This window comes from Gryllotalpicola daejeonensis, assembly GCF_039538145.1.
Classification (GTDB): Bacteria; Actinomycetota; Actinomycetes; order Actinomycetales; family Microbacteriaceae; genus Gryllotalpicola; species Gryllotalpicola daejeonensis.
The window spans coordinates 1380223-1839229 of the sequence record NZ_BAABBV010000001.1 but is presented as its reverse complement, the minus strand read 5'-3'; the positions used below and the strand labels follow the sequence as shown (position 1 = coordinate 1839229).

At 69.2% G+C, this 459007-nt stretch carries 434 protein-coding genes, 8 tRNA genes, 2 pseudogenes and 1 riboswitch (2 of these 445 running past the window's edge); of the genes and pseudogenes, 294 read left to right on the top strand and 150 right to left on the bottom strand.

Annotated features, from left to right (window positions below; translation table 11 throughout):
- A protein-coding gene (locus tag ABD736_RS09045) for a glycoside hydrolase family 3 protein (protein WP_344791418.1) crosses the window boundary here: on the top strand, positions 1-9 show its final stretch. Its footprint begins 1827 nt before the window's first position; the window shows 9 of its 1836 coding nt (coding positions 1828-1836); the start codon falls outside the window, past its left edge; its stop codon occupies positions 7-9.
- Between the two features lie 23 nt (positions 10-32).
- Here ABD736_RS09045 and ABD736_RS09040 read toward each other — a convergent pair whose 3' ends face one another.
- Complete coding sequence (locus tag ABD736_RS09040; protein WP_344791417.1) at positions 33-617, bottom strand: TetR/AcrR family transcriptional regulator; 585 nt, start codon at positions 615-617, stop codon at positions 33-35.
- A gap of 92 nt (positions 618-709) precedes the next feature.
- Here ABD736_RS09040 and ABD736_RS09035 point away from each other — a divergent pair, with 92 nt between their 5' ends.
- Entirely contained in the window at positions 710-1687 is a 978-nt protein-coding gene (locus ABD736_RS09035) for a zinc-binding dehydrogenase (protein WP_344792230.1), read from the top strand.
- 61 nt (positions 1688-1748) lie between these two features.
- On the opposite strand, the gene ABD736_RS09030 is transcribed toward ABD736_RS09035, so the two are convergent.
- Both ABD736_RS09030 and ABD736_RS09025 read right to left on the bottom strand, forming a co-directional pair.
- Complete coding sequence (locus ABD736_RS09030; RefSeq protein WP_344791416.1) at positions 1749-2387, bottom strand: HD domain-containing protein; 639 nt, start codon at positions 2385-2387, stop codon at positions 1749-1751.
- Between the two features lie 50 nt (positions 2388-2437).
- Positions 2438-3484 (bottom strand): YeiH family protein, encoded by a 1047-nt coding sequence (locus ABD736_RS09025; RefSeq protein WP_344791415.1) that lies wholly within the window; start codon positions 3482-3484, stop codon positions 2438-2440.
- A gap of 99 nt (positions 3485-3583) precedes the next feature.
- Between ABD736_RS09025 and ABD736_RS09020 the strand changes: the two genes are divergently transcribed.
- A complete protein-coding gene (locus tag ABD736_RS09020) occupies positions 3584-4459 on the top strand; it encodes a LysR family transcriptional regulator (protein WP_344791414.1) in 876 nt (291 codons plus the stop codon).
- Between the two features lie 28 nt (positions 4460-4487).
- On the opposite strand, the gene ABD736_RS09015 is transcribed toward ABD736_RS09020, so the two are convergent.
- Positions 4488-4883 (bottom strand): DUF302 domain-containing protein, encoded by a 396-nt coding sequence (locus ABD736_RS09015; protein ID WP_344791413.1) that lies wholly within the window; start codon positions 4881-4883, stop codon positions 4488-4490.
- Positions 4884-5042: 159 nt separating this feature from the next.
- Between ABD736_RS09015 and ABD736_RS09010 the strand changes: the two genes are divergently transcribed.
- Positions 5043-5681, top strand: coding sequence for an HD domain-containing protein (locus ABD736_RS09010; RefSeq protein ID WP_344791412.1), 639 nt, complete (start codon positions 5043-5045; stop codon positions 5679-5681).
- On the opposite strand, the gene ABD736_RS09005 is transcribed toward ABD736_RS09010, so the two are convergent.
- On the bottom strand, positions 5682-6692 hold the full coding sequence (locus ABD736_RS09005; RefSeq protein WP_344791411.1) for a GlxA family transcriptional regulator: 1011 nt from the start codon (positions 6690-6692) through the stop codon (positions 5682-5684).
- 96 nt (positions 6693-6788) lie between these two features.
- Here ABD736_RS09005 and ABD736_RS09000 point away from each other — a divergent pair, with 96 nt between their 5' ends.
- The 5 genes from ABD736_RS09000 to ABD736_RS08980 all read left to right on the top strand — a co-directional run bounded on the left by ABD736_RS09000 (position 6789) and on the right by ABD736_RS08980 (position 13468).
- On the top strand, positions 6789-7427 hold the full coding sequence (locus ABD736_RS09000) for an HD domain-containing protein (RefSeq protein WP_344791410.1): 639 nt from the start codon (positions 6789-6791) through the stop codon (positions 7425-7427).
- Complete coding sequence (locus ABD736_RS08995) at positions 7427-8623, top strand: MFS transporter (RefSeq protein ID WP_344791409.1); 1197 nt, start codon at positions 7427-7429, stop codon at positions 8621-8623. Before ABD736_RS09000 ends, ABD736_RS08995 begins: the two co-directional genes overlap by 1 nt.
- Positions 8620-9603, top strand: coding sequence for an NADP-dependent oxidoreductase (locus tag ABD736_RS08990; protein ID WP_344791408.1), 984 nt, complete (start codon positions 8620-8622; stop codon positions 9601-9603). Before ABD736_RS08995 ends, ABD736_RS08990 begins: the two co-directional genes overlap by 4 nt.
- Positions 9604-9614: 11 nt before the next feature.
- Positions 9615-10064 (top strand): MarR family winged helix-turn-helix transcriptional regulator, encoded by a 450-nt coding sequence (locus ABD736_RS08985; RefSeq protein ID WP_344791407.1) that lies wholly within the window; start codon positions 9615-9617, stop codon positions 10062-10064.
- Positions 10065-10711: 647 nt separating this feature from the next.
- Positions 10712-13468 (top strand): NACHT domain-containing protein, encoded by a 2757-nt coding sequence (locus ABD736_RS08980; protein ID WP_344791406.1) that lies wholly within the window; start codon positions 10712-10714, stop codon positions 13466-13468.
- Positions 13469-14084: 616 nt separating this feature from the next.
- Here the strand turns inward: ABD736_RS08980 and ABD736_RS08975 are convergent.
- The 3 genes from ABD736_RS08975 to ABD736_RS08965 all read right to left on the bottom strand — a co-directional run bounded on the left by ABD736_RS08975 (position 14085) and on the right by ABD736_RS08965 (position 15716).
- Positions 14085-14420: a HepT-like ribonuclease domain-containing protein gene (locus ABD736_RS08975; protein ID WP_344791405.1), complete on the bottom strand. Its 336-nt coding sequence runs from the start codon at positions 14418-14420 to the stop codon at positions 14085-14087.
- On the bottom strand, positions 14417-14740 hold the full coding sequence (locus ABD736_RS08970) for a nucleotidyltransferase family protein (protein ID WP_344791404.1): 324 nt from the start codon (positions 14738-14740) through the stop codon (positions 14417-14419). The genes ABD736_RS08975 and ABD736_RS08970 overlap by 4 nt, the downstream gene beginning before the upstream one ends.
- A 166-nt stretch (positions 14741-14906) precedes the next feature.
- Complete coding sequence (locus ABD736_RS08965) at positions 14907-15716, bottom strand: DUF6602 domain-containing protein (RefSeq protein ID WP_344791403.1); 810 nt, start codon at positions 15714-15716, stop codon at positions 14907-14909.
- 223 nt (positions 15717-15939) lie between these two features.
- Between ABD736_RS08965 and ABD736_RS08960 the strand changes: the two genes are divergently transcribed.
- The 3 genes and pseudogenes from ABD736_RS08960 to ABD736_RS08950 all read left to right on the top strand — a co-directional run.
- Positions 15940-16782, top strand: coding sequence for a hypothetical protein (locus tag ABD736_RS08960; protein ID WP_344791402.1), 843 nt, complete (start codon positions 15940-15942; stop codon positions 16780-16782).
- Between the two features lie 434 nt (positions 16783-17216).
- Positions 17217-17600: a hypothetical protein gene (locus tag ABD736_RS08955; RefSeq protein ID WP_344791401.1), complete on the top strand. Its 384-nt coding sequence runs from the start codon at positions 17217-17219 to the stop codon at positions 17598-17600.
- A 9-nt stretch (positions 17601-17609) separates the two neighbouring features.
- Positions 17610-18623 (top strand): annotated as a pseudogene (locus ABD736_RS08950) (tyrosine-type recombinase/integrase); the annotation flags it as partial.
- A gap of 160 nt (positions 18624-18783) precedes the next feature.
- On the opposite strand, the gene ABD736_RS08945 reads toward ABD736_RS08950, so the two are convergent.
- The 3 genes from ABD736_RS08945 to ABD736_RS08935 form a co-directional block, all read right to left on the bottom strand.
- A tRNA-Phe gene (locus ABD736_RS08945) sits at positions 18784-18859 on the bottom strand.
- 86 nt (positions 18860-18945) lie between these two features.
- Positions 18946-19019 (bottom strand) — tRNA-Asp (locus ABD736_RS08940).
- A gap of 23 nt (positions 19020-19042) precedes the next feature.
- Positions 19043-19118: transfer RNA gene (locus tag ABD736_RS08935), tRNA-Glu, on the bottom strand.
- A gap of 170 nt (positions 19119-19288) precedes the next feature.
- Between ABD736_RS08935 and ABD736_RS08930 the strand changes: the two genes are divergently transcribed.
- Positions 19289-20575, top strand: a complete 1287-nt coding sequence (locus ABD736_RS08930; RefSeq protein WP_344791400.1) for a peptidoglycan DD-metalloendopeptidase family protein — start codon at positions 19289-19291, stop codon at positions 20573-20575.
- Complete coding sequence (locus ABD736_RS08925; RefSeq protein WP_344791399.1) at positions 20572-21945, top strand: C40 family peptidase; 1374 nt, start codon at positions 20572-20574, stop codon at positions 21943-21945. The genes ABD736_RS08930 and ABD736_RS08925 overlap by 4 nt, the downstream gene beginning before the upstream one ends.
- 121 nt (positions 21946-22066) lie before the next feature.
- Here the strand turns inward: ABD736_RS08925 and ppa are convergent, their stop codons facing one another.
- Positions 22067-22561, bottom strand: a complete 495-nt coding sequence (gene ppa / locus ABD736_RS08920; protein WP_344791398.1) for an inorganic diphosphatase — start codon at positions 22559-22561, stop codon at positions 22067-22069.
- 17 nt (positions 22562-22578) lie between these two features.
- Here ppa and tilS point away from each other — a divergent pair, with 17 nt between their 5' ends.
- From tilS to ABD736_RS08880, 8 genes are all read left to right on the top strand, one after another.
- Positions 22579-23619 (top strand): tRNA lysidine(34) synthetase TilS, encoded by a 1041-nt coding sequence (gene tilS / locus ABD736_RS08915; RefSeq protein WP_344791397.1) that lies wholly within the window; start codon positions 22579-22581, stop codon positions 23617-23619.
- A 43-nt stretch (positions 23620-23662) separates the two neighbouring features.
- Positions 23663-24214, top strand: a complete 552-nt coding sequence (hpt, locus tag ABD736_RS08910) for a hypoxanthine phosphoribosyltransferase (RefSeq protein ID WP_344791396.1) — start codon at positions 23663-23665, stop codon at positions 24212-24214.
- 83 nt (positions 24215-24297) lie between these two features.
- On the top strand, positions 24298-26301 hold the full coding sequence (ftsH, locus tag ABD736_RS08905) for an ATP-dependent zinc metalloprotease FtsH (protein ID WP_344791395.1): 2004 nt from the start codon (positions 24298-24300) through the stop codon (positions 26299-26301).
- A 9-nt stretch (positions 26302-26310) separates the two neighbouring features.
- Positions 26311-26889, top strand: a complete 579-nt coding sequence (folE, locus tag ABD736_RS08900; protein ID WP_344791394.1) for a GTP cyclohydrolase I FolE — start codon at positions 26311-26313, stop codon at positions 26887-26889.
- Positions 26886-27689 carry a dihydropteroate synthase gene (gene folP, locus ABD736_RS08895; RefSeq protein WP_344791393.1) on the top strand — a complete coding sequence of 268 codons (804 nt, stop codon included), beginning with the start codon at positions 26886-26888 and terminating at the stop codon, positions 27687-27689. The genes folE and folP (ABD736_RS08895) overlap by 4 nt, the downstream gene beginning before the upstream one ends.
- Complete coding sequence (gene folB / locus ABD736_RS08890) at positions 27686-28084, top strand: dihydroneopterin aldolase (RefSeq protein WP_344791392.1); 399 nt, start codon at positions 27686-27688, stop codon at positions 28082-28084. The genes folP (ABD736_RS08895) and folB overlap by 4 nt, the downstream gene beginning before the upstream one ends.
- Positions 28085-28089: 5 nt before the next feature.
- Positions 28090-28626 carry a 2-amino-4-hydroxy-6-hydroxymethyldihydropteridine diphosphokinase gene (folK, locus tag ABD736_RS08885; RefSeq protein ID WP_344791391.1) on the top strand — a complete coding sequence of 179 codons (537 nt, stop codon included), beginning with the start codon at positions 28090-28092 and terminating at the stop codon, positions 28624-28626.
- Positions 28623-29123, top strand: coding sequence for a DUF3180 domain-containing protein (locus tag ABD736_RS08880; protein ID WP_344791390.1), 501 nt, complete (start codon positions 28623-28625; stop codon positions 29121-29123). Before folK ends, ABD736_RS08880 begins: the two co-directional genes overlap by 4 nt.
- A 77-nt stretch (positions 29124-29200) precedes the next feature.
- Here the strand turns inward: ABD736_RS08880 and ABD736_RS08875 are convergent, their stop codons facing one another.
- Positions 29201-29806, bottom strand: coding sequence for a biotin transporter BioY (locus ABD736_RS08875; RefSeq protein ID WP_344791389.1), 606 nt, complete (start codon positions 29804-29806; stop codon positions 29201-29203).
- Between the two features lie 165 nt (positions 29807-29971).
- Here ABD736_RS08875 and ABD736_RS08870 point away from each other — a divergent pair, with 165 nt between their 5' ends.
- Genes ABD736_RS08870 through lysS form a run of 5 tightly spaced genes read left to right on the top strand, consistent with a single transcriptional unit; the run spans position 29972 to position 35327 of the window.
- Positions 29972-30457: a PH domain-containing protein gene (locus tag ABD736_RS08870; RefSeq protein ID WP_344791388.1), complete on the top strand. Its 486-nt coding sequence runs from the start codon at positions 29972-29974 to the stop codon at positions 30455-30457.
- 37 nt (positions 30458-30494) lie between these two features.
- Positions 30495-32114: a PH domain-containing protein gene (locus tag ABD736_RS08865; RefSeq protein ID WP_344791387.1), complete on the top strand. Its 1620-nt coding sequence runs from the start codon at positions 30495-30497 to the stop codon at positions 32112-32114.
- A 10-nt stretch (positions 32115-32124) separates the two neighbouring features.
- On the top strand, positions 32125-32865 hold the full coding sequence (locus tag ABD736_RS08860; protein ID WP_344791386.1) for a Rossmann-like and DUF2520 domain-containing protein: 741 nt from the start codon (positions 32125-32127) through the stop codon (positions 32863-32865).
- Entirely contained in the window at positions 32862-33761 is a 900-nt protein-coding gene (gene panC, locus ABD736_RS08855) for a pantoate--beta-alanine ligase (protein ID WP_344791385.1), read from the top strand. Before ABD736_RS08860 ends, panC begins: the two co-directional genes overlap by 4 nt.
- 48 nt (positions 33762-33809) lie before the next feature.
- Positions 33810-35327 carry a lysine--tRNA ligase gene (gene lysS / locus ABD736_RS08850; protein WP_344791384.1) on the top strand — a complete coding sequence of 506 codons (1518 nt, stop codon included), beginning with the start codon at positions 33810-33812 and terminating at the stop codon, positions 35325-35327.
- A 186-nt stretch (positions 35328-35513) separates the two neighbouring features.
- On the opposite strand, the gene ABD736_RS08845 is transcribed toward lysS, so the two are convergent.
- The gene (locus tag ABD736_RS08845; protein ID WP_344791383.1) at positions 35514-36335 is read right to left on the bottom strand and encodes a cytochrome c oxidase assembly protein; all 822 of its coding nucleotides are present in this window, start codon (positions 36333-36335) and stop codon (positions 35514-35516) included.
- 113 nt (positions 36336-36448) lie between these two features.
- Between ABD736_RS08845 and ABD736_RS08840 the strand changes: the two genes are divergently transcribed.
- On the top strand, positions 36449-37267 hold the full coding sequence (locus ABD736_RS08840) for an SDR family oxidoreductase (RefSeq protein ID WP_344791382.1): 819 nt from the start codon (positions 36449-36451) through the stop codon (positions 37265-37267).
- 91 nt (positions 37268-37358) lie between these two features.
- Here the strand turns inward: ABD736_RS08840 and ABD736_RS08835 are convergent, their stop codons facing one another.
- Complete coding sequence (locus tag ABD736_RS08835) at positions 37359-38576, bottom strand: ROK family transcriptional regulator (RefSeq protein ID WP_344791381.1); 1218 nt, start codon at positions 38574-38576, stop codon at positions 37359-37361.
- 190 nt (positions 38577-38766) lie between these two features.
- Between ABD736_RS08835 and ABD736_RS08830 the strand changes: the two genes are divergently transcribed.
- The 7 genes from ABD736_RS08830 (at position 38767) to ABD736_RS08800 (ending at position 47786) form a co-directional block, all read left to right on the top strand.
- Positions 38767-40467: an ABC transporter substrate-binding protein gene (locus ABD736_RS08830; protein WP_344791380.1), complete on the top strand. Its 1701-nt coding sequence runs from the start codon at positions 38767-38769 to the stop codon at positions 40465-40467.
- 80 nt (positions 40468-40547) lie between these two features.
- Positions 40548-41534: an ABC transporter permease gene (locus ABD736_RS08825; protein WP_344791379.1), complete on the top strand. Its 987-nt coding sequence runs from the start codon at positions 40548-40550 to the stop codon at positions 41532-41534.
- Positions 41535-41552: 18 nt separating this feature from the next.
- Positions 41553-42530 carry an ABC transporter permease gene (locus ABD736_RS08820; RefSeq protein ID WP_344791378.1) on the top strand — a complete coding sequence of 326 codons (978 nt, stop codon included), beginning with the start codon at positions 41553-41555 and terminating at the stop codon, positions 42528-42530.
- Entirely contained in the window at positions 42527-43441 is a 915-nt protein-coding gene (locus ABD736_RS08815) for an ABC transporter ATP-binding protein (protein ID WP_344791377.1), read from the top strand. Before ABD736_RS08820 ends, ABD736_RS08815 begins: the two co-directional genes overlap by 4 nt.
- Positions 43438-44250, top strand: a complete 813-nt coding sequence (locus tag ABD736_RS08810; RefSeq protein ID WP_344791376.1) for an ABC transporter ATP-binding protein — start codon at positions 43438-43440, stop codon at positions 44248-44250. Before ABD736_RS08815 ends, ABD736_RS08810 begins: the two co-directional genes overlap by 4 nt.
- The gene (locus ABD736_RS08805) at positions 44247-46802 is read left to right on the top strand and encodes a glycoside hydrolase family 2 protein (protein ID WP_344791375.1); all 2556 of its coding nucleotides are present in this window, start codon (positions 44247-44249) and stop codon (positions 46800-46802) included. Before ABD736_RS08810 ends, ABD736_RS08805 begins: the two co-directional genes overlap by 4 nt.
- Positions 46803-46823: 21 nt before the next feature.
- Positions 46824-47786, top strand: a complete 963-nt coding sequence (locus tag ABD736_RS08800) for a LacI family DNA-binding transcriptional regulator (RefSeq protein WP_344791374.1) — start codon at positions 46824-46826, stop codon at positions 47784-47786.
- On the opposite strand, the gene ABD736_RS08795 is transcribed toward ABD736_RS08800, so the two are convergent.
- Both ABD736_RS08795 and ABD736_RS08790 read right to left on the bottom strand, forming a co-directional pair.
- A complete protein-coding gene (locus ABD736_RS08795; protein ID WP_344791373.1) occupies positions 47773-50601 on the bottom strand; it encodes an AAA family ATPase in 2829 nt (942 codons plus the stop codon). The two genes, ABD736_RS08800 and ABD736_RS08795, sit on opposite strands and share 14 nt — an antisense overlap.
- Positions 50598-51761, bottom strand: a complete 1164-nt coding sequence (locus tag ABD736_RS08790; RefSeq protein ID WP_344791372.1) for an exonuclease SbcCD subunit D — start codon at positions 51759-51761, stop codon at positions 50598-50600. The genes ABD736_RS08795 and ABD736_RS08790 overlap by 4 nt, the downstream gene beginning before the upstream one ends.
- 111 nt (positions 51762-51872) lie before the next feature.
- Between ABD736_RS08790 and ABD736_RS08785 the strand changes: the two genes are divergently transcribed.
- The 3 genes from ABD736_RS08785 to ABD736_RS08775 are packed head-to-tail and all read left to right on the top strand — an operon-like array spanning position 51873 to position 55754.
- A complete protein-coding gene (locus tag ABD736_RS08785; RefSeq protein ID WP_344791371.1) occupies positions 51873-52043 on the top strand; it encodes a hypothetical protein in 171 nt (56 codons plus the stop codon).
- Between the two features lie 45 nt (positions 52044-52088).
- On the top strand, positions 52089-53561 hold the full coding sequence (gene cls / locus ABD736_RS08780) for a cardiolipin synthase (protein ID WP_344791370.1): 1473 nt from the start codon (positions 52089-52091) through the stop codon (positions 53559-53561).
- Between the two features lie 33 nt (positions 53562-53594).
- Positions 53595-55754, top strand: coding sequence for a prolyl oligopeptidase family serine peptidase (locus tag ABD736_RS08775; protein ID WP_344791369.1), 2160 nt, complete (start codon positions 53595-53597; stop codon positions 55752-55754).
- Between the two features lie 118 nt (positions 55755-55872).
- Here the strand turns inward: ABD736_RS08775 and rfbA are convergent, their stop codons facing one another.
- The 4 genes from rfbA to rfbB are packed head-to-tail and all read right to left on the bottom strand — an operon-like array spanning position 55873 to position 60500.
- A complete protein-coding gene (rfbA, locus tag ABD736_RS08770; protein WP_344791368.1) occupies positions 55873-56745 on the bottom strand; it encodes a glucose-1-phosphate thymidylyltransferase RfbA in 873 nt (290 codons plus the stop codon).
- 22 nt (positions 56746-56767) lie between these two features.
- Positions 56768-58081 (bottom strand): UDP-glucose dehydrogenase family protein, encoded by a 1314-nt coding sequence (locus ABD736_RS08765; RefSeq protein ID WP_344791367.1) that lies wholly within the window; start codon positions 58079-58081, stop codon positions 56768-56770.
- 10 nt (positions 58082-58091) lie between these two features.
- Positions 58092-59489 carry a sugar nucleotide-binding protein gene (locus ABD736_RS08760; RefSeq protein ID WP_344791366.1) on the bottom strand — a complete coding sequence of 466 codons (1398 nt, stop codon included), beginning with the start codon at positions 59487-59489 and terminating at the stop codon, positions 58092-58094.
- 12 nt (positions 59490-59501) lie between these two features.
- Complete coding sequence (rfbB, locus tag ABD736_RS08755; RefSeq protein WP_344791365.1) at positions 59502-60500, bottom strand: dTDP-glucose 4,6-dehydratase; 999 nt, start codon at positions 60498-60500, stop codon at positions 59502-59504.
- Positions 60501-60618: 118 nt separating this feature from the next.
- On the opposite strand from rfbB, the gene ABD736_RS08750 reads away from it, so the two are divergent.
- From ABD736_RS08750 to ABD736_RS08735, 4 genes are all read left to right on the top strand, one after another.
- The gene (locus ABD736_RS08750; protein WP_344791364.1) at positions 60619-61047 is read left to right on the top strand and encodes a hypothetical protein; all 429 of its coding nucleotides are present in this window, start codon (positions 60619-60621) and stop codon (positions 61045-61047) included.
- A gap of 134 nt (positions 61048-61181) precedes the next feature.
- Positions 61182-63713, top strand: coding sequence for an ATP-dependent Clp protease ATP-binding subunit (locus ABD736_RS08745; RefSeq protein ID WP_344791363.1), 2532 nt, complete (start codon positions 61182-61184; stop codon positions 63711-63713).
- Between the two features lie 207 nt (positions 63714-63920).
- On the top strand, positions 63921-65375 hold the full coding sequence (locus ABD736_RS08740) for an MFS transporter (RefSeq protein ID WP_344791362.1): 1455 nt from the start codon (positions 63921-63923) through the stop codon (positions 65373-65375).
- 108 nt (positions 65376-65483) lie between these two features.
- Positions 65484-65987, top strand: a complete 504-nt coding sequence (locus ABD736_RS08735) for an amino-acid N-acetyltransferase (protein WP_344791361.1) — start codon at positions 65484-65486, stop codon at positions 65985-65987.
- A gap of 102 nt (positions 65988-66089) precedes the next feature.
- Here ABD736_RS08735 and ABD736_RS08730 read toward each other — a convergent pair whose 3' ends face one another.
- Entirely contained in the window at positions 66090-66638 is a 549-nt protein-coding gene (locus tag ABD736_RS08730) for an RBBP9/YdeN family alpha/beta hydrolase (protein WP_344791360.1), read from the bottom strand.
- 199 nt (positions 66639-66837) lie between these two features.
- Positions 66838-68931: a chorismate-binding protein gene (locus ABD736_RS08725; protein ID WP_344791359.1), complete on the bottom strand. Its 2094-nt coding sequence runs from the start codon at positions 68929-68931 to the stop codon at positions 66838-66840.
- Positions 68932-69107: 176 nt separating this feature from the next.
- On the opposite strand from ABD736_RS08725, the gene ABD736_RS08720 reads away from it, so the two are divergent.
- From ABD736_RS08720 to ABD736_RS08685, 8 genes are all read left to right on the top strand, one after another.
- Positions 69108-69788 carry a P-loop NTPase family protein gene (locus tag ABD736_RS08720; RefSeq protein ID WP_344791358.1) on the top strand — a complete coding sequence of 227 codons (681 nt, stop codon included), beginning with the start codon at positions 69108-69110 and terminating at the stop codon, positions 69786-69788.
- A 96-nt stretch (positions 69789-69884) separates the two neighbouring features.
- Positions 69885-74390: a type VII secretion EssC family protein gene (locus ABD736_RS08715; RefSeq protein ID WP_344791357.1), complete on the top strand. Its 4506-nt coding sequence runs from the start codon at positions 69885-69887 to the stop codon at positions 74388-74390.
- A gap of 120 nt (positions 74391-74510) precedes the next feature.
- A complete protein-coding gene (locus tag ABD736_RS08710; protein ID WP_344791356.1) occupies positions 74511-74807 on the top strand; it encodes a hypothetical protein in 297 nt (98 codons plus the stop codon).
- A gap of 1 nt (position 74808) precedes the next feature.
- A complete protein-coding gene (locus ABD736_RS08705) occupies positions 74809-76269 on the top strand; it encodes a hypothetical protein (protein ID WP_344791355.1) in 1461 nt (486 codons plus the stop codon).
- Positions 76270-76272: 3 nt separating this feature from the next.
- On the top strand, positions 76273-76929 hold the full coding sequence (locus tag ABD736_RS08700; RefSeq protein ID WP_344791354.1) for a hypothetical protein: 657 nt from the start codon (positions 76273-76275) through the stop codon (positions 76927-76929).
- A complete protein-coding gene (locus ABD736_RS08695; RefSeq protein WP_344791353.1) occupies positions 76926-77519 on the top strand; it encodes a hypothetical protein in 594 nt (197 codons plus the stop codon). Before ABD736_RS08700 ends, ABD736_RS08695 begins: the two co-directional genes overlap by 4 nt.
- Positions 77516-78307: a hypothetical protein gene (locus ABD736_RS08690; RefSeq protein WP_344791352.1), complete on the top strand. Its 792-nt coding sequence runs from the start codon at positions 77516-77518 to the stop codon at positions 78305-78307. The genes ABD736_RS08695 and ABD736_RS08690 overlap by 4 nt, the downstream gene beginning before the upstream one ends.
- Before the next feature lie 156 nt (positions 78308-78463).
- Entirely contained in the window at positions 78464-78760 is a 297-nt protein-coding gene (locus ABD736_RS08685; protein ID WP_344791351.1) for a WXG100 family type VII secretion target, read from the top strand.
- 135 nt (positions 78761-78895) lie between these two features.
- Here ABD736_RS08685 and ABD736_RS08680 read toward each other — a convergent pair whose 3' ends face one another.
- The 12 genes from ABD736_RS08680 to ABD736_RS08625 form a co-directional block, all read right to left on the bottom strand.
- Positions 78896-79498 (bottom strand): FHA domain-containing protein, encoded by a 603-nt coding sequence (locus ABD736_RS08680; RefSeq protein ID WP_344791350.1) that lies wholly within the window; start codon positions 79496-79498, stop codon positions 78896-78898.
- Positions 79499-79506: 8 nt separating this feature from the next.
- The gene (locus ABD736_RS08675) at positions 79507-81780 is read right to left on the bottom strand and encodes a transglutaminase-like domain-containing protein (protein ID WP_344791349.1); all 2274 of its coding nucleotides are present in this window, start codon (positions 81778-81780) and stop codon (positions 79507-79509) included.
- Positions 81777-83075, bottom strand: a complete 1299-nt coding sequence (locus ABD736_RS08670) for a DUF58 domain-containing protein (RefSeq protein WP_344791348.1) — start codon at positions 83073-83075, stop codon at positions 81777-81779. The genes ABD736_RS08675 and ABD736_RS08670 overlap by 4 nt, the downstream gene beginning before the upstream one ends.
- A 1-nt stretch (position 83076) precedes the next feature.
- Complete coding sequence (locus tag ABD736_RS08665; RefSeq protein ID WP_344791347.1) at positions 83077-84045, bottom strand: AAA family ATPase; 969 nt, start codon at positions 84043-84045, stop codon at positions 83077-83079.
- A gap of 22 nt (positions 84046-84067) precedes the next feature.
- A complete protein-coding gene (locus ABD736_RS08660; protein ID WP_344791346.1) occupies positions 84068-89410 on the bottom strand; it encodes an Ig-like domain-containing protein in 5343 nt (1780 codons plus the stop codon).
- A gap of 11 nt (positions 89411-89421) precedes the next feature.
- Complete coding sequence (locus ABD736_RS08655; protein WP_344791345.1) at positions 89422-94761, bottom strand: Ig-like domain-containing protein; 5340 nt, start codon at positions 94759-94761, stop codon at positions 89422-89424.
- On the bottom strand, positions 94754-95482 hold the full coding sequence (locus tag ABD736_RS08650; RefSeq protein ID WP_344791344.1) for an FHA domain-containing protein: 729 nt from the start codon (positions 95480-95482) through the stop codon (positions 94754-94756). The genes ABD736_RS08655 and ABD736_RS08650 overlap by 8 nt, the downstream gene beginning before the upstream one ends.
- Complete coding sequence (locus ABD736_RS08645; RefSeq protein WP_344791343.1) at positions 95475-97094, bottom strand: serine/threonine-protein kinase; 1620 nt, start codon at positions 97092-97094, stop codon at positions 95475-95477. Before ABD736_RS08645 ends, ABD736_RS08650 begins: the two co-directional genes overlap by 8 nt.
- Positions 97094-98404, bottom strand: a complete 1311-nt coding sequence (locus tag ABD736_RS08640) for an FHA domain-containing protein (RefSeq protein WP_344791341.1) — start codon at positions 98402-98404, stop codon at positions 97094-97096. The genes ABD736_RS08645 and ABD736_RS08640 overlap by 1 nt, the downstream gene beginning before the upstream one ends.
- Before the next feature lie 9 nt (positions 98405-98413).
- Positions 98414-99250, bottom strand: coding sequence for a PP2C family protein-serine/threonine phosphatase (locus tag ABD736_RS08635; protein WP_344791340.1), 837 nt, complete (start codon positions 99248-99250; stop codon positions 98414-98416).
- A 77-nt stretch (positions 99251-99327) separates the two neighbouring features.
- Positions 99328-100662: a DNA repair protein RadA gene (gene radA, locus ABD736_RS08630; RefSeq protein ID WP_344791339.1), complete on the bottom strand. Its 1335-nt coding sequence runs from the start codon at positions 100660-100662 to the stop codon at positions 99328-99330.
- Between the two features lie 10 nt (positions 100663-100672).
- Entirely contained in the window at positions 100673-101797 is a 1125-nt protein-coding gene (locus tag ABD736_RS08625; protein ID WP_344791338.1) for an acyltransferase family protein, read from the bottom strand.
- 115 nt (positions 101798-101912) lie between these two features.
- Between ABD736_RS08625 and ABD736_RS08620 the strand changes: the two genes are divergently transcribed.
- Positions 101913-103133, top strand: coding sequence for a multidrug effflux MFS transporter (locus ABD736_RS08620; protein ID WP_344791337.1), 1221 nt, complete (start codon positions 101913-101915; stop codon positions 103131-103133).
- A 99-nt stretch (positions 103134-103232) separates the two neighbouring features.
- Here ABD736_RS08620 and ABD736_RS08615 read toward each other — a convergent pair whose 3' ends face one another.
- Positions 103233-105803: a LuxR C-terminal-related transcriptional regulator gene (locus ABD736_RS08615; RefSeq protein WP_344791336.1), complete on the bottom strand. Its 2571-nt coding sequence runs from the start codon at positions 105801-105803 to the stop codon at positions 103233-103235.
- A 315-nt stretch (positions 105804-106118) separates the two neighbouring features.
- Here ABD736_RS08615 and ABD736_RS08610 point away from each other — a divergent pair, with 315 nt between their 5' ends.
- Complete coding sequence (locus ABD736_RS08610; RefSeq protein WP_344791335.1) at positions 106119-107444, top strand: alpha-galactosidase; 1326 nt, start codon at positions 106119-106121, stop codon at positions 107442-107444.
- Between the two features lie 15 nt (positions 107445-107459).
- Here the strand turns inward: ABD736_RS08610 and ABD736_RS08605 are convergent, their stop codons facing one another.
- Entirely contained in the window at positions 107460-108020 is a 561-nt protein-coding gene (locus ABD736_RS08605; RefSeq protein ID WP_344791334.1) for a helix-turn-helix domain-containing protein, read from the bottom strand.
- A gap of 13 nt (positions 108021-108033) precedes the next feature.
- On the opposite strand from ABD736_RS08605, the gene ABD736_RS08600 reads away from it, so the two are divergent.
- The 7 genes from ABD736_RS08600 (at position 108034) to ABD736_RS08570 (ending at position 116595) form a co-directional block, all read left to right on the top strand.
- Positions 108034-108546, top strand: coding sequence for a GNAT family N-acetyltransferase (locus ABD736_RS08600; RefSeq protein ID WP_344791333.1), 513 nt, complete (start codon positions 108034-108036; stop codon positions 108544-108546).
- 139 nt (positions 108547-108685) lie between these two features.
- Positions 108686-108838, top strand: a complete 153-nt coding sequence (locus ABD736_RS08595) for a hypothetical protein (protein ID WP_344791332.1) — start codon at positions 108686-108688, stop codon at positions 108836-108838.
- Between the two features lie 8 nt (positions 108839-108846).
- Positions 108847-109563, top strand: a complete 717-nt coding sequence (locus tag ABD736_RS08590) for a glutamine amidotransferase-related protein (protein ID WP_344791331.1) — start codon at positions 108847-108849, stop codon at positions 109561-109563.
- Between the two features lie 254 nt (positions 109564-109817).
- Positions 109818-111308, top strand: a complete 1491-nt coding sequence (locus ABD736_RS08585; RefSeq protein WP_344791330.1) for a helix-turn-helix transcriptional regulator — start codon at positions 109818-109820, stop codon at positions 111306-111308.
- Positions 111309-111614: 306 nt separating this feature from the next.
- Complete coding sequence (locus ABD736_RS08580) at positions 111615-112193, top strand: hypothetical protein (RefSeq protein WP_344791329.1); 579 nt, start codon at positions 111615-111617, stop codon at positions 112191-112193.
- An 89-nt stretch (positions 112194-112282) separates the two neighbouring features.
- Positions 112283-115936: a beta strand repeat-containing protein gene (locus tag ABD736_RS08575; protein WP_344791328.1), complete on the top strand. Its 3654-nt coding sequence runs from the start codon at positions 112283-112285 to the stop codon at positions 115934-115936.
- Positions 115933-116595 carry a class F sortase gene (locus ABD736_RS08570; RefSeq protein ID WP_344791327.1) on the top strand — a complete coding sequence of 221 codons (663 nt, stop codon included), beginning with the start codon at positions 115933-115935 and terminating at the stop codon, positions 116593-116595. The genes ABD736_RS08575 and ABD736_RS08570 overlap by 4 nt, the downstream gene beginning before the upstream one ends.
- A 248-nt stretch (positions 116596-116843) precedes the next feature.
- Here the strand turns inward: ABD736_RS08570 and ABD736_RS08565 are convergent.
- The 3 genes from ABD736_RS08565 to ABD736_RS08555 all read right to left on the bottom strand — a co-directional run bounded on the left by ABD736_RS08565 (position 116844) and on the right by ABD736_RS08555 (position 118972).
- Positions 116844-116930: transfer RNA gene (locus tag ABD736_RS08565), tRNA-Ser, on the bottom strand.
- Between the two features lie 75 nt (positions 116931-117005).
- Complete coding sequence (locus tag ABD736_RS08560; protein WP_344791326.1) at positions 117006-118067, bottom strand: class I mannose-6-phosphate isomerase; 1062 nt, start codon at positions 118065-118067, stop codon at positions 117006-117008.
- Between the two features lie 29 nt (positions 118068-118096).
- Positions 118097-118972 carry an SGNH/GDSL hydrolase family protein gene (locus ABD736_RS08555; RefSeq protein WP_344791325.1) on the bottom strand — a complete coding sequence of 292 codons (876 nt, stop codon included), beginning with the start codon at positions 118970-118972 and terminating at the stop codon, positions 118097-118099.
- Positions 118973-118990: 18 nt separating this feature from the next.
- Between ABD736_RS08555 and ABD736_RS08550 the strand changes: the two genes are divergently transcribed.
- Positions 118991-119872: a TIGR01777 family oxidoreductase gene (locus ABD736_RS08550; RefSeq protein WP_344791324.1), complete on the top strand. Its 882-nt coding sequence runs from the start codon at positions 118991-118993 to the stop codon at positions 119870-119872.
- On the opposite strand, the gene ABD736_RS08545 is transcribed toward ABD736_RS08550, so the two are convergent.
- The 3 genes from ABD736_RS08545 to ABD736_RS08535 form a co-directional block, all read right to left on the bottom strand.
- Positions 119860-120123: a hypothetical protein gene (locus tag ABD736_RS08545; RefSeq protein WP_344791323.1), complete on the bottom strand. Its 264-nt coding sequence runs from the start codon at positions 120121-120123 to the stop codon at positions 119860-119862. The genes ABD736_RS08550 and ABD736_RS08545 overlap by 13 nt on opposite strands.
- Positions 120120-120458, bottom strand: a complete 339-nt coding sequence (locus ABD736_RS08540; RefSeq protein ID WP_344791322.1) for a DUF7882 family protein — start codon at positions 120456-120458, stop codon at positions 120120-120122. Before ABD736_RS08540 ends, ABD736_RS08545 begins: the two co-directional genes overlap by 4 nt.
- A 119-nt stretch (positions 120459-120577) precedes the next feature.
- Positions 120578-122047 carry an aminotransferase class I/II-fold pyridoxal phosphate-dependent enzyme gene (locus tag ABD736_RS08535; protein ID WP_344791321.1) on the bottom strand — a complete coding sequence of 490 codons (1470 nt, stop codon included), beginning with the start codon at positions 122045-122047 and terminating at the stop codon, positions 120578-120580.
- A gap of 76 nt (positions 122048-122123) precedes the next feature.
- On the opposite strand from ABD736_RS08535, the gene ABD736_RS08530 reads away from it, so the two are divergent.
- Both ABD736_RS08530 and ABD736_RS08525 read left to right on the top strand, forming a co-directional pair.
- Positions 122124-122792 (top strand): DUF2127 domain-containing protein, encoded by a 669-nt coding sequence (locus ABD736_RS08530; protein ID WP_344791320.1) that lies wholly within the window; start codon positions 122124-122126, stop codon positions 122790-122792.
- A gap of 57 nt (positions 122793-122849) precedes the next feature.
- Complete coding sequence (locus tag ABD736_RS08525; protein ID WP_344791319.1) at positions 122850-123875, top strand: hypothetical protein; 1026 nt, start codon at positions 122850-122852, stop codon at positions 123873-123875.
- A gap of 230 nt (positions 123876-124105) precedes the next feature.
- Here ABD736_RS08525 and ABD736_RS08520 read toward each other — a convergent pair whose 3' ends face one another.
- The gene (locus tag ABD736_RS08520; RefSeq protein WP_344791318.1) at positions 124106-127423 is read right to left on the bottom strand and encodes a S8 family peptidase; all 3318 of its coding nucleotides are present in this window, start codon (positions 127421-127423) and stop codon (positions 124106-124108) included.
- A gap of 214 nt (positions 127424-127637) precedes the next feature.
- Complete coding sequence (locus ABD736_RS08515) at positions 127638-127979, bottom strand: carboxymuconolactone decarboxylase family protein (RefSeq protein WP_344791317.1); 342 nt, start codon at positions 127977-127979, stop codon at positions 127638-127640.
- A 109-nt stretch (positions 127980-128088) separates the two neighbouring features.
- On the opposite strand from ABD736_RS08515, the gene ABD736_RS08510 reads away from it, so the two are divergent.
- Positions 128089-129591 carry a CoA-acylating methylmalonate-semialdehyde dehydrogenase gene (locus tag ABD736_RS08510; protein ID WP_344791316.1) on the top strand — a complete coding sequence of 501 codons (1503 nt, stop codon included), beginning with the start codon at positions 128089-128091 and terminating at the stop codon, positions 129589-129591.
- A 234-nt stretch (positions 129592-129825) separates the two neighbouring features.
- On the opposite strand, the gene ABD736_RS08505 is transcribed toward ABD736_RS08510, so the two are convergent.
- Positions 129826-130734, bottom strand: a complete 909-nt coding sequence (locus ABD736_RS08505; RefSeq protein ID WP_344791315.1) for a sugar-binding transcriptional regulator — start codon at positions 130732-130734, stop codon at positions 129826-129828.
- 158 nt (positions 130735-130892) lie between these two features.
- Between ABD736_RS08505 and ABD736_RS08500 the strand changes: the two genes are divergently transcribed.
- The 3 genes from ABD736_RS08500 to glpK all read left to right on the top strand — a co-directional run bounded on the left by ABD736_RS08500 (position 130893) and on the right by glpK (position 135264).
- The gene (locus ABD736_RS08500; RefSeq protein WP_344791314.1) at positions 130893-132623 is read left to right on the top strand and encodes a glycerol-3-phosphate dehydrogenase/oxidase; all 1731 of its coding nucleotides are present in this window, start codon (positions 130893-130895) and stop codon (positions 132621-132623) included.
- 206 nt (positions 132624-132829) lie between these two features.
- Positions 132830-133579: an MIP/aquaporin family protein gene (locus ABD736_RS08495; RefSeq protein ID WP_344792229.1), complete on the top strand. Its 750-nt coding sequence runs from the start codon at positions 132830-132832 to the stop codon at positions 133577-133579.
- Positions 133580-133749: 170 nt separating this feature from the next.
- The gene (gene glpK / locus ABD736_RS08490; RefSeq protein ID WP_344791313.1) at positions 133750-135264 is read left to right on the top strand and encodes a glycerol kinase GlpK; all 1515 of its coding nucleotides are present in this window, start codon (positions 133750-133752) and stop codon (positions 135262-135264) included.
- An 86-nt stretch (positions 135265-135350) separates the two neighbouring features.
- Here the strand turns inward: glpK and ABD736_RS08485 are convergent, their stop codons facing one another.
- Entirely contained in the window at positions 135351-136136 is a 786-nt protein-coding gene (locus ABD736_RS08485) for an IclR family transcriptional regulator (protein WP_344791312.1), read from the bottom strand.
- 100 nt (positions 136137-136236) lie between these two features.
- On the opposite strand from ABD736_RS08485, the gene dhaK reads away from it, so the two are divergent.
- The 4 genes and pseudogenes from dhaK to ptsP all read left to right on the top strand — a co-directional run bounded on the left by dhaK (position 136237) and on the right by ptsP (position 140540).
- The gene (gene dhaK / locus ABD736_RS08480; RefSeq protein WP_344791311.1) at positions 136237-137235 is read left to right on the top strand and encodes a dihydroxyacetone kinase subunit DhaK; all 999 of its coding nucleotides are present in this window, start codon (positions 136237-136239) and stop codon (positions 137233-137235) included.
- A gap of 11 nt (positions 137236-137246) precedes the next feature.
- The gene (gene dhaL, locus ABD736_RS08475) at positions 137247-137951 is read left to right on the top strand and encodes a dihydroxyacetone kinase subunit DhaL (protein ID WP_425555002.1); all 705 of its coding nucleotides are present in this window, start codon (positions 137247-137249) and stop codon (positions 137949-137951) included.
- A gap of 6 nt (positions 137952-137957) precedes the next feature.
- A pseudogene (gene dhaM, locus ABD736_RS16375) lies at positions 137958-138656 on the top strand (dihydroxyacetone kinase phosphoryl donor subunit DhaM); the annotation flags it as partial.
- A gap of 219 nt (positions 138657-138875) precedes the next feature.
- Positions 138876-140540 carry a phosphoenolpyruvate--protein phosphotransferase gene (ptsP, locus tag ABD736_RS16370; RefSeq protein ID WP_425555026.1) on the top strand — a complete coding sequence of 555 codons (1665 nt, stop codon included), beginning with the start codon at positions 138876-138878 and terminating at the stop codon, positions 140538-140540.
- Between the two features lie 113 nt (positions 140541-140653).
- On the opposite strand, the gene ABD736_RS08465 is transcribed toward ptsP, so the two are convergent.
- The gene (locus tag ABD736_RS08465; protein ID WP_344791308.1) at positions 140654-141553 is read right to left on the bottom strand and encodes an aminoglycoside phosphotransferase family protein; all 900 of its coding nucleotides are present in this window, start codon (positions 141551-141553) and stop codon (positions 140654-140656) included.
- Positions 141554-141621: 68 nt separating this feature from the next.
- Between ABD736_RS08465 and ABD736_RS08460 the strand changes: the two genes are divergently transcribed.
- Entirely contained in the window at positions 141622-142974 is a 1353-nt protein-coding gene (locus ABD736_RS08460) for a S1C family serine protease (protein WP_344791307.1), read from the top strand.
- A 5-nt stretch (positions 142975-142979) separates the two neighbouring features.
- On the opposite strand, the gene ABD736_RS08455 is transcribed toward ABD736_RS08460, so the two are convergent.
- Both ABD736_RS08455 and ABD736_RS08450 read right to left on the bottom strand, forming a co-directional pair.
- Positions 142980-143759 carry a MerR family transcriptional regulator gene (locus ABD736_RS08455; RefSeq protein WP_344791306.1) on the bottom strand — a complete coding sequence of 260 codons (780 nt, stop codon included), beginning with the start codon at positions 143757-143759 and terminating at the stop codon, positions 142980-142982.
- A gap of 117 nt (positions 143760-143876) precedes the next feature.
- Positions 143877-144464, bottom strand: coding sequence for a TetR/AcrR family transcriptional regulator (locus ABD736_RS08450; RefSeq protein ID WP_344791304.1), 588 nt, complete (start codon positions 144462-144464; stop codon positions 143877-143879).
- Between the two features lie 90 nt (positions 144465-144554).
- Here ABD736_RS08450 and ABD736_RS08445 point away from each other — a divergent pair, with 90 nt between their 5' ends.
- The 3 genes from ABD736_RS08445 to ABD736_RS08435 all read left to right on the top strand — a co-directional run bounded on the left by ABD736_RS08445 (position 144555) and on the right by ABD736_RS08435 (position 146884).
- Positions 144555-145610 (top strand): NAD(P)-dependent alcohol dehydrogenase, encoded by a 1056-nt coding sequence (locus tag ABD736_RS08445; RefSeq protein WP_344791303.1) that lies wholly within the window; start codon positions 144555-144557, stop codon positions 145608-145610.
- Between the two features lie 41 nt (positions 145611-145651).
- Positions 145652-146458, top strand: a complete 807-nt coding sequence (locus ABD736_RS08440; protein WP_344791302.1) for a MerR family transcriptional regulator — start codon at positions 145652-145654, stop codon at positions 146456-146458.
- A 90-nt stretch (positions 146459-146548) separates the two neighbouring features.
- Entirely contained in the window at positions 146549-146884 is a 336-nt protein-coding gene (locus ABD736_RS08435) for a nuclear transport factor 2 family protein (RefSeq protein ID WP_344791301.1), read from the top strand.
- Positions 146885-146897: 13 nt separating this feature from the next.
- Here the strand turns inward: ABD736_RS08435 and ABD736_RS08430 are convergent, their stop codons facing one another.
- A complete protein-coding gene (locus ABD736_RS08430; RefSeq protein WP_344791300.1) occupies positions 146898-151514 on the bottom strand; it encodes an ATP-dependent helicase in 4617 nt (1538 codons plus the stop codon).
- Positions 151515-151581: 67 nt separating this feature from the next.
- Between ABD736_RS08430 and ABD736_RS08425 the strand changes: the two genes are divergently transcribed.
- Positions 151582-152163, top strand: a complete 582-nt coding sequence (locus ABD736_RS08425) for an NUDIX hydrolase family protein (protein ID WP_344791299.1) — start codon at positions 151582-151584, stop codon at positions 152161-152163.
- Positions 152164-152214: 51 nt separating this feature from the next.
- Here the strand turns inward: ABD736_RS08425 and ABD736_RS08420 are convergent, their stop codons facing one another.
- From ABD736_RS08420 to ABD736_RS08400, 5 genes are all read right to left on the bottom strand, one after another.
- Positions 152215-152466 carry a DUF4242 domain-containing protein gene (locus tag ABD736_RS08420; RefSeq protein WP_344791298.1) on the bottom strand — a complete coding sequence of 84 codons (252 nt, stop codon included), beginning with the start codon at positions 152464-152466 and terminating at the stop codon, positions 152215-152217.
- Positions 152467-152534: 68 nt separating this feature from the next.
- Positions 152535-152717, bottom strand: coding sequence for a hypothetical protein (locus ABD736_RS08415; protein WP_344791297.1), 183 nt, complete (start codon positions 152715-152717; stop codon positions 152535-152537).
- Between the two features lie 230 nt (positions 152718-152947).
- Entirely contained in the window at positions 152948-154588 is a 1641-nt protein-coding gene (locus ABD736_RS08410; RefSeq protein ID WP_344791296.1) for a DEAD/DEAH box helicase, read from the bottom strand.
- 177 nt (positions 154589-154765) lie between these two features.
- Positions 154766-154978, bottom strand: coding sequence for a hypothetical protein (locus tag ABD736_RS08405; protein WP_344791295.1), 213 nt, complete (start codon positions 154976-154978; stop codon positions 154766-154768).
- Positions 154978-155604 carry a DUF1684 domain-containing protein gene (locus ABD736_RS08400; protein ID WP_344791294.1) on the bottom strand — a complete coding sequence of 209 codons (627 nt, stop codon included), beginning with the start codon at positions 155602-155604 and terminating at the stop codon, positions 154978-154980. Before ABD736_RS08400 ends, ABD736_RS08405 begins: the two co-directional genes overlap by 1 nt.
- 123 nt (positions 155605-155727) lie before the next feature.
- Between ABD736_RS08400 and ABD736_RS08395 the strand changes: the two genes are divergently transcribed.
- The gene (locus ABD736_RS08395) at positions 155728-156540 is read left to right on the top strand and encodes a 2-phosphosulfolactate phosphatase (protein WP_344791293.1); all 813 of its coding nucleotides are present in this window, start codon (positions 155728-155730) and stop codon (positions 156538-156540) included.
- 28 nt (positions 156541-156568) lie between these two features.
- Positions 156569-156871: a DUF427 domain-containing protein gene (locus tag ABD736_RS08390; RefSeq protein WP_344791292.1), complete on the top strand. Its 303-nt coding sequence runs from the start codon at positions 156569-156571 to the stop codon at positions 156869-156871.
- A gap of 9 nt (positions 156872-156880) precedes the next feature.
- Here ABD736_RS08390 and ABD736_RS08385 read toward each other — a convergent pair whose 3' ends face one another.
- A complete protein-coding gene (locus tag ABD736_RS08385; RefSeq protein ID WP_344791291.1) occupies positions 156881-157735 on the bottom strand; it encodes a LysR family transcriptional regulator in 855 nt (284 codons plus the stop codon).
- A gap of 133 nt (positions 157736-157868) precedes the next feature.
- On the opposite strand from ABD736_RS08385, the gene ABD736_RS08380 reads away from it, so the two are divergent.
- Positions 157869-158834 (top strand): DMT family transporter, encoded by a 966-nt coding sequence (locus ABD736_RS08380; protein WP_344791290.1) that lies wholly within the window; start codon positions 157869-157871, stop codon positions 158832-158834.
- A gap of 44 nt (positions 158835-158878) precedes the next feature.
- Here ABD736_RS08380 and ABD736_RS08375 read toward each other — a convergent pair whose 3' ends face one another.
- From ABD736_RS08375 to ABD736_RS08360, 4 genes are all read right to left on the bottom strand, one after another.
- Positions 158879-159370: a SprT-like domain-containing protein gene (locus ABD736_RS08375; protein WP_344791289.1), complete on the bottom strand. Its 492-nt coding sequence runs from the start codon at positions 159368-159370 to the stop codon at positions 158879-158881.
- A gap of 9 nt (positions 159371-159379) precedes the next feature.
- Entirely contained in the window at positions 159380-159913 is a 534-nt protein-coding gene (locus tag ABD736_RS08370; protein ID WP_344791288.1) for a hypothetical protein, read from the bottom strand.
- A 169-nt stretch (positions 159914-160082) separates the two neighbouring features.
- Complete coding sequence (locus ABD736_RS08365; protein ID WP_344791287.1) at positions 160083-160946, bottom strand: spermidine synthase; 864 nt, start codon at positions 160944-160946, stop codon at positions 160083-160085.
- A 43-nt stretch (positions 160947-160989) separates the two neighbouring features.
- Positions 160990-161634: a GntR family transcriptional regulator gene (locus ABD736_RS08360; protein ID WP_344791286.1), complete on the bottom strand. Its 645-nt coding sequence runs from the start codon at positions 161632-161634 to the stop codon at positions 160990-160992.
- 116 nt (positions 161635-161750) lie between these two features.
- On the opposite strand from ABD736_RS08360, the gene ABD736_RS08355 reads away from it, so the two are divergent.
- The 68 genes from ABD736_RS08355 (at position 161751) to truA (ending at position 231092) form a co-directional block, all read left to right on the top strand.
- Positions 161751-162323, top strand: a complete 573-nt coding sequence (locus ABD736_RS08355; protein WP_344791285.1) for a hypothetical protein — start codon at positions 161751-161753, stop codon at positions 162321-162323.
- Positions 162324-162378: 55 nt separating this feature from the next.
- Positions 162379-163572: a sensor histidine kinase gene (locus tag ABD736_RS08350; RefSeq protein WP_344791284.1), complete on the top strand. Its 1194-nt coding sequence runs from the start codon at positions 162379-162381 to the stop codon at positions 163570-163572.
- A 4-nt stretch (positions 163573-163576) separates the two neighbouring features.
- Positions 163577-164278 (top strand): response regulator transcription factor, encoded by a 702-nt coding sequence (locus ABD736_RS08345; RefSeq protein ID WP_344791283.1) that lies wholly within the window; start codon positions 163577-163579, stop codon positions 164276-164278.
- Between the two features lie 147 nt (positions 164279-164425).
- The gene (locus ABD736_RS08340) at positions 164426-165034 is read left to right on the top strand and encodes a GNAT family N-acetyltransferase (RefSeq protein ID WP_344791281.1); all 609 of its coding nucleotides are present in this window, start codon (positions 164426-164428) and stop codon (positions 165032-165034) included.
- A 77-nt stretch (positions 165035-165111) separates the two neighbouring features.
- Positions 165112-166557, top strand: a complete 1446-nt coding sequence (locus tag ABD736_RS08335) for a serine hydrolase domain-containing protein (protein ID WP_344791280.1) — start codon at positions 165112-165114, stop codon at positions 166555-166557.
- Positions 166558-166820: 263 nt separating this feature from the next.
- Positions 166821-170312: a DNA-directed RNA polymerase subunit beta gene (rpoB, locus tag ABD736_RS08330; RefSeq protein ID WP_344791279.1), complete on the top strand. Its 3492-nt coding sequence runs from the start codon at positions 166821-166823 to the stop codon at positions 170310-170312.
- 41 nt (positions 170313-170353) lie between these two features.
- Positions 170354-174235 carry a DNA-directed RNA polymerase subunit beta' gene (locus tag ABD736_RS08325; RefSeq protein ID WP_344791278.1) on the top strand — a complete coding sequence of 1294 codons (3882 nt, stop codon included), beginning with the start codon at positions 170354-170356 and terminating at the stop codon, positions 174233-174235.
- Between the two features lie 103 nt (positions 174236-174338).
- Positions 174339-175535 carry a serine hydrolase domain-containing protein gene (locus tag ABD736_RS08320; RefSeq protein WP_344791277.1) on the top strand — a complete coding sequence of 399 codons (1197 nt, stop codon included), beginning with the start codon at positions 174339-174341 and terminating at the stop codon, positions 175533-175535.
- Between the two features lie 109 nt (positions 175536-175644).
- Positions 175645-176799, top strand: coding sequence for a serine/threonine-protein kinase (locus ABD736_RS08315; protein ID WP_344791276.1), 1155 nt, complete (start codon positions 175645-175647; stop codon positions 176797-176799).
- Positions 176800-182913 (top strand): Ig-like domain-containing protein, encoded by a 6114-nt coding sequence (locus tag ABD736_RS08310; RefSeq protein WP_344791275.1) that lies wholly within the window; start codon positions 176800-176802, stop codon positions 182911-182913.
- Positions 182914-182945: 32 nt separating this feature from the next.
- Positions 182946-183911, top strand: a complete 966-nt coding sequence (locus ABD736_RS08305; protein WP_344791274.1) for an AAA family ATPase — start codon at positions 182946-182948, stop codon at positions 183909-183911.
- On the top strand, positions 183908-185254 hold the full coding sequence (locus ABD736_RS08300; RefSeq protein WP_344791273.1) for a DUF58 domain-containing protein: 1347 nt from the start codon (positions 183908-183910) through the stop codon (positions 185252-185254). Before ABD736_RS08305 ends, ABD736_RS08300 begins: the two co-directional genes overlap by 4 nt.
- Positions 185254-187755, top strand: a complete 2502-nt coding sequence (locus ABD736_RS08295; protein WP_344791272.1) for a transglutaminase domain-containing protein — start codon at positions 185254-185256, stop codon at positions 187753-187755. The genes ABD736_RS08300 and ABD736_RS08295 overlap by 1 nt, the downstream gene beginning before the upstream one ends.
- Positions 187752-189155, top strand: coding sequence for an FHA domain-containing protein (locus tag ABD736_RS08290; RefSeq protein ID WP_344791271.1), 1404 nt, complete (start codon positions 187752-187754; stop codon positions 189153-189155). Before ABD736_RS08295 ends, ABD736_RS08290 begins: the two co-directional genes overlap by 4 nt.
- Positions 189148-190089 (top strand): PP2C family protein-serine/threonine phosphatase, encoded by a 942-nt coding sequence (locus ABD736_RS08285; protein ID WP_344791270.1) that lies wholly within the window; start codon positions 189148-189150, stop codon positions 190087-190089. Before ABD736_RS08290 ends, ABD736_RS08285 begins: the two co-directional genes overlap by 8 nt.
- Complete coding sequence (locus ABD736_RS08280) at positions 190082-190513, top strand: hypothetical protein (RefSeq protein WP_344791269.1); 432 nt, start codon at positions 190082-190084, stop codon at positions 190511-190513. The genes ABD736_RS08285 and ABD736_RS08280 overlap by 8 nt, the downstream gene beginning before the upstream one ends.
- Before the next feature lie 411 nt (positions 190514-190924).
- Positions 190925-192595 carry a GspE/PulE family protein gene (locus tag ABD736_RS08275; RefSeq protein ID WP_344791268.1) on the top strand — a complete coding sequence of 557 codons (1671 nt, stop codon included), beginning with the start codon at positions 190925-190927 and terminating at the stop codon, positions 192593-192595.
- Between the two features lie 15 nt (positions 192596-192610).
- Positions 192611-194233: a type IV pilus twitching motility protein PilT gene (locus tag ABD736_RS08270; protein WP_344791267.1), complete on the top strand. Its 1623-nt coding sequence runs from the start codon at positions 192611-192613 to the stop codon at positions 194231-194233.
- Positions 194233-195468 carry a type II secretion system F family protein gene (locus ABD736_RS08265; protein WP_344791266.1) on the top strand — a complete coding sequence of 412 codons (1236 nt, stop codon included), beginning with the start codon at positions 194233-194235 and terminating at the stop codon, positions 195466-195468. The genes ABD736_RS08270 and ABD736_RS08265 overlap by 1 nt, the downstream gene beginning before the upstream one ends.
- Positions 195469-195640: 172 nt before the next feature.
- Positions 195641-196321: a type II secretion system protein gene (locus tag ABD736_RS08260; RefSeq protein ID WP_344791265.1), complete on the top strand. Its 681-nt coding sequence runs from the start codon at positions 195641-195643 to the stop codon at positions 196319-196321.
- Positions 196249-197856, top strand: coding sequence for a prepilin-type N-terminal cleavage/methylation domain-containing protein (locus tag ABD736_RS08255; protein WP_344791263.1), 1608 nt, complete (start codon positions 196249-196251; stop codon positions 197854-197856). The genes ABD736_RS08260 and ABD736_RS08255 overlap by 73 nt, the downstream gene beginning before the upstream one ends.
- Positions 197853-198650, top strand: coding sequence for a prepilin-type N-terminal cleavage/methylation domain-containing protein (locus ABD736_RS08250; protein WP_344791262.1), 798 nt, complete (start codon positions 197853-197855; stop codon positions 198648-198650). The genes ABD736_RS08255 and ABD736_RS08250 overlap by 4 nt, the downstream gene beginning before the upstream one ends.
- Complete coding sequence (locus ABD736_RS08245) at positions 198650-200638, top strand: hypothetical protein (protein WP_344791260.1); 1989 nt, start codon at positions 198650-198652, stop codon at positions 200636-200638. The genes ABD736_RS08250 and ABD736_RS08245 overlap by 1 nt, the downstream gene beginning before the upstream one ends.
- Positions 200638-201495, top strand: a complete 858-nt coding sequence (locus ABD736_RS08240; RefSeq protein WP_344791259.1) for a prepilin peptidase — start codon at positions 200638-200640, stop codon at positions 201493-201495. Before ABD736_RS08245 ends, ABD736_RS08240 begins: the two co-directional genes overlap by 1 nt.
- A gap of 21 nt (positions 201496-201516) precedes the next feature.
- Positions 201517-202566 (top strand): type IV pilus assembly protein PilM, encoded by a 1050-nt coding sequence (pilM, locus tag ABD736_RS08235; RefSeq protein WP_344791258.1) that lies wholly within the window; start codon positions 201517-201519, stop codon positions 202564-202566.
- Positions 202563-203357 (top strand): hypothetical protein, encoded by a 795-nt coding sequence (locus tag ABD736_RS08230; RefSeq protein WP_344791257.1) that lies wholly within the window; start codon positions 202563-202565, stop codon positions 203355-203357. The genes pilM and ABD736_RS08230 overlap by 4 nt, the downstream gene beginning before the upstream one ends.
- Entirely contained in the window at positions 203357-204061 is a 705-nt protein-coding gene (locus tag ABD736_RS08225) for a type IV pilus inner membrane component PilO (protein WP_344791256.1), read from the top strand. Before ABD736_RS08230 ends, ABD736_RS08225 begins: the two co-directional genes overlap by 1 nt.
- Before the next feature lie 46 nt (positions 204062-204107).
- Complete coding sequence (locus tag ABD736_RS08220) at positions 204108-204566, top strand: MaoC/PaaZ C-terminal domain-containing protein (RefSeq protein ID WP_344791255.1); 459 nt, start codon at positions 204108-204110, stop codon at positions 204564-204566.
- A 117-nt stretch (positions 204567-204683) separates the two neighbouring features.
- Positions 204684-205754, top strand: coding sequence for a hypothetical protein (locus ABD736_RS08215; protein WP_344791254.1), 1071 nt, complete (start codon positions 204684-204686; stop codon positions 205752-205754).
- Between the two features lies 1 nt (position 205755).
- Complete coding sequence (locus ABD736_RS08210; RefSeq protein WP_344791253.1) at positions 205756-206247, top strand: DUF6121 family protein; 492 nt, start codon at positions 205756-205758, stop codon at positions 206245-206247.
- Between the two features lie 45 nt (positions 206248-206292).
- Complete coding sequence (locus tag ABD736_RS08205; RefSeq protein ID WP_344791252.1) at positions 206293-207339, top strand: hypothetical protein; 1047 nt, start codon at positions 206293-206295, stop codon at positions 207337-207339.
- Positions 207340-207590: 251 nt separating this feature from the next.
- Complete coding sequence (rpsL, locus tag ABD736_RS08200; protein ID WP_120788527.1) at positions 207591-207965, top strand: 30S ribosomal protein S12; 375 nt, start codon at positions 207591-207593, stop codon at positions 207963-207965.
- Positions 207965-208435, top strand: a complete 471-nt coding sequence (gene rpsG, locus ABD736_RS08195) for a 30S ribosomal protein S7 (protein ID WP_344791251.1) — start codon at positions 207965-207967, stop codon at positions 208433-208435. The genes rpsL and rpsG overlap by 1 nt, the downstream gene beginning before the upstream one ends.
- A gap of 91 nt (positions 208436-208526) precedes the next feature.
- Positions 208527-210671 carry an elongation factor G gene (gene fusA, locus ABD736_RS08190; protein WP_344791250.1) on the top strand — a complete coding sequence of 715 codons (2145 nt, stop codon included), beginning with the start codon at positions 208527-208529 and terminating at the stop codon, positions 210669-210671.
- Positions 210672-210825: 154 nt separating this feature from the next.
- Positions 210826-212019, top strand: coding sequence for an elongation factor Tu (gene tuf / locus ABD736_RS08185; RefSeq protein ID WP_344791249.1), 1194 nt, complete (start codon positions 210826-210828; stop codon positions 212017-212019).
- Between the two features lie 134 nt (positions 212020-212153).
- Positions 212154-212516, top strand: coding sequence for a hypothetical protein (locus tag ABD736_RS08180; protein WP_344791247.1), 363 nt, complete (start codon positions 212154-212156; stop codon positions 212514-212516).
- 413 nt (positions 212517-212929) lie between these two features.
- Positions 212930-213238: a 30S ribosomal protein S10 gene (gene rpsJ, locus ABD736_RS08175; protein WP_027479364.1), complete on the top strand. Its 309-nt coding sequence runs from the start codon at positions 212930-212932 to the stop codon at positions 213236-213238.
- A 15-nt stretch (positions 213239-213253) separates the two neighbouring features.
- The gene (gene rplC / locus ABD736_RS08170; protein WP_344791246.1) at positions 213254-213910 is read left to right on the top strand and encodes a 50S ribosomal protein L3; all 657 of its coding nucleotides are present in this window, start codon (positions 213254-213256) and stop codon (positions 213908-213910) included.
- Positions 213911-213914: 4 nt separating this feature from the next.
- Positions 213915-214559: a 50S ribosomal protein L4 gene (gene rplD, locus ABD736_RS08165; RefSeq protein WP_344791245.1), complete on the top strand. Its 645-nt coding sequence runs from the start codon at positions 213915-213917 to the stop codon at positions 214557-214559.
- The gene (rplW, locus tag ABD736_RS08160) at positions 214559-214855 is read left to right on the top strand and encodes a 50S ribosomal protein L23 (RefSeq protein ID WP_344791243.1); all 297 of its coding nucleotides are present in this window, start codon (positions 214559-214561) and stop codon (positions 214853-214855) included. The genes rplD and rplW overlap by 1 nt, the downstream gene beginning before the upstream one ends.
- A gap of 16 nt (positions 214856-214871) precedes the next feature.
- The gene (rplB, locus tag ABD736_RS08155; RefSeq protein WP_344791242.1) at positions 214872-215711 is read left to right on the top strand and encodes a 50S ribosomal protein L2; all 840 of its coding nucleotides are present in this window, start codon (positions 214872-214874) and stop codon (positions 215709-215711) included.
- Positions 215712-215723: 12 nt separating this feature from the next.
- On the top strand, positions 215724-216005 hold the full coding sequence (gene rpsS, locus ABD736_RS08150; RefSeq protein WP_344791241.1) for a 30S ribosomal protein S19: 282 nt from the start codon (positions 215724-215726) through the stop codon (positions 216003-216005).
- Between the two features lie 25 nt (positions 216006-216030).
- Positions 216031-216396, top strand: a complete 366-nt coding sequence (gene rplV / locus ABD736_RS08145) for a 50S ribosomal protein L22 (RefSeq protein WP_344791240.1) — start codon at positions 216031-216033, stop codon at positions 216394-216396.
- A complete protein-coding gene (gene rpsC / locus ABD736_RS08140) occupies positions 216396-217154 on the top strand; it encodes a 30S ribosomal protein S3 (protein ID WP_344791239.1) in 759 nt (252 codons plus the stop codon). The genes rplV and rpsC overlap by 1 nt, the downstream gene beginning before the upstream one ends.
- A complete protein-coding gene (rplP, locus tag ABD736_RS08135; RefSeq protein ID WP_344791238.1) occupies positions 217154-217573 on the top strand; it encodes a 50S ribosomal protein L16 in 420 nt (139 codons plus the stop codon). The genes rpsC and rplP overlap by 1 nt, the downstream gene beginning before the upstream one ends.
- Positions 217573-217893 (top strand): 50S ribosomal protein L29, encoded by a 321-nt coding sequence (rpmC, locus tag ABD736_RS08130; protein ID WP_344791237.1) that lies wholly within the window; start codon positions 217573-217575, stop codon positions 217891-217893. The genes rplP and rpmC overlap by 1 nt, the downstream gene beginning before the upstream one ends.
- A 3-nt stretch (positions 217894-217896) precedes the next feature.
- On the top strand, positions 217897-218196 hold the full coding sequence (gene rpsQ, locus ABD736_RS08125; RefSeq protein WP_344791236.1) for a 30S ribosomal protein S17: 300 nt from the start codon (positions 217897-217899) through the stop codon (positions 218194-218196).
- Positions 218196-218564 carry a 50S ribosomal protein L14 gene (gene rplN, locus ABD736_RS08120; RefSeq protein WP_120788511.1) on the top strand — a complete coding sequence of 123 codons (369 nt, stop codon included), beginning with the start codon at positions 218196-218198 and terminating at the stop codon, positions 218562-218564. The genes rpsQ and rplN overlap by 1 nt, the downstream gene beginning before the upstream one ends.
- 5 nt (positions 218565-218569) lie before the next feature.
- Complete coding sequence (rplX, locus tag ABD736_RS08115; protein ID WP_344791235.1) at positions 218570-218929, top strand: 50S ribosomal protein L24; 360 nt, start codon at positions 218570-218572, stop codon at positions 218927-218929.
- Positions 218929-219519: a 50S ribosomal protein L5 gene (rplE, locus tag ABD736_RS08110; RefSeq protein ID WP_344791234.1), complete on the top strand. Its 591-nt coding sequence runs from the start codon at positions 218929-218931 to the stop codon at positions 219517-219519. The genes rplX and rplE overlap by 1 nt, the downstream gene beginning before the upstream one ends.
- 206 nt (positions 219520-219725) lie before the next feature.
- A complete protein-coding gene (gene rpsH / locus ABD736_RS08105) occupies positions 219726-220124 on the top strand; it encodes a 30S ribosomal protein S8 (RefSeq protein ID WP_344791233.1) in 399 nt (132 codons plus the stop codon).
- A gap of 6 nt (positions 220125-220130) precedes the next feature.
- On the top strand, positions 220131-220667 hold the full coding sequence (rplF, locus tag ABD736_RS08100) for a 50S ribosomal protein L6 (protein ID WP_344791232.1): 537 nt from the start codon (positions 220131-220133) through the stop codon (positions 220665-220667).
- Between the two features lie 2 nt (positions 220668-220669).
- Positions 220670-221029, top strand: coding sequence for a 50S ribosomal protein L18 (gene rplR / locus ABD736_RS08095; protein WP_344791231.1), 360 nt, complete (start codon positions 220670-220672; stop codon positions 221027-221029).
- Positions 221026-221745 carry a 30S ribosomal protein S5 gene (gene rpsE, locus ABD736_RS08090; protein ID WP_344791230.1) on the top strand — a complete coding sequence of 240 codons (720 nt, stop codon included), beginning with the start codon at positions 221026-221028 and terminating at the stop codon, positions 221743-221745. The genes rplR and rpsE overlap by 4 nt, the downstream gene beginning before the upstream one ends.
- Complete coding sequence (gene rpmD, locus ABD736_RS08085) at positions 221745-221927, top strand: 50S ribosomal protein L30 (RefSeq protein ID WP_120788505.1); 183 nt, start codon at positions 221745-221747, stop codon at positions 221925-221927. The genes rpsE and rpmD overlap by 1 nt, the downstream gene beginning before the upstream one ends.
- On the top strand, positions 221927-222472 hold the full coding sequence (gene rplO, locus ABD736_RS08080) for a 50S ribosomal protein L15 (protein ID WP_344791229.1): 546 nt from the start codon (positions 221927-221929) through the stop codon (positions 222470-222472). Before rpmD ends, rplO begins: the two co-directional genes overlap by 1 nt.
- Before the next feature lie 104 nt (positions 222473-222576).
- Positions 222577-223899, top strand: a complete 1323-nt coding sequence (gene secY / locus ABD736_RS08075; RefSeq protein WP_344791228.1) for a preprotein translocase subunit SecY — start codon at positions 222577-222579, stop codon at positions 223897-223899.
- Entirely contained in the window at positions 223896-224528 is a 633-nt protein-coding gene (locus ABD736_RS08070; RefSeq protein ID WP_344791227.1) for an adenylate kinase, read from the top strand. The genes secY and ABD736_RS08070 overlap by 4 nt, the downstream gene beginning before the upstream one ends.
- Before the next feature lie 10 nt (positions 224529-224538).
- Positions 224539-225375, top strand: a complete 837-nt coding sequence (gene map, locus ABD736_RS08065) for a type I methionyl aminopeptidase (protein WP_344791226.1) — start codon at positions 224539-224541, stop codon at positions 225373-225375.
- An 89-nt stretch (positions 225376-225464) separates the two neighbouring features.
- Positions 225465-226358, top strand: coding sequence for an aminodeoxychorismate lyase (locus tag ABD736_RS08060; RefSeq protein WP_344791225.1), 894 nt, complete (start codon positions 225465-225467; stop codon positions 226356-226358).
- Between the two features lie 193 nt (positions 226359-226551).
- A complete protein-coding gene (infA, locus tag ABD736_RS08055; protein ID WP_011186713.1) occupies positions 226552-226773 on the top strand; it encodes a translation initiation factor IF-1 in 222 nt (73 codons plus the stop codon).
- A 69-nt stretch (positions 226774-226842) separates the two neighbouring features.
- Positions 226843-226959: a 50S ribosomal protein L36 gene (rpmJ, locus tag ABD736_RS08050; protein WP_120788500.1), complete on the top strand. Its 117-nt coding sequence runs from the start codon at positions 226843-226845 to the stop codon at positions 226957-226959.
- A gap of 188 nt (positions 226960-227147) precedes the next feature.
- Entirely contained in the window at positions 227148-227528 is a 381-nt protein-coding gene (rpsM, locus tag ABD736_RS08045; protein ID WP_344776398.1) for a 30S ribosomal protein S13, read from the top strand.
- Positions 227529-227564: 36 nt separating this feature from the next.
- Positions 227565-227963 carry a 30S ribosomal protein S11 gene (rpsK, locus tag ABD736_RS08040; protein ID WP_120788498.1) on the top strand — a complete coding sequence of 133 codons (399 nt, stop codon included), beginning with the start codon at positions 227565-227567 and terminating at the stop codon, positions 227961-227963.
- A 122-nt stretch (positions 227964-228085) separates the two neighbouring features.
- The gene (locus tag ABD736_RS08035) at positions 228086-229072 is read left to right on the top strand and encodes a DNA-directed RNA polymerase subunit alpha (RefSeq protein WP_344776395.1); all 987 of its coding nucleotides are present in this window, start codon (positions 228086-228088) and stop codon (positions 229070-229072) included.
- 46 nt (positions 229073-229118) lie between these two features.
- Positions 229119-229718, top strand: coding sequence for a 50S ribosomal protein L17 (rplQ, locus tag ABD736_RS08030; RefSeq protein WP_344791224.1), 600 nt, complete (start codon positions 229119-229121; stop codon positions 229716-229718).
- 86 nt (positions 229719-229804) lie between these two features.
- The gene (locus ABD736_RS08025) at positions 229805-230197 is read left to right on the top strand and encodes a YchJ family protein (protein ID WP_344791223.1); all 393 of its coding nucleotides are present in this window, start codon (positions 229805-229807) and stop codon (positions 230195-230197) included.
- Between the two features lie 22 nt (positions 230198-230219).
- The gene (truA, locus tag ABD736_RS08020; RefSeq protein WP_344791222.1) at positions 230220-231092 is read left to right on the top strand and encodes a tRNA pseudouridine(38-40) synthase TruA; all 873 of its coding nucleotides are present in this window, start codon (positions 230220-230222) and stop codon (positions 231090-231092) included.
- On the opposite strand, the gene ABD736_RS08015 is transcribed toward truA, so the two are convergent.
- The 3 genes from ABD736_RS08015 to ABD736_RS08005 are packed head-to-tail and all read right to left on the bottom strand — an operon-like array spanning position 231067 to position 234028.
- Positions 231067-232380 (bottom strand): DUF6716 putative glycosyltransferase, encoded by a 1314-nt coding sequence (locus ABD736_RS08015; RefSeq protein ID WP_344791221.1) that lies wholly within the window; start codon positions 232378-232380, stop codon positions 231067-231069. The genes truA and ABD736_RS08015 overlap by 26 nt on opposite strands.
- A gap of 11 nt (positions 232381-232391) precedes the next feature.
- The gene (locus tag ABD736_RS08010; RefSeq protein WP_344791220.1) at positions 232392-233264 is read right to left on the bottom strand and encodes an N-acetylneuraminate synthase family protein; all 873 of its coding nucleotides are present in this window, start codon (positions 233262-233264) and stop codon (positions 232392-232394) included.
- On the bottom strand, positions 233261-234028 hold the full coding sequence (locus tag ABD736_RS08005) for an acylneuraminate cytidylyltransferase family protein (protein ID WP_344791219.1): 768 nt from the start codon (positions 234026-234028) through the stop codon (positions 233261-233263). Before ABD736_RS08005 ends, ABD736_RS08010 begins: the two co-directional genes overlap by 4 nt.
- Before the next feature lie 289 nt (positions 234029-234317).
- On the opposite strand from ABD736_RS08005, the gene rplM reads away from it, so the two are divergent.
- Genes rplM through glmM form a run of 3 tightly spaced genes read left to right on the top strand, consistent with a single transcriptional unit; the run spans position 234318 to position 236675 of the window.
- Positions 234318-234764, top strand: a complete 447-nt coding sequence (gene rplM / locus ABD736_RS08000) for a 50S ribosomal protein L13 (protein WP_344755168.1) — start codon at positions 234318-234320, stop codon at positions 234762-234764.
- Between the two features lie 33 nt (positions 234765-234797).
- Positions 234798-235283 (top strand): 30S ribosomal protein S9, encoded by a 486-nt coding sequence (rpsI, locus tag ABD736_RS07995; RefSeq protein ID WP_344791218.1) that lies wholly within the window; start codon positions 234798-234800, stop codon positions 235281-235283.
- Between the two features lie 27 nt (positions 235284-235310).
- On the top strand, positions 235311-236675 hold the full coding sequence (glmM, locus tag ABD736_RS07990; protein ID WP_344791217.1) for a phosphoglucosamine mutase: 1365 nt from the start codon (positions 235311-235313) through the stop codon (positions 236673-236675).
- Between the two features lie 67 nt (positions 236676-236742).
- On the opposite strand, the gene ABD736_RS07985 is transcribed toward glmM, so the two are convergent.
- Both ABD736_RS07985 and coaA read right to left on the bottom strand, forming a co-directional pair.
- A complete protein-coding gene (locus tag ABD736_RS07985; RefSeq protein WP_344791216.1) occupies positions 236743-237777 on the bottom strand; it encodes a GNAT family N-acetyltransferase in 1035 nt (344 codons plus the stop codon).
- Between the two features lie 15 nt (positions 237778-237792).
- Entirely contained in the window at positions 237793-238734 is a 942-nt protein-coding gene (coaA, locus tag ABD736_RS07980) for a type I pantothenate kinase (protein WP_344791215.1), read from the bottom strand.
- Between the two features lie 91 nt (positions 238735-238825).
- Between coaA and glmS the strand changes: the two genes are divergently transcribed.
- Genes glmS through ABD736_RS07955 form a run of 5 tightly spaced genes read left to right on the top strand, consistent with a single transcriptional unit; the run spans position 238826 to position 243822 of the window.
- Complete coding sequence (gene glmS, locus ABD736_RS07975; protein ID WP_344791214.1) at positions 238826-240676, top strand: glutamine--fructose-6-phosphate transaminase (isomerizing); 1851 nt, start codon at positions 238826-238828, stop codon at positions 240674-240676.
- Positions 240677-240695: 19 nt separating this feature from the next.
- Positions 240696-241145 carry a holo-ACP synthase gene (locus tag ABD736_RS07970; protein ID WP_344791213.1) on the top strand — a complete coding sequence of 150 codons (450 nt, stop codon included), beginning with the start codon at positions 240696-240698 and terminating at the stop codon, positions 241143-241145.
- Positions 241138-242292: an alanine racemase gene (gene alr / locus ABD736_RS07965; protein WP_344791212.1), complete on the top strand. Its 1155-nt coding sequence runs from the start codon at positions 241138-241140 to the stop codon at positions 242290-242292. Before ABD736_RS07970 ends, alr begins: the two co-directional genes overlap by 8 nt.
- Positions 242285-242767, top strand: coding sequence for a tRNA (adenosine(37)-N6)-threonylcarbamoyltransferase complex ATPase subunit type 1 TsaE (gene tsaE, locus ABD736_RS07960; protein ID WP_344791211.1), 483 nt, complete (start codon positions 242285-242287; stop codon positions 242765-242767). Before alr ends, tsaE begins: the two co-directional genes overlap by 8 nt.
- On the top strand, positions 242764-243822 hold the full coding sequence (locus ABD736_RS07955; RefSeq protein WP_344791210.1) for a DUF2891 family protein: 1059 nt from the start codon (positions 242764-242766) through the stop codon (positions 243820-243822). Before tsaE ends, ABD736_RS07955 begins: the two co-directional genes overlap by 4 nt.
- Before the next feature lie 18 nt (positions 243823-243840).
- Here the strand turns inward: ABD736_RS07955 and ABD736_RS07950 are convergent, their stop codons facing one another.
- Positions 243841-244293 (bottom strand): anthrone oxygenase family protein, encoded by a 453-nt coding sequence (locus ABD736_RS07950; protein WP_344791209.1) that lies wholly within the window; start codon positions 244291-244293, stop codon positions 243841-243843.
- Between the two features lie 87 nt (positions 244294-244380).
- Here ABD736_RS07950 and ABD736_RS07945 point away from each other — a divergent pair, with 87 nt between their 5' ends.
- Entirely contained in the window at positions 244381-244941 is a 561-nt protein-coding gene (locus ABD736_RS07945) for a TetR/AcrR family transcriptional regulator (RefSeq protein WP_344791208.1), read from the top strand.
- Positions 244942-244972: 31 nt separating this feature from the next.
- On the opposite strand, the gene ABD736_RS07940 is transcribed toward ABD736_RS07945, so the two are convergent.
- Genes ABD736_RS07940 through ABD736_RS07930 form a run of 3 tightly spaced genes read right to left on the bottom strand, consistent with a single transcriptional unit; the run spans position 244973 to position 247241 of the window.
- The gene (locus tag ABD736_RS07940) at positions 244973-245857 is read right to left on the bottom strand and encodes a 5-oxoprolinase subunit C family protein (protein WP_344791207.1); all 885 of its coding nucleotides are present in this window, start codon (positions 245855-245857) and stop codon (positions 244973-244975) included.
- On the bottom strand, positions 245854-246486 hold the full coding sequence (locus tag ABD736_RS07935; protein WP_344791206.1) for a 5-oxoprolinase subunit B family protein: 633 nt from the start codon (positions 246484-246486) through the stop codon (positions 245854-245856). The genes ABD736_RS07940 and ABD736_RS07935 overlap by 4 nt, the downstream gene beginning before the upstream one ends.
- A complete protein-coding gene (locus ABD736_RS07930) occupies positions 246483-247241 on the bottom strand; it encodes a LamB/YcsF family protein (protein ID WP_344791205.1) in 759 nt (252 codons plus the stop codon). The genes ABD736_RS07935 and ABD736_RS07930 overlap by 4 nt, the downstream gene beginning before the upstream one ends.
- Positions 247242-247293: 52 nt before the next feature.
- Between ABD736_RS07930 and ABD736_RS07925 the strand changes: the two genes are divergently transcribed.
- The 5 genes from ABD736_RS07925 (at position 247294) to ABD736_RS07905 (ending at position 251318) form a co-directional block, all read left to right on the top strand.
- Positions 247294-248097 carry a hypothetical protein gene (locus ABD736_RS07925; RefSeq protein ID WP_344791204.1) on the top strand — a complete coding sequence of 268 codons (804 nt, stop codon included), beginning with the start codon at positions 247294-247296 and terminating at the stop codon, positions 248095-248097.
- A gap of 22 nt (positions 248098-248119) precedes the next feature.
- Complete coding sequence (gene tsaB / locus ABD736_RS07920) at positions 248120-248740, top strand: tRNA (adenosine(37)-N6)-threonylcarbamoyltransferase complex dimerization subunit type 1 TsaB (protein WP_344791203.1); 621 nt, start codon at positions 248120-248122, stop codon at positions 248738-248740.
- Positions 248737-249207: a ribosomal protein S18-alanine N-acetyltransferase gene (gene rimI, locus ABD736_RS07915; protein ID WP_344791202.1), complete on the top strand. Its 471-nt coding sequence runs from the start codon at positions 248737-248739 to the stop codon at positions 249205-249207. The genes tsaB and rimI overlap by 4 nt, the downstream gene beginning before the upstream one ends.
- The gene (tsaD, locus tag ABD736_RS07910; RefSeq protein WP_344791201.1) at positions 249204-250271 is read left to right on the top strand and encodes a tRNA (adenosine(37)-N6)-threonylcarbamoyltransferase complex transferase subunit TsaD; all 1068 of its coding nucleotides are present in this window, start codon (positions 249204-249206) and stop codon (positions 250269-250271) included. The genes rimI and tsaD overlap by 4 nt, the downstream gene beginning before the upstream one ends.
- Before the next feature lie 66 nt (positions 250272-250337).
- Positions 250338-251318: a DUF4190 domain-containing protein gene (locus tag ABD736_RS07905; RefSeq protein WP_344791200.1), complete on the top strand. Its 981-nt coding sequence runs from the start codon at positions 250338-250340 to the stop codon at positions 251316-251318.
- 3 nt (positions 251319-251321) lie between these two features.
- On the opposite strand, the gene ABD736_RS07900 is transcribed toward ABD736_RS07905, so the two are convergent.
- Entirely contained in the window at positions 251322-252515 is a 1194-nt protein-coding gene (locus ABD736_RS07900) for a class I SAM-dependent methyltransferase (RefSeq protein ID WP_344791199.1), read from the bottom strand.
- Between the two features lie 154 nt (positions 252516-252669).
- On the opposite strand from ABD736_RS07900, the gene groES reads away from it, so the two are divergent.
- The 10 genes from groES to ABD736_RS07850 all read left to right on the top strand — a co-directional run bounded on the left by groES (position 252670) and on the right by ABD736_RS07850 (position 263473).
- A complete protein-coding gene (gene groES / locus ABD736_RS07895; RefSeq protein WP_344791198.1) occupies positions 252670-252966 on the top strand; it encodes a co-chaperone GroES in 297 nt (98 codons plus the stop codon).
- A gap of 108 nt (positions 252967-253074) precedes the next feature.
- Positions 253075-253992 (top strand): EamA family transporter RarD, encoded by a 918-nt coding sequence (gene rarD / locus ABD736_RS07890; protein ID WP_344791197.1) that lies wholly within the window; start codon positions 253075-253077, stop codon positions 253990-253992.
- Positions 253993-254114: 122 nt separating this feature from the next.
- Positions 254115-255485, top strand: a complete 1371-nt coding sequence (locus ABD736_RS07885; protein ID WP_344791196.1) for an ABC transporter substrate-binding protein — start codon at positions 254115-254117, stop codon at positions 255483-255485.
- A 69-nt stretch (positions 255486-255554) separates the two neighbouring features.
- Positions 255555-256898, top strand: a complete 1344-nt coding sequence (locus tag ABD736_RS07880) for a branched-chain amino acid ABC transporter permease (protein WP_344791195.1) — start codon at positions 255555-255557, stop codon at positions 256896-256898.
- Between the two features lie 12 nt (positions 256899-256910).
- Positions 256911-257900 (top strand): branched-chain amino acid ABC transporter permease, encoded by a 990-nt coding sequence (locus tag ABD736_RS07875; RefSeq protein ID WP_344791194.1) that lies wholly within the window; start codon positions 256911-256913, stop codon positions 257898-257900.
- On the top strand, positions 257893-258939 hold the full coding sequence (locus ABD736_RS07870; protein ID WP_425555001.1) for an ABC transporter ATP-binding protein: 1047 nt from the start codon (positions 257893-257895) through the stop codon (positions 258937-258939). The genes ABD736_RS07875 and ABD736_RS07870 overlap by 8 nt, the downstream gene beginning before the upstream one ends.
- Complete coding sequence (locus tag ABD736_RS07865) at positions 258939-259697, top strand: ABC transporter ATP-binding protein (RefSeq protein ID WP_344791193.1); 759 nt, start codon at positions 258939-258941, stop codon at positions 259695-259697. The genes ABD736_RS07870 and ABD736_RS07865 overlap by 1 nt, the downstream gene beginning before the upstream one ends.
- A gap of 103 nt (positions 259698-259800) precedes the next feature.
- The gene (guaB, locus tag ABD736_RS07860) at positions 259801-261303 is read left to right on the top strand and encodes an IMP dehydrogenase (protein WP_344791192.1); all 1503 of its coding nucleotides are present in this window, start codon (positions 259801-259803) and stop codon (positions 261301-261303) included.
- A gap of 76 nt (positions 261304-261379) precedes the next feature.
- On the top strand, positions 261380-262372 hold the full coding sequence (locus ABD736_RS07855; RefSeq protein WP_344791191.1) for an LLM class F420-dependent oxidoreductase: 993 nt from the start codon (positions 261380-261382) through the stop codon (positions 262370-262372).
- A 9-nt stretch (positions 262373-262381) separates the two neighbouring features.
- On the top strand, positions 262382-263473 hold the full coding sequence (locus ABD736_RS07850) for a DUF4232 domain-containing protein (RefSeq protein ID WP_344791190.1): 1092 nt from the start codon (positions 262382-262384) through the stop codon (positions 263471-263473).
- A gap of 10 nt (positions 263474-263483) precedes the next feature.
- Here ABD736_RS07850 and ABD736_RS07845 read toward each other — a convergent pair whose 3' ends face one another.
- The gene (locus ABD736_RS07845; protein ID WP_344791189.1) at positions 263484-264659 is read right to left on the bottom strand and encodes a MalY/PatB family protein; all 1176 of its coding nucleotides are present in this window, start codon (positions 264657-264659) and stop codon (positions 263484-263486) included.
- 88 nt (positions 264660-264747) lie between these two features.
- Between ABD736_RS07845 and ABD736_RS07840 the strand changes: the two genes are divergently transcribed.
- A complete protein-coding gene (locus ABD736_RS07840) occupies positions 264748-265869 on the top strand; it encodes a GuaB3 family IMP dehydrogenase-related protein (protein ID WP_344791188.1) in 1122 nt (373 codons plus the stop codon).
- Between the two features lie 85 nt (positions 265870-265954).
- Here ABD736_RS07840 and ABD736_RS07835 read toward each other — a convergent pair whose 3' ends face one another.
- The 3 genes from ABD736_RS07835 to ABD736_RS07825 all read right to left on the bottom strand — a co-directional run bounded on the left by ABD736_RS07835 (position 265955) and on the right by ABD736_RS07825 (position 268861).
- On the bottom strand, positions 265955-267259 hold the full coding sequence (locus ABD736_RS07835; RefSeq protein WP_344791187.1) for a hypothetical protein: 1305 nt from the start codon (positions 267257-267259) through the stop codon (positions 265955-265957).
- Entirely contained in the window at positions 267256-267864 is a 609-nt protein-coding gene (locus ABD736_RS07830) for an RNA polymerase sigma factor (RefSeq protein ID WP_344791186.1), read from the bottom strand. The genes ABD736_RS07835 and ABD736_RS07830 overlap by 4 nt, the downstream gene beginning before the upstream one ends.
- Positions 267865-267928: 64 nt before the next feature.
- On the bottom strand, positions 267929-268861 hold the full coding sequence (locus tag ABD736_RS07825) for a hypothetical protein (protein ID WP_344791185.1): 933 nt from the start codon (positions 268859-268861) through the stop codon (positions 267929-267931).
- Positions 268862-268985: 124 nt separating this feature from the next.
- Between ABD736_RS07825 and ABD736_RS07820 the strand changes: the two genes are divergently transcribed.
- From ABD736_RS07820 to ABD736_RS07795, 6 genes are read left to right on the top strand one after another with little or no spacing between them, the layout of a single operon-like run.
- The gene (locus tag ABD736_RS07820) at positions 268986-269519 is read left to right on the top strand and encodes a cation:proton antiporter regulatory subunit (RefSeq protein ID WP_344791184.1); all 534 of its coding nucleotides are present in this window, start codon (positions 268986-268988) and stop codon (positions 269517-269519) included.
- Between the two features lie 50 nt (positions 269520-269569).
- On the top strand, positions 269570-270877 hold the full coding sequence (locus ABD736_RS07815; RefSeq protein ID WP_344791183.1) for a cation:proton antiporter: 1308 nt from the start codon (positions 269570-269572) through the stop codon (positions 270875-270877).
- A gap of 40 nt (positions 270878-270917) precedes the next feature.
- The gene (locus tag ABD736_RS07810) at positions 270918-271811 is read left to right on the top strand and encodes an SURF1 family cytochrome oxidase biogenesis protein (RefSeq protein WP_344791182.1); all 894 of its coding nucleotides are present in this window, start codon (positions 270918-270920) and stop codon (positions 271809-271811) included.
- A 4-nt stretch (positions 271812-271815) separates the two neighbouring features.
- Positions 271816-272340 carry a DUF3817 domain-containing protein gene (locus ABD736_RS07805; RefSeq protein ID WP_344791181.1) on the top strand — a complete coding sequence of 175 codons (525 nt, stop codon included), beginning with the start codon at positions 271816-271818 and terminating at the stop codon, positions 272338-272340.
- Entirely contained in the window at positions 272336-273910 is a 1575-nt protein-coding gene (guaA, locus tag ABD736_RS07800; RefSeq protein WP_344792227.1) for a glutamine-hydrolyzing GMP synthase, read from the top strand. Before ABD736_RS07805 ends, guaA begins: the two co-directional genes overlap by 5 nt.
- Before the next feature lie 60 nt (positions 273911-273970).
- Positions 273971-274336: a cupin domain-containing protein gene (locus ABD736_RS07795; protein ID WP_344791180.1), complete on the top strand. Its 366-nt coding sequence runs from the start codon at positions 273971-273973 to the stop codon at positions 274334-274336.
- A 162-nt stretch (positions 274337-274498) separates the two neighbouring features.
- Here ABD736_RS07795 and ABD736_RS07790 read toward each other — a convergent pair whose 3' ends face one another.
- Complete coding sequence (locus tag ABD736_RS07790) at positions 274499-275215, bottom strand: SDR family NAD(P)-dependent oxidoreductase (RefSeq protein ID WP_344791179.1); 717 nt, start codon at positions 275213-275215, stop codon at positions 274499-274501.
- A 101-nt stretch (positions 275216-275316) separates the two neighbouring features.
- Between ABD736_RS07790 and ABD736_RS07785 the strand changes: the two genes are divergently transcribed.
- The 5 genes from ABD736_RS07785 to ABD736_RS07765 all read left to right on the top strand — a co-directional run bounded on the left by ABD736_RS07785 (position 275317) and on the right by ABD736_RS07765 (position 278961).
- Complete coding sequence (locus ABD736_RS07785) at positions 275317-276156, top strand: helix-turn-helix transcriptional regulator (protein WP_344791178.1); 840 nt, start codon at positions 275317-275319, stop codon at positions 276154-276156.
- Between the two features lie 115 nt (positions 276157-276271).
- Positions 276272-276724: a YciI family protein gene (locus ABD736_RS07780; protein WP_344791177.1), complete on the top strand. Its 453-nt coding sequence runs from the start codon at positions 276272-276274 to the stop codon at positions 276722-276724.
- A gap of 2 nt (positions 276725-276726) precedes the next feature.
- Positions 276727-277155: a YciI family protein gene (locus ABD736_RS07775; protein ID WP_344791176.1), complete on the top strand. Its 429-nt coding sequence runs from the start codon at positions 276727-276729 to the stop codon at positions 277153-277155.
- A 46-nt stretch (positions 277156-277201) separates the two neighbouring features.
- Complete coding sequence (locus ABD736_RS07770; RefSeq protein WP_344791175.1) at positions 277202-278461, top strand: RNA polymerase sigma factor; 1260 nt, start codon at positions 277202-277204, stop codon at positions 278459-278461.
- A 20-nt stretch (positions 278462-278481) separates the two neighbouring features.
- Positions 278482-278961, top strand: a complete 480-nt coding sequence (locus tag ABD736_RS07765; protein ID WP_344791174.1) for a tetratricopeptide repeat protein — start codon at positions 278482-278484, stop codon at positions 278959-278961.
- 156 nt (positions 278962-279117) lie between these two features.
- Here ABD736_RS07765 and ABD736_RS07760 read toward each other — a convergent pair whose 3' ends face one another.
- Entirely contained in the window at positions 279118-279933 is an 816-nt protein-coding gene (locus ABD736_RS07760) for a Bax inhibitor-1/YccA family protein (protein ID WP_344791173.1), read from the bottom strand.
- Between the two features lie 97 nt (positions 279934-280030).
- Here ABD736_RS07760 and ABD736_RS07755 point away from each other — a divergent pair, with 97 nt between their 5' ends.
- The 5 genes from ABD736_RS07755 to ABD736_RS07735 all read left to right on the top strand — a co-directional run bounded on the left by ABD736_RS07755 (position 280031) and on the right by ABD736_RS07735 (position 285645).
- On the top strand, positions 280031-281497 hold the full coding sequence (locus ABD736_RS07755; RefSeq protein WP_344791172.1) for a glycosyltransferase family 39 protein: 1467 nt from the start codon (positions 280031-280033) through the stop codon (positions 281495-281497).
- A 10-nt stretch (positions 281498-281507) separates the two neighbouring features.
- Entirely contained in the window at positions 281508-282533 is a 1026-nt protein-coding gene (locus tag ABD736_RS07750) for a glycerophosphodiester phosphodiesterase family protein (protein WP_344791171.1), read from the top strand.
- A 119-nt stretch (positions 282534-282652) separates the two neighbouring features.
- Positions 282653-282835, top strand: coding sequence for an antitoxin (locus ABD736_RS07745; RefSeq protein WP_344791170.1), 183 nt, complete (start codon positions 282653-282655; stop codon positions 282833-282835).
- A 108-nt stretch (positions 282836-282943) separates the two neighbouring features.
- A complete protein-coding gene (locus ABD736_RS07740) occupies positions 282944-285367 on the top strand; it encodes an ATP-dependent helicase (RefSeq protein ID WP_344791169.1) in 2424 nt (807 codons plus the stop codon).
- On the top strand, positions 285364-285645 hold the full coding sequence (locus tag ABD736_RS07735; protein WP_344791168.1) for a hypothetical protein: 282 nt from the start codon (positions 285364-285366) through the stop codon (positions 285643-285645). Before ABD736_RS07740 ends, ABD736_RS07735 begins: the two co-directional genes overlap by 4 nt.
- A 144-nt stretch (positions 285646-285789) precedes the next feature.
- Here the strand turns inward: ABD736_RS07735 and ABD736_RS07730 are convergent, their stop codons facing one another.
- Positions 285790-286272, bottom strand: a complete 483-nt coding sequence (locus ABD736_RS07730; RefSeq protein WP_344791167.1) for an ATP-dependent zinc protease family protein — start codon at positions 286270-286272, stop codon at positions 285790-285792.
- Between the two features lie 43 nt (positions 286273-286315).
- On the opposite strand from ABD736_RS07730, the gene ABD736_RS07725 reads away from it, so the two are divergent.
- From ABD736_RS07725 to ABD736_RS07710, 4 genes are all read left to right on the top strand, one after another.
- Positions 286316-287509, top strand: coding sequence for a RimK family alpha-L-glutamate ligase (locus ABD736_RS07725; RefSeq protein ID WP_344791166.1), 1194 nt, complete (start codon positions 286316-286318; stop codon positions 287507-287509).
- 96 nt (positions 287510-287605) lie between these two features.
- Positions 287606-288769 (top strand): ADP-forming succinate--CoA ligase subunit beta, encoded by a 1164-nt coding sequence (gene sucC, locus ABD736_RS07720; protein WP_344791165.1) that lies wholly within the window; start codon positions 287606-287608, stop codon positions 288767-288769.
- A gap of 14 nt (positions 288770-288783) precedes the next feature.
- Entirely contained in the window at positions 288784-289692 is a 909-nt protein-coding gene (gene sucD / locus ABD736_RS07715) for a succinate--CoA ligase subunit alpha (RefSeq protein WP_344791164.1), read from the top strand.
- A 97-nt stretch (positions 289693-289789) separates the two neighbouring features.
- Entirely contained in the window at positions 289790-290260 is a 471-nt protein-coding gene (locus ABD736_RS07710) for a VOC family protein (protein ID WP_344791163.1), read from the top strand.
- Here ABD736_RS07710 and ABD736_RS07705 read toward each other — a convergent pair.
- Positions 290248-290685: a MarR family winged helix-turn-helix transcriptional regulator gene (locus ABD736_RS07705; RefSeq protein ID WP_344791162.1), complete on the bottom strand. Its 438-nt coding sequence runs from the start codon at positions 290683-290685 to the stop codon at positions 290248-290250. The two genes, ABD736_RS07710 and ABD736_RS07705, sit on opposite strands and share 13 nt — an antisense overlap.
- A 103-nt stretch (positions 290686-290788) precedes the next feature.
- Here ABD736_RS07705 and ABD736_RS07700 point away from each other — a divergent pair, with 103 nt between their 5' ends.
- The 8 genes from ABD736_RS07700 to ABD736_RS07665 all read left to right on the top strand — a co-directional run bounded on the left by ABD736_RS07700 (position 290789) and on the right by ABD736_RS07665 (position 300806).
- The gene (locus ABD736_RS07700; protein WP_344791161.1) at positions 290789-291691 is read left to right on the top strand and encodes an alpha/beta hydrolase; all 903 of its coding nucleotides are present in this window, start codon (positions 290789-290791) and stop codon (positions 291689-291691) included.
- 68 nt (positions 291692-291759) lie between these two features.
- Positions 291760-293052 (top strand): cell division protein PerM, encoded by a 1293-nt coding sequence (locus ABD736_RS07695; protein ID WP_344791160.1) that lies wholly within the window; start codon positions 291760-291762, stop codon positions 293050-293052.
- A 97-nt stretch (positions 293053-293149) separates the two neighbouring features.
- Complete coding sequence (purN, locus tag ABD736_RS07690) at positions 293150-293746, top strand: phosphoribosylglycinamide formyltransferase (RefSeq protein ID WP_344791159.1); 597 nt, start codon at positions 293150-293152, stop codon at positions 293744-293746.
- Positions 293743-295410, top strand: coding sequence for a bifunctional phosphoribosylaminoimidazolecarboxamide formyltransferase/IMP cyclohydrolase (purH, locus tag ABD736_RS07685; protein ID WP_344791158.1), 1668 nt, complete (start codon positions 293743-293745; stop codon positions 295408-295410). Before purN ends, purH begins: the two co-directional genes overlap by 4 nt.
- Before the next feature lie 65 nt (positions 295411-295475).
- Positions 295476-296651 (top strand): dimethylarginine dimethylaminohydrolase family protein, encoded by a 1176-nt coding sequence (locus ABD736_RS07680; protein WP_344791157.1) that lies wholly within the window; start codon positions 295476-295478, stop codon positions 296649-296651.
- 159 nt (positions 296652-296810) lie between these two features.
- A complete protein-coding gene (locus ABD736_RS07675; protein ID WP_344791156.1) occupies positions 296811-296981 on the top strand; it encodes a hypothetical protein in 171 nt (56 codons plus the stop codon).
- A gap of 145 nt (positions 296982-297126) precedes the next feature.
- Complete coding sequence (locus ABD736_RS07670) at positions 297127-298995, top strand: ABC transporter ATP-binding protein (protein ID WP_344791155.1); 1869 nt, start codon at positions 297127-297129, stop codon at positions 298993-298995.
- On the top strand, positions 298992-300806 hold the full coding sequence (locus ABD736_RS07665) for an ABC transporter ATP-binding protein (RefSeq protein ID WP_344791154.1): 1815 nt from the start codon (positions 298992-298994) through the stop codon (positions 300804-300806). The genes ABD736_RS07670 and ABD736_RS07665 overlap by 4 nt, the downstream gene beginning before the upstream one ends.
- A gap of 126 nt (positions 300807-300932) precedes the next feature.
- Here ABD736_RS07665 and ABD736_RS07660 read toward each other — a convergent pair whose 3' ends face one another.
- Together ABD736_RS07660 and ABD736_RS07655 are read right to left on the bottom strand one after the other, a co-directional pair.
- The gene (locus ABD736_RS07660; RefSeq protein ID WP_344791153.1) at positions 300933-301343 is read right to left on the bottom strand and encodes an MGMT family protein; all 411 of its coding nucleotides are present in this window, start codon (positions 301341-301343) and stop codon (positions 300933-300935) included.
- Positions 301340-301792 carry a GNAT family N-acetyltransferase gene (locus ABD736_RS07655; protein WP_344791152.1) on the bottom strand — a complete coding sequence of 151 codons (453 nt, stop codon included), beginning with the start codon at positions 301790-301792 and terminating at the stop codon, positions 301340-301342. The genes ABD736_RS07660 and ABD736_RS07655 overlap by 4 nt, the downstream gene beginning before the upstream one ends.
- Before the next feature lie 144 nt (positions 301793-301936).
- Here ABD736_RS07655 and ABD736_RS07650 point away from each other — a divergent pair, with 144 nt between their 5' ends.
- The 9 genes from ABD736_RS07650 to nagB all read left to right on the top strand — a co-directional run bounded on the left by ABD736_RS07650 (position 301937) and on the right by nagB (position 315165).
- Positions 301937-304147: an NADP-dependent isocitrate dehydrogenase gene (locus ABD736_RS07650; RefSeq protein ID WP_344791151.1), complete on the top strand. Its 2211-nt coding sequence runs from the start codon at positions 301937-301939 to the stop codon at positions 304145-304147.
- A gap of 166 nt (positions 304148-304313) precedes the next feature.
- Complete coding sequence (locus tag ABD736_RS07645) at positions 304314-305552, top strand: ROK family transcriptional regulator (RefSeq protein ID WP_344791150.1); 1239 nt, start codon at positions 304314-304316, stop codon at positions 305550-305552.
- A 215-nt stretch (positions 305553-305767) separates the two neighbouring features.
- Entirely contained in the window at positions 305768-307117 is a 1350-nt protein-coding gene (locus ABD736_RS07640; protein ID WP_344791149.1) for an extracellular solute-binding protein, read from the top strand.
- Between the two features lie 46 nt (positions 307118-307163).
- The gene (locus ABD736_RS07635; protein WP_425555025.1) at positions 307164-308072 is read left to right on the top strand and encodes a carbohydrate ABC transporter permease; all 909 of its coding nucleotides are present in this window, start codon (positions 307164-307166) and stop codon (positions 308070-308072) included.
- A gap of 7 nt (positions 308073-308079) precedes the next feature.
- Positions 308080-308910: a carbohydrate ABC transporter permease gene (locus ABD736_RS07630; protein ID WP_425555024.1), complete on the top strand. Its 831-nt coding sequence runs from the start codon at positions 308080-308082 to the stop codon at positions 308908-308910.
- A gap of 25 nt (positions 308911-308935) precedes the next feature.
- Complete coding sequence (locus ABD736_RS07625; protein WP_344791146.1) at positions 308936-311968, top strand: alpha-mannosidase; 3033 nt, start codon at positions 308936-308938, stop codon at positions 311966-311968.
- Between the two features lie 31 nt (positions 311969-311999).
- Positions 312000-313472, top strand: a complete 1473-nt coding sequence (locus ABD736_RS07620) for a glycoside hydrolase family 3 protein (RefSeq protein ID WP_344791145.1) — start codon at positions 312000-312002, stop codon at positions 313470-313472.
- Positions 313469-314395: an ROK family protein gene (locus tag ABD736_RS07615; RefSeq protein ID WP_344791144.1), complete on the top strand. Its 927-nt coding sequence runs from the start codon at positions 313469-313471 to the stop codon at positions 314393-314395. The genes ABD736_RS07620 and ABD736_RS07615 overlap by 4 nt, the downstream gene beginning before the upstream one ends.
- Positions 314383-315165 (top strand): glucosamine-6-phosphate deaminase, encoded by a 783-nt coding sequence (gene nagB, locus ABD736_RS07610; RefSeq protein ID WP_344791143.1) that lies wholly within the window; start codon positions 314383-314385, stop codon positions 315163-315165. Before ABD736_RS07615 ends, nagB begins: the two co-directional genes overlap by 13 nt.
- On the opposite strand, the gene ABD736_RS07605 is transcribed toward nagB, so the two are convergent.
- Positions 315159-315884 carry an alpha/beta fold hydrolase gene (locus ABD736_RS07605; RefSeq protein WP_344791142.1) on the bottom strand — a complete coding sequence of 242 codons (726 nt, stop codon included), beginning with the start codon at positions 315882-315884 and terminating at the stop codon, positions 315159-315161. The genes nagB and ABD736_RS07605 overlap by 7 nt on opposite strands.
- A 52-nt stretch (positions 315885-315936) precedes the next feature.
- Here ABD736_RS07605 and ABD736_RS07600 point away from each other — a divergent pair, with 52 nt between their 5' ends.
- Positions 315937-316353, top strand: a complete 417-nt coding sequence (locus ABD736_RS07600) for a MarR family winged helix-turn-helix transcriptional regulator (RefSeq protein WP_344791141.1) — start codon at positions 315937-315939, stop codon at positions 316351-316353.
- Positions 316354-316396: 43 nt separating this feature from the next.
- Positions 316397-317227 carry an LLM class F420-dependent oxidoreductase gene (locus ABD736_RS07595; protein WP_344791140.1) on the top strand — a complete coding sequence of 277 codons (831 nt, stop codon included), beginning with the start codon at positions 316397-316399 and terminating at the stop codon, positions 317225-317227.
- Positions 317228-317343: 116 nt separating this feature from the next.
- Here the strand turns inward: ABD736_RS07595 and ABD736_RS07590 are convergent, their stop codons facing one another.
- The 4 genes from ABD736_RS07590 to purU all read right to left on the bottom strand — a co-directional run bounded on the left by ABD736_RS07590 (position 317344) and on the right by purU (position 320763).
- Positions 317344-318264, bottom strand: coding sequence for a Gfo/Idh/MocA family protein (locus tag ABD736_RS07590; RefSeq protein WP_344791139.1), 921 nt, complete (start codon positions 318262-318264; stop codon positions 317344-317346).
- A 4-nt stretch (positions 318265-318268) separates the two neighbouring features.
- Positions 318269-319432 carry an N-acetylglucosamine-6-phosphate deacetylase gene (gene nagA / locus ABD736_RS07585; RefSeq protein WP_344791138.1) on the bottom strand — a complete coding sequence of 388 codons (1164 nt, stop codon included), beginning with the start codon at positions 319430-319432 and terminating at the stop codon, positions 318269-318271.
- A 34-nt stretch (positions 319433-319466) separates the two neighbouring features.
- The gene (locus tag ABD736_RS07580) at positions 319467-319832 is read right to left on the bottom strand and encodes a YrdB family protein (RefSeq protein WP_344791137.1); all 366 of its coding nucleotides are present in this window, start codon (positions 319830-319832) and stop codon (positions 319467-319469) included.
- A 73-nt stretch (positions 319833-319905) separates the two neighbouring features.
- The gene (gene purU, locus ABD736_RS07575) at positions 319906-320763 is read right to left on the bottom strand and encodes a formyltetrahydrofolate deformylase (protein ID WP_344791136.1); all 858 of its coding nucleotides are present in this window, start codon (positions 320761-320763) and stop codon (positions 319906-319908) included.
- A 116-nt stretch (positions 320764-320879) separates the two neighbouring features.
- Here purU and ABD736_RS07570 point away from each other — a divergent pair, with 116 nt between their 5' ends.
- The 5 genes from ABD736_RS07570 to ABD736_RS07550 all read left to right on the top strand — a co-directional run bounded on the left by ABD736_RS07570 (position 320880) and on the right by ABD736_RS07550 (position 327167).
- The gene (locus ABD736_RS07570) at positions 320880-321848 is read left to right on the top strand and encodes an aldo/keto reductase (protein WP_344791135.1); all 969 of its coding nucleotides are present in this window, start codon (positions 320880-320882) and stop codon (positions 321846-321848) included.
- 31 nt (positions 321849-321879) lie between these two features.
- A riboswitch (ZMP/ZTP riboswitch) is annotated at positions 321880-321966 on the top strand.
- 42 nt (positions 321967-322008) lie between these two features.
- A complete protein-coding gene (glyA, locus tag ABD736_RS07565; protein ID WP_344791134.1) occupies positions 322009-323280 on the top strand; it encodes a serine hydroxymethyltransferase in 1272 nt (423 codons plus the stop codon).
- A gap of 37 nt (positions 323281-323317) precedes the next feature.
- Positions 323318-323800 (top strand): YbaK/EbsC family protein, encoded by a 483-nt coding sequence (locus tag ABD736_RS07560; protein WP_344791133.1) that lies wholly within the window; start codon positions 323318-323320, stop codon positions 323798-323800.
- A gap of 137 nt (positions 323801-323937) precedes the next feature.
- Positions 323938-324987 (top strand): LacI family DNA-binding transcriptional regulator, encoded by a 1050-nt coding sequence (locus ABD736_RS07555; protein ID WP_344791132.1) that lies wholly within the window; start codon positions 323938-323940, stop codon positions 324985-324987.
- Positions 324984-327167, top strand: a complete 2184-nt coding sequence (locus tag ABD736_RS07550; protein ID WP_344791131.1) for an alpha-galactosidase — start codon at positions 324984-324986, stop codon at positions 327165-327167. Before ABD736_RS07555 ends, ABD736_RS07550 begins: the two co-directional genes overlap by 4 nt.
- On the opposite strand, the gene ABD736_RS07545 is transcribed toward ABD736_RS07550, so the two are convergent.
- The 4 genes from ABD736_RS07545 to ABD736_RS07530 all read right to left on the bottom strand — a co-directional run bounded on the left by ABD736_RS07545 (position 327131) and on the right by ABD736_RS07530 (position 331164).
- On the bottom strand, positions 327131-327667 hold the full coding sequence (locus ABD736_RS07545) for a gamma carbonic anhydrase family protein (RefSeq protein ID WP_344791130.1): 537 nt from the start codon (positions 327665-327667) through the stop codon (positions 327131-327133). The two genes, ABD736_RS07550 and ABD736_RS07545, sit on opposite strands and share 37 nt — an antisense overlap.
- 122 nt (positions 327668-327789) lie before the next feature.
- Positions 327790-328974, bottom strand: a complete 1185-nt coding sequence (galK, locus tag ABD736_RS07540) for a galactokinase (protein WP_344791129.1) — start codon at positions 328972-328974, stop codon at positions 327790-327792.
- Complete coding sequence (galT, locus tag ABD736_RS07535) at positions 328971-330143, bottom strand: galactose-1-phosphate uridylyltransferase (protein WP_344791128.1); 1173 nt, start codon at positions 330141-330143, stop codon at positions 328971-328973. The genes galK and galT overlap by 4 nt, the downstream gene beginning before the upstream one ends.
- Positions 330136-331164, bottom strand: a complete 1029-nt coding sequence (locus ABD736_RS07530; RefSeq protein ID WP_344791127.1) for a LacI family DNA-binding transcriptional regulator — start codon at positions 331162-331164, stop codon at positions 330136-330138. Before ABD736_RS07530 ends, galT begins: the two co-directional genes overlap by 8 nt.
- A gap of 132 nt (positions 331165-331296) precedes the next feature.
- Between ABD736_RS07530 and ABD736_RS07525 the strand changes: the two genes are divergently transcribed.
- The 6 genes from ABD736_RS07525 (at position 331297) to ABD736_RS07500 (ending at position 338522) form a co-directional block, all read left to right on the top strand.
- Positions 331297-332241 (top strand): carbohydrate ABC transporter permease, encoded by a 945-nt coding sequence (locus tag ABD736_RS07525; RefSeq protein WP_344791126.1) that lies wholly within the window; start codon positions 331297-331299, stop codon positions 332239-332241.
- Complete coding sequence (locus ABD736_RS07520) at positions 332238-333110, top strand: carbohydrate ABC transporter permease (RefSeq protein WP_344791125.1); 873 nt, start codon at positions 332238-332240, stop codon at positions 333108-333110. Before ABD736_RS07525 ends, ABD736_RS07520 begins: the two co-directional genes overlap by 4 nt.
- Positions 333111-333127: 17 nt before the next feature.
- Positions 333128-334480 carry an ABC transporter substrate-binding protein gene (locus ABD736_RS07515; protein ID WP_344791124.1) on the top strand — a complete coding sequence of 451 codons (1353 nt, stop codon included), beginning with the start codon at positions 333128-333130 and terminating at the stop codon, positions 334478-334480.
- A gap of 90 nt (positions 334481-334570) precedes the next feature.
- Positions 334571-336541, top strand: coding sequence for a beta-galactosidase (locus ABD736_RS07510; protein ID WP_344791123.1), 1971 nt, complete (start codon positions 334571-334573; stop codon positions 336539-336541).
- A gap of 39 nt (positions 336542-336580) precedes the next feature.
- Positions 336581-337552, top strand: coding sequence for a UDP-glucose 4-epimerase GalE (gene galE, locus ABD736_RS07505; RefSeq protein ID WP_344791122.1), 972 nt, complete (start codon positions 336581-336583; stop codon positions 337550-337552).
- Between the two features lie 10 nt (positions 337553-337562).
- A complete protein-coding gene (locus tag ABD736_RS07500; RefSeq protein WP_344791121.1) occupies positions 337563-338522 on the top strand; it encodes an aldose 1-epimerase family protein in 960 nt (319 codons plus the stop codon).
- Here the strand turns inward: ABD736_RS07500 and ABD736_RS07495 are convergent.
- Positions 338491-339120 (bottom strand): DNA-directed RNA polymerase subunit beta, encoded by a 630-nt coding sequence (locus ABD736_RS07495; protein WP_344791120.1) that lies wholly within the window; start codon positions 339118-339120, stop codon positions 338491-338493. The two genes, ABD736_RS07500 and ABD736_RS07495, sit on opposite strands and share 32 nt — an antisense overlap.
- A gap of 63 nt (positions 339121-339183) precedes the next feature.
- On the opposite strand from ABD736_RS07495, the gene ABD736_RS07490 reads away from it, so the two are divergent.
- Positions 339184-339348 (top strand): hypothetical protein, encoded by a 165-nt coding sequence (locus ABD736_RS07490; RefSeq protein ID WP_344791119.1) that lies wholly within the window; start codon positions 339184-339186, stop codon positions 339346-339348.
- Between the two features lie 77 nt (positions 339349-339425).
- Positions 339426-339498 (top strand) — tRNA-Lys (locus ABD736_RS07485).
- A gap of 101 nt (positions 339499-339599) precedes the next feature.
- On the opposite strand, the gene ABD736_RS07480 is transcribed toward ABD736_RS07485, so the two are convergent.
- Positions 339600-339953, bottom strand: a complete 354-nt coding sequence (locus ABD736_RS07480; protein ID WP_344791118.1) for a DUF2200 domain-containing protein — start codon at positions 339951-339953, stop codon at positions 339600-339602.
- Positions 339950-340438 (bottom strand): MerR family transcriptional regulator, encoded by a 489-nt coding sequence (locus ABD736_RS07475; RefSeq protein WP_344791117.1) that lies wholly within the window; start codon positions 340436-340438, stop codon positions 339950-339952. Before ABD736_RS07475 ends, ABD736_RS07480 begins: the two co-directional genes overlap by 4 nt.
- Here ABD736_RS07475 and ABD736_RS07470 point away from each other — a divergent pair.
- Positions 340425-341345: an NAD-dependent epimerase/dehydratase family protein gene (locus ABD736_RS07470; protein ID WP_344791116.1), complete on the top strand. Its 921-nt coding sequence runs from the start codon at positions 340425-340427 to the stop codon at positions 341343-341345. The genes ABD736_RS07475 and ABD736_RS07470 overlap by 14 nt on opposite strands.
- A gap of 172 nt (positions 341346-341517) precedes the next feature.
- On the opposite strand, the gene pstB is transcribed toward ABD736_RS07470, so the two are convergent.
- The 11 genes from pstB to ABD736_RS07415 form a co-directional block, all read right to left on the bottom strand.
- The gene (gene pstB / locus ABD736_RS07465; RefSeq protein WP_344791115.1) at positions 341518-342297 is read right to left on the bottom strand and encodes a phosphate ABC transporter ATP-binding protein PstB; all 780 of its coding nucleotides are present in this window, start codon (positions 342295-342297) and stop codon (positions 341518-341520) included.
- Between the two features lie 26 nt (positions 342298-342323).
- On the bottom strand, positions 342324-343433 hold the full coding sequence (gene pstA / locus ABD736_RS07460) for a phosphate ABC transporter permease PstA (protein WP_344791114.1): 1110 nt from the start codon (positions 343431-343433) through the stop codon (positions 342324-342326).
- The gene (pstC, locus tag ABD736_RS07455; RefSeq protein WP_344791113.1) at positions 343430-344545 is read right to left on the bottom strand and encodes a phosphate ABC transporter permease subunit PstC; all 1116 of its coding nucleotides are present in this window, start codon (positions 344543-344545) and stop codon (positions 343430-343432) included. Before pstC ends, pstA begins: the two co-directional genes overlap by 4 nt.
- A gap of 104 nt (positions 344546-344649) precedes the next feature.
- Positions 344650-345786 carry a phosphate ABC transporter substrate-binding protein PstS gene (gene pstS, locus ABD736_RS07450; RefSeq protein ID WP_344791112.1) on the bottom strand — a complete coding sequence of 379 codons (1137 nt, stop codon included), beginning with the start codon at positions 345784-345786 and terminating at the stop codon, positions 344650-344652.
- Between the two features lie 196 nt (positions 345787-345982).
- Positions 345983-346918, bottom strand: coding sequence for an NUDIX hydrolase (locus ABD736_RS07445; protein ID WP_344791111.1), 936 nt, complete (start codon positions 346916-346918; stop codon positions 345983-345985).
- On the bottom strand, positions 346915-349089 hold the full coding sequence (locus ABD736_RS07440; protein WP_344791110.1) for an RNA degradosome polyphosphate kinase: 2175 nt from the start codon (positions 349087-349089) through the stop codon (positions 346915-346917). The genes ABD736_RS07445 and ABD736_RS07440 overlap by 4 nt, the downstream gene beginning before the upstream one ends.
- A gap of 46 nt (positions 349090-349135) precedes the next feature.
- Positions 349136-349870, bottom strand: a complete 735-nt coding sequence (locus tag ABD736_RS07435; RefSeq protein WP_344791109.1) for an amino acid ABC transporter ATP-binding protein — start codon at positions 349868-349870, stop codon at positions 349136-349138.
- Positions 349867-350709 carry an amino acid ABC transporter permease gene (locus ABD736_RS07430; RefSeq protein WP_344791108.1) on the bottom strand — a complete coding sequence of 281 codons (843 nt, stop codon included), beginning with the start codon at positions 350707-350709 and terminating at the stop codon, positions 349867-349869. The genes ABD736_RS07435 and ABD736_RS07430 overlap by 4 nt, the downstream gene beginning before the upstream one ends.
- A complete protein-coding gene (locus tag ABD736_RS07425; RefSeq protein WP_344791106.1) occupies positions 350706-351551 on the bottom strand; it encodes an ABC transporter substrate-binding protein in 846 nt (281 codons plus the stop codon). The genes ABD736_RS07430 and ABD736_RS07425 overlap by 4 nt, the downstream gene beginning before the upstream one ends.
- A gap of 45 nt (positions 351552-351596) precedes the next feature.
- A complete protein-coding gene (gene mshD / locus ABD736_RS07420; protein ID WP_344791105.1) occupies positions 351597-352433 on the bottom strand; it encodes a mycothiol synthase in 837 nt (278 codons plus the stop codon).
- The gene (locus tag ABD736_RS07415) at positions 352430-353095 is read right to left on the bottom strand and encodes a winged helix-turn-helix transcriptional regulator (protein WP_344791104.1); all 666 of its coding nucleotides are present in this window, start codon (positions 353093-353095) and stop codon (positions 352430-352432) included. The genes mshD and ABD736_RS07415 overlap by 4 nt, the downstream gene beginning before the upstream one ends.
- A 95-nt stretch (positions 353096-353190) precedes the next feature.
- On the opposite strand from ABD736_RS07415, the gene ABD736_RS07410 reads away from it, so the two are divergent.
- The 3 genes from ABD736_RS07410 to ygfZ all read left to right on the top strand — a co-directional run bounded on the left by ABD736_RS07410 (position 353191) and on the right by ygfZ (position 355426).
- The gene (locus ABD736_RS07410; RefSeq protein WP_344791103.1) at positions 353191-353469 is read left to right on the top strand and encodes a hypothetical protein; all 279 of its coding nucleotides are present in this window, start codon (positions 353191-353193) and stop codon (positions 353467-353469) included.
- A gap of 148 nt (positions 353470-353617) precedes the next feature.
- Positions 353618-354229 (top strand): nitrobindin family protein, encoded by a 612-nt coding sequence (locus tag ABD736_RS07405; RefSeq protein ID WP_344791102.1) that lies wholly within the window; start codon positions 353618-353620, stop codon positions 354227-354229.
- A 3-nt stretch (positions 354230-354232) separates the two neighbouring features.
- A complete protein-coding gene (gene ygfZ, locus ABD736_RS07400; protein ID WP_344791101.1) occupies positions 354233-355426 on the top strand; it encodes a CAF17-like 4Fe-4S cluster assembly/insertion protein YgfZ in 1194 nt (397 codons plus the stop codon).
- Here the strand turns inward: ygfZ and ABD736_RS07395 are convergent.
- Positions 355423-356253, bottom strand: a complete 831-nt coding sequence (locus ABD736_RS07395; RefSeq protein ID WP_344791100.1) for a class I SAM-dependent methyltransferase — start codon at positions 356251-356253, stop codon at positions 355423-355425. The two genes, ygfZ and ABD736_RS07395, sit on opposite strands and share 4 nt — an antisense overlap.
- Before the next feature lie 44 nt (positions 356254-356297).
- On the opposite strand from ABD736_RS07395, the gene ABD736_RS07390 reads away from it, so the two are divergent.
- Positions 356298-357050 (top strand): phosphoglyceromutase, encoded by a 753-nt coding sequence (locus ABD736_RS07390; protein ID WP_344791099.1) that lies wholly within the window; start codon positions 356298-356300, stop codon positions 357048-357050.
- Positions 357051-357112: 62 nt separating this feature from the next.
- On the opposite strand, the gene phoU is transcribed toward ABD736_RS07390, so the two are convergent.
- On the bottom strand, positions 357113-357766 hold the full coding sequence (phoU, locus tag ABD736_RS07385; protein ID WP_344791098.1) for a phosphate signaling complex protein PhoU: 654 nt from the start codon (positions 357764-357766) through the stop codon (positions 357113-357115).
- A gap of 195 nt (positions 357767-357961) precedes the next feature.
- On the opposite strand from phoU, the gene ABD736_RS07380 reads away from it, so the two are divergent.
- Both ABD736_RS07380 and ABD736_RS07375 read left to right on the top strand, forming a co-directional pair.
- Positions 357962-359149, top strand: a complete 1188-nt coding sequence (locus tag ABD736_RS07380) for a sensor histidine kinase (protein WP_344791097.1) — start codon at positions 357962-357964, stop codon at positions 359147-359149.
- Positions 359146-359829: a response regulator gene (locus ABD736_RS07375; protein WP_344791096.1), complete on the top strand. Its 684-nt coding sequence runs from the start codon at positions 359146-359148 to the stop codon at positions 359827-359829. The genes ABD736_RS07380 and ABD736_RS07375 overlap by 4 nt, the downstream gene beginning before the upstream one ends.
- Before the next feature lie 73 nt (positions 359830-359902).
- Here the strand turns inward: ABD736_RS07375 and ABD736_RS07370 are convergent, their stop codons facing one another.
- Entirely contained in the window at positions 359903-360463 is a 561-nt protein-coding gene (locus ABD736_RS07370) for a hypothetical protein (protein WP_344791095.1), read from the bottom strand.
- A 211-nt stretch (positions 360464-360674) separates the two neighbouring features.
- Here ABD736_RS07370 and ABD736_RS07365 point away from each other — a divergent pair, with 211 nt between their 5' ends.
- From ABD736_RS07365 to rlmB, 4 genes are all read left to right on the top strand, one after another.
- Entirely contained in the window at positions 360675-361157 is a 483-nt protein-coding gene (locus ABD736_RS07365; protein ID WP_344791094.1) for a CarD family transcriptional regulator, read from the top strand.
- An 82-nt stretch (positions 361158-361239) separates the two neighbouring features.
- On the top strand, positions 361240-362397 hold the full coding sequence (gene ispD / locus ABD736_RS07360; protein WP_344791093.1) for a 2-C-methyl-D-erythritol 4-phosphate cytidylyltransferase: 1158 nt from the start codon (positions 361240-361242) through the stop codon (positions 362395-362397).
- 30 nt (positions 362398-362427) lie between these two features.
- Complete coding sequence (cysS, locus tag ABD736_RS07355) at positions 362428-363846, top strand: cysteine--tRNA ligase (protein ID WP_344791092.1); 1419 nt, start codon at positions 362428-362430, stop codon at positions 363844-363846.
- A gap of 55 nt (positions 363847-363901) precedes the next feature.
- Positions 363902-364903 carry a 23S rRNA (guanosine(2251)-2'-O)-methyltransferase RlmB gene (gene rlmB / locus ABD736_RS07350; protein WP_344791091.1) on the top strand — a complete coding sequence of 334 codons (1002 nt, stop codon included), beginning with the start codon at positions 363902-363904 and terminating at the stop codon, positions 364901-364903.
- 18 nt (positions 364904-364921) lie between these two features.
- Here rlmB and ABD736_RS07345 read toward each other — a convergent pair whose 3' ends face one another.
- Both ABD736_RS07345 and ABD736_RS07340 read right to left on the bottom strand, forming a co-directional pair.
- A complete protein-coding gene (locus tag ABD736_RS07345; RefSeq protein ID WP_344791090.1) occupies positions 364922-366193 on the bottom strand; it encodes a DUF4032 domain-containing protein in 1272 nt (423 codons plus the stop codon).
- Between the two features lie 90 nt (positions 366194-366283).
- Positions 366284-367375, bottom strand: a complete 1092-nt coding sequence (locus tag ABD736_RS07340; protein WP_344791089.1) for an ABC transporter ATP-binding protein — start codon at positions 367373-367375, stop codon at positions 366284-366286.
- A 204-nt stretch (positions 367376-367579) separates the two neighbouring features.
- Here ABD736_RS07340 and ABD736_RS07335 point away from each other — a divergent pair, with 204 nt between their 5' ends.
- The 4 genes from ABD736_RS07335 to ABD736_RS07320 all read left to right on the top strand — a co-directional run bounded on the left by ABD736_RS07335 (position 367580) and on the right by ABD736_RS07320 (position 370244).
- Positions 367580-368539: a DsbA family protein gene (locus tag ABD736_RS07335; protein ID WP_344791088.1), complete on the top strand. Its 960-nt coding sequence runs from the start codon at positions 367580-367582 to the stop codon at positions 368537-368539.
- Positions 368540-368591: 52 nt separating this feature from the next.
- Positions 368592-369584, top strand: a complete 993-nt coding sequence (locus tag ABD736_RS07330; RefSeq protein ID WP_344791087.1) for a beta-ketoacyl-ACP synthase 3 — start codon at positions 368592-368594, stop codon at positions 369582-369584.
- Positions 369585-369625: 41 nt separating this feature from the next.
- A tRNA-Thr gene (locus ABD736_RS07325) sits at positions 369626-369699 on the top strand.
- Positions 369700-369728: 29 nt separating this feature from the next.
- Positions 369729-370244, top strand: coding sequence for an HNH endonuclease signature motif containing protein (locus ABD736_RS07320; RefSeq protein ID WP_344791086.1), 516 nt, complete (start codon positions 369729-369731; stop codon positions 370242-370244).
- Position 370245: 1 nt separating this feature from the next.
- Here the strand turns inward: ABD736_RS07320 and ABD736_RS07315 are convergent, their stop codons facing one another.
- Positions 370246-370440, bottom strand: a complete 195-nt coding sequence (locus ABD736_RS07315; protein ID WP_344791085.1) for a helix-turn-helix transcriptional regulator — start codon at positions 370438-370440, stop codon at positions 370246-370248.
- Positions 370440-370865, bottom strand: a complete 426-nt coding sequence (locus ABD736_RS07310) for a hypothetical protein (protein WP_344791084.1) — start codon at positions 370863-370865, stop codon at positions 370440-370442. The genes ABD736_RS07315 and ABD736_RS07310 overlap by 1 nt, the downstream gene beginning before the upstream one ends.
- Positions 370866-371196: 331 nt before the next feature.
- Between ABD736_RS07310 and ABD736_RS07305 the strand changes: the two genes are divergently transcribed.
- Complete coding sequence (locus ABD736_RS07305; protein WP_344791083.1) at positions 371197-371859, top strand: hypothetical protein; 663 nt, start codon at positions 371197-371199, stop codon at positions 371857-371859.
- Positions 371860-371881: 22 nt separating this feature from the next.
- Here the strand turns inward: ABD736_RS07305 and ABD736_RS07300 are convergent, their stop codons facing one another.
- Positions 371882-372505 carry a TetR/AcrR family transcriptional regulator gene (locus ABD736_RS07300; protein WP_344791081.1) on the bottom strand — a complete coding sequence of 208 codons (624 nt, stop codon included), beginning with the start codon at positions 372503-372505 and terminating at the stop codon, positions 371882-371884.
- A gap of 122 nt (positions 372506-372627) precedes the next feature.
- Here ABD736_RS07300 and ABD736_RS07295 point away from each other — a divergent pair, with 122 nt between their 5' ends.
- Positions 372628-372846: a hypothetical protein gene (locus ABD736_RS07295; protein ID WP_344791080.1), complete on the top strand. Its 219-nt coding sequence runs from the start codon at positions 372628-372630 to the stop codon at positions 372844-372846.
- 135 nt (positions 372847-372981) lie between these two features.
- Here ABD736_RS07295 and ABD736_RS07290 read toward each other — a convergent pair whose 3' ends face one another.
- On the bottom strand, positions 372982-373797 hold the full coding sequence (locus ABD736_RS07290; RefSeq protein ID WP_344791079.1) for an SDR family oxidoreductase: 816 nt from the start codon (positions 373795-373797) through the stop codon (positions 372982-372984).
- 108 nt (positions 373798-373905) lie between these two features.
- Here ABD736_RS07290 and ABD736_RS07285 point away from each other — a divergent pair, with 108 nt between their 5' ends.
- The 3 genes from ABD736_RS07285 to ABD736_RS07275 are packed head-to-tail and all read left to right on the top strand — an operon-like array spanning position 373906 to position 376648.
- A complete protein-coding gene (locus ABD736_RS07285) occupies positions 373906-374343 on the top strand; it encodes a MarR family winged helix-turn-helix transcriptional regulator (protein WP_344791078.1) in 438 nt (145 codons plus the stop codon).
- Positions 374340-376082, top strand: a complete 1743-nt coding sequence (locus ABD736_RS07280) for an MFS transporter (protein ID WP_344791077.1) — start codon at positions 374340-374342, stop codon at positions 376080-376082. The genes ABD736_RS07285 and ABD736_RS07280 overlap by 4 nt, the downstream gene beginning before the upstream one ends.
- On the top strand, positions 376079-376648 hold the full coding sequence (locus ABD736_RS07275) for an isochorismatase family protein (protein WP_344791076.1): 570 nt from the start codon (positions 376079-376081) through the stop codon (positions 376646-376648). The genes ABD736_RS07280 and ABD736_RS07275 overlap by 4 nt, the downstream gene beginning before the upstream one ends.
- Before the next feature lie 90 nt (positions 376649-376738).
- Here ABD736_RS07275 and ABD736_RS07270 read toward each other — a convergent pair whose 3' ends face one another.
- Genes ABD736_RS07270 through msrB form a run of 9 tightly spaced genes read right to left on the bottom strand, consistent with a single transcriptional unit; the run spans position 376739 to position 382423 of the window.
- On the bottom strand, positions 376739-377050 hold the full coding sequence (locus ABD736_RS07270; RefSeq protein ID WP_344791075.1) for a hypothetical protein: 312 nt from the start codon (positions 377048-377050) through the stop codon (positions 376739-376741).
- A gap of 31 nt (positions 377051-377081) precedes the next feature.
- On the bottom strand, positions 377082-377660 hold the full coding sequence (locus ABD736_RS07265; RefSeq protein ID WP_344791074.1) for a nucleotidyltransferase family protein: 579 nt from the start codon (positions 377658-377660) through the stop codon (positions 377082-377084).
- 35 nt (positions 377661-377695) lie between these two features.
- Positions 377696-378166, bottom strand: a complete 471-nt coding sequence (locus ABD736_RS07260; RefSeq protein WP_344791073.1) for a MogA/MoaB family molybdenum cofactor biosynthesis protein — start codon at positions 378164-378166, stop codon at positions 377696-377698.
- On the bottom strand, positions 378163-378678 hold the full coding sequence (moaC, locus tag ABD736_RS07255) for a cyclic pyranopterin monophosphate synthase MoaC (RefSeq protein ID WP_344791072.1): 516 nt from the start codon (positions 378676-378678) through the stop codon (positions 378163-378165). The genes ABD736_RS07260 and moaC overlap by 4 nt, the downstream gene beginning before the upstream one ends.
- Positions 378671-379879, bottom strand: a complete 1209-nt coding sequence (locus ABD736_RS07250; protein ID WP_344791071.1) for a molybdopterin molybdotransferase MoeA — start codon at positions 379877-379879, stop codon at positions 378671-378673. Before ABD736_RS07250 ends, moaC begins: the two co-directional genes overlap by 8 nt.
- A complete protein-coding gene (locus ABD736_RS07245) occupies positions 379876-380742 on the bottom strand; it encodes an ABC transporter permease (protein WP_344791070.1) in 867 nt (288 codons plus the stop codon). The genes ABD736_RS07250 and ABD736_RS07245 overlap by 4 nt, the downstream gene beginning before the upstream one ends.
- A gap of 10 nt (positions 380743-380752) precedes the next feature.
- Positions 380753-381547, bottom strand: a complete 795-nt coding sequence (modA, locus tag ABD736_RS07240; RefSeq protein ID WP_344791069.1) for a molybdate ABC transporter substrate-binding protein — start codon at positions 381545-381547, stop codon at positions 380753-380755.
- Positions 381544-381948, bottom strand: coding sequence for a TOBE domain-containing protein (locus tag ABD736_RS07235; protein WP_344791068.1), 405 nt, complete (start codon positions 381946-381948; stop codon positions 381544-381546). Before ABD736_RS07235 ends, modA begins: the two co-directional genes overlap by 4 nt.
- Positions 381949-382003: 55 nt before the next feature.
- Positions 382004-382423, bottom strand: a complete 420-nt coding sequence (gene msrB / locus ABD736_RS07230) for a peptide-methionine (R)-S-oxide reductase MsrB (RefSeq protein ID WP_344791067.1) — start codon at positions 382421-382423, stop codon at positions 382004-382006.
- A gap of 61 nt (positions 382424-382484) precedes the next feature.
- Here msrB and ABD736_RS07225 point away from each other — a divergent pair, with 61 nt between their 5' ends.
- From ABD736_RS07225 to groL, 5 genes are all read left to right on the top strand, one after another.
- On the top strand, positions 382485-382973 hold the full coding sequence (locus tag ABD736_RS07225; protein WP_344791066.1) for a GNAT family N-acetyltransferase: 489 nt from the start codon (positions 382485-382487) through the stop codon (positions 382971-382973).
- Between the two features lie 16 nt (positions 382974-382989).
- The gene (locus ABD736_RS07220) at positions 382990-383247 is read left to right on the top strand and encodes a DUF3263 domain-containing protein (protein ID WP_344791065.1); all 258 of its coding nucleotides are present in this window, start codon (positions 382990-382992) and stop codon (positions 383245-383247) included.
- A 49-nt stretch (positions 383248-383296) separates the two neighbouring features.
- Complete coding sequence (locus ABD736_RS07215; RefSeq protein WP_344791064.1) at positions 383297-383869, top strand: LytR C-terminal domain-containing protein; 573 nt, start codon at positions 383297-383299, stop codon at positions 383867-383869.
- Positions 383870-384032: 163 nt separating this feature from the next.
- Positions 384033-384236 (top strand): cold-shock protein, encoded by a 204-nt coding sequence (locus ABD736_RS07210; RefSeq protein WP_344791063.1) that lies wholly within the window; start codon positions 384033-384035, stop codon positions 384234-384236.
- Between the two features lie 203 nt (positions 384237-384439).
- Positions 384440-386059 carry a chaperonin GroEL gene (gene groL, locus ABD736_RS07205; RefSeq protein WP_344791062.1) on the top strand — a complete coding sequence of 540 codons (1620 nt, stop codon included), beginning with the start codon at positions 384440-384442 and terminating at the stop codon, positions 386057-386059.
- Between the two features lie 185 nt (positions 386060-386244).
- On the opposite strand, the gene ABD736_RS07200 is transcribed toward groL, so the two are convergent.
- The 3 genes from ABD736_RS07200 to ABD736_RS07190 form a co-directional block, all read right to left on the bottom strand.
- A complete protein-coding gene (locus tag ABD736_RS07200; protein ID WP_344791061.1) occupies positions 386245-386541 on the bottom strand; it encodes a WXG100 family type VII secretion target in 297 nt (98 codons plus the stop codon).
- A gap of 144 nt (positions 386542-386685) precedes the next feature.
- Positions 386686-388446 carry a sensor histidine kinase gene (locus ABD736_RS07195; protein WP_344791060.1) on the bottom strand — a complete coding sequence of 587 codons (1761 nt, stop codon included), beginning with the start codon at positions 388444-388446 and terminating at the stop codon, positions 386686-386688.
- An 80-nt stretch (positions 388447-388526) separates the two neighbouring features.
- Positions 388527-389219: a response regulator transcription factor gene (locus tag ABD736_RS07190; RefSeq protein WP_120788329.1), complete on the bottom strand. Its 693-nt coding sequence runs from the start codon at positions 389217-389219 to the stop codon at positions 388527-388529.
- An 84-nt stretch (positions 389220-389303) separates the two neighbouring features.
- Here ABD736_RS07190 and ABD736_RS07185 point away from each other — a divergent pair, with 84 nt between their 5' ends.
- The 3 genes from ABD736_RS07185 to ABD736_RS07175 are packed head-to-tail and all read left to right on the top strand — an operon-like array spanning position 389304 to position 392283.
- On the top strand, positions 389304-390548 hold the full coding sequence (locus tag ABD736_RS07185; RefSeq protein WP_344791059.1) for an NAD(P)/FAD-dependent oxidoreductase: 1245 nt from the start codon (positions 389304-389306) through the stop codon (positions 390546-390548).
- Complete coding sequence (gene folP / locus ABD736_RS07180) at positions 390545-391513, top strand: dihydropteroate synthase (protein ID WP_344791058.1); 969 nt, start codon at positions 390545-390547, stop codon at positions 391511-391513. The genes ABD736_RS07185 and folP (ABD736_RS07180) overlap by 4 nt, the downstream gene beginning before the upstream one ends.
- Entirely contained in the window at positions 391510-392283 is a 774-nt protein-coding gene (locus tag ABD736_RS07175) for a pyrimidine reductase family protein (protein ID WP_344791057.1), read from the top strand. The genes folP (ABD736_RS07180) and ABD736_RS07175 overlap by 4 nt, the downstream gene beginning before the upstream one ends.
- An 85-nt stretch (positions 392284-392368) precedes the next feature.
- Here ABD736_RS07175 and ABD736_RS07170 read toward each other — a convergent pair whose 3' ends face one another.
- The 4 genes from ABD736_RS07170 to ABD736_RS07155 form a co-directional block, all read right to left on the bottom strand.
- Positions 392369-392734 carry a GIY-YIG nuclease family protein gene (locus ABD736_RS07170; protein WP_344791056.1) on the bottom strand — a complete coding sequence of 122 codons (366 nt, stop codon included), beginning with the start codon at positions 392732-392734 and terminating at the stop codon, positions 392369-392371.
- A 102-nt stretch (positions 392735-392836) separates the two neighbouring features.
- Positions 392837-394486: a DNA repair helicase XPB gene (locus ABD736_RS07165; protein ID WP_344791055.1), complete on the bottom strand. Its 1650-nt coding sequence runs from the start codon at positions 394484-394486 to the stop codon at positions 392837-392839.
- A 30-nt stretch (positions 394487-394516) separates the two neighbouring features.
- Positions 394517-396322, bottom strand: coding sequence for a helicase-associated domain-containing protein (locus ABD736_RS07160; RefSeq protein WP_344791054.1), 1806 nt, complete (start codon positions 396320-396322; stop codon positions 394517-394519).
- A 26-nt stretch (positions 396323-396348) separates the two neighbouring features.
- Positions 396349-396615 (bottom strand): hypothetical protein, encoded by a 267-nt coding sequence (locus tag ABD736_RS07155; protein WP_344791053.1) that lies wholly within the window; start codon positions 396613-396615, stop codon positions 396349-396351.
- A gap of 75 nt (positions 396616-396690) precedes the next feature.
- Between ABD736_RS07155 and ABD736_RS07150 the strand changes: the two genes are divergently transcribed.
- A complete protein-coding gene (locus ABD736_RS07150) occupies positions 396691-397071 on the top strand; it encodes a cold-shock protein (protein ID WP_344791052.1) in 381 nt (126 codons plus the stop codon).
- Positions 397071-397757, top strand: a complete 687-nt coding sequence (locus ABD736_RS07145; protein WP_344791051.1) for a DUF3027 domain-containing protein — start codon at positions 397071-397073, stop codon at positions 397755-397757. The genes ABD736_RS07150 and ABD736_RS07145 overlap by 1 nt, the downstream gene beginning before the upstream one ends.
- 95 nt (positions 397758-397852) lie before the next feature.
- On the opposite strand, the gene serC is transcribed toward ABD736_RS07145, so the two are convergent.
- Positions 397853-398965, bottom strand: a complete 1113-nt coding sequence (gene serC, locus ABD736_RS07140; RefSeq protein WP_344791050.1) for a phosphoserine transaminase — start codon at positions 398963-398965, stop codon at positions 397853-397855.
- 97 nt (positions 398966-399062) lie between these two features.
- Here serC and ABD736_RS07135 point away from each other — a divergent pair, with 97 nt between their 5' ends.
- The 5 genes from ABD736_RS07135 (at position 399063) to ABD736_RS07115 (ending at position 403270) form a co-directional block, all read left to right on the top strand.
- Positions 399063-399752, top strand: coding sequence for an iron-dependent transcriptional repressor DtxR (locus tag ABD736_RS07135; RefSeq protein ID WP_344791049.1), 690 nt, complete (start codon positions 399063-399065; stop codon positions 399750-399752).
- Between the two features lie 305 nt (positions 399753-400057).
- Positions 400058-400852, top strand: a complete 795-nt coding sequence (locus tag ABD736_RS07130) for a C40 family peptidase (protein WP_344791048.1) — start codon at positions 400058-400060, stop codon at positions 400850-400852.
- A 397-nt stretch (positions 400853-401249) separates the two neighbouring features.
- A complete protein-coding gene (locus ABD736_RS07125; protein WP_344791047.1) occupies positions 401250-401750 on the top strand; it encodes an HNH endonuclease in 501 nt (166 codons plus the stop codon).
- A gap of 81 nt (positions 401751-401831) precedes the next feature.
- Positions 401832-402995 carry an inorganic phosphate transporter gene (locus ABD736_RS07120; protein WP_344791046.1) on the top strand — a complete coding sequence of 388 codons (1164 nt, stop codon included), beginning with the start codon at positions 401832-401834 and terminating at the stop codon, positions 402993-402995.
- The gene (locus tag ABD736_RS07115; RefSeq protein ID WP_344791045.1) at positions 402992-403270 is read left to right on the top strand and encodes a hypothetical protein; all 279 of its coding nucleotides are present in this window, start codon (positions 402992-402994) and stop codon (positions 403268-403270) included. Before ABD736_RS07120 ends, ABD736_RS07115 begins: the two co-directional genes overlap by 4 nt.
- 57 nt (positions 403271-403327) lie before the next feature.
- Here the strand turns inward: ABD736_RS07115 and ABD736_RS07110 are convergent, their stop codons facing one another.
- Entirely contained in the window at positions 403328-403738 is a 411-nt protein-coding gene (locus tag ABD736_RS07110; protein WP_344791044.1) for a VOC family protein, read from the bottom strand.
- Between the two features lie 31 nt (positions 403739-403769).
- On the bottom strand, positions 403770-404297 hold the full coding sequence (locus ABD736_RS07105) for a pyridoxamine 5'-phosphate oxidase family protein (RefSeq protein WP_344791043.1): 528 nt from the start codon (positions 404295-404297) through the stop codon (positions 403770-403772).
- A 54-nt stretch (positions 404298-404351) separates the two neighbouring features.
- Here ABD736_RS07105 and ABD736_RS07100 point away from each other — a divergent pair.
- From ABD736_RS07100 to ABD736_RS07085, 4 genes are all read left to right on the top strand, one after another.
- Positions 404352-404423, top strand: a tRNA-Arg gene (locus tag ABD736_RS07100).
- A gap of 147 nt (positions 404424-404570) precedes the next feature.
- A complete protein-coding gene (locus ABD736_RS07095) occupies positions 404571-405449 on the top strand; it encodes a CPBP family intramembrane glutamic endopeptidase (RefSeq protein WP_344791042.1) in 879 nt (292 codons plus the stop codon).
- Positions 405446-406681, top strand: a complete 1236-nt coding sequence (locus tag ABD736_RS07090) for a sensor histidine kinase (RefSeq protein WP_344791041.1) — start codon at positions 405446-405448, stop codon at positions 406679-406681. The genes ABD736_RS07095 and ABD736_RS07090 overlap by 4 nt, the downstream gene beginning before the upstream one ends.
- Positions 406678-407343 carry a response regulator gene (locus ABD736_RS07085; protein WP_344791040.1) on the top strand — a complete coding sequence of 222 codons (666 nt, stop codon included), beginning with the start codon at positions 406678-406680 and terminating at the stop codon, positions 407341-407343. The genes ABD736_RS07090 and ABD736_RS07085 overlap by 4 nt, the downstream gene beginning before the upstream one ends.
- Before the next feature lie 12 nt (positions 407344-407355).
- Here the strand turns inward: ABD736_RS07085 and ABD736_RS07080 are convergent, their stop codons facing one another.
- Positions 407356-407775, bottom strand: coding sequence for a hypothetical protein (locus tag ABD736_RS07080; protein ID WP_344791039.1), 420 nt, complete (start codon positions 407773-407775; stop codon positions 407356-407358).
- A 154-nt stretch (positions 407776-407929) separates the two neighbouring features.
- Here ABD736_RS07080 and ABD736_RS07075 point away from each other — a divergent pair, with 154 nt between their 5' ends.
- The 5 genes from ABD736_RS07075 (at position 407930) to ABD736_RS07055 (ending at position 412774) form a co-directional block, all read left to right on the top strand.
- Complete coding sequence (locus tag ABD736_RS07075) at positions 407930-408292, top strand: histone-like nucleoid-structuring protein Lsr2 (protein ID WP_344791038.1); 363 nt, start codon at positions 407930-407932, stop codon at positions 408290-408292.
- 61 nt (positions 408293-408353) lie between these two features.
- Complete coding sequence (locus tag ABD736_RS07070) at positions 408354-409517, top strand: FAD-dependent oxidoreductase (protein ID WP_344791037.1); 1164 nt, start codon at positions 408354-408356, stop codon at positions 409515-409517.
- 221 nt (positions 409518-409738) lie between these two features.
- A complete protein-coding gene (locus tag ABD736_RS07065) occupies positions 409739-409867 on the top strand; it encodes a hypothetical protein (protein WP_344791036.1) in 129 nt (42 codons plus the stop codon).
- A gap of 93 nt (positions 409868-409960) precedes the next feature.
- Complete coding sequence (locus ABD736_RS07060) at positions 409961-411109, top strand: esterase-like activity of phytase family protein (RefSeq protein ID WP_344791035.1); 1149 nt, start codon at positions 409961-409963, stop codon at positions 411107-411109.
- Between the two features lie 72 nt (positions 411110-411181).
- Entirely contained in the window at positions 411182-412774 is a 1593-nt protein-coding gene (locus tag ABD736_RS07055; RefSeq protein WP_344791034.1) for a S53 family peptidase, read from the top strand.
- 96 nt (positions 412775-412870) lie between these two features.
- On the opposite strand, the gene ABD736_RS07050 is transcribed toward ABD736_RS07055, so the two are convergent.
- The gene (locus tag ABD736_RS07050; protein WP_344791033.1) at positions 412871-413605 is read right to left on the bottom strand and encodes a pyridoxamine 5'-phosphate oxidase family protein; all 735 of its coding nucleotides are present in this window, start codon (positions 413603-413605) and stop codon (positions 412871-412873) included.
- A 68-nt stretch (positions 413606-413673) separates the two neighbouring features.
- Here ABD736_RS07050 and pdxR point away from each other — a divergent pair, with 68 nt between their 5' ends.
- The 3 genes from pdxR to ABD736_RS07035 all read left to right on the top strand — a co-directional run bounded on the left by pdxR (position 413674) and on the right by ABD736_RS07035 (position 419162).
- Complete coding sequence (pdxR, locus tag ABD736_RS07045; RefSeq protein ID WP_344791032.1) at positions 413674-415056, top strand: MocR-like pyridoxine biosynthesis transcription factor PdxR; 1383 nt, start codon at positions 413674-413676, stop codon at positions 415054-415056.
- An 80-nt stretch (positions 415057-415136) separates the two neighbouring features.
- Positions 415137-418898 (top strand): DEAD/DEAH box helicase, encoded by a 3762-nt coding sequence (locus tag ABD736_RS07040; protein WP_344791031.1) that lies wholly within the window; start codon positions 415137-415139, stop codon positions 418896-418898.
- A 75-nt stretch (positions 418899-418973) separates the two neighbouring features.
- Entirely contained in the window at positions 418974-419162 is a 189-nt protein-coding gene (locus tag ABD736_RS07035; protein WP_344791030.1) for a hypothetical protein, read from the top strand.
- 177 nt (positions 419163-419339) lie between these two features.
- Here the strand turns inward: ABD736_RS07035 and mscL are convergent, their stop codons facing one another.
- The 3 genes from mscL to ABD736_RS07020 are packed head-to-tail and all read right to left on the bottom strand — an operon-like array spanning position 419340 to position 420773.
- Positions 419340-419801, bottom strand: coding sequence for a large conductance mechanosensitive channel protein MscL (mscL, locus tag ABD736_RS07030; protein WP_344791029.1), 462 nt, complete (start codon positions 419799-419801; stop codon positions 419340-419342).
- A gap of 58 nt (positions 419802-419859) precedes the next feature.
- Positions 419860-420111: an FmdB family zinc ribbon protein gene (locus tag ABD736_RS07025; protein WP_344791028.1), complete on the bottom strand. Its 252-nt coding sequence runs from the start codon at positions 420109-420111 to the stop codon at positions 419860-419862.
- Between the two features lie 44 nt (positions 420112-420155).
- Entirely contained in the window at positions 420156-420773 is a 618-nt protein-coding gene (locus ABD736_RS07020; RefSeq protein ID WP_344791027.1) for a 5-formyltetrahydrofolate cyclo-ligase, read from the bottom strand.
- Positions 420774-420813: 40 nt separating this feature from the next.
- On the opposite strand from ABD736_RS07020, the gene galU reads away from it, so the two are divergent.
- From galU to ABD736_RS06985, 7 genes are all read left to right on the top strand, one after another.
- Positions 420814-421779, top strand: coding sequence for a UTP--glucose-1-phosphate uridylyltransferase GalU (gene galU / locus ABD736_RS07015; RefSeq protein ID WP_344791026.1), 966 nt, complete (start codon positions 420814-420816; stop codon positions 421777-421779).
- Between the two features lie 131 nt (positions 421780-421910).
- Positions 421911-422567 carry a GNAT family N-acetyltransferase gene (locus ABD736_RS07010; protein ID WP_344791025.1) on the top strand — a complete coding sequence of 219 codons (657 nt, stop codon included), beginning with the start codon at positions 421911-421913 and terminating at the stop codon, positions 422565-422567.
- Between the two features lie 68 nt (positions 422568-422635).
- Complete coding sequence (locus tag ABD736_RS07005) at positions 422636-423862, top strand: hypothetical protein (protein ID WP_344791024.1); 1227 nt, start codon at positions 422636-422638, stop codon at positions 423860-423862.
- A gap of 57 nt (positions 423863-423919) precedes the next feature.
- A tRNA-Ala gene (locus tag ABD736_RS07000) sits at positions 423920-423995 on the top strand.
- Positions 423996-424110: 115 nt separating this feature from the next.
- On the top strand, positions 424111-425805 hold the full coding sequence (locus tag ABD736_RS06995; protein WP_344791023.1) for an ABC transporter permease: 1695 nt from the start codon (positions 424111-424113) through the stop codon (positions 425803-425805).
- A 111-nt stretch (positions 425806-425916) separates the two neighbouring features.
- Positions 425917-426108 carry a hypothetical protein gene (locus ABD736_RS06990; RefSeq protein WP_344791022.1) on the top strand — a complete coding sequence of 64 codons (192 nt, stop codon included), beginning with the start codon at positions 425917-425919 and terminating at the stop codon, positions 426106-426108.
- Between the two features lie 36 nt (positions 426109-426144).
- Positions 426145-426558, top strand: coding sequence for a glycine zipper domain-containing protein (locus tag ABD736_RS06985; protein ID WP_344791021.1), 414 nt, complete (start codon positions 426145-426147; stop codon positions 426556-426558).
- Between the two features lie 96 nt (positions 426559-426654).
- Here the strand turns inward: ABD736_RS06985 and ABD736_RS06980 are convergent, their stop codons facing one another.
- The 4 genes from ABD736_RS06980 to ABD736_RS06965 form a co-directional block, all read right to left on the bottom strand.
- Positions 426655-427593, bottom strand: a complete 939-nt coding sequence (locus tag ABD736_RS06980; protein WP_344791020.1) for an LLM class F420-dependent oxidoreductase — start codon at positions 427591-427593, stop codon at positions 426655-426657.
- A 60-nt stretch (positions 427594-427653) separates the two neighbouring features.
- On the bottom strand, positions 427654-428784 hold the full coding sequence (locus ABD736_RS06975; protein WP_344791019.1) for a glycoside hydrolase family 3 N-terminal domain-containing protein: 1131 nt from the start codon (positions 428782-428784) through the stop codon (positions 427654-427656).
- Positions 428785-428920: 136 nt separating this feature from the next.
- Complete coding sequence (locus tag ABD736_RS06970) at positions 428921-429337, bottom strand: arsenate reductase ArsC (RefSeq protein WP_344791018.1); 417 nt, start codon at positions 429335-429337, stop codon at positions 428921-428923.
- A 3-nt stretch (positions 429338-429340) separates the two neighbouring features.
- Positions 429341-430234 carry a fructosamine kinase family protein gene (locus tag ABD736_RS06965; protein ID WP_344791017.1) on the bottom strand — a complete coding sequence of 298 codons (894 nt, stop codon included), beginning with the start codon at positions 430232-430234 and terminating at the stop codon, positions 429341-429343.
- Positions 430235-430340: 106 nt separating this feature from the next.
- Here ABD736_RS06965 and ABD736_RS06960 point away from each other — a divergent pair, with 106 nt between their 5' ends.
- Genes ABD736_RS06960 through ABD736_RS06950 form a run of 3 tightly spaced genes read left to right on the top strand, consistent with a single transcriptional unit; the run spans position 430341 to position 432637 of the window.
- The gene (locus tag ABD736_RS06960; RefSeq protein ID WP_344791016.1) at positions 430341-431630 is read left to right on the top strand and encodes an inorganic phosphate transporter; all 1290 of its coding nucleotides are present in this window, start codon (positions 430341-430343) and stop codon (positions 431628-431630) included.
- Complete coding sequence (locus tag ABD736_RS06955) at positions 431627-431956, top strand: peptidase (protein WP_344791015.1); 330 nt, start codon at positions 431627-431629, stop codon at positions 431954-431956. The genes ABD736_RS06960 and ABD736_RS06955 overlap by 4 nt, the downstream gene beginning before the upstream one ends.
- Entirely contained in the window at positions 431957-432637 is a 681-nt protein-coding gene (locus ABD736_RS06950; RefSeq protein ID WP_344791014.1) for a serine hydrolase, read from the top strand.
- A gap of 4 nt (positions 432638-432641) precedes the next feature.
- On the opposite strand, the gene ABD736_RS06945 is transcribed toward ABD736_RS06950, so the two are convergent.
- Positions 432642-433616, bottom strand: a complete 975-nt coding sequence (locus ABD736_RS06945) for an aldo/keto reductase (RefSeq protein WP_344791013.1) — start codon at positions 433614-433616, stop codon at positions 432642-432644.
- 144 nt (positions 433617-433760) lie between these two features.
- Here ABD736_RS06945 and ABD736_RS06940 point away from each other — a divergent pair, with 144 nt between their 5' ends.
- The 3 genes from ABD736_RS06940 to ABD736_RS06930 are packed head-to-tail and all read left to right on the top strand — an operon-like array spanning position 433761 to position 437196.
- Positions 433761-436220: a molybdopterin oxidoreductase family protein gene (locus tag ABD736_RS06940; protein WP_344791012.1), complete on the top strand. Its 2460-nt coding sequence runs from the start codon at positions 433761-433763 to the stop codon at positions 436218-436220.
- The gene (locus ABD736_RS06935) at positions 436217-436672 is read left to right on the top strand and encodes a hypothetical protein (protein WP_344791011.1); all 456 of its coding nucleotides are present in this window, start codon (positions 436217-436219) and stop codon (positions 436670-436672) included. Before ABD736_RS06940 ends, ABD736_RS06935 begins: the two co-directional genes overlap by 4 nt.
- The gene (locus tag ABD736_RS06930; RefSeq protein ID WP_344791010.1) at positions 436669-437196 is read left to right on the top strand and encodes an HPP family protein; all 528 of its coding nucleotides are present in this window, start codon (positions 436669-436671) and stop codon (positions 437194-437196) included. The genes ABD736_RS06935 and ABD736_RS06930 overlap by 4 nt, the downstream gene beginning before the upstream one ends.
- Positions 437197-437230: 34 nt before the next feature.
- On the opposite strand, the gene ABD736_RS06925 is transcribed toward ABD736_RS06930, so the two are convergent.
- The 6 genes from ABD736_RS06925 to ABD736_RS06900 form a co-directional block, all read right to left on the bottom strand.
- Positions 437231-437569 carry a DUF7882 family protein gene (locus ABD736_RS06925; protein ID WP_344791009.1) on the bottom strand — a complete coding sequence of 113 codons (339 nt, stop codon included), beginning with the start codon at positions 437567-437569 and terminating at the stop codon, positions 437231-437233.
- A gap of 97 nt (positions 437570-437666) precedes the next feature.
- Entirely contained in the window at positions 437667-438599 is a 933-nt protein-coding gene (locus tag ABD736_RS06920) for an AraC family transcriptional regulator (protein ID WP_344791008.1), read from the bottom strand.
- A 16-nt stretch (positions 438600-438615) separates the two neighbouring features.
- A complete protein-coding gene (locus tag ABD736_RS06915; protein WP_344791007.1) occupies positions 438616-438783 on the bottom strand; it encodes a hypothetical protein in 168 nt (55 codons plus the stop codon).
- Positions 438784-438962: 179 nt separating this feature from the next.
- Positions 438963-439172: a cold-shock protein gene (locus ABD736_RS06910; RefSeq protein WP_344791006.1), complete on the bottom strand. Its 210-nt coding sequence runs from the start codon at positions 439170-439172 to the stop codon at positions 438963-438965.
- Between the two features lie 404 nt (positions 439173-439576).
- Positions 439577-440695 (bottom strand): fatty acid desaturase family protein, encoded by a 1119-nt coding sequence (locus ABD736_RS06905; protein ID WP_344791005.1) that lies wholly within the window; start codon positions 440693-440695, stop codon positions 439577-439579.
- A gap of 124 nt (positions 440696-440819) precedes the next feature.
- Entirely contained in the window at positions 440820-441323 is a 504-nt protein-coding gene (locus ABD736_RS06900) for a universal stress protein (RefSeq protein ID WP_344791004.1), read from the bottom strand.
- Between the two features lie 94 nt (positions 441324-441417).
- Here ABD736_RS06900 and ABD736_RS06895 point away from each other — a divergent pair, with 94 nt between their 5' ends.
- The 6 genes from ABD736_RS06895 to yczR all read left to right on the top strand — a co-directional run bounded on the left by ABD736_RS06895 (position 441418) and on the right by yczR (position 450724).
- A complete protein-coding gene (locus ABD736_RS06895) occupies positions 441418-444168 on the top strand; it encodes a cation-translocating P-type ATPase (protein ID WP_344791003.1) in 2751 nt (916 codons plus the stop codon).
- 32 nt (positions 444169-444200) lie between these two features.
- Complete coding sequence (locus tag ABD736_RS06890) at positions 444201-445367, top strand: S1C family serine protease (protein ID WP_344791002.1); 1167 nt, start codon at positions 444201-444203, stop codon at positions 445365-445367.
- Positions 445364-446143: an MBL fold metallo-hydrolase gene (locus tag ABD736_RS06885; RefSeq protein ID WP_344791000.1), complete on the top strand. Its 780-nt coding sequence runs from the start codon at positions 445364-445366 to the stop codon at positions 446141-446143. Before ABD736_RS06890 ends, ABD736_RS06885 begins: the two co-directional genes overlap by 4 nt.
- Before the next feature lie 127 nt (positions 446144-446270).
- On the top strand, positions 446271-447629 hold the full coding sequence (locus tag ABD736_RS06880; protein ID WP_344790999.1) for an HNH endonuclease signature motif containing protein: 1359 nt from the start codon (positions 446271-446273) through the stop codon (positions 447627-447629).
- Between the two features lie 95 nt (positions 447630-447724).
- A complete protein-coding gene (locus ABD736_RS06875; protein WP_344790998.1) occupies positions 447725-448804 on the top strand; it encodes a YihY/virulence factor BrkB family protein in 1080 nt (359 codons plus the stop codon).
- Positions 448805-449284: 480 nt separating this feature from the next.
- Positions 449285-450724, top strand: coding sequence for a MocR-like transcription factor YczR (gene yczR, locus ABD736_RS06870; RefSeq protein ID WP_344790997.1), 1440 nt, complete (start codon positions 449285-449287; stop codon positions 450722-450724).
- Positions 450725-450742: 18 nt separating this feature from the next.
- Here yczR and ABD736_RS06865 read toward each other — a convergent pair whose 3' ends face one another.
- Positions 450743-452992, bottom strand: a complete 2250-nt coding sequence (locus tag ABD736_RS06865; RefSeq protein WP_344790996.1) for a transglycosylase domain-containing protein — start codon at positions 452990-452992, stop codon at positions 450743-450745.
- Positions 452993-453131: 139 nt separating this feature from the next.
- On the opposite strand from ABD736_RS06865, the gene ABD736_RS06860 reads away from it, so the two are divergent.
- The 5 genes from ABD736_RS06860 to ABD736_RS06840 are packed head-to-tail and all read left to right on the top strand — an operon-like array spanning position 453132 to position 457179.
- Positions 453132-454100, top strand: a complete 969-nt coding sequence (locus tag ABD736_RS06860; protein WP_344790995.1) for an NADP-dependent oxidoreductase — start codon at positions 453132-453134, stop codon at positions 454098-454100.
- 56 nt (positions 454101-454156) lie between these two features.
- Positions 454157-455299, top strand: a complete 1143-nt coding sequence (locus ABD736_RS06855) for a type III polyketide synthase (protein WP_344790994.1) — start codon at positions 454157-454159, stop codon at positions 455297-455299.
- Positions 455296-455988: a methyltransferase domain-containing protein gene (locus tag ABD736_RS06850; protein WP_344790993.1), complete on the top strand. Its 693-nt coding sequence runs from the start codon at positions 455296-455298 to the stop codon at positions 455986-455988. Before ABD736_RS06855 ends, ABD736_RS06850 begins: the two co-directional genes overlap by 4 nt.
- A complete protein-coding gene (locus ABD736_RS06845) occupies positions 455985-456335 on the top strand; it encodes a hypothetical protein (protein WP_344790992.1) in 351 nt (116 codons plus the stop codon). Before ABD736_RS06850 ends, ABD736_RS06845 begins: the two co-directional genes overlap by 4 nt.
- Before the next feature lie 10 nt (positions 456336-456345).
- A complete protein-coding gene (locus tag ABD736_RS06840; protein ID WP_344790991.1) occupies positions 456346-457179 on the top strand; it encodes a nitroreductase family protein in 834 nt (277 codons plus the stop codon).
- Between the two features lie 37 nt (positions 457180-457216).
- Here ABD736_RS06840 and ABD736_RS06835 read toward each other — a convergent pair whose 3' ends face one another.
- On the bottom strand, positions 457217-459007 hold the 3' portion of the coding sequence (locus ABD736_RS06835; RefSeq protein ID WP_344790990.1) for an efflux RND transporter periplasmic adaptor subunit. Its footprint extends 159 nt past the window's final position; 1791 of the gene's 1950 nt are visible here — the last part of the coding sequence; its start codon lies beyond the right edge, outside the window; it ends in the stop codon at positions 457217-457219.

Here is a 459007-nt window from a genome sequence, read left to right as displayed (position 1 = left end):
CTGGGCTGAGCGGTGCCGGTCGCTGCGGTGCGCTACCGAGGGTCGCGCACCGCGGCGAGTGCCGCGTCCAGCATGTCCGCCGCCGCGGCCGGGTCGGCGCGCACGAGCGCCATGGCCGAGAGCACGAACGAGGTGCAGCTCGTCGTCAGAGCGGCCGCCCGCGCGGCACTGAGGCGCGGGTGCCGAGCCGCGACCCCGGCGCCGACCGCGGCGCGCAGCTCGGCGTAGTACTGGACCACGATCGCCTGCAGCGCCGCGTCCTGCCCGAGAGGGCCCCCTGCGGCTGCGAGCAGCAGGCATCCGTTCGCAGCCCGCGCACTCGGCTTCTCGATCATCGCTTCGCGCAGGCCCGTCAGATAATCCTCGAGCGCGCCCGCGCTGACCGCGGCGGCGCGCAGCGGCGCGAGCCGGGGGCGGAACACATCGTCGAGGTAGCTGGTCACCGCGGCGTCGAACAGGCCCCGCTTGCTGCCGAACGCCTGATAGAGGCTCGAGCGGTTGAGACCCGTCGCGCGCTCCAGGTCGGGCACGGACGTCTCGGCGAAGCCGAGGTCCCAGAACACGCCGCGCGCCGCTTCGATGACCTGGCCGGTGTCGAACGTCCGCGTGCGACCCATGTCGTCTCCTCGCCCAGTTTGTGAACTATTCGTTTCAGTATATTATGAAACGATCAGTTCAATATTAAGGATGTCCCGTCATGACCACTGAGATGCGCGCACTTGTCCACGAAGCGTTCGGGGAACCCGAGGAGGTACTGCACGTCGGCACGGTCCCGCTTCCCGAGCCTGGCCCCGGTGAGGTGCGGGTGCGCCTGCTGCTGAGCCCCATCCACAACCACGACCTCTGGACTGTGCGCGGCACCTACGGCGTGAAGCCCCAGCTGCCGGCTCGCGCCGGGACCGAGGCGGTCGGCGTGGTCGACGCTCTCGGCGAGGGGGTCGAGACGCTGTCTGTGGGTCAGCGTGTCGCCACCGGCGGCACGTTCGGCGCCTGGGCCGAGTACTTCGTCGCTCCCGCCGCCGGCCTCATCCCCGTGCCGGCTGACCTGAGCGATGAGACCGCCGCGCAGCTCGTCTCGATGCCGTTCAGCGCGATCGCGCTGCTCGAGACACTGCGGCTCGAGCCCGGTCAGTGGCTCGTGCAGAACGCCGCAAACGGTGCCGTCGGTCGACTGCTGGCGCAGCTCGCGGCCGCGCGGGGCGTTCACGTCGTCGGCCTGGTGCGCCGGGCGGAGGGGGTCGCCGAGCTGGCGGCTCAGGGCATCGATGGAGTTGTCGCGACCGACGACCCCGCGTGGCGCGAACAGGTCGCCGCGCTCACCGGCGGCGAGCCGATCGCCGTGGGCGTCGACTCGGTGGGCGGTGCGTCCAGCGGTGAGGTCCTGTCGCTGCTGGCCGAGAACGGCCGGCTCGTGGTCTTCGGAGCCATGGCGTCGCCGATCATGAACCTCGCGTCAGGCGACGTGATCTTCAAGAACATCACCGTGAGCGGCTTCTGGGGCCTCAAGGTCAGTGCGGCGATGCCCGCAGCCGAGCGCGGCGCGTTGCTCGGAGAACTGGTGACGCGCATCCATGAGGGCGCGCTGACGCTTCCGGTGTCAGCCATCTACGGATTCGATGACATCGCCCGGGCGAGCCTGGCGAACTTCGAACCGGGCCGCGTGGGAAAGGTGCTGCTGCGGCCGTAGTCGGCGTGGTGCGGCGCCGCAGGCAGCGGCGCCGGCACGGCGGTCGACGCGGTGACGCCCGTCACTCGGGCCAGCCGCTCTCGGTGATGATGTCGACGAAGTTCGCGCGGTGGAACGCCGGGTCGAAGTGCGCCAGCACGTCATCGTTCATCGTGCCGAATGTGGTGTCGGGGCGTGCGGACATGCCGTCGTAGAAGTGCTGCAGGATGTCCCGCTTGAAGCCCGGTCGCGGGTGTGCGGCGACAACCGCCGCGCGGTCGTCTGCGGCGATCTCGTCGAGGTCGAAGCCGAGCACATCGGTCTCGACGCCGAGCGTGACTGCGGCGACCTCTGGGGAGAGATGCAGCGGGACCTCCGGAGTGGTGTGCAGCGCGATGGACAGCCACACCTCCCGCGCATCGGCCTCTGAGCGGCCATGCTCGAGCAGGAAGGTCCGCGCCGCGTCAGCGCCGTCGATCTCGAAGCGCTGATCGGTACGCCGGTACTTCTCGGTGAGCCCGAGGTCGTGGAACATCGCCCCGATGTAGGCCAGTTCATGATCGAGCCAGAGCCCGCGGGCGCGGGCCTTGAGCGCGCCCCAAAGGAACACCCGCCGCGAGTGGTGGAACAGGGTGTCGTCGGCCGCATCGCGCACGAGTTCCGTCGCTGCCACGGCCAGCGGCGTGCTCGGAATCGCAATCCCCGCTATCAGTTCGCTCATGCCAGAAGCCTTTCGAGCAACCGTCTGCGAAGACACACGTATTCGGACCGCTACCGCCAGATTCCGGACATGCTCGGCGACAGTGCTTGCAGCCCCAGCGAGGTCAGTGCGACCAATACCCAGAGCGCCGCCCCCAGCACAAGCGGACGAAGCCCTGCCGACCGCAGAATCTGGACCCGCGTGCCGAGACCGATGCCTGCAAGCGCGACGGTGATCATGAAGGTACCGAGCAGGCTGAGGGCGGGATGCCAGGTCGAAGGGATTCCTCCGAGGGAATTGATCGCGACCACCACAACGAACCAGATCAGGAACTGCGGCACGATAGACCGCCACGACCAAGCGGGCGATGCGGGTGGTTCCGGGCCGCGCGCGGCCGGTGCCGTCTTCGCTGCAATGCGCCGCCGGTAGACCGCGATCCCGATCGTGATCGGAATGATCATGAGTGTGCGTGTGAGCTTGACCACGACGCCGTACTGCCCGGCCGCCGCGCTGAAGGTGAACGCTGCGGCGACCACCGACGAGGTGTCGTTGATCGCAGTGCCGGCCCACAGACCGAACGCCTGGTCGCCGAAGCCGAGGGCATGGCCGATGAAGGGAAAACTGAGCACTGCGACCACGTTGAAGGTGAAGATCGTGCCGATCGCGTATGCCACGTCGTCGGCCTTCGCCCGGATCACCGACTGTGTCGCCGCGATCGCCGACGCGCCGCAGATGGCGGTGCCGACCGCGACCAGGGTGCGCACGTCGGCCGCGAGCCCCAGCGCACGCCCGATGAGCACGCCGCCGACGAGCGCGACTACCAGCGTGCCGAGCATCACGGGCAGAGACTGCCAGCCCGTGTGCACGACCTGACCGAGCGACAGCCCCGACCCGAGCACGACCACCGAGCCCTGCAGCACGTATTTTCCTGACCAGGCGGCACCGCTGTCCACGACCTCGCTAGGCCGCACGACGGCGGCAACGGCCGAGCCGATCACGATTCCGAACACCGGCGCGCCCACCACTGGCTCGACGTGTCCGAGCGCCGTGGCGACCAGTGCGATGGCGATGCAGATGAGGATGCCGGGTAGGCGGCGCGTCGGGCGGGAAAAGGGCATACCCCGAGGCTCTCGCCGCGTCGGCAGGCGGGGTAGCGTCAGGTCATTGTGGATGTACAAGCAGGCGTTGTATCGGCGAAGTCACCGGTAGCCGACCTCGTGACGCTGCGCCTGCTGACGGCGCTCGCCGAGGTCGGCTCGATCTCGGCGGCGAGTCGGCGCGTCGGGATCTCGCAGCAGGCCGCGTCGATGCGGATGCGCCAGCTCGAGCAGCGCCTCGGCATCGCCCTGCTCCAGCGTGCGGCGCGTGGCACGGCGCTGACGAGCGAGGGTGCGGTGACTGCGGAGTGGGCAGCCGAGATCGTCGAGGCCGCGGACCGCTTTGAGGCGGGAGTGGCCGCCCTGCGCGAGCAGCGCGCCCCGCTCAGCGTGGCATCTAGTCTCACAGTCGCCGAGTACCTCCTGCCTCGGTGGCTGATCGCCGCGCGCGCCGTCGCGGCGCCAGATCGGGGAGTCTCGATCACCGCGACCCATAGCACCCAGGTGATCGAGCTCGTCACGAGTGGCCGGTGTGGGCTCGGCTTCATCGAGTCGCCCCAGTCGGTGGGTGCGCTGCGGGCGGACGTCGTCGCGCGTGACGAGCTAGTGCTCGTCGTTCCGCCCAGTCACGAGTGGGCCCATCGCGGCGCGATCACGCCGAGCGTGCTGGCGCGCACCCCGCTGATCGTGCGCGAGCTGGGCTCAGGCACAAGGCTGAATGCCGAGCAGATTATGACGGATGCCGGCTATCCGCCGGTCCCGCCGCTCGTCGAACTTCCCACCACGGCGGCGATCCGCACGGCCGTCGAGGCCGGCGCTGGTGTCGCGATCCTTAGCATTCTCGCCGTCCGTGACGACATCGCCGCCGGCCGCCTCGTACGGGTGCAGGTCCGCAGAATCCGCTTCGTCAGAGAACTGAGGGCGATCTATCCGCAGGCTTCTTCGCTTCCGCCTGAGCTTCAGACGCTGCTCGCCGTGGCATCCCGAATCGGGTGAGCGGCGGCCGAGCGGGTCCACGAGGCCGCTATGCGGCGGCTTCGGCTGTGACCGCGGCCAGCACCCCAGCGAGCGCATCGAGGGTCTCGGTCGTAGTCGACAGGTCAAACTCGTCCGCGAGAACATGGGGATCGCGATAGAGCAGCTCGGCACCGGTGGCGGTCTCGCGCACCAGCACCCGTAGCGGCAAGTCGAGACCGGCCCGCGCGTCCGCGAGCATGACCGCTGTGCCGACCGACGGGTTCCCGAAGATCACCACCGTCTCTCCGGCAAGCGCCACCCCCGCAGACTGGGCAGCAGCCGCGTGATCGATCACCGCCGACACGGTGATTCCCCGCCGTTCGACAGCGGCTCGCAGCGCCGCCACCGCATCGTCGACGGTCTTGGCCGTGCGCTCAGTCCGAAAGCTTCTGTTGTCGCCCATGCGCCAATAGTGGGGTCCTATGCGCATCTGTGCCACAGACATGTCCGGAATCGAGTGGTTCATGGCCAGACCACTGCGACATGCAAAGTACGACGCCGCGCACTGTGGAAAGGAGACGATCCGTCCCACCCCTCCTCCCGCTCAGAAAGCGAACTCACCATGACTGAACTCATCGCAGGAATCGAGATCCCGGACACGGAGGCCGCAGCGGATACCACGCGCCTCGTGTCCGAGAGCACGAGCCCGCTGCTGTATCACCACTCGCGGCGGACGTTCCTGTTCGCCACGCTGCACGCGCGGCGGCTCGCGCTGGAGCCCGACGTCGAGCTGCTGTACATCGCGTCGATGTTCCACGATGTCGGTCTGCAGACGCCGTTTTCGGACAAGATCCAGCGGTTCGAGGTTGACGGCGCCGACCACGTCCGGCGCTTCCTTCTCGAGCGGGGCTTCTCGTCAGACGCGGCGGATACAGCGTGGGAGGCGGTCGCGCTGCACAGCACCCCCGAGATCCCAGGGCGGATGGGGCCCGAGATCGCTCTGACGCACCTTGGGGTGCTCACCGATGTCGTCGGGTTCGGCTTCGACGGAATCGACTCCGACACGATCGCCGAGATCACCGCAGTCCACCCGCGCGAGAACTTCAAGCACGGATTCATCCGCGAACTCCACGACGGCGTCGTACACCGTCCCCAGACCACGTACGGCGCGATCAATGCGGATGCCCTGGAGCATCACTCGCCCGGGTTCCCCCGCATCAACCTGGTCGAGCGGGTCAAGAATTCGCCATGGGCCGAGTGATCAGCGCAGCGCGGTCCGGAAGCGGCGCTGGTAGGCGGCCGGCGACATCTGCAGCTCGCGGGTGAACACGCGCCGCAGGCTTTCGTAGCTCGGAAACCCGGCCCGCGCCGCAGCCTCTGTCGCCGTACGGCCCTGGCTCAGAAGCGCCCTGGCAATGTCGAAGCGCACGGATTCGACGTAGCGCGCCGGCGTCGTGTCGAGCTCTTCGCGGAAGAGGCGCGTGAGGTGCCGCTCGCTGACGTTCAGGCGCTTGGCGAGCGCTGCCAGCGAGAAGTCGCCAGCCGGATCGGCGGTGACGAGCTCGACGATGCGGCGCAGCGCAGGCGTCTTCGGCGGGTCGCTCGCAAGCGGCACCGAGAACTGCGACTGGCCGCCCGCGCGTTGAAGATAGACGACGAGCAGGCGTGCGACGTCGCGCGTGAGCTCCGCGCCGTGGTCGTCCTCGACGAGTGCGAGTGCGAGGTCGATGCCCGAGCTCACGCCGGCGGAGGTGTAGGTCGATCCGTCACGCACATAGATCGCGTCCGGGTCCACGGTGACGCGCGGGTATCGCTTCGCGAGCTGCGCTGCCACGCGCCAGTGCGTGGTCGCGCGCTTGCCGTCGAGTGCGCCCGCCGCGGCGAGGATGAACGCCCCGGTGCAGATCGAGGCGATCCGGCCGGAGCGCGCAGCGATGGTGCGGGCCGCGTCCGCCAGCGCCGGGTGCACAGTGGTCTTCGGGTAGATATCGCCGCCTGCAATGAGGAACGTGTCGACACGCGGGACGTCTGCGGCGGCGGCAGTGACCGTGAGCCGGATGCCGACCGAGGTGACGACGTCGGCGCCGGTCGGCGAGACGAGCTCGATGACGTAGTCGGCCCCGAGCCGGTTGGCCTCGGCGAAAACCTCAGCGGGCCCTGAGACGTCGAGCAGCTTGACGCCGTCGTAGACCAGGATCGCCACGCGGTGCGGCCCCTCGCGGCGAGCGGCGCGGGCCGGACCATCGCTGATGTCCGGAATCGGGTGACTCACGGCTGAACCCGTGCGGCGCGAGGCATCCGCTTCGGCGCATCGTGAGAGCACGACCAACAGTCCGGTCCCGCACACCGCTCAGAAAGCGACCTTTCCATGACCGAAATCATCGCAGGCATCGAGATCCCCGACACGATCACCGCGGACGTCGCCACGAGGCACGTCGCCGAGATCTCGAGCCCGCTGCTGTTCCACCACTCGCGCAGGGTGTTCCTGTTCGCTGCGTTGCACGCGCGCCGGCTCGGGCTCGCGCCCGACCCCGAACTGCTCTACGTGGCGTCAATGTTTCACGACACGGGCCTGCACACTCCGTTCTCGGACAAGGTCCAGCGATTCGAGGTGGACGGCGCGGACCACGCCCGTTCCTTCCTCCTCAAGCGGGGCTTTCCGCAGGAAGCGGCGAACCTCGTATGGTCCGCGATCGCGCTGCACACCACTCCGGAGCTGCCAGGCCGGATGGACCCCGAGATCGCGCTCACCAATCTCGGCGTGCTCACCGACGCCATCGGCGTCGGCTTCGACGACATCGACCCCGACGCGATCGACGAGATCACCGCAGCACACCCGCGCGGCGACTTCAAGAACGAATTCATGCAGGCCTTCCACGAGGGCTTGAAGCACCGGCCCGAGACCGCCTACGGCACGATCAACGCCGACGTCCTTGAGCACTTCGTGCCCGGCTACCGCCGCGACAGCATGGTCGAGCGAGTCATGAACTCGCCCTGGGCGGCGTGATGTCAGAGGGCCGGCGTCGCGCCGGGTTCGCCGTGCTCGCCGTCGCGACCGTCGCGCTCATGGCCTCCGCCAGCGCACCCTCGCCGATCTACCCCATCTACCGCGACCGTTTCGGCTTCTCGGTCGCGATGCTCACTGTGGTTTTCGCGGTCTACGCCGGCACGCTGCTGATCGCATTGCTGACGGCTGGCTCGCTCAGCGATCGCATCGGCCGCCGGCCAGTGCTCATCGTCGCCCTGCTGCTCGCCGCCGCGAGCACGGCTGCCTTCTGGACGGCTGACGGGCTCGGCGCGCTGCTTGCCGCGCGCGTCGTCCAGGGCCTCGCCAGCGGTGCGGCCATGAGCGCGCTCGCCGCGGCATTGCTGGACTTCTCGCCGACGTCCCGCCCGCAGGCCGGCGCCTGGGTGACCGCGATCGGCACGGGCGTCGGGATGGCTGCCGGCGCCGGCGGCGTCGGGCTGCTCCTCGAGGCCACCAGCCGGCCCGACCGCGTCGCGTTTCCGATCCTGACCGCCGTATTCGTCGCGCTCGCCTGCTTCGTTCTCGCATTGCCTGAGACCGTGAAGCCGAGCGGATTCCTGTGGGCGGCGCTGCGTCCACGAGTGAGTGTCGACCCGGCCGCGCGATCGATGTTCTGGGCGACGGTGCCGACGACGATCGCCGGCTGGGCCGCGACGGGCCTCTTCCTCGCCCTCGTGCCGTCGCTCGTGCACGAGGTGCTGCACGTCGAGGTCGCCGCGATTGGCGGGTTGTCGATCGCCGCGTTGTACGCCGCGGTCGTCGCGGGCGGCCTGCTGGCGAACCGCACCCGGATCGTGAGCGTCACCGTTGCGGGCGGCGGGCTGCTCGGCGGCGGCGCGCTTCTTCTTGCAGGAGCCGTCGGCGCGGCATCCCCCGCGCTCTTCACCATCGGCGCGCTCACGCTCGGCGTCGGCGTGGGCCTCACCTTCAACGGCAATCTGCGCGCGGTCGGGGCGGTTACCTCGTCCACCGGGCGCTCGGCGACCTTCGCCGCCGTGTATGTCGTGAGCTACGTCTCGTTGAGCGTGCCCGTCCTTCTGGCCGGTCTCGCCGAACGCGCCTGGGGACTGGCGCTGACCGCCGACGCCTACCTCACTTTCATCGCTCTTGTCGCCGTCTTCGCGCTGACACGAGCATTGACCACCACCCGAATCACGAAGGAAGCGAACGCATGAGTACTTTCGAGCCCACGGATGCCGTCCACCAGCAGATGAAGGCGCTGCGTGCCCACACGCGCGGCGGCCCCGAGCAGCTGGTCTATGAGGACGCCCCAACCCCGCCGGCGCCGCAAGGCGACGACGCCCTCGTGAAGGTGGCGGCGGCCGCCATCACCTTCGACGAGTTGACCTGGCCCGAGACGTGGGAGTCGGGCGGTGTCGATAGGACGCCGATCATCCCCTCCCACGAGTTCGCCGGAACCGTCGTTGGCACCGGCCCCGATGCGCACGGCGTCGCCGCCGGCGATGAGGTGTTCGGCCTCGTGCCGTTCAACCGGAATGGCGCGGCGGCCGAGTACGTGCTGGTGCCGGCATCCTCGATCGCTCACAGGCCGTCTGGCGTGACGGCCGTAACCGCCGCAGCCGCCGTGCTGCCTGCGCTCACCGCGATGGAGGCGCTCGACGAGCAGCTGCAGCTCACGGCCGGGCAGCGGCTGCTGGTGCGCGGGGGGACGGGTGGCGTCGGCGCGTTCGTCGTGCAGCTCGCTCACCGGCTGGGTATTGAGGTCACGGCGACCGTGCGTTCGGCCGAAGCGGCCGAGCGCGCACGGCGGCTCGGCGCGCAGACTGTGCTCGTCGGCGACGAGGCGGACCGCGTCGCGCCGGCGAGCTTCGACGGGTCGATCGATGCTGCCGGGGCCGGCTCGCCCGAGTGGCTGTACCGTTCGGTGCGCCCCGACGGCCGTGTGATCATGCTGCAGGAGCTGCCCGACGCCGAGCTGGCGAAGCGGTTCGATGTCGACGCCCGGTTTTTCGTGGTCTCGGCTCGCGCGGCGAGCCTCGCGCGGCTCGGCGAGTCGCTTGCGACCGGTGAGTTCGAGGTCGCGGTGGCGCAGACCTTCACGCTCGCCGAGGGGCGCAAGGCATACGAGAGTCGAGGCCGCGCCGCAGCGCCGGGCAAGACGGTCATCGATGTCGCAGGCGTGCGGGCTGCATGACGTCACGGCCGATGGTCGCCGCCCTGGCGGCACGGGTCGCTGCCGCCTTCGATGACGAGCTGCAATCGCGGCTTGCCGCGCACGGGCACCGGGGTGTCCGTGCGCGGCACGCCGCCGTGCTCGATCACATCGACCCAGAGGGGACGCGCGCGACCGAGATCGCGGCGCGCAGCGGCGTGCACAAAGCGACGCTCGGTCAGCTGATCGATGAACTTGAGCGCCTGGGTTATGTGAGACGGATGCCTGACCCAGTCGATCGCCGCGCAAAGCGCATCGTTCTCACGGCGCAGGGCGTCGACCACCGCCGGCGCGTGCGACTCGCGGAGTCGGATCTCGAGGCGGCGTGGCGTGCTGAACTGGGATCCAAGGAATGGGCCGCGCTTCAGGTGCTGCTTGAACGGCTGGCGTCGATCGCCGGCACGTTTCCGGAGTCTCGGACCGCCTTGCGGTCTCGCTCGTGAGCCCGCGAGCGCTTTTCGGGGTGCACAATTCGCAGCCCCGGGCTCATCGCCCGCGCGCCGTGGGGCCCGATCCGTTGGGCGACGATGACCTCACGATTTTCAGGGGCAGAAAACCCGCAAGATGACGAGGAGTCGGATTTTAAATAGCTGGTAGTTGATGATTTTCGATGTTCTGTGATCACATTGAGTGACTTTGGATGTCATTGAGTTGTGGGCAAAGTGTGGGCACGCCGGCCGCAGCGACCGCGGTCCCGAAGTGTCACCGATGTATTGATACGCGAGCGTCACCGATGTCCTGAGACAGAACAACCGCGGGCCCGAAGTTCGGTGCATGATCGAATAACGCCACTAAGCCGGGCGGCATGTCTCTGCCCTGAGCGCATCTCGGCCAACCCGAGATCGTGCCCAGTCCGACGCGTATTGAGCGACATGCACCCGCTCCCGGCTTGCGGATTGCCCCGGCCTAACTGCCGGTGCACTCCGAGGCGGTCGCGCGGGAGGGGTCCCCGACCGATAGCCCGGAGCCGGGCGCGGTAGGCAGGCGAACTTCATGAAAACACGACGCGCCCGCTGGAAGGAGTCTGTGAGAGCGCAAAGGCTCCAGCGGCTTTGTATTCTGCGTCACAGGCGTACGAGGACGGAGTCAGGTGACAGGTGCAGAAATCGCGGGCATCGCAACCAAAGGCCTGCCCCTTGTCGCCCAAATCGCGAAGCGACTGTCGCGTTCATTTACATATCGGTGGCAGGTTTACCGGCGGGTTAAGAGTCGCGTCGACTTCACTTTCCCCCGAATGCCCTATCGCCGCTGGTTGAAGACGATCACGCCAGATCAACTCGACGCGCCGCTCGAATCCGGCCAGCCCGCTCTCGCCGCGTCGCTTGGCGAGGCCTTGCGCACGGATCTTTCATGGGGCCAAGACGACGCCCACCTGAGACGCGCATTCCGACTTGTGGCGGAGACATACGAGGCAATGCTCGGCTTTGCAAGCGACGTCGATGCGCGAATTCTGCAGGAGCACTGGCACCGTCGAAGGCAGAGCGAGATCGTAGCCTCGCTCGAAAGGCTGAACCCCCCGGTCTCGCGAAAAGACGTCGCTGAGCGCTTGCGACGAGAGTCCGACAGCCGCAGACAGACCCGACTCAGTCCCTTCGGGCTGACGGCAGATCGCGTAAGCGTTGCGCTAGGTCAGCTTGAGACCCGACGCCCACAGCTTTCACCCGGAAACGTAGCGGTCCTCGTGGGACCGTACGGAGCGGGAAAGTCAGAACTCGCTGAGTCTTGGTTCCGCGAGCGAATTGGTGACTTCGAGGCAGATGACGAAGCTGCACTTCCAATCTGGCTGCATGCCACGGAGCTCACAAGCAACGCGCTCGAACACCTTGTTAGTTCGCGAATGAGGGACGCAGGTGGTCCCCTGGGAGATGCCGCCGTCGTTATCGATGGCCTCGACGAAACTGATGCTCAGACGGCATCGCGCGCGCATCAGCAGGCGCGGATATTCGTGGCATCCCACCCGCTGTCGCGCGTGTTGCTGACCAGTAGGCCCGGAGTTGTCGCCGCCGATGATGAGATCCGTTGCGAGGGCTTGGACATCAGCGATGCGCGAAGTCTCGTCGAATCCGTCGCAAATCAGCCACATGCGTCCTGGAGCTGGGATCCAAGCCTTATCGAGTCGCTTCGGAGACCATTCTTCGCAATCGCAGCGGGGTTCATGATTGCAGAAGATCAGAAGCCAGCAGGGCAGGCGGAACTCATCAAACGCCTTGTCGAGCGCGCGCTTGCGGCCACGTCGTCGTCAACAGCGGCTGTCCAGACCCCGACTGTCTTCCAACTCCTAATCCGAGTTGCGCTCGCTACAACTCGCACGGCAAACGTCGACGACGGACTCACCTTCGTCGATCGCCAGCAAGCACGACAAAGCAATCTGCTGCGCGCGACCCCGGACGGCCATCTCGAATTCTCGCTCCCAATCTTCCAGCAATGGTTTGCAGCGCAGGCGCTGCTGCACGAGCCAGATCTCGTCGGTGAGGCAATTCAAAGCAGTACGAATTTTGATCGGTGGCGCTGGGCGCTCGCAGTCATGGGTGTCCTGGCGCCTGTTGCAACGCTTGACGACATGTTGGACCAATGTCTACGAGCTAACCCCGGTGCTGGCTCCTGGCTGTTAGCTCAGATCGCACATGGACATTCATGGTTTCGGGAGACCGGGACAAAACACGAGCCGGAAGTCGCCGCGCCGGAGCGTCTATTGCGTGCGACCAGAACTTGGATCGACTCGATCGGGCCGCTGGCGCCTCGCGTTTTTCCTGTGACTTCACAGTCGCAACCCATCGCACTCGGGGTCGGAGTTGGCGCAAGCAGCCTCAGCTTTGCATGGAAGCGTATGCCTGGCGAAGTCGACAGCGTCGAAGATCTGCCCCCGGGAATACACCCCATCACCGGGGTAACCAGCGAATGGATTCCGGATCGCGCCGGTGGTTTCCCAGAAGGCAATGAGTGGCCCTGGGTGATTGTGAGGGACAAGATTGCCGGCGCGACACTCGACATCCTTAATACCGCCGAGGACCTCGGGCCGCCCGACGGCGTTTGGCGCCTCGAAAGCCGGTACCGTGCAGCAAGGGCGCTGACGAAGTCAAACTCCAGCCAATTCCCACCGATCGGAAGGCAAGCAATCCTTCAAGCGGGAGCACCGCTCAAGGCCGCGCTCGGAGATCTCACCCAAGCGAAGGTGAAAATAGGTCGTCACCTTATCGACGGCCGAACTATCGAGGACCTACTGTCCTGGGCGAACTCGTCCACCGATGACTGGCTGCAACGTCCGGCACCAGTACCTGATATTCCCTTGGGTCAAGGCAATGGATGGATTTGGAGTTACTACTCGGACACCAGACTTCAAGAGTTCTATGCCGAAGTCTTCGGCCTTGCGTGCGTTGCGTACGTCGAAGTCGCCGGTACGGCCTTTGCGCCCTTCAGTTGGTCGTTGGGGATGGGCGCCGATTCTGAGTTCGGCGTCATCGCGAGCCTCTCGTTCAGCGATTCGGGAACTATGGGTCGGCATATGCCAGGGCTAAGCAGCGCAATCGTGCCCGCTGCACTCTTCGAGCGTGCAGCGGATGAGCAACGAGACCGAGCGCTGTTCGCGAAACGCGGGCGAGCGCTAGTGACAGTCGACGAACGCGGCAATGCCGGCGACTGGGTCGAGCGGTTCCTCGATGAGAACGCTCGGCACATTGCAACGGCCGCAGAGTCCAGAGGGCCTTTCGCCCGAGGCTACGTCCATTCACTATCGATCGCCGACCAGGAGACGCACGAGCGGCCAGCGAGTCTCATGGCCGCCGGATGGTTGTATTCCGATCTCCAAAAGCTCGGCCTCGGGAAGGGCACATTTCCTCGACTTGTCTAGTTGGCCCTGAGCAAATGACGTATCTCGCACCTCTTGGCGCCAATGGGCCGGCCACATGTCGAGTCCAGGCGGCAGCGGGCCCTCTCGTAGCGCGCGAGAAACGTCTCATGCTGCGTGTCAACCAACGCGACCTCTGATTCGCTCCCGGCTCCAGCGAGGTTCGAGATCGCTGTGTACTAGCAGGCGATCCGCCAATCGCTCGAGGCGGACGCCCGGAATCCGGTATCCCGATCTTTGGGCGGTCCGGATGCTCACTTGTCCCTGCGGTCGCTCCAGCAGACAGAGGGCCGGTCGGCGCCGCGCCCGGGACTTGGCGCATGAAACGTATGTCCGCACTCGGTCCGGACATCGTGAAGGCTGGCCGTACCGAACTGGAACCACGTCCAAAGGCCAGAGCAGCAATCGAGACGGGCGACGAGAAGGGAACGAAGGGGTTCCTAGGCAGTGGACGCAACTAGTCCGAGGAAACGTGGGTGCGAATACACCTAGGTGCGAATGCACGCAGGCACCATTCGAGGTGACGGCCGAAACCGGCTCGAGGCCAGAGGATCCGAGGCAACCGGGTTACTGGCGGTGGGGGTCTCATGATCGAGGCGTTCGCGGTATGGAGCCCTGCCTATTCGGCTATCTGTTCCTCGAGGGCCGCGCTCAGCTGTGGCAGATGCGCGTCGATAACCTCGCGGATCGTTGCGACATCAACGCCGAAGTACTCGTGAACGAGGATGTTCCGAAAGCCGCGAATCTGCGGCCACGGAATCTCCGGATGCGCGCCAGTGACGTCAGTCGGCAAGGCGTTCGCGGCTTCGCCGATGACCTGCAGGTTGCGCTCGATGGCATCCTGGGCCATATCGACAAGAGTCGGATCGTCACCGTCGAGGGAACCGGCGTAGCGCTGGCATTTTGCGATTGCCTCGAGGATGTCCGCTATGCGCTCCGATGAGGTGCGGCTCACAGGTCGAGCGCTTCGGCGAGTGCCGACTCGGAGATCGGATGCTTGAGCAGCTGTGCCGGGAAGATGTCGATGTCGTCTCGCGCGTAGAGCTTCCGCGTCTCTTCCATGAGACCAGAGGCCCGCATCAGAAGGTTGCCCGCGGTCGGATCCATCTCGACAAGGATGTCGATATCGCTTCCCTCGTGGGCATCCCCGCGGGCGACGGAACCGAACAACTTTGGGTTCTTCGCGTGGTATTTGGCCAGTAGAGCCTCGAGTTCGCCTCGCCGCGCACTGATGACCTCGCGCAAGGCGAGGCTCGGCGGCGTAGGGATCGACATGTATCTAGGGTAAGCGCGCGGACTGCGGCGGCGGCGACTTCGCGGCACCTCTTCGCACACAGGCTGTGAGATGTAATTTTAGGGTTCCATCAATGGGTGTCCGTGTCTGGATCCGGGCTGGATGATCAGTGAGCGACGGGAATGATGGCCTGCGGCCGTCGGCCTCTTACCTCATGTTGGTCAGGTACGGCAGCGCGATTGAGATTCCGCGCCTGACTCTCGGCATGACCGAGTTGATCCACATAAACAATTCCATCAGAGGCCCGAGCTGGACCGTGCTGCCCCAGCCTTGCACTTTCTGGCCGTCGAACGTTTCCATCTGAAGCTGTCCCGTGCCATCCCCAACGAAGAGAAGCACTCCCTTGTCGAGGACAAAGAGCGCGTCCAGTTTGCTCAGCTGCGTCCCTGACCCATCGGACGACGGCACGAGCGGTTCGCTCGTAAGTCGTTGCTGGATCGTGTCCAGCGACAGGCTGCTCTCCATCGCAATGGCGAAAAATGGAAAAGACATAACGAAGCGGGCGATATCCGAGGGGTTCGAATGCTGGACCTGGTCGCCGACATTGGGAGTCATTCGCATTTGGCGCAACTGCGCCCCCTTGCGGAGTATGTCGCCGAGCGCTTCTCCGTCTAGGCGTGTCTTGACTTCCCCGATGGCAGACACTCCCTCCGCTAGATATAGGCCAGGCTCTTCGACGCCGTAGACCAGCGGCTGGTCTTCATTGGCAATGATCACATCGAGTTGCGGGCTTCGCGTTCCATATCGATCGATCACCTCGCCCGTTCCTACATCGAGGCGCCGCGGAAGGTGACCGCGGAGGAACGCACGTACTGCGTTCTCTAGCACGTCTCCGCGCACGCCACGGTGATCGAAGTCTGATCGCGCTTGCTGCAATGCCGCGCGCAGGCGCGTCTCTTCCGCATCGAACGCCCCGCGCATTCGCCCCAACAGTTCAGGAAATGGCTCACTAGCCATACTCTCGGACCTCCGCATCATGTCGAGCCGTGGGCAGGCTAGTACTAACCGCCGACAGCGCTGCGCGATCCGACTCGCAACCACCGCGGGCCGACTTCAGATCCGAATCCGGTTCGGTCGCGTAGGTGAGGAGACGGATGGGCCGGCGGGCAAACCGACCCGAAACCCCCGACCTAAACCACGCGTCAGCCTCGCGGGACCTGCAATAGGGCAGGATCTGGGCATGACGGACGAATCGTGGCGCGCGTGGGAACGCCGCCTCGGACGGATAGCCGTGGCTTCTTCGGCTTGGCAAACGCGGACGAATCGTGCCGAGGAAGTGCCGCCTCGGAGCGCGCTCGGCGGTGATGACACGTCGAATCTGAGCGTCTCCGGGCTCGCGTGGTACTCGCTCGTCGTCGCGGTGGAACACCTCGAGTTCGTACTCGCAATGATGCGTGCGACAGGCACAACCTATCCAACTGCCTACATGACCAGCCTTCGATCGGCCCTCCTCGCTGCGTCACACGCGCTATGGGTGCTTGCGCCAGTCCGTAGAGCCGACCGGCGAGGTCGGGCGATGAGGCTTTTGATTCAGGATCTCACCGATCAACGGAAGCTCGTTGAAAGTGCAACTGGGCTCACAGAGCAACAGCTCAAGGCACAGGTTCGCGACGCGAAAGCGCTGACCGAGCGGCTTGACCTGTGCCGCGGAACCGTAGCCGAACTCGGACTCGCCAAGTCAAGCAACGCGGCACTGAACAACACCGATGTCGTCAACTTTGCCGCGCGGCACATCCACGACGACCCGGCCGCAACCAGCGGAGTCGAACCGCTTTGGCGCATGGGCAGCGCGGCGGCTCACGGTCAGCGTTCGTTCGCGCTGATGCGGATGGATCGCAACGTCGTCACAACTGGAGCCGACGGGAAAAGAACCGTGGAGCTGCGGGGGGACATTGTTCATGACATCGGGCCCGCGGCCGCCGCGGCAGCGCTCGCTGTCAACGAGGCATTCAGACTCTTTGATCTCAGATGCGGCCGAGTACAGGCGCCTGGTGAGAAGTTGCCTCGATTCAATGAGTTGTAATGCGCCGCCGGGCTGCCCGCTCTAGCGAAGTCTTCCCAATCTCGCCGAGCGTACTGAGTCTGTCGCGCTGGCTCGGGCCGATCGCGACTTTCGATTGCCTGTGCCAAAGCGCGCGAGGCGCGGCCGTGGCGTCGCACATGTGTGCCGGCACGACGCGCCTGGTGAAAATGCTGCAACGGTAGGGCCGCTGCAACACGTATGCGACTACTACTGGGCCGAGCCACGCGATGAAATCGAGCGGCAAGAACGACAGCGACGTGATGACGATGAGTCAACGCCACGATGGTGCAATGCACGCAGGCTCAATCTTGAGAGCGCGACGAACTGTGCCTGACGCATGACTCGCGCAACAACCGGGTTACAGCCCGAGCGCGTCCGATAGTCGTGCGCGCCATCTGCGCGCTGTTTCTCTTCGGGTTGTGCAACTTGCAGGTATGAGGACAAACACACGAGCAGAGCGAGACGCGCGACGTCGCGCCGCCTACGCCCGACAGCGGGCTCAGCGCGATGCGGCAGCGGCAAGGAACGCCGTCCATGAGGAGGCCAGGGCCGCCGCGCGGCGCGCCGCCGACGCGATCGACGCGCTCGAGGACGGCTGGGGCGGCCGCACTCGCGCACTCAATGAGCTGGACGAGCTCAGCCGCGCGCTGGTGAGACTGCAGCGGGAGGAAGTGCGGCTGCGGAGCCAGCGCGACGAGCTCATCGACGCGCTGCGCGCGGCCGGCGCCAGCTGGACGCTGCTCGCGCTGCGCACCAAGCTCAGCCGCCAGGCGCTCATCAAGCGCCGCGGCGTAGCCGATGTCGGCGGCCAGGCCTAGGGTTCGGCCATGGGGAGCATCGAGCCCTACTCGACGTCGGCGGGCCGGCGCTATCGGGTGCGCTATCGCAAGCCCGACCGGTCGCAGACCGACAAGCGCGGATTCCGCACCAAGCGGGACGCCGAGCTTTTCCTCGCCTCGGTCACCGTCTCGATGACCCGCGGCGAATGGATCGACCCCTCGAACTCGCGCATCACCGTGCGCGAGTGGGGCGAGACGTGGTTCGAGGCCCAGGTGCAGGTGAAGCCAGCCACGCGCTCGGGCTACCGCTACAACCTCGACCACCACATCTATCCGCTCTGGGGCGAGCGCCGGCTCGTCGAGATCGGCCACGCCGAGGTGCAGGACTGGGTCGGCGCGCTCAGCGCACGGCTCAAGCCCTCGACGGTCAAGCAGATCTACCTCGTGCTGTCCGGGCTCATGAAGTTCGCGATCCGCGACGGACGCCTCGTGCGAAATCCGTGCGAGTTCATCCGGCTGCCGCGCATCGAGCGCAAGCGAAAGGGCTACCTCACGGCCGACCAAGTGGCGCACGTCGCGAGCCTGTGCAGCAGTGACGCCGACCTCGTTGTCTTCCTTGCCTTCACCGGCCTGCGCTGGGGCGAGATGGCGGCGCTGCGCGTCGCGTCTGTCGACTTCGACCGGCGGCGAGTGGCCGTCGACGAATCCGTCGTCGAGCTCGAGGGTGTCATGACGTGGGGCACGCCGAAGAACCACGAGCGCCGCTCGGTGCCGTTTCCCGACTTCCTGGTCGGGCCGCTCGCGGCTCGGTGCGAAGGCCGCAGCCTGGACGCGCCGCTGTTCACCAGCGCGAACGGCGGCCTCATCCGCAACGGCAATTTCCGGCACCGCGTCTTCGAGCCGGCGGTGCGCCAGGCGATGGCCGAGGACCCCGGATTCCCGTGGGTGACTCCGCACGACCTGCGGCACACGGCGGCATCCCTCGCCATCTCGGCCGGCGCGAACGTGAAGGCGGTGCAGCGGCTGCTGGGGCATGCGTCGGCGGCGACGACCCTCGACGTCTACGCCGAACTGTTCGAGGACGACCTCGACGCCGTGGCAGCCGCGCTCACCCACCGCGTGGGCGCCTCTCGTGTGGGCAAAATGTGGGCAGAGCCCAAAAGACCAGCCATTACGAAGGGCCCCAGACCCAAGAAAAAGGGCCCGCGATCAGGCAATTCAATGGTGGCTCCGACGGGCGTCGATCCCGTGACCTCACGATTTTCAGTCGTGCGCTCTACCAACTGAGCTACAGAGCCGAACCGGCCGACTGCGTCGTTCAACAACACAGAAACAGCCGCTTCTGGAAGAAAAGCCCTACCTCTCGATAGGGCTTTGCCATCCGCGACCCTGACGGGACTTGAACCCGCGACCTCCGCCGTGACAGGGCGGCACGCTAACCAACTGCGCTACAGGGCCATATTCTTTTGTGCTGGCAATCATGGTGACCCCAACGGGATTCGAACCCGTGCTACCGCCGTGAAAGGGCGGCGTCCTAGGCCACTAAACGATGGGGCCGTCTGCGGCTGCCACCGCATGACTACCGAGGACTAAGCATACGTGAGCCTTCCCACGTGTCCAAATCGGAGCGACCGGTTCGCGACACTCGGGCGTGTTACCCGATGAGGATGCCGGTGCCGCGGTTACGTTCGAAGCGACGTGCTCGCCCCCGACACTGAAGGAGACGCATGGAGATGCGGCTGTTCGCGCGCTCCGGCGCCCGCATGAGCAGGGCGCGAGGACGTGCCCTGATGGCGGCAGGCGTGCTCGCGGCATCCCTCGTGCTCGTCATCTCGGGAACGGTGACGGCGCCGACCAGCGCGTTCGCCGCGTCCTACCCGACGTGGGCCGACGTGCAGAAGGCTCGCGGCAACCAGGCCGCGGCGGCGGCCAAGGTCAAGCAGGTCACGGCGCTGCTCGCGAATCTGAAGACGCAGGCGACCAAGGCGCAGCAGGCCGCCACCGCCGCCGGCGAGAAGGTGGCCGAGGCGCAGGACGCGCTGTTCGCGGCCGACCAGAAGTACCAGACCCTCAAGTCGCAGTCCGACAAGCTGGCCGCGCAGGCCGGCACCGCCAGCACCCGCGCGGGCCGGGTCGCGGCGCAGCTGTACCGCTCCGGCGGCAACAACATCACGAGCTCGCTGCTGTTCGCCAGCTCGAAGCAGAGCAAGTCGGACCCCACGGTGCTGCTCGACCAGCTCGGCACGATGACGAAGCTGACCGAGTCGACCTCTGATCTGTGGTCGGAGGCGCAGCAGGCGAAGAACACCGCGAAGGCCGCCGCAGACCAGGCGAAGTCCGCACTCGACGAGCGCACCCGGCTGCAGCAGCAGGCGCAGGCGGCGCTGGTGGCTGCGCAGCAGGCGCAGGTCTCCGCTCAGCAGGCCGTGACCGCAGAGCAGAGCCACAGCGACGAGCTGAACGCGATGCTCGCAGCCCTCAAGGACAAAACGAGCAAGACCGTCGCCGGCTACCAGAAGGGTGTCGCCGCTCGCGCCGCCGCGGCGAAGAAGGCGGCAGAGGCGCGTGCCCGTGCGGCAGCGGCTGCGGCGAGCCACGCGAACGCGCAGGGCTGGGCGGTTCCCGTCTATGGCCCGATCGCGTCGCCGTTCGGCCCGCGGCCCGCGCCGTGCGCCGGCTGCACGACCTGGCACGAGGGCGACGACATCGCCGCGGCCTTCAACACCCCGATCCACGCCGCCCATGCGGGCACGGTCGTGTTCGCGGGCTGGAACGGCGGTTACGGCAATTTCATCCTGATCGATGACGGCGACGGCATCTCGACGGCATACGGCCACAACATCAACGGCGGCATCGTCGTCTCGGTCGGCCAGCACGTGACAGCGGGGCAGGTGATCGGGCATGTCGGGTCAACGGGCCACTCGACCGGCCCGCACCTGCACTTCGAGGTGCGCCGCAACGGCGTGCAGATCAACCCGGTGCCGTGGATGGCCCAGCACGGAGCAGCGATATGAGCGAACACGACGGCTCGAGCTTCCGCCGGCCGGCGATCACCGTGAGCGCAGCGGCGCTCGGGGTTCTGACGGCGACGGTGGGCATCGTCGCCCACCCCTCACAGGCCTCTGCCACCGAGTACCCGACGTGGACCGACGTGCAGAACGCGAAGGCCAACGTGTCGGCGCAGAAGGCGATGGTCGACAAGATCAACGGCCTCGTCGCGAAGCTGCAAGACCAGGCGACGACCGCCGGCATCAAGTCGGAGGAGGCGGTCGAGGCCTATCACCAGGCGCAGGGCGACCTGGCCGACGCGACCGAGAAGGCTGCCGAGCTCAAGAAGCAGGCGGATGCCGCGCAGAAGACGGCAGAGACCTCGACGGTGCGGGCTGGACTGCTCGCCTCGCACCTGATGCGCACCGCGGGCACCGACGGCTCGATCGGGCTGCTGCTCGAGGGCAGCGACTCGGGCGCGGCCGACAAGCTGCTCTACCAGCTCGGCACGATGAGCCAGCTCACCGAGCAGTCACGCAAGATCTACGACCAGGCGGTCGCCGACCGCAACACCGCGCAGTCGCTCGCGGCGCAGGCGAAGGCAGCGCAGCAGGCGAAGAAGAAGGCGGCGGATGCCGCAGAGAAGGCGTCGAAAGCGGCGCAGGATGCCGCGGCCGCAGCCCAGCTCGCCGTGACCACCCAGCAGCAGAAGCAGACCGAGCTCACCGCCCAGCTCGCGACGCTGCAGAACACGTCGACCGAAGTCGCCGCGCAGTACGTCAAGGGCCAGCAGGCGATCGCCGCGCAGAAGGCCGCGGAGGCCGCGGCGGAACGGCAGCGCCAGGCGCAGGCGGCGCAGGCCGCCGCCGAAGCACGGCGGAAGCAGCAACAGCAGCACAGCTCGAGTGGATCGGGGTCTACCGGGTCGAGCGGCTCGAGCGGATCCACTCATTCCGGGTCGTCCGGCGGGTCATCCGGCAGCGCTCCTCACACCAGCAACGGCGCACCGGACGCCGCCATCGTGGCTCAGGCCATCGCCTACGCCCGCGCGCAGATCGGCAAGCCGTACGTCTTCGACGGCGCCGGGCCGAACTCGTTCGACTGCTCGGGGCTGACGATGATGGCCTACCAGAGTGCCGGCCTGAACATCGGCGGCCACGGCGTCGTCTATCAGTACCGGCAGGCGGCCGCGCTCGGCCAGCTCGTGCCGCGAAGCCAGGCACAGCCCGGCGACCTGATCTTCTGGGGCACGGCGCCGAACGGGCTCTACCATGTGGGTCTCTACATCGGCAACGGCCAGATGATCGCCGCGCCGCAGGCCGGCGAGAACGTCAAGCAGCAGGCGGTCTGGGGCACGCCGATCGACGTCGTCGCGCGCCCGTCGATGGGCCGCTGAATCGCAAAGAACCCCGGCGGATGATTCCGCCGGGGTTCTTCGTTTCGACATGCGCGCTCCGCAGGCTGCGCGTGCTCCTCAACGAACGAAGGTGCGCGACGCGCCCGTCAGCGAACGGAAGTCAGTGACCCGCGGTCTTGAGGCGCTCGATGGCCTCTTCCACGAGCTTCTCGGCGTCGGCCGCGCTGCCCCACTCGTCGACCTTGACCCACTTGCCGGGCTCGAGGTCCTTGTAGTGCTCGAAGAAGTGCTGGATCTCCTTCTTCGTGTACTCGGGGATGTCGGCGACGTCCTGGATGTGGCTCCAGCGCGGGTCCTTGTACTGCACGGCGATGACCTTGTCGTCGCCGCCGGCCTCGTCGCTCATGTGCAGCACGCCGACGGGGCGCACCTTCACGCCGACGCCCGGGAACAGCGGGTAGTCGAGCAGCACGAGCACGTCCAGCGGGTCGCCGTCCTCGCCGAGGGTGTTCTCGAAGAAGCCGTAGTCGGTCGGGTAGGTGAAGTTCGTGAAGAGCACGCGGTCGAGGTAGACGCGACCGGTCTCGTGGTCGACCTCGTACTTGTTGCGGCTGCCGCGCGGGATCTCGATGACGGCGTCGTAGCTGTTGGTCATGCGGCTAACTTTAGTCAGTGCCCCTTGCCCCCGAAGAGCGCAGGCCGCGCCTCACCCCGGCGATCGCCGACGTGCGCCGAGCGGTGCGAGCGAGCCTCACGCCGCTTCGCGACGCGCGCGTCGCGGGCTCCTCGCCGATCCAAGATGCGCCGCTGGTCCTCGTCGCGCTGAGCGGGGGAGCCGATTCGCTCGCGCTAGCCGCCGCCACCGCGTTCGAGGCACCGCGTGCGGGGCTGCGGGCCGGCGCCGTCATCGTCGATCACGGGTTGCAGGATGCCTCGGCCGAGGTCGCCGCGCGCGCGGCGCAGCAGGCCCGCGACCTCGGGCTCGACCCCGTGGTCGTCGCGCGGGTGAGCGTCGATGCGGGCAGTTCCGCTGGGCCCGAAGGCGCGGCGCGCGCCGCACGCTACGAGGCGCTGCGGCGCGAGGCATCCGCTCATCATGCGCTCGCCGTGCTGCTCGCGCACACGCTCGACGACCAGGCCGAGACCGTGCTGCTCGGGCTCGCGCGCGGGTCGGGGGCGGCGAGCCTGCAGGGTATGGCGGCCGAGAGCGGGCTGTATCGGCGGCCGCTGCTCGGCGTCCGGCGCGCGACGACGCGCGCGTTCTGCGCGGACTCGCGCCTCGCGCCGTGGGACGACCCGCACAACCTCGACCCCGCGTATGCGCGCGCGCGCGTGCGCGAACGGGTGCTGCCGGTGCTCGAGAGCGAGCTCGGGCCGGGCGTCGCCGAGGCGCTCGCGCGCACGGCCGAGCAGCTGCGCGAGGACAACGACGCGTTCCAGCAGATGATCGAGGAGACCATCGAGGACATCGTCGAGCACGTCGAGGCCGGCATCGGCATCGCGGTCAGCGCGCTCGAGGCGAACCCGCCGGCGCTGCGCGGGCGGATTGTGCGGTTCGTGGCGCAGTCGGAGTTCGGCGTCGCGCTCGAACGGGTGCATGTGCAGGCCGTGCTGCGGCTCGTCACCGACTGGCGCGGGCAGCAGCCGCTCGACCTTCCCGGGTTCAGCGCGGCCCGCGAGGGGCGGCTGCTCGTGCTGCGCGCGGCTCGCTGAGGCATCCGTTCATCGACCTCAAATACTCAAATAGGCTTCTCGCATGCTTCCCGAAGACATCGAGACCGAGATCGACAAGGTGCTGCTGACCGAGGAGCAGATCTCCGGCAAGCTGCGCGAGATCGCGCGCCAGATCGAGGCCGATTACGAGGGGCGTGACCTGCTGCTGGTCGCCGTGCTGAAGGGCGCGGTCATGGTCATGGCAGACCTCGCGCGCGAGCTGCAGCGGCACGTCGAGCTGGACTTCATGGCGGTGTCGTCGTACGGCAAGAGCACCCACTCGAGCGGTGTGGTGCGCATCGTGAAGGACCTCGACGCCGACCTCACCGGGCGAAACGTGCTGATCGTCGAGGACATCATCGACTCGGGGCTCACGCTGCAGTGGCTGCGCCAGAACCTGCAGTCGAGGAATCCCGCGTCGCTCGAGGTGTGCGCTCTGCTGCGGAAGCCGGAGGCGCTGAAGGTCGAGATCGACGCGAAGTACGTGGGATTCGACATCCCGAACGACTTCGTCGTGGGCTACGGCCTCGACTACGCCGAGCGCTACCGCAACCTGCGCTCGATCGCGGTACTCGCCCCCCACGTCTACTCGTAGAGCGTGGTCAGAGAGTCCGCATAGAACGCCTGCGGCGAACAGGGAGCCTGTGCCCAGATGTGTGGGCGTAACCTCGTATCACCATGAATCTCAAGAAGCTCTTCCGTGGGCCGATTCCGTATATCGTCCTCGCGGGAATCATCGTGTGGATCGGCATGAGTGTTTTCACCATGTCCGGGTTCAAGGAAGTGACCACGCAGAAGGGCCTTGAGCTGCTCTCCGACGGCAAGGTCCAGTCCGCTCAGATCATCGACGGCAATCAGCGCGTCGACCTGGTGCTGAACCAGCCCGACGGCAACAACGGCGACCACGTGCAGTTCTACTACGTGAACCAGCGCGGTGCCGACGTCGTGAAGGCCGTCGACGACGCGAACCTCGCGAAGGGCTTCGACGACAAGGTGCCGCAGCCCAGCATCTGGGGCTCGGTGCTCGGCTTCCTGCTTCCGGTGCTCGCCATCGGCGCGCTGTTCTGGTTCATGCTCGCCGGCATGCAGGGCGGCGGCAACAAGGTCATGCAGTTCGGCAAGAGCCGCGCCAAGCTCGTCTCGAAGGAGAGCCCGAAGGTCACCTTCGACGACGTCGCCGGTGCCGACGAGGCCATCGAAGAGCTGCAGGAGATCAAGGACTTCTTGAAGGAGCCGGCCAAGTTCCAGGCGGTCGGCGCCCGCATCCCGAAGGGCGTGCTGCTGTACGGCCCCCCTGGAACGGGTAAGACCCTGCTGGCCCGCGCCGTCGCGGGTGAGGCGGGGGTGCCGTTCTACTCCATCTCCGGTTCCGACTTCGTCGAGATGTTCGTCGGCGTCGGCGCGAGCCGCGTGCGCGACCTGTTCGACCAGGCCAAGCAGAACGCGCCCTCGATCATCTTCGTCGACGAGATCGACGCCGTCGGCCGCCACCGCGGCGCGGGCCTCGGCGGCGGTCACGACGAGCGCGAGCAGACCCTGAACCAACTGCTCGTCGAGATGGACGGATTCGACGTCAAGACGAACGTCATTCTCATCGCGGCGACCAACCGCCCCGACATCCTCGACCCCGCTCTGCTGCGCCCCGGCCGCTTCGACCGCCAGATCGGCGTCGACGCGCCCGACCTCAAGGGCCGCCAGCGCATCCTCGAGGTGCACGGCCGTGGCAAGCCGCTCGCGAAGTCGGTCGACCTCGAGGTCGTCGCCCGCAAGACCCCCGGCTTCACCGGTGCAGACCTGGCAAACGTGCTGAACGAGGCCGCGCTGCTCACGGCGCGCTCGAACGCGCAGCTGATCGACAACCGCGCCCTCGACGAGGCCATCGACCGCGTCGTCGCCGGCCCGCAGCGCCGCACCCGCGTCATGAAGGACAAGGAGAAGCTGATCACGGCGTACCACGAGGGCGGCCACGCCCTCGCCGCTGCCGCGATGCGCCACACCGACCCCGTCACGAAGATCACGATCCTGCCGCGCGGTCGCGCCCTCGGCTACACGATGGTGCTGCCCCTCGAGGACAAGTACTCGGTGACCCGCGAAGAGCTGCTCGACCAGCTCGCCTACGCGATGGGCGGCCGCGTCGCCGAAGAGATCGTGTTCCACGACCCGACCTCTGGTGCCGCGAACGACATCGAGAAGGCCACCGGCATCGCCCGGCAGATGGTCACCGACTACGGAATGAGCGCCGACATCGGCTCGGTGAAGCTCGGTCAGTCCTCCGGCGAGATGTTCCTCGGCCGCGACATGGGGCACCAGCGCGACTACTCCGAGAACATCGCGCAGAAGGTCGATGCCGAGGTGCGCGCCCTCATCGAGAAGGCGCACGACGAGGCATACCTCGTGCTCAACCAGAACCGCGAGATCCTCGACCGCCTGGCCGCCGAGTTGCTCGAGAAAGAGACGCTCGACCACAACCAGATCGCCGAGATCTTCGCCGGCGTCCAAAAGCTGCCCGAGCGCCCGCAGTGGGTCTCGAGCCCGAACCGGCCGCTGCCGAACATCCCCCCGATCGAGATTCCGACGCCCAAGGCGCCCATCGACCCGGGTGTGACCGACGGCGGAATCGACAGCGGAAGCTCGCGCCCGCACCGCAGCCCCGGGGTGAACCCGCGCCCTGCGACCGCGTAGGGCGGCGGCGTGACCGGCATCGACCGAGCACGCGTGGAAGCGGCCGTCACCGAGCTGCTGGCTGCGATCGGCGAGGACACCGCGCGCCCCGGCTTGCGTGAGACGCCGGCCAGGGTGGCGGATGCCTACGCAGAGTTCTTCGCCGGTGTCGGCGCCGACGCGCTGGCACCGCTGCGCGAGACGATCCCGGTCGGAGACGTCGAGCCCGAGCTCGTGATCGTCCGCGACCTCGAGTTCCGCTCGGTGTGCGAGCACCACCTGCTGCCGTTCATCGGGCGCGCGCACCTCGCGTACCTGCCGGCCGAGAAGGTCGTCGGCCTCGGGCGTCTGCCGCAGCTCGTCGACGTGCTGGCCGCGCGCCCGCAGTTGCAGGAGCGCCTCACCGAGCAGATCGCCGACAGCCTGGTCGAGGCGCTCGCGCCGCGCGGGGTCGTCGTCGTGCTCGACGCGCAGCATCAGTGCGTCACGACGCGCGGCGCGCGCCAGGTGCACTCGACGACCGTGACCGTCGCGAGCCGCGGCGAACTCGACGACGCCGTGCGGCGTGCCGAAGTGATCACGCTGATCGGTGCGGGCGGCGTGCAGTGACGCTCATCATGGGCGTGCTCAATGTCACGCCCGACTCGTTCAGCGACGGCGGCCGCTGGACCTCGCTCGACGCAGCCGTCGAGCACGCCGTCGAGCTGACCGCGCAGGGCGCCGACCTGATCGACGTCGGCGGCGAGTCGACCCGCCCGGGGGCACCCCGCGTTCCGGTCGACGAAGAGCTCGGACGGGTGCTGCCCGTCATTCGCGAGCTGACGGCGCGAGGCATCCGCACTTCGATCGACACGATGAACGCCGAGACCGCACGCCGCGTGATCGAGGCGGGGGCGAGCTGGATCAACGATGTCTCGGGCGGTCAGGCCGACCCTGAGATGCTCGGCACCGCGGCCGAGCTGGGCTGCGGCTACCTGCTGAGTCACTGGCGCGGTCACAGCGCGAACATGAATGCACTCGCGCGCTATCAGGATGCCGCGACCGAGGTGCGCGACGAGTTGCGAGTGCAGGTCGATAAGGCGCTCGACGCGGGCATCCACGGCTCGCGGCTCGTCGTCGACCCCGGACTCGGCTTCGCGAAGAACCACGAGCACAACTGGCGCATTCTCGCGCGCATCGACCTGCTCGAAGAGCTCGGTTTTCCGGTGCTGATCGGCGCGAGCCGCAAACGCTTCCTCGGCGCTCTGCTGCCCGAGGGCGCGCCGGTGGCCGACCGCGACCTGCCGAGCGCCGTTGTCAGCGCGCTCGCCGCGCGCGCCGGGGTGTGGGGCGTGCGGGTGCACGACGTGGTCTCGACGCGCCGCGCGCTCGATGTGCTCGAGGCGTGGACGAGCGGGGGACACCTGTGACGGACTCGATCACCCTCACCGGCCTCGCCGTGCGCGCCAACCACGGCGTCTTCGACTTCGAGCGCGAGCAGGGGCAGACCTTCGTCATCGATGTGACGGTGTGGCTCGACCTCGGGCCGGCGGCGTCCGGCGACGCGCTGGCCGAGACCGTGCACTACGGCGAGCTGGCCGAGGCCGTGCACGCGGCGGTCGCCTCGGACCCCGTCGACCTGATCGAGACCGTCGCCGAGCGCGTGGCGCGCGTGGCGCTCTCGTTCGCGGCGGTCAAGCGCGTGCGCGCGACCGTGCATAAACCCGACGCTCCGATTCCCGTGCCGTTCGGCGATGTGGCCGTGACGATCGAGCGGGACAGGGCGTGGGCGCAGCTCGCCGACGAGGGTGAGGCGAGAGCATGATCCGGATGCCTGACCGAAACGCCCTCGACAACGCACGCCGCCTGCGGCCGGCCGTCCTGGCCCTCGGCAGCAACCTCGGCGACCGCGGCGAGCTGCTGCGCGCCGCCGTTGACGCGCTGCGGGCGACCGGTGGCATCGAGGTGCGGGCCGTGTCTCCCGTGGTGGAATCCGTCGCCCTCAAACTCGACGGCGCTGACGCGAGCGCTCCCCGCTATCTGAACGCCGTGGTCCTCGTCGACACGCTGCTCACGCCCGCCGAACTGCTCGCCGAGGCGCACCGCATCGAGGCCGAGCACGGCCGGGTGCGCGAAGAGCGCTGGGGCGACCGGACGCTCGACATCGACATCGTCGACTACGACGGGCTCGAGTCCGCCGACCCTGAGCTCACGCTGCCGCACCCGCGCGCCGCCGAGCGCGCGTTCGTGCTGGCGCCGTGGCTGGCGGTCGACCCCGATGCGGCTGTGCCCGGCGTAGGGCGGGTCGATGCCCTGCTCGCTGCGATCGGCGACGACACCGTGCGAGCGGAAGGAGTGGAGCTGTGAAGCGCACGCGACCGACGACACTCGTGATCATCGGGCTGATCGGGGTGGTGGTCGGACTTCTGACGGATGCCGCACTGGCGGCATCCGGTCGCGCTCTGCTCGTGCCCCCCGTCACGCTCAGCGTGACGCTCGCGGTGATCGCGGTGATCGTGGTCGTGCTCGCGCTGCCGATCCGGCGCGCCATTCACGGGAACACGGGGGTGCGCATCGACCCCTTCCGCGCCGCGCGCACCGTGGTGCTCGCGAAGGCGTGCTCGATCATGGGGTCCCTGCTGGCCGGGCTGCCGATCGGGCTGCTGCTGTTCATGCTGACGCGCACGGTGATCGCCGACACCTCGAGCATCGTGTTGACGAGCTCGGCGATCCTGGCCGCACTGCTGCTGCTGACCGGCGGGCTGCTCGCCGAGTGGTTCTGCACGCTGCCGCCGGACGACCCCGATGCCGACCGGGACGACGACCGCGGGCCGGAGCCTGGCGCGACCCACTCGCACGCGTAGCGACGAAAACTGCGCCGCCGCTTTCGGCTCGACCCGCGAAGGTGTGGAGCCAGAAGCGACGGCGCAGTCTCGGCCACTTACTTGCGCAAGGCGCCCAGAGCCTTCCAAGCCACGGGCAGGGCCGCCGCCGCGATGGCCCACTTGACCAGACCGCCCACGATGAACGGCGTGAACCCGGCATTCAGCACGGTCACGACGTCGTGCGGCATGCCGAAGTGGGCGAGCGCCGCCGCGAGCCACGGCAGGCCGAAGACGAAGGGCACCGCCGAAGCCAGCCCGAAGCCGGCGATCGAGAGCAGGGGGCGGCGATCCCAGCGGCGCTCGGAGAGCCAGCCGACCAGCGCCGCCGCGGGAATGAAGCCGATCACGAAGCCGAAGCTCGGCAGCACGTCGGCGCCGAGGCCGTGCGACCAGCCGGTGAAGATCGGGGCGCCGAGCACGCCCGCGACGAGGTAGAGGCCCATGGAGGCAGCGCCGCGCCAGGTGCCGAGAGTCGCACCGACGAGCACGACGGCCAGGGTCTGGCCGGTGATCGGCACGGGCCACAGCGGAATCTGCACCTGCGCGAGCAGCGCCGTGAAGACGGTGCCCGCCACGACGAGCAGCGTGTTGGCGACGGCACCGCGACGCACGAGCGCGTCAGCGAGCACAGGACGGGTGAGCGAAGCGGAAGCGATCGTCATGCGTTCCACCCTAGGGCGGGGCCGAGGCGGATGCTTGGGCCACAGCTACATCGAATGGAGCGGTTCGTTGGCGGAATGCGACCATTCGATCTCCATTCGGCTTCGCCGAGTCGATCAGCGTGCCCACTCGGCCACGTCGACCGGTCCGCGCAATACGATGAGCGCGTGGCACAGCGGCTCGACCTCGACGGTGACTGGCAGCGCGTTTCGCCCAAGTACGTCTGGATCGTGATCGTCGGCTCGCTGATCGCCACCGTCGTCTCGGCGGCGATCATCGCGCTGATCTGGTACGCCGGCGACTGGGCCTGGTGGGGCTGGCTGCTCGTCGCAGCCTGGGCCATCGGCTATGGCCTGCAGCTGATCTTCGCCCCTCGGCGCGCCCGCGCGATCGGCTATCGGATGCGCGACGACGATCTGCTCATCCGCCGCGGCATCGCCTGGCTGCGCTTCGTCGCCGTGCCCTACGGCCGCATGCAGCTCATCGACGTCACCCGCGGCCCGATCAGCCGCGCGCTCGGTCTGTCGGACCTGCGCTTCGTCACCGCGAGCGCCTCGAGCAACGTCTCGATCCCCGGTCTGCCCGCCGAAGCCGCCGACGAGTTGCGCGACCGCCTCATCGGCCTCGCCGAGACGCGTCGCGCCGGCCTGTGAACTCGACGCTGAGGACCCCGACTGTGAAGGCTCGACGATGAATCCGCTCGCCGACGGCCAGTGGCACCGCATGCATCCGGCCACTCCGCTGCTGCGCGGTGGCGCGTTCTTCGTCGCGATCGTGGCCATCGTGTTCGCCAACCTGCGCGAGCGGCTGGTGGACTGGATCGCCCACGTGCCAGATCGCGCCCGCGAAGGCGACCCCATCGACGCGATCGTCGAGCACGGCTGGGTGCTGTGGGCGCTGCTCGGCGTTCTCGTGGTCGTCGCGCTCATCATCGTCTGGTACCGCGTGACCTGGCAGATGACCGAGTTCCGAGTGACGACGGATGCCGTCGAGCTGCGCTCCGGCGTCCTGAACCGTCAGAACCGCCAGGCTCGGCTCGATCGCATCCAGGGCGTGAATGTGCACCGCACGCTGTTCGCGCGGGTGTTCGGCGCGGCTCGACTCGAGATCGTCGTCGCCGGGCATGACGCCAATCTGAGCCTGCAGTATCTGGGGTCGGCTGCCGCCGAGGAGCTGCGGCGCGAAATTCTGGGGCTGGCGGGGTCGAAGAGGGCCAGCGCGGCGGGTCTCCATTCGGCTTCGCCGGTGGCAGGAGCGGGTTTCGAGACGGGCGCGGTTCCTGAGGAGCACGGCGAAGCCGCGCGTCTCGAAGGGCCGCAAGCTCCGCGTCCTCCTCAACCATTGGAAGCACCGGTCGCCGCGAGCTTCGCCCCCGGCCCGCAGCTGGACGCGATTCTGCGCGCGCGCGCCGACGAGCTCATCTTCTCGCCGGCCGATCTGCACCCTGACTTCGCGCCCGCCTCGGTGGTGAAGGTGCACCCGGGGCGCCTGATCGGCTCGCTCATTCTGAGCCCGTTCACCATCGTGCTCATCGCCATCGTCGTCTGGCTCGTGGTCGAGGTCGCCCGCGGCAACTACATCCTGCTGGTCGCGGTCATCCCCTCGGTCTTCGGTATGTTCACCGGCTACTCGCGCCGCTTCGGCCGGCTCGCCCGGTACACGATCTCGGGCAGCTCCGACGGCGTGCGCGTCGGCTACGGGCTGCTGTCGACGAGCAGCGAGACGATCCCGACCGGCCGCATCCACGCCGTCGAGGTCGTGCAGCCGCTCTTGTGGCGGCCGTTCGGGTGGTGGGCGATCCGCATCGCGCGTGCCGGCCGGGCGCGGCAGCGTGGGCAGGCGGAGAACGCGTCGACGATCCTTCCCGTGGGCTCGCTCGAGGACGTCGGCCGTGTGCTGCCGCTGCTGCTGCCGGCATCCGATCACACCGATCTGCTTGCTCTCGTCCACGCGACCGCGCGCTTCCGGCGCGAGGCGCGCCTGTTCTCCCAGGCGCCGCGTGCGGCGGCCTGGCTGCACCCGTTCTCGTGGCGGCGCGTCGGCTACGCCTACGTCGGCGACACGCTCGCGCTGCGCGCGGGCCTCGTCTATCGCACGCTTGATTTCGTGCCGCTCGCGCGCGTGCAGAGCGTGGCCATCAAGCAGGGGCCGGTGCGACGGATGCTCGGGCTGGTCGACCTCGCGGTGCATGTCGTCGACGTGCGGATCCGCCCTCGACTCTCCGTCATCGGGGCGCCCGCAGGCGCCGAGCTGTTCGAGCAGCTCGCGCGCAGTGCCGTAATGTTGGCGAGTCGCGATTCGAGGAGTTAGGGGCGAGTCCGTGCAGGCAACCGGCAGCCAGAGCCGCTCAGGCAGGCTCGGAGTCGGCATCGTCGGTGCGGGCCGCGTCGGTCCCGTTCTCGGGGCGGCGCTCGCCGGGGCCGGCCACGCGATCGTCGGCGTGAACGCCGTCAGCCAGACCAGCCGCGAGCGCGCGCAGGACATGCTGCCCGGCGTGCCGATCCTCGAGACGCCCGAGCTGCTCGAGCGCAGCGAGCTCGTGCTGCTCGCCGTGCCCGACGATCAGCTGCCCGGGCTCGTCGAGGGCCTCGCCGCGGTCGGCGCCTGGCAGCCGGGGCAGCTCGTGGTGCACACGGCCCCCGGGCTCGGCATCGGCGTGCTGCGGCCGGCGCTCGCCGCTGGCGCGATTCCGCTCGCGATCCACCCCGCGATGGCCTTCACGGGCACCCGCCTCGACCTCGCCCGCATGGCCGAGACGTACTTCGCCGTCACCGCGCCCGCGCCGGTGCAGCCGATCGGGCAGGCGCTCGTCGTCGAGATGGGCGGCGAACCGGTGCTCGTCGCCGAAGAGGACCGCGCCGCCTATGGCGAGGCGATCGCGACGGCGGCCAGCTTCTCGAGGCGCATCGTCGAGCAGGCGACAGGGATGCTTGCCGAGATCGGCTTCGAGCAGCCCGGCGCGTATCTCAGCTCACTTGTCCGCTCGACCGTCGACGAGGCGCTGCGCAAGGCGGGCATGGCTGCGCCGCTCGACCTCTCTGAATTCGATGGGACGGCATGACCTGCACTGAGACTCAGACCACTCCGGCCGCGCCGACCGTGCTCGGCACGATCGCGGCGACTCGCGAGCTGGTGCGCGCCGCTCGCGCCGCCGGCCGCCGCATCGCGCTCGTGCCCACCATGGGTGCGCTGCACGACGGCCACCTCGCTCTGGTCGCCCGCGCGCGGGAGCTCGCCGACCTCGTGATCGTCTCGATCTTCGTGAACCCGCTGCAGTTCGGGCCGAACGAGGACTTCGCCCGATACCCCCGCACCCTCGACGCCGACCTCGCGGCGCTCGCCGGAAGCGCCGACGCGGTGTTCGCACCGGCCGTCGACGAGATGTACCCGGCCGGAGCCTCGCAGACGACCGTGCACGCGGGGCAGGTGGGGGAGCTCTATGAGGGCGCCTCGCGCCCCGGGCACTTCGACGGCATGCTGACCGTCGTCAGCAAGCTGTTCAACATCGTGCAGCCCGACGTCGCGCTGTTCGGGCAGAAGGATGCCCAGCAGGCCTTCCTCGTGCGCCAGATGGTCGCCGACCTGAACCTGCCGATCGAGATCGAGGCGGTGCGCACCGTGCGCGAGCTCGACGGGCTCGCCCTCTCGAGCCGCAACCGCTACCTGTCGGAGAGCGAGCGAGTGCTGGCGCTGACGCTCTCCGCCTCCCTCCGGGCTGCGGTCGAGGCATCCGCTCGCCATGAAAATGTCGCGGCCGCGCGCGAGGCGGCGCTCGCACGATTCGACCAGCAGCCGGACGTTAGGCTTGACTACCTGGTCATCGTCGATCCGGCGACGCTCTTGCCGCTGGAAGACGACGCGACGGGCGACGGTCTGATTCTGGTCGCTGCCCGTGTGGGCGCGACCCGCCTGATCGACAACGCACCCCTCACTTTCAGCACCACGCCCGCTGGCTGAGGAGCACGCGAAGCGCGCGTCTCGAAGCCTGCCAGACGAAGGAAATCCATGGCCGAGCAGCCCATCGACGAGACCCCCGAGCCGACGCCTGAGGAGATCAACGAGCAGAAGGCCGTGCGCCTGGCCAAGCGCGAGCGACTGCAGGCAGAGGCATCCGATCTGGCGGGCGGCGCGTACCCCGTGACGCTGCCGGTGACCACGACGATCCCCGAGGTGCGCGCGAAGTGGGGGTCGCTCGCCGCCGACGAGACCTCTGGCGAGGTCGTCGGGCTCGCCGGCCGCGTCGTGAACCAGCGCAACACGGGCAAGCTGTGCTTCGCGGTGCTGCAGGCGGGCGACGGCTCGCGCATTCAGGCGATGGTGTCGCTCGCCTCGGTCGGCGAAGAGAGCCTGCAGCGCTGGAAGGAGCTCGTCGACCTCGGCGACCACGTGTTCGTGCACGGCGAGGTCATCTCGTCACGGCGCGGCGAGCTGTCGATCATGGTCGACGAGTGGCAGATCGCGGCCAAGGCGATCCTGCCGCTGCCGAACATGTACAAGGAGCTCTCCGAAGAGACCCGCGTGCGCTCGCGCTACCTCGACCTGATCCAGCGCGAGCAGGCGCGGCGCACGGTCATCACGCGCGCCAAGGCGACGGCGAGCGTGCGCGAGACGTTCGCGAAGAACGGATTCCTGGAAGTCAGCACCCCGAAGCTGCAGACCATGCACGGCGGGGCATCCGCTCGGCCCTTCGTCACGCACTCGAACGCGTTCGACACCGAGCTCTACCTGTCGATCGCGCCCGAGCTGTTCCTCAAGCGCGCCGTCGTCGGCGGCATCGACCGCGTCTACGAGATCGCGCGCAACTTCCGCAACGAGGGCGCCGACTCCACCCACTCGCCCGAGTTCGAGATGATCGAGGCCTACCAGGCCTACGGCGACTACAACACGATCGCCGACCTCACCCAGCAGCTCATTCAGGACGCCGCGCTCGCGACGAACGGCTCGCACGTGGTGACCTGGGCCGACGGCACCGAGTTCGACTTGGGCGGCCAGTGGGACCGCATCTCGATGTACGACTCGCTGAACGCGGCGGCGGGCACGTTGTTCACCCCGTCGACCCCTGTCGAGGAACTCGCTGAGCTCGCCGCGCGTGAGGGCATCGAGATCAAGCACCCGATCCACGGCAAGTACATCGAAGAGCTGTGGGAGCACTTCGTGAAGGGCGGCCTCACCCGGCCGACCTTCGTGATGGACTTCCCGCTCGACACCTCTCCGCTGACGCGCCAGCACCGCTCGATTCCGGGCGTCGTCGAGAAGTGGGACCTCTATGTGCGGGGCTTCGAGCTCGCCACCGGCTACTCGGAGCTCGTCGACCCGGTCATCCAGCGCGAGCGCTTCGTGGCGCAGGCCGCGCTCGCCGCGGCCGGCGACGACGAGGCGATGCGGGTCGACGAGGACTTCCTGCGTGCGCTCGAATTCGGGATGCCGCCGTCGGGCGGTATGGGCATGGGCGTCGACCGTCTGCTGATGGCGCTGACCGGTCTCGGCATCCGCGAGACGATCCTGTTCCCGCTCGTCAAGTAGCGCCCGCCGCCGCTGTGCCCGTTGCGCACGCGACTGTGCCCGTTGCGCACGTAGGTGTGCCCACTTGGCGCAACTGTGCCCGGCACAGCGGACGCACGAGCGCCACATGGACGCAGCAGCGGCCACGCGGACGTGCGAGCGCCACGCGGACGTGCGAGCCGGCACGCGGACGCGCCGCGGCCCGGGCTACCCCCGCTGCCCCAGGTGCGCGCGCACCGCGGCCTCGTACTCCTCATCGCTCAGCTCGTCGACCTTCTTCGCGTCACGCTTGTCGACGCGTGACCAGCGCGTGAACAGCGCGATGATCACCGGCAGGTCGGCGACCTCGGCGAGGAACCACAGGAAGTCGCCCGACAGGTGCTGGTCGTGCAGCGGGTTCGGGAACCAGTGCGGCAGCGCGGCGCCGGCGACGGTGTGCGTCGCAGCCGCGACCCCGTCGAGCACCGAGCCGTTGAGGCGCAGCAGGATGCCGGGAATCGAGTCGAGCAGCAGCTCGACGATCGCGAGCAGGAACTCGTAGATGATGAACGTGCTCGAGCGGTGCTCGGTGTCCTCGGTGATCGGCAGGGTGATCAGCAGTCCGATGAACGGCACGAGCAGCGTGATCGCGATCGACCAGCCCGGGTCGAGCCGCAGCGGCCCCGCGGCGGGCGTCAGGAAGAACAGGAAGCCGATGAGCGGCACGAGCGGCGCGAAGATCGCGTTGCCCATGAGCCGCATGGGCCACGACCGCAGCACGGCTTCGAGCACGCGCAGGCCGGCCGGCGCGAAGGTGCGCCGCATGAGGGTGATCGGCATGCCGAGCGCGACCATCATCGGCGTCAGGAAGATCAGCAGCGCGATGCGCGTCGTGAACGCCCAGCGCAGGTCATGCGACCAGGTGCCGAGGAACCCGAACTGGATCCACGCGTACGACCCGAGCCCCAGCAGATAGAAGCACCAGGCCCGCCACGCCGGCCAGCGCTCGCCGCGCCGCGCGAGCACCACGAGCCCCCAGGTGTACAGCACCGCCCCGATCGCGATCGCGAGCGCGGCGACGGGGTCGAACGAGAAGGTGGTCAGGAAGACCGGAATCGGGGGCGTGGTGGTGTTCCTCTCTAGCCAGGTACCAGCATGTACCCATGACTTCTCCTCTTGCTGGGCGCACCGCGCTTGTCACCGGCGTCTCGCGGCCGAAGGGCATCGGCTACGCGGTCGCGGTGCGGCTCGCGCAGCTCGGTGCGAGCGTCGTGGTGCACCATTTCGCCCCGCATGACGCAGACCAGCCGTGGGGCGGTGCGGACGTCGAGGCGGTGCGGGCAGGCATCCGCTCAGCGCTCAGTGACGGTGCGCAGCTGGCTGATTTTCACGCAGATCTGGCGGATGCCTCAGCCGCGGCTCCTCTCATCGAGCGGGCCGCCGGCGTCACCGGCCGGCTCGACATCCTCGTCTGCAACCACGCGCGCTCGGGCGGCGACGGCACACTGCTCGAGATGACGCCCGAGAAGCTCGAGGGGCACTGGGCCGTGAACGCACGCGCGACCATGCTGCTCACGAAGCGCTTCGCCGAGCTGTTCGAATGGGACGGCACCGAAGAGAACACGGCCCGCGCGATCTGGTTCACGAGCGGGCAGCTGTTCGGACCGATGGTGAGTGAGTTCGCGTATGCCGCGTCGAAGGCCGCGCTCGCCGGGTCGACGCAGTCGGCCGCCGCCGAGCTGCTGACGCGCGGAGTGCTGCTGAACACGGTGAACCCCGGGCCGACGAACACCGGGTACCTCGACCCCGAGACGACCGACCGCCCCGAGGCGCTCGACGAGCTGAAGGCCGCGATGCCGCTGGGGCGCTTCGGGGCGCCGGACGACGTGGCGCGGCTGATCGCGTGGCTGGTCGGCCCAGAGGGGCGCTGGGTCGTCGGCGAGGTGATGTCGAGCGACGGAGGATTCCGGCTGGGGGTGTAGCCGGTCAGGACGGCGTCTCGATACGCCCGGCTTCGCGCGGGCGGCTCGACCAGCGCGGGTGCGGGGCGACTCGACCAGCGCGGGATGCGGGCTACTGGACCAGCGAGTGGTGCGGGGCGAGCCCCATCGTGCGGGGCGCGAGCTCGGACTGCAGCACCAGCGTCGCGGCGCCGACGGCCGCGGCATCCTGCATCTGCGGCGACAGCTTCACCCGGATCCCGTGCTGCGACCTGGCGAAGAAATCCGCGTTGACCTGGGAATCGATCACCTTCAGATAGATCGACCCCGCGATCGCGAACGCGGGCCCGGCGAGCGTGATCGAGTCGAGGTCGAAGAGGTTCGCGAGCGACGTCACGGCCGTCGCGAGATGACGAGCGGATTCCTCGAGCAGGCCGGTCGCGAACTCATCGCCGCGCGTCGAGGCCTTCGCCAGCGCCGTGAACTGGGCGAACTCATCGCCGGCGAGGCCGAGGCGGCCGACCTCGTCGGGGTGCTCGTGCGCGGCCCGCACGACCGCGGTCGGGTCGGCGAGATCCTCGGCGATGAGGCGGCGGCCTGAGGCATCCGTCGCGATCACGATGTGTCCGAGCTCGGCCGAGTTCGAGCTCGCGCCGCGGAACACGGTTCCGTCGATGAGGACGCCGGCGCCGACGCCGAGCCCCATGTAGACGGTCGCGTGGGCGCGTGCGCCCTCGGTGGCTCCGCCCCAGAAGTCGCCCAGTGCGGCGGCGGTCGCATCGTTGTCGAAGACCACGGGCAGGCCGGTCGCCTCGGCGATCAGGTCGCGCAGGGGGACGTTGTGCCAGGCATCCATGTGCGTCGGCCCGATCACCATGCCGCGCGCGACGTCCACCGGGCCGGGGGCGACGACGCCGATGCCGACGACCAGCTGCTCGTCGATGCCGAGCCCGAGAAGGATGTGGCGGATCTGCGCGACGAGCGCGGCGATCATCTCGGTCGGCTCGCTCGCGCCGACTCCGGGCGCGCGCAGGCGCCCGACGACCGCGCCGCGCAGGTTCACGACGACGTAGGTGATGGATTCCGCGCCGAGCTGCAGCCCGACGGCGTAGCGCGCCGAGGTGTCGACCTCGAGCAGCACGACGGGGCGACCTCCGTTGGGGCGCCCGAGCCCCGCCTCATGGATGAGCCCCTCGTCGAGCAGCTGCCGCACGACGTTCGACATGGTCGCGGCCGTGAGACCGGTCTCGGCGGCGAGGTCGGTGCGACTGACCGGGCCGAGGGTGCGAATCAGGTCGAGCACGAGGCCTTTGCTCGTGCCCGTCGACAGGGAGACGCGGCCGCGGGCCATGGGGTCTCCTCTCGGGTCGCGGGGCAACGCGTTACCTCATTGTGACGCGCAGAGACATCGTACTAACTTGACGGGCTTTATAAAGTCCTCTAAAAAAGTGTCAACGCGCCGCAGTGTCGAGGTCAGCGCTGACCCGGGCTCGGTCGCTGGAAGCACCACCTGCCTTCCCACCTCCACTGAAGGGTCAACGATGACAACCACCAGGAAGCGGCTGCTGATCGGCGCCGCTGCGCTCGCGGCGACCGCCGCGCTCGCGCTCTCAGGCTGCTCAGGCTCGAGCGGCAGCACCACCAAGGCCGGGTCGAACAGCACCGTGACGGTGTTCTCGGGCCAGGTCGGCAACTTCACCGAGAACTTCAACCCGCTGAGCCCCACCGGCTCCGGGCTGCAGCCGACGAACGGCGTGATCTACGAGCCGCTGTTCTACTACAACAAGGCGGCGGCGGGCGATCCGGTGCCGCTGCTCGGCCAGTCCTTCAGCTGGAACGCCGACGGCACCGTGCTGACGGTCAAGCTGCGCCAGGGCGTCAAGTGGTCGGACGGATCGGCTGAGACGGCCGATGACGTCGTCTACACCCTGAACCTCATCTCGAACAACGCTGCGCTGAACACCTCTGCTCAGAAGTGGAAGGCGGAGAAGACCGACGACAGCACCGTCACCGTCACCTTCCCCTCCACGGCCTTCACGCTCGAGCCGCAGATCCTCGGGAACGAGCCCATCGTTCCCCAGAAGATCTGGTCGAAGATCGCCGACCCGACCAAGACGACCAACACGAAGCCCGTCGGCACCGGCCCCTACATGCTCAAGAGCTTCACCCCGCAGAGCTTCGTGCTGGTGAAGAATCCGCACTACTGGGGCACCGGCGACGCCGCGCCCAAGGTCGCGCAGGTGCGCTACATCTCGCTGTCGAACGCGGATGCCGTGACGTCGGCGCTGCAGTCGGGCCAGGTCGACTACGTCGGCTCGTTCCTGCCGACGCTGAAGCAGATCGTGGCGCAGCACAAGAACATCTCGTACTCGAACAGCCCGCAGGCCACGACCGCGGTGTTCACGTGCGCGAACGCGTCGCTCGGCTGCACCGGACCGCAGACCGATGCCGCCGTGCGCCAGGCGATGTACTACGCGATGGACCGCACGCAGCTGAACAACCAGGCCCTCTCGGGCTTCGGGCAGCCGGCCTCGCCGTCGCTGCTGCTGAACACGGTCAACAAGGACCAGATCACGAGCCCCGACTACCTCACCGTTCCGCAGACCGCTGACGCGGCGAAGGCCAAGAGCACGCTCGAGGCCGACGGCTGGACGCTGAACTCGAAGGGCTACTACGAGAAGGACGGCAAGGAGCTCGACCTGAGCATCAACGTCGTCTCCGGTTGGACCGACTACGACACCGTCTGCACCCTGCTGCAGGGCCAGTTCAAGGCGGCAGGCATCAAGCTCGCCGTCAACCAGGTCGCCCAGAACGCGTGGACGCAGGCGGAGGTGTCTGGCAAGTACCAGCTCTCGCTGAACTCGATCAACATGGGTGCCTCGTCGAACCCGTACTTCCAGTACTCGCAGTACCTGAACTCGGCGGCGACCGCGAAGGTCGGCGGCTCGGCGACGACGAACGTCTCGCGCTACTCCGACCCGGCGGTCGATGACGCGATCAAGACGCTCGCCAGCACCAACGACAAGACCAAGGAGCAGGCTGCCTACAAGACGATCCAGGACAAGATCGTGAAGGACCTGCCCTACATTCCGATCTACGTGAACCAGGCGCTCGCGGAGTACAACAACTCGCACGCCACCGGCTGGCCGAGCCAGAACAACCAGTACGCGTTCCCCCTGCCGTGGGGTGGCAACTGGGGCGTCGGCATCGTCCTGAAGACGATCCGACCGGTCAGCAAGTAAGCCGGACGCGATAGCGCAGGCGGTCGGGCGGGTGCGCCCCGCACCCGCCCGACCGCCGCGCGCGGGAAAGCAGAGTGAAGATGCGGTTCTACCTGCAGAAGATCGGCTTCTATGTCGTCGCGATCTGGGCGGCGATCACGATCAACTTCGTCATTCCTCGGCTGATGCCGGGAAATCCGGTCGACGTGATCATCTCGAAGATGGCGGCGGCGGGGCAGCCGGTCACGCCCCAGACGAAGCACGCCATCGAGGTCGCGCTGGGCGGCGGTGGCGGCACCTGGTGGCAGCAGTACGGCGACTACCTCGTCAATCTGCTGCACGGGAACCTCGGCATCTCGCTGGTCGACTACCCCGAGAAGGTGAGCACGGTCATCGGCCAGGCGCTGCCGTGGACCATCGCGCTCGTGGGCCTCGCCACGGTCATCTCGTTCATCATCGGCGTCGCGCTGGGAATGTTCGCGGGCTGGCGGCGCGGCTCATGGCTCGACAACCTCATCCCCGTCACCACCATGTTCCAGGCGGTGCCGTACTTCTGGCTCGCGCTGATCCTCGTGCTGCTGCTCAGCCGCGTCGTGCAGTGGTTCCCCTATGCGGGCGGCTATGACGTGGCAGCAACCGTTCCCGGCTTCTCGCTGCAGTTCATCGGCAGCGCCCTCTACTACGGCATCCTGCCTGCGCTCACGATCGTGCTGTCCTCGATCGGCGGCTGGATGCTCGGCATGCGCAACATGATGGTCGCCACCCTCTCTGAGGACTACATCGTCACGGCCGAGGCGAAAGGCCTGAAGCCCACCCGCGTGCGGTTCACCTACGCGGCGCGCAACGCGGTGCTGCCCTCGCTTTCGGGCTTCGCGATCTCGCTCGGCTTCGTCGTCGCAGGCTCGATCGTCACGGAGCAGGTGTTCAGCTACCCCGGCGTCGGCCAGCTTCTCTTCACCGCCGTCTCCAACAACGATTACGCGCTCATGCAGGGCGTGTTCCTCGTCATCTCGCTTTCGGTGCTCGCGGCCAACCTCGTCGTCGACGTGCTGTACGGCCTCATCGACCCGCGTACCCGCGCCCGCTGATCGGAAGGAACCGAGACCATGGCAACCTCCGCATTCCTCGACGACGCCGTTCCCGAAGTCGCGCCCACGGCCAAGCGCAGCAGCATCGCCGCGCTGCTGCCGAGCATGTCGCCCAAGCTCATCGTCGGCCTCTCGATCGGCGCCGTCATCGTGCTCTGGGCGATCATCGGGCCGCTCGTCGTCGGCGACCCCAACGCGATCAGCACCCTGGCGTTCGCGCCCCCAGGAACGCACGGCCACCTGCTCGGCACGAGCCAGACCGGTCAGGACATCTGGTCGCAGATCGCCTGGGGCACGCGCGGCTCTCTCATCATCGGCTTCGCCGTCGGCGTGATGGCGACCGTGCTCTCCGCACTGTTCGGCGTGCTCGGCGCCTACATCGGCGGCGCGGTCGACGAGGGCTTCGCGCTGTTCACCAACGTCGTTCTCGTCATTCCCGGCCTGCCGCTCGTGATCGTGATCGGCAACTACGTGCCGCAGCAGCAGCGCGGCCTGTTCCTGGTCGCCGTGGTGCTCGCCATCACGAGCTGGGCCGGCTCGGCGCGCGTGCTGCGGGCCGTCACGCTCTCGCTGCGCAACCGCGACTACGTCGCCGCCTCGCGCGTCTCCGGTGAGAAGACGTGGCGCATCCTCGTCGTCGAGATCCTGCCCAACCTGATCCCGGTGATGGCCAGCCAGTTCGTGTTCGCGATCATCTTCGCGATCCTCGGCGAGGCGGGCCTGTCGTTCCTCGGCCTCGGCGCGAGTGGAACCTTCACGCTCGGCTCCATCCTGTTCCAGGCGAACCAGGCGCTTGCCCTCACGCAGGGCGCGTGGTGGTGGTTCATTCCGCCCGGGCTCGTGATCGCGCTGTTCGGCTGCGCCCTGTCGCTGATCAACTTCTCGATCGACGAGATCATCAACCCGAAGCTGCGCGATTCGACGCGCTCGCAGCGCAAGAAGTGGGGGCTCACCCCGGCGCAGATCAAGCAGCTGGAAGCGGAGAACCTGAAATGACGCTGACTGAAGCGGATGCCGCGACTCCGCGCCACCTGGCCGACCCGGTCGTCACGATCGAGGACTTCAGCGTCGACTACGTCGGCGCGGTCACGACCCACGCGGTCAAGAACGTCAGCCTGACGCTCGGCCGCGGCGAGATCCTGGGCCTCGCCGGAGAGTCCGGCTGTGGGAAATCCACTCTCGCCTACGGCATCACGCGCCTGCTCAAGCCGCCGGCGCTCATCACCAGTGGCCGCGCGAGCTTCCACTCGCGCGAGGGCTGGTCGGCCGATCTGTCGACGCTCTCCGGTGAGGAGCTGCGGCAGTTCCGCTGGGACAAGATCTCGATGGTCTTCCAGGGCGCCATGAACTCGCTCAACCCGGTGATCTCGATCCAGGCGCAGCTCGAGGACGTGTTCACGACCCACCGCCCAGAGATGAGCCGCGCCGAACGCGTGCAGAAGTGCGGCGACCTGCTCGAGCGGGTCGGCGTCGACCGCTCGCGGCTCAAGTCGTACCCGCACGAGCTGTCGGGCGGCATGCGGCAGCGCGTCATGATCGCGATGGCCATGGCGCTCGACCCGCAGGTGATGATCATGGACGAGCCGACGACCGCGCTCGACGTCGTCGTGCAGCGCGAGATCCTCGACGAGATCACGCGGCTGCGCGCCGAGCTCGGCTTCGCCGTCATCTTCATCACGCACGACCTGCCGCTGCTGCTCGAGATCAGCGACCGAATCGCCGTCATGAAGGCCGGCGAGATCGTCGAACTGGGCGACGCGTACGAGCTGTACACGAACCCGCAGAACGACTACACGAAGCGGCTGCTCGCATCGTTCCCGTCGCTGACGGGCGAGCGCGGCGACTTCATCCGCACCGGCGTCGCCGACGACCGCCTGACCGAGACCGACCAGGAGGTCAGCGCATGAGCACGCTCGAATTCCGCAACGTGAGCAAGGAGTACCGGATTCGCGGGGAGCGCGGCCGTTCGGGGAAGCTGCTCGCCGTGAACGATGTGAGCTTCACGATCGAATCGGGCAAGACCGTCGCGCTGGTCGGCCAGTCGGGCTCGGGCAAGTCGACGATCGCGAAGCTGCTGCTGCAGCTCGAGGCGCCGACCGCCGGCGAGATCCTGCTGGACGGGCATCCGATCAAGCGCCGCGGTGCCGGGCTGCGCGACTACCGCAACCACGTGCAGATGGTCTTCCAGGACCCGTTCGCGTCGCTCAACCCGTATCACTCGATCGCGCACCACCTCGCACGGCCGCTCAAGATCCACGGGCGCGCGACGGGGAAGGCCGAGATCGACGCGGCCGTTCGGCGCCTGCTGGAGCGCGTGCGGCTGACCCCCGCCGAGGAGGTCGCGGCAAAGCATCCGCATGAACTGTCCGGCGGGCAGCGCCAGCGCGTGGCGATCGCGCGCGCCCTCGCACCCCAGCCGACCATGCTGATCGCCGACGAGCCCGTGTCGATGCTCGACGTGTCGATCCGGCTCGGCGTGCTGAACCTGTTGGCGCAGCTGCAGCGCGAGGACAATCTCGGGGTGCTCTACATCACCCACGACCTCGCGACGGCACGCCACTTCAGCGACGAGATCCTCGTGATGTACAAGGGCGAGATCGTCGAGCGCGGGCCGGCCGACGACGTGATCTTGAACCCCCAGCACGAGTACACCAAGAAGCTCGCGGCCGCCGCGCCGAACCCCGAGCTGCGCCTCAAGCAGATTGCCGGAGCATGACCTACACGCCTTCCACCTTCACCCCCATCTCGTCGGGATGGACCGTCGCGCCTCTTGAAGGGCCGGTGCCGGTCGCGGTCACCGAGGCCGGACCTGTGCCGGCCGCCGTGCCCGGGGTGATCCACACCGATCTGCTGCGCGCGGGGCTCATCGACGACCCGTTCGACGGCGACAACGAGGCGGCCCAGCAGTGGATCGGCGACACCTCATGGCGCTATGCCACGACGTTCGAGTGGCACGACGACGGCTCGGCGCGGCACGACCTGGTCGCGTACGGGCTCGACACCGTGGCGACGGTCACGCTGAACGGCACGGTCATCGCCCACACCGAGAACCAGCACCGCTCGTATCGCTGGCCGGTCGCCGCGCTGCTCCGCGAAGGCGCGAACGAGCTGGTCGTCGAGTTCGCGGCGCCCGTGCCCGAGGTGAACCGGCGGGCGGCCGAGTTCGGCGCGCTGCCGCAGGTGAACCACCACGAGTTCAACCAGCTGCGCAAGACCGCGTCGCACTTCGGCTGGGACTGGGGCATCGACGTCGCAGGCTGTGGCATCTGGCAGCCGATCGGCATCGACTCGTGGTCGGGTGTGCGCATCGATGCGGTGCGGCCGCTGGTCGCGGTCGAGGCGGACGGCACGGGCTTGCTCACGGCGCACGTCGAGATCGAGCGAGCGGATGCGTCGACCGACGGGCCTTCCCAGGGTGTCGGGGTCTCGATCCAGGTCGCGGGCCACGGCGACTGGGTGAACTTCGGCGACGTCATTCCCGAGGGTGTGAGCGCGGGGGTGTTCGAGCTGCGCGTTCCGAACGTGCAGAAGTGGTGGCCAGTCGGCCATGGCGAGCAGCCGCTGTATGACGTGGCAGTCTCGGTGGGCGAGGCGAAGTGGACGGGGCGGGTCGGCTTCCGCAATGTGCGTGTGGACACCGCGCCGGACGCCGCCGGTCGCCCGTTCAACCTGTACGTCAACGACGAGCTCGTGCTCGTGCGCGGAGTGAACTGGATTCCCGACCACGCGTTCCTCACCGAGATCTCGCCGGAGCGCTACGCGCGGCGGCTCGCCGACGCCGTCGAGGCGAACGTGAACCTCATCCGCATCTGGGGCGGCGGCATCTACGAGTCGGACGCGTTCTACGAGCGGGCGGACGAACTCGGGCTGCTGGTGTGGCAGGATTTCCTGTTCGCCTGCGCCGCCTATTCGGAGGAGCAGCATCTGGCCGCAGAGGTCGAGGCCGAAGCGCGCGAGCAGATCACGCGTCTGGCGCAGCATCCCTCGCTCGTGATCTGGAACGGCAACAACGAGAACATCTGGGGCTACGTCGACTGGGGGTGGCCAGCGCTGCTCGACGGGCGCACCTGGGGCGAGGGGTATTACCGCGAGCTGTTCCCGAAGCTGCTCGCCGAGCTCGACCCGACGCGGTTCTATTCGCCGGCGTCGCCGTACAGCTTCGGCGACTATCTGCACCCGAATGACGAGCACCACGGCACCATGCACATCTGGGATGTCTGGAACCACCGTGACTACTCGGTGTATCGCGAGTACACGCCGCGGTTCGTCTCGGAGTTCGGGTTCCAGGGGCCGCCCGCGTGGTCGACGCTGACGCGCGTCGTGCACGATGAGCCCCTCGAGCCGTTCGGTGCGCAGATGCTCGTGCACCAGAAGGCGCACCTCGGCAACGAGAAGCTCGAGCGCGGGGCGCGGGGGCACCTGCCGACCGTCGAGTCGACCGATGACTGGCACTGGGCGACCCAGCTGAATCAGGCGCACGCGGTGGCGTTCGGCATCGCGCACTTCCGGTCGCTTGCGCCGCACAACACCGGGGCGATCGTGTGGCAGCTGAACGACAACTGGCCCGTCGTGTCGTGGGCCGCCGTCGACTTCGATGAGCACCGGAAGCCGCTCTGGTACGCGCTGCGCGAGGTGTTCGCGCCGCGGTTCGCGACGATCCAGCCGCGGTCGTCTGAGCGCGCGCTGGCTGAGGCATTCGAGGGCTACGCGCCCGAGAAGGACGCGCTCGTGCTCGTGCTGGTGAACGATACGGCGGAGGCGTGGTCGGGCGACGTCGAGCTCGTGCGCGCGGACTTCGCGGGGAACGAGCTGGCCCGTTCCCAGGTCGCCGTCACGGTCGCGGCGCGGGGCGCGGAGACGGTCGAGCTTCCTGATGCCGTGACCGAGTTCGGTGACCCGCGGGAAGAGATCGTGGTGGCGCGGGTGCTTGGCGAGGCATCCGGATTCGCCCCCGTGATCTGGAATGCGGCAGAGGTCGTGGACCAGGCGCTGGTCGCTGATGGCGAGGCATTCGAGGCGCGAGCCGAGCGCACCGAGGGCGGCTATGCCGTCACGGTGACCGCCCGGTCGTATGTGCGCGACGTGTTCCTGCACGTCGACCGCGTCGACCCGGCGGCACGCGTCGACCGCGGGCTCGTCACGCTGCTGGCGGGTGAGTCGGCGCGGTTCGAGATCGCGTCGGCGGCTGCGGTCGATCCGTCCGAGTTCCTGACTCCGCTCGTGCTGCGCACGGCGAACGGGCTGCGTGCGGCGGCGACCGCTGAGTGACGTAGTCTCACGATCGAGATGATGACGAGCAGGGGCGCCGCGAGTGCGGTCGGGATCGTGCTGCGCCGCTCGCCGCGGCAGCTCGCGGCCGAGCCGTTCTATGGCGAGCTGATCGGCGGGCTGGAAGAGGTGCTCGCGCCGACGGGCAGGCAGGTGCTGATGCAGGTCGTCGACGGGATGCCGCGCGAGCTCGAGAGCTATCGCCGGTGGGCGGCGAACGGAGCCGTCGGGGCCGTCGTGCTCGTCGACCTCGTTCCGGACGATCCGCGGCCGGAGCTGATCGTGTCGCTCGGGCTTCCCGGCATCATCCTGGGCGAGCCCGAACCGGGCACCGGCCTCGCGACGGTGCGCAACGCCGGTTACGAGCCGATGGTCGACGCGGTCAGCCGGCTGGTGGCTCTCGGTCACACGCGGATCGCGCGCGTCACGGGCCCCGCGGCGTTCATGCACACGCAGGAGCGCACGCGGGCGTATCTCGACACGGCGGCGTCGCTGGGCATCTCGGCGACGTTGGAGGTGGGCGATTACTCGGGTGAGAGTGGGGCGGATGCCACGCGGCGCCTGCTTGCCGCGCCGGTTCCGCCGACCGCGATCATCTACGACAACGATGTGATGGCGATCGCGGGGCTGGCTGCGGCGACGGAATTGGGCGTTGCGGTGCCCGGGGCGCTGTCGATTCTGGCGTGGGATGACTCGCAGTTCTGCCGTCTGACGACGCCACCGGTCTCCGCGATGAGCCACGACGTGCATGCGCGCGGAGCGCTGGCGGCGCACGTGCTGCTCGAGGTTCTCGACGGACAGGCTCCGCGCGATGTGCTGGCTGAGGCGCCGGTGTTCGTCGCCCGCGGTTCGACGGCGGCGGCGCCGACGGGGGCAGCGCCGGCGATGTCCGCGGCGGTCGAATCCGCGGCGGTCGAATCCGCGGGAGCCCGGTCCGCGGCGGCGGAATCCGCGGGATCCGCGTCCGCGGCTATGACTGGCTGATCACGCTCCACCCGCCGTCGGCGACGTCGACCTGCAGCTTCGCCGGAATCTGCTCTTTCATCGCCTCGACGTGACTGATCAGGCCGATCGTGCGGCCGCCTGCGCGCAGCGAGTCGAGGGTGCCCATGGCGATCTCGAGCGTCTCCGAGTCGAGCGACCCGAACCCCTCGTCGATGAAGAGCGTGTCGAGCGTGATGCCCCCGGCGCGCCCGGTGACGACCTCGGCGAGACCGAGGGCGAGGGCGAGACTCGCGAGGAACGTCTCGCCGCCCGAGAGCGACTGCGTCGGCCGCGCCACACCGGTGTGCTGATCGAGGATCGCGAGCCCCAGACCCGACTGCGCCCCACGCGCCGCCCGCTCGTCGGAGTGCTCGAGCAGATACCGGCCGCCCGACATCTGCGTCAGCCGTGCATTCGCCGCCAGCACGATCTCTTCCAGCTCGGCGGCGAGGACGAAGCTCTCCAGGCGCATCACCTTGGTGTTGGGCGTCTGCCCGTGCACGGTGTTCGCGAGCCGCTGCACCACCTCGAACGTCGCGGCCAGTTCAGCTGACTTGCCGTGCGTCGCCTGTGCGCTGTCGAGCAGCCCCTCGGCCGTCTTCAGATGCGCGGCCAGGGTCGCGCGGGTCTCGCGAGCGGCGTCGCGGGCGCGGGATGCCTCACCCAGCGCAGTCCTCGCCGTCTCGAGGTCCACCGGCTCGGCCGGCGCCGACCGGACCGCCTCCTCCTGCAGGGTCGCCTCGACAGCGGCCACCTCGGTCTCGTGCCGACTGCGACGTTGGGCCGCCTCACGCACGGCCTGCGTGCTGGCGCTCACGGCCGCCGCGCGTGCGGTCGCGCTCGGGAAGCCTGCGCGAGCGTCGTCGACGAGCTTCCGCGCCTCGGCCAGAGCGGTGCGCGCCGCCGCGCGCTGCGCGTTCGCGGTCTCGCATGCCGCACGAAGTCTCTCGAGCTCGGCGTCGTGATTCGCGAGTCGCTTGGCGACGTCATCCCTGCGAGCTCTGAGCTCGGCGGCGCGCTTCGCGGCCTGTTTGGCGGCAGCGAGGCGGGCCGCTGCCTCGGACTGCGCCGCCTGCGCGCTCTCGGCGGTGTGGCCGCCCGCGGCCCCCTGCAACTCGGCCAGCTTCGCCCGAGCGTCTGCCGCCTCGCGTGAGCGCCGGGTCGCCTCGGCGTCTGCAACGGCGAGATCGGCCTCGGCTCGTTCTATGTCCGCCTCGGTGACGGGCTCGCCGCTCCATTCCGCCTTAGCCGGGTGCTGTGTCGATCCGCAGACGGGGCAGGGGTCGCCCTCGCGCAGCGCTTCGGCGAGTTCGGCCGCGTGGCTCTCGAGCCGTCGCGCCCGTAGAGCATCGAGAGCGGCCGACGCCGCGGTGCGCGCCCGGCCGCTCTCGAGCTCGCGACGCTGAGCGGCCTCGACCTCGGCCCGTGCGGATTCCGCCGCCCCGAGCGCCTTCAGCACCGGGGTGATCGTGTCGGCGAGCTGTTGCGCGGCAACCTGATCGGCCGCCGCTGTCGAGGCCGCCTCGATCGCGGGCGCGAGCTCATCGAGCTGCCGCTTCCAGGTGACGGCCTGCTCCTTCGACGACTCGAGTGCTCCGTCGGCTTCCGAGCACTTCGCATCGGCCGCGGCGATGGCGCGTTCGCGAGCGGGGATGCTCTTCTCCGCCTCCACCGCGGTGACCAATGCGCCGCTCAGTGCGGCAAGGCCGTCGCCGGCGGCGTCGAGTGTCGCCACTTCGCCCAGGTGCGTGCTGGCGCCGAGAAGCGCCTGCTCGACCAGGGCATCGATCTGCGCGGCGGTTTCGTGCAGTGCGTCGCGACGCGCCTGTGCGTCGGCCCGCCGCTGCTGCAGTTTCCGGAGCTCGGCAAGGCGGTCGTGCTCTGACTGGGCCGCGCGCCATGCGGCATCCGTTCGTTCTGCCTCGCCCTCGGCGAGCGACAGCCGCGTGCGCTGCGCGGCGACGCGTGTGCCCATCCACGCCACGGTCTCTGCCGGCTCGGTCGGCACCTCGGTCCAATCGGGGGTGACGTCCGCCGTTGCGGACCCGCCTGCGCCTGCAGTTGTCGCACTGCCTGCGCCCGCGGGGCCTTCCTTCGCCTCGCGCGCCTCGGTGGAGCCCAGCGTCGCGTCGGCGTCGATCGGCAGCACGTCGTCGAGCTGTCTCGCGAGCCGCGAGATCTCGGCTCGGGCGCCGGCGACCTCGGACTCCAGTGCCTTTCGCCTCGCCTGCAGCGCCTCGTCGTAGTCGTCGAAGCGGCGCGTGCCGAACAGGGTGCGCAGCAGCGACTGTCGCTCTTCACTCTTCGCGAGCAGGAACTCCTGGAACCGGTTCTGTGCGAGCAGGATCACCTGCAGGAACTGGTCCTGCGAGAGCTGCACGATCTCGGCGACCCGCGCTCCGACGGTGCGCAGTTGGGCTTCGAGGCCCACCCAGGTGTCGCCCTCAAGGACCGACAGCTGTGCGTCGGCCTTCTGGGTGGTGAATCCGTCGCCCCGGGCCTTCGGCCGCTCGTACTCAGGGGAGCGCAGCAACCGGTAGCGGCGGGCACCGACGGTGAATTCGAGCTCGACGTAGCTGACGTCGTCGGGAGCGCAGTGGTCGCTGCGCAGTTTGGTGGCCGACGACGCCTGCCCCTCGTAGCGCGGGACACTTCCATAGAGGGCGAAGCAGATCGCGTCGAGAATCGTGGACTTGCCTGCGCCGGTCTTCCCGCCGATCAGAAAGATGCCGTCGTCGGCGAAGGCGTCGAAGTCGACCGTCTGCGGGGCAAGGTACGGGCCGAAGCCGGCCATCGTGACGCGGTTGATCCTCATCGGGCAGCCTCCGCCCGAGTGCGCTCGGCGACCAGCTCGGCGATGAGCTCGCTCTCGGCAGGGCTCGGCCCCTCGCCGTTGCGCACGAAGCTCAGGAACGACCCGATGAGCTCGTCGTCGGGCACGCCCTTGCCGACGCGCTCGCGGTAGCCGGCGGAGTTGTCGGACGCCGTGTTCACCGGGCTGTGCACCAGGTTGGCGCAGTGCGGAAACCGCCGCTGCAGCTTGCGCATGGCGTCGATGGGCCGGGTGCTGTCGGTCAGGACGGCGCTCACCCAGTCGTCTTCGTGCGCACCGAGCGCCTCATTGGTCAGCAGTTCGTCGAGCGTGCCGGTCAGCACGGCAAGGCCGCGCGGCACCGGAAGCGGGACCCACTCGACGGCGGCGGGTGCGTGTGCACCGAGTTCGACGAGCCACGCACCGCGCGGCTTTCCCGCCTCACTGAACGAGTAGTGCAGCGGCGCGCCCGAGTACCGCACGATGTCGCTGAGGGTCGCCCGGCCGTGGATGTGCCCGAGCGCCGCGTAGTCGACGCCCTCGAATGTCGACAGAGGAACGACGTCGAGCCCACCGGCGGTGATGTCGCGCTCAGCGTCGCTCGCCTCGGCGGCCCCGCCCGCCACGACGCAGTGCGCCAGCACGACGGAGCGGTGATCGGATGCCTCAGCCGCAGCATGCACGTTACGCATCGCGAACCGCAGCGCGTCGGCCTGCGTGCGCAGCGTCTCGTCGGGCCAGAGGTGCCGAATGAGAGCCGGCTCGAGGAACGGGATTCCGTAGAAGTCGACGGTGACACCATCGCGCCCGGTGATCGTCACGGGGGTCGCGTGCTGCGCCGGTTGCGTGATGATGTGCACTCCGCCGAACGCCGCGAACTCGGACTGGAAGCCGAGTCGCGCCGGCGAATCGTGATTGCCGCTCGTGATGACGAGTTCGGCGCCGGCTGAGCGGATGCCGCGCAGCGCCGCCCCGAGCAGACCGAACGCGTCGCCAGAGGGCGTCGCCGAGTCGAATACGTCGCCCGCGACGGCGACCACGTCGACCTCGCGCTCGCGCACGATCTCGGTCAGCGCATCGAGCACCGTGCCAAGCGCCTCGAGAGTCGAATGCCCGTGGAACGTGCGCCCGACGTGCCAGTCGGAGGTGTGCAGGACTCGCATGCTGTCACGCTATCCGTCGCGTCCGACACGGCCTGCGCGCAATCCACACCTGTGCGCGGCTAGACCGTCACAGCGACCCCACATGAGCGCGCCGATAAAGTGACTTCCAACATGAACGCGTGGCAGGGAATCGTCTGGGCACTGGCCCCCACTGTGCTGGTCGGGCTCGTGTTCTGGTGGGTGATGGCGGCGATCCTGCGAGCCGACCGCACCGAGCGCAAGGTGTACGCCAAGATTGAGGCTGAAGAGCGGGCCAAGCGCGGCCTGCCCTCGAAGAACTAGCGCCACACCAGTCCGACGCTAGCGACGACCTAGCCGAGGAGCCTGATGAACGCAGGATTTTGGACCTCGGCGATCATCATCTTCGGGCTCGTCGTCGACTTCATCTTCCGCGTCGTCGCCATCATCGTCGTCCCCCGCAACCGCCGCCCCACGAGCGCGACCGCCTGGCTGCTGGCGATCAACTTCCTGCCGTACGTCGGCCTGCTGGTCTTCCTGCTGATCGGCTCGTACAAGCTGCCGAAGCACCGCCGGGCGAAGCAGCAGCAGATCAACCAGTTCATCCTCGATCAGACCGAGGGTATGGAGCGGGTGCGTCGCGACCACCCCTGGCCCGGCTGGCTCGAGCAGGTCGTGCACCTGAACCGCAGTCTCGGCGCGATGCCGCTCGTCGGCGGAAACTCGGCGACTCTCATCACCGACTACCAGCGCAGCTTCGACGAGATGATCGCGGCGATCGACGGCGCGCAGCGCTACGTGCACGTCGAGTTCTACATCTTCACGCTCGACCCGACGACCGAGCCGTTCTTCGACGCGCTCGAGCGGGCCATCGAGCGCGGCGTCACGGTGCGCGTGCTGCTCGACCACATCGCGAGCCTGCGCACGCGCGGCTATCGCAGGACGATCAAGCGCCTTAACGCCATGGGCGCGCGCTGGCAGCTCATGCTGCCGATCCAGCTCTTCAAGGGGCGCTATCAGCGCCCCGACCTGCGCAACCACCGCAAGCTCGTCGTCATCGACGGCGAGGTCGGCTTCATGGGCTCGCAGAACGTGATCGACCCGAGCTACGACAAGGCGAGCAACCGACGCCGCGGCCTGCACTGGAAAGAGCTCGTCGCCCGGCTCGACGGGCCGATCGTCTCGGGCCTCAACGCGATCTTCATCACCGACTGGTACGTCGAGACCGACGAGCTGCTCGCCCGCGAGGCCCGCGTCGTCGAGCCCACCTTCATCGCACCCCCGCGCGAGCAGATCGACTGCCAGCTCGTGCCGAGCGGCCCGGGATTCCCGCACGAGAACAACCTGCGTCTCTTCCTCGCGCTGCTCTATTACGCGCAAGAGCAGATCATCATCACGAGCCCCTACTTCGTGCCGGACGAGTCGATGCTCACCGCGCTGCTCACCGCCCTGCAGCGTGGCGTGCGCGTCGAGCTCTTCGTCTCAGAGGTCGCGGACCAGTGGCTCGTCTACCACGCCCAGCGCTCGTACTACGAGCAACTGCTCGATGCCGGCGTCGTGATCTGGATGTACCGCGCGCCCACGATCCTGCACGCCAAGCACTTCACGATCGACGACGAGGTCGCGGTGGTCGGCTCGAGCAACATGGACATCCGCTCCTTCCAACTCAACAGCGAGATCTCGCTCATGGTGCGCGGCCGCCACTTCGTCAGCGAGCTGCGCGAGATCGAGCAGAGCTACCGCCAGAACAGCCGCCAGCTCACCCGTGAGGAATGGGCGCAGCAGCCGCTGCGATCGACGATCGCCGACAACCTCGCGCGGCTCACGAGCGCACTGCAATAACGCGGGCGGTCTGCCGCGGCTAGGTTGAGAGGCATGACGGATGCCTCGAGCAACGGCCCCTCGCCGTACCCGCAGTCCCGCCGCGCGGACTTCGTCGAGACGCTGCACGGCCGCGAGATCGCCGACCCATACCGCTGGCTCGAAGACCCGGACTCGCCGGAGACGCGCGACTGGGTGGCCCGCCAGAACGCCTTCACGGAAGACGTCTTCCAGAACATTCCCGAACGGGCATATTTCTCAGACCTGATGGCGCGCATCGTGGCGCGCCCGAGCGCGGGCACCCCCTCGAAGCGCGGCGGGCGCTACTTCGTCAGCCGCAACGACGGCGCGAAGAATCAGGATCAAGTCTTCGTCGCCGACAGCGTCGATGAGCTGCTGGCGGGCGGCCGCGTCGTTCTCGACCCGAACGAGTGGTCGGAAGACGGCACCACCAGCCTGCGCGGCTTCACGGTCAGCCGCGACGGCCGCTACCTCAGCTACACCGTCAGCGAGGGCGGCAGCGACTGGGTCGACATCACGACGGTCGAGCTCGCGGCCGACTCGGCCGACTTCCCGGCAACGCCGGCCTCGCCCGTCGAGCCCCCGATCCAGACCAAGTTCGGCTCGGCGGAATGGCTGCCGGACAACGCGTCATTCCTCTACGAGGCCGTGCCGCACGAGGGCCGCGCGACGGGCGACCAGGCCGCTCAGGTGAAGACCGGCCTGCTCAAGCTGCACCGCCTCGGCACGCCGGAAAGCGAAGACCTGACCATCGTCGACATCCGCGACGAGTACAAGCAGGCGTTCGTGTGGGCAGAGGTGTCGAGCGATCAGCGTCTCGCGGTCATCGCGCTCGGAAGCGGCACGGATCGCGAGAACCGCCTGTGGTTCGCGCGTCTCGACACGGATGCCGCAGGCCGAAGCATCCTCGGCGACCCGATCAAAGTCTTCGACGAGCCGGACGCGCAATACGGCTTCGTGCGCAACGACGGCGAACGCGTGGTGATCTACACCGACCAGGACGCCGACAACGGCCGCATCGTCGCGTTCGACCTCGCCGAGTTCGAGCGCACGGGGGTTCCCGCGCTCGAAGAGGTCGTGCCCGAGGCATCCGACATCCTGCAGTTCGTGGCCGCGGCAGGCAGCGAACTGCTCGTTGCGCGCCTCGTCGACGTGCAGCCCGAGCTCATGCGCTACGCGCTCGACGGCACGGCGCTCGGCACGGTCGACCTGCCGGGCGGGTCGATCGTCGGCTGGTGGAGCGACGAGGACTCGGACGAATGGTTCGTCGGCCTCTCGACGCCGACGGCGCCGACGCGCGCCTTCCGCGGGCGGGTCGGGTCAGGCGACGTCGAACCCCTCGACGCACTCGTTCCGCCCCCGGCGACCGGCGAGCAGCTCACGTTCCCGGCCGTGCGCGTCGAGCGCGCGCGGGCGGCGAGCAAAGATGGCACGCGCGTCCCTTATTTCCTGATCAAGGGCGAGAACGCGCCGGATGCCGCGAGCCCGACGCTCCTGTGGGGGTACGGCGGCTTCGACATCGCGGTCGAGGCGAGCTACCGCGCGCTGTTCGCCGGGTGGCTCGCCGCCGGCGGCACGCTCGCACTCGCGAACCTGCGCGGCGGCGGCGAGTTCGGCCGGGCGTGGGCCGAGGCCGGCAAGAAAGACCGCAAGCAGAACGTCTTCGACGACTTCATCGCCGTCGCCGAGCACCTGGTCGCGACCGGCGTGACGACCCACGAGCAGCTCGCCATCCACGGCCGCAGCAACGGCGGACTGCTGGTCGGCGCCGTCATGACGCAGCGCCCCGATCTCGCGGCGGCGGCGATCCCGGGCGTCGGCGTGCTCGACCTGCTTCGCTTCCACAAGTTCACGGCGGGCGCCGCGTGGACGAGCGACTACGGCGACCCCGAGGACCCGCACGACTTCGAGGTCGAGCTCGCCTACTCGCCCCTGCATAACGTTCGGCCGGTCGCCTACCCGCCGACGCTGATCCTCACCGGGGACCACGACGACCGCGTCGTGCCCGCGCACAGCCACAAGTTCACCGCGACGCTGCAGGCGGCGCAGCAGGCGAGCATCGCGGATGCCCCGATCGTGACGCGCATCGAGACGCAGGCCGGGCACGGCGCCGGCAAGCCGCTCGCCATGGTCGCTGCGGAGGCGGCCGACGTGCTGGCCTTCGCCGCGCACTTCACGGGGTTGAAGGTCTAGCCCCGCACCGCGACGGGCACACAAATGCCGATCGGGCACGCGATTTCCGCAAAAACGTGTGCCCGATCGCGCGAAATGCGCCCCACGGCCCGAGCTGGCGCTCAGCGACTACGGCCCGTCAGCGGCGGGCGGTGTCGACCAGGCGCTGGATGTACTGGCCGTAGCCGCTCTTGCGCAGCGGCTGCGCGAGCTCTTCGAGCTGGTCGAGGGTGATCCACCCGGCGCGCCAGGCGATCTCCTCGATGCATCCGACCTTGAATCCCTGGCGATCCTCGATCACCTTGACGTACTCGGAGGCCTGCATCATCGACTCGAAGGTGCCCGTGTCGAGCCAGGCGGTGCCACGGCGCAGCACCTGCACCTGCAGCTTCCCGGCCTCGAGGTAGCGCTCGTTGACGGTCGAGATCTCGAGCTCGCCGCGAGCGCTGGGCTCGATTGTCTTCGCGATCTCGACGACCGAATTGTCGTAGAAGTACAGGCCCGGAACGACGTAGTTCGACTTCGGCTCCTTCGGCTTCTCTTCGATCGAGAGCGCACGGAACTCGGAGTCGAACTCGACGACACCGTAGCGGTGTGGGTCGCTCACCTCGTAGGCGAAGATCAGGCCGCCGTCGATGTCGTTGTGCTCGCGCAGCGACGAGCCGAGGCCCGCGCCGTGGAAGATGTTGTCGCCGAGCACGAGGGCGACGGATTCGTCGCCGATGAACTCCTCGCCGATGATGAACGCCTGCGCCAAGCCGTCAGGCGACGGCTGCACGGCGTACTCGAGGCGGATGCCGAGCTGCGAGCCGTCGCCGAGCAGGGCGCGGAACTGCTCGTTGTACTCGGGGGTCGTGATGATCAGGATCTCGCTGATGCCCGCCATCATCAGCGTCGACAGCGGGTAGTAGATCATCGGCTTGTCGTAGATCGGCATCAGCTGCTTCGAGATGCCCTTGGTGATCGGCCACAGGCGTGAGCCCGAGCCGCCGGCGAGGATGATTCCGCGCATTCGTGTTGCTCCTAGGTGTTGCTTATGGGCGGCCGAGTGCGCGATAGCGCCAGCCGGCGGCGCGCCACTCCTCGGGCGAGAGGCAGTTGCGGCCGTCGAGGATGTTCCTGTTGCCAACCACCCGGCCGAAGGCTTCGGGGTCGAGTGCGCGGAACTGCTTCCACTCGGTGAGCAGGACCACGGCGTCGGCGTCGGCGGCCGCCTCTTCGGCAGACGATGCGAAGTCGAGCTCCGGGTGCAGCCGCTGCGCGTTCGGCACGGCCTCGGGGTCGTAGGCGACGACGCGGGCGCCCTGCGAGCGCAGCTGCGAGGCGACGTCGAGTGCGGGGGAGTCGCGCACGTCGTCGGACTCCGGCTTGAAGGCGAGGCCGAGCACCGCGACCTTCTTGCCGAGCAGCGAGTCGTCGAGCAGTTCGCGGGTCAGGTCGACGGCGCGTGAGCGGCGGCGCATGTTGATCGCGTCGACCTCGCGCAGGAAGGTCAGCGCCTGGTCGGCGCCCAGCTCGCCGGCGCGCGCCTGGAAGGCGCGGATGTCCTTCGGCAGGCATCCCCCGCCGAATCCCAGCCCGGCGTTCAGGAAACGGCGCCCGATGCGCGCGTCGTAGCCGATCGCGTCCGCGATCGCGGTGACGTCGGCGCCGGTGACGTCGGCGACCTCGGCGATGGCGTTGATGAACGAGATCTTGGTGGCGAGGAACGCGTTCGCCGAGACCTTCACCAGCTCGGCGGTCTCGTAGCCGGTCACGACCAGCGGCGTCTCGTTGCCGAGCGCGGTGGCGTAGATCTCGTCGAGCACCGCCTTCGCGTGCTCGCCTGCGGCCCCGTCGGGCACGCCGTACACCAGACGGTCGGGGCGCAGCGTGTCTTCGACGGCGAAGCCCTCGCGCAGGAACTCGGGGTTCCAGGCGAGCACGGCCTCCGGCTGGGCTGCGGCGACGATGCCTGCGAGGCGGCGCGCGGTGCCGACCGGCACGGTCGACTTCCCGATGACGACGTTGCCCGGCGCGAGGTGCGGTGCGAGTGAGGCGACCGCGGCGTCGACATACGTCAGATCGGCGGCGTACTCGCCCTTCTTCTGCGGGGTGCCGACCGCGATGAAGTGCGCGTCATAGCCCGCTGCCTCGGACATGTCGGTGGTGAAGCGCAGGCGCCCCGTCGCGTTCGCCGAGGTCAGCAGCTCGGGCAGCCCCGGCTCGTAGAACGGCGCGCGGCCCGCTGCGAGCAGGTCGATCTTCGCCTGGTCGACGTCGATGCCGAGCACTTCGTGGCCGAGCTCTGCCATGCACGCGGCGTGCACAGCGCCGAGATAGCCGCAGCCGATGACGGTGATTCGCACGTGGAGCTCCCTATCCGTTCGCCAGGTACTCGTCGAGCGCGAGCAGGTGATCGCGCGGGGTGAAGCCCGTCGCCGCGAGCTTGTCGATGGGAAGAACGCTGCTGAGCGGGCGCGGCGCCGCCTGCTTTCCGGCGAAATACTCCTCGGTGCTGACGCCCGTGACCGCAGCAGGGTCGTGCCCGGTGGCCGCGAACACGCGCTTCGCGATCTCGGCCCAGCTGACGGGCTCGCCGGCGCCGGTCAGGTTGTAGGTGCCGAAGGGCGCGCGTGACTCGATGAGATGACGGATGCCTGCGGCGATGTCGCTCGTGAACGAGAGCCGCCCCACCTGATCGTCGACGACGCTGGGGGCGATGCCGCGCTCGGCGAGGCTCGCCATGGTGCGCACGAAGTTCTTCCCGTCGCCGATCACCCAGCTGGTGCGCACGATGTAGTGCCGCGGAACGGTGGCGACGATCGCATCGCCGGCCGCTTTCGTCTGGCCGTAGACGCCCAGGGGGCTGAACGGCTCGTCCTCGGGGTGCTCGGCCGCCGTGCCGTCGAAGACGTAGTCGCTCGAGACGTGCACCAGCGTGATGCCGTTGGCCGCGGCGATGCGGGCGAGCGCGGCGACGCCGGTGGCATTCGCCGCCCAGGCGGCGCGGCGCCCGGCATCCGTCTCGGCATCATCGACGGCCGTGTAAGCCGCGGCGTTCACGATCACGCCGTAGTCGCGCCACGGGCGCGCCGTGTCCAGATCGGGAGCGGTGACGTCGAGGGCGGCCCGGTCGGCGAACTCGGCCTCCGGGTATTGGGCGCGCAGCGCACGGCCGAGCTGCCCGTTGGCGCCGAGCACGAGCGTCTTCCGCGGTGCCATGGGCTTCACGTCGGCGAGCCGAGGGTGCTGCTTGTCTTTGTCCGACAGCACGGCGTTCGCGAGCGGAATCGGCCAGTCAATGGCCGCGGTCTCGTCGGCGAGGTTGAGGAAGGTGTACTTCGCGCCGGCGTCCGGCGACCAGTGGTCGTTGACCAGGTAGGAGTACACCGTGTCGGGCTCGAGCGTCTGGTAGGCGTTGCCGACGCCCCGCGGCACGAACACGGCGACGTAGGGGTCGATCTCGGTGGTGAAGACCGCGCCGAACGACGGTCCCTCGCGCAGGTCGACCCACGCGCCGAACACCTTGCCGTGCACGACCGAGACGAACTTGTCCCACGGCTCGGCGTGGACGCCGCGCGTGGTGCCGATCTCGTCGTTGTACGAGACGTTGTTCTGCACCGGCCCAAAGTCGGGAAGCCCGAGCGGCAGCATCTTCTCGCGCTGCCAGTTCTCTTTGAACCAGCCGCGATTGTCGCCGCGCACGTCGAGGTCGACGACGAGCAGCCCCGGAATCGGGGTCTCGCGCAGCGCGGGCTTCGGGGACTCGCTCATTGACAGCAGAGCCTACTGGCCCTGGGCGACGTACTTGGCTTCGGTCGCCGCCTTCTGCGGCCGCCACCAGGCCTCGTTCGCGCGGTACCAGTCGATGGTCGCGGCGAGGCCGGCCTCGAAGTCTTGGTACTGGGGCTGCCAGCCGAGCTCGGTGCGCAGCTTCGTCGAGTCGATCGCGTAGCGCAGGTCGTGGCCGGCGCGGTCGACGACGTGGTCGTAGGCGTCGGTCGGCTGCCCGGTGAGCTTGAGGATCAGCTCGACCACCGACTTGTTGTCCTTCTCGCCGTCGGCGCCGATGAGATAGGTCTCGCCGATGACGCCCTTCTCGACGATCGTCAGCACCGCGGACGAGTGGTCGTTGGCGTGGATCCAGTCGCGCACATTGAGCCCTGCGCCGTAGAGCTTCGGGCGCACGCCGGTCAGCACGTTGGTGATCTGCCGGGGGATGAACTTCTCGACGTGCTGGTAGGGCCCGTAGTTGTTGGAGCAGTTCGAGATCGTCGCCTGCACGCCGAAGCTGCGCACCCAGGCGCGCACGAGCAGGTCGCTGCCGGCCTTCGTGCTCGAGTACGGGCTCGACGGGTTGTAGGGGGTCTGCTCGGTGAAGCGCTGCGGATCGTCGAGTTCGAGGTCGCCGTAGACCTCGTCGGTCGAGATGTGGTGATAGCGCTTCTCGTGCTTGCGCACCGCCTCGAGCAGCGTGAACGTGCCGATCAGGTTCGTGTCGATGAACGGTCGCGGGTCGTGCAGCGAGTTGTCGTTGTGGCTCTCTGCCGCGTAGTGGACGACGACATCGGATGCCTCCACCAGCGGGTCGACGACGGAGGCGTCCGCGATGTCGCCCTTGACGAAGGTGAAGCGGTCCTCGGGCAGGCCCTCGAGGCTCGCGAGGTTGCCGGCGTAGGTCAGCTTGTCCAGAACGGTGACGTGGTCGTCGGTGTTCTCGATCAGGTAGTGGACGAAGTTCGAGCCGATGAAGCCGGCGCCACCGGTGACGAGGACGTTGCGCATGGAACAGAGGCTATCCGAGGCTTCCTGGGCAGCGAGAACGGAGTCGTTGCGGGAATGACCGCCGCGTGAGGGCGAGTACTGCGTACTGGCCAAAGGTCCCGGCCTTACGATGTTGCGCATGCCCACCCGCTTCGCCCGAGGTCTCGTCGCGCTCGCCGCGGTCGGTCTTCTGCTGGCGGGGTGTGCGCAGCAGGCATCCGTCTCACCTGATCCGCTCGACCACTACAAAGGCGAGCCGAAAGGCGTCGACGCGCCCGCGTCGAGCGCGGGCGGCGCGCCCTGGGCCGTGTGGATGAAGAAGGACGGCAGCGAGTTCGCCGTCACGCTGTACGGCTCGGCCGAGTGCCCGCCGTACGCGACGGGGTACAAGGTCACCGCGCCTGACCAGATCACGATGAAGGTGAAGGACGCGGGGGATGACTGCCCTGAGGGCTACGCGCCGTTCACGACCGTCTTCCAGACCCCGAACAACCTCGACCGCAACGTGACGATCCAGTTCACGGCGCAGAGCACGCATTTCTACCTGGCGCCGATCAAGAAGAAATAGGCCCGCGGGTCGACTCGGCGACGCCGAATGGAGACCGGATCACGCCTGGGGCGAACAGGGGCATTCAGGTGCCCACCCCCTGGTTACCCTCGATGTAACGCGGCTGCCAGCCCAGTCGTGACGAGAGGTGACTAATGTTCGAGAGGTTCACGGACCGGGCCCGCCGGGTCGTCGTCTTGGCTCAGGAAGAGGCCAAGATGCTCAACCACAACTACATCGGGACCGAGCACATCCTGCTCGGCCTGATCCACGAGGGCGAGGGCGTCGCCGCCAAGGCCCTCGAGTCCCTTGGTATCTCCCTTGACGCAGTGCGCGAGCAGGTGCAGGACATCATCGGCCAGGGTCAGCAGCAGCCGACCGGCCACATCCCCTTCACCCCGCGCGCCAAGAAGGTGCTCGAGCTGTCTCTGCGCGAGGCGCTGCAGCTCGGCCACAACTACATCGGCACCGAGCACATCCTGCTCGGCCTCATTCGCGAGGGCGAGGGTGTCGCAGCCCAGGTGCTCGTGAAGCTCGGGGCCGACCTGAACCGGGTGCGCCAGCAGGTCATCCAGCTGCTCTCCGGCTACCAGGGCAAAGAGCAGGTGCAGGTCGGCGGCGCGAACGAGCAGCAGCAGGCCCAGGCCGGCTCGCAGATCCTCGACCAGTTCGGCCGCAACCTGACGCAGGCCGCACGCGAGGGCAAGCTCGACCCGGTGATCGGGCGCGAGAAGGAGATCGAGCGCGTGATGCAGATCCTGTCGCGTCGCTCGAAGAACAACCCCGTGCTGATCGGCGAGCCCGGCGTCGGCAAGACCGCCGTCGTCGAGGGCCTCGCCCAGGCGATCGTGCGCGGCGACGTGCCGGAGACGCTGAAGGACAAGCAGCTCTACACGCTCGACCTCGGCTCGCTCATCGCGGGCTCCCGCTACCGCGGTGACTTCGAAGAGCGCCTGAAGAAGGTCACGAAGGAGATCCGCACCCGCGGCGACATCATCACCTTCATCGACGAGATCCACACGCTCGTCGGCGCGGGTGCCGCTGAGGGCGCGATCGACGCCGCGTCGATTCTCAAGCCGCTGCTCGCCCGCGGCGAGCTGCAGACCATCGGCGCGACCACGCTCGACGAGTACCGCAAGCACTTCGAGAAGGACGCCGCGCTCGAGCGCCGCTTCCAGCCGATCCAGGTCGCCGAGCCGTCGCTGCCCCACGCGATCAACATTCTGAAGGGGCTGCGCGACCGCTACGAGGCGCACCACAAGGTGTCCATCACCGACGGTGCGATCGTCGCGGCGGCGAACCTGAGCGACCGCTACATCAGCGACCGCTTCCTTCCCGACAAGGCGATCGACCTGATCGACGAGGCCGGCGCCCGCCTGCGCCTGTCGATCCTGTCGGCTCCGCCCGAGCTGCGCGAGTTCGACGAGAAGATCGCCGCCGTGCGCGAGAAGAAGGAAGCCGCCATCGAGGACCAGGACTTCGAGAAGGCCGCCGCGCTGCGCGACGAGGAGAAGAACCTCCTCGGCGAGCGGCTGCGCCTCGAGAAGCAGTGGAAGTCGGGCGACGTCAAGACCACGGCCGAGGTCGACGAGGGCCTGATCGCCGAGGTTCTGGCGCAGGCGACCGGCATCCCCGTGTTCAAGCTGACGGAGGAGGAATCCTCTCGCCTCGTCTTCATGGAGAAGGCGCTGCACGAGCGCGTCATCGGTCAGGAAGAGGCCATCTCGGCGCTCGCCAAGACGATCCGCCGCACGCGCGCCGGCCTCAAGGACCCGCACCGCCCGTCGGGCTCGTTCATCTTCGCCGGCCCCACGGGTGTCGGTAAGACCGAGCTCGCCAAGGCGCTCGCCGAGTTCCTGTTCGACGACGAGTCGGCCATGATCTCGCTCGACATGTCCGAGTACGGCGAGAAGCACACCGTCTCGCGGCTGTTCGGCGCCCCTCCTGGGTTCGTCGGCTTCGAAGAGGGCGGCCAGCTCACCGAGAAGGTGCGGCGCAAGCCGTTCTCGGTCGTGCTCTTCGACGAGATCGAGAAGGCGCACCCCGACATCTTCAACTCGCTGCTGCAGATCCTTGAAGAGGGCCGTCTGACCGACGGCCAGGGCCGCGTGGTCGACTTCAAGAACACGGTCATCATCATGACGACCAACCTCGGCACCGCAGCGATCTCGGGCGGCCCCGTCGGCTTCCAGGCCGAGGGCGACGCCGGCCAGGCGAGCGGCTACGACCGCATGCGCGGCAAGGTGATGGAGGAGCTGAAGAAGAACTTCAAGCCCGAGTTCCTGAACCGCGTCGATGACATCATCGTGTTCCCCCAGCTCAGCAAGCCCGAGCTGCGCCAGATCGTCGATCTGTTCATCAAGCGCCTCGGCACGCGCATGCTCGATCGCGACCTGACCGTCGAGATCACGGATGCCGCGAAGGACCGCCTCATCGAGATCGGCTTCGACCCGTCGCTCGGCGCCCGGCCGCTGCGCCGCGCCGTGCAGCGTGAGGTCGAGGACCGCCTCTCCGAGAAGATCCTCGCGGGCGAGCTCAACGCGGGCGACCACGTGTCGGTCGACTACGCGAACAACGAGTTCACCTTCGGCATCGCCCCGCGCGGTGAGAAGGTCGGCAGCATCGCAGGCGGCGGCTCGCACGTCGCAGGCGGCGTGACCCCGGACCTCGCGATCACCTCGGACTAGCTCGCTGGTTCCGACCGAAGGGCCCCTTCCGCTGCGGCGGGAGGGGCCTTTCCGCGTTTCCGCTCAGAACGCACGGTAGGGAGGACGATTTCGCGAATTCGTCCTCCCCACCGTGCGTCTTGGGACGTTCCCGGGGGTGCTCGGCATGTGAGCGCGTGAAAGCGGCACGACAGCCGCGTGAAAGTGGGGGCTGTTCGAATTGTTGCCATGACCACCACCACGACCATCACCCCGACCCGGACGTACGCCTCGCTGCGCGCGGCCTGGATACCGCTCGCGGCGCTCTGCCTGGCGTTCTTCGTCGAGATGGTCGACAACACGCTGCTGAGCATCGCGCTGCCGACCATCGGGCGCGACCTGGGCGGTTCGACCACCGCACTGCAGTGGGTCACCGGCGCCTACTCGCTCACCTTCGGCGGGCTGCTGCTGACCGCAGGATCGATCGCCGACCGGTTCGGGCGCCGGCGGGTGCTGGTCGTGGGGCTCGCGGCGTTCGGGCTGCTCAGCCTGCTGGTGATCTGGGTGCACTCGACGGGTGAGCTGATCGGCCTGCGCGCGGCACTCGGCATCGCGGCCGCGGCGATGGCCCCGATCACCAACTCGCTCGTGTTCCGTCTGTTCGAGGGCGAGGCAGAGCGGATGCGCGCCATGACGCTCATGATCGTCGTCGGCATGGGCGGATTCGTGCTCGGGCCGCTGCTCGGCGGCACGGCTCTGGCGCACGTCAGCTGGCAGTGGCTGCTCGTCGTGAACGCCCCGATCGCCCTGCTCGCGGTGATCGGCGTGCGCGTCGGCGTCGCCCCCGACCGCCGTGAGGACCTGACCTCGGACAAGCTCGATCTGCCCGGGGCGATCCTCAGCGTCATCACGATCGGGCTCGCCTGCTTCGTCGGCACCAGCGGCGTGGAATACGGCTGGCTGTCGCCCGCCACGATCGCGTCGGCGATCGGCGCGCTCATCGCGATCGCCGCGTTCGTCTGGCACGAACTGCGCACCCCGGCGCCGATGCTCGATCTGCGGCTGTTCGTCAACGGGACGATCCGCGGCGCGTTCATCGCCGAGATCGGCGCGGCCGTCGCCATGGCCGCCGTCATGTTCGCCCTCATCCTGCAGTTCCAGTACGCCTACGGCTGGAGCCCCGTGCGCGCCGGCCTCGCCAACCTGCCGATGATCGCCACGATGGTCGCAGCCGCGCCCCTCACCGAGTGGCTCGTGAAGCGCTTCGGGCACCGGGTCACCACCCTCATCTCTGCCGCCCTGCTCGCCGGCTCGATGGCAGGCCTCGCCTGGGGCGTCTCGCACGGCTACCTCGTCGTCGCGATCTTCATGGTCACGCTCACCCTCGGCCTGCGCAGCATCATGACAGTCTGCGGCGTCGCGCTCGTGGCGGCGATGCCCGAGAACCGCACCTCGATCGGCACGGCGCTCAGCGACACCGGCCAGGAGCTCGGCACCAGCGTCGGCACCGCCATCGTCGGCACGCTGATCGCGGCCCTCGTGACCAAGGTGCTGCCCGCCGGCGTCTGGAACCACGGCCTCGTCGAGTCGTTCTTCCACGGCGAGCGGGTCACCTTCACCGTCATCGCGGTGGTCGTCGGCATCATCACCGGCTGGGGCGCGCTCTACCTCACCGGGTCGCGCGAGACCGAAGAGGCGCACTGACCACGTTCGCATGAGCCACCGGCTTCCGCATTGCGCGCCTCGGATCCGAGCAGCGCACCGCGGAAGCCGGTGGCGCAACGGGGCACGCCGCGCCGCTACGGTGGAGAGATGACCGGAATCACCGTGCGCCCCGCGCGCACGAGCGATGTGCGAGGCATCCGCGACCTCATCTCTCCCCTCGTCGAGCAGCGCATCCTGCTGGGCAAAGAGCTCGTGACGCTGTTCGAGGCCGTGCAGGAATTCCGCGTCGCCGAGGACGAGAACGGCACGCTGGTCGGCGTCGGCGCGCTGCACGTCATGTGGGAGGACCTCGGCGAGGTGCGCACGCTCGCCGCGGCAGCCGACTGGCGCGGCCGCGGCGTCGGGCACGCGATCCTGGATCGACTCGAAGCGGATGCCCGCGAGCTCGGCCTCTCGCGCCTGTTCTGCCTCACCTTCGAGACCGAGTTCTTCGGCCGCCACGGCTTCACCGACATGGGGTCGGAGACGGTCGACCCCACGGTGTTCGCCGAGCTGCTGCGCTCGACCGACGACGGCGTCGCCGAGTTCCTCGACCTCGCCCGCGTCAAGCAGAACACCCTCGGCAACACGAGGATGATCAAGCACCTCTAGCCACGCCTGGCGCGGCGGCTCGGGCGGCCGTGCCGGCGCAGCCGCTGCGATGTCAGGCTCGCGGCACTCTCCGTCGGCAAGAGATTCGGGTGCTGGCGCGGCTCAGCTGCTGAGAAGCGACTCGAGCAGTTCCCACCCTCGCGGCCACTCGCCGAGGCCGCTGGCCGAGTTGAGGTGCCCGAGCTCGCCGACGACCTCGAGTCGGCTGCCCCAGGCCGCGGCCGCGTGCTCGGCGGATTCCACACTGCCGTACGGGTCGTTCGCGCTCGCGATGACGAGGCTCGGGCAGGGCAGAGCGCGTGCCTCGACCGTGAGGAACGTTGCGGCCTCCGCGACCGGGAATACAGAGCCGCCCCGGTCGGGCGGAGCGACCAACAGTGCGGCCCGCACGAGGTGTTCGTCGGCGCCATTGAGCCACGCCGCGGCCGCCCAGCAGCCGAGGCTGTGCGCGACGAGCACCACCTGCTCGTCGCGCGTCGCAGCCTCGTCGACCGCGCGCTGCACGGCCTCAACCCAGTCGCTCAACTCGGGGCGGTCCCACGACGCGGGCTCGATGCGCACGGCGGCGGCACCCCACTGCCGCTGCCAGTGGCTCTGCCAGTGCTCGTTGTCCGATCCGCCGATGCCGGGGATGATCACGTATGCGACCACGCTGCTCCATTCCTTCGCCAGTCACACCTTCGCCAGTCACACCTTCGCAGGACGCGCCTTCGCGTCTCGCGGCAATCGCCTGTCACGCCTTCGCCCGCGACCTCGGCTTGTCACGCAATCTAGCTGCCCCCGAATCTCTTGCCGACGGAGAGTGCTTCAAGGGAGGGCGTCAGCCTGCGCACGAGAACGCAGGCGCGCCTCAGCTTGCGGCGGCGCTTGCGGTCGTGGGCGCGGCCGCGAGCGCGTGCTCGGCGAGGCGACGCAGGGTCGCGTAGCCGTCGCCGGAGAGCACGGATTCGAGGTGGCCCTGAATCGAGGCGACGCCCGGCCCGCGCAGGGCCGTCACGATTCCATCGAGGTCGACGGATGCCTCGAGCTCGACTTCTGCGTGAGCGACCCGCGACCCTTCGAGACGCGCGCTCTGCGGGCTCCTCAGGGGTCGTGGGTCCAGCGCGCTCCGCAGGCTCCTCAGGGGTCGTGGGTCGTGCGCGCGTCGCGGGCTCGTCAAGGATCGTGGGTCCCGCGCGCCGAAGGTGTTGTAGAAGCCGATCGCGGCGGGGGTCCCGAACACGTCGACCTCGAGGCGCACCCCCTGCCGGGGAGCGGGCAGCGCCGCGAGCTCGAACCCGGCCAGGCCCGCGAGCACCTGGTGGCTGAGGCAGACCGCGAGAAGCGGGCTCCCGGCGCGCAGGCGCTCGAGCAGCAGTGCGCGCAGGCGGGCGATGCGGCGCTCGGAGAGATCCCGCGGGTCGCCGGGGCCGGGGCCGAAGACCACGAGGTCGTCCTCGTCCACCGTCTCGACCTCGGCCCAGTGAGCGAGCCGCACTTGAAGGCCGAGGTGGCGCAGCTGGTGCGCGAGCATCGTCGTGAACTGGTCCTCGTTGTCGATGACGAGGGCCGTTCTCCCGCTGAGCGCCGAGGTGCCGGCATCCGGCCCCTGCGGTCGCACCCAGAACGACGCCAGCCGCTCATTGCGCGCGGCGAGCGCCTCGGCGACGCCGGGTTGCGCATTGAGTTCGATGGGGCCGCCGCCGGTCGACTCGGCGGAGCCGAATGCCCCGGTTCGACTCGGCGAAGCCGAATGGAGACCAGACCGCGGCAGCAGCCCCAGCGCAGCCAGCACTCCGGAGGCCTTCGCATGCGTCTCGGCCACTTCGCCCTCCGGTGTCGAATGACGCACGAGGGTCGCGCCGGCCGGCACCGACACGCGGCCGTCCTCGCCGAGATACGCGGTGCGGATCAGGATGGGGGCGTCGAGGGCATAGCCCGAAGCATCCGGCTCGAAGAGCGCCAGAACGCCCGAGTAGTAGCCACGCGGCTTCGGCTCCTGCCGTGCGATCACCGTGCACGCGTTCTGCATGGGCGAGCCGGTCACCGTCGGGGCGAACATCGTGAGCCGCAGCGCCTCGCGCACGTCGAGCGAGGTGCGCCCCTCGAGCAGGTACTCGGTGTGGGTGAGGCGGGACATCTGCTTGAGGTACGGGCCGAGGATCCGGCCGCCCTCAGGGCAGACGGCGCTCATCATCTTCATCTCCTCGTCGACGACCATGAAGAGCTCCTCGCTCTCTTTCACGTCGGCGAGGAACTCGAGGATGCCGGCACGCGTCGGGCCGTCAGCCGGGTGCCGGTAGGTGCCGCTGATCGGATTCATCAGCGCGACGCCGTCGCGCACCGAGAGGTGGCGCTCGGGGGTGGCGCCGACCATGCTCGGGGCGTGGAGCCCCGGAGCGGGGAGGTGCACGGCGAAGGTCCAGTAGGCGCCGGACTCATCGGTGAGCAGGGCGCGGAACCACGACAGCAGGGCGGGAACGGCCGAGGCATCCGTATGCCCCAGGAATTCGCGTTTGACGACGAAGTTCGCTCCCTCGCCGCGCCCGATCTCGTCGTCGATGACGCGGCGAACGATCGCGGCGTACTCCTCGTCGGGCACGTCGAACCCCTCGGGCACCACGTGCGCGGGCGTGGCGGGCAGCGCGGCAAGGACGTCGGCGAGAGGCATCCGCTCGCTCTCGCTCACGACCAGGCAGCGCAACGGCGCGTCGTCGTCGTGCGCCTCGAAGCCGCGCTCGCGCACCTGGCGGAACGGCACCGCCGAGAGCACGGGGCGGCCGTCGAGGGGGATGTCGGCGAGGCAGTCGACGTCGACGACCTCGCCGGTGAGCACCTCGACGTCGAGACCACGGCCGTCTGCGCTCTGCCGGCGCAGCAGGGCGAAGGGAAGTGTGCCGTCGGATGCGGCGATGCGGTCGAGCAGGGTGCGGGCGGGCCGGCCCGGGGCGGTTGGTGCGGTCATGGCGATCCTCGTGGTTTGCCGCCTGCCGAAGCCCCGCCCCGCAATGCGAAACGACCGCCCCGAGAGGCGGTCGTCGTGTGGTCACGCGTCGGCTCGCCTAAGAGGCGAGCCACCAGTTCTGGCTGAGACGCGTGTGCATGCCAGGGACAGTAGCACGCCCGCGATACCCTACGCACATGTCGACGCACCAGCACCCCGTCGGCCGCAGATCCGCCGCCGTCTATCGGCGTCGACGCCTCATGGTGCTGGTCATCTTCCTCGCCATCGTCGGCGGCGTGCTGTACCTCGTGTTCCGGCCCGGCTGGGGCAGTGCGAGCACGCCCGCAGCCGGGGCGACGAAGACCCCGACAGCCGCCCAGACGCCCGCGGCGACCGGCTCGCAGGCCGCGCTGCCGGGGCCGAGCACGAGCGCCAAGCCGGTCACGAGCGCCTCGCCCAAGGCGCCTGTCGCCGGGCAGCCGTGCGCGCCGGCGAATGTCGACGTCGAGGCGATCACGGATGCCTCGCGCTACGCCTCCGGGGCGAGGCCGCTGCTCTCGCTCTCGCTCACCAACACGGGCTCGACCATGTGCACGATCGACGCGGGCACGGCGACCATGGTGTTCACGATCACGAGCGGCTCCGACGCGTACTGGACCTCGACCGACTGCCAGAGCAACCCGGTGCACACCGACATCAAGCTCGAGCCGGGCAAGACGCTGCAGACCGCGCCGATCGCGTGGGATCGCACCCGCTCGTCGAAGACCACCTGCAGCGGCAAGCGCCCCGCGGCGCCGGCGGGTGGAGCGTCGTACCACCTGAAGGTCTCTGTGGCCGGCATCCAGAGCAAGACGTCCAAGCAGTTCCTGCTCTTCTGACGCTCGCGTGACGCGCGGGGAGCGCTCCCCATCGTCCGGTGTCGCCCGGCACCGCTAACCTCATCTGCACGGGTTCTGTGGGGGAAGGGGCTTCAGTTGCGCCTCAAGCTGACGCTTGCACGCCAGTCAGGTCAGTCAGATGACATCGTCGTCACCACCGATGCCGTGGCGACGGTCGCCGACGTGGCGGGTGCCATCCGACGCCTCGACCCGCGCGGGCAGGAGTGGGCCGTCGGTGGCGAGGGCCGCGTGCTCACCCTCGCCGTCGCGATGCCGGGGCAGCAGCAGCCCGAGGTGCTTTCCGCCGACATCCCGATCGGCGAGGCGCAGATCGGCGACGGTGCGACGGTGCTGCTCGCCGATGCGACGAGCTTCGGCGCGGGGCAGCTCACCGCAGCGCAGCCCGCGGCACGCCTGCGGGTGCTGACGGGGCCGGCGGCGGGTAAGGAGTTCGCGATCGCGACCGGGTCCTCGACGATCATCGGGCGCGACGCCGGCTGCGACATCGTGCTCGACGACCCGTTCGTCTCGGGCCGGCATGCGCGCATCCAGGCGTCCGGGGGCCTCGAGCTCGTCGACCTCGGCTCGGCCAACGGGCTCGTGGTCGACGGCGGCATCGTCGACCGACTGCCGGTGCGCCAGCCCGTCAGGGTGCTCATCGGCGACACGCAGGTTGAGCTCACCCCGCTGGCGCAGCAGCAGCAGGCATCCGCTGTCTCCGCCTCGGCAGTGAAAGCGGGGCCCGTTCTCTTCAACCGCTCGCCCAAGGTCGAAGCGCGCTATGTCGGCGCCGAGTTCGAGATCCCCGAGGTTCCGCAGGAGACCGAGCCGCAGCCGATGCCGATGATCGCGCTTGCGACCCCGATTCTGATGGCCGGCGTGATGTACATGATCACGCGGCAGCCCGCTTCCGTGGCGTTCGCGGCGATGTCGCCGCTCATGGTCGTCGGCAACTGGTTCATGGGCCGCAGTCAGCGCAAGTCCAAGCTCAGGAAGTCGATAGAGCGGTTCGACGAGGGGCTCGAGGGCCTGACCGCATCGCTCAGCCGCGAGCGCGAGCGCGAGGCGGCGCAGCGGGCACTCGAGACGCCATCGACGGAAGAGGTGTACGACGCGGCGACGCGGCGCACGCCGATGCTGTGGACCAGGCGGCCAGAGCACTGGTCGTTCCTCAACGTGCGCCTCGGCGTCGGCGCGGTGACCTCGCGCAACACCATCAACGTGACCTCGCGGCCGAATCTGCTGGTCGAGTTCCAGGAGCGGCTCGACGCCGTCATCGAGGCGAACCGCACGGTGCCGAACGTGCCGATCGCCGAGAACCTCTACGACGCCGGCGCGATCGGCGTCGCGGGCGATCCGGCGCGCACCGCCGGCGCCCTCAATTCGCTTCTCGTGCAGCTGACCGGCCTGCACTCGCCTGCCGAGCTCACCGTGGCCGCGATCGTCAGCTCGCGCTGGTCGCGCGAGGTCGAATGGCTGAAGTGGATGCCGCACTCGTCGAGCCCGCACAGCCCGCTCGAGGGCAACCAGCTCGCCGACAGCGAGTCGAGCGCGAGCACGCTGCTCTCGAACCTCGAGGGCCTCATCACCGAGCGACTTGCGGCACGGCGCGGCCCCGAGCGGCGCGGCGCCGTCGGCCAGAACAGGGCGGCCAACGAGCGCGGCGCGAATGTCGCCGAGAGCGACGCGGCCGCGGGCACGCAGTCGCCGATCCCGGCGGTCGTGGTCGTCGTGTCGGACGACGCGCCCGTCGACCGGGGGCGCCTGATCCAGCTCGCCGAGTCGGCCGCCGACGCCGGCGTCTTCCCCATCTGGGTCGCGCCCGACGTGGCCTCGCTGCCCGCGGTGTGCCGCAGCTACCTCTCGGTCGACGCCGAGGGCCGGGCAGAGGTCGGTTTCGTGCGCCTCGGCGAGCACATCACCGACGTCGTAACCGAGCCGATCGACGCGCAACGGGCGCAGGCATACGCCCACCTCATGGCGCCCGTCGTCGACGCGGGCGCCCCCGTGGCGGACGCGAGCGACCTGCCGCGCAGCATCTCGCTCGTCACGCTGCTCGGCCACGACCTCGCCGAGTCGGCGGCGGCGGTCGTCGACCGGTGGAAGCAGAACGACTCGATCCACGACCGCTCGGGCGGCGCGCTCACCCAACGGCGCGCGGGCAAGCTGCGCGCCATCGTCGGCTCGAGCGGCCACGACCCGATGCACCTCGACCTGCGCACGCAGGGACCGCACGCCCTCGTCGGCGGCACGACGGGCGCGGGCAAGTCCGAGTTCCTGCAGGCGTGGGTGCTGGGCATGGCCGCCGAGTACTCGCCCGACCGGGTCACGTTCCTGTTCGTCGACTACAAGGGCGGTTCGGCGTTCGCCGACTGTGTGCAGCTGCCGCACTGCGTCGGCCTGGTCACTGACCTGTCGCCGCACCTCGTACGCCGCGCACTCACCAGCCTGCGCGCCGAGCTGCACCACCGTGAGCACCTGTTCAACCGCAAGAAGGCCAAGGACCTGCTCGAGCTCGAGAAGCGCGGCGACCCGGACAGCCCGCCCGCGCTCGTGCTGGTGATCGACGAGTTCGCCGCGCTCGCCGGCGAGGTGCCCGAGTTCGTCGACGGCGTGGTCGACATCGCCCAGCGCGGCCGCTCGCTCGGCATCCACCTGATCATGGCGACGCAGCGGCCGGCCGGTGTGATCAAGGACAACCTGCGCGCCAACACCAACATGCGCGTGGCGCTGCGCATGGCCGACGAGTCCGACTCGCAGGACGTGATCGGTGTGAAGGATTCCGCCCACATCGACCCCTCGATCCCTGGTCGCGGCTACGCCAAGACCGGGCCGGGGCGCCTCGCGGCATTCCAGTCGGGGTACGCCGGCGGCTGGACGACGCGCGAACCCGAGCGGGCCGACATCCAGGTGGCGGAGCTGCGGTTCGGCGGCGAGATCCGGTGGGAGGACGCGGCGGCTCCGGCATCCGCTCTCGACCATCAGCGCGACCTCGGGCCCAACGACCAGCAGCGGCTCGTCGCAACCATGCGCGGGGCGCACGCGCTCGCCAACATCCCCGACCCGCGCCGGCCCTGGCTTGACGAGCTGGCCCCGGTCTACGACCTCTCGCGGCTGCGGCAGCGCACCGACTCCGAGCTGCTGCTCGGCGTGGCCGACGTGCCAGAGCGGCAGGAGCAGTCGACGCAGTACTTCCGCCCCGACGTCGACGGCCACCTCGCGATCTTCGGAACGAGCGGTTCAGGCAAGACGACGGTGCTGCGCACGCTCGCGAGCGCGGCGGCGATCACCCCGCGAGGTGGCCCGGTGCACGTGTACGGGCTCGACTACGGCGCAGGCAGCCTGCGCATCCTCGAGCGACTGCCGCACGTCGGCGCGATCATCGCGGGGGAGGACACCGAGCGCATCATCCGGCTGTTCCGCACCCTGCAGGGCGAGCTCGAGCGCCGCGCCGCAGCATGGGCCGAGGTGAACGCCTCGGGCATCAGCGAGTACCGCCAGCTGGCGGGGCGCCCCGCCGAGCCGCGCATTCTGCTGTTGATCGACAACTTCACGAACTTCAAGGACGACTTCGAGGTCGCAGCCGGCCGCGCCCAGTGGTACGACGTGTTCCGCGATGTGCTCGCCGACGGGCGTCGGCTGGGCATCCACGTGGCGCTCACCGCCGACCGCGCGGGCGCCGTGCCGACCTCGATCGCCGCGTCGATCCAGCGCCGTGTCGTGCTGCGCCTCGCCGACGACGGCTACGGCACTCTCGGCGTCCCTGGCGACATCTTGACGCCGGCGTCGCCCCCTGGGCGCGCGATCGTCGACGGGCTCGAGACGCAGATCGCGATCCTCGGTGGAACGACGTCGGTGTCCGAGCAGGGCGAGGCGCTCAGCAAGCTCGCCGAGGCGATGACCCGCGCCGGGGTGGCGGCGGCGCCCGCGATCGGCTCGCTGCCGAAGGAGTACGCGCAGAGCACCCTGCCGGCATCCGTGGGCGGTGAGCCCGTCCTCGGCATCAGCGACATCGACCTCGGGCCGTTCCCCTTCGAGCCGAGCGGGACGGTCCTGCTCGCCGGGCCGCCGGCGAGCGGCCGCACGACCGCACTTCAGACGATCGCGACCGCGATGCTGCGTGCGGGCGGCGATACGCGGCTGTACTACTTCGGCAACGCCCGCTCGCCGCTCGCGCGGCTCGAGCTGTGGACCGAGGCCACCACGACGCCCGACGCCGTCGCCGCGCTCGCGCGCGACCTCACCGCGGCCGTGGCCGATCCCGACACCGAGGGGCGCATCGCGGTGTTCATCGAGACCATCGGCGATTTCCTGCAGACGGCCGCCGACGGCCCGATCATCGAGCTCACGAAAGCCGTGCGGCGCAGCGACCACCTGCTGGTCGCCGAGGGCGAGACGAGTGCGTGGGGGTCGTCGTGGCCGCTGTTCGGCGAGGTCAAGAACGGCCGCCGCGGCATCCTGCTGCAGCCCGAGGCCGTCGAGGGCGACATCCTGCTCAAGACGGCGCTGCCGCGGATGGCGCGCGGTGAGTTCCCGCCGGGGCGCGGCGTTTACATCTCGCGCGGGCAGCACGCGCGGGTGCAGCTGCCGCTGCCGGAGTGAGCGGATTCGTCGGGCCGCGCACGCGGGATGGGGAGTGCTCCCCGTTCCCTTGCGCAACTGCCCGCAGCTAGCTTTGAGCCAGCGCCGGGCGTGCGGCACAACGACGACAAGGGGTGGGCAGTGAGTGATCTGAAGCTCGACGTGGCGCGGCTGATACAGCTGCGCGATGACCTGCAGAACGTGATCAACGAGTTCAACGACGCTGAGGACTTCAGCGGTGTCGTCGCAGATGCCACCGGGCACGACGGGCTCGCCGGCGAGGTGCACGACTTCGCCGGGAAGTGGAACAAGAAGCGCAAGCAGATGGCCGCCGATGTCCAGGCGCTGCACGACCAGCTGGCCGCGATCACCGACGGCTTCACGAAGGTCGACCAGGGCCTCGCCAAGGCGCTCGAACAGTCCTCGAAGGGGAAGTGACATGGCCGACGCGGAGTACCAGCCCCTCACGGGCGACCCTGACCTGATCGAGACGAAGGCGGCGCACTACGCGCAGATCGCCGCGGCGATCGACCGTTCCGTCCGCTTCCTCAACGCCGTGCGCGACATGGACGGCATGACGAGCAAGGCCGTCTCGGCCGTCTCTGGCAAGGCCGGCGACGTCTCGGACGACATCGCGAAAGCCTTCGACCGCTACAACGACACCGCTCAGGCGCTCACCGGTTACTCCGGCCTGCTGCGCGAGGCGCAGGCCGACGCGACTGCGGCGATCACCGACATCGAGCAGAAGCAGAGCGCGGCGGATGCCGCGAGCCGCGCCGCCACGACGGCGCAGCAGAACCTGCAGGACGCCACCGACGACACGAAGGACGACGCTCAGACGGCGGCGACCAAGGCGGCGACCGCCGCGTCGGACGCCAGCGCCGCGCTGCAGGTCGCGCAGGCCGCGTGGCACGCCGCGTGGAGCAAGAAGAACGACGCGGGCAACGCCGCCAAAGACAAGATCACGGCCGTCGTCACCGGTCCGAAGAACCACGGGCTCAAGGACCCCGGCGGCTGGGGCCACATCCTCGGGGACTTCTTCAAGGCGGCGTTCGAGGTGTTCCGCAAGATCTGCGACATTGCAGGCATCCTCGCGATCTTCTTCTCCTGGGTGCCGATCCTCGGCGAGGTGCTCATGGTGCTGGCCGCGGTCGGCGCGATCATCGACCTCGTGACGACGATCGTGAACGGGGGCAGCTTCTGGGACATCCTGCTCGCTTCGGCGAACGTCGTGCTCACGCTCGTCGGCGGCAAGCTGATCAGCGAGCTCGCCAAGGGCGTCAAGATCGCCTCGACGGCGAAGGTCACCGAGAGGCTGCTCAGTGAGACCTCCGACGTCAAGCGCATCTCGACCGAGGTCAACCGCATCTCGGGCATCGCCGGCCGCCACGCGGAGGGCGCCGTCAACTTCGGCAGCCGCCAGGACGCGATCAAGTACCTCATCAAGACTCGCGAGTCGGTTCCGGGCTTCGGCCAGATGACCGCCAACGCCTTCAAGAAGTCGTTCGACCCGAGCTTCGGCGGCAAGACCATGAAGCAGGTGTTCATCGACAGCATGAAGAACAACTTCACCCCCAAGGGCCTCGTGAGCGACGACTTCAACAAGATGATGCGCGTCGCGTTCACGAACTCGACCGGCGTCGGACTCAAGCTCAGCGCGCAGACCCTCGGGGTGGTCGGGCTGCAGGTCGGCAAGGACACGGTCGACGTGGTGCGGCAGTACGAGAAGGGCGATGACGAGTGGGGCCACGGCCTTCCGGGGCTCGGCAAGGGCTACGGCAAGCTTCTCGGCATCGGCAGCACCGTCCAGGCGACGGGCGGCGCGTTCAGCGACCTGGGCCACGCGGGCGCCAAGGTCGGCGCCAAGCTGCACTATGAAGCCGCTACGCTCAGCCATTAGCGGGTGACCACGGGGGTGCAGATGGGCTCGACCAGACGTGACGTCGAGAGTTTCGACTTCGGCTTCGAACGCGACTGGTTCGCGATGCCGTCCGAGTACGGCGAGGGCGAGCTCTGGGCCCGCGACCTCGTCGAACGGCTGCTTCCTGATGCGGCGCCCGATGACGTCGCGGCCCGCGCGCTGAGGTTCCAGCTCGCGCGCGTGCACCAGAACCTCGCGGAGATGCCGGTGCTCGACCTGACGGGGGTCGTCTGGGTGCCCGAGCCCGAGAGCGGCTACGCGGGCGCCGTCGCGGGCTTCGCGCTGTCAGACCTCACCTCCGAGGACTCGCCGGAGGCGGTCGTCGCTGCGGCCGAGGCGAGCCGCGGCCAGATCATCAACGGCAGCAGCTACCTCGAGGTCGAGCCGTGGCGTGGCGAGATCGAGGGGGTCGGGCCGTTCGTCGGCGTACGCGAGCTGCTGTCGCATCCCGATGAGGACCAGCCCGGCACCACCGGAATCGAGGAGCGCGCCGTCTATACGGTCTTCCCGACCGGGGCGGCGCAGGCCGTGCAGATCTTCTTCTCCGCCGAGAGCATCGCCTCGTTCCAGGACATCAGGAAGCAGACCCAGCCGATCGTCGAGACGCTGCGGGTGAAGCTCGTGGGGGTCCCCGCGTGAGCCTCGCGCAGGCAGTCCCGCGCACCCTCGCCGGCTTCACGGTGATGCTGCCCGGCACGTGGGAGATCATCCCGATGACCACCGAGGACGAGGTGCGGGCCCGCGTCTCTGCGCTCGTGAAACGGCAGCTGCCCAAGGCGGACCGCCTGGCGAGCCTGCGCCGCGACGCGCGCGAGCGCACCCTCGAGGCGGCGCTCGGCGCGCTGAAGATGGATGCCGTGGCGTTCGCGATGGCACTCGAGATGCTGCCCGGTGTGCCCTTCGGAGCGTCTCTCATCGGCTTCGCCCCTGGGTGGCCGCCCGCGGCGCCCGAGGGCGACGACGGCGTCGTCGGCCGGCTGCGGCGCGCGCTGCCCCAGGCCGAGGTCTTCGAGCACGCTCTCGGGGCGATGGGCCGGTACTCGACCGTCGTGACCGAGCAGGCCGGCGAGCAGGAGTTCCCCGCCCTCGACCTCGAGTATTGGATCGCTCGTGACGGCGGCCAGCCGATCGTCTTCATGGTCTCGATTCCGATGTCGCCGGACGACCGGCTGATGACCGAGTTCTTCGATGCGGTCATGGATTCCATCCGATGGACTGAGGAGCCGTGACGGGGCCGCGGCAGCCCGCGGCCGCACCTCGACGGGCCGGCCGCACGTGGGGCCTGGTGCTCTCCGTTCTGGGCGTCGTGGCGACGCTGGTTGCGCTCGTCGTGACCCTGTTCGCTCCGAACGCCATGGTGGTGCTGGTTCTCGTGCTCGCCGCCGCCTGCCTGCTCATTCCGGGCGAGCAGCTGCGTCGCGGCGTGATGATGGTCAACCCAAATCCGCCCGCAACGGCGCTGCCGACGGCATCCGTCATCTCTCGATTTCGCCCGCTCAGTCTGCGCTGGCACGCGATCTGGGCCGCTCTCGGGTTGCTTGTCTGCCTCGTGCTCGTGCTCGTACCGGCTCTCGAGAGCCTGCTCGGCCGGGTGATCCCGCCGTTCGGCTATGCGCTCGACTTCGCCTGGAACTGGCTGATCATCGGCTGGTTCGGGTGGGCGATCGAGGCGGCGGCGCTCGCGTCTCTCTATAAGAAGGCGCATTACCTCAAGGTGACGGGGCGCGCGGGCGATCGCATCGGGCGCGGCGCGCCCCGGGCGGCGCTGTGGCGGTTCATCACCTACCGCTGGCGCCTCGACCTGTGGGTCGCCGGCGTCGGCGGTGCGGCCTTCGGCCTCGGCCTCGTCACCCCGGCGCTCGCCGATCCGCGCATTCCCGGCGACGTGGCCTCGGCGCTCGGCTTCAGCGGCCTCATGCTCGTCGTCGGCGCGGGCGTCTTCGCGGCAGGGCTGTGGATGTCGTCGAACTACTGGAAGGCGGGCCGACCGCTCGGCTCGGGCGAATCGTATTCGTGAGCGGCTCGGGCATGGGGAGTGCTCCCCGTTCCCACCGCTTGCCCTACTGGCTAGCTTGGTATCAACAACAAGCCGGTCGGCCAGGGGGCCATCGCCAACGAACAACACGGTTCGGTGGGCGCGGGCTTGCCGACAACCACAAAAGGGGAGTAACTCATGGCCAACTTGAACGTCACGTACGGCGACATGACGAGCGCTGCTCAGCGCCTGACCGCCGGCAAGGACGACATCACCGCGAAGCTGCACGAGCTGCAGGCTCTCGTCAACAACCTCGTCAGCGGCGGCTTCGTCACCGACACCGCGTCGGGTGCCTTCCACAGCTCGTACGAGCAGTTCACCAAGGGCACCACGCAGGCGGTCAGCGGCCTCGACGGAATGTCGCAGTTCCTGACCAAGGCTGCCGACGCGCTGCAGAACGTCGACCAGCAGCTCGCCCAGGGCATCGGCGGCTGATCGCCACCGCGTGCGCTTCACGAGGAAACGGGCCCGGTTCGCCGGGCCCGTTTTCTTGTGCGCCGTTGTCGATTGGCATCCTGTTGCCGCGCGCATGACGAGCACGTGCCGCGCACGTGACGCGGCGACCGGCGGCTACTGCGTGTGCGAGCGTACCGTCACGACAAAGCTGCCGAGCTGCAGCTGCGAGCCGGGGGCGATCGGCGAGGTGCGCCCGGGCTCGAGCACTGTCACGGCGCCCTCCGGCGTGATCACCGCGATGCCGTTCGTTGAGTGCAGGTCGGTGACCATGAGGTGGTCGAGCTGGGGCACGAGCAGCGCGTGGGTCTTCGACAGTGACTTCGCCGGGTCGGAGAGCGGCAGCAGCTGGGCGCCGGGCGCGGCGTCCGTCGCGGTGGGGTTGCGGCCCACGAAGGTCGCACCGCTGAGCGTCAGATTCGATCCGTCGGCGAGGACGAGCGACCAGGTCGGCGCGGGGACCGACGCTGGGCGCTGCACCTGGGCGGGTGCGGTCGCCGGCGCCGCAGCAGGCGGCGCAGGCGGTGCGGCCGGCCCCTTCGGCATGGGCGGGCGGAAGCTCGGGATCGTCGGGCCGGTGGCATGGCTCGGGTTCGGCGTGAACAGCGGCATGCCGCCCGGGACAGCCGGCACGTGCTCGCGCTCGGGAACCCCATCGGGCGTCTTAGGGGGAGGCAGCAGCCCAGGGGGCGGCTTGATGTACCCGTCCTGACCAGACATGCCGCCCACTATATGCGGCTGTAGCGGTAGTCAGAGAGCCTCCGCCGCACCCAGGTCATGCCGTCGCGCGCGTGCTCGAGTACGGCGTCGATGTCGGCCCACAGTGCGTCGGCGGCGTCGTCGGCCAGCTGGCCCGCCGCGAACACCGCGTGGTCGACGCGGCGCGCGATGGGGCCGAGCACCCCGGGCTGCACGGCGACCCCCGACTCCGCGCTCGCCGTCTCGTAATGGGACACGAGCTGAGTGCGGGTGGCGACGTGCCCCGGGCGGTCGAGGCCGAGCTCGCGGAATCCGCTCGCCAACTCGGCCCACGCGCCGGCCGCGCGCCGGTCGACGGAGCCGGCCGCGCGCTTGCGTCGCCGTCTGCGCCGCAGCACCCACACGACCAGCAGCGGCACGAAGACGATCGCGGCCAGCAACAGCACCCCGCCGCCGGTGAACCACGCCCACGCGGGGATCTGGAATCCCTCGTCGTGCTTTCGCTTGTCCTGATCCTTGGTCTGCACCGGGGTCAGCAGCTGGTCGTCCTTCGGGTGATCGCGCGGGGGCTGGCGCACCTGCGGCTGCGGGATCACCTTCGGCTTGACGGTCTGCTCCTTCGGGGCGTCCGTCTTGGTGGGCGTCGGGAAGAACGGCACCCAGCCGACGCCGTCGAACGCGACCTCGTCCCATGCGGTGACGTCGTTGCCCGTGATCGGCACCTCGCCGGCCTTCTTCGGCACCTTGGCGCCGAGCACGACGCGCACGGGGTAGCCCAGGGAGTGCGCCATCAGCGCGAACGCTGTGACGTACTGCTCCTGATCGCCGACCATGGGCTCTTTCGTGAGCAGGTCGTCGATGCGGTCGGCGCCCTCGCCGGCGCGCGACGGCACAGGGTCGCTCGCGCGGCCGTGGCTCAGATAGCCCTGGTTCACGAGCGACTTCTGCAGGTTCTGCATGGTCTGCAGCGCGGTGGTCGCTCCGCCGGCGTACTGCTTCGCCGTGCTCGCGACGACATCGGGAACGCTCGACATGGGCGGCGAGTCGATGTGCGCGGCCGGCACTGCGACGAGCTGCTTGTCGTTCGGCACCTTGAGCGACGTCACGTCGAGCGTGTAGCTGAGCCCGGATTTCACGCCGGAGGTCAGCGCGATGGTGCCGGTCTCGCTGTTGACGCGCACATTCTGAGACAGGGATGCCGCGTCGGGCCCGCTGATCGAGAGGCCGGTCGGGTAGCTGGCGTCGGGCAGCCAGACGCCCGAGTAGTCCTTGATCGTGACGGTGGCCTTCGATGTGCCGCCCGGGGTGAACAGCGACGGCTGCGGCAGATCGCGGCCGAGCAGCCGGAAGGCGCCGGAGCCCGACGCGGTGCCTGCATTGCGGGCGACACTCCAGACGACGCCGTCCCAGCTGTCCATCGTGGCGATGCGCACGTACGACCCCGGCGCCATGCCGTCGACGGTGAAGAGGGTCTTCTTCATGTCGTCGTTGACGTACTTGCGGAAGGCGGCGAGCGGGCTCGGATAGTCGAGCGGGTCGAACGGCGGCACCACCTCGTCGCGCGCGACCACTCGCTTGGCCACCGGCGGCTGCAGTGCAGCGCCGGCGAGGCCGCCCGCGAGCAGCGCGCCGATCACGATGGTCGCAACGCCGATGAGCTTGCGGCGGCCGGAGTCGCCGCTGCCCGCGACGTTCGCCGCGGCATCCGCTGCCGAGCGCCAGCAGACCCAGACCAGCGCGACGCCCGTGAACAGCACGCCACGCACGCCGGCGAGGAAGGTGAGGTGCGTCCCCAGGATGATCGTCGCGATCAGCAGCGCGAGCGGCGCGATGACCGCGATGACTCGGCGCAACGTCGAGCCGGTGCCCGCGCGCACGGGCCAATAGAGCACGATGGCGGCCGAGATCGCCGCTGCCGCCCAGCTTGCGACGTATGCCAGCACGGGAATGTACGGAGGTGCTTGCAGCGGGATGGTGAGGGTGACGGCGTCGGACCAGCCGAACACGGCGCCGCGCGCGAGGCCGTCGAGTGTCTCAAGGTTCGGCAGCACACCGAAGGTCGCGACGCTCGGCATCGCGAGGGCGCTTCCGAGCAGGAAGTAGAGGAAGATCGCGATCACGACCGAGGTCACGAGCGACTGCTTCAGCCAGCGGCCGAGGGTGATCGCCCCCGCGCCGACGACGAGGCCGCCGAACGCGGGCAGCGCGAACACGGCGCCGCCGTACATCGGCTGGAATCCGAGGGCGGCGAGGGCGACGAGCACGGCGACGACGCCGAGCTCGATGAGCTGGCGGCGGCTCACTGGCGGGTCCCCAATCGCGAGAGCATGAGCGGCAGCTCACGCAGGGTGGTGACGGATGCCACGGTCACCGGCCCCGAGCGCCGCATCACGGTCTCGCCGGCGACATCGGCACGCACGGCCGTGAACACGGTGTCGTGGTTGAACAGCGTCGCGACCGAGCGCAGTTCGGCAGCCGGCGCCTGCGAGCCGACGACGAGCAGCACGACGCTCGGCTGAGCGTGCCGCGCCGCGAGCCCCCGCACGACCTCGCGCAGCGGCTTCGCCCCGCGCTTGACCGGCTCGATGCGGCAGGAGTCGTCGAGCAGCGAGACGGGCGAGACGGTGTGCGTGACGCCGCCGTCCCACCCGGCGACGATCTGGTTCTCTTCGCCGATTACGTGCAGACCGACGGATGCCAGCACCGAGACCGCGAGCTCGAACTCGTCGTCGTTCGCGTAGTGCGCGGCGTCGGCGCCGAGCACGAGCAGCATCTGCGAGCGCCGGGTCTCCTGGTACTGGCGCACCATGAGCTGCCCCGTGCGCGCCGAGGTGCGCCAGTGTACGTTGCGCATCGAGTCGCCCTGCTCGTAGGGACGCAGGGCGTGGAACGCCAGGTCGCTGTTGGTGATGGTCTTGGTCGCCTGGCCCTCGAGGTCGCGCACGAGGCCCTGCGCCGACGCCTTGAGGCGCGTGGTGAGCGGGTGCACGAACAGCTCGATGCGATCGGTCCACGTCTGGGTACGGCGCAGCAGACCGAGCTGGTCGCCGCGCACCGAGGTCGCCGGGCCCGCGAGGATGAGGGCGCGGCGGTGCGTGGGAACCGCGAAGAGGTCTTCGTGCTCCTGCCCCGGCGTGAGCCGCGGCAGCTGGAACTCGGCGTGGGCGGCACCCACCGGCAGCTCGATGCGGCTCGGCAGCACGGGTCGGGTGCCCGAGTTGGTGACCGCGATGCGCCCGAGCGCACGGCCGCCGACGACCACACGGCGCGGGTTGAGCTCGACGGTGACCGCATAGGTGGTGCGGCCGATGGCGTACACCGAGGCGATCGCGAGCGCCGCGGTCAGCGTTATTCCGATGAATAGCAGTTCGGACCAGTGGAGCAGGAAACCGAGGATCAGGCATCCGATCGCCCCACCGATCACGATGCGGCCCGCAACGGGCACCGTGTTCGCCGCCGCGCGGCCAGCCTGCAGCGCCGGCGCAGCCGCGCGCGTGACGGGCTCGATGTAGCGCATCGAGCGCGTCGACAGCGCGGCCAGCCGGCTCGTGAAGCTGCCGGCCAGCGTGCTCGCTGCTTCCCCCAGTGTCGACGTCACGTCAGGCGACCCTCGTGGTCGGCGGCGCGACGGCCGCGAGGGCGCGCTCGACGATGTTCGCCGCGGTCACGCCGGTGAACTCGGCCTCGGGGTCGAGGATGATGCGGTGCGCGAGCACCGGCACGGCGAGCGCCTGGATGTCGTCAGGGGTGACGTAGCTGCGGCGGTCGGAGAGGGCCCAGACCTTCGCCGCGCGGGCGAGCGCGAGCGCGCCGCGGATCGAGACGCCGAGTGCCGCGTCCGAGTCCGTGCGGGTGCGCTCGACGATCTCGCTGAGGTACTGCATGACCGCGGCGTCGGTGTGCACCTCGGCGGCGAGCTGGATCATCGAGGCGATGACGGATGCCTGGATGATGGGCTTCACCGCGTCGGAGCGCGTGCGGTTCTGGGAGTCGAGCAGCAGATTCACGGTCGTCTGCCGGTCGGGGTACCCGAGGCTCGTCTTCACGAGGAAGCGGTCGAGCTGCGCCTCAGGCAGCGAGTAGGTGCCGGCCTGCTCGACGGGGTTCTGCGTGGCGATCACCATGAAGGGGGTGCCGACGGGGTGCGGGGTGCCGTCGACCGTCACGACGCCCTCCTCCATCACCTCGAGCAGCGCCGACTGCGTCTTCGGGCTCGCGCGGTTGATCTCGTCGGCGAGCACGACCGAGGCGAACACGGGGCCGGGGTGGAACTGGAACGCGCCGTTCGACTGGTCGTAGATCGTGACGCCGGTGACGTCGGAGGGCAGCAGGTCCGGGGTGAACTGGATGCGCGACTGTGTGCCCTCGATGCTGTTCGCGAGGGATTTCGCGAGCACGGTCTTCCCCGTGCCCGGCACGTCTTCGAGCAGCACGTGGCCGCCCGTGAGCATGCTCGTGACGACGAGCTTGATGACGTCGTGCTTACCGAGGATCGCCTGGTCGAGGTTGGCGATCAGCTGCGCGACGGCGTCGGCGAACCAGTCGGCCTGCTCCTGGCTTACGGGCATGGTGGTGTCCTTGTCTCGAGGGTCATTTACTGAAGTCCACGACGTTGCTCTTGTCGCCGTCGACGGTCACGTAGGTATTGGATTTTCCGCAGTGCTTGTCGTAGGCGCCCAGGCTCGTCGTGTCCTGGGTGCCGTTGCCGCTGCCGTTGACCGTGAACTGCAGAGGCGTTCCGAGTTGAGACCCGCCGCAGAAGTAGTTGATCGTGTGGGACGAGTTGGCCGGGAAGTTCTTCAACGTGACTTTGTAGTAGTAGCAGCCGCCGTTCGGGCAGTCACCGTCGATGTTGTGCTTCGTTCCCGAGGTCTCGACCGAGAACGACTGCGGCGGCGGGACGACGTACACCGTGTTGGACATGATGTAGTCCGAGGCGCGGCCCGTCGCGTCACTCACCGCACGCACGTGGAACGAGTAGGCGACCTTCTTGCCCTGCGGGTCCGTCGTGCGCGCCCCACCCGATGCGGACGTCGCGGTGGTCGTGTGGTCGCCGTCGAACAGGTACTCGTAGTGGATGCTTCCGCCACCGGTGTCCGTGACCTTGGACCACGTCATCGTGATGTTGGACGGCGAATAGAGGTTGTTGTCGCCGTGGATCGTGACGTTCGTCGGCGCTGCCGGGGTGCCGTAGGGCGTGACGGAGGCGCTCCATGCGGATTCGTCGGACCAACCGTCGGCGTTGTGGGCCGCCACCGTGAACTTGTAGGTGTCGCCGTTGGTGAGACCGGAGATCGTCAGCGCCCCGGGGTCGTCGACCTGCCACGTCTTGCCCGTGTTCGAGGTGATGCGGTACTTGTCGATCGTCTTGCCGTTATCTGCGGGTGCGCTGATCGTCATCGTCGCGCGCGTGTCGTCGGCCTTGACGTTCTGCGGCGCGCTCGGCTTCGACGGCACATCGTGGATCGTCACCTGGTACTGGCCGATCACCTGCGCGGTGCGGGCCGGGTCTTTCGTGGCGTCTTCGACGTGGTACGTGATGTTCACGTTGCCGGGCGCTGCGCCGCTGTCGGCCTCGACGGTGATCGAGGTGCCGGTGTGGGTGACCTTCACGCCCTTCGGGGCGCTGACGGCCGTGGCATCCGTGATCGAAAGCGGCGTCTCGGGGAACGGATTGACCCAGTATGTGTCGCCCACGGCGTCGTCGAGTGTGATGGACTTGCCGCGCTGCAGTTCGTTGGTCTGCGGCGGGTTCTTCTGCTGGGCGATCGGCCGCGTCGAGCTGGTGACTGTGACGTCGACCTCGCCAGGAATCGAGAACTTCGCCGACTTGACCGTGAAGCGGAACACGGCCGTGGTGTTCGGCTTCTGCGTCACGGGCGCCTGCACCGACAGGGTCGAGCCGTTGAGCTTCGCCGTCACCCCGTTCACGGTCGAGCTCTGCAGGTCGACGTACTGCAGGCTGTTCAGGATCTGCTGGTTCGGGTGGAAGCTCGCGGCTCGCAGGTCGACCTGCTTCGCGTCTTCGCCCGGCTCGATCTGCAGCTTCGGCGGCGTGAAGGTCGGCGGCACGTCGGACTGGTCCTTCGAGCCGACCGTGATCGGGAGCGTCAGCGTCGTGATGCGATCAGCCGTCGCGCCGTCCTCTTTGCCGTCGTCGACGCGGAAGGTGACGGTCGCAGGTCCGCGGTAGTCCTTCGCGGCGGTGAAGGTGAACGAGGTGCCAGAGCCGGTCACCGAGCCGTGGGCCGCACTCGGCGCGCCCGAGAGCGTGGCTGGCCGGCCGGACGGGACGTCGAGGATCTGCCCGAAGCTGAACGTCTTCGACCCGTTCATCTCGACGACCTGCTCCCCGAGGCCGGGCTTGATGCGCGGAGCATCAGTCACCTTGCGCTTCGCCGCGTTCCGGTTCTGGTTGGGCGGCGGCGTCGCGCCCACGCCCTTCGGCGGGATGATGATGAACGCCTTGCCAGTGAGCTTCGTCGCAGGGTCGGTCACCTGGTAGGCGATCACGGTGCGCTTGTCCTGCGTCTTGACCGTCACGTCGCCGCCCTTGCCCGGGCTCGCGAGCCCGGCGTTCGCGCCCGTGGTCTGCACGGTGAGATCGTCGAGCGGGCCGGACGGGTTCGTCGCGCCGTCGAGCGCGTCGAGGGTGACGGATGCCTTACCCTGCGCCGCCTTCGCATCGATGTAGTGGTCAGCGGCGGTCGGGTAGCGGGGCTTCGCGGTCTTCGAGACGGTGATCTGCACATCGGCGCTGTCCTTGCCGCCGTGGCCGTTCGTGATCGTGTAGCTCAGCGTGTAGACGCCCTCGGTCTTCGGGGCGGTGAAGAGCACTGCGGAGCCGTCGGTCTTGACGTCGCTGAGCTCAGGGTCGACCTGACCGAGCTTCTTCTGCAGCGTGATGGGGTAGCCGTTCGGATCCGAGTCGTTGCCGAGCACCTGAACAGAGCCGGTCTTGCCCGGTCGCACCTCGACCTTGTCGTTCACGGCCGTCGGCGACTGCAGGGTCGTCGGGCGTGGGATGACCGCGATGCGGATGAGTCCGACGGCCGTCTTCCCGAGGGCGTCCTTCACCTCGTAGTGGAACTCGTCGGTGCCCGCCCCCGACTCGGCCGCCTGGTACACGAATCCGGTCGCGTTGACGCCGCTCACCTTGCCCTGCTTCGGGTCATCGGTCACACCGTCGAAGAACACCGAGTCGCCGTCGGGATCGATGCCGTTGAGCGGAACGGTGATCGGCACGGTGCTGCCGGCGAAGACCCGGCCGGTGATGGTCTGCGGCTGTGGGGCCTGGTCGGTGCCGGCCGGCAGGACGTTGAAGACGACGGTGCCCGGGGCGGTCTGCCGTCTGTCGTCGCTGATCGTGTAGGTGACGCTGTACGAGCCGGCCTTCGACGGCGCCTGGTAGCGCACGGTCGAGCCGCTGACGAAGGCGATGCCGTCGCCGGCGTGCGCCGTCGACTTCAGCGTCGGGTCGAGTGCGAACGGCTGGTCGTCCGGCGAGTAGTCGTTGTCGAGCACGTCGACAGTGGCGATGTCGCCGGCACGCACGTTGACGGCGTCGGTGACGGCCACGGGCGGCTGGTAGTTCACGAGGGGCGCGACAGGAACGACGGTGATGGTGCCCTTCGCGGACTTCACGCCGTCGCTCACCACGTACTGCAGCTGCACCTGCTTCTCGAGCACGCCGGGCGACGTGATCTTGACGATGGTGTTGTCGAGCAGCTGGAGGTTCAGAGCCCCCGCGTCCTCGTCGCCGGTCACCTGCTGCACCGCCAGGACGCGACCGGAGGGCGATACGTCGTTGTCGAGCGGCGTCACGCTCGTGGTCTGCCCGGGGTGCACGTAGGCGATGTCGTTCACCGCGAGAGGTGCGGCGGACTTGGCGGCCGGGCTGACCACGTCGATGCGGATGAGGCCGTCGACGGCCTTCCGCGCGCCCGCGCCCAGCTTGTAGGTCACGTAGTACGAGCCCGTCACCGTGCCGGTGACCGAGAGCGTGCCCTGCTGCGGGTCGACGCGCACCCGCAGCGAGGGGTCCGGTGACGAGGCATCCTCGAGCTCCAGCGTGTCGCCGGAGGGCGACTCGTCATTCGTCAGGGGCTTCACGGTCAGGGCCTGCCCGAGCGTCGCCTGGGCGAAGTCGGGCACCGCGACCTGCGGCACAGAGCCCTTCTCTTTCACGTTGACCTCGAGGGTGCCCGTGGCCTTCAGCTTCCCGTCGGAGACCGTGTACTGCACCGTCTTCGTGCCTAGCTGGTTCGAGGTGTTGGTGAAGGTGATGTCGCCGTCGGGAGTGAACGACACACTGTCTTGGCTGGTGGCGGCCGCGTTCTCGAGGAAGATGCTGTCGCCGTCGGGGTCGATCCAGTCCTGCAGGACGTTGTAGCTGGCCGACTGCCCGACCTCGACGTCGACCGAGCTCGTGCGGTTGGACTTCGGCGCGTCGTTCACGGCCGGCGCGTGTACGGCGACCTGCACGTTCGCGGCCGCCTCACCGCCGGGGCGCCCATCGGTGACGGAGTAGCGGAACGAGGCGCCCGAGGACCCGGGCGCCGGGGTGAACTGCAGGGCGCGGCCCCCGTCGATCACATCGAGCTTGCCGGCGGCAGGCGACACAGAGACCGAGTTCTCGACGGTGAGGACGTCGCCGTCGATGTCCTGGTCGTTGTCGAGGACCGGAAGGATCGTGGTGCGACCGGCGCGCACGCCGAAGTGGTCGTCCTGTGGCTCTGGCCGGTGCTCGGACTGCCGGTTGGCCGCCGTCGCCGAGTACGGCATCATGATCGGCTCGTCCTCGCCCTTGTCGGACTGCTTCTTCTGCGTCTTGCTGGGCTCGAGCATCTCCCAGTTGCGCACGAGCTTCATGTGCTGCGACACGATCCACGAGTCGCCGTTCTCGACGTTGTTCAGCGCGATGACGCCGTGGTTCACCCGGAAGCGCAGGTCGTCGCCGGAGACCGGCTCGCCGATGTTCTGCGTCACGGGCTGCCCGGTGCCGCACGCATAGAGGTACCGGCCGCTCGCAGCCCACGCCGCGTAGTCGCACCCCTTCAGCTGCACCGGTGCGGAGACACCGGTGGCAGACACCGCGTCCGGCGTCGTGCCGCCGGCCTTCATCGTCGTCGCGTCGCCACCGTCGAGCGGCACGCGATAGAGGCGATCGGATGCCGCCACCAGCACATCGGGGGAAGAGTCGCTCACCTGCTGGAGTTGAAGGCCCGGGTCCGGCAGCTTCAGCGTCTTGTCCGGGGTGCGCAGCCGGGAGCCGCCCTTGTCGAGTACGACGGGCGTGGTGCCGACTGCGGTGATCTGCGGGTCGCCGTCGACCGGCAGCTTGCTCTTCTGAACCGTCGCGCCCGGGTGGACGACCGTGTACAGCGCGTTGTTCGCCGCCGAGACGCCGAAGACCTCGCCCTTCGCGTCGACGACCGCGGCGGCGTCGGCGCCGAGCTTCGCCGCGGGTTTGGTCTTGGTCGGGTCGAAGGCGAGCTGGTTGCTGGCGTCGATGGACCACAGCTCGCCCTTGGGCGAGAGGATCGCGAGGGTGTTGCCGCCGTAGCCGACCCAGGAGTCGTCCGGGATGGTGATCTGGTCGGTCAGGCTCACGTAGGCGGGATCGATCTTCTGCACGGACCCCTTCGAGGCGTCCGTCAGGAAGTAGGCTGCGCCGTTCTGGAGGACGTCGAGGTCGTCTGAGGTGGCGTTGACGGAGGCATCCAGTTCGCCGATCTGGTGATTCAGGCGCCCGCCGAGCAGTTTGCTCGCGTTCGTCACCCACACGTCGGCCGCGTCGAGCTTCACGTCGCTGACGGGGAAGCCCTTGTGCAGCACCGCGACAGCGGTCGGCACACCGGCGACCAGCGCAAGCGCCGCCACCGAGGCGACGGTCTTGTGCTGCTTGAGCCGCGACAGAAGGGTGCTCTTCATCGATTCCGCCATCACCTGAAGCTCATGTGGTTGCTGTCGATTTTGTTGACCTCGGCATGGGTGTCGTCGAAGCCGCAGAACGCGCCGCCGTCGTTTTGGCTGTCCCAGGTGCCAGAGCCGTTCTTGCCCACTTTCATCGTGTGCGACGACGACAGCACGCTGCCGTTGCAGTACAGGACGATGGGGTAGGTGCCCTTGACGTAGTTCTTGATGACCAAGTGGTAATAGGAGCAATTCCCCGTGCTACAGCCGTCCGCGCTGGCGGCCGAGGCGCCCTTCGACAGTGTCACGGAAACCTGCGGCGCAGGCAGGGTCGCGGTGCCCGATTTCGAGATCGCTGAGGTCTTGCCGGCGTCATTGACCGCGCGCACCCGGAAGCTGTGGGTGCCGGCTTGGGCCTTCGGGCTCGTCGCGCTCGTCGCCGTCGTGCTGACCCAATCGCCGCCATCGAAGCTCCACTCATAGTGGATCGACTTGCCCTCGATGTCGGTCACTCTGCTCCACGACAGGTTGTATTTCGTCGGGGCGACGTTGTCCTGCTCGATCAGGCTCAGATTCTGCGGCGCGGCGGGCGTGCCGTAGGGGGTGACGGTGGCCGACGCCGGCGACGGGTCTGACCAGCCGTCGACGTTGTGCGCCTGAACAGTGAACGAGTAGCTCGTGCCGTTGCTCAGGCCGCCGAGGGTCCACTGGCGCGCAGAGGTGATCTGCGTGCCGTTCACGTCGACCGTCCACTTCTTGCTTCCTGCGGTGAACTGGTACTTGTCGATGGGCTTGCCGTTGTCGGTCGGCGCGCTGATCGTCATGGTCGCCGTGCGGTCATCGGCCGTGGCGCCGCTGGGGGCCGACATCCGGCTCGGCTTGTCATGGATCGTGACGTTGAACTGCCCGATGACCTGCGCCGTGCGCGCGGGGTCCTTCGTGGCGTCTTCGACGTGGTACTGGATGCTGACCTGGCCCGGGCTCGCCGCGCTCGACGCCTCGACCGTGATCGAGTTCGCCGTGTGCGTGACCGTCACGCCCGTCGGCGAGTTCGCCACGGTGGCGTCGGTGATCGCGAGGGGGGTATCGGGGAACGGGTTGATCCAGTAGGTGTCGCCCACCGCGTTGTCGAGGGTCGTCGAGTTGCCGCGCTGCAGCTCGGCCGTCTGCGGCGGGTTTTTCTGCTGGGCGAGCGGCCGGGTCGAGCTCGTCACCGTGACGTCGACCTCGCCTGGAATCGAGAAGTTGGCGGACTTCACCGCGAAGTGGAACACCGCCGTGGTGTTCGGCTTCTGGGTGACGGGTGCCTTCACCGACAGTGTCGCGCCGCTGAGCGTCGCGGTCAGGCCGTTGACGGTCGAGCTCTCCAGGTCGACGTACTGCAGTTTGTTCAGGATGTCCTGGTTGGGGTGGTAGCTCGCCGCGCGCAGGTCGACCTTCCTGGCGTCCTCGCCCGGCTCGATCTGCACCTTGGGCGGCGTGAACGTCGGGGGCACGTCGGACTGGTCCTTGGAGCCGACGGTGACGGGCAGCGTCAGTCGCGTGATGCGGTCGCTGGTCGCTCCGTCTTCCTTGCCGTCGTCGACATTGAATGAGATGGATGCCTGCCCGCGGAAGTCTTTCGGCGGCGTGAAGGTGAATGACGTGCCAGACCCGCGCACGGTGCCGTGGTCGACGCTCGGCGCACCGGAGAGCGTCGCGGGACGCCCAGAGGGCACGTCGAGGATCTGCCCGAAGCTGAAGGTCTTGGTGCCGTTCATCGCGACCACCTGCTGGCCGAGGCCCGGCTTGATGCGCGGCGCGTCGCTGGTCTTGCGGCTGACCGCGTTCTGGTTCTGGTTGGGGGCCAGTGTCGTCTTGATGTTCTTCGGCGGAATGATGATGAACGCCTTGCCCGTGAGCTTCGTCGCCGGGTCGGTCACCTGATAGGCGATGACCGTGCGCTCGCCCTGAGCACTGACTGTCACCGTGCCGTTCTTGCCGACCTTGCCGAGCTTCGCGTTGGCACCGGTGGTCTGGACCGTGAGGTCGGCGACGGCACCCGACGGGTTCGTCGCGCCGCTGAGTGCGTCGACGTCGACAGAGGTCTTCTTTCCGGCATCCTCGGCGGCGACATAGTGATCGATCGCGGTCGGGTAGCGCGGCTTCGCGGTCTTGGAGACGGTCACCTGTACGAAAGCGCTGGCGTGGCCGCCGTGACCGTTGGTGATCGTGTAGTGCAGGCTGTACACGCCCTCCTTCTTCGGCGCGGTGAACAGCACCGCCGAGCCGTCGGTCTTCACCTCGCTGAGTTCGGAGTCGACCTGGTCGAGCTTCTTCTCGAGCGTGATCGGATACCCGTTGGGGTCGGAGTCGTTGCCGAGGACCTGCACGGAGCCGGTCTTTCCTGGCCGCACCTCGACCTTGTCGTTGACGGCGGTCGGCGGCTGCAGCGACGTCGGGCGGGGGATCACCGCGATGCGGATCAACCCGGTGGCCGTCTTCTTCGCGGTGTCTTCGACCTGATAGTGCAGCTCTTCGGTGCCCGCAGCCGAATCGGCCGCGCGGAACACGAATCCGGTCGCGTTGGTGCCCGAGACGCTGCCGAGCGTCGGCTTGTCGGTGATGCCGTCGAAGAACACCGAGTCGCCGTCGGGGTCGATGCCGTTCAGGGGGATCGTGATCGGCACGGTGCTTCCGGCGAAGACCCGGCCCGTGACGGTCTGCGGTTCGGGCGCCCGGTCGGTCCCCGAGGGCAGCACGTTGAAGATGACCTCGCCCGTGACGGTCTGCCGGTGCTCGTCGGTGATCGAGTACGTGGCGCTGTACGAGCCGGCCTTCGACGGTGCCTGGTAGCGCACGGTCGAGCCGCTGACGAAGGCGGTGCCGCCGGCGCGGGCGGTCGACTTCAGGACAGGGTCGAGGGTGAACGGCTGGTCGTCGGGCGAGTAGTCGTTGTCGAGCACGTTCACCGTGGCGATATCGCCCGCGCGCACGTTGACGGAGTCCGTCACGGCGACGGGCGGCTGGTAGTTCACCAGCGGCGCGACCGGGACCACGGTGATGGTGCCGTCGGCGGATTTGAGGCCGTCACTGACGGTGTATTTCAGCTGCACCTGCTTCTCGAGCACGCCCGGCGAGGTGATCTTGACGAGCGTGTTGTCCAGCAGCTGAAGGTTCAGCGCGCCGGCATCCGCACCGCCCGTCACCTGCTGCACCGCCAGCACCCGCCCGGACGGTGACACGTCGTTGTCGAGCGGCGTCACGCTCGTCGTCTGCCCAGGGTGCACATACGCGACGTCATTCACCGCCAGCGGCGCGGCGGACTTCGCGACCGGGTCGATCACATCGATGCGGATGAGGCCGTCGACCGGCTTCCTGTCGCCTGCACCGAGCGTGTACTTCAGGTAGTAAGTGCCCGTCGTCGTGCCGGTCACCGAGAGGGTGCCCTGGTCCCGGTTGACGTGCACGGTGACCCCGGGGTCCGTCGACGCCGCGTCGTCGAGCACGAGCTGGTCGCCAGATGGCGACGTATCGTTCTTCAGCGGATCGACGGTGGCCTGCCGGCCAAGAGTCACCTGCGCGAAGTCGGGCACCGCCACCTGCGGCAGCGTTCCCTTGGCCTTGACGTTCACCTCGAGGGTGCCGGCGGTCTTCAGCAGGCCGTCAGACACGGTGAACTGCACCGTCTTGGTGCCGACCTGGTTCGAGGTGTTGGTGAACTGGATGTCGCCGTCGGGCGTGAACGAGACGTCATCCTGGCTCGTCGCGGTCGCGCTCTGCAGGAAGATGCTGTCGCCGTCGGGGTCGATCCAGTCCTGCAACACGTTGTAGCTGATCGTCTGCCCGACCTCGACGTCGACCGAGCTCGTGCGGTTCACCTTGGGTGCGCCGTTGTCGCTCGGCGCGTGCACAGCGACCTGGACGTTGGCGGATGCCTCACCGCCCGTGCGCCCGTCCGTGACGGTGTAGCGGAACGACGCACCGGATGACCCGGGTGCTGGGGTGAACTGCAGCGCGCGGCCGCCGTCGATGACATCGAGTTTGCCGGCGGCAGGCGACACGGAGACCGAGTTCTCGACGGTGAGGACGTCGCCGTCGGGGTCCTGGTCGTTGTCGAGCACCGGCAGTACTGTGGTGCGGCCCGCGCGCACGCCGAACGAGTCGTCCTTCGGCTCGGGGCGGTGATTGGTGTCGGTGCGCTTCGCGATCATCTGCTGGTACGGGATCACGACGGGCTCGTCCTCGCCCTTGTCGGACTGCTTCTTCTGCGTCTTGCTGGGCTCGAGCATCTCCCAGTTGCGCACGAGCTTCATGTTCTGCGAGACGATCCAGGCGTCGCCGCTCTGCACGTTGTTCAGCGCGATGACGTTGCGGTTCACGCGGAAGCGCAGGTCGTCGCCGCTGACCGGCTGGTCGATCTGCTGCGACACCGGCGCTGCGCCCTCGCAGGCATACAGGTACCGCCCGCTCGCGGCCCACGCCGCGTAGTCGCAGCCCTTCAGCTGCACGGGCGCCGACACGTCGGCGTTCGACACGGCCGACGGCGTCGTGCCGCCCGCGGCGATCGAGGTCGCGTCGCCCCCGTCGAGTGGGATGCGGAACAGGTGATCGGATGCTGCGACCAGCACGTTCCCGCTCGAGGCGCTGGGCTGCTGAAGCCGAAGACCGGCAGCCGGCAGCTTCAGCGTCTTGTCCGGGGTGCGCAGCCGGGAGCCGCCCTTGTCGAGTACGACGGGCGTGGTGCCGACTGCGGTGATCTGCGGGTCGCCGTCGACCGGCAGCTTGCTCTTCTGAACCGTCGCGCCCGGGTGGACGACCGTGTACAGCGCGTTGTTCGCCGCCGAGACGCCGAAGACCTCGCCCTTCGCGTCGACGACCGCGGCGGCGTCGGCGCCGAGCTTCGCCGCGGGTTTGGTCTTGGTCGGGTCGAAGGCGAGCTGGTTGCTGGCGTCGATGGACCACAGCTCGCCCTTGGGCGAGAGGATCGCGAGGGTGTTGCCGCCGTAGCCGACCCAGGAGTCGTCCGGGATGGTGATCTGGTCGGTCAGGCTCACGTAGGCGGGATCGATCTTCTGCACGGACCCCTTCGAGGCGTCCGTCAGGAAGTAGGCTGCGCCGTTCTGGAGGACGTCGAGGTCGTCTGAGGTGGCGTTGACGGAGGCATCCAGTTCGCCGATCTGGTGATTCAGGCGCCCGCCGAGCAGTTTGCTGGCGTTCGTCACCCACACGTCGGCCGCGTCGAGCTTCACGTCACTGACCGGGAAGCCCTTGTGCAGCACCGCGACAGCGGTCGGCACACCCGCGACCAACGCAAGTGCCGTCACGGACGCGAGCGTGCGGTGCCGCGACAGCGCCTGAAGGATGCCGCCGCCGGTCTTCTCAGTCACCGTCGGACTCCTGCGGCGCGTCGAGCAGGGGCAGGTCCTCGGGTCCGACGAGGTGCGTGGCGACGGCGTACTCGACGAGGCGCGCCCGGCGGCCGGTCGCGAGCTTGCCTGGGCCGCCGCGCAGGCCGGCGACGCCGAGCTTGTCGAGCTTGTCGCACACGTTGTCGAGCTTTCGGTTGAACCGGGTCAGGTTCCAGCCGAGGCGCTCGGCGGCCTCGGCTGAGGTGGGAATCGAGCCACGGCCCGCGATCCGCTCGGTGAGGACCCCCTCGGCCAGTGCCACGATGAGCAGCTTCTGGCTGCTCGTGAGTGTCACCGGCAGCACCGTCGTCGACCCGACCTCGCGCGACAGCACCGACGACGTCTCGTAGACGTTGCCCTCGCTGTGCACCATGAAGTCGTAGGTCGTGGAGCCCGCGCTGAACATCACGTGCAGCTTCTGGAAGACGATGGGCAGCCGCGCGCCGGGCGCCAGCCACGCCTGGACCGTCCCGGACGAATCCGCCACCGTGGCCGTGAGCAGGTTGCCGACGTTCGCGATCCACCACATGCCGTGCTCGGAATACAGCGTGAGGAAGTGCCGGTGCAGGTAGGGGTTGTCGTCGATCGACAGGTCGGCTTCGCGGCCGATCGTGAAGGGCTCGCCCTCACCGACCTCGTACCACTCGCCGATGTACTCGACCTTGAGGCTGCTCGTTAAGCGGGTCTCTGCCTCAGTCACTGGTGCACTCCGTGAGTGGATTGGGTGAGGTGCGGCCCGCGCGCAGAATGCGCACGTCGATACACACCTGCGCGTCCGGGTTCGTGCCGGTCACGACAGCCTTTGGCGATGAGACCGTCTCGTCGCTGGGGTTGGTCGCCTTGAGCGTCCAGACGTACTGGTCGCCCTTCTTCGGTGACGGGTTCGTCCAGTTGAAGGTCACGGTGCCGCCGCTGCGCACGACGGGACCGGCCTTCGGCTCGGGAACGACCTGCACGAGCGGGCCCTGCGCGGTCGCGGCTGGGCTGGGGCTGTGGTGCTTGGGTTGTGGGCGGGCGATGACGCCGATGATGACCATCGCCGCGATCACGGCGACGACGCCTGCCGCGATTCCGATGACGAGCCCCCGGCGCTTGGGGGCGACCGGATGCTGCGTCGCACCGCCCTCGCTCGTCTCGCTCTCTGGCGCGGGTGCCTCGGGGGTCTGTGCGCCGATCGTGCGCGGCCGAAGCATCGTGTGCGTCTGGTCTGAGGCCGGAGCGGGCGCCTGCGGGATCACCGGCGTGATGCCGCGCACCCGCGTCGCCTGCTCCTCGGCGGCCGGCGCCGCGGGCGGGGCGCCGATCGGCCCCGGCGCGGCCTTTGCGGCCTGAGCCTCGACGGTCGCGATCGGGCGGAAGCGGGTTTCGTCGCCGCCGTCGTTCTCGGGCCGACCAAGCGCCTCCGCGCCGAAGCTCGGCAGGTCTATGCCGGTTGGGGAATATCCGAGCTCGAGCTCGACGCGCTGCAGGGCGCGCACGAAGTCGACGGCGGTGGCATAACGGTCGGCGCGCCGCGGCGACATCGCCTTGTTGAGCACCGCGATGAGCGAGCGCGGCACGTCGTCGCGCCCGATCGGAGTGATCGCGCCGCGTTCGATGCGCCCGATGATGTCCAGCGTTCCATTGCTCTTGCCGGGCACCTCGAACGGCGTGCGGCCGGCGAGCACGGTGTGGATCGTCGCGGCGAGTGAGAACACGTCGCTGCGCACGTCGGGGTCCGGGTCGTCCTGGAACATCTCCGACGGCGACCACGGCACCGAGAGCCCGACCGACGCGGTGCCTTCGCCACCGGCGAGCGAGGTGGTGTGCGTGGGCACGTCGCCCTCGAGCGTCGAGGCGATGCCGAAGTCGGTGAGCGCCGGCCAGCCGAAGCCGTTGGTGAGCACGTTCGCAGGCTTGATGTCGCGGTGCAGGATGCCCTGCGCGTGCGCGGCGGCCACGGCGCTTCCGACGCGGATGCCGGTGCGCAAAGCATCCGCCACCTCAAGCGGTCGCACCTTGTAGCGCTCGGCGAGGCTCGGCCCGGGGCAGTACTCCATGACGAAGTACGGCCGCGATCCCTCGGCGAGGTCTGCGTGGTAGATCGTGACGATATAAGGGTGCGTCGACAGCTGCGCCATCACGTTCGCCTCGGCGACGAACTGCCGCCGCGCGGCCCCGTCGAGACCGTCGGTGAGCAGCACCTTCACTGCCACGTCGCGGCGCGGCAGATTCTGCTTGTAGAGGAAGACATCGGCGAAGCCCCCGGAGCCGAGAAGCTTCTCGTACTCGAACCCCGGCAGCACCGGCGGGGTGGAGACCGCGCGCCGCATCAGCTGCTCGCCGCCTGGCTCGTCTCGGTCACCGTGAGGCGCACGCCGCCGCCGAGGTCGACGACGGTGCCCGACAGCGCGCTGGTCGGCTCGCCCTCGCGCAGCTTCTGCGGCGGGCGGCCGGGCAGCGAGATCAGCGTGCCGTTGCGCGAGTGCAGGTCGGTGATCACGACCGTGCCGCCCTCGACCGTGAACCGCACGTGGCTGCGCGAGATGTCGGGGTCGGTGCCGCCCACGGTGACCAGGCGCGGCAACTCGCTGCCGGAGACCTTGTTCGCGCTCGGGCTACGGCCGACGATCACCGGGCGGTCGAGCGGCTCGCTGCGGCCGTCGGGAAGCGTGAGGCGGAACTGCGGCTCGGCGGGCGCCGCCTGGGTCGTCGGCTGCGCGTCTCTCGCGGCCGCCGCCTTCTTCCGCAGCTCGGCGATGTCGGTCGACATCATCGTGAGCCCGTCGTGGTCGCCGATGCCGTCGTCGCCGGCTTGCGCAGGCGAAGCAGGGGCGGGCGCGGATGCCTGATCCTCCGCCTCTTCCTCATCGGGCTGCGGGCGCACCGCCGCCGCCTCGACGCTCTTGAGCTGCGTGATGCCGAACAGGTGGTCGTAGCCCGTCGTGCCCTCGGGCACCGGCAGCGAGTCCTCGTGGAGCTGCGGCGCGGCCGTCGGTGCGGTGGCCGGCGCGGGCACAGGGGCAGGAGCAGCAGCGGATGCCAGCGCCGGCAGCGGCCCGGCAATGGTCTCTTCATCCACTTCGCTCGGAAGAATCGTCTCTTCCGCCGCAGAAGCCGCAGTTTTCGTTTCCGTTGGTCGAGTAGCCCGGGCGAAGCCGGGCGTATCGACACTCTTCTCTGACAAGGAAGTCGAGCTCGAAGCATCCCCGGCACCCACCTCGACCCGGTTCGCCCAGACCGCGCCGTCCACGAGCGGGAGCGCCGAGCCGCCGCCGGCGGCATCGTCGGCGGCGACGGTGAACCCGTCGACCCCCGAGATGAGCTGTTCGTTCCACGTCGTGATGCCGGCGCCCGAGGCGCTGCGCGCACCGCCCGGACCGGAGAACGCGACCTCGACGCCGCCGCGCACGAAGTAGTGCGCGCTCTGGCCGCGGTATTCGACGAGGGCGAAGCTCGGCATTGCGCTGAAGCCGCCCGCAGTCAGCAGATCGAGCACGGCGGGCGCAGGGTCGGTCGAGTGCAGGGCGGCCAGGAACTCCTCAGCGCCGGCGGCGCCTGCGGAAGACCGATCGACCAGCAGCACAGCGCCAGGAATCGCGACCGTCAGCCACCCCCCGGGTGCGGTCGCGTGGACCCTCAACACGCCGCCTTACCCCCTCGGCCTGGTCTCTTCCAGCACGCCGAGCCCCCGCTCGTGCGTCTGGTCTGCGTCTCCGCCAGCGTCGTTCGGGTGAGATTCAACCACGATGGCGGTGATGTTGTCATATCCACCGGCGACGTCAGCCGCGGTGACGAGCTGGTGTGCCACGGTGCCCTCCGGCTCGTCGCCGAAGACGACCTCGCCAGCGAGGATTCCGCTGATCATCTCGGAAGTCAGCAGCTTCGTGAGCCCGTCGGTGCAGATCAGGAAGGTGCGCACCTGGTCGTACGGAAGGATCCAGACGTCGGGCTCGATCGTGTCCTCCGCGCCGAGTGCGCGGGTGATCACATTGCGCTCGGGGTGATGCGCGGCCTGCTCCTGCGTGATGGCGCCGCGGTCGACGAGCTCTTGCACGGCGGAGTGGTCGACGGTCAGCTGGGTGAGCGAACGCCCGTCCCAGCTGTAGACGCGCGAGTCGCCGATGTTCACGACCATCCAGTGCGGGCCGGTCTCGGTCACAACCCGGGCGACGCCCGCGAGCGTCGTGCCCGCGACGGCGAGGCCCACCTCGCCGTGCGTCGAGAGCGAGCGCACCGCGACGTTCGCGTCGGCGACGGCCTCGAGCACATCGTCGGGCGTCGGCTCGCTGCCCGCGGCGACACGCTCGGCGAGCGCCGCGACGGCTGACTGGCTCGCCCGATCGCCGAAGGCGTGGCCGCCCATGCCGTCGGCGACGAAGAACAGGGGGTCGCTCGCGAGGAAGGAGTCCTCATTGATGGAGCGCACTCGCCCCGTCGCGCTGTGCGCGCTGACGTCGACCGACTGCGCCATCCGTTCCCCTCCCATGGTTCTACGAATCGTAGCCTGCCCATGAGTCACGGCGACGTGGGGAGTCCTCCCCATGGTTGTCACCCCCGTGGGGGTCAGCCCGCAGCCGGTGTGATGCCCTTCGGCAGCGCGAAGCTGATGTGCAGCGCATCCGCGTCGATGAGGGTTGAGAACCCGAGCCGCCCGGCTTCGCTGGTGCGCTGCTTGGTCGCCGGAGCGGGGCGGATGTCGCCCGCGAGACTGATCTCGCCGAACGCGGCCGTCTCGTTCGCGACGGTTCCCCCGTTGGTCGCGCTGGCGATCGCGAGCGCGATAGCGAGGTCGGCGGCGGGCTCGGTGACGCGCACCCCGCCCACGGTCGAGACGTAGACGTCGCTCTTGCGCAGGGCGGAGAGCCCCGCCCGGCGGTCGAGCACGGCGATCAGCATCGCGACGCGCGCCGGGTCGACCCCGCTCGTGATGCGCCGCGGGCTCGGCGACTCGGTCGGCACGACGAGCGCCTGCACCTCGACGGGCAGGGGCCGCCTGCCCTCCATCGCGATCGTGACGCAGGTGCCCGAGACCGGAATCACGGACCGCGACAGGAACAGCCCGCTCGGGTCGGGCACCTCGGCGATGCCGTCGCCCGTCATCTCGAAGCAGCCGACCTCGTCGGTCGGGCCGAAGCGGTTCTTGAGCGCGCGCACGAAGCGCAGCGGCGTCTGCCGGTCGCCCTCGAACTGGCAGACCACGTCGACGAGGTGCTCGAGCAGCCGGGGACCTGCGATGTTCCCCTCTTTCGTGACGTGGCCGACGATCAGGATCGGGATGTTCCGCTCTTTCGCGACGCGGATCAGTGTCACCGCCACCTCGCGCACCTGGGCGGGGCCGCCCGCGAGGCCGCCGACGTTCTCGCTGGCGACGGTCTGCACGGAGTCGACGATGACGAGCCCGGGCTTCACTGCGTCGATCTGCCCGACGATCGCCCCGAGCTCGGTCTCGGCCGCGAGGTAGAGGTTGTCGTGCAGTGCCCCGGTGCGCTCGGCGCGCAGCCGCACCTGGCTCGCGCTCTCTTCCGCGCTGACATACAGCACGCGGTCGTACGCGGCCGCCGCCTTCGACGCCACCTCGAGCAGGAGTGTGGACTTGCCGACACCCGGCTCGCCCGACAGCAGGATCGCCGCCCCGGGCACGATGCCACCGCCGAGCACCCGATCGAACTCCACGATTCCGCTCGGCCAATGGCTCGCGGCATCCGCCCGGATCTCGACGATGGGGCGCGCCTGACGCTCGCCGGCGATCGAGAGGGGCTTGAGGGCCCGCAGCACGCCGCTCGGCGCGGCGGCTTCGACGACGGTGTTCCATTCACCGCATTCCGCACACCGGCCGACCCACTTCGAGGTCGACCAGCCGCAGTCGGTGCAGGCGAATGACGTCGCGGTTTTCGGCATGCCCCCAACGCTAGGCGGGGGCACCGACATTCAGCCGCCGCCCCGCTCTCGGCCGCGGAATCAGCGGCATCAGGCGCCGCTCGACGGCCCACGCGAACGCCACGGTCAGCGCCAGCAGCGGCAGGAATACGACCCAGCCGAAGCGCTGGCACGGCTGAATGAGCACGGGGTAGTGCAGGGCATAGAGGCCGTACGAGATCGACGCCACCCACGCCCACACCCGGGCCGACCGCGCGGCGAGCGAGCCCAGCAGCGTGCGCACCGGCGTCGCGAGCAGAAGCAGCAGCGCGAGCGTGATGCCGAAGTGCCGCACCATCAGGAACGGATAGAGCGTCGAGCCGCGGAAGCCGGCGGCGATGACCCCCGCCACCGCCACGGCCGTGAGCAGGGCGAGCCACCCGGCTTCGATCCGCAGCGCGCGGAAGTGGATGCCGCCGTCGAGGTGCGCCTTGGCCGCAGCGGCGCCCGCCCACCACAGGGCGAAATACGCGGTGACGAGCGAGAAGTGGTTCGGCTGCGCGAGGAAGCTCGCGTACGCGGCGACGGCGACCGCGCCCACCAGGTGCCGGGTGAGCTGGGGATGCCTGCGCCAGAGCACCATCACCAGCGGGAAGACCGCATAGAAGAAGAGCTCATAAGAAAGGGACCACAGCGGCGCGTTGTCGAGGTAGGTGCCGCCGACGACGCCGGGCTTCGAGCTCAGGTCGTCGACGCTGAAGAGCGTCGCGAGCGCGCTGCGCCAGGTCGGCGTGTGGTGCGCGACGCCGAGCGCCCAGACCACGGTCGAGACGCCCATCGCGACCAGCACGATCGGATAGATGCGCCGCGCTCGCCGCAGGTAGAAGGCGCGCAGCTCGTGCACCCGATCGGCCTCGTTGGCGAAGATCACGAAGCCGCTCAGCAGGAAGAACACCATGACGGCCTCCTGCGCGAACGACAGCGACCAGGTGATGGCGGCCGGCATCGGCAGCGCCGTCGACACGTGGTGCAGCACGACGTAGACCGCGCTGCATGCCCGGGCCGCGTCCAGCCCGGCCCGCGCCCGAGTTGACAGGCGCGGCGCGTGTGGCGACGCGGCGGGCGCGGGCGCAGAAGGGGGCGCGGATGCCTGCGCGGGCGCCGCCTGGCCAGGCATCCGTGTCGCTTCTTCAACCGCCGTCGACATCTGTCCAGCCAACGTGCCCAGCCTGGGCGTTACCCAAACGTTACGTGGCTATGCCGTGGCAATCGGGGCCCGCTAGCCTGCCGAGGTGGGCGATGCGACGCGAGAGGACGGGCTCGGTCTCCGCCTGCTCACCGCGCTCTCGGTGCTGGCGGCGACCGCGCCGCTGTCGATGGATTTCTATCTGCCGTCGTTCCCCCAAGTGCTCACGTCGCTGCACACCGACGCAACGCAGGTGCAGCTCACCATCACGGCGTTCCTCGTGGGGCTCGGCATCGGGCAGGTGGTGTGGGGCCCGATCTCCGACCGCTTCGGGCGCAGGCGGCCACTGATCGTCGGGGCGGTCGCGACGGTCGTGTTCGCGGCTCTGTCGGCGCTCGCACCGAACATCGAGGTGCTGATCGGGGCGCGCTTCCTGCAGGCGCTGACGGGAGCGGCGGGCATCGTGATGAGCCGTGCGATCATCGCGGACCGGCTGCAGGGGTTCCCCGCCGCCCGCGCGCTGTCGCTCATGCAGACGATCACGGCGGCCGCGCCGATCGTGGCGCCGGTCGTGGGCGGTCTGCTCGCGGGGCGGGTGTCATGGCGCTGGGTGCTCGGCATCGTGTTCGCGATCACGGTCATCCAGCTGATCGGGCTGCTCACCAGCATCCCCGAATCCCTGCCGCCCGAGCGCCGCGCCGCGCGCCTGCGCTTCGGCCACCTCGGCTCGTTGCTCGCGCGCCCGGCGTTCCTCGGCTACACCGCCACCATCGCGTTCACCTTCGCGCTGATGATGGCCTACATCTCAACGTCGTCGTTCGTGTACCAGCGCGTGCTGGGGTTCGCGCCGTGGCAGTACGGGCTGCTCTTCGCGCTCAATGCGTGCGGACTGCTGCTCGGTGGCGCGGCGTCTGCTCGACTGGCGCGCCACCGAGTCCATCCCGTCCGCATGGTTCGCATCGCGGTGCCGACCGCGTTGGGCTGCGCGCTCGTGCTGCTGGCGATCGTGCTCTCGCCCGTGCCGACGTGGCTCATCGTGTTCCCGCTGTGGGTCGCGATGCTCTCTGTCGGATTCATCCAGGGCAACACCACCGCCCTCGCGATGGCGCACGCACCAGATGCAGCCGGGGCCGGCAGCTCGCTCATCGGCGGCGTGATGTCTCTCGTCGGCGGCGCGATCTCGCCCCTCGGCGGCCTCGCCGGGGACGACACGGCGGTGCCGTTCGCGCTCGTGATGGCCGCGAGCGGCGTGTGCGCGCTCGCCGCGTTCATTGCCGCGCGGATGTCTGTGCGGCGCGACCCGCGGAGTGAAGCGGCCTTCGCGTAGCTCGTGGCGCCCGATCGTGCGCCGAATTTCTTCTGGCGGCGTTCGTGAATAGGAATCAGCATCCGGTCCGGTCAACGGCCGGCGAGAGTCTGAGCTTGCTCAGTGCAACAGCCTGCGCTCGCGAGCGACACGGATCGCCCCCTCGCGCGTCTCGACTCCGAGCTTCCGGTACAGGCTGCGCAGCTGCGTCTTGACCGTGTTCTCGGAGACGAACAGGCTGCGGGCGATCTCGGCTCGGGTCGCGCCCGCCACGAGTCTCGACAGCACGGCGGTCTCGCGGTCGGTCAGGGCGGTCATCGGGTTCACGGCACGGAGCACTGCCGCCGGCCACCCCAACTGCTCGATCTGCATGGCGAGCTCATCGCGGTCATGCTCGCGCACCCAGGCGAGCAGCTGATCCGACCGCCAGCTGGGCACGAGTGCGGCCGCGTAGCGCACGCCGCTTGCGCGCATCATTCCGATGGCCCGGTGCAGCCCGTCGAAGGCCGCCTCGTCGTGCCCGAGCCGCTTGTTGGCGGCGACGAGCAGGGTGAGCGCCTCGATACTCGCGCGGGGGTGCGCCGTCGCGAATTCCGGGTCGTCGTAGCCGCGCAAGGCATCGATCGCACGTTGCGGGTGCCCGAGGGCGAGCTGGGCCCGCGCGCGGGCGAGAGTCGGCAGGATGCCCGTGCGTGACCCGCGCCCGACGATGCCGAGCGCCTCGGCCGGGTACCCCGCCGCGAGCAGGAGCAGGACGTGAGCGCCGTCGACCCACTCCTGCTGCCCCGCGGTCAAGGTCGCGCGGGCGCCGCGGCGGCGATGCGCGACGAGGGCGGTGAGCCCCTGCACGGCATGCCCGGCGCTCACGTCGATCACGGCCTGCAGGTACGCCACGACTCCCCAGTGCTCGATCGTGTCGAGGTGCGGAATCAGCGCATCCAGCTCGCGCTGCGCCTCATCGAGGTCCTCGGCCTCGAGCGCGAGCACCGCGCGCGCGATGCGGTAGAAGGCGCCGGTGTACGAGTCGTGCCAGCCTTCGATGCCGGGCTCGATCTGGGCCGCGGCCACGTAGCGCCGCGCAGCCGGAAGGTTGCCGAGCAGCGCCTGGAACCCGGCGGCCAGGGCCAACGTGTGCCCGCGGCGCTCCGGCTCGTCCTCGGCGAGGGCCAGTTCGACGTGCTCGAGCGCCCTGGGGACGTCGCCGACGGCGAAATAGCTGATGGCGAGGTGGTTCAGCATCGCGATCAGATTGCTGCCGAGGCGGGCGCGCGCCTCCGGCCCGAGCTCGGCCAGCGCGGCATCCGCCCGCTCTGCCGCGATCTTGGTGCGCTCGTCTCGGCCGAGCACGCGCATGCTCGCGCTCTCGATCGCGGCCAGCAACGCGCGCGCCGCAGGGTCCGCAGACGGGTGCCGCCGGCTGTCGAGTGCCGCGAGCGCGAACAGCTCGATGGCCCGCATGCGCCTCGTCGACTGCGCGTTGTAGTGGAGCGCGAGCAGCATTTCGAGCACGGGCGCCTGGCGCAGCGCGTGCCGCGAGACCCGGGCGAGAAGCCTCTCGACCTGCGTGCCGTGGCCGCGCAGCAAGCCGAACCAGTCGGTGACGGCGACCTGGCTCGCGAGCTGCAGGTCGTGTGCGGCGATCGCTTGGCTGAGCGCGTCGAACGTGCGAGCGGATGCCAGTGCGTGAGTCGCCGCAAGACGATGCAGTCTCGGCAGTTCGTCGCGCAAGGTGCGCTCGGCCTCGTCGCGCAGCGCAGCGAGAACCGCGGGGGAGTAGCGGAACTCGGGGTCTGTGGTGCCGAGGTTCCACGTGCCGAGCCCCGCCTCGGCCTCCGCGCGCAGCAGCGCGGGTGCGTCGGGGCGGCCGGTGAGCTCGCGCGCGAGGCCGCCGTCCACGGCGTCGGCGATCGAGAGCCGCAGTGCGAACTGCGGGTCAGCGGCGTATGCGGCAGAAGCGGCGCGAAGCGAGTGGATCGACTCGGTGACAGTGGCGCTCAGCTCGCGCGCCAGCTCGGAGCCATGCAGACCCGTCGGGACACCCGCCGCGGCGATGGCGCGGGTAAGAATCGGCGTTCCTGCGGTGGCCGCGAGCACCGCATCGAGCATCGCGTCGTCGGCGCTGCTGCCGAGCAGTTCCGCGAGCTCGTCGCGGTCGAACGCGAGTTCGTCGCCGGTCACGACGCGCGGCGCAAGGGTGATGCCGAGCTGCGTCGCGTCGAGTGCGCTGCCTGGCCGGCCCAGAGCGATAACCCGCAGGGGAACGCGCGGCAGGATCGCGACCAGGTCTTCGACCGTCTGCTGCTCGAGCAGGTGCGCCTCATCGATGACCAGAAGCACCTCGCGGGGCAGGCGCAACAGGGTTCGCACGACGACGGGCCGCAGCTCCGGCACACCGGCGAGGGTTTCGGCTGTGACGACCGACGACGCTGCGGGGTCGAGCAGGCCGGCATCCGCCAGTCGCTCGATGGTGGCCGCCCAGAACGCGGCGCTCGTCGCCAGCCCGGCCACGACATCGACCCATACGCCCTCGGCGTCGCGCGCGGAGCTCCACCCGGCAGCGGCGATCGTCTTGCCCGCACCGGCGCCCGCGCGGGCGATCAGCAGCTGCGCATCGGTGTCGAACAGGCGCCACACGCGCGGGCGCGCCACGAAGGCCGCAGGAACGCGGGGAGCCCCAAACACCGTGGCCACGGCGCCAGCTTATGAGGAACAGTCGAATACTCGACATGGGGTAGACCAGGCTGTGCACCCCGGAGTGGGGGTGGGGCGGGTGAACTGGGTGGGTGAAACGCGGCGATCGCGCCGCAGGGCCGACGAGCAATCCGGCGCCCGTTCGTAACTTTGCATCACGGCCGCCGTCGAACTCTCCCCCTCCAAAACCCGGGCGGCGGCCGTTCACCCCGTCGTGACCATGCCGATGGGCACCCAGGCGGTCGACGCCGGTTGCGCACTTCCTGCCGGTGGGTCCGGCCACGCCAGTCGCCATCGCCGGTTAGCCTCGACCGCATGCGCGACGCGACGAGGCATCGCCCCCCGATGGGCTGGAACAGCTGGGACTGCTACGGCACCACCGTCACCGAGAGCGAGGTGCTCGCGAACGCGGAGTTCATGGCCGAGCGGCTGCTCGAGTTCGGGTGGGACACCGTCGTCATCGACATCGATTGGTCAGACCCCGCGGCCCGCAGTCACGGCTACAACGCCGGCGCCGCCCTGTGCATGGACGACTACGGCAGGCTCATACCCGACCCCGTGCGATTCCCGAGCTCGGCGGGAGGCCGCGGGTTCGGCCCGCTGGCCGAGAGGATTCACGCGCTCGGGCTGCGGCTGGGCATTCACACGATGCGCGGCATTCCGCGGCGCGCGCTCGCCGCCGGCACGCCGATTCTCGGCACGGATGCCCGCGCTTCTGACGTCGCGGACACCGGGAACGTCTGCGAGTGGAACCCCGACATGGTCGGCCTCGACCACTCCCATCCCGCCGCGCAGGCGTACTACGACAGCACCCTGGCGCTCTACGCGCAGTGGGGCGTCGACTTCATCAAGGCCGACGACATGCTCTGGCCGTACCAGGCCGCCGACATCGAGGCATACGCCCGCGCCATCCGGCGCAGTGGCCGCGACATCGAGCTGAGCCTCTCGCCCGGTCGCGACCTGTCGCTTGCGCATCTCGATCACCTGCGCGAGCACGCGACGATGTGGCGCGTCTGCGACGATCTCTGGGACCGGTGGGAAGACGTCGAGGCGAACTTCGCCCGCTTCGCCCGCTGGGCACCCGCTGCCTCGGAGCAGGGGTGGCCGGACGGCGACATGCTGCCGCTCGGTCGCATCGGCATCAGGGCGGAGCGCGGCGAGCCGCGCCATGACCGCCTGACCGCCGCCGAGCGCGTGTCACTGCTCACCCTCTGGTTCATCGCGCGCTCGCCGCTGATGATCGGCGGCGACCTGCCGAGCAGCGACCCCGACACCGTCGAGCTCTTCCGAAACGCCGGCGCGCTTGCCGTGCACCGCGACTCCCACCACAATCGCGAGCTCTTCCGCGAGGGCGGGACCGTGATCTGGGGCGCCAACGGCCCAGGAGAGGTGCGCTACGCCGCCGTCTTCAATCTCGCGGGCGCGGGCCGCGAGCTCGTGGTCGATGTGCGTTCGCTGGCGTTTCCGGCGGGGAGCGGCGCGCTGACCGAGCTGTGGTCGAAGCATCCGCTCGTCACCGAGAGCGTGAGCACGCAATCGGATGCCGCGCGCGGCGTCGCCCCCGGCAGCCGTGCGCTGCGACTCGATCTGCCGGCGCACGGCGCCGCCCTCATTCGCTGGGAGCCGGTGGCCGAACAGTGACCGGCTCGCACTGATTCAGGCCTCGTCACGGCGGGCGACGGCGACGACGTAGCGGCATTCGACCGACCCGGGGTTGTGGAACTGGCGTGCGGCGGGCTCGCCGAGCTGGAAGACGTCGCCCGGGTGCAGCTCGTGGCGCCGATCGTGGTCGATCAGCACCAGGTCACCTGAGATGACCCAGACGAGCTGCCTGATGAACGCGTATGCCGCAGCGGGGTAGCTGACCTGCGCCCCGGGCGGCAGCAGCACTTCCGTGAGATCCGTCGGAAAGCCTGCCGGGGAGAGCTGGCGACGCTGGTAGCCGGTCTCGGGGTCGCGCCACAGCGGCAGGTCGGACGCGCGGCGAACGGTTCCGATTCGGATTCCGGGATGCTCCGTCTCGGTGCGCAGCAACGTCGAGATGCTCAGCTCGAGCGCGCCGGAGAGCTTTCCGAGGATCGTGGCCGTCGGGCTGCTCTCGTCGCGCTCGATACGGCTGATCATGGCGCGCGACACTCCGGAGAGTGCGGCCAATTCTGACAGCGACCAGCTTCGGCGCTCGCGCTCAGCGCGAAGACGCTGTCCCAACGAGTTCATGCCGTCTACGATAGTGGACGTGCAGATGACGGTTGGTGACGTGATGATCCGTCCGGCGACGGCCGCCGATGCGGGTGGCATCCGTGAGATCCGAAATGACGCGATCCTCACGAGCACGGCGATCTGGACGGGCATCACTCAGAGCATGAGCGAGGCGGCCGCCTGGGTGGATGAGCACCTCGAACGCGATTCGATGGTTGTCGCAGAGTGCGACGGCTTTGTGCTCGGATACGGATGCTGGGCCCCGTGGCGCGCGAAGGAGGGCTACCGCTTCACCGCAGAGGACTCGGTGTATCTCGCCGACGGCCATCGTGGTCGCGGCATCGGCGCGCTGTTGCTGAACGCGGTGATCGCATCGGCGCGGGCGGCGGGGATGCATACGATGATCGCCGATATCGAAGCGGGGAACCTTGCGTCGATCGCACTGCATCAGCGTCTCGGATTTGAGACGATCGGAACGGTGAAGCAGGCGGGCACCAAGTTCGACCGCTGGCTCGACCTCACGATTCTGCAGCTGATGCTGTGAGCTCGGCGTTGTCCTCGCAACGACCGACAGAAGCTCGCGTCGACCCCCGTTGATGGGCGATTCACATTCCTAGACGATCGCCTATGCTCGAGCTATTGGGTTCGCCGCAAGAGCCCTGATGTCCGGAAGGGGCGCCCGCATGCACGAGTACAGCGCCGCCTCGCCGACCGCGATCTCGCTGCCGCCGACGAAGCCTATGGATCTCAGCTACCTGGTCGAGGCGGCGCTGCACCCCGATCGGCCCGCGAGCAAGGGTGAACCGAGACCGGAAGATGACGAGGGTCCCGGATAGCATCGAACGTGCACCCTGAAGCGATTCCCACAATTGCCCTGCTCGGCGACGACCGAGGTCACATCAGCCACCGCGAGTTGAACGCACTGATCCCTCGGTTGGGTGATGAGTTCGGCGTCGTCGCGGAATGGGTGCCGACTGACTCCCTCTTCGATGTGCGCGACTACGACGGCATCTGGCTGGTTCCCGGGTCGCCGTATGCGTCTGATGATGCGGTCTATGAGGCGCTGACGGCCGTGCGGGAGAGCCAGCTCCCGTTTCTAGGCACGTGCGGCGGAATGCAGTACGCCGTGATCGAGTACGTGCGCAACGTCATCGGCGCGGCCGCCACGCACGCCGAATCGGACGGCGAGGCCGCCGACAACGCGGTCGAGGTATTGGCTTGTTCTCTTTACGGGGAGGAGCGGACTGTCACTCCGGTCGCGGGGACTCAGTTCCACAGCTGGTGCGACGGCCCATTCACTGGGATGCACTTCTGCAACTACGCCCCAACCGTGCAGGCGATCTCCGCGCTCGAGGACGCAGGCGTGGTCGTCGGAGCCCGGGCCGAGGACGCGGGCGCGGAGGTGCTGGAGTTCCCCGGGGATGTGTTCTTCGTCACGAGCATGTTCCAGCCGCACATCGGGGCGAGCACCGGCGCTCCGATTCATCCGCTGATCCGGGCGTTCATTTCAGCAGTGGCCGGCGCGGCCTCGCGGGGGCCCGCAAAGGCCGTCGAAGCGTAGATCCGCACATCGGGCGGCGGCCTGGAGTGCTGAGCGTGCACCGCTGCCCAGGCGTCGCGGGTCTGCGCAGTTTTCGGCTTATTGTCGTCAATGTCGGCGTTTTGGGAGAGCGTTCGATGTGCGGCCTCGCTCGCAGCTGAGTGGCATCGGAAATGCCTCGCGTGAGCGGCGCTCCGGCGCTGGCCGCATACGCCAGTGCGCCGGTCCGGGGATGTATTTCGTGGGGTTTTTTATCGCTCGTGTGTGGGACATCAATGACCGCAATAGATGAGTTGCGCGCGGCACTGCGCGAAGACCGGTGGGAAGACATCGACCGTCTCTTCAATCGAAGCTTCTTTGCGCTCCTGCTGACCGATCCCGAGCTTGTGTACGAGGCGCTCGACACTGCGCCCGATGAGTGGTACCGGGACCACCCCAGACATCTGATGACTCGCGGAATCGGTGCAGCTCGGGGACCGTTGCCTCTGGTGGGTTCCGAAGCTGAAGAGGCGTTCTCCGCATGGGTGGCCGCACAGCCGCAACCGGCGGCCCGAGATCAGCTCGGCGTCCTGTCTGCTCGGTTGCGGGCACTGATGTCCTCGCAGCGCTTTTTCGAGGCCGAACAGATCGCCGATCGGATGATCGCAGTCATCCGGGGGGCCCGCGAGCACGCCGGGTTCCCGGACGTCCTGCCGACCGCGTTGCTACGCATCGGTACGGCGAAGCTACTGGTCGGCGACGCCGCCGCCGCGACGCAGTTGTTCGCAGAGGCGCATAGGTGGGCCAACATCGGCCCCGTCCATCCGATCGAATCGCTCGTGAAGGATCATCTGGCGCTGGCAGCAGCCCTGGGAGAGGACTTCACCGCCGCCCGACGTTGGCTCGAGGACCGCGGGCGCCGCACCACCTTGGCCCATGGTTTGCGCTACCACTATGAGACGGTCGGGCTCGTGACGCGTGCGCTGATCGCGGTCGGCGGCGCGGATCCGCAGGCGGCACAAGCGGCGATCCAAGATGCCGACGACGAGGGCACCTACTTCAGCGAGATGTGGTGGGTTGCCGTACACGCGCGAGCTCGGTTCGAGCTGTTCTGGGGCGACCCGCACGAGGGCGTCTCCCACATTCGACGGCATCTGCAGCTGCGGGGCGGCACAGCAGCGCCTGCCCTCGCGAGCAAGCTCCTGCGCGCGGACATGGCGGACCTCTTCATGATGCTAGGTGACCTCTCGGCGGCAGAGCGGGAACTCAACGCTCCCGATGGCGCCCGTCCTCACCCAGCCGTACGGCTCTCGAAGGTTCGGCTGGAACTGCTGCGTCGACGCGGCGATATCGCTGCGCGATTGCTTCACGAGGCGGAATCCGAAAGCGGCGTCACTCCGAGTCTCTCCGTGCTTCGCGCGCAAGTGGAGCGTGTGGCGTGCGGCGCAGTGTCCCATCGCGCCGCACGCCGCGCGGCTTTTCTGCTGCGTGACACCGGAGCCCGCATCGCGCTCTTGGAGGCAGACCGGGAGGTTCGATCGCAGCTTGAGGCGCTGTCAGACGACGATGCGGTTTCCGGTGCGAACAGCTACCTTTACCGTCCCCGCGCAAACCTGACTCGCCGCGAAGCCCAAATCCTGCGTGCACTGCGTCAATTCGGCACGACCAAAGAAGTGGCGGCCGCACTGCACCTGTCGCCGAACACGGTAAAAACGCATCTCAACTCTCTCTACCGGAAGCTCGACGTCCACACTCGCGACGAGGCGCTGCAGCACTACCCCGAGTAGACCCCCGGAACGGGGGACGCCGAGGGTGAGCTTTCCGCTGCAGAGGGTGACTCCGGCATGAGAAACGGGATGGATTGGCGTGCATTCCCTCGCGCGGATCCGGTCCCCGCTACTTGAGTTGATTCGAAGGCCATCTGTGACGTGTGGCGCCTCCGACCGGTGCCTGCACACGTCAGCACCGTTTGAGGGGATACATCAGTGCGTCTCGCAAGAGCTTCAGGGGACAGGCGCCGACCGGCGTCACACATTCGCGGCGGTCGTCGAGCACGGGGCCGGGCCAAGGGGGTCGCAGCGGTCTTCGTCTCCATGGCGCTGATTGCGTCCGGCCTTTTCGCCGTTGCCGCGACGAGTGCGCCCACGGCCGCGCAGGCTGCGGCGGGCAATCCAGGAACGCCGGCGGCACCGACCACGGTGTACACGGAGAACTTCCAGAACACCCCGAACAACAATCCCGTCCTTCTCTCGAGCTATACGGGTGCGACCGGCCAGACCTATACCGCAGACGCCGGCTGGCTCGCGAACTGCAACGGCCAGGTCATCAGTTACAGCACAACGGCGCTGGGCAACTGCAGCGCGGCCGACGACCTGTCGCATGTTCGCCAGCTGGTGTGGGCGCTTGGTGCCGCCTCGGGAACACAGACGACCAACAAAGCTGTGACCGCGTACACCGAAAACAATCCCGGTGCGAACGCCGTCGAGTTTCAGACCGCGACGAATATCGCCTTGCCGACATCAACCGGCCGCTACTTGACATTCAGCGTTGATACGGCGGCCCAGAACTGCAGTGTCTCGGCTCCGCAGTACCAATTCGCGTTCCTGGACAGCGCCGGCACCGCAACCAACGTGGGCGGATCATCAACGCCTGCGCGTCCGGCAGCAGCGTGAGTGTCCCCGCGACCGGCAACCTTGCCGCAAGTACTGTCAACGTCGGATCCTTCACAGCCCCGGGTTCGTTCCTCCTCAGCGGGCCTTCAATGGGAATCCAGATGCGCAACGCGAACGGCGTGGGTGCAGGCAATGACGCAGCCTTCGACAACATCCGCGTACTGGACGTGACGCCACAGCTGGATAAGTCGTTCAGCCCCGCGGCCGTGCCCACAGGCGGCATCTCGACGCTCACCTTCACCGTGACCAACACAAGTGAGCTGTCATCGAAGAGCGGATGGGGATTCACCGACAACCTCCCGGCCGGTCTGACGCTTGCGAGCTCGGCCGTCGGCGGCACCTGTGACGCCACGACGGCCGTCACAGCGGGCGCCACGTCGATTGCCGTCACCAACGGCACGCTCGGGCAGGGTGAGGCGTCCTGCACGATTACTGTGCAGGTCACCTCAGCCACGCCGGGCAACTACACCAACGGCCCCGGCAATGTGACCGAGACCGGCCTCAACCCTCCTGGTGACGCGACGGTCAGCTTCTCTGCACCGTCCTACACGGTCGCGAAGACCGCCTCGACCAGCGTTGCGCACCCGGGCGACAAGGTCACCTACACCATCACGGTCCGGAATACCGGCGCCTGGGATTACACAACAGCCAACCCCGCATCGTTCACTGACGACTTGTCCGGTGTGCTCGACGACGCTACGTACAACGGCGACGCGTCCAGCGGCGCGACCGTCACCGGAGACACCCTGTCGTGGACCGGAGCCGTCGCGGCCGGTGCTTCCCAGACGATCACCTATTCGGTCACCGTGAAGAACCCAGACGACGGGGATCAAGCGCTGACCAACGCGGTGGCGCCTGACGGTCCGGGGGGAACGTGCGACCCGGCAGCGAATTGCACGACGTCAACTCCCGTGCAGTCGTTCACCGTCACGAAGACGGCGGACACGAACGAGGTCACGCCGGGCGCGACGGTGCACTACACGGTCACGGTAAAGAACACCGGCGATGTGGCCTACTCGGCTGACAACCCGGCCTCGTTCTCCGACGACCTGTCGGCAGTGACCGACGATGCCGCCTACAACGGGGATGCCAGCAACGGTGCCACGGTGACGGGGAACGTGCTGGCCTGGTCCGGGCCGCTTGCGGTCGGTGCGACGGAGACGATCACGTACTCAGTGACGGTGGACAACCCTGACAACGGGGACAAACACCTGGACAACAGTGTGGTGACTCCGGCGGACTCTGGCGGTAACTGTGCGACCGGATCCGACGACCCGGCGTGTGTGGTGAACATCCCGTCAGGGGAGTACACCGTCTCCAAGTCCGCATCCACCACGACGACGCGCGCGGGCGACACGGTGATCTACCAGATCAAGGTTGCGAACACGGGGGAGCGGGACTACACCGCGAGCAACCCCGCATCCTTCTCCGACGACCTGTCGGGCGTGCTGGACGACGGGAAGATCACGACAGGCCCGGACAATGGGGCGACCGTGACAGGCAGCACGCTGTCGTGGTCGGGTCCTCTCGCGATCGGCGAGACGGTGACGATCTCGTACACGGTGACCGTCGACAACCCGGACAACGGTGACAATCGACTGACGAACACGGTCCGGCCGACCGGTCCCGGTGGCCAGTGCCTGACGGGGGAGTGCACAACGACCACCCCGATCCGGGCGTTCACCGTCACAAAGACGGCGACGCCTGCCGGGGATGTGCACCCGGGTGACACGGTGACGTACAAGGTCACGGTGACGAACACGGGCGCCGCGGACTTCACGAACGCTGTGCCGGCGTCGTTCACGGACGACCTGACGGGCGTGACGGATGACGCGGCGATCACCTCGGGTCCGGACGACGGGGCCGTGATCAACGGGAACACGCTGTCCTGGTCGGGCCCGCTCGCTACGGGATCCACCGTGACCATCACGTACACCGCGACGATCAATGACCCGGATGCCGGGGACGGCGATCTGAAGAACACAGCCGTGGCGGGTGCGGGCGGGTCCTGCGCCGCGGAGGGTGAATGCGCGACGAACGACCCGGTCCAGTCGTTCACGATCGCGAAAGCCTCGAGCGCCTCGGGTCCGGTGCACCCGGGCGACACCGTGACCTACGCCGTGACGGTGACGAACACCGGCGCCGCTGCCTACACCGCGGCTGACCCGGCGTCATTCACCGACGACCTGTCGAAGGTGCTGGACGACGCGATGTACGTGCCCGGCTCGGCAAGCGCGGGTGCAACGGTGACGGGCACGCAGCTGTCCTGGTCGGGCCCGCTGGCGGTGGGCGCGACGCAGACGATCACCTACCAGGTGAAAGTCGCGGCCGCCGGCTCCGGAGACGGGACGCTGACCAACGAGGTCGCCCCCGTGCCAGGCAACGGCGGAGACTGCACCATCGCGGGCGAGTGCACCACGACGAACCCGGTGCAGGCGTTCAACGTGACCAAGACGGCGGATGCCACCGAGGTGACGCCCGGCGAGATCGTGACGTACACGGTCAAGGTGACGAACACGGGCGCTGCTGCCTACACGGCGACTGACCCGGCGTCCTTCACCGACGACCTGTCGAAGGTGACCGACGACGCGACCTACAACGGCGACGCCACAAGCGGCGCCACGGTGACCGGGAACACTCTGTCCTGGTCGGGTCCGCTCGCGGCCGGCGCGACCGTGACGATCACCTACTCGGTGACCGTGAACAACCCCGACACCGGAGATAAGCGCCTCGACAACACCGTGGTGACGCCGGCTGGCTCGGGCGGCGACTGCCCGACCGGTGCCGACAACGCGGAGTGCACCTCGAATGTGCCGTCCGGCTCTTACTCGGTCGACAAGACCGCCTCGACCAGCCACACGGAGCTCGGCGGGAAGGTCACCTACACGGTGACCGTGGTGAACACCGGCAAGGTGGCCTACACGGCCGCGACCCCGGCATCCTTCACGGACGACCTGAGCAACGTGCTGGACGACGCGACATACAACAAGGACGCGACACACGGTGCGACGGTCTCCGGGCACACGCTCACCTGGTCGGGCCCGCTCGCGGTCGGTGAGACGGTGAAGATCACGTACTCGGTGACGGTGGACGACCCGGACAAGGGCAACCACCGCCTCGTGAACACTGTGATCCCGACCGGCAACGGCGGTGGCTGCGACACGGACGGCTCGTGCCTGACGAGCACGGACGTGGCCTCCTACACGGTGGTCAAGACCGTCTCGACCACCGGACAGGTCCAACCGGGGGAGACCGTGCACTACGCGGTAACGGTCACGAACACGGGTCAGAGCGCCTACACGGCCGCCAGCCCCGCATCGTTCAAGGACAACATGTCCGACGTCCTGGACGACGCGACCTATAACAAGGACGCCTCGCACGGGGCGACGCTGAGCGGAACCACCCTGTCCTGGTCCGGCCCGCTGGCGGTGGGGCAGACGATCCGCATCACCTACTCGGTGACCGTGGACAACCCCGACACCGGCAACCACAGGCTGCTGAACACCGTCGATCCGACGGTGGCCGGCGGGGCCTGCCTCGACGCCGGCGACTGCGCCACGACCACCGGTATCACCGGCCCCCCGCCCTCCCCTGTGGTGGCCGTGAACACCGGCGGATACACCATCGCCCACGCGCCGACCTGGACACGGTTCCTATGGTTGGGAGGTGCCGGTGCCGCAGCGCTAGCGCTGAGTGCAGTGATGGTGTTCTGGATGCGCCGTAAGGCGGACGGCCAGGAGTGACCTCCTGGCTGCATAAGCCGCGCATCCTCTGGGTGGCCCTGGCCGGGATCCTCGCGATCACCGTCGGGGCCACCTGGGCCATCACGGCTTCACTCTCCCCGCCTGCCGCGGGCTCCCTGACCGACATGACAGGCAAGCATGTCGCTCTGGACCCAGGAACGCTGCCGCCTGCGAAGGTGCGCAAGCAGATGCACGCCATCGCCGACACCGGTCCCCGCTTCCGCGTCCCGTCCGTCGGGCTGAATGTTCCGCTCGGGGCGATCAGCGTGGCCGGCGGGCAGCTCACCCCGCCTGGATTCACGTCGGTGTATGCAGTCCGCAATCTTGGCACCACCCGGACCGCGCCGGGCAAGGGGACCCTTTATGTGGTCACGCACTCGTTGCGCGGCGGCGGAAAGGCTCCCGGCAACTACCTCACCGACATCAGTCGTCAGCAAGCGGCAGTGAAGCCAGGCGACGTGGTCTTCGTCGGCAGCACCGAATACACGATCGCCACCAGCACGCTCGTGAAGAAGACCGACATTGCCGCGCAGAACACCTTGTGGGCCAACACGCCGAACCGGCTGGCGATCATCACCTGCCTCGAGAAACCCACCGGCGTCCCATCCACCGATAACCTCATCATCTACGCCAAGTTGAAGACGTCTGCAACGCCGTAGTGGGCTCCGAGGGATCGCACGCACATGCCGTCCGCGCCCCAAGCGCGACGCCGCTTTGGGAAATCGAGGGCAGCACCGCGGGTCCGCTCTGCGGCGATGATCTGATCTGGATGCCGTGGTGGGGTGCCTCAGTAAGCCGAGGGCCGAATCCGTTGTTGTGAGTTCCGTTGTGAAGTCAGCTTTGCCGCGGACAAGACAAAACCCCCGAGTCCTTGATGGTCAAGGACATCGGGGGTTTTGTACCAACGCGGTACCGGTGGGATTTGAACCCACGGATGGCGTGAACCATCACATGTTTTCGAGACATGCTCCTTCGGCCGCTCGGACACGGTACCGGGATCGATCTTACGTGAGCGCGAGCGCTGAAGCGAATCGAGCGGCCGACGCGGCGAAGCACGCGTAGGGCGCGGTCACGCTGCAGGCGGCGCCGCATGAATGAGCCGCAGCTGCCCCGCGATCTCGAGCGCGCCAGCGCCATGCGGCACCACGAACGTCTCGCCGCGAGAGATCGCGAGGTCCGCGCCGTCGGCACCGCCGCCGCCAGCACTGCCGCCGCCGCCAGCGCCGCCACCGCCGCCCCAGCGCAACCTCCCCGCCCCCTCGAGCACCACGACGACTCCGAACCCGGCTGGAATCTCCGCAGCACCCTCGACGACGAGGTGCTCCGCCCGGAAGAACCGCTGCGCGGCGGGTGGGAAGAGCGTGCTGCGGCCGGCATCCGCCACCCGCCCGTGCAACTGCGCGGCATTTTCCGGCCCGAGCGGAGCCGTGTCCACCGCCGCGAGCGCCACCTCAGGCGAAAGACCCAGCAGCGCACCAGCGCGGTCGAGCGCCGGGAAGCCCGCGTACTCGAGGATCAGCGACAGGTCCGTCGGCTGCTGCAGCTCGACCAGCGTGATCCCCGGCCCGATGGCGTGCGGGGTGCCGGCCGGCACGTAGACCCAGTCACCGGCGCGCACAGTCAGCTCCGTCATCGCGGCGAGCATGGCGGCGGCATCCTGCCGCTCGAACCAGTCGCGCAGCTGCGCGGCCGCGACCTCGTGCGCGAAACCCAGCCACACGGTCGCGGTCGGCGCTTCGCCCGTGTCGACGATGAACCACGCCTCCGTCTTCCCGCGGGGCGCCCCGAGTCGCGTCTGCGCGAATGCGTCGTCCGGGTGCACGTGATTGAACAGCCGCTGGCCGGTGTGCAGCAGTTTCACGAGCAACCCGGTCTCGGCACCGAAGCGCGAGACGTGCGCGGCACCGAGCCAGCCCTCGGGGTCGGACGCCACCGCCTCGCGCAGCGTGCGCCCGTCGGGCAGCATGCTGAGGCCGACGTGGTCGTCGCCGAAGACCGTCGTGGTGGACGCCACGAAGTCCTCCGGCGAATCCGGCGCCGTCGACCCTTCGCCACGAAAGGCGCGGATTCCGGCGCCGCCGAGGTATGGCCGCGCGGCGGGCTGGTTCGGGCCGAGGCGGATGGGCTGCATGAGGCCATCCTGCCCCGGCGAAGCCCCGATCACCCGCCGGCGCTCGAGAGCGCTTCCCACGCGAGCCGCGCCAGCCGCGCCTGCCCGGCCCGCGAAGGGTGGAAGTGGTCGATCTCCGACAGCTCGGCGGCCGAGAACGACTGCGCATGCACCGCCCCGCCGTCGTAGCTGCACCGCTTTCGCGTCGCGCAGAGCTGCTCGATCGCCGCGTTGTAGTCGTCGACACGGCGCGCCACCGCGTCACGACCGCCCGAGAGGAGCGCGCCGCAGACCCCGAACGCCGACCAGGTGTTCGCGATCGCAGGGGATGCCTGACCGAGTTCCGCCAACCGCCCGAGATCCGGCACCGACAGCGCGAGCACCCGCGCGTTCGGCAGACCGTCGAGCACAGTGTCGAGCAGCCGCCCGTACGCCTGCCGGAACTCGGCCGCGCTCGTCATCGCCGCGACGCTCGGCCGACATGCGTCATTCGCGCCGATCAGGATCGTCACGAGCTGCGGCTTGGCCGCGACGACCGCCGGGGCCGTCTGCAGCAGCGCGGCGATCGTGGCGCCGCTCACCGCGCCGTTCGCGATCGCGGGGCGCCGCCCGGTCGCGTGTGCGATGCGCGTCGCGAGTGAGTCGACGGATGCCTCGCTGCCCATCACCCACGAGGCCGCGGTGCACTCGCCCGGCTGCGCGCAGGCGTTCACGCCGAGGCTGATCGAGTCGCCGAGAACGCCGAGCGTCGTGACGTCCGCGACAGCCGCAGCGCGCGGGGTGACGCTCGGGCCGGCGCTCTCATCGTGCGAGGGCGGCCCACCTGTGCATCCGCTCAGCATGACCGCAACACCGAGCGCGCAGGCGACGCAAGCGCGCACACCCCACTTCGCCCCGGCGACCACATCCCATCCGATACCCGGCACACGGTGCGACCATGAGGCATGCGCATCGTCATCGCGGGGGCGTCCGGGCTGATCGGCACCGAAGTCACCAAACAGCTCAGAGCCCGCGGCGACGAGGTGATCCGCCTCGTGCGGCGGCAGGCGACCGCCCCGGACGAACGCAGCTGGGACCCGGCATCCGGTCACCTCGACCCCTCCGCGCTCGAGAACGCCAGCGCCGTCGTCAACCTGGCCGGCGAGCCGACGGGCAGGCTGCCGTGGACGAGCGCGCGCAAAGCCGCGATCCTGAAGTCGCGCATCGACGCGACGGCGGCCATCGTGCGGGCGGTGCGCGCCGCCGACGTTCCCGTGCTGGTGAACGGGTCGGCCGTCGGAATCTACGGATCGCGGCCGGGCGAGCGGCTGACCGAGGCATCGAATGCGGGCGAGGGATTCCTCGCCGACGTCGTGCGCAGCTGGGAGGCGACCGCGCTCGCCGCGGCGCCGAACGCGCGGGTCGTGCTCGCCCGCACCGGCATGGTCATCGGCGACGGCGGGGCGGCGGCACCGATCGTCCTCCTCGCCAAGCTCGGCGCGGCCGGTCCCCTCGGCGGCGGCCGTCAGCACTGGCCGTGGATCAGCCTGCGCGACGAGGCGAGAGCGATCGCCCACCTGATAGACACCGAGGTCGACGGGCCGGTCAATCTGGCAGGGCCCAAGTCCGCGACGGCATCCGATCTCATCCGCGCCATTGCGCGGCGGGCGCGCCGCCCGTACTGGTTCCCAGTGCCAGCTTCGCTGCTCACGCTCGCCCTCGGCGACGCCGCGCGCGAACTGCTGCTCGCCGATCAGCTCGAGGTGCCGCAGAAGCTGCTCGAGAGCGGCTTCGCGTTCGAAGACCGCACCGTCGCCGATGCGGTGGCCCGGCTTCAGATGTCGTAGTTGAAGCTCGACCAGTCGTTCGGGTCGGCGGGGTCCTCTGCGGCGTCGGGGATGTCGTATTCCTGCACCATGAGCACCGTGTCCGCCGGGATGAGCAGTCGCGTGCGGTTGCCGCCAACGTCGTGGAAGTCGAGCCACTCGCCGCGATCGCGTGCGACGACGGCATCCATCATGACGTTCTCGACCTCGTCGGGCGGCAGGTAGAAGCGCCGCTCGCCGACGGCCAGGTAGGCGCCCTTCACCGCGCTCACGTGCCCGACGCCGCCGTCTCGCGCACGGCAGGGAACGGCTCGATGTCGCCCTCTGGGGTGACCTGCAGCCCGTAGTTGGTGGCGGCAGAGGCAGCCAGCCGGTCGATCCAGTCGCGATTGATCGCCGGGATCTCGGCGGACTCGTACTCGCAGAAGATCGGGATGCCGTTGTCGATCCAGATCACGTAACGCTCGCTGCCGGCATCTGGCCGGTTGACCCAGGCGAGGAAGAAGTTCTCAGACCGGCGCAGTTTCAGCGCTATGACGACCTGCAGGTGCGCCAGCAAGCGGTCGTCCATGACGAAGTCGCGCGTGTTGTAATGCAAAACGCCCATGCGCAGAAAGCTAGGTCGGCGGCATTTCGGCGGCTAGGGGTTGCGAGTTGCGGCGGCCTTTGATCACACGGGTCTGTGTCGGCACACCGTGGCCGGCCTGGCCGCCTGGCACGGCTTCCTCAGTGCGCGTACTCGCGCACGACGCGCACCGTCTCGACCGAGGGGTCGGCCGCGTCGGGGATGACCATGCCGGCGGCCACGCCGCTGCGCAGATAGTCGATGACCTCCGCATTGATGCGCTCACCGGGCAGGATGACGGGGATGCCGGGCGGGTACGGCGTCACCTGCTCCGCAGAGACGCGCCCCACCGCCTCGGCCGCAGGGACCACCTCGACGGGCCCGAAGAACGCGTCGCGCGGCAGCCTCACGGTCTCGAGCTCGAGGGCGTTCGGCGCCGGCAGGTGCACCGGCGGCGGCGTCTCGAAGCCGGGCGCGGCCTCGGCGAGGCGCCGCAGGCTCGCAAGCATCCGCTCGCCCGTCTCATCGTCATCCGCCTGCGAGAGCGTCATCTCGATGCGGCGGTGATCGGAGATTCCGCAGTCGACGAGCGCGCTCTCGCGCAGCCAGTCGGCCGCCTGGTAGCCGCTGATGCCGAGGGCCGAGACGTCGATCAGGATATGCAGCGGATCGAGCTCGTGCGACGCCTCTCGCCCCACGAGCTCTGACTCGAGCACGTGCAACCCGTCGATGGCGTCGACCTCGTCGCGCAGCCGACGCGCGAGCCCGAGCGCCGCGGTCAGCAACTCGGCGCCCTGCTCTGCCATCTGCCGCCGCCACCCGTCGATCGCCGCGTAGAGCAGCACGTTCGAGCTCGTCGTCGCCAGCACATCGGCGCACTGCTTGAGGCGCGTCGGATCGACGAGCCCGCCCTGCAGGTGGTACACAGACCCCTGCTCGAAGCCCATGCCCATCTTGTGCACGCTGACGACGCAGATGTCGGCGCCGGCGTTCATCGCCCAGGTCGGCAGCTCGTCGTGGAATGGCAGGTGGGCGCCCCATGCCTCGTCGACGATCACCGGCTTGCCATGCGCGTGGCAGATCTCGACGATGCGCGCGAGGTCGGCACAGGTGCCGTACGGCGTCGGGCTCACGACGAGCACCGCCGCGACGTCGGGGTACCGCTTCAACCCCTGCTCGATCGCCTCGGGCGACGGCGGGTGCGCGAGGTGCAGCTTGGCGTCCCACGTGGGCGAGACCCAGCGCGGCTGCAGGCCGGACAGGACAAGACCGGATGTCACGGACTTATGCGCATCGCGGCCGATCAGGATCTCGCCCTGACCGCGCGTGACCGCGAGAATCGCGGCCTTCACCGACAGCGAGCTGCCGCAGGTCGAGAAGAACGCCTGATCGGCGCCGACCGCGGCGGCCATGAGCTCCTGCGCGGTCTTGAGGATGCCGCCGCGAGACGCACGGTCGTCGAGCCCCGCCGTCGCGAGCAGATCGTCGCGGAACGGGTCGACGCCGAGAACGTCGACGACCCGAGGATCGACGCCGCGCCCCTGCCGGTGCCCGGGCGGAGTGAAGCCGTAGCGGCCCTTCGCGTGGTGCTCGGCGATCGCTTCGAGAACGGGGGCGCGGTGCTGGTCCATGAGGTGTCGTTACCCGTCGGGCGGCGGCTGAACGCACTCTGTGACGCATCTTGGACAAGAGCCCGAAGATGGAGTCATGACCACGACGGGCTCGACGAGCACGACCGCAGCGGCGCCAGCGCCCTCGCTGCGCGAGCGGGTGCTCGACCTCGTCTTCCTCGTCGGCGTCGTGGTCAAGGGCGTCGACGGTCTGGTCGAGTTCTTGGGCGGAGCGATCCTGCTGTTCGTGACGCCTGGCCAGATCCTCGGCGTCACGCAGTCGGTGTTCGCCCACGAACTCGCCGAGGACCCCGACGACCCGATCGCCAATGCGGTGCTGCACGGGGTCGCGCACCTCGACTCAGGGGCGACCGCCTTCCTGGCCGCCTATCTGCTCGTGCACGGGGTGGTGAAGCTCGCGGTGGTCATCGCGCTCCTGCTCGGCTCGCGCCGCATCTACCCCTGGGCGATCGTGGTGCTGGTCCTGTTCCTGATCTACCAGCTCTATGAGCTGATCACGGCGCCGGGCGTCGGCGTCATCATCCTCACGGCGCTCGATGCGGTCATCATCTGGCTCACCTGGCGCGAGTGGCGCCACGGGCGCACGCTGCACGAGACCGCGCGCGGAACGTTCGACTGGCTGCTGCGTCGTGAGCGTGCCGAGAGCACGCATGTTCGCCAGACGGCTCATAACGTCAGAATCGCCGCGCATTCCGACGATTCGGGTCGTCCGGCGCGCAACTCGTCTTCGCGCGACGACCGCTGATGCGGGAATGATCGCGGATTCCGGCATCGCGGGTCGTCGTGCGCAGCGGGCGAACGGATGCCCCGCCGCGACGAGCTTGCCCAGCACAGCTGCTTCGAGGCGTGCGTTCTTCACGGTTCAGAGGCGACGCCGAACTCGGCCGTCGCGAAATCGGCCACACTCGCCGGCATGCGCACCCCGACTCCTCTGCCCCCAGCCCTCGCCAAGGCACCTTTCTCGGTTCAGAAGTCCGATGCGTTCGGCATCGCGCGGGGCAGACTCAGGGCTCGCGACCTGACGGCGACGTTCCACGGCGTTCGAGTTCCGGTGGCACTGCTCGAGGCGGCGACGACCGAGCGGAAGTTCGCGATCCTGTGCGATGCGTATCGGGCGAAGCTGCCAAAGGGCTGGTTCTTCAGCAGTGTGACGGCAGCCCGTATCCTCGGCATCCCGGTCCCGCTTCGCCACGAGCGCCTCGAGGTGCATGTGAGCGCACCGGTGCCCAAGCTGCGCCCCCGCGGCAAGTTCGTTCACGGCCATTCGGCCCCGGGTGCTTCGACCCGCAACTTCAATGGCCACGAGGTGCGGGAGCCGGCCGAGCTGTGGTGCGAACTGGCCACGGTGCTCACTGTGGATGAGTTGATCCAGGCCGGAGACAGAATCATCTGCGACAAACCCGTGCTGCTCGCGGCGCGCGCACGTCTCGAGGCCGCGGTGCGGGCCCACGGAAGCCGTCCAGGCGCGCGTTCCCTCCGAGAGGCGTTGCCTCAGCTGCGCGAGAACGTCTGGTCGCCGAAAGAGACCTGGGTGCGGCTCGTGCTGCTGCGCGCGGGACTTCCGGAGCCGGCCCGAAACCAGAACATCCTCGACCGGCAGGGGCGACTCGTGGCGATCGGCGACCTCGTCTATGAGCGGTATCGGACGCTGGTCGAATACGAGGGCGAACGCTGGCACGCCGACGATCGCTCGATCATCGACATCGATCGCTACAACACGCTCTCCGCGCTCGGGTGGACGATCGTCCGTGTGCGCAAGCACCACACAGCGCAGGATGTCGAGCGCATGGTGCGCACCGCGCTCGCCGCCAACGGATGGCGCGGCTGAGAGCGGATTCCTGCGTTATCGGTCGTCTGGCGGAGCCGGCTGCCCGCGCGACGACTCAGAGTGCAGGAATCCGCTCGCATTCCCGCTTTTCGAGTCGTCGCAGCAAAGTTCGCGGCTCACAGCGACGCGCCGCTGACCGCGCCGCACGCGCCCGGTTAACCGACTGGTGCGGCGCCGCCCCTCAGAGGGCGACGCCGCAGCAGCGGTCAATCGATCAGTTCAGCAGCACGTCAGCCGCGCGCGCGGCCACCGCCGAAGTGGGGCCAGCCCCACTTGCTGTGCGGCGGCAGCGAGCCCTTGCCGTGCTTCTTTCCGGGCGGTGTCGGCTTGTGCGAGCCGCTGGTCAGACTCACGACCTCCGCGCGCTTGCCGGGGGCGCCGTGCAGGTGCAGCACGAGCGCCTTGGTGGCGGCCGTCGCGTCGGCGCCGAGCTGGAACGGGATCGTCGTTCCGGCCTGGTCCAGGTACAGCGGCGCCGCGACCGAGATCGCCGGGTCGACGACGTCGTAGGTGACGGGCGTCGAGTCGTCGATGTCGGTGCTCGTGTAGCTGCCGACCACGCCGACCCGGTAGGTGATCGGGAACGACTTCACGTCGTCCGTCACACCGATCGCCGCCGGCCACACCGGAATCAGCGTGGTGTCGGTGTCGAACTCGTTCGTGTCGACGTCGCCCCAGTTCACGTTGATCGGCTCGACGTCGAGCAGCTTGCCCGTCGCGTAGTCGAACAGCTCTGAGACCGGAACATCGGTCGAGTCGTAGTACAGGGCGGCCACCTCGTAGTCGGGCACGCCATCGCCGGTCGTGTCGATGTCGACGTAGGGGATGACGGTGTGGCCGATGGTCGCACCCTGCCCCCACGTGTTGACGCCGAAGTACAGCCAGCCGTTGGCGTACGAGCCCGACTTGTCAGGCGTCGACCCCGCGCCGACGTAGCGCAGGTCACCCGCGCCGTCCGACGGCACGCCGAGGCATCCGCCCGTCTGCGTGTCCGTGCACGCCGACTCTCGTGGGCTGGTCGCGCCCAGGGTGAGAACGGATGCCAGCGAGCGGAACTCCGCGGCGCCCGTGCCCTGGTCGAAGCCGTGGCCCGAGATCGCGAACGACGACGTCGCCGCCGTGCCGCGACCCGTGGTCACCACCTTGGTCGACGTCGCCGACGTGGGCTTGGCGGCGGCGTACACGGGAACTCGCAGCGCGGTCTTCCCCGCCTCGGCGACGAGCACACGGCCCGACGCGTCGGAGATGAAGGAGCGCGGCACGCCGATCCCCGCCTCGGGGTTCTCGGTCGGGTCGATCGTCTTCTTCAGCGCGCTCGGCGTGACGGTCACCGTGACGGTCGCGGTCGCCGAGCGGCCCGCTCCGACGGTGAGACGCGAGGGCGAGACGGTGTAGTGCACACCGGGCTCCGCCGTGATCGCCTGGTACGAGAGCGAGACCGTCTTGGCAGACCGGCCCGTGTTCTGCACCGTGAGCGTGCGCTTCTGAGTGACCGATTTGCTCGTGATCGGCGCCGCGATGACGCCGAACGAGGCCGACACGGCACCGGCGGTGTCCTTGTCGTAGACGAGCAGGTCGTTGTCGACCGCGGCCTTCGCGTCGACGCGGCCCGCGCCCACGCGGTTGGGGCCGTAGATCGGGCCGCTCTGGCTGTCGCCCGAGTACACGTCGTGACCGGCCGTGTTCATCAGGTCGGCCTTGAGCTGCTCGGTCGTCCACGTCGGGTGCGCGACCTTGACGAGCGCCGCGATGCCCGCGACGTTCGGCGTCGCCATCGAGGTGCCCGAGTCGACGAGAACGCCGCTGCCGGAGCCCATGCCTGCGGAGGCGATCGTGTCGCCGGGGGCTGCGAGGTCGGGCTTCACGACGCCGACGGAACCGTGGGTGCCGCGCGACGTGAAGGAGCTGGCGGTGTCCGTGATGGTCGGGTCGATCGACTTGACGGATGCCTGCAGCGACGGGTCGAACGTCACGTTCAGCGTCCCGGCATCCACCGCCGGCTGCAGCCGGTCGGTCTGCTTCTTCGGAAGCTGGATGATCGGAATCGTCGAGTCACCCGTGATGCCCGCTGCGAAGACGTCGAGGCCCGAGGTGAAGATCGCCCCGATCGCTCCCGCCTTGGCCGCGTTCCCGCCGCGAGCGGCGGAGCCGCAGGCACGGGTGGAGTCGTTGTCGTCCCAGTACTGCCAGACGATCTTGCCCGCGATGGCGGCGGCGTCAGCCGCGCTGTAGGCCGCACAGCCGTCGGCGTTGTCCGCCGGGCTTGCGACGACCTGGCCGGTCACCGGGCTCGACCCGATCCACGGGTACGCCTGCGAGAACTGCCCGTCGGCGATGCCGGCGAGGTCGGACGGCGCGTTCACCCTCAGTCCATCGCGCAGCTGATACGCGTCGACTGTCGAGGCGACGGCCACCGAGCGCACCGCGTTCCCCGGCGAGCCGCCGGCGTCGGTGATGTCACCGGCGTTGCCCATCGCGATGACGGGGAGCACGCCGTGCTGGGCGAGCTGGTCGACGACCGCGTTCTCGGGGTCGTCGGCGGGGGCGTAGTCCGAGCCGAGCGACATGTTGACGATGTCGAGGTGGTCGGAGAAGTTGCCGTCGCCGTTCGGGTCGAGCGCCCAGTCGAGCGCGGGAATGACCTCGTTGGTCGAGCCGACGCAGCCGAACACCTTGAGCGCGTACAGCTCGGCAAGCGGAGCCATGCCGGGGCCGACCTTCATGTTGTACAGGTCGTCGCTGGTCAGCGAGCCGTAGTCGCCGCGGAAGGTCGTGCCGTCCGCGTTGACGCCGTAGCCGCCGATGATGCCGGCGACGTGGGTGCCGTGGCTGTTGCAGTCGAGCGGGTTGGTGTCGGGGTGCGGAACCGGCTGATAGGTCGGGTCGTCCGTCTTCGCGTCGTAGTCGTCGCCGACGAAGTCGTAGCCGCCGACGACCTTGGCCGTCGGGGTGAACGCCCCCGCAGAGGCCGCGTGCGCGGCATCCCAGGCTGCAACGGTCCCTGCTCCGCCGAAGTCGGCGTGGGTGTAGTCGACACCGGTGTCGATGATGCCCACCTTGACGTTCTTGCCGAGGTTGCCCGCCTGCCACTCGTTGACGGCCTTGGTCAGCTGAGCGGTGCTGGCGTTCTCGAGGGTCTTCGGCGTGAGAGGAGTGATCTTGACGACGTCGCTGCGGGCGGCGATCGCGTCGATCGCGCCCTGATCCGCCGTCACCGCGAAGCCGGGCACCGCGTTGCTGACGGTGAACAGCTGTGTGGCCTTCGCGTCCTTCGCCTTCGCCACGGCGAACGCGGCAGAGGCGGACTTGCTGACGTCGCTGCGGCGCGTCTTCGCCGCCGCAGCGCTGCCGGAGTCGACGGCACCGGAGCCAGACAGCTGCACGAACACCGTGCTGCGCGACGTTCCGGGGGCGGCCTGCAGCTCAGGTGCGAGCTTCAGCTTCGCGGCATCCGTGTGGGGTGCGACGTAGGGCGCCGTCGGCGCACTCGTCGCTGCCAGGCCGGGGGCGGACATGCCGACGGAGACCAGGACGGCCGTGGAAGCCACGCCCGTCACCACCGCTCTCCAACGGCGTGCGGACCGTTGATTCATTCACTTCTCCTCTGTCTCGGATTCGAGAACCGTTGAGCCGCGTGTAGCCCCTGTGGGGCACGCAGATGAAGTGACGCTATTCGATCCTCAGTCGCTGGTGTGTAACGGCTGTGTGTCGGATTAAGTGCGTGTGTCGCCGCGGCGCGTCTCGCGCGCTGCGCGCCGCGCGTCAGTGCTGGTGCGCGCCCTCGGTGAGCTTGAAGGCGAGGCGGCCATGCGCATACGAGGCCCCCGCGCGCAATGCCGCGGCGACCCAGGCAGCCTCGGCCAGCTCGGCCTGGGTGGCACCGGCCTTGACCGCGTTGTTCGAGTGCCCGTCGATGCAGTAGGTGCACTGGGTGGTCAGCGCGACGCCGAGCGCGATGAGCTCGCGGTACTTGAGCGGGATCTCGCGCCCTTCGGCCGCGAACACGGCGTTGTCGAAGTCGGCGAACGCCTTGAGGATGTCGGGCGTCTGCTCCTTGTACACGCGGGTGTACTTGCGGTCGTCGCTGTCGAGGTAGCCGGTCACGTGGGTCTCCTGCGTCGGTGAGGTGGTGAATTTCTGGCATGACGGATGCCTGAACCGATCATCGCCCACGAAACGCGCTCGTCACGTCGGAAGTCGTAACCTTCGTGTCATGACCAATGCAGAGCCGCAGGTGGTGCCCCACTGGATCGACGGCCGTGAGCAGGAATCGACGAGCGGCCGGACGGCTCCGGTGTACGACCCCGCGCTGGGTGTCGAGACGAAGCGGGTCGCGCTCGCGAACCGCGCCGAGGTCGACGCCGCCGTGGCGAGCGCCAGGGCGGCGTTCCCGGCGTGGGCCGAGACCTCGCTCGCACGGCGGCAGGCGGTCGTGTTCAGGTTCCGCGAGCTGCTGGAGGCGCGCAAGAGCGAGCTGGCCGAGATCATCACGAGCGAGCACGGGAAGGTCCTCTCCGACGCGCTCGGCGAGATCTCGCGCGGGCAGGAGGTCGTCGAGTTCGCCTGTGGGCTGGCCCATCACCTCAAGGGCGAGTTCAGCGAGCAGGCATCCTCGGGGATCGACGTGTACTCGATCCGCCAGCCGCTCGGCGTCGTCGGGATCATCTCGCCGTTCAACTTCCCGGCGATGGTGCCGGCCTGGTTCTTCCCGATCGCGATCGCGGCGGGTAACACGGTGGTGCTGAAGCCGAGCGAGAAGGATCCGAGTGCGGCGCTGTGGCTGGCGCGCCTGTGGAAGGAGGCGGGGCTGCCCGACGGCGTCTTCACCGTGGTCAACGGTGACAAGGAGGCGGTCGACGGGCTGCTCGAGCACCCGGAGGTGCGGTCGATCTCGTTCGTCGGCTCGACGCCGATCGCGCGCTACGTCTACGAGAACGGCACAAGGAACGGCAAGCGGGTGCAGGCGCTCGGCGGGGCGAAGAACCACATGCTGGTGCTGCCGGACGCCGACCTCGACCTCACGGCCGACAGCGCCGTGAACGCCGGGTTCGGGTCGGCGGGGGAGCGGTGCATGGCGATCTCGGTGGTCGTCGCGGTCGAGCCGGTCGCCGACGAGCTGGTCGCGAAGATCAAGGACCGCATCGGAGGCCTCAAGATCGGCGACGGGCGCCGCGGCTGCGACATGGGCCCGCTGGTGACCCGCGAGCACCGCGACAAGGTCGCCTCCTATATCGACGTGGCTGCGGCGGACGGGGCGAGCGTCGTCGTGGACGGGCGCGAGGTCGAGGTGGACGGTGAGGAAGACGGATTCTGGCTCGGCCCGACCCTCATCGACAAGGTTCCGACGACCAGCCGCGTGTACACCGAGGAGATCTTCGGGCCGGTGCTGTCGGTGGTGCGGGTGCCGTCGTTCGAGGCGGGCATCGAGCTGATCAACCGGGGCGCGTTCGGCAACGGCACCGCGATCTTCACCAACGACGGTGGTGCTGCGCGCCGCTTCCAGCGTGAGGTGCAGGTCGGCATGATCGGCATCAACGTGCCGATTCCGGTGCCGGTGGCGACGTTCTCGTTCGGCGGCTGGCGCGATTCGCTGTTCGGCGACACGAAGGCCCACGGCGCAGAGGGCGTGCGATTCTTCACCCAGCTCAAGGCGGTCACGAGCCGCTGGCTCGACCCGAGCCACGGCGGCATCAACCTCGGCTTCCCCCAGAACTGACAGAAGAAGGGCCTGGGGGAAGGTGACCCGAACACCTTCCACCAGACCCTTGCACGCCTGCGTCGGGAACGCGTCGCCGCTTGCCTCCCCACATGGAGTCGGCGAGCCATCCGACGCGGCACCTTCAGAGTAGGGCACGAACTGCCCCCAGAAAAGGGGGTATTGCGACGAATGTCGCACAATCATGCGTCCGCATGATTCCGCGCCAGCACAGGCGACGCGGGCTGAACCGGATCAGCCGCCGACCTCCTTCAGAAGGGCGAACGCGGTGGCCTCGTCGACCACCAGATCGGTGATGAGCCGGGCGTTCAGCGCACCGCGCAGACTGTGCACCTTCGACGGTCCCGCGGTCACGCAGACCCGCCGCGGGGTGCGCCTGATGAGGCTCACATCGGGGCCGCTTGCGCGGCGATTGATCGGGATGTCTTCCCAGGTGCCGTCCTCGCGGAAGAACACCGTCGCGACGTCGCCGACGACGTTCGCGGCTGTCAGTGCCTTGTAGTCGGCGGTGCTGAGGTAGCCGCCGGAGTAGACGTGGCTCGGCACTTCCGAGAAGGGCGCGCCCAGGCCGAAGATCGCGACGTCCATGCGGCGCTGGATGTCGAGGATGTGCCCGATGCTGCGCTCTTTCCACATGAGCTCGCGCGTCGTCGGGTGGTCGAAGAGCGCCGGCACGGGAAACTCGTGCGTCACCGCCGAGAAGGCCTCGCCGAAACGGCGCAGCAGTTCGCTCGCGTAGACCACTCCCGTCGTGTACTGGTTGCCCGCGCCGTTCAGCTGCACCACCTCGACGCTGTGCACCTTCTTCGGCACGAGGTAGCGCGAGACCGCGCTCATGGTCGTGCCCCACGCGATGCCGACGGTCATGCTCGAGTCGATGAAGTGGTCGAGTGTGCGCGCTGCGACCAGGGCGACGCGCTCGAGCCGGTCCACTTCGCTCACGTTCCCGGGCACGGGGACGATGTAGCTCGCGATGCCGAAGCGCTCGTTGATCTCCGTCTGAAGCGATGGCACGGACTCGTCCGGCGTGCGGATCGTGATGTTGACGAGGCCGGACTGCCGCGCGTAGCTGAGCAGGCGAGAGACGGATGACCGCGAGGTGTGCATCTCGTCGGCGATGGCCTCCATCGTGAGGTCCTGCATGTAGTAGAGGTTCGCCGCCGTGAGCGCCTCTTGCGTCTTTCGGTCCGTGACGCACCTCCCACCAGTGCACGACGACCCGGTGCACGTTTGTGCAAATAGCCTCTCCTGCTTCGCCCAATGTCGCAAGCAGTGGTCACAGTAGTAAGCGAGGTGAACCCGTGACAGACAACAGCAGCAGCAACCCGTCCTCGGCCGAGCGCCCCCAGGTGGAAGCGCTCAAGGCCCGCCCGCACGCAGAGGTGCTTGTCATCGGCGGCGGCATCAACGGCATCGGCACCTTCCGCGACCTCGCGATGCAGGGCGTCGACGTCGTGCTCATCGAGCGCTCCGACTGGGCCTCTGGCGCCTCGGCCGCGAGCTCGCACATGATCCACGGCGGCATCCGCTACCTCGAGAACGGCGAGTTCCGACTCGTCAAGGAATCCGTCAACGAGCGCAACTCGCTTCTTCGGATCGCTCCGCACTACGTGAAGCCGCTGCCCACGACGATCCCGATCTTCTCGACGTTCTCGGGCATCACCACCGCCCCGCTGCGCATGCTGACGCACAAGCAGGGCAAGCCGAAGGAGCGCGGCGCCGCGCTCATCAAGATCGGCCTCTCGATCTACGACTCGTTCAGCCGCGGCGGCGGTGTGGTGCCCCGCCACCGCTTCGTCGGGCGCCGGAAGTCGCTGAAGGCCCTGCCCAAGCTCAACCCCGACGTGAAGTACACGGCGACCTACTACGACGGCTCGCTCGTGAACCCCGAGCGCCTCGCGCTGGACGTGCTGCTCGACGGGCTGAAGGCGGGCGGCGCCAAGGCGCGAGCGGTCAACTACCTCGAGGCGGTCGGTGCCGCCGACGGCAAGGTGCACGTGCGCGACACCGTGACGGGCGACGAGTTCGATGTCACCGCGGATGTCGTGGTCAACGCGTCCGGCCCGTGGACCGACCTCACCAACGCGGCGCTCGGTTCGGCCACCCGTTTCATGGGCGGCACGAAGGGCTCGCACATCGTCGTCGACAACCCGGAGCTGTTCCGGGCGTGCGCCGGCCGCGAGCTGTTCTTCGAGCACCGCGACGGCCGCATCGTGCTGGTCTACCCGCTGCACGGCAAGGTGATCATCGGCACCACGGACCTCGAGCAGGACATGACCAAGCCGATCGAGGTGACCGAGGAAGAGATCGACTACTTCTTCGACCTCGTGAAAGACGTCTTCCCCGCCGTGCCGGTCGATCGGTCGCAGATCATCTTCCGCTTCGTCGGCGTGCGCCCCCTGCCGCGCCACGACGACACGCAGCCGGGCTTCGTCTCACGCGACTACCGCATCGTGGACTCGCCGATTCCCGGCCTCGGCTCCACCAAGGTCCTGAGCCTCGTCGGCGGGAAGTGGACGACGTTCCGCGCTCTCGGCCAGCAGCTCTCCGACGAGGTCCTGAACCGCCTGGGCCGCACGCGGCGCTTCTCGACGGAGGGCGTCGCGATCGGCGGCGGCGTCGACTACCCGACGACCACCGCCGGCAAGCGCGACTGGGGCCGCAGGCATGGCTCGGCGGTCGGAATCGAGCGCGCCCGGGTGCTGCTCAACCGCTACGGCACCAAGGCGGCCCAGATCATCGCCGCCGCGGGCGCCGACGACGAGCTGCTCGCGCATGTGCCCGGCTACAGCCGGGCGGAGATCGCCTTCATCGCGCGCGAGGAGCAGGTCGTGCACCTGATCGACGTCATCACGCGGCGCACGAGCATCGCGTTCCGCGGCCTCGCCACGGGCGAGGGCGTCACTGAGATCGCGAGCATCGTCGGTGAGGAGCTGGGCTGGAGCGACGACCGTCGCGATCAGGAGCTGAAGGATGCCGCGACGCTGCTGTTCGAGCACCACGGGGTCGACCTGGGGCTCGCGGTCGCGTGACCGAAGCTTTTCGAACGCTGTTCGGTGTGGCCGAAGAAAGGTCAGATTGCACGAATGTGCAGGCGTGGGTTCTTGAACACCCGCCAGCGCCCTGATTAGCGTTCGAGAAGCCGCTTGCGACACCGATGTCGCGCGCACGGCGGCACCCGGCTGTGCCGGATCAATAACCGAGGAAGGTCAACGTGGACAATCTGGGTATCGACTTCATGTCGGAGATCGTCGGCACAGCGCTGCTCGTGCTTCTGGGAACCGGTGTCGTCGCGAACGTGATCCTGGTCAGAACGAAAGGGTTCGCCGGCGGCACGCTGATGATCAACTTCGGCTGGGGCCTTGCGGTCTTCGCCGGTGTTGAGGCGTCTTACGCGTCAGGGGCGCACCTCAACCCCGCCGTCACGCTGGGCCTCGTGGCCAGCGGCGCCACCAAGTTCGGCAACACCGGCTCGCAGGTCGACGTCAACGTCGTCTCGATCCTCGTGTTCATCGCGGGGCAGATGATCGGGGCGCTGATCGGCGCATTCCTGTGCTGGCTCGCCTACAAGAAGCACTTCGACGAGGTCGAGCAGGACCCGGCCAACAAGCTCGGCGTCTTCTCGACAGGCCCCGCGATCCGCAGCTACGTGTGGAACCTGGTGACCGAGGTCATCGGCACCTTCGTGCTGGTCTTCGTCGTCATCGCCTTCGGCCACAACACGCAGGGCGGCGGTCTCGCCGCGCTGGGCGCCCTTCCGGTGGCGCTGCTGGTGGTCGGCATCGGCGCCTCGCTCGGTGGCCCCACGGGCTACGCGATCAACCCGGCTCGTGACCTCGGCCCGCGCATCATCCACCAGCTGCTGCCGATCCCGGGCAAGGGCTCGAGCGACTGGGCCTACTCGTGGGTTCCTGTGGTCGGCCCGATCATCGGCGGCCTTCTCGCCGGGTGGCTCTCGATCCTGTGGCTGCCCACGATCGGCAGCTGACACCACCCGGTCGCCTCGGCAGCTGACGCTGCCGCATCCCGGCGGCCAGTGGCCCACTCGCCTGGACAGCCGGCGCCGCTCTCTCGCCGGGGCGGCCCGCGCAGGCATCCGTCATCGTCACCGTCAACCAGCCATCAGGCACAGTCAACAGACAAAGGAGTCACCCGCTCATGAGCGACTACGTCATCGCGATCGACCAGGGAACGACGAGCACGCGCGCCATCGTGTTCGACAAGAAGGGGTCGATCATCTCGACCGGCCAGCTCGAGCACCAGCAGATCTTCCCGAAGGCGGGCTGGGTCGAGCACGACGCGCTCGAGATCTGGAACAACACGCGCGAGGTGATCGGCCAGGCGCTGTCGCGCGCCGACATCACGCGTCACGACATCGCCGCCGTGGGCATCACCAACCAGCGCGAGACCGCGGTGGTGTGGGACAAGACGACGGGAACGCCGGTCTACAACGCCATCGTCTGGCAGGACACCCGCACGCAGAACATCGTCGACGAGCTCGCCAAAGACGGCGGCCTCGACCGCTTCAAGGAGATCGTGGGCCTGCCGCTCGCGACCTACTTCTCGGGCACCAAGATCAAGTGGATCCTCGACAACGTCGAGGGCGCGCGTGAGAAAGCCGAGGCGGGCGACCTGCTGTTCGGCAACACGGATGCCTGGGTGCTGTGGAACCTGACAGGAGGCGTCGACGGCGGCGTCCACGTCACCGACGTCACGAACGCCTCGCGCACGCTGTTCATGGATCTGGAGACGCTCGACTGGCGCGACGACATCCTCGAGGTGTTCGGCGTGCCGCGCTCGATGCTGCCGGCGATCAAGAGCTCGTCCGAGACCTACGGCCAGGTCGAGTCCTCGAGCCTGCTGCGCGAGGTGCCGATCGCCGGCATCCTCGGCGACCAGCAGGCGGCCACCTTCGGCCAGGCGGCGTTCACGCCCGGCGAGTCGAAGAACACCTACGGCACGGGCAACTTCCTGATCTTCCAGACCGGCGAAGAGATCGTGCGGTCGAAGAACGGCCTGCTCACCACCGTCGGCTACCGCCTCGGCGACGAGAAGCCGCACTACGCCCTCGAGGGTTCGATCGCGGTCACCGGGTCGCTCGTGCAGTGGCTGCGCGACAACCTCGGCATCATCTCGTCGGCGCCCGAGATCGAGAAGCTCGCGGCGACGGTCGAGGACAACGGCGGTGCGTACTTCGTGCCGGCGTTCTCGGGCCTGTTCGCGCCGTACTGGCGCTCGGATGCGCGCGGTGCGCTCGTCGGCCTCACCCGCTTCGTGAACAAGGGGCACATCGCGCGCGCCGTTCTCGAGGCGACCGCCTTCCAGACCCGCGAGGTGCTCGACGCGGTCAACGCCGACTCGGGCGTCGACCTCGAAGAGCTCAAGGTCGACGGCGGCATGACGCAGAACGACCTGCTCATGCAGTTCCAGGCCGACATCCTCGGCGTGCCCGTGGTGCGGCCGGTCGTCGCCGAGACGACCGCCCTCGGTGCGGCTTACGCCGCCGGCCTCGCGGTCGGCTTCTGGTCGAACCTCGACGACCTGCGCGCCAACTGGCAGGAGGACAAGCGGTGGGAGCCGCAGCTCGACGCCGGCGAGCGCGAGCGTCAGCTGCGCCAGTGGAAGAAGGCCGTCACGAAGACCTTCGACTGGGTCGATGAGGACGTGCAGTAAGCGCACCCGCGGCAACTCGTTCCCGTTCCGGACAGCCGCGCCCGCGGCAGCGGGCGAACGCGTCCGGAACGGGAACTCGTGCGTGCTCACTCACCGCTCTGCAGTGGCGGCCACCTCGTGGCCCCGAGCTCGCGCGAGATGTTCCGCGCGGTCTCGCGCAGCGCGTTCTGCACCGCGTCGGCGGCCGGCCAGTCGCTCGACGGCAGCACGACGGACAGGGCGGCCACGACGGCCCCCGACCGGTCGGCGATCGGGGCGGCGACGGATGCTTCGCCGAGCACGGCCTCGTCGAGCTCCTCGGCCAGCCCGCGCTCGCGGATCTGGGCGAACTGCCTCGTGAGCGCCTTCGCGCTCGTGACCGTGTCGCCGGTGAGGGCACGCAGCTCGCCGTCGCCGAGCACGGTCTCGGCCAGCGCGCCGTCGTAGGCGAGCAGCACCTTGCCGAGCGCCGAGGCGTGCGCGGGGATCGAGAGGCCGGTCTCCGGCATCTGCTCGGTGCCGTCCGGCCGCTCGTCGTGGTGGATGATGATGACCTCGTCGAACAGCTCGACGCCGAGCCGCGTCGCGAGACCGGTGCGACGTGCGAGCTCCGCGGTCCAGCGCAGCGACCGGGCGCGCACGTCGAGGGTGTCGAGGTAGACGTTCGAGAGCTTCAGCAGCGCGGGCCCGAGCATGTAGCGATTGCCGTTCGGCTCTTTCGCGACGAGCCCATGGCCCTGCAGCGACTTCACGATGCCGTGCACCGTCGACGGCGGCAGCTCGAGTGCCGCGGCCAGCTCGGCGATGCCGAGATGCCGCGCCCCCTGCAGCGAGGTGAGCACCCGCGCCGCCCGATCGATCGCCTGGATCAACGTGCCTCCCCATTGACGCACACGCGCGCCCTGCACATCTGTGCGGGCGCTTGACACACGATAGTAGCCGCGGGATATTCGGCGATGTCGAATATGTGTCGGATACCAGAGAGAAGCTCCAATGAAGAAGCTCATCAACACTCCCGACGGCGTGCTGGCGGATTCGCTGGCCGGCTACGCGGCGGCGCATCCCGAGGTCAGGGTCGACCCGGTGAACCGCATCGTCTATCGCGCCACCCCTAAAGAGGCGGGCAAGGTCGCCCTGCTCTCAGGCGGCGGGTCAGGTCACGAGCCGCTGCATGGCGGCTATGTGGGGCTGGGGATGCTGGACGCGGCGGTCGCCGGCGAGGTGTTCACCTCCCCGACGCCCGATCAGGTGCAAGAGGCGACCAAGACCGTCGACACCGGCGCCGGCGTGCTGCACATCGTGAAGAACTACACGGGCGATGTCATGAACTTCGACATGGCCTCAGAGCTCGCGGCCGCCGAGGCCGGCGTGCAGGTCGAAACGGTGGTCGTCGCCGATGACGTCGCCGTGCAGGACTCGCTCTACACCGCGGGGCGCCGCGGCGTCGGAACCACGGTGCTGCTGGAGAAGATCGTGGGTGCCGCGGCCGAAGAGGGCCGCGATCTGGCATCCGTCGCCTCACTCGCCCGCCGCGTGAACGACGCGGGCCGCTCGATGGGCATGGCGCTCACCAGCTGCACCGTGCCCGCCGCGGGCAAGCCGACCTTCGACCTGCCCGACGACCAGATGGAGATCGGCATCGGCATCCACGGCGAGCCGGGGCGGCACCGTCAGGACCTCGCGCCCGCATCCGAGATCGCACAGCTGCTGGTCGAGCCGATCCTCGCCGACCTCGACTTCACAGGCGCGCCCGTGATCGCGATGCTGAACGGCATGGGCGGCTCACCGCTGATCGAGCTGTACCTGATGTACGGCGAGGTCGCGAAGCTGCTGTCGGCCGCCGGCGTGACGGTGGCGCGGCCGCTGGTGGGCAACTACATCACCTCGCTCGACATGGCCGGCTGCTCGCTCACGCTGCTGAAGGCCGACGACGAGATCCTCAAGCTGTGGGACGCGCCCGTGGTGACGCCCGGCCTGCGTTGGGGGGCGTGAACGTGGCGGAGGTGTCGCTGGACGAACTCGTCGCGTGGCTGCGCGGATTCCAGAAACTCGTCGCCGACAACCGGGTGTACCTGACCGAGCTCGACTCGGCGGTCGGCGACGCAGACCACGGCGCGAACATGGACCGCGGCATGGCGGCCGTCGTCACGAAGCTCGATGAGGCACCGGCCACGGCGCTCGACGACCTGTTCAAGCGCACCGGCATGACGCTCGTCTCGACGGTGGGCGGGGCGAGCGGGCCGCTGTACGGCACGTTCTTCCTGCGCCTCGGCACGTCGCTCGGGGCGTCGTCGGCCGCGTCGGCCACCGAGCTCGGGGCGGCGCTGCGGGCCGGACTCGAGGGCGTCGTGCAGCGCGGCAAGGCAGAGGCCGGCGACAAGACGATGTACGACGCGCTGGCGCCGGCGCTGGATGCGTTCGACGGTGTGGCCGGCTCCGGCGGGTCGGCCGCAGAGGCAGCGCACGCCGCGTTCGAGGCGGCCGCGGCGGGTCGCGATGCGACGGCGCCGCTCGTCGCGCGGAAGGGGCGCGCGAGCTACCTGGGGGAGCGCTCTGCCGGCCACCTCGACCCGGGGGCCACCTCGACGGCGCTGCTCTTCCAGGCGCTCGACGAGGCGCTCGGTGGCGGGTCCGGCTCGGTTGACCCCGCCGGTTCTTCCGGTTCCGCCGACTCTGCTGGTTCCGCTGGCGCGTCCGCGGCGGAGTAGGTGCCGATGATCGGCATCGTCGTCGTGTCTCACAGCGCGGCGCTCGCCTCAGCGGCGCTCGAGCTCGCGGGGCAGATGGTGCACGGCGACGCGCCGCACGTCGTGCTCGCCGCGGGTACGGAGGACGGGGGACTGGGCACGGATGCCGCGCGCGTCGCCGCCGCGATCGATGAGGTCGCGGAGTCCGCGGGCGCTGACGGCGTGCTCGTCTTCGTCGACCTGGGGTCGGCGGTGATCAGTGCCGAGCTGGCGCTGGAGCTGCGGATGTCGGATGCTCCGGTGCGGCTCACGAGTGCCCCGCTCGTCGAAGGGCTCGTGGCGGCGCTCGTAGCCGCGGCCGGTGGCGCCTCGCTCGACGCGGTGGCGGCAGAGGCCGAAGCGTCGCTCGCGCCGAAGCAGGCCCACATCGGCGAGGAGTCGGCGCCTGAGACCTCGCCGTCCGACTCGGCGGCTGCGGCCCCGAGTCATACCCTCACCTTCACCCTTCGCAACCCGGCCGGCCTGCACGCGCGCCCCGCGGCGACGGTCGCCGCAGAGCTGGGCGCGTTCGACGCGACCGTTCGCCTGCGCAATCGCCGCACGGGGGCAGAGGCATCGAATGCGGCGAGCATGAGCGCTTTGCTCACGCTGGGTGCGCGGCAGGGTGACGAGGTCGAGGCGAACGCGTCGGGCACGGATGCCGCGGCCGCACTCGCCCGACTGGAAGCACTCGCCGCCGACGGCTTCGGAGAGCTCGAGGAGGGCGACACCGAGGTCTCTGCGGCCGCGTCGGCCGCCGGGGGCTCTTCTCAGCTCGGTTCCGCCGGCGGGGACTCTTCGCAGGCCGGTCGGGCGCGCCCTGCACCGGTCGACTCGGCGAAGCCGAATGGAGACCTGGCGGCAGACGTCGTTCCCGCACCGGACGGGCCGCTGCCGGCCGACGCCGTGGCCGCCGCCGACGCTCCCGGCATCCCGATCAGCCCCGGCGCTGCCGTCGGCCCCGTGGTGCGCATGCCGGACCCGGTGGTCGAGCCGCCGGCCGAGACGACGCTGGCTGAGTCCGAGAGGGCCGCGGCCGCGGCATCCCTCGCCCCTGCTTTCGCGCAGGTGCACGACAGCCTCACGCATCGCGCGCGGCGGCTGACGGACGAGCGCTTCCGCGACGCACGTGCGGTGCTCGAGGCGACGGCGGTGCTGGCCGACGACAAGGCGCTCGCCGCGGAGGCCGCCGAGCTCGTGACGCGGCTCGGTGCGACGCCCGAGCGCGCGGCGTGGCTCGTGCTCGGCGCCCTCGCCGAACTGATCGCGGGGCAGGGCGGCGCCATGGCCGAGCGCGCCGCCGACGTGCGCGATCTGCGCGGTCGGGTGATCGCGCGGTTGCGCGGCGAAACCGAGCCCGGGCTGCCGGACCGCGGCGATCCGTTCGTGCTGGTCGTCGACGAGCTCGCCCCGGCCGACGCGGCGCTGCTCGGAACGACTCCGTGCGTCGCGCTGGTGACGGCCTCAGGCGCGCCGACCTCGCACACGGCGATCCTGGCCAGGTCGTTGGGCGTGCCCGCGGTCGTGTGGCCAGGGGCGCGCACCCTGCGCGACGGCGACACCGTGCTGGTCGACGGCACGCGGGGCGAGGTCGAGGTCGACCCCTCTGCGGATCGCGTGGCCGAGGCATCCGCTCGCCCTGAGATCCCACCGTTCGACGGCACCGGCCGCACCGCCGACGGCCATCACGTCGAGCTGCTCGCCAACGTCTCGGGCGGCGCGGACGCCGCCGACGCGACGCGCGCCGAAGGCGTGGGCCTGTTTCGCACCGAGTTCGTCTTCCTCGACCGGCAGGAGGAGCCGTCGGTCGCCGAGCAGACCGCGGCCTATCGTGCGGTGTTCGCCGCGTTCCCCGGTCGCCGCGTCGTCGTGCGCACACTCGATGCCGGCTCGGACAAGCCGCTCGCTTTCGTCGCGGGGTCTCGCGAGCAGAACCCGGCACTCGGCGTGCGCGGGTTCCGCACGGCGCGGGCATACCCCGGCGTGCTTGCTCGCCAGCTCGAGGCGATCGCGGCGGCGGCGCGGGCTGAGCGAGCGGATGCCTGGGTGATGGCGCCGATGATCTCGACGGCCGCCGAGGCGCGGGAGTTCGCGGCGGCGTGCCGACCGCACGGCTTCGCGCGCGTCGGCGTGATGATCGAGACGCCGTCGGCGGCGCTGTGCGCTCCTGAGGTCCTGGCCGAGGTCGATTTCGTCAGCATCGGAACGAACGATCTCGCGCAGTATGCGATGGCGGCCGATCGCCAGTCGGGGCCGCTGGCGGCGCTGACGGACGCCTGGCAGCCGGCGGTGCTTCGCCTGATTCGGCTCGTCGGCGAGGCCGGAGCGCGCGTCGGCAAGCCGGTCGGTGTGTGCGGAGAGGCTGCGGCCGACCCGGCCCTCGCGCCCGTGCTCGTGGGACTGGGGGTGACCTCGCTGTCGATGGCGCCCCGTGCCCTTGACGAGGTGGCGGCGGCGCTCGGTGCGGTCTCGCGCGAGCAGTGCGTGGCGGTCGGCGCCGCTGCCGCGGGGGCCGTGGGCCCGCGGGAGGCGCGTGCCGCGGCGGCCGGGGCGCTCGCGAGTACGGCGTAGTCGCGCGTTCCGTTCCCCCTTGCGCGCGAGTACGGCGTAGTCGCGCCTTCCGTTCCCGCTCGCCCGCGAGTACGGCGTAGTCGCGATTCTGGGCGCGCGATTCGCGCAACGACTCAGGAGTCGATGAGCACCTGCTCGATCGCGTCGCGGCCCATTCGGGCCATGGGGCCGTTGCCGCCGTCCGAGGCCGCGAACGCCGAGGTTCCGATCGAGACGGCCCACGCGCGGGCGCGAGCCCAGGTCGAGGCATCCGTCTCGTGCAGCTCTTCGTAGCGCCTGCGGAACGCGGCGCGCCCCGCCGACGTGAAGTGCAGCCAGGCGGCGGAGAGGTCGGTCGCCGGGTCCCCTGATGTGACGTCGCCGAAGTCGACGACGGTGGCGAGGGCTCCCGACTCGGCGACGACGACGTTGCCGGGATGCGGGTCGCCGTGCAGCCAGAGCGCGGAGCCGATGTGGCTCGGTGCTGACGCACCGGCATCCCAGGCGGTGCGCAGCTCGGCGCGCACGGCGTCGGCGAGGCGGCCGGCCATTGCGTCAAGGCGCGCGTGAACCGCAGCCGTTCGATCGGCGAGCGGCACGCCCCGCACCGGGTTGTGCGGGGCATCGGCTGGCGCCGGAACGTGCAGCGCGGCGAAGAACTCGGCGAACTGGCGGGCGTAGGCGTCGCGCTCGGCCGGGGTGCGGTGGGCGCCGCCGGTGCCGGGGACCCACGGGATGATGCTCCAGGCGAACGGGTAGTCGGCGGCCGGGCGGCCTTCGCGCACGGGGACGGGCAGCGGCAGCTCGACCAGGCGCTGCAGCGTCGGCAGCCAGCGCTGCTCGTGCTCCACGAGGTGGGCGGCGACTTCGCGTCGGGGCATCCGGATCGCCAGGTCGTCGCCGAGACGGAACAGCGCGTTGTCCCAGCCCTGCGCGATCAGCTCGACGGGCGCCGCGAGGTCGGGGAACTGCGCCGTCACGAGGCGTGCGGCGAGGTCTTTATCGACGGTGAGGTCGGCGTGTGGGATGTCCACGGTTTCTCCATAGGAAACCCATGGGCCTGCCATGGTCCCGATTCGGGAAGCAGGTCTGTCATGGGGTCATGAGCGAGATCAACGGTACCGGGGCCCCGATGACCGACCAGCTGACAGACCACGACGATCACCGAGATCACCGAGGTCACCGCGACCACTTCACCAAGCGGCAGACGCTGCTCGTGGCGGCGAGCACCGTCGTGGCGGCGGCGCTCGGCGTCGGCTGCGTCTTCGCAGTGCAGGACGCGTTCGCGGCGCGGGGCGCGTCGAGTGCGCAGCAGGAGTATTCCGGTCAGCCGGCGGCAGGGCTGCACGGCGGCTACGGCTATGGTTATGGCGGCTCGACCGGCGGCTACGGCTCCAGTGGCGGCACGTCGGGCCAGTCCGGCTCGAGCGACGCGAACCCCTTCGACGGCAATGCCTACGGCGGCTCGGGCTCAGGGTCCTCGAGCGGCTCGGGCGCGACAGGCTCCCCGACGACGGCGGCCACGTCGGCGCAGTCGCGCGGCATTGTGCTCATCGAGACCCAGCTCGGCTACCAGAACGCAGAGGCGGCCGGCACCGGCATCGTGCTGACCTCGAGCGGCGAGATCCTCACGAACAACCACGTGATCGAGGGCTCGACGTCCATCACCGTCATCGACGCGGGCAAGTCCTACACCGCCAAGGTCGTGGGCGACGACGCCACCGACGACATCGCGGTGCTGCAGCTGCAGGGGGCGAAGGGTCTCGCGACCGCGTCACTCGACAAGAACCACACGGTCGCCACGGGCGACGCGGTGACCGGAGTCGGCAACGCAGAAGGCGGCGGCACGCTGGTCGCCGCGGCCGGCACGGTGACCGGACTCGACAAGAGCATCACGACCGAGGCCGAGCAGTCTGCGGCATCCGAATCGCTCACCGGTCTCATCGAGACGAACGCGGCGATCGAGCCGGGCGACTCGGGCGGCCCGCTCTTCGATGCGGCGAACAAGGTCATCGGCATCGACACGGCGGCGTCGAGCGGTGGGGTCGCCGACGGCTACGCGATTCCGATCGCGACCGCGCTCGACATCGCGAAGAAGATCACCTCAGGTGATGAGGGCGGCAGCATCGAGCTCGGCTACCCGGCATTCCTGGGCATCGAGCTGGGCGAGACGGATGCCTCGGGCTACGGCGCCTTCGCCGGCGACGGCTCGACGGCGACCGCTCAGGGCGCCGCGATCGCGGGCGTCGTCTCCAACGGGCCGGCCGAAGAGGCGGGGCTCGCCGCGGGCGACGTCATCACCGCGGTCGATGGGAAGGCGGTCGCGTCCGCCGATGCGCTGCAGTCGGCGCTCAAGTCCTCTGCCCCGGGCGACGAGGTGTCGCTGACCTGGGTCGATTCGGCCGGGCAGTCGCACACGGCGTCGGTGACCTTGACCGAGGGGCCGGCGGCGTAGCGCGACTACAGCTCGGATTCCGCGTACTGCTCGAGGGCGGCCTTCACGAAGGCCGCCCCTTTCGCGCCCCCGTAGTTGGCGGCGAAGCGTTCGTCGGCGACGTACAGCTCGGCGAGGCCGAGGACGTAGCTTCGCAGCGCGTCCGCGTCACCCGACGCAGCCGGCGTGCCGGGCACGGTGCGCAGCCAGCCGACGTGCTCGGCGGCCAGTTTCTGCGCCTCGGGGGAGCTCGGTGAGGCATCCGTCGCGCTCAGTTCGATCCAGGCGCGTGAGCGGGCCGCCTGCTCGGCCCGCAGCTGCGCCTTCTCGGTGCGCGTCTTAGCCTCCCACCAGTGGGCGCTGCGGGCGTAGGCATCCGTGCCCCAGCGCTGTTCGACCTCGTCGCGGTACTGCGTGTGGTCGAAGCCGTCGAACATCTCGGACATGTCCAGGTCCTTCCCGTCTCTGATGGCGGCGAGTGTGCGGCGCACGGATTCGAGCTGCCGGCTGAGGCGCGACTGCTGCTCGCGCAGCGCGTCGATGTGCGCCTCGAGTGCGGCTGCGACATCGAGCTGCTCATTGAGCACGCGGCCGATCTCGGGAAGGCCGAGCCCGAGCTCGCGCAGCAGCAGGATGCGCTGCAGACGCACGAGCCCATCGCGGTCGTAGTAGCGGTAGCCGTTCTCGCCGATGCGCGACGGCGGCAGCAGGCCGATCTCGCCGTAGTGGCGCAGCGTTCTGCTGGTCGTTCCGGTCAGCGCGACCACTTCGGTGATCGGCCATTCGGGGGTGCGTCCGTCTCGCATGATCACGACGGTAGGCGTTGACGTTGCGTCAAGGTCAAGTGCCGAGTGGATGCCTGTTCGGGCGGTGCCGCAGCCAGGTCGGCGTCTTCGTCTCGTGCCGGGTCAGGTCACGTCAGGTCAGGGCGCGAGCAGTCGCGCGACGCTCTCCCGCAGCAGTGCTCGGCGAGTGTCGTGGACGGCCTCGGGTTCGTCGGAGGTCGCGGTGTAGACCTCGCTCGCCGCGGACCAGGTCGACGCCATCGAGATGACCAGAGTCAGCAGTGCGAAGGGGTCGCCTGGTCGGATGCGGCCGTCGGCCTGCGCCGCGGCGATGGCGGCGAGTTTGTCGTCATGGTCGCCGCCGTCGAACCAGGTTCCGCTGCGTCGTCGCTCGAGTCGGACCCAGGCGATGAGGCGCGTCAGCTCGGGGCGGTGCAGGTGCTCGTCGTAGATCGCGACTGCCCAGTCAGGCATCCGGTCGACGTCAAACGGGACCGCTGCGGTCGTGCTCGTCACGCGGTCGGCGATGACCGCGTCGAAGAGGCCGTCTTTGCTGCCGAAGTAACCGTAGAGCTGCGCCTTGTTCGTCTGAGCCGCAGCGGTGATGCGCTCCACGCGGGCGCCGGCGATGCCGTGCTCGGCGAACTCCGCGGTGGCGGCGTCGAGGATGCGCCGACGGGTGGCCGCGCCCTTCTTCGTCGCAGGTGCGGTGGCGATTGCGGGCATGTGGCGAGTTTATAGACCGAACGGTTTGCTTTCGCAGCCGGGTGGGTCTAGCTTCAGAACAGACCGAACAGTTTGTTTATTGGAGCTCAGATGCGAACCACCACCGCCTGGCAGAGTCAGGACAACTCGACACGACTCGATCGCGTCGCTATCGAGCGCCGTGAGCTGCGCGATGACGACATCGCCGTGCGTGTCGACTTCTGTGGCGTGTGCCACAGCGATCTGCACGCGATCCACGGGCTCGTGGGTAAGCCGACCGACGGACTCGTGCCGGGTCACGAGTTCACGGGAACGGTCACCGAGCTCGGCCCGTCGGTGACGGGTTTCGCGGTCGGCGACCGTGTCGCGGTCGGCACGCTTGTCGATTCGTGCGGTGGGTGCGTCATGTGTCGGGCGGGACAGGAGAACTACTGTCTCAACGGACTCGTCACGACCTACGGCGGTGTCGATCGCATCGACGGCTCGATCACGAAGGGCGGCTACAGCCGGGAATACGTCGTGCGCGCGGACTTCGTGTACCACCTCCCCGAGGATCTCGACGCCGCGGGCGCAGCACCGCTGATGTGCGCCGGCATTACGGTGTGGGAGCCGCTGCGCGCGGCCGGCGTCGGCCGCGGTAGCAGGGTCGCGATCGCTGGGCTCGGCGGCGTCGGCCACCTGGGGGTGAAGTTCGCTGCCGCCCTCGGCGCCGAGGTGATGGTGCTGAGCCGAACGCCCGACAAGGCGAACGACGCGCGGGCTCTGGGGGCAGCTGGGCTGATCGACACCACCGACGAGGAACAGCTGGCGCAGGCATCCGGTCGCTTCGACTTCATTCTCGACACGATCTCGGCGCCGCACGAGCTCGCACCGCTGATCAACCTGCTTGCTTTGGATGGAACGCTGAGCGTTGTCGGCTTGCCGCTGCCGACCGAGGTGCCGCTCATGCTGCTGACCCGTGGGCGTCGGAAGCTGACCTCGTCGGGTACGGGCGGGCGGCGAGGAACGGCCGAGATGCTCGCCTTCGCGGCTGATCATGGCATCACGGCGGACATCGAGGTCGTCCCGTCCGCCGAGGTTTCGACGGCGCTTGACCGGCTGGAGCGCGGGGACGTGCGGTACCGCTTCGTCCTTGATCTCGCAGATCTGGACGCGCCCGCGGCCTGAGCGCACGCGAACAGCGCGGGCATCCGCTCGATGATGGTCACGTGCCTTCTTTGATGACCATCGGCGACTTCGCCCAGGCGACGCGTCTGAGCGCGAAGACGCTGCGCTATTACCACCGCGAAGGCCTCCTCCTGCCGGCCGTCATCGACCGGTCGAGCGGCTACCGTCTCTACAGCGCCGAGCAGATCGCCGACGCACAGGTCGTGCGGCAGCTGCGAGCCCTGTCGGTTCCGGTGGACACCGTCCGCGAGATGCTGCGGTCCGACATCGCGGCGCGCAGCGCTCTCATTGCCGCGCACCTCGAGCGTCTGGAATCAGAGCTCGACGCGACGCGTGCCGCCGTCACCGCGCTTCAGGGCCTGCTGGCCCCGACGCCGGCCGACCTCGCGGTCGAACATCGCAGCGTTCCGGAAACGCGCGTGCTGGCGATTCGGGAGACGATCGAACTGGCGCAGCTGGGCGACTGGTACCGCGGCGCCCAGCGTGAGCTGGATGCCGCTGCGCGGGCCCCCGGCGTTGAGCCGTCGGGCCCTCGCGGCGGCATCTGGGACGCGAAGCTCTTTCTCGACGAGCGTGGTGAGGCGGTGCTCTTCTTCCCGGTGGCGTCGTCGACAGGCGTCCGTTCGCCGACCGATCGCGCACGCCTCGAGGTGGTGCCCGCGGTCGACCTCGCCGTCGTCGTGCACCGCGGACCGGACGCGACGATGGCGCAGACCTATGGGCGACTCGGCGCCTATGTTGCCCAGCACGAACTCGGAATCGACGGCCCCGTCCGGGAGACGTATCTCGTTGATGGGGCCGACGAGATCACCGAGGTCGGATGGCCGATCTTCCGCACCACCCGCTGAGTCTCGACGCGACGCCATTTGACCTTCCCCCACGGGGAAGGCCGACGCTGGGGGCAGGAACGACGACCGCAGAACGGAAGAAGAAACCACATGACGAACGACACTCTCGCGCCGGCGATCACCACCTATTTCGAACTCGGTGACAGCCCCGACAAGTCCGCCACGATCGATGTCTTCACCCCTGACGCGGTGGTCGAGGACGACGGCCGGACCTACCGCGGCCGCGACGAGATCCTCGGATGGCTGACCGGCGCGGCCAGCGAGTTCAGTCACACCAGTACGCGGGTGTCTGCGGAACAGACCGGCGGCGCTGCGCTCGTCGTCAACGTCATCGAGGGCGACTTTCCCGGTGGTCGCGCCGAGCTGCACTATGCGTTTGAGCTGGCGGAAGACGGGCGGATCAGCTCGCTGCGCATCAGTGCGTGAGCGGCTGCGGCCGTCAGTACCGCAGCCGCAGCCCGCGCGGCGTCTCGCTGAAACCTGCCGCCGCGAGCGCCTCGCCTAGCGGAGTCCCGAGCACGAAAGCCCCGTTCGCCGACTCGATGGCCAAGCGATCGGTGCCGCCGCGGCGCACCAGCTGTGCGACGGCGGTCGCCGCCGCGGCAAGCACGGCCGCCTCGTCGGTGAACGCGAGCACGGTCTTCCCGCCGCGTTCGATGTAGAGCACGAGCTCCCCATCGACCAGCGCGACGAGCGCCCCCGCCTTGCGCCCGGCACGATGCCCGGAAGCGACCCGCTGGCCGGGACCCGCCTCGACCGCCGGTGGGTCGGGCCACGGCAGAGCCGCACCATACGGGTTCGCCGGGTCGGTTGCGGCCAGGGCCACCGCGTTCAGTGGGGGCTCGGTCGTGGCATCCGTCACGAATCCGCGCAGGCGGTCGACGGTCGGCGAGCTGGCGAACTGCGCCGCGCCCAGCGTCTCGATGAAATACCCGCGTCGCACGTGCCCCGTCTGCTCGAACTCGGCGAGCACGCGGTAGGCGAATGCGAACCCGCCGGCCAGTCCCTCGTTCTGCACCGAGCCGCGCGAGACCACCCCATAGCGGTCGAGCAGGCTCTCGGCCGCCGCGTGCGCCCGCAGCGTCGGGTCGGCGTCGCCGAGCGGCAGCAGCGACCACCGCCCCGCGACGGTCGGCGGCCCGGTGCGCGTCGGCACGTTCGGGCGTGCCACGGCGGAAGCCAGCTGCACCCGCCCGCCCCGGAACATCCGCGTCCGTGGTGCCCGCGCCGGCCGCTTGTGCGCCGCACGACTGCCGGTGAGCGCCCGCACCGGCGCGAGCGTGTCGTTCGTGATGAGGCCGGCCCACACCAGATCCCACAGAGCGGTCTCGAGCACGGCGTCGTCCTGAGAGCCGACCGCGTCCGACAGCTGCCGGAAGAAGAACCCGCCACCGGCGCTGAGCGTCGTCAGGATCTCGCGCTGCAGCTCATCGGTCTCGAGATCCACCGGCGGCGCCAGCGTCAGCGGCGCCGTCTCGGCGAGGTGGAAGCTGAGCCACCCGTCGCGCCCCGGAATGGTGCCGGCGCCCGCCCAGATCACCTCGCCACTCGCCGTCAGCTCGTCGAGCATGACGGGCGCGTAATCAGAAACGCGGGCGGGCAGAATCAGAGATTCCCACGCGGATGCCGGCGCGCGCACACCCGCCAGCTGCTCGATGACGGATGCCACACCATCGACACCCTTCAACGTGCCGGTTCCCACGTGCTGCCACTCGGGCAGGAAGCGTGCGAACGCGGCGGGCTCCACCGGCTCGACCTCGTGCCGCAGCGCAGCGAGCGACAGCCGCCGCAGCCGACGCAACACGTCGCCGTCGCACCACTCGGTGCCGGTCGCATGCGGGCGGAACTCGCCCTCGACCACCCGCCGCTCGTGCGACAGCCGCCGCAGGGTGTCGGTGACCACCGACACCCCGAGTCCGAACCGCGCCGCGACCTCGTCGGCGGCGAACGGCCCATGGGTGCGGGCATAGCGCCCGACGAGGTCGCCGAGCGGGTCGGCGACCGGCTCGATGAACGCCGTCGGGACGCCGATCGGCAGCGGCACTCCGATCGCATCGCGCAGCCGCGGAGCATCCTCGATCGCAGCAACGCGCTCGTCGCCCGCGATCGACACGCGCAGCGCGCGCTTCGCGGTGACCAGCTCGGCAACGGCCTCGGCCACCTCGTCGGCAGCACCCTCGAACCGAGCCGCGAGCTCGTCGAGCGACAGCGGCCCCAGCACGCGCAGCAGATCGGCCACGCCCTCGACGCCGCGTGCGTGTCGCTCGGCAGGAAGCCGCTGCAGCTCGCCCTCGACCCGCGCGATCACGGCGGGATCGAGCAGCTCGCGCAACTCGGACCGCCCGAGCAGTTGCGACAGCAGCTCGGTGTCGACGGTCAAGGCCGCCGCGCGGCGCTCAGCGAGCGGCGAATCGCCCTCGTACATGAACGCCGCGATGTACCCGAACAGCAGCGTCGACGCGAATGGCGACGGCCTCTCGCTCGTCGTCTCGACGATCCGGATCTTCCGCTGCTCGATGCGCCGCGCCACCGCGGCCAGCGCGGGCAGGTCGTAGACGTCTTGGAGGCACTCGCGCATCGTCTCGAGGATGATCGGGAACTGCGGGTACTTGTGCGCGACCTCGAGCAGCTGCGCCGATCGCATGCGCTGCTGCCAGAGCGGATTCCTGCGGCCGGGGTCGTAGCGCGGGAACAGCAACGCCCGCTGCGCCGCCTCGCGGAATCGGGCGGCGAACAGCGCCGAGCCGCCGACCTCTTCGGTGACGACCGCCTCGAGCTCGTCGGGCGCGAAGACGAACAGCTCGGCGCCGGGCGGCTCGGCATCCGAGTCGGGCAGCCGCACGATGATGCCGTCGTCGGCGGCGAGCACCGCGCCCTCGAGCCCCAGGCTCTCGCGCACGCGCCGCCCGACGGCCAGGGCCCACGGCGCATGCACCATCTGCCCGTACGGCGAGTGCAGCACGATGCGCCAGTCGCCGAGCTCGTCGCGGAAGCGCTCGACGACGAGCGTGCGGTCGGTGGGCAGGTGCCCGGTCGCCGTCTTCTGATCGTCGAGGTAGGTCAGGAGGTTTCGGGATGCCCGCTCGTCGAGTCCGTCGTCGAGGAGCCGCCGCGCGGCATCCCCGGAGTCACTCGACCCCAGCTCGCGCACGAAGCCGCCCAGTGCCTCGCCCAGCTCAGCCGGGCGCCCGATGCCGTCGCCGTGCCAGAACGGCACGCGCCCCGGCTCGCCGTAGGCGGGCGTCACCATCACGCGGTCATGCGTGATCTCGGCGATCTTCCAACTCGTCGTTCCGAGCGCGAAGACGTCGCCGACGCGCGACTCATAGACCATCTCTTCGTCGAGCTCGCCGACCCGCCTCGGCGCCTTGTCGTCGGCGCCGGCGACCATGAAGACCCCGAACAGCCCGCGGTCGGGGATCGTGCCGCCGCTCGTCACCGCGAGCCGGCTCGCGCCCGGGCGCGAGGTCAGTATGCCGCGCTCGCGATCCCACACGAGGCGCGGGCGCAGCTCACCGAACTCCTCGCTGGGGTAGCGGCCCGAGAGCAGGTCGAGCACGGCTTCGTACGCCGCGCGCGGCAGCGTCGCGAACGGGGCAGAGCGCCGCACGGTGTCGAACCAGCCGTCGACGTCGACGGGCCCGACCGACACGGCCGCCACCGTCTGCTGCGCGAGGATGTCGAGTGGATTCTGCGGCACGGCGATCTTCTCGATAAGCCCGGCCCGCATGCGCTCGGTCGCCAGCGCCGACTGCACGAGATCGGCGCGGTGGTTGGGGAACAGGATGCCCTTCGACACCTCGCCGACCTGGTGCCCCGCGCGACCGATGCGCTGCAGCCCGCTCGCGATCGACGGCGGCGCGGCGACCTGCACGACGAGGTCGACCTCGCCCATGTCGATGCCGAGCTCGAGCGAGCTCGTGGCGACGACGCAGCGCAGCTTCCCCGTCTTGAGGTCGTCTTCGATGGCCGCCCGCTGCTCTTTCGACACCGAGCCGTGGTGCGCTCGCGCGAGCACCGGAGCCTCGGTCGACACCCCGCCCGTCGTGCCAGACCCGCCGACGAGCTGCGCCGGAAACGACGTCACGGGCTCGGGCTCGAACCCCAGCCGCTCGGCGTAGAGCTCATTCAGCCGCGCCGTCAGCCGCTCGGTCGTGCGCCGCCCGTTCGCGAACACGATCGTCGAGCGATGCGCCAGCACCTCGTCGAGCACGGCCTCGTCGACGTGCGTCCAGATCGTGCCCCCGACTTTGTCGCCCCCGGGCGCCGTCTGCAGCTCGCGCATGTCGTCGACGGGAACGACGACGCGCAGGTCGAAGCGCTTCTGCGACTCCGGCGCCACGATCGTCGTCGGAGTCATGCCAGACAGGAACCGCGCCACCTCTTCGGGCGGCCGCACCGTCGCCGACAGGCCCACGCGCTGAGCGGGGCGAGCCAGCAGTTCGTCGAGCCGCTCGAGCGACACCGCGAGGTGCGCCCCGCGCTTCGTCGACGCCACGGCGTGCACCTCGTCGACGATCACCGTCTCGACCTCGCGCAGGGTCTCGCGCGCCCCGCTGGTAAGCATGAGGTACAGCGACTCTGGGGTTGTGATCAAGATCTCGGGCGGATGCCTGAGCAGCCGCTGCCTCTCAGAAGAGGGCGTGTCGCCCGACCGCACCCCGACGCTCACCTCGGGCGGATCGATGCCGAGCCGCTTCGCCGTCTGCGCGATGCCGACGATCGGGCTGCGCAGGTTCCGCTCGACGTCGACGCCGAGCGCCTTCAGCGGCGAGATGTAGAGGACCTTCGTCTTCGAGGTGCCGGCGGCCGAGGGTTTTCCTTTGCCCTGACCGCCCGGCGAAGCATCCCTCGGGCCCCCATCGGCCATCAATCGGTCGATCGCCCACAGGAACGCGGCGAGCGTCTTGCCGGAGCCGGTGGGCGCGATGACGAGCGTGTTGCGGCCTGACGAGATCGCTTCCCACGCGCCGAGCTGGGCGGCGGTGGGCGCGCTGAACGCCCCCGCGAACCACTGCCGGGTCGCGGCCGAGAAGCGCTCGAGCGTGTCAGTCATCGGACACATTCGACCATAGGCCTCCGACATCGCCCCGGGGCGCTCGGGCCTCCCTTATTGTCTGGTTATGGCTGTGCGCACTCCGGACCCGTACCCCGACGGTCGCCCCGACGACGAGGAGCCGCCGAGCTACGGTCCTGGCTGGCTGAGCGACATCGAGCTCGAGCAGATCAGGCACCGCATGCCGATCCTCTACGTCGAGGCGGTTCCGGTGCATCTCGACGGCCTTGGCCGCGTGATCGACGTCGGCCTGCTGCTGCGCGGCACGCCGCTCGGCGAGATCACGCGCACGATCGTCTCAGGCCGCGTGATGTACGGCGAGACGCTGCGCGACGCGCTCTTCCGCCACCTCGAGAAGGACCTCGGGCCGATGGCGTTCCCGCAGCTGCCGGCGTCGCCGGTGCCGTTCATGATCGCCGAGTACTTCCCGACGCCGAGCGAGACGCCCTTCATCGACGAGCGCCAGCACGCGGTCTCGCTCGCCTACGTGGTGCCCGTGACCGGCACCACCGAGCCGCGGCAGGATGCCCTCGAGCTGACCTGGATGACGCCGGAGGAAGCCGCCTCCGACGCGGTTTGCTCAGAGCTCGAGGGCGGCCGCGGCACGCTCGTGCGCGCGGCGCTCGCCTCGGTCGGGGCTCTACTCTAAGGCCGGCAATAGGTACGCCGCCTTTCGGCGCAGAGCGCACCGCACGCTGAGCTACCCCTGCGACACCTCGTGGATCTCGTCCGCGACGAGCCCGTGCGCCTCTCGGTGAACCGCGTTCGCGGATTCTGCGTCGGGCGCGTCGACCAGGCAGAAGATCTGCCCCTTCGCCTCGTCGACCCAGTAGTTCAGGTAGTTCACGCCGTGGGCACCCTGCTTCTCGAGGTCGGCGGCATGAGCCTTGGCGACGTCGTCGGCAGTGACCGGTCCGTCGTCGAGGTGGTGGACATCCATGTAGAGCGGCATCGTGCGCTCCTTTCATTCGGATGCGCGAAAGCTAGACCCGAGGATGCCTCACCGCAACACTGTGCCAGTCAGGGCCGCACCGTGCGGATCTCCCGCCCACTCCCAAACGGCTCGCTGGCCCCGAAGTCGGGGGCGTCGAGCACCTCGTCGGACTCCAGCCCGCGATACGTCTCCTGCCACGACCGCACGTGCACCCGCGCCATGCCCGCGGCGTCCTCTAGCGTTGCAGTCCGCACCACGAGCTCGCTCATGGGTCGACCGCAACGGGGCGACGACGTGCCTCGATCCCGAATTGCCCGATTCGGCACGAATCGCGGCAATTTGGACTAATCGGATGCCAAGGGCGCCGTCGCCCCGATGCGGCGGCGGGTGCCACGGACGAGAAGTGCCGCGATGTCGCCTCGGTCAGTGACCGGGAACATCGCGGCACTTCTCGGTGACGCTCAGCGGCGTCGAGAGCCGTTCAGCGGGCGCAAGCCGCTTACGGGCGCGACGCGCGACGCGGCGTGCGCGAGCGACCGGTGCCCGAGCCACCCACGTAGCCGCCCTGACCACCAGTCGAGGTCGAGTAGCTGGTCGTCGACCCGCCCCGCGTCACGCCGTCGCGGCGAGCGGATGCCTGGCCGGCGCCGCGCTGCCCGCGCGACTGCCCCTGGCCCGCGGCGCCCTGAGCACCGGCGCCATGACCGGCGGCGCCCTGGCCGCGACCGCGGCGACGCCCTTGACCGACCGCCTGCTGCGAGCCGCTCTGGCCAGCACCGGCGCTCTGGCCACCGCGGCCCGCGCTCTGGCGCTCGCCCTGCGTCTGAGCGCCGCCGACCGAAGCACCGGCACCACCGCCGCCGCGCCGGGCGCGCTTGCGCTGGGCGTTGGCGCCGGTCGAGGTGCCGCCCTGCGACTGACCGCGCGCGGGGGTCTCGGGCTTCACGTAAGGAACCAGAGCGACAGGCTCGCCCACGAGGGCCCGGACCTGCGGCGAAGCATCCGTCACCTGCTCGAAATCGACGCGGATGGCGGCCTTGCGCAGCAGGTCGCGCAGGTCGCGGTGCTGCTCGGGAAGCGCGATCGTGACCACGTCGCCTGCCGATCCGGCGCGGGCCGTGCGCCCCGAGCGGTGCAGATACGCCTTGTGCTCGACGGGCGGGTCGACGTGCACGACGAGTTCGACGTCGTCGATGTGCACTCCGCGGGCGGCGACGTCGGTCGCTACGAGCACGCGCACCGAGCCGTCGTGGAACGCCGCGAGGTTGCGGTCGCGCGCGTTCTGCGACAGGTTGCCGTGCAGGTCGACCGACGGGATGCCGCTCTCGGTGAGCTTCTTCGCGAGCTTCTTCGCCTGGTGCTTGGTGCGCATGAAGAGGATGCGCTTGCCTGCGCCACGGGCGAGCGTGCGAACCAGGGCGTCCTTGCCGGCGCCGCCGTCGACGGCGAAGACGTGGTGGGTCATCGCCGAGACGTGCGAGGTCGCCTCGTCGACAGAGTGCAGGATCTCGTCGCGCAGGTAGCGCTTCACGAGGCGGTCCACGCCGTTGTCGAGCGTGGCCGAGAACAGCAGGCGCTGACCGCCCTTCGGGGTCTTGTCGAGGATGCGGGTGACCACGGGCAGGAAGCCCAGGTCGGCCATGTGGTCGGCCTCGTCGAGCACGGTGATGCGGATGCCGTCGAGCGACAGCACGCCCTGCTTGAGCAGGTCGTCGAGACGGCCGGGGGTAGCGACGATGATGTCGACGCCGGCGCGCAGGGCGTCCTCCTGGCGCTTCTGGCTGACGCCGCCGTAGATGACGGTCGTGTTCAGACCCATCGACTGCGCGAGCGGCGCGAGCGTGTTGTCGATCTGCGTCGCGAGTTCGCGAGTTGGGGCGAGCACGAGGCCGCGCGCCTGGCGGCCGCGCGCGGGACGCTGGCCGTTTGCGGTGCCGGATGCCTGGCCGAGACGCGCCGCGAGGGGAACCGCGAAAGCGATGGTCTTGCCGGAGCCGGTCTTGCCGCGGCCGAGCACGTCGCGGCCCTTCAGCGAGTCGGGCAGCGTCGCGACCTGGATGGGGAAGGCCTCGGTGCGGTCGGCCGCCGCGAGTGCGGCGACGATGGGGGCGGGAACGCCGAGTTCGGCGAAGGAAGTCATGAAGGTGTATGCCTTTCGGGGCATGGGCCCGCGCGCACGCCAAGACGGGCGCGCGAAAGCGGGGAGGGGGTCGGTCGCACGCGGGCGGATGCCAGCGCGGTGCGCCGTCAGAAAAGACTGTGATGGGTCGAATCGCGACGCCGTGCGAGCGAAGACTCCGCTCGCGACTCGTCAAGTCTAAGTCACCCGGCCTGTGTGCCCGACCATCAGCGGTTCTCGCGCCGCCAGGCGAGCTTGAGGCTCGCCCGACTCGACGAGCTCGAACTCAGGCAGGTCGTCCTCCGAGGCGATCGCCCACCCGGTGGGCGCCCCGACCAGCGCGACTCGAGAGCCGGCCTTGATGCCGAGCTTCTTCCACTGCGGCGTCGACGAGTGGCCCGCGGTCGCCATCACGGCATCCGCTCGCCCACGGGGACTTCGACGGGCAGCGTGTTGCTCGGCAGCGCGAGCGGGCACGCCCACGCCGGGTCATACGCGCACGACGGGTTGTAGGCGAAGTTGAGGTCGAGCACGATCGTGTCGTCGCTGCCGCCGAGCCATGCGCCCTTCACAGTGTCGATGAGATAGCGGCCGCCGCCGTAGGTCCCGCGGGGCTTCCCGGCAAGCGCGTCCTTGACGGGCACGAACAGCCCGCCGCCGTACGACCGTAGCCGCCACACGTCGAGCGTCCCAACGCCAGGCAGCACCGCCTTCCCGAGCAGCTCGAACGGCACGACGCCGTCGGTGCCCGTCTCGACGTCCCAGTGCACGGGCTCGTCGGCCGGCTCGATCTCGACCTCGAACCGCCACGCGGGGTCGTAGGGAGCCACCGGAACACCCTCGAACGCCTCGCGCTGCTCGGGGAGGATGGGAGAGGCCGGATGCTTCGCGAGCATGTCATTGCGATGCAGCCGCCAGAACTCGTGCGCCCCGGCCGGCCCATCGGTCTCGTCGGCAAGGCGGGTGATCTCGTAGAGCTCGAAGGTGAGCCGGCGCCAGTCGGCGGTCTCAAGCGCGGTGCGAGCGGCGTCGGTCATAGCCTTATCTTGACCCCGTCGGCGCCGACTGCGCCGGACGGTCACCGCACGCCCAGGGGTGCGTCACCCGGGAGCAGCGCAGCCCGTTCGAAGCAGACGAGCTGGGCAACCTACGCTGGAGACATGCCTCAGCCCCAACCTGCCGAGCACACCCAGCAGAGCTACGAGGTCAGGTTCGACTGGGGCATCGAAGGTCTGCGCAGCATCGCCCCGGGCGCCGGTGTCATCGTCTTCATCGACACAATCTCGTTCACGACGACCGTCGAGCTCGCGACGGGCCTCGGTCTCGAGATCGAGCCCTACCCGACGCTCGACCGCGAGGCGGCGGCCGCCTATGCGGAATCCGTCGGGGCCAAGCTCGCCGCGCGCCGTGGCGACCCGGGGCTCTCGCTGTCGCCGACGAGCATGACGGCCGAGAAGATCGCCGAGTTCGGCGCGCCCCGGGCAGTCGTGATTTCGCTCAACGGGTCGCGGGTGGCCGCCGGTGCCGCGGGCCTCGGCGTGCCGGTCGTCGCCGCCAACCTGCGGAACTTCTCGGCTGTGGCGCGCTGGGTGCTCGCGTATCAGCAGCGGCTCGGCCGGCGTGCGAACGTCGCCGTGGTCGCGTCTGGAGAGCGTCGCGCCGACGACACGCTTCGCCCCGCCGTCGAGGACCAGCTCGCGGCCGGCGCCGTGATCGGCGCGCTCGCAGCCCGCGGCATCGACGCGTGTTCGCCTGAGGCCGCCGTCGCGGCGGCGTCGTTCGAGACGCTGCGCCGCGCGGTGGGGCATCTGCTCACGGCATCCGTCAGCGCTCGCGAACTCGCGGCAGTCGACCAGCTCGCCGACGTCAAGATCGCCGCCCAGCTCGACGTGTCGGATGTCGTGCCCGTCATGCGCGACGGCGTCTTCCGAGCCGAGCGCATGCCCGAGCCCGAGCCGCAAGCGGCGGAATAGCGGGCCCCCGCATGCGGTTCGCACGGTCATGAAAGCACTTCTGGGAGACACCGTCATCGCCGAGGCCCCCGAAGAGGACCTCATTCGCATCGAGGGGAACTGGTACTTCCCGCCGGCGTCCGTCAACGAGCAGTACCTGAGCACCAGCCCGACCCCCTACACCTGCCCGTGGAAGGGCGAGTGCCAGTACTTCACCGTCACCGTCGACGGGCAGCAGTACCCCGACCGTGCGTGGAGCTACCCGACGCCCTACCCGACCGCGTTCGACCGCGTCGGCAAGGACTTCTCGAACTTCGTCGCGTTCTGGAAGGACGTGAAGGTCACCGAGTAGGTGCGCCACTCAGAGCGCGTCGACGAGCGCCTGGGCGAGCGGATGCCACGGCCGCGACGTCGGGCCGGAGAGCACGAGCCGCCGCGGCCGCGGCTTCGCGAGTGACTTCATGAGCAACCCATCGGGCAGCATCGTCCGCCCCAGCGTCGGCACGATCGCGACCCCGAGCCCCTGCTCGACCATGCGGAACAGCGTCGTCATCTCGCGTACGCGATGCGAGAACGCGTACTCGAGGCCCTCGTCCTCGTACATCCGCTTCACGTAGCCCTCGCAGCCGCCGGGCGACCCGACGATCAGTCCGTCGGTCTGCAGCTCCGCGAGCGGGATCCCGTCGAGGTCGGCGAGCGGGTGGTCGCACCGCAGCACGGCGGCGAACTCGTCTGTCGCGACGAGCTTGCCGCCGGCGGGCATCGGCTCGGGCTCGACGAGGATGGCCGCCTCGACGACCCCGCCCTCGAGCCACTCGGGCATCTCGTCGTCGTCGCCCTCGTAGATCTGCACCTCGACGTTCGGCAACCGCGCCGCCCACAGCGGCATCAGGTCGGGAAGCAGTCCCTGGCACACGGTGGCGACGGCGCCGAGGCGCACAACGCCGCTGAGCGCTCCGTTCTGCTTGACCGCGCTTTCGAGAGCCGTGACGGATGCCAGTGCCGCGCGTGCGTGATCGAGCACCCGCCTTCCCAGCACGGTCAGGGTGACGCCCCCGTCGCGCTGCAGCACCCGGCCGCCGACCTCGCGCTCGAGCCCGGAGATCGCGTGCGAGACGGCCGACTGACTGACGCCGAGCTGCGCCGCGGCATCCGTGAATGACGCACGATCCACGACCGTGACCAGCGCGCGCAATTGCGGCAGAGTGACACCCATCGGTTCTCCTCATCAGGCAATGAGATGAATGCATTGGCCTCATGAGGCCCAGCGCGGCAATGATAAGCCGCATGAACACCGCTCCGTCCGATTCGCGCCAGCGCCGCCCCCTCGGCGGCGGGAGGCTCGCAGCATGACCGGCACCGCTCGCAGCACTCAGGGCGTGAACGCGACGCTCTGGTCGTTCCTCGCACTTTCGCTCGTATGGGGCGCAAGCTTCCTCTTCATCAAGGTCGGGCTCGGCGGCTTCTCACCGGCGCAACTCGTGATCTGCCGCATCGTGCTCGGTGCGCTGACCCTCGCCGTGATCATGACGGTCACCCGGCGGCAGTGGCCGCGCGAGCGCGCCGTGTGGCTCCACATGCTCGTCGTCGGCGCGTTCTTCTGCGCCATCCCCTTCACCCTGTTCGCCTGGGCCGAGCAGTACGTGCCGAGCAGCCTCGCGAGCATCTACAACGCGACGACGCCGATCATGACACTGCTGTTCACCCCGCTCGTCCTGCGCTCCGAGCGACTCAGCCGCGCGCGAGTCGTCGGACTCGTCATCGGCATCATCGGCGTGCTGATCCTCACGGGGCCGTGGCAGCTCATCGGCGACCCGGCCGTGCGGGCGAGCATCCCCGCGCAGCTCGCCTGCCTCGGCGCGACGGCGAGCTACGGATTCGCCGGCCTCTACCTGCGCCGCTTCGTGAGCGGTCTTCCCTATGACTCGATCACGCTGTCCTCCGTTCAGCTCATGGCCGCGAGCGCCATCGTGCTCGTTCTCGCGCCCTTCGACGCCCGCGGGCCGATTGCCCTGAGCCTGCCGGTCGTCGCGAGCGTCGCGGCGCTCGCCGTGCTCGGCACCGGCGTCGCCTACATCTGGTACACGCGCATCGTTCGGGACTGGGGCCCGGCCCGCGCCTCGACGGTCACCTACATGGCGCCCGTCGTCGGCGTCGTTCTCGGTGTGCTGCTGCTCGGCGAGACCGTGCGCTGGTACGAGCCGGTCGGCGGGCTCGTCGTCATCGCCGGCATCATCGCGAGCCAGCGCGGGCTCAAGCTGCCTCGCCGTCGCAGTCGAAGAGAACTCGCGACGCCGGGTGCCTCTCCTGGCTGAGCTGCGCTCGAACAGCGGCGGGCGAGTGACGACCCACTGGGTCGTCACTGCTGTGCGCGCGCCGCCGCTCTGCGCACGGCCGCTGAGATCTCCCGCCGAGTCCAGCTGATCAAGAACGCGCGCGAGAACGACCGCGAGCACTTCGCGCACGACAGCGCTCTCGTCGGCTTCCGGTGGCGGTAGTGCACGTGCCCGTTCGGGCAGGTGCCGACCCACGGCGCGAGCTCGGTGGGAGTCGGACCGTCGTGGGTGCGACCGCCGACGTAGCCGAGCGACTTCGCGGTGCGCTTCCACACCGGGCCGTGCCCGGCCGCCGGCCCCGCCAGGGCATGCGCCACCTCGTGCAGCAGGGTCTGATGCACGTCGTCGTCTGGCCAGCTCGCCGCGAGGTAGCGGGACACAGAAATCCGTTTGTGCGTGTAATCGCACAGCCCCGCGCGCTTCTTGGCGTTGTCGAACGCGAAGGTCCACGAGGGGTCGAGATGCAGGGCGATGAGTGCGTTCGCCCAGACGCTCACACGAGCCAGTTCAGCCATGCGGAGAGGCTAGAACAAAGGTACGACATTGGATTCGAGGCGGTGCTTCGCCGTCTCGAGCGCGAACTGCGCCGACTCGATCTGGTCGGCCGGCGCGCCCGCCTCGGTGCGCAGCCGCAGCGACTCGGTGAAGTCGGCGATCGCGGCCTCGTCGGCCCCCTGTTCGAACAGCACCTTCCCGCGGTGCTGCAGGCCGAACGCCTCGAGCTCGTGCCACTCGTGCGTGCGCGCCTCTTCGATGCAGGCGGTCAGCTCTGAGATCGCCTCTTCGTACCGGCCCTGGAATTGCAGCACCTGCGCGCGGATCATCCGCGGCCGCTGCAGCGAGCGCCGGTCGCCGGTGAACCGCGCCAGCCGGTACGCCTCGTTCGCGACATCCATCGCATCCTCGAGTGAGCCGCCCACCTTCAGCAGCCAGGCCTTCTCGCACAGGGCGTCGCGGCTGCGCAGGTCGCCGAGCTCGGCGAGGCGGTGGCCGACTTCCACCAGGTCCACGCGCTCACGAAGTGTTTCAGGGTCGTAGCCGAGGATGATGCTGCTCACGCGGGCAGGCTAACCAGGCGAGCTGCGCGAGCGCGGCATGCCACGCCCCATTCGGGGTGAACCGATGCCTCACGTCGCCAGCGGCACACGTTCGACCGGGCGGCACACGAATTCGCGGAATCGGCGTGCCCTCTGGCGCGAAGTGTGCCCTTCGCGGCGCCTGGACAGATCATTTGCCCGGCTTCACCTGGAAGATCGACCGGGCGGGCGGCGGTGAGGGCGTCGCCGTGGCGTCCGTGACGATCAGACCGCCGCGGGCGAAGTCCTCGAAGTCCGACCCGAGCACGGCGACCGCGGGGTGCGGGCCCGCCGCCATCAGGCGGGGCAGCCACTTCTCGGGAAGCGGCGCCGCGGAGCCGACGAGCACGAAGTTGCCGAAGCGACGGCCCTTCACGACCTGCGCCTCGGCGAGCACGGCGGCATGCGGCAGCACCTGAGCGAGCGTGGCCGCCTGCGAGCGTGCGAAGCGCAGCGGCGGCCCGTCGGCGATGTTCACGAGCATGATCCCGGTGGGGGAGAGCAGGCGGGCCGCCTCTGTGTAGAACTCCTGGCTCGTCACGTGCGCCGGCGTGCGCGCCCCGCTGAAGATATCGACGACGACGAGGTCGACCGACCCGACGAGCCCGCCGGGCAGCTTCGCGAGCACCTCGCGGGCGTCGCCGTAGCGCACCCGCACGTCGGCGCCGCGCGGCAGCGGAAGCACCGAGCGGACCAGCTCGACGAGGTTCTGTTCGAGCTCGATCACCTGCTGGCGGCTGCCCGGACGGGTGGCTGCGATGTACCGCGGAATGGTCATCGCCCCTGCCCCGAGGTGCACGGCTGTGATCGGCTGGCCGGGGTCGCCGATCAGATCGATGACGTTGCCCATGCGCTGGATGTACTCGAAGAACAGCGACGACGGGTCCTCGAGGTTCACGTGCGACTGCGGGGTGCCGTCGACCACGAGCTCGTACGCTCCCGGGACGAAGCGATCGGGCTCGATCACCGCGCGATAGCCGGAGTGCTTCAAGATCACGGATCGGTCGTCGCTCACGAGATCCAAGTTATTCGAGGGGATGCCTGGCCCGCGGCATCCGTTATCGGATCAGCACCTCGTGGATCTTCTTGAGGTGCTCGGCCAGCAGCTGCTCGAAGCGGTCGGCGTCGCGCGCCGCGATCGCGTCCAGCAGGGCCTGGTGCGCGCCGACCACGTCCTCGGCGACGACGTCGGTGGGCACGGACGAGCGCGCCATGCGCACCTGCCGGTCGTAGAGGGTCGCGTAGAACTGGATGATGAGCGCGTTCTCGCTCGCACTGATCAGCGCCGAGTGGAAGTCCGCGTCGGCGAGCGCATAGCCCGCGAGATTGCGGTCGGCGATGCGGTCCTTCTGCAGCTGGATGTTCTCGCGCAGCGCCGCCACGAGGCGCTCGGTGCGCTCTTCGCTGGCCACGACCGAGCGCACCGCGTGCGTCTCGAGCATGTTGCGCGCGTCGACCACGTCGCGCGCCTCGCTGCGGGCGATGGGGGTGATCATCGCGCCGCGCTTCGGGTAGAGCTTCATGAGTCCTTCGGCCTGCAGTCGCAGGAACGCCTCGCGCACCGGCGTGCGGCTGATGTTCAGCCGGTCGGCGACCTCGCCCTCGCTGATCAGCTCGCCGCCTGCGAGCTCGCCCTCGAGGATCCGCGACTTGACGTCTTCATACGCACGGTCGCCGGCGGCGACGGAGTTCTTCTCGACCATATACGCAATGATAGATACAACTTCAGCATCTGTCATACTTCCGGCGGCCGCATCTCCACCCGCGCTCCACCCTGGGGTGGTGGGCCGGGCGCTGGCTGACCGGAAGCATTGCTGTCATGAACGTGAACCTGCAATACGGCCTCGACGCCCTGCTCGGCATCGCCGTCATCGCCTGGATCTGTTACCGCCAGATGACCTGGCGCGTCGTCGACCCCGCCCGCATGTGGCGCGGCCCCATCATCTTCGCCATCATCGGCGCCGGCATCATCGTCACCGGCCAGCAGGCGGTGACGCTCAGGCCCACGGACATCGCCCTGCTGGCCGTCGAGCTCGTGATCTCCCTCGGCGTCGGCGCGACCATGGGTGCCATCGCCCGCTTCCGCCCGCTGACGCGCGAGCGCGCCGCTGCGTATGAGCAGCGCCGCCGCCCCGGCCGCGACGGCCAGGCGCTCGCGCCCGTCGAGTACGAGAGCCGCACGAGCTGGGTGGGCGTCGCGCTCTGGATCGTCCTGATCGCGGTGCGCGTCGGCGTCGAGCTGTTCGCCCGGCACCTCGGCGCAGAGGCGACGGCATCCACCGGCGTCATCCTGCTCGTGCTCGCCGCGAACCGCGCCGCCCGCGTCGGCGTGCTTGCCTGGCGCCTCGACCAGCACCGTCAGAGCCTCGCCACGCTTCCGGTGGTCGAGTAGCCCGCGCGAAGCCGGGCGTATCGAGACCGCTTCCTGACCAGACAAGATTGCGCTGATGAACCTCACCGACCGCCGCGTGCTGCCCCTGGCCCTCAATGCCATCGGCATCGTGGCGGTCGCGGTCGCGTCCTTCGCCAGCACCTCCGTGCCCCGCAGCGGCTGGTTCGCCGTCGCGACGGTGCTGGCCCTGCTCACCTGGGCGATCGTCGTGCCGCTGCAGCGCGTGTTCGTGCAGTCGCAGCGGCGGTCGGCCGTGCTGCGCTGGGTGCGGCGCGCGGCCACGGTCGTCGGCGTGGTCGCGGCATCGCTCTCGGTGGCGCCGAGCAACGGCATCCACCTCGCGCCGCTCGCCATCCTCGTCATCCTCGCGGTCTCAGATGACACCGAGTCGATCTGGTGGGGTGCCGCGCTCTCGGCCCTCTCGTTCGTGCTCACGCCGATCGGCGCGCTCTCGGCAGGCCTCGGCACGGCGGGCGTGCTGGGCTACCTCGCGAGCAACGCCGTCTGGCTGCTGATCGGCGTCTCGCGCCGCCAGGCCCGCGCCGCCACCAGGCGCAACCGCGAGCTGGCCGAGCAGCAGGCGGCCACGCACGAGCAGGAGGCCAGGGCGAGCGCGCTTGCCGCACGCGAGGCCGTGGCGCGAGACATCCACGACGTCCTCGCGCACAGCCTCGGCGGACTCGTGATCCAGCTCGACGCCGCAGAGGCCCTGCTCGAGTCCGGGCGTACCTCCGACGCGCAGGCGAAGGTCGCGCAGGCGCGCGCGCTCGCCGCAGAGGGGCTGGCGGATGCCCGTCGAGCCGTCGCCGCCCTGCGATCGCCCGACGACCCGGACTCCTCCGAGCAGTCGCCTGTCGACCTGGCCGGCGCCGCCGAGCGGCTGCTGCGCGCGCACCGCGAGCTCGGGGGAGAGGCCGATGCGCGCGTGGATCTCGCTGCGGCGGCCGCGCCGCTGCAGGCATCCGTCGCCAATGCCTTCGAGCGCGCTCTGCAGGAGGCCCTGAGCAACGCGCGCCGGCATGCGCCGGGCGAGCCGGTCTCCGTCGAGCTCACGGCGGGCGCCGATCGCATCGACCTCGCGGTGTCGAACCGCGTCGTCGCCGGCCGCACGCCGAGCGACCTCGGCGGCGGCCACGGGCTCGTCGGTATGGCGGAGCGGTTCGCGCAGCTGCCAGGGGGCACGGTGAGCGCGACGGAGCGCGACGGGCGGTTCGTGGTGTCGGCGACGGCTTCTCTTGCGGCAGGCTGAGGCTGTGGCATCCCCGACCATCCGTGTGCTCGTCGCCGACGACCAGGCCATCGTGCGCGACGGGCTCGTCACCGTGCTCGAGCTGCTCCCCGACGTCGAGGTGGTCGGTGAGGCGGCGGACGGGCTCGAGGCCGTCCGGCTCGCCGGCGAGCTCGCGCCCGACGTCGTGCTCATGGACCTGCGGATGCCCGGCCTCGACGGCGCCGCCGCGACTGAGCGTGTCCTCGCCGCGAGCTCGACGGTCGCGGTGCTCGTGCTCACGACCTACGCCGACGACGCGTCGATCGTCTCTGCGCTCAAGGCCGGTGCGCGCGGCTATCTGACGAAGGACGCCGGCCGGGCGGAGCTCGCCGCCGCCGTGCGTGCCGTCGCCAGCGGCCAGACGACGCTCGCGCCCGAGGTCGGCGCCAAGCTCATCGGCAGCTTCACCGGCGGTGGGGCGATCTCGCCGCCTGAGGAATCCGGGGAAGCTGCCCGTCTTGACGGCCCGGCGCTGCTCGCCCGGTTCCCCACGCTGACCGCGCGCGAGGCCGAGGTGCTCGGCGAGATCGCGCGCGGCCGCAGCAACCCTGAGATCGCGCAGCAGTTCTTCGTGAGCGTCGCGACGGTGAAGACGCACGTGAACTCGCTGTTCGCGAAGCTCGGCGTGCAGTCGCGCGCGCAGGCGATTGCGCTGGCGGTGGGATCGAGATCCGCGGATGCCTGAGCGGTGCGTTCGCGCCGCGAAGCGCGGCGCAGGGAGGGCGCGGATGCCTGAGCGGGTGCGCTCGCGCCGCGAAGCGCGGCGCAGGGAGGGCGCGGATGCCTGAGCGGGTGCGCTCGCGCCGCGAAGCGCGGCGCAGGAAAGGACTGCATGACTGAGCTGCGGCCGTATCGGCCCGAGGATCGCGCCGACGTCTATCGCGTCTGCCTGCTCACGGGCGACTCGGGTGTCGACGCCACGGGGAAGTTCAGCGACGACACGCTCCTGCCCGACATCTATGCAGGTCCGTACCTCGAGCTCGAGCCGGAGCTCGCCACCGTCGTCGACGTCGGCGGCCGTGTCGCGGGGTACCTGCTCGCCGCGGCCGACACCCTGAGCTTCGTCGAGCGATACCGCAGCGCGTGGCTACCGGGCTTCGCGGCGAGGCATCCCCTGCCCCCGCTTCTCGAATCCGCCGAGGACCGGCTCGTCGACCTCGGCCACCACCCCGAGCGGATGATCAAGTCCGATCAAGACCGCTACCCCACGCATCTGCACATCGACCTGCTGCCCGAGCTGCAGCGTCAGGGCCTGGGGCGCGCGCTGATGCGGCGGCTGCTCGACCAGCTGCGCGAGCGGGGGATTCCCGGCGTGCAGCTCGGCGTCGGACCCGACAACGTCGCGGCGCAGACCTTCTATGCGCGCCTCGGCTTCCACCGCCTGCCGGGTTCGCCCGACAATCCCTACGCACTCGCCCTGGAGTCGGACGCCGAGCTCTAAACAGCGGTGCGATGCACGTTCGAGAGCTCGCGAACGGACATTTCGCACCGCCCGATTCCGGCGGGCATGCTTGAGGGGTGAGCCTCGACCTGCCGTTCCTCGACGCCGCCACCACCGAGCTGTTCGCCAGCCGCATCGAGCGGGGCCTCGCGCCCGGGTCGGTTGTCGCGCTGTTCGACGGCAGCGGCGAGCTGCACTTCAGCCGCGGTTTCGGCCTCGACCGCGTCGACGAGGGCGGCACCACCCCCGACGCCGACACCGCGTTCCGCATCGCGAGCTGCACGAAGAGCTTCACCGCGGCGGCCACCCTGCTGCTGCGCGACCGCGGCGCGCTCGTGCTCGACCAGCCGATCACCGACTTCGTGCCCGAGTTCCACTTCAGCGACGGCAGCCCCGAGGTTCCCACCCTGCGGCAGCTGCTCTCGATGTCGGGCGGCTTGTCGACCGATGACCCGTGGGCCGACCGGCAGGAGCCGCTCACCGACGACGAGTTCCGGGCGGTGCTGCGGGCGGGCACGCCGCGGGACAGCACCCCCGGCACGACCTTCCGCTATTCGAACCTCGGCTACGCGCTGCTCGGTCAGGCGATCGCGGCGGCCTCGGGCACCTCTTACATCGAGTTCGTGACCCGCGAGCTGCTCGAGCCGCTCGGGCTCACCGCGACCGGATTCAGGGCAGAGGGCCGCCCGGGGCGCACGGCGGTCGGCCACCGGCGCGATGCGAGCGGCACCTGGCGCGCGCTGCCGTTCTCGGGCCCCGGCGCCTTCTCGCCGATCGGAGGCATCGTCACGACCGCCCGCGACCTCGCGCGCTGGGCCGCGTTCCTCGCCGGCGGGCTGACCGATTCGCCGCAGGCCGGCCCGCTCAGCCCGGCGAGCCGCCGCGAGCTGCAGCAGGTGCACCGCACGATCCCGTCTGACCGCGTCGGCGTCGAAGAGAACGGCTACGGCTTCGGGCTCATGGTCGAGAAGGGCCGCTCGATCGGCCACACCGTGGGCCATTCGGGCGGCTACCCCGGCTTCAGCGCCCACCTGCGCTGGAACGTTCAGGCCGGTTTCGGCGTCGTCGGCTTCGAGAACGCCACGTACGCCGGGGTGAGCACTCCCGTGACCGCGCTGGTCGACCGCGTGATCGAGCACCTCGGCGCGGGCGCCCAGGACGCAAAGCCGTGGGCCGAGACCGTCACGCTGGCGCGGGCGGCAGATCGCCTGATCGACGCATGGGCCGCGGATGCTTCGACGGAGCTCAGCACAGGTGCTTCGAGCGACGGCCTCGAGTCAGAGATCCTCTCGCCCAACGTCGCCCTCGATGTGCCGATCGCCGAGCGCCGCGCGGCGGTGCGCGGGCTGGGGCTCGTCGCGGCCGGCGAGGAGCCGCGGCTCGAGGCATCCGCATCGCCTGCGGTCGCCACGTGGCTGCGCGAGTCGACGAGCGGGCCGGTGCGCGTGCGCATCTCGCTCGCCCCGATCGTGCCTGCGCGCATCCAGACCCTGACGATCTGCCCCGAGAAATCGGCGGAATAACGCGGAATCTCGCGGACTTATACCCCTTGAAGCATTTCGAGTCAAGAATCGGGTGGACACGGCGACGCGCCGCACCATATACTTGACCTTTGCGCTCCCTCTAACGTCATGCCTTCATATTGCGGTCGGCAGCAGGGTCTTCGGGCGGTCTCACCATACATCGTGGGCCACGTCAGATAGAGACCCTGAAACGCGGGAGTCCCTCGTCCAGACCGTCAGTAACTTGAGGCCCAATTCGCGATGGGCCTTCGGAGGTTATTTCCTTGGCTGCTGCTCGCAACGCATCGACCACCAACCCTAAGAACGGACGAGACCACTCTCGTCTTTCGTTCGCCAAGATCACCGACACCCTGACCGTTCCTGACCTGCTGGCTCTCCAGACCGAGAGCTTCGACTGGCTGGTCGGCAACGACGCGTGGAAGGCCCGTGTGGCCGAAGGCCTCGCGCAGGGTCGTCAGGATCTGCCCACCCGCACCGGCCTCGAGGAGATCTTCGAAGAGATCTCGCCGATCGAGGACCTGGGCGAGACCATGCAGCTCTCGTTCACGAACCCGTTCCTCGAGGAGCGCAAGTACTCGATCGACGAGTGCAAGGAGAAGGGCAAGACTTACTCGGCTCCGCTCTACGTCGAGGCCGAGTTCATGAACCACCAGACCGGTGAGATCAAGACCCAGACGGTCTTCATGGGCGACTTCCCGCTCATGACCGACAAGGGCACCTTCATCATCAACGGCACCGAGCGCGTCGTCGTGTCGCAGCTCGTGCGTTCGCCCGGCGTCTACTTCGAGCGCACGCCCGAGAAGACCTCCGACAAGGACATCTACAGCGCCCGCGTCATCCCGAGCCGCGGTGCGTGGCTCGAGTTCGAGATCGACAAGCGCGACCAGGTCGGCGTCCGCATCGACCGCAAGCGCAAGCAGTCGGTCACCGTGTTCCTCAAGGCCCTCGGCATGACCTCGGAGGAGATCCTCGAGGAGTTCAAGGGCTTCGAGTCGATCGCCGCCACCCTCGAGAAGGACGCCATCCTCACGAAGGAAGAAGCGCTCAAGGACATCTACCGGAAGCTCCGTCCGGGCGAGCAGGTCGCCGCTGAGGCCGCCCGCGCGCTGCTCGACAACTTCTACTTCAACCCGAAGCGCTACGACCTCGCCAAGGTCGGCCGTTACAAGATCAACCGCAAGCTCGGCCTCGACAAGCCGCTCACCGACTCGGTGCTGACCGTCGAAGACGTCGTGCGCACGATCAAGTACCTGGTGTCGCTGCACTCGGGCGAGACCGAGATGCCCGGCGTTCGCGACGGCAAGCCCGTCACGATCCGCCTCGATGTCGACGACATCGACCACTTCGGCAACCGTCGCATCCGCGCCGTCGGCGAGCTGATCCAGAACCAGGTCCGCACCGGTCTGTCGCGCATGGAGCGCGTCGTCCGCGAGCGCATGACCACGCAGGACATCGAGGCGATCACGCCGCAGACCCTGATCAACGTGCGCCCCGTCGTGGCCGCGATCAAGGAGTTCTTCGGCACCTCGCAGCTGTCGCAGTTCATGGACCAGAACAACCCGCTCGCGGGCCTGACCCACAAGCGCCGCCTGTCGGCGCTCGGCCCCGGTGGTCTGTCGCGTGAGCGCGCCGGCGTCGAGGTGCGCGACGTGCACCCCTCGCACTACGGCCGCATGTGCCCGATCGAGACGCCTGAAGGCCCGAACATCGGTCTGATCGGCTCGCTGGCGTCGTTCGCCCGCATCAACTCGTTCGGCTTCATCGAGACGCCGTACCGCAAGGTCGTCAACGGCAAGGTCACCGACCAGATCGATTACCTGACGGCTGCGGAAGAGGACGACTTCATCATCGCCCAGGCCAACGCGCCCCTGAAGGCCGACGGCCACTTCGCCGAAGAGCGCGTGCTCGCACGTGAAAAGGGTGGCGAGGTCGACCTGATCCCCGCCGACCAGATCGGCTACATGGACGTCTCGCCGCGCCAGATGGTGTCGGTTGCGACCTCGCTGATCCCGTTCCTCGAGCACGACGCCGCGAACCGCGCCCTGATGGGTGCGAACATGCAGCGCCAGGCCGTTCCGCTGCTGCGCTCCGAGAGCCCGGTGGTCGGAACCGGTATGGAGGGCTTCGCCGCGATCGACGCCGGTGACGTGGTCACCGCCGAGAAGCCGGGTGTCGTCACCGAGGTGTCGGCCGACGTGGTCACCGTGCAGCTCGACGAGGGCGGCACGCAGGACTACTACCTGCGCAAGTTCGACCGCTCGAACCAGGGCACCAGCTACAACCACCGCGTGATCGTGAACGCGGGCGACCGCGTCGAGGCCGGCGAGGTCATCGCCGACGGCCCCGCGACCGAGAACGGCGAGCTCGCGCTCGGCAAGAACCTGCTCGTCGCGTTCATGCCGTGGGAGGGCTACAACTACGAGGACGCGATCATCCTCAGCCAGAACCTCGTGAAGGACGACACCCTCTCCTCGATTCACATCGAGGAGTACGAGGTGGATGCCCGCGACACGAAGCTCGGCAAGGAGGAGATCACCCGCGATCTGCCCAACGTCAGCCAGGAGCTGCTGGCCGACCTCGACGAGCGCGGCATCGTCCGCATCGGTGCAGAGGTCCGCCCCGGCGACATCCTGGTCGGCAAGGTCACGCCGAAGGGCGAGACCGAGCTGTCGGCTGAGGAGCGCCTGCTGCGCGCCATCTTCAACGAGAAGAGCCGCGAGGTGCGCGACACGTCGCTCAAGGTTCCCCACGGTGAAGAGGGCACCATCATCGGCGTCAAGGTGTTCGACGCGCAGGACGGCGACGACGAGCTCGGCTCGGGCGTCAACCAGCGTGTGGTCGTCTACATCGCCCAGAAGCGCAAGATCACCGCGGGTGACAAGCTCGCCGGCCGCCACGGCAACAAGGGCGTCATCTCGACGATCCTGCCCGTCGAGGACATGCCGTTCCTCGCGGACGGCACGCCGGTCGACGTGGTGCTCAACCCGCTCGGCATCCCCGGTCGCATGAACTTCGGCCAGGTGCTCGAGACCCACCTCGGGTGGGTCGCGAAGACCGGCTGGAAGATCGAGGGCGACCCCGAGTGGGCGAAGAACCTGCCTGCGGAGGCGCGTGAGGTCGCACCGAACACCAAGCTCGCGACGCCGGTGTTCGACGGTGCGTCCGAAGAGGAGATCTCCGGTCTGCTCGACTCGACGCTGCCCACCCGTGACGGCGAACGCCTGATCGGCTCCTCCGGCAAGACCGTGCTGTTCGACGGCCGCTCCGGCGAGCCGTTCCCGGACCCGGTGTCGGTCGGCTACATGTACATCCTGAAGCTGCACCACCTGGTCGACGACAAGATCCACGCCCGCTCGACCGGCCCGTACTCGATGATCACGCAGCAGCCGCTGGGTGGTAAGGCGCAGTTCGGTGGCCAGCGCTTCGGTGAGATGGAGGTGTGGGCGCTCGAGGCATACGGCGCGGCCTACGCCCTGCAGGAGCTGCTCACGATCAAGTCCGACGACATCCTCGGCCGCGTCAAGGTGTACGAGGCGATCGTCAAGGGCGAGAACATCCAGGAGCCCGGCATCCCCGAGTCCTTCAAGGTCCTCATCAAGGAGATGCAGTCGCTCTGCCTGAACGTCGAGGTGCTGTCGGCAGACGGCACGGCGGTCAGCCTCCGCGACACCGACGACGAGGCCTTCCGCGCTGCGGAAGAGCTCGGCATCAACATCTCCGCCCGCTTCGAGTCCTCTTCGATCGAAGAGATCTGAAGCCAGGCCGATAACAGAGAACTTTTCTAGTAGGAGAGAAATTGCTCGACGCAACTACCTTTGACGAGCTTCGCATCGGTCTGGCCACCGCAGAGGACATCCGCAAGTGGTCGTACGGTGAGGTCAAGAAGCCCGAGACCATCAACTACCGCACCCTCAAGCCCGAGAAGGACGGTCTGTTCGGTGAGCAGATCTTCGGCCCTTCCCGCGACTGGGAGTGTGCCTGTGGCAAGTACAAGCGCGTCCGCTTCAAGGGCATCGTCTGTGAGCGCTGCGGTGTTGAGGTCACCAAGTCGTCCGTGCGCCGCGAGCGCATGGGCCACATCGAGCTGGCCGCCCCGGTCACGCACATCTGGTACTTCAAGGGCGTGCCCAGCCGCCTCGGCTACCTGCTCGACATGGCGCCGAAGGACCTCGAGAAGGTCATCTACTTCGCGGCATACATGGTCATCTACGTCGACGAGGAAGGCCGTCACGCCGACCTTCCCGGTCTCGAGAACGAGCTCCGTCTCGAGCTGAAGACGCTGGGCGACCAGCGCGACGCGGCCGTGGCCGACCGCCTCAGCCGCCTCGAGGCCGACCTCGCCGCCCTTGAGGCGGAGGGGGCCAAGGCCGACCAGAAGAAGAAGGTCAAGGACGGCGCGGAGAAGGAGATGGCGCAGCTGCGCAAGTCCTTCGACGAGGACATCGCCCGTCTCGAGCGCGTGTGGGAGTCGTTCCGCACCCTCAAGGTCGGCGACCTCAAGCCCGAGGACGCCGACTTCAACGAGCTCGTCGACCGCTACGGCCTGTACTTCGAGGCGCACATGGGCGCCGAGTCGATCAAGCGCCGTCTGCAGGACTTCGACCTGGAGGCCGAGGCCGAGACGCTGCGCGAGCAGATCGCCACGGGCAAGGGCCAGAAGAAGATCCGCGCGATCAAGCGCCTGCGTGTCGTCAACTCGTTCCTCGCGACCGGCAACTCGCCGGCCGCGATGGTGCTCGACGTCGTGCCGGTCATCCCGCCGGAGCTTCGCCCGATGGTCCAGCTCGATGGTGGCCGCTTCGCGACCTCCGACCTGAACGACCTGTACCGCCGCGTGATCAACCGCAACAACCGCCTGCGTCGTCTGCTCGACCTCGGTGCCCCCGAGATCATCGTGAACAACGAGAAGCGGATGCTGCAGGAGGCCGTCGACGCGCTGTTCGACAACGGCCGCCGCGGTCGCCCCGTCACCGGCACCGGCAACCGCGCCCTCAAGTCCTTGAGCGACATGCTGAAGGGTAAGCAGGGTCGCTTCCGCCAGAACCTGCTCGGAAAGCGCGTCGACTACTCGGGCCGTTCGGTCATCATCGTCGGCCCGACGCTGAAGCTGCACCAGTGCGGTCTGCCCAAGCAGATGGCTCTCGAGCTGTTCAAGCCGTTCGTGATCAAGCGCCTGATCGACCTGGGCCACGCCCAGAACATCAAGGCGGCCAAGCGCATGGTCGAGCGCTCGCGCCCGCAGGTGTGGGACGTGCTCGAGGAGATCATCCGCGAGCGCCCCGTGCTGCTGAACCGTGCGCCCACGCTGCACCGTCTCGGCATCCAGGCCTTCGAGCCGCTGCTCGTCGAGGGCAAGGCGATCCAGCTGCACCCGCTCGTCTGCGCCGCGTTCAACGCGGACTTCGACGGTGACCAGATGGCCGTCCACCTGCCGCTGTCGGTCGAGGCCCAGGCCGAGGCCCGCATCCTGATGCTCGCCTCGAACAACATCCTCAAGCCGTCCGACGGCCGCCCGGTCACCCTGCCCGCGCAGGACATGATCATCGGTCTGCACCACCTGACCACGGTCAAGGAAGGTGCGCTCGGCGAGGGCCGCGCGTTCTCGTCGGTGGCCGAGGCGATCCTCGCCAAGGACCAGGGCACGCTCGACCTCAACGCCAAGGTGAAGATCCGCCTCGCGGACCTCTACCTCGACGAGGACTCGGCTCCGGAGGGCTTCGTGCAGGGCTCGTCGGCGATCGTGGAGACCACGCTCGGCCGCGCGCTCTTCAACGAGGCGCTTCCGGCGGACTACCCGTACGTCGAGGCCGTCGCCGACAAGGGCCGCATCTCGCAGCTGGTCAACGACCTCGCTGAGCGGTACCCCAAGGTCGAGGTCGCGGCGACGCTGGACCGCGTCAAGGACGCCGGCTTCTACTGGGCGACCCGCTCGGGTGTCACGGTCGCCATGTCCGACGTGAGCACTCCTCCCCAGAAGAAGGAGATCATCGCCAAGTACGAGAAGCAGGCCGCGAAGGTCCAGAGCGAGTACGACCGCGGTCTCACCACCGACAACGAGCGCCGTCTCGAGCTCGTCAACATCTGGACCAAGGCGACCGAAGAGGTCGCTGCGGCGATGCGCGAGAACTTCGAGAAGGACAACACCATCTTCCGCATGGTGAGCTCCGGCGCCCGTGGTAACTGGCTGCAGATCCGTAACATCGCGGGCCTGCTGGGCCTGGTGACGAACCCGAAGGGTGAGACCATCGCCCGCCCGATCCTCTCGAGCTACCGCGAGGGTCTGACCGTTGCCGAGTACTTCATCAACACCCACGGTGCCCGCAAGGGTCTGTCCGACACCGCGCTGCGTACCGCCGACTCGGGTTACCTGACCCGTCGTCTGGTGGACGTCTCGCAGGACGTCATCATCCGTGAGGACGACTGCGGTACGAACAAGGGTCTGGACCTCGCCATCGCCGCGAACAACGCCGAGGGCGTGCTGACGCGCGACCCGAACGTCGAGAACTCGGTGTTCGGCCGCACGCTGGCCGTCGACGCGGTCGCGGCTGACGGCACCGTCGTTGCCGAGGCCGGCTCCGACGTGGGCGACGTGCTCATCGACAAGCTCGTCGAGGCCGGTGTCGAGCGCATCAAGGTGCGCTCGGTCCTGACCTGCGAGTCGTCGGTCGGTGTCTGCGCGAAGTGCTACGGCCGCTCGCTCGCGACCGGAAAGCTCGTCGACATCGGCGAGGCCGTCGGCATCATCGCGGCCCAGTCGATCGGTGAGCCCGGCACGCAGCTCACGATGCGTACCTTCCACCAGGGTGGTACCACCGGTGCTGACGACATCACGCAGGGTCTGCCGCGCGTCCAGGAGCTCTTCGAGGCCCGCACCCCCAAGGGCGCGTCGCCGATCGCCGAGGCACCTGGTGTCATCAAGATCGAAGAGACCGAGAAGAGCCGCAAGGTCATCCTCACGCCCGACAACGGCGACGAGGAGCACGTCTACCCGGTCCTGAAGCGCTCGACCCTCCGCGTCGAAGACGGCCAGCACGTCGAGCTCGGCGAGCAGCTGATCATCGGCTCGGTCGACCCGAAGGAGGTGCTGCGCGTCATGGGCGTCCGTGCCGTGCAGGAGCACCTCGTCGGCGGCGTCCAGGGCGTCTACCGCTCGCAGGGTGTGCCGATCCACGACAAGCACATCGAGGTCATCGTTCGCCAGATGCTGCGCAAGGTCACCGTCGTCGAGCACGGCGAGACCGAGCTGCTGCCCGGTGAGCTGGTCGACCGCTCGCGCTTCGTCGAGGTCAACCGCGCCGCTGTGGCCGAGGGCAAGAAGCCCGCGGCCGCCCGCCAGGAGGTCATGGGTATCACCAAGGCCTCGCTCGCGACCGAGTCGTGGCTGTCGGCGGCCTCCTTCCAGGAGACCACCCGTGTGCTCACGCAGGCCGCGATGGAGGGCAAGAGCGACCCGCTGATCGGCCTCAAGGAGAACGTGATCATCGGAAAGCTGATCCCGGCGGGTACCGGCCTCGGCCGCTACCGCAACGTGACCGTCGACGCGACGGAGGAGGCGAAGGCGGAGCGCTACCCGAACCGCATCTTCTCCGACGACTCCGTCTTCGACGAGAACTCGCTGTCCTTCGTGGACTTCGACTCGTTCTCGAGCGACGACTACACGCCCGGCACCTACAACTAGTAGGCAGCGCCACAGGAAGGGCCCCGCTTCGGCGGGGCCCTTTCCCGTATCCCGACTCACGACTCCGCGCGACTTGCGACTCCGCGCCACATAGGCTGGCGGCGTGAGCACCACCATCGAGCAGGCCGTCCGCGCGCTGCTCGACGAGCGGCTCGCGCTCGGCGGGTTCTCGGCGGCGGCCGTGGCGGTGGCCGTCGACGGCGAGACCGTTCTCGAGCTCGAAGTCGGCGTGAAGGCATCCGTCGACGAGAACGGCGAGCGCATCGATCCGGATGCCTGCGCGCCGGTCACCCGCGACACGATGTTCGATCTGGCATCGATCACGAAGCTCGCCAGCGCCCACACGATCCTCTCGCTCGTACAGGCCGGTGTGCTCGACCTCGACGAGCCCATCACCGCGAAGCTACCCTCCTACCGCAGCGACGCGAAGCAGCGGGTCACGCTGCGGCATCTGCTGACGCACACGAGCGGGTTGCCGGCCAGCTGGCACGGATGGGAGCAGCCGCTGCTGCAGCACCTCGAGTCGCGCCCCGCGGACGCGCCGCCGCTCGCGGCCACCCCGTTCGACGACCGCGAGGCGCTGCTGGCAGACCTGCTCGCGACGCCTCTCGTGGCGGCCCCCGGTGAGCATTTCCGCTACTCCGACGCCGGCTACAACACGATGATGGCCCTCGCCGAGGCGGTCACGGGCGAGCCGTGGGAGAGCCTCGTCACTGGGCGCACGCTGCGACCGCTGGGGCTCGACGGCGCCCTCTCGTTCGGGGCGCCGGCGCAGGCATCCGTCGCCACCGAATACGACACGCGCTTCGGCCGCGGCCTGATGCGCGGCGCCGTGCACGACGAGACGGCGTGGGTGCTCGGCGGCCGGGGCGCGAGTGCCGGGCTGTTCGGCACCGCGGGTGGGCTGCTGGCGCTCGGCGAGGCGCTGCGCACGGGCCGCGGCGAGATTCTGGGCGAGTGGATGTGGGAGCCCCAGCTCGGCCGCATGCTGGGCCCGGGCCGAGAGCGCGACACCCCCTCCGGCTACGACCACAGCCTCGGGCCGCGCATCGGCCAGCTCAACATGATGGGGCGCAGCGGCTGGAACGTGCGCGGGCACACCGGCTTCACGGGCACCTCGGTGCAGACGGACCGTGAGAAGGGCATCAGCATCGCGCTGCTGACGAATCGCGTCCATCCGACCCGCCACGGCGCAGGCATCTCCGGCCTGCGCGGCACCCTCGCCGATGCGGTCTACGTGGCGACGGGTCGTGCCGACGCCGAGGCGATGACGCGCCCACTGCCGCCCGAGCTGTGGTGACGTGAGGCACCCGTACGAAGCTGTCACCCGTTCGGGGGAGGGCGGGGCGTTAGCGCATCAACCCTCGGTTATCGTTGTTGCACGTGCCTGAGAGGAGGGGGAGACCCGGATGGCTCATCGGCCGCCGTCGCAGCCCCCGGTGCTCTCGGGTTACGACTACAGATTCCCGCTCGGAACCGGCGGTTTCGCCGACGTGTTCCTGTACGAGCAGGACATGCCGCGCCGTTCCGTCGCGGTGAAGGTGCTGCTCGCGAACCTCGTCGACTCCGACGTGCTGCGCATGTTCAACGCAGAGGCCGACGTGATGGCGAAGCTCAGCCCGCACCCGTCGATCGGAACGGTGCACGCGGCGAGCATCTCGGCCGACGGCCGGCCGTATCTGGTGATGGAGTACTGCCCGTCGCCGCTGATCCGCCGTGATGAGAACGGCATCAGCGAGCGCGTCAGCGTCGACCGCGCCCTGCACGTCGCGATCAAGATGGCGAGCGCGCTCGAGACGGCGCATCGGGCGGGCGTGCTGCACCGCGACATCAAGCCGTCCAACATCCTGCTGACGGCCTTCGGCGCCCCCGTGCTGACCGACTTCGGCATCGCGACCAGCCTCGCGTCGAGCCACCACGAAGAGGTCTTCGCGATGAGCGTGCCGTGGAGCGCCCCCGAGGCGCTCAACGAGACGACGACCGGCACCGTGACGAGCGAGGTGTGGTCGCTCGGTGCCACGATCTACACGCTGCTGGCGGGGCACGCGCCGTTCGAGAAGCCCGACAAGAGCGAGAACTCGCGGGCCAAGCAGCGCATGCGCATCATCCGCGAGCGGCCGCGCACCCTGCCGGACGACGTCCCCGACCAGGTGCAGCGCATTCTGATGCGATCGATGTCGAAGTCGCCCGACGCGCGCCAGCAGAGCATGCTCGCCCTCGCGCGCGAGTTCCAGCAGGCGCAGGCCGATCTCGGCCTTCCGATCACGCCGCTCGAACTCGCCGTCGACGAGTGGGCGCCGCAATCGCGGCCGGAGGATTTCGGCAACTCGGGCGTGCGCGGTGCGGTGGTCTCGACGGTTCCGGTCGAGAGCGGCCGCACGCGCAAGCAGGCACGCGTGGGGCGCATCGCGACCGGCGGCAACACCATCGTCGCGACGCGCGGCGAGGCGGACGCCGAACGTGCGCGGCTCAGCGCCGCGAGCGTCGCGGGCATCGTGGGCGGCGCGATCGCCGTCGCCCTGGTGGGCGCGGCGGTGTGGCTGGTGTACGCGGGGGTTCTGTAGGTGGCAGCCCCCGGGGGCCGGCGCGCGCGATGGAGCGGTGCGCTGCGCAGCACGTGGTTCAAGGTCGGTGCCGCCGTGGTGGCGGCCGGGGCCCTCGTCGCGGGCGCCTTCATCGCCGGCGGCTACGACGTCGATCAGGCGAAGGTCGACGACGGCTCGGTGTGGGCGCTGCAGACCGGCCAGGGTGAGCGCTACGCCCGCGTCGACACGGCTCTCGGCCAGCTGGACACGGTGAAGAGCATCACGAGCCCGAGCGATCTCGTGCAGGCGAACGGGCATGTGCTGCTCTATTCGCAGAGCGACACGAAGGTCGCCTCTGTCAATCTCGCGCAACCCGCGACCTACGACACGACGACGAGCTCGTCGTCCCCGTTCGTCGAGACGCCCAGCGGCACCGTGACCGTCGTGCACACGGGTGACTACCTCGGCTATCTCTCCAACACGGGCGCGGTGCACGCCGCCAGAGTCGAAGACGACGGCAAGAACACGCAGGCGGTCGCTGCGCCCGGCAGCGGCGGCAAGAGCGCGTTCAGCGCGGACACGATCGCGATCGGCACCGACGGCATGCTGTACGCCTATTCGCACACGACGCGCTCCGTTCTGCGTTACGACGTGAAGACCGGCAGGACGGTGGGCACGGATGCCGTCGCCGGCGGTCCCGACAGGCCGGGGGCGTCTCTCACCGCGGTCGGAAGCAGCTGGGTGCTGCTCGCCCCCGGCGGGGGGAGCCTCTGGATCCGCGGAGTCAAGGGCGCAATCGACACGAAGCTCGACGGCAAAGCCGTGCTGCAGCAGCCGTCGGCGAAGAAGCCGGTGGTCGCCGTCGCGAGCAGCAGTCAGCTCGCGACGTTCACCCTGAAGGACGGCGCGCCGAAGATCGTGGAGCGTGGCCAGAGCGGCGTCGCCGCGGCGCCGGTGTGGAACGGGACGAAGCTGTATGCCGCATGGGTGCAGACCGGCTCGGCGCCGGGCAGCCTGTGGTCGGGGCGGCTCGACATGTCGGGTGTCGTGAAAGGCAGCGCCAAAGACCTCGACAACGGCAGTCGCGAGGGCCAAGCGAGCACGCTGCAGCAGACGGCGACGCCGGTCTTCCGCAGCAACGGCGGCGCCGAGATCCTCAACGACACCACGAGCGGGTGGGTCTGGTCGGTGCCGTCGGCGAAGATCGTGCAGGGCTCGCAGGACTGGGACCTTAACCAGAAGGAGCAGTCCGCGCCCGAGAATCAGACGCAGCAGACCGAGCGCGAGACGGACCCCAAGCCACCCGTGGCAGTCGCCGACAAGTTCGGGGTGCGCGCCGGCTCGCTCGTCTCGCTTCCGGTGATCCTCAACGATTACGACCCCAACGGCGACGTCGTATCGATCGTGCCGGGGTCGCTCGCCGGCCTGAACACGGCATTCGGGCAGGCATCCATCGCGAACAACGCGCAGTCCATCACCGTTCAGGTGGAGCCGGGCGCGAGCGGAACGGCGACCTTCCAGTACACGCTCACCGACGGCACCGCGGGCGGCGGCGGCCTGAAGTCGAAGCCGGCGACGGTGACGCTCACCGTCAGCCCGAGCGGGACTAACGCTGCGCCCGTGTGGTGCAACGGCGCGACGGGGAACGCGTGCCTCTACAACTGGCCGAACGGCGTGAAGGTCGCCCCGGGCGGCTCGGTCGAGATCCCCGTGCTGCGCGGCTGGGTCGACCCCGACGGCGACCCGATGTTCGCGCAGTCGGCAGCGGGCGGCGCCGACTACACGGTCAGCGTCTCGCCCGACGGCACCCTCGTCTTCCAGGCGGCGCCGACCGCGCAGCAGAGGACGGTGACGATCCCCGTCACGATCTCCGACGTGAACGGCGCCACAGCCGAGAAGAACCTGCAGGTCGTCATCACCGGCACTCCGACGCTGCAGGTCGAGAACTTCGGCCTCATGACGGCGGCCGGCGTGCCGATCACGGTCGACCCGTCGTCGCACATCAGGGGAGCGAAGGGCACGGCTCAGATCGCGAGCGCCACGTTGGCGACGTCGAACCTGCAGGCGACGGATGCCGGCGCGTCGACGAGCTCCGACGAGGCGAAGGTCACCGTCGACAGCTCCGGGTCGACCTTCGACTTCGAGGCGCAGCAGCCGGGTAGCTACCCGGTCACGATGACCATCAGCGACTCGGGGGCGAAGTCGTCGACCGCCACCGCGACGGTGCGCATCACGGTCGTTCCGCCGGATCAGCCGCTGCTGTCGACCTCGCCGGTGACGGTGTTCGTGCGCCCCCAGACCGACACCTCGGTCGACGTGTTCTCCGCCGTGCAGAACCCGACCGGCCACGTGCTGCTGCTGAGCGCCCCGAAACCCAAGCCGGCGGCCGGGGCATCCCTCGATGTCGACGTCGTCGGCCAGTCGCAGCTGCGTGTGCGCGGCACGACCGGCACGGGTGACGCCGGGCTGCTCGGCACGGTCGAGTACACGGTGAGCGACGGCACGAACACACCGAGCATGACCGTCAAGGGCGTGGCGACCGTCTATCTGCTGCCAGACCAGCCGCCGAGCCGGCCGGTCGCGATCAACGACTCGGTGACGGTGCGCGCGGGCGCGCAGGTCGACATCCCGGTGCTCGCCAACGACGTCGGCCCGAACGGCGACATCGTCGAGCTCGACCCCTCAAGCATCCAGAACGCCTCACACCAGGGCCTCGCGTTCGCCTCCGGCCAGGTGCTGCGCTACCTCGCCCCTGAGACGTCGCCGGGCACGAAGCCGATCACCCTGCGCTACTCGGCCTATTCGGCGGGGAATCCCTCGGCGAAGTCCGAGGCGACGGTGACCGTCAACATCCTCACCAAGGAGGGCGACCGCCCGCCGCAGCCCCAGATGCTGACGGGGCGCGTCGCGGCGGGGGCATCCGTTCGCATCCCCTTCGACCCGTATGGCGTCGACCCCGACGGCGACATGGTCGCGCTCGACCGCATCATCTCTCAGCCGAGCGACGGCACCGCCCAGATCTCGGCAGACGGCACCGCGATCGTGTTCACGGCGCTCGCCGACAGCCAGGGGCAGCAGAAGTTCAGCTATCGCGTGCGCGACTCCGAGGGCGAGACCGGCGAGGCGACGGTGATGGTCGGCGTGCTGAACGCACAGACCGACCCGGCGCCGGTGACGTTCAGCGACTACGTGCAGGTGCAGGCGGGCGCGGGCAACCAGGTCGTCGTGCAGCCGACGGCGAACGACGTCGACCCGAGCGGCGGCGAGCTCAGCCTCGTCGACGTGACGCCGGATGCCCCGAAGGACAGCTCGCTGTACGGGGTGCTGAAGCAGAACATCAAGTCGAAGAACGCGTCGCAGGTAGTGATCACCTCGACCCCGAACGCGCGCACACTGACCTACACCTACTCGGTGAAGAACGCCCAGGGCGACGTCAGCGCCGGCCTGATCGTGGTCGACGTCGTGATCGGCCACGTGCCCGACTACCCGGTCGCGGTCGACACGGTGGTCGACGCGCAGAACCGCGCGCGGCTCGCGCAGGGCATCGATGTCGTGGCCGGCAAGGTCTCGTGGGGTTCTGGCGACATCAGCCGCCTCAAGCTGTCGCTCTACAAGAAGACCGACGGCGTCTCGGTCGACGGCGACACGATCAGCGTGTCGAAGGTGCCGAGCTCTGGCCTGCTGGTGCCGTTCGAGCTGACCGGCCCCGACTTCACGGGGCAGAACGTGACGACCTACGGATTCCTGCGAGTCCCGGCCCTCGCCGACGTGATCCTCGCCCTCAAGGCCGACACGAAGCCGTTCGAGGTGAAAGAGGGCGACTCGCGGAAGATCAAGCTCTCGGACGTCGTCAGTGTGCCGCCGGGCTCGGCGCTCGACGCCCAGAGCGGGTCGATCAAGACGACCAAGGCGCGCAAGGCGGCCTCGTGCTCGGTCGACAGTTCCGGGCAGCTGACGTATGACGCGGGCGACGGCGCCCCGTGGGCGGACGCGTGCCTCGCCCCGGTGCGCCTGGTGGGCCAGTCCGAGTACACGATCCTCGCTGTGCCGTTCCAGATCATCCCGAAGCAGCCGCAGCCCGAGCTTCGGCCGGCCTCGCTCACCGCGAGCCCCGGTCAGGCCGCCGTGCGGTTCAACCTCACGCAGATGACGTCGTGGCTCGGCCACGACGACCTGAGCGGGCTGCACTTCAAGGTGTCGTACTCTGGCGGCCTGTTCTCGGTCACGCAGAGCGGCCAGACCGTGTCGGTGCGCGCGAACGACACGGCCCAGCCGGGCCTCGAAGAGGTCGCGCACGTCACCATCGCCGGCTACACGGGCGTCGGAACCGCGGCCGACATCACGCTCAAGGTCGGGCCGGCCCCGAGCACGCGGCCTGCGGGCGGCTCGGTGTCGCTGAGCTGCTCAGAGGCGAACGGCTCGAGCTGCAGCACCGCGGTCGTCGGCCGTCCCGACGAGGTGAACGCGTACCGCACCCCCCTCAAGGTGGTCTCCGTGACGCCGACCGTCACGGGCTGCACGGGCGTCACGTTCCGCGTCGCCGACGGCCGCACCGTGGAAGCCAAGTGGGGGGCGGACACCCCCGGCGGCCGGTGCACCGTGCCGTTCGTCGTTCAGGACGCGCAGGGCAAGCGCAGTGCCTCGGGCTCAGGCGACGGCTCGCTGTCGTTCGAGCTGAAGGGGTATCCGGCCGCACCGGCCGCCGTCGCGCAGGTCGCGTACGGCCCCGACAGCGTCACCCTCGCCGTCTCGCCCGGCGATGCCGCGAGCTCGTACCCCGCGCTCACGGGGTTCAAGGTGTACGTCGACGGCAAGCCCTCGGTGACCTGCGACCCCAACGGCGCCTGCCCGCCGGTGAATGGGCTGAAGAACGGCGACAAGCACACCTTCGAGGTCAAGTCGGTGAACGGCGTCGGAGAATCGCGCGGCTCGGTGAAGACGGTCGGTTGGGCGTTCGCGCAGCCCACGGTGAGCGGGGTGACGGCGACCCCGATATTCGTGCAGGGACAGACGTCGCCCACTGCCGGCGTTTTCGACGTCAACATTCCGAACATGGACAGCACTGCTTCGTCGTACACGATTCAGGTCGGAGGCGACACAGAAACCGTGCCTGCGTCCGGCGACGTGGTGACGCGACGCTTCTCGGCCACACCCGGCCAACCCGTGAGTGTCGTTGTGACTCCCGTGAGCCAGTTCGAGCAGCCTCCCGGCGATCTGGTCGGCGCGACCCCCGACTCCGTCACAGTGACGCCCGCCGGCCTGCCCACCTTCGATTCGGTCGGAACGCCCTACTCGCCGAGCGACAGCTCCATCCAGGTCTCGCCCGCGGCGCAGGGGAACCCCAACGGAAGCGCGAAGTCGGACGCCTATCTGTACTTCGCAGCGCCCCCCGGCAACGACCCCTCGTGCTCGAACACCGGCAGTAACGCGACCATCAACTACGCGCAGCCAGGTGGGAGCGACTGGGCGGTGTCCGCAACCCCGACGCTCACGGGGCTGAATCAGTTCGAACGGTATGAGGTGTACGTCTGCTATACCAACCAATTCGGTGCGGTCCAGAGAGATCTGGGTTCGATCGTCGTGTGGGATCAGTCGAACGCGCCGGTGCCGGACTCGAACGACTGCTCGTACTCCATCACGCAGCAGGGCGCCGGGCTTCCGGACTACGAGTACGGCGCGAACGCCCCGAGCTGCTCAAGCCGGAGCCCGTACAAGGGCTACCGACTGGTGATCAGCGGCAGCCAGACAACTTTCGGGACGGCGCCGGCCTTCACCGCGCGGTACTGCGATTTGACGCAGACCTTCTGCGGCGCAGCCGTCGCCATCCATGCGGCGGCCGGTTCGGCCCCGTTCCAGATGCAGGTGACGGGTGTGACCGCCGCATGCAACGTTCCCGAGTCGGGGGCGACCTCCGTCACAGTGGCGCCGAACAACGATCGCGGCGTGCCGCAGGCAGGCCCGTCCGTGACAGTCAGCGCCTACGAGTACACGACCGACGGGACCACCTGGCAACCCGGGACCGGCGATGGCACCGCGCTGCCGGCCGGCACCACCCAGATACGCAACATCCACTACACGATCACGTGGGGCCAGAGCGGGTTCGCTACGTACAACGGGACGAGCGCAGACCCGGTGAGCTGCTCGACCAACTGAAGCAATCAGAGAACACGAAGGAATATCGACACATGGCGATCAGCTCAGAGCAGGCGACCTGGTTCCAATCCACGTTCCAGGCCCTGGCGGACAACGTCGAGCAGGTGGTGCTCGGCAAGCGTCACGTCATCGAGCTCGCCTTCACCGCCATGGTCAGCGAGGGGCACCTGCTGCTCGAGGACCTGCCGGGCACCGGCAAGACGAGCCTCGCCCGCGCCATGTCCGAGACGGTGCACGGCACATCGACGCGCATCCAGTTCACGCCTGACCTGCTGCCGGGGGATGTCACGGGCATCACCGTCTACGACCAGAAGAACGGCGAGTTCGAGTTCCACGCGGGGCCGATCTTCGCGAACGTCGTGCTCGCCGACGAGATCAACCGCGCGAGTCCGAAGACCCAGTCTGCGCTGCTCGAGGCGATGGAGGAGGGCAAGGTCACGATCGACGGCGTCACGCGATCGACCGGCGCGCCGTTCCTCGTCATCGCGACGCAGAACCCCATCGAGCAGGCGGGAACCTATCCGCTGCCGGAGGCGCAGCTCGACCGGTTCATGATCAAGACGAGCCTCGGCTACCCCGACCTCGCCGCCACGGTGCGCATCCTCGAGGCGACGAGCGAGGTGCCGCACGAACTCAACCCGGTGATCACCCCGCAGGCGCTCGTCGGCATGTCGACGATCGCGCGCGCGGTGCACGCCGACCCCGTGATCTTCGACTACATCGGCCGCATCGTCGAGGCGACCCGCACGGCGTCGCAGACCCGCGTCGGCGTCTCGGTGCGTGGCGCTCGCGCGCTGACGAAGGCCGCCAAGACGTGGGCCGCCGGCCAAGGCCGCGGCTATGTCAACGTCGACGACGTCAAGTCGCTCGCCGTCCCCGCGCTCGCGCACCGCCTCGTGCTCGACCCCGAGGCCGAGTTCGACGGCGTCACCGCAGAGGCCGTCATCGGCCAGGTCCTGCTCGACGTCATTCCCCCGGTGAGGAGCACCGTGGCGTGACCTTCGACTCGACGGGCAACAGCGGCGCCACCGTCACCGGCACCGCGACCACCACGCACTTCGTCTCTGAGAGCTGGAGCGCGCGGACGCGCTTCGCTGTCTTCGCGGTGCAGTCGTGGCGCGAGATCCAGACGGCGGCGGCCGCCGCATGGTCGCGCGTCGACGACCTGGTGACACCCGTCGGCTGGCTCGCCGTCGTGGCCGTTCTCGTGCTGCTGCCACTCGGCCTGATCCTCGGCTGGATGGAGTTCATCGTCGCCGGCCTGATCGCCCTGACCGTGCTGGTGATCGCGGTGCCGTTCCTCGCCGGGTCGCTCGCCTACAAGGTGGGATTCAGCCTGCCGGTCGAGCGCGTCGTCGCCGGCTCGGAGGTGGTCGGCACGCTCACCGTGACCAACGCGTCGCGCCGCATCGAGTTCCCGAGCCGCATCGATGTTCCCGTGGGCGCGGGGCTGACGGATGTCTGGGTGCCGCTCCTTCGCCCGGGTCACACCCACGGCGAAGACCTGATCGTGCCTGCCTACCGCCGCGGCATCATCGATATAGGGCCGGTCACCACGGTGCGCACCGACCCGCTGGGAACCCTGAAGCGCGAAGCGTCGTGGGCCGAGGTGCACCGCCTGTTCGTGCACCCGAAGACCGTCGCCGTGCCGTCGACGAGCTCGGGCTTCGTGCGCGACCTCGAGGGAACCCCGAGCCGCGACGTCGTCAATGAGGACATCTCGTTCCACCAGATCCGTGAGTACCAGCCCGGCGACGGCCGCCGGCACGTGCACTGGAAGTCGACGGCGAAGACCGGCCGCCTCATGGTGCGCCAGTTCGAAGAGACGAGGCGTGCGCGCCTCGCCATCGTGCTCGGCATGCACGAGGACGAGTTCGCGAGCGACGACGAGTACGAGCTCGCCGTCAGCATCGTCGGCTCGCTCGGCATCCGGGCCGTGCGCGACGGGCGCCAGATCGCAGTGGTCGCGAGCGACCAGATCCTCGACGTCGCGAAGCGCTCGGTGCGCGCCATCCGGTCGCTCGCGGTGGTCACGCCGACCGCCCTGCTCGACGACCTCGCGACCGTCGAGCGCTCACCCGCCGCGATGGAGTTCGAAGAGGTGTGCACGCTCGCTGCGCGCGCCATGAGCGACCTCTCGATCGCGTTCGTGGTCTGCGGGTCGTCCGTCGACCGCGCGCGTCTGATGCAGCTGCCGCTGCGCTTCGACCCCGGCGTGCGGGTCGTCGCGATCGTGGCGGACCCCGAGGCGCGCCCGAGCTACGGCCGCCTCGGCGAGGTCGGCGTGCTGACGATCCCGCTCCTCGAGGACTTCCGCTCGATGCTGCGCAGGGCAGCCTGATGGCGCGCCGCCGCGCCCGCGCGCTGCGCCCCGATGCCGCGCTGTTCGTCGACCTCGGGTTCGTGCTCGCCCTCGTCGCCGTCGCCGCGTTCGCCGCGTGGCCGATCTACGAGACCTGGTACCTCGCCGTCACCGTCGCGGGCGCGACCGCGCTCTCGGCCCTCGTCGTGTTCACGGGGATCGTGCGCCGCTGGTCGTGGCTGTCGATCGCGGGATGCCTCGCCGGCGGCTACCTCGTGTTCGGGGTGCCGCTCGCGATCCCCAGCGCGTTCACCTCGCGAGCCGACTTCCTGGCCGGCTACCGCGAGCTGCTCGCCGCGACCGTGCAGTCGTGGAAGAGGCTCATCACGGTCGAGATGCCGGTCGGGCACTTCCAAGCCCTGCTCGTACCGCTGCTCATCACGATGCTGGTGTGCACGGCTGTCGCGTTCTCGATCGTCTTCGGCCGCGCGCGCTGGTACGGCGCCCTCGTGCCGGTCATGCTCATGCCGAACGCGTTCGCGATCGCGTTCGGCACGACGGCCAACGGCCTCGCCCTTCACCTCGGCCCGATCACGGTCGCGGCGCCCCGGCACGTGCTGGTCGGCGTGCTGGCGCTCGGCATCGCAGGCGGATTCCTCGTCTGGCGAGCGCAGCATGCGCGCACCCTGGCTCTGCGCGAGGCGGCCGCGGCCTCAGGCATCCGTCGCTCAGGCGGCACTGCCGTCGGGAACGTGCGACGCATCGCGTCGGCGGCCGCGGTCGCGCTCGTCGGTCTGCTCGTGGCCGTTCCACTGTCGTCGACCGCGCTGCCGAGCCAGCGCCACGTGCTCTCTGACGCCGTCGACCCCGTCTCGCGCCTCAACCAGTACACGAGCCCGCTCACGACCTATCGCGCGGCGTTCGAGAGCACGGGCGGCGACCCCTACAACTCGCCGGTGCTGACCTACAAGGGCGACGCGCAGCAGCTCGGCCGGCTGCGGCTCGCGACCATGAGCTTCTACAACGGGCAGCAGTTCACGGTGCTGCCGAACGACTCCGACCGAGCGAGCGCGTTCTCGCACATGCCGCAGCTGACCAGCTCGAACCACGATTCCGGCCTCGCGAGCCTCGATGTCACGATCGGCAAGGCGTTCGACGACGCGCTGGGATCCAGTGCCTGGCTGCCGACCGTCAACGGGCTGTCGGCCATCGGGTTCACCGGCAAGAACGTCAACCAGCTCACCGACGGCTTCTACTACAACGACAAGCTGCAGTCGGGGGCCGAGCTCGCAGGCCTCAGCGCCGGCGACAGCTACACCCTGCGCGCGAAGCCGCAGGCGCGCCCCGCGCCGCTCGCTTCTGTCACGCCGCCGGTGGGCGCCGTGCCCGAGACCGACACGATTCCCGACAGTCTGACCCAGTGGGTGCAGGCGCAGGGCGTCGGCGGCGGCGGCCAGGGGCTCGCCGAGCTGATCGATCGCCTGCGCGCGCGGGGATTCCTGAGCCATTCGCTCGAGGACCCCGGCCTGGGTACCGCTTCGGCGCCGACGTGGCGCGAACTGCAGAAAAACAACCCCTTCGAGCAGAGCCTCGCCGGCGAATCCATGGACCGCATCGGCGACCTGTTCAGCGACCTGCTGCGCCAGCAGCAGCAGGCAGGCGCCGACGCCGCCCCGGAGCAGCTCGTGGCCGGCGTCGGCGACGACGAGCAGTTCGCCGTGGCATCCGCCCTCATCGCCGAATCGCTCGGCTTCCCCGCACGGGTCGTGCTCGGCTTCGCGATTTCCGACAGCGTGACGGATGCCTCGTCCATTCCCGCGTGCAGTGGGGGAGTGTGCGAGGGCAAGAACCTCACCGCCTGGGTCGAGGTGCGCGGCGCCGACCAGAAGTGGGTGGCGTTCAACACCACGCCTCAGCACAAGATCCCGCTGGCAAAGAAGCCGGAGAACACGAGCGTTCCCAAGGTTCCGACCCAGGTGCAGCAGCACGTCGCCACCGTTCAACCGCCGCCCGAGGCGAACCCGTCCGGCGGCGACCACCAGAACAACGAGCACACGCCGAAGTCGCCTGCGGGCCCGGCGGTGTGGCTGCCCGTGCTGCGCATCGGCGGCACGGTCGTGCTCGCACTGCTGGTGCTGGTCGCGCCGCTGCTCGCGCTGATGCTCGTCAAGGTCGTGCGCCGGCGCGAGCGTCGCTCCGCGCCGAGCGCGACCGATCGGGTGGCTTCGGGGTGGGACGAGCTCGTCGACACCGCCGTCGACCTCGGCCTGCCCGCGCAGGGCGTGCGGACTCGCGCCGAGACCGCGGCGCTCTACGCCGCCGCGTCCCGTGCGACCGATTCGTCTACCCTGCGTACACTTGCTCACGGCGCCGACGCGGCCGTCTTCGGCGCCTTCGACCCGACGCCCGACGAGGCCGACAGGTTCTGGACGCAGCTCGACGAGCAGCGGGTCAGGCTGGCGGCGGCGTTCCCACGGTGGCGCCGGCTGCTCGCCCTGATCTCGTTGCGGTCGTTCCGCACCGGTGGAGGAGAAAGATGACCCCGTCCTATTCGGACGCCGTTGACGTTTCGCTCGCCGGCGCGGCAGCGATGGCCGCGCTCGTCGTTCCCCTGGTGGTAGCGCTGGTCATCTGGCTCGTCGTCGTGCCGCTCGGCCTGCACCGCATCTTCGAGGCGCTGAGCGTCGATCGGTCGCGCGCGTGGATCCCATTCGTCAACATCGCGACCGTCTACCGCCTCGGCGGCCTGAGCGAGTTCTGGCTGATCGCCCTCGTCATCCCGCTTTCGAGCTGGCTCGGCGCGCTCATGCTGTTCATCGCGACGCACCGCATCAACCGCCGCCTCGGCCGCAGTGGCTGGTACACGGTGCTCGCCGTGGTCGCCTGGTGGGTGTGGACTCTCGCCCTCGGTCTGCAGCACCGCGTCGACCTGCGCGCCGCCTCCGAGCCGCTGGTCTGGTCGATGCAGCGCCCGCCGCAGGGGCCGCTCACGATCCCCTCGCAGGACGACTCGCAGCAGCCGCTGGAGGAAACCCCGGTGAGCGCGGCCGGGTTCATTGCGCCCATGCCGGGCATTGTCGAGCCGGATGCTTCGCAACTGCCCACCCGCGACCCGCAGCCCGTTCCCGTCGAGCCTGTGATCTTCGCCGCCGAGCAGCGGGAAGCGCCGCAGAGCACGATCGCCCCGGAGCAGCGCGAAGCGCCGCGTCTCGAAACGTCGCTGGTCGACTCGGCGAAGCCGAATGGAGACCCGACCCCTGCCGCGGCGCCCCGCGTCGAGACGATCGCGCCTGCGGCATCCCCCGTCATCGCCCCGCCACCGCTCGCGACGCCGCCCTACTCACCCCAGGTCCTCGCAACGCCGCCCGCCGCGCCGGCCCCGTCGCCTGCGGCCGCGCCTGCGCCCGTACCCGCACCGGCGCAGCCGGTCGTCCCGTCGCGCGAGCCCGAACCCGCGCCCGCGGCCCCGCCGCTGCCCGACCCGGCGCAGCCGCATGAAGCCGCGGCCGACCTCGACCACGCAGCCGACGACGACCCGTACGACGACGACGCGACGATCATCTCCGGCGCCCGCGCCGACGCGACGGTCGTCTCTTCCCGCCGTCGCGCGCGCTGGTGGATCCAGACGTCGATGGGCGCCCGCGTCGAACTCACCGGCACGTCGGCGATCCTCGGTCGCCGCCCGTCGCCGCATCCCCTCTACCCGGGGGCGCAGCTGATCGCCGTCACCGACGACGCGCTGTCGGTGTCGGCGACCCACGCGGTGCTCGAGTACGTCGGCGGCGAGTGGCAGGTGACCGACCTCGACTCCACCAACGGAGTGTGGCTGCTCGACCCGAACACCAACGAGGAATCCGAGCTGGGCGCCCGCAACCGCGCGCGCGTGACGCCGCAGTTCATGCTCGGCGAGCTCGGGGTGAAGGTGGTGCAGGGTGCCTGATCACAGCAGCCGCCACCAGACGGTCGTCGTCACCGGCGCCGACCCGCAGCTGCGCACGGCCGCGGCGACCGACACCGGTCGTCACCGCCGCGGCAACGAGGACTCGCTGCTCGCCGACTACCCGGTCTACATCGTCGCCGACGGCATGGGCGGCCACGACGCGGGAGCTGTGGCGAGCGCCGCGGTCGTCCGGGCGTTCTCGGGGCTCGTCGGCCGCGACGACGTGCGGCCCGACGAGGTCGCCGACGCGATTCGCCGCGCGCACCAGACCGTCGCCGCGCTCAGCGACCGCACCCGCCGCGGCGCGGGCAGCACGCTCACGGGGGTGGTGCAGGTCAGGCACGACGGCATCCCGTACTGGCTCGTGCTCAACGTCGGCGATTCGCGCGTCTACCGCGTCGTCGGCGCGCGATTCGAGCGCATGACGATCGACCACTCGTACATGCAGGAGCAATTGGATGCCGGCAACCTCACGCCAGAGGAGGCCGAGAACTTCGAGCACCGCAATGTCATCACCCGTGCCGTCGGCGCGCCGGACAGCCCCGCGGACTACTGGGTGCACCCCGTCGAGGCGGGGGAGCGCATCCTGATCTGCTCTGACGGGCTGCACGGCGAGCTCAGCGAGGCCGAGCTCTACGATGTGCTCGCCCACCACGACGACCCGGGCGAGGCGGTCGACCTGTTGCTGAAGCTCGCCCTTGACCACGGCGGCCACGACAACATCACGATCATCGTGGTCGACGTCGCTCCGAACCCCGAACCCGCGAACGCCCCGGAGCAGCGCGAGGCGCCGCAGAGCACGATCGCCCCGGAGCAGCGCGAAGCGCCGCAGAGCACGATCGTTGAGGAGCAGCGCGAAGCGCCGCGTCTCGAAACGTCGCCGGTCGACTCAGCGCAGCCGGATGGAGACCACGAGGACACCCCCGATGCCTGACACCGACGACACGGTCGTCACCGAAGGCCACGGCACGATCGAGGACACCGCCCCGGTCCTCGCCCGCCGCGTCGCCCAGACGGAATCCGCCACGAAGTTCACGGTCGGGCGTGCGCTCGCCCCGCAGGCACCGCCGGTGACAGACATCCACCTGCTCGACTTCCGCCCGCCCGAGGTTCCCGCCGGCAGCGTCGTGCGCTACAAGGCGCGCACCGACCTCGAGGTCACCCAGGTACCGGACTTCGACGCGGAGTGGAAGATCCGCCAGCGCACCGCGCGCGCGATCTCCGTCAGCGAGATCGTCGCCCACCAGAACGACGCCCGCCGCGCCTGGCGCCGTCGCGCCCTCATCACCGTCGGCGCGATCTGGCTGGGCGTGATCGTGCTGGCCGGCGCAGGCATCTGGGCCCTGCAGCACCTCTGACCCGCCCGCACCTCTGACCCGCGCAGCCTCCGACCCGCGCGTACCTCCGACCCGCGCGCGCTCACCTCGCGTAGCGCGCGCGCCTCTGACCCGAGCGCGCTCACCTCGCGTGGCGCGCGTCCCGAGCGCAGACATGGGTCGATATGCAGACGGATGCCTAACCCAGGCTCTGCGTATCGACCCATCTCCGCGCAGCGCGTCTGTTCCCGTCGTCGTCCCCCAGGCGCCGTCTGGCCCGTCGCCCCCACCCACCCCGCAAACGCGGGGCCCTTGCTATGGGGAATAGTCGCCCTGGTCAGCCGGTGATTACCTTGCTTGAGTCCGGGCCGACCCCCGGACGTTTCCGGCCACCTGCAGCCCTGGGCCGACCCCCGGGGCGTGCAGCCCCCGACCCGTGAGGAGGACGGTCCCATGGCGTCACTCACGGAGATCCTCATCCTCCACGGCGCGCTGCCCATCGAGCACCTCGACCTGATCTCGGCTACCCCGGCCGCCGAGTCCCAGGCGATCGAAACGCTCGTCGAAGAGGGCGTGCTGTCCTCGGCCCAGGTGGCCAAGGCCCGGGCAGCCCGCGCCGGCATCCAGCTCGTCGACCTGACCGACTACCCCGTCGACCGCCAGGCCGCCGCCCTCGTGAACCCCACGGTCCTCAGGCGGCACCACGTCCTTCCGATCGGCTTCGAGGGCGACCACCTGCTCGTCGCGACCGCGGACCCCGACGACCTTCCGGCCATCGACGATGTGCGCGCGGCATCCGGTCGCGCGCTCACCCTCGTCATGGCGGACCCGGCCGACCTCGACGCCGCGTTCAACCGCTACATCCGCGCTGACGGCGAGCTCTCAGACCTCACCGCGACGCTCGAGGAAGAGCGCGCGCAGGAAGCCGCCGCGAGCACCTTCGACACCGAGATCCTCGAAGACGAGGCTCCGATCGTCCGCTTCGTGAACCTGCTCGTGAGCCAGGCGATCCAAGACAACGCGAGCGACATCCACATCGAGCCCGGCGAGCACGAGGTGCGCGTGCGCTACCGCATCGACGGCGTGCTGCACGAGATGCAGTCGGCTCCCAAGGCGATTCAGGCGGGCGTCATCAGCCGCCTCAAGATCATGAGCGACATCGACATCGCCGAGCGGCGCAAGCCGCAGGACGGCCGGATGTCTGTCAGCCACGGCGGCCGCAAGATCGACCTCCGCGTCGCGACCCTTCCCACGGTGTGGGGCGAGAAGGTCGTCATGCGCATCCTCGACAACACGAGCTCGTCGCTCTCGCTCGAGAACCTGGCGCTGATGCCGCGCAACTTCGAGGTCTTCAAGGCCAGCTACACGAAGCCCTACGGCATGATCCTCGTCACGGGCCCGACCGGCTCGGGTAAGTCGACGACGCTCTACACGACGCTCAACACCGTGAGCCGCCCCGAGATCAACGTGATCACGGTCGAGGACCCGGTCGAATACCGCATGGCCGGCATCAACCAGGTGCAGGTGAACCCGAAGGCCGGCCTCACGTTCGCGAGCGCGCTGCGCAGCATCCTGCGCTCCGACCCCGACGTGGTGCTGCTCGGCGAGATCCGCGACCACGAGACCGCCCAGATCGCCATCGAGGCCGCCCTCACCGGCCACCTCGTGCTGTCGACGCTGCACACCAACGACGCCCCGAGCGCCGTCACGCGCGTCACCGAGATGGGCATCGAGCCGTTCCTGGTCAGCTCCGCCCTCGACTGCGTGGTCGCGCAACGGCTCGCGCGCCGCCTGTGCGAGCGCTGCAAGGCGCCCGTCGCGCCCGACGTGCAGTGGCTGGAGTCGATCGGATTCCCCCTCCGCGCTCTCGAGCAGGGGGCGACGCTCTTCGGGCCGGTGGGCTGCCGCGCGTGCTCGAACACGGGCTACCGCGGCCGCATGGCGCTGCACGAGGTCATGGCGGTGAGCGAAGAGATCGAGAGGCTCACGGTCGAGCGCGCGTCGAGCGCCGAGATCGCGCGCGTCGCGCGTGAGCAGGGGATGCTGACGCTTCGCGAAGACGGCTGGGCGAAGTGCCTCGCCGGTTGGACGTCGCCCGAGGAAGTTTTGCGAGTCGTCGCCTAGCGGCGGAGGAGAACCATGGACAAGCCCGTCTACGAGATTCCGGAAGACCCGGGTGACGACACCGTCTTCGGCTGGTCGCCGCGCCCGGTCGAGCAGCCGACGCACCCGCTGATCCCGGGCGGCCGCCGTGCTGCCCGCCTGGCAGAGGCCACCGGTGAGCTCGGCTTCCCGCTGGTCGACTCGGCGCCCCCCGCTCCGCTGGTCGACTCGGCTGCCCCCGCCCCGCTGGTCGACGCGGCGAAGCCGAATGGAGACCTGCCCACCGTCGCCCTGCGCACCCCGCCCGAGCTCGCCCAGTGGCCCGCGACGCCCGCCTACGCGCAGCCGCAGCCGGAGCCGCAGCCCACCACGCCGGTCCCCGCGCCGCCGCAGCCGGAGCCGCAGCCGCAGCCCACCACGCCGGTCCCCGCGCCGCCGCAGCCCGAGGCATCCGACGACGATCTCACCACGCACGCGCTCACGCAGGCCGAGCGCGAAGCGTTGACGCGCGCCGACCGCGACCTGATCGCGTGCCTGCACGAGGTCGTCGCGCGGAACGCGTCCGACCTGCACGTGACCGCGAACGCGGCGCCGATGATCCGCGTCGACGGCGGCCTGCGCCCTGCGCTCGACCCCGAGCCGTGGTCGCGCGAGCGGGTCGCGCGCGCCCTCGACACCTTGCTGACTGAGGCCCAGCGCCGGCAGTTCAACGACGAGCTCGAGCTCGACTTCGCCTACACGATCTCGGCCAACGCGCGCTTCCGTGTGAACTTCTACCAGCAGCGCGGCGCGATCGGCGCGGCCTTCCGCCTCATTCCGACCGAGATCAAGACGCTGAAGCAGCTCGGCATCCCCGAGGTGATCGGCCACTTCTCGACGCTGCCGCGCGGTCTCGTGCTCGTCACGGGCCCCACGGGCTCCGGCAAGTCGACGACCCTCGCGGCGCTCATCGACCTGGCGAACGAGACCCGCAGCGACCACATCGTGACCGTCGAGGACCCGATCGAGTTCCTGCACAAGCACAAGCAGTCGCTCGTGAACCAGCGCGAGGTCGGCAACGACACGCATAGCTTTGCGGCGGCGCTCAAGCACGTGCTGCGCCAGGACCCCGACATCATCCTCATCGGCGAGTTGCGCGATCTCGAGACGATCCAGGTCGCGCTGACCGCGGCCGAGACGGGTCACCTCGTCTTCGCGACGCTGCACACGCAGGATGCCCCGCAGACCATCGACCGCGTCATCGACGTCTTCCCGCCGCACCAGCAGGGCCAGGTGCGCGCGCAGCTCGCCTCGACGCTGCAGGGTGTGGTCTGCCAGACGCTCGTGAAGCGCGCGAGCGGTCGCGGCCGTGCGGTGGCGACCGAGATCATGGTCACGACCCCCGCCATCGCGAACCTGATCCGCGAGGGCAAGACCTACCAGATCGCGTCGATGATGCAGGCCGGCCGCGAGCAGGGCATGCACACGATGGACCAGCACCTCGCCGACCTCGTCAACGCGGGCACCATCACGCGCAAGGCGGCGGAAGAGAAGGTGCACGACCCCGAGAGCTTCCACCGGCTCGTCTCCCGGCAGGATTCCCCGACCTCCGACGTCGGCCGCGCGCTCGCCGCGAGCGCCCCCGACTTCGGTGACAGCTTCTCGGGGCAGGTGTACTGATGCCGACGATGACGTATGCCTACACCGCGCGCAACGCGGGCGGGAAGCTCGTCAAGGGCAAGGTCGAGGCGCAGGGCGAGGGCTCCGTCACGCAGCGCCTGCGCGTCATGGGCCTCTCGCCCGTGTCGATCGCCGAGGCGCCCGAGGGCACCGGCCTCAACACCGAGATCAACATCGGCTTCGGCAGTGGCGTCAAGCTCAAGGATCTGTCGATCATGGCGCGCCAGATGGCGACGATGCTCGGCTCGGGCCTCTCGCTACTGCGAACGCTCAACATCCTAGCCGAGCAGACCGAGAACGTGAAGCTCGCCGGCATCCTGTCGCGCGTGCGCGACGACGTCGAGACCGGCGTCGGGCTCGCAGATTCGATGCACAAGCACGAGGACGTGTTCCCGCCGCTCATGGTGAACATGGTGCGCGCGGGTGAGGCGGGCGGATTCCTCGACCAGTCCCTCGACTCGATCGCGGTCAACTTCGAGAAAGACGTCAAGCTGCGCGACAGCATCAAGTCGGCGCTGACCTACCCGGTCATCGTGCTGATCATGTCGCTGGTCGGCGTGCTTGTGATGCTCACGTTCGTCGTGCCGATTTTCGCGAAGATGTTCGCGGATTTCGGCTCGAAGCTTCCCGTGCCGACGCAGATGCTCGTCGTGCTGTCGCATCAGATGGTCTGGCTCGCACCGACGCTCATCATCGGCGGCGGCGTCTTCGCCTGGTGGTGGAACGGCCACAAGAACGACCTCAAAGTGCGGCAGTTCGTCGACCCGCTGCGGCTCAAAGCGCCGGTCTTCGGGCTGCTGGCGAAAAAGATCGCCATCGCGCGCTTCGCCCGCAACTTCTCGAACATGATCGGCGCCGGCGTGCCGATTTTGCAGGCGCTGCAGATCGTCGGTGAGACGAGCGGCAACTGGGTCATCGAGAACGCGCTCAACAACGTGAGAGACGCCGTGCGGCAGGGCCGTGGTATCGCGGGGCCTTTGGAGGAGCAAGAGGTCTTCCCGACGATGGTCACGCAGATGATCGCCGTGGGCGAGGACTCCGGTGCTCTCGAGACGATGCTCGACAAGATCGCGGACTTCTACGAGGCCGATGTGACGGCCATGACAGAGCAATTGACGGCGCTCATCGAGCCGCTCATGATCGCGTTCCTCGGCGTCGTCATCGGCGGCATGGTGGTGGCGCTCTACCTGCCGATCTTCCAGATCACGAACGCCGTTCAGGGCTCGGCCGGCTGATGCCCCCTATGCGGGGGTAGAAATTACCCCTGATCAGGGGATTAGTTCTCGCAAATCACCCCCGTAAGCGGGATTATCTCCCCCGTTTTCGGCTCATAGCCTCTCCCATGTGAGGCGCCGACTACGCCTCATTCGCACCCCTCTTATCCCATTCTCAGAAGGACTTCCGACCATGTACTTCCGTCTCATGGGCAAGCTCAACGCTCGCCGCAATGGACTTCTCGCCGAAGACGAGAAGGGCTTCACCCTCATCGAGCTCCTCGTCGTCGTGATCATCATCGGCATCCTCGCCGCGATCGCGATCCCCGTGTACCTCGGCGTCCAGAAGAACGCCAAGGACTCGGCCGTCAAGACCGACGTCGGCAACCTGAAGACCGCACTCGTCAGTCTCGAAACCTCGGCGAACGGAGCGTTCCCGACGGACGAAGCACTCACCAAGACCAACATCGGCAGCGCCCCCAATGGTCCAGCACTGACCACCCGGCTGACACCTGGAAGGAAGCAGGCGCGACCCTCAGCCAGTACGTGGACGACAACGGCATCACGATCACCCCGGGAGACACGGCCGGTTCGTTCACGATCTGCGCCACCGACGCCGACACCAGCAACACCTTCTACGCCACTGACTCGGATGGCGTCAAGAAGGGCGACTGCCCCACCAGCTAACAGCACCGCGACGAAGCGGGTGCGTGGGGGACACCGATCTGACCGCCACGCACCCGCTTTGTCTTTTTCACCGACCGAATGCCGCAGCGCGAAAGCGAAAGGAGACGAGAAGCCGTGCTCACTCGACTCCGCTCTCGCCTGCGGCATCCGTTTGAAGAAAAGAACGCGACCGACGGCTTCACGCTGATCGAGGTCGTCGTTGCGATGTTCGTCTTCATGATCGTCTCGCTCGGCATCCTCTCGAGCGTCATGCTCACAAAGGCGGTTAGCGCCGACGCGCAGGCCCGCCAGACCGCGAGCAACCTCGCAACCGCCGCGCTCAACGTGGCGCGCACGACCAAGAACCTGAACGATCTCAGCTCGTCGACGACGACGCGGACCCTCGCTGGCCGCACCTATACCGTGAAGACGACCGTGAAGTGGGCGCCGTCGACCACGGGCGTCACGACTCAGTGCAGCACCGGCACCGGCGCAGTCCTCGGCAAGAGCGTCGAAGTCGCCGTGAGCTGGAAGGGTGCGAGCGCCGTCTCAAAGAAGGTCGACGTCACGACCCTGGTCGCCTCGACGAGCGCTGTCACTCAGGTGGGCAACGGCTCCATCATGGTGCAGGTCACCAACGCACAGGGCCTGCCCTTCTCGGCGGGTGTCGCACTTGCCATCGCGCCCGTGCCGAGCACCGGTGCGCAGACGCCAGACTCCTCAACGATCCCTGCTCAGGTCGACGCCCAGGGCTGCGCCTTCATCCCCAACCTCGTGCCAGGCAGCTACACGATCACGATCGGCACGGTCTATAACGGCATGGGCTTCCCCGACGTCGACAGCTCCGGAAACGCACAGTCGTCGCGGACCGTCGGAGTGACCGCGAACACCACCCAGCCGGCAACCTTCACCTACGACCAGTCGACTCCGGTCACGGCGACCCTTGGTCCGACCGGCGCGACGCTCCCGGTCGGTGTCCAGACCACGTTCGTGCATGACGACACGATCTCGATGCCACCTGGCGGTTGCAACGGAGTCGCGGCGCAGCACTGCGTTTTCCCGTACAGCAACGGCTACTCACTCATTGCCGGCAACCTCGGCACCGGCACGGCGCCCGGCTGCGAGAGCGTCGATCCGACAAAGTGGCTCGCCGACGCCAACTACCAGCAGGGCGCCGCGGCGCCCGTCGTGACGACGGCCGGCACCGCCGTGACGGCGAACGCCCCAATGGGTACCGTCGCCATTTCCGGACTGGCCGCCATCACGCCGGCGTCGCCCGCGACGCTCACGATCAGTGCGAAGCAGCAGGCGTCAAGTGCGACGGATGCAGCGGATCCCGGTTGCGTCATCGCGGACGGAAATTCCTACACATTTCCACCGATCGCGGGGGACACGGCCACCCTCGCGCTGCCTTATGGCACCTGGGCACTGACCTACTCCACCAGCGTGACCTACACGCTCAAGTGCACCGCGACGCGCACCTACTCCGGTGGCTCTTACGTCTACAAGTGCTCGAACACAGGCACATCGACGCCCAGCGGCCATACGCCCCCGGCATCCGGATCGACCTGCCCGACCGGCAGCGGCAGCGGCTCCGGCGGCAGCTATTCGTGCACCTGGACTGACCCCTCGACCTCATCGGCAACTCCCCTGAGCTCGCAGATCGTCACGCCAACGGCGCCGAGCAGCGTTGCCGGCAACGTCGTCACGCTCGACCCGCGGAGGCCGGTGAGCAGCCCGTGATCGACGTCGCCCATGTACTGCGCCGCGACGCAGACGACAGCGAGAAGGGTCTCTCGCTGATCGAGCTGATCGTCGCGATGATGGTCTTCTCGATCATCATCGTGCTGGTCGGCACGCTCTACGTCACCAGCCAGAAGGTTGTGCAGAGTTCGTCCGTCACGTCGAAGGATGCCGGTGTCGCGTCGAACGTAATGAACGAGCTCACGAATGTACTGCGCTATGGCACAGTTCTCCCCGACCCGAGCAATGCCCAGAACACGGTCGCCGCGTTCGTCTCCGCCACGCCGTCGTCGCTGGTGCTTTACACCTACGCCGACAGCACCGGCGGCACAGACTCGACCGCGACGCCGAAACCCGTCATGGTCGGCTTCTTCCTGGGCGCGGACGGCACGGTCACCGAGAAGCGCTGGAAGTTCGGTGCGACCACCCCGACGGCAGCGACGGTCACGAGCGTCGCCCCGAACTCGACGATCAAGCTGGGCGGCCCGATCATCGCGCCGACGACCGCGAGCCCGCTCGCCGGCGTCTGTCAGGATCCGAACGCAACGGACGCACCCGTGGCGCCTGCTGCGACAGCCGGCCCCAACGACGTACCCCCGCTCTTCACCTACTGCGACTCGAACTCGCCGATCGCCTTTGCTTCCGGCGCAATTCCGAGCGCGTCCTTGCAGGACATCAGCTCGGTCTCCGTGAACATCTCGATGAACACCGGGTCGTCGACCGGCTCGCGCGGCATCGTTCTCGCCGGAACGATCGACATGCTCAACCTCGGCGGAAAGTCGGGGGGCAGCTGATGTTCACCTGGCTCAATCGCCGCTGGCACCTGGTGCGCGAAGAAGGGGAGCGTGGCAGCGCGCTCATGCTGGTCATCGGCATCGCCGCGGTGCTGACGATCGTCGTCGCCACCGGTCTCAGCCTCGCGCAATCCGCGACGATCAAGTCCGGCTCAGACCGCGACTCGGCAGCAGCGGTGGCCGCCGCCTATTCGGGCATCGCCGATTACTCCGCGCGTCTCACGAATGACAACAGTTACATCAACCGCGGCGATGCGCATGCGCCGTTCAGCGTGCACAGCACGGGCCTGACGCTGCCGCCGACGCTGAACCCGGCGTTCTGCTACGGCCAGTCGGGTGGCGGCTGCACGCCGAACACCTGGGCGCCCGTCCCCGGTGCCGCGGGGAACGAGGCATTCCGCTACGAAGTTGACAATTCGCAGTACAACAAGACCGGGACGGTGCAGTTGCTGGCCACCGGCCGAGCAGGGCAGACCACGCGAAGCATCCGCGCCACCGTCCGCCAGAACGGCTTCCTGCAGTACGTCTACTTCAGCGACTTCGAGACCATGGACCCCGCGCTCCTCGCGCCGAAGACGGGCCACGACTGGTCGGTCGAGTGCGCCCGCTACCAGTTCACGGATGCCGCGACGAATCCCACGCCCAGGAACACCGACAACTGCGGTGGCCTTATCCAGTTCAGCTCGCACGAGTCCATCAACGGGCCGATCCACTCGAACGACACCTTGCTGATCTGCGGTGGCACCTTCACCGACGAGATCGAGACCGGCAACCCCAAGCCGGCACCGAACAACTACCTGACCGGCAATTCGAGCTCGACCTGCAACGGCACCTACACGACGCCAGTGTTCAAGAACAAGCCGCCGCAGTCGGTGACCCAGATGGGGATGCCGAAAGACAACACCGAGATGGTCGCCGACACGTCGAGTCATGACCCGAACCCGGGCTGCATCTACACGGGCCCGACGGCGATCACTTTCAATAGCGACGGCACCATGACTGTGGTGTCACCCTGGACACGGTCGACCTACTCCGACATCGCTCAGGCCGCGACAGACACTGGCCGCGCCGCGATGTGCGGCACTCCCGGCGCTGGCGGCCTCGGCGCGCCTCGTTCGGCGGCCAATCCGACGGGGGGGCAGACTCTGCCCGTTCCCGCGCAGAACCTCATCTATGTGCAGAGTGTGCCCACCGGATCGTCTGACCCGAATTACTCGAGCACGACGATGACGCAGAGCCTGGGGGCGAACAGCTGCAAAGAGTCCGACACGGGCAAGAACAACCTCGGCTATCCGTGGACGAGCACGAACAACTCGTCGTCGTACATGGGCGGCGCGACTTACCCGACGGCGAGCGCGCCGGCGAACGGGAAGAGCACCGAGACGGTGACGCAGTTCAACGGCAACAACTACTACAACTGCGCGTCGGGGGATGCCTTCATCACCGGCACCGTGAAGGGCCAGGTGACCGTCGCGGCCTCGCACTACGTCTACACGACCGGCGACCTCAACTATGCAACCGCAAACGACATCCTCGGCATCGATGGCCAGGCCGCGATCTGGGTATGGAACCCGACGTTCGGCTGCACCGACCTGAGTCACACGGGCAGCTACTCCAACGTGGTCTACAACACGACCAACGACCTCATCAACGCCGAGAGTACGAGCGGCTGCCAGGCCGATCTGCCGCAGAACGGCCGCACCATCAATGCCGCCATGCTCTCGGTGAACGACACCTTCCAGGTGCAGAACTACAACCTGGTCGGCGACGGTTCAGAGGCGCTCACCGTGAACGGCGCCATCGTGCAGCGCTTCCGCGGAACGGTCGGAACGGTGAACTCGACCGGCTTCACGAAGCACTACAGCTACGACCAGCGCCTCAAGAACATCTCGCCACCGCGCTTCCAGAACGCCGTCGCGGCCCCGTGGTCGGCGATCCAGTACTCGGCAGCCCAGCCGGCCTACAACGCAGACGGGAGTGTGCACTGATGGCGCCCACCCTCGCCCCGCTGTGGTTCTATGCCGACGTGATCGCACTGCTCGGCGTCTTCGGCCTGCTCATCGGCTCGTTCCTCAACGTCGTCGTTTACCGCGTGCCCGCCGGCCTCTCGATCGTCTGGCCGCCGAGCGCCTGCCCGACGTGCGGCGAGCAGATCAAGCCCTACGACAACATCCCCGTCATCTCGTGGCTGGTCCTGCGCGGCAAGTGCCGCAACTGCGCCACCCCGATCTCGCCGCGCTACCTTTTCGTCGAGCTCGGCACGGGCGTGTTCTTTGCGCTCGTCGCGTGGCGCTTCTGGCCGTTTGCGAGCGACGTGACGGATGCTTCGCAGCTGGCATCCCGCATCCTGACGCTCCTCGCGTTCCTCTATCTCGCGGCCATCTCGGTCGTGCTCGCCCTGATCGACCTCGACACTCACAAGCTGCCGAACGCGATCGTGCTGCCGAGTTATCTGGTCGGGGCCGTGCTGCTCGCGGCATCCGCTCTCAGCTCGCACGACCTCGGCAGACTGCTCACCGCCGCCATCGGCGCGGCCGCCGCGTTCGCGCTGTTCTTCCTGCTCGCGTTCGCAGTGCCGGGCGGCATGGGCTTCGGCGACGTGAAGCTCGCCGGCGTGCTCGGGCTCTTCCTCGGCTTCCTCGGCTGGGGGCAGCTCGTCGTCGGAATCTTCGGGGGCTTCCTGCTCGGCGGCCTGTTCGCGATCGGTCTGCTGATCGCCCGTCGTGCGGGCCGCCGCTCCGGCATCCCGTTCGGCCCATGGATGCTCGCGGGCGCCTGGCTCGGCGTCGCCGCCGGCGGCCCCCTCATCGACTCGTACCTCACCCTTACCGGCCTCGCCGGCTGACCCGACCGTCAGGAGAACACCATGCCCACCAGTGTCGTAGGCGTCGACATCGGCAGCACCATGCTGCGCGCCGTCGAGGTCGAAGACCCCGCCAAGCCGCGCCCCACAGTTGTGCGCGTGCATGAGGTGCCCTTGCCCGAGGGCGCCGCGAACCGCGGCGAGGTCCTCGAGCCGAACACCGTCGCCCAATCGCTCAAGCTGCTGTGGGCCGGCGCAAAGTTCAAGAGCAAAGACGTCGTGCTCGGCGTCGGGAATCAGCGTGTGCTCGCACGTGACTTCCAGGTGCCCAAGATGTCTCTCGCGCGCATTCGCGAGTCACTGCCGTTCGAGGCGCAGGACCTGCTGCCGGTGCCCGTCGCCGATGCGCTGCTCGACTTCTACCCGGTCGCCGAGGTGCCGGGCGAGCAGGGGCCGATGGTCAACGGCCTGCTGATCGCCGCGGTGAAAGAGGTCGTGCTCGGCAACGTGAAGGCGACCGATCTCGCCGGCCTGCGAGCGGTCGACGTCGACGTGATCCCCTTCGCGCTCAGCCGGGTGCTGATCAGCCGCCAGGAATCCCGCGGCACGGTCGCCCTCATCGACATCGGCGCGAACACGACCAACGTCGTCGTCGCGAAGGAAGGCGCTCCGCAGTTCGTGCGCATCATCCCGACCGGCGGCGCCGAGCTCACCCGCCAGCTGACCCTCGGGCTCGAGGTCGACCAGCCGCGGGCCGAGCAGGTGAAGCGACAGCTCGGTCTCGCACGCCAAGTCTCGACCGATGAGGAGCACCGCGCGGTGCAGGTCGTCTATCAAGTGACCAACGAGCTGCTGCTCAGCCTGCGCAACACGATCAACTACTACGTCAACACGCGCGCCGGCGAGGTCGTGAACCAGATCGTGCTGACCGGCGGCGGCTCGCAGCTGCCCGGCTTCGCCCAGGCGCTCGCCGAGTTCACCCGCATTCCGGTCTCGGTGGGCGACCCGTTCGCGGCCGTCAAGGTCGCGAAGACCGTTCCCGTGCAGACTCTCGAGGAGCGCCGCACCACCCACGCCGTCGCACTCGGCCTCGCCCTCGGGAGTGCAGCATGAGCACGCAGGAAGCCCCCACCGCCCTGACTGAGCTGCTCGGCCCGCTCCACCCGGACGACCAGCCGCAGCCCGACCCGAAGCCGCGCCGCCGCGGGCGCGCACGGCCGGCCGCCGCAGCGCCTGCCGCTGCCTCGCCCAAGGCGACCACCGCGCCGCTGCTGCTCATCGGCGCCGAGCCGCGCGTCGACCTGCTGCCGCCGGAGATCAAGGCGCGCCGCCAGACCCAGCAGCTGCAGCGAAAGCTGCTCTGGGCCGTTCTCGGCGTGCTGGTCCTCGTCGTGCTCGGCGTCGGCGGCGCCTGGTACGCCTCGGTGAGCGCGCAGATGCAGCTCGCTGCCGAGCAGCAGCGCACGAGCTCGCTCGCGGCCGAGCAGCTGCAGTTCTCGAAGATCAGCACCCTCGAGTCGCAGACGCAGCTCGTGCAGACCGCCCAGCGGGTCGCCGGCGCGACCGAGATCGACTGGCAGGGCTACCTCACGAAGGTGCAGGCGACGCTTCCGGCCGGCGTGACCATCAAGACCGTCAAGGTCGACTCCGAGACGCCACTGGTCGCCTATGCCCAGCCGAACACCCCGCTGCTCGGACCGCGCGTCGCGACGATCACCTTCACCGCCACGAGCGACCAGTTGCCTGACGTTCCCGCCTGGCTCGACGCTCTCTCGAAGCTCAAAGGGTTCGCCGACGCGAACCCCGACACGGTGAATCTCACCGCGCAGCAGTACTCCGCGACCATCACGATGCACGTCAATGCGGATGTCTTCGACAACCGCTTCGCTCCGAAGGACCACTGATGATCTCCGCAAACCGACTGTGGGCCTTCGGCGCGTTCGTCGTGGCCATCGGACTCGTCGCGCTCGGCTGGTTCATGGGCGTCTCGCCGCAGCTCGACGCCCGCTCGACGGCACTCGACTCGCTGGCATCCGTTCAGTCCACGAACGCGCAGCTCGAGGCCAAAGTCGGCAAGCTCGCGCGCGACGCCAAGAACAAGGACGCGCTGCAGGCCACGTTCGACGCGCTCAACGTCTCGCTGCCGAACTCGGCCGCGACGTCCGATTTCATGACCCAGCTGAATGGGGCCGCGTCCGCCGCGGGCGTCACGCTCTCGGGCATCTCCGTCACCGCTGCGCAGCCGTATGCCGCACCTGCGGCACCCCAGCAGCAGGCGGCGTCATCGTCGGGCTCGAAGGCGGCGACTCCCGCGCCTGCTCCGACTGCGCAGCCCGGCATGCCGCCGTTCACGAGCCCGGCCGTGAACGGCAACAACCTGGCCGTCGTGCCCGTGACACTCACGGCGACCGGCGACTACGGCAAGGTGCTGAACTTCGTGAAGAACGTGCAGAACCTGAAGCGCTACTTTCTGGTCACGGCGATCTCGACGACGCCGCAGACGGGAACCGACGCGGGCGGCGCCGCCGTCTCGCCGACCGGCGTGACCGCCACCATCACGGGCGACATCTTCTCGATCACCGGCCAGGCCACCGCTTCCGCTGGTTGACGGGCTCGCGGAGCGCGCATCTCGAAACCCTCGGTACCGTAGCTGCATGCCCCTCTACCTCCCCGACTTCCACGCAGGTCAGACGTTCACGACGCCGGGCCACACCGTCACCGAGGGCGAGGTCTACCAGTTCGCCGCCCTGACGAACGACAACAACGAAGTGCACACCAACGCGGAGTTCGCGAAGAACACCCGCTACGGCCAGCGCATCGTGCACGGCATGTTCGGCGCGTCGCTGTGCCTCGGCTTGATCGCCCGCACGGGAGTCTTCGAGGGCAGCGCCGTCGCCCTGCTCGGCATCGACCAGTGGAAGTTCACGGCGCCGGTGTTCATCGGCGACACCCTGACCCTCACGATCGAGATCCTGTCGGCGCGCCCGACGAGCTCCGGGGAGTACGGCGTGCTCGAGCGCCAGCTCACCCTGCGCAAGCAGACCGGCGAGGTCGTGCAAGAGGGCCGCATGGACCTCCTGGTCCTCGCCGCCCCGCTCACGCCGGTCGAGTAGCCCGCGCGAAGCCGGGCGTATCGAGACCCCATCCCTTCGCCGGTCGGATTCGGCGAAGCCGAATGGAGACCCCGCAAATCCCAGGCCAACAGCCGCCCCGTTGGTACTGTGACCCCCATGAGCGACACGACGCCGACGCCGCGTTCCGACGAGCCGACCCCCCTCGCCGACGAGACGGCCCGCGAGCACAGCACCGGCGAGCAGCCTCTGACGACGAGTTCAGACCCGGCCGACCACACCGACACCGGCGTCGTCGCACCCCTGCCGCCCGACTACCAGCCGGTCTCTGCGCAGGATCACGTCGCCCCTGAGGCCGACGTTCCCGACACCGAGCGCGAGCAGAACGTCCACGCCGCCCGCGCCGAAACGGCTCGCCTCGACGCCGCGCGCGCCGACGCGGCCCGTGCCGACGAATCGGCGGCGGCCGCCCCCGCCGCAGCCGCGGCACCGGCAGCCGCGGCTCCCGCAGCAGACACCGCCCGCGACCAGGCAGCCGAGCCCGAGGCATCCGCCACCGCTCCTGCAACTGAGCCCGCGGCCGAACCGGCGCCCGAACCGGCCGCTGCCACGGCGACCCCCGCCCCCGCGCCCGTTTCCGAGCCGACGCCTGCCCCCTACGCCGGCCCCACCTACCTGCAGACGCCGACGGCACCGAAGAAGCGCGGCAACCGCGGCCTCGGCATACTCATCGCGATCCTCGCCACCGTCGTCTTCGCAGCACTCGACCTGGCCGCGACCTACGGCATCCTGCTGCTGCGCTACGGCACCGGCAAGACCGACACGTTCTTCACGAGCTACCTGCAGAACTGGGAGTTCTGGGTCCCCGTCGCAGTCTTCGCCCTCGCCTTCATCGCCCTCGTCGCCATCGCGAACCGGGCCCGTTGGTGGGCCTACGTGCTCGGCAGCGTGTTCGTCGCCGCGTTCGTCTTCGCGGCGTTCTTCGCGGGGGCGCTGCTCACTGCGAAGGCGTGGAATCTGACGCCGAGCGAGTTCACCAGGTTCACGGGCGACTACTTCCAGAGCAACATCGTCTACCTCTGGGTCGCGGTCGCCTCGACCTTCATCGCCCTCGAGGTCGTGACCTGGTTCGGAGCCTGGATCGCCTTCCACGGCCAGGTCGCCAAGCGCCGCAATATTGAGGCGCGCGAGGCCTACGAGGCCGATCTGGAACAGTCCACCGCGCGCTGAGGTGCCGGGCTTCCGCAGGTACGCCGCGACGGTCGCGATCTTCGCGTCCGGCCTGTACCTCGCGCTGTTGATCGCCGCGTTCGGCGTCATCTCGCTGCTCACGGGGCTCGACGTGATCGCCGATGCGCGCGCGGGCGAGCTGGCGGGGCCCGTCGCGACGGGCGCGGCGACGCTGTTCATGATCGGATGCCTGCTGCTGATCGCCCTCCGCATCCCGGAGTCGCGCCAGCGCATCGCTCCGCTCACGGCCATCGGCATCGGCGTCGGCGCGTATCTGGTCTGGCCCCTGTTCGCCGCGATCGCCTACCTGCTCGGCAACGGCGACCCGGTCGGCGCACTGCTCTTCTTCGCCCAGCTGCTCGAAGGCCCGTTCGCCATCACCGTCGGAGTGGCCGCGTTCGTCATCGCCCTGCTCTACATGCTCGTGCTCGCCTCGCGCATCGCCGACCGCGGCCGCCCGCGCTGGCCGTGGGAGCGCGACGACGACGAATGAGGCGAACCGTCGCCACCCGGCCGCGATTACGCGCATGATGTGTAGGTGCCCACCCGCGCCCCGCTGCTGACCCGCGGCCAGCTCGTCACCGTCATCGTCGCGGTGCTGGCAGTCGCGGCATCCGTTGTCGCCCTCGTCGTCACCGTGCCGCCTGCGGTGCGCGCGTCGCAGCCCGACGTGCCTGTGCGTGCGTACCTGAGCGCGATCATCGCCGGCGACGTGCGCGAGGCGCTCGAGCTCGGTCGCGTGACGAAGACCAAGGCCGACAGTCTGCTGACGGATGCCGCCTACGATCAGTCGTCCGGGCGAATCACAGCCTTCTCGGTTCTCGATGCCACGGTCGCCTCGAGCGGCCGCAGCGCCGCCGTCGGGGTGCGCATCACCCAGGGCGACGACCGATATGACGCGCAGTTCGAGGTCGAGCGCACCGGCGCGAATCCGTTCGCAGCGTGGCGGCTCGCGAAGCAGCACCTGCCGGAGGTCGCCTTCCACCTCGCCGCCCCGCTCGACCGCGCGCTCAGCATCGCCGGCGTCGCCTTCACTGCCACGCACGGCGTCGTCACGACGCACGTGCTTCCCGGCACCTACGCCGCGCAGGACCGCGGCGACAACACGTACTTCTGGGCGCAGGACGCAGAGGCGACGGCGACGCTCGGCGCGACGTCCGCCGGCGCGGCCGTCATGCAGCTTGAGCTGAGCCCTGACGGGGGCTACGCCGCGGAGTCACAGGTGACCGGGTGGATCGACCGCTGCGCCGCGTCGGCCGACCTTGCGCCGGACGGCTGTCCGTTCAAGGCGGTGCCTCAGGCATCCGTCACCTATTCAGCCGGGAAGTGGACGATCGAGAGCCCGCCGAGAGTCGACGAGGGGGAGTGGAACGCCGCCCTCGGCGGCTGGCCCGTCGTGACCAGTTCGCCGGGCTACGTGCGCTACACGGCGCGCGCCGCGCAGGGCGGCCTGACGGGCACGGCGACGACGGGCTCGAACCCGTTCAGCGTCGCGGGAACCATCACCCCGCAATCCGGCGGAGGAGTCCGGTTCGTGCCTTCGCCGACCTACTCAGGCACCGACACGTCAGGCGCGCTGACCTGATACCATTGATCGGGTGTGCGCTTTGGCGTGCGCACTCGGCGTGTCCGAGTTGCGCAGGTCGGAACGGCACAGTGTTGGTCAAACAGACTCGCACAGAGATCAGCTGAGATCACGAGCTTGCTCAGGGTCCAGGGTCTCCCACGGCATATCCACCACGCAATGCAGGTTGAAGTCGCTCGACTTCGCCGGTGGATCCCGATGGAAAAAACCATCAAACCGCTGTCACCGTGCAGCACTAACAAGGAGCATTTGTGCCAACTATTCAGCAGTTGGTCCGCAAGGGTCGCAGCCCCAAGGTCGTCAAGACCAAGGCGCCGGCGCTTAAGGCCAACCCCCAGCAGCGCGGCGTGTGCACCCGTGTGTACACCACCACCCCGAAGAAGCCGAACTCGGCGCTCCGCAAGGTCGCCCGTGTGAAGCTCTCGAACGGCACCGAGGTCACCGCCTACATCCCCGGTGAGGGCCACAACCTGCAGGAGCACTCGATGGTGCTCGTCCGCGGCGGTCGTGTGAAGGACCTGCCCGGTGTCCGCTACAAGATCATCCGCGGCGCCCTGGACACCCAGGCCGTCAAGAACCGCAAGCAGGCTCGCAGCCGCTACGGCGCGAAGATGGAGAAGAAGTAATGCCTCGCAAGGGTCCCGCTCCTAAGCGCCCGGTCGTCGCAGACCCGGTCTACGGTTCGCCCGTCGTCTCGCAGCTGGTCAACAAGATCCTGCTCGACGGCAAGAAGGGCCTCGCCGAGAACATCGTCTACGGTGCGCTCTCGGCCGTCGAGGCCAAGACCGGCAACGACCCGGTCGCCACGCTCAAGAAGGCGCTCGACAACGTCCGCCCGACCCTCGAGGTCAAGTCCCGCCGTGTCGGTGGCTCGACCTACCAGGTCCCGGTCGAGGTCAAGCCCCACCGCGCGAACACCCTGGCCCTGCGCTGGCTCACCGGCTACGCCAAGGCTCGCCGCGAGAAGACCATGACCGACCGTCTCACCAACGAGATCCTCGACGCGTCCAACGGCCTCGGCGCCGCGGTGAAGCGTCGCGAGGACACGCACAAGATGGCCGAGTCGAACAAGGCCTTCGCGCACTACCGCTGGTAGTCGCATTCTCGGCGGGTGGCCGGTGCCACAAACACCGGCCACCCGCTGAGGCCCAAAACTTCCCCCTTCACCATCCATCCGGAGGAACCCCGTGGCACAAGACGTGCTCTCGGACCTGAACAAGGTCCGCAACATCGGCATCATGGCGCACATCGACGCCGGTAAGACCACCACGACCGAGCGCATCCTGTTCTACACGGGCGTGAACCACAAGATCGGCGAGACCCACGACGGCGCCTCGACGACCGACTGGATGGAGCAGGAGAAGGAGCGCGGCATCACGATCACGTCTGCCGCCGTGACCTGCTTCTGGTCGCCGACCTACGCGGCGAACCCCAACGCGTCGCGTCACCAGATCAACATCATCGACACCCCCGGTCACGTCGACTTCACCGTCGAGGTCGAGCGCTCGCTGCGCGTCCTCGACGGCGCGGTCGCGGTCTTCGACGGCAAGGAGGGCGTCGAGCCCCAGTCCGAGACCGTGTGGCGTCAGGCCGACAAGTACAACGTCCCCCGCATCTGCTTCGTCAACAAGATGGACAAGCTCGGCGCGGACTTCTACTTCACCGTCGACACGATCATCAACCGCCTCGGCGCCAAGCCGCTCGTGCTGCAGCTGCCGATCGGCTCCGAGAACGACTTCATCGGCGTCGTCGACCTGATCACCATGAAGGCCCTCGTGTGGCCGGGTGACGCCAAGGGTGACGTGACCATGGGCGCCAAGTACGAGGTGCAGGAGATTCCGGCCGACCTCGTCGAGAAGGCGAACGACTACCGTCAGCAGCTCCTCGAGACCGTCGCCGAGACCGACGACGCGCTGCTCGAGAAGTTCTTCGGCGGCGAAGAGCTGACCGAGGCAGAGATCAAGGGCGCGATCCGCAAGCTCACCATCGCTTCCGAGATCTACCCCGTGCTGTGCGGCTCGGCGTTCAAGAACCGCGGTGTGCAGCCGATGCTCGACGCGGTCGTCGACTACCTGCCGTCGCCGCTCGACGTCCCGTCGATCGACGGCCACGACGTTCGTGACTTCGACAAGGTCATCGAGCGTCACGCCGACGCGAACGAGCCCTTCGCCGCGCTCGCGTTCAAGGTCGTCGCGCACCCGTTCTTCGGTCGCCTGACCTACATCCGCGCGTACTCGGGCCACCTCGAGTCCGGCGCCCAGGTCATCAACTCGACCAAGGACAAGAAGGAGCGCATCGGGAAGATCTTCCAGATGCACGCCAACAAGGAGAACCCGGTCGACTCGGTCACCGCCGGCAACATCTACGCCGTCATCGGCCTGAAGGACACCACCACCGGTGACACCCTCGCGGACCCGCAGAACCCGGTCGTCCTCGAGTCGATGACCTTCCCCGAGCCCGTCATCGAGGTCGCCATCGAGCCGAAGACCAAGGCCGACCAGGAGAAGCTGGGCACCGCGATCCAGAAGCTCGCCGAAGAGGACCCGACGTTCCGCACCGAGCTCAACCCCGAGACCGGCCAGACCGTCATCAAGGGCATGGGCGAGCTGCACCTCGACATCCTCGTCGACCGTATGCGTCGCGAGTTCAAGGTCGAGGCCAACGTCGGCAAGCCGCAGGTCGCGTACCGCGAGACCATCAAGAAGACGGTCGAGCGCCACGACTACACGCACAAGAAGCAGACCGGTGGTTCCGGCCAGTTCGCGAAGATCCAGTTCAAGCTGGAGCCGCTCGAGGTCACCGCTGAGACGACCTACGAGTTCGTGAACGCCGTCACCGGTGGCCGCGTGCCGCGCGAGTACATCCCCTCGGTCGACGCCGGTTTCCAGGAGGCCATGCAGGGCGGTGTCCTCGCGGGCTTCCCGCTCGTGGGCGTCAAGGCGACCCTTCTCGACGGTGGCTACCACGAGGTCGACTCCTCCGAGATGGCGTTCAAGATCGCCGGTTCGATGGGCTTCAAGGAGGCTGTCCGCAAGGCGCAGCCCGTGCTGCTCGAGCCGCTGATGGCCGTCGAGGTCCGCACCCCCGAGGAGTACATGGGCGACGTCATCGGCGACCTGAACTCCCGCCGCGGCCAGATCCAGTCCATGGACGACGCCGCCGGTGTCAAGGTGATCCGCGCGATCGTGCCGCTGTCGGAGATGTTCGGCTACATCGGTGACCTGCGGTCGAAGACCGCCGGCCGCGCCGTGTACTCGATGACCTTCGAGACCTACGGCGAGGTGCCGCGCAACGTCTCGGACGAGATCGTCCAGAAGGCCAAGGGCGAATAAGCCCCGGCGCGGCATCCGACGCGAGTCGGGTGCCGCGAGCCGGGCGCTGTAACGCCCGGTCGATATCCCGTAACATAGAAAAGATCCCCGTAGAATGTCCGGTCGGCGCACGCTGGCCGCAGCTTCTACACGAGAGTCCTGAGGAGGACCCACAGTGGCTAAGGCCAAGTTCGAGCGGACCAAGCCGCACGTCAACATCGGTACGATCGGTCACGTCGACCACGGCAAGACCACTCTGACCGCCGCGATCTCGAAGGTTCTCGCCGAGAAGTACCCCTCGGCCGTGAACGTGAAGCGCGACTTCGCTTCGATCGACTCCGCTCCCGAGGAGCGCCAGCGCGGTATCACGATCAACATCTCGCACGTCGAGTACGAGACCCCGAAGCGTCACTACGCTCACGTCGACGCCCCGGGTCACGCCGACTACATCAAGAACATGATCACCGGTGCTGCCCAGATGGACGGCGCGATCCTGGTCGTGGCCGCCACCGACGGCCCGATGGCTCAGACTCGCGAGCACGTCCTGCTCGCCAAGCAGGTCGGCGTTCCCTACCTGCTGGTCGCCCTCAACAAGGCCGACATGGTCGACGACGAGGAGATCCTGGAGCTCGTCGAGCTCGAGGTTCGCGAGCTGCTCTCCTCGCAGGGCTTTGCGGGCGACGACGCCCCCGTCGTGCGCGTCTCGGGCCTGAAGGCTCTCGAGGGTGACGAGAAGTGGACCCAGTCCATTCTCGACCTGATGGACGCCGTCGACGAGTCGATCCCCGACCCGGTGCGTGACCGTGACAAGCCGTTCCTCATGCCCATCGAGGACGTCTTCACCATCACCGGTCGTGGCACGGTCGTCACCGGCCGCGCCGAGCGTGGCACGCTCGCCATCAACTCCGAGGTCGAGATCGTCGGCATCCGCCCGACGCAGAAGACCACGGTCACCGGTATCGAAATGTTCCACAAGCAGCTCGACGAGGCATGGGCCGGCGAGAACTGTGGTCTGCTGCTCCGCGGTCTCAAGCGCGAAGAGGTCGAGCGTGGCCAGGTCGTCGTGAAGCCCGGTTCGGTCACGCCGCACACCGAGTTCGAGGGCACCGCGTACATCCTGTCGAAGGACGAGGGTGGCCGTCACAACCCGTTCTACGCGAACTACCGTCCGCAGTTCTACTTCCGCACCACCGACGTGACGGGCGTCATCACGCTGCCCGAGGGCACCGAGATGGTCATGCCGGGTGACACCACCGACCTCACGGTTGAGCTCATCCAGCCCATCGCGATGGAAGAGGGCCTCGGCTTCGCCATCCGCGAGGGTGGCCGCACCGTCGGTGCCGGTACCGTCACCAAGATCATCAAGTAAGTTCTCTTACTCGATCTGAAGAGTAGGGGTCGAGCCTTCGGGCTCGGCCCCTTTCTCTTTGCCCACTTTCCGCATGCGACATAGATACAACATGTGTTAGGATGTTCTCGACACCGAGAGAAAGGGAACATCCAATGACTGACACTTCGACGCGATCCGGCGGGCGGCGCCGAGGGCTGCGTCGCGCGGGCGCACTGACGGCAGCTGCGGGGCTTCTCTTGACCGGTGTGCTCATGGGTGGGCCTGCCGTCGCTGCGGCGGCTGCTGAACCGGCACCTGCCGCGTACGAGGCCGTGGTGCCGATCGCCGAAGAGGCGATCGTGCCTGTCGTCGAAGATGCGCTGGTGCCGATCGCGGAGACCGGCGAGACGACGCGCCCGCTCGGGATGACCGTCTTCGTGGCATCCGCGCTCACCCTGGGTGCCGGCGGCATCGCAACCGCACGCCTGCTCGCGGCCCGCAAGCAACAGGCGGTCAGAGTGGATTCGCGGGGCTGACCCGCGCTGAGACGGGGGCTGAGCCGGTCGGGGCTCAGCCCCTTTTTCGTGCCCTGCGGAAGGGCGCCGATGCGCGACACGCCCGGGTTGCAGCATCCCTATTCATCTGGCAAACTTGTATGGTTCAACATTTCGGCAGACGGGCCCAGCTCTCACCGAATCACTGCCAGGCAGTGCATAGCCGCCGACTCGCTCGGTTCAGGCTAGGCCGCGGGCAGCAGAACACCTCGCCAAAATCCGACAACGGAAGCCCCGGACACATCTGTGCCCGGGCTGAATTGCGTCGGGGCCAAGCGTTGAAAACCGAACAGTGGTGCTACACCACGAGCTTCGAGCGGCAGTCCGTTCGGAGCACGTCGCGTCCAATGCGAGCCGGAAGCTCGTAAGACGCCTTACACGAGAGCGAGTCAGTGATGGCGGGACAGAAGATCCGCATTCGACTGAAGTCGTATGACCACGAGGTCATCGACACCTCGGCACGCAAGATCGTCGACACGGTCACCCGCGCGGGTGCGACCGTGGTCGGCCCCGTGCCGCTTCCGACCGAGAAGAACGTGGTCGTCGTGATCCGTTCGCCCCACAAGTACAAGGACAGCCGCGAGCACTTCGAGAAGCGCACGCACAAGCGGCTGATCGACATCATCGACCCGACGCCGAAGGCCGTCGACTCGCTCATGCGTCTCGACCTGCCGGCCGACGTCAACATCGAGATCAAGCTGTAAGGGGGCCCGGTACACATGTCTGCAAAGACCAAGAACGTCAAGGGCCTGCTGGGCAAGAAGCTCGGGATGACCCAGGTGTGGGACGAGAACAACAAGCTCATTCCCGTCACCGTCGTCGAGATCACTCCGAACGTGGTCACCCAGATTCGCACCCCCGAGGTCGACGGCTACGACGCGGTTCAGATCGCGTACGGCCAGATCGACCCCCGCAAGGTCAACCAGCCGACCGCCGGTCACTTCGAGAAGGCCGGCGTCACCCCGCGTCGCCACCTCACCGAGGTGCGCACCGCTGACGCTTCCGAGTACACGCTCGGCCAGGAGCTCGCCGTTGGCGACACCTTCGAGGCCGGCCAGCTCGTCGACGTCGTCGGCACCAGCAAGGGCAAGGGCACCGCGGGTGTCATGAAGCGCCACAACTTCAAGGGCGTCTCCGCCTCGCACGGTTCGCACCGCAACCACCGCAAGCCCGGTTCGATCGGCGCCTCGTCGACCCCGAGCCGCGTGTTCAAGGGCATGCGCATGGCCGGCCGTATGGGCGGCGAGCGCGTGACCGTGCTGAACCTGACGGTGCACTCGGTCGACGCCGAGAAGGGCCTGCTGCTCGTCAAGGGCGCTGTCCCCGGTGCTCGCGGCCGCATCGTCTTCGTCCGCAACGCAGTGAAGGGAGCCTAAGACCATGGCTACTCTCGACGTCCTCGACGTGAAGGGTAAGAAGGCCGGCTCCGTCGAGCTGCCTTCCGAGGTCTTCGACGTCCAGACCAACGTTCCGCTGATCCACCAGGTCGTCGTCGCCCAGCTCGCCGCTGCCCGCCAGGGTACGCACAAGACGAAGAACCGCGGCGAGGTCTCCGGTGCGGGTCGCAAGCCGTTCAAGCAGAAGGGCACCGGCCGCAGCCGCCAGGGCTCGGTGCGTGCACCTGAGCACACCGGCGGTGGCGTCGTCCACGGCCCCGTGCCGCGCAAGTACGACCAGCGCACCCCGAAGAAGATGATCGCCGCTGCTCTGCTCGGCACCCTCTCGGACCGCGCCCGCGCTGGCCGTCTGCACCTCGTGCAGGCCATCGCGGTCGACACCCCGTCGACCAAGACCGCCAAGGCGCTGTTCGCCGGCCTCGGTGTTCGCAAGAACGTCCTCGTCGTGCTCGACTCCGCTGACGAGACCGGCTGGCTCTCCGTCCGCAACCTGCCGAACGTGCACGTCCTCGCGGCCGACCAGCTGAACGCATACGACGTGCTCCGCAGCGACGACGTCGTCTTCACGCAGGCCGCGTACGACTCGTTCGTCGCAGCGAAGACCAAGAACCAGGAGGTGACCAAGTAATGGCCGCCAACAAGGACCCGCGCGACGTCATCATCGCCCCGGTCGTCAGCGAGAAGAGCTACGGCCTGATCGACGAGGGTAAGTACACCTTCGTCGTCGACCCGCGCTCGAACAAGACCGAGATCAAGCTCGCGATCGAGTCGATCTTCAAGGTCGAGGTCGCGTCGGTGAACACCCTGAACCGTCAGGGCAAGACCCGCCGCACCCGCTTCGGCATCGGCAAGCGCAAGGACACCAAGCGCGCCATCGTCACGCTCAAGTCCGGTTCCATCGACATCTTCACGGCTGTCGGCTAGGAGCAGAGGAAGAACTATGGCTATCCGTAACTACAAGCCCACGACCCCCGGTCGTCGCGGTTCGTCCGTTGCCGACTTCGCTGAGATCACCCGATCGACGCCTGAGAAGTCGCTGCTCCGCCCGCTGTCCAAGAGCGGTGGTCGCAACAACCAGGGCCGCATCACCACCCGCCACATCGGCGGTGGCCACAAGCGCCAGTACCGCGTCATCGACTTCCGTCGTAACGACAAGGACGGCGTCAACGCCAAGGTCGCCCACATCGAGTACGACCCCAACCGCACCGCGCGCATCGCGCTGCTGCACTTCGTCGACGGCACCAAGCGCTACATCCTGGCGCCGCTCGGCCTGAAGCAGGGCGACGTCGTCGAGTCGGGCGCCAACGCCGACATCAAGCCGGGCAACAACCTGCCGCTGCGCAACATCCCCACGGGTACGGTCGTCCACGCGATCGAGCTCAAGCCGGGTGGCGGCGCCAAGCTGGCCCGCTCGGCCGGTGCGTCGGTCCGCCTCGTCGCGAAGGACGGCCCCTACGCCCAGCTGCGTCTGCCCTCTGGTGAGGTCCGCAATGTCGACGCGCGCTGCCGCGCAACCATCGGCGAGGTCGGCAACGCCGAGCAGTCGAACATCAACTGGGGCAAGGCCGGCCGTCTGCGCTGGAAGGGCGTTCGCCCGACCGTTCGCGGTGTCGCGATGAACCCCATCGACCACCCGCACGGTGGTGGTGAGGGCAAGACCTCCGGTGGTCGTCACCCGGTCAGCCCCTGGGGCCAGGCCGAGGGCCGCACCCGTCACGCGAACAAGGAAAGCGACAAGCTCATCGTTCGTCGCCGTCCCACCGGTAAGAAGCGGAAGTAGGAGAACTAGAAGATGCCCCGCAGTCTCAAGAAGGGCCCCTTCGTCGACGAGCACCTGCTTCAGAAGGTGGCACGTCAGAACGAGGCCAACTCGAAGAACGTGATCAAGACCTGGTCGCGTCGTTCGATGATCGTCCCGGCCATGCTCGGCCACACCATCGCGGTGCACGACGGTCGCAAGCACATCCCGGTGTTCGTCACCGAGACCATGGTCGGTCACAAGCTCGGCGAGTTCGCACCGACCCGCACCTTCCGTGGACACGAGAAGGACGACAAGAAGGGTCGTCGCCGCTAACCCGGCGACGTTAGGAGGAGAAGAAATGGTGGAGTCGATCGCACGCGTGCGACACATCCGCATCACGCCTCAGAAGGCTCGTCGCGTCGTCAACCTGATCCGCGGCAAGCAGGCGCAGGAGGCCCTGGCCATCCTGAAGTTCGCGCCCCAGAGCGCGAGCGAGCCGGTCTACAAGCTGGTCGCGTCCGCAATCGCCAACGCTCGTGTGAAGGCGGATGCTTCGAACCAGTACCTGGACGAGCAGGACCTCTACATCTCGCGCGCATTCGTCGACGAGGGCACCACCCTCAAGCGTTTCCAGCCGCGTGCTCAGGGTCGTGCCTTCCGCATCAACAAGCGCACCAGCCACATCACCGTGGTCCTGGCCACTCCGGACGAAGGGACGAAGTAATGGGTCAGAAAGTCAACCCCTACGGCTTCCGTCTGGGCATCACCACGGACCACGTGTCGCGTTGGTTCTCGGACTCGACCAAGCCGGGTCAGCGTTACGCCGACTACGTCGGCGAGGACATCAAGATCCGCCAGTTGCTGACGAAGACGCTCGACCGCGCGGGTGTCTCGCGCATCGAGATCGAGCGCACCCGTGACCGCGTGCGTGTGGACATCCACACCGCTCGCCCGGGCATCGTCATCGGCCGCCGTGGTGCTGAGGCCGAGCGCATCCGCGCTGACCTCGAGAAGCTCACCGGCAAGCAGATCCAGCTGAACATCCTCGAGGTCAAGAACCCCGAGGCCGACGCTCAGCTCGTCGCCCAGGGCATCGCCGAGCAGCTCTCCGCCCGCGTGGCCTTCCGCCGCGCGATGCGCAAGGGTCTGCAGGGCGCGCAGCGCGCCGGCGCCAAGGGCGTCCGCATCCAGGTCTCCGGCCGCCTCGGCGGCGCCGAGATGAGCCGCTCCGAGTTCTACCGCGAGGGTCGCGTGCCGCTGCACACCCTTCGCGCGAACATCGACTACGGCTTCTACGAGGCGAAGACCACCTTCGGCCGCATCGGCGTGAAGGTCTGGATCTACAAGGGCGACATCACCAACAAGGAACTCGCTCGCGAGCAGGCCTCCCGGCCCGGCCGCGACCGTAACGACCGAGGCGACCGCCCCCGCCGTGCCCCGCGCAACGCTGAGGCACCGGTCGCGGAAGGAGCAACGGCATAATGCTGATCCCCCGTAAGGTTGCACACCGCAAGCAGCACCACCCCGGCCGTTCCGGCCAGGCGACCGGCGGCACGAAGGTCAGCTTCGGCGAGTTCGGCATCCAGGCCCTGAGCCCCGCTTATGTGACCAACCGTCAGATCGAGTCCGCTCGTATCGCCATGACGCGTCACATCAAGCGTGGCGGCAAGGTGTGGATCAACATCTACCCTGACCGTCCGCTGACCAAGAAGCCGGCCGAGACCCGCATGGGTTCCGGTAAGGGCTCGCCCGAGTGGTGGGTCGCGAACGTCAAGCCGGGTCGCGTCCTCTTCGAGGTCGCAGGCGTCAACGAGGAACTCGCTCGTGAGGCCCTGACCCGTGCCATCCACAAGCTGCCCCTCAAGGCACGCATCATCAAGCGCGAGGAGGGCGACGCGTAATGGCGATCGGTTCCAAGGAGCTCGCACCCGCCGAGCTCGACACGTTCGACGACGCTCGTCTCACCGACGAGCTCAAGAAGGCCAAGGAAGAGCTGTTCAACCTGCGCTTCCAGTCGGCCACCGGCCAGCTCGAGAGCCACGGCCGCCTGCGCGCCGTGAAGCGCGACATCGCTCGCATCTACACGGTCATCCGTGAGCGCGAGCTCGGCATCCGTGCCGTTCCGGCTCCGGCCGAGGCGCCCGCGAAGAAGTCGGCCGCGAAGAAGAGCAGCAAGAAGGCGGAGGCCGCTGAGGCACCCGCCGAGACCGAGGAGGCATAAGCCATGGCTACCAAGAAGGCTGAGGCCGAGGTCGCCGAGCAGGCCACCGAGGCGCGCAACTACCGCAAGACCGCCCGCGGCTACGTCGTCAGCGACAAGATGGACAAGACCATCGTCGTCGAGGTCGAGGACCGCAAGAAGCACCCGCTGTACGGCAAGGTCATGCGCACCACGAAGAAGGTCAAGGCGCACGACGAGCAGAACACTGCGGGCATCGGCGACCTCGTCATCATCAACGAGACCCGCCCGCTGAGCGCCTCCAAGCGCTGGCGCCTGGTCGAGATTCTGGAGAAGGCGAAGTAATGATCCAGACCGAATCGCGTCTCAAGGTCGCCGACAACACCGGCGCCAAGGAGCTGCTCACCATCCGCGTGCTCGGCGGCTCGAACCGCCGCTACGCCGGCCTGGGCGACGTCATCGTCGCCACGGTCAAGGACGCCATCCCCGGCGGCAACGTCAAGAAGGGCGATGTCGTCAAGGCGGTCATCGTCCGCACCGTCAAGGAGACCCGTCGTGCAGACGGCTCGTACATCAAGTTCGACGAGAACGCCGCTGTTGTTCTGAACAACAACGGCGAGCCGCGCGGCACCCGTATCTTCGGGCCGGTCGGCCGTGAGCTTCGCGACAAGAAGTTCATGAAGATCGTCTCGCTCGCCCCGGAGGTGATTTAGTCCACATGGCCAAGATCAAGAAGGGCGACCTCGTCGAGGTGATCGCCGGCGCCACCCAGGCGCGCGGCGGCGACCGTGGCAAGCAGGGCAAGGTCCTGCGCGTCATCACCGAGGAGAACCGCGTCGTCGTCGAGGGCATCAACTTCGTCACGAAGCACGTGAAGGTCGGCCAGACCCAGCGCGGCTCGAAGACCGGTGGTCTCGAGACCGTCGAGGCTCCGATCCACATCTCCAACGTCGCGCTCGTCGACCCCGAGACCAAGAAGCCGACCCGCGTCGGCCACCGCGTCGAGGCGGTCACCAAGGACGGCGTCACCAAGAACGTCCGCGTGCGCTACGCCAAGAAGTCAGGTAAGGACCTCTAATGACTGACACCACTGCTGCGGAGGCTGGCAAGATCCAGCCCCGCCTCAAGCAGAAGTACAAGAGCGAGATCGCGCCTGCTCTCAAGGAGCAGTTCGGTTTCACCAACCCGCACCAGGTTCCCGGCCTCGTCAAGGTCGTCGTGAACACCGGTGTCGGCGAGGCCGCCCGTGACGGCAAGATCATCGACGGCGCCATCGCCGACCTGACGCTGATCACCGGCCAGAAGCCGCAGGTCACCAAGTCGCGCAAGTCCATCGCGCAGTTCAAGCTGCGCGAGGGTCAGGCCATCGGCGCTCACGTCACGCTCCGCGGCGACCGCGCCTGGGAGTTCCTGGACCGCCTGCTGTCGCTCGCGCTGCCGCGCATCCGCGACTTCCGCGGTCTGTCGGACCGTCAGTTCGACGGCCACGGCAACTACACCTTCGGTGTGCAGGAGCAGTCGATCTTCCACGAGATCAACCAGGACAAGATCGACCGCGTGCGCGGCTTCGACATCACCGTGGTCACCACGGCGAAGACGGACGACGAGGGTCGCGCCCTGCTGCGCGCGCTCGGCTTCCCGTTCAAGTCGAACGACCAGGCTGCGTAACCGTCCCCTGAGTCGCGCACTCAGGAACGACCGCTAAGATGGCGGGGTTTGTGCCAAGCATCGAGGGATGCCGGCGCAAGCCCCGCCTTCCGCGGGTCTACTCCCTTCACGGGAGGACCGGGCGAGGCATCCGCTTCGCCCCACCACCACAGGTCGCCGCTCGTGTAACGGCCGGCGAAACCTGGTGAACAAAGGAATCACTAGTCATGACCATGACTGATCCCGTCGCAGACATGCTCACGCGTCTGCGCAACGCGAACTCCGCGTACCACGACACCGTGTCGATGCCCCACTCGAAGCTGAAGGCGAACATCGCCGACATCCTCAAGGCAGAGGGCTACATCGCCGACTGGGCCGTCGCTGACGCTCGCGTGGGGAAGACCCTCACGCTGGAGCTCAAGTTCGGCCCCAACCGCGAGCGCTCCATCGCCGGCATCAAGCGCGTCTCGAAGCCCGGCCTGCGCGTCTACGCGAAGTCGACTGAGATCCCCACCGTTCTCGGTGGCCTCGGTGTCGCCATCCTGTCCACCTCCTCCGGTCTGCTCACCGACCGCCAGGCTGAGAAGAAGGGCGTCGGCGGGGAAGTCCTCGCCTACGTGTGGTAATCGAAGATGTCGCGTATTGGAAGACTGCCCATCGACATCCCCGCAGGGGTCGATGTGAAGATCGACGGCTCGGCCGTCACCGTCAAGGGCCCCAAGGGTGAGCTGTCGCTCAACGTGGCGAGCCCCATCGAGGTCAAGATCGAAGAGAACCAGGTTCTCGTCACCCGCCCGGACGACGAGCGCAACTCGCGTTCGCTCCACGGCCTGACCCGCACCCTCATCAACAACAACATCGTCGGCGTGACCCAGGGCTACTCCAAGCAGCTCGAGATCGTCGGTACCGGTTACCGCGTCGCTCAGAAGGGCTCGTCGATCGAGTTCGCGCTGGGCTTCTCGCACCCCGTCACCGTCGATGCCCCCGCCGGCATCACGTTCTCGGTCGAGGGCAACAACAAGGTGACCGTCACCGGCATCGACAAGCAGCTGGTCGGCGAGACCGCTGCGATCGTCCGCAAGATCAAGAAGCCTGAGCCCTACAAGGGCAAGGGCATCCGCTACGCCGGCGAGGTCGTGCGTCGCAAGGCCGGAAAGGCTGGTAAGTAACCATGGCTAACAACAGCAAGACTGCTGCCCGCGGCCGCCGCCACCTCCGCCTCCGCAAGAAGGTCGTCGGCACCGCCGCCCGTCCCCGTCTCGTCGTCACCCGTTCGGCCCGTCACGTCTTCGTGCAGGTCGTCGATGACGCGATCGGCCACACGCTCGCTTCGGCGTCGACCCTCGAGGCCGACCTGCGTGCGTTCGAGGGCGACAAGACCGCCAAGGCCCGCCGCGTCGGCGAGCTGGTCGCCGAGCGCGCCAAGGCCGCAGGCATCGAGGCCGTCGTGTTCGACCGCGGTGGCAACAAGTACGCGGGTCGCGTCGCGGCCATCGCAGACGGCGCACGTGAAGGTGGGCTGGACCTGTGACCGACGAAAACATCAAGAAGGGGCAGGACGTGACTGACACGGCGACGACTGCAGAGAAGCCGGTCGAGACCGCTGCCGGCAGCGACACGCTCACGCGCGACACTCGAGAGAGCCGTCGCGGCGGCCGCGGCGACCGCGGTGGCCGCAACGAGCGCGGTTCGCGCAATGACGACCGCAGCCAGTTCCTGGAGCGCGTCGTCACCATCAACCGCGTCTCGAAGGTCGTGAAGGGTGGTCGTCGCTTCAGCTTCACCGCCCTCGTGGTCGTCGGTGACGGCAACGGCCTGGTCGGCGTCGGCTACGGCAAGGCCCGCGAGGTGCCGCTGGCGATCTCGAAGGGCGTCGAAGAGGCCAAGAAGAACTTCTTCCGCGTCCCGCGCGTCGGCGCGACCGTTCCGCACCCCGTCCAGGGTGAGGCCGCTGCCGGTGTGGTGCTCCTGCGCCCCGCCGCCCCGGGTACCGGTGTTATCGCCGGTGGTCCGGCCCGTGCGGTGCTCGAGTGCGCCGGCATCCACGACGTGCTGAGCAAGTCGCTCGGTTCGTCGAACACCATCAACATCGTGCACGCCACCGTCGAGGCCCTGAAGAGCCTCGAGGAGCCGCGCGCCGTCGCCGCCCGTCGTGGTCTCGACTATGACGAGGTCGTGCCGGCCCGCATCCTGCGTGCCGAGGCTCAGGCAGCTGAGGCTGCCGCTGCAGCGAAGGCAGGTGCCTAATGGCGCGGCTCAAGGTCACCCAGATCAAGGGCAAGGTTAGTGAGAAGCAGAACCAGCGCGACACGCTGCGCAGCCTCGGGCTCAAGCGCATCGGCGATGTCGTCGTCCGTGAGGACAACGCACAGAACCGCGGTTACGTGCGTACCGTCGCTCACCTGGTGAAGGTTGAGGAGATCGACTAATGGCTGACGAGAAGAAGGCGGACGAGACCGCCGCGAAGAAGCCCGCTGCCAAGAAGGCGACCTCGACGAAGGCCGCTGCAGCGAAGACTGAGGCCCCGGCAGAGCGCATCAGCATTCTGAAGGTGCACCACCTGCGCCCCGCCGCAGGTGCCAAGAAGGACCGCACCCGCGTCGGCCGTGGTGAGGGTTCGAAGGGTAAGACCGCAGGTCGCGGTACCAAGGGCACGAAGGCGCGCTACCAGGTGCGCCCCGGCTTCGAGGGCGGCCAGCTCAACTCGGTCATGCGCGCGCCGAAGCTGCGCGGCTTCAAGAACCCGTTCCGCGTCGAGTACCAGGTCGTGAACCTCGAGAAGCTCGCCGAGCTCTACCCGCAGGGCGGCGACGTGACCGTCGCCGACCTCGTGGCCAAGGGCGCAGTTCGCAAGAACGAGAAGGTCAAGGTTCTCGGCACCGGCGACATCGCCGTGAAGCTCAACGTGACCGTCGACAAGGTCTCCGGCTCGGCCGAGCAGAAGATCGTCGCGGCCGGCGGCTCGATCAAGTAAGCCCTTCAGGGCACGGTCAGAGCGGTAACCGCAACTGACGTAAAGTAGGGGGTCGGTGGTGAAAGCCACCGGCCCTCTCTCATTATCGAAAGCAGGACAAACCCTTGTTCAGCGCCATCGTGCGGGTATTTCGCACGCCCGACCTTCGCAAGAAGCTCCTGTTCACGCTTGCGATCATCGCCATCTTCCGCCTGGGGTCGTTCATCCCCTCGCCGTATGTCGACTTCGGCAACGTCCAGGCGTGTCTGAACGCGAACCAGGGCACGACCGGCCTCTATGAGCTCGTCAACCTGTTCTCCGGCGGCGCGCTGCTCAAGCTCTCGATCTTCGCGCTCGGCATCATGCCGTACATCACCTCGTCGATCATCGTGCAGCTGCTGCGCGTCGTGATCCCGCACTTCGAGACGCTCTACAAAGAGGGCCAGTCCGGGCAGGCCCGCCTCACGCAGTACACCCGCTACCTCACCATCGCGCTGGGCGTCCTGCAGTCGACGACCCTGATCACCGTGGCCCGCAGCGGTGCGCTGTTCGGCACGACGAGCGCGACCGAGTGCTCCAACATCATCACCGACACCAGCTGGTACGCGATCCTGCTCATGGTCATCACCATGACCGCTGGCACCGGGCTCATCATGTGGCTCGGCGAGCTCGTCACCGAGCGCGGCATCGGCAACGGCATGTCGCTGCTGATCTTCACGTCGATCGCCGCGCAGTTCCCGACTTCGTTCTGGGCCATCGAGCAGAGCAACGGCATCGGCACCTTCCTGCTCGTGCTGCTCATCAGCGTCGTCGTGGTCGGCGCCGTCGTCTTCGTCGAGCAGTCGCAGCGACGCATCCCCGTGCAGTACGCGAAGCGCATGATCGGGCGCCGCACCTACGGCGGGAACAACACCTACATCCCGATCAAGGTGAACATGGCCGGCGTCGTGCCCGTCATCTTCGCCTCGTCGCTGCTGTACCTGCCGGCTCTCGTCGCGCAGTTCAGCCAGCCGGCGGCCGGCAAGGCCCCCGCGGCATGGGTCACCTGGGTCACGAACTACCTGACCCGCGGCGACCACCCGCTCTACATGCTGCTGTACGCGCTGCTCATCGTCGGCTTCACCTACTTCTACGTCGCGATCACCTTCAACCCGGAAGAGGTCGCCGACAACATGAAGAAGTACGGGGGATTCATCCCCGGCATCCGCGCCGGGCGCCCGACGGCCGAATACCTCGACTACGTGCTGACCCGCATCACGCTGCCCGGTTCCATCTACCTGGCTGTGGTCGCACTCATCCCGCTTGTCGCCTTCGCGCTGCTGGGCGCCAGCAACAACTTCACGTTCGGCGGGACGTCGATCCTGATCATCGTCGGCGTCGGCCTTGAGACGGTGAAGCAGATCGACTCGCAACTTCAGCAGCGGCACTACGAAGGGTTGCTTCGATGACGGAAGCCATCGCAGAGAACACGCACGGGGGAGCGCGGCTCCTGATCGTCGGCCCCCCTGGCGCCGGCAAGGGAACGCAGGCGGTCTTCATCGCCCAGGCCCTCGGAATCCCCGCCGTGTCGACCGGTGACATCTTCCGCGACAACATCAAGAACGAGACGCCGCTCGGCCTGCAGGTGAAGCAGATCACCTCCACCGGCGCGTATGTGCCCGACGAGCTCACCAATGAGATCGTCGCCGACCGCCTGTCCCAGCCCGACGCGGCGAACGGGTTCCTGCTCGACGGCTACCCCCGCACCACGGGCCAGGTCGCGTTCCTCGACGAGTGGCTGGCCGCGCGCGGCACGCAGCTCGACGCGGTCGTGCAGCTCACCGCCGACACCGAGCACGTCGTCGAGCGCCTGCTGAAGCGCGCCGCCGACCAGGGCCGCGCGGACGACACCGAAGAGGTCATCCGCCACCGACTCGACGTCTATGAAGAGCAGACCGCGCCGCTGATCGACGTGTTCGCCGGTCGTGACCTGCTCGTCACGGTCGACGGCCTCGGCACCATCGACGAGGTCGCCGAGCGCATTCACGAGGGGCTCGAGGCCCGCGGCATCCGTCGCCCCGGCTCCGCTGCGGCGTAACCGCGATTTCATGCGCTCGCTCCGCAAGTCCATCTACAAGTCGCCCGCCCAGCTGCGGCTCATGATCGAGCCCGGGCTCGCGACCGCGGCGAGCCTTGACGCCGTCGAGGCTCTTCTCGCGCCGGGCGTCACGACGCTCGAGCTCGACGCCGCGGCGGAACGTGCCATCGAGGCGCGCGGCCTGAAGTCGAACTTCAAGCTCGAGCACGGCTACTTCCACACGGTGTGCGCGTCGATCAACGACGAGGTCGTGCACGGCATCCCCGGCTCCGCCGTGGTCACTGCAGGCGACATCATCTCGATCGACTCCGGTGCCATCTCGCCGCAGGGCTGGAACGGCGACGCCGCGCGCAGTTTCGTCCTCGACGACCCGGCTCGCCCCGATGAGGTCGCGGCGCGCCGTGAGCTGAACCGCGTCACCGAGCAGTCGCTGTGGCGCGGCATCGCGCAGCTGTACTCGGCCAAGCACCTCAACGAGGTCGGTGCGGCGATCGAGGAGTACATCGAGTCGCAGGGCGACTACGGCATCCTCACCGATTACATCGGCCACGGCATCGGCCGCTCGATGCACGAGGACCCGCCGGTCTTCAACTACGCCGTGCGCCAGCGCGGTCCCGAGGTGCGGCCGGGCCTCGTCGTCGCCATCGAGCCGATGGTCACGCTCGGCAGCGCCGACACCTATGTGCGCGACGACGGCTGGACGGTCGTGACAGAGGACGGCTCCGCCGCCGCCCACTGGGAGCACAGCGTGGCCGTCCACAAAGACGGCATCTGGGTGCTGACCGCCGCCGACGGCGGCGCCGCCGGGCTCGCCCCCTACGGCATCACGCCGACACCGATCGCGTAGCCGTAGCCGAGCATGGACCAGGAGCAGGGAGCGGTGACGCAGTGACTTCGCATAGCCTGACGGCGAAGCCGGCAGATGGAGGGGACCGCATGCCTGAACCGATCGTCTTCGCCCTCGAGGTCGCCGCAGCCGACGCTCCCGAGCCCGCCGGCGGGTGGGAGGCCACCGTCCGCCGCGTCGGGCCCGACGAGCCGATCGTGCTCGGCACCGATCTCGCCGCCACGCGGGGCGATGGCGTCTTCGAGACGCTCGGCGTGCTCGACGGCTACCCGCAGGCGGTCGACGCGCACTTCTGGCGCCTGGCGAACTCGGCGGAGCTGCTCGAGCTGCCCGCCCCGAACCTCGAGCAGTGGCGCGTCGCGATGAAGATCGCCGGCGCCGCGCTGCCGACCGACAGGCAGGGCGGCATCAAGCTCGTGCTGTCGCGCGGCATCGAGGGCGCGAACCGACCGACCGGCTGGCTCATTGCAACCGTCGCCGATGACGACTTCAGCAATCGCACCGAGGGGTGGAAGGTGGTCACGCTCGACCGCGGCTACCGGCACGACCTCTCCGAGCACGCGCCCTGGCTGCTGCCGGGCGCCAAGACGCTGTCGTACGCCGTCAACATGGCGACGTTGCGTGAGGCGGCGCGCCGCGGGGCCGACAACGCGATCTACGTCTCGTCGGACGGCTACGTGATGGAGGCGCCGCAGTCGTCCGTGCTGCTGCGCCGCGGGAACACCCTGGTGACCCCGAAGACCGACATCGGCATCCTGCCCGGCACGACGCAGCTCAGCGCATTCGCGCTGGCGCAGCAGTGGGGATTCGACACGGAGGACCGCCTGGTCACGGTTGATGAGCTCAGGGATTCCGACGGAGTCTGGCTGCTGTCGAGTGTGAAGCTCGCTTCCCCGATCACCGAGGTCGACGGGCATCCGATCGCCGTCGACCGGGAATTCAGTGACCGGCTCAACGCCGGCCTGCTCGCGCGCCGCGAGTAGCGGCGCGGCGACGCCGCAGCGACACGCCGACGAGCCAAGCGAGTGTAGACCCCAACTCGCGTTATGGGAACACTTCGGGTACGATTGATCTTTGGTGTCTTGCGCCCGTTTCAGGGTGCGCGTCGTGCAACGTTCAAGGCATCTTCATCCCCCGCACGAACAGCGAATTCCGACCTTTTAGCGACAGTAGGTTATGGCCAAAAAAGACGGCGTCATCGAGATCGAAGGATCTGTGATCGAAGCTCTGCCCAACGCGATGTTCCGTGTTGAGCTGACCAACGGTCACAAGGTTCTTGCCCACATCAGCGGCAAGATGCGTCAGCACTACATCCGCATCCTCCCCGAGGACCGCGTGATCGTCGAGCTGAGCCCTTACGACCTGACCCGCGGCCGCATCGTCTACCGCTACAAGTAGGAGTTCGCTGCACAAGTAACGGCCCTCCCTGCCAGGGAGGCGCACGATGACAGCGAAGGAAACAACTCAATGAAGGTCAAGCCCTCAGTCAAGCGCATCTGCGAGCACTGCAAGATCATCCGCCGCAACGGCCGGGTCATGGTCATCTGCTCGTCGAACCCGCGCCACAAGCAACGGCAGGGATAAGCGGGTCGCTTCGCCCGGCTTGCCGGGCGTCAAGAAGCACTGCCAGGGCTAAGCCCGCAGCTTCGAAGACTTCATAACTTCACACAGAACAGGCAGAGCCAGAACCGATTCGTCGGGGACACCTCGGGTTGGAGGCCCGGGCACCGGCTCTGCTCCACACCTCCACTCACTTACAGGAGAAAGCCAACATGGCACGTCTTGCAGGCGTTGACATCCCGCGCGAGAAGCGCGTGGAGATCGCACTGACGTACATCTACGGTGTCGGTCGCACCCGGTCTCTTCAGACCCTCGCCGCCACCGGGATCTCGGGGGACATCCGAGTCAAGGATCTGACCGACGACCAGCTCGTCGCCCTCCGCGACTACATCGAGGGAACCTTCAAGGTCGAGGGTGACCTCCGCCGCGAGGTCCAGGCCGACATCCGTCGCAAGGTCGAGATCGGCTCCTACGAGGGTCTGCGCCACCGCCGTGGCCTCCCGGTGCGCGGTCAGCGCACCAAGACGAACGCTCGTACCCGTAAGGGCCCGAAGCGCACCGTCGCCGGCAAGAAGAAGGCCGGCCGCAAGTAATCGCGGGCCCACGGATTCCAGGAGAGATAGACACAAATGGCTGCACCTAAGACGGCTGCGCGCAAGCCGCGCCGCAAGGAGAAGAAGAACATCGCTGTGGGCCAGGCCCACATCAAGAGCACGTTCAACAACACGATCGTCTCGATCACCGACACGACCGGTGCTGTGATCAGCTGGGCCTCCGCCGGTGGCGTCGGCTTCAAGGGCTCGCGCAAGTCGACCCCGTACGCCGCCCAGACGGCCGCCGAGTCGGCCGCCCGCCAGGCGCAGGAGCACGGCATGAAGAAGGTCGACGTCTTCGTGAAGGGCCCGGGCTCGGGTCGCGAGACCGCCATCCGCTCGCTTCAGGCCGCCGGCCTCGAGGTGGGCAGCATCACCGACGTGACGCCGCAGGCTCACAACGGCGCCCGTCCGCCGAAGCGTCGTCGCGTCTAACTAGGACACTGTCGTGGCGGGTGCCCCTTGCGGGGCATCCGCCCTCGATCGCATTTCAACAACTCCATAACTCCACTCACGCAAGGGTCATATAGCGGACCCTTAGCCGAAAGGAATCAACAGTGCTCATTGCACAGCGTCCTACTCTGACCGAGGAGTCGATCTCGGAGTTCCGCTCGCGGTTCGTCATCGAGCCGCTCGAGCCGGGCTTCGGCTACACCCTCGGAAACTCGCTTCGCCGCACGCTGCTGTCCTCGATTCCGGGCGCAGCTGTCACGAGCATCCGCATCGACGGCGTTCTGCACGAGTTCAGCACCGTGCCCGGCGTCAAAGAGGATGTCACCGAGATCATCCTGAACATCAAGGGCCTGGTCGTCTCGAGCGAGCACGACGAGCCCATCACCGCCTACCTGCGCAAGCAGGGCGCCGGTGAGGTCACGGCGGCCGACATCTCGGCGCCGGCGGGTGTCGAGATCCACAACCCCGAGCTCGTCATCGCGACCCTCAACGACAAGGCGAAGCTCGAGATCGAGCTGACCATCGAGCGCGGCCGCGGCTACGTCTCGGCGCAGCAGAACCGCAGCGAGTTCAGCGAGGCCGGCCAGATCCCGGTCGACTCGATCTACTCGCCAGTGCTCAAGGTCACGTACCGCGTCGAGGCCACCCGTGCAGGCGAGCGCACCGACTTCGACCGCCTCGTGGTCGACGTCGAGACCAAGCCCGCGATCAGCCCGCGCGACGCCATCGCCTCGGCCGGCCGCACGCTGGTCGAGTTGTTCGGCCTCGCCCGCGAGCTGAACAACCAGGCTGAGGGCATCGAGATCGGCCCCGCGCCGGTCGACGCGGTGCTGAGCTCCGAGCTGTCGATGCCCATCGAGGACCTCGACCTCTCCGTGCGCTCCTACAACTGCCTCAAGCGCGAGGGCATCAACACCGTCAGCGAGCTGGTCTCCCTTTCCGAGACGCAGCTCATGAACATCCGCAACTTCGGCCAGAAGTCGGTGGATGAGGTCAAGGACAAGCTGACGGAGATGGGCCTGTCGCTCAAGGACTCGGTCCCCGGGTTCGACGGCGCCCACTTCTACAGCGGCTTCGAGGACGAGAACTAAATTCTCGCCCCCTCGACCACCAACCTTTCACTAACGGAGAAACACCATGCCCAAGCCCACGAAGGGCCCCCGCCTCGGAGGCGGTCCCGCCCACGAGCGCCTGCTCCTCGCGAACCTGGCCGCCAGCCTGTTCACCCACAAGTCGATTCAGACGACCGAGGCCAAGGCCAAGCGCCTGCGCCCGATCGCTGAGCGCCTGATCACCTTCGCGAAGCGCGGCGACCTGCACGCCCGCCGTCGCGTGCTCGCCGTGATCAAGGACAAGTCGGTGGTGCACGAGCTGTTCACGCAGATCGCTCCGCTCGTCGCCGAGCGCGAGGGTGGCTACACCCGCATCATCAAGACCGGCTTCCGCAAGGGCGACAACGCGCCCCTCGCGGTGATCGAGCTCGTTCTCGAGCCCGTCACCCCGAAGGCGAAGAAGGCGAAGCCCGCTGCCGCCGCCGCGCCGGTGGAGGAGCCCGAGGCCGTCGCGACCGATGACGCCGCTGAAGAGGCCGTCGTCGCCGAGGCCGAGGCTGCCGACACCGAGGCTGCCGAGGCTCCGGCTGAGGCCGAGGCCACCGAGGCTCCCGCTGAGGAGACCGAGGCTGCCGCCGAGGAGACCAAGGCAGACGCCGAGGAGACCAAGGCAGACGCCGAGTAAGTCCTTTCGGCCCACGGCTGATCAGAGACGCCCCGCCCCGCAAGGGAAGCGGGGCGTTTCTGCATGCATGGGCGAAAATTGGGGGCGTGACGGATGCCGGAAGCCGCTGCCCTTGCGGAAGCGGGCTGAGCTACGGGGAGTGCTGCGGACCGCTGCATGCGGGTGAGCGCCGGGCCGCGACGGCCGAGCAGCTGATGCGCAGCCGCTACTGCGCCTTTGCGGTGGGCGACACCGACTATGTGCTCTCGACGTGGCATCCCTCGACCCGTCCCCGCTCGATCGAGGCGGAGCCCGACCTCGTGTGGCGTCGGCTCGACGTGCTGCAGACGAGCGGCGGCGGCCCGTTCGACTCGAAGGGCACCGTCGAGTTCCGCGCGGTATGGCGGCAGGGCGCCGAGCGCGGAGCCCTGCACGAGCGCAGCCGCTTCGAGCGCGTCGGCGGCGCGTGGCTGTACGTCGACGGGGACGTGCTGGAGTAGCGGCGTCGATACGCTTGAGGCGATGAGCGCCGCCACCCCGATCCGTATCCGGCTCGACGTCGCCTACGACGGCACCGGCTTCAGCGGCTGGGCGAGGCAGCCGAGGCTGCGCACCGTTCAGGGCGTGCTCGAGGACGCGCTCGCGACCCTGTTCCGGCGCACGCCGCCCGCGCCGACGCTGGTCGTCGCGGGGCGAACGGATGCCGGCGTGCACGCGGCCGACCAGGTGGTGCACCTCGACCTCGACCACGACCAGGTCAACGCGCTGCGCAATGTGCGGCTGCCGCAGGGCGCGCCCCCTGACGCCGGGGCGGCGCTCGCGTACCGGCTGAACGGCATCCTCGGCTCGAACACGGACGTGGTGGTGAAGCGGGGCTGCGTTGCCCCCGAGGGGTTCGACGCGCGCTTCTCGGCGGTCTGGCGCCGCTACGAGTACCGCGTCAGCGACCGCATCGACACGAGGGACCCCGGCCAGCGTCACCGCACGGTGTGGTGGCCGACGCCCCTCGACGCCGACGCGATGCACCGCGGCGCGCAGAGCCTGCTCGGCCTGCACGACTTCGCGGCGTACTGCAAGCCGCGCGAGGGGGCGACCACGATCCGCACGCTGCAGAACTTCGGGTGGCGTCGCGACGAAGCCGGGGTGCTGATCGCCTCGCTGCAGGCCGACGCGTTCTGCCACAGCATGGTGCGGGCGCTCGTGGGCGGGTGCGTCGCCGTGGGGGAGGGCAAGCTCGAGGCATCCGATCTCGCTTTGATCCTCGAGGTGGGCGCCCGCACGAGCGCGTTCAAGGTGATGCCGGCCAAGGGGCTGACGCTGACCGAGGTCGGCTACCCGCCCGACGACGAGCTCGGGGCGCGGGCCGAGGCTACCCGCGCGCGACGGGAGCTGTAGCCGCCGCGTCGCCGCGGGTGCCCTGACCGGAGCCCGTCTCGTCGACGTACGGCGCGGCGGGCGCGGGCTTGCGCAGCGCGGCAGCCGCACGGCGCGCGGTGAGCACCGGGTAGCCGATCAGCGCGGCGAGATAGCCGATCGCGGTGCGGTCGTACGGGCCGAAGGCGCGCTTGCGATCCCACGCGCGGCGCAGCGCCCCGCCGCGGCTGCGCCGCTTGGCCGGGCGCTCGGGCAGCAGGCCCGCGTCGCGCAGCCCCGCCATTATCTCGAGCTGCGACTGCCAGTCGTTGTCCTCGGCCGGGTGGAAGTAGTTGTCGGCGCGCCAGGCGGGGTCCACCTGGCGGAACCGCGCGGCGATGAGCTCACGCGACGAGCCGAGCAGACCGCTGCCGACGAACACCGTGTTGATCAGCTCGCCGCTCACGCCGAAGTCGCTGAGCACGAGGCACGGCACGCCGGCGGCGATCGCCTCGATGGCCGCGGTCGAGCTCACGGTGAGGAAGCCGACGGCACGTGCGAGATGCGACAGCATCGATCCGCCCTCGACGACCAGGTTGGCCGGCGCATTCGCCGGAACGAGGTCGACATACGGATGCCTCTCGCGATGCGTCTGCCGCTCGCCGGCCTGCGCCCGCACCTTGATCACGACGCGCAGCTCGGGGTGGGCCAGTGCCGTCTGCACGAGCCACCCGACGATTGCGCGCCGGTCGGCGAGGGTGTGCGGCACACCCGGCTGCGCGGCGAACACGATGCTGTCGCGCTCGCCGGACCACTCGGGCACCGCCTCGTGCTGATCCAGGAACGGCAGCGTCGCGAGCACGAAGTTGTGCGGCACGCCGCGCTGTCTCGTCAGCTCGTTGTGCTCGCGGATCTCGCGATGGCTGTGCAAGACGAAGAGGTCGGCCTGCGCCCTGCGGAACAGCCCCTTGTACTTCGGCGGCGTCGAGATGCCCGGCAAGCCGGTCATGATCACCGGCCGCGGGTGCACGCGCTGCGTGATCTCGGTGATGACCGCTTCCGACACGGCGCCGCTCGTCGAGACGAAGACGGCGTCGTGCCCGTCGCGGTTCAGCCTGTCGATGATCTCTGCCAGGGACGCGCAGGGTGCGGCATCCGTGGTGAAGCCCGTGCCGGCGAGCGCGAACGCGAGCTGCGCGTCGCTCGCGGCCAGCCGCGACTCGACCGTGACCAGCTCGACCGTCCACTCATCACCGAGGTGCGCCAGCAGCGACGCGCCCCACTTCGCGTAGGAATCGGAGTCGATGACGCCGAGGATCTTGCGGGGCACGCTGGCGCCCCTTACGCGCCGACCCGACGCAGCTTGGCCTTGGGCGCCTCTTCGCCGGGGAAGACGCGCTTCACGCCGTCGCCCATCGCCTGCTCGATGATGCGGATGTCGCGCACCAGGTTCTGCAGGCCGTGTGGCTCGAGCGACGCGGCGTGGTCGGAGCCCCACATCGTGCGGTCGAGTGTGATGTGGCGCTCGACGGCGACGGCGCCGAGGGCGACGGCTGCGATCGAGATCTGCAGGCCGGGCTCGTGGCCCGAGTACCCGACCGGAATGCCGGGGTAGCGCTCGCCGAGCGAGTGGATCATGCGCAGGTTCGCCTCGTTCGCGGGCAGCGGGTAGGTCGACGTCGCGTGCAGCAGCACGAGCTTCTCGCGGTCGAAGCGTGCGACCGCTGCGTCGATCTCGTCGAGGGTCGACATGCCGGTCGAGAGGATCACCGGCTTGCCGGTGGCGGCCATCGCGTCGAGCAGCTCGAGGTCGGTGACCGAGGCCGAGGCGACCTTGTAGGCGCATACGTTGAGGTCCTCGAGGAAGTCGACGGAGGGCACGTCCCACGGGGAGGCGAACCAGTCGAGGCCGCGCAGCGTGGCGTGGTCGCCGATCTCGATGTACTGCTCGCGCGAGAACTCGACCCGGTAGCGGTATTCGAGGTAGGTCATGTCGCCCCACGGCGTCGAGCGCGGGGTGTTCTTCATGTGCTCGGGGGTCGAGATCTCGGGCGTGCGCTTCTGGAACTTGACGGCCTGTGCGCCCGCGTCCGCCGCGACGTCGATGAGCTGCTTGGCGATCTCGACGTCGCCGTTGTGGTTCAGGCCGATCTCGCCGATGACGTAGACGGGCTGGTCGGGGCCGATGGCGTGCTCGCCGATGTGAACGGTCATGATTGGCCTTTCGTGGTGCTGAGGGCTGGGTTGCGTGAGGCGCCGATTCCGGCGAGGTCCTGGCGGGCCAGCGCGTCCGCGAGGGCGAGCTGGTCGGGGGTGTCGATCTCGATGGAGTGGCGCTCGTCGGTCACGGCGATGCCGATGCGGCCGAAGAAGCGGAAACGCGCCCTGCGGAATCCGTCGACGCGCATGACGTAGAACGCGCCCGTCTCGACATACTGCGGCTCGCGGTCCTGTCGGCGGGGACGGAAGGATGCGTCGTGGTTGATGGCCTCTGCGCCCGCTTCCGTCATGCGCCAGAGGAACGCGTGCGACTCTGCGGCCGCGAGCACGACGTCGCTCTCGTCGGCGAGGATGCGCGTGATGGCGAAGTCGAGGTCTTCGGGTGCGATGAAGGGGCTCGTCGCCTGGATGAAGACGAGGACATCGGCGCGGATGCCGCGGGCGTCGAGCTCGTCGAGGGCGTGCAGCAGAGCGGCTTCGCTCGTCGCCGTGTCGCTCGCGAGCTGCGCCGGCCGGTCGATGATCTCTGCCCCGGCATCGCGTGCGGCGGCGGCGATGGCTGCTCCGTCGGTCGAGACCGCGACGACGTCGATCAGTTCAGCGGCACGTGCAGAGGCGACCGCGCGGGCGATGAGCGGGACGCCGCCGACCGGCTGCACGTTCTTGTCGGGGATGCCGCGAGAGCCGGCCCTGGCGGGAATCACGGCGACGACGGTCTGGCCGCGTCCTGAGACGCGTCCGCTCTCGGGGCGGTGCATGTCGTCAAGCTAGATCGGGGCCGGTCGCCCTTGGTGAACGGAAGTCGACCTCTCCGGTGGCCGGGAAGTTAACACTCGGGGCCGCGCGGGTGGTGGCCGCCCCGCTCAGAGGGGGCGGCCGGTTTGCCAGCATCCCCGGCCTCACGTAGAATTGATCTTTGGTGCCGTGTGCCTGCGCACGCACCCGAAGTTGAGCCCTCCACCTGTGCTGTTCCATCCGATCCGGGTGCAACCGCCTAAGGGAGCGGGATTCACGACCATCCAACTCCGACAGAAAGCAGTTACTACTGTGACGCGCACCTATACCCCCAAGGCCGGCGAGATCCAGCGCGACTGGGTCGTCATCGACGCCACCGATGTGGTTCTCGGCCGTCTGGCCAGCCACGCCGCCGCCATCCTCCGCGGCAAGAACAAGCCGACGTTCGCCCCGCACATCGACACGGGCGACTTCGTCATCATCATCAACGCAGACAAGGTCGCGCTCACCGGCCAGAAGGCCCTGCAGAAGAAGGCGTACCGCCACTCCGGCTACCCGGGCGGCCTGAAGGCCGTCGGCTACGCCGAGCTGCTTGAGAAGAACCCGGTCCGCGCCGTCGAGAAGGCGATCCGCGGCATGCTGCCGAAGAACTCGCTCGGCCGTCAGCAGCTGGGCAAGCTCAAGGTCTACACGGGTGACGTCCACCCGCACGCGGCCCAGCAGCCCAAGCCGTACACCTTCCCGCAGGTCGCCCAGTAAGCGCCGGAACAAAGACTTTAAGGACTGAATCAAGTGGCAAAGATCGCTGACCAGATCGACGAGGCTCCCGAGAGCTTCACGACCGAGAGCGCGGCCCCCGAGGCCGCCGCGACCCCCCGTCCCGTGCTGAGCGTCCCCGGTGCTGCTGTCGGCCGCCGCAAGGAGGCCATCGCCCGCGTGCGCCTCATCCCCGGCGCCGGCACCATCACGGTGAACGGCCGCGAGTTCGCGGACTACTTCCCCAACAAGCTGCACCAGCAGCTGATCACCGACCCGTTCAAGGTGCTCGACCTCGTCGGCTCGTACGACGTCGTCGCCCGCATCACCGGCGGCGGCCCCTCGGGCCAGGCAGGCGCCCTGCGTCTCGCCATCGCTCGCGCGCTCAACGAGATCGACCGCGAGAACAACCGCGCTGCGCTGAAGAAGGCCGGCTTCCTCACTCGTGACGCCCGCGTCACCGAGCGCAAGAAGGCCGGTCTCAAGAAGGCCCGCAAGGCCTCGCAGTTCTCGAAGCGCTAAGCGCCCGGGAACCGTAGGCGCTCTGCAATGCCCCGCCTCTTCGGAACAGACGGCGTTCGCGGTCTCGCGAACGGTGAAGTGCTCACGGCCGAACTGGCCCTGAGAGTCGCTCAGGCGGCGGCGATCGTGCTGGGCACCGGCCGTGAGGCCGATGCCCGGCGCTCTGCAGGTAAGCGCCCCACTGCGGTGGTCGCACGCGACCCCCGCATCTCCGGCGAATTCCTCGTCTCGGCCGTCGCGGCCGGGTTGGCCTCCTCCGGCGTCGACGTTCTCGACGCCGGCGTGATCCCGACCCCCGCGGCGGCCTTCCTCATCGCCGACATCGGCGCCGACTTCGGCGTGATGATCTCGGCGTCGCACAACCCCGCGCCCGACAACGGCATCAAGATCTTCGCGCGCGGCGGCACCAAGCTGCCCGACGTGGTCGAAGACCGCATCGAGGCGGCGCTCACGCAGCCGAAGTGGACCCCGACCGGCGGCGACGTCGGCCGCATCCGCCGGTTCGCCGACGCTGAGGACCGCTATGTCGTGCACCTCATCGAGTCGCTGCCGCACCGCCTCGACGGCATCCACGTCGTGCTCGACACGGCCAACGGCGCCGCAGCAGGCACCTCGCCCGAGGCATTCACGCTCGCCGGCGCCAAGGTGACCCTCATCGGCGCCGACCCCGACGGCCTGAACATCAACGACGGCGTCGGCTCGACGCACATCGACAATCTGAAGCGCGCCGTGCTCGAGGCGGGCGCCGACGTCGGTATCGCCCACGACGGCGACGCCGACCGCTGCCTGGCTGTCGATGCCAACGGCAACGAGGTCTCGGGCGACCAGATCATGGCGATCCTGGCACTGTCGCTGAAGGACCGCGGCAAGCTCGCGAAGAACACCCTCGTCGCGACCGTGATGAGCAATCTCGGCCTGCACCGCTGCATGGCGGCGCACGGCATCGAGGTCGTCACCACCGCCGTCGGCGACCGCTACGTGCTGGAAGAGATCAACGCCAAGGGGTACTCGGTGGGCGGCGAGCAGTCCGGCCACGTCATCCTCTCGGACTTCGCCACGACCGGTGACGGCGCGCTGACGGGCCTCACGCTGCTGTCTGAGATGGCGCGCACGGGCAAGACGCTCGCCGAGTTGGCCTCCGTCATGACGGTGTTCCCGCAGGAGCTCGTGAACGTGCGTGGTGTCGACCGCGATCGGCTGAAGGGCAACGAGGTCATCGCTGCCGCCGTCGCCGCCGTCGAGGAGGAGCTCGGCGAGACCGGTCGCGTCGTGCTGCGCCCGAGCGGCACTGAGCCGATGATCCGCGTCATGGTCGAGGCCGCCGATGACGAGACCGCGCTGGCGTACGCGCAGCGGCTCGCGGACGTCGTGAAGAGCGAGCTGGCGGTCTAGGTTCCGGTCTCCATTCGGCTCCGCCGAGTCGACCAGCGCAGGAGCGTTCGCCGAGTCGACCGGCGGCTCAGTACGCGAGCAGCATGGCGACCTGGCGGTTCTCGTCAGGGGTGAAGCCGAGCCCGGTGTAGATGCCGACAGCGCCCGTCGGGTTCTCCGTGTCGACGTCGAGCACGACGCGCTCGAGCCCCGCGGCCTTGCTCGCCGCCAGAGTGCGTGCGAGCAGGGCGGGGGCGATGCTGCGCCCGCGCCAGGCGCGACGCACCCCGACGAGCTCGACGTATGAGCTGGTGTAGCCCTGGTGTGGCCAGTCGTGCTCGAGCACGCTGGTGATGACGAGTCCGGCGACCGACTCCCCATCCTCTGCGAGTGCAAGGAACGACAAGTCGGGGCGGAAGAACTCGCCACCCGCGACGTTCTGCCATGCCTCTGCAGAGGTCGGCTGGCTGCCCCAGTGGTCGCGGAACGCCTCGTTCTTCGCATCGCGCACGGCCGACGAGAGCTCGTCGCGCCATGGCACGATCGTGAGGCCCTCGGGGTCGGCGACCTCGGGAAGGGGCTCTGCGAGGTCGCGGGTGAGCGTGGCGAAGTACCGCCCGGCGTGGAAGCCGAGCAGCTCGGCGAGCCGGATGCCGGGCAGGTTGTCTGCCGAGAGGTACTGCATGATCGATCCGGGCAGCGGCAGGTCTGAGCCCGCGAGCATCTGCTGTGCCCGCCCGCGCTGCCACTGCAACAGCTGCCGGCCGATGCCCGCGCCGCGTGCGTCGGGATGAGTCGTGCCGTGCAGCAGCACCCTGACCAGCGTCTCGGGGTGCGGCGGGCTGACGTTGAGGCCCCAGGCGAGCATCCGCCCGTCATCATCGAACCCGGCCAGGGAATCGCGCGCAAGGTCCACGAAACTGCGCGACAGGTCCTCATCGATGTCCTCGCGGGGCGTCGTCCAGCTGGGATGGTCGACCTTGTCGGCCGCCTGCTGCAGCTCGGTGACCGCGTCGACATCGGCGAGCGTCAGCGGTCGCCACACCGCCACGTCGGGGTGGATCGGCAGGGCGAGCCGGTGCGGCGCCTCGACGCGCTCGCTGAGCGGGCTCAGATCGGTCACGGCTCTACCTTTGCACTACAGCTTGCGAAGCAGAACCGAGGACACCTTGTGCTCGGGGCTCTTGCGCAGCACGAGCTTGGCCCGGCTGCGGGTCGGGCGCACGTTCTGGATGAGGTTCGGTTCGTTGATCGACTTCCAGATCTCGTGCGCGACGGCGACGGCCTCGTCGCGGCTCAGCCCTGCGAAGCGGTGGAAGTACGACTGGGGGTTCGCGAACGCGCCCTGCTGCAGCTTCAGGAAGCGCTCGACGTACCAGTGCTCGATGGAGCTGGTCGCAGCGTCGACGTAGACCGAGAAGTCGAACAGGTCGCTGATGGCGAGGCTGCCTGCCGCGGGGGACTGCAGCACGTTCAGGCCCTCGACGATGAGGATGTCGGGCTGGCGCACGATCACCTGGGCATCCGGGATGATGTCGTAGCTCAGGTGCGAGTAGAACGGCGCGCGCACTTCGGGCACGCCAGACTTCACGTCGGTGACGAAGCGCATCAGCGCGCGGCGATCGTAGGACTCCGGGAACCCCTTGCGGCCCATGAGGCCGCGCCGCTCGAGCTCGGCGTTGGGGTAGAGGAACCCGTCGGTCGTGATCAGCTCGACGCGGGGCGTGTTGTCCCAGCGGCTGAGCAGCTCGCGCAGCAGGCGCGAGACCGTCGATTTGCCGACCGCCACCGACCCTGCGACGCCGATCACGAACGGCGTGCGCGCGGCGCGCTCGCCGAGGAAGTCGCTGGTCGCGCGGTGCAGGTGCTGGGTTCCGGCTGCATAGAGGTTCAGCAGGCGCGACAGCGGCAGGTATACCTCTGCGACCTCGCGCATGTCGAGCACGTCGCCGAGGCCGCGCAGCTGCACGATCTCGGTCTCGGACAGGGGCTGCGGCGTGCTGCGCGCGAGCTCTGACCAGTCGGCGCGGTCGAGTTCGACGAACGGCGTCAGAGCACCCGTGGCGCCGTTGTCAGTCATGGTGCACAAGTTTAAGGGCGGCGAGGGATGCCTGCGGGGCGCCACCCCGAGGCGTGCGGTCGCTCAGCCGCGCTCTCCTAGACTTGCCCCCATGTGTGGAATCGTCGGATACGTTGGCACGCGCGACTCGGTCGGCGTGCTGCTCGGTGGACTGAAGCGCCTCGAGTACCGCGGGTATGACTCGGCGGGCGTCGCGGTCATCGGCGAAGACGGCGGGCTGCACACCGCGAAGAAGGCCGGAAAGCTGAGCGCCCTGCAGGGTGAGCTCGGTGAGCACCCGCTCGCACCCGGAACGACCGGCATCGGCCATACCCGCTGGGCGACCCACGGCGGACCCACCGACCAGAACGCCCACCCGCACCTGGGCGACGACGGCAAGCTCGCCCTCATCCACAACGGCATCATCGAGAACTTCCACGATCTGAAGACCGAACTGCTCGCCGAGGGCGTCGTGTTCGACTCCGAGACCGACACCGAGGTCGCCGCGAAGCTGCTCGGCGTGGAATACGCCCGCACCCGCGACCTGCGCACAGCCTTCCGCAACGTCCTCGGGCGCCTGCACGGCGCCTTCACGCTGCTCGCCGTCCACGAGGACGAGCCGGGTGTCGTGGTCGCCGCGCGCCGCAACTCGCCGCTCGTGATCGGCCTCGGCGAGGGTGAGAACTTCCTCGGCAGCGACGTCGCCGCCTTCATCGAGTTCACCCGCCGCGCCGTCGCGATCGGCCAGGACGAGATGGTCGTCATCACGCCCGACGAGGTGACGGTGACCGACTTCGCCGGGAACCCGGTGCCGTTCGAGCCGTTCGAGGTGCAGTGGGACGCGTCGGCCGCCGACAAGGGCGGCTGGTCGAGCTTCATGCTGAAGGAGATCACCGAAGAGCCCGACGCGGTCGCGAACACCCTGCGTGAGCGCATCCAGGACGGCGACGTGCTGGTTCCCGAGCTCGAGGCGCTCGGCGACGAGGTGCTGCGCGACATCGACCGCATCATCGTGGTCGCCGCGGGAACCGCATCGTACGCAGGCCAGGTCGGCACCTATGCCATCGAGGCGTGGGCGCGGGTACCGGTCGACGTGCAGCTCGCCCACGAGTTCCGCTACCGCGACCCGATCGTCGGGCCGAACACGCTCGTCGTCTCGATCAGCCAGTCGGGCGAGACGATGGACACGCTGATGGCCGTCAAGTACGCCCGTGAGCTCGGCGCGCGCACGATCTCGATCTGCAACACGCAGGGCGCCACGATTCCGCGCGAGTCGGACGCCGCGCTGTACACGCACGCCGGCCCTGAGGTCGCGGTCGCGTCGACCAAGGCGTTCGTCGCGCAGATCACGGCCCTCTACCTGCTCGGCCTGCAGCTCGCCCGAGCCAAGGGCACGCTGAGCGAGGCCGACCGCCGCGCCCTGATCGACGAGCTCGCCGCCGTGCCTGAGAAGATCCAGTTCGCGATCGGCGAGCACGACCGCATCAAGGAGCTCGCGCACTGGATGGGCGGCACCTCCGCGGTGCTGTTCCTCGGCCGCCACGTGGGCTACCCGATCGCGCTCGAGGGTGCGCTCAAGCTCAAGGAGCTCGCGTACATCCACGCGGAGGGCTTCGCCGCCGGCGAGCTGAAGCACGGCCCGATCGCGCTGATCGAGCCCGGCCTTCCCGTGTTCGTGGTCGTGCCGAGCCCGCGTCACTCTGAAGAGATGCACCGCAAGGTGATCTCGAACATCCAGGAGATCCGCGCCCGCGGCGCCCGCGTGATCGCGATCGCGGAGCAGGCGGATGCCGCCGTGCTGCCGTTCGCCGACGAGGTCATCGCTCTGCCGCTCGCGGGCAAGTTCTTCGAGCCGCTGATCGCGGTCGTTCCGCTGCAGATCTTCGCGATGGAACTCGCCGCAGCCAAGGGCCTCGACGTCGACCAGCCGCGCAACCTGGCCAAGTCCGTCACGGTCGAATAGCGGGCGCAGCGGCGGCACGATGATCACCGGAATCGGCGTGGACGTCGTCGGGCTCGAGCGCTTCGCGCAGAAGCTCGAGGCCACCCCGCGCCTCGTCGAGAGGCTGTTCGCCGAGAGCGAACGCGGCCTTCCGGTGCACTCGCTGGCCGCGCGCTTCGCCGCGAAAGAGGCGCTGATCAAGGCGCTCGGCCGCTCGGACGGCATCGTGTGGAGCGACATCGAGGTCGTTCCCGACGAGCACGGCGACCCCGGGTTCCGCCTGCACGGCGGCGTGGCCGAGGTGGTCGCGTCGCACGGCGTGGCGCGCCTGCACCTGTCGCTCACGCACGACGGCGGCGTGGCAGCCGCGTTCGTGGTCGCGGAGGGCGATGGCCCGGTGGGCGGTGCTGTGGTGGGGGCCACACCGGCATCGAGGGGCGACGCCGCTGCGGCCGCGAACGCGGGCGACTCGGGAGTATCGGATGTCTGACCCGCGCGACCTGGAAGAGGCCGGCTTCCGCGAGGCGCTCATCGACCTCGACGCGATCACGTCCAACGTGCGGGTGCTGCGTGAACTCACCGGCACCGAGCACTTCATCGCGGTCGTGAAGGCGAACGGCTACGGCCACGGCGCGGTGCAGACCGCGCGCGCTGCGCTCGCCGGAGGAGCCGACTGGCTCGGCGTCGCGGCCATCGAGGAGGCGCTCGAGCTGCGGGCGGCGGGCATCGACGCGCCCATCGTGGCGTGGCTGCACGACCCGGGCGAGACCTTCGACGAGGCGATTTCCGCCGAGGTGTCGATCGGCGTCTCGACCCTGCCGCAGCTGCGCGCGGTGGCCGATGCGGCCGTGCGCGGCCCGGTGCAGGCATCCGTTCAGTTCAAACTCGACACCGGGCTGTCGCGCAACGGCCTGCCGCGGGCGGACTGGCGCGAGGCGTTCGAACTCGCCGCGGCGTTCGAGCAGACCGCGCAGGTGCGTGTCGACGGCGTCTTCACCCACCTGTCGAACGCGACGCTGCAGGACGACGTCGACTGCCTCGACCTGTTCGACGAGGGCGTGGCTGCGGCGCGCGAGGCCGGCCTCGCGCCGGGGCTCGTGCACGCGGCGGCATCCGCTGCGGCGCTTCGCCAGCCCGATGCGCGCTACAACTGCGTGCGCATCGGCCTCGCGATCTACGGGCTCGCGCCCACGCAGGAGGTCGCGCGCGCACGCGAGCTCGGACTTCGGCCCGCGATGACGCTGCGGGGACGGCTCGCGAACGTGAAGCGCGTGCCGGCGGGGACGTCGGTGTCGTACGACTACACCTACACGACCGAGCGCGAGACGACGCTCGCGCTCGTGCCGTTCGGCTACGGCGACGGAATCGCGCGCGCGGCCTCCGGCCGCGGGCCTGTCTGGGCGGCCGGCGGCGTGCACCGCATTGCGGGGCGCGTGGCGATGGACCAGTTCGTGGTCGACGTGGGCGACGTACCGGCGGCGGTCGGTGACCCCGTGGTGCTGTTCGGTGACGGGCGCCAGGGATTCCCGACGGCGGAGGACTGGGCCGAGGCATCCGACACCATCAACTGGGAGATCGTGACGCGCGTCGGCGGCCGCACGAAGCGGCGGTATGTGGGGGACCTCGCCGATGACTGAAACACGCACCGTCGCCGGCACCGACGAGATGGAAGCGCTGGGGCGCGAGCTGGGGGCGCAGCTGCGCGCGGGCGACCTGGTCGTGCTGACCGGTCCGCTCGGGGCGGGGAAGACGACGCTCACGCGCGGGATCGGCGAGGCGCTCAACGTGCGCGGACCCATCACCTCGCCGACCTTCGTGCTCGCGCGCACGCACCCCGCGCTCGGCGCGGGCCCCGACCTGGTGCACGTGGACGCCTACCGCCTCGGCAACGCCGTCGAGCTCGACGACCTCGACATCGACTACGAGAACTCGGTCGTGGTGGCCGAGTGGGGGCACGGGCTGATCGAGTCCGAGTCGGCGACCGGGTCGTGGCTCGAGGTCGTGATCGCGCGGCCGGAAGGCGCCGGTGAGGAATTCGACCCGGCCGACGCGCCCGAGGAGCCGCGCACCGTGACGATCGAGGGCTTCGGGCCCAGATGGGAGACGACGTGACCGCCGCAGCGCTGCGCGCAGTGCACGCCGACCGCTTCGCGCAGGTCGTGCTCGACAACTTCGCCCAGCCGTATCCGTATGCCGCGCACCACACGACCAGCGGGCCGGATGACCGCGCGCTGCCGGTCGAGCTGCACCCGGCCTTCGCCACCTCGTACGACTGGCACTCGAGCGTGCACATGCACTGGCTCGCGACGCGGCTGCTCGAGTTCGGCGTGTCGTTCCCGCTCGCCGATCGTCTGGCCGCGTCGCTGTCGGCGAACCTCAGCGCCGACAACCTGGCCGTCGAAGCCGACTATCTGCGCGCCCACCCGCTGTACGAGCGGCCGTACGGCTGGGCGTGGGCGCTGTCGCTCGCGGCGTCCGTCTCAGGTTCTCGCGTGCCCGTCGTCGCGACTCTCGCGCCCGGGTTCGCGCCGCTCGCCGACGTCATCTTCGAGCACGTGCTCAGCTGGGTCGCCCGTGCGCCCGAGCCGGTGCGGCACGGTGTGCACAGCAACTCGGCGTTCGGGCTGCGGCATGCGCTGCAGGCGGCCCGTGCGCTCGGTCGCGACGACGTCGCGCAGGCCGTGACGGATGCCGCGCGGCGCTGGTTCCTGCGCGATGCCGGCTGGCCGTTCGCGTGGGAGCGCAGCGGGCAGGACTTCCTCTCGCCCGGCTTCGCCGAGGCCGAGCTGATGGCGGCGGCGCTCGGCGCCGACGAGTTCAGCGAGTGGGCGATCGGATTCTTCTCGGAGCTGTCCTCTGATGCGGGCGTGCTGGGGCAGGCATCCGTTCTCGATGCGCACGACGGGCAGCAGGTGCATCTCTTCGGCCTTGGGCTGTCGACGTCGGCGGCGGCATCGCGCGTGGCGGTGACGCTGCGCTCGAACGGCGTCGGCGGCCAGCTCGGGCTCGGCAACAAGGGCCGCGTCGCCGAGCTGATCGAGTTGCTCGAGGGAGCGGCGCCGCGGCTGCTGCCGGCGGGCATCGAGGCCGCGGTGTCCGATGAGTTCATGTCGTCGCACTGGCTCGCGACCTTCGCGTGGGACGCGTTCGAGGCGCTGCGCGGCTGAGGCGCCGTGGGGGCGACCTCAGCTTCCCGCGACCGCGACGAGGACGAACACGAATCCGACGACGATGAGCACAACCCGCAGGTAGTGCAGTCTGTTCCAGCGCTGCGCCTGCTCGCGCCAGTCGGCCGGGTGGTCGTCGGCGCTCCAGCGCTGGGCGCGGCTGTTGATCGGCACGAGCAGGGCGAGCGACAGCACGACACTGATGACGAAGAGCACGGCGGCGATGACGGATGCCCGTGCTGACGCGCTGCCCCAGGTGAAGACCGCGAGCGTGACGGTCAGGACGAGCGAGGCGATGTACCAGACGGGCATGGCCCGGCCGAGCACGCGCGCGCCGTCGGCCTGCGCGTCGAGCGATGGTCCGACCGGCAGGCGGAAAAGGATCGGGTTCAGGACGAACGCGACGGCGAACTCGACGCCGACCATGAGGCCGACGACGGTCGCGGTGGCGACGGCGAGTGCGGTGAGCATGCGGACTGTCTCCATACCTAGCGGTGCTAGAAATCCTAGCGATGCTAAGATATCCGCGTGAGGTCGCTACCGCAAGGGAGGAGTCCGATGGCAGGCAACGATGCCAGGCAGGCGCGCAACGCCGAGCGGCGCCGGCAGATCCTCGACGCCGCGCGCGCACGCGCCGACGCCGCGGGGTGGGAGGCCGTCACGACCCGTCACCTCGCCGATGCGATCGGCTACACGCAGCCCGTGCTCTACGGCCACTTTCCGGGCGGGAAGGCCGAGATCATGCGCGCGGTGGCACTCGAGGGCTTCGCCGAGCTGACCGCGCTCTTCAACAAGGCGGTGGACCGAAAGAGCGGGCGGCGCGCGGTCGAGGCGGTGGCGACCGCCTATCTCGACTTCGCCGCGGCGCACCCCTCGCTGTACGAGGCGATGTTCGTGCTGCCGATCGACGCGCGGTTCGCGAGCGATGACAGCGAGGCCGAGCTGCGCGCCGGGTTCGACGCGCTCACCCGCGCGCTCGGTGACGGCGCAGACGGCTCGACGACCGAGGTGTTCTGGGGCGCCTTGCACGGCATCAGCCTGCTCGAAGGTGCAGGGCGCATGCGTCCGGAGCACAGGCAGCAACGCATCCGCGAGCTGGCCGCTCGGTTCGCCGACTGAAGGTCGACGTAGGGCGTCGACGCTGTTCGCGTCAGCGCACGCGGAAGCGCACCAGCTGACCCGGGGTCAGCTGCGCGGCGCGGTCGATGGAGGCGTCGGTGAGCACCGCGATCACCGGGTAGCCGCCGGTGACCGGGTGGTCGGCCAGGAAGATGATCGGATGCCCCGACGCCGGCACCTGCAGGGAGCCGAGCGCCATGGGCTCGCTCGGCAGCTCGCTCGTGTTCGCTCGTTCGAGCGGCGCGGGCCCTTCGAGGCGCACGCCGACGCGGTCCGACGCCGGCGTCACCGTGAAGACGCCGGTGCGCAGCAGTCGCAGCGCGTCGCCGGTGAACCAGTCGTCGCGCGGGCCGAGCCACGCATCGAGCACGACGCCCTGCGAGACACCGGACTCGCCCCACGGCGGGGCGACTGCGTCGAGCACCGGGTCGCCGGCGGTCTCATCGCCGACGGGCAGTACGTCGCCCGGTGCGAGCGGCGCGGGGCCGATTCCTGCAAGCGTGTCGAATGACCGGCTTCCGAGCACCGGGGGCACGTCGACGCCGCCGCGCACCGCGAGGTAGGCGCGCAGCCCTGCGCTCGGTGCGCCGAGTCGCAGTTCGTCACCGTCGCCCAAGTCGATCAGCTCGTACATCGCGGGGTGGTGCGTGCGCCCCGAGGCGGTGACGACGGCGATCGGGCAATAGGCGCCGGTGACGACCACCTCGACCGCGCCGTGGGCCCGCACGCCGAGGCCACCGAAGAGTGCCTCGATCACGGCGGCACCCGGCGCATTGGCGACCAGCCGCGTCGCGAGCGCGGCAGAGGCTCGGTCGGCGGCGCCCGCCGTGCCGACGCCCTGGTCGAGGAATCCGTGCCGCCCCTCGTCCTGCACGGTCGCGAGCAGCCCGACCGCGGTGACCTCGAGCGCCCTCATCCGCCGACCGCCACGAAACGCACGCGCGTGCCCGCGGTGAGCAGGGCGGGCGGCGTGCGCGCGAGATCCCACATGGCGAGCTCGGTGCGGCCGATGAGGCGCCAGCCGCCGGGGGATGCGCGCGGGTAGACGCCGCTGAACTCGCCTGCGAGCCCGACGGCGCCGGCGGGGACGCGCGTGCGCGGGGTGGTGAGGCGCGGCACCTCGAGCGGCGAGCCGTCGCTCACGAGATAGCCGAAACCGGGCGCGAAGCCGCCGAAGGCGCACACCCAGGTGCGCCCCGTGTGTGCGGCGATCAGCTCGTCGGCCGAGAGGCCGAGCAGCGCGGCCGTGTCGGCGAGGTCCTCGCCGTCGTACACGACCGGGATCTCGACGGTGGCCCCGTTCGTGCCGTTCGGGCGCACGCCGCCGTCGCCAGCGACCGCCGCGACCGCCGCCACGACGGCCTCGCGCGTGACCGCCGCCGGGTCGAAGTGCAGCATGACGGTGCGGGCGCCGCTCGCGGCATCCGTCACGCCCGCAATCGGGGCGCGCTCGAGAGCCGCGCGCAGGCCGACGGCGTCCGCCAGCGACGCGCACTCGACCAGCACGTCGTGCTCGCCCGCGCGCAGGAAGCGGAGCTCGCTCACGCGAACGCCCTGAGCTCGACGCCCGCCGAGACCAGCTCAGCTCGCACGCCCGCGGCGATCTCGACGGCGCCCGGGGTGTCGCCGTGCACGCACACCGAGCGTGCCTCGACGGCGATCTCCGAGCCGTCGATCGCGGTCACGCGACCCTCGGTGACGATGCGCACGACCCGCGCCGCGATCTCGGCCGGGTCGTGCAGCACGCTGCCGGCGTGTGCGCGCGGCACGAGCGTGCCGTCGGGCTGGAACGCGCGGTCGGCATACGTCTCAGAGATGGGCGCGAGGCCGTGATCGGATGCCGCGCGCAGCAGCTCGGAGCCCGGCAGAGCCAGCACCGCGAGGCCCGGGTCGACGGCAGCGACGGCCGCGGCGACCGCATCGGCCTGCGCCGCATCGCGCACCGCGACGTTGTAGAGCGCGCCGTGCGGCTTCACGTAGCGAACGCGGGTGCCAGCCGCGCTCGCGGCGGCGCTCAGCGCCCCCAGTTGGTAGACGACATCGGCGAAGAGCTCGTCCGGCGTCGTCGGCACCGGCCGTCGCCCGAAGCCGCGCAGGTCGGGGTAGGCGACGTGCGCACCGATCGCGACACCCTTCTCGGCGGCGAGTCGGCACGTGGCCAGCATGATCTGCGGGTCTCCGGCGTGAAAGCCGCAGGCGACGTTCGCGCTCGTGACGACGTCGAGCAGGGCCGCATCGTCGCCCATCGACCACGCGCCGAAACCTTCGCCGAGGTCGCAGTTGAGGTCGATCGTCGCCATGGCTTCACGCTAGTCGTCATGCCCGCCGGTCGCCGGTGGCAGGATCCATGCTGTGACGCAGGTCGATGACGACGAGCTACGTGTGCTGCAGGCGCGCGCCTACGGCCCGCAGGCAGACATCCACCTCGACGCGCGCGCGATGATTCGGCTGCGCGAACTCGAGGCGAAGCATGCGGCCGCGCGCGGGGGCGACGATGACCTGACGAGGGATGCTTGGTCGGCGCCCGCCGCGTCGGGGCCCCGACCCGCGCCCACAGTCACGGAAGAGGTCGAGCCCGAGGCCGCGGCGGAAGAACCCCCGGACGCTTCGGAAGAGCCCACCGGAGCCCCGGGCCGGCGGCGTCCACCGCGCCCCGTCAGCCGCACAGGCATCCTGATCGCCGTCGCCGTGCTGGTGGCGGCGGCGATCGTCGTTGTGTCGCTCGTCTTCATCCGACGCGTGCAGACCGCCCCGCTCGAGCCCGACGCGGTGCAGATCGCCCGGCTCGCTCGCGACCCCTATTACAAAGTGCCGAGCGAGATCACCGGCGAGGACGTGAGCAGTGTCACCAAGGTTCACGCCTACGCCGCGCTCGGCGGCCTGCGAGCCATCACGATGGCGGGCGAGGACTTCTCCGGGCAGTCCTCTGACGACCCGTGCCTCGTCGTCTTCCCGCCGGCGCAGTTCACCAAGGCCGGCAACGACGGCTACTTCGCGTGGAGCGGGTGTCAGAGCGGCGCATTTCCCGCGATCGCTCAGCTGCGCATCACGCCCGACCTTCCGCAGGCAGTCCGCGATGCGTTCCAGGGCGGCGAGGTGCTGCAGTTCGTCTACGACCAGGCCGACGACGAGGTGGTCGTCTTCACGACCAAGTGAACGCCGCGACTAACCTTGAAGGGTGCTGCTCGCGATCGACACCTCTGCCGGCTCGTCGGTCGCAGTGGTCGATTTCGAGCGCGGCGTTCTGGCCGAGGCATCCGACCCGGGAACGCGCGGCCACGCCGAGCGCATCGGGCGCCTGATCGCCGACGCGCTCGCCGAGGCGAAGATCTCGCCGGCCGAGCTGAGCGCCGTCGCCGCGGGCATGGGCCCCGGCCCGTTCACCGGCCTGCGCGTCGGCATCGTCGCCGCGCGCGCGTTCGCGCTCGCCGCGGGCAAGCCCGTCGTGAACCTCGTGAGCCACGACGCCATCGCGTTCGACGCGTATCGCGAGGGCCATGACGGCCCACTTCTCGTCGTGACGGATGCCCGCCGCCGCGAGCTCTACTGGTCGTTCTACGAGCGCGCCGACGAGGTCGGGCTGCCCGTGCGCGCCGACGGCCCGCAGCTCGCGAAGCCCGACGAGCTGCCGCACTCCGATGCGGTGCGCCTCGACGCGGCATCCGTCTCTGCCGCGGCCCTCGGCCTGCTCGCCGAGCACACCTGGAAGCACCAGCGCCCCTTCGCGAGCGGCGAGGCCCTCTATCTGCGCTCACCCGACGTCACCCCGTCGGCCGGCCCGAAGCGGGTGACCGGGTGACCGACGCCGAGAGCTTCGCGCTGCGGCGCGCGACGATCGACGACCTCGACCAAGTCGTCGCCCTCGAGCGGGTCATCTTCGAGAACGACGCGTGGCCGGAATCGCTGTGGCGTTCAGAGCTCGAGAGCGAGCACACCTTCTATCTCGTCGTGACGCGGGCGGATGCCCCTGCCGAGCTGCTCGGCTATGCGGGGCTGCTGTCGCTGCCGGGCGCCACCGACGGCGACGTGCAGACGATCGGGCTCGCAGAGGCGGCGCGCGGCTATGGGCTGGGCCGCGAGCTCATTCGCCTGCTGCACCTCGAAGCGCAGCGCCGCGGCGTGCGCGACATGTTCCTGGACGTGCGCGTGGACAACCCCGTGGCGCAGTCTCTCTACCGCTCGTTCGGGTACGAGCAGATCGGGGTGCGGAAGGGCTACTACCAGCCCGACAATGTCGACGCGCTCGTGATGAAGGCAGCCATATGAACCGCGACGAACCGCTCGTGCTCGGCATCGAGACGAGCTGCGACGAGACCGGAATCGGCATCGTGCGCGGCACTCGACTGCTGAGCAACACGATCGCCAGCAGCATGGAGGAGCACGCGCGCTACGGCGGGGTCGTGCCCGAGGTGGCCGCCCGTGCGCACCTCGAGGCGATGGGTCCCGCCCTCGAAGCGGCGCTGGCCGAGGCATCCGTGCGCCCCGATGAGCTCGACGCGATCGCCGTGACCAGCGGGCCGGGACTCGCCGGAGCGCTGATGGTCGGCGTCGGTGCCGCGAAGGCGTTCGCGGTCGCGCTCGACAAGCCCCTCTACGCCGTGAACCACCTGGTCGGCCACGTCGGCGCGGACGTGCTGGACGCGAGCGGCGGCCCGGGCCACCCCGTCGAGCTGCCGACCATCGCGCTGCTCGTCAGCGGCGGCCACACCAGCCTGCTGCACGTGCGCGACCTGACGAGCGACGTCGAGCTGCTCGGCGAGACCATCGACGACGCGGCGGGCGAGGCGTTCGACAAGGTCGCGCGCATCCTCGGCCTGCCGTACCCCGGCGGCCCCCAGATCGATCGCGCCGCCTCGACCGGCGACCCGACGGCCATTCGCTTCCCGCGCGGGCTCAGCCTGCCGAAGGACCTGGCCAAGCACCGCTACGACTTCTCGTTCTCGGGGCTGAAGACGGCTGTCGCGCGCTGGGTGGAGCAGAAGACGGATGCCGGCGAAGAGGTGCCCGTCGCCGACGTGGCCGCGAGCTTCCGCGAAGCCGTCGTCGACGTTCTCGTCACGAAGGCCGTGAACGCCTGTCTCGACCGCGGCGTTCCCCGCCTGCTGCTCGGCGGCGGAGTGGTCGCGAATGCCCGACTGCGCGAGGTCGCCGCCGAGCGCTGCGCCGCAGCGGGCATCGCCTTGCGCATCCCGGCGCTGTCGCTCTGCACCGACAACGGCGCGATGATCGCGGCGCTCGCCGCGCAGCTGATCATGGCCGGCCACGAGCCGTCGAGCCTCGACTTCGGGGCCGATTCGACGCTTCCCGTCACCGAGATCCAGGTGCGTTGACAGCCCCAGAGGGCGCTGGAACGATGGGGCGGACAGCGGGCATTCAGCCCGCGCTGAAGGAGTGTCATGTCTGACCCGCAGAACCCTCCCCGCACGCCTGACGAGCCGCACGTTCCGGTCGAGCCGCAGGAGCCCTCGGTTCCCGCCGAGCCCGACGAGCCCACGGTTCCGTCCGAACCGGATGAGCCCACGGTGCCCTCAGAGCCCGACCAGCCGCTGCTGCCCTCCGAGCCGCCGGCGCCGACCGAGCCCGAGCCGTTCACGCAGCCCGGGCCGTTCGAGCCCGAGTCGCCCTCGGTCGCACCGCCCGAGCCGCCGGTGGCGCCCTCGACGCCGAGTGCGCCCGAGCCGCCGTCCGCACCGTCGGCCCCGTCGTTCACGCCGCCGGCGCCGCCCGCGCCGCCGACGCCGCCGAGCTACGAGCAGCCGTCTGCGCCGCCCCCGCCTGCACCGCCCGCCGCCGCGGCCGGCCCCGTTCCCGGCTCGTACACGCCGGGCGAGCAGGGGTCGACTCCTCCCATGGCGCCGCCGGCGCCGGCATCCGATCAGGGCGCCCCGCCCGACCCGCGCTACGCGGCGCCGCAATACGACGGCCCGCAGTACGGCGCGCCGCAGACCTCGAACCCGCAGAACACGACGTCGCACTACGGCCCGGCCGCGACGGGAGCACCGGTGCCGCCGCCCGGCCCGGGCTACGGCCCGCCGCAGCCCCCGCAGCCGCCCTATGGTGGCGCGCCCGGCCAGCCGTACGCGCAGTACGGCCCCCCTGGCGGCTACGGCCAGCGCACGAACGTGCTCGCGATAATCTCGTTCGTCGCCTCGCTCGCGGGCCTGTTCGTGATCCCGTTCCTCGGGCAGATCGGCGGCATCGTGCTGGGCTTCATCGGCCTGAACCAGATCAAGCGCACCGGCGAGAAGGGCCGCGGCTTCGCGCTTGCAGGCATCTGGATCGGCATCATCTCGCTCGTGCTCGCCATCCTGGGGCTGATCCTCATCATCATCGCCGCGGTGGCCGCGTCGACGCACGGGAACAGCTACACGTACTAGCGCCTAGATCCGCTCGGCGAGCAGGGCCGTGTGGCGGCCCGCGACGCGCGTCAAGATGAGGGCGGCGGATGCCTTGCCTTTCAGCGCCAGCCGCGTGCGCAGCTTCGCGGGGTCCACGTCGACGCCGCGCTTCTTGATCTCGAGCGTGCCGATGCCGCGCTTCCACAGCTCGGCCTTGAGCTCCTTCTCGTGGTACGGCAGCCGCTCGACGACGCGGAAGCCCTGGGCGAAGGGCGTCTCGCGGGCGGCATCCGCCGTGACATACGCGATGCCGTCGCTCAGCATGCGCCCGTCGAGGAAGCGGGCGAGGTCGCCGATGAGGCGGGCGCGGATGACGGCGCCGTCAGGCTCATAGAGGTACTCGCCGAGTTCGCCCACGGGCGCATCCGCGCTGTCCTCCGCGGCGGTCAGCTCGTGCGCGCCGTCGGCGTCGAGCACCAGCGCCGCCCGGGTGATTCCGGGGCGGCCGAGCGCGCCGAACCAGAGCACCAGCTCGACGACCTGGCCGCCGAACGACACCCACTGCGCCTCGGCGGACCCGGGGATCAGGTCGCGGTCGAACCCCGGGCCGAGCTTGACCCCGACAGGCATCCGGCTCGCTGCGTTGAACACCCAGTCGAGCGACGGCGACCAGTCGTCGGAATCGGTGAGCCGACGGGTGTCGCTGTGGCCGGCCGTGCGCCGGGCGGGGTCGAGCCACAGCGCCTCGGCGCGCGAGATGTCGAAGGACTCGGCGACGCCCTGCTCGACCACGGTGTCGGGGAACGGCGCCAGGTTGTAGCTCGCGATCGCGGCCGTCACCTCGTCGCGGTCGACCGCGGTCACGTTGAGGCCGAGCGCGGCGAGCGCCATCGCGTCGCCGCCGATTCCGCACCCGAGATCGGCGACGTGACGGATGCCTGCCCCGCGGTACCTCGCCGCGTGTCGCGCCGCGACCGACAGCCGGGTGGCCTGCTCGAGGCCGGCCTCGGTGAACAGCATCCGCTCGGCGAACTCGCCGAACTTGCCGGAGCCGCCCGCTTTCGCGCGCAGCTTCGCCTGCGTCAGCACCGCGGCGACCAGCGCGGGCGGATGCCCCTGCCCGCGCAGCGACGCGACGAGCTTCACGACGTCGCGCTGCGACTCGTACGGCGGAAGGGAGTCGAGCAGCGCGAGGCCCTGCGGGCTCAACAGTTCGACGAGCTCTTCGCGAAGCATCCGCTCACCGTCCTGCTCTGATACGAAACCCGGATTCACATTTGGCACTCGCCTTGCAGGAGTGCCAGCGGGGGTCCTAGACTCGACTTAGCACACTCGGTAGGAGAGTGCTAACCCATGTCTTGAAGTACACCGTACAAGAAAGAGGTCTACCGTGTCGGTCTCCATCAAGCCGCTCGAGGATCGCATCGTGATCAAGCAGGTCGAGGCAGAGACGACCACCGCGTCGGGTCTCGTGATCCCCGACACCGCGAAGGAGAAGCCGCAGGAGGGCGAGGTCGTCGCCGTCGGCCCCGGCCGCATCGACGACAACGGCAACCGCGTTCCGCTCGACGTGGCCGTCGGCGACCGCGTGATCTACTCGCGCTACGGCGGCACCGAGGTGAAGTACGGCGGCGAGGAGCTGCTCGTGCTCTCGGCTCGCGACATCCTCGCGGTCGTCGAGCGCTAAGCCGCACGAACTCAGGTGGAGCCCGGGCAGTCGCCCGGGCTCCACTTTTTTGCAGGCGGACCGCTGACCGCGGCGTCGCGTCGCCCGTCGCGCCCGTAGGTTGGAGGAATGGCGGCCCGCGAACACAACCCGGTGAGAAGCGGCCTGCTGTTCGGGTTCTGCGCCTACCTGCTGTGGGGCATGCTGCCCCTGTACTTCCTCGTGCTCGCCCCCGCGGGCCCGTTCGAGATCGTCGCCTGGCGCATCATCTGGTCTCTCGGGTTCTGCGCGATCGCGCTGACGGCGACCCGCGGGTGGCCGCGCCTCATCGGTCTGGCACGACAGCCCCGCATCCTGTTCACGCTCGCCGGCGCCGGCATCCTCATCTTCATCAACTGGCAGACGTACGTGTACGCGACGTCTTCGGGGCGCGTGGTGGAGGCGGCGCTCGGCTACTTCATCAACCCGATCGTGCTCGTGTTCCTCGGCGTGCTCGTGCTGCGCGAGAAGCTGCGCCCGCTGCAGTGGGCGGCCGTCGGCATCAGCGTCATCGCGGTGGTCGTGCTCACCTTCGCGTATGGCGCGTTCCCCTGGATCGCGCTGACGCTCGCGTTCTCGTTCGGGCTGTACGGATTCGTGAAGAAGCAGGTGGGCGGGCAGGTGGATGCCCTGTCCGGCCTCACCCTCGAATCGGCGTGGCTCGTGCCCGTGGCGGTCGTCGAGCTGATCGTCGTCGGCACGACGGGCGGGGGAGTGGTCTTCGGCACCGCGGGGGTCGGCAACACGATCCTGCTCGTGTTGGCGGGCGTCATCACGGCGGTGCCGCTGCTGCTGTTCGCGTCGGCTGCGCGGCGGCTGCCGCTCGTCTACATGGGCCTGCTGCAGTATCTGACGCCGATCATCCAGTTCATCATCGGCGTGCTCGTCGAGCACGAGCAGATGGAGCCGGCGAGATGGGTCGGATTCATCATCATCTGGGTCGCGCTGGGGCTGCTGACCTTCGATCTGGTGCGCTTTTCGCGGCGCCCGCGTGTTACGAGCATGTAGCGATTCTTCGCAATCGCTTGCCTGGCAACACCCCTGTAACACAATCGGGTTTAGCTTTCCCCCAATTGAGGACCGGAAAGCACCCGTAACGCCGCGTCCTGCATCCAACGAAGGGTTCCACAGTGACCACTACCTCTCCCCGCGCTCGCGTCGCGGCTGTACTTGCGGGGGCTGCGGCTCTCGCACTGCTCGTCACCGGCTGTTCCTCCGACAACGGCTCTTCTTCGGCGAAGAAGACCGACGCCTCGTCAACCAAGACCCTCGCAGCAGCGAAGACCTGTGCAGACGGCTTCGACTCGTCGACGACGTTCGGCCTCGGCACCTTCCTGCCGCTGACCGGCTCGCTCGCCTCCCTCGGCCCTGCTGCCGTCGCCGGCGCGGGCGAGGCCCTCTCCGAGATCAACGCGGCAGGCGGCGTCAACGGCACGGACGCGTGCATCATCTCGACCGACTCGTCGGACGCGTCGAACCCGACCATCGGCCAGCAGAACATCAACAAGCTGCTGCAGGCCAAGGTCTCGGCCATCCTCGGCGCCGAGTCCTCCTCCGTCACCGAGAACGTGCTGCCGACGGTCTCGGCCGCAAGCACCGTGATGTTCTCGCCGGCGAACACCGACGACGCACTCACCGGCGCCTCGAAGTGGTACTTCCGCGACGCCGCCCCGAACAGCGTCGAGGGCAACGCGCTCGGCAGCCAGATCCTCTCCAACGGCCAGACCAAGGTCGCGATCCTCGTCTTCAACGACTCGTACGGCACCAACCTGCGCGACTCGATCCAGAAGGCGGTCGAGGGCGGCGGCGGCTCGGTCGTCTACGGCGCCAAGGGCAAGGGCCAGGAGTTCCCGGCCACTGAGACCACCTTCGGCTCGACCGTCTCTGCGGCTCTCGCCACCAAGCCCGACGCCATCGTCGTCGACGCCTTCGACCAGACGAACCAGATCCTGCCCGCGCTCGCATCGGCCGGCTGGAACATGAAGAACACCTACTTCGTCGACGGCAACCTGAACGACTTCACGACGGTCGCCGGCATCCCCGACCTGACCGGGGCCCAGGGCTCCGTGCAGGGCGCGAACCCGAGCGACGACTTCAAGAAGAAGCTCGACAACTGGTACGCCAAGAACCAGGCAGGCAAGAAGATCACCGCCTACACCTACGGCGCCGAGTCCTACGACGCGACGATCATCCTGGCGCTCGCGGCCGACCTGGCCGGCAAGTCCGACCCGGCTTCGATCCAGGCCAACGTCCTGACGGTCACCGGCGCGAAGGCAGACGGCTCGGGGCCCGCCGACGGCGCGACCTCGTGCAAGTCCTACGCCGACTGCCTGAAGCTCATCAAGGGCGGCAACAAGAACATCCACTACGAGGGCCAGTCGGGCGTCGGTCCGCTGAACGCGGGCCACGACCCGTCGTCCGGCTACATCTCGATCTACCAGTACGAGGGCAAGAACTACTCGAAGTTCATCACCTCGATCAAGGGCAGCGGCTCCAAGTAAGCGCCGCAGGGGCGGGGGTCGCGCGTGCGGCCCCCGCCCTCCTTGGATCACTCGGGTAGATAGGACCAGATGGTGGAACACAGACTGGCGCGGCTCGTGCGACCCTTCGCCGTCGCGCTCGCCGCGATCGGCATCGCCGCCGGCGCCGTCTTCGCAGGCCAGGCCGCGATCGCCGACACGGGCTCGGGCCCGATCAGCGCGACGAAGGCGTGCGTGACCGACGCGACGACCGGCTGCGTGGCGGGCACGCTGCGCGACGACAACGAGAACGGCATCAAGGGCGTCGAGGTCACGCTCGCGAACGCGGCCGGCGAGAGCGACAAGGCGACTTCGGATGCCGACGGGCGCTGGGCCTTCAAGGTGACCACCGCCGGCCCGTACACCGCCAAGCTCGACCCCGGCACCCTGCCGAAGGGCGTGAAGGCATCGACGACCTCGGTCAACGTGGTCGTCACGCTCGGCCAGCTGCGCCCCGCCGTCTTCCAGCTCACAGGCCACCCGGCCGGCTCGAAGAACACGACGCAGGCGACCCGCTCGGGCGGGCGCCTCGTGTGGGATCAGTTCTCGCAGGGTCTTCTGCTCGGCCTGCTGCTGGCGCTGGCATCCATCGGCCTGTCCCTCATCTACGGAACGACGGGACTCTCCAACTTCGCGCACGCCGAGCAGGTGACGCTCGGCGGCATGATGGCGTACACCTTCGGCATCGCGCTGGGACTCAACATCATCGTGACGACGATCATCGCGGTGATCGTCGGCGGCGTCTCGGGCTACCTGCAGGACAAGCTGATCTGGGCGCCGCTGCGGCGCCGCGGCCTCGGGCTGACGCAGCTCATGGTCGTCACGATCGGCCTCTCGCTCGCGCTCGACTACGTGTTCCAGTTCTTCTACGGCACCGCCGTCAAGCCGGTGAGCACCGAGGTCGAGCACATCACCGGGCCGCTCGATCTCACGCCGACCGCGTACTGGTCGATGCTCATCTCGGTCATCGTGCTCGTCGTGGTCGGCCTCGTGCTCACCCGCACCCGCATCGGCCGCGCCACCCGCGCGGTCAGCGACAACCGGGCGCTCGCCGCAGCCTCCGGCATCGACGTCGACCGCATCATCCGCCTCGTGTGGATCGCCTCGACGGCGCTCGCCGCCCTCGCCGGCGTGCTCTACGCGCTCGTGAACGGCGGCATCCAGTGGTCGACCGGCGTGCAGCTGCTGCTGCTGATGTTCTCGGCCGTGACGCTCGGCGGCATCGGGACCGCGTTCGGTGCGCTCGTCGGCTCGCTCATCATCGGCGTCGTCGTGCAGATGTCGAGCCTCGTTCTCTCGAGTGAGCTCAAGTACGCGACCGCGCTGATCATCCTGATCGTCATCCTCGTCTTCCGGCCGCAGGGCATCCTCGGCCGACGCGAGCGGGTCGGCTAGGAGGGCACGACCATGGACTTCATCTCTTCGCTCTTCACCGACTTCGGCACCCAGATCCTGTCGTCGGTCACCGCGGCGTTCGCGATCGCGGCCATCGGCCTCAACCTGCACTTCGGCTACACCGGCCTCATCAACATCGGCCAGGCCGGGTTCATGCTGATCGGGGCATACGGATTCGCGATCACCGGGCGCTTCACGGGGAACTTCTGGCTCGCGGTGGTCGTCGCGCTGGCGGCATCCGTCGCCTTCGCCCTGCTTCTCGGCATACCGACACTGAAACTGCGCGGCGACTATCTCGCGATCGTGACGATCGCGGCGGCCGAGATCGTGCGCATCGTCGGCGCGAACCAGTCGCTCGCGCCGTGGACGGGCGGCGCGGCCGGCATCCCCGGCCGCGACTACCAGGGCACCTTCATCGATCTGTCGCCGCTGCCGCACGACGGGATCCTGCAGCTCGGGCCGTTCCACTACCCCTACAGCCAGGGTGACAGCTGGTGGCTGCGCATCGTCGGCTGGGGTCTCGTGGCCGTCATCGCGATCATCGTCGCACTGCTCGTGCGCAGCCCGTGGGGTCGCGTGCTGCGCGGGGTGCGCGAAGACGAGGACGCCGTGCGCAGCCTCGGCAAGAACGTGTACCTCTACAAGATCCAGAGTCTGATCATCGGCGGCGCGATCGGTGCAGTCGGCGGCATCATCTTCGCCCTCGGCCAGTCGGTGCAGCCCGACTCACTCGGCCGCTCGACGACCTTCCTTCTGTATACCGTGCTGCTGCTCGGCGGCATGGCGACGGTGTTCGGGCCGATCATCGGCGCCTTCCTGTACTTCGTCGTCTTCGTCGGCATCCAGGACGTGGTGAGCGCGACCGTGCCGTCGTCGATCATGAACCAGCAGCAGGTGCCGGAGTTCATCTACATCCTGGTCGGCGTCGGGCTCATGCTGCTCGTGATCTTCCGGCCGCAGGGCCTCCTCGGGAACAAGAAGGAGCTGGCTTTCGGTGACTGAGCACGACGACTACGACTACGACCGTTCCGCGCTGCGGGCCAAGCTCGCCGCGGTCGACGAGCTGCCCGGCTCGCCGAAGCCGAACCCGATCCTTTCGGTCGACAACATCGTGCGACGCTTCGGCGGCGTGACCGCGGTCGACGTCGCGCACCTCGAGGTGCAACGCGGCGCGATCACGGCGCTCATCGGCCCGAACGGCGCGGGGAAGACGACCTTCTTCAACCTCATCACGGGCTTCGACCGGCCGAGCTCGGCCAAGCGGATGTTCGGCCCCGCGGAGGGCACCGCGACCTGGACCTTCCAGGGCCGCCAGCTCGCTTCGACCAGCGCGTTCCGCGTCGCGCAGACGGGCATGGTGCGCACCTTCCAGCTGACGAAGGCGCTCGCCCGCATGACGGTGATCGACAACATGCTGCTCGGTGCCCAGTCGCAGCGCGGCGAGAAGCTCGGGGTGGCGCTGTTCCCCTTCGCGTGGCGCGCGCACGAGCGCGAGCTGGTCGCGAAGGCCGAGGAGCTGCTGCAGCGCTTCAAGCTGTTCGAGAAGCGCAACGACTACGCCGGTTCGCTCTCAGGCGGCCAGCGCAAGCTGCTCGAGATGGCGCGGGCGCTCATGAGCGACCCCGCGATGATCATGCTCGACGAGCCGATGGCCGGCGTGAACCCGGCGCTGACGCAGTCGCTGCTCGGCCACATCCAGGATCTGCGCGACCAGGGCACGAGCGTGCTGTTCGTCGAGCACGACATGCACATGGTGCGGCACATCTCGGACTGGGTGGTCGTCATGGCAGAGGGCAAGATCGTCGCCGAAGGGCAGCCCGGCAGCGTCATGCACAACCAGGCCGTCGTCGACGCCTACCTCGGCTCGCACCACGACCAGGACCTCGGCGACGACGCCCTGCTCGACGAGGACTTCGAGGCCGCCATCGAGGCGGAGGACGAGCAGCGCGCCGAGGAGGAGCGGGCGGTCGAGGAATATGTCGAGGCAGTTCGTGCCGCTGAGGAATCCGATGAACCGGAAAAGGACGAGGTGAGATCCTGATGGTCGTCTACACAGGTGACGGTGCGCCGCTGGTCGACGCGCGCGAGCTCACGGCCGGCTATCTGCCGGGCATCAACATCCTGAACGGATGCTCGCTCGAGGCCTACCCGGGTGAGCTGATCGGCATCATCGGGCCCAACGGCGCCGGGAAGTCGACGCTGCTGAAGGCGCTCTTCGGCCTGGTGCCCGTGCGGGCGGGCAGCGTGACGCTCGGCGGCGAGGACATCACGAACTTGAAGGCCAACAAGCTCGTGCAGGCCGGCGTCGGCTTCGTGCCGCAGACGAACAACGTGTTCCCCTCGCTCACGATCGAAGAGAACCTGCAGATGGGTCTCTTCCTGCGGCCGAAGAAGCTGGCGGAGCGGCTCGAGTCGATCTATGAGCTGTTCCCGGTGCTGGGCAACCGGCGCAACCAGCGCGCCGGCGGCCTCTCGGGCGGCGAGCGGCAGTCGGTGGCGATGGCCCGGGCGCTCATGATGGAGCCGCAGGTGCTGCTGCTCGACGAGCCGTCGGCGGGGCTGTCGCCGGTGCGCCAGGATGAGACCTTCATCCGCACCCGGAAGATCAACAAGACCGGCGTGACGGTGATCATGGTCGAGCAGAACGCCCGGCGCTGCCTGCAGATCTGCGACCGCGCCTACGTGCTCGACCAGGGGCGGAACTCGTACACCGGCACCGGCCGCGAGCTCGCCGACGACCCCAAGGTCATCGAGCTGTACCTCGGCACGCTGGCCGCGGACGTGGAGGCGGCGAGCTAGCGGGAATCAACTGCCAGGGGCATCCGTTACCATCTGATAATCCCCGATGATGTGACGCACACGGGGATTTTCGCTTAGTAGCGCGCGACCAGCTAGGGGTGTCATGGACCAGGCAGATCCGTTCGGTTTCGTCGGATTGACGTACGACGACGTCATGCTCCTTCCGGGGGCGACCGATGTCATCCCGTCCGAGGCGGACACCGCCTCGCGGCTCACGAAGCGGATCACCGTCAACGCCCCGCTGCTGTCGGCCGCGATGGACACCGTGACCGAGCAGCGCATGGCGATCGCCATGGCACGTGCCGGCGGCATCGGCATCATCCACCGCAACATGTCGATCGAAGAGCAGGCCACCATGGTCGACAAGGTGAAGCGCTCGGAGTCGGGCATGATCACCAACCCCGTCACCACGACTCCGGACGCCACGGTCGCCGACGTCGACGGCATCTGCCGCGCGTTCCGCGTCTCTGGGCTTCCGGTGGTCGACGGCGATGGCGTGCTCGTCGGCATCATCACCAACCGCGACATGCGCTTCGTCTCGCCGTTCGAGGCCGCGAGCACCCGCGTGGCCGACGTCATGACGCGCATGCCCCTCGTCACCGCACCCGTCGGCATCGACCCCGACCACGCCTTGGCGCTGCTCGCGCAGCACAAGATCGAGAAGCTTCCCCTCGTCGATGAGGCCGGCAAGCTCAAGGGCCTCATCACCGTCAAGGACTTCGACAAGTCCGAGAAGTACCCCCTCGCCACGAAGGATGACGCGGGCCGCCTGCGCGTCGGCGCCGCGATCGGCGTCTTCGGCGACGCGTGGGAGCGCGCCGTCGCGCTGATGGAGGCGGGCGTCGACGTGATCGTCACCGACACCGCCAACGGCGAGAGCAAGGCCGAACACGAGATCATCGGGCGCATGAAGAGCGACCCGGCGTTCGCGAACATCGACGTGATCGCCGGCAACGTCGCCACCCGCTCGGGCGCGCAGTCGCTGATCGACGCGGGTGCAGACGCCATCAAGGTCGGCGTCGGCCCGGGCTCGATCTGCACCACCCGCGTGGTGGCCGGCGTCGGCGTGCCCCAGGTGACGGCGATCTACGAGGCGTCCCTCGCGGCCCGCGCCGCAGGCATCCCGCTCATCGCAGACGGCGGCCTGCAGTACTCGGGCGACATCGGCAAGGCGCTCGTCGCCGGCGCCGACACCGTCATGATGGGCTCGCTGTTCGCGGGCACCGACGAGGCCCCCGGCGACCTCATCTTCGTGAACGGCAAGCAATTCAAGAGCTACCGCGGCATGGGCTCGCTCGGCGCCCTGCAGACCCGCGGCAAGAAGACCTCGTACGCCCGCGACCGCTACTTCCAGGCCGATGTTCCCACCGACGACGAGCTGATCGCCGAGGGCATCGAGGGCAAGGTTCCCTACCGCGGCGCCGTCGGCTCGGTCATCCACCAGATGCTCGGCGGGCTGCGCCAGACGATGTTCTACGTCGGCGCGCGCACGATCCCCGAGCTCAAGGCCAAGGGCAAGTTCGTGCGCATCACGCCGGCCGGCCTGAAGGAGAGCCACCCGCACGACATCCAGATGGTCGTCGAGGCGCCCAACTACCGGCGGTAGACCATTCGAAGAACGGATGCCTGATCTCAGGCATCCGTTCTTCTTTTGCCTCGATCGAATCGATACGATCGCAAACATGCGATTCGGTATGTTCGTTCCCCAAGGCTGGCGTCACGATCTGGTCGGCATCGACCCCGCAGAGCAGTGGGCGGTGATGAACGGGCTGGCGCAGCACGCGGACGCGAATGAGCAGTGGGAGTCCATCTGGGTCTACGACCACTTCCACACCGTTCCGGTGCCGTCCGACCAGGCGACGCACGAGGCGTGGTCGCTCATCTCGGCCTTCGCCGCGTCGACGAAGCGCGTGCGCCTTGGCCAGATGTGCACCTGCATGAGCTACCGCAACCCCGGCTATCTCGCGAAGGTCGCGACGACGGCCGACATCATCTCTGGCGGCCGCGTCGAGATGGGCATCGGCGGCGGCTGGTACGAGCACGAGTGGCGCGCCTACGGCTACGGCTTCCCCGAGATCGGCGAGCGCCTCGGCCGCCTGCGCGAGGGCGTCGAGATCATGAAGCAGGCCTGGTCGACGGGCACGGCCACGCTCGACGGCAAGTACTACCAGGTCGACGGCGCGCTGTTCTATCCGCAGCCGCTGCAGCAGCCCGGCATCCCGTTCTGGATCTCGGGTGGCGGCGAGAAGGTGACGCTCAAGATCGCGGCGCAGTACGCGCAGTACACGAACTTCGCAGGCGACCCCGAGGGCTTCGCGCGCAAGAGCGCCATTCTCAAGGACCACTGCGAGAAGCTCGGCACCGACTTCGACGCGATCGTGCGCTCGTCCAACTACAACGTGATGGTGGGCGAGTCCCAGGCCGACATCGACCGTCAGCTCGACGAGCTCGAGGCGCGCGTGCGGCCCTACCTCGGCGACGCGACCGACGGGTTCATCGGTGAGTACCGCAGCCCCAACGCGCTGGCCGTGGGCACCCCGGACCAGATCGTCGAGCGCCTGCAGGAGCAGGCGGAGGCCGGGCTCGGCTACGCGATCTTCTACTTCCCGAACGCCGCGTTCTCACGCGACGCGATCGAGGTCTTCGAGAAGGAAGTGCTTCCGCAGCTCAGCTAGCGTCGCAGCATGACGGACATGCGCCTCGGCCGCGGCACCGGGTTCATTCCCGGTGCCGCGGCCGCGATTCTGTGGTGGGGCATCAACGCGCTCTCCACCCACCTGACCCACGACAGCACGGTGCCGTCGGCGTTCGCCCAGCTCCTGTTGCCCGCCGCGGTGCCGAGTTTCACCTGGGTCACGCCGCAGCCCTGGCCCGTGCTCGCTCCGGCGCTCTCGGCCCTGGCGGTGGGTGCGCTGACCGTCTGGTTCCAGAGGTTGGTGCTGAGGGCCGCGACGCCGCAGAACCGGGGGATTGCCGTCTTCGCCGCCTGGTTCGGCGTGGTGGCGGCATCCGTCATCGTCGGCGTGGCGCTCGGCACCGGCGCGACCATCGCCGACTGGCCGCCCGGTCGCCTGTTCAACGCGCTCGATGCCTTCCCGGGCCCGGTGCAGGCGGCGGCGGTCTGGGGAGCCGTCTGGGGATGGATTCCGGCGCTGCTGCTGCGGCTCGGCCGGCGCGGCGGCTCCCGGGTGCCGCGGCTGCTGCCTGCGGCCGTGGTCGCGGTGGTGTTCACGGCGTTCGCGGTGTTCGGGCAGGCGAGCGCTCAGTTGCCGGCCCCCAGCGGAGAACCCACGTCGGCGCCGATCTCGACCCCGCCGGCGACGCCGATTCCGACGGCGGCGGCCGGCGCTCCCGAAGCGAACCCCAACTGGTGCTCGCCCACTCAGATCGAGCTGAGCCTCGGGAGCGAGGACGGTGCCGCCGGGCATCGTGCGCTGACGCTCACCGCAACGAACCGCACGGGCGTGGACTGCGTTCTCGACGGCTACCCCGACCTCGCGTTCGGCGACGCGAACAGCTCACTGCTCGCGGTGCACGCCGTACAGGGCGGCAGCTTCGCCGCGAACGACCCCGGACCCACCGTCGTGCGGCTCGCCGCAGGGCAGTCGGCCAGATCCGTTCTCGGCTGGGATGCTCAGCCGAACGATCTGGCGCATCAAGTTCACTGGATCGCAGCCGCGCCGTACCCCGGCGCGACACGCACCCTGCTGCCGGCGCAGGTGGACATCGTCGCCGGCGCCGACGTCGGCTACACCGCCTGGCAGGCGGCCGGCTGAAGAGGCCGAATCAGCCTGCCACAGCGGAAGCGGCAGCGGCATCGGCCAGCCGGTCGACCGCCTCGACGAGCAGCTCGGGGGCGCACGCGATGTTCATGCGCGCGAAGCCGCGGCCCTGCGTTCCGAAGTGCGGGCCGTTCGAAAGCACCACGCCGGCCTGGCGGCGCAGCACCCGGGCGGGGTCCTCGCCCCAGCCGTACTCGTTGAGGTCGAGCCAGGCGAGGTAGCTCGCACGCGGCTCGCGGTAGCGCGCCAACGGCAGCTTCTCGGCGAGCAGCTGCGAGAGCAGTCGCCGGTTCGACTCGATCGCCGCGATCGTGCCGTCGAGCCAGTCGCGCCCTTCGCTCAGCCCGACTCGGGTCGCGATCGCACCGAAAAGACCGGTGCGGTAGACGACCTCTTCCGGCAGCGAGCGCAGCAGCGCACGCATCCGCTCGCCCGCCGTCACGAACAGCCCGCACTTGAGCCCCGCGAGGTTGAACGCCTTGCTCGCTGAATGCGCGGCGATGCCGTGCTCGCGGGCGGCATCCGACACGTCCAGGTAGGGCGTGAACGCGGCATCCGTATGCACCAGCGGGCCGTGGATCTCGTCGCTGACCACGAAGCCGCCGTGCTTCTCGACGATCGCCGACAGCTGCTCGAGCTGCTCACGCGAGTGCACGAGGCCGAGCGGATTATGAGGATTGCAGAGCAGGATGCCGCGGGCTCCGGCCGCGAACGCCGCGTCGATGCCGGTGAAGTCGAGACTCCACTCCTCGCCGTCGTCGACGAGCGGCACCTCGACGACCGTGCCCCCGGCCTCCGGCACGAACTGGAAGAACGGCGGGTAGACGGGCGGCGTGATGATGACGCCGTCGCCTGGGTCGATGAGGCGGCGCAGGGATTCCACGACGACGACGCTGACGTCGGTGGTGGTCTTCATGCCCTCGGGGTCGGGGCCCCAGTCCCATCGGTCGCGGGCGAAGTCGGCGAGGGCGCGGGCCGCGGCGCGGCCGCCTGAGCGCGGGTCGACGTAGCCGGTGTCGCCGAGCTCGACGGCCTCGTGCAGCGCCACCTTGATGACCGGTGCGAGCGGGTAGTCCATCTCGGCGACGAACATCGGCAGCTTGTCGTCGCCGAATGCCCGCCATTTCGAGCTCGTGCGACGTCGCAGGCGATCGAGGGATTCCGCGCGCGTGGGCTCCATGGGGAAAGCCTAGGTCGGAGAGCCTCGGTCTCCATTCGGCTTCGCCGAGTCGACCTGCGGCGTTTGGGGTGGTCGCTAGGCTGGGCGGGTGACAGAGATCGAGATCGGCGTCAGCAAGCGCGCGCGTCGCGTGTACGCATTCGACGATGTGGCGGTGGTGCCGAGCCGGCGCACCCGTGACCCCGAGAACGTCAGCGTCACGTGGCAGATCGACGCGTTCACCTTCGAGACGCCGATCATCGCAGCCCCCATGGACTCGGTCGTCTCGCCGGCCACCGCGATCAGGATCGGCGAGCTCGGCGGCCTCGGCGTGCTCGACCTCGAGGGTCTGTGGACCCGTTACGAGGACCCGGAGCCGCTGCTCGCCGAGATCCGCTCGCTGCCGGTCGAGAGCGCGACGCAGCGCATGCAGCAGATCTACTCGGAGCCGGTGAAGGCCGAGCTGATCCGCGACCGGCTGGCCGAGATCCGCGCGGCCGGCGTGACCGTCGCCGGTGCGCTCAGCCCGCAGCGCACCCAGCAGTTCTACGAGACCGTGCTGGCCGCCGGTGTCGACCTGTTCGTCATCCGCGGCACCACGGTCAGCGCAGAGCACGTCGCGAAGCAGCGCGAGCCGCTGAACCTCAAGAAGTTCATCTACGAGCTCGACGTGCCGGTCATCGTCGGCGGCGCGGCGACGTACACCGCGGCCCTGCACCTGATGCGCACGGGCGCGGCGGGCGTGCTCGTCGGCTTCGGCGGGGGAGCGGCGTCGACGACGCGGCTCGTGACAGGCATCCATGCCCCCATGGCGACGGCGGTCGCCGACGTGGCGGGCGCGCGCCGGGACTACATGGACGAGTCGGGCGGCCGCTATGTGCACGTGATCGCCGACGGCGGCCTCGGCAGCTCTGGCGACATCGTGAAGGCGATCGCCTGCGGCGCGGATGCCGTCATGCTCGGCTCGGCCCTCGCGCGCGCCGAGGAGGCGCCCGGCGGCGGCTGGCACTGGGGCGCCGAGGCGCACCACCCCGAGCTTCCGCGCGGCCACCGAGTGCAGGTCGGGACGGTCGGCTCGCTCGAAGAAGTGCTCTATGGCCCGGCGACGGTCGCCGACGGCACCGCCAACCTGATCGGCGCGCTGCGCCGCTCGATGGCGACGACCGGCTACTCGGACCTCAAGGAGTTCCAGCGCGTCGAGGTCGTCGTCGCGCCGTATCTCGCCGACTAGCGGGGCGTCGGCGAGATGTTCACATCGCCACTTCGTGCGCCTTGCGCGCCGCGACCCCACGAAAGCCGGCGGCCGCTTGCGCGCTCTAACCCACAGCATGCGCGATCGCGGCGATCTCGCGTAACGCCGTGGGCGTGTCGGTCGCGGAAACGGTGACGATTGCGCCGTCGACCACTCCGTCGACCCAGCACGACGTGTGCCACGGGCACACCTCGCGGGCGGATGCGACACCAGGAGTGCCCGCGACGCTCAAAGCGGTCACGGTGTCCAGAGGGTCGTACGGCACCGCCCAGCCCCAGCTGCCCGCCCCTGGAATAACCGTCACCTCAGTCAGATTCGCAGCCGAGCAGGTGTACGCACCGCTCTCATTGAAGGCCTCACGTAACAGCGGCGCGTCGTCGTCAGCGCTGAGGCCCGACCACGTCAGCGCTGCGCCGCCCAATTGTGATGTGAGCGCTCGCTGAATCGCCGAGCAGTCCGTCGAGCTGAGTTGCGGGGACGTTCCCGGCTCGGCAGCGGGGGGCTCCATTCCCGCGGTGAAGAGGCGGCTCAGTGCTGATTCCGCGACCGAACTCAATGCGGTCGCCGCTGACGAGGCATCGAGGGCATGGCCGCTGCCAGGCGTCACCACTACGGCGAGCCAGAGGTCATCCTGGAGGATGTCGATGCGGCAGCCATTGTGGAAGGCGTCGTCGGCGCAGCCTGCGAATTCCCGATCACCGAGGGGCAGCGGCGGAAGCTGCTGCGCTGGGGGATTGCCGGCGTAGTAGGCGGAATCCGCGTCAAACGACCCCGCCGCGGCGGGCAGGACCGCCAGAGAGATCTGCGCGACCGGCAGGGAGACGGTCGAGGGGCCACCCCACGTGCATGAGTAGTAGCCGGACTGCGCCGCGGCGAGATCCGCAACGGCCTCGGACGGGATTCCGACCGGCGCCAGTGTGAGGCGCTGTGCGACATCACCGCTCTGCGGCGCGATGATCGAGGTGCCGAGCGTCAGCCCCGGGGCGACCCTGGCAAGCACCGCGGGGTCGATCTGCTGCTCGCACGGCAGGTCGAACGTGACGGGCGCCGACGTCGTCGTCGGACTCGGCGTCGGCGTCGGAACGGTGACAGTTATCGGCTCGCGCGTCGCCGTCGCAGTTGCCGTCGGCGCGGGTGCCGAGGCCGCGGTGAACCAGGCCGGCGCCCGCAGCACACCGGCCGCCATGGCGACCGAGGTGCCCCCGGCGAGGACGACGAGCAGTCCGAGCGTGCCGCCGATCGTCCATCCGCGGCGACGGCGCGTACGCACCTGATCGATCGAGATCGTCGCGCGCACCCCGGCGTGCATGCGAGCGATCTGCGCGTCGGTGGGTCCGAGCGGGCCGAGCGGGTCGAGTTCCGTGTTCATGCCCGGCCTCCCTTCTCGTAGTCCTTGAGTTCGGTGCGAAGCGACTTGCGCACGCGGCTGAGCCGGTTGCGGACGGCGCCGTGGGTGAGGCCGAGGCTCGTGGCAGCTTCCGCGTAGCCCAGGCCGTCTTCGATGCAGAGGCGGTAGATGGCTTGATCGGATGCCGACAGGGCGGCCACCGCCGCCGCGATCGCGGCCGCGAGGCGCGACTGCTCGTAGCGGTCCTCTGCCGTCGGCGCCCCGTCGGGCCGGGCCTCGAGGTCGGCGTCTGCCAGGTGCGCGAGGCGCGAGGCATCCGATCGCATGCGATTCAACGCGACGTAGCGCGCGGTCGCGAGCAGCCAGGGCAGCAGGGATTCATTGAGTTGAACGGATGCTGCGCGACGCCACAGCGTCACGAAGGCCTCCTGGGTGATCTCCTCGGCGTCGGGCACCGACCGCACTCGAGCCAGCGCCGCACGGTAGACCGTGCGGACATGGCGCGCGTAGAGCACGTCGAAGGCGTCGCTGTCCTTGGCGACGATGCGTCGGAGCAATCCGATGTCGGTGTCGGGGTCGGTCAGCAGCGTCGCTGCCGCGTCCCCGACGCCCTGTGAATCGCTCATACCCGAATAGTGTCTCGGGCGAGACGATCGTCTCGCGTGCGATCACCCCACCTTTGGGTGGATCTCAGCCGATCGGCTTCCAGTCGAAGCCGCAGTCGTCGGCGGGCTCAGCGACCCACTCGACGGCGGGCCCCGTGACCTCGAAGGCATCGGTGAGCCACGCGGTTTGGCCAGGTTCCCAGCCCGCAAGCACGGTCGCCGTCTCACCGTCGACGGCGATCGCGCGACCCGCCGTGCGCAGGTAGCCGGCGCCGGTGACGTGCACGGCGTCCCATTCGCGAGCCACCGCTGGCCAGTCGGGAAGGACCCAGCGGCCGTCGCGGCCCGTCGTCCACTCCCACACCGTTCGCCGCGACTCACTCACGTCGAACGGATGCCTGCGGCAGAGCTCGGCCCAGGCATCCGGCCCATCGATCTCGACGATGCGTGCGCCGGGTCGGACACTGACCGGCCAGACGCGGGCGTGGGTGAAATCCATACCGTCCTCGACGAAGTGGAGCGCCGCGGGCCCGAGACGCCCGAGTGCGGGGGAGGACCACACACCGACGTACTGCGGCAGCGACCACCAGGCGCCGCTGACCCGACTGGCGGGGTCGGCCTCTCGCGATTCGCGGAAGCTCACTTCGTCAGCGTCGGCCTCGCGTTTCCACCTCTCGAGGTCGGCGGGGATGGTCGTCGGGTCGAGAGGGCGCGGCTCCCGCTCGCGCCGGGTGTAGGGGTCGGTCTCGAACCAGTGCGTGACGAACTGCTCGGGCGCGGCGGGGTCCCAGAGCCACTGCGCCTCCGGGGCGGCGGCGACCTGCGCGGCGACCGCGCGAAGCGGCCCGACGAAGTCAGGTTCCTCGAGCATCCGGTCGGTTTCGTCGGGCTCCTGCCAGTACCGCGCCCAGTCGACCGAGAGACCGAGCGCCCCGCGGAGCGTCTCGACGTTCGACAGCTCGTACAGCATCCGTCGCCCTCGGGGGCCTTCGACGAGCTCGTCGGCGCGGGAATCCATGCTCAATCATCGCCACTTCTCGCTGCTTCGTGCGCCGCGAGCCGGCAGGAAGTGGCGACCACGTGCGGTGCGCGCCCCTTGCCTAGACTGGTCGCACCGCGAAACCGGTGAGGAGCCTTGTGACATGGTCGACGTTCGACGCGTGAAGCTGCCCGGGGTGGGCGTGCTGCACAGTTTCGTGGCCGAAGACGGCGGCAAGATCGGGGTCATCGCCCACCGCAGCGGCGCGAACGACCTCATCACCTTCAGCGACGCAGAGAACCCCGACGAGGTCACCAAGATCAGCATCCGCCTCAACGAAGACGAGGCGCACACGCTCGCCGAACTGCTCGGCGGCACGCAGATCACCGAGAGCCTGGCGGCGCTCGACCAGATCCCCGGCCTGTCGATCGACTGGTTCACGGTCGACTACGACGACCACATCGCGGGGCAGCCGCTCGGCGCCCCCGCTGACCACGGCCTGATCGGGCTGACCGTCGTCGCCGTGGTGCGCGGCGAGGCCGCGAACCCCGGCCCCGGGCCCGATTTCAAGGTCTTCCCCGGTGACACGCTGGTGGTCGCGGGGGCTCCAGAGAAGGTCGCGAAGGCCTTCGAGTTCTTCCGCTCGGGCACCGTGGCCGCGCGCCAGGCGCTCGCCGACGCCCCGCCCGGGACCTGACCGTGCACGCCGCGGCCCTGATTGCTGCCGCATCGGGTGATCACGGCGACTTGGCCGAGAACCTGATCACCCTCGGCATCCTGTTCCTCATCGCCTACGTGCTGGGGCGACTGGCCCGCCGCGTCGGGCTTCCGGCGATCCCCGTCTACATGGTCGTCGGGCTGCTCGCGAGCCCGCACACGCACGCCTTCCCACTGGACTTCGAGGCAGCGGATGTGCAGCTGATCGCGGTGTTCGGGCTCTTGCTGCTGCTGTTCAGCCTGGGCCTCGAGTTCGATCAAGAGGAGTTCTTCGGCAGCTTCAACCGCCTGCTGATCTCGGGCGGATCGTACGTCGCGATCAATCTGGGCGCGGGCATCGCGTTCGGATTCTGGGTCGGGTGGGGCACCCGCGAGGCGCTGATCATCGCCGGCATGACCGCGACCTCGTCGAGCGCGATCGTCACCAAGCTGCTCATCGAGCTGCGGCGGCTGACCAACGACGAGACGCCGATGATCCTCGGCGTCACCGTCATCGAGGACATCTTCATCGCGATCTACCTCGCGATCGTCTCCGCAGCGCTCAGCCACGCAACCGGCTTCTGGCCGATCGCGCTGCGGCTCGTGATCGACTTCGTCTTCATCGTCGTGATGTTCTCGATCGCGCGCTGGGGCGGTCGGATCGTCTCGCGGCTGCTGCAGACGAAAGACGACGAGCTGTTCACGGTGCTGTTCTTCGGGCTCGCCGTCGTGTTCGGCGGCATCGGCGAGCTGATCGGGGTGACCGATGCGATCGGCGCCTTCCTCATCGGTGTCGTGCTCGGCGCCACGCGGTACCACGGCCGAATAGAGCGGGTCACCGTGCCGCTGCGCGACATCTTCGCCGCGTTCTTCTTCCTGAACTTCGGGCTCGACCTCGACATCGCGAAGTTCCCGCAGGTGACGTGGGTCGTGATCGCCGCGGTCGTGCTCACGATGCTGCTGAACTTCGGCGCGAGCCAGCTGATCGCATGGCTGAACAAGCTGGATTTCACGGCGGGCGTGAACACGTATGTGATCCTCCAGAACCGCGGAGAGTTCGTGCTGATCCTCGCGACGCTGGCCGTCGGAGCCGGGCTTGACGCGCGCCTCTCGCCGTTCGCCGGGCTGTACGTGCTGATCATGGCGATCCTCGGGCCGCTCATGGCCGCGAACTCCGACCGGTTCAACGCGTGGCTCAGGCGCAGCCGCCAGAAGCGCGCCGCGAAGAGGGCGGTGAAGCGACCACCGGCTGGTTCACAGGTCGACGGTGAAATAACTAATAGCAGGCATCCGCAATTGGATCCCGCCATCGAAGCCGCGATGGAGTCCGACGCACGAAAGCAGCCCGACGATCTCTGAGCACGCCCCCCACCCAGGCGACCTGACGCTGTTCCAGGTCATGCGCCGCCCGCGCTGGATCGGCGTGCTGCTGATCGCACTCGCGGTCGCCGGCGGCTTCGCCTACCTCGGCAAGTGGCAGCTCACCCGCGCCGTCGAAGCGCGCCAGGTCGGCCCGCAGATCACCGAGACCACTCACGAGCTGCAGGACGTGCTGAGCCCGGGCAAGGCGATCGCCTCCGACCGCGTTGGCCAGCTGGTCACGGTGAGCGCGACCACCGTTCCCGCCGACTACACGCTGATCCAGGATCGCGACAACAACAGCGGGCGCCGCGGCTGGTGGGTCGTCGCGCACACGATTGTGAGCAGCGGGCCGGATGCCGGCGCACATCTTGCCGTCGCGCGAGGCTTCACAGCGAGCCGGGCGATCGCGATCTCGACCGAGCAGCGGCTCGAGGCAGAGGCGCCCGAGCAACTCGACCTGTCGGGGCGCATCCAGCCCACTGATCCGCCCGAGCAGCCGGAGGACAGCCTCGCCGGCAACCCGCCCGCCATGAAGGACCTGGCCGTGGCCATCCTGATCAACCACTGGTCGCAGCTCGGCGACAGTCCGCGAATCTTCGAGGCCTACCTCGTCGCGGGCAACCACGTGCCGGCCGGCCTCGCGCCGATCTACGCCCCGCCGCCGATCCAGCAGAAGTCGATCGACTGGCTGAACGCCTTCTACGCCGCAGAGTGGGCCGTGTTCGCCGGCTTCGCCGTCTACCTCTGGTACCGGCTCACGAAGGATGCCTGGGAGAGGGAGATCGAGGACGAGCTCGCTGAAAGCGAGGGCCCAGTGGGCCCTCGCGGCGGCGAGTCCCCGGCCGCGCGAAGCGCGGCGGGGAGAGGCGATGAACGGTCCACTTCGGAGCAGGCATCCGATCAATCCCCAGCAACCCAGAAAGTAGACTGAACGCATGCCGCAGACCACTGCCCCGTCGACCGACGAGGGCACGTACCTGTCTCGCCTGTGGGAGCAGCTGCGCAGCGTCAAGGGCGCGCGCCCGCGCCCGGCCGATCTGCCCAAGGTGCCCGCCGCGCTGCGGCTCTATCAGGTCACCGCGTGGATCACCGGCGTCATGCTGCTGCTGCTGTGCGCCGAGATGGTCGTGAAGTACGGCTTCGGGCACTGGGTCTACGCGTTCCAGCCCGGGCAGCCGATCATCTCGTTCCCGCTCGTGAACCCGGCGACCGACCCGTACCTGCAGGGCGTCAACCTGTCGATCGCGGTGCTGATCGCGCACGGCTGGCTCTACGTGCTCTACCTGTTCGCCGACTTCCGGCTGTGGAGCCTGATGCGCATGCCGTTCACGAAGTTCGTGCAGATCGCGCTGGGCGGCGTCATTCCCTTCATGTCCTTCATCGTCGAGGGAATCATCACCAAGCAGGTCCGCACCTATCTCGCCGAGCACGCACCCGTTACCGCAGGAGGCAACGATTAGCACCCACGAAGACAGGCCGGTTCTCGTCGTCGACTTCGGCGCGCAGTACGCGCAGCTGATCGCGCGGCGGGTGCGCGAGGCATCCGTGTACTCCGAGATCGTGCCGCACACGATCACCGCGGCAGAGGTCGCGGCGAAGAACCCCGCGGGCATCATCCTGTCGGGAGGCCCGTCGTCGGTGTACGAAGAGGGCGCGCCGTCGTTCGACGCGGGCGTCTTCGAGCTCGGCGTTCCGACGCTCGGCATCTGCTACGGATTCCAGGTGATGGCGCGCGCGCTCGGCGGCGAGGTCGCGCAGACCGGTCGCCGCGAGTACGGGGCGACGGATGTCTCGGTGACGGCCCCCGGCACGCTGCTCGCCGACCAGCCTGCTGAGCAGATCGCGTGGATGTCGCACGGCGATTCGGTCTCGCGGGCGCCCGAGGGGTTCGAGGTGCTCGCCTCGACGCTGTCGACGCCGGTCGCCGCCTTCGCGAGCGATGAGAAGAAGTTCTACGGCGTGCAGTGGCACCCCGAGGTGAAGCACTCGCAGTACGGCCAGAGCGTGCTCGAGAACTTCCTGCACCGCGCGGCCGGCATCCCGGCCGACTGGAACAGCGAGAACGTGATCGAGACGCAGGTCGCGCGCATCCGTGAGCAGGTGGGTTCGGCTCGCGTGATCTCGGCGCTGTCGGGCGGGGTGGATTCCGCGGTCTCGACCGCCCTCGTCCACAAGGCCGTCGGCGACCAGCTGACCGCGGTGTTCGTCGACCACGGCCTGCTGCGCAAGGGTGAGCGTGAGCAGGTCGAGAAGGACTACGTCGCCTCGACCGGCGTGCGACTGATCACCGTCGACGCCGCTGACACCTTCCTCGGCCACCTCGAGGGCGTCACCGACCCCGAGCAGAAGCGCAAGATCATCGGCCGCGAGTTCATCCGCGCCTTCGAGAAGGTGCAGCGCGAGCTCGTCGCCGAGGCCGAGGCGGAGGGCGGCGAGCCGGTGAAGTTCCTCGTGCAGGGCACGCTCTACCCCGACGTCGTCGAGTCGGGCGGCGGCACCGGAACCGCCAACATCAAGAGCCACCACAACGTCGGCGGCCTTCCCGAGGACCTCGACTTCGAACTCGTCGAGCCGTTGCGCACGCTGTTCAAGGACGAGGTGCGCGCGGTCGGACGCGAGCTGGGGATTCCCGAGGCCATCGTCTCTCGCCAGCCGTTCCCCGGCCCCGGCCTCGGCATCCGCATCATCGGCGAGGTGACCCGCGAGCGCCTCGAGATCCTGCGCGAGGCCGACGCGATCGCGCGCTCCGAGCTCACCGCGGCCGGCCTCGACGAGTCCATCTGGCAGTGCCCGGTCGTGCTGCTCGCCGACGTGCGCTCGGTGGGTGTGCAGGGCGACGGCCGCACCTATGGCCACCCGATCGTGCTGCGCCCCGTCTCGTCGGAAGACGCGATGACCGCAGACTGGACCCGGGTGCCCTATGAGGTGCTCGCCCGCATCTCGAACCGCATCACGAACGAGGTGCGCGAGGTCAACCGCGTGGTGCTCGACGTGACGTCGAAGCCGCCGGGCACCATCGAGTGGGAATGAGCTGACGACGAATGCCGCCCTTCGGGCCGGCATTCGTCGTCACGGCTCGATACTGACTTCATGACAGACGACGTCCGCAACGTTCTCACGGCCCTCGAGCGCATCTCCGAGCACTGGCAGCCCCACCGCCTCACGAGCGTGAACGACTACGACGTGAAAGTGGTCAAGCTCAAGGGCGAGTTCGTGTGGCACACGCATCCCGAGACGGATGAGCTGTTTCTCGTGCTCTCGGGGGCGCTCACGATTCAACTGCGCGACCGAGATGTGCTGCTCGGGCCGAACGATGTGTTCGTCGTCCCGCGCGGAGTGGAGCACTGCCCGAAGGCACCCGACGAAGTGCAGGCGCTGCTCTTCGAGCCGAAGGGAACGGTCAACACCGGGGACGCCGGCGGCGACAGGACATCGGCGCTCCGCGAGCTCGACTGACGCTCTCCACAGCACTTCGAGGAGGACACCACGTTTCGGGCTGAGGACACCGTTTTTTCCCGCGAGGGCACCATTGGTGCCCTAGGCGGCAGAAATGGTGTCCTCATCGAAGTGCGTGCGACGTGACCGGTCTGAGCATGCGGGCGAGCGGCGTACTTGCCGCTACCAGCCGAGCTCGCCGTCGTCTTCCTGGAACGTTCCGGTCGGTCCGTCGGCGCCGATGGTCGCGAGCTTCACGACGATCTTCGCGCTCTCTGACGCGGGGCGGCCGGGGTGGTCGCCGGGCTCGCCGCCGCCCAGCTCCGTCGCGGTGATGCCGGGCTCGACCGCGTTGAACTTCACTTCGGGCACGGCCTTCGCGTACTGCACCGTCAGCATCGAGACGGCGGCCTTGCTCGGGCCGTAGACCAGCGTGGGGAAGTGCGAGGCCGGCCGAGAGTCCTCGTGAACGGCCCAGAACGAGCCGAGTGCGCTCGAGACATTCACGACGACGGGGTTCGCCGACCTGCGCAGCAGGGGCAGCGCCGCCTGCGTGACGCGGATGATGCCGACGGCGTTGGTGTCGAAGACTGCGAGAGCGCTCGGGCCGTCGGTCTTCTCGTGCACCCCGTCTGCGCCGAACTCGTACGAGGCGATGCCGGCATTGTTCACGAGCACGTCGAGGCCGCCGTCCGCCTCGATCCGGGCGAGCGCAGCGGCGACCGAGGCGTCGTCGGTCACATCGAGCTGCACGAAGCGGGCGCCGAGCTCGTCGGCGGCTGCACGCCCGCGGGTCTCGTCGCGCGAGCCGACGTAGACCGTGTGACCGAGGGCGACGAGCTGACGGGCGGTTTCCTTGCCGAGGCCCTTGTTGGCCCCGGTGATGAGAGTTGTTGTCATGCAACGAGCGTCGGTCAGGCATCCGCAGCTAGGCAGTCGCCGACTTTTCGTAGGAATGGCAGGGCCATGAAACGGATGCCTGCCCGGCGCACACTTGAAGCGTGGAGACTCGCGAGTTCGGTCAGGCCGTGCGCCGTTGGCGAGACCGCGTCGCACCCGAGGCGGTCGGGCTGCCGCACGGCGGGCGGCGGCGAGCCGAGGGGTTGCGGCGAGAGGAGCTCGCGGGGCTCGCGGGCATCTCGGTCGACTACCTGACCAGGCTGGAGCAGGGGCGCGCGACCTCTCCCTCGATGCAGGTGCTCGAGGCGCTCGCCCGCGCGCTGCGACTCAGCGACCCCGAGCGCGAGCTGCTCTTCCGGCTCGCCGGGCAGGCTGCGCCCGGCCCGGGTCTCGTCTCGTCGCGCATCCCACCCAGCGTGCAGCGCCTGCTCGACCGGCTCACCGGAAACCCGGTCGTGGTCTACGACGCGATGTGGAACCTGATCGTGGCGAACGCGGGCTACGAGGCGCTGACCGGTGCGAGCGCGTGGCAGGGCATCGAGCGCAACGGCGTCTGGCGCAACGTGGTCGGGCCGGGGCCGGCCGCCGTGCACACGCCCGAGCAGCTCGCCGAGCAGCAGGAGGGAATCGTCGCCGACCTGCGGCTCACGGCCGCGAAGTACCCGAACGACCCGCGCGTGAAGAAGCTCGTCGCCGAGCTGCGCACAAGCCCGCTGTTCACCCGCCTGTGGGAGTCGGCAGAGCTTCGCGCGCACGACGACCGCTCGCGTCACAAGTACTTCGACCACCCCGCCGTCGGGCGCATCGGCCTCGACTGCGACACGCTGATCGTCGCGGGTGACGACCTGCGCATCATGGTCTATTCGGCCGAGCCTGGCAGCGAGGACGCCGAGCGGCTCGAGCTCGCGATCGTGCTCGGAACCCAGGCGCTCGCGAACTGATCCGAAGTCGACCGGAAGATTTTCGGCGCCGTCGTCGATCTTCGTCTTTCCCGTTCGACGCATGGGTGAGAGGGTCGTGGCAAGAGCGGCTCGCACACCTGGAAAGGGCTCACCGATGAGCAACTACATGCTGATCATGCGCACGGTCGACGAGGCCGCCGCGCAGCAGGCGATGGCGGACGCCGGCATGGATTTCGACAAGATGATCGAGACCATGGGCCGGTTCAACGAGGAACTGTTCAACGCCGGCGTGCTCGTGGCCGGCGAGGGGCTCGAAGATGCCGCGCTCGGCGCCGTCGTCGACTACTCGACCACCCCACCGGTCGTCACCGACGGCCCCTACGGCGAGACGAAGGAGCTGTTCAACGGCTTCTGGATCCTCGACGTGCCCGACAAGCAGACCGCCATCGAGTGGGCGCTGAAGATCCCCTCCGGCCCCGGCGTGAAGACCGAGATCCGGCGCATTCCGACGATCGACGAGTTCCCGCAGGACAACCCGTGGATTCAGCGCGAGGTCGAGTGGCGCAAGGCGCTCATCCGCCGCGCGGCGCAGAAGGTCGAGGCTTGATCATGCCGAAGTACATGCTGATCATGCGCGGCACCGACGAGGCGAAGGCGGCATTCGAGAACGTCGACTTCAACGAGGTGCTCGAGGTGATGGGGAAGTACAACGAGTCGATGCTCAAGGCCGGCGTGATGGTCGGCGGCGAGGGCCTCTCGCCCGAGGCCGGGCTCGTGGTCGACTTCGACCAGACCCCGCCGGTCGTCACCGACGGCCCCTACGGCGAGACGAAGGAACTGTTCAACGGCTTCTGGGTGCTCGACGTGCCCACCATCGAAGAGGCGGCGGAGTGGGCCAAGCGCGCGCCGCTGACCCCCGGCAACAAGCTCGAGATCCGCCGCATCCAGGGGCCGGAGGACTTCCCGGCCGACAACGAGTGGGTCAAGAAAGAGCAGGAGTGGATCGAGCACGGCTATCGCGACAGCTCCGCTGGTTGAGGAGCACGCGGAGCTTGCGGAGCGCGCGTCTCGAAACCCGCTCCTCATGACTGAGGTCGACGCATCCGCTCGCCGCGCGGTCGAAGCCGTGTGGCGCATCGAATCGGCGCGCATCGTCGCGACCCTGACGCGCTACACGCACGACTTCGCACTCGCGGAAGACCTTGCGCAGGACGCGCTCGCCGAGGCGCTCGCGGGTTGGCCGGAACACGGCGTGCCGGCCAACCCCGGCGCCTGGCTCGTCGCGGTGGCCAAGCGGCGTGCGATCGACGGGTGGCGGCGTGCCGCCGCCCGCGACGAGAAATACGCGCAGCTCGCGCGCGAGCGCGAAATCAACGAGACGGATGCCGGCGCCAACGCCCCGTGGGACCCTGACGCGATCGACGACGACGTGCTGCGGTTGGTGTTCATCGCGTGTCACCCGGTGCTGTCGCGCGAGGCATCCATCGCCCTCACCCTGCGCACGGTCGGCGGTCTGACGACCGAGGAGATCGCGCGGGCGTTCCTCGTGCCGGTCGCGACGGTGCAGCAGCGCATCGTGCGCGCGAAGAAGACGCTCGCCGCCGCGGCGGTTCCCTTCGAGGTGCCAGCGCGCGAGGAATACGCCGGGCGGCTGTCAGCCGTGCTGTCGGTGCTCTATCTGATCTTCAACGAGGGGTATGCGGCGGCCTCCGGCAGCGAGTGGATGCGCGCCGACCTCGCCCGCGAGGCGCTGCGGCTCGCGCGCGTGCTCGCCGAGCTGGTGCCGCGCGAGCCCGAGGTGCATGGTCTCGCGGCGCTCATGGAGTTCCTCGTGGCGCGCTTCCCGGCGCGGCTCGACGCCGACGGGAATCCGATTCTGCTCGCCGATCAGGATCGCGCCCGCTGGGATCGCGCGCTGATCGCCCGCGGCCGGGCGGCGCTCGCGCGCGCCGATGCGCTCGGTAGGGGCCGCGGCCCCTACGGACTGCAAGCCGCGATCGCCGAGTGCCACGACATCGCCGCCTCGGTCGACGAGACCGACTGGGCTCGTATCGTTGTGCTCTACGAGGCGCTGGGTCGCATCGCACCGTCGCCCGTGGTCGAGCTGAACCGGGCCGTCGCAGTGTCGATGGCCGAGGGGCCGGCGACCGCGCTGCGGCTCGTCGACGAACTCGTCGCGGCGGGGTCGCTCGCGGGCTACGGCCAGCTGCCCGGGGTGCGCGGCGAGCTGCTCGCGCGGCTCGGCCGAGCCGAGGAGGCCCGTGCCGAGTTCACGCGCGCGATCGCGCAGACCGCCAACGAGCGCGAGCGCGCCGTGCTCGAGGGCAAGCTGCGCGCACTTTGACCCATGGCAGGGTTGAGCGCATGAGCGAGACCGAAGACAGCTGGCAGGCGCGGGTCGCGCAGTTCTGGGCCGAGTTCGATGAGAGCGACGCAGAGAGATGCCTGAAGCGCATGCGCGCCCTCGTGGAGGAGCGCCCCGCCGGCGACCCCGAGGCGCTCGCCGAGTGGGGCGGCGTGCACGACTCGCTCGGCCTCGAGGAAGAGGCGGTGGGGCCGTATCGCGAGGCGCTGGCTGCGGGGCTCGCCCCCGAGCGGGCGCACCAGGTGACCATTCAGCTCGCGAGCACGCTCCGAAACCTCGGCCGCACCGACGAGGCGCTCGAACTGCTCGATGCCCTGGATGCTCCCGAGCTCGGCGACGCCCCGGCCTTCTTCCGCGCGCTGGTGCTGCACAGCGCGGGTCGACCGGCCGAGGCGCTGCAGACGGCGCTTACGGCCCTGGCCGATCACCTGCCGCGCTACCAGCGCTCCGCGCGGGCCTACGCGGAAGAGCTCGCGTAGCTCGCGGCATCCGCCCCCGGCTCGCGTGTCGACGCTCGCCCGTTGCTGCGTCCATTCGGCGCAATTGTGGCCCGTGCAGCGGCAACACGTGCGCCGAACGGGCACTCGGAGGAGCCGACTGGGCACCCTGGCGCGCCGGGTGGATGCGGCCTGCGGTCAGTTGCGCGAGAGGATCGCGAACAGCCGCAGGAACTCCACGTACAGCCAGACGAGCGTGACCATCAGACCGAAGCCGCCCTGCCAGCCGTAGACGCGCGGCGCCCGGTTGTTCACGCCGTTCTTGATGAACTCGAAGTCGAGCACGAGCGAGTACGCGCCCATCAGCACGGCGAGGATGCCGATGCCGAGCCCGAGCGGGATGCCGAAGACCTCGACCGAGTTGAGCCCGAAGGCGAGGTCGGAGGAGACGCCGCCGAACACCATCAGCCCGACGTTCACCAGGCTGTAGACGAGGTAGCCGATCATCGCGCCGAGGAAGATCTTGGTGAGCCGACCCGATGCCCGCACCTTGCCGCTGGCGAAGAGGGCGAGCATCACACCGAACACCGCGAGCGTCGCGACGACCGCCTGCAGCACGACGCCGCCGGGGAAGACGCGCTCGAAGATGCTCGAGATGCCGCCGAGGAAGAGGCCCTGCGCCGCGGCGTAGATCACGATCAGGGCGGGGGAGGGCTTCCGCTTGAAGGAGTTCACGAGGCCGAAAACCAGGCCGACGATCGCGCCGACGATCGCGAGGCCCGGAACGAACCAGCCGACGACACCGGTGGCCAGCAGCACCACGAACAGCACGGCGGTCTTGACGACGGTGTCTTCGTAGGTCATGCGGCCGGTCTCTGCCGAGCCGGCGCTGCGCGCGTTGAAGAGAGCCTCGAGGTCGGGGGCCTGGCCGACGGTGTTCGGGTCGACCGGCTGCGGTGCGCCCGCGCGGAAGGCGGAGACGCGGTTCATTGCCGGGTTGTTGGACGATGCCATGACTCGAAGGTAGCCGCATACGCGCCTGTCGTGGCTGGGCAGTCTCCTTGAAATCGACCCCTTGAGGTCGGCGCGCACGGAGGGTGAGGCTGAAGCCGTGCCAGCAGCCGGACGCGCATGGACCCTCGGGGCACTCGCCGCCTTGTTCTCCTTCGCATTCGCCTGGGTGCCGTCGTTCTGGGCGGACGAGGTGGCGACGGTGCGGGCATCCCGCCTCACGCCGGCCGAGCTACTGCCGTTCACGACGCGCTACGTCGACGCCGGCCACACCGTCTACTACGTCGCCCTGCACTACTGGTCGGGCATCTTCGGCTTCGGCGAGGCGGGCACACGCGGCTTCTCGGCGCTCGGCGTCGGCGTCGCGGTCGCCCTGACCGCGCTGATCGGGCAGCGGCTCGGGCGCCCTCGGCTCGCGCTCTTCGCCGCGGTGCTGCTCGCGTTCATGCCGCGCTTGACCTGGGCTGGGGCAGAGGCGAGATCGTATGCCTGGACCGCGGCGCTCGCGGCCACCGCCTGGCTGCTGCTGCTCATCGCCCTCGACAGCGGCGGGTGGTGGTGGGCCGCCCTCGGCGCGGCGATCGCCCTCTCGGTGTCGACGTTCCTGCTCACCTCGACGCTGGTGGTCGCGCAGCTGCTCTTCGTGCTGCTGCGGCGCGACACCGACGAGTCCGACCGACCGAACCGCGGCATCCGAAGCTCGCGCCGCGCCTGGATTCCCCTGCTTGTCACGTGGTTCGTCGCCCTCGCCGCCGCGAGCCCGATCCTCACCCTCGCGTGGCAGGAGCGCGCGCAGATCGCCTGGATCGGCCCGAACAGCGCCTTCAATGCCTGGACGGTGCTCGTCGAGCCGGCCGGTGAGACCTCCTGGGGCTACGCCTTCGCGGTCTGGATCCTCATCATCGCAGGCGCCGTCCGCTGGCGCGCCGCCCTGCGCGCCGCGTGTCCGGAGTGGCTGCTGCTCGCCGGCTGCTGGGTGATCGTGCCCTTCGCCATCACCATCGGCATCAGCCTGCTCGGCTCGCCGGTGTTCACGAGCCGCTACCTCACCTTCGCCATGCCAGGGCTCGCGCTGGCGCTCGCCGCGGCGCTCGCGGCCCTCAGTGCCCGCCGGCTGGTGGCCGCGGTCACCATCGCGCTGCTCGTGATCGCGCTGCCCACCTACGTCGGCCAGCGGCTCGCCTATGCGAAGCCGCGTGAGAGTGACCTGCGCGAGGTCGCCCAGACGGTCGCGGCGCACTCGCAGCCCGGCGACGCGATCCTGTTCGCGCCCGGTCGGCCGCGCGAGGCGCTCTACGCCTACCCGCAGTACTTTGACGGGCTCGTCGACGTCGCGCTGAAGACTCCGTTCCCCGCATCGGACGCGTTCCACGACAAGACGGTGCCGCTTGCGAAGAGGACGGCGAAGCTCGCGGGCATCCGCTCGCTCATCCTCGTCATCCCCCGGCACGGAACGCCCTGCACTCAGCCGCGGGACGCGAAGACCCTGCTCGAGAACGGCTTCGCTCCCGCCAGCCGCTACCCGACGCACCGCGAGGTCGTGTGCCGTTTCGAGCGCGCTGGCTAGCATCAACGTCATGCGCGCGCACGGCTCCCCCCTCGTGATCGGACACCGTGGCGCGTGCGGGTACCGGCCCGAGCACACGCGGCAGGCCTACGAGCTCGCGTTCCAGCTGGGCGCCGACTTCGTCGAGCCCGACATCGTCGCCACGAAGGACGGCGTGCTCGTGCTGCGACATGAGAACGAGATCTCGGGCACGACGGATGTCTCGAACAGGCCGGAATTCGCCGACCGGCGCACCACCAAAGAGGTCGACGGGGCGCCCGTCACGGGGTGGTTCACCGAGGACTTCACCTGGGCAGAGCTCGCCACGCTGCGCTGCCGCGAGCGACTCGGACCGCTGCGGCAGGCGAGCGCGAGCTTCGACGGGCTGTACCCGATCATGCGCCTCTCGCACCTGTTCGACCTGGTCGACCGGCTGGCAGAGACCTCGGACCGCGAGCTCGGCGTCGTCGCCGAGATCAAGCACGCGACGTATTTCGAGTCGATCGGCCTGCCGCTCGACGAGCTGTTCGCCGACGAGCTCGAACGGGTCGGCTGGCAGCACGAGCCGAACCGCCTCGTCATCGAGTCGTTCGAGAAGACCGTGCTGCGCAAGGTGCGCGAGCGCGGCATCCGCGGCAGCCGCATCTATCTGATCGAGGCGGAGGGCGCGGCGTTCGACCTCGTCGCGCGTGATGGGGCGGATGCCGCGAGCTACGCCACCGAGATCGGGGAAGTGGGCCTGTACGAGCTCGCGACGCGCCGGGGGCTCGATGCGATCGACGGCATCAGCGTCGACAAGAGCCTGCTGCTGGACGCGACCTCCGATGACGGCACGACCGACCTGGTCGATCGGGCGCACGCGGTCGGCCTCGCGGTGTTCACCTGGACCCTGCGGCCCGAGAACAGGTTCCTCTCGCAGCCGTTCCGCGGCGAAGGCGGCAAGGGCGACTTCGGGCACTGGCGGCAGGAGTTCCGCACGATCATGAAGAGCGGCGTCGACGGCGTCTTCGCCGACCACCCCGACCTCGCGCTCGTCGTGCGCGACGCCGCTGCGTGAACTTTCAGTAGCGCCGAGGCGAACCTCCGTAGTGGGGTAGACCGCGCTGTCTTCCCCGCGGCCGCCGTTTGTGGCTAATGTGTGGCGCGAACCACTTCCACTGACGAAAGGGGGCGCGCATGGGATTCCTCGATGACGCGGTCGACAAGGGCAAGGACTTCCTCGGAACCGACCAGGGCGAGCAGGTGAGCGATAACGTCCTCGGCGGCATCGCTGACAAGGCGAACGACCTGACGGGCGGCAAGTTCGAAGACCAGATCTCGCAGGGCCAGCAGGCTGCTGACGACGCGATCGGCAACTAGCCCCGCGATCGACCGAGACGTAGGCGAGCGCCCCTTCCCTTGCGGAAGGGGCGCTCGTCTGTCTGCGCCGCGCTGAGTGTCAGTAGGGCAATTTAGACTTGCCAGGCAATGACAGACGCGCGCGCTACCGATGGCTTCCTTCCCCTGATCGTCGACGGCGACCAGGGGCCGCGCGGCGGCGACGAGAGCCTGCTCGAGGGCCTCAACCCGCAGCAGCGCGAGGCGGTCACCTATCGCGGGCCCGCGCTGCTGATCGTCGCGGGCGCCGGCTCGGGCAAGACCCGCGTGCTCACGCACCGCATCGCGGGGCTCATCGGCAGCCGAGAGGCGTGGCCGAGCCAGATCCTCGCGATCACGTTCACCAACAAGGCCGCGAGCGAGATGCGCGAACGCGTCGAGGGGCTGCTTGGGCAGGCATCCGAAGGCATGTGGATCTCGACCTTCCACTCGGCGTGCGTCCGCATCCTGCGCCGCGAGGCGAAGCAGTTCGGCTTCACCGAGAACTTCACCATCTACGACTCGGGCGACACGCGCGCGCTGCTCAAGCGCATCATCAAAGAGAGCGAGGCCGACACCTTCGGCTTCACGCCGGCGAGTGCGGGCGCCAAGATCTCGAAGCTCAAGAACGAGCTCGAAGACTACGAGTCGTATGCCCGCAGCGCGAACCGTGATGACCCCGCCGAGCAGGTCTTCCTGCAGATCTTCCGCGAGTACACGCGGGCCCTTCGCTCGGCGAACGCCTTCGACTTCGACGACCTGATCGCGCAGACGGTCTATCTGTTCCGCGCGTTCCCGCGCGTCGCGGCGAACTACCAGCGCCGCTTCCGCCACATCCTGGTCGACGAGTACCAAGACACGAACCATGCGCAGTACTCGCTCATCCGTGAGCTCACCAAGCCGGTTCCGGCCCACCTCGTGGCCGAGCTCAAGGCCGACGGCCTGTACGTCGATGGCTTGACGGAGCCTTCCGGCGAGATCCCCGGGGCGTCGCTCACCGTGGTCGGCGACTCCGACCAGTCGATCTACGCCTTCCGCGGCGCCGACATCCGCAACATCACCGAGTTCGAGCACGACTTCCCCGGTGCGCGAGTGGTGCTGCTCGAGCAGAACTACCGCTCGACGCAGAACATCCTGTCGGCGGCCAACGCGGTGATCTCCAACAACTTCGACCGCAAGGCGAAGAACCTGTGGACCGACTCGGGTGACGGCGAGAAGATCGTCGGCTACACCGGCTACTCGGGGCACGACGAGGCGCAGTTCGTCGCCGACGAGATCGACGCGCTGCGGCGCGCCGGCGTGCCGTACAACAACATGGCCGTCTTCTATCGCACGAACTCGCAGACGCGTGCGCTGGAAGAGATCTTCATCCGCTCGGCCGTGCCGTACCGCATCATGGGCGGCACAAAGTTCTACGAACGCGCCGAGATCAAAGACGCCATGGCGTACCTGATCGCCGTGGCGAACCCCGCCGACGAGCTGGCGGTGCGACGCATCCTGAACACGCCGAAGCGGGGCATCGGGCCGGCGACGGTCACGCAGCTGGGGTCGTTCGCGGCCGACAACGGCATCACGTTCCGAGACGCCTTGCGCGCGGCATCCGATCTCGGCCTCGGCCCCAAGGTGACGGCCGCGATCACGCGCCTGTCCGACCTGCTCGACGAGACGGCCGCGATGATGAACCCCGACAACCCGGCGGGCGTGAAGCCCGTGCCCGAGTTGCTCACGCACCTGCTCGCGGGCTCGGGCCTGCTCGACGCCCTGCGCAGCTCGCGCGACCCGCAGGACGAAGCGCGCGCCGAGAACGTCGAAGAGCTCGTCGCGGTGACGAAGGAGTTCGCGCGCAACAACCCGGGCGGTACGCTCACCGACTTCCTCACCGAGGTGTCGCTCGTGGCGGCCGCCGATGAGCTCGACGACTCGACCGGAACCGTGTCGCTGATGACGCTGCACACGGCGAAGGGGCTCGAGTTCGATGCGGTGTTCCTGACCGGCGTCGAAGAGGATCTGATTCCGCACCGCATGTCGGCCAACGAGCCGGGCGGGCTCGCGGAAGAGCGGCGCCTGTTCTATGTCGGCATCACCCGGGCGCGGAAGCGGCTGTACCTGTCGCTGGCGATGTCGCGCGCCCAGTTCGGCGAGGTCAACGTGGCGATGCCGAGCCGGTACCTGCAAGAGATCCCGGCCGAGCTCATCGAGTGGCGCAGGTCGCCCGGTGCCGCGAACGGCCGCGACGGCACTATGTCGCGGGCGCTCAACGCGAAGCGGCCCGGCTTCGGGTCCGACCGTGCGGCGGCCACCGCGGCAGCCCTGTCGCGGCCGAAGACCGAGTGGGCCAACAAGGTGACCGCGACCGTGCGCGACAACAGCGCGCTCGAGCTCGCCCCGGGCGACAGGGTGAAGCACGTCGACTTCGGCGAGGGGCGCGTGCAAGACGTCACGGGCGAGGGCGCGAAGCGCATCGCCCACGTGCAGTTCGACCAGGCGGGCTTCAAGAAGCTGCTGATCAAGATCGCCCCGATCGAGAAGCTGTGAGCAGCGCACGGGAGATCCGGCTGTTTCCCGACTATTCAGCACCCTCACCGTTGTGGGAGGACGGCGGAATGGTTCCGGCCGACTACGACCTGCCCACCGAGCTGGCCGATGCGCTGATGCAGTGGCAGCGGTACTTCGACTCGCACTTCGATCATGAACGAGGTTGGGATGCCGCAACCGATGTCGCAGCGTACGACGCCGAAGGGCAACGCCTAGCCGACGAGTTGAGAGCCGCGCTTCCGGAGTTCCTGATCACGCTCAGGCTCTGGTGGCATTAGCGCCACCGCAGTCCTCCTCACGCAAAGCAGCCTGGCCGCCCATGCGCGGAAGCGGGTCGATGAACCGGAGATCTGCGCGGCATCCGTCTGCGTATCGGCCCATATCCGCGTATCGGCGCGGCAGGGAACCGCGGCAGACGGCCACTACTCCTCGCGGCGGTTCGCCTTGCGCACCGGCCGCGGCGGCTGCCCGCCGAGGTATGAGGCGGCGGGGTCGACGAGGAAGCCGTTGCTGAGCGCCTCGCGGCCGACCAGCATGCGGAAGCCCATCGAGTCGCGGCGCGTGAGAGTCACCTCGACGGGAAGCGTGCGGTCAAGCATCCGTAATTCGATCAAGACCACGACGCGGTTCTGAATGTGCCCCGTCGAGCTGCGCACGCGGCGACGGTCGTGCACCGGCAGCTCGATCTTGACGCCGTCGCGCGGGCTGTACTGCCACGGGTGCACCTCGAAGCGCACCCACCGCGCGCCGTCCTTGGTGAATTCGCGCAGGCCGAAGGCATGCAGTGACGAGGTCTGCGCGCCGGTGTCGATCTTGGCTTTGATCCACGGCACGCCGAGGCCCGGCAATCCGACCCATTCGCGCCACCCCACCAAGCTCTGTGGTGTTGGATGTCGTGGGGCCATAGCGCCCATCAAACCGGAAACCCAGCCCAACGGGAAAACACGAGTGAAGATCGCCATCTTGTCGCGCTCGCCGCGCAGCTACAGCACCCAGCGACTGCGGGCAGCCGCCGCAGACCGCGGCCATGACCCGCGCGTGCTCAACACGCTGCGGTTCGCGATCGATCTGTCGGCAGAGTCTCCCGACCTGCTCTATCGGGGTCGTCAGCTGTCGGAATACGACGCGGTGATCCCGCGCATCGGCAACTCGATCACGTATTACGGCACGGCCGTCGTGCGCCAATTCGAGCAGATGGATGTCTACACGCCGAACACCGCCAACGGGATCAGCAACTCGCGCGACAAGCTGCGGGCCAACCAGATCCTGTCGCGGCATGGCATCGCGATGCCGCCGACCGCCTTCGTGCGCAACCGCGCCGATGTGGTGGCGGCGATCGAGCGCGTCGGCGGAGCGCCGGTCGTGCTCAAGCTGCTCGAGGGCACGCAGGGCATCGGGGTGATCCTGGCGCCGGAGCTCAAGGTCGCCGAGGCGATCATCGAGACGCTGCAGTCGGCCAGGCAGAACGTACTGATCCAGCGGTTCATCCGCGAGTCGCGCGGCCGAGACATCCGTGCGCTCGTCGTCGGCGACCGCGTCGTCGCCGCCATGCGGCGCAGCGCGAGCGGCAACGAATTCCGCTCGAATGTGCACCGGGGCGGCAGCGTCGAGAAAGTCGAGCTGGACGACGAATACGCCCGCACCGCCGTGCGCGCCGCGCAGATCATGGGCCTCAAGGTCGCCGGCGTCGACATGCTCGAGAGCGACGAGGGACCGCTCGTGATGGAGGTCAATTCGTCGCCCGGCCTCGAGGGCATCGAGACGGCGACGAAGCTCGACGTCGCCGGCGCGATCATCGACTACATCGCCAACCAGGTCGCGTTCCCGCAGATCGACGTGCGCGAGCGGCTGTCGGTCTCGACCGGCTACGGTGTCGCCGAGCTGGTCGTGCACGGCGACGCCGACCTGATCGGGAAGACGATCGCCGAGTCCGGCCTGCGCGAGCGCGACATCACGGTGCTGACGTTGCACCGCGGAACCGGCGTCATTCCGAATCCGTCGTTCTCGCAGCGCCTCGAGGCAGAGGACCGGCTGCTGTGCTGGGGCCGCGTCGAAGAGATGCGCTCGATGATCCCGGAACGGCCGAAGCGGCGCCCCCGGGTCAAGAAGCTGCCGAAGAACCCCCTGCCGCCCGAGGAATAGGCGCAGGTTCGGCAACCGGCCGGACTCGGGCGCGCAAGGTCACCGGGGTAGAGTGGCCTGCGGCAATTGTCTCGATGTCGAGAGAAATGGAACACAGTGGATCTGTACGAGTACCAGGCCCGGGACCTGTTCGAGAAGTACGACGTGCCCGTGCTGAAGGGCATCATCGCCGACACGCCTGATGAGGTGCGCGCGGCGTCCGAGACGCTCGGGGGCGTCACCGTCGTCAAGGCGCAGGTGAAGGTCGGCGGCCGCGGAAAGGCGGGCGGCGTCAAGGTCGCGAAGACCCCCGATGACGCCTACGCGGCGGCGCAGTCGATCCTCGGGCTCGACATCAAGGGCCACACCGTGAAGCGCGTGATGGTCGCCGAGGGCGCCGACATCAAGCAGGAGTTCTACTTCTCCGTGCTGCTCGACCGCGCCAACCGCTCGTATCTCTCGCTCGCCTCGTACGAGGGCGGCATGGAGATCGAGCAGCTCGCCGAGGAGCGCCCGGATGCGCTCGCCCGCGTCGAGGTCGACCCCGCGCAGGGCCTGCCGCTCGAGAAGGCGAGGGAGATCGCGGTCGCCGCGAAGTTCCCTGCGGAGCTGGTCGACAAGGTCGCGCCGGTCTTCGTCAAGCTCTTCGAGGTCTACAAGGGCGAAGACGCGACGCTCGTCGAGGTGAACCCGCTCGTTCTGACCGGCTCGGGCGACATCATCGCGCTCGACGGCAAGGTCTCGCTCGACGACAACGCAGCGTTCCGCCACCCCGAGCACGAGGAGCTGGTGGATGCCGCCAGCGAGGACCCGCTCGAGGCGAAGGCGAAGGCCAACGACCTCAACTACGTCAAGCTCGACGGCGAGGTCGGCATCATCGGCAACGGCGCCGGCCTCGTCATGTCCACGCTCGACGTGGTCGCCTACGCCGGTGAGAAGCACGGCGGCGTGAAGCCCGCAAACTTCCTCGACATCGGCGGCGGCGCCTCGGCAGAGGTCATGGCCGCCGGCCTCGACGTCATCCTGGGCGACCCGCAGGTCAAGAGCGTGTTCGTGAACGTGTTCGGCGGCATCACCTCGTGTGTCGCCGTCGCCAACGGCATCGTCAAGGCGCTCGAGATCCTCGGCGGAGAGGCGAACAAGCCGCTCGTCGTGCGCCTCGACGGCAACCAGGTCGACGAGGGCCGCGCGATTCTGACCGGCGCCAACCACCCGCTGGTCACGCTCGCCACCACCATGGACGACGGCGCCGACAAGGCCGCCGAGCTGGCTTCGAAGTAAGGACAGGCAGAACAATGTCGATCTTCCTCAACAAGGACTCCAAGGTCATCGTCCAGGGCATCACCGGCGGCGAGGGCACCAAGCACACCGCGCTCATGTTGAAGGCCGGCACCCAGGTCGTCGGCGGCGTGAACGCGCGCAAGGCCGGCACCACGGTGTCGCACACCGCGGCCGACGGCTCGGCCGTCGAGCTGCCCGTCTTCGGCACGGTCGCCGAGGCCATCGAGAAGACCGGTGCGGACGTGTCGATCGCTTTCGTGCCACCGGCCTTCGCGAAGGACGCGATCATCGAGGCCGTCGACGCCGAGATCCCGCTGCTCGTCGTGATCACCGAGGGCATCCCGGTGGGCGACTCGGCCGAGGCCTGGGCGCACGCGAAGGCGAAGGGCAACAAGACCCGCATCATCGGCCCCAACTGCCCCGGCATCATCACGCCCGGTGAGTCGCTCGTCGGCATCACGCCGGCGAACATCACCGGCAAGGGCCCGATCGGCCTCGTCTCGAAGTCGGGCACGCTGACCTACCAGATGATGTTCGAGCTGCGCGACCTCGGCTTCTCGACCGCCATCGGCATCGGCGGCGACCCGATCATCGGCACGACGCACATCGACGCGCTCGCCGCGTTCGAGGCCGACCCCGAGACCAAGGCGATCGTCATGATCGGCGAGATCGGCGGCGACGCCGAAGAGCGCGCGGCGGCGTTCATCAAGGAGAACGTGACGAAGCCGGTCGTCGGCTACGTCGCCGGCTTCACCGCCCCCGAGGGCAAGACGATGGGCCACGCCGGTGCCATCGTCTCGGGCTCGGCGGGCACCGCGCAGGCCAAGAAGGAAGCCCTAGAGGCGGCGGGTGTCAAGGTCGGCAAGACGCCGAGCGAGACCGCCCAGCTGCTGCGCGAGGTCTACGCCAGCGTGAGCGCGTAGCGAGCGGCACACTTTCGCCCGAGGGGCACACGTTTTCGTTGAAAACGTGTGCCCCTCGGGCTTTCCGCTGCCCCGTCGCGCGAGTAGCTTGCCGCCCATGTCAAAGGTGACCCCGTTCCTCTGGTTCCCCGACGGCGCCAAGGATGCCGCCGAGTACTACGTCAGCCTGTTCGACGACTCTCGCGTTCTCTGGGTGCAGGACTTCCCGCAGGGTGGCCCCATGGACCCGGTCGTGTACACCCTCGCCTTCGAACTCGAGGGCCGCGAGTACTACGCCATCAACGGCGGCCCGGCCTTCAAACCGACCATGGCCTACTCGATGTTCATCGAGGTGGAGACGCAGGCCGAAATCGACCGTCTGTGGGACGCGCTGCTGAAAGACGGCGGCGAGCCGAGCCAGTGCGGGTGGCTCACCGACCGGTGGGGCCTCGCCTGGCAGGTCGTGCCGAAGCAGATGTGGCAGTGGTACTCCTCTGGCGACCAGGCGGCGATCAACCGCACGGTCGCGGCGATGCTCACCATGGGCAAGCTCGACCTGCCGACCCTGCAGGCTGCCTACGACGGCTGAGTCGCCTCGAGCGAGGCGGCAAGCTTCGTGAGCAGTGTGCGCAGCGTGCGCTGCTCGCTTTGCGAGAGCGCAGCGGTGAGCCGGCGAACGGACGCCTCGAACGTCGGCGTCCCTTCAGCGAGCAGCTTCACCCCTGCATCCGTCAGCACGATCCACGATGATCGTCGGTCGTCGGGGTTGGGAATTCGCTCGACCCAGCCGGCCGCAGCGTAGCGGTCGACGACCTTGCTGGCGGTGCCGACCCGCAGATCGAGCGCGCGCACGATGTCGTCGACGCGCGCGTGCTCGGTCGCGGCGATGAGCGACAGGATCTCGATCGTGCCGACTGTGACGCCGTGCTCTGCCTTGAGCCGGGCGTCGACCGAGTTATAGAGCAGGATCTCGGCGCGCACGAGCTCGTTGAAGAAGTCGATCGATGCGCCCATGGTGCTCCTCAGAAATATTCTTGGGAATTAGATTCCGCGGAATGTAGTTTGAGTATTTAGATTCCCCGGAATCAAAATCACCCTAACTCACGAGGAGACCACCATGAGCAAGGCACAGCGCGACGCCGTGAATGCCGCCATCCGCGAGGCCGCAAAGAGCCTCGTCGCCGACACGATCGAGGAGCGTCGCGCGCTCTTCGAGATGCGGGCGCAGCCCGACGACACCCGCGGGCTGACCGCGGCCGAGACCACGCTGGGCGGCCGGCCCGCGCTCGAGATCGCCGATGAGACGAGGGATGCCGGCGCGCTGCTGTACTTCCACGGGGGCGGCTACGTCGTCGGATCGCACCGCACGGGTGCGCGCCTCGCCGCCGAACTGGTGAGGCGCACAGGTCTGCGCGGGTGGTCACTCGACTACCGGCTGGCGCCCGAGCACCGCTTCCCTGCGGCCGCGCTAGACGGTCTCGCGGCCTATCGCGAGCTCATCGAGCGAGGCGTCGACCCGGCGCGGATCGTCATCGCGGGTGACTCTGCCGGCGGGCACCTCACGGTCGGTACGCTGCTGCTCGCGCGCGACGCCGGGCTGCCGATGCCTGCGGGGGCCGTCGTGTTCTCTCCGATGAGCGACCTCGCGCTGACAGGCGAGAGCCTGACGACAAAGGACGGCGTCGACCCGATCTTCACCCGTGCCGACATCGCCTTCTTCGCTGAGCAGCAGTTGGGCGAGGGCGGCGCCGACTCGCCGATCGCGAGCCCGGGGCGCGTCGGCGACCTGCGCGGCTTGCCGCCGTTCCTCATCCAGGTGGGGTCGTACGAGGTTCTTCTCAGCGATTCAGTGCTGCTCGCCGGTCGTCTCGGCGGAGCCGACGTCGATGTGACGCTCGAGGTCGTAGCGGAGGTCCCGCACGTCTTCCCGGATCTCTTCGGGCAGCTCGACGAGGCCGACGCGGCGCTCGACCGCGCGGCGGCGTTCATCGGGGCGCGGATCGAAAACTCTGGGCAGTAGCCGAGACGTGTGAGGGCGGGCGGCGAGGCATCCCCGGCGGCGCCGCCCGACCCCCTTAACGTGAACTCATGACCCGCGCCGTCGTCGCTTTCCTCGCCGCCTTCGAGGCGGTGATCACGGCGGCGATCGGGCTCGGGGTCGCGCTTGCGCCGCTCACGCTGGTCTGGGCCGTGCAGTACCACATGGCGACCAGCTGGGCCGTGTTCTGGCGGGCGTCGGCGGATGCCTGGCTGCTCGGCCTCGGCGTCGACGCGCACGTCGATCTCGACCGCCTGACGGCCCTGAGCCTGGGCCTGCCGGGCGCGGTGCCGCCGTTCACCGTGACGATCGCAGGTCTCGGCGTCGCGCTGTTCACGGTGCTCATGGGTGCGCGCATCGGCCGCCGCGCCGCCGAGACCCCGTATGTGCTCACGGGCGGCATCGCGGCTGTCGCGAGCTTCACCGCGGTGACCTCGATCGTCGCGCTCACCGCTCAGGCGAAGGTCTTCGGGCCGGCCGTGGTGCAGGCTCCGCTGGTCGCCGCGGCGACGTTCGGGGCAGGCATCCTGCTCGGAATCGGCATGGACTGGGCCGCGAACCGCGACCACGTCCCGCCGCTGCTCGCGCACGCCTTCGGCGCCGAGACGCGCATGGTCGTCGGCTCGTCGCTGCGGGCGGCCACCGGGGCGGTGGCGCTTCTGGTCGCGGCATCCGGACTCTTCGTCGCCATCCTGCTCTTCGCGCACTTCGGCCGCGCCGTGGCGCTCTACGAGGGGCTGCAGGCCGGCTTCCTCGGCGGCATCACCCTCACGCTCGCGCAGCTCGCCTTCTTGCCGAACGCGGTGCTGTGGGCGATGTCGTGGCTGATCGGACCGGGATTCGCGCTCGGCGGGGGAGGGGCGGTCGCTCCGGGCGCGGGCCTCGACTCCGGATTGCCCGGCGTGCCGCTGCTCGCGATCGTGCCCGCGCACTCGCCGACCGCCGCGTATGTCGCGATCGCGATTCCCGTCGCAGCAGGGGCGGCGAGCGGATTCCTCTCGCATCGCATCTTGAAGAAGTCGACGCCCCCGTTCGACACCCCGCTCGACCTCGTGCTCGTGGCCGCGGGGGCGGCGGTCTTCGGCGGCGGCGTGCTCGCGCTGCTCGCCTGGTGGTCGGGCGGCACGCTCGCTCCTGGTGTGCTCGCGGACCTCGGCCCGAGCACCTGGAAGACCGGGGTCTTCGGCGGACTGGAGCTCGGCGCAGGGCTCGCGATCGGGCTCGCGATCGGCCATTGGCGCGGGCAGGCCCACGACTGGACCCCACTGCGGCGCGAAGAGCCGGCCCCCGAGAAGTCGGCAGCCCTCGCAACCGACAACGACTTTGTGACCGCCGGCGACTGAGCACCCGATCGGGCGGTGCGAAACGTACGTCGGGAAGCGATCCGCCGTACCGTTCGCACCGGCTGAAGCCGAGGTCGGCGCCCGCTAGGCTTGCCACGTGCTCTCGGTCGTCGTGCTCATCTCCGGGGGCGGGTCCAATCTGCGGGCGCTGCTCGAAGCCGCTGCCGACGCCGAGTACCCGGCCCGCATCGTCGCCGTCGGCACCGACCGCCCCGACGCCGAGGGACTCGCACACGCCGAGGCGTTCGGAATCCCGACCTTCGAGGTGGCGCTCTCGAGCTTCGAGAGCCGCGAGGCGTGGGGTGACGCGCTGCTCGAGCAGATCCGGCAGTGGAGTCCCGACCTCGTCGTGCTCTCCGGCTTCATGCGCCTGCTGCCTGCACACGTCGTCGATGCGCTCGCGCCCAACCTGATCAACACCCACCCGGCGTACCTGCCCGAGTTCCCGGGCGCGCACGGCGTGCGCGACGCGCTCGCCGCGGGCGTCACCCAGACCGGCGCGAGCCTCATCGTGGTCGACAACGGCGTCGACACGGGGCCGATCATCGCCCGCGAGCGCGTCCCGATCCTGCCCGGCGACACCGAGACGTCGCTGCACGATCGCATCAAGCCCGTCGAACGGCGCCTGCTGATCCAGGCGGTTCTCGACATCGCGAACGGAAACCTCGATTTGAAGGAGATCGCCCGAGCATGAGCGCCCACGCCGCCGACCCGAGCCTCTATCGCGACCGCGACGTCGTGCCCGTCCGCCGCGCGCTGATCTCGCTCTCCGACAAGACCGACCTCGACGTGCTCGCGAAGGCGCTCGCCGGCGCGGGCGTCGAGATCGTCTCGACGGGGTCGACGGCGGCAAGCATCCGCGCCCTCGGAATCGAGGTGACCGACGTGGCGAGCATCACCGGCTTCCCCGAGTCGCTCGGCGGCCGCGTTAAGACGCTGCACCCGGCCGTGCACGCGGGCCTGCTCGCCGACCTGCGCCTCGAAGACCACGAAACGCAGCTCGCCGAGCTCGGCATCAAGCCGTTCGAGCTCGTCGTCGTGAACCTGTACCCCTTCAAAGAGACCGTCGCGAGCGGCGCGCAGGGCAACGACGCCGTCGAGCAGATCGACATCGGCGGCCCCGCGATGGTGCGCGCGAGCGCCAAGAACTACGCGAACGTCGCGATCGTCGTCTCGCCCGCCTCGTACCCCGAGGTGATCGCTGCGGTCGAGGCCGGCGGCACGACCCTCGCCCTGCGCGGCGATCTCGCCACCAAGGCGTTCCAGCACACCGCCGACTACGACGCAGCCGTGTCGGGCTGGTTCGCGCAGAACGTGGCGACGACCTCCAGCACGGATGCCTCGCCCGAGCCCTCCTCAGCAGGAACCGAGTTCCCGACATCCGTCACCGTCACGGGCGCGCTGCAGAACGTGCTGCGCTACGGCGAGAACGCGCACCAGGCGGCCGCGCTCTACCTCGATGGTGCGACGAGCACGCTGCAGGCGGGCGCGGGCATCGCGCAGGCCGAGCAGCTCGGCGGCAAAGAGATGTCGTACAACAACTACACGGATGCCGACGCGGCGCTGCGTGCGGCGTACGACTTCGACGAGCCCGCGGTCGCGATCATCAAGCACGCGAACCCGTGCGGCATCGCGGTGGCCGGGCCCTCCGGTGACATCGCAGAGGCGCACCGCAAGGCGCACGCGTGCGACCCGGTGAGCGCCTACGGCGGCGTGATCGCGGCGAACCGCACCGTGACGCTCGCCATGGCCGAGACGGTCAAGGGCATCTTCACCGAGGTGATCATCGCCCCCGACTACGAGCCCGCGGCGCTCGAGCTGCTGCAGAGCAAGAAGAACCTGCGCATTCTGCGGCTGCCGGCCGGCTACCAGCGCGCCGAATACGAATACAAGCAGATCTCGGGCGGCGTTCTGGTGCAGCAGGCGGATGCCTTCCCCAGCGGTTCCATCTCGGGGAACTGGCAGCTCGTGGCGGGCGAGGCGGCCGATGCCGCGACGCTGGCCGACCTCGAGTTCGCGTGGCGCGCCTGCCGTGCCGCGAAGTCGAACGCGATCCTGCTGGCCTCGGGCGGCGCCTCGGTCGGCGTCGGCATGGGCCAGGTGAACCGTGTGGACTCCTGCCACCTCGCGGTTTCTCGCGCGAACACGCTCGCCGACGGCGCCGAGCGCGCGCGCGGCTCTGTCGCGGCATCCGACGCGTTCTTCCCGTTCGCAGACGGCCCCGCGATCCTCATCGAGGCCGGCGTCAAGGCGATCGTTCAGCCCGGCGGCTCGATCCGCGACGAAGAGGTCGTCGAGGCGGCGAAGGCGGCAGGTGTGACGATGTACTTCACGGGCGAGCGGCACTTCTTCCACTAGGTGCACCGGCGGTGACGCCGGGCCCGGCCGAGGCTCATAGGTGCCGCCGGTAGGCTGGAGGCACCATGATCACCCCCTGGAGCCGCCGGCTCACCGCCTCGTTCTTCGCCGCCCTCGCAACGGCTCTGGTCGCCTTCGCGGTGACCGATCTCGCGCTCTACCTCGTGAGCCAGCTGAGCCTCGCGGCCATCGGCTCCTACGCGGCGGTGCTGGCGCTGCCGGCGCTGGTCCTGCTGATCGTGGTGTTCATCGCGGGGCTGATCGACGCACTCTCGTCGTGGTGGGGTGCGCTGCTGGCCGGCCTGGTCGGCGGCCTGCTGGGCGCCGCGGCGGGTGGCCTCGCCGCCGCCAAGGGCGACCTGATCAAGTACCTCTCATCGATCGTCGGCTTCTACCTCTTCTTCATCGTGGCGGCCGCCGTGACCAGCGCCCTGCTCGGCCGCGTCGTGTGGCGCAGCTGGATCGCGCGCCCGGCGACCCGCGGCCGCGTCGCCTTCGTGCGGGTGCCGTCGGCGAACCTCGCCGAGGGCATCGTCACGAACGTGCCGCGCACGCTCGTCGACCGCGACGCCGCAGACAAGCAGTGGGACGACTACGTCTCGGCACTGACCGGTGCCGGCTGGCAGATCGTCGAGGTCGCGGCAGCAGACGACCAGCCCGACGCAGTGTTCGTCGAGGATGCCGCCGTCGTGCTCTCGCCGTCGGTGGCGCTGCTCACGCGCCCCGGTGCAGAGGCGCGCCGCGCAGAGGTCGCCGCAGTCGGCGACAGCCTGCGCACGAGCGGCTTCACGCTCTTCGAGCTCGAGGCTCCGGGCACGCTCGACGGAGGCGACGTTCTCGTCGTCGGCTCGACCGTGTATGTCGGGCGCAGCGGGCGAACGGATGCCGACGGCATCAGGCAGCTGCGCGAGGTCGTCGCGATGGCGAACCTCGACCTCACCGTCGTCGCGGTTCCGGTCACGGGCGGCCTGCACCTGAAGTCGCTCGCGAGTGCGCTGCCCGACGGCACCGTGCTCGTCTCCGGCGGCCTTGAGCCGAGCATCTTCGGCCGTGCGCTGCGGGTTCCTGCGGGCGAGAGCGCGAACGTCGTCGCGCTCGATGACCGCACCGTCCTCGTGCCGGCCTCCGCACCCGGAACCGCCGACCTCGTGGCAGATCTGGGCTACACGGTGGTCAAGGTCGACCTGTCGGAGTTCGAGAAGCTCGAGGCATCCGCCACCTGCCTCTCGATTCGCAGCTGAGGCCGCGCCGCTCGCGACTTTGTCACCACTTCTGTTCTTTTCTGCGGTGGGACTTGTTCCCAATTTCCTGCCACGGATAGGCTGAGAGTTCGCTCCGCGTGTGCACAGTGCCGTGCGGTGCGTGTTACGGAACGCGTCGCGCATACTCAGGAGGCCGCAATGTCCAACACCACGCTTGAGACGAAGTTCGTCGTCGCTGGTGTCGCCGGCCTCGCTGCTGCTGATTTCGGTCGCGCAGGCTTCGGAGTCGCCGACATCGCGGGTCCCGCGTATCGCGGGGTGGCGCACCGCGTCGGTGCTCCCGCTGCAGGCATCCGCCGCCCGCACTAGGCGCCACCGGCCGCGTTCGCATCGCGGCACCCGTCTCTTCAATCTGCGCTGAAAGCGCTTCCCACCCGCCTCATCGACTGCCGGCACCGGTGTCGGTGAAGTGCGGACTCATCGCTGACAACTCCCACGAAGAATTGCCTGATTCATGTCTGCCCACTCGTCAGAAACCGACCGCACGACTCACCACGACGCGGGCGAGGGCCTGAGCACCTTCGCCTCGATCGCTCGGCTGTACCCCTACCTGAAGCCCGCACTGCCGCGGGTGACGCTCGGCATGGTGGCCGCTCTGCTCGCCTCCGTCGTCTCCCTCGCCATCCCCTTCGTGCTGCAGCGCCTCGTCGACGGCACGCTGCTGCACCGCGGTGGCGACCGCTACGAGGTGATCGGCGCCGCCGCCGCGATCCTCGGCCTGGGCATCGCAGAGGCCGTGCTGATCTCGCTGCGCCGCTGGTTCGTGCTGACGCCGGGCACGAAGGTCGAGGCGACGCTGCGCAACGGCCTCTACAACAAGCTGCAGCACCTGCCCGTCGCGTTCCACGACCGCTGGCCGAGCGGCCAGCTGCTGTCGCGCGCGGTCAGCGACCTGAACCTGATCCGCCGCTGGCTGTCGTTCGGCCTCGTGCTGCTCGTCGTGAACGTCGTGACCATCGTGGTCGGCTTCGCGGTGCTGTTCTACTACCACTGGCTGCTCGCGGTCGTGATGGTGGTGCTGTCGGTTCCGCTGTGGGTCGCCGGCTTCTTCTTCGAGCGCAAGTACCACGTGGTGGCGCGCCGCTCGCAGGACCAGCAGGGCGACCTGGCGACCGCCGTCGAAGAATCCGTGCACGGCATCCGCGTGCTCAAGGCGTTCGGCCGCGGCGGCCACGCGCTCAAGGGCTTCCGCGAGCAGGCCGAGCAGCTGCGCGGCACCGAGCTCGAGAAGGCGCGCGCCGTCGCGGGGCTGTGGCTGTGGCTCTTGATGGTGCCCGACGTCGCGTTCGCCGTGTGCCTGGGTCTCGGCGTGTGGCTGGTCTCGCAGGACGAGCTGACGGTCGGCCAGCTGCTCGCGTTCTTCGCGACGGCGACCGTCTTGCGCTTCCCGATCGAGTCGATCGGATTCCTGCTGTCGATGACCTTCGACACGCGTACCGCCGTCGACCGGTTCTTCGACGTCATGTCGACGCCGAACCTCATCGACGACCCCGAGAAGCCCGCGCACATCGAGAGCCCACGCGGTGAGCTGGTGTTCGACAACGTGCACTTCCGCTACGAGGACTCGCCCGAGCGGTTCCCCGACCTCGTCGACGGCATCAACCTGACGGTGCGGCCGGGCGAGACCATGGCGCTCGTCGGCCTCACCGGCTCCGGCAAGTCGACGCTGACCTCGCTCGTTCCGCGTCTCTATGACGTCACGGGCGGCGCGATCCGGATCGACGGCGTCGACGTGCGCGACCTGACGCTCGAAGAGCTGCGGGCTCGGGTCGCCATGGCCTTCGAAGACGCGACGCTGTTCTCGACCTCGGTGCGCGACAACGTGCTGCTCGGGCGGCCCGAGTTGGCCGGCGATGACCCGGCCACGGTCAAGGCGGCCGACGCGCAGCTGGCAGAAGCGCTCGAGGTGGCGCAGGCGTCTTTCGCCTACGACCTGCCAGAGGGCGTCGACACCATGGTCGGTGAAGAGGGGCTCTCGCTCTCCGGCGGCCAGCGGCAGCGGCTCGCGCTCGCCCGCGCCGTGGCGGCGAAGCCCAGCGTGCTGGTGCTCGACGACCCGCTCTCCGCGCTCGACGTCGACACCGAGGCGCGTGTCACCGAGCGCCTGCACAGCGTGCTCACCGGCACGACCGCGCTGATCGTCGCGCACCGGCCCTCGACCGTCATGCTCGCCGACCGCGTCGCGCTGCTGCAGAACGGCCGCGTGACCGACGTCGGCACCCACGGCGAGCTGCTCGCCCGCAATGAGCACTACAAGTTCGTCATCTCGTCTCTCGAAGAGGAAATGACCACGACCGCCAACACCGAGGAGGTGGACGCATGAGCGCCGTTGCCGCAACCGGCGTCACCGGTGAAGACCGCAGCGATCTCTCCAAAGAGGAATCGCGACGCATCCGTCAGCGCTCGCTGCGCCTGCTCGGGTCGCTGATCGCCCCGATGCGCGGCCGCGTGATCCTCACGCTCGTCGTCGTCGTGATCTCGACCGTGCTGCAGGTCGCGGGGCCGGCGCTGATCGGAATCGGCGTCGACCAGGGGCTCGCGGCGCTGCGCTCCGACGATTGGGCGCCGCTCGCGTGGACCGCGCTGACCTACCTCGTGACGGGCGTCGGCGGTGCGCTGTCGATCAGCTGGTACACGGTGTCGTCGGCGCAGATCAGCCAGGCGATCCTGATCGAGCTGCGCACGCGCACCTTCCTGCACACGCAGCGCCTCAGCCTCGAGTTCCACGAGTCGTACACGTCGGGTCGCATCATCTCGCGGCAGACGAGCGACCTCGACTCGATCCGCGAGCTGCTCGACTCGGGCATCAACCAGCTGGTTCAGGGGGCGCTGTACTCGGGATTCATCGCGATCGCGATCTTCACGGTCGACTGGGTCTCCGGTGTCGTGCTGCTGTGCTCGCTCGTGCCGCTGTACTTCCTGATCAGGTGGTTCCAGAAGCGCTCGCAGAAGCTGTTCCGCGTTCAGCGGGTGGCCTCGGCGAAGCTCATCGTGCACTTCGTCGAGACGATGACCGGCATCCGCGCCGTGAAGGCGTTCCGCAAGGAGAAGCGCAACGAGCGCGAGTTCGGCGCCCTCGTCGAGGACTACCGCAAGGTGAACGCCGACACGATCCAGCTGTTCGGGATCTTCGACCCGGGCCTCGTGATGATCGGCAACATCACCGTCGCGATCGCGCTGCTGATCGGGGGATTCCGCGTCGTGTCCGGCTCGCTGGCGATCGGCTCGCTGCTGGCCGTGCTGCTGTACGCGCGCCGCTTCTTCGACCCCATGGAGGAGATGGCGATGTTCTACAACTCCTACCAGTCGGCGGCCGCCGCACTCGAGAAGATCTCGGGCGTTCTCGAGGAGGAGCCGAGCGTGCCGGAGCCCGCGCACCCGACGAAGCTCGACGGGGCGCACGGGCACGTGCTCTTCGACGACGTCTCGTTCCACTACAAGCCCGGCCGTGACGTCCTGCCGCAGTTCCGTCTCGACATCCCGGCCGGCCAGACGATCGCGCTCGTCGGCTCGACCGGCGCGGGGAAGTCGACGCTCGCGAAGCTCGTCTCGCGCTTCTACGACCCGTCATTCGGGAAGATCACGCTCGACGGCGTCGACCTGCGCGAGCTGTCGTCCGAAGACCTGCGTCGCGCCATCGTGATGGTCACGCAGGAGGCCTACCTGTTCTCGGGCTCGGTCGCCGACAACATCGCGCTGGGCAAGCCGGATGCCACGATCGAAGAGATCCAGCGCGCGGCGCAGGCGGTCGGCGCGCACGAGTTCATCGCGTCTCTTCCCGACGGCTACGACACCGACGTGAACAAGCGCGGTGGCCGCGTCTCGGCGGGGCAGCGCCAGCTGATCTCGTTCGCTCGGGCGTTCCTCGCGAACCCGGCGGTGCTGATCCTCGACGAGGCGACGTCGTCGCTCGACATCCCGAGCGAGCGGCTGGTGCAAGAGGCGCTGCAGACCTTGCTCGCCGACCGCACGGCGGTCATCATCGCGCACCGCCTGTCGACGGTCGCGATCGCCGACCGGGTGCTCGTGATGGAGCACGGCCGCATCGTCGAAGACGGCACCCCCGCCGAGCTCATCGGCGGCACGGGCCGCTTCGCCCAGCTGCACGCCGCCTGGCGCGACTCGCTCGTGTAGCGCGTCCGCTCGGCGCGAGGGTGCCCGTTCGGCGCCCGAAGGTGCCCGCTTGGCGCAACTGTTCCCGCAGCAGCGGGTGCAGAAGCGCCAAGCGGGCACCTTTCGTTCTCCGGTTCTGCATCCGGGTCAGGGGCGCCAGAGGGCCTCTCGCATCGCGAGGCGGTAGCCCGCCGCGCCCTCGCGCAGGGGCGTTCCCTCGGCGCGGTAGTGCTCGAGAGCGTCGTCCTCGTGGCCGTCGGGCGGCCGTCCGTCCGAGTGCACGACGCGCCACCACGTGACCTCGTGGCCGTAGTTGCGCATGACCTTGCCGACCTGCCGCGAGGCGCGCGACCCCAGCTCGGCGGCGATCGCGCCGTAGCTCAGCACGAGGCCTGGCGGGATCTGCGCCACGATGTCGAGGACGGCTTCGGTGAAGGCATCCGCTTCGAAAATGCCTGCGGCCTCGTACGCGCGCAGGCCGAGGCGATCGTCCGCCCTCGCACGCTGCGCGTGGTCTCCATTCGCGCTGCGCGCGAGTCGACCGGCGGGCGGCGTCAAAGCGCGAGCTTGCCGATCGTGTCGCCGAACTCGGTCTCGCCGATGGGCTCGAAGCCGGTGCGCAGGAAGAAGGCCTCAGGGCCGTCCTCGCCGGGCTCCCAGATCACATAGAGCGCGTCGAGGCCGCGCTTGCGCGCCTCGTCGGCGAGCGCCTCGACCGCGAAGCGGCCGACGCCGCGACCCTGGTCGTCTGCGTCCACGTTGATGCGCCAGAGGATCGAGCGGAACTCCTCGCTCGGAGCCTGCGGATCGAAGTCGGCCTGGATGAACGCGACCACGTCATCGCCGTCGACGACGACGCGCTGCCACGAGGTCGCGGGGTTCACGACGACCGCGGCCGCCGAGTACGAGACGGGGGTGACGTACTGTTCCTGGCCAGGCTTCAGGGAGAGCGCGTTTGCCGCGGCGATGTTGCTCGCGGAGAGGTCTTCCAGACGCAGGTCAGCCATGCCAATCACCATAACGGGGCGCACGGCAGACGGATAGCATGCCTTTGGCAGGCATCCGCCCATACGCGCATAATTATCTCGACGTCGAGATACCTGTATCGTGTTCAGAAGACCCCGCACGTTCAACCCCGGGAGCCGTAGCGCATGGCAAAGATCATCTACACCCGCACCGACGAGGCGCCTCTGCTGGCGACCTATTCGCTTCTGCCGATCATCTCGGCCTACGCAGCGAAGGCGGGTGTGGACTTCGAGACGAGCGACATCTCGCTCGCCGGCCGCATCATCGCGCAGTTCCCCGAGCGGCTCACCGAAGAGCAGCGTGTGCCGGATGCCTTGGCCGAGCTCGGTGAACTGACGGGCGACCCCGCCACGAACATCATCAAGCTTCCGAACATCTCCGCTTCCGTGCCGCAGCTGAAGGCCGCGATCGCCGAGCTGCAGGCGCAGGGCTACGACATTCCCGACTACCCCGAGGCGCCGTCGACCGACGAAGAGCGCGACTTCGCTGCCCGCTTCGACAAGGTCAAGGGCTCCGCGGTCAACCCGGTGCTGCGCCAGGGCAACTCCGACCGCCGCGCTCCCGGCGCGGTGAAGGCGTACGCGAAGGCGCACCCGCACTCGATGGGCGCCTGGAACGCCGACTCGAAGACCGATGTCGCGACCATGGGCCACGACGACTTCCGGTCGAACGAGAAGTCCGTGACGATCGAGGCCGACGACACCTTGCGCATCGAGCACATCGCCGAAGACGGCACCGTGACGGTGCTCAAGGAGTCGGTGCCGGTGCTCGCCGGCGAGATCGTTGACGGCACGTTCATGTCGGTGGCGAAGCTCGAGGAGTTCCTCGCCGAGCAGATCGCCGCTGCGCAGGCATCCGGCGTTCTATTCTCGGTCCACCTCAAGGCGACCATGATGAAGGTCTCGGACCCGATCATCTTCGGTCACGTCGTGAAGGCGTTCTTCAAGCCGGTGTTCGAGAAGTACGGGGCCGACCTCGCGGCCGCGGGCCTGTCGGCGAACGACGGCCTCGGCGCGATCCTCGCGGGCCTCGACCGGCTGCCGAACGGCGCCGAGATCCGCGCCGCGTTCGACGAGGTGCTGGCCACCGGCCCGAAGCTCGCGATGGTGAACTCCGACAAGGGCATCACCAACCTGCACGTTCCGAGCGACGTCATCGTCGACGCGTCGATGCCCGCGATGATCCGCATCGGCGGCCACATGTGGGGCCCCGACGGCGCAGAGGCCGACACGCTCGCCGTCATCCCCGACTCGTCGTACGCCTCCGTCTACAAGACGGTCATCGACGACTGCAAGGCGAACGGCAAGCTCGACCCGGCCACCATGGGCACCGTGCCGAACGTCGGCCTCATGGCGCAGGCCGCCGAAGAATACGGCTCGCACAACAAGACCTTCGAGGTTCCGGCAGCGGGCACCGTGCGCGTCGTGAACCAAGCCGGCGACGTGCTCATCGAGCACCGGGTCGAGGCCGGCGACATCTGGCGCGCCTGCCAGACGAAGGACGCCGCGATCACGAACTGGATCGAGCTCGCCGTGCAGCGCGCCCGCCTGTCGAGCACCCCTGCCGTGTTCTGGCTCGACGAGACCCGCGCCCACGACGCCGAGCTGATCAAGAAAATCAACGCGTACCTGCCGACGCTCGACACCGAGGGCCTCGACCTCAGCATCCTCGCGCCGGCCGCGGCGACCCAGAAGTCGCTCGACCGCATCCGCCAGGGGCAGGACACCATCTCGGTCACCGGGAACGTGCTGCGCGACTACCTGACCGACCTGTTCCCGATCCTCGAGGTCGGCACCTCGGCCAAGATGCTCTCGATCGTCCCGCTCATGGCGGGCGGCGGTCTGTTCGAGACCGGTGCCGGCGGCTCGGCGCCGAAGCACGTGCAGCAGCTGGTGGAGGAGGACTACCTGCGCTGGGACTCGCTCGGCGAGTTCTTCGCGCTGGCGGCATCCTTCGAGCATCTCGCGCAGTCGACGGGCAACGCCAAAGCACAGATCCTCGCTGACACGCTCGACCGGGCCACGGGCACCTTCCTCAACGAGGACCGCTCGCCCGGCCGCAAGCTCGGCACGATCGACAACCGCGGCTCGCACTTCTACCTCGCGCTGTACTGGGCGCAGGAACTCGCCCGGCAGACCGACGACGCCGACCTCGCAGCGGCCTTCGGGCCGCTCGCGGCCAAGCTGCTCGCGGCCGAGTCCGAGATCGTGGCCGAGCTGCTCGCGGTGCAGGGCTCGCAGGTCGACCTCGGCGGCTACTACCGCCCGGACGACGCGAAGGCCTCGGCCGTCATGCGCCCGTCGGCGACGCTGAATGCCGCCATCGACGCGTTCTAAGAGCCCCACGCGCCGCGCGCCTGGGCCCCGGCGGCACACATAGCGCCCAGCGGCACATCGTTCCCTGACGAACGTGTGCCGCTGGGCGCTTCGTGTGCCCGGGGCGCCACCGCGGCGAGAACGCGAGGTGATGCGCGCTAACCTCGGGAACGTCGAGGAGGTGCGCATGGCCAGCAGAGTTGGCGCGAACCTTCCCGCGGTCGGGGGCTTCAACCAGGCCGTGATCCTCGACGCGATCCGCCGCGCACCCGAGGGCATCAGCCGCGTCGAGCTCGCGGCCCGCACAGGGCTCTCGGCCCAGACGGTGACGAACGTCAGCAGGCGGCTGCTCGCCGGGGGAGTGGTGCGCGAGGCGGGCACGGTCGTCGCCGGGGTCGGCAAGCCGCGCACGCTGCTGCAGCTGTGCCCGGACGGCCGGTTCGCGGTCGGCGTGCATCTCGACCCCTCTGTTGTCAGCATCGTGCTGCTCGACCTCGCGGGCGAGCTGCTCGACCACCGCGTGCTCGACGTCGACCCCGCATCGACCGCGCAGCACACCCTCGACGAGATCGCGATCGAGACGCGGGCCATCATCGGCGCCGGCCGGGTGCTGTGCGAGCGCATGCTGGGGGTCGGCATCGCGACGCCGGGGCCGCTGCTCGAGGAATCCGGCACGGTCCTCAACCCTCCGCTCCTGCCCCAGTGGGAGCGCATTCCGGTGCGCGACCTGCTCTCAGATCGGGTCGAGCTGCCGGTGCTGCTCGAGAAGGACGTGACGGCCGCCGCCGTCGCCGAGCAGTGGGTCGCTGACGGCAACCGCGAGAACTTCGCCTTCGTCTACTACGGCACGGGCATCGGCTTCGGCCTCGTGCTGCAGAACGAGGTGATCAGGGGCGCGAGCGGGAACGCAGGCGACATCGGGGGCTTCGCGGTGGGGCATACGGATGCCTCGGGCCGGTCGCGCCCGTTCGGTGAATCCGTCTCGCCGACGGCGGTCGTGCCGCGCGCCCTGGCAGCCGGCATCAGGCTCGCGACCCCCGCACAGCGTACCGGCGGCTTCCACCTGCTCGACGAGTTCACGGCGCTGGTGCACGCCGCCGAGAGCGGCGAGCCGCAGGCATCCGTCATCGTCGACCAGGTGATCGCCGACCTGGCGAACTCGCTGGTGCCCGTCGCCAATCTGCTCGACGTCGACCGCTTCGTGTTCGGCGGCCCGTTCTGGGCGCCGCTCGCCGGCCGCGCACTCGAGCGGCTGCCGCGTGCGTTCGCACAGTCGCCGTACCTGGTCGGCGCCCACGACGTCGTGTTCGAGGAATCCGCCGTCGCCGCGGACGTCGCCGCCATCGGAGCCGCCTGCCTCGTGCTCGATCACGCGCTCTCACCGCGGCCGGCGCGGATGCTGCTCGCCCATCGCGTCACCGTCTGATTGGCCGCCCCGGCGCCGCCGCCGTGCCTGGCTTCTGCGCCCGCGCCCGACGGCTGCGCCCGGCGTGCGGGGCGCAGGTGTCGGGCGGGGGTGCGAAAGCGTGACCGGAATGAGGCACAAAAAACCCTTGCATCGAGTAAATCCAAATGATTTAGTAAAGGCGCTCGACCAATCCCAGACCGAGCTTCGCGGCACCCATGACGCAAGGGAGCATCATGAAACGCTTGGCTTTAGCACTTGCCACCGGCGCAGCAGCTGCGCTGGTCCTCGCCGGCTGCTCCGCCCCGGGCAGCGTCTCGTCTTCGAGCGGCACCATCAAGGTCGCGTACCAGAAGTTCGGCAACTTCACCCAGATGGACACCCAGATGAAGGCCGTCGCGAAGCAGTTCGAGGCGCAGAACAAGGGCGTCAAGGTGCAGCTGGTGCCGATCCAGGCGGCCGAGAACGACTACTACACGAAGCTCGCTCTCATGAACAAGGCAGCGGCGACGGCCCCCGACGTGCTCTACGAGGACACGTTCCTGATCAAGGCGGACGCGGACGCCGGCTATCTCGCGCCGCTCGACTCGTACGTCTCCAAGTGGAGCGACTGGAAGCAATTCCCCGACAACGCGCGCCAAGCGGGCCAGGGCGACGACGGCAAGATCTACGGCGTCTCGCTCGGCACCGACACCCGCGGCCTCTGGTACAACAAGACGCTGCTGCAGAAGGCGGGCATCGCGGTCCCGTGGCAGCCGAAGACCTGGGACGACGTGCTCGACGCGGCGCGGAAGATCAAGGCGGCCGAGCCGGGCGTGATCCCGCTCAACGTCTATTCGGGCAAGCCGCAGGGCGAGGCGTCCACCATGCAGGGCTTCGAGATGCTGCTGTACGGCACGGCCGATCAGCTCACGGATTCCGACGGCAAGTGGGTCGCGGGCTCGAAGGGGTTCACCGACGCGCTGCAGTTCGTGCAGACGGTCTACCAGGACAAGCTCGGCCCGACGCCCCAGCAGGCGCTCGACGTCAACGTCGGCACCGAGATCTCAGGGCAGTGGATTCCGCAGGGCAAGCTCGCGATCGACCTCGACGGCTCGTGGCAGAGCCAGAACTGGATCTCGAGCGGAGCAGCGCCGTGGAAGGACTGGTCGACGACCATGGGCTGGACGGCGATGCCGACCCAGAACGGGCAGGCTCCAGGGAAGGTCAGCATGTCGGGCGGGTGGACGCTCGCCCTCGGCTCGAAGTCGAAGAACAAGGAAGCCGCCTGGAACTTCATCAAGCTGGCGCTGAACAAGAAGAACTCGCTGAACTTCGACATCCTCGACACGCAGATCCCGGTGCGCACCGACGTGGCGAACGACCCGAAGTACACGAGCTCGAACCCGACGAACGCGTTCTTCTCGAGCCTGGTTCCGGTCACGCACTTCCGGCCGGCGACCTCGGACTACCCGAAGGTGTCGAACGCGATCCAAGTGGCGATGGAGTCGGTCATGACGGGCCAGCAATCGCCGGCGCAGGCCGCCAAGGCCTATGACGACGCGCTGAAACAGGCGGTCGGGCCCGACAACATCGTGAAGAAGTAGGACCGGCATGGCGACGGCGCTGCCGACCACCGCACTGTCGAACCGCATGCGCGGGAAGGGTCAGGGGGGACCCCGCCCGCGCCGGCATCCCCTGCGCGCCGCAGGCAGAACGGCGCCACTGGTTCCCGCCATGATCCTGCTGGCCGTGTTCCTTGTGGGCCCCGTGCTCGCCTCGTTCTACGGGTCGTTCACGAACTCGGCGCTGACGGGCGCGGCGGCGCAGCAGACGCAGTTCGTGGGCTTCGCGAACTACGCGCAGCTGTTCAGAACGCCCGACTTCTTCAAGTCGGTGCTGCTGACGGTGATCTTCCTGCTGGGCTCGGCGGTGATCGGGCAGAACGTGCTCGGTCTCGTGCTCAGCCTGCTGATGGCGCGCGGCGACCGGGTCATGCGGTCGATCGTCGGCACCTTCGTCGTGACCGCGTGGGTGCTGCCCGAGATCGTGGCGGCCTTCGCCGCCTACGCGTTCTTTCACGCCGACGGCACCCTCAACGAGATCCTCGGCGCCGCTGGCATCCATGGCCCCAATGGGCTCTACAGCCTGCCCATGGTCGCCGTGATCCTCGCCAACATCTGGCGCGGCACTGCGTTCTCGATGCTCGTGTATTCGGCGGCGCTCGCCGACGTGCCCGACGACGTGCAGGAGTCCGCCGAGATGGACGGCGCGGGCGGCGCCCAGCGCCTGTTCTTCATCACGCTGCCGCTGATCCGCCGCAGCATCTCGACGAATCTGATGCTGACCACGCTGCAGACGCTGTCGGTGTTCACGCTGATCTTCGTGATGACGGGCGGCGGCCCCGGCACCGACAGCTCGACGCTGCCGATCCTCGCCTATCAGCAGGCGTTCAAGTTCTCGCAGCTGGGCCTCGGCACCGCGATCGCGACGATCCTTCTTGTCGTCGGCGCGGTGTTCTCGGTGATCTACCTGCGAGCGCTGAAGCCGGAGGTGGACTGAGATGGCCATGACCTCGCCGAGCAGGCGCCACCTCAGGTGGACGTCGAACTCGATCCTCGCTCTGATCGCCGTCTGCTTCGCGCTGCCGCTGCTGTGGCTGCTCGTCGCGTCGTTCGACGACCACGCGAACCTGACGCTCAAGCTGCCCGGGCACTTCTCGCTCGCGAACTATCAGGCGGTGCTGACGCCGAGCCTCGCCTACGTGCCGCTGTGGAACAGCATGATGATCTCGCTCGGCTGCGCGATCATCACGGTCGCGGTGGCCGTGCTCGCGGCCTACCCCTTGTCGAGATATCGGATGCGTCTGAACCGCCCGTTCCTCTACGGGGTGCTGTTCGGCACGTGCCTTCCGATCACCGCGATGATGGTGCCGGTCTACAGCCTGTTCGTCGGGCTCAACCTGATCGACTCCGAGCCCGGCGTCGTGCTGTTCATGGCGGCCGCCAGCCTTCCGATGGCGATCTGGATGATGAAGAACTTCATGGACTCCGTGCCGATCGTGCTCGAAGAGGCGGCGTGGTCTGACGGGGCATCCATGATGAGCACGCTGTGGCACGTGGTCGTGCCGCTCATGCGCCCGGGCATCGCGGTCGTGTTCGTCTTCGTGTTCGTGCAGGCGTGGGGAAACTTCTTCGTGCCGTTCATCCTGCTGCTGAGCCCCGAGAAGTTCCCGGCGGCCGTCAGCATCTTCGCGTTCTTCGGCCAGTACGGCTCGGTCATGTACGGCCAGCTCGCCGCATTCTCTCTCGTCTACTCCGTTCCCGTTCTCGCCCTATACGTGTTCACCTCGCGCGTGCTCGGCGGCGGCTCCGCCCTCGCGGGCGCCGTCAAGGGCTGACCCGAAGACCCTCAAGGAGACCCCAGTGCACGATGACTCCGCGCTCGTCCGCGCCCGCATCCAGCGCTTCCTGCTCGAGCGCATCGCGCCCGCGGTGCACCTGGCGACGGCGCCGCTCGAGATCGCCGCATGGGAGGTGCCTGACGAACCGGTGCCGTTCGCCGAGGCGACCGCTGCGGGCGCGTCGTACGCGCCGTTCGCGCTGGGCACCGCGTGGGGGCGCCCGTGGGGCACGACCTGGTTCCACGTCACGGGCGACGTTCCGGATGAGTGGGCGGATGCCGCGGCCGGCCGCGCCGTCGCAGAAGTCGTCGTCGACCTGGGCTTCTCGGCGAGTCACCCCGGGTTCCAGGCCGAAGGCCTCGTGTGGTCGCCCGACGGGGTGATCGTGAAGGCGATCGAGCCGCGCAACGACTTCGTGCCGGCCGGCGCGCCGGGGGAGCGTGTCGACCTCTACCTCGAGGCCGCATCGAACCCGTCGGTCGAGGGCGGCTGGCTGTTCCAGCCGACGCCGCTGGGTGACAAGCTGACGGCGGGTGACGCGCCGATCTACGAGCTGCGCCGCCTCGAGCTCGCGCTGCGCGACACCGAGGTGTGGCAGCTGCAGCAGGAGGCCACGGCGCTGCTCGGCCTCGCCGACGTGCTCGGTCCGCGCACGACGCGCGGCGCCGAGATCCTGCGGGCGCTCGAAGATCTCGTCGACGGGATGGACCCGCGAGACATCCCCGGAACGGCGGCAGCCGGCCGCGCCGCGCTGCGCCCGATCCTCGAGAAGCCCGCCAACGCCTCCGCGCACCGCGTGACGGCCGTCGGCCACGCGCACATCGACTCGGCGTGGCTGTGGCCCGTGCGTGAGACGGTGCGCAAGGTCGCGCGCACCTTCTCGAACGTGCTCCAGCTCATGGACGAGGACCCGGAGTTCGTGTTCGCCGCATCGTCGGCCGCGCAGTACCAGTGGATGAAAGACAGCTACCCCGAGCTGTTCGAGCGGATCCGCGCGCGGGTGGACGAGGGGCGCTTCGTGCCGGTGGGCGGCATGTGGGTGGAATCGGACACCAACCTGCCAGGGGGCGAAGCGCTCGCGCGCCAGTTCGTCGCCGGCACCCGGTTCTTCCAGCGCGAGTTCGGCGTCGACACCGAGACGGTATGGCTGCCGGACTCGTTCGGCTATACGGGGGCGCTGCCGCAGATCGCGCGGGCCGCAGGCGCCCAGTTCTTCCTGACGCAGAAGATCTCGTGGAACGAGACCGATGTGTTCCCTCACCACTCCTTCCAATGGGAAGGCATCGACGGCACCCGCATTTTCACGCACTTCCCACCGGTGAACACGTACAACTCAGATCTGTCGGCGGCCGAGCTGGCCCGCTCTGAGGCGAACTACGCGGAGAAGGGGCGTGCCAACGCGGCGCTCGTGCCGTTCGGCTATGGCGATGGTGGCGGCGGCCCGACGCGCGAGATGATCGCGGCCGGTCGGGTGGCCGCCGACCTCGAGGGATCGCCCAGGGTGCGGTTCGCGACGCCCGGCGACTTCTTCCGCGACGCGGCGGCCGAGTACCCCGATGCGCCGGTGTGGAGCGGCGAGCTCTACCTCGAGTTCCACCGCGGCACTTACACCAGCCAGGCGCGCACCAAGCGCGGCAATCGGCGCAGCGAGCACCTGCTGCGCGAGGCCGAGCTGTGGTCGGCGCAGGCCGCCGTTCGTGCGGGAGCCGAGTACCCCTACGACGAGCTCGAGGTGATCTGGCAGACCGTGCTGCTGAACCAGTTCCACGACATCCTTCCCGGGTCCGCGATCGCCTGGGTCTACCGCGTGGCCGAGGCCGAGTACGCGCGCATTGCGGCGCAGCTCGAGGCCGTCATCGAGCGCGCGCTGGCGGCGCTCGCGGGGGCCGGCGACGGCGGGAGACGCGCTGCCGTTGCCAACGCGGGGCCGTTCGCGCGGGACGGCGTCGCGCCCGGCGCGATCGGAGCGGCGATCGAGGCGGATGCCGCGACCGCACACCCCGAGGGCGACGGCTTCGTCCTCGAGAACTCCCTGGCACGCTTCCTCTTCGACGCGGCCGGGCGGCTCGTGTCGGCGGTGGATGCCGCGAGCGGCCGCGAGGCGGTGCCGCCCGGGCAGCGCGGCGCCGAGCTGCAGCTGTTCCGCGACACCCCCACGCAGTGGGATGCGTGGGATGTCGACCGGCACTACCGCCGCGACGGCGTCGTGCTCGACGCACCGGCGCACGTCGAGCTGACGGCGACCGATGCGGGCCCCGAGCTGCGGGTCTCGCACCGCGTCGGCGAGTCGCGCATCGACGAGCGGATCACCGTCGTTCCCGGCACTGCGACCCTGCAGCTCGCGCTCGACGTCGATTGGCACGAGCGGCAGCGGCTGCTGAAGCTCGCATTCCCCGTCGACGTGCAGGCCTCCCAGGCGCAGTCGGAGATCCAGTTCGGGCACATCTCGCGGCCGCTCGCCGAGAACACCTCATGGGATTTCGCGCGTTTCGAGACCAGCGCCCACCGCTGGGTGCACGTCGGCGAGGCCGGCTACGGCGCCGTCGTCGCGAACGACGCAATCTACGGGCACGACATCACTCGAGTGCCGCGCGAAGGCGGTGGAGTGTTCACCCTGGTGCGCCAGTCGCTGCTGCGCGCGCCGCTGTTCCCCGACCCCGAATCCGACCAGGGCGCCCATCGCTTCACGGCGACCTTCACGCCGGGGGCCGGCATCGCCGAGGCGATCCGCGAGGGCTACCGCGTGAACCTGCCGACGCGGCCGGCCGTGGGAGAGGTTGCGCCGCTTGTCGCCGTCAACAATCCCGCGGTCGTGATCGAAGCCGTCAAGCTGGCCGAGGATCGCTCGGGCGACGTCATCGTGCGGCTCTACGAGTCGCGCGGCGGTCGCGCGGCAGCGGCCGTCGAGCTCGGGTTCGCGGCGGCTGAGGTGTACGAGACCGACCTGCTCGAGCAGCGGGTCGAGGCGCACGCTCTGTCGGGCGACGCCGGCTCAGGCATCCGTCTCACCGTGCGCCCCTTCGAGATCGTGACCCTGCGCGTGCGACGCGAGTGAAGCCGGGCCGCGCGTGCGGTTAACTGACCTCATGGCCCAGCCGACCCGCGCCGAGATCTTGAGCACTCTGCTGCCGGGCTTCGTGGGCACCGTGCTGCCCGAGTGGCTCGCGCGGCTGCTGCGCGAGGGGCTCGGTGGCGTCTGCCTGTTCGGGCAGAACATCGTGAGCCGCGATCAGACCGCCGCGCTGACCTCCGCCGTCACCGGGGCGAACCCCGACGCCGTGATCGCCATCGATGAGGAGGGCGGCGACGTCACCAGGCTCTACTACGACCGCGGCGCGCCCTACCCCGGTAACGCACTGCTCGGCCGCATCGGCGAGCTCGCCCTGACCGAGCGCACCGCCCGCGCCGTCGGCTGGCAGCTGCGCGATGTCGGGGTGAACGTCACTTTCGCCCCCGACGCCGACATCAACTCGAACCCCGACAACCCGGTGATCGGCGTGCGCTCGTTCGGCACCGACCCAGCGGCTGTCGCCGACCACACCGCCGCGTGGGTCGGGGCGGTGCAGGCCACCGGGGTCGGCGCCGCGGCGAAGCACTTCCCCGGGCACGGCGACACCGCACAGGATTCGCACCTCGCCCTGCCCGTCACAGGCCGTTCGCTCGCCGAGCTGCGCGAGCGCGAGCTGGTGCCGTTCCGCGCCGCGATCGAGGCGGGCACCGAGCTCATCATGACCTCGCACATCCTGCTGCCGCAGCTCGACGCCGACCGCCCCGCGACGATGAGCCCGGCCGTGCTGCAGGGACTGCTGCGCGGCGAGCTGGCCTACGACGGCGTCATCGTCTCCGATGCCCTCGACATGAAGGGTGCATCGGGTGAACTCGGCATCCCCGCCGCGGCCGTGCGCGCGCTCGCCGCGGGCGTCGACCTGCTGTGCATCGGCACCGAGAACACGGCAGCGCAGCTTGCTGAGATCGTGGCGGCGATCGAGGGCGCGGTCGCGTCCGGCGAATTGCCGGCGGAGCGGGTGGCGGATGCCTCGCGCCGCACGCGCGCGCTCGCGCGGCGCCTCGAGTCCCGCGCCGCGAACGCCGCGGCGCCGGTCTCGCCCGTGCCGGAGCCGCACTTCGACCTCGACGAGATCGCGGGCGGGTTCGACGTGTCGGCTCGCGCGCGCGAGTGGATCGCCGCCGCCGGCGGCCAGTATGAACTCGTGCGCATCGAGAGCGAGAGCAATCAGGCCGTCGGGGTGGCGCCGTGGGGGCCGTTCGCGGCGGGCGCGGTTGCAGCGCGCGTTGTAACGAAGGAGGGCTTCGATACGCCCGGCTTCGCGCGGGCTGCTCACCCAGCGGGCAAGACGGTGATCGTCGGGAAGGACCTGCACCGCCGCGAGCATGCGCGGGCGTACATCGACGCCGCCCGAGCCGCAGACCAGGCATCCGTGCTCGTCGTCGACATGGGGTGGCCGAGCGATGACCGCGCCTACGCCGACATCGCGACCTTCGGCGCCTCGCGCCTCGCGGGGCGGGCGCTGCTGCGGCTGCTCGGGGGCGAGGCATGAGGCTCGGGCTCGACATCGGCGGCACGAAGGTCGACGCGGTTGCGCTCGGCGACGACCTCGAGGTGCTCGGCCGTGCGCGGGTCGCGAGTGGGTTCGGGCCCGAGCAGGTCGTGGCCAACGCGGAAGCCGCGGCCCGTCAGGCGGCCGAAGTGGCCGCGGCGGCAGGCGCCACCCCGCTCGAGTCGGTCGGCATCGGCATCCCCGGAATCGTCGACGCAGAAGCCGGCGTGGTGCGCCACGCGGTCAACCTCGGTCTCGAGCAGCTTGAGCTCGCACGGCACCTCGAGCAGCGCCTCGGCGCACCGGTGCGCGTCGAGAACGACGTCAACGCGGCATCGCTCGGCGCCTATCACCTGCTCGGCCTCGACGGCTCGATGGCCTACCTCAACCTCGGCACCGGCGTCGCCGCGGGGTTTGTGAACGACGGTGCCGTGTGGCGCGGCGCGCGCGGCACGGCCGGCGAGATCGGCCACATCCCGGTCGACCCGACGGGCGTCATCTGCGGCTGCGGCCAGGTCGGCTGCCTCGAGACCGTCGCGGGCGGCGGCTGGGTCGCGCGCAAGTGGGGCGGCGACGCGGCATTGCCGCTCGTCGACCTCTTCGACAGCGCGGATGCCGGCGACGAGCGCGCTCTCGCGCTGCGCGCCGAGCTGTTCGAGGGAGCGGCGGCCGGCGTGCGCATCCTGATCCTCACCGCCGACGTCGAGACGGTCGTGATCGGCGGGGGCGTGGCGAACCTCGGCGCACGGCTCATCGACGCCGTGCGCGACAGGCTCGACGAGCTCGCGCGCGTCTCGCCGTTCCTCAGCTCGCTCGAGCTGTCGGCGCGCGTGCGCCTCGTGCCCCTCGATCGACCGGTCGCCGCGATCGGCGCGGCGCTCGCCGGAACCGTTCCTGAGACGGAGGCCTCATGGAGATCGTGATTCTGCCCGATTCGGCCGAGGTGGGCCGGGTCGCGGCATCCGTCATCGCCGACGTGGTCGCGCGCAAGCCCGACGGGGTGCTCGGCCTGGCGACCGGATCGTCACCTCTCGCGATCTATGAAGAGCTGGCGAGGCGAGCGGATGCCGGCGAGCTCGACTTCTCACGCATGCGCGGCTTCGCGCTCGATGAGTATGTGGGCCTCGATTACTCCCATCCCGAGAGCTATCACGCGGTCATCGATCGCACGGTGACGAAGCCGCTGGGGATGAACCCCGAGCTGGTCTCGGTGCCCGACGGGCTCGCCGATGACATCCCGGCGGCGTGCGCGGCCTATGAGGCGGCGATCGACGCCGCGGGCGGCATCGACGTGCAGATCCTCGGCATCGGAGCCAACGGGCACATCGGGTTCAACGAGCCGACCTCGTCCCTCGCCTCGCGCACGCGCATCAAGACGCTGACGCCGAAGACGCGCGAGGACAACGCACGGTTCTTCGACTCGCCAGACGCGGTGCCGACGCACTGCGTGACGCAGGGGCTCGGCACGATTCTGCGCGCGCACCGTCTGGTGCTCGTGGCGCAGGGGGAGCGGAAGGCCGAGGCGGTCGCCGCTGCGGTCGAGGGCCCGGTGTCGGCATCCTGCCCCGCCTCCGTCCTGCAGCTGCACGAGCACGCGACGGTCGTGCTCGACGAGGGCGCGGCCTCGCGCCTGCGCAACGCCGACTATTACCGCTACACCTGGGCGAACAAGCCGGAGTGGCAGCGCTACTGAGCCGCGACGAACGCGTCGAGCGCGGCGAACAGCGCGCCCGGGTTCTCGAGCTGCGGCAGGTGACCGGCTTCGCCGACGAGCTCGAAGCGGGCGCCCGGGATCGCGGCGGCGAAGGCGCGGCCGTAGTCGGGCGTCACGACGCGGTCCGACTCGCCCCAGACGACGAGCGTGGGAACGTGCACCGAGCTCAGCCGATCGCGCAGGGCCGGGTCGTGCATGTAGGGGGTGCCGGCCACCGCCGCGAGCGCCGCCTGGTTGCCGCGCACGATCGCTAGCCCCTCGGGTGTCGGCGGCGGCACGACCAGCTTCGACGGGTCGTGGAAGCTGTACTGGGCGAGTTGCTGCGGCGTGAGACCCGAGATGTCGCGGATCGGGTGGTGCTCGACCTCGATGCCGACCACATCGATCAGCGCGATGCCGCCGACGCGCCCGTCGGTGTCGGCGATCGCCATCTCGGCGGCGATCCACCCGCCGAGCGAGTTGCCGATCACGACGACGTCGTGCAGCCCGGCATCCGTCAGCTGCTCGAGGAAGTGGGCCGCAAGCGCACGCGCGCTGTCGAGGGAGTCCGGGCGCGGGGTGCCATTCCAGCCCGGCAGCGTGGGCGCCAGCACTTCGGCAGCGCCGGCGAAGTGGGCGGCGATCGGGGCGACGGTGGCGGGGCCGCCGCCACCGTGCAGGACGAGGATCGTGCGGGTCTGGGGTGAGGTCTCGGTCATGCCACGACGCTAACTCAACATGTTTATATACGCAAGCTGATAAATTGAGCTCATGACCGTGACCGCGCAGACGACCGGGCGCCTGCTCAAGCGCGCCCAGTACCGGAATCACCGCGCCGCCGACCGCGCGCTGGCCGAGATCGGCACGACGCTGGTGCAGTGGGACGCGCTGCGGGCGATCGACGAGTCACCCGCGGCGTCCGCCCACGAGCTCGCGGTCACCACGTTCCAGAGCGATCAGTCGTTCGGCACGCTTGCTGCCCGGCTGGTCGCGCAGGGGCTCGTCGAGCGCTCGCCCGGTCGCGGGCGCCGCGTCGAGCATCGATTGACGGATGCCGGCAGGCAGATGCTCGCCGCTGGGGCCGCCGTGACGGCCGAGGTCACCGCGCGCTCGTTCGCCGAACTGTCGGCCGCCGAGCTCGAGACGCTCTACGGGCTGCTGGCCCGCGTCGGGGAAGCACCCGACTGAGCGGCGCCTTCCCCGGTTGCGTGGCGCACCGTAGGCTCGGGCCATGGTCGATCGTCCTGTTCGCATCGCAGTCCAGATCAAGCCACAGCACGCGAGCTACGCCGAGATCCGCCGTGCCGCAGCGCTCGCCGAAGAGCTCGGCGCCGACGTGCTCTTCAACTGGGATCACTTCTTCCCGCTCTCGGGCGACCCGGACGGCGCGCACTTCGAGGCGTGGACGATGCTGGCAGCCTGGGCGGAGGCGACCGAGCGCGTCGAGCTCGGCGCGCTCGTGACCTCGGTCGGCTACCGCAACCCGCAGCTGCTCGCCGATATGGCGCGCACCGTCGACCACATCAGCGCGAAGGGCGGCGAGGGGCGGCTGATCCTCGGCATCGGGGCCGGGTGGTTCGAGCGCGACTACGCCGAATACGGCTACGACTTCGGCACGGTGCCCGAGCGGCTCGCGAAGCTGCGCGGCGACCTGCCTTTGATCCGCGAGCGCTGGGGCAAGCTCAACCCGCCGCCCACGCGCGACATCCCGATCCTGATCGGCGGCGGCGGCGAGAAGGTCACGCTACGCATCGCGGCAGAGCATGCCGACATCTGGCACTCCTTCGGCGATGCGGAGACCATCGCCCGGAAGCACGCCGTGCTCGACGAGTGGTGCGCGAAGGTCGGGCGCGATCCGAGCGAGATCGTCCGCTCGGCCGGCGTCAGCCCGAAGCCCGGCCGCTTCCCCGAAGACCTCGACCACTACGTGGGGGCCGCCGACAAGCTCTATGCGGTCGGCACGCGCCTGTTCACGGTCGGATTCGAGGCTCCCAAGTGGGAGACCGGCCACATCCGCGACCTGATCGCGTGGCGCGACGAGCGCAACGCGCGCACGGCCTGAACTGAACGGCACACATCGGCTCGAACAGCGGCCGAAAGCGGCTTGTGCGTGTGCCCCCGGGGCCGAATGGTGCCCTCGCGTCGAATGCTCCCCCTGGCGAACCCGAATAGTCGCCGCTAGCCGAGCTCGACCGAGCGCCCTGTCTCGATCGACTCAAGTGCCGCGGTCGCGAGACGCACCGCGGCCACGGCATCCGCCGGGGCCACACGCACTGGCGCACCGGTTTCGATCGCGGCGAGGAAGTCGCGCAACTGCGCGAGGTACGGGCTCTGGCCGTCTGCGGCGCCGCGCTCCTCGTCACGGGACGAGTGCTCGCGTGAGCCGGCCGAGCCGACCACCGCGAACTCTGTGGTGAACGTGGTGTCAGGTGGCCCCCACACCCCGTCGACACGCGTGAGCACACCGCTCGCGTGCGTGAGCGTGACCGATGCCGATTCGAACGGATGCCCCGCCACAACGCCCTCGTCGCGGGTCGCCTCGACGCGCACGGCCTCGCCGACCAGCCACCGAGCCTGGTCGAGGTCGTGGATCATCAGATCCATCACCACCCCGCCCGACTGCGCCCGGTCGGCGAACCACGGCGACGTCGGATACGCGCCGCCGCGGTAGAACCGCAGCCGCTGCAGTGAGCCGAGCTCGCCGCCATCCACCTCGGTTTTGACGCGCGCATACGCCGGGAACCAGCGCGCCACGTGCGCGGGCAGCAGCAGGCGACCGGATGCCTCGGCGGCCGCGACCAGCGCGAGAGCGTCGTCGACCGTGCGCGCCAGCGGCTTCTCGCAGATCAGGTGCTTCCCGGCGGCGAGCACCGCGCGGCCGAGGTCGAGGTGCGTCGGCGTCGGGGTCGTGACGTCGATCACGTCGGCACCCGTGAGCAGCGCCTCGAACGAGCTGACCGATTCGACGCCGAGCGCTGCGGCGGCGGCATCCGCCCCGCTTCTGCTCCACATCAGCGTGCGCACGCCGAGCGCGCGCAGCTGCCGTGCGTGCTCGCAGCCCATCGAGCCCGCGCCGACGACGCCGACGGTCAGCGGCACCGGCTCAGGCCAGCTTCGTGCCGGCGGCCCACACCCCGCGCACCGCCCAGTCGTGGTCGAGCAGCACGGCATCGGCCGCGAAGCCGGGGGCGAGCAGCCCCAGGCGGTGCTCGAGGCCGAGCGCCCGCGCCGGCACGGTCGTGAGCGCAGCGACCGCCTCGGCCTGGGGAAGGCCCACCAGCTCGATCGCGTTGCGCAGCGCGACGTCGAGGGTCAGCGTCGAGCCGGCGATCGACCCCAGCGAGCCGTCGGCCTCGCGCAGCTTCGCCACCCCGTCGACCACGGCGACGTCCAGAGAGCCGATCTTGTACGCGCCGTCGGGCGACCCGGTCGCGGCCATCGCGTCGGTGATCAGGGCGATGCGCCCGGGGGCGGCGGCGAACGCGAGCTTCGCGACAGAGGGCGCCACGTGCACCCCGTCGAGGATCAGCTCGACCGTCACCCGCGGGTCCTGCAGCGCCGCCACGACGGGGCCGGGAGCGCGGTGGCCGATGCCGGGCATGGCGTTGAAGGCGTGCGTGAGCAGCCGGGCGCCGCGGTCGAAGGCATCCCTCGCCTGCTCGTAATCCGCCTCCGTGTGGCCGACCGCCACTTGCACGCCGGCCTCGACGAACACGTCGAGCGCCTCGAGCGCATTCTCGCGCTCGATCGCCAGCGTGATCTGGCGCAGGGTGCCGCGCGCGGCGGCGATGAGGCGCTCGACGGCGGCGGGCGACGGGTCGATCAGGAAGTCGGGGTTGTGGGCGCCCTTGCGCTCGACGGCAAGGAACGGCCCCTCGAGGTGCGCGCCCAGCACCAGCTCGTCTTCGACGGCGAGGTCGGCGATCGCCTCGAGCGACGCGCACAGCTCGTCGACCGGGTTCGCGACCAGGCTGATCACCGAACGCGTCGTGCCGTGCGCGCGGTGCACCTCGAGCGCCTTCGAGATCGCGTATGCGCCGTCGTCGAACGCGAAGCCACCCGCTCCGTGCGAGTGCAGGTCGATGAATCCGGGCGCGAGGTGAAGGCCGTGGGCATCGATGACAGATGCCAAGGCCGAGGCATGCGCGTGCCAGCCGTCACCCGTCCCGGCCTCGGTGATGACCCCGTCGGCTGCGGCGAACCAGAAGCCGTCGACCTCCCCGGCCGCATCGATCTTGCGGGCCGAGTGCACGACGAGCGCTGTCATGCTCTTGAGGCTAGCGAAGCCCGTCGGAACCGGCTCAGAACTCGCGGCGGTTGACGATCAACCCGGTCGTGAGCGCGACGAGCGTGAAGACACCGAAGATGATCCACTGGTGCATGTCGGCCCAGGCATATGCCGCGGTGCCCATCACGATGATCTCGACGAGCGCCTTCACGAACGGGTCGACCGCGAGCACGGCCTTCGGCGCGCGGAACAGCCCCCACAGCACGATCGCGATCACGGGTGCGCCGATGCCCACGATGAGGTTCAGCCAGAACGGGAACGTCGTGAAGCCCCAGATACCGAGGGTGACGATCGCGAAGACCTCGCAGAGGAAGCGAAGGGCATCGACGATGCCGATCTGAGGCTGCTGCGGCTGGTCGGTGGCGGGTCGTGCGGTCACCCGTTAAGGCTACGTGGCGCTCGGTCACGGAACGGTGAGAACGGCGCCCGCCGGCACCAGCGTTGGGCGATCGTTACCGGAAGATGATGGTGCGCGCGCCGTCGAGCAGCACGCGGTGCTCGCTGAACCACTTCACGGCCTGGCGCAGCGTGCGGGACTCCTCGTCCTGGCCCGTCGCCATGAGCTGCGCCGGAGTCGCCGTATGGTCGACGCGCACGACGTTCTGCTCGATGATCGGGCCCTCGTCGAGGTCGCTCGTCACGAAGTGCGCCGTGGCGCCGATCAGCTTCACTCCGCGGGCGTGCGCCTGGCGGTAGGGGTTCGCACCCTTGAAGCCGGGCAGGAAGGAGTGGTGGATGTTGATCGCCCGGCCGGCGAGCGCCTCGCACAGCTCGGGCGAGAGGATCTGCATGTAGCGCGCCAGCACCACCAGCTCGACGCCGTGCTTCTCGACCTCTTCGAGCACGCGCGCCTCGAAGGCGGCCTTGGCCTGGGCATCCGTCACGGGCATGCTCTCGAACGGCACGCCGTAGAACTGCACCAGCTCGGCGAGGTCGGGGTGGTTCGCGAGCACGAGCGGCACATCGAGCGACAGGTGGCCGGAGCGCGTGCGATAGAGCAGATCGCCGACCGCGTGGCTCGCCTTGGAGGCGAGGATCAGCGTCTTGGTCGGGCGCCCCACGAGGTCGAGGTTCCACTCGAGATCGAAGCGCGCGACGACCGGCGCGAGCGCGGCCTCGAATTCCTCACGGGCGACGGATGCCTCGACCTGCAGTCGCATGAAGAAGCGACCGCTGTCGGCCGAGGCGAACTGCTGGCTCTCGGTGATGTTCCCGTGGGCGGCGACGATCGCTCCGCTGACGGCATGGACGATGCCGGGCTGGTCGACACAGACGAGGGTGAGGACCCAGTGCGAGGGCGCGGAGCTCATGCGCTCAAGGGTATCGGCGGGTCAGCGCCGTCGAGTACGCAGTACTCGGCGCTCTGGGCTCGTTTTGCACGCGAATACGGCGTACTCGACGGCGCTGCGAACGTAGGCTGAATCGCGTGGAATACGTGAAGCTCGGCAGCACAGGTCTTGAGGTCAGCGCCATCACGCTCGGGTGCATGAGTTTCGGCGAGCCGGCCGCGGGCGGCCACCAGTGGGCACTCGGCGAAGAGGCATCGCGCCCGCTCATCAAGCAGGCGCTCGAGGCGGGGATCACCTTCCTCGACACCGCGAACGTCTACTCGGGCGGCACGAGCGAAGAGATCGTCGGCCGCGCGATCAAGGACTTCACGACGCGCGACCAGGTCGTGCTCGCGACCAAGGTGCACGGCCGCATGCGGCCCGGCCCCAACGGCGCGGGGCTGTCACGCGCGGCGATCATGATGGAGATCGACAACTCGCTGCGCCGCCTCGGTACCGACTACGTCGACCTCTACCAGATCCACCGCTGGGACCCGACGGTGCCGATCGAAGAGACCATGGAAGCGTTGCACGACGTCGTGAAGGCGGGCAAGGCGCGCTACCTCGGGGCATCCTCGATGTGGACGTGGCAGTTCGCGCAGGCGCAGTTCGTCGCCGAGCTCAACGGCTGGACGCCGTTCGTCTCGATGCAGGACCACTACAACCTGATCTACCGCGAGGAAGAGCGCGAGATGCTGCCCTTCTGCGAAGAGACGGGCATCGGGGTCATCCCGTGGTCGCCGCTCGCGCGCGGCCGCCTCACCCGCGACTGGGACGAGACGAGCAACCGCAAAGAGAAGGACGAGTTCGGCAAGACGCTCTACCGCGACAGCGACCGCGTGATCGTCGAGCGCGTGGCGCGCGTCGCGGAGGAGCTGGGGATTCCGCGGGCTCAGGTCGCCCTGGCGTGGCTGCACCACCAGCCCGCGGTCACTGCGCCGATCTTCGGCGTGACGAAGCCCAATCACATCACCGACGCGGTCGCTTCACTCGACGTCGAGCTGACCGACGAGCAGCTCGACTTCCTCGAGGAGCCGTACGAGCCGCACGAGGTCGTCGGCTTCTGATCTGCCGATCGCCAGTCGCCGCCTGCTAGCTTTAACGCGTCGCGACTGGCGTTGAGGTGGGCTACCACCGGGGAGCGGCACTGACCTACGGATTCGGCCGCACGCCTGGGCCGATACGGTTCCCCGTACGCCATCCGTTGTGTCAGAAAGGCAACAGGCCATGGTCGACAACTTCAACGCACCTCTCTCCGAGGTCGATCCCGAGATCGCCGAGGTTCTGCGCCTCGAGCTGGGCCGCCAGCGCGACTACCTCGAGATGATCGCGAGCGAGAACTTCGTTCCGCGCGCGGTGCTCGAGTCGGCCGGCTCGGTACTCACCAACAAGTACGCAGAGGGCTACCCCGGCCGCCGCTACTACGGCGGCTGCGAGTTCGTCGACATCGCCGAGCAGCTCGCCATCGCCCGCGCGAAGGAGCTCTTCGGCGCCGAATACGCCAACGTGCAGCCCCACTCGGGAGCTTCCGCCAACGCCGCCGTGCTCTCGGCGATCGCGACGCCCGGCGACACGATCCTCGGCCTCGAGCTCGCCCACGGCGGCCATCTGACGCACGGCATGAAGCTCAACTTCTCCGGCAAGCTCTACAACGCCGTCAGCTACGGCGTCGACCCCGAGACCTTCCTCGTCGACATGAACGTCGTGCGCGACAAGGCCCGCGAGCACCGCCCCGCCGTGATCATCGCCGGCTGGTCGGCCTACCCGCGGCAGCTCGACTTCGCCGCCTTCCGCGACATCGCCGACGAGGTCGGCGCGAAGCTCTGGGTCGACATGGCGCACTTCGCCGGCCTCGTCGCCGCGGGCCTGCACCCGAGCCCCGTTCCCTACGCCGATGTCGTGTCGTCGACCGTGCACAAGACGATCGGCGGCCCGCGCTCCGGCTTCATCCTGAGCCGCGACACCGCGCTCGCGAAGGCGCTCAACTCGAACGTCTTCCCCGGCCAGCAGGGCGGCCCCCTCATGCACGTCATCGCAGCCAAGGCGACCGCCTTCAAGCTCGCCGCGACCGACGAGTTCAAAGAGCGCCAGGCTCGCACGATCTCGGGCGCCCGCCTGCTCGCCGAGGCGCTGACGAGCGACGAGGCCCGCGAGTCCGGCGTCAACGTGCTCACCGGTGGCACCGACGTGCACCTGGTGCTCGCCGACCTGCGCGAGAGCGAGCTCTCCGGCCAGGACGCAGAGAACCGCCTGCACGAGGTCGGCATCACCGTGAACAAGAACTCGGTGCCGTTCGACCCGCGTCCGCCGATGGTCACCTCCGGCATCCGTATCGGCACGCCCGCGCTCGCGACGCGCGGCTTCGGCGACGCCGAGTTCGCCGAGGTGGCCGACATCATCGCGAAGGCCCTGCGCCCCGACTACGACCCGTTCGCGCTGCGCGCTCGCGTGCAGAAGCTGACGGATGCCTTCCCGCTGTACCCGGGCCTGGAGTACTGACCCCGCTGAGCGCGCTGAACCCGCTACGGTCGACGGCATGGTGAACACCGACCACCCTGCCGTCGACCGCGTGCGCGCTGCGCTCGCTGAGCACGGGCTCACGCCCGAGATCACCTGGTTCGAGGTGGGCACGCCGACTGCGGCCGCCGCGGCCGAGGCGCTCGGAACGACCGTGGGCGCCATCGCGAACTCGCTCGTCTTCACGCTCGACGGCGAGCCGATCCTCGTCATGACGAGCGGTGCGCACCGCGTCGACACGGAGTGGCTGGGCGAGCGGCTGGGCGGCACGATCGAGCGCGCGTCGAAGGATGTCGTGAAGGAGGCCACGGGCCAGACGATCGGCGGGGTGGCACCCGTTGGCCACCCGGCGCCGGTGCGCACCTTCGTCGACGTCGCGCTGCGGCAGTACGAGGTGCTCTGGGCCGCCGCCGGCCACGCGCACACCGTCTTCCCGCTGAGCTACGCCGAGCTGCTGCGCGTCACCGGCGGCACCGAGGTCGAGGTCGCGCCGACGGCGTAGGCCGCACCGACGGGCCAAGTCGCCTGAGAAAACTCTTGCCCCGGTTCCGGTTACTCGTGTAACTTCACCCGCAGTTACACGTGTAACCGCACCATTCGTCGGGCGCAACGGAGCGGGCCCCACCCGAGGAGAACGCGATGAATCAGGACCGGCCCGCGAAGTCGGCGACCAGAGCCGAAGTGGCGCAGCGAGCCGGTGTCAGCACCGCGGTCGTCAGCTACGTGCTGACCGGTGCGAAGCGGGTCAGCAGCGCGACGGAGGCACGGGTGCGCGCGGCGATCGACGAGCTCGGCTACCGGCCGAACGGAACGGCGCGTGCGCTGCGAACGGGGCGCAGCTCCATGCTCGGCATCGTGATTCCCGACATCGGCAATCCGTACTTCGCCGAATTCGTGCGCGAATTCGAACGTGCCGTCGCCGGGCGGAACTTTGCGATCACCGTCGCCAGCTCGCACGGTGACCCGGAAGAGGAGCTGCGTCTGGTCGAGAGCCTGCGAGGGCGCGCGGTCGACGGCCTCGCCGTCGCAAGTGTCGTGCACGCCGCCAGGCGTGCCGAGGTGCATGGAGCCGGCGGCCCGATCGTGTGGATCGACGCCTTCGACCCCGAGCCCGGCTCGTTCACCGTGGGGGCGGATGCCGAAACCGGCGCGCGTTCCCTCGTCGAGCACCTGATCGCCGTGCACGACCGGCGGAACATCGCGATCGTGCTCGCCCCGAGCCGGCGACCCGGCATCGAACCGCGTGAGGTCGGCTGGCGCTCGGCGCTGCGTGCAGCGGGCCTGCCAGACGGGCCGATCGAGCTCGTCGACGACTGGACCCGCGAGTTCGGCGCCGGTGCGGGTCGCCGTCTCTTCACCCGTCCAGACCGGCCCGACGCGATTTTCGCGGCTTCTGACTTCCTCGGCATCGGCCTGCTCAGCGCGGCCGCAGAGCTCGGCGTCTCGATTCCCGACGACGTGCCGGTCGTCAGCTACGACGGCACGGCCGAATCGGAATTCAGCATCCCGAAGCTGACCACCTATCGGCAACCGGTCGCGCGGATGGCGCGCGCGACCGCCGACGCTCTCATCGATGCCGTTCCCACCGACAGCAGACATCTCGTCTTTCCGGGCGAGCTCGTGATCCGCCGCTCGTGCGGCTGCACCACGGCCACCGCCCACGAGCCACTCACGACAGGAGATTCATGAACAACCGACCTTCCGCTCGCGCCGTTCTACGCGCCGGTGGCGTCACACTGATCCTCGACATGACAGGCGGCCGCCTTCCGGCAGTGCTCTACTGGGGCGCCGACGCCGGCGCGCCGACCGCCGAGGACCTGGCAGCCCTGGCAGTGTCGGGCATCTCGCCCATCCTGCCGAGCTCGCCCGACGTGCCGCCGTACATCGCCGTGCTGCCGGAATCGTGGACGGGCTGGCTCGGAACGCCCGGCCTCGTCGGGTCGCGCGCGGGGCGCGACTGGTCGCCCAAGTTCGAGGTGGTCGGCATCGTGATCGACGGTGACGAGGTGAGCGGTGAGGCCACCGCGCTCGACGCGCGCACCGTGAGCGTGACCGCAGCGGATGCCGCGGCGGGGCTCGCCCTGTCGATCGACTTCGAGCTCGACCACAGCGGCATCTTCCGCGCCCGCGCCACGGTGACCAACACCGGTGCCGACGAGTACCGCCTCGAGGCCCTGAACCTCGCGTTCCCCGTGCCGCAGTCCGCCGCAGAGACCCTGGACTTCACGGGCCGCTGGGGAAAGGAGAAGGTGCCGCAGCGCCGGCCGATCAGCGTGGGAACGCACCGGCGCGAGGGGCGACAGGGCCGCACCGGCTGGGGCTCCGCAGAGATCCTGCACGCGGGGGAGCCGGGGTTCGGCTTCGCCGGCGGTGCCGTCTGGGGCCTGCACACGGCCTGGTCGGGGAACCACGTGCACTATCTCGAGCGGGTGAACGAGGGCGTCACGGTGCTGGGCGGCGGGGAGCTGCTGCTGCCGGGCGAGATCCGGCTGCAGCCGGGCGAGAGCTACACCTCGCCCTGGCTCTATCTGGCGTATGGCGATGGCCTCGACGAGGTGGCGAGGCGCTTCCACCGGCTCATGCGCGCGCGGCCGCAGCATCCTGAATCGCCGCGCCCCATGACCCTCAATGTGTGGGAAGCCGTGTACTTCAATCACGATCTGCCCACGCTCGTCGAACTCGCCGAGATCGCCGCTGATCTCGGGGTTGAGCGCTTCGTGCTCGACGACGGCTGGTTCGGGTCGCGGCGCGATGACTCGTCCGGGCTCGGCGACTGGACAGTGGCGAGGGATGTCTGGCCGGACGGCCTCACGCCCCTGATCGACCGCGTGAACCAGCTCGGAATGCGCTTCGGCCTGTGGGTCGAGCCCGAGATGGTCAACCCGGACTCCGACCTCGCCCGGGCGCACCCCGAGTGGATCATGGCGACGGGCGGGCGCCTGCCCATCGAGGCGCGGCACCAGCAGGTGCTCAATCTCGCGATCCCGGAGGCGTACGCATACATCCGCGACGCGCTGGTCGCGATCTTCGACGAGAACGACATCGCCTACCTCAAGTGGGACCACAACCGCGACCTGATCGATGCCGGCACGCAGCCTGACGGGCGTCCCGCGGTTCACGAGCAGACGCTCGCGTACTACCGTCTCGTCGCCGAGCTGAAGCAGCGCTACCCGGGACTTGAGATCGAATCGTGCTCGTCGGGCGGTGCCCGCGCCGACCTCGCGGCGCTCGAGCACACCGACCGCATCTGGGTCTCCGACAACATCGACCCCGTGGACAGGCAGCAGATGCTGCGCTGGACGACGCAGCTGCTGCCGCCCGAGCTGCTGGGGTCCCACGTCGCGGCCCGCGTCAACCACACCACCGGGCGGCAGAGCACCCTGTCCTTCCGCGCGGCGACGGCGGTGTTCGGGCACTTCGGCATCGAATGGGACCTGCGGCAGGCGACGCCGGACGAGCGGGCCGAGCTGCGCGAGTGGATCGGCTTCTACAAAGAGCATCGCGCGCTGCTGCATGGCGGCGACCTGGTGCGCCTCGATCACCCCGACCCGACGATCTCGAGCAACGGGGTCGTCGCCGTCGACAGGTCGGCCGCGATCTTCGCCTACGTGTCGCTGGGGCTGAGCGGCCTCGGCACCCCAGGGCGCATTCCGCTCAAGGGGCTCGACCCCGACCGCCGCTATCGGGTGCGGCCGGTGTTCCCCGAGACGCTGCCCGCTCAGGTGCAGTGGCCGCAGTGGTGGAACGGCGGCGACGGCGTGGTGCTCAGCGGTGCGCTGCTCGGCTCAGCGGGTCTGCACGCGCCCTACCTTCCGCCGGAGACCGCCGTCGTCTACCTGGTGACGTCCGAAGAGGGCAGCGACGCGTAGAGCCGCGCGCGCTCGGCGTAGTGCGCGGCATTCGCACGGATGCCGTCCACTTCGGCATCCGTCAGCTCTCGCCTGACCTTCGCCGGCACGCCGGCGACCAGCGATCGGGGTGGCACGACCGTGCCCTCGGTGACGAGTGCGCCGGCGGCGACCAGCGACCCGGTGCCGATCACCGCGTCGTTCATGATCGTGGCGTGCATGCCGACGAGCACGTCGTCTTCGATGGTGCAGCCGTGCAGCACCGCGCTGTGCCCGACCGAGACACCCGCGCCGATCGTCAGCGGCTTGCCGTGATCGACATGGCAGGCCACCAGGTCCTGAAGATTCGAGCCGGCGCCGAGGGTGATCGGCTCGTTGTCAGCACGCAGCACCGCGTTGAACCAGACGCTCGATCCCTCGGCCAAGGTGACGGCCCCGATCAGTGCGACTCCCGGCGCCACATACGCCGCCGCGCTCTCGTCAGGTGTTCCGATGGGCAGCGTCACTCGAATGTCGGCCATGCCCTCTTCCTATCAGTCGCCGTGGTTTGCGTGCGCCACCAGCTTCCGCGTTCCGCTACTCGGATCCGAGTGGCGCACAGCGGAACCTGGTGGCGCAACCGAGGCTCGGCGCGCGGCTTCGGTCAGCGGTCGCGGCGCGCGCCCTGCGACGGCCACACGAGGAACATCTCGGGGCCGCCGTAGCCGTGCTCGGCGAACGCGCCGTCGATCGCCACCTGCACGTGGGTGATCATCGGCACCGGGGTGAGGGCGATCACCGAGCCACCGAAGCCGCCGCCGGTCATCCGCGCGCCGAGCGCGCCGTAGTTCAGCGCGATCTCGACGGCGAGGTCGAGCTCGGGCGTCGAGATCTCGAAGTCGTCGCGCATCGAGCGGTGTGACGCGAACATCAGGTCGCCGATACCCGTCGGCCCTTCGTTGCGCAGCACCTCGACGGTGTCGAGCACGCGCTGGTTCTCGGTGACGATGTGCCGCGCCCGGCGATAGACGACCCCGTCGAGCCGGTCGCGCGCGGCGAGCAGCTGCGGCCAGGTGACATCCCGCAGCGCCCTGACGCCGAGTTCCCGGGCCGCGGTCTCGCATGCCTCCCGACGCGCGGCGTAGTCGCCCGACGCGTGCTCGTGCGCGACCTTCGTGTCGATCACGAGGATCGCGAGGTCGGATTCCTCGAGCCGCAGGTCCACCGTGGAAGACGAGCCGTCCCGGCAGTCGAGGAACAGTGCGGCGCCCTCCTGCGAGAGCAGCGATGCGGATTGATCGAGGATGCCTGTCGGGGCGCCCACGAAGTCGTTCTCGGCCCGGTGGCAGACGTCGACGAGCTGCGCCCCGTCGAAGCCGAGCCGCCACACCTCGTTCAGCGCCGTCGCGAGGGCCCCCTCGATCGCGGCCGACGACGACAGGCCCGCGCCGATCGGAACGTCGGAATCGACGTGTACGTCGAACCCCGGCAGTCCCGCGAGGTCGGCCCCGAGCTGCCCGAGAGCCCAGACCACTCCGAGCGGGTAGGCCGCCCAGCGGCCGGCGTCGCCGACACCCTCCATCGCGGAAGCCCCTGCCGAGACATCCGCCAGCTTCATCGAGACGATCTCGTCGCTCGCCGCGCTCGATACGCGCACCACGTCGTCATCGCGCAGCGCGAGCGCGGCGAAGGTGCGCCGGTCGATCGCGAACGGCAGCACGAAGCCCTCGTTGTAGTCGGTGTGCTCGCCGATCAGATTCACGCGCCCGGGCGACGACCATATGCCAGAAGGCGCATATGAATAGCGCCGTTCGAAACCGGCCTGCGTGTCGTCGATGAGCTCGCTCATACGGGGTTCTCCTCGTCTGCCTTGGCGATCGCGGCGCGCAGGCGCTCGGCTTGGGTCTCCGGTGGGATGTCGCCGACCCAGGCACCCATCGCCGCCTCGCTTCCGGCCAGGTACTTGAGCTTGTCAGGCCCGCGCCGGGGGCTGGTCAGCTGCAGGTTGAGGCGGATGCTGTCACGGTGCGTGTCGACCGGAGCCTGGTGCCACGCCGCGATGTAGGGCGTCGGGTCGTCATAGAGCGCGTCGACGCCGCGCAGCAGGCGCAGGTAGAGCACGCTCAGCTCGTCGCGCTGCTCGGCCGTCGTCTCGGCGAAGTCGGGGACATGCTCGTTCGGCAGCAGGTGCACCTCGATCGGCCAGCGCGCGGCGAACGGCACGAACGCCGTCCAGTGCTCGCCCGCGAGCACGACGCGCGGGCCCGCCAGCTCGCTCGCGAGGATGTCTGCGAACAGAGACGGGCCGTATTCGTCGATGGATGCGATCAGCCGCTGGGTGCGCGGCGTCACATAGGGGTACGAGTAGATCTGCCCGTGCGGATGCTGCAGCGTGACCCCGATCGCCGCGCCGCGGTTCTCGAACGGGAACACCTGGCGCACCCCGGGCAGAGCCGACAGTGCCGCCGTGCGGTCGGCCCAGGCCTCGATCACGGTGCGGGCGCGCGAGCGGTGGATCGACCCGAAGGCGCCCTCGTGCTCCGGGCTGAAGCAGACGACCTCGCAGCGGCCGTAAGACGGGGCCTCGCGGTTGAGGCCGATCCCGCCGAGGTCGCCCGCGGCCGCGGCATCCTCGATCGCCGGCAGCGCCGGCCCGAACGACGGCGACCTGTTCTCGAAGACGGCCACGTCGTAGTTCGCCGGGATCTCTGACGGGTTCCCTGGAGTCTGCGGCGCGAGCGGGTCGAGCGCGGCGGGCGGCATGACGACGCGGTTCTGACGGGATGCCGCGATCGAGATCCAGTCGCCGGTGAGCGGGTCCTGCCGCATCGTGGCGGTCGGCGGCCGCTCGTCCAGCACGCGCGTGTCGGGCGCGCGGTCGGGCGGCAGCGTCGTGTCCGCGTCGTCGAAGTAGATCAGCTCGCGGCCGTCGGCGAGCCGGTGCACGCGCTTCGTGACTCGGGCGGGGGTGACCTGCGCCGAATCCGTCTGAGCGGGGGTCGTGGGGGAGTCAGCCATTCCAGGCATCCGTCGACTTTCTGACGATGAGTTGGGTGGGCGTGAGCCGCAGACCGGGGGCGATCGGGCCCGATTCGATCTGCTCGAGCAGCAGGGCGACGGCGCTCGCGCCCACGCCCGCGAAATCCTGGCGCACCGTCGTCAGCGGCGGCCAGAAGTATTCGGATTCCTGCGTGTCGTCGAACCCGACGACGCTGAGGTCGCCGGGCACCGCCCGGCCCGCCTCGTGGAAGGCGCGCAGCAGGCCGAGGGCCATCTGGTCGTTGGCGCAGTACACCGCGGTGGCCTGGGATTCCTCGAGCAGGCGCATGCCCGCCCGGTAGCCGGATTCCGGCGACCAGTCACCGCGGAGCACCTCAGGGACGTCTCGCCCGGCGTCGGTGAGGGCGCTGCGCCACTCCGCCTCGCGCGCGGCCGCGCTCGAGTAGCCCTCGGGGCCCGAGACGTGCCACACCGTGGGGTGGCCGAGGTCGAGCAGGTGCTGCACGGCGAGGCGCGTGCCCTGGCGCTGATCGGCGTCCACGGAGACCCTGTCGTCGTAGGCGCCGCCCTCGACGATCACGGTCGGGATGCGGGTCGGGAAGTCGATGGCGTGCTCGCGGAAGTCCTGCCGGTCGAGGCGCATGATGATCCCGTCGACGGCCTCGTGGTCGAGGCGCGTGAGTGCCTGGGTGATCTCCCCGGTCGAGGGGTCGTTCACCGAGATCAGGTCGATCGAATAGCCGCGGCGCGCCGCCTCGAAGTTGATGGCCTCGAGCATGCGGCTCGAGCCGAACGACTTGAGGTTGCGCATGAGCACGCCGATGCTCAGGAACCGCCCCGACTTGAGTGCGCGGGCGGCGCTGTTCGGACGGTAGCCGAGTTCGTCCATGGCGGCGAGCACTCGCTCGCGGGTCGCCGGCTTCACGGCGTCGGAGTCGTTGGCGACCCGGCTCACGGTCTGCTGCGAGACCCCGGCGAGCCGGGCGACGTCGAGCATCGACGCCGGGCGCGTCGGCCGTCCCCCCAGGGTGCTCGTCATCGTGCTCCTTGCCGGCCTGTTGCATCGGCCGTTGAAGTCTTGACAGCGGCCCTCCGAACGATGCTAGCCTGCCCGAACCAGAATGTTTACGCAAACAGTTTGCGTAAACATCTCGACCCCCGAAGAGAGACAATGTCGTCCCACGTCGTTCCCGCACCCGCTCGGCAGGCGGTCGCGTCCCCGTCGCCCGCCAGGCGGCACAGCCCCCTCAAGCGGCGCATCTCAGCCGCAGGCTGGGGCTTCGTGCTGCCGTTCTTCATCGGCTTCATCCTGATCGTCGTCGTTCCCGTCGGCTATGCCATCTACCTGAGCCTGTTCCGCAATCAGCTCATCGGCGGCAACCACTTCGTCGGCTTCGCGAACTATCTGCAGGCGTTCACCGACGGCGACTTCTGGTCCGGTGTGCTGCGGGTCGCGCTGTTCCTCGTCGTGCAGGTGCCGATCATGCTGGTGCTGGCGCTCATCTGCGCCTTCGCGATCGACAGCGGCCGCCTGCACGGGAAGTCGTTCTTCCGTATCGCGCTGTTCCTGCCCTACGCGGTTCCGGGCGTCGTCGCGGTGCTCATGTGGGGCTTCATGTACAACCCGCGCGCCGGCCTCACGGGAGCGCTCGGCCACCTGCTCGGCTTCACGATCGACCCGATCTCGACGCAGTGGGTGCTGCCGGCGATCGGCAACATCGTCACGTGGGAGTTCCTCGGCTACAACATGCTGATCTTCTACGCCGCGCTCAGCACCATTCCGCGTGAGCTGTATGAAGCCGCCTCGATCGACGGCGCCGGGGCGTTCCGCACGATCATCTCGGTGAAGCTGCCCGCGCTGCGCGGCTCGATCATGATCGCGACGATCTTCTCGATCATCGGCAGCTTCCAGCTGTTCAACGAGCCCAACATCCTGCGCACGACCGCGCTGGGAATCATCCCCACCAACTTCACGCCCAACCTGTACGCGTACACGCTCAGCTTCTCGGGCAACCAGGTCAACTACGCCGCCACGATCGCCATCATCATGGGCGTCGTCACCGCCGTCGTCGCCTACGTCGTGCAGCTGCGCGGGATGCGGAGCAACGCAGCATGAGCGAATATCGGATGCCTCACACGCCGCTGCGGCCGCGCAGGTCGGTGATCCTCACGGTGGTCATGGCGCTGCTGCTGATCTATACACTCGTGCCGCTCGCGTGGCTCGTGATCAGCGCGACGAAGAGCAACTCCGACCTCGTCAACACCTTCGGCTTCGCGTTCGGCCACTTCAACCTGATCGCGAACATCCGCCAGGTGTTCACGTATGAGAACGGCGTCTACGGCCACTGGCTGGTCAACACGCTGATCTACGTGGTGGCTGGGGCCGGCGGCGCGACGGTGCTCGCGACGCTCGGCGGCTACGGCCTCGCGAAGTACGACTTCCGCGGCAAGAAGGCCGTGCTCGCCGTCATCCTCGGCGCGGTCGCCGTGCCGGGCACCGCGCTCGCCGTCCCGACCTTCCTGCTGTTCAGCAAGGTCGGGCTCACCAACACGATGTGGGCGGTCATCCTGCCCTCCCTGATCTCGCCCTTCGGCCTCTTCCTGATGTGGGTCTTCGTCACAGAGGCGATTCCGAGCGAGCTGCTCGAAGCGGCGAGGGTCGACGGCTCAGGCGAGCTGCGCACCTTCGCGACGATCTCTCTGCGCCTGCTCGCGCCGGGCATCGTGACCGTCGCACTGTTCGCCATCGTTGCCACCTGGAACAACTACTTCCTGCCCCTGATCATGCTCAGCGACCCCAAGCTGTACCCGCTCACCGTGGGTCTGCAGTCGTGGAACGCCGAGACCGTCGGTGTGGGTGCCAAGCCCGTCTTCTCCCTCATCACCACCGGCTCACTGCTGGCGGTCATCCCCATCGTCGCCGCGTTCCTGCTGCTGCAGCGCTACTGGCAGTCGGGGTTGAGCGCCGGGAGTGTCAAGCAATAGGAAAGGAACCACAGCACATGTCTCACCGCACTGTGCTCCGAGCATTGACGCTCGGCGCCATCGCCGCCGTTCTCGGCGGCACGCTCGTGGCCTGCTCGAACTCCTCGAGCGACAACGGAGGCAGCGCCGCTTCCGGCTCCAGCGCCTCGAAGCTCGACGCCGCCCTCAAGAAGGGAGGCGAGATCAGCTACTGGACCTGGACGCCGCAGGCCAAGGACCAGGTCGCCGCCTTCGAGAAGGCGTACCCGAAGGTGAAGGTCGATCTGGTCAACACCCAGGGCGCCGGCACCTCGAACACCAAGGTGCAGAATGCGATCTCGGCCGGCAAGGGCGTCCCCGACGTCACCCAGGTCGAGTACCAGTCGCTGCCGCTCTTCCAGCTGCAGGGCGACCTGGTCGACCTGACCAAGTACGGCTTCGGTGACCTGAAGTCGAAGTACACCGACGCGACGTGGAACGCCGTCTCGCAGAACGGCGGCATCTGGGGCCTTCCGCAGGACAGCGCGCCGATGGCCCTGTTCTACAACAAGACGGTCTTCGACCAGTACCACCTGACCGTGCCGAAGACGTGGGACGAGTACATCGCCGACGCCAAGAAGCTGCACCAGGCAGATCCGAGCAAGTGGCTCATCGACGACGCAGGTGACGCGGGCGTCGCCACGAGCCTGATGTGGCAGGCCGGCGGCCACCCCTTCCAGGTCAAGGGCACGAACGTGACCATCAACCTGCAGGACGACGGCAGCAAGAAGTACGCACAGATGTACAACCAGCTGATCGCCGACGGCTCGCTCGGCACCATCCCCGGCTGGTCGGACGAGTGGTACAAGGATCTCGGCAACGGCACCATCGCCACGCTTCTCGCTGGCGGCTGGATGCCGGGCGTGCTCTCGGCCAGCGCGCCTGAGGGCAAGGGCCACTGGGCCGTCGCGCCGCTTCCCACCTGGGACGGCACCCCCGCGAACGCCGAGAACGGCGGCTCGACCGAGGTCATCCCGAAGCTCTCTAAGAACCAGGACCTGGCCGCCGCGTTCCTGCGCTGGCTGAACTCCGACCCCGAGAGCATCAAGGTGTTCATCAAGGACGGCGGCTTCCCGTCGACCAACGCCGACCTGAACGACCCGTCGTTCATCGACCAGACCAGCGACTACTTCGGCGGCCAGAAGATCTACCAGACGATCGTCCCCGGCGCGAAGAACGACGTCGCCGGCTGGTCGTACCTGCCGTGGCAGGCGCACGCGAACGACATCTTCGGCGACAGCGTCGGAAAGGCGATCGCGAACAAGACCGACATCAACAAGGCTCTGCAGGCCTGGCAGGACGCGAACGTGTCCTACGGCAAGCAGCAGGGCTTCAAGGTCTCAGCGGGCTGATCTCCATCCGCTGACCACGGGGCGCCGTCATTGCGGGATGGCGGCGCCCCACACTTCTCTCCCGCCCGGCAACCAACCCAGGAGCAGCGCGTGCCCTCGATCTTCCCCTCCATCCGCTACGGCGGCGACTACAACCCCGACCAGTGGGACCCGTCCGTCTGGGACGACGACGTCCGCCTCATGCGCGGCGCGTCCGTCACCACCGCGACGGTCGGAGTGTTCTCGTGGGCACGCCTCGAACCGCGCCCGGGGGAGTTCGACTTCGAGTGGCTCGACACCGTCTTCGAGAAGCTGCACGCCGGCGGCATCCGCGTAATCCTCGCGACCGCGACCGCCTCGCCGCCCGCCTGGCTCGCCAAGCTGCACCCCGAGACCCTCCCGGTCGACGAGCGCGGGAACCGCTTCGGCTTCGGCTCGCGGCAGCAGTACAGCCCGAGCTCGGCCGTCTACCGGGAGTACGCGCTGCGACTCGTGCGCGAGCTGGCGACCAGGTATGGCGCGCACCCCGCGCTCGAGGCGTGGCACACCAACAACGAATACGGATGCCACGTCTCGGCGTCCTACGACGAGGAATCCGTCGCCGCCTTCCGCACCTGGCTCGAGGCCCGCTACGGCACGATCGCCGAGCTCAACCGCGCCTGGGGCACCGGGTTCTGGTCGCAGCGCTACGACTCCTTCGACGAAGTCGACGCGCCGCGCTACGCCCCCACCTTCCGCAACCCGACCCAGCTGCTCGACTGGCGGCGGTTCTCGTCGCACGCGCTGCTCGAGCTGCACCGCGCCGAGCGCGCGATCCTCACCGAGCTCAGCCCCGGCATCCCGGTCACCACGAACTTCATGGGGTTCTTCCGCGACCTCGACTACTGGCAGTGGGCGCCCGAGATGGACTTCATAAGCGACGATGAGTACCCCGACCCGGCCGACCCGCTCTCGCACATCCACTCCGCCGCGACGCGCGACCTCATGCGCTCGCTGGGTGGTGGCAAGCCATGGCTGCTCATGGAGCAGTCGACGAGCGCCGTGAACTGGCGCGACCGCAACGCCGCGAAGGCCCCTGGGCAGCACCGCGCGACCACGTTCCAGTCGCTCGCCCGTGGCGCCGACGGCATCCTGCACTTCCAATGGCGCCAGTCGGCCTCGGGCGCCGAGAAGTTCCACGCCGCGATGGTGCCGCACGGCGGAGAGAACACCCGAGTGCACCGCGAGGTGCAGGCGCTCGGCCGCGAGCTCGCCGAGCTCAGCTCCCCTGAGGCGGGCATCCTCGGCGCGGGCGTGCCCGTGCAGGCCGCCATCGTCTGGGACTGGGAGTCGTGGTGGGCGCTCAGCCAGGAGGCGACGCCGACCCGCATCGACTACCTCGCGGGCGTGCTCGAGTGGTACGCCGCGCTGCTGCGCCAGGGCGTCGCAATCGACTTCGTGCGCCCGGGCGCCGCGCTCGACGCCTACCGGCTCGTCATCGCACCGCTGCTGCAGGTGGCCGCGGGCGACGAGCTGGCCTCGCTCGCCGCAGTGGCAGAGCGCGGGGGCACCCTCGTCGCGAGCTACCAGACCGGCATCCTCGATCGCGAGCTGCACGTGCACCTCGGCGGCTATCTCGGCGGCGCGGGCAGCGCGCTGCAGCGCACGCTCGGTGTCTCGGTCGAAGAGTTCGCGCCGCTGCAGGCCGGCGTGCCGACCGCGCTCACGGGTGACTTCGAGGGGCAGGCGAGCATCTGGCAGGAGCATGTGACGGTGGCGGATGCCTCGACCATCGCGACCTTCGCCGACGGCCACGCCGCAGGCGGCGCCGCCATCACGCGCCGCGAGGCGGGCGAGGGTGGCGCAGCCTGGTACGTCGCGACGCAGCTCGACGCCGCCGGGTTCGACGCGCTGATCGGGCGCGTGCTGGCGGAGGCGGGCATCGCGCCGGCCTTCGCCCGCCCCGAGTACGGCGTCGAGACCGTGGTGCGCGGCACGACCCGCTTCGTGATCAACCACACGCCAGAAGCGCGTGAGGTCGTCGTGGCCGCTCAGACGGTGGCGCTCGAGCCCTATGGCGTCGCGGTGGTGCCCGCCCGATAGCCTGGCGTCGTCCCCGTCGCCCCACGTAAGGAGACCACCATGTCCTGGCTCGTCACCGGCGGTGCCGGCTACATCGGCGCGCACGTCGCCCGGGCCTTCAGGGCCGCCGGCCTCGACGTCGTCGTGATCGACGACCTGTCGAGCGGCCATCGCGACTTCGTGCAGCCCGACGTGCCGTTCGTCGAGGCCTCGATCCTCGACGGCGCTGCGCTCGACGAGCTCTTCGCGACGCATCCGATCGACGGCGTCGTGCACCTGGCGGGCTACAAGTACGCCGGTGAGTCGGTGAAGCGCCCGCTGCACACCTACGAGCAGAACGTGACGGGCACCGTCACCCTGCTCACCGCGATGCAGCGAGCGGGCGTCTCTCGCATCGTGTTCTCGTCATCGGCCGGCGTCTACGGCACCCCGACCGTCGAGCTCGTCACCGAGACCACCGCCACGACGCCCGAGTCACCCTACGGCGAGACCAAGCTGATCGGCGAGTGGCTGCTCAAGGACCAGGGCGTCGCCACGGGCCTCGTGCACACCTCGCTGCGCTACTTCAACGTCGTCGGCTCCGGCGCCCCGGAGCTGCGCGATACGAGCCCGCACAACCTGTTCCCGCTGGTGTTCCGCGCGCTCGACGAGGGCCGCGTGCCGAAGATCTTCGGCGACGACTACCCGACGCCCGACGGCACCTGCATCCGCGACTACGTGCACGTCGCGGATGTCGCGCAGGCGCACGTGGCCGCAGCGCGGCGGATGCTGGCGGGCGAGCCCCTCGAGCCGGTGTACAACCTCGGCAGCGGCTCGGGGTCTTCGGTGAAGCAGATCATGGACGCGATGGCGGCCGGCACCGGCATCCGCTTCGATCCTGAAATCGCGCCGCGTCGCCCGGGCGACCCGGCGCGCACCGTCGCCGACGGCACGCTCGCCGCCCGCGACCTCGACTGGGCGATGACCAACACGCTCGACGAGATGGTCTCTTCGGCCTGGGCCTCTTGGCAGACCGCGGCAGGTCGGTCATAGGCTGGCAGACGTGCGAGCACCCACCGGAGAGCAGTACGAACTCGTCCGCACGACCCCGGCCGGCACGGCCAGGGCGGTCATCACCGAGCTTGCGGCGGGAATCCGCGAATTCCAGATCGGCGGTGTCGACCTGATCGAGCCGTTCCCCGTGACCTCGTCGCCGCAGTCGGCCTCGGGCATCGTGCTGTCGCCGTGGCCGAACCGCGTGCGCGCCGGCAAGTGGGTGTGGAAGCCGACCGAGGGGGAGGCGCAGACGCTGCAGCTGCCGCTCACCGAGCCGGCGCTCGGCAACGCGAGCCATGGCCTGCTGCGCTTCACCGCGTATCAGCTGGCTGACAAGGGCGCCGACTTCGTCGAACTCGCCGCCACGATCTGGCCGCAGAGCGGCTACCCGTTCCTCATCGACACCACGGTGCGCTACGAGCTCTCCGACGACGGGCTCACGGTCACCCACTGCTTCGCGAACGCGGGCGAGACCGAGGCGCCGGTCGCCGTCGGGGCCCACCCGTACTTCCGCATCGGCGACGTCGACACCAGCGAGCTGAAGCTCACGGTGCACGCCGCGACGCACTTCGACGTCGACGAGAAGCTCATCCCGATCGGGCAGTCGCCCGTCGACGGCACGAAGTTCGACCTGCGGTCGCCGCAGCGCGTCGGCGACCTCGAGCTGAACGAGGGCTATGGGGATGCGGGCCCGGGCGAGCTCGCCGTGCTGACGGCGCCGGACGGGTCGTCGGTGACGCTCTCGGGCGATGAGGCGTTCCACTTCCTGCAGGTCTACACGCACCGCTCGTTCGCCACGCTGCCGAAGGGGGCCGTGGCTCTCGCGATCGAGCCGATGACGGCGCCGGCGGATGCTTTCAACTCGGGCCTCGGCATCAAGCGGCTCGCCCCGCACGAGACGTGGAGCGCCTCGTGGTCGATCCGCTACGCCCCCGCTACTCCAGCGAATCCGCCCGCCACAGCCTAGCCGCGCCCCCGAGCTCGTCGCCGGTCTGCACGAACCGGGAGGCCCGCGTGGTGAGCTCGGTCGCACGGTCGGAGTCGACGACGTCGACCGAGTCCGCGAGCGCCGCGCATCCGGCCGCCTCGACGCGGCAGAACGCGGCAGCGCGGTCGAGCGCGTCGGCGAAGTCGCCCTGGAACGCTCCGCGCAGGATCTGGTCGGCGAGTGCGAGGATCTCCGTCGGCCCGGTGGGCTCCTGGGCGCCGGCGACGATCGGGTCGATGGTCGGCGTGGTGTCGGCGCCGCGCTGGTAGAGATAGCTCGTCTCTTCGGGGTTCTGCTTGATCAGCAGGCGCACGAGGTAGATCCGCCACAGCGCCCCCGGCAGCGTGCGAGCCGACGCGTGCGACCACAGCTCGGCGATCGCGTCGACGCCGTGCTCGTCGGTGTAGCCGACCAGGCGCTCGACGACCGCCGGATCGGGGTCGGCGCGCACGCGCGAGATCAGCGCATGAGCAGTGTCGTGCGCGACGCGCAATGCGACGGCGGGGTCCTGGCCGCCGTGGAACGCCTCAAAGACGCGGCCGGGAAGTTTCACGGGCTTATGGAACTCGTCTGCCAATCGGAATCCTTCCGGGGTGTCAAGGGGGTTTTGTCGCAATGCGTGTCCGGGCACCTTGAGTGCATGAACATTTTGCTGATCATTGTTGCCGTCATCGCGGTTATTCTGCTGCTGACCGGCGGATTTGTTGCTGCTGCGCACTGGCTGCTCTGGGTCGGAATCGTGCTTGCGCTGTTCGCCATCATCGTCTGGATCGTGCGCGCCATCGGTGGACGCAACCGAGTCTGACACGCATGGATTCCCGCCCGGTGCCCGAAAGGGTGCCGGGCGGTTTCCGTGTCCGACTCCATTACGCTTGTCTCAACGCCCCTGTAGCTCAGTCGGTAGAGCATCGGACTTTTAATCCGCGGGTCGCGAGTTCGAGCCTCGCCGGGGGCACCGATCGAAGCATTGCGCCGAGCAGTGCCGAAATGGCGTTCTCTACGGTCGATTTCGCCTTTTCAGCACGTCTCGGTCAGGCGTCCCGGGCCGGCGGCGGCCTACGGACTTCGCAGAATCGACGCCATCTTCTTTCCACGGGCAAGCTCGTCGACGAGCTTGTCGAGATAGCGGATCTTCTGCATCAGCGGATCCTCGATGTCTTCGACGCGCACGCCGCAGATGACGCCCGTGATGAGAGAGGCGTTCGGGTTGAGCTCGGGCGCCGCGGCGAAGAACTCCTCGAGATCCGTGCCGTCTGATCGAGCGCGCTCGAGCCCGGCCGCGTCGTAGCCGGTGAGCCACTGGATCACCTGGTCGAGCTCGGCGGTCGTGTGACCTTTCCTCTCGACCTTCTCGACGTAGAGGGGGTAAAGCTTCCCGAACTCCAGCCCGAAGATGCGATGCCCGGTCATGCCGCCCCCAGTTCAACGGCGCCCTCGGCCTCGCGCTCTGCCTGCGCCAGGAAGCTCGTGAGCGCGTCGCGGGTGTCGATGAGCCGGCTCGCCTTGGCATCCATCTCGTCTCGGATCTCGGCGACGCGCTGCATCAGCACTCCGCAGTCCTGACCGATCGGCCCGGCCTCGCCCGTGCACGGCAGCACGCGCTGGATCAGCTCGGTCGGGAACCCGAGCTCGAGCAGCGTCTTGATCGTGTCGACGGTCTTCACCGCGGACTCGTCGAACTCGCGGTAGCCGTTGCCCAGCCGCATCGACCGCAGCAGGCCGATCTGCTCGTAGTACCGGATCGAGCGCGCACTCGCACCCGTCCGCTCGCTCAGCTCGCCGATTCTCATGCGCACCCAGCCACCCGGCTTGACCTTGACATTGATGTCAGAGTTTACCGTCGTTCCGCGGCGGTAGCGCCGCCCAAGCGAGAGGAACGCAATGAAGGTTTTCATCACCGGGGGATCCGGTTACGTCGGGTCGGTGCTGGTCGAGCGGCTGATCGCCGCTGGATACGAGGTGAGCGCTCTCGCGCGCTCAGAGGCGAGCGCCGCACGACTCGCGGCGACCGGGGCGAGGCCTGTTCGCGGACAGCTGGCGGATGCCGCGCTGCTGCGCACCTCGGCGGAATCCGCCGACGCGGTGATCCACGCGGCCGTCGACTACTCGATGAGCGATGAGGCGAACGCCACGGAGCTCGCGGCCGTCACGGCGCTGGTTCACGGTGCAGGGGCGGCGGATGCCTCGAAACCGGTCGTCTACACGAGCACCGGCCTCGTCTACGGCTTCGACCCGGCGCGCAGCACCGACGAGGACGCCGAACTGCCTGAGGTGAGCGCCCAGCCGGTCAAGGCGGCCGCTGAGCGCCTCGTCTTGAACGCGCCGGGAATCACGCCGATCATCGTGCGCGCCGGTCTCGTCTACGGCCGGGGCGGCTCCGGCCTCATCACGGGGCTGATCGGCAGCGCCGAGCAGCACGACGTCGCCACCTACATCGACGACGGCGCGAACACGTGGCATCCGATTCACGTCGACGACCTGGCCGCGCTGTACCTCGCGGCGCTCGCCGCGCCGGTGGCCGGCGTGTACAACGCGGTGGGCGACCATCCGTTCAGCTTCCGCGAGCTCGCCGAGGCGATCGCCGATCTCACGGGCGCGCAGGCCCTCTCGATCCCGTTCGAGGCGGCGCAGCATCAGCTCGGCCCGTTCGCACACGTGCTGGCCTCGACAAGTCGCACGAGCGCCGACAAAGCGCGGCGCACCTTCGCCTGGGCACCGGCCGCAGTGCCCCTGATCGATGACGTGCGGGCGGGGAGCTACCGCTCTGCGGTCCGTGGGGTTCAGGCATCCGCCGGCGCATAAAAATAACCGGGCCGCAGAACGCCTCTCGGCGCGAGGCCGCTCGTAGCGGCGAAATTTGGAGCCCGGGGTTACTGCGGCCCGGCCATCCCAGTGTAACGAAGAACACCCCCGGGGTCTTCCCGGGGGTGTTCGCGGTCAGCAGATGCGGACCGGACGTTGAGGCGCTGCGGATTTATCCGAAGCGGCCGGAGACGTAATCCTCCGTCGCCTTGACCTTCGGCGTCGAGAAGATGGTCTGGGTGTCGTCGTACTCGATGAGGTGGCCGGGCTTGCCCGTACCGGCGATGTTGAAGAACGCGGTCTTGTCGCTCACGCGGGTCGCCTGCTGCATGTTGTGAGTCACGATCACGATCGTGTACTCCTTCTTCAGATCCTCGATGAGGTCCTCGATGGCGAGCGTCGAAATCGGGTCGAGCGCCGAGCACGGCTCGTCCATCAGCAGCACGTCGGGCTTCACCGCGATGGCGCGGGCGATGCACAGGCGCTGCTGCTGGCCGCCCGAAAGGCCCGAGCCAGGCAGGTTGAGGCGGTCCTTGACCTCTTCCCAGAGGTTCGCACCACGCAGCGACGATTCGACGAGGTCGTCGGCATCGCTCTTCGTGATGCGGGCGTTGTTGAGGCGGACGCCCGCGAGCACGTTCTCGCGGATCGACATCGTGGGGAACGGGTTCGCGCGCTGGAACACCATGCCCACCTGGCGCCGAACGAGCACCGGGTCGACGCCGGGGCCGTAGAGGTCGTTGCCGTCGATCAGCACCTCGCCCTTGACGCTCGCGCCCGGAATGACCTCGTGCATGCGGTTCAGCGTGCGCAGGAAGGTCGACTTTCCGCAGCCGGAAGGGCCGATGAAGGCGGTCACGGTGCGGGGCTCGATGTTGATCGAGACGCCTTCGACGGCGAGGAACTTGTCGTAGTAGACGTTGAGGTTGTTGACCTCGATGCGCTTTGACACAGGTATCCGTTTCGTTTCTCGGGTGGCTAGCGCAGGCCCTTGGGGGCGAAGACGCGCGCGACGATTCGGGCGATGAGATTGAGGATGACCACGAGGATCACGAGCAGCAGCGCCGCGCCCCATGCGGAGGCGACGGAGCCGGCGACGTCGGTGCTCGGGAACTTGTAACCCGTGTACGCCATGACCGGCAGCGTCGACATCGCGTTGCGGAACGGGTCGGCGTTGAAGTTGTTCGTGAACGACGCCGCGATGAAGATCGGGGCGGTCTCACCGATCACGCGCGCGATGGCGATCATGACGCCCGTGATGAGGCCCGAGATTGCCGTCGGCAGAACGATGCGCGTGATCGTCACGAACTTGGTGACGCCGAGTGCATAGGATGCCTCGCGCAGATCGAGCGGCACGAGCTTGAGCATCTCTTCGCTGGAGCGCACGACGATCGGGATCATGAGCACGCACAGCGCGATCGCCGCCGAGAAGCCGCTGAACGCCTTCGGCCCGATGATCAGGGTGAACAGCGAGAACGCGAACAGACCGGCGACGATCGACGGGATGCCCGTCATGACGTCGACGAGGAAGGTGACCGCGCGGTTCATGGTCGAGTTGGGGCGGCCGTACTCGACGAGGTAGATCGCCGTCAGGATGCCGATCGGGACGCTGATGACGGTCGCGATGCCCGTGATGATGAGGGTGCCGACGACCGACTGCCAGGCGCCGATCGTGGTCGTCACCTTGAGCGAGACCGGGTCGAAGTGGCTACCGCCGACCTTGAACGCGAAGTTCGGGTCGAACGCGTCGCCGGCGCCGCGCGCGATGACGTCGATCAGCGTCGACAGCAGTGGCGCGAGCGCGAGCAGGAACATGATCACCACGACGCCGCGCACCAGGCGGTCGACCGCCTTGCGTCGGTTCTCGACGATCGACGAGATGACTCCGACGATCAGCAGGTACACGATCGCCGCGACGACGATCCACCCGACGACACTGAAGCCGACGACCGCGAACAGCACCCCGCTGACGACGAGGGAGCCGATCAGTGCCCAGACCTCGAAGAAGCGGGGCAGCTGGCCGCTGGTCAGCGCGTTGTCGATCTGGCGCTGGGGAGCGGGCGCGTTGGGGATGGCGGTGGCGCTCATGAACGGGGTCCTTCGGGTTGGCTGGGCTTCACGCCTTCAGGATGGGCCGAGGATGCGTGCGGGTGAAGCGCCTCGAGCGGGCTCTCTGCGTCGTCCAGCGCAAGGATCGTCGAGGGGTTCGTCGGAGGAAGGCTCTTGGCCTTCTTGCCGCCGCTCGAACGGCCGGTGCGGCCGATGATGAAGCGGGCGGCGAAGTTCACGACGAGCGAGATGACGAACAGCGCGAGACCGGTGCCGATGAGCGCCTCGCGCTGAAGCTCGTTGGACTCGGGGAAGTTCAGCGCGATGTTCGCGGCGATCGTCTGTGAGTTCTGGTTGTCCGTGAAGAGGCGCAGCGAGAAGACGAGCGACGGCGACAGGATCATCGCGACGGCCATCGTCTCGCCGAGGGCGCGGCCCAGGCCGAGCAGGATGGCGCTGAGCATGCCGCTGCGGGCGTAGGGGAAGACGGCGAGCCGCACGGTCTCCCACTTGGTGGCGCCGAGCGCCAGCGCTGCCTCTTCGTGCAGGCGCGGCGTCTGCAGGAAGATCTCGCGGGTGATCGAGGTGATGATCGGCAGGATCATGACGGCGAGCACGACGCCCGCGGCGAACATGGTCGATCCGCTCTGGCTCGCCTGGCCGCCGAAGAGCGGGAACCAGCCGGCATGGGCGTTGAGCCAGTGCTGGAAGGGCAGCAGGAAGGGGCGGATCGTGAAGATGCCCCAGAGGCCGAAGATGATGGACGGGACGGCGGCGAGCAGGTCGACCAGATAGGCGAGGATTCCTGCGAAGCGCCGCGGCGCGTAGTGCGAGATGAAGAGCGCGATGCCGATGGCCACCGGCGCGCCCATGATGAGCGCGATGATCGACGACCACAGCGTGCCCCAGATGAGCGGGGCGGTGTAGCTGAGGAAGCTCGTGTGGTGGGCGGTCGTGCCGCCCGCCAGGTCGCCCTTGGTCCAGTCGGCGGCGATCGCCGGCGCCGCCTTCACGATGAGGAAGAGCGCGACCCCGGCGAGGATCACGAGGATGAGCGTCGCAGAGCCGGTGCTCAAGAACTTGAAGATGCGATCGCTGGGCCGTGCCTTCGCGGTGATTCGGCGCGGGGCGGCCAGTGAGGACTCAGTCACGTGGTGCTTCTCGTTCCTCGTCGGGTGGGGGAGGGGGTGACGCTTTATTGTGCGACGGTCGGGCTACCTGGTGATAGCCCGACCGTCGCGAAGGTGGTGCGGTCTTACTTGATCAGAGCGACCGTCTTGGCGATCTCGCTCACGACGCTGTCGGGCAGCGGAGCGGCGCCGGCGTTCTTGGCGGCGATCTGCTGGCCCTGCGAGCTGCCGATGTAGCCGAGGTAGGCGGCGGTCAGCTTGCCCTGGGTCGAGTCCTTGAACGTCTTGCACACGACGTCGTAGGAGAGCAGCGGGATCGGGTACGCGTCGGTGCCGGTGATCTTGGTGTAGTCGAGCTTCTTGGTGAGGTCACCATCGCCCTGCGCGGCGTCCTGAGCGGCCTCGTCGAACGCCTTGGTCGCCCCGTCGGCCGAGTAGGCGACGAAGTCGCTGCCCGAGGTGCCGGCCTGGATCGAGGCCTGGTGCGCGCCGTTGATCGAGCTCTGGTCGGCGTAACCGATCGAGTTGGCGGTCTGCGCGACCGCGGTCACGACGCCCGAGCCGCCCTGCTGGCCGGAGCCGACCTGGGCGAACGGCCAGTTGTTGCTGGGCTCGTTGGTCCAGTCGCTCGGCGCGACCTGGTGCAGGTAGTCGGTGAAGTTGTTGGTCGTGCCCGAGCCGTCGGCGCGGTGGACCGAGGCGATCTTGGCGCTCGGCAGCGTGACGCCGCTGTTCAGCGCCGCGATGGCCGGGTCGTTCCAGGTGGTGATCTTGCCCGAGAAGATCTTCGCGATCACCGAGGCGCTCAGGTTGAGCTTGTCGACACCCTGCACGTTGAAGATGACCGAGACGCCCGAGAGGTACACGGGGATGTTGAGGCCGCCGTCGGGGCCGCAGGTGGTCTTCGCCTTGGTGAACTCGTCAGAGGACAGAGCCGAGTCCGTGCCGGCGAAGTCGTAGCTGCCGCCGAGCCAGTTGGTGCGACCGCCGCCGGAGCCCTGCGACTTGTCGTAGTTGATCTTGACGCCGGTCGCCTGCGCGGTGAACGCGGTGGTCCAGGCCTGCTGCGCGTTGGCCTGGGCGGAGGAGCCGCCCGCCGTGATCTGGCCGGTGAGCGACGAGTCGACGGTCGCGGTGGTCGCGGCCGGCGACTTCGTGTCCTTCGAGCCGCTGCCGGTGTCGCTGTTGCCGCCGCAGGCCGAGAGCGCGAGAGCGGTCGCAAGGGCGAGAGCGCCCGCAGCCGCCACGTTCTTGAGCTTCACTGTGTTCCCTTCGGAATGATTTTTTCGCCCCGCACAGCGTGAAGACTTCGGGTGCGCGCGAGACATAGGTCGGTGCTGACCCGTTGGCGACGCTAAGGGGGGCGTCTGACCAGACTCTGCCGCGCTGGTAAACGAGGGGTGAACGAGGCTCAAACGGGGCGGTATCCGACCGGCACTCGCCTGGGCCGCCAATACGCTAGATCGGATTGTGCGTCTCCAGCGCCAGGATGCCCGCCGTCGGGTGCAGCCGCGAGAGGTGGATGATCGTGAACGCGGCGGGCTCGAGCACGGCCGCCTCGCGCAGCTGCCAGCTCATCGGGGTGCCCGTGGCGAGCGCGAATTCACGCAGAATGTCGGGCAGCACCGGCCGGTGGCTGCACAGCACCGCGGTCTTCCCCGAGACGAGCCGCTTGGCGACGACCTCGGGCACCTGCGCAGCACCGTCGTCCCAGGCATCCTGACTGATCCCCGGCTCGTGGCGGACCTTGCGGTCCAGCGTCCGCGCGAGCGGGCGGACCGTTGACGCACAGCGCACAGCAGGCGAGGTGATGATGCGGCGCGGATGCCACGCGCGAATGGTGGGAACGATGTGCTCGGCCTGCAGCACGCCGCGCGAGGCGAGCGGCCGTTTGTCGTCCGGCCCCTCCCACTCGGTGCGCGCGAGCGCCTTGGCGTGGCGAAGCACGATGATGCCGAAGGTCGAGCCGCCGGCCTGCTCGTGCAGCGCCGCGAACTCCTCGAGCAGGCGGATGTCGTGCTCGTAGCTCAGCGCCACCTTCGCTTTGGCGAGAGGCATCCAGTGCACCGCGTCGACCTCGGCGTTCGGCTTGAAGCGAGACGCCTTCGCTTCGGCATCCGTCACCTCGGCCGTCCAGTAGTGCACGACCTTCTCGCGCCCGCTCGCGATCGTGTAGTGCGTCTGCGACAGCGGCATGCCGAGCGTGATCGCGAGCCCGGTCTCTTCCCGCACCTCCCGCACGGCCGTCTGCGGCAGGGTCTCGCCCGGGTCGACCTTGCCCTTGGGCAGCGTCAGGTCGTCGTAGCGGGGGCGATGGATGACGAGCACGCGGACGTCGCCGTCCACCACTCGCCAGCACACCGCCCCGGCGGCGACAACGGGCCCGTCCGTCACAGGCGCACGGCCGCACGCGGGCGGTGCGAGATCTGGTACATCAGCCGGTTCTGCAGGTCGACCAGCGGCGCCCCCGATTCATCGACCGAGTGGCGGGCCCACGAGCCGTCGGACTCGAGCGACCACGACGACGTCTCGTCGCTCATTGCCAGGTCGAACATCGCGCCCAGCTCGTTGATGTGCTCGGGCCTCGTGAGGCGCACGAGGGCCTCGATGCGCCGGTCGAGGTTGCGGTGCATCATGTCGGCGCTGCCGATGTAGACGAGCGGATCGCCGTTGTTCACGAAGCTGAAGATGCGCGAATGCTCGAGATAGCGGCCGAGGATCGAGCGCACCCGGATGTTCTCGCTGTAGCCCTCTTGCCCCGGCTTCAGGCCGCAGATTCCGCGCACCCAGATGTCGACGGGGACACCGGCCCGGCTCGCCTGATAGAGCGCGTCGATGATCGCCTCGTCCACCATCGAGTTGACCTTGATGCGGATGCCTGCGGGTTTGCCGGCCTGCGCGTTCTTGGTCTCCTGCGCGATGGCCTTCAGCAGCCCCTTGCGCAGGTGCAGCGGCGCGACCAGCAGGCGCTTGAATTTTTTCTCAATGGCGTAGCCCGACAGCTCGTTGAACAGGCGCGTCAGATCCTTGCCGACCTGATCGTCCGACGTGAAGAGGCCGAGGTCCTCGTAGATGCGGCTGGTCTTGGGGTTGTAGTTGCCGGTGCCGACGTGGCTGTAGTGCTTGAGCTGGCCGCCCTCCTGGCGGATCACGAGCGCGAGCTTGCAGTGCGTCTTGAGGCCGACCAGGCCGTAGACGACGTGCACGCCGGCCTTCTCGAGCTTGCGGGCCCACTCGATGTTGTTCTGCTCGTCGAAGCGCGCCTTGATCTCGACGAGCGCGAGCACCTGCTTGCCGGCCTCTGCGGCGTCGATGAGCGCCTCGACGATCGGGCTGTCGCCGCTCGTGCGGTACAGCGTCTGCTTGATGGCGAGCACATTGGGGTCGCGCGCCGCCTGCTCGAGGAAGGACTGCACGCTCGTCGCGAAGGACTCGTACGGGTGGTGCACCAGCACGTCCTGCCGGCGCAGCACCGCGAAGATGTCGGCCTTGGCGTTCGGCTCGCTCGGCTGCAGTGCTGCGGCCGTCACGGGAACGTGCGGCGGGTACTTGAGCTCTGGGCGGTCGATGCGGCCGAGGTCGAAGAGGGCGCGCAGATCGAGCGGCCCGGGCAGCCGGTAGATCTCCTGCTCGGTGATGTCCAGCTCGCGCACGAGCAGGTCGAGGGTCACGGGGTCCATGTCCTCGGTGACCTCGAGGCGGATCGGCGGCCCGAAGCGCCGCCGCAGCAGCTCCTTCTCGAGCGCCTGGATCAGGTTCTCTGTCTCGTCCTCGTCGATCTCGACGTCTTCGTTGCGGGTGACGCGGAAGATGTGGTGCTCGACGACCTCCATGCCGGCGAAGAGCTCGTCGAGCTGATTCGCGATCAGATCCTCGAGCAGGATGTAGCGCACCTTGTCAGAGCCGCCGCCGTCGATGCGGATGAATCGCGGCAGTACGGTCGGCACTTTGAGGCGGGCGAACTGCTCCTTCTTCGTCTTGGTGTTGCGCACGCGCACGGCGAGGTTGAGCGAGAGCCCCGAGATGTAGGGGAACGGGTGCGCAGGGTCGACAGCCAGCGGCATGAGCACCGCGAAAATCTGCTTCTGGTAGACCTCGCGCAGCGGGGCGCGCTCCTCTTCGGTGAGCTCGTCCCACGAGGCGAGGGTGATGCCCTTCTCGCGTAGCGCCGCCCCGATCTCTTGGAAGGCTCGGGCGTGGCGCAGCTGCAGTTCATGGGCCTTGGCCGAGACATCCGCCAGCACATCGGCGGGTGCCTTGCCCGTATTCGTCGGCACGGCCAACCCGGTCATGATGCGCCGCTTCAGGCCGGCGACGCGCACCATGAAGAACTCATCGAGGTTGTTGGCGAAGATCGCGAGGAAGTTCGTGCGCTCGAGCAGCGGCAGCTTCGGGTCCTCGGCGAGCTCGAGCACGCGCTGGTTGAAGGCGAGCCAGCTCAGCTCGCGGTCGATGTACCGATCGACGGGAAGCGAGGGGTCTGAGTCGCGGTTCCACGGCTCGAAGTCGTCGTCCAGGCTGTCGCCGCTGAGCGTGTCCTCGACCAGGGTGTTCTCGCCATCCATGCGCCCTATCTTTACACCAGCCGCTAACGCGGGGTGAACGGATGCCTCAGCGGCGCAACCGCGCGAGGAAGCGCTGCGTGCGCTCGTGCTGCGGGTGGTCGAAGAACGCCTCTGGGGCGGCCGCCTCGATGATCTCGCCCGCGTCGAGGAACACCACGCGGTCGGCGATCTCGCGCGCGAACGCCATCTCGTGGGTCGCCATCAGGATCGTGGTTCCCTGCGCTCGCAGTGACCCGACCAGGTCGAGCACCTCGCCCACGAGCTCGGGGTCCAGAGCGCTGGTGATCTCGTCGAGCAGCAGCAGCGCCGGGTCGGTGACGAGCGAGCGCACGATCGCGACGCGCTGCTGCTGGCCGCCGGAGAGCCGGTCGGGGTACTCGTGCGCCTTCCGCCCCAGTCCGATGCGCTCGAGCAGCTCGAGCCCCTTCGCGGTGGCATCCGCTTTCGAGAATCCATGCACGTACCGCGCGGCCAGCGTGACGTTGTCGATCACCCGCAGGTGCGGGAAGAGGTTGTACTGCTGGAAGACGACGCCGATGCGCGCCCGCACGCGGTCGGCGTCGACGCGCGGGTCGCTGATGTCTTCGCCGTCGAGCACGATGCGCCCGTCGTCGATGCGCTCGAGCAGGTTGATGCAGCGCAGCAGCGTCGACTTGCCCGAGCCGCTGGCGCCGACGAGCGCCACGACTTCGTGCGCAGACACGTCGAGGTCGATGCCGGCGAGCACCTCGTGGTCGCCGAATGACTTGCGGATGCCGGTGAGCTGCAGCAGCGCGCTCATACGACACTGCCGATCTGCTCGCGGCGGGCGAGGCGCGCCGAGTACCAGTCCGTGAGGCGGATCATCGGCACGGCCAGCACGACGAAGCACAGGCCGGACACCAGATACGGCGTGAAGTTGTAAGCGAGCGATACCTGGATCTGCGCTGCCCGCACGGCGTCGACCGCGCCGAGCACGGAGATCAGCCCGACATCCTTCTGCAGTGAGACGAAGTCGTTCATGAGCGCAGGCGTGACCTTCCGCAGGGCCTGCGGCAGCACGACCAGCCGCAGGCTCTGCCAGTAGCCGAGGCCGAGGGCGCGTGCCGCGAGGCGCTGTGACGGATGGACGGCGTCGATGCCCGCGCGGAAGACCTCGCTCACATACGCCGTGTAGGTGATGACGAGCGCCGCCGTGCCCCAGAATCCTGCGGGCATGCGCGGGAAGAATCCGAGCGCAGGGATGCCGAAGCCGACGAGGTACAGCACGATGAGCAGCGGCAGCCCGCGGAACAGGTCCGTGTAGAGCGCCACCGCCGCCCGCAGCGGGAAGAACACGGCGCCGCGCAGCGAGCGCAGCGCGGCGAGCAGCACGCTGAGCACGAGCACGCAGACTGCGCTCGCGAACAGCACGCGGATGTTCAGCCAGAGGCCGGCGAGGATGCTGGGCAGCGACTGCCACGCCTGCCCGGGGTCGAAGAACGACTGCTGCACGGCGTGCCAGCCGGGGGCACTGACGACGCCGACCCAGACGAGGGCCGCGAAGACCAGGGTCGACGCGATGCTGATCCAGATCGACCGTCGAGAGCGCCTGGCGCGGAACGCGCGGCGCTCGAGCTCGAGGGCAGAGGGGGCGCTCACTTGAGCAGCGGCGCGTTGCCCTGGCTGTTCAACCACTCCTGCTGGAGCTTGTCGAGCGTGCCGTCTTTGCGCAGGGCGTCGACGGCGGCGCTGACCTTCTTCGTCAGCGAGCTGCCCTTGGGCAGCACGATGCCGAACTGGTCGCCGGTCGCGCCCTTCACGGCCGGAAGTTGACCGATGATCTTGCCGTCGTCGAGCTCGGCGCTCGTCACGTAGAAGCCGGTCGGCAGGTCGACCACGATGGCGTCGACCTGACCTGCCTTGAGTGCGGCGACGGCGTCGTCGTTGCTGTTGAACGCCTGCACCTGCTGCGTCGGCTTGATGTCGGCCACGGCCTCCGTGTAGCTCGTCGTGCCGGTCATGGCGCCGATGAGATCTCCCTTGAGGTCGGCGAGGCTCGCGGCATCCGCGGCCTTGCTCGAGCCCGACGTGATCACGACCTGGCTCGTCGTGTAGTACGGGCTCGAGAAGTCCACCGCCTTCTTGCGCGCCGCGGTGATCGAGAACTGCTGCAGGTTGAGATCGAAGTCCTTCGGCCCGGGCGCGATCGACTTGTCGAAGTCGTCGCGCACCCACACGACGTCGGACTTCGAGAAGCCGAGCTTGTCGGCGACGGCGTACGCGACGGCCGCCTCGAACCCCTTGCCTGACTGCGGCTTGTTGTCGTCGACCCACGGGGCGTACGCCGGCTGCGAGGTCGCAATGGTCAGCTTGCCCTTGGTGACGTAGCCCGCCGAGTCGGCGGATGACGAGCTGTTCGAGCCGCCTGCCGAACAGGCGGTGAGAGCGAGGGCTGCTGCGGCGGCGAGGGCGACGGCGGCGATTCGGGTGCGTGCGGGCATGGAGTCAAGGATGCCGCGCCGCGGCTTCCGCGCCGAATCCGTCGGTCATCCCGTTACGGCTCGCCGCGCATACTGCACGTGCACCTGCGCGTCGCTGAAGCCGAGCCCGCGATAGAGGCGGACGGCCGCCGTGTTGTCCGACTCGACGTAAAGCTCGGCCGCGGTGCAGCCGCGCTGGCTGAGACGGGTGAGCGCCGCGCTCATGAGCGCGCGGCCGAGGCCCTGGCCGGATGCCTCGGGCGCCACCCCGATGACGTAGATCTCGCCCGTGCTCTGCCCCTGCTCGATCTTGAGCCAGCAGTAGCCGGTCATCGCGCCTTCCTCGTCGCGCGCGACCAGGAAGTCGTCCGCGTCGAACCAGGGCTCGGCCATGCGCTGGGCAAGGTCGTCCGCGCTCACCGCACCCTGCTCGGGGTGCCAGGCGAAGACGCGGGCGTTGAGGGCGAGCCACTCGGCCTCGTCTGCGCCGGGGCGGAAGGTGCCGAACCGGTCCCCGCCGGGCTGTTCGGGAAGCGGTGACAGCCGAAGCAGCAGCAGCGTGCGGACCCGTTCGAAGCCGAAGCGCGCCGCGAGGGCCCGCGCGGCGGGGTGGTCTTCGTGCGACCAGGCGGTCAGCGGGCCGTCGCCCGCGCGCTCGAGCAGCTGCGCGGCGGCGGCGCCGCCTGACCCCTGCGCGCGAAACTCAGGCGCGATGTGCAGATCGAGGGCGTCGTCGCCCAGTACTGCGCTGCCGACGACGGCGCGCCCCTGAGTTCTGCGCACCGCGAAGAGAGTGCGTCGCCCCGACCCGACGTCGAACGAGGTCTGCTCGTCGAACGGTGCGAGCAGGGCGGGTGCGGCAGAGGCATCCGTCTCGATCAGCTCGACCGAGCTCGCGGTCACTGCCCGTCTTCGAAGACGTTGAAGCGGTAGCCCACGTTGCGCACGGTGCCGATCAGCGACTCGCTGTCGCCGAGCTTCGCGCGCAGGCGCCGCACGTGCACGTCGACCGTGCGGGTGCCGCCGAAGTAGTCGTAGCCCCACACCTCAGAGAGCAGCTGCTCGCGGGTGAAGACGCGGCTCGGGTGCGTGGCGAGGAAGCGCAGCAGCTCGAACTCTTTGAAGGTGAGGTCGAGCGGGCGGCCGTGGACCTTCGCGGAATACGATGCCTCGTCGATCGTGACGCCCGAGGTCTGGATCTTGCTCGACGCGGAGTCTGCCGAGCGACGGTCGAGCGCGAGGCGGATGCGGGCGTCGACCTCGGCCGGGCCGGCCTCGGCGAGCACGACGTCGGCGACGCCCCAGTCGGCGTTCACCGCGGGCAGGCCACCCTCGGTGAGCACGAGCAGCACGGGCGACGGCGAGCCGGTCGTCGAGAGGATCTTGCACAGGGCCTTCGCGCCGACCAGATCGCGCCGTGCGTCGATGAAGATCGCGTCGCAGCTCGGTGCGTTGACCAGAGAGGCCGCCTCGGCGGGCAGCACGCGCGCGCGATGGTTCAGCAGGCCCAAGGCCGGCAGCACGTCCTGATCCTGGGCGGATGTCAGGATCAGCAGCTGCGCCATACGACCTCCATGACCGTTCCGTTGATTCGGCATCCTATCCGACGCACGGCCGCCGGATTTCCCACCGCCTGTGCACCGGCGGGCACAATGGAGCCATGACGACGGATCCCCTGCCCAGGGGCGCGGCGAAGGGCACGGTGTCGGCGGTCTGGGCGTTCGCGCTGGTCGCGGCGGTGCTGATCGCCATCTTCTCGCACGCCGACCGCGACGGCGCGTGGCTGAGCCTGTCGCTTGCGGCATCCGTCGTGATCGCGCTCTGCATCCAGCTCGCGACGCGCGAGAAGCGCGGATTCGTCACGAGGCTCGCCTCGTCGGTGAGCGGGGCCCTCGTGATCCTGGCTGTCGCAACGGGCATCATCTACCTCCTGCATTAGGCTCAAGAACATGCTTGTCACGCTGGAACTCGTGTTCATCGCTCTGCTTGGCCTCGCCGGGCTGGCGATCGCGGGCACCGCGGTGCTCGTGGTCTACAACCTCTTCCGCGGCCAGCACTAGCCGCCCGGCACGACTGCGTCTGCTCTCATGATCGAGCTGCCCGTCGACCTTCCCGCCGAGCTCGTCCCGCTGTCGTGGCTGATCGGCGTGTGGGAGGGCACCGGTGTGCTCGATTACAAGATCGATGAAGACGGCTCAGATGACCGGCACGTGCAGCGCGAGTTCGGCCAGCGCATCAGCTTCAGCCATGACGGCCTGCCGTACCTGAACTACAACTCCTATACCTGGGTGCTCGACGAAGAGCGCACCCCGCTGGTCGCCGAGACCGGGTACTGGCGGCTGTCTCGGCCGCTCACAGAGGGCGATCCCGGCCCGGGAATGCTGCCGGGCGTCGGCGGCCGGCCGTACACGAGCACCGAGTCGGTCGAGACGCTGCGCAACGCCGCAGGCGGCTTCGACATCGAGGTCGCGCTGGTTCACCCCGGCGGCGTGTCCGAGGTGTACCTCGGCGAGGTCAAGGGACCGCGCATCGACCTGGCCACCGACGCCGTCATGCGTACCGCCGGCGCCAAGGAGTACGCCGCCGCCACCCGCCTCTACGGCCTCGTCGAGGGCCACCTGCTGTGGGCGTGGGACATCGCCGCGCTCGGCCAGCAGTTGCGCACGCACGCGTCCGCGCGTCTTGCGAAGGTGGACTGACGGATGCCTGCGCAGTTCGCCTCCCTGCCCGGCGCGGTCGTCGTGCCCGACGGCCCCGACGCCGGCGCGGTCTGGCACTACGGCAACCCGGTGGGCGAGCAGCGCGCCCTCGACGAGGGCCGAGCCGTGGTCGAGCTGGCGCAGCGCGCCGTCCTGACCATCACGGGCCCCGATCGGCTCAGCTGGCTCAACTCGATCTCGAGCCAGAACCTGCTCGGCCTCGTGGAAGGCGACTCGAGCGAGACGCTCGTGCTCGACCCCTCCGGCCGCATCGAGTACGCGGCGCGCATCGTTGAGGACGGCGAGCGGCTCTGGCTCATCGTCGACCGCGCAGAGGCCGCCGCGCTGCTCGACTTCCTGCAGAAGATGCGGTTCATGTTGCGCGTCGAGCTCGACGACGTGACGGATGCCACGGCCGTGCTCGGCTCGACGGTGCCGCTGTTCGCCATTCGCGCCTCGCGCGAGTCGGCGGGCGACGACGGCGCCTCTGACCGGCGAGTTCCGCCGGTCGACTCGGCGCAGCCGAGCGCAGCCGACTTCCGCACCATCGTCTGGCACGACCCCTGGTCGAAGGTCGCCATCGGCGGCCACCAGTACGCGGCCGACGACCACGACTACTCCGGCTGGAGCTGGTACGAGACGATCGTGACGCGCGACTTCGCCGCGGGGCTCGCTGAGCGCGCAGCATCCGGACTCGTCGCGGTTGCCGGCGTCGCCGCGAGCGAGGCGCTGCGCATCGCCGCGCGCCGCCCCCGCTTCGCCACCGAGGTCGACGAGCGCTCGATCCCGCACGAGCTCGACTGGCTGCGCTCCGCAGTGCACCTCAACAAGGGCTGCTACCGAGGGCAAGAGACGATCGCCAAGGTGCACAACCTCGGCCACCCGCCCCGGCGGCTCGTGCTGCTGCACCTCGACGGCTCTGATGCGGTGCTGCCGGGCGGCGGTGCAGAGGTCATGCAGGGCGAGACCGTCGTCGGGCACGTCACCTCGAGCGCGCTGCACCACGAGCTGGGCCCGATCGCGCTCGCCGTGGTCAAGCGCGGCGTCGACCCGGCCGCCGAGCTCGTCGTGCGCGCCGACGGCGCAGACGTCGCCGCCGCGCAAGAGGTCATCGTGCCGCCGTCAGCGGGTGCGGCGGCAGACGTTCCGCGCCTGCCGCGGCTCGGCGCCGTCACGCGCCAGCGGCGCGACGGCTAGGCCGGCGCGACCGCAGACCACGGCACGGTGACCTCGCCGAGGCGCCAGCGCGTGCTGCCGCCGAGCACCGGCCAGCCCGCGTCGCGCGCCGCGCGCACGGTCGCGATCCACCGCTGCCGCTCGCCGTACGGTGCGAGAACGGATGCCTTGCGCCACGCGTCGTCGAGCGCAGAAAGCCACGCGTGCACCCGTTCCCCGGGCACGTTGCGGTGGATCAGCGCCTTGGGCAACCGCTCGGCCACGATCGACGGCGCCTCGAGCCCCGCGAGGCGAAGGGAGACGGTGAAGCGCTCGGGGCCGTTCGGTGACAGGTCGACCCACGAGCACACCCGACCGAGCTCGTCGCAGGTGCCCTCGACGAGCAGGCCTCCCGGCGCGAGGCGGGTGCGCATGCGGGTCCAGGCATCCGTCACCTCGCTCTCGTCGTACTGCCTCAGCACGTTGAACGCGCGGATCACCGTCGCGCGCTCGTCGTCGGGCAGCGGAACCTCGAAGCCGCCGCGCGCGAACACGACGTTCACGGCCGGGGCGAACGAGGTGCGGCCCGCGCGCACCTCGGCGAGCTGCTCGGTGGCGAGAGCCACCCGGCTCTGGTCGATCTCGAGCCCCACCACCCGGGTATCAGGTCTCACCTTCGCGAGCCGCGTCCACAGCTCGAAGCTGGTGACGCCGCTCGCGCCGAAACCGAGATCGACGATGAGCGGATGCTTCGCCTTCGCGAACTCTGGCCGGTGTGCGATCCACCGATCGACGCGGCGCAAGCGATTCGTGTTCGTCGTGCCGCGCGTGACCGAGCCGATCGGCTTGGTGGCGGCAGGACGGGGCATGGGTCAAGTATTCCGGCCCCTGCTGCGCCGATAGGCTTGGAGCCATGAGCGACGCGCCCTACACCCTGATCCTTCTGCGCCACGGCCAGAGCGAATGGAACGCCACCAACCAGTTCACCGGCTGGGTCGACGTGCGCCTGACCGAGCAGGGCGCCGCCGAGGCGAAGCACGCCGGCGAGCTTCTCAAGCAGGCGGGTCTCGCGCCCGACATCCTCTACACCTCTGTGCTGACCCGCGCCATTCAGACCGCGAACCTCGCGCTCGAGGCGGCCGACCTGCTCTGGATCCCCGTGAAGCGCAGCTGGCGGCTCAACGAGCGCCACTACGGCGCGCTGCAGGGCAAGGACAAGGCGCAGACGCTCGAGGCCTTCGGCGAAGAGCAGTTCATGACCTGGCGCCGCAGCTTCGACGTGCCGCCGCCCCCGCTGGCCGACGACGACCAGTACTCGCAGGTCGACGACCCGCGCTACGCCCACATCGACGGCGAGGTGCCGCGCACCGAGGCGCTGTCGAACGTCATCGACCGCTTCCTGCCGTACTGGCACAGCGACATCACGGCCTCGCTCGCCGAGGGCAAGACGGTCCTCGTCACCGCGCACGGCAACTCGCTGCGCGCGCTCGTGAAGCACCTCGACGGCATCAGCGACGCCGACATCGCGGCGCTCAACATTCCCACCGGCATCCCGCTCGTCTACAAGCTGGGCGCGGACTTCGCGCCGCTCGGCCCCGGCGAGTACCTCGACCCGGAAGCAGCCGCGGCCGGCGCGGCGGCGGTGGCCGCACAGGGCAAGAAGTAGCTCGGAGTCAAGCAGAAGGGGCCCCTCTCGGGGCCCCTTCTTCGTTTTCGTTCGTGCGCTGCTTACGCCTCTTCCGGCACCCACTCGCCGGTCGCGAGGTACTGGACCTTCTTGGCGATCGAGGCGGCGTGGTCGCCGAAGCGCTCGAGGAAGCGGGAGGCGAGCGTCACATCGACGGTCTGCTCAGCCTCGCCCTTCCACTCCGGGCTCAGCACGGTCGCGAAGACGCCGGCGTGGAGCTTGTCGACGGCGTCGTCGCCCTGGATCAGCTGGTTGGCCAGCTCGACGTCCTGCGTGCGCAGCAGCTGCGCCAGCAGCTCGGCGATGTGGATGTCGTGCGCGGTCATCTGCGTGAAGGTGTCGCGCAGCGAGTCCGGGGCGACGTGCTCGGGGAAGCGGCGACGGGCGAGCTGCGCGATGTGGCGGGCCAGGTCGCCCATGCGCTCGAGCGAGGCGCTCATGCGCAGTGCGCTCACGACGATGCGCAGGTCGCGAGCCACCGGGCTCTGGCGATAGAGGATCTCGATCGCGAGCTCGTCGAGCTCGACGGCGAGCTCGTCGATGTTGGGGTCAGCTGCGATCACCTTGTCGGCGAGGGCGACATCTGCCGCGTTGAACGCCGTAGTGGCGTCGCGGATCGAGTCGAGGACGAGTTCGGCGATCTCTACGAGGCGGTCCTGCACCTCGGCGAGCTCCTGCTGAAAGACTGCGCGCATCGGGTTCCGTGCTTCCTGTGATTGTCGTGGCACACGACGATGGCCGCCGGGGCGGCCGCGACGTGGCCATCCTCACGGTGAGTGGTGAACGGTCGGTTCCTGAATCCTGAACAGTTTCTAAAGTACCCGGCCAGTGCCCCCGGTATGTCGGCATCGGCGCGGCCCGGTCGCTCGCGGCCTATATACGCTTGGCCCATGCACTACTCCAGCTGGTTGGTGCTGGTGGCGCTGTTTTCCGGAATCGTCATCGGCGGCGGGTTCGTCGTCATTCTTTTCTTCTCCGTCAGCCGAAGCCGACAGGCCGTCCAAGTGAGCAGCAATACCGTCCCCGACGGCGTCGACCAGATCCTCGACGCCATGGACTCCGCGGGCATCGTCGTCGACTCCTCACTCAACGTCGTGAAGGCGACCGCGAAGGCCTTCGCGCTCGCGCTCGTGTCGAACGCGCGGCTGACCTACCCCGAGTTGATCGACATCGCCCAGCGCGTGCGTCGCACGGGTGCGCTGGTCGACGAAGAGGTCGAGCTGCAGCGGGGGCGCTTCAAGGACGCCAGCGTGCGCGTGCACGTGCGGGCCTCTCTGCTCGGCAGCCGCTTCGTCGTCCTGCTCGTCGAGGACCGCACAGAGGGCTACCGCCTCGAGGCCGTCCGCCGCGACTTCGTCGCCAACATCAGCCACGAGCTGAAGACGCCGATCGGCGCGATCGGTCTGCTCTCAGAAGCGCTGCACACCGCGGCGGACGACCCGGAGCAGGTAAGGATGTTCGCCGACAGGCTCAATGCGGAGTCGCTGCGCATCGCCCGCCTCACCCAGGACATCATCGAGCTCTCGCGCCTGCAGGCGGTCGACGCGGTCGCGAACGCCGAGCGGCTGGAGATCGATCACATCATCGCGGCGGCGGTCGACCAGAACCGCGTCGGGGCAGACGCGCATGCGATCGAGCTCGTCGTGGGCGCGCCCACCGGCGCGAGCGTCTACGGCGATTCGAAGCTGCTCGTCACCGCGGTCGACAATCTCATCTCCAACGCGATCCGCTACTCGCCTGACGGCTCGCGCGTGGGCGTGGGCGCGCGCGTCGCCGAGGGGGTCGTCGAGATCGCCGTGACCGACCAGGGCGAAGGCATTCCCGAGGCGGATCAGGAGCGCATCTTCGAGCGCTTCTTCCGCGTCGACCAGGCCCGCAGTCGCACCACCGGCGGCACCGGCCTCGGTCTTTCGATCGTGAAGCACGCTGTGCAGAATCACGGGGGAGACGTGCGCGTGTGGTCTCAGCCCGGCATGGGCTCGACCTTCACGATCCGACTCCCCGAGGCCGACGAACCCGCGCCTGCGCTGCACGGGCCGGCCGCGGCAACCCCATCACAAGGAGAACAGAACCAGTGACCCGCCTGCTGCTTGTCGAGGACGAGCCGTCGCTCTCCGCCCCGCTCGCCTTCCTCCTGCGCCGAGAGGGCTACGAGGTCGACATCGCCGAGACCGGGCCCGACGCGCTGAGCGCGTTCGAGCGCGACGGCGCCGACCTCATCCTGCTCGACCTGATGCTGCCCGGCATGCCGGGTACCGAGGTGTGCCGCGAGGTGAGAAGCCGCTCCAACGTCCCGATCATCATGCTGACGGCGAAGGACTCAGAGGTCGACATCGTCGTGGGGCTCGAACTCGGGGCCGACGACTACGTCACCAAGCCGTACTCGAGCCGCGAGCTGCTCGCCCGCATCCGCGCCGTGCTGCGCCGCCGCGTCGAGCCCGAGCTCGTCGACGACGGCGTGCTCGAGGTCGGCGACGTCCGTATGGACGTCGACCGCCACACCGTCGCGGTGAGAGGTACGGACACCCCGATGCCGCTCAAGGAGTTCGAGCTGCTCGAGCTGCTGCTGCGCAACGCCGGCCGCGTGCTCACCCGCGGTCAGCTCATCGACCGGGTCTGGGGCAGCGACTACTTCGGTGACACCAAGACGCTCGACGTGCACATCAAGCGCATCCGCAGCCGCATCGAGCCGAACCCGTCAGAGCCCCGGATGCTCGTCACGGTGCGCGGGCTGGGCTACCGCTTCGAGAGCGAGTAGCGAGGCGCAGACAGACAAGAAGGGCGGATGCGTGATGCATCCGCCCTTCTTCGGTAAAGCGTTAGGCCGTGACTCAGGGAGTCGGGGTGGGAGTCGGCGTCGCGGTGTCCGTCGCGCCCGGCGTCGCGGTGTCGGTGGCAGACGGCGTCGCCGTCTCGGTGGGCACCGGGGTCGGAGTCAGCGTGGAGTTGACCTTGAAGTCACCCGTCAGCACCGGCAGGTTGAGCGTGACCCCGGTCTTGTCGCCGTAGGTGAAGAAGACGGGAACGAGCGAGCCCTTGGCGACCTTCAGGTCGTCCCACTGCAGGGTCTGCTGCGGGCCGATGATCGTGGGGCCCTCGTCGACGTCGCCGACGCGCAGGCTCTTGGTGTCGTCTGCGGAGGCTTTCGGCTGGATGCTGACCGTCTGGCCGGACTCGCCCTTGTTGACGAAGGTGGCGACCAGGGCGACCTGCTGGCCCTGGGCGACGAGGTACGCGTTGCGGATGTGCACGTCGCCGACCGTGCCCTCGACGCCGAATGAGGTGCTCTGAGTGATGCGGGCAGTGCCCTGCGGGGTGATGAACCCGCAGCCGGCCGTTCCGATGACGACGCCAGCGGCGAGGACGACGGATGCTGCGAAACGCACCTTCACCAAGTACCTCCGTGAGTGGGCGCATCGGGCGGGCCGATTTGCGGCCTGGTGCGCCCTCGGATGCTGTTCGAGTTTAGCGCATGCCCGAAGGGGGATCCGGGCGCAGGTGCAGCCCAACCAGCCAGTATCCGAGCGGCTCCGAGGGCCGCCGCGTCCAGCTTCGGCGTGTCGCGCTGTGATAATCTGGAAGGCGCTGAAGGGACTACTATCTATGCTTTTCGAGGTTGGCGAGACCGTCGTTTACCCCCACCACGGTGCAGCAACGATCACCGAGGTCAAGAAACGGATCATCAAAGGCGAAGAGAAGATCTACCTCAAGCTGAACGTCACCCAGGGCGACCTGACCATCGAGGTTCCTGCTGAGAACGTCGACCTCGTCGGCGTCCGTGATGTCATCGGCAAAGAGGGCCTCGACAAGGTGTTCGAGGTTCTGCGCGCGCCCTTCACCGAAGAGCCCACCAACTGGAGCCGCCGCTACAAGGCGAACCTCGAGAAGCTGGCCTCAGGCGACGTGATCAAGGTCTCGGAGGTCGTGCGCGACCTGTGGCGCCGCGACCAGGACCGCGGGCTGTCGGCCGGTGAGAAGCGCATGCTCGCGAAGGCACGTCAGATCCTGATCTCCGAGCTCGCGCTCGCCGAGAAGACCAACGAGGAGCAGGCGTCGACCGTTCTCGATGAGGTTCTGGCTTCCTGAGCCGATCTTCGAAAGCGCCCCGTGTCCATCCGGACCGGGGCGCTTCGCTTTGCCCAGGCGGCCGAGCGGGCAGACTAAGGCTGTGAAGGAACCAGCGGCCGCGCCCCGCGTCGCGTGCATCGTCGTCGCCGCGGGCAGCGGCACCCGCCTCGGAGCCGGAGCGCCGAAGGCGTTCGTGGCGCTCGCAGGGCGCACGATCCTCGAGCACGCGTTGCATTCCGTGGCAGGCATGTCAGCCGAGCCGCACGTCGTGGTCGTCGTACCTGCCGACCGCGTCGACGAGGCGCGCACCGTGCTCGATCGCGTGCTCAGCGGCGGCGACATCGCCGTCGGGGGAGCCACGCGGCAGGCATCCGTCGCCGCAGGCCTGGCTCTCATCGGCGACGCCGACATCGTGCTCGTCCACGACGCGGCGCGCGCGCTCACCCCGTCTGCGCTGTTCGATCGCGTGGTCGACGCCGTCGCGGCGACCGGCACCGGCGCGATACCCGGGCTCCCGGTGAGCGACACCATCAAGCGCACGGCGGCGGGCGGGGCGATCATCGACACGGTCGATCGCTCGCAGCTCGCGGCGGTGCAGACCCCCCAGGGCTTCCCGGCCGCCGAGCTGGTCGCCGCCTATGGGAGCGCCGCACGCGACGTGACCGATGACGCGCAGCTGATGGCGGATGCCGGGCACCCGGTCGCCGTCGTGGAAGGTGACCCGCTGGCCTTCAAGGTGACGACCGCGTGGGACCTGCGGCGGGCGGAGGAGCTGCTGCGGCCGGCATCCGCCACCCGGATCGGCGTCGGCACGGACACCCACGCCTTCGCCGACACCGACGTTCCGCTCTGGGTCGCGTGCCTCGAGTGGCCGGGGGAGCGCGGTCTGGCGGGGCATAGCGACGGCGACCCGGTGGCGCACGCGATCGTCGACGCGCTGCTCTCTGCCGCCGGCCTCGGCGACATCGGCACGGTGTTCGGCACGAGCGACCCGCGCTTCGCAGGTGCGCACGGCGAGGTGTTCCTCGCAGAGACGCGCCGACTGGTCGAGCACGCGGGCTGGCGGGTGGAGAACGTCTCGGTGCAGCTCATCGGAAACCGGCCGCGCTTCTCGCCGCGGAAGGCCGAGGCAGAGGGGCTCGTGTCCGAGCTGCTCGGCGCGCCCGTCGCGATCACGGCGACGACGACCGACGGTCTCGGCTTCACCGGCCGCGGCGAGGGCATCGCCGCGATCGCCACCGCGCTGCTTGCGCGGTAACGTGCAGGTCGCCTTCCGTAAGCTTTGAGGGTGACCATTCGCCTCTACGACACGCAGGCCCAGGCCCTGCGCGATTTCGTCCCCGTTGAAGAGGGAAAGGTCGGTCTCTACGTCTGCGGTCCCACGGTGCAGTCGTCGCCGCACATCGGGCACGTGCGCAGCGCTCTCGTCTACGACATCCTGCGCCGCTGGCTCACCTACCGCGGGTTCGACGTGACGCTCGTGCGCAACGTCACCGACATCGATGACAAGGTGCTCGCCAATGCATCGGAGTCCGAGCAGTGGTGGGCGCTCGCCTATCGCGTGGAGCTCGAGTTCACCGCCGCGTATCGGGCGATCGGCGTGCTCGCGCCCACCTATGAGCCACGCGCGACGGCGAACGTGCCGCAGATGCACGAGCTGATCCAGCGGCTGATCGACCGCGGGCATGCGTATGCCGCCGCCGACGGCTCGGGGGATGTCTACTTCGACGTGCGTAGCTGGGGCGCATATGGCGCGCTGAGCCACCAGTCGGTCGACGACATGCAGGATGCCGCTGATGCGGATCCGCGCGGCAAGCGCGACCCCCGCGACTTCGCCCTCTGGAAGGGCCGCAAGGCGGACGAGCCCGAGTCTGCGGCCTGGAACAGCCCATGGGGCCCGGGCCGGCCGGGCTGGCACATCGAATGCTCGGCGATGTCGTCGCGCTACCTCGGCCCCGAGTTCGACATCCACGGCGGCGGCCTCGACCTGCGCTTCCCGCACCACGAGAACGAGCTGGCTCAGTCCACCGCGGCCGGCGACGGCTTCGCGCGGTACTGGGTGCACAACGGCCTCGTGCACGTCAACGGGCAGAAGATGTCGAAGTCTCTCGGCAACTCGGTGTATGCGGCCGAGCTGCTCAGCGCAGCGTCGCCGCTCGTCGTGCGCTACGCGCTGGGGCAGGCGCACTACCGCTCGACGATCGACTACACGGACCGCTCGCTGGCAGAGGCTGCCGCGGCTGTCGAGAGGATCGAGGGATTCCTGACCCGTAGCGCCCGTCGCCTCGAGGGCACCCGCTTCACCGCTGACGAGGTGCCGGTGATCCCTGACGAGTTCGCGGCGGCGATGGACGACGACCTGTCGGTTCCGCAGGCTCTCGCCGTGCTGCACGACACGGTGCGCGAGGGGAACACTGCGCTCGACTCCGAGGATCTGCAGACCGCGGCATCCGCTCGAGGAAAAGTGGTGGCCATGACGCGCGTGCTGGGTATCGACCCGCTGGCGCCCGAATGGAACACGAAACGCGACACGGCCGGGCGGGCGGCGCTTGACGCGCTCGTCACCCGGTTGCTCGACGACCGCCAGGCGGCGCGAGCGGCAAAGGACTTCACGGTCGCCGACCGGATCCGCGACGAACTCGTCGCGGCCGGCATCACGATCGAAGACACGCAGACCGGTGCACACTGGTCGATTGAGGGAGATTGATGACCCATGGCTAGAGCACCGCGCGCGGGATCGGTCCGCAAGGCGAACTGGAGTAATGGTGGCTGCTAAGCCGCGCGGCGGAGCCGTGCGAAAGATAAAAAAGGGGTCCACCGGCAAGGGCTCGGGCGGCCAGGGGCGCCAGGCGCTCGAAGGCCGCGGCCCGACGCCGAAAGCCGAGGACCGCGAGTACCACCCCGCCTACCGCAAGAAGATGCTCGCCGAGCGCGCCGCGCAGAAGCGCCAGGGCGCGCAGGGCACCAGGTCGAACACCGGCGGTGGCGCTGCGGCGCGCCGCGCGAAGAGCGATGACACCGAGCTGGTGACGGGGCGCAACTCCGTCGTCGAGGCGCTGCGGGCAGGCATCCCGGCCACCACGCTCTACATCGCGGCCCGCGCCGAGATGGACGACCGCGTCAAAGAGGCGCTCGCGACCGCGACGCACCGGGGCATTCCCGTGCTCGAGGTCATGCGCCCCGAGCTCGACCGCATGGCCGGTCGCGACGTCGTGCACCAGGGACTCGCGCTGAAGGTGCCGCCCTATGAGTACGCGCACCCGGCGGAGCTGCTCGACCTGACGATCCGCAAGGGCAAGAAGCCCCTGTTCGTCGCTCTCGACGGCGTCACCGACGCGCGCAACCTCGGCGCGATCATCCGCTCGACGGCGGCCTTCGGCGGCCACGGCGTGATCGTGCCGCAGCGCCGCTCTGCCGGCGTCAACTCGGCTGCGTGGAAGACGTCGGCGGGTGCGCTCGCGCGCACCCCTGTCGCGATGGCACCGAACCTCACCAGCACGCTCAAGGAGTTCAAGAAGGCGGGCGTGTTCGTCATCGGCCTCGCCGCAGGTGGCGACACCGAGCTCTACGACCTCGACCTCGCCGACCAGCCGGTCGTCGTCGTCGCTGGTTCGGAGGGCAAGGGCCTGTCGCGCATCGTCACCGAGACATGCGACGCGATCGTCTCGATCCCGATCTCGGGAATCGAGTCGCTCAACGCGTCCGTTGCGGCGTCCGTCGCGCTCTATGAGATCTCGAAGGTGCGCACGCAGAAGAAGGCGTGACCGCCGCGCCGGCGTCGCCTATTCGTCGAACGAGATGACGCCGGTCGGCAGGCCGAGCGTCAGCGCCTCGGTCGTCGGGGCGAGCACGGTGGCCTCGTCGCGGCGATGCCGCAGCACGTTGTCGATGTAGCTCGAGAGCGCCTCGGCGAGCGGGATGTCCCGCCCCTGCTCCTGCGACAAGAACCAGCGGTGGTCGAGCAGCTGGTGGAACACCTCGGCCGGCTCGAGCTTGCCGCGCAGCTCCGCGGGGATGGCGGCGACCACGGGCTCGAACACCCGCGTCAGCCACTCGTGAGCCATGGCCTCTTCGTCGGCGCCCGGGCGACCGTAGCTCGCGGCGTAGGCGTCGAGGTCGTTGAGCAGGCGGCGCGCCTGATTCTCTCCGGTGTCGAGCCCCGTGAGGCGCAGCAGTCGGCGCTGGTGGTGGCCGGCATCGACGACCTTGGGCTGGATCAGCACCTTCGTTCCGGCCGCCTCCGTCTTGATCGTCAGCTCGCCGATGTCGAACCCGAGGTCGTTGAGGCGCTCGACGCGCTGGTTGATGCGCCAGCGCTCTGACACGTCGAAGGTCTCGGCACCGGTCAGCTCGTTCCACAGCTCGCGATACGTCGAGATGATGCCGTTCGCGATGTCGACCGGGTCGAGGGCTTCGTCGGCGCGGCCGCCGGCCTCGATGTCCATGAGTTCGCCGGCGATGTTGACCCGCGCGATCTCGAGGTCGTTCTCGCGCTGCCCGTTCGAGAGTCCCTGCTCCTGCAGCTGGCCGGTCTCGGCATCCACCAGGTACGCGGCGAACGCGCCTGCGTCGCGGCGGAACAGCGTGTTCGACAGCGAGACGTCGCCCCAGTAGAAACCCGTGATGTGGAGGCGCACGAGCAGAACGGCGAGCGCGTCGACCAGGCGCTTGGCGGTGTCGGGCCTCAGCGTCTGCGAGAACAGGGCGCGGTACGGCAGCGAGAACTTGAGGTGTCGGGTCACGAGCACCGGGGGCAGCTCCTGCCCGTGTTCGTCGACTCGGCCCGTGATCGTCGCGACGGGCTCGACGCAGGGGATGTCGAGGCGCTGCAGCAGCCGCAGCAGGTCGTACTCGCGGCGCGCCATCTCGCCCGTGGTCTCTTTCACTGCGACGACGTAGCCCCCGAGGTTCGCGAAGCGCACGAGGTGTCGGCTGATGCCCTTCGGCAGCTGGGCGATGTACTCAGACGGCCACTCGTCGAGCGGCGTGTTCCACGGCAGGTCGAGCAGTGCCGGCTCGGCCGTCGCGGCCGTGATGTCGATGGATGAGGCCACAGGATTCCTTGCTGGGTGAGAGTGACGAGGGATGCCGAAGGCCGCGGCCCCTGGAGAGGGAACCGCGGCCTTCGTGGAATCCGATCGTCCTTAGTCGGTGACGGCGCCGCCGAGACGCTCGCCCGACTCGATGTCGAAGATGTGCACGTGGCCGGTCTTCGGGGTGATGTAGACCACGTCGCCCGCGTTCGGGTGAACGCGGCCGTCGACGCGGCTGACGATGTCGACGCGCTTGCCGGAGACCTCGGTGTGGCCGTACAGGTAGCCGTCGGCGCCGAGCTCCTCGACGAGGTCGACCTCGACGCGGAGGCCGCTGGACTCGCCCAGGTTCACGACGACGTCCTCGGGGCGGACACCGATGGTGACCTGCGTGGCCGTGCCGAGGGTGGCGCGGTCGACCGGGACGACGGCCGAGCCGAACTTGACGCCGCCTTCGGTGACGTCGGTGGCGAACAGGTTCATCGCGGGGCTGCCGATGAAGCCGGCGACGAAGACGTTCTTCGGGTCTGCGTACAGCTCACGCGGGGTGCCGACCTGCTGCAGCACGCCGTCCTTCAGGACCGCGATGCGGTCGCCCATGGTGAGCGCCTCGGTCTGGTCGTGCGTGACGTAGACCGTGGTGACGCCGAGGCGGCGGGTCAGCGACGCGATCTGGGTGCGCGTCTGGACGCGGAGCTTCGCGTCGAGGTTCGAGAGCGGCTCGTCCATGAGGAAGACCTGCGGGCTGCGGACGATGGCGCGGCCCATGGCGACGCGCTGACGCTGACCACCCGAGAGGGCCTTCGGCTTGCGGTCGAGGTAGGGCTCGAGGTCCAGCATCTTCGCTGCCTCGCGGACGCGCTGGTTGCGCTCCTCCTTCGGGACGCCGGCGATGCGCAGCGCGAAGCCCATGTTCTCGGCGACGGTCATGTGCGGGTAGAGCGCGTAGTTCTGGAACACCATGGCGATGTCACGGTCCTTCGGCGGAACGTCGGTGACGTTGCGCTCGCCGATGAAGATGTTGCCGCTGTTGACCTCTTCGAGGCCGGCCAGCATGCGGAGAGCGGTGGACTTACCGGAGCCCGAGGGGCCGACGAGGACGAGGAACTCGCCGTCAGCGACATCGATGCTCAGCGAGTCGACAGCCGCGATGTTGGACCCGGGGTAGATGCGGGACGCGTTGTCGAACGTGACAGTTGACATGACGTTATGTCTCCTTCACCGGCAGGTACGTGCCGGACGATCCGTAGTGAATGGATGTTGTAAAAGCCGTCAGTCGCCTGGCGACGCTGACAGCGCTCTCATGCTACGCCATGGATCGCTCGGTTAGCATCGACCAGTCATCGTGCGAGCACCCGGCTCGCGATCGACGCGGAATCCACCGCCCGCGGCACAGGAAGAAGGCATATGACGGACGGCTCGCCGAGCGCAGACGGCCCCACGGCTGACGCCCGCGCAATCGCGCGTCAGAAGGCGCGGGAGCTGCGCGGAAAGCAGCGCAGAAGGGACCGGCGCAACCGGGTCCTGCTGCGCACCGGCATCGTCGTCGCCCTGGTCGCCGTCGTCGCGATCGTGACCGTCGTTCTGGTGACCTCGATCCGCCCGCCGCACCGCGGCCCCGCGAACATGGCCAGCGACGGCGTGATGATCGGCGCCGGTCTCAAGGCCGAACGCTCGCCGGCCCGAGCCGCCGACGCGAAGCCCACGCCGCACGCGCTCGACACCACGGGCCAGGTCGTCAACATCACGACCTACGTCGACTACCTGTGCCAGTACTGCGGGCAGTTCGAGCGGACCAACAACGAGCAGATCCGCAAGCTCGTCGACTCCGGCGCCGCGACGCTCGAGATCCACCCGCTGCCGTTCTACGCGAACCGGTCTGCGCAGGGAACGCAGTACTCGCTCAGAGCCTCCAACGCGGCGGCGTGCGTCGCGAACTACTCGCCCGACAGCTTCTTCGACTTCAACCGGCTGATGTTCGAGCATGAGCCGGGGCAGACGACCGCCGGACTCACCGATGCGCGCATCACGGCCTATGCGAAGCAGGCAGGCGCACAGCCGATGTCCTCGATCAAGTCGTGCATCACGAATCGCACCTATGAGAACTGGGCGCAGGCCGCGCTCGACCGGGCGTCCACAGGGCCGCTGCCGAACTCCGAGGTGAAGAAGGTCACGGCCGACTCGCTTCCCCTCGTGCTCGTCGACGGGCAGCGCTACACGGGATCCGTGACCGAGGCCTCCGACTTCCGCGCCTTCATCCAGCAGGCGCAGGGCGAGCGCTACGCGACGCCGCAGCCGACGGACTCGCCCGAGGGCACGTCGTCGCCGTCGCCGACGCCCACTCCGACGACGATCGTCGTCGGCTGATCCCGGCCACGCGCGGGGAACATTCCCGCCGTGGCATCCGTCTATTGAGAAAATGGCAGACATGCTGAAGGCTCAGCGCGCCGTCGCAGGCTCGCGCATCGTCGGACTCGGTCACTACCAGCCAGAGCGCGTGCTCACCAACGCAGAGCTCGCGAACATGGTCGAGACGAGCGACGAATGGATCCGCACTCGCACCGGAATCATCGAGCGGCACATCGCGCGCGACGACGAGACCGTCGCCGACATGGCGGCAGCGGCCGCCCGTGCGGCGATCGCCGACGCCGGTCTCGAGCCTGACGAGGTCGGCCTGATCGTGGTCGCCTCGACCTCCGTGATGGACCACAGCCCGAACGTCGCAGGGCGCGTCGCCGCCGAGCTCGAGATGACGTCGCCCGTCATCATCGACATCAACACGGCGTGCTCGGGCTTCGAGCACGGGATTGCGATGGCGGATGCCGCGATCCGCGCCGGCCAGGTGAAGAGGGCTGTCGTCATCGGGTCCGAGAAGCTGTCCGCGATCACCGACTGGACCGATCGCACCACCTGCGTGCTCACGGCCGACGGCGCTGGCGCCTTCGTGCTCGAGGGCGTCGACGACGAGGCCGAGGTCGGGGTCGGGCCGACGGTCTGGGGCTCCGAGCCGACGATGTCTCGCGCGGTCATCGTCGAGGACGAGACCGGAAACAAGTTCTCGCAGGACGGCCGCATGATCCTTCGCTGGGCGATGTCGAAGGCTTCCGGAATCACGCGCTCTGCGGTTGAAGAGGCGGGCCTGACGATGGACGACATCCAGGTATTCGTGCCGCACCAGGCGAACCTGCGCATCATCGAGCCGCTGGCCGAGCAGCTCGGGCTCACCGATCGCACCGTCGTGACCGACGTGCAGGTCTCCGGCAACACCTCCGCGGCCTCGATTCCTCTCGGGCTGTCGAAGTGGTGGCATGAGGGGCGCATCCCCGCGAACGCGCCGACGCTGCTGTTCGGCTTCGGCGGCGGCTTCGCCTACGCGAGCCAGGTCGTGCTGACCCCGAATCGAAAGGCGTAAGGCGCCTGCCCTAGGATGTGAGAGCGCCCGTTCAGGGCGATGCCGCCTTGGCGCAATGGTAACGCAGCTCCCTTGTAATGAGAAGATACGGGTTCGATTCCCGTAGGCGGCTCCAATGTCTGTGGTCGAAGCTAATTTCGATGCATGGCGATGGTCAAATGTGGAAATTGCGGCACTCTCACTCGCAACGCGAAGTTCTGCTCACGGAGTTGCTCCGCATCGTTCAATAACCGCGGTGTGCGTCGATATCCGGTCCGCGATTGGGGCGGCTGCCGCAACTGCGGCGCGGCTCTACATGAGGGGCAGTTCGTCTACTGCTCGGAGCTCTGCTCTCAACTCGGCCGGAAAAACCTGACTGTGCAGAAATGGCTTGAATTCGGCTCGAACAATGTCGGGCGACTGAGTCAGTCGATTCGCGCGTACATACTCGACGCGCAGGCGGGTGCCTGCGCGCTCTGCGGGATGCCGGCGGAATGGAACGGGGCGCCGCTGGTCTTTGTGCTCGACCATATCGACGGCAACAGTCAGAACAACTGGCGTGACAATCTCCGTCTCGTCTGTCCGAACTGCGATAGTCAGCTACCGACATACAAGGCTCGAAATCGTGGCAGCGGGCGTCATTACCGCCGCGTGCGTTACGCCAACGGTCAGTCGTTCTGACTCAGTGGTCTGGATGGAAGAGGTCCTCGATGCGGGTCTGGAACACGGCGGCAAGTCGGAACGCCAGCGGGAGGGACGGGTCGTATTTGCCCGTCTCGATCGCATTGACCGTCTGGCGCGAGACCGCGAGCCGTTCGGCAAGGGCCAACTGTGTCCAGCCCCGGGTCTCTCGCTCTGCGCGGATGCGGTTGCGCACTAGAACTGCTTCGCGGCGCCGGTGAGCTGGCTCACGAGCCACCACGTCCCCATCCCGGCCACGAAGACGATCCACCCCACCCCCGGAAGGTTGAGCCCCGTAATGCCGAGGAATCCGATCGTCACGCTCGCGAGCATCGCCGAGACGAGCGCGGACGCAATGCCGGGGAAAGCCAGTCGCACCTGATACTCATCGAGTTCACGGAATCGAGCGATGATGATCGCTGCCATCCACGCGGCCGGGAGTACCGGTAACAGTGCGAACAGGAACCGCCAGGCGGAATGGCCGCCGAGGCCGCCCCAGAAGGTGACGGGCGCCAGCACGACGACGTAGATGATGGACGCCATCGTGATCCGGGTGCGATAGCGCCGACGCAGGTTCTGCTCGCGCGCAGTCTCTGCCGTCGAGTCAAGTTCACTTGTCATGTCGCCAGTCTGCGACGGCATGAAACTCGTGTCAATAGTCCTTTACATCAAGGGCGATCTGCGTGCTGCTCTAGCGGCTGAAGTGCCGCCGTGTCAATGGGATGGTGAGGGTGATTCAGCTCCTTTAGCTTTATCTATGTTGAGACGGCCCAGGGGAACCGGTAGACGTCAAAGAGCGCCAGGGGAGGCGCCACAGCGATGCTGTTATGAGGACGCTCCGGCTGGGAGGTGCACCGTCTCGAGCGCCCCGCGCCATTCGGGTTGGTGCGGGGCGCTCCACGTTTTCGTGAGACGTAACCCGGCGCACTCTGGAATGCGCTAGGAATGGCGCGTGATCACGCAGGACCTGCTCGACGCGCTGTGGGACTTCGACGACCCGGTCGGCTCCGAGGAGCGCTTCGCGATCGCTGCAGCCGATGCGCGGTACACGTCGGCCGAACGCAGCGAGCTGGCGACGCAGCGTGCTCGGGCTCTCGGGCTGCAGCAGCGCTTCGACGAAGCGCACGAAGTGCTCGATGGCCTCGGGACGGGCAGCGACCCTGCCGTGGAGATCCGCATCGCGCTCGAGAGGGGGCGGCTCTTCAATTCCGCGGGACAGCCGGCGCAGGCATCCGCCGCCTTCAGGAACGCGCTCGCTCTCGCTCACGCAAGCGGCCAGCGCTTCCTCGAGCTCGACGCGCTGCACATGCTGGCGATCGTCGACCGGGCGCGCAGCGACGAGTGGACGCAGCGCGCCATCGAGCTGGCCGAGATCACGGCGGATGCCCGCACGAAGCGGTGGCTCGTCTCGCTGCACAACAATCGAGGCTGGAGCCGGTTCGACGCAGGCGAGCTCGAAGCGGCCCTCGAGTCGTTCCGTGCGAGCGCCTGCTGGGCGGCCGAGCTCGGAACGGCGCAGCAGCGCACGTGGGCGGCAGAGGCCATCGCCGAGTGCGAAGCCGCCATCGCCGCGCGCGATGCAGGGCGGCCGGCGGCGGCTGCCGAAGGCGAATGAGCCGCAGTGAGGAGCAGCCCGCTCAGCTGGATGTGCGGGGGCGCGGCGTCGCCACCGGTGCGGGCAGGCCGAGCCACCACTCGGGGCCGGAGAGCAGTACGACCTGCGCGTAGCGGCGTACGTCGCTGAGGTCGTCGCCGTTGATCCACGCGAAGAACGCCGCGGTCGCACCCGACGAGGCGTAGGCCAGGGACATCTGCCTCGTCACCTCCGTCATCGGCCGCAACTGCTCCGGAACGATCTCGGGGTGGTTGTCGAGGTGGGTCTCGATGACTTGGCGGGCCGCGCCTTCGATGATCGCGGTGAGGCGTGCCCCGCTCTTGCTGCCAGGGGCCTGGCGATAGATCGCGGTGTGGTCGCGCATGTGCTCCATGACGGCGGCGGCCGGCGCGAGGAACACGCTGTCTTCGCTGTCGTCGACGAGGGGCATCGCGAGGTATGCGGAGACGGAGTCCGCCAGCTCCTCCTGCAGGGCCGCGCAGAGCAGCTCGACCGGGTCCGCCGAGTGGCGGTAGAAGGTGTCACGGCTGACGCCCGCCGCAGCGGCGACGTCGGTAACGGTCAGGCGATCGATTCCGTTCTCGACGCTGAGGCGGTAGACGGCATCGACGAGCGCGCTCCGAGATCGACGAGAGCGGGCATCCATGATTGAAAACCCTACCCCGCGAAGTCGGCCATTATGAGACAGCTGTCCTATAGACAACGCGACAGGTGTCAGGTACGATGCCTGACAGTTGTCGTGCAACGCAACGAAGGGCGGTAAAGTTCATGGCCGGCGCGATCGTCGCCCCGGAGATGACGGGGTGGCAGCACTTGCTGCAGCAGCTCGGTCTCGGTTCGGGCCCGCGCCGTCGATCGCCGCTGGCGCTGCGCGGTGATCAGCGTGCGGCGCACGCCGAGATCTTCATGAGTGAGCGCACCGGCGAGTGGATTCGCGTCGGTTGCGACTGCCGGGTCGGCTACGACCATTGGCACACAGGCCACTGAGGAACGTGACAAGGGGTTGGGCGCCCTCAGTGTTATAGATCCGCCCCGCTCCGTCGGCGATTCGGGAACGCCGACGTTGAGCGGGGCGGATCGTCTTCTTTAAGGCGTGAGGATGCCTGGGCCAGGCATCCCGTGTCAGCCCTGCGCCTCGATCGAGACGGGCTGCCACTCATTCCACGTCGCCAGCCGCGACTCGTAGTCGGCCGTCGCGATCGCGAGCGGCGGCTCGCCGAAGAAGACGCGCAGCGGCGGGGTCGCAGCGTCGACGATCTCGAGGATCGGGCGCCTCGTGGCCCCGGGCGTGCCGCGCCGGGCTGTCGTCGGCCGCTGTGCGCGCTGGGCGCGGATGTCGTCGTATGCCGGGATCTCGGCGCTGTGCCGCGCCGACGGGCCGGCCCAGTCCGTCTCGAAGCCGCCGGGCTCGATCAGCGTGACGCGAATGCCGAAGGCGGCGACCTCCTGTGCAAGCGACTGCGAGAACGCCTCCAGTGCCCACTTCGACGCGTGGTAGGCACCGATCCCAGGGAAGGCGGTGATGCCGCCGATGCTCGACACCTGGATGATGTGGCCGCTGCCCTGCGCCCGCAGGAGCGGAAGCGCCGCCTGCGTCACCCAGAGCGCGCCGAAGAAGTTCGTCTCGAGTTGGTCGCGGACTTCCTGCTCCGTGAGCTCCTCGACCATGCCGAAGTGGCCATAGCCCGCGTTGTTGATGACGACGTCGAGGCGTCCGAAGCGCTCTGCGGCCGCAGCGACCGCCGCGAAGTCGGCCTCGCGGTCGGTCACGTCGAGCTGCACGGGCAGGAAGGTCTCTGGGTACTGAGCGGCGAGGTCGTCGATGTCGTCGAGGCGCCGGGCGGTGCCCGCGACCGAGTCGCCGCGCTCAAGGGCGGCCGTCGCCCACTCGCGGCCGAAGCCCTTCGAGGTGCCGGTGATGAACCAGGTTTTTGCCATGAGAGCGACGCTACGCGCGACCTGTGCCGGAGCGCACCGCATCTGACTTCTGCCGTCACGCATCGGTGGGGTTTGTAAGGAGAGGTTTATCAACCTAGGCTTATGAATATGAGCGATGCGCGGGAGGCTGAAGAGCTGGCGGGGTCCTTGCTGGACAGCATCCGCTTGTTCATCGCGGCCGCGCGCACGGCGCGGCCGCAGGGCGAACTCAGCGCCTCTGAGATCGCTGCGCTGATCAACATCCGCCGCGCGGTCGAGACCACCTCGGGCGCGCTCGCGCGCGTCGCGGGCATCAGCCCGCAGGCCATGGGTGCGACGATCGCGGCGCTCGAGGCGCGCGGCCTGATCGAGCGCACCAAGGACACCGTCGACGGCCGTCGGATCCTGCTGCGGCTCACCGAAGCCGGCGCGGAGGTCATGGACGCACGGCGCGACGCCCGTGCCGCGGCGATCGCGCGTGAGCTCACGACCCGGTTCGACGCCGACGAGCTTGCGACGCTGCGCGCGGCGGCGCCGCTGCTCGCGCGGCTGGCGGAGGGGCTGTGAGCGGAACCGAGGCGGCTGCAGCAGCGCCGCAGCCGAAGCCCGACCGCTATCGCTGGGTGGCGCTCACCAACACGACGATGGCCGTGTTCATGTCGAGCCTTGATGGCTCGATCGTGCTCATCTCGCTGCCGGCGATCTTCACGGGCATCCACCTGGACCCGCTCGCGCCGTCGAACATCGCCTTCCTGCTGTGGATGATCATGGGCTACCGCCTCGTGCAGTCGGTGCTGGTCGTCGCGGTGGGCAAGTTCGGCGACATGTTCGGGCGCGTGCGCATCTACAACCTGGGATTCCTGGTCTTCACGATCGCGAGCGTGCTGCTCAGTTTCGACCCGTTCCGCGGCTCGCCGGCTGCACTGTGGCTGATCGGCTGGCGGCTGCTGCAGGCGTTCGGCGGCTCGATGCTGACCGCCAACTCGCAGGCGATCCTGACCGATGCGTTCCCGCGCGAGCGCCGCGGCTTCGCACTCGGCATCAACCAGGTCGCCGGCCTCGCCGGCATGTTCATCGGCCTGACCGCAGGCGGTCTACTCGCGGCGTGGGACTGGCGCAGCGTCTTCTGGGTGAACGTGCCGGTCGGCATCGTCGGCACCCTCTGGGCGTACTTCATGCTGCGCGACAACGGCGTGCGGCACCCGAGCCGCATGGACTGGTGGGGCAACGGCACCTTCGCCATCGGTCTCTCGGCGGTGCTCGTGGCGATCACCTTCGGCCTGCAGCCGTACGGTCGCCACACCATGGGGTGGACGAATCCGTGGGTGCTCGCCGGACTGATCGGCGGTGTGCTGCTGCTCGCCGCCTTCGTCTGGATCGAGCTGAAGATCACCGACCCGATGTTCGAGCTGCGGCTGTTCAAGATCCGAGCCTTCGCGTTCGGGAACATCACGCGTTTCGGCGGCTCGCTTGCGCAGGGCGGCCTGCAGTTCATGCTGGTGATCTGGCTGCAGGGAATCTGGCTGCCGTTGCACGGGTATTCCTACGAATCGACACCGCTGTGGGCCGGCATCCTGATGCTGCCGTTGACGTGCGGATTCCTGCTCGCCGGCCCGGTGTCGGGCGCGCTGTCCGACCGCTTCGGCGCCCGGCTGTTCGCGACGGGAGGCATGGTCGTCTTCGGGCTCTCCTTCGTCGGGCTGATCTTCCTGCCCGTCGACTTCCCGTACTGGCTGTTCGCCGCGCTGCTGGCGCTCAACGGCATCGGTATGGGCATGTACTCGTCGCCGAACTCGGCGGCCATCATGAGCTCGGTGCCTGCCCGCTATCGCGGCGTGGCGAGCGGCATGCGCGCGACGTTCCAGAACTCCGGCACGTCGCTCTCGATCGGCGTCTTCTTCTCGCTGATGATCTCCGGCCTCGCCGCGACGCTGCCGCACACTCTGACCGCGGGCCTAGCGGCGCATGGAGTGCCGCAGGCCATCGCGGAGAAGATCGGCGGCCTGCCGCCGGTGTCATCGCTGTTCGCGGCGATGCTGGGCACGAATCCGGTCAAGTACCTGCTCGACAGCTATCACGCGCTCTCCACGCTGCCCGCGCACTCGCAGGCCGTGCTCACCGGCCACACCTTCTTCCCGAACCTGATCTCGGGGCCCTTCCACGACGGGCTCGTCGTCGTATTCGCCGTCTCGGCCGCCATCTCGCTCGTCTCGGCCGTCGCATCCGCCTTCCGCGGCACCGGCGTCGCCGTGGACAGCGAGCAGACACTTCCCCCAACCACCCACCGAATGAAGGAGAACGCATGAGCATCGAACTCGAGCAGACCCCAGCCCTCGTCGTCATCGACCTGCAGACCGGCCTGAAGGGCTACCCGACCGTCCACTCGTTCGACGACGTCGTGGCGAACTCGGCGAAGCTCGCCGAGGCCTTCCGCGCCAAGGGCCTGCCGGTCGTGCTCGTGAACGTGGCCGGTGGTGCCCCTGGACGCACTGAGCGCAGCAAGGAATCCGGCCGGCCCGCTGGCGGTTCGATTCCGCCGGAGGCGACCGTGCTGCTTCCCGAGCTGAACCAGCAGCCGAGCGACATCACCGTGACCAAGACCACCCTCGGGGCATTCCTCTCCACCGACCTCGACGCGAAGCTCAAGGAGGTTGGCGCCACGCAGATCGTGCTGACCGGCGTCTCGACCACGTCGGGCGTTGAGTCGACTGCGCGCTCGGCGTACGAGCTGGGCTACCACGTCGGCTTCGTGCTCGACGCGATGACCGACACCAGCGAGGCGGCGCACAACGCGTCGATCGAGCACCAGTTCCCGAAGCTCGGCGAGCTCGGCACGACGGCTGAGGTGCTCGAGGCTCTCGCGGCGCGCTGAGAGGTCTAGGGCTTCCATCGAGCGGTGCGGAATGCATGTTCCCGGGCGGCCGGGCGTGCGTTTCGCACCGCTCCTCGCGTCTGTGGTGGCTCAGGCCCCGAGCGACGGATTCGGGTCGATGACACGAAGCCGGTGCTCGGGGAACGTGGCCTGCTCGAAGGGGCCGCGGCCGTCGGCGGTGTAGCTCGGGCGCTCGAACGCCACCGTCCAGCTCGGCGGCCGCTGCAGGCCGGGGTAGGCGGCGATCTCATTGTTCCCGGGGGCGATGACCACACCGATCGGGTCGTCCTCCGACGCATCCGTTTGCTCTGAATCGCTCACCACCGCGACGAGCATGCCGATGCCGACCGCCGGCCCAGTGATCTTCGGGCTCTTCGGGAAGTAGCGATCGAGCCAGTTCACGCCCACAGCCTACGTCGCGAGCAGAAGCCCGTCAGCGCACTCCGACCTCGCGGCCCGACCACAGGTCGCCGGCCTCCACCTGCTCGACGCCGTGAGCGGTCAGGTAGTCGCGACCGCTGGTGTCGCCGTGCAGGGTGCCGGTGAAGTCGGCCCAGTGCTGCCGCCCGACGACGACGGGGTGCCCCGGTCTGCCCGAGAACACCGCCTGCCGGAGGCTCGTGATCTTGACGCCGCTCAGGAGCCGCTTCACAACCGCCACCGGAAGGTCGGGCAGGTCGACGAGCGTGATCGCCGCGGCCGACACCGAGGGCGGGGCGGATGCCTCGAGATGCCGCATCCCCGCCCGCAGCGAGGTGCCCATACCGTCGGTCCAGTGCGACTCGACCACGGGGTGCACCCGCGGGTCGCTCGGAACGAGCTCGCTCGCCTCTTTGGCAGACGCCCCCAAGACGACCGTCACCTGCGAGCAGCCGCCGTCGAGAAGCTTCTCGGTTGCGAGTTGCACCCACGGCGTTCCGTCAGAGGCGCGTGCGAGCGCCTTGGGGATCCCATAGCGGGTGCCGGCACCCGCGGCGAGCACGACTCCGGCTGAGGGGAAGACGACGGCCATGAATAAGGTTATAGCGGCCCGGAGCGGCACCCGTCTCAGCGCGGGTGGTCGCCGCCGGCGATCTGCTCGAGAGCGTGCCGATAGAAGCCGTCGAGCAGCCGCAGCCCGTCTCGCACAGCCGAGGCCGATCCGGGCAGATTGACGATCAGCGTGCGCCCGGCGACGCCGGCGACGCCGCGGCTCAGCAGCGCGTGGGGCGAGTGCGCGGCGCCGACGCGGCGCAGCTCCTCAGCGAAGCCGGGCAGCTCGAGGTCGAGGACCGCGCGAGTGTGCTCGGGCGTGCGGTCGGTCGGGCTGATGCCCGTGCCGCCGGTGGTCACGACCATGCGCAGCCGACCGGCGACCGCGCCTCGCAGCGCCGCCTCGACGCCGGGCCCGTCAGGCACGACCCGCCTGGCCGTGTCGAAGCCGCGCTCTGTCAGCCATTGGAAGATCAGCGGGCCGGTCGAGTCCTCGTAGACCCCAGCCGACGCTCGCGTGGAGACGGTCAGGCTGAGCGCGGTCATGCGTCGCGCCGGTCTTCCGATTGCCACGGACCCGACTTGCCGCCCTCTTTCTCGAGGACGCGCACCTCGGTGATCACGGCGCCCTTGTCGACCGCCTTGATCATGTCGTAGACCGTCAGCGCGGCCACCGTCACAGCCGTCAGCGCCTCCATCTCGACGCCGGTGACGCCGACGGTCTTGACCGTCGCGCGGATCTCGACGCGGTCGCCTGCGGCGCTCAGCTCCACGTCGGCCCCGGTCAGAGGAAGCGGATGGCACAGCGGCACGAGGTCGGGCGTCTTCTTGGCGGCCATGATGCCGGCGATGCGCGCCACCGCGAGCGCCTCGCCCTTGGGCAGGCGCCCCTGCCTGAGCAGTTCGATCACCTCCGGCGTGGTGATGACCGCTGCCTGCGCAACGGCCCTGCGCTTCGTGATCTGCTTCTCGCTCACATCCACCATGTGCACCGCGCCGTCGCCGCGCACGTGGGTGAGGCCGCCGGATTCCGCCGGCTGGGCGGGCGCGTCACTCATCGATCCTCCATACCTCGACCGGTTCCCCGGCGGCGACGTGGGCGACACCCTCTGGCAGGTGGACCAGCGCGTCGGAACGAGCGTACGCCGCGAGCAGGTGCGAGCTGGGGCCGCCGACGAGCTCCACCGTGTGATCTGTCGTGATGCGGCCGCGACGCACCTGATGCTTGCCGATGGGAGATTCGACGGATGCCGCGAGCGGCAGGTGCGTCGTCGGGCGACTGCCGCGCAGCAGCGGCCTGAGGAACAGCTCGAACGAGACCAGCGCGCTGACGGGATTCCCCGGAAAGCACAGCACGGGGGTCGGGAAGCCGGAGATGTCGATCGTGCCGAGTCCCTGCGGGCCGCCCGGCTGCAGGGCGACCGACCCGAACCGCACCCCCAGCGGACCCAGGGTCTCGCGCACCACCTCGTGGGCGCCCGCGCTGACGCCGCCGCTCGTGACGACGAGCTCGACGGGCCCTGCCGCGTCGAGCGCGACGCGAAGATGCTCCGGCTCGTCGCTGTACACCCCGGTCGCGAGGGCGGTGCCGCCCGCCTGCGTGACCGCCGCGGCGAGTGCGATGGCATTGGCGTCATAGATGGCTCCCGGGGCCAGCGGCTCGCCCGGCGCCGTGAGCTCTGCTCCGGTTGAGACGATCAGGACCCGCGGGCGCCGCCTCACCGCGACGGTGGTGAGACCGGAAGCCGCGAGCGCCCCGAGCTGCGCGGGCCCGAGCAGGGTTCCTGCGCTGAGCACGGTGTCGCCGGCCGCCAGGTCGCTGCCACGCGCCCGCACGAAGGCTCCCGGGGCCACGGGTTCGTGCAGTTCGATGCTCTCGCCGACGGCGGCGAACGTTCCGGGGCCGCCCACGGCCTCGACCGGAACGACCGCGTCGGCGCCGGGCGGCAGCGGCGCACCTGTCATGATCGCGGCCGCACCCCCGGCGAAGGCCGTGATCGGGTCGCCCGCCGCGATGTGGCCAGTGACACGAAGCGGTCCGGTTCCGGCATCCGGACTGAGGCGGTTGAAATCGCCCGCTCGCACCGCGTAGCCGTCCATCTGCGAGTTGTCGAACGGCGGCAGGTCGATCGCGCTCGTGACGTCTGCGGCCAGGATCCGGCCGAGTGCCGCCCCGAGCGGCACGTCCTCCGCAGCCCCGCGCAGCGCGGCCTCAGCCAGCGCGCGCACGGCCGCCTGGTGCTCGGCGACGGTGGTCATGAGACCACGCTATTGCCCCGCTCGCCTCGAGGGCCGCGCAGCTCGCTCGAGATCACGTCGAGCAGCTCGGCTCGCGCGGCGCGGCGCCAGGGCCGCCCCGCGACGAAGACGACGACGAGCGCGAGCACGACCAGCAGGAGAGAGAGCGCGACGGCCGCATCCGGGTCGAGGTTGTTCTGCAGATAGATCTCGAGTGGCAGCGTGCGCGTGACGCCCTGCAGCGACCCCGCGACCGTGATGGTCGCGCCGAACTCGCCGAGCGCACGCGCAAACGACAGCACCGTGCCCGAGATGAGGGCGGGTCCGAGGCTTGGCAGCGTGACCTTGAACAGCACCTGCGTGCGGCTGGCGCCGTAGGCGACCGCGATCTCGTCGTGGGTCTCTGTGACCGTGCGCAGCGCGCCCTCGAGGCTGATGACGACGAACGGCAACGAGACGAACGACTGCGCGAGGACGACCGCGGTCGTCGAGAACGGCACCTGCAGGCCGAGCCTGAGCAGGGTCGGGCCGAGCAACCCGTGGCTGCCGACCGTGTAGAGCAGTGCGAGGCCGCTCACCACCGGCGGCATCACGAGCGGCACGAGCACGAGCGCGCGCGCCGCCGACTGGCCGCGGAAGTGCCCGCGCGCAAGCACGACGGCCATCGGCACGCCGAGGACGACGCAGATCGCGGTCGACATGAGGGCGGTCTGGATGCTGAGCCGCAGCGCGGCGAGGGAGGATTCCGAGGTGATCAGGCCGCCGAAGTGTGGCCAGTCGACGTGGACGACGATGGCGATGAGCGGCAGCAGCACGAACAGCGCGCCGAGTCCCGCTGGGATCCAGAGCCAGGCGGGATAGGCACGTCGGCCATGCTCGCTCACGACCGCCCGCTCACTTCGGGGGCGCCCCGAAGCCGGCATCCGCCAGCAGCTTCTGGCCTTCGTCTCCCGTGACGTACGTGATGAATCTCTTGGCAAGCGCCGCATTCTTCGACGACGAGGTCGCCGCGATCGGGTAGGTATTGACGGCCTGTCTCGCTTCGGGGAACGGGACGCCGGTGACCTTCGAGCCTGCGCTCCTGACATCCGTGACGTAGACGACGCCGGCATCCGCATCGCCGCTCTCGACCTTGGCGAGCACGTCACCCACGTTCTGCTCCTCGCTGATCGGCGCGAGGTGCGTCCCCGTGGCCTTCTCGACCGCGCGCGTGGCGTTGCCGCAGGGCACGCCGTCGGCACACACGTCGACCTTGACGCCGGCCTTCGCGAGGTCGGCCCAGCCGGTGATGTCCTTCGGATTGCCCGGCGCGGTGGCGATCTCGAGCACGTTCGTCGCGAAGTCGACGGGCGTGCCGGCGATGAGCTTCTGACCGACCGCGTTCGCCATGTTCTTCTCGTCGGCCGAGGCGAGCACGTCGGCCGGAGCGCCTTGCGAGAGTTGGGTGACGAGGGTCGACGTGCCGTTGTAGGTGAACCGCACCGTGACGCCGGGGTTCGCCTTCTCGAACGCGTCACCCAGCTTGTCGAACGTCGCGGTCAGGCTCGTCGCGGCATAGACGGTCAGCGTCTGCGGCGCAGCGTGGCCCGGCTTGGTGGAGCCCGCATCGGGCCCGCCGCTCGCGCATCCGCTCAGCAGGAGCGCGGCCACCGCGGCGGCTCCGCCCGCCATGCCGCTGAGCTTCCTCATCTGGGACCGCCGATGGTCTCGATGCTCACGTTCGTGGCCTTGACGACCGCGGAGGCGACGCTGCCGACCTCGAGCCCGAGTTCGCGCGCGGCCTCTGCGCTGATGAGCGAGACGACCCGGTAGGGGCCGGCCTGCAGGTCGATCTGAGCCATCACGCCGTCGATCTCGACCTTCGTAACGATGCCCGTGAAGTGATTGCGCGCCGAACTCAGCACGGGCGACTGGTCGGGGGCCCCCTTGGCGCGCTCGACCGCGAGAGCGGCGAGGCTCGCGCCGTCGACCGTCTGTGGGCCCTCTGACCCGGTGCCGGCCTCGAGTTCGCCGCGCTCGACGAGGCGGCGCACGGTGTCGTCGCTCACGCCAAGGAACACCGCAGCTTCGGAAATCCGCAATTGCGTCACAGCCAAGACTCTAGTGACGCAATTGCGGTTTTGCGCGGTCGTCCGCGCTAGCGCATCACGCCTCGGGCGTGAACCCCAGCGAGATCGAGTTCATGCAGTAGCGATCTCCGGTCGGCGTGCCGAACCCGTCGGGGAAGACGTGACCCAGGTGCGAACCGCAGTTCGCGCAGCGGACCTCGGTGCGCACCATTCCGAGCGAGCGGTCCTCGATGAGCTCGACCGCCTCGGGGCGCACGCTCTCATAGAACGACGGCCAGCCGCAGCCCGAGTCGAACTTCGTGCCGCTCTTGAAGAGCTCGGCGCCGCACGCCGCACACGTGTACACGCCGGCGCGGTCTTCGTCGAGCAGTTCGCCGGTCCACGGCCGCTCGGTCGCAGCCTGGCGCAGCACCGCGTACTGCTCGGGGTCGAGCTGCTCGCGCCACTCGGCGTCGCTCTTGCTGACCTTGTAGTTGGTGGACGAGACGTCTCCCATGCCGGTTCCTCTCTGCTCTTGTCGGCTCTCGTGAAGCCGACACCTAAGTAAACTCGCCCGAGTGCCTGAAAGTTCCGTGATCTGCAAGTCCTTCGACGAACTCACCACCCGCGAGCTCTACGAGATCACGAAGCTGCGCACCGATGTGTTCTTCGTCGAGCAAAAGGTCGATGAGACCGAGCTCGACTACCGCGATCTCGAGCCGACCACGCGCCACTACTGGATCGCCGCTGAGGACGGCTCGGTGCTCGCCTACCTGCGCACACTGTGGAACGACGAACCGGAGCATGGCGCGGCCCACGTGATCGTGGGGCGCGTGGTGACGCGGGCGGATGCCAGGGGCCGCGGCCTGGCCAGCAGGGTGCTCGCGGCCTCCATCGCCGACAACCCCGGGCAGGACATGCTCCTGCACGCACAGGAGTACGCGCAGGAACTCTATGCGAAGGCCGGCTTCGAGCCCTTCGGCGAGGTGTACCTCGAGGCAGGCATCCGTCATATCGGGATGTATCGGAGTGCTGTCGGCGTTGCCGCCGAGAACGCCGCTCTCTGATCGCTAGCCTGTGCCCATGCCAGCCCCCCAGCTCACCGACCTCGAGGTCGCGGTGCTGGACTTCGAGCGCGAATGGCTGCAGGGACCGGCGGCCAAGGAGCAGGCGATCCGCTCTCAGTTGGGACTTTCGGGTGCCCGTTACTATCAGATTCTCGGTCGGCTGATCGAGACCCCTGCCGCACTCTCCTACGACCCCCTTCTCGTACGGAGGCTGCTGCGGCAGCGGGACGAGCGGCGTGAGCATCGCGCGGCCCGGACTCGGCCGATCGACTGAACCGCCGCGGACACCCCCGCCCCATCCCCAAGGACAGACCCGAGCGCGCATGGCACAGCAATTCCCGAAGGACCGCTTCGATGTGGTCCCCACCGACCTCGAGCGCGTGGGTGCTCACCGCGCGCCGCGGCGCAGAGGGCAGGGGCTGCTGTGGCTGGTGTGGTGCCTCGTCGCCGTGCTGGTGATCGTCGGCGCCGGCTGGATCTATCTGCACGTGCTCGACTCGAACGTCAACAGCGCGGCAGGGCCACAGCCCACGATCACCGAGACCGCGACGCCGAAGGCGACCCCGACGCGTACGCAGACTCCGACGGCGACGCCGACGCCGACTGCCACGATCGTGCCCGGCGCGCAGCTCAGCGTGCTGAACGGCACCGGTCGTGCGGGCCTCGCGAAGAACGCCGCGGGCAAGCTCGGCGCCGCGGGCTGGTCGTCGGTCACCACGGGCAACGCTCCGCAGCAGGCGGCGACGACGACCGTGTATTACGCGGATGCCGCGCAGCGCGGCGTCGCGCTCGGGGTGGCCCAGTCGCTGGGCGTCACGACGGTCGCGCAGTCGGCGCAGTTCGGCGGTTCTGCGGCCGTCGTCACGGTCGTCCTCGGCGCCGACTACCCGGGCTGAGCCGCTCGCGGCGTTTCCCCAATGTGACGGACGTCTGACGCCGCCGTAACTTTTCGACGGAATGGGCCGTCAGAGCAGATCTCAGTTCCCGGTGTGTCGCTACGATCTTGGCCACAGTGATGCGGCGAAGTGCGCGCGTCCGGCAACACGCAATGGAGAAACGATGGCGAACGGGACCGTGAAATGGTTCAACGCTGAAAAGGGCTACGGCTTCATCACCGTCGACGGTGGGGGACAGGACGTGTTCGTCCACTACTCCGCCATCGACATGAGCGGGTACAAGAGTCTCGAAGAGGGCCAGCAGGTCACGTTCGAGGTCGGCACCGGCTCGAAGGGCCCGCAGGCGGAGTCCGTGCGGCTGGCGTAACGCAGCTTCGACGAACTTTCACGAGAGCCGCCCGGCATCTGCCGGGCGGCTCTTCGTCGCCCGGGGATTGCACGATGTGACGGGATGCCGCCGCCTTTCTTGCACTCGGATAGGGAGAGTGCCAGAATCAGTTTTGGCACTCGTACGTTTTGAGTGCTAACGACCTCTTTCGCTGCTACGTCCGGGAGGGACGAGAAACAACCATGGCAAAGATCATTGCTTTCGACGAGGAAGCGCGTCGTGGCCTCGAGCGCGGTCTGAACACGCTCGCCGACGCCGTCAAGGTCACCCTTGGCCCGCGCGGCCGCAACGTCGTCCTCGAGAAGAAGTGGGGCGCTCCCACCATCACCAACGACGGCGTGTCCATCGCCAAGGAGATCGAGCTCGACGACCCGTACGAGAAGATCGGCGCAGAGCTGGTCAAGGAGGTCGCCAAGAAGACCGACGACGTCGCGGGTGACGGCACGACCACCGCTACCGTTCTCGCTCAGGCGCTCGTCCGCGAGGGCCTGCGCAACGTCGCCGCAGGCGCCGACCCGATCAGCCTGAAGAAGGGCATCGAGAAGGCTGTCGCCGCGGTCACCGAGGAGCTCATCTCCGGCGCCAAGGAGGTTGAGACGAAGGAGCAGATCGCTGCGACCGCCTCGATCTCCGCCGCTGACCCCGAGATCGGCGAGCTCATCGCCGAGGCGATCGACAAGGTCGGCAAGGAGGGTGTCGTCACCGTCGAGGAGTCGAACACCTTCGGCACCGAGCTCGAGCTGACCGAGGGCATGCGCTTCGACAAGGGCTTCCTGTCGCAGTACTTCGTCACGGACCCCGACCGCCAGGAGGCCGTGTTCGAGGAGCCCTACATCCTCATCGCCAACCAGAAGATCAGCAACATCAAGGACCTGCTGCCGATCGTCGACAAGGTGATCCAGTCCGGCAAGCAGCTGCTGATCATCGCCGAAGACGTCGAGGGCGAGGCCCTGGCCACGCTGATCGTCAACAAGATCCGCGGCATCTTCAAGTCGGTCGCCGTCAAGGCCCCCGGCTTCGGCGACCGCCGCAAGGCGCAGCTGCAGGACATCGCGATCCTGACCGGCGGCCAGGTCATCTCTGAAGAGATCGGCCTCAAGCTCGAGAACGTCACGCTCGACCTGCTGGGCCAGGCCCGCAAGGTGGTCATCACCAAGGACGAGACCACGATCGTCGAGGGCGCGGGCGACGCAGACCAGATCGCCGGCCGCGTGCAGCAGATCCGCAACGAGATCGAGAACACCGACAGCGACTACGACCGCGAGAAGCTGCAGGAGCGCCTCGCCAAGCTCGCCGGCGGCGTCGCCGTCATCAAGGCGGGTGCGGCCACCGAGGTCGAGCTCAAGGAGCGCAAGCACCGCATCGAGGACGCCGTCCGCAACGCCAAGGCCGCTGTGGAAGAGGGTGTCGTCGCCGGTGGTGGTGTCGCCCTGATCCAGGCCGGCAAGGTCGCGTTCGAGAAGCTGCAGCTGACGGGTGATGAGGCCACTGGCGCGAACATCGTCAAGGTCGCCATCGCCGCACCGCTCAAGCAGATCGCCCTCAACGCCGGTCTCGAGCCGGGCGTCGTCGCGGCGAAGGTCGCCGACCTGCCCGCCGGCCACGGCCTCAACGCCGCGACCGGTGAGTACGGCGACCTGCTGGCCCAGGGCATCCTCGACCCGGCCAAGGTCACCCGTTCGGCGCTGCAGAACGCCGCGTCGATCGCCGGCCTGTTCCTCACCACCGAGGCCGTCGTCGCCGACAAGCCCGAGAAGGTCGCGGCTCCGGCCGCCGACCCGACGGGCGGCATGGACTTCTAAGTCCGGCCTGTCGTCACAGCTCTGAACAGCTAGACGTAACCAGCGAAGAGGGGCGCTCCCGCAAGGGGGCGCCCCTTTCGTCTGCCCGCGCGCGGGAAGTGACACGATACGCACGATTCGTCACACCGAACCGGAGTTCGACGGTGACGAATCGTGCGTTTCGTGCCGAACGGTGCGCGTCGGCGCTAGAGCCCCGCCGCGAACATCTGGTAGTTGCGCAGCTCGCTCTCCTGGTACTGCTGGGCGGCCGAGGTGAGCACCTGCTGCAACTGGCCCATCTGGGTCTCGATGGTGCGCTGAGTGGTGGTCCAGTTGGCGAGCACCTGCTGGAATGCGCTCGCCGCCTGGCCCGACCACGAGCCCTGCAGGGCGGTGAGCGTCGCGGTCAGGTGCGCCGCGTCGCCGCGCAGCTGCTCGAGCGTGGCCTGAGCCGCATGGGTGGCATCGAGCACCGCGGTGCTGTCGACCTGGAACGTCGTCATGGCTTCCTCCGTAATTGGGCTTGGAGACAACGGATGCCGGCGACGCTAGCCCGGCCGGGGAATCCGGAATCCGACGACCGCCCGGAAATGTGGACAGCATCGTGACCCGCGCGCCTGTGCTGGGGAAGACACGTCGGAACGAGGTCAGGAAGCGGCGTCGGCGAGAGGTAGAGAGACGCGGAAGGTGGCACCGCCGCCCGGCGTCTCGACGACGTCGACGGTGCCCTTGTGGGCGTGGATGATCGACGTCACGATCGCGAGCCCGAGCCCGCTTCCGCCCGTCTCACGGGTGCGCGAGGTGTCGGCGCGCCAGAAGCGCTCGAAGATCTTGTCGCGGATCTGCGGGGGGATCCCTTCGCCATGGTCGACGACCTCGACCGACGCGCGGCGCGCATCGAGGTCGGCAGTGACGCGGATCTCGATCGGCGAGCCGTCAGGTGTGTAGCGCACCGCGTTGCCGATGAGATTGCCGAGCACCTGGCGCAGCTTGTTCTCTTCGCCCATCACGAGGGCCGGAACGGTGTGCGGCTCTGGAATGTCCTCGAGCTGCAGCGGCATCGTCTCGGCCATCGAGATCTCTTCCGGGCGCCGGATTCCGCGCCGGCGCAGGCGAGCGAGGGCCGCCGCGGTGAAGCCGACGGGGCCGGTGACGTTCTCGCCCTGGGGGCGCGGCAGGCGGATGCCGCTGCGCTGCGCCACCCGCGTGAGGCCGGTCGCCGCCTGCTGGGGCGGCTGCGGCGTGCCGACCACGGGCAGGGCCTTCGTGGAGGTGTCCTCGCTCGCCGACGGACCCGGAGCGGGCGGCGGCGCGGGCGGCAGTTCGACGAGCACGCCGAATCGGCGCGTGGGGTGCGCGGCACGGGCATCCATCGCGGCGTCATAGGCCAGCGGAAGCAGGTCGACCTGAGCGAGCTGCAGCGGCCGGGTCTCGTCGAGCCGGGCCAGTTCGAGCAGATCTTCGACGAGGCCGCCCATGCGCAGCGCCTCTTTCTCGATGCGCTCCATGGCGCCGGCCACCGCAGTCTCGTCTTGCAGGGCGCCCATGCGGTACAGCTCGGCATACCCGCGCACCGAGACGAGCGGGGTGCGCAGCTCATGGCTCGCGTCGCCGACGAACCGGCGCATCTGCTCGATGGTGCGCGCGCGGTCTTTGAACGCACGGTCGATGCGCGACAGCATCGTGTTGAGCGAGCGGTTGAGGCGGCCGACCTCGGTGTTCGGCTCAGCGCCGCCGAGGCGCTGGCTGAAGTCGCCGTCGGCGATCGCTGCCGCCGTGCGCTCGACCTGCCGCAGCGGCGCGAAGGTGGTCGTGACCAGCATGCGCGTCAGCACGGCGCCGACGACCACGACGATCACGCCGAAGCCGAGGAAGATCGTGAGGTAGGCGGCCATCAGCACGTCGATCGATGCGGTCGAGGTGGCCACGATCGCCGACCCGGCCTGGTTGTCGGCCGAGTAGCTGATCGAGACGCACCGGGCGCGGTATTGCACGGTCCCGTCGTTGCTGCGCAGGTAGAAGTTGTCGCCGTCGTGGCACACCGACTTCAGGTGCGCGGGCAGGCTCGTGCCGACGGCGGGCCGCAGGTCGCTCGACTTGCTGCGCCAGTTGTAGCCGAGCAGCTTGCCGCTCGAGTCGTAGATCGCGAGGAAGTACGCGCTCGTCTCGCCGTCGGGGCTGACCTGGTCGTTGCCGTTCGACTCGGTGTCGAGCATGGCGTTGATGCTCGACGAGGTCGACGCTGCCTCCAGCTGCTGGTCGAGCTGCGAGATCAAGACGGGCTTGAAGAGCAGCGTCGTGCCGATTCCGGTCAGCAGCAGGCCGAAGGTGAGCACCAGCACGGTCACGCCCGTGATCTTCGTGCGCAGCGAGATGGCGTTCCACGCTGCGAGCAGTGACCGGTGCATAGGTCTCGAAAGCTACTCCGGCTGGCTGGGGCGAGGCTGACTCAGTGGCCGGGATGCCTCGCCCGAGCACCCGCGAAGATCTACGCCTTGCCGGCCTTCAGCATGTAGCCGAAGCCGCGCTTCGTCTGGATGAGCGGCTCGCTCGAGTGCGCGTCGACCTTGCGGCGCAGGTACGAGATGTAGCTCTCGACGATGCCGGCGTCGCCGTTGAAGTCGTACTCCCAGACGTGGTCGAGGATCTGCGCCTTCGAGAGCACGCGGTTGGGGTTGAGCATCAGGTAGCGCAGCAGCTTGAACTCGGTGGGCGAGAGCTCGATCGGCGCGTCGCCGACGAAGACCTCATGCGTGTCCTGGTCCATCGTGAGCTCGCCGGCGCGGATGATCGCGTCGTCGTCGGCCTGCATGGTGCGCCGCAGGATCGCCTTGATGCGGGCGACGATCTCGTCGAGGCTGAACGGCTTGGTGACGTAGTCGTCGCCGCCGACGGTGAGGCCGGTGATCTTGTCTTCGGTATCGTCCTTCGCGGTGAGGAAGAGGATCGGGGCGGTGTAGCCCGCGCCGCGGAGCCGCTTGGTGACGCCGAAGCCGTTCATGTCGGGCAGCATCACGTCGAGGATGATGAGGTCGGGTTCCTCTTCGAGCACGGCCGAGATGGCCTGGGCGCCATTGGCGACGGCGCGCACGGCGAAGCCGGCGAAGCGGAGGCTGGTGGTCAGAAGATCGCGGATGTTCGGCTCGTCATCGACGATCAGAATTCGAGGTCCTGCGTTCATGCGCCCATTATCTGCATGTTTCCTGAAACCCGCCAGAGAAAACTTTGAGCGCGAAGTATGCGCTCGGCGGAATAGGCTCGAAGCATGACGACACGGCGCTTCGTGATCATCGGAGGCGGCCTCGCCGCCGCCACGGCCGCCGAGACGCTGCGCGACGAGGGCTACGACGGCGACGTCATGATGATCGGCTCCGAGCGCCATGTGCCGTACCTGCGACCGCCGCTGTCGAAGGAGTATCTGAGCGATCCCGCGAAGGAGCCCGCGGAAACGTATGTGCACCCGTGGGACTGGTACCACGAGCACGACGTGCACGTGCTCACCGGCACCCTCGCCGTCGAACTCGACCTGGTCGACAACCGGGTGATCCTCGATGAGAGCTCGTCGGTCGACTTCGACAAGGCGCTGGTCGCGACCGGCGCGAAGCCGCGCACTCTGCGAATGCCGGGAGCAGAGGCATCCGGTGTCTTCTACCTGCGCACGCTCGACGACAGCGAAGAGCTGCGTGACGCTCTGCGCGAAGGCGGCCGCAAGGTGGTCGTCCTCGGCACCGGGTGGATCGGCATGGAGACCGCGGCCGTCGCGCGGGGCTACGGCAACGGCGTGACCGTCGTCGGCCGGGGCGCGGTGCCGCTCTCGAGCGGAGTCGGGCCCGAGCTGGGCGCGATCTACGCGGCGATCCACCGCGACCACGGCGTGCAGTTCCGGCTGCAGCGCGAGGTGCGCGCGATTCAGGCTTCCGACGGACCAGGCGGCCCGGTGGTGACCGGCGTCGAGACCGACAACGACGGCGAGGTGATCCCCGCAGACATCGTGATCGTGGGCCTCGGCGCAGTGCCGAATGTCGAGATCGCCGAAGACGCCGGGCTCGAGGTCAAAGACGGGGTGCTGGCATCCGCCGCTCTCGTCTCGTCGAACGCGCTCGTCTACGCGGCCGGTGACGTCGTGAATCCGATCAATCCCGCGCTGGGGCGCCGGTTCCGCAGCGAGCACTGGGCGAACGCGATCGGCAGCGGGCGCGCGGCGGCGCGGTCGATGCTCGGTCAGGACGTGAGCTACGACGACGTGCCGTACTTCTACAGCGACCAGTACGACGTCGGCATGGAGTACGCGGGCTACGTTCCGCTCGCCGCCGATACGCAGCCGGTCTTCCGGGGCGACGTCGACGGGCGCGAGTTCGTCGCCTTCTGGGTCGCGGGCGGTCGGGTCGTCGCCGGCATGAACGTCAACGTGTGGGATGTCTCAGATGACATCCAGACGCTGATCCGCAGCGGCCGCACCGTCGACCTTGCGAAGCTGACCGACCCCGACGTGCCGATTCTCGAGGCATGATCTACCTTCCGCCGCTGCGCGAGCCGGTGCGACGGATCGGTACGCGCACCTTCGACTTCTCGCGCCAGGTCGCGGTCATGGCGGTGGTGAACCGCACGCCTGACTCGTTCTACGACCAGGGGCGCACGTTCGGGCTCGACGCCGCCGTGGCGGCGTGTGTGAGCGCAGCGGATGCCGGCGCCGATTGGGTCGACATCGGGGGAGTCCCCTTCGCGCCGGGGCCCGCGCTCGCCGCGGAGGAGGAGATCGCGCGGGTCGTTCCGGTCGTCGAGGCCGTGCGCGCGGCGAGCGACGTCGTGATCTCGGTCGACACCTTCGACGCACGGGTGGCCCGGGCTGCGCTCGCGGCGGGCGCCGACGTGATCAACGACACCACGGGACTGCACGACCCCGACCTTGCGCGTGTCGTCGCCGACTCGGACGCCACGCTGGTGGTCACCCACTCGCTGGCCGCACCGCGCGGAGCGGGCCCGCGCACGCAGTTCGCCCGGCCGGAATACGAAGACGTCGTCGCCGAAGTCGCCGAGTTCCTTGCGGACCGCGTTTCCTACGCGCTCGAATCAGGTGTGGCATCCGACCGGCTCATCATCGACCCCGGCCATGACCTCAACAAGAACACGCTGCAGTCGCTCGAGCTGACCAGGCGGCTCGCCGAGATCGCCGAGCTGGGCTACCCGGTGCTCGCCGCCGTCTCGAACAAGGATTTCGTGGGTGAGACGCTGGATGCCCCGCGGGGCGAGCGCGTCGAGGGGTCGCTCGCCGCAGCCGTCGTGGCGATCATGCAGGGGGCGCGCATCGTGCGGATGCACAACGTGCGCGAGTCTGTCGCCGCCGTGCGGATGACCGAGGCCATTCTGGGGTCGAGGGCGCCCGCGGGGGAGTTGGTGCACAACATGGGCGAGATGAACGTGAGCGACGCGGGCCCGCAGGGGCCGCACCGGAATTCGGCGGTGGAGAACCGGTGAGCTCGGCGCGCATCGACCGACTGGTTCCGACGGCGGTTGCCGACGCCGACGATCAGCAGCTGCTCGACTGGTACGACGAGGGGGCCTCGCACGCCGACGGCCGGCCGTGGGTGCGGCTCAACTTCGTCGCGTCGATCGACGGCGCGGTCACCCGCGACGGGGTGAGCGGCGGCCTGCAGGACAGCGCCGACAACCGCGTCTTCGCCCTGTTGCGGCGCCTCGCCGACGTGGTGCTCGTCGGGGCGGGCACCGTGCGCAAAGAAGGCTACGGCGCGCTGCGGCTCTCCGATGCGGATGCCGCCTGGCGCGTCGCGCACGGCTTCACGCCGCACCCGGTGTTCGCGATCGTGTCGGCGGAGCTCGGCCTCGGGCCCGCCGCGTCGATCTTCGCCGAGGCGCCGGTGCGCCCGATCGTGCTGACGACCGCCGATGCCCCTGACGACCGGTTCCAAGCACTCAGCGAGGTGGCCGACGTGGTCGTCGCGGGGGTCGACCTCGTCGAGTCGTCGTTCCTGCTCGAGGAGTTCCAGCGCCGGGGACTGCTGCGTGTGCACTGCGAGGGTGGCCCGACGCTCGCGGGCCTCATGCTCGCAGACGGCGCGATCGACGAGATCTGCCTGACGGTGACCGCGACGCTCGAGGGCGGCGATGCGGGCCGCATCACAGGCGCGGTGCCGTCCGACCCGCAGCCCATGAGGCTCGCGCAGGTCCTCAACTCGGACTCGACCCTGCTGCTGCGCTACGTCCGCGACGAGCCGCATAGCGGCTGACGGGTCCGCGCCGCCTGCGGAGCGCGCGTCGAACCTCGATCGTTGAGGAGCCCGCGGAGCCTGCGGAGCGCGCGTCTCGAAACGATCAGGAGCCGTCAGCGCCGCTGCGAGTAATCGCCCCCTTCGCTCGGCTTGCGAGTCGCGAGATCTGGTTCCAATCGCCGGCGATCAGCGCCTCACGTTTGGCACGGCCCCAGCCGTGCACCCGTCTCTCCATCTCCCACGCTTCCTGCGCGGAGTCGAACTCCGCTACGAAGACCAGCTCAACAGGCATCCGCTTGCGCGTGTATTCAGACCCCTTGCCAGCGCCGTGCTGCGCCATTCGGGCATCGAGGTTCCGCGTACTGCCGACGTAGTAGGAGCCGTCGGAGCACTTCAGCATGTAGAGGTAGCCGCCAGACATGGCGGCGAGGATGCCAGACCGGGGATGCCGTCGGGGTTGGTTCTCCACAGGGAGATCGTTTCGAGACGCGCGCTCCGCAAGCTCCGCGTGCTCCTCAACGATCGTGAGGCCGTCGCAAGCTCCGCGTGCTCCTCAACGATCGTGAGGCCCTTACGCCGCTACGGCGTCGAGGGAGCGGGCGTCGAGGATCGTGTAGGAATAGCCCTGCTCTGCGAGGAAGCGCTGGCGGTTCTGCGCGAAGTCCTGGTCGACGGTGTCGCGCGCGACGAGCGTGTAGAAGTTCGCGGACAGCCCGGATTCCTTCGGTCGAAGCAGCCGGCCGAGGCGCTGCGCCTCCTCCTGCCGCGACCCGAATGATCCGGAGACCTGGATCGCCACCGTCGCCTCGGGCAGGTCGACCGAGAAGTTCGCCACCTTCGAGACGACCAGCGTCTTGATCTCGCCCGTGCGGAACGCCTGGAACAGCCGCTCGCGCTCGTCGACGGGGGTGGCCCCCGTCAGCTGCGGGGCTCCCAGGGCATCCGCCAGCATCTCGATCTGGTCCAGGTACTGGCCGATGATCAGCACGCGCTCGCCCTCGTGCTTCTTCACGAGTGACCGCACCACGTCGAGCTTGGCCGGCGCGGTTGCGGCGAGGCGATAGCGCTCGTCGTCGGCCGACGCCGCGTACTCGAGGCGGTCGGACGGCGGCAGGTCGACCCGCACCTCGAAGCACGCGGCGGGCGAGATGAAGCCCTGCGCCTCGATCTCCTTCCAGGGTGCGTCGAAGCGCTTCGGCCCGATCAGCGAGAACACATCGCCCTCGCGGCCGTCTTCGCGCACGAGGGTCGCGGTCAGGCCCAGGCGGCGGCGCGCCTGCAGCTCGGCCGTCAGCTTGAACACCGGCGCAGGCAGCAGGTGGACCTCGTCGTACACCACGAGGCCCCAGTCGAGCGCATCGAGCAGCGCGAGGTGCGCGTACTGCCCCTTCCGCTTCGCCGTGAGGATCTGGTAGGTCGCGATCGTAACCGGCTTGATCTCTTTGGTCTGACCCGAGTACTCGCCGATCTCGTCTTCGGTGAGCGAGGTGCGGCGCAGCAGCTCGTCGCGCCACTGGCGGGCGCTCACGGTGTTGGTGACGAGGATCAGCGTCGTGGTCTTCGCGGTGGCCATGGCGCCCGCACCGACCAGGGTCTTGCCCGCGCCGCACGGCAGCACGACGACGCCCGAGCCGCCCTCGAAGAAGTTGTCGACGGCCTTCGCCTGATAGTCGCGCAGGTGCCAGCCGTCCTCGGCGAGGTCGATCGGGTGCGGCGTCCCCGGGGTGTAGCCCGCGAGGTCCTCGGCGGGCCAGCCGAGCTTCACGAGCTCCTGCTTGAGTGCCCCGCGCGCCCACGCGTCGACCGCGTAGGTCTCGTCATCGATGCGGCGCGTGAGCAGGGGCGCGATGCGCTTGGCGGATGCCACCTCGGTGAGCACCGCGCGGTCGGTGCTCTTCAGCACGAGCGCCTGCTCGGCATCCCTCGTGATCACGAGCTTGCCGTAGCGCTCGACCGTCTCGCGCATGTCGACGGCCACCGACTGCGGCACCGGGAACTTCGAATAGCGCTCGAGCGTCGCCAGCATGTCGTCGGCCTGGTGCCCCGCAGCACGCGCATTCCACAGGCCCAGCCGCGTGATGCGGTAGGTGTGCACGTGCTCGGGCGCCCGCTCGAGCTCGGCGAAAACCGCGAGGTCGTGGCGGGCGTCTTCGGCAAGCGGGTGCGCGACTTCGAGCAGCACAGTGCGGTCGCTCTGGACGATGAGGGGTCCGTCAGCCATAAAGAGCGAGCCTACCCCTCGCAGCTTCGGCTACGGTGCCCGGACTCCCTTGATGCTCTTGAGCGGCAGCGTGCGCTCGATGTCGGCCTTGCGGTCGCGGCCGCGCAGCCGGCCGCCGCCGACGCCGGTCGGCTCGAGCAGGAACTCGAGCTCGGAACCGTCGGGCATGCCGACCGTCACGATCAGCGGCACGCGCGCCTTCACCGCCGCCTCGAGCTGGCGTGAGAGCCAGGCCTCTGGCGACTGGGCCGCCTCGGAGGCCGCCGCCTCGCGCAGGTGCGCGACGAGAGCACTCGCACGGTCGACGGTCGGCACGGCGTCAGTCGCGGGTGCATGCCGCTTCTTGACGCCCACCACGCGGCCGTTGGCGTCTTCTGCGGCGACGGGGTAGCGCGCGTCGGCAAGCGCCCAGTAGACGACATCGCGCGGGAAGCGGGTCACGAGCTCGTGGTCTGAGACGCGGGCGAAGCCGAGAGACGCGAACGCCTGGTCGACGGCGATGGCGCCGATCAGCCCCGCATCCACCGAGCGCACGCTCGCACGCATCCGCTCGTCGCCGTTGTCGCGCACGCGGATCAGGCCGTATCTCTTGACGGCCTCGTCGATCAGGTAATCGAGGGGCTGGGGGATGCCGGTGATCGACACGCTCGTCAGGAAGGCCCTGATCGACTCGGCCGTCTCGCCCGCGCCGATCGCGCGCTCGAGGCTCGCCGCCGTGACCCGGTAGCTCGAGGCGAGCGCCCGGCTCTCGACATCGGCGACGCGGCGCAGGTGGGCGTCAAGGCTCGGCACGAGCGGGCCGGGGCTCACGATGGTGAGGTCGTGCTGCAGATAGACCTTGTCGACCTCGGCGGGCAGCAGCGCGGCCATCGCCTTGGCGGCCGCCGCGGGGCCGGACTCGAGCAATGCGGCGCCTGCCGAGCTGGGCAGCTCGGCCGCCGTGATGCCGAGGAGCTCGGCGGATGCCTCGAAGCGCTCCACCGAGCGGATCAGCGGCTCGCCCGAGGCCGGATAGAACCAGGCGAGCGTGTCGTGCAGGGCGCGGCCCCACTGCTGGTGCGTGCGCCCCTTCAGCAGGTCTCTGATCGACGGCGGCACGGCCTCGAGCCACGTCGCGGCGAGCGACTGCCAGCGCTCGGCCGTCGTTCCGGCGAGCCACTGCTCTGCGGCATCCGTCGTCAGCCACAGCGAGCCGTCGCGCGCGACGAGCCCGGCGCGCTCAGACAGCCAGACGGCGACAGGCACCGCCTCGGCCTGCACTCCCATGGCGGTCGCGAGACGGCGGCCGTCAGGAAGGCTCAGACCGCCCTTCTGCAGCTCGCGGGCCGGTTCGCGCTCGAGCTCGCCGAACAGCTCGGCGAACGCCGTCACCGACTGGAAGGCGCGCTCCGATGCGAGCTGATCGGTCGCGGCGCGATCGCCGGATGCCACGGCGGAGAGCGCGCTGGGCGGGGTCTCGGTGAGCAGCTGCTGAGCGCCGGGCAGTCCTTCGTGCGGCCAGGCGGCGAGCCGCTCGCGCACGGCTTCGTAGGCGACCCAGCCGCTCTCGCTCTCCTCGATCAGCGCGCGGGCGGCGAGTGCGGCGAGGCGAGCGGAGGTTCCGGCATCCGTCTCGTCAATGGGCTCGCCCAGCGAGACCGCGGCCAGCGTGGCGAGCGTCGGCCGGTCGAGGCTCGTCAGCGCGTGCTGCACGGCCGGGTGCTCGAGCAGCGCCTCGGCGAGGTCGAAGAAGTCGTCGATCTTCGGCCGCAGTGGAAGGCGCACGGCGATGAGCGCGCGCAGTGCTTCGTCGTCGAGGGCCGCCAGTCGGGAGGCGAGTGTCAGAGTGCTCGTCATCGTGCGCCTCGCCTCGTCGTCATGGCCTACTTGGACTGCCGCGTGTTGAGCTTGCGGCGCTCGACTGCGCCGACGACGAACAGGGCGATGATCCCGAGAGCGCCCAGCGGCAGGGCCAGCAGCGGGAAGAACTGCACGAAGTACTGCAGCTGAGTGCTGGGTATCTTCATGCCGGCGCCCCCGACGATCATCAGGATGACGATGGCGATGACCGAGAGACCGATCAGAGCCAGGCTGAAGAACGCCAGCATGCGTTGCAGTCGACTCACAGGGGGACGGGTCTCGTCGGGCACGAGATCAAGGATAATTGAATACGGTCTCGGGGCGGCCAGCCTTCCCCCGGACCGAGTCAGACGAAAGAGGTATCGATGCCCACCGGACGGGTCAAGTTCTACGACGAGGAGAAGGGCTTCGGCTTCATCGCAGGCGATGACGGCCAAGAAGTCTTCCTGCACGCCACCGCGCTCCCCGCCGGGGCGGAGGTCAAGAGCGGCACGCGCCTCGAATACGGCATCGCCGACGGCAAGCGGGGCGCCCAGGCGCTCTCGGTGCGCGTGCTCGAGGCACCTGTGAGCCTGTCGCGCCAGCGCCGACCGAAGGCCGACGACATGGCCGCGGTGGTCGAGAGCCTGATCCAGGTGCTGGACGGCATCGGCAACGACCTGCGGCACGGCCGCTACCCGTCGAAGTCGCACGGCACGAAGGTGGCGCAGGCGCTGCGCAAGGTCGCCGACGACCTCGAGGCGTGATGGCTGACGATTCGAGCGTCGAGGTCGAGCAGGCGACGGATGCCTCGCGCGAGGCATCCCCGATCGCCGACGACGTCCTGCTGAACGCCGTCGACGCGGCGCGAGCGGCGCTCGCCGAGATCACGCCTGCGGCGACCATCGGCGCGCCCGCGGGCCACATCGTCGAGGGCGAGCACGTGCTGTCGCTGCTGTTCGAGAACAAGCTGGGCGGCTACCCGGGCTGGTTCTGGACGGTCTCGCTGTCGCGCGAGCCCGACACCGGCGAGGTGAATGTGCTCGAAGCGGAGCTGATGCCCGGCGACGACGCCCTGCTCGCGCCCGACTGGGTGCCGTGGGCCGATCGGCTCGCCGAGTACCAGGCGCAGAAGAAGGCCGAGCGCGAGGCCGCCGCTGCCGCGGGCGAGCCCGAGCCCGAGGATGAGTTCGCGAGCGGCGACGACGCCGAGGACGAGGACGAGCTCGAGGGCGACGAGGACGGCGACGTCGATGACTCGGACGACGATGACGACGCGGACGATGACGGCGACGACTCGGAAGACGAGGACGATGCCGACGATCTCGAGGTCGCAGATCTGCACGACTTCGACGACGACGACTCGGACGTCGACGACTTCGAGGCGAGCGAGCTGCAGGGCGCCGAAGAGGCGGCCCTGACCTCGGACGAGAACGAGGACGAAGAGGAGTAGGCGGGCCGCGCTGCGGCACCGCTAATGCCGAGGGGCACATCGGATGAGGAATCCGATGTGCCCCTCGCGCCGTTGTGTGCCGCTCGGCGCGCGCGTCAGCCGAGGTGCTCGACCACGTACTCGATCGACTTGATGAGCTGGGCGATGTCGGCCGGGTCGATCGACGTGAACGTCGCGACGCGCAGCTGGTTGCGGCCGAGCTTGCGGTACGGCTCGGTGTCGACGATGCCGTTCTCGCGCAGCGCCTTCGCGACCGCCGCCGCGTCGATGCTGTCGAAGTCGATCGTGACGACGACCTGCGAGCGGTCGGCGGGGTCTGCGACGAACGGGGTCGTGTACGACGTCGACTCCGCCCAGCTGTAGAGCTGGTCGCTGGATTCCTTGGTGCGCGCCGACGCCCATGCGAGGCCGCCGTTACCGTTGATCCAGTTGAGTTGCTCGTCGAGCAGGATCAGCGTTGCGACCGCAGGCGTGTTCAGCGTCTGGTTGAGGCGCGAGTTGTCGACGGCCTGCTTGAGGCTCAGGAACTCGGGGATGTAGCGGTCAGAGGCCGCGACGCGCTCGATGCGCTCGATGGCCGCAGGCGACACCGCGGCGAGCCACAGACCGCCGTCGGAGGCGAGGTTCTTCTGGGGTGCGAAGTAGTAGACATCCGCCTGCGTCACATCGAAATCGATGCCGCCCGCCGCGCTCGTCGCATCGATGACGGTCAGCGCGCCCTCGTCGCCGTGGACGCGCTCAATCTTCGTCGCGACACCCGTTGACGTCTCGTTGTGCGGCCAGGCGTAGACGTCGACGCCCTCGGTGACGACGGGCTTGGCGCTCGTGCCGGCGGGGGCGTCGATGACGCTGGGCGCTTCGAGCCACGGCGCCTTGGCGGCCTTCGCGAACTTCGAGCCGAACTCGCCGAAGGTGAGGTTCTGGGCGCGCTTCTCGATCAGGCCGAACGAGGCGGCGTCCCAGAAGGCGGTCGAGCCACCGTTGCCGAGGATGATCTCGTAGCCCTCGGGAAGGCGGAACAGCTCGCCGAGACCCTCACGGACGCGGCCGACGAGGCTCTTCACCGGCGCCTGCCGGTGGGACGTTCCGAGCAGGTCGGCACCGCGCGTCGCGAGCGCGTTCACGGCCTCCTGCCGGATCTTCGAGGGGCCGCAGCCGAATCGGCCGTCAGCGGGAAGCAGTTCGTCAGGCAGTGTGATGCTCGGCATGGCGCCAAGCTTATTGGCCGGGCCGATGCGCCCTGTCCAAGTAGGCTGGTATATGACGGATGCCTGGTGCGCCCGGCCGGGATGATGAGAGGTGCGGATGACTGATCTGGTCGACACGACAGAGATGTACCTGCGCACGATCCTCGACCTCGAAGAAGAGGCGATCGTGCCGTTGCGTGCGCGTATCTCCGAGCGTCTCGGGCACTCAGGACCCACCGTGTCTCAGACCGTCGCGCGCATGGAGCGCGACGGGCTCGTCATCGTCTCCGGCGACCGCCACCTCGAGCTCACCGCGAAGGGTCGTCAGCGTGCGGTCGACGTCATGCGCAAGCACCGCCTTGCCGAGCGCCTGCTCTCCGACGTCATCGGGCTCGACTGGGAGTTCGTCCACGACGAGGCGTGCCGGTGGGAGCACGTCATGAGCGAGCAAGTGGAAGAGAAGATCCGCCGCCTGCTCGGCGACCCCACCGAGTCGCCCTACGGCACCCCGATCCCGCCGATGGACGATGAGGGTCACACCCTGTCGACCGTCTTCCTCAAAGACGTCGTGAGCGCCGTCGAGGCGATCGCCTCCGGCGAGCCGGTGACGGCCACGATCCGCCGCCTCGGCGAGCCGGTGCAGTTCGACCCCGAGCTGCTCGCCCAGCTGCGCCAAGCCGGCGTTGTTCCGGGCAACGTCGTGACGATCTCGCCTGCCGGCGGCTACGTGCTGGCCGAGGTCGAGGGCTACGCGGACGGACTCGAGCTTCCGCACGAGGTCGCGAGCCACATCTTCGTCGCTTCCTGAGACGTTCCTGCCGATCGGGCAGCGGAGCGAACTGGGTGTGACTTTTTCGTTACCTTCCCCTATTCTCGATCGAGTCGAAAGGCTAATACCCGGCCGCTAGACCCGAATCGAGACGCTCCACAATCCGTCGCTCGATTCGTGACGCCGAAGCCCACCCCACAGGGCCCAAGACCACAGGACGGACTCGCGCATGCGCGGGAGCGCCGGAGGTGCAGACCTTGGCAGAACCGAACGAGATGAACAGCGGCGCAATGACGCGTCGCGAGGCACGAGAAGGCTTCCAGACCCGAACTGAAGGCGGTGCCGTGAAGCGTCGCTCGCTGCCGACCCCCGCCACGCAGGAATCCGTCGCCTCCGCGTCGAAGTCGCGCCGCAAGATCAAGGGATTCGCCAACGTTTTCGTGCTGCTTGCCGCCGCAGGCATCGTCGGCACGATCGCGATCCCGGCTTACGCGTTCAACCCGACCTCGCAGAGCCACGCAGACTCGAGCTCCGCCGTCATCGACACGATGACCAAGGCGAATGCGCAGTCGGCTGACGTCGCCACCGACGCGGTCGCGCCCGTCGCGGCCCACGAGTCGTTCGGCGCCACGAGCATCGCCGACATCCAGGGCCAGAAGCAGGCGGCCGCCAATGCCGCCGCCGCGAAGAAGGCCGCGGCCAAGGCCGCGAGCTACACCGCCGCCTACAGCGGCCCGACCGCCGCGCAGTACCTGACGCAGGTGCCCGCCGGCACGAGCTACAGCCTCGCCGACGTGCTTGCCAAGGCCAAGACCTATGCCGGCACGCCCTACGTCTACGGCGGTGCGACCCCGGCCGGCTTCGACTGCTCGGGCTTCGTCATGTTCGTCTACGCGCAGTTCGGCGTCTCGTTGCCGCACTCCTCGAGCCAGCAGGGGCACATCGGCCAGACCGTGTCGCTGGCGGACGCGCAGCCGGGTGACGTGATCGCCCTCAACGACGGGTCTCACGTGGGCTTCTATGCGGGAACCGACTCGGCGGGCAAGGTGCTGATCTACGACGCGCCGAAGCCGGGCGGCGTCGTGGGTGAGCGTGAGCTCTGGACCACTGCGTACCACATCCAGCACTTCGGCGGTTAGGCACCACGGGGTCTCGTTGCAGGGGGCATGCGCCGACGCGCATGCCCCCTGCGGCATCCCCGGGGTTAAATCCGGGCGACGACACGGCGTGCGATCCCTGGCGTTGCGTGCGCAAATCGCAGCTTCCGGGTTACGCTGGCCGCGTCGGTGCGCCGCATCCGGCGGCGCTCCACCGGTGGGAGACGTCCGTGAACACGACTTGGCTGAGCAACGCGCGGTCTGCGCGGGTGCGGTCGAGCGCGGCCCTGCGGCACTCGCACCACCGTCACCATCTGCACCACGTGCACCACTTCTGCCGGCAGGCAGTCTTCCTCGGCGTCGCCCTCGTGGCGGCGCCTTCGTCGTTAATGCGTGAGGTGACCAGCCAGGTCGTTCGAGCGCGTTCCGAAGGAGTCCTATGCGCACTCTCGTCCTGAATGCCGGTTACGAGCCGCTCGCGGTCGTCTCGTTCAAGCGCGCCCTCGCCCTGGTGATGAACCAGAAGGCGACGATCGTGCAGATCGACACGGGCCACCCGGTCTTCGGCATCTCGGCGGAGTGGGACCGCCCGAGCGTCATCGTGCTGACGCGCTACGTGCGGCTGCCGCACGGGCGCCAGGTGCCCGTGTCGCGCCGAGGCGTGCTTCGGCGCGATGGGCATCGCTGCGCGTACTGCGCGAAGCCTGCGGCGACCATCGACCACGTCGTGCCGCGCTCGAAGGGTGGCCCGGACTCGTGGGAGAACCTCGTGGCGTGCTGTCTGCGGTGCAACAACACGAAGGGCGACCGCTCGCTGGCCGAGCTGGGCTGGGAGCTTCGCTTCACGCCGCGGATGCCGCACGAGCCGGCCTGGATGGTGCGCGGGTCTGAGCACCTGCTACCCGAGTGGGAGGACTACCTGCAGCCGCAGGCCGCCTGATTCTTCAGCGCCCCGGCCATGCCGGATCAGCGCCCGCGGAAGTTCACCCCGAGTTCATAGCGCGCGCTTACCGTGCCCGCCATGGACGCTCTCGCGATCGTCATCCTTGTTGTTGTTCTCGGCCTGGTGTTCGACTTCACGAACGGGTTCCACGACACGGCCAACGCCATGGCGACGTCCGTCGCGACGGGGGCGCTGAAGCCGAGAGTCGCCGTGCTGATCTCGGCGGTCCTCAATCTGGTCGGCGCGTTCTTGTCGACCGAGGTCGCCGCGACGGTGTCGAACGGCATCGTCAAAGAGGGTGACGGCGGCATCCAGATCACGCCGGTCATGATCTTCGCCGGACTCGTCGGCGCCATCATGTGGAATCTGACCACCTGGTATCTCGGCCTGCCATCGAGCTCGACACACGCGCTGTTCGGCGGCCTCATCGGCGCCGCGATCATCGGCAGCGGCTTCGGGGCCGTCGACTGGCTGAACGTGCTGTCGAAGATCGCGCTGCCTGCACTGTTCGCGCCGCTGGTGGCCGGGGTGGTCGCGATGGTCGCGACCTATGCGGCCTACATGATCACGCGGCGGGCGACGAGCCGGGGTGCGGAGCGCGGCTTCCGCTACGGGCAGACGGTGTCGGCATCCCTCGTCTCACTCGCTCATGGAACGAACGACGCGCAGAAGACGATGGGCGTGATCACGCTGACGTTCGTGGCGGCCGGCTACCAGCGCGCGGGCACCGGGCCGCACTTCTGGGTCATTCTGGCGTGCGCGCTTGCAATCGCGGCGGGCACGTATTCGGGCGGCTGGCGCATCATGCGCACGGTCGGCAAGCGCATCACCGAGGTGACGCCGCCGCAGGGGTTCGCCGCCGAGACGAGCTCGGCCGCGACCATTCTGATCTCGAGCCACCTGGGCTTCCCGCTGTCGACGACGCAGGTGACGACCGGTGCCATCGTCGGATCGGGTCTCGGCAAGCGGCTCGCCTCGGTGCGCTGGGGCACCTTCGGGCGGATGGCTCTGGCGTGGCTGGTCACGGTGCCGGCCGCCGCCCTCGTCGCCGCGCTTGCGACGCTGGTCGTGAGGACGGGTGCGATCGGAACGGTGATCGTCGTGGTTGCAGCGGTGGCCGGCATGGCGTCGTTCTGGCTGCTGTCGCGGCGCCACCCGGTCAGCCACGAGACCGTCAACGTGGATGAGGACGTGCTGGCCAGTCGCCGGCCGGAGCCCGTCGGAGCGGAGGAAGCGAAATGATCGCCTGGGGTGCGCTCGGTGTCGAGTTCATCGTGAGCCTGATCGCCGCAGGAGGAGTGGTCTCGATCTTCGCGCTCGGACTCAGGATGCCGGCGGTCGGGGCGCCGCTCGAGGCGCGAGCCGCGGGAGATGTTGAGCGAGTCGCCGACGGAGAGCTGCCCCTTTCGCACCAGCGGCCGACCTGGGCGTCTCTCGCGGCGTATCTCTGCTTCGCGATCGCCATCGCCGCGGTGCTCTATGGGATCTACCTGATCATTCCGCAATTCCACCAGTAGTCGGCATCGCGCGGCGGGCCGTGCGTCGGTGTCGGCGTCGTGCGTTCGGGAGTCGGCTCAGGCGTGCCCCGTCCACTCGGACACGTCGACGTCGGGCGCGTTCGCGGCCGATGCCTGCAGCACGATGCCGTTCCCGTCGGGGTCCGCGAAGGTGACGAACCGGCCCCAGGGCGCGCTCTGCAGCTCACTGACCGCGACGCCCTTGCCGGTGAGCTCTGCGATGTCGCGCTCGAGATCGTCGGACTCAAGCACGGTGCCCTGCAACGACCCCGGCAGCATCGACGGGAACCAGGTGACGAGGGTGAGCGCGGTCTGGGCCCCAGGCGGTGCGACCATGACCCAGCGCATGTCGGTCGAGAACTGGCGGTCGACGAGCAGCGTGAAGCCGAGGACGTCGACGTAGAACTCCTTCGAACGATCCTGATCGGAGACGGGGATCGAGACGACCTGAACGTGACGAATGGCCATGCGCCTATCAAGTCAGGGCGAGCGGACGCCGTCAAGGGACCGCCCGGGCTCGGTGGTAGGCGAAGGCCTTTCTGGCCGCGATGCGGAACGCGACCGAGCCGTCGTCGACCAGCTCATCGATGAAGCGCGCCCACTCGGGCCCTTCAATCGGGACGTAGTGGTCGATCATCGCCTGCCGCATGGGCGCGGCCCGAGCGTCGCCGAACGGCATGATCTCGACTTCGCCGTGCACGATGAGCTGGGTCGTCTCGTCGGGAAGCCAGGTCGCGCTCACCGCCGGGTTGCGCCGCAGCTGCGCCGTTCGCACCGCTTTCGCCCCCGACGAGAACCACAGCTCGCCGTGCAGCAGGTAGCCGTCGACGGCACCGGCGATCGGGCGGCCGTCGCGCGAGACCGTCGCAACGGTGAGGAGCTGCATGCCAGGCATCCGCTCGATCACCTCGCTCGCGCTCATCAGAACGTCATCGGTGAAGATCTCGCGCAGGTGCGGGCCGGCGCTCGCGATGCTGCGGTCGAGGAGCGTTTGCAGCGCGGCGACTTCGTCTGGGGTCTCGAGCATGGGGCCAGCAAAGCACCGACCACCGACACCGGCTTCGATACGATTGAGGCGCCTGCCTCTGTAGCTCAATGGAAGAGCAGTTCCGTCCTAAGGAAAGGGTTGGGGGTTCGAGTCCCTCCAGGGGCACTTTCCGACGGCGCCGCCACAGCCGTCCGCTTGCACCTTTCGATGGCATTCCCACGCGCCGTCCTTTCGAGGCTCGAGGCACCCCATCGCCGATTCCTACCGTCGAATCACTGCCCATGAGGCAGCCACGACGGAAGGAATCGCATCATGACGCACGTCATCCGCAGGCATCCGCTCGCCTCGTTCTTCACGCTTGCCATTGCGGGCAGTTGGCTCGCCTGGCTGCCGTACGCCCTTTCCCAGAACGGCCTCGGCGTCTGGGGCTTCAGCTTCCCGGCTCTGATGGGCTCGACGCAGCTCGCGGGCGTGCTGCCCGGCGCCTATCTCGGCCCGATCGCCTCGGCGTTCGTCGTCACTCTCATCGCCGACGGGTGGCCCGGCGTGCGGCAGTGGCGCGCGCGCCTGTGGCGGTGGCGGGTGAGCTGGCGGTGGTACGCGGTCGCGCTGCTCGGCGCTCCGCTCGGGCTGATCGTCATCGGCACCGCGTTCTCAGGCGGCCAGGTGCAGGCGCCGAGCACTCTCGCGCTCGCGGCCTATCTGCCCGCGCTGCTGTTGCAGATGGTGACGACGGGCCTCGCCGAGGAACCCGGCTGGCGCGATTTCGCCCTGCCCCGCCTGCAGCGTCGCCACAGCCCGCTGAGGGCTTCGCTGCTGCTCGGCGTCGTGTGGGGCATCTGGCATCTGCCGCTGTTCCTCACCGAGTGGGGCGGGTGGCCGGCCGTGTCGCTGCTGCGCGTCGCGTGCTTCCTCGGTTTCTGCGTCGCGTTCAGCGTCGTCATGACGTGGCTGTTCAACAGCACGGGCGAGAGCCTGCCGCTCGCGGTGATCGCCCACGTCAGCGTGAACAACTTCGCGTCTATCATCTGGGGTGACATGTTCCCGACGCTGAATGCGGACGTCACGATGCTCGCGATGTTCGTCGCGGCAGCGCTCGCCGGTGCGCTTCTGGTGGTCTTCACGCGCGGTCGACTGGGGCGCCGGATGCCTGCAGCCGAGCCCGCGCTGCAGGTGGCAGTCGCGGCATGAGCACTCGATCGCGGTGGTCGCCGCGCCGGGGGAGCATCGTGTTCGCCGGCGCGACGGCTTTCGCGAGCGCGGTCGCCTTCGGCCTGGCGCTGCTCGTGGTGGCGCGGCCCGGTTCCGGCCTGATCGCGCCCGCCACGCCGCTTGCCTGGGGCCTCGCGGCGGTTGTGTTGCTGGCGCAGACCGTCGCCCTGCTGTGGGCGGATTCCGCGCCTGCAGTCGCGCTCATCGCGGTGGCTGCGTTGCCCGCGTGGCTCGCGGCCGTCTCGGTCGGCGATGTGCTGACCGTGACCGACCTTCCCGTCATTGTTGCGAGCTATGCGGCGGCGACCCGGCTGCCTTCGTATGGTCTGCGGTGGCCGATTCCGGCTGCTTTCCTGCTCGTGGTCGCCGGGCATTCCGCGAACGGCATGATCCAGGCGGATGCCTGGGGAGTCGCCCTCGGCGCCGCGGCGCTGCAGGCGGTGGTCGTCATCGGCGGCCCGTTGCTCGTCGCCGTCGCGGTGGTCGGTCGCCGCGAAGCGCGGGCCGCTCGAGTCGGCGAGCTGCAGGCGATGGCGCGCGAGCACGATGCCCGCGTCGAGGCCGCGCTCGCCGTGGAGCGGGCGGCGATGGCGCGCGAGCTGCACGACATCGCCGCGCACCACCTGTCGGGCATCGCCCTGATGTCGGCGGCGATCAGCAGGCAGATCGACACGGCGCCCGAGAAGGCAAAGGCATCGCTGCAGGAGGTGCGCGCGGAGAGCTCGCGCGTGCTCGACGAACTGCGCCGGGTGGTCGGGCTGCTGCGGTCGGGCGACAGGGCGCCGGAGGATCCCGAGACGCTCGCCGCGGTCGCCGACCTGGTCGAGCAGCGCCGCGCGGCCGGAATGCGGGTCGAGTTGCGGCTGGAGTCGCGCGACGGCTCCGGAATCGTCGAAGGTCTCGGGCCGATCGCGCAGCGCGCCGGCTACCGCATCGTGCAGGAAGCCCTGAGCAACGCCGCCGCGCATGCGCCCGGCGCCGCGTGTTCCGTCGAGGTCGACGATCGGCACGCCGAGCGCGTGACCGTGAGGGTGCGCAACAGGCTCGCGGCCGGCGCGGCCGGCACCGCTGGGCCGGCGCCGCGCGGCGGGTTCGGGCTGCTCGGTATGCGCGAGCGCGCGCAGCTGATCGGCGGCGAGCTGACTTTCGGGCCGACGCCCGACGGGGAGTGGGAGGTTCGCCTGATGATTCCGAAGGAGCGCTCGCGGTGACCCGCATCGTCATCGCCGACGACCAGCCGCTCGCGCGAGCCGGCCTGCGCGCGCTGCTCGACGCGGAGCCCGACCTCGAGGTCGTCGGCGTCGCCGCGGACGGCCTCGAGGCGATCGCGCTCGTGGAGGAACTCCGCCCGGATGTGGCTTGCCTCGACATCCGGATGCCGCATCGCGACGGCATCGAGGTGACGCGGCGCATCGCCGGCGACGGCGAGCGAGCGACTCCCGTGCTGATCCTGACCACCTTCGATCTCGACGATTACGTGTTCGGGGCGCTCGAAGCGGGGGCGGCCGGATTCCTGCTGAAAGACGCCGAGCCGCAGGTCATCGTCGACGCGGTGCGCCGCGTGGCCCGCGGGGACGGCACCATCGACCAGAGCCTCACGCGACGCATCCTGACCGAGTTCGCCGCCAGGCGTCGGCTGCAGCCGGTGACGGCGCAGCGGGCCGACGGCATCCTCACGGCGCGTGAGCGCGACATCCTGCTGCTGCTCGCGCAGGGGATGTCGAACGAGGAGATCGCGGCAGAGCTCGTCGTCGAGGTCTCGACCGTCAAATCGCACCTGGCGCGCATGCTGCCGAAGCTCGGCGTGCGCTCGCGGCTGCAGGCGGTCGTGTGGGCGTATCAGAACCGCATCGTCGCCGTCGGCGAAGGCTGACCGACGCGGCTATCACGGCAGGTGGAGAGTGACGTCGGCGCGCTCGGGGCCGCCGCATTCGGCGGACCCACCGACGCGAACCCAGCGCAGGGCGACCTGCTGATCGATCAGCCGCGCGCCCGTCTCGTCATAGGCCGCGAGGTGTCCCGTGTTCGGAGTCTGCATGTCGGTGATGAGCGTCCACTCATCGCCGTCGCGGGTCGTCAGATAAGTGGTGTTCGGCGCGGGCGTCGGTGGCGGTGGGGGAGTGCAGTCTGTGCCGGCGCAGAAGGTGACGTCGTCGACCTGGGCGGTGTCGCCGACGACGTGCACGCGCACCTGGTTCGTCCAGCCGACGGCAGAGCACATGGTCGGTCGCCACGCAGCGCACCCGGCGAGCGTCCCCACGATGAGCACGACTGCTGCCGGCACGGCAAGGCGGCGAATCCGCATGCAATCCATACTGTTGCGACATTCGCCAGCCCGGCATACCGATTGAATTGCATTATCGGATCGGGGTTACCGTGCGCGGCGATATGTATGAGGTAGCGTACGCATCGACCGTTATCGCAGGTATTGCGTTACTCGACTATCAAGGGATGCCGTAATGAAGAAGGTCATCGAACAGCTCGTCGACGACATCTCGGGAGACGTGATCGCCGACGGCGCGGGTGAGACGATCTCGTTCGCGATCGACGGCAAGTCCTATGAGATCGACCTCGGTGAGGCCAACGCGGCGAAGCTGCGCGAGGCGCTGCAGCCCTACATCGCCGCGGGCCGCCGTTCATCGGCGCTGTCGACTCCCGCCCGCCAGGCCGCGACGCGCGCCACCCGCTCGTCGTCCTCTTCGCACTGGAGCGCCGGCTACGCGGTCGTGCGCGAGTGGGCCCAGGCCAACGGCATCGACGTCTCGCCGAGGGGCCGCGTGGCCGACTCGGTGATGAAGGCGTACGAAGACGCGCACAGCTGAGAGGCATCCGCTCGCCATTGAAGGCGTGAGCCCGCGCACCTAGGCTCGCGACGAGGCGAACGTGAGCGACACGACCTGCGTGATCATCGGCGGCGGCCCGGCCGGAATGGTGGCCGGGCTGATTCTGGCCCGCGCGGGCGTCCGGGTCACGGTGCTCGAGAAGCACGCGGACTTCCTGCGCGACTTCCGCGGTGACACCGTGCACCCGTCGACGCTGCAGCTGCTCGACGAGCTCGGGCTGATCGACCGCTTCCTCGCGTTGCCGCACAGCGAAGTTCACGGTCTCGAGCTGCATGCGGCTGACGGCGGCCTGGTGCGCGTCGCCGACTTCTCGCGCCTGCGACTGGCGCGCCCCTACATTGCCATCGCGCCGCAGTGGGACTTCTTGAACCTGCTCGCCGCGGCGGCGGCCGACGAGGCGACGTTCGAGCTGCGCATGCAGTCAGAGGTCACGGGCCTGATCGTCGAGGGTGGGCGCGTGCGCGGGGTGCGCTACCGGGCGCCGGACGGCGACCACGAGCTGCGTGCGCCGCTCACGATCGCCGCAGACGGCCGCGATTCGCTCGCGCCGCGCCGTGCCAAGTTGCCGGTGCGCGAGCTGCCGGTGCCGTTCGACGTGTGGTGGTTCCGCGTGCCGACGGCGGCGACCATCACCGATCAGGTGCTTCCGATCTCGGGCGGCGGGCGGCAGTTCATCGTCATCCCGCGCGAAGGTTATGTGCAGATCGCGAACCCGATCATGAAGGGCGCGGATGCCTCCCTGCGCGCACTCGGAGCGGAGCCTCTGTGCGCCGCCATCGCCGAAGCGCTGCCCCAGCTCGCCGAGGGTGCGGCGCGACTGACGCTCGACGACGTCAAGCTGCTGAACGTGCGCGTGAGCCGCCTGACGCGGTGGTTCGCCCACGGGCTGCTGTGCATCGGCGATTCGGCGCATGCGATGTCGCCCGTCGGCGGTGTCGGGGTGAACCTCGCCGTGCAGGACGGCGTCGCCGCGGCGCGCGTGCTCGCTGGGCCGCTCGCTGCCGGACGCGTCGGCGCTCGTGAGTTGCGCGCGATTCAGCGCCGGCGGATGCTTCCGGCGGCGGTGACCCAGGGCGTGCAGGGCGTGCTGCATCGAGTTCTGCTGCCCGCGCGGTGCGCGACGGCGGCGGCATCCGGCCGCCTCGCGCCGTGCGGCTCGCCTTCCGCGCGGTGCCCGCGCTCAGCGGCGTTCTGGCGCGGCTGATCGGGGTTGGCATCCGGCCGGAGCATGCGCCCGAGTGGGCTCGGCGCTGATCTCCTCATCGAGTACTGAGGAGGTGCGTTCAATAGCACCTCAGAATGACGTCGAGTCCGTATTCGAGGCGCCGCCTCATCCCAAGGGATGAACTTGGCCCGCAGGGCGCGACGGCGGGGTTCTCCGCCCCATAGCTTTGCCCCCATAAGCAGTGCTGAGGGGGTGAGGAGATGAGACAGACGGATGCCGCGCAGGCGGCGCTGGGCGTGGGGCCCGCGTCGCTGGGACTGCCGCCCACCGTGTCGGTGGACCTGACGGCGCTGGTCGTCGCAGAGCTGGTGTCGCCCGCCGCCGCGTGATTACCCGCGGAGGCTACCCGTGGTTCACCTGGTGTCACCAGGATGGGGGTGCGGCGGCTCGACCGAAGCCGTCCCCGACCCGGAAGAAGGAACATGCGCACGAAGTTCGTGTTCGCGGGTGCTGCGCTCGCGGCATCCGTCGCCCTGCTCATCGCCCAGCCCGCATTCGCCTCGCCCTCCCACAGCGCCGGTCACCCGCACCCGGCTCCGGCGCCGGACCCGAGCGCATGCTCGGCCACCGTCGACGCAGTGAGCTACAGCGACGCACTCGACAAGAAGGTCGCGTTCGGCGCCGAGGTCAGCGGCCTTTCGTCGATCGCGTGGGACCAGCGCCAGCGCGCCTGGGTGTCCGCGCTCGACAACAACGGCACGACCCCCGAGTACGTCTGGTCGTACCGCAACCTCTCGAACCCGACCGTGACCCACGCGCCGCTCGTGCTCAAGAAGGCCGACGGGACGCCGTACGACGGCGGCAACATCGCCACCGATCCGAACGCCGCCGACGACGAAGGCCTCGCCGTTCTGCCTGACGGCTCGTATGTCGTGAGCTCTGAGACCGAGCCCTCGATCCGCATCTTCGGCCGCGACGGCGTTCAGAAGGCGTCGCTGCCGGTGCCCGCGCGCTTCGCGGTGACGGGGTCCACCGCGGCAGGCGAGGCGACCGCGAACGCCACACTCGAGGGGCTGACCGTCACGCCGAACGGGAAGACGATCATCGCCGCGATGGAGGGGGCGCTTTCGGGCGATGTGTCGTCGAGCGGCGACGCGACCTCGCACCGCCTGCTCGTCTACACGCAGGGGCGCCACGGGCAGTGGACGCTCGCGAAGCAGCTCGAGTACAAGACGGACACCGGCATGCGCATCCCCGAGGTGACCGCCTACTCGAACGACGCCGTCATCGTTGAAGAGGCGGCGTGGACCGCCACCGTGGGCAACGAGGTCAGCCTGTTCGCCGTGAAGGGCCTGTCGAAGGCCGCCGACGTGTCGCGCGTTGCGAACCTGGGGGATGCCTCGCCGCGTCTCGCCGTGAAGAAGACCGCGCTCGCCGAGCTCGCGTCCTGCCCGACGCTCGGCGCGCCCGCGCTCGAGTTCCAGCAGAACCCGCTGCTCGACAACTTCGAGGGCATGGCGGTGACCGGCCGGCTTCGCGGCGGGCGCTATGGCGTCTCGCTCATCAGCGACGACAACAACAGCGCGCAGCAGCACACCCGCATCCTCAACCTCGCGGTGAAGCTGCCGTAGTTCCTGAGTGTTTCGCCTGGCGTGCCCCGTGTGGGGGTGTGCGTGTCGGCGGTCGCTGGTAGGCAATGGGTCATGACGAACTCATCCGACCAGCCCACGAATGTCACCCCCGCGGGGCGCGCCCCGCTTCCCGGCAGCGAGCGGCCGCCGGCCGCGGCAGCACAGTCGGTCCAGCCGCCTGCAGGCGCCGAGGCACGCATCGAGGCCACTCTCGTGCTGCGCCGCAGGGCAGAGCTGCCCGAGTCGGTGGTTCGGGGGGCGCCGATCTCGCGCGACGAGCTGACCGAGAAATACGGCGCGGACCCGGCGGATGTGCAGCGCGTCACGGCCGAGCTCGCAGGTCAGGGCATCGAGGTGCTCTCGGCCGACCCGGCCAGCCGGCGGCTGCGCGTCGCCGGCACGGTCGAGGCGCTGCAGACGGCGTTCGGCACGAGCCTCGAGTGGGCCGAGAGCGAGGCGCCGGCGGGCGGCCGCGTGGCGCATTGGCACCGCACGGGCGAGCTGTCGCTGCCCGAGCCGCTCTCCGGCGTTGTCACCGCGGTGCTCGGTCTGGACTCGCGGCCGCAGGCGCGCGCGAACTTCCGGGCGGTGCTGCCGCACGCGGTCTCGAGCAGCTACACGCCGGTGCAGCTCGGCGACGTCTACAACTTCCCGGAAGGCACTGACGGAAGCGGGCGCACGGTGGCGATCATCGAGCTGGGCGGCGGCTACGAGGCATCCGATCTGGCCACCTACTTCCAGAACATCGGGGTGCCGGCGCCGAAGGTGACGGCCGTCGGTGTCGACGGCGCGCAGAACCAGCCGGGCGGCGACCCGAACGGCGCCGACGGCGAGGTCGCGCTCGACATCGAGGTCGTCGGCGGCCTCGCGCCAGGCGCGTCGATCGTCGTCTATTTCGCGCCGAACACCGACGCCGGCTTCGTCGACGCCGTCGCTCAGGCCGCGCATGCGACGCCGACGCCCGACGCGATCAGCATCAGCTGGGGCCAGAGCGAGGACCAGTGGACGGCCCAGGCGCGCCAGTCGATGGACGAGGCCTTCGCCGATGCCGTCGCGCTCGGTGTCACCGTGACCGTGGCCGCAGGTGACGACGGTTCGAGCGATCGGCAGAGCGACGGCAAGCCACACGTCGACTTCCCCGCCTCGAGCCCCCATGTGCTCGCCTGCGGCGGCACCCGGCTCGAGCTCGATTCGGCGGGCAAGGTGGCCGCCGAAACGGTCTGGAACGGCGGCAGCGGCGGGGGCGCCACCGGCGGCGGCGTCAGCGACGCCTTCGAGCTGCCCGACTGGCAGCAGCCCGTCGACGTCCCGGGAGCCGCGGGCGGTCGATCGGGGCGCGGGGTGCCCGACGTCGCGGCAGTCGCCGACCCTGCGACCGGCTATCAGGTGCGCGTCGATGGAAAGGACACGGTGATCGGCGGCACCAGTGCGGTCGCGCCGCTGTGGGCGGCGCTGGTCGCGCGGCTCGTGCAGGCCACCGGGTCGCCGATGGGGCTCGCGCAGAGGCTCCTGTATGCGGACGCGGCGAAGGGCACGTCGCCGGCCGGCTTCCGCGACATCACGTCCGGCAAGAACGGCGCCTACTCGGCCGCGCCGGGCTGGGACGCGTGCACCGGGCTGGGCGTCCCCGACGGCGACGCGTTGCTCAAGGCAGTCAAGGGCTGAGCAGCGGCCAGGTGCGTCCGTTCGGCGCACGTGTGACCGCTGTATCGGCCCGCACGTGCGCCGAACGGGAACATCTGACGCCGGAACGCCCCCGGGTCAGCCGCGCACGGCACTGCCGAGTTTTGCGACGAGCGCCTCGCGGTGCTCGGCCGCACGGGCCGCGAGCGTGGCGGCGAGGTCGGTCACGTGGGCGGGAACCGGCACGCCGGCATCCGTCACCGCTCCCGTGATGGGAGCGCCCGCCTGCACCGACAGCGGCAGCACGCCGGCCCACACGCCGTGGTCCTCGCCGTCGTCGACGGCCTCGCCGACGCCCTGGAAGCGCACCTTGACGCTCACCCGGTCGAGTGGCAGGCGCAGCACTGTCGTCGCGGCGAGCTCTTTCGGCGTGATCTCGCGGATGCCGGCGCGGCGGCCGGGCATGAGGTGGTCGCCGACGATCCAGAGCGCCTCGAGGCGCTGCTCGAGCGGCACGAGCGTCGCGCGCCCGAAGATCATCGCGCTGCGGTAGTTGGCCGAGCTGTCGTTGAGCGACCGCGCGTAGACGAGGCCGTCGAGGTGCGTGATCGTCGCCGACACCGGAACCCCGTCGGCGCCGGCGTCGAGGAACAGGCCGCCCCCGGTCGAGCCGTGCAGGAACAGCTGCTCGCCGAGGCCGTCGCCGAGGTCGCCCACCGCGTAGAGATAGGGGAGCACGATCGGCAGACCATCGCGCACCATGCCGACGTGCGCGATGTGCCCCTCGGCGAGGATCTGGGCGAGAACGCCCGGGTCGTAGCTCTGGCGCTCGCGCTTGCGCCGCACCGTAAGGCTGGGGGAGGCATCCGTCATGCCCTCACGCTAGGCATCCAACTGGTCTACGGTTGAGTCCACTTGAAACAGAATCGACTGGACCAGTTATGCCTGAGCTGAGCAAGAGCGCCCGCGTGGCGGAATCGGTGCGCGCAATGATCCATGACGGGCGGCTGCGCGAGGGCGATCCGCTGCCGTCGACGCGTGCGCTCGCCGCGCAGCTCGGTGTCGCTCGGGGCACCGTCGTCGCGGCGTTCGAACAGCTCGACGGCGAGGGCTACCTCACGACCCGTCACGGGGCACCGACTCGCGTCGCGGCGACCCTCGCAGGGCTGGCGGCGCCGCTCACGTCTGCGCCCCCGCTCCGCGCCGAGAAGCCGGCGCCGAGCCCGCCCCGCGTGATCGACCTCACGCCCGGGGTGCCCGCGGTGACCGCGATCGCCGAGCGCGACTGGCGCTCCGCCTGGCGGCACGCGGCGGCGGTCCCGCTGCGCGACGCGTACCCCGACCGTCTCGGCGAGCCCGAGCTGCGCGCCGAGATCGCGAAGCAGCTGGGCTTCAGCCGGGGCTTCGCACCGCCGGTCGATCGCGTTGTCGTGACGGCCGGCACGGCAGAGGCCCTGTCGCTCGTCGCCGAAGCGCTCGGCCCTGCGCCTCGCGTGGCGGTCGAGAACCCCGGCTACCGCAGCGGGCGCGGCGCGCTGGCCGGCGCAGGCGCCGAGCTCGTACCCATCGAACTCGACGAGCACGGCCTGCGGCTCGATCGACTGCGCGCTGCGCACGCTCGCGCACCGCTCGCGGCGGTGTCGGTGACGCCGAGTCACCAGTACCCGATGGGCGCGGTCATGCCGATCGGCCGCAGGCACGAGCTGCTCGCCTGGGCCGCGGGCGAGGGAGTGGTCGTCATCGAGGACGACTACGACAGCGAGTTCCGCCATCACGGCGCTCCATTGCCGGCGCTGGCCGCGATCGACACCGCGGGGGTGGTGCTGCACATCGGCAGCTTCTCGAAGGTGCTCAACCCCCAGCTGCGCTGCGGCTACCTCGTTCTTCCAGAGGCAGGAGCCACCGCCGACCGGGTCCGCAGTGCTCGGGTCGACCGCGGCGCCGTCGTCGCGAGCCCCACGCAGCACGCGATCGCCTGGCTGATGTCGAGCGGCGCGCTGCGCCGACACGTCGCGCGGCTGCGGCGCGACTACACGCACAAGCGAGCGATGGTGGCGGATGCCTTCGCCGGGCTCTCGGGCGTGCACGTGAGCGCCCTCGCCGGCGGCCTGCACGCGACCGTCGAGTGGGAAGGCACGCGTGACGAGGAAGCCGTCGTGGCGGGAATCCGCCGCCGTGGTGTCGTGGTCGCGCCGCTGCGCGACTATGTCGTCACGGGCAGCGGGCTTGACGCGCGGGGATTCGTGCTCGGGTACGGCCACGTTCCGGCATCCGCGCTCGCCCGTGCCCTCGACGCGATGATCGCGGAACTCGGCGGCCGCTGAGGCCGCTGCCGACCTCGAAAGCCGCGAAACTCAGCGGGAAATCCCGGGAATCCCCGGCGACGCGCCCTAGGGTGGGCCGCGTGTGGGGTATCGAGAGGAAGACCGCGCCGGACGGCGCGATGGCCGATTCGGCACCCGACCACGCCCTCAATCCGCCCGCGCAGCAGCGCGCGACTCCGCACCAGCTGACGACGGGCGACCCGAATGTGCAGGTCGGCAATGTGGCCGAGCACGCGTGGTCGAAATGGCGCGAGGAACTCGCCAACATCGGCGGCCGCTCGCCGCTGCTGCACTTCCGCGACGAGCCGCGCACGCGCATCGACCTCGGCTCCGCCCACCCCGGTGGCATGCCGACCTTCATCACGGGCGAGCGCACGCTGCTGTCGAGCCTGATTCGTGACGACATCGCCCAGCGCAACGCGCGTCTCGCCGCCGGCGCCATCACCGAGAAGAGCGTCGAGCTGCGCAGCGTGCGCGGCATCGACGCCGCGCACCTCGCCATCGGGCTGGCAGCCTGGCGCAACGGCCTCGACGAGTTCCTCGCGCCCGTGCTGCTGCGGCCGCTCGCGATCCGCCGCTACGGCCGCGACTTCGAGCTGAAGCTGCGCGGGAAGCCGTTCCTCAACCCCGAGCTCGCTCGCGCGCTCGGCGAGCAGTTCGGCATCCGACTCAACCCCGATGAGCTCGTGGGCCTCGCCGTCGCGGGCGGCGGGGCGTTCAAGCCGCAGCCCGTCATCGACCGACTGCGTGAGCTCACGGCGCAGCTGCCGTGGTTCCAGGTGCAGCCGCGCCTCGTCGTCTCGAGCTTCGCAGACGTGTCTGGCGTGATGACGGCCGACGCTGCACGACTCAGCCACCCTGTGCTCGACGCGCTGGCCGGCAACCAGGCTGCGCACCACCAGGTCGAGACCGCGTACAACCCTGCCCGGATCGTCAGCCAGGACGCACGGCCCCCCGCCGTCGACAACCTGCTGCTCGACGCCGACGAAGAGCAGGACGCGGTCGTCGCGCAGATCGCTGCGGGCAACTCGCTCATCGTGAAGACGCTGCCGGGCACCGGCGGCACGCAGACGATCGTGAACGCGCTCGGCGCGCTCGTCGCCCAGAACAAGCGCGTGCTCGTCGCCAGCCCGCGCCGCTCGAGTTTCGACGGCATCGCCACCCGACTCGCGCACGTCGGGCTCGGCGGCGTCGCCGTGCGACCCGAGACGCTGCGCCGCGACCTCATCTCGTCGATCAGCCGGAACGAGAAGGCCGAGCAGGCGCGCACGGCCGATGTCGACGATGCGCTCGTGCGGCTGCGGAAGGTGCTGCTCGATTACCGCGGGGCGCTCACGAGCAAGCATCCGGCCCTCGGCGTGAGCGTGCTCGACGCGCTCGAAGAGGTCGCGAACCTCGCCCTGCTGCCCACGCCTCCGTCGACGACCGCGCGCCTCGACTACGAGTCGCTGGTCGCCATCGCGAACAGCCGCAAGGAAGCCGCGCAGACGCTGATCAAGGCGGCTCGCCTCGGTGAGTTCAAGTACGGGCCGGGGGATTCCCCGTGGTACGGCGCCCAGTTCCACACGCCCGCTGACGCCGAGGCCGCCCACGAGCTCGCGAAGAAGCTCAACGCCATCGAGCTTCCCCGCCTCATCGACCGCGCCCAGAAGCTGATCGCGACGACCAAGCTGCGCCCGTTCGAGAACATCGCAGAGCTCGGCGTCTACCTGCGGCTGCTCGCCGATCTGCGCGAGACCCTCGACCGCTTCCAGCCGAGCGTCTTCGACAGGCCGCTGACCGAGCTGATCACCGCCGTCTCCGGCCGTCGCGACGTCGGCATGACGGGCGGCGACCGCCGGCGCCTGCGGAAGCTCGCCCTCGAGTACGTGCGCCCCGGCGTGCACGTCTCGGACCTGCACGAGAGCCTGCTCAAGATCCAGCAGCAGCGCACCCTGTGGAACCGCTTCGCCGAGGCGGGCGCTCCGCCCGCCGTCCCCGTCGGCATCGCCGATGTGCAGGTGGCCTACCAGCGCGTGGCCTCAGACCTCGCCAGCCTCGACGGCCCACTCGCCCGCGCAGGCACGCCGGCCTCGCTCACGGCGCTGCCGCTCGCGCAGCTCAGCTACCAGATCTCCGGCCTCGCCGCCGACAGCGAGGTGCTCGCGAACCTGCAGGAGCGCACGCAGCTCGTCGCCCAGCTGCGCGAGGTCAACCTCGACCCGCTGCTCGCCGACCTGTCGAGCCGGCACGTCGAGGAATCCCAGATCTCGGCCGAGCTCGAGCTCGCCTGGTGGCAGTCGGTGCTCGAGCACCTGCTGACCAACGAGAAGGCGCTGCTCGGCGGCAACACCAGCGTGCTCGACCGTCTGGAGGCGGACTTCCGGCTCGTCGACGAGGCGCACGCCGGCGCGCAGGGCCGCAACCTCGCCTGGCAGCTCGCCGAGGCCTGGCGCATCGGCGTCGTCGACAACCCTGACGAGGCGAGCGCCCTCAAGCAGCTGCTGCGGGCAGATCGGGCGACGCCCGCCGCGATCACCAACGCAGCGCCGCGCCTGTCGCGCGTGCTCGCGCCGGTGTGGCTGGTCTCGCCCTACGAGGTCGGCAAGCTTCCGGAATCCCTCGATTTCGACGCCGTGTTCCTCGTGGATGCCGGCGCCTGCACCCTGCCCGAGAACATCGGCGCCATCCGCCGCGCGCGTCAGCTGGTCGCGTTCGGCGACCCGGTGACGCAGACCCCGTCGCCGTTCGAGACCGCGGTGCGTGAGGATGCCGCCGCGAGCCCCGTCGTCGCCCACGACGTCGACGCGCTGCACGCGAGCTCGACCCTCGCCCAGCTCTCCGAGCTACTGCCGGTCTTCACGCTCACCCGCTCGTACCGCGCCGGCGGCGACGACCTCGCCGAGCTCGTGAACCGGCGCTTCTACGGCGGAAAGATCGAGACGCTGCCGTGGGCCGGCACCTATCTCGGCCACGGCTCCCTCAACCTGCACGTCGTGAAGGAGGGCTTCGGCCTTCCCGACCCTGAGACCGGGGCCGTCGAGTCCGTCGACGCCGAGGTGGCGAAGGTCGTCGAGCTCGTGATCGACCACGCGGTTCACCGGCCACGTGAGTCGCTCATGGTGATCACCGCGTCGAGCCGCCACGCCGTGCGCGTGAATCAGGCCGTGATCCGCGCGTTCCAGGCGAACCAGCAGCTCTCCGACTTCGTGCTCGCCGACCGGGCGGAGCCGTTCACGGTCGTCACGCTCGAGCAGGCCACCGCGCAGAGCCGCGACCGCGTGATCTTCTCGGTCGGCTACGGCCGCACCCCGCACGGGCGCCTGCTGTCGAACTTCGGGCCGCTTGCGGCACCGGGCGGCGAGCGGCTGCTGGCCGTCGGGCTCACCCGCGCTCGCCGGTCGATGGACATCGTCTCGTGCTTCCGCCCCGACGACGTCGACGACACCCGCCTGCCGCACGGCGTGGTCGCGCTGTCGCACGTGCTGGGCGAGGCCGCCGATATGGATGCCTCGCTGCCCGACGCACCCGAGACGACCGAGCCGTTGCTCGTCGACCTGCGCACGCGCCTCGAGCGCCGCGGGCTGTCGGTGCGGCTCGGCTATCGCGGCGCGCTGCCGCTGGTGGCGTCGTACCAGGGCAAGGCCGTCGTTGTCGAGACCGACCAGATCGTCGGCCACGGCTCGCTGCGCGAGTCGCTGCGCCTGCGACCCGAGCTGCTGCGCCGCCTCGGCTGGCACTACCTGCGCGTGCACAGCTTCGAGCTGTTCGCCGACCCCGAGGCGATCGCGGCCCGTGTCGCCCGCCTGATCGGCGCCGCCCCGCCTCAGAACGCCGAGACGACCCCGCTCGACCTGCCCTGAGTACTGTCGCGGCCGCGGCGCTGCTGTGGCGTGCAGGTTCGCAGGCGCCGGCGTCCGCGGGGGAGAATTGAAGACGTGAGCGAGGACGAAGAACGGATGCCGCGGCCGCGCACCCATCGTCGGGTGACGACGCCGCCCGCGCCCGGCTCCGACCCTGCGCCCGCACTGCCGAAGCGTGTCGACGCACCTGAAGATCGCGCAGAGCGCAGCGACAGCACCTCGAACGACGAGCGGCTCAAACGCGACGTGCCCCCGCACTGGTGAGCGCGAGGGCACGGTCGACAGGTCACGCCGCGTGAACGCGACGTGCCCCCGCACTGGTGAGCGCGAGGGCACGGTCGACAGGTCACGCCGCGTCGCTATGACGCGCTGCCCCCGGGGTCGCGGCGAGGTCGCGTGGATCAGTCAGCGGCGACAGGGCCGCACTGGCTCGGGCGGCGGCTACGCCTGCGGCGGCAGCGACTGCGGCGGGATGCTCGGCGTCTGACCGGCTGCGGCCTGCGCCTTCAGCAGGTCGCGGATCTCGGCGAGCAGCTCGACGTCGGTCGGTGCCGGCGGCTCGTCGGGCTGGCCGGCCTTCTTGCGGGCATCCAGCCGGTCCTTGAAGTGGTTCATCGGCAGGACCATCACGAAGTACACGACAGCAGCGACCGCCAGGAAGCTGATGATCGCGCCGATGACCGAGCCGAACAGCAGGAACGACTTCTCTCCGCCGATGGTGGGGATGCCGACCTTGAGCGCGTTGTCGAGGCTCTTCGCATTGAAGACCGCGCTGATCAGCGGGTTGATGATGCCGGTGACGATGGCGGTCACGACAGCCGTGAACGCTGCACCGATGACGACCGCGACGGCAAGGTCGATGACGTTGCCGCGCATGATGAAGTCTCTGAAGCCCTTGAGCACTTTGCTCCCTTCGCGAACTGCCTGCGCCCGCCGTGAGTCCGGGGCGTTCACCTGCATATTAGGACCCCGACGAGCCCGAGCCACCGGAGGACGCGCTGCCCGAGGAGGACTTCGGCGCGTCGCCCGCAGAGCCGCTGCGCGAGTCGGTGCGGTAGAAGCCGCTGCCGTTGAAGGTCACGCCGGTCAGTCCGAAGACCTTGCGCAGGGCGCCGCCGCAGTTCGGGCATGCGGTGAGCGAACTGTCGCTGATCGACTGCACGATGTCGAAGGCGTGGCCGCATTCTGTGCACTTATAGGAGTAGGTGGGCATGGTTCCTCGCGTTCTCGAGCCGCGCCGCTCGCGACGACCGCCGGTCAGAGCTCGGGAAGCCCCAGACCCTTCGCGCGCTTCGACAGCGGCACGATGCGGCTCGGGGTCACCACCCCGTCGACTGGCTCGTCGTGCCGCTCGCGGGGTACCTCGTCAACCAGTTCGTCGTCGAACAGCACGGCAAATACCGGGGGACATTTTCCCATGCTGCCGAGCATCTTGTCGAAATAGCCCTTGCCCCAGCCGAGGCGCATGCCGGATTCGTCCACCGAGGCCGCCGGCACCAGGATGAGGTCGACCTCGTCGATCGCCATCGGCCCGAGCAGCTCGCCGACCGCCTCCGGCACGCCGAGCGCGTTGATCGCCTCGGATTCACCGTCGCCGGTCGTCCAGTCGAGCAGCCCGTCGACGCGCGAGATGGGCAGCAGCGTGCGGATGCCCGCCGCGCGCGCCCAGTTCAGAAACGGCCGCGTGTTCGGCTCGGTGGGTGACGACAAATATGCAGAGAGGGATGTCGCGCGCAAGCCCCCGACGAGGGACTTAAGTCGCTCCGTGAGCTGCTCACTCTCGCGTTCGACCGTGACGAACGGCTTGTTCCGGCGGCGTTCCCGCAGTTCGGCGCGCAGCGCGCGCTTCTGGTTTGCGATCTCGTCACCGGACATGGCGACATTTTAGGGAGTGCCGATCTGTACGCTGAGAGCCATGGCGAAGTCATCGATCACGAAAGCCGTCATTCCCGCCGCAGGTCTCGGAACCCGATTCCTGCCCGCGACGAAGGCGATGCCGAAGGAGATGCTGCCGGTGGTGGACACCCCGGCCATCCAGTACGTGGTCCAAGAGGCGGTGGACTCCGGTCTGCACGACGTCCTGCTCGTCACCGGTCGCAACAAGAACGCCCTCGAGAACCACTTCGACCGCGCGGCCGAGCTCGAAGCATCCCTCGAGAAGAAGGGCGACACCGACAAGCTGCGCAAGGTCAACTTCTCGACCGAGCTCGCCGACATGCACTACGTGCGCCAGGGCGACCCGAAGGGTCTCGGCCACGCGGTGCTGCGCGCCCGCCCGCACGTCGGCAACGAGTCCTTCGCGGTGCTGCTCGGTGACGACATCATCGACCAGCGCGACCCGCTGCTGACGAAGATGCTCGACGTCGCCGAGACGCAGCACACCACGGTCGTCGCGCTGCTCGAGGTCGACCCGAGCCAGATCCACCTCTACGGCGCCGCGGCCGTCGAGACCACCGACGACCCCGACGTGGTCAAGATCACCGGCCTCGTCGAGAAGCCGAAGGCCGAAGACGCCCCGAGCAACTACGCGATCATCGGCCGCTACGTGCTGCGTCCCGAGATCTTCAACATCCTCGAGCACACGGCGCCGGGCAAGGGCGGCGAGATCCAGCTGACCGACGCGCTGCAGACGATGGCAGAAGGCCCCGGTTGGATGGGCGGCGTGTACGGCGTCGTCTTCCGCGGCCGCCGCTACGACACGGGCGACCGGCTCGACTACCTCAAGTCGATCGTGCGCATCGCCGCCGATCGCGAAGACCTCGGCCCCGACTTCCGCCACTGGCTGATCGAGTACGCGTCGAGCCTGCCCGAGCAGATTCCCGCGAGCGAGGTGCTGCCGAACCCGAACACCGGGGCGATTCCGATCATCCACGGCGCCTAGGTCTCCATTCGGCTTCGCCGAGTCGACCAGCGGCGCTCGCTGGTCGACTCACGAGCGAAGCGAGGCTCTGTTTGTCGGCTCACGCGCATAGCGAGTGAATGGAGACCTGCTCTGCGGATACTCTGATCCGCATGGCCTTGTTTCTGCCGACGCTGACGGACGGCCCGATCACGGTGCGCCCTGTCCGCGTGCGCGACGCGAGGTCTCTCGAGCGCGAGCTGCTCGACAACCGCGGCTGGCTGCGGCAGTGGGAGGCCACGAACCCGCACGGCCCGGCGGGGTTCGACACCCGATCGAGCATTCGCGCCCTGCTCTCGAACGCGCGCGCCGGTCACGGCCTGCCGTTCCTCATGGAGTACGAGGGGCAGCTGGCCGGCCAGCTCAACGTCTCGTCGGTCACCTACGGCTCGCTGTCGAGCGCGACGATCGGCTACTGGGTCTCCGAGCGCTTCGCCGGCAAGAACATCACCCCGATCTCGGTCGCACTCGTCACCGACTACTGCTTCTTCCAGCTGGGCCTGCACCGCATCGAGATCTGCATCCGACCCGAGAACAAGCCCTCGCTGCGCGTCGTCGAGAAGCTGGGATTCCGGTACGAGGGGCTGCGGCGCCGCTACATCCACATCAACGGCGACTGGCGCGACCACTTCTGCTTCGCGCTCGTGGTGGAAGAGGTGCGCCAGGGCGTGCTGCGGCGCTGGAAGGACGGCGCCGTTCCGGAGTTCGCCGCGACGCGCCCCGAGGCTGACGTGTTGGCCGCGCAGCAGCAACTTCCTGTGATCAAGTAGCGCACCCCGTCGAATGACACGCGTGTAATTTCCCCGATCGGCCCCGAGATCGCCCATACCATCGCCCCATGGCGGACGGGAACCTGCTCGGAGGTGGCGTCGTCGTGGCGCTCGCCGCGGCGCTGTGGCTCGCCTACCTGATACCGACGTGGCTGCGACGCCGCGAATACATGGCAACCGAGCGCAATGCCGTCCGGTTGCAGCAGACGCTGCGCATCCTCGCTGAGGCAGCCGAGGTTCCGGAGGAGATCCACGTGGAGGCCACCGCACGCGACATCGCGGAGACGCAGAAGGCGCTCCGCAAGGTTCAGCAGCGCGCCATCGCCGAGGCGAAGGAACGCGCCGCCATCGCAGCCCGCGCCGAAGCACAGCTGCTGGCCGAGAAGAAGGCGGACGCAGAGGCGCAGGCTCGCGCCGAGGCACAGGCTGCCGCGCAGGCACGCGCGTGGGCCGCCGCCGAGGCGCGCGCCCGCATGGCCGCGACCCGCGAGCGCATGGAGGCCGCCGAGCGCAAGGCCCGCGCGGCCGGCGCCGTGCTGCCGGCGAACGTCGCCAAGGGGATTCGCCGCGGGCGCATCCTGTCGACGTGCGCGCTGCTTGTCGGCATCCTGTCGCTCGCCGTCGGCGTCATCATGGGCTGGTCGATCGTGCCGCTCGCGGTGGGTGCCGTGCTGTTCGTGGGCGCGCTGGCCGCGCTGGCGCGGCTTTCCAAGCGAGTGACGGATGCCCGCCGAGCGACCCGCTCGCTGACGCGCGCTGCCGCGGGCGGTGGAGCGCTGTACGACCACGCTGAGTTCGAAGCCCCGGCCGAGCAGGCCGACGAGATCGAGTACGTCGAGTCCGTGCCGTGGACGCCGCAGCCGTTGCCGCGGCCCCTGCACCTCTCGCGCGGCACCGTCGCCGCGGCCACGATGGCGTCGGTGTCGGCCGCCGCCGAGCTGCGCCGTGCGGCCGCTCGTGCCGAGATCGAGGAGCGCGCGGCAGAGCTCGCCGCCGCCCGCGGGCCGCGCATCGCCAAGCTCGTGCCGTCGAAGCCCGCAGCTGCGGCCGGGCGCTCCGGTGTGCTCGGCGGCCACCTCGCCGCGAACGACTCCCCGGTGCCTGTCGCGAAGGCCTCGGCGGCTACCGCCGCTTCGCCGGTCGACGCGGCGAAGCCGAATGGAGACCGCGAGGCGCCTGCGGCACAGGCATCCCCGGCCCCTGATTCCCGCTACGCGCGCATGGGCATCATCGGCGACGCGCAGGGCCCTGCGATGAACCTCGACGAGGCGCTGCGCCGCCGTCGCGCGGTCTAGCCGAGCGCCCGCTGGTCAAGACCGCGGCTCGCGCCGTGATAGTCTTTTTAGGCACTTGGGTCCTTGGCGCAGTTGGTAGCGCGTCTCGTTCGCAATGAGAAGGTCAGGGGTTCGAATCCCCTAGGATCCACCAAACGCCCCGGTCAGAAGCAGTTCTGGCCGGGGCTTTCTCGTTGTCTCAAAATCTGTTGCCCTGAGCATCTCTCGACCGCTATACATGACTCGGCAACGAGAGAGTGGAGTGCCGGGTGTCGGTCCAGATCGCGCGGCGCGGCGCTTCCCGCCTGAACCGCACCCTGCTGCTTCTGGCTGTTCCGTGCGCGGTGCTGGTGCTCGTGCTGAACATCTACCCGCTCGGTTCGGCCGTGTGGGAATCGCTCAACCACGGCGACCTGATCGGCGCGGCACCGTTCGTCGGGCTGCGCAACTACGCCTACTTGCTGACCTTCAGCGAGTTCTGGCGGGCGGTGCTCTTCACGGCCGTCTACGTCGCGTGCGGGGTCTTCGGCGGGTGGGCGCTCGGGCTCGCTCTCGCGCTGCTTCTGCGCACCCGCGTTCCGCTCGCCGGCGTCTGGCGCGCGCTGCTCATGCTGCCGTGGATCGTGCCGAACATCATCTCGCTCGGGTTCGGGTGGAACTGGCTGATGAACGACAAGGGCTCACCGGTGCTGCTCGTGCTGCGGGCATTGGGCGATACGCATCCGGATGTGCTCGCCCACCCACTGTTCGCACAGATCGTCGTCTGCGCCTGCCGGGTGTGGCAGAGCTATCCGTTCATGCTGTTGATGATGTCCTCGGCGCTCGCATCCGTGGATGGCAGCGCCTACGAGGCGGCGCAGGTCGACGGAGCCGGGCGCTGGAAGATCCTCACCCGGATCACGCTGCCGATGATCTCGAAGACGAGCTACGTCGCATGGATTCTGATGGCGATCTTCTGCTTGAACGACTTCCAGAGCATCGCTGCGCTGACAGGCGGTGACCCGCAAGGCGCGACGCGAACCCTGATCCTGTTCGCGTGGGAGTGGGGCAACTTCGCTCACTTCGGCACCGGCGTCGGGTACGCCACCGCGACCGGCGTGCTGATGACGATCGTCCTCGTGGCCGTCTCGGTCGTGCTCTATCGCCGAACCCAGCGCCCTGGTGCCGATTGGGCCGTGGCTGCCGACGGCGTTGGGGGTTTCACGGGGCTGTCCGGGTCCGCCAAAGGCCGGTGGTGGCGGCTGCTGATGATCATTGTGATCACGGTCATACTGCTCACCCCGCTGAAGGAGGTTCTGTACCAGTTCGTGCTCGGGGGTGGCAGTGCCGCCGGCTTCTTCGCCAACATCGCCGCGAGCTTCGCTGCGTCGACTCTGCCCATGCTGGAGCGCAGCCTGGTGCTGGCATCCGTCACCATCGTCGTGTGCCTCATCGTCGCCGCGCCCGCCGGCTACGCGATTGCGCGCGGCAGGGGGAAACTGCTCGGTGCCATCCGCGCCGTGATCTTCACCGTGCAGTCGTTCCCCGTGCTCCTGCTGCTGTGGCCGATGTTCATGATGTTCTACTGGATCCAGCTGCTCGACACGTTCGTCTCGGTGCAGATCGGGCACATCGCCATGGCGCTCGGGTTCGCGACGTGGATGTTCTCCGCCTTCGTGCAGAGCCTGCCGACCGAGCTCGAAGAGGCGGCCTGGACAGACGGTTGCTCGGTCGTTGGCGCGTTCTTTCGGGTGGTGCTGCCGAGCGCGGTGCCCGCCGTCATCTCGACAGGACTGTTCGTATTCCTGCTGTCCTGGGGCGACTGGCAGATCGCGGGGAACATCCTCATCACGAATGCGAACTACCCGCTGGCCAAGGGCGACCCCATCAGCTTCGTCTTCATCGTGCTGCCGGTCGTGCTCTTCTTCGCCCTGAACCGGTACTTCAGTCTCGGTGGGGTGGCCACCTCGTTCTCGCGCCGCTGAACGGCCCACGCTCACCGGCGAGGCGGCTACTGCCAGGCATCCGTCATCGTCAAGCGGTAGACGACGGCCTCCCCGGGTACCCAAGGTAGGTACCGAAGGAAAGGGGAGCACATGCGCAAGTTCTTCACCCTGCTCGTGCTGGGCATCCTCGCGTTCGTCGCCTACACCTATGGGGCGAAGGCAGGCCGCGGTCGCTACCGCGAGATCTCGGCGGGCATCGACGCCCTCTGGAACGACCCTCGCGTCAAGAAGGCGAGGAAGCAGGCCCTCAAGCGCGCCGAGAAGGCCGCGAAGTCCCTGTAAGACACGACTGCATCATCGAGACGAGGAGTGATCGATATGGCTGAAGTGAATGACGAGGCAGCACAGAAGGGCGTGAAGCAGGCGAGCGAGGGCGCGCACGCCGCGGTCGACAAGGCTGCGGACACCGCAAGCGACCGCATCGCCCAGGCGTCGAGCACGGCCGAAGGCGCGGTCGACTCGGCCACCGAGAAGGTCCATGACGTCGTCGACGAGACCCGGAAGAACGCGTCGCAGGCGGCGAGCTCGGCAACCCACGCGGTCAACAGCGCGCTGGACGACGCGCGGCACAATCTGTCGCAGGGCGCGAACCAGGCCGCCGCTCAGGCGAGCGAGGTGCGCGACACGGCGATCAACACCGTGCAGGACCGCCCGCTCGAGTCCGTCGCCGTGGTGGCGGGCATCGCGGCGCTGATCGGATTCCTGATCGGGTTGGCCGTCGGTAGGGGGTAGCCGCCGCGTGCCCGATAGGCCCATGAACACGCGAGCCCCGGTCTGACCATTCCGACCGGGGCTCGCGTCATGCACGGGCGTTCGCGCGCACCGCGCTCAGCCCTTCACGAGCGGTGCGAGCGCCTCGCCGATCGCCGTGACGACGCCGGGCACGTGACCGTTGACCGGCGCGTTCACGACGACGCCGTCGACGCCGGCGCCGAGGATGTCGTTCGCCACGCGCTCGGCGATCGCTTCGGCCGTGCCGACGAAGGCGCGGGCGCGGCGCTCCTCCGGCAGCTTGGCGAGAACCGCGTCCGCCTCGGCCTGGCTCTCGGTCAGTGCGACGCTGACGAGGTAGCTGGTCGGCAGCGTGGCGGGGTCGCGGTCGATCTCCTCCGCCCGCTGGCGCAGCACCTGCACCTTGCGGGGCAGCTCCTCGAGCGGGGCGATGATGTTCATGTGGTCGGCGAAGCGCGCCGCGAGCCGGAAGGTCTTCCGCTCGCCCTGGCCGCCGAGCATGATCGGGATGCTGTCGCGGAAGCGCGGAACGTTCATCGCACCGTGCACGCGGTACCACTTGCCCGTGAACTCGGGCCGCTCGTCGCGCAGCATCGGGTGGATGATCTGCAGCGCCTCGTCGAGCTTCTCGAAGCGCTCGGTGAAGGTGTCGAAGTCGAAGCCGAGCTGCTCGTGCTCGAGCTCGAACCAGCCGGCGCCGATTCCGAGGATCGCGCGGCCGTGGCTGATCACGTCGAGGGTGCTCACCGTCTTTGCGAGCAGGGCCGGGTTGCGATAGGTGTTGCCCGTCACGAGGGCGGACAGCTGGATGGTGCTGGTGGATGCCGCGAGCGCGGCGAGCGTGGAGTATGCCTCCATCATCGGCTGGTCGGGCGTTCCGATTCCGGGCAGCTGATAGAAGTGGTCCATCACGAGCACGGTGTCGAAGCCGCTGCCCTCGGCCTCGCGAGCCTGGGCGAGGACGGTGTCGAAGAGCGTCTCGACGCCGCCGGGGTAGGTGAAGTTGGGGATCTGGTAACCGAGTGAGATCGTCACGGTTCCGACGCTACGCCGATCCGGCCGAACCGGATAGTTCTCCGATACGGTCCTTTGGAATCAGAACAGCGAGGCGCGCAGTGACTGCACCCGGGCGAGCGACTGCTTGAAGTGGCCGGGGTTGAGACTCTTGTCGTCGACGGCCGCGGTGACGGCATCCAGCGCATCGAATCCCTGCGACAGATCGCGCGCCGAGCACAGCAGCAGGTCCATGCCTGCCTGCGCAGACAGCAGGGCGCGCGTGCCGGTGTCGCCGAACGGGGCGAGGGCGCCGGCCTCAAGGGCATCCGTGATCGTCACCCCGGTGAACCCGAGGCGCTCGCGCAGCTCGCCCTGCACGATGGTCGGCGAGATGCCCGCCGGGTAGACGGGGTCGATCGCCGGGTACACGGCCCACGAGGTCATGACGAGCTGCACGCCCGCGGCGATGCCCGGCACGAACGCGCTCTCGTCCACACTGCGCAGCTCGTCGAGCGACTGGGTGAGCGTGACGGTGTCGAGGTCGGTGTTCTGCGCGGCGGTGGCGGCACCGAGGCCTGGGAAGTGCTTCGACGTGGCGGCGACACCTGCGCCCTGCTGTGCGCGCACGAAGTCGGCGCCGAGACGGCCGGCGAGCCGCGGGTCCGAGCTGTAGGAGCGCTCCCACTGGTCGTCGAAGTTGCCGGGCGTGCGGAACACATCGAGCACCGGCGCCAGGTTGAGGTTCATGCCGACGTCGCGCAACGCGGCGGCCGCCCCGGCGCCCGCGGCCGTCGCAGCGGCGTCAGGGTCAGCCGCGAGGCCGATCTTCTTCTCCGAGAGAACCGGCTCCTGTCCCTTGAGGCGGCGGATGTAGCCGCCCTCCTGATCGGTCGTGAAGATCAGCGGCTCGCGTACGGGGGAGTCGGCCTGGGCCGCCCGCAGGTCGGCGACGACACCGGCGATCTGCGTGAGGCTCGTGATGTTCTCGCCGAAGAAGATGACGCCGCCGACGATGCCCGCGGCGATCGCATCGAACAGAGCCTGCGGGGGAGTCGCGCCCGGGTACGAGAAGATGACGCGCTGGCCGACCTGCTGTCGGGTCGAGAGCTTGGCCCACCACGGAGACGCGGCAGACGCACGCGTCGCCCCGACGCCAGCGACCCCTGCCCCGGCGAAGGCGAGACCGGCTGCGGCGCCGACCCCTGCGGCCAGGAGCGTGCGGCGAGACATCCCTCGCTGTTCGTGGCGATCGAACCCGAATGCGGAACCCATGATGACCCCTTCACAGCCGCACGCCTTCGCGCGGCCCCCTAGGGTCAACCTGGCCCGGCCCTCGCAGTGGTGTCAAGAGCCGCCGGCCGGGCCGCTACGCGGTCAGCTCGGCGACGAGCGCCTCGACGCGCCGCTTGATCTCGTCGCGAATCGGGCGCACCTGGTCGATCGGCAGGCCGGCCGGGTCGTCGAGCTCCCAGTCCTCATAGCGCTTGCCGGGGAAGATCGGGCAGGTGTCGCCGCAGCCCATCGTGATCACGACGTCGGACTCGCGCACGGCATCCGTCGTCAGGATCTTGGGCTCGTTCGCCGCAATGTCGACTCCGACCTCGGCCATGGCCGCGACGGCGACGGGGTTGAGACGATCGGCCGGCTCGCTGCCCGCCGAGAACACGTTCACGCGATCGCCGGCGATCGCGTTGAGGAAGCCCGCGGCCATCTGCGATCGGCCGGCGTTGTGCACGCACACGAACAGGACATTGGGGTGCGCGGATGCCTGAGCTTCGGTCACCCGTCAAGCGTAACGGCGCACGATCGCGCGCAGCTCGGCGATGCGCTCCGCGTTCCCGGCGCCGTGGCCGAAGGTCGCGATCATCGACAGCAGCTCGCGCAGGTTGAGGATGCGGGCCTGCTCGCGCCACTCGGCATCGAGCGGCCGCAGCTCCTGATACGCGCTGAAGAAGCTCTCGGGCACGCTCGCACCGGAGAGCAGCATCATCGACACATCGGTCTCCGCCCAGGCGTAGCTCACGGCGGGGTCGATGAACACCGGCTCGGTGTGGTGCCCGTCGGCCGTGGGTCCCGCGATCAGATTGTTGCGCCAGAGGTCGCCGTGGGTGAGCACCGCGCCCGTATCGGGGACGAGCTCGGGCAGGCGGGTGCAGAGGCGCTCGAGGCCGGCGCGGTCGGCAGCGTCGAGCGCCGCCTCCGCCCCCGGCTTGTCGAGGAAGCTCAGGATGCGCTTCTCGGCGAAGAAGCGGTGGCCGTCGGCATCCCACGCATTCTGCTGCCGGTACTGGCCCAGCCACCCGTCGCGGGCCCAGCCGAAGCGCTCACTGCGCACGGCGTGCAGGCGGGCGACCGCGCGCCCGGCATCCGCCCAGAAATCCCCGTCATCCGGCGGCAGCGAGCCATCGCCGATCGCCTCGAGGATGAGCGTGCGTGGCGAGAAGGCGATCACGCGCGGTGTCGGCAGGCCTCCCAGCTCGCTGAGCGCCCTGAGGCCCTCCGCCTCGATCTCGCTGAGGTCCGGCTGGTCCTCACGCGCGACCTTGACGACCACCTCCCGCCCGTCGGCGAGCTCGCAGCGCCAGACCGGATTCGCGGTGCCGCCGGTCAAGGGCCGGGAGTGCCGCACCTCGAGGCCCTCGGGCAGCAGGTCGGGCGAGAGCGTGTCGACGTCGGTCACGCCGTCGACGCTAGCGGAACCCGTGGGCTGAACGCGGAGTGAACGATGGGTGACCTGTCGGTGCCCGCCTGCGATAGCGTTCCATGGTGCGAGTGAAAGTCTTCGCGTGGATCTGACGCTCATCGTCGTCCTCGTGATCGCGTTGGCCCTGTTCTTCGATTTCACGAACGGATTCCACGACACGGCGAACGCGATGGCGACGCCGATTGCGACCGGAGCGTTGAAACCGCGTACGGCGGTTGCTCTGGCCGCGGTGCTGAACCTGGTCGGCGCGTTCCTCTCGACCGAGGTGGCGCAGACCATCTCGGGCGGCCTCATCAGGGGCGAGGGCGGCGCGGTGGCGATCACGCCCCCGCTGGTGCTCGCGGGCCTCGTCGGGGCCATCACCTGGAACCTGGTGACGTGGCTGTGGGGCATCCCTTCGTCGTCCAGCCACGCGCTGTTCGGCGGCCTCATCGGCGCGACGATCGTCGGCACGTGGGATGTCGGCTCGATCGACTACAGCGTGCTGCTCGGCAAGATCGTGCTGCCCGCCCTGCTCTCACCGGTGGTCGCCGGGCTCGTCGCCTACTGCTCGACGCGGCTGGCCTATCGCATCACGCACCGCAACGACGGATTGCCCGACGGGCGCAGCGGCTTCCGCTACGCGCAGATCTTCTCCTCGTCGCTTGTCGCGCTGTCGCACGGAACGAACGACGCCCAGAAGACGATGGGCGTGATCACACTGCTGCTCATCTCGGCCGATCTGCAGTCGGCGGGGCACCCGGGCCCGCAGTGGTGGGTCATCCTGCTGTGCGCGCTCGCGATCGCGACGGGGACCTACACGGGCGGCTGGCGGATCATCCGCACGCTCGGCACCGGGCTCACCGACGTCAAGCCGGCGCAGGGCTTCGCCGCCGAGACCAGCACGGCGGCCACGATCCTGGCCTCGTCGCACCTCGGGTTCGCGCTCTCGACCACGCAGGTCGCCTCGGGCTCGGTCATCGGCTCGGGCCTCGGCCGCAGCGACACCAGCGTGCGCTGGGGCACGGCGGGCCGCATCGCGCTGGGGTGGCTGTTCACGCTGCCGGTGGCGGCGGTCGTCGGCGGCGCGACCGCGGTGATCGCGCGGCTCGGGACGGCGGGACTCGTCATCGACCTGGTCATCGCGGTCATCGTGATCGTGGTCGTGTTCCGCATCAACGCCCGCCGCCGCGTCATGGCCGACCACGTCGCCCACGCCGAAGCGGAGGTGGCCGAGACGGCCGCACTCGCCATCGCCATCGCGCGCCTCGAGCCGGAGCTCGAGGCGGCCATCGAAGAGTCCATCGAGCGCGATCGGGCCGCCCAGGACGGCGCGAACCGTGATTCCGAAGCTCAGGAGCAGCGGCCCGCCGCTGGGGAGGAGCAGCGATGATCGACTGGCTCGCCTTCGTCGAGGTGCTGATCGCGTCGCTCGTCGGTGCGGCGGTCGTCGTCAGCCTCTACGCCCTCGGCCTCAGAATGCTGGCGGTCGCGGGCCGCACGCCGTACGTGCCGCCCGTCGCCTTCGAAGAGGCGATCACGGTGCTCTCGCCGAAGCAGGTGAAGAAAGAGGCCAAGCAGGTCAAGAAGGCCAGGAAGAGGAATCCGTATTCACCGGCCGTGAAGCGCCTCGCGCTGATCGCGGCCTACGCGTTGTTCTCGCTGGCCGGCATCGTCGTGCTCTACGGCATCTACCTGATCGTGCCGTATTTTCACTAGGTGACCGTCGCCTACTGCCTGCTCGACGCGACGGGTCGCGTGCTCGCTGCCGATGGTGAGCACGACGTGTTCTACGCGGCCTCGACGATCAAGCTCGCCGTGATGGCCGCGGCGGCGCACGCCGTCGACGCCGGCGAGCTCAGCTGGTCGACGCCGCTGCCGCAGCCGGTGCGCTCGCTCGTCATGGACATGATCGCGCGGTCGTCGAACGAGGCGACGAACGTCGTGGCCGCGCGGCTCGGGCTCGCCGCGATTTCGCGGGTGCTGGCGGATGCCGGAGCAGACGGATGCCGCATGGAGCGGCTCATCGGCGACGAGGCGGCGACCGCGGCCGGCCTCACGAACGAGGTCACTCCGCTCGGCCTCGCGCGCCTGCTGCACGCGATCGTCACCGGCCGGCTGACCTCGCCTGAGAGCCGAGAGGTGATGCTCGAAGCCCTGCGGGCGCAGGAGTTCGCGGTGATCGGCGACGAGGTGCGCCCGGGCGTCGGCTGGGGCTCGAAGTCGGGCTGGGTCGACGGCATCGATCACGACGTCGCGTTCGTCGGGTCTCCCGACGGCGACTTCGTCGTGCTCGCGGTGTGCACCTCAGGCTTCGCCGGAAGAGAGGGTCTCGGCGAGATCCGGCGGGTTGCGGCATCCGTGCTGCCCCGCCGGCTCGCTCGCGACCCGGCCCGCTAAGCGCTCACCAGGCGTAGTCCTCCGGTGCCGTCTTGTAGCCGGGGAAGATCTCGTCGAGGCGGGCGAGCACCGCGTCGTCGAGCGCCACGTCGACGGCGCCGATCGCGCTCGTGAGCTGCGCCATCGTGCGCGGGCCGACGATCGGGCCGGTCACGGCGGGCTGATGCAGCAGCCACGCGAGGCCGAGCTGCGCCGGCTCGATGCCGAGTTCACGCGCGAGGTCCTCGTAGGCGACGAGCTGGTCGCGCCGGCTCTCGACGGCCTCGGCGGAGCGGCCGGTGTTGCGCCGCGCGGCATCCGCCTGCTTCGCGATGATGCCGCCGAGGACGCCGCCCTGCAGCGGCGACCACGGGATGATGCCGAGCCCGTAGTGCTGCGCCGCCGGGATCACCTCGCGCTCGAGGTCGCGCTGCAGCAGGTTGTAGAGCGACTGTTCGCTGACGAGCCCGGTGAAGTGCCGGGCTTTCGCGGCCTCTTGCGCCTGCGCAATGTGCCAGCCGGCGAAATTGCTCGAGCCCGCGTAGATGACCTTGCCCTGCGCCACGGCGGTCTCGATGGCCTGCCAGATCTCGTCCCACGGGGTGTCGCGGTCGATGTGGTGGAACTGGATCAGGTCGATGTGGTCGGTCTGCAGCCGCGTGAGGCTCGCATCGATGGCGCCGCGGATGTTGAAGGCCGACAGCTTCCCGCCGTTCGGGTACCCGTCCCACATGTCGCCGTAGAGCTTCGTGGCGAGCACGGTGCGCTCGCGGCGGCCGCCGCCCTGCGCGAACCACCTGCCCACGATCTCTTCGGTGTGCCCGCGGTGGTCCGGGCCGCCGTAGACGTTGGCCGTGTCGAAGAAGTTGATGCCGTGCTCGCGGGCTGTGTCCATGATGGCGTGCGAGTCGGCCTCGCTGGTCTGGGGGCCGAAGTTCATCGTGCCGAGCACGATGCGCGAGACGGAGAGTCCTGAGCGTCCGAGGTTCGTATATTCCACGTCCCCAGCCTGCTACGAGGCATCCGTTTTCGATCATGGGAATTGCGTATGCATTGATCGGATGCCGCAATGGCGGCGCATCGGGCGCGAGTGCCGCGCGCCGCTGTCGGGTACCGCCCCGCCAGGATCGATGGGAGGACGAGGATGCCCGATCGCATCGCCGACATCTGGGGTGGTCGCACCCCGTTCGCGCGCGGGACGGCCTGGCCCGTGCGCGTGGACCAGAAGCTCGCGGAGGGCGTCAGCGAGTCCGAGGTCGAACGGTGGGTGGTATCCGCCTGCACCCTGTGCAGCAACGGCTGTGCGCTCGACATCGCGGTGAAAGACGGGCGCATGGTGGGCGTGCGCGGGCGCGCGCGGGATGCCGTGAACCACGGCCGCCTCGGGCCGAAGGGCCTCTTCGGCAGCTGGCAGGGCATGCAGGGTGGCGACCGGCTGACCACGCCGCTGATCCGCGGCGCCGACGGCGAGCTCGTCGAGACCGACTGGGACACCGCGATGGGGCGCATCGTCGAGAAGAGTCGTGCGCTGCTGGAAGAGAAGGGGCCGCTGAGCCACGGCTTCTACACGAGCGGCCAGCTGTTCCTCGAGGAGTATTACGCGCTCGCGATCATCGGGAAGGCGGGCATCGGCACGCCGCACATGGACGGCAACACCCGCCTGTGCACGGCGACGGCGGCCGCCGCCTTGAAGGAGAGTTTCGGCTCAGACGGTCAGCCCGGCTGCTATGAGGACATCGACGAATGCGACGCCATCGCGCTCTATGGGCACAACGTGGCCGAGACGCAGACGGTGCTGTGGGCGCGCATCCTCGACCGGCTGGCGGGCCCGGACCGACCGCAGCTGATCTGTGTCGACCCGCGCGAGACCGAGGTCGCGCGGCTGGCCGACGTGCACCTCGCGATCCACCCCGGCACGAATCTCGCGCTCATGAACGGGCTGGTGCGCGAGCTGTTCGAGCACGACTGGATCGACCACGCCTACGTCGACGCCCACACCGTCGGTGTCGACGAACTGCGCGCGGCCGTCGCGCCGTGGGATCCGGAATCCGTCGCCCAGGTCTGCGGCGTCGCGGCCGATGACGTGCGCCGCGCGGCCGAGATCATCGGCACGAGCGAGCGACTGCTGTCGACGGTGCTGCAGGGCTTCTATCAGGCATCCCACGCCACCGCGTCGTCATGCCAGGTGAACAACCTGCACCTGCTGCGCGGGCTGCTCGGCAAGCCCGGCTGCGGCATCCTGCAGATGAACGGCCAGCCCACCGCGCAGAACGCGCGCGAGACGGGCGCTGACGGCGATCTGCCCGGTTTCCGGAACTGGGAGAACGAGCAGCATGTGGCCGAGCTCGCGCGGCTGTGGGGCGTCGAGCCGGCGAAGATCCCGCACTGGGCGCCGCCGACGCATGCGATGCAGATCTTCCGCTACGCGGAGCAGGGGAGTATCGGATTCCTGTGGGTCTCGGCCACGAACCCGGCGGTATCGATGCCGGAGTCGCCGCGCATCCGCGCGATCCTGGGCAGACCTGAGCTGTTCCTCGTCGTGCAGGACCTCTATCTGACCGAGACGGCGATGCTCGCCGACGTCGTGCTGCCGGCCGCGGGCTGGGGCGAGAAGCAGGGCGCGTTCACGAACGCCGACCGCACGGTGCACCTGTCCGACAAAGCCGTCGAGCCGCCCGGGCAGGCGCGCAGCGACCTCGAGATCTTCCTCGACTACGCACGGCGCATGGACTTCCGCCGCGACGACGGTGCGCCGCTGCTCGACTGGTCCTCGCCGGAGGACGGCTTCCGCGCCTGGCAGGAGTGCTCGCGCGGCAAGCTGTGCGACTACTCGGGGCTGAGCTACGAGAAGCTGAGGGCGGGCGGCGTGCGCTGGCCGTGCAACGACGAGCACCCCGACGGCACGGCGCGGCTCTACACCGATGCCGTTTTCCGCACCGGTATGGACGTCGCCGAGACCTACGGCCACGACCTGCTCACCGGGGCGAGCGTGCCGCCCGACACATACTCGGCGATGCGCGTCGACGGCCGCGCGATTCTGAAGCCCGCCGGGTACACGTCGCCGCACGAGGTGCCCGGTGAGGACTACCCGCTGCGCTTCACGACGGGGCGCACGGCCTACCAGTTCCACACCCGCACGCGTACGGCACGCGCGCGGCAGCTGGATCGCGCCGCGCCGCGCGCATGGGTCGAATTGGCGGTGCCGGATGCTTCGGCCCTCGGCATCCGCGAAGGAGACCTCGTCCGCGTCACCTCGCCACGTGGCGAGCTGGTCGTGCCTGCGCGGGTCGGCGAGGTGCGGCCGGGCACGGTCTTCGCGCCGTTCCATTACGGCTACTGGCAGGGCGGAAAGGCGGGGCCGGGGGAGCAGCCCACGGCCGCGAACGAACTGACCATCACCGAATGGGACCCGGTCTCGAAGCAGCCGATCTTCAAGGTCGCGGCGGTGCGGGTCGAGAAGGTGGCGGGGGGCAGCGCCCCGGCGCCGGCGCCGACCACGACCGCCTCTCGGCCGGCCGAACCCGACGGCGTTCCGGTCACCGTGGGCGGTGCCGAGGCCGAAGCCGAGGAGCGGCTGCAGACCGCAGGGATGGCGCGCTCATGAAACTGCCCGTGTATCTCGAGCTGCTCGAGACGAGTGAGACCGCGCTCGCCGCGAGCTTCCGCGTCGTGGGGCGGGGGCACGCCGACGACGCCGATATCTTCCATACCTGCAGCACGCTGGCGCAGCAGTGCGACCAGCACGCCGAGGCGCTCGCACCCGTGGTCGAGCGCTACGGGCGGGCGGAGGCTGCCGAGGCGGATCGGCGGTTCGAGGCGATGGCACAGGCGCGCAGCGGCCCGCTCGGGCTGCTGCGCGACCTGCACGACGTCTTCGTGCTGGCATCCCTTGTGGAGATGACCTGGACCCTGGTGCAGCAGGCGGCCAAGGCACTGCGCGACGAGGAGCTGCTCTCGGTCGTCTCGAGCGCACTCGCGCAGACCGAGGTGCAGCTCGCGTGGCTGCGCACGCGCCTCAAGGTCGCGGCGCCGCAGACGCTGGTGGCGGCATCATGACTGCGCCCCGGGAGAGCGCGCTTTGGGGCCGTGAGCGGGTCGGTTCCCGCGACGCGATCCTCAGCGCGGTGCTGTGCGCGGTCGTGCTGGCGATCGCCGGGGGTGTGGGCCTCCTGCTCAAACAGCCGTGGCTGTTTCCGAGCCTCGGACCGACCGTCATGCTCTTCTTCGGCGCCCCCACGCATCTGTCCTCTCGCCCGCTCAACGCGGTGATCGGTCATGCGGTGGCGCTGCTCGTCGGGTATCTGTGCGTGGTGGTCTTCGGACTGACTTCGGCACAGCCGGCACCGATCCAGGGGCTGACTTCCGCGTATGTGCTCTCGGGCGCCGTCGCGGTCGGTGTCACGATGCTGGTGCTGCAGCTCGTGCAGCTTCCGCACCCGCCGGCAGGTGCCACCGCGCTGATCGTCAGCCTCGGCATCCTCGACAAGCCGCCCGCACTGCTCGAGATGGCGGCGTCCGTCGTCCTGATCACGATTCTCGGCTGGGGCTGCAACCTGCTTCTGCGCCGCGGCGTGCGCTGACGACCTTGTGCGGCCCGTCGGGCAGAGCTGGACTCTACGGCGCGGCGGGAGCGCCGGCGGCGCGCAGGTAGGCCTCTGCCTCGTTCTCGGCCATCACCGTCATGCCGCGGATGCCGTGCGCGGAGCGCGACATCGCGTCGATCCAGGTCTTGTTGAGCTGCGGCGGCTTGGAGCCGTGGAAGACGAAGATCAGCGGGACCTCCGGCGAGATCCACAGGCTCATGCGGCCCGAGCCCTTGTCCGCAGGCACGACCCAGTTGAGCAGGAACGATTCACGCACCCGCAGCTTCGCGGTGATCGCGATCTTGAGGTGCGCCAGGGTGCGCTCGTCGAATTCAAAGCCTTCGCTTGCGCCGTAGATGAGTCGTGCCACGTGTTCACCATCACTTGAGGAGGCGCCGCGACATAATCGGCGCGTGGGGGTTGTCCTGTTGACGCATCTGCTGTACGGGATGCGTAACCGCTTCTGGTCAGCGGCGCAGGGTATCGCCCGGGTTCTCGCCGAATCGCGTGCGGTACTGCGCCGCGAATCGGCCGAGGTTCGCGAACGCCCATCGGCGCGCGATGTCGGCGACGCGCACGTCGTCGCCCGCCGCAGCGAGCTCGCGGCGCGCGGCGTCGAGGCGCACGTCGCGGAGGTGGCCCATCGGGGTCGTGTCGAGCTCGCGCTGGAAGCCGAGCTGCAGCGCTCGCACCGAGATGCGCGCGGCTTCGGCGATCTGCGCGACGGTGAGGGCCTGGTCGGCGTTGTTCTCGATGAACGCCTTCGCGCGGCGCACTGCTGCGGACGACGCGAAGTCGAAGTTGCGCGCGGTCTCTGACACCTCGATCGGGAAGGCGGCAAGGGCGGCCGTCACCACGGTCTCGAGCGTCGACGCCCGGATCGCGTCGTTCTCGAACACGTCCGGAACCTGGATCACGCTGTTCCACACGTAGTTCACGGTGCGCAGCCAGTGCGAGCGCAGCACAGGGGACTTCGGCTCATGCCTGCCGAAGCGCAGATGCGCGTGGTCTACTCCGAGGCGCTGGGCCGCGGAACGGGCGAGCACGTCGGTGTCGATGTTCACGGTCAGCACGTCGAGCTGCTCCGAGAGGGAGCTGCCGGGGCCCGGCGTGAAGAGGAACGGCTGCGAGGTATCGACGTGGTCGCCGTTCGACTCGACGTTGTAGCGGCCGGCGACGTGCACGCCGAAGGCCGCGACGCGGTCGAAGTCGACCGCGATGTCCATCGTCGAGTCGATCTTGAACCGTGCGAAGGTGACGCCGTCTTCACCGCGTGCGAGGTGCTCGTACCGGAACGGGACGCCGGTGGACTCGCGCAACTCGGCGCGAGGGTAGATGCGTCGAGCCATCGCCTCGGCATGGCCGATATCGCTCGTCTGAAACGACTCGTCAATGATCATGCAGGTATTTCCGTGCTCAGGTCTGCGGTTCTGCGCCGCTGCCCTGACCACCACCCCCGCCGAGGTGCTCGTCTTCCTCGTAGTACAGATCGCAGTTGCCGCAGTACAGCGCGTGGCCGCGTTCCACGAGGGTGGTTCCACAGATGGGGCAGACGTCTGGGGTGCTGGCGTCTGGCTGGGTCATGGCGGTGACCCCCTGTTCTTTACTTCTCGATTCGCCGGGTGCCTTCGACCGTATGCAGAAAGCACGGCGGCGCGGCACCCCATTGACCTACCCCGGCCGAAGGCTCTAAGGGGTCAAGGTGCCGTGACGCACGAAGTGACCGGCGGGGAAGCCCCGCCGGTCACTTCGGTGCAGTGCGCTCAGGCCTGAGCGGGGCGGATGTTCGCAGCCTGCGGGCCCTTCTGACCGCGCTCGGTGTCGAACTCGACCTTCTGCCCCTCTTCGAGGTTGCGGAAGCCGCCGCCCGCGATGGCGGAGAAGTGGGCGAAGACGTCGGCCGAGCCGTCGTCGGGGGAGATGAAGCCGTAGCCCTTCTCCGAGTTGAACCATTTGACGGTGCCGGTGGCCATTTCGTCATCTTTCTTTCGTGTTCCCGGACCGCTGTTGCGATCCGGCGTTCCGCGGCGACGGCGCCGTCGCGGACGTAGCGGGACGTGCTGCGCTGCGTCGTGCGGCACGTCGAAAACTTCGTTGCTGAGAGCCTGGCATGCGAGCTCCAAGCTGGGGAAGACCCCGCGCACGGTCGAGCGTGCGTCGTGCAGCGCGTAACCGTCGCCGGAGAGCGCGACGAAGCCGGCGAACTCGCCGAGGATCGTCGCGACGTGGACGTCGTCGCTGGCCTGGCGCCAGACGGGCGCGGCCGAAGCGAGAACGTGCGGTGAAGCGGAAGGTGAAGCAGAGAGGTAAATCAGAAGTCGTTTCGTGAGCCGCGGCCCGGCCGACGCTGGTCGGGTGCCGCGGGAAGATCAGGGCGCTATGCGCGCCGGTACTGTGCGATGACGGGGCAGGCGAAAGGATCTCGCGCCTGCAGCCCGACCCTGTTGAGATAGGCGATGACGATGGCGTATGACTGCGCCAGTGTCGTCTCAGTGTACGGGATGCCGCTGGCTTCGCAGTGCGCGCGCACGATAATGCGCGCTTTGGCGAGTCGCGGGCGCGGCATGTTGGGGAAGAGGTGGTGCTCGACCTGGTAGTTGAGACCGCCGAACAGGGCCGTCGCCCACCAGCCGCCCGCGACATTGCGCGAGGTGCGCACCTGCTTCGAGAAGAAGTCGAGTTTGACGGATGCCGGGATGATGGGCATTCCCTTGTGGTTCGGTGCGAACGAGGCGCCCATGTAGATGCCGAAGACGGCGAGCTGCACCCCGAGGAACGCCCCGGCGATGCCGGGCGGCAGGAACCAGAACAGCAGGCCGAGGTAGAGCCCGAAGCGCGCGGCGATCAGGGCGATCTCGGTGACGCGGTGCTTCACCGGCTCGGGGCGGCCGAGCAGCTTGAACGAGGTCCAGTGCAGGTTCAGCCCCTCGAGCGTGAGCAGCGGGAAGAACAGGTAGCCCTGGCGGCGGGTGATCCAGGCCAGCAGGCCCGTCTGGCGCGAAGCATCCTCTTCGGTGAAGGAAATCGTGTCGAACGCGATGTCCGGGTCCTTGCCGAGCTGATTCGGGTTCGCGTGGTGGCGCGTGTGCTTGTTGACCCACCACGCGTAGCTCATGCCGATCACGAAAGTGCCGAGCACGCGCCCGAGGTGGTCGTTGGCGGGGCCCGAGGCGAGGATCTGCTTGTGCGCCGCCTCATGGGCGAGGAACGCGAACTGCGTGAGGATCAGACCCAGCACCCCGGCCAGGATCAGCTGGAACCAGCTGGGCCCGAGCAGCACCATTCCCACCACATCGCCGGCGGTCGCGGCCAGCAGCCCGACCGCGAGCAGCGCGTAGAACCAGCGCGCGCGGCGCAGCAGCCCTTCCGCCTTCACCGCCCGGGAAACCGCCGTGTATGAGGCGGTCGCGTCGAAGTCGCGATCGCGCGCGGTGGTGGTGCGGATGGCGCCGAGGCGACCCTCGAGAAGTTCGGCGGTGGTGAAAGGTGCGGCCATCTGGCCCCCGTTCGATCGCGGCCCAAAGAAGCCCTGTACACAAAAGGCAAGCCGCCGATCGTTGCGTGCCACGCTACAGAGAAACTGCCGGGCGAACCCGGCAGTCCCCTGTCAATCGCGCGTATCAGCTCGAGAGCGTCATCTCGGCTTCCGCTGCCGTTTCGGCCGGCGTCACCATCTCGAGCGGAGAGGCCATCGGGCGCCAGACCAGCACCGGGCAGGCCGCGCGCTGTGCGACCCGCGTGCTCACCGAGCCGAGGAACAGCGCGCGCGCCATGCCCGCGCCGGTAGAGCCGGTCACGACCATCTCGGCGTGGCGGCTCGCCTCGATGAGGATGTCGGCGGCGTCACCGTAGACGGACTGCGTGACGACCTCGACCCCCTCGGGGATCTCGACCTTGGAGAGAGCCGTCGCGAGGATCTCGAGCGAGTCGGCCTCCGGGTTCCAGTTGATCGGCGGCCCGGGCACGAAGCCCTGCCCGACCGGCCAGTTCCACGCGGTGATCACGCGCACCTTGCAGCCGAGCGCCTGTGCCAGGCGCAGACCCTCTCGCAGCGCGCCGATCGCCGCCGCCGAGCCGTCGATGCCGACGACCAGTTCGCGGTTCACGGTGGTGTGCTCGTTCATCAGATCCCTCTCTGTTCTGCTGGCCGGATTGCCATACATCTGGTATCTGAGATGAGTCTAGCGCATCCAACCTGAGCGAACCATACTGATTTCCATGGACCTCGATCGAACGATCCAGACCAGCGAACCGTGGGCAGCGCCCGCCTCCGCCGTTCTCGAGAGTCTCGGGGGAACCGAACACGGACTGACCGCAGCCGAGGCATCCGCCCGGCTCGACAGCCACGGGCGCAACATGCTCGCCCCGCCCAAGCCGGCCCCGTGGTGGAAGCGCGTGCTGCTGCAGTTCAAAGACGTCCTCATCTATGTGCTGCTCGCCTCTGCGCTGCTGAAGGCGATCATCGGCGACTGGGTCGACTTCGCCGTGATCCTCGCCGTCGCCGTCATCAACGCGGTCATCGGGCTCGTCCAGGAGGGGCGCGCGGAGCAGGCGCTCAACGCGATCCGCGGCATGATGTCGACGCAGGCGCACGTCATGCGGGCGGGCGTGTGGATCGAGGTGGATGCCGCGGAGCTGGTCCCCGGCGACGTGGTGCGCCTGCGCGCCGGCGACCGGGTGCCCGCCGACCTGCGCCTGCTCGACGCGGCGAACCTGCAGGTCGACGAATCCGCGCTCACGGGAGAGGCCGAGCCGTCGACCAAGTTCACCGAGCCCGTCGCGCCGACGGCCGAACTGGGCGACCGCAGCTCGATGATGTTCTCCGGCACGCTGGTGGCGGCGGGCACCGGTCGCGGCGTCGTCGTGGCGACCGGGGTGAACACCGAGATCGGGCACATCCAGACCCTGGTCACCGAAGTCGAGTCGGTCGAGACCCCGCTCGCGATCGCGCTCGCGCGCTTCGGCCGCCTGATCGCGTGGACGATCGTCGCGATGACGCTCGTGATGACGGCGATCGGATTCTTCGTCCACGGCTTCGGGCTGCAAGAGATCGTGTCGGCGGCCATCGGCTTCGCTGTCGCCGCGATCCCTGAGGGCCTGCCCGCGCTCGTCACCATCACGCTCGCGCTCGGCGTGCAACAGATGGCCAGGCGGCACGCGATCACCCGCCGCCTACCAGCCGTCGAGGCGCTCGGCTCGGTGACCGTCATCTGCTCTGACAAGACCGGCACGCTCACCAAGAACGAGATGACCGCGCGGGCGGTGCGCACCGCGGCGCACGAGTACGAGGTCGAGGGCACGGGGTATGCGCCCGAGGGCGTCATCACCCGCGACGGCGCCCCCGCGCCGGCATCCGCCAACCCTGATCTTCAAGCACTCGCCGAGGCGGTCGCGGTCTGCAACGACGCGCGAGTCGTGGGCGCTGCCGGCGATTGGCGCATCGTCGGCGCGCCGACCGAGGGCGCTCTCGCCGTGCTCGGCCACAAGGCCGGCGTCGACGGCGGCACCTGGCAGCGCGAGGCCGAAGTGCCCTTCGACTCCGAGACCAAGTACATGGCCGTTCTCGCGCGGGGCGACGGCGGTGAGGCATACGTCTTTCTGAAAGGAGCGCCCGACCGCGTGCTGACGCGCGCGACGACGCAGACCCAGCCCGACGGGTCCGCTGCGCCCATCGACGTCGCGCACTGGCAGCGGCAGATCAGCGAGCTCGGGCAGCGCGGCCTGCGGGTGCTGGCGGCCGCGCGGCGGCGGGCGGATGCCGGGGCGGCGACGCTCTCGCATGCCGACCTCGAGACGGGCTTCGAGTTCATCGGGGTCGTGGGCATCGTCGACCCGCCGCGCCCAGAGGCGATCGTCGCCATCGCCACCAGCCACCGCGCCGGCGTCGCCGTGAAGATGATCACCGGCGACCACCCCGACACGGCGCTGTCGATCGCGCGCGAGATGGGCATCACGTCCGGCGGCGACGCAGGGGCCGGGGATGCCGGCGCCGACGCCGCCGAGCCTCGGGTGCTCACCGGCGCCGAGCTCGAGGCGATGAGCGACGAGCAGCTACGGGCGGTCGCCGGCACCGTCGATGTGTATGCGCGCACGAGTCCCGAGCACAAGATCCGCATCGTCTCGGCGCTGCAGCACGAGGGCGAGGTCGTCGCGATGACGGGCGACGGCGTGAACGACGCGCCCGCCCTGACGCAGGCCGACGTCGGCGTCGCGATGGGGCTGAAGGGCACCGAGGCGACCAAAGAGGCCGCGGACCTCGTGCTCACCGACGACAATTTCGCGACCATCGAGCGGGCGGTCGAAGAGGGCCGGCGGATCTACTCGAACATCCGCAAGTCGATCCTGTTCCTGCTGCCGACGAACGGCGGGCAATCGCTGGTCATCCTGATCGCCGTGCTCATCGGCGCGACGCAGCTGCCGCTCGAGCCGGTGCAGGTGCTGTGGATCAACATGGCGACGTCCGTGACGCTGTCGCTCGCGCTCGCCGGAGCGGGCGCGGAGCCGGGGCTCATGGACCAGCCGCCTCGGGGCAAGGACGCCCCGCTGCTCGATGCCCGCATGGGAGTCCGCATCGGCGTGGTCTCGCTGCTCGTCGCAGCAGCCACTATGTTCTCGTTCTATTTCGAGGACGGCCACGGCGAGAACCTCGCACAGTCGCAGACCACCGCGGTCACGACGCTCGCGCTGTGCCAGCTCGCCTATCTGTTCAGCTGCCGCTTTCTCGACCGCTCGAGCCTGTCGCTCGAGGTGTTCCGCGGGAACCGCGTCATCTACATCTCCGCGGCCGTGCTGATCGTGCTGCAACTCGCCTTTGTGTATCTGCCGTTCATGCACGACTGGTTCGGGTCGGACGTCATCGATTGGCATCAGTGGGGCCTGTCGGCGCTGCTCGCAATCGTCGTCTTCGTGCTGGCTGAGGTGAACAAGGCGCTGACGAGGCGCATCGGGGAGAGCGGGGGAGCGCGATGAGCGATCGGATTCCTGAGCGGGAGGCACCGGGGATGGGCCCGGGTTCCGGCGGCGGCCGGGGCGACGGGGTGCGGGTACGGAAGGGGCCAGGGGAGGGTTCCGGCGGCGCTGGCGACGGTGCCGGCATCGGCCGCCGGCTGCGCTGGGCGCTGATCGGCACCGTCGTGGCGGCGCTCGTGCTGGGGGCCGCCGGGGGCGCCGCGACCGCGCTCGCGCTGCACGGGAGCCCGTCGGCGGCCCGGTCGACCGGCACCTCGGGCGCGGTCGGTGCCTGCGACTCGGTGCACATCGCGCGCACGGTGCTGCCGTCGGTCGTGACCGTGTCGGTGCAGCAGCCGGGCGGCGGCTCGGGCGGCGTCGGCAGCGGCGAGGTGTTCCGCAAAGACGGCTACATCGTGACCAACAACCACGTGATCTCGCCCGCGGTTGGCGGTGGCTCGATCAGCGTGACCTTCTCAGACGGCACCACAGAGCCCGCAGAGCTGACCGGGCGCGACCCGCGCTCCGACCTCGCCGTGCTCAAGGTGCAGCAGCGCGCGGGGCTGGTCGTCCTGCCGTTCGCCGACTCGGATGACGTCGTGGTCGGCCAGCCGGTGGTGGCGCTCGGCGCCCCGCTCGGCCTGTCGAGCACCGTCACGGCCGGGATCGTGAGCGCGCTCGACCGCAACGTGCCCGTGCCGAGCGACGGCGGCCAGACGACCGTTCTGGTCGGCGCGATCCAGACCGATGCGGCGATCAACCCCGGCAACTCGGGCGGCGCGCTGGTGGACTGCAACGGCAAGCTCGTCGGCGTGAACACCGCGATCGCCACCGTGCCGAACGAGGCCGGCCAGGCGGGCGGCGGCAGCGTCGGCATCGGCTTCGCCGTGCCGGCGAACCTCGCAGGCCACGTCGCGAAGCAGATCATCGCCGGTGAGCCGATCGGCTACGCCTACCTCGGACTGCAGGCGGCGCCGGTCGTCTCGCAGAGCGGGCAGACGGTGGGACTGTTCGTGCAGTCGGTGACCGCCGGCGGCCCGGCCGAGCAGGCGGGCCTGCAGGTGGGCGACATCATCACGCGGATCCATGGGCACCAGGCATCCGATCTCTCAGTCCTGAGCGCGCTCGTCACCGCGATGAACCCGGGCGACCGGGTGCAGGTGGAGTACGTCCGCGACGGTGATCGCCACACCACGACTCTGACGCTGGGAGAGCAGTGAGCAATCCGGAACCGATGCGCATCACGCTGATCGGCGGGCCGACCGCCCTGATCGAGTACGGCGGTCTCAGGCTGCTGACCGACCCGACCTTCGACCCACCGGGGGAGCACCCGAGCGGGCCGCGCACCCTGACCAAGCTGACGGGCCCTGCGGTGACTTTGGCTGGGCTCGGGCCGATCGACGCCGTGCTGCTGTCGCACGACCACCACCCCGACAACCTGGACTCTGCCGGGCGCGCGCTGCTTGCGCAGGTGCCGAAGGTGATCACGACGGATGCCGGGGTGGAGCGCCTCGACATCGCGAGTGCGGTCGCGCTCGAGCCGTGGCAGCACCTCGAGCTTTCGCCGCCAGGCGGTGGGGTCGTCACCGTCTATGGAACGCCGGCGGTGCACGGGCCGGTCGGGTACGACGCGGGGCCCGTGATCGGCTTCGTACTGGCGGGTGACGACTTGCCGACGGTCTACGTCAGCGGCGACAACGCGTCGCTGCGGGTCGTCGACGAGGTGGCGGAGAATCTCGGGCCGATCGACGGGGCCCTGCTGTTCGTCGGTGCGGCGCGCACGCCGCGCATCGACGCGTACCTGACGCTGAGCGGGCGGAAGGCGGCACGGGCGGCGGAGCTGCTCGACCCGGCCTGGGTGGTGCCGGTGCACGCCGAGGGGTGGGCCCACTTCACCCAGGGCGTGGCTGAAGTGGTCGAGGCGTTCGATGATGCGGATCTCGGCCACCTGCTGCGGGTGCTCGAGCCGGGGGAAATGGGCGAGTTCGAACTGTAGCTGTAGGCGCGGGCGGATGGCTGGGCTGTGGGGCTGGGTGTGGAGAAGTCGCTGGGCTTCCCGCACTTGTGAATAAGTGTTCTATTATTTCGTGGCCAATGTCGGATGCTTGGCGTAGTCTTGTTCTATGTCGAAGGTCGGGTCTGCCGTGTGCGGGGCGCTTGCGCGCCTGGCGGGTGTGCTGCCTGTTGACCCTTCGGCTTTGACGGATGGGCAGCTGGTGCGGCTTGCGGAGGATCTTGCCGCGGTGCACCGACACCTGGATGCGGTGGAGCTGGCGGTCGCCGGGGAGGTGCAGCACCGCTCGGACCCCGAGTCGCCGGATTCTCTGGCGCGCCGGTTGGGGTTCAAGACCGCCGCCGGGGCGATCCAGGGTCTGACGAAGAGCTCGGGCAAGGAAGCTCAGAGGCTTGTCGCGCAGGCGACGGAGTTGAAGAAGCTGCCCACTGTCGAGGCCGCCGTGTTGGACGGGCGGATCGGCCGGGAGGCCGCCGCGGCGATCAGCTCGGAGCTCACGAAGACTGCAGGCAAGGACCTCGGGAAGGCCGACGCCGCCGAACTGTCGCTGGTCGAGGCGGAACTCGTCGAGCTCGCAGTGACCGCGGGCGCGGACGAGGTGAAAGCTCGGGCGGCGGAGAAGGCCGCACTGCTCGATATCACGGCCGTGGAGGATCAGGCGCAGAAGGCGATGGCGCAGCGGTACTTCTCCATCGGCCCGACCGTCGACGGCGCCGCGAAGGTGTCCGGGCTGCTTCCGGCCGGGCATGCGGCCGTCGCGCGGGGGCTGTTCGACGCGTTCATCAACCCGAAGGGAAGGAAGACGGTCACCTTCGCCCCCGCCGACGAGGTCACGCCTGAGGACTCGCGCACGGCCGGGCAGAAGCGGGCGGACCTGTTCCGGGATATCTGCGCCTCCCAGGCCCGCTCGGCCGAGGCGCCGGAGATGGGTGGGGACCACCCCACCGTGTGGATCTCCACCACCGCCAAAGAGCTTCACTCGGGTGAGGGGCTGGCGTTCTACGCCGGCACCCCCGAACCCGTCCCCGTCTCAGAGGCCGAGCAGGCCGCCTGCGCGGGCGGCATCCAGACGGTGATCTTCGGCGACGACGGCGAAGTCCTGCGGCTCGGGCGCAGCGTGCGCGGGTTCACCCGCCGCCAGAGACGCGCGATCGCACTGCGGGACGGCGGCACCTGTCTGATCCCGGGGTGCACGGTCCCGGCGCAGTGGTGCGAGGTCCACCACGTCATCAGCTACAAGAACGGCGGCAACACCGACCTCGACAACGGCGTCCTGCTGTGCTGGTTCCACCACCACGAAATCGACCACGGGCCCTGGCAGATCCGGATCATCACCGGCACCCCCGAAGTCCGCTACGCCCACGGCGGGCGGGTCATCGACTGGGCGCCCGCAGGCGATGGCGCAGCCGCCAGACTCAAACAGCAGGCGGGAGCACCACCCGGCGCGCAAGAACCACCCGGCCCGTAGGCCACTTATGAGCGGTCTTATAGCGCGCGGCCTAGGCGAGAGCGCGAGGCGAATTGCCAGGCATCCGCGCCGACCCACCTGGGTATCGAATTCGCATGCCCCAGCCGTCCGCGTGGCGTTACGCGCTGCGACGCGCGATCCATGTGCTGCTCGTCGAGCGCATCGTCGACATGGCGGGCAGCCTCGCGTTCTTCAGCGTGCTGTCCGTGTTTCCCGCACTGCTCGCCGTATTCGGCATCTTCGGACTGATCGGGCAAGGGCGGCACACCGCCGAGGCACTGCTGACGGTGGCGCAGCAGGTCGGTCCGAGCGATCTCATTGAGCCATTGCGCCCGACCATCGAGCACCTCGCGAGCGTCGGCGGCACCGGTGCGGGCATCGGCACGGCAGTTGCCATCATCGTGGCCATCTGGACCGCCTCGCGCTATGTCTACGCGTTCTCCGGTGCGCTGAACCGCATCTACGGGGTGCAAGAAGGTCGCCGCTACTGGAAGTACCGCCTGGTGCAGCTCGCCATCACGGTCGCGATCATCGTGCTGGTGGCGATCGTGCTGTTCGTTCTGCTGTTCTCCGGCTCTGTGTTCGGCCCCCACGGCATCGCGAGCGTCGGCGACGCCGCATTCGCCGTCTGGACCGTCGTGCGCTGGGTGATCGCCGCCGCCGCGATGGTGGTGGTCATCGTGCTGCTCTACTGGGGAACGCCGAACGTCCATCACGGGCGCATCAAGTGGCTGACGGCGGGTGGCATCACGGCACTCGTGCTGATGGCTGCGGCATCCGCTCTCTTCGTCCTCTACGTCACCCACTTCTCGACGTTCCATCGCGAATACGGCGCGCTCGCCGGACTCGTCGTGTTCCTCGTGTGGCTCTGGCTGATGAACGTGATGCTGGTGTTCGGCGCCGCGTTCGACGTCGAGCTCGAGCGCGTGCGCGAGCTGCGAGCCGGGCAGGATGCCACGCGTCACCTGCAGCTGCCGCTGCGTGACGACCGGCGCATCGCCACGCTGCGCCGCCGCGAGAACGAGCTGGCGGCGAAGGCGGTGCGCTTCCTACCGACCGGCTACGACTCCGGGGCCGTCAGCGGGCACACCGTCGATGGACCGCGACACGAGCAGCGTCGCCGTGATGACACGGGTGCGGCCGCCGACCTGGTCGACGACGGTCGTCACCTTTAGCGCGCGGGCGTCCGGCGCGGCATCGACGGGCAGCAGGAAGCGCACCCGGTCGCGGCCGTCGACCGCGCCGAGCAGCTCGAACGGCGCGATGCGATCGCGGCGCGTGAGCGCCGTGCGCCGACTGTGCGGCGCGATGAAGAGCAGGGAGATCGGGGATGCCGCGCGCGCCCGCGCCGACACCATGACGGGACTGTCGTTCTGGTTGTCCACGTCGACCTCTGCGTAGAGACCGACCCCGTCGGCCCAGCGCAGCTGCATCAGCCGCACGCGCACGAGTGCGTCCCCGAACATGTCGCCGTCGTTGACGCCCACGCGGAAGAGCGCGGCGACCGTGCCGAGGGAAAGAACGGTGCAGACGAAGAAGCCAAAGAGGTTGCTCATGGGTGCCTTGCGAAGTATTGGACTGATTGGATCGAATGAAGAAAGCCAATCGTCCGATTGGCTGGCATTCAAGAGGCCGCATCCGATAAATTGGCTCCCATGGCACACGGTCGATTGGGCGCACGGGCGCTGCGAGATCTACTGGGCGACTGGCGCAGCGACGCGCCGGCGTATGAGGCGCTTTCGGATCGGGTGCGGCTGCTGCTGCTCGACGGTCGCGTCTCGTCAGGCATCCGTCTGCCCGCAGAGCGCGAGCTTGCCGACGCACTCGCCCTCAGCCGCACGACGGTCGCGGCCGCTTACCGCCGGCTGCGAGAGACGGGCTACGCCTCGAGCGTGCAGGGCTCGGGCACGACGACGCGACTGCCGAACGCACGCCCGGCCGCCGGAGTTCCCGGTGGCACGCTGATCGGCTTCACGCACGCGTCATTGCCTGCGACGCGGATGCTTCCCAGCGCGCTCGACGACGAGCTGCTGGCCGACTACCGCTCGCATTTCGGCACGCTCGGCTACGACGGCATCGGGCAGCTCGAGCTGCGCGAGGCCATCGCCGACTGGTACGGCCGCCGCGGCCTGCCCACCGACCCCGAGCAGATCGTGGTGACGACCGGCTCGCAGAGCGCGATCTTCCTCGCGGCGAAGGCGCTCGTGAACCGCGGCGATCGGGCGTGGGCCGAGAGCCCGTCCTACCCGAACGCCTACGACGCGCTCCGCGACGCCGGCGCGCGACTCATCACGACGCCCGTCACCGTCGAGGACGGCTGGGATCTGCCCGCGCTCGAAGCGGCCTTTCAGCGCTCGGCGCCGGCGGTCGCCTACACGATGCCTGACTTCCAGAATCCGACCGGCCGGTCGATGTCGATGCGCGATCGCGAACGGATCCTCGAGGCGGCGGCGGCCGCGGGCACCGTCGTGATCGCCGACGAGGCGACCGCAGAGCTCGACATCGACCGCGGCGTGGTGCTGCCGCCGCTCGGCGCACTCGCCGAAGCGCACGGGGCAGAGGTCGTGCACATCGGCTCAGCGAGCAAGCAGATCTGGGGCGGACTGCGCATCGGGTGGCTGCGCGCCACCCCGCAGCTCGCCAGGCGCATCGCGGCCCAGCGCGGCTCGACGGACCTCGCCGTGCCCGTGTTCGAACAGCTCGTCGTGGCGCGCCTGCTGCCGCATTCCGCCGAGATCGCCGAGGAGCGCCGCGAGCAGCTGCGCGTCGGCCGCGAGACGGCCCGCACGATGATCTCCGAGCTCTTGCCCGACTGGACGTTCCCGCCGCGGCTCGACGGCGGCCTGGCCGCGTGGGTCAACCTCGGCGCACCGGTCAGCTCGCAGCTCGCCCTCGCTGCGCACGCCCGCGGTCTGCTCGTGGCCGCAGGCCCACGATTCGGGATCGACGGGGCGTTCGAGCGCAATCTGCGCATCCCGATCGCCGCCGACCCCCAGGCGCTGCGCCAGGGGATCGAGGTGATCGCCGAGCTGTGGCCGTCGGTGCACCGGCTCGCGCGCGCCGAGTTCGAGAGTTACGCCGGCACGGTGGCGTAGGGCGCTGCTTCGGCCGGCTCAGTGCCCCTTGCCGTGGCCACCGCCGCCCTTCGACGGCGGGGCGGGCGCCTTCGGCGGCGCGGGCTTGGCCGGCGCGGGCTTGGTCGGCCCCGTTCCTTTGTGCGTGTAGTGCGGCTGGGTCACAGCCCCGAGCAGCTTCGGGTCAGGCCCGGGCAGCGCGGCACCGCCGAAGGCGCGGTCGAGCACCGGCAGCAGCTGGTGCGCGATCGAGAACTTCGAGGTGTAGCCAGTCGTGCCCTGCAGCAGCGGGAAGTGCTCGAGCCCGACGTGACCCGATGCGTTGCCGACCCAGATCGCCGTCGTGTAGTTGGTCGACGACGTGATCATCCAGTTCTGCTCGTCACCGTCGGTCGTACCGGTCTTCGCGAACAGCGGCACCCCGTCGTTCGGGTTCGCGGTCGCCGCCGTCCCTGCACCCTTGAGCACGCCTTGCAGTGCGTACTCCACGGTGTTCGCGATATTCGAGGGCATGCTGCCGTGGCACTTCGCGCCGGTGAAGGGCACCTTCTTCCCCGTCGAGTCGGTGATCGAGGTCACGGCGATCGGCGTGCAGACGGTGCCGCCGTTGGAGAACCCCGCGTAGGCCTCGGCCATCGTGAGCGGCGAGATCAGATTCGTGCCGAGGATCTCCGACGGGAACTCCTCGAAGGGCCCGTTGTTGGCGAGGTGCACGCCCATCGCCTTCGCGTTCGCGGCGACGCCGCACAGGTCGATCTGGCGCCCCATGTTCGCGTAGGCGGTGTTGATCGACTGCGCCGTCGCCGCCATCACCGACATCGACCCCGGCACGGCCTCGTTGTCGTTGTTCTGCACGTTCCACACCTGGCTGCCTGCACCGATGTTGTAACAGCTGTTGTGGAAGTCCGAGAAGGGGAAGTGCCGACCAGCAGTCGACACGTACTGGTTCAGGGTGTGGCCCTCTTTGAGCCATTCGGCGAGGGTGAACGGCTTGAAGGTCGACCCGGTCTGGAATCCCATCGACCCGCCGTAGGCCTGGTCCGTGTTGTAGTTCACGCTCGTCACGCCCGGCGCGTCGCTGTTCCCGAAATCGGTGTTCTGCACCATCGTCACGATCTGGCCGCTGCCCGGGCGCACGGTCACATTCGTGCCGCCGAGCGAGACGCCGCCCGCAGACTTCGGCACGTAGCTGCTCAGCGCCTTCTGCGCCGCCGCCTGCAGGTCGAGGCGCAGCGGCGTGTGGATCTGCAGCCCGGCCGTGTCGAGCTTCTCGATCCGCTCGGCCGACGTCTTGCCCAGAGCGGGGTCGGCGAGCAGCGTGTCGCGCACGTACTGGCAGTAGTACGCCGCGTCGTACTTGGCCGCCGCGGCGCAGCCGGATGCCTGCTGAGTGATCTTCGGAGTGATCGGCGTCTTCTTCGCCGCCTCGTACTGCTCCTCTGAAATCGAGTTGTGCGAGCGCATCTTGTCGAGCACGTAATCTCGCCGCTCGAGCGTCAGCTTGTAGCCGTTCTTCGCGCCGTTCTTCGGGTTGCTCGGCTCGTCGATGCGCAGGTTCGACGGGTTGTTGAGGATCGCGACGAGGGTGGCCGCCTGCGGGACGGTGAGGTGTGCGGCATCCGTGCCGAAGTAGTAGCGCGCGCCCGCCTGCACGCCGTAGGTCGTCCCACCCAGGCCGACGATGTTGAGATAGCCGGTCAGGATCTGGGCTTTCGAATACTGCCGGTCGACGGCCGACGCATAGCGCATCTCCTGCAGCTTGCGCTCGGGCGTGACTTCGATCGCCTTGTTGTAGCAGGTGTCGATGGCCTTCTTGGAGCTCAGCCGCTCGCACTGCTGCACCAGCACGTTCTTCACGTACTGCTGGGTGATGCTCGAGCCGCCCTGCACGTTGTCGCCGTGACCGAGCGCCGTCGCGAGCGTCGCGCGAATGGTGCCGATCACGTCGACGCCGCCCTCTTGGTAGAACCGAGGGTCCTCCGTGTCGATCGCAGCGTCTTTCACGGTCTGCGCGATCTCGTCAGGGTCGACGTTGACGCGGTCCTGCGAATAGAACGTCGCGACGGCGACCTCGTGCCCCTTGCCGTCTTGCGCATAGAGGGTGCTGATCTGCTGCGGCGTCTCGATCTTCAGATAGTCGGGCATCGAGAAATAGGTGCCGAGGGTGCCGTGCACGCCGTCGGCGCTGAGCACGGCGAACGGCGCCAAGGATGCAGCCGCCAAGACGCCCGCCACGGCCGCCGCGATGACGAAACCGACAAGGGCGCCGAGCTTACCGAGAATGCTCATCGCTTCGACCATATAAAGACGCGACGCGCCGATGTACCCCTTTCAGGGGACTCGAGGGGAAGCCATAATGCGGGCGCTAAGGTGCCCGCCCGCAAAGATCGGGCGCATGCTCGCGGCGCTTGCCGGGCAGGATGAAGGTATGACGTCGCCGTCCCAACCCGAACTCCCCGAAACAGCCAAAGCCGTTCTGATCACCCGCGCAGGCGGCCCAGAGGTGCTTGAGTTGCGCGACGTCCCGGTCGCAGCACCCGGCCCCGGCGAGGTGCTGGTGCGCGTGCGGGCGGCCGGCGTGAACCCGGTCGACGCGAAGATCCGCAAAGGGTCGCGCGGTGACATCACAGAGCCCAAGAGAATCGGGGCGGATGCCTCGGGCGTGGTCGTGGCCGCAGGCGAGGGTGTCACCTTCCGCCCCGGCGACGAAGTGATCGGCTGGGGGCAGCCGGGCACCTACGCCGAATACGTCACGGGGCCCGCCGCGAAGTGGACGCCCAAGCCCGCCGAGGTGAGCTTCCCCGAGGGGGCTGCGCTCGGCGTGCCCGGCGGCACGGCCTATCAGTGCCTCAAATCTGTCGGCCTCGTGCCCGGCGAGACGCTGCTCGTGCACGCAGGTGCCGGAGCCGTCGGCCAGGCTGCGGTGCAGTTCGCGAAGCTGTGGGGCGCGAACGTGGTCGCCACGGCGAGCGAGTCGAATCACGAGCGTCTGCGCACGCTCGGTGCCGTTCCCGTCACCTACGGCGACGGTCTGCTCGACCGGGTGCGCGAGGCCGCGCCTCAGGGCATCGACCGCGTGCTCGAAGCGGCTGGAACCGATGAGGCGCTCGAGGTGTCACTCGCCCTCGTCGACGACCCCACCCGCATCGTCGAGATCGTCGTTCCCGGCTGGGCGGCCGAGCATGGGGTCACCGTGTTCAGCGGGGGTCTGCCCGGCTCCATGACGCCAGAGGCGAACGCGCTCCGCGACGAGGCGATCCCCTACACGGCGAAGCTGATCGCCGAGGGGCGCTTCTCGGTGGAGCTCGGCGAGGCGTTCGCGCTCGCCGACGCCGCCAGGGCCCACGAGCTGGTCGAGACCGGTCACCCGCGGGGCAAGATCGTGCTCACCCCCTGATTCCTCTGAACCGAACCGCGCCCGCCCTCGTGGCACCTCGGGAGGAGGATGCAGCCATGACCGATGCCCGCATCGTCGCGATCGGCACCGCCGTCCCGCCGGCCGTCGTGCCGCAGACCGCCGCGCGCGACATCCTGCTCGCCCAGCCGGGCCTCGGCCGCGTCGCGCAGCGCTTGATCGGTGCCGCGATGGACGGCTCGGCGATCGACGCGCGCCGCACCGTCATCGACGAGTTCGCCGGGCTCACGGATGCCTCGCGCAGGTGCGCCTCGTCAGAGGGCGGCGCGGGCCAGGCATCCCCGGTCTTCTTCGACGCTGCGACGCAGCGGCTGCTGCACCCGACCACGGGCGAGCGCAACGCGGAGTACGTGCGCCGGTGCGTGCCGCTCGCGCTCGAGGCGGCGCGCGCCGCCCTGGCGCGGGGGCCGATCGCAGCGGCCGACGTGACGCATGTGGTGACGGTGTCGTGCACCGGATTCTTCGCCCCGGGGCCCGACGTCGCGCTGGTGCGCGGGCTCGGCCTGCGACCTGACGTGCGACGGCTGAACATCGGGTTCATGGGCTGCCACGGCGCGTTCCCCGGCCTGCGCGCGGCTGTGGACGCGTGCCGAGCCGAGCCGACCGCGGTCGTGCTCGTGGTGTGCGTCGAGCTGTGCACGCTGCACCTGCGTTCGTCGGAGGACCCGGACCAGATCGTGTCGGGCACCGTGTTCGGCGACGGTGCGGCGGCGGCGATCGTGGCGTCGCACCCGCGCACGGGACTGCGCATCGACGCGCTGCATTCCGAGCTCTCGAGGCGCGAGACCGAGGGCGATCTCGCCTGGTCGATCGGCGATCAGGGGTTCGACCTGGTGCTGAGCTCGTACGTGCCCAAGCTGCTCGAGCATGAGATCGGTGCCGCGCTCGCGCCCCTCGAGCCGGGGCGCAGCTGGTCGCTCATCGAGAACTGGGCGATCCACCCGGGCGGCCGAGCCATTCTCGACCGCACGCAGGAGGCGCTCGGCCTGTCGGACGCGCAGCTCGCACCGTCGCGAGCGGTGCTGCGCGAGTACGGGAACATGTCGTCGCCGACCGTGCTGTTCGTGCTCGATCGGGTGATGCGCCGCGCGCGGCCGGGGGAGCGCGTGGTGGCGACGGCGTTCGGCCCCGGGGTGACGGTCGAGTCGGCGCTGATGACGGTCGAGGGCGGTGGCCGGTGACCCTCGCGGCTCGCGAGCCCGCGCTCGCCGAGATCATGGACGGGCCGTGCGACGAGGCCCGGCTGTTCGCGACATATCGCCATTTCGCGCTCGCGAACCGCGTCGTGAGCGGGTGGCGCCGGGTCTACACCTCGCGCGTGCGGCCGCTGCTGGCGAACGGGCACGCCCGGCTTCTGGACATCGGCTTCGGGGGCGGCGACATTCCGCGCGCTCTCGCGGGGTGGGCGCGCGCCGACGGGCTCGCGCTGGACGTGACCGCCATCGACCCGGACGAGCGCGCGCTGCGGTACGTGCAAGGGCGCATGCCCGATGCCGCGCGCGACGGCGTGCGCTTCCGCGCCGCGACCTCGCGCGAGCTGCTCGAGGCGGGCGAGCGCTTCGACATCGTGGTCTCGAACCATCTGCTGCACCACCTCGGCGACGCAGAGCGCGACGAGCTGCTCGCCGACAGCACCGGGTTCGGGGCGCGGCTCATCGTGCACGACGACATCGAGCGCAGCCGGCTCGCCTATGCCGCGTGGGCGGCGGGCGCACTGCCGTTCGCGCTGGATTCCTTCGCACTGGTCGACGGGCTGCGGTCGATCCGGCGCAGCTACACCGCGGCCGAACTGGCCGCGCTCGCGCCCGGCTGGCGGGTGGAGCGCATGTTCCCGTGGCGGCTGCTGCTGGTGAAGAGTGAGACGCCATGATCGTCGGGGTCGCGCTGGCGGTGGCATCGGTCAGCTATCTCGCCAGCATCGCGCTGGGCCTGCTCGTCGCGAGCCGGCGCGTGGACTCGAGCGGATTCCACTGGCTGCACCATGCGCTCTACACGTGCACCTTCGTGCTCGCCGCGGCGGCCGTCGCCGCCGGCCTGTGGTGGCATCCGCTCGCCGGCTGGCTGCTGCTGCCGGCGCTCGTGCCGTTCGCGCTGATCCCGTTCGTGGGAACACATGCGGGCGGGCGGCTGACGCTCAGGCATCCGATCACCGGGCTCGTGCCCGCCCCGTTCTTCATCGCTGCAGCGTTCGCGCTGCTCAGTCAGCTGCCCAGTTAAAGGAGTGCATGTGGAGTTCCTCGAGGTCGTGCGGCGCCGGAAGACGACGAACGGGCCATTCCTGCCGGACCGGGTCTCTGAAGAGCACCAGCGGCTGCTGATCGAGGCCGCCTCTCGGGCGCCGAGCCAGCTGAACAGCCAGCCGTGGCGCTTCGTGCTCGTCGAAGATCGCGCGACGATCGAGCAGATCGCCGAGATCAGCGGAGAGAGCATGACGACGGCGATGTCGAACGGCACCTTCTTCGAGCGGTACAAGCCGTACTTCCGCTTCTCGCAGGCCGAGATGGACGAGAAGCGCAGCGGCATGCTGTTCGACAAGCTGCCCGCGGCACTGAAGCCCTTCACGTCGCAGGCGTTCACCGCGCGCGGCCAGAAGCTGATGAACCTGCTGCGCGTGCCGCAGACGCTGGGGGAGGAGAACCGGAAGCTCGTCGCCGGCTCGCCGCTGCTGATCGGCGTCATGCTCGATCGCAGCGAGAACCGGCCGGGCGAGCTGTCGTCGTTCTACTCGATCTTCAGCATGGGCGCCGCGATGGAGAACATCTGGCTGACGACGGTCGAGCTCGGCATGGGCATCCAGTTCGTCTCGTTCCCGATGGAGGTGCCCGGGCAGTGGGAGCGCATCGTGTCGCTGCTGCGGGTGCCCGACGAGCTCGAGCTCATGGCCGTCTACCGGCTCGGCTACGTGCCGGAGTCATCGCGCCGCCCCGCGATCGACTGGACGTCGCACGAGCGCAAGCTGCCGTCGCAGTTCGTCTTCCGCGAGTCGTGCGAGACGCCGCAGCTGGGGTGGGATGTGACCGGGGATTCCGCGCGGGATGCCGCGGCCGGGCCGGCCTCGTAGGGAAGTCGGCCCGGCCGAGGCTGTCACCCGCCTGTGCTCACCCTCCGGCGCCGGTGCGGCCCGTGCCGCCGCCGAAGCTGCCTGCTCCGCCGAAGCCGCCTGCGCCGCCACCGAACCGCTGGCCACCGCCGGTGCTCGTCAGACCGCCGAGCCCGCTGCGGGTCGAGTTGGACTGGGTGCTGTCGCTCGAGACCGTCGACGACAGGTCCGCCAGGACCACCCGGTCGCCTGCCGACAGACCGCTCGTGATCTGCGTGCGATCGGCGCCGATCGCACCGACCTTCACCTGCCGCGAGGTCGCCTTGCCGTCGGCGAGCACGTCGACCGAGTAGGTGTTCCCCGAGCCGAGGTGCACCGCCGAGCTCGGCACGGTCAGCACGCCGCTCGCCTTATCGACGCTGACCGTGAGCCGAGCGGATGCCCCGTTCAGCAGTCCGTCGCCCGAGCCGGTCAGGGCGAGCTTCACGTCGTACGACGGCGTCGTGGAATCCGATGCGGTGTTGAGGAATCCGATCGCCGAGACGGTGCCGGTGAGCGCGCCGGCCACACCTGAGACGTTCACGCTCGCGCTCTGCCCGACCTTCAGCGGGCCGATGCCCGTCGCGGTCACGGCCGTGTCGACGATCCAGCCGTCGTCGCCCACGACACTGATCACCTGGCTGCTCGACTGCGCCGTCACCGACGAGCCGGCTGAGATGCCCACCGCGGCGACGGTGCCCGAGATCGGGCTGGTCAGCGTGGCGAGGCTCACGTTCTGCTGAGCGACCGCGAGATTGGCCTGCGCCGAGGCGACGGATGCCTGATCGGCGACGATCTGCTCAGCGGTCGCCGGCTCCGAGCTGCTGCCCGAGCCGCGCGAGCCGGAGCCCGAGGCCGCGCCCGAGCCGGAGCCGGAGCTCGCACCGGTGCCCGCCCCGGACCCGGCGCGGCTCGACCCGCTGCCGCTCTGTCCGGCGGCGCCCGACGAGCCCGCGCCTGACGAGCCTGCGCCCGCCGATCCACCGCGGCTTGAACCGCTGCCGCCCGTGGGCGCGCTGCCGCTGCCGGAGCCCGAGCCGGAGCCGGCACCTGCACCAGAACCGGACTCCGAGCCCGCGCCCGGTGTGCTCGTGGACTGCTTCACCGCGTTCTCGAGGGCGGTGACGGCGTTGTTGAGCGTCGTCACGTCATCCTGAACCTTGGCCTGCGCCTCGGCGACCGCCTGCTCGTCGGTGAGCACCGTCTTCACGGCCTGCTGGCAGTTCGAGAGCTGACCCTGGGCGCTCTTGATCTCATTCGATGCCTCGTCCGCATCGGTGCTCGAGACGGTCGCCTGCAGGAACTGGTAGCAGGCCGACGCAGTGGCGCCGGCCGCTGGAGCCGTCGCGCTGATGCTCGCGAGGTCGCCGTTCAGGGTGTCCTGCGCGGTCGTGACCGCCTTGCTGTCGGTGAGCAGCGCGTTCTGGGCCGAGGTCACCGCCGCTTCGGCCTGCGACACCGACGTCGCCGCCGGTGTGGCGGAGGCGACGGCGGCCACGAACGCTCCCATCGCGAGCGCCCCGCTCGAGGCATCCGTCGCCGTAGCCGCGCTCGCCGTCGTGCTCGTGCTCGCGCTCGCCGTCTGCGACGTGAGGTCGGTCGACAGCTGCTGCTGCGCAGAGGTCACCGCTTGCTGTGCCTGGGTCACGGCATCGTCGAGCACCGAGGTGTCGAGCGTCGCGAGGGTCTGGCCGGCGGTGACCTTGTCGCCGACCTTCACACCGACAGAGGCCACGGTTCCGGAGACCTGGAATGCCCGGTCGGCGCGCGTCGCCGACTCGAGGGTTCCCGCGAGCGATGCGGTCTGTGT

Bases quoted from the DNA above. Each gene is read 5' to 3' on its own strand.
- ABD736_RS09040 (WP_344791417.1), bottom strand. From the start codon at position 617: ATGGGTCGCACGCGGACGTTCGACACCGGCCAGGTCATCGAAGCGGCG.
- ABD736_RS09035 (WP_344792230.1), top strand. From the start codon at position 710: ATGCGCGCACTTGTCCACGAAGCGTTCGGGGAACCCGAGGAGGTACTG.
- ABD736_RS09030 (WP_344791416.1), bottom strand. From the start codon at position 2,387: ATGAGCGAACTGATAGCGGGGATTGCGATTCCGAGCACGCCGCTGGCC.
- ABD736_RS09025 (WP_344791415.1), bottom strand. From the start codon at position 3,484: ATGCCCTTTTCCCGCCCGACGCGCCGCCTACCCGGCATCCTCATCTGC.
- ABD736_RS09015 (WP_344791413.1), bottom strand. From the start codon at position 4,883: ATGGGCGACAACAGAAGCTTTCGGACTGAGCGCACGGCCAAGACCGTC.
- ABD736_RS09010 (WP_344791412.1), top strand. From the start codon at position 5,043: ATGACTGAACTCATCGCAGGAATCGAGATCCCGGACACGGAGGCCGCA.
- ABD736_RS09000 (WP_344791410.1), top strand. From the start codon at position 6,789: ATGACCGAAATCATCGCAGGCATCGAGATCCCCGACACGATCACCGCG.
- ABD736_RS08995 (WP_344791409.1), top strand. From the start codon at position 7,427: ATGTCAGAGGGCCGGCGTCGCGCCGGGTTCGCCGTGCTCGCCGTCGCG.
- ABD736_RS08990 (WP_344791408.1), top strand. From the start codon at position 8,620: ATGAGTACTTTCGAGCCCACGGATGCCGTCCACCAGCAGATGAAGGCG.
- ABD736_RS08985 (WP_344791407.1), top strand. From the start codon at position 9,615: ATGGTCGCCGCCCTGGCGGCACGGGTCGCTGCCGCCTTCGATGACGAG.
- ABD736_RS08970 (WP_344791404.1), bottom strand. From the start codon at position 14,740: ATGTCGATCCCTACGCCGCCGAGCCTCGCCTTGCGCGAGGTCATCAGT.
- ABD736_RS08965 (WP_344791403.1), bottom strand. From the start codon at position 15,716: ATGGCTAGTGAGCCATTTCCTGAACTGTTGGGGCGAATGCGCGGGGCG.
- ABD736_RS08960 (WP_344791402.1), top strand. From the start codon at position 15,940: ATGACGGACGAATCGTGGCGCGCGTGGGAACGCCGCCTCGGACGGATA.
- ABD736_RS08955 (WP_344791401.1), top strand. From the start codon at position 17,217: ATGAGGACAAACACACGAGCAGAGCGAGACGCGCGACGTCGCGCCGCC.
- ABD736_RS08930 (WP_344791400.1), top strand. From the start codon at position 19,289: ATGGAGATGCGGCTGTTCGCGCGCTCCGGCGCCCGCATGAGCAGGGCG.
- ABD736_RS08925 (WP_344791399.1), top strand. From the start codon at position 20,572: ATGAGCGAACACGACGGCTCGAGCTTCCGCCGGCCGGCGATCACCGTG.
- ppa (WP_344791398.1), bottom strand. From the start codon at position 22,561: ATGACCAACAGCTACGACGCCGTCATCGAGATCCCGCGCGGCAGCCGC.
- hpt (WP_344791396.1), top strand. From the start codon at position 23,663: ATGCTTCCCGAAGACATCGAGACCGAGATCGACAAGGTGCTGCTGACC.
- ftsH (WP_344791395.1), top strand. From the start codon at position 24,298: ATGAATCTCAAGAAGCTCTTCCGTGGGCCGATTCCGTATATCGTCCTC.
- folK (WP_344791391.1), top strand. From the start codon at position 28,090: ATGCCTGACCGAAACGCCCTCGACAACGCACGCCGCCTGCGGCCGGCC.
- ABD736_RS08875 (WP_344791389.1), bottom strand. From the start codon at position 29,806: ATGACGATCGCTTCCGCTTCGCTCACCCGTCCTGTGCTCGCTGACGCG.
- ABD736_RS08865 (WP_344791387.1), top strand. From the start codon at position 30,495: ATGAATCCGCTCGCCGACGGCCAGTGGCACCGCATGCATCCGGCCACT.
- panC (WP_344791385.1), top strand. From the start codon at position 32,862: ATGACCTGCACTGAGACTCAGACCACTCCGGCCGCGCCGACCGTGCTC.
- lysS (WP_344791384.1), top strand. From the start codon at position 33,810: ATGGCCGAGCAGCCCATCGACGAGACCCCCGAGCCGACGCCTGAGGAG.
- ABD736_RS08840 (WP_344791382.1), top strand. From the start codon at position 36,449: ATGACTTCTCCTCTTGCTGGGCGCACCGCGCTTGTCACCGGCGTCTCG.
- ABD736_RS08835 (WP_344791381.1), bottom strand. From the start codon at position 38,576: ATGGCCCGCGGCCGCGTCTCCCTGTCGACGGGCACGAGCAAAGGCCTC.
- ABD736_RS08830 (WP_344791380.1), top strand. From the start codon at position 38,767: ATGACAACCACCAGGAAGCGGCTGCTGATCGGCGCCGCTGCGCTCGCG.
- ABD736_RS08825 (WP_344791379.1), top strand. From the start codon at position 40,548: ATGCGGTTCTACCTGCAGAAGATCGGCTTCTATGTCGTCGCGATCTGG.
- ABD736_RS08820 (WP_344791378.1), top strand. From the start codon at position 41,553: ATGGCAACCTCCGCATTCCTCGACGACGCCGTTCCCGAAGTCGCGCCC.
- ABD736_RS08815 (WP_344791377.1), top strand. From the start codon at position 42,527: ATGACGCTGACTGAAGCGGATGCCGCGACTCCGCGCCACCTGGCCGAC.
- ABD736_RS08810 (WP_344791376.1), top strand. From the start codon at position 43,438: ATGAGCACGCTCGAATTCCGCAACGTGAGCAAGGAGTACCGGATTCGC.
- ABD736_RS08805 (WP_344791375.1), top strand. From the start codon at position 44,247: ATGACCTACACGCCTTCCACCTTCACCCCCATCTCGTCGGGATGGACC.
- ABD736_RS08800 (WP_344791374.1), top strand. From the start codon at position 46,824: ATGACGAGCAGGGGCGCCGCGAGTGCGGTCGGGATCGTGCTGCGCCGC.
- ABD736_RS08795 (WP_344791373.1), bottom strand. From the start codon at position 50,601: ATGAGGATCAACCGCGTCACGATGGCCGGCTTCGGCCCGTACCTTGCC.
- ABD736_RS08790 (WP_344791372.1), bottom strand. From the start codon at position 51,761: ATGCGAGTCCTGCACACCTCCGACTGGCACGTCGGGCGCACGTTCCAC.
- ABD736_RS08785 (WP_344791371.1), top strand. From the start codon at position 51,873: ATGAACGCGTGGCAGGGAATCGTCTGGGCACTGGCCCCCACTGTGCTG.
- cls (WP_344791370.1), top strand. From the start codon at position 52,089: ATGAACGCAGGATTTTGGACCTCGGCGATCATCATCTTCGGGCTCGTC.
- ABD736_RS08775 (WP_344791369.1), top strand. From the start codon at position 53,595: ATGACGGATGCCTCGAGCAACGGCCCCTCGCCGTACCCGCAGTCCCGC.
- rfbA (WP_344791368.1), bottom strand. From the start codon at position 56,745: ATGCGCGGAATCATCCTCGCCGGCGGCTCGGGCTCACGCCTGTGGCCG.
- ABD736_RS08760 (WP_344791366.1), bottom strand. From the start codon at position 59,489: ATGAGCGAGTCCCCGAAGCCCGCGCTGCGCGAGACCCCGATTCCGGGG.
- rfbB (WP_344791365.1), bottom strand. From the start codon at position 60,500: ATGCGCAACGTCCTCGTCACCGGTGGCGCCGGCTTCATCGGCTCGAAC.
- ABD736_RS08750 (WP_344791364.1), top strand. From the start codon at position 60,619: ATGCCCACCCGCTTCGCCCGAGGTCTCGTCGCGCTCGCCGCGGTCGGT.
- ABD736_RS08745 (WP_344791363.1), top strand. From the start codon at position 61,182: ATGTTCGAGAGGTTCACGGACCGGGCCCGCCGGGTCGTCGTCTTGGCT.
- ABD736_RS08740 (WP_344791362.1), top strand. From the start codon at position 63,921: ATGACCACCACCACGACCATCACCCCGACCCGGACGTACGCCTCGCTG.
- ABD736_RS08735 (WP_344791361.1), top strand. From the start codon at position 65,484: ATGACCGGAATCACCGTGCGCCCCGCGCGCACGAGCGATGTGCGAGGC.
- ABD736_RS08725 (WP_344791359.1), bottom strand. From the start codon at position 68,931: ATGACCGCACCAACCGCCCCGGGCCGGCCCGCCCGCACCCTGCTCGAC.
- ABD736_RS08720 (WP_344791358.1), top strand. From the start codon at position 69,108: ATGTCGACGCACCAGCACCCCGTCGGCCGCAGATCCGCCGCCGTCTAT.
- ABD736_RS08705 (WP_344791355.1), top strand. From the start codon at position 74,809: ATGGCCGACGCGGAGTACCAGCCCCTCACGGGCGACCCTGACCTGATC.
- ABD736_RS08685 (WP_344791351.1), top strand. From the start codon at position 78,464: ATGGCCAACTTGAACGTCACGTACGGCGACATGACGAGCGCTGCTCAG.
- ABD736_RS08680 (WP_344791350.1), bottom strand. From the start codon at position 79,498: ATGTCTGGTCAGGACGGGTACATCAAGCCGCCCCCTGGGCTGCTGCCT.
- ABD736_RS08665 (WP_344791347.1), bottom strand. From the start codon at position 84,045: ATGCCCGTAAGCCAGGAGCAGGCCGACTGGTTCGCCGACGCCGTCGCG.
- ABD736_RS08660 (WP_344791346.1), bottom strand. From the start codon at position 89,410: ATGAAGAGCACCCTTCTGTCGCGGCTCAAGCAGCACAAGACCGTCGCC.
- ABD736_RS08645 (WP_344791343.1), bottom strand. From the start codon at position 97,094: ATGCGGCGCGCGGTCTCCACCCCGCCGGTGCTGCCGGGGTTCGAGTAC.
- ABD736_RS08635 (WP_344791340.1), bottom strand. From the start codon at position 99,250: ATGGGAGGGGAACGGATGGCGCAGTCGGTCGACGTCAGCGCGCACAGC.
- radA (WP_344791339.1), bottom strand. From the start codon at position 100,662: ATGCCGAAAACCGCGACGTCATTCGCCTGCACCGACTGCGGCTGGTCG.
- ABD736_RS08625 (WP_344791338.1), bottom strand. From the start codon at position 101,797: ATGCCTGGCCAGGCGGCGCCCGCGCAGGCATCCGCGCCCCCTTCTGCG.
- ABD736_RS08610 (WP_344791335.1), top strand. From the start codon at position 106,119: ATGCGCGACGCGACGAGGCATCGCCCCCCGATGGGCTGGAACAGCTGG.
- ABD736_RS08605 (WP_344791334.1), bottom strand. From the start codon at position 108,020: ATGAACTCGTTGGGACAGCGTCTTCGCGCTGAGCGCGAGCGCCGAAGC.
- ABD736_RS08595 (WP_344791332.1), top strand. From the start codon at position 108,686: ATGCACGAGTACAGCGCCGCCTCGCCGACCGCGATCTCGCTGCCGCCG.
- ABD736_RS08585 (WP_344791330.1), top strand. From the start codon at position 109,818: ATGACCGCAATAGATGAGTTGCGCGCGGCACTGCGCGAAGACCGGTGG.
- ABD736_RS08580 (WP_344791329.1), top strand. From the start codon at position 111,615: ATGGCGCTGATTGCGTCCGGCCTTTTCGCCGTTGCCGCGACGAGTGCG.
- ABD736_RS08575 (WP_344791328.1), top strand. From the start codon at position 112,283: ATGGGAATCCAGATGCGCAACGCGAACGGCGTGGGTGCAGGCAATGAC.
- ABD736_RS08560 (WP_344791326.1), bottom strand. From the start codon at position 118,067: ATGCAGCCCATCCGCCTCGGCCCGAACCAGCCCGCCGCGCGGCCATAC.
- ABD736_RS08550 (WP_344791324.1), top strand. From the start codon at position 118,991: ATGCGCATCGTCATCGCGGGGGCGTCCGGGCTGATCGGCACCGAAGTC.
- ABD736_RS08540 (WP_344791322.1), bottom strand. From the start codon at position 120,458: ATGGGCGTTTTGCATTACAACACGCGCGACTTCGTCATGGACGACCGC.
- ABD736_RS08535 (WP_344791321.1), bottom strand. From the start codon at position 122,047: ATGGACCAGCACCGCGCCCCCGTTCTCGAAGCGATCGCCGAGCACCAC.
- ABD736_RS08530 (WP_344791320.1), top strand. From the start codon at position 122,124: ATGACCACGACGGGCTCGACGAGCACGACCGCAGCGGCGCCAGCGCCC.
- ABD736_RS08525 (WP_344791319.1), top strand. From the start codon at position 122,850: ATGCCCCGCCGCGACGAGCTTGCCCAGCACAGCTGCTTCGAGGCGTGC.
- ABD736_RS08510 (WP_344791316.1), top strand. From the start codon at position 128,089: ATGACCAATGCAGAGCCGCAGGTGGTGCCCCACTGGATCGACGGCCGT.
- ABD736_RS08505 (WP_344791315.1), bottom strand. From the start codon at position 130,734: ATGCAGGACCTCACGATGGAGGCCATCGCCGACGAGATGCACACCTCG.
- ABD736_RS08495 (WP_344792229.1), top strand. From the start codon at position 132,830: ATGTCGGAGATCGTCGGCACAGCGCTGCTCGTGCTTCTGGGAACCGGT.
- glpK (WP_344791313.1), top strand. From the start codon at position 133,750: ATGAGCGACTACGTCATCGCGATCGACCAGGGAACGACGAGCACGCGC.
- dhaK (WP_344791311.1), top strand. From the start codon at position 136,237: ATGAAGAAGCTCATCAACACTCCCGACGGCGTGCTGGCGGATTCGCTG.
- ABD736_RS08460 (WP_344791307.1), top strand. From the start codon at position 141,622: ATGAGCGAGATCAACGGTACCGGGGCCCCGATGACCGACCAGCTGACA.
- ABD736_RS08455 (WP_344791306.1), bottom strand. From the start codon at position 143,759: ATGCGAGACGGACGCACCCCCGAATGGCCGATCACCGAAGTGGTCGCG.
- ABD736_RS08450 (WP_344791304.1), bottom strand. From the start codon at position 144,464: ATGCCCGCAATCGCCACCGCACCTGCGACGAAGAAGGGCGCGGCCACC.
- ABD736_RS08445 (WP_344791303.1), top strand. From the start codon at position 144,555: ATGCGAACCACCACCGCCTGGCAGAGTCAGGACAACTCGACACGACTC.
- ABD736_RS08435 (WP_344791301.1), top strand. From the start codon at position 146,549: ATGACGAACGACACTCTCGCGCCGGCGATCACCACCTATTTCGAACTC.
- ABD736_RS08430 (WP_344791300.1), bottom strand. From the start codon at position 151,514: ATGACTGACACGCTCGAGCGCTTCTCGGCCGCGACCCGGCAGTGGTTC.
- ABD736_RS08425 (WP_344791299.1), top strand. From the start codon at position 151,582: ATGGCTGTGCGCACTCCGGACCCGTACCCCGACGGTCGCCCCGACGAC.
- ABD736_RS08420 (WP_344791298.1), bottom strand. From the start codon at position 152,466: ATGCCGCTCTACATGGATGTCCACCACCTCGACGACGGACCGGTCACT.
- ABD736_RS08415 (WP_344791297.1), bottom strand. From the start codon at position 152,717: ATGAGCGAGCTCGTGGTGCGGACTGCAACGCTAGAGGACGCCGCGGGC.
- ABD736_RS08410 (WP_344791296.1), bottom strand. From the start codon at position 154,588: ATGACTTCCTTCGCCGAACTCGGCGTTCCCGCCCCCATCGTCGCCGCA.
- ABD736_RS08405 (WP_344791295.1), bottom strand. From the start codon at position 154,978: ATGGCGACCGCGGGCCACTCGTCGACGCCGCAGTGGAAGAAGCTCGGC.
- ABD736_RS08400 (WP_344791294.1), bottom strand. From the start codon at position 155,604: ATGACCGACGCCGCTCGCACCGCGCTTGAGACCGCCGACTGGCGCCGG.
- ABD736_RS08395 (WP_344791293.1), top strand. From the start codon at position 155,728: ATGCCTCAGCCCCAACCTGCCGAGCACACCCAGCAGAGCTACGAGGTC.
- ABD736_RS08390 (WP_344791292.1), top strand. From the start codon at position 156,569: ATGAAAGCACTTCTGGGAGACACCGTCATCGCCGAGGCCCCCGAAGAG.
- ABD736_RS08385 (WP_344791291.1), bottom strand. From the start codon at position 157,735: ATGGGTGTCACTCTGCCGCAATTGCGCGCGCTGGTCACGGTCGTGGAT.
- ABD736_RS08380 (WP_344791290.1), top strand. From the start codon at position 157,869: ATGACCGGCACCGCTCGCAGCACTCAGGGCGTGAACGCGACGCTCTGG.
- ABD736_RS08375 (WP_344791289.1), bottom strand. From the start codon at position 159,370: ATGGCTGAACTGGCTCGTGTGAGCGTCTGGGCGAACGCACTCATCGCC.
- ABD736_RS08360 (WP_344791286.1), bottom strand. From the start codon at position 161,634: ATGGTCGAGAAGAACTCCGTCGCCGCCGGCGACCGTGCGTATGAAGAC.
- ABD736_RS08355 (WP_344791285.1), top strand. From the start codon at position 161,751: ATGAACGTGAACCTGCAATACGGCCTCGACGCCCTGCTCGGCATCGCC.
- ABD736_RS08350 (WP_344791284.1), top strand. From the start codon at position 162,379: ATGAACCTCACCGACCGCCGCGTGCTGCCCCTGGCCCTCAATGCCATC.
- ABD736_RS08340 (WP_344791281.1), top strand. From the start codon at position 164,426: ATGACTGAGCTGCGGCCGTATCGGCCCGAGGATCGCGCCGACGTCTAT.
- ABD736_RS08315 (WP_344791276.1), top strand. From the start codon at position 175,645: ATGGCTCATCGGCCGCCGTCGCAGCCCCCGGTGCTCTCGGGTTACGAC.
- ABD736_RS08305 (WP_344791274.1), top strand. From the start codon at position 182,946: ATGGCGATCAGCTCAGAGCAGGCGACCTGGTTCCAATCCACGTTCCAG.
- ABD736_RS08295 (WP_344791272.1), top strand. From the start codon at position 185,254: ATGGCGCGCCGCCGCGCCCGCGCGCTGCGCCCCGATGCCGCGCTGTTC.
- ABD736_RS08290 (WP_344791271.1), top strand. From the start codon at position 187,752: ATGACCCCGTCCTATTCGGACGCCGTTGACGTTTCGCTCGCCGGCGCG.
- ABD736_RS08280 (WP_344791269.1), top strand. From the start codon at position 190,082: ATGCCTGACACCGACGACACGGTCGTCACCGAAGGCCACGGCACGATC.
- ABD736_RS08275 (WP_344791268.1), top strand. From the start codon at position 190,925: ATGGCGTCACTCACGGAGATCCTCATCCTCCACGGCGCGCTGCCCATC.
- ABD736_RS08270 (WP_344791267.1), top strand. From the start codon at position 192,611: ATGGACAAGCCCGTCTACGAGATTCCGGAAGACCCGGGTGACGACACC.
- ABD736_RS08265 (WP_344791266.1), top strand. From the start codon at position 194,233: ATGCCGACGATGACGTATGCCTACACCGCGCGCAACGCGGGCGGGAAG.
- ABD736_RS08260 (WP_344791265.1), top strand. From the start codon at position 195,641: ATGTACTTCCGTCTCATGGGCAAGCTCAACGCTCGCCGCAATGGACTT.
- ABD736_RS08245 (WP_344791260.1), top strand. From the start codon at position 198,650: ATGTTCACCTGGCTCAATCGCCGCTGGCACCTGGTGCGCGAAGAAGGG.
- ABD736_RS08240 (WP_344791259.1), top strand. From the start codon at position 200,638: ATGGCGCCCACCCTCGCCCCGCTGTGGTTCTATGCCGACGTGATCGCA.
- pilM (WP_344791258.1), top strand. From the start codon at position 201,517: ATGCCCACCAGTGTCGTAGGCGTCGACATCGGCAGCACCATGCTGCGC.
- ABD736_RS08230 (WP_344791257.1), top strand. From the start codon at position 202,563: ATGAGCACGCAGGAAGCCCCCACCGCCCTGACTGAGCTGCTCGGCCCG.
- ABD736_RS08225 (WP_344791256.1), top strand. From the start codon at position 203,357: ATGATCTCCGCAAACCGACTGTGGGCCTTCGGCGCGTTCGTCGTGGCC.
- ABD736_RS08220 (WP_344791255.1), top strand. From the start codon at position 204,108: ATGCCCCTCTACCTCCCCGACTTCCACGCAGGTCAGACGTTCACGACG.
- ABD736_RS08215 (WP_344791254.1), top strand. From the start codon at position 204,684: ATGAGCGACACGACGCCGACGCCGCGTTCCGACGAGCCGACCCCCCTC.
- rpsG (WP_344791251.1), top strand. From the start codon at position 207,965: ATGCCTCGCAAGGGTCCCGCTCCTAAGCGCCCGGTCGTCGCAGACCCG.
- ABD736_RS08180 (WP_344791247.1), top strand. From the start codon at position 212,154: ATGACTGACACTTCGACGCGATCCGGCGGGCGGCGCCGAGGGCTGCGT.
- rpsJ (WP_027479364.1), top strand. From the start codon at position 212,930: ATGGCGGGACAGAAGATCCGCATTCGACTGAAGTCGTATGACCACGAG.
- rplC (WP_344791246.1), top strand. From the start codon at position 213,254: ATGTCTGCAAAGACCAAGAACGTCAAGGGCCTGCTGGGCAAGAAGCTC.
- rplD (WP_344791245.1), top strand. From the start codon at position 213,915: ATGGCTACTCTCGACGTCCTCGACGTGAAGGGTAAGAAGGCCGGCTCC.
- rplW (WP_344791243.1), top strand. From the start codon at position 214,559: ATGGCCGCCAACAAGGACCCGCGCGACGTCATCATCGCCCCGGTCGTC.
- rplB (WP_344791242.1), top strand. From the start codon at position 214,872: ATGGCTATCCGTAACTACAAGCCCACGACCCCCGGTCGTCGCGGTTCG.
- rpsS (WP_344791241.1), top strand. From the start codon at position 215,724: ATGCCCCGCAGTCTCAAGAAGGGCCCCTTCGTCGACGAGCACCTGCTT.
- rplV (WP_344791240.1), top strand. From the start codon at position 216,031: ATGGTGGAGTCGATCGCACGCGTGCGACACATCCGCATCACGCCTCAG.
- rpsC (WP_344791239.1), top strand. From the start codon at position 216,396: ATGGGTCAGAAAGTCAACCCCTACGGCTTCCGTCTGGGCATCACCACG.
- rplP (WP_344791238.1), top strand. From the start codon at position 217,154: ATGCTGATCCCCCGTAAGGTTGCACACCGCAAGCAGCACCACCCCGGC.
- rpmC (WP_344791237.1), top strand. From the start codon at position 217,573: ATGGCGATCGGTTCCAAGGAGCTCGCACCCGCCGAGCTCGACACGTTC.
- rpsQ (WP_344791236.1), top strand. From the start codon at position 217,897: ATGGCTACCAAGAAGGCTGAGGCCGAGGTCGCCGAGCAGGCCACCGAG.
- rplN (WP_120788511.1), top strand. From the start codon at position 218,196: ATGATCCAGACCGAATCGCGTCTCAAGGTCGCCGACAACACCGGCGCC.
- rplX (WP_344791235.1), top strand. From the start codon at position 218,570: ATGGCCAAGATCAAGAAGGGCGACCTCGTCGAGGTGATCGCCGGCGCC.
- rplE (WP_344791234.1), top strand. From the start codon at position 218,929: ATGACTGACACCACTGCTGCGGAGGCTGGCAAGATCCAGCCCCGCCTC.
- rpsH (WP_344791233.1), top strand. From the start codon at position 219,726: ATGACCATGACTGATCCCGTCGCAGACATGCTCACGCGTCTGCGCAAC.
- rplF (WP_344791232.1), top strand. From the start codon at position 220,131: ATGTCGCGTATTGGAAGACTGCCCATCGACATCCCCGCAGGGGTCGAT.
- rplR (WP_344791231.1), top strand. From the start codon at position 220,670: ATGGCTAACAACAGCAAGACTGCTGCCCGCGGCCGCCGCCACCTCCGC.
- rpmD (WP_120788505.1), top strand. From the start codon at position 221,745: ATGGCGCGGCTCAAGGTCACCCAGATCAAGGGCAAGGTTAGTGAGAAG.
- rplO (WP_344791229.1), top strand. From the start codon at position 221,927: ATGGCTGACGAGAAGAAGGCGGACGAGACCGCCGCGAAGAAGCCCGCT.
- ABD736_RS08070 (WP_344791227.1), top strand. From the start codon at position 223,896: ATGACGGAAGCCATCGCAGAGAACACGCACGGGGGAGCGCGGCTCCTG.
- map (WP_344791226.1), top strand. From the start codon at position 224,539: ATGCGCTCGCTCCGCAAGTCCATCTACAAGTCGCCCGCCCAGCTGCGG.
- ABD736_RS08060 (WP_344791225.1), top strand. From the start codon at position 225,465: ATGCCTGAACCGATCGTCTTCGCCCTCGAGGTCGCCGCAGCCGACGCT.
- infA (WP_011186713.1), top strand. From the start codon at position 226,552: ATGGCCAAAAAAGACGGCGTCATCGAGATCGAAGGATCTGTGATCGAA.
- rpmJ (WP_120788500.1), top strand. From the start codon at position 226,843: ATGAAGGTCAAGCCCTCAGTCAAGCGCATCTGCGAGCACTGCAAGATC.
- rpsM (WP_344776398.1), top strand. From the start codon at position 227,148: ATGGCACGTCTTGCAGGCGTTGACATCCCGCGCGAGAAGCGCGTGGAG.
- rpsK (WP_120788498.1), top strand. From the start codon at position 227,565: ATGGCTGCACCTAAGACGGCTGCGCGCAAGCCGCGCCGCAAGGAGAAG.
- rplQ (WP_344791224.1), top strand. From the start codon at position 229,119: ATGCCCAAGCCCACGAAGGGCCCCCGCCTCGGAGGCGGTCCCGCCCAC.
- truA (WP_344791222.1), top strand. From the start codon at position 230,220: ATGAGCGCCGCCACCCCGATCCGTATCCGGCTCGACGTCGCCTACGAC.
- ABD736_RS08010 (WP_344791220.1), bottom strand. From the start codon at position 233,264: ATGACCGTTCACATCGGCGAGCACGCCATCGGCCCCGACCAGCCCGTC.
- ABD736_RS08005 (WP_344791219.1), bottom strand. From the start codon at position 234,028: ATGCACCGCCCCGAGAGCGGACGCGTCTCAGGACGCGGCCAGACCGTC.
- glmM (WP_344791217.1), top strand. From the start codon at position 235,311: ATGCCCCGCCTCTTCGGAACAGACGGCGTTCGCGGTCTCGCGAACGGT.
- coaA (WP_344791215.1), bottom strand. From the start codon at position 238,734: ATGACTGACAACGGCGCCACGGGTGCTCTGACGCCGTTCGTCGAACTC.
- glmS (WP_344791214.1), top strand. From the start codon at position 238,826: ATGTGTGGAATCGTCGGATACGTTGGCACGCGCGACTCGGTCGGCGTG.
- ABD736_RS07970 (WP_344791213.1), top strand. From the start codon at position 240,696: ATGATCACCGGAATCGGCGTGGACGTCGTCGGGCTCGAGCGCTTCGCG.
- alr (WP_344791212.1), top strand. From the start codon at position 241,138: ATGTCTGACCCGCGCGACCTGGAAGAGGCCGGCTTCCGCGAGGCGCTC.
- tsaE (WP_344791211.1), top strand. From the start codon at position 242,285: ATGACTGAAACACGCACCGTCGCCGGCACCGACGAGATGGAAGCGCTG.
- ABD736_RS07950 (WP_344791209.1), bottom strand. From the start codon at position 244,293: ATGCTCACCGCACTCGCCGTCGCCACCGCGACCGTCGTCGGCCTCATG.
- ABD736_RS07945 (WP_344791208.1), top strand. From the start codon at position 244,381: ATGGCAGGCAACGATGCCAGGCAGGCGCGCAACGCCGAGCGGCGCCGG.
- ABD736_RS07940 (WP_344791207.1), bottom strand. From the start codon at position 245,857: ATGAGGGCGCTCGAGGTCACCGCGGTCGGGCTGCTCGCGACCGTGCAG.
- ABD736_RS07930 (WP_344791205.1), bottom strand. From the start codon at position 247,241: ATGGCGACGATCGACCTCAACTGCGACCTCGGCGAAGGTTTCGGCGCG.
- tsaD (WP_344791201.1), top strand. From the start codon at position 249,204: ATGAACCGCGACGAACCGCTCGTGCTCGGCATCGAGACGAGCTGCGAC.
- ABD736_RS07905 (WP_344791200.1), top strand. From the start codon at position 250,338: ATGTCTGACCCGCAGAACCCTCCCCGCACGCCTGACGAGCCGCACGTT.
- ABD736_RS07900 (WP_344791199.1), bottom strand. From the start codon at position 252,515: ATGCTTCGCGAAGAGCTCGTCGAACTGTTGAGCCCGCAGGGCCTCGCG.
- rarD (WP_344791197.1), top strand. From the start codon at position 253,075: ATGGCGGCCCGCGAACACAACCCGGTGAGAAGCGGCCTGCTGTTCGGG.
- ABD736_RS07880 (WP_344791195.1), top strand. From the start codon at position 255,555: ATGGTGGAACACAGACTGGCGCGGCTCGTGCGACCCTTCGCCGTCGCG.
- ABD736_RS07875 (WP_344791194.1), top strand. From the start codon at position 256,911: ATGGACTTCATCTCTTCGCTCTTCACCGACTTCGGCACCCAGATCCTG.
- ABD736_RS07865 (WP_344791193.1), top strand. From the start codon at position 258,939: ATGGTCGTCTACACAGGTGACGGTGCGCCGCTGGTCGACGCGCGCGAG.
- guaB (WP_344791192.1), top strand. From the start codon at position 259,801: ATGGACCAGGCAGATCCGTTCGGTTTCGTCGGATTGACGTACGACGAC.
- ABD736_RS07855 (WP_344791191.1), top strand. From the start codon at position 261,380: ATGCGATTCGGTATGTTCGTTCCCCAAGGCTGGCGTCACGATCTGGTC.
- ABD736_RS07850 (WP_344791190.1), top strand. From the start codon at position 262,382: ATGACGGACATGCGCCTCGGCCGCGGCACCGGGTTCATTCCCGGTGCC.
- ABD736_RS07845 (WP_344791189.1), bottom strand. From the start codon at position 264,659: ATGGAGCCCACGCGCGCGGAATCCCTCGATCGCCTGCGACGTCGCACG.
- ABD736_RS07835 (WP_344791187.1), bottom strand. From the start codon at position 267,259: ATGAACACGGAACTCGACCCGCTCGGCCCGCTCGGACCCACCGACGCG.
- ABD736_RS07830 (WP_344791186.1), bottom strand. From the start codon at position 267,864: ATGAGCGATTCACAGGGCGTCGGGGACGCGGCAGCGACGCTGCTGACC.
- ABD736_RS07825 (WP_344791185.1), bottom strand. From the start codon at position 268,861: ATGGATTCCCGCGCCGACGAGCTCGTCGAAGGCCCCCGAGGGCGACGG.
- ABD736_RS07820 (WP_344791184.1), top strand. From the start codon at position 268,986: ATGGTCGACGTTCGACGCGTGAAGCTGCCCGGGGTGGGCGTGCTGCAC.
- ABD736_RS07810 (WP_344791182.1), top strand. From the start codon at position 270,918: ATGCGCCGCCCGCGCTGGATCGGCGTGCTGCTGATCGCACTCGCGGTC.
- ABD736_RS07805 (WP_344791181.1), top strand. From the start codon at position 271,816: ATGCCGCAGACCACTGCCCCGTCGACCGACGAGGGCACGTACCTGTCT.
- ABD736_RS07795 (WP_344791180.1), top strand. From the start codon at position 273,971: ATGACAGACGACGTCCGCAACGTTCTCACGGCCCTCGAGCGCATCTCC.
- ABD736_RS07790 (WP_344791179.1), bottom strand. From the start codon at position 275,215: ATGACAACAACTCTCATCACCGGGGCCAACAAGGGCCTCGGCAAGGAA.
- ABD736_RS07780 (WP_344791177.1), top strand. From the start codon at position 276,272: ATGAGCAACTACATGCTGATCATGCGCACGGTCGACGAGGCCGCCGCG.
- ABD736_RS07775 (WP_344791176.1), top strand. From the start codon at position 276,727: ATGCCGAAGTACATGCTGATCATGCGCGGCACCGACGAGGCGAAGGCG.
- ABD736_RS07770 (WP_344791175.1), top strand. From the start codon at position 277,202: ATGACTGAGGTCGACGCATCCGCTCGCCGCGCGGTCGAAGCCGTGTGG.
- ABD736_RS07765 (WP_344791174.1), top strand. From the start codon at position 278,482: ATGAGCGAGACCGAAGACAGCTGGCAGGCGCGGGTCGCGCAGTTCTGG.
- ABD736_RS07760 (WP_344791173.1), bottom strand. From the start codon at position 279,933: ATGGCATCGTCCAACAACCCGGCAATGAACCGCGTCTCCGCCTTCCGC.
- ABD736_RS07750 (WP_344791171.1), top strand. From the start codon at position 281,508: ATGCGCGCGCACGGCTCCCCCCTCGTGATCGGACACCGTGGCGCGTGC.
- ABD736_RS07745 (WP_344791170.1), top strand. From the start codon at position 282,653: ATGGGATTCCTCGATGACGCGGTCGACAAGGGCAAGGACTTCCTCGGA.
- ABD736_RS07740 (WP_344791169.1), top strand. From the start codon at position 282,944: ATGACAGACGCGCGCGCTACCGATGGCTTCCTTCCCCTGATCGTCGAC.
- ABD736_RS07730 (WP_344791167.1), bottom strand. From the start codon at position 286,272: ATGGCCCCACGACATCCAACACCACAGAGCTTGGTGGGGTGGCGCGAA.
- sucD (WP_344791164.1), top strand. From the start codon at position 288,784: ATGTCGATCTTCCTCAACAAGGACTCCAAGGTCATCGTCCAGGGCATC.
- ABD736_RS07710 (WP_344791163.1), top strand. From the start codon at position 289,790: ATGTCAAAGGTGACCCCGTTCCTCTGGTTCCCCGACGGCGCCAAGGAT.
- ABD736_RS07705 (WP_344791162.1), bottom strand. From the start codon at position 290,685: ATGGGCGCATCGATCGACTTCTTCAACGAGCTCGTGCGCGCCGAGATC.
- ABD736_RS07700 (WP_344791161.1), top strand. From the start codon at position 290,789: ATGAGCAAGGCACAGCGCGACGCCGTGAATGCCGCCATCCGCGAGGCC.
- ABD736_RS07695 (WP_344791160.1), top strand. From the start codon at position 291,760: ATGACCCGCGCCGTCGTCGCTTTCCTCGCCGCCTTCGAGGCGGTGATC.
- purH (WP_344791158.1), top strand. From the start codon at position 293,743: ATGAGCGCCCACGCCGCCGACCCGAGCCTCTATCGCGACCGCGACGTC.
- ABD736_RS07680 (WP_344791157.1), top strand. From the start codon at position 295,476: ATGATCACCCCCTGGAGCCGCCGGCTCACCGCCTCGTTCTTCGCCGCC.
- ABD736_RS07675 (WP_344791156.1), top strand. From the start codon at position 296,811: ATGTCCAACACCACGCTTGAGACGAAGTTCGTCGTCGCTGGTGTCGCC.
- ABD736_RS07670 (WP_344791155.1), top strand. From the start codon at position 297,127: ATGTCTGCCCACTCGTCAGAAACCGACCGCACGACTCACCACGACGCG.
- ABD736_RS07665 (WP_344791154.1), top strand. From the start codon at position 298,992: ATGAGCGCCGTTGCCGCAACCGGCGTCACCGGTGAAGACCGCAGCGAT.
- ABD736_RS07655 (WP_344791152.1), bottom strand. From the start codon at position 301,792: ATGGCTGACCTGCGTCTGGAAGACCTCTCCGCGAGCAACATCGCCGCG.
- ABD736_RS07650 (WP_344791151.1), top strand. From the start codon at position 301,937: ATGGCAAAGATCATCTACACCCGCACCGACGAGGCGCCTCTGCTGGCG.
- ABD736_RS07645 (WP_344791150.1), top strand. From the start codon at position 304,314: ATGGCCAGCAGAGTTGGCGCGAACCTTCCCGCGGTCGGGGGCTTCAAC.
- ABD736_RS07640 (WP_344791149.1), top strand. From the start codon at position 305,768: ATGAAACGCTTGGCTTTAGCACTTGCCACCGGCGCAGCAGCTGCGCTG.
- ABD736_RS07635 (WP_425555025.1), top strand. From the start codon at position 307,164: ATGCGCGGGAAGGGTCAGGGGGGACCCCGCCCGCGCCGGCATCCCCTG.
- ABD736_RS07630 (WP_425555024.1), top strand. From the start codon at position 308,080: ATGACCTCGCCGAGCAGGCGCCACCTCAGGTGGACGTCGAACTCGATC.
- ABD736_RS07620 (WP_344791145.1), top strand. From the start codon at position 312,000: ATGGCCCAGCCGACCCGCGCCGAGATCTTGAGCACTCTGCTGCCGGGC.
- ABD736_RS07615 (WP_344791144.1), top strand. From the start codon at position 313,469: ATGAGGCTCGGGCTCGACATCGGCGGCACGAAGGTCGACGCGGTTGCG.
- nagB (WP_344791143.1), top strand. From the start codon at position 314,383: ATGGAGATCGTGATTCTGCCCGATTCGGCCGAGGTGGGCCGGGTCGCG.
- ABD736_RS07605 (WP_344791142.1), bottom strand. From the start codon at position 315,884: ATGACCGAGACCTCACCCCAGACCCGCACGATCCTCGTCCTGCACGGT.
- ABD736_RS07600 (WP_344791141.1), top strand. From the start codon at position 315,937: ATGACCGTGACCGCGCAGACGACCGGGCGCCTGCTCAAGCGCGCCCAG.
- ABD736_RS07595 (WP_344791140.1), top strand. From the start codon at position 316,397: ATGGTCGATCGTCCTGTTCGCATCGCAGTCCAGATCAAGCCACAGCAC.
- nagA (WP_344791138.1), bottom strand. From the start codon at position 319,432: ATGACAGCGCTCGTCGTGCACTCGGCCCGCAAGATCGATGCGGCCGGG.
- purU (WP_344791136.1), bottom strand. From the start codon at position 320,763: ATGAGCTCCGCGCCCTCGCACTGGGTCCTCACCCTCGTCTGTGTCGAC.
- glyA (WP_344791134.1), top strand. From the start codon at position 322,009: ATGGTCGACAACTTCAACGCACCTCTCTCCGAGGTCGATCCCGAGATC.
- ABD736_RS07560 (WP_344791133.1), top strand. From the start codon at position 323,318: ATGGTGAACACCGACCACCCTGCCGTCGACCGCGTGCGCGCTGCGCTC.
- ABD736_RS07555 (WP_344791132.1), top strand. From the start codon at position 323,938: ATGAATCAGGACCGGCCCGCGAAGTCGGCGACCAGAGCCGAAGTGGCG.
- ABD736_RS07550 (WP_344791131.1), top strand. From the start codon at position 324,984: ATGAACAACCGACCTTCCGCTCGCGCCGTTCTACGCGCCGGTGGCGTC.
- ABD736_RS07545 (WP_344791130.1), bottom strand. From the start codon at position 327,667: ATGGCCGACATTCGAGTGACGCTGCCCATCGGAACACCTGACGAGAGC.
- galK (WP_344791129.1), bottom strand. From the start codon at position 328,974: ATGAGCGAGCTCATCGACGACACGCAGGCCGGTTTCGAACGGCGCTAT.
- galT (WP_344791128.1), bottom strand. From the start codon at position 330,143: ATGGCTGACTCCCCCACGACCCCCGCTCAGACGGATTCGGCGCAGGTC.
- ABD736_RS07530 (WP_344791127.1), bottom strand. From the start codon at position 331,164: ATGACGAGCACCCTGGGGGGACGGCCGACGCGCCCGGCGTCGATGCTC.
- ABD736_RS07525 (WP_344791126.1), top strand. From the start codon at position 331,297: ATGTCGTCCCACGTCGTTCCCGCACCCGCTCGGCAGGCGGTCGCGTCC.
- ABD736_RS07520 (WP_344791125.1), top strand. From the start codon at position 332,238: ATGAGCGAATATCGGATGCCTCACACGCCGCTGCGGCCGCGCAGGTCG.
- ABD736_RS07515 (WP_344791124.1), top strand. From the start codon at position 333,128: ATGTCTCACCGCACTGTGCTCCGAGCATTGACGCTCGGCGCCATCGCC.
- galE (WP_344791122.1), top strand. From the start codon at position 336,581: ATGTCCTGGCTCGTCACCGGCGGTGCCGGCTACATCGGCGCGCACGTC.
- ABD736_RS07490 (WP_344791119.1), top strand. From the start codon at position 339,184: ATGAACATTTTGCTGATCATTGTTGCCGTCATCGCGGTTATTCTGCTG.
- ABD736_RS07480 (WP_344791118.1), bottom strand. From the start codon at position 339,953: ATGACCGGGCATCGCATCTTCGGGCTGGAGTTCGGGAAGCTTTACCCC.
- ABD736_RS07470 (WP_344791116.1), top strand. From the start codon at position 340,425: ATGAAGGTTTTCATCACCGGGGGATCCGGTTACGTCGGGTCGGTGCTG.
- ABD736_RS07475 (WP_344791117.1), bottom strand. From the start codon at position 340,438: ATGAAAACCTTCATTGCGTTCCTCTCGCTTGGGCGGCGCTACCGCCGC.
- pstA (WP_344791114.1), bottom strand. From the start codon at position 343,433: ATGAGCGCCACCGCCATCCCCAACGCGCCCGCTCCCCAGCGCCAGATC.
- ABD736_RS07440 (WP_344791110.1), bottom strand. From the start codon at position 349,089: ATGGATGGCGAGAACACCCTGGTCGAGGACACGCTCAGCGGCGACAGC.
- ABD736_RS07435 (WP_344791109.1), bottom strand. From the start codon at position 349,870: ATGAGCGCGCTGCTGCAGCTCACCGGCATCCGCAAGTCATTCGGCGAC.
- ABD736_RS07425 (WP_344791106.1), bottom strand. From the start codon at position 351,551: ATGCCCGCACGCACCCGAATCGCCGCCGTCGCCCTCGCCGCCGCAGCA.
- ABD736_RS07415 (WP_344791104.1), bottom strand. From the start codon at position 353,095: ATGGCGCAGCTGCTGATCCTGACATCCGCCCAGGATCAGGACGTGCTG.
- ABD736_RS07410 (WP_344791103.1), top strand. From the start codon at position 353,191: ATGACGACGGATCCCCTGCCCAGGGGCGCGGCGAAGGGCACGGTGTCG.
- ABD736_RS07405 (WP_344791102.1), top strand. From the start codon at position 353,618: ATGATCGAGCTGCCCGTCGACCTTCCCGCCGAGCTCGTCCCGCTGTCG.
- ygfZ (WP_344791101.1), top strand. From the start codon at position 354,233: ATGCCTGCGCAGTTCGCCTCCCTGCCCGGCGCGGTCGTCGTGCCCGAC.
- ABD736_RS07395 (WP_344791100.1), bottom strand. From the start codon at position 356,253: ATGCCCCGTCCTGCCGCCACCAAGCCGATCGGCTCGGTCACGCGCGGC.
- ABD736_RS07390 (WP_344791099.1), top strand. From the start codon at position 356,298: ATGAGCGACGCGCCCTACACCCTGATCCTTCTGCGCCACGGCCAGAGC.
- phoU (WP_344791098.1), bottom strand. From the start codon at position 357,766: ATGCGCGCAGTCTTTCAGCAGGAGCTCGCCGAGGTGCAGGACCGCCTC.
- ABD736_RS07380 (WP_344791097.1), top strand. From the start codon at position 357,962: ATGCACTACTCCAGCTGGTTGGTGCTGGTGGCGCTGTTTTCCGGAATC.
- ABD736_RS07365 (WP_344791094.1), top strand. From the start codon at position 360,675: ATGCTTTTCGAGGTTGGCGAGACCGTCGTTTACCCCCACCACGGTGCA.
- rlmB (WP_344791091.1), top strand. From the start codon at position 363,902: ATGGTGGCTGCTAAGCCGCGCGGCGGAGCCGTGCGAAAGATAAAAAAG.
- ABD736_RS07340 (WP_344791089.1), bottom strand. From the start codon at position 367,375: ATGTCAACTGTCACGTTCGACAACGCGTCCCGCATCTACCCCGGGTCC.
- ABD736_RS07335 (WP_344791088.1), top strand. From the start codon at position 367,580: ATGACGGACGGCTCGCCGAGCGCAGACGGCCCCACGGCTGACGCCCGC.
- ABD736_RS07330 (WP_344791087.1), top strand. From the start codon at position 368,592: ATGGCAGACATGCTGAAGGCTCAGCGCGCCGTCGCAGGCTCGCGCATC.
- ABD736_RS07320 (WP_344791086.1), top strand. From the start codon at position 369,729: ATGGCGATGGTCAAATGTGGAAATTGCGGCACTCTCACTCGCAACGCG.
- ABD736_RS07310 (WP_344791084.1), bottom strand. From the start codon at position 370,865: ATGACAAGTGAACTTGACTCGACGGCAGAGACTGCGCGCGAGCAGAAC.
- ABD736_RS07300 (WP_344791081.1), bottom strand. From the start codon at position 372,505: ATGGATGCCCGCTCTCGTCGATCTCGGAGCGCGCTCGTCGATGCCGTC.
- ABD736_RS07295 (WP_344791080.1), top strand. From the start codon at position 372,628: ATGGCCGGCGCGATCGTCGCCCCGGAGATGACGGGGTGGCAGCACTTG.
- ABD736_RS07290 (WP_344791079.1), bottom strand. From the start codon at position 373,797: ATGGCAAAAACCTGGTTCATCACCGGCACCTCGAAGGGCTTCGGCCGC.
- ABD736_RS07285 (WP_344791078.1), top strand. From the start codon at position 373,906: ATGAGCGATGCGCGGGAGGCTGAAGAGCTGGCGGGGTCCTTGCTGGAC.
- ABD736_RS07275 (WP_344791076.1), top strand. From the start codon at position 376,079: ATGAGCATCGAACTCGAGCAGACCCCAGCCCTCGTCGTCATCGACCTG.
- ABD736_RS07265 (WP_344791074.1), bottom strand. From the start codon at position 377,660: ATGGCCGTCGTCTTCCCCTCAGCCGGAGTCGTGCTCGCCGCGGGTGCC.
- ABD736_RS07260 (WP_344791073.1), bottom strand. From the start codon at position 378,166: ATGACCGCGCTCAGCCTGACCGTCTCCACGCGAGCGTCGGCTGGGGTC.
- moaC (WP_344791072.1), bottom strand. From the start codon at position 378,678: ATGAGTGACGCGCCCGCCCAGCCGGCGGAATCCGGCGGCCTCACCCAC.
- ABD736_RS07250 (WP_344791071.1), bottom strand. From the start codon at position 379,879: ATGACCACCGTCGCCGAGCACCAGGCGGCCGTGCGCGCGCTGGCTGAG.
- modA (WP_344791069.1), bottom strand. From the start codon at position 381,547: ATGAGGAAGCTCAGCGGCATGGCGGGCGGAGCCGCCGCGGTGGCCGCG.
- msrB (WP_344791067.1), bottom strand. From the start codon at position 382,423: ATGGGAGACGTCTCGTCCACCAACTACAAGGTCAGCAAGAGCGACGCC.
- ABD736_RS07220 (WP_344791065.1), top strand. From the start codon at position 382,990: ATGCCAGCCCCCCAGCTCACCGACCTCGAGGTCGCGGTGCTGGACTTC.
- ABD736_RS07215 (WP_344791064.1), top strand. From the start codon at position 383,297: ATGGCACAGCAATTCCCGAAGGACCGCTTCGATGTGGTCCCCACCGAC.
- ABD736_RS07210 (WP_344791063.1), top strand. From the start codon at position 384,033: ATGGCGAACGGGACCGTGAAATGGTTCAACGCTGAAAAGGGCTACGGC.
- groL (WP_344791062.1), top strand. From the start codon at position 384,440: ATGGCAAAGATCATTGCTTTCGACGAGGAAGCGCGTCGTGGCCTCGAG.
- ABD736_RS07200 (WP_344791061.1), bottom strand. From the start codon at position 386,541: ATGACGACGTTCCAGGTCGACAGCACCGCGGTGCTCGATGCCACCCAT.
- ABD736_RS07195 (WP_344791060.1), bottom strand. From the start codon at position 388,446: ATGCACCGGTCACTGCTCGCAGCGTGGAACGCCATCTCGCTGCGCACG.
- ABD736_RS07190 (WP_120788329.1), bottom strand. From the start codon at position 389,219: ATGAACGCAGGACCTCGAATTCTGATCGTCGATGACGAGCCGAACATC.
- ABD736_RS07185 (WP_344791059.1), top strand. From the start codon at position 389,304: ATGACGACACGGCGCTTCGTGATCATCGGAGGCGGCCTCGCCGCCGCC.
- folP (WP_344791058.1), top strand. From the start codon at position 390,545: ATGATCTACCTTCCGCCGCTGCGCGAGCCGGTGCGACGGATCGGTACG.
- ABD736_RS07165 (WP_344791055.1), bottom strand. From the start codon at position 394,486: ATGGCTGACGGACCCCTCATCGTCCAGAGCGACCGCACTGTGCTGCTC.
- ABD736_RS07160 (WP_344791054.1), bottom strand. From the start codon at position 396,322: ATGACGAGCACTCTGACACTCGCCTCCCGACTGGCGGCCCTCGACGAC.
- ABD736_RS07150 (WP_344791052.1), top strand. From the start codon at position 396,691: ATGCCCACCGGACGGGTCAAGTTCTACGACGAGGAGAAGGGCTTCGGC.
- ABD736_RS07145 (WP_344791051.1), top strand. From the start codon at position 397,071: ATGGCTGACGATTCGAGCGTCGAGGTCGAGCAGGCGACGGATGCCTCG.
- serC (WP_344791050.1), bottom strand. From the start codon at position 398,965: ATGCCGAGCATCACACTGCCTGACGAACTGCTTCCCGCTGACGGCCGA.
- ABD736_RS07135 (WP_344791049.1), top strand. From the start codon at position 399,063: ATGACTGATCTGGTCGACACGACAGAGATGTACCTGCGCACGATCCTC.
- ABD736_RS07125 (WP_344791047.1), top strand. From the start codon at position 401,250: ATGCGCACTCTCGTCCTGAATGCCGGTTACGAGCCGCTCGCGGTCGTC.
- ABD736_RS07120 (WP_344791046.1), top strand. From the start codon at position 401,832: ATGGACGCTCTCGCGATCGTCATCCTTGTTGTTGTTCTCGGCCTGGTG.
- ABD736_RS07115 (WP_344791045.1), top strand. From the start codon at position 402,992: ATGATCGCCTGGGGTGCGCTCGGTGTCGAGTTCATCGTGAGCCTGATC.
- ABD736_RS07110 (WP_344791044.1), bottom strand. From the start codon at position 403,738: ATGGCCATTCGTCACGTTCAGGTCGTCTCGATCCCCGTCTCCGATCAG.
- ABD736_RS07105 (WP_344791043.1), bottom strand. From the start codon at position 404,297: ATGCTCGAGACCCCAGACGAAGTCGCCGCGCTGCAAACGCTCCTCGAC.
- ABD736_RS07095 (WP_344791042.1), top strand. From the start codon at position 404,571: ATGACGCACGTCATCCGCAGGCATCCGCTCGCCTCGTTCTTCACGCTT.
- ABD736_RS07090 (WP_344791041.1), top strand. From the start codon at position 405,446: ATGAGCACTCGATCGCGGTGGTCGCCGCGCCGGGGGAGCATCGTGTTC.
- ABD736_RS07080 (WP_344791039.1), bottom strand. From the start codon at position 407,775: ATGCGGATTCGCCGCCTTGCCGTGCCGGCAGCAGTCGTGCTCATCGTG.
- ABD736_RS07075 (WP_344791038.1), top strand. From the start codon at position 407,930: ATGAAGAAGGTCATCGAACAGCTCGTCGACGACATCTCGGGAGACGTG.
- ABD736_RS07065 (WP_344791036.1), top strand. From the start codon at position 409,739: ATGAGACAGACGGATGCCGCGCAGGCGGCGCTGGGCGTGGGGCCCGCG.
- ABD736_RS07060 (WP_344791035.1), top strand. From the start codon at position 409,961: ATGCGCACGAAGTTCGTGTTCGCGGGTGCTGCGCTCGCGGCATCCGTC.
- ABD736_RS07055 (WP_344791034.1), top strand. From the start codon at position 411,182: ATGACGAACTCATCCGACCAGCCCACGAATGTCACCCCCGCGGGGCGC.
- ABD736_RS07050 (WP_344791033.1), bottom strand. From the start codon at position 413,605: ATGACGGATGCCTCCCCCAGCCTTACGGTGCGGCGCAAGCGCGAGCGC.
- pdxR (WP_344791032.1), top strand. From the start codon at position 413,674: ATGCCTGAGCTGAGCAAGAGCGCCCGCGTGGCGGAATCGGTGCGCGCA.
- ABD736_RS07025 (WP_344791028.1), bottom strand. From the start codon at position 420,111: ATGCCCACCTACTCCTATAAGTGCACAGAATGCGGCCACGCCTTCGAC.
- ABD736_RS07020 (WP_344791027.1), bottom strand. From the start codon at position 420,773: ATGTCCGGTGACGAGATCGCAAACCAGAAGCGCGCGCTGCGCGCCGAA.
- galU (WP_344791026.1), top strand. From the start codon at position 420,814: ATGGCGAAGTCATCGATCACGAAAGCCGTCATTCCCGCCGCAGGTCTC.
- ABD736_RS07010 (WP_344791025.1), top strand. From the start codon at position 421,911: ATGGCCTTGTTTCTGCCGACGCTGACGGACGGCCCGATCACGGTGCGC.
- ABD736_RS07005 (WP_344791024.1), top strand. From the start codon at position 422,636: ATGGCGGACGGGAACCTGCTCGGAGGTGGCGTCGTCGTGGCGCTCGCC.
- ABD736_RS06990 (WP_344791022.1), top strand. From the start codon at position 425,917: ATGCGCAAGTTCTTCACCCTGCTCGTGCTGGGCATCCTCGCGTTCGTC.
- ABD736_RS06985 (WP_344791021.1), top strand. From the start codon at position 426,145: ATGGCTGAAGTGAATGACGAGGCAGCACAGAAGGGCGTGAAGCAGGCG.
- ABD736_RS06975 (WP_344791019.1), bottom strand. From the start codon at position 428,784: ATGTCTCGCCGCACGCTCCTGGCCGCAGGGGTCGGCGCCGCAGCCGGT.
- ABD736_RS06955 (WP_344791015.1), top strand. From the start codon at position 431,627: ATGATCGACTGGCTCGCCTTCGTCGAGGTGCTGATCGCGTCGCTCGTC.
- ABD736_RS06940 (WP_344791012.1), top strand. From the start codon at position 433,761: ATGCCCGATCGCATCGCCGACATCTGGGGTGGTCGCACCCCGTTCGCG.
- ABD736_RS06935 (WP_344791011.1), top strand. From the start codon at position 436,217: ATGAAACTGCCCGTGTATCTCGAGCTGCTCGAGACGAGTGAGACCGCG.
- ABD736_RS06930 (WP_344791010.1), top strand. From the start codon at position 436,669: ATGACTGCGCCCCGGGAGAGCGCGCTTTGGGGCCGTGAGCGGGTCGGT.
- ABD736_RS06920 (WP_344791008.1), bottom strand. From the start codon at position 438,599: ATGATCATTGACGAGTCGTTTCAGACGAGCGATATCGGCCATGCCGAG.
- ABD736_RS06915 (WP_344791007.1), bottom strand. From the start codon at position 438,783: ATGACCCAGCCAGACGCCAGCACCCCAGACGTCTGCCCCATCTGTGGA.
- ABD736_RS06910 (WP_344791006.1), bottom strand. From the start codon at position 439,172: ATGGCCACCGGCACCGTCAAATGGTTCAACTCGGAGAAGGGCTACGGC.
- ABD736_RS06905 (WP_344791005.1), bottom strand. From the start codon at position 440,695: ATGGCCGCACCTTTCACCACCGCCGAACTTCTCGAGGGTCGCCTCGGC.
- ABD736_RS06900 (WP_344791004.1), bottom strand. From the start codon at position 441,323: ATGAACGAGCACACCACCGTGAACCGCGAACTGGTCGTCGGCATCGAC.
- ABD736_RS06895 (WP_344791003.1), top strand. From the start codon at position 441,418: ATGGACCTCGATCGAACGATCCAGACCAGCGAACCGTGGGCAGCGCCC.
- ABD736_RS06890 (WP_344791002.1), top strand. From the start codon at position 444,201: ATGGGCCCGGGTTCCGGCGGCGGCCGGGGCGACGGGGTGCGGGTACGG.
- ABD736_RS06880 (WP_344790999.1), top strand. From the start codon at position 446,271: ATGTCGAAGGTCGGGTCTGCCGTGTGCGGGGCGCTTGCGCGCCTGGCG.
- ABD736_RS06875 (WP_344790998.1), top strand. From the start codon at position 447,725: ATGCCCCAGCCGTCCGCGTGGCGTTACGCGCTGCGACGCGCGATCCAT.
- yczR (WP_344790997.1), top strand. From the start codon at position 449,285: ATGGCACACGGTCGATTGGGCGCACGGGCGCTGCGAGATCTACTGGGC.
- ABD736_RS06865 (WP_344790996.1), bottom strand. From the start codon at position 452,992: ATGAGCATTCTCGGTAAGCTCGGCGCCCTTGTCGGTTTCGTCATCGCG.
- ABD736_RS06860 (WP_344790995.1), top strand. From the start codon at position 453,132: ATGACGTCGCCGTCCCAACCCGAACTCCCCGAAACAGCCAAAGCCGTT.
- ABD736_RS06855 (WP_344790994.1), top strand. From the start codon at position 454,157: ATGACCGATGCCCGCATCGTCGCGATCGGCACCGCCGTCCCGCCGGCC.
- ABD736_RS06845 (WP_344790992.1), top strand. From the start codon at position 455,985: ATGATCGTCGGGGTCGCGCTGGCGGTGGCATCGGTCAGCTATCTCGCC.